The 450,863-nt window shown below is 64.5% G+C and carries 395 protein-coding genes, 1 tRNA gene, 3 pseudogenes and 1 riboswitch (2 of these 400 cut by a window edge); of the genes and pseudogenes, 184 read left to right on the plus strand and 215 right to left on the minus strand.

Going from position 1 to position 450,863, the window contains the following annotated elements; all coding sequences use genetic code 11:
• Positions 1–4: the 3' portion of a PLP-dependent aminotransferase family protein gene (locus C4K40_RS11860; protein ID WP_053136299.1), read on the plus strand. The gene continues 1,331 nt to the left of window position 1, outside the view; the window shows 4 of its 1,335 coding nt (coding positions 1,332–1,335); its start codon lies off the left edge, out of view; its stop codon occupies positions 2–4.
• A gap of 44 nt (positions 5–48) precedes the next feature.
• Here the strand turns inward: C4K40_RS11860 and C4K40_RS11865 are convergent, their stop codons facing one another.
• The 5 genes from C4K40_RS11865 to C4K40_RS11885 all read right to left on the minus strand — a co-directional run bounded on the left by C4K40_RS11865 (position 49) and on the right by C4K40_RS11885 (position 4,568).
• The gene (locus C4K40_RS11865) at positions 49–1,677 is read right to left on the minus strand and encodes a methyl-accepting chemotaxis protein (protein ID WP_031321505.1); all 1,629 of its coding nucleotides are present in this window, start codon (positions 1,675–1,677) and stop codon (positions 49–51) included.
• Between the two features lie 244 nt (positions 1,678–1,921).
• Positions 1,922–2,803 (minus strand): alpha/beta fold hydrolase, encoded by an 882-nt coding sequence (locus C4K40_RS11870; protein WP_053136296.1) that lies wholly within the window; start codon positions 2,801–2,803, stop codon positions 1,922–1,924.
• 87 nt (positions 2,804–2,890) lie between these two features.
• The gene (locus C4K40_RS11875) at positions 2,891–3,412 is read right to left on the minus strand and encodes an alpha-ketoglutarate-dependent dioxygenase AlkB (RefSeq protein ID WP_022643760.1); all 522 of its coding nucleotides are present in this window, start codon (positions 3,410–3,412) and stop codon (positions 2,891–2,893) included.
• A gap of 54 nt (positions 3,413–3,466) precedes the next feature.
• The gene (locus C4K40_RS11880; RefSeq protein ID WP_053136293.1) at positions 3,467–3,772 is read right to left on the minus strand and encodes a hypothetical protein; all 306 of its coding nucleotides are present in this window, start codon (positions 3,770–3,772) and stop codon (positions 3,467–3,469) included.
• A 70-nt stretch (positions 3,773–3,842) separates the two neighbouring features.
• On the minus strand, positions 3,843–4,568 hold the full coding sequence (locus C4K40_RS11885; protein ID WP_022643762.1) for a murein L,D-transpeptidase catalytic domain family protein: 726 nt from the start codon (positions 4,566–4,568) through the stop codon (positions 3,843–3,845).
• Positions 4,569–4,718: 150 nt separating this feature from the next.
• On the opposite strand from C4K40_RS11885, the gene C4K40_RS11890 reads away from it, so the two are divergent.
• The 3 genes from C4K40_RS11890 to C4K40_RS11900 all read left to right on the plus strand — a co-directional run bounded on the left by C4K40_RS11890 (position 4,719) and on the right by C4K40_RS11900 (position 6,924).
• Positions 4,719–6,290, plus strand: a complete 1,572-nt coding sequence (locus C4K40_RS11890; RefSeq protein WP_053136290.1) for a murein L,D-transpeptidase — start codon at positions 4,719–4,721, stop codon at positions 6,288–6,290.
• Positions 6,291–6,368: 78 nt separating this feature from the next.
• Positions 6,369–6,740, plus strand: coding sequence for a hypothetical protein (locus tag C4K40_RS11895; protein WP_022643764.1), 372 nt, complete (start codon positions 6,369–6,371; stop codon positions 6,738–6,740).
• Between the two features lies 1 nt (position 6,741).
• A complete protein-coding gene (locus C4K40_RS11900) occupies positions 6,742–6,924 on the plus strand; it encodes a DUF1289 domain-containing protein (RefSeq protein WP_022643765.1) in 183 nt (60 codons plus the stop codon).
• A 28-nt stretch (positions 6,925–6,952) separates the two neighbouring features.
• Here the strand turns inward: C4K40_RS11900 and C4K40_RS11905 are convergent, their stop codons facing one another.
• Both C4K40_RS11905 and C4K40_RS11910 read right to left on the minus strand, forming a co-directional pair.
• Positions 6,953–7,594 (minus strand): LysE family translocator, encoded by a 642-nt coding sequence (locus C4K40_RS11905; protein WP_022643766.1) that lies wholly within the window; start codon positions 7,592–7,594, stop codon positions 6,953–6,955.
• Positions 7,595–7,679: 85 nt separating this feature from the next.
• Entirely contained in the window at positions 7,680–8,228 is a 549-nt protein-coding gene (locus C4K40_RS11910) for a hypothetical protein (RefSeq protein WP_053136287.1), read from the minus strand.
• A gap of 173 nt (positions 8,229–8,401) precedes the next feature.
• Between C4K40_RS11910 and C4K40_RS11915 the strand changes: the two genes are divergently transcribed.
• Positions 8,402–9,076 (plus strand): hypothetical protein, encoded by a 675-nt coding sequence (locus C4K40_RS11915; RefSeq protein WP_031321508.1) that lies wholly within the window; start codon positions 8,402–8,404, stop codon positions 9,074–9,076.
• A 68-nt stretch (positions 9,077–9,144) separates the two neighbouring features.
• Here C4K40_RS11915 and C4K40_RS11920 read toward each other — a convergent pair whose 3' ends face one another.
• From C4K40_RS11920 to C4K40_RS11930, 3 genes are all read right to left on the minus strand, one after another.
• Positions 9,145–9,996 carry a CAP domain-containing protein gene (locus tag C4K40_RS11920; RefSeq protein WP_031321509.1) on the minus strand — a complete coding sequence of 284 codons (852 nt, stop codon included), beginning with the start codon at positions 9,994–9,996 and terminating at the stop codon, positions 9,145–9,147.
• A gap of 93 nt (positions 9,997–10,089) precedes the next feature.
• Positions 10,090–10,785: a DUF1963 domain-containing protein gene (locus tag C4K40_RS11925; RefSeq protein WP_053136284.1), complete on the minus strand. Its 696-nt coding sequence runs from the start codon at positions 10,783–10,785 to the stop codon at positions 10,090–10,092.
• 69 nt (positions 10,786–10,854) lie between these two features.
• The gene (locus C4K40_RS11930) at positions 10,855–11,349 is read right to left on the minus strand and encodes a PaaI family thioesterase (protein WP_053136281.1); all 495 of its coding nucleotides are present in this window, start codon (positions 11,347–11,349) and stop codon (positions 10,855–10,857) included.
• 711 nt (positions 11,350–12,060) lie between these two features.
• On the opposite strand from C4K40_RS11930, the gene mqo reads away from it, so the two are divergent.
• The 3 genes from mqo to C4K40_RS11945 all read left to right on the plus strand — a co-directional run bounded on the left by mqo (position 12,061) and on the right by C4K40_RS11945 (position 15,635).
• Positions 12,061–13,698: a malate dehydrogenase (quinone) gene (gene mqo, locus C4K40_RS11935; protein ID WP_022643772.1), complete on the plus strand. Its 1,638-nt coding sequence runs from the start codon at positions 12,061–12,063 to the stop codon at positions 13,696–13,698.
• A 229-nt stretch (positions 13,699–13,927) separates the two neighbouring features.
• Entirely contained in the window at positions 13,928–14,647 is a 720-nt protein-coding gene (locus C4K40_RS11940; RefSeq protein WP_053136278.1) for a GNAT family N-acetyltransferase, read from the plus strand.
• Between the two features lie 205 nt (positions 14,648–14,852).
• The gene (locus C4K40_RS11945) at positions 14,853–15,635 is read left to right on the plus strand and encodes a DeoR/GlpR family DNA-binding transcription regulator (RefSeq protein ID WP_053136275.1); all 783 of its coding nucleotides are present in this window, start codon (positions 14,853–14,855) and stop codon (positions 15,633–15,635) included.
• Positions 15,636–15,667: 32 nt separating this feature from the next.
• Here the strand turns inward: C4K40_RS11945 and C4K40_RS11950 are convergent, their stop codons facing one another.
• The 5 genes from C4K40_RS11950 to C4K40_RS11970 all read right to left on the minus strand — a co-directional run bounded on the left by C4K40_RS11950 (position 15,668) and on the right by C4K40_RS11970 (position 20,575).
• Positions 15,668–16,453, minus strand: coding sequence for a nucleotidyltransferase family protein (locus C4K40_RS11950; RefSeq protein ID WP_053136472.1), 786 nt, complete (start codon positions 16,451–16,453; stop codon positions 15,668–15,670).
• Positions 16,454–16,534: 81 nt separating this feature from the next.
• Positions 16,535–17,863 carry an MFS transporter gene (locus C4K40_RS11955; protein WP_053136273.1) on the minus strand — a complete coding sequence of 443 codons (1,329 nt, stop codon included), beginning with the start codon at positions 17,861–17,863 and terminating at the stop codon, positions 16,535–16,537.
• Positions 17,864–17,964: 101 nt separating this feature from the next.
• Complete coding sequence (gene lhgO / locus C4K40_RS11960; protein WP_022643777.1) at positions 17,965–19,158, minus strand: L-2-hydroxyglutarate oxidase; 1,194 nt, start codon at positions 19,156–19,158, stop codon at positions 17,965–17,967.
• A gap of 95 nt (positions 19,159–19,253) precedes the next feature.
• Positions 19,254–19,964 carry a FadR/GntR family transcriptional regulator gene (locus tag C4K40_RS11965; protein WP_053136270.1) on the minus strand — a complete coding sequence of 237 codons (711 nt, stop codon included), beginning with the start codon at positions 19,962–19,964 and terminating at the stop codon, positions 19,254–19,256.
• Between the two features lie 83 nt (positions 19,965–20,047).
• Positions 20,048–20,575 carry a GNAT family N-acetyltransferase gene (locus C4K40_RS11970; protein ID WP_053136267.1) on the minus strand — a complete coding sequence of 176 codons (528 nt, stop codon included), beginning with the start codon at positions 20,573–20,575 and terminating at the stop codon, positions 20,048–20,050.
• 137 nt (positions 20,576–20,712) lie between these two features.
• Here C4K40_RS11970 and C4K40_RS11975 point away from each other — a divergent pair, with 137 nt between their 5' ends.
• Positions 20,713–21,597 (plus strand): LysR family transcriptional regulator, encoded by an 885-nt coding sequence (locus C4K40_RS11975; protein ID WP_053136265.1) that lies wholly within the window; start codon positions 20,713–20,715, stop codon positions 21,595–21,597.
• 10 nt (positions 21,598–21,607) lie between these two features.
• Here the strand turns inward: C4K40_RS11975 and C4K40_RS11980 are convergent, their stop codons facing one another.
• Positions 21,608–22,228: a LysE family translocator gene (locus C4K40_RS11980; protein WP_022643781.1), complete on the minus strand. Its 621-nt coding sequence runs from the start codon at positions 22,226–22,228 to the stop codon at positions 21,608–21,610.
• 92 nt (positions 22,229–22,320) lie between these two features.
• Positions 22,321–23,190, minus strand: a complete 870-nt coding sequence (locus C4K40_RS11985) for a LysR substrate-binding domain-containing protein (RefSeq protein WP_053136262.1) — start codon at positions 23,188–23,190, stop codon at positions 22,321–22,323.
• Between the two features lie 139 nt (positions 23,191–23,329).
• Here C4K40_RS11985 and C4K40_RS11990 point away from each other — a divergent pair, with 139 nt between their 5' ends.
• The 5 genes from C4K40_RS11990 to C4K40_RS12010 all read left to right on the plus strand — a co-directional run bounded on the left by C4K40_RS11990 (position 23,330) and on the right by C4K40_RS12010 (position 28,169).
• On the plus strand, positions 23,330–24,388 hold the full coding sequence (locus tag C4K40_RS11990; RefSeq protein WP_053136259.1) for an agmatine/peptidylarginine deiminase: 1,059 nt from the start codon (positions 23,330–23,332) through the stop codon (positions 24,386–24,388).
• Positions 24,385–25,293, plus strand: coding sequence for an N-carbamoylputrescine amidase (gene aguB / locus C4K40_RS11995; RefSeq protein WP_053136256.1), 909 nt, complete (start codon positions 24,385–24,387; stop codon positions 25,291–25,293). Before C4K40_RS11990 ends, aguB begins: the two co-directional genes overlap by 4 nt.
• A 2-nt stretch (positions 25,294–25,295) precedes the next feature.
• Positions 25,296–26,405: an extracellular solute-binding protein gene (locus C4K40_RS12000; protein WP_053136253.1), complete on the plus strand. Its 1,110-nt coding sequence runs from the start codon at positions 25,296–25,298 to the stop codon at positions 26,403–26,405.
• Positions 26,406–26,445: 40 nt separating this feature from the next.
• Positions 26,446–27,570 (plus strand): agmatine/peptidylarginine deiminase, encoded by a 1,125-nt coding sequence (locus tag C4K40_RS12005; RefSeq protein WP_053136251.1) that lies wholly within the window; start codon positions 26,446–26,448, stop codon positions 27,568–27,570.
• A gap of 140 nt (positions 27,571–27,710) precedes the next feature.
• Positions 27,711–28,169: a GNAT family N-acetyltransferase gene (locus C4K40_RS12010; protein WP_053136247.1), complete on the plus strand. Its 459-nt coding sequence runs from the start codon at positions 27,711–27,713 to the stop codon at positions 28,167–28,169.
• Positions 28,170–28,292: 123 nt separating this feature from the next.
• On the opposite strand, the gene C4K40_RS12015 is transcribed toward C4K40_RS12010, so the two are convergent.
• From C4K40_RS12015 to C4K40_RS12025, 3 genes are read right to left on the minus strand one after another with little or no spacing between them, the layout of a single operon-like run.
• On the minus strand, positions 28,293–29,234 hold the full coding sequence (locus tag C4K40_RS12015; protein WP_053136244.1) for a class I SAM-dependent methyltransferase: 942 nt from the start codon (positions 29,232–29,234) through the stop codon (positions 28,293–28,295).
• A gap of 58 nt (positions 29,235–29,292) precedes the next feature.
• A complete protein-coding gene (locus tag C4K40_RS12020) occupies positions 29,293–29,742 on the minus strand; it encodes a hypothetical protein (RefSeq protein WP_053136242.1) in 450 nt (149 codons plus the stop codon).
• A gap of 28 nt (positions 29,743–29,770) precedes the next feature.
• Complete coding sequence (locus C4K40_RS12025) at positions 29,771–30,706, minus strand: ankyrin repeat domain-containing protein (protein WP_053136239.1); 936 nt, start codon at positions 30,704–30,706, stop codon at positions 29,771–29,773.
• A gap of 200 nt (positions 30,707–30,906) precedes the next feature.
• On the opposite strand from C4K40_RS12025, the gene C4K40_RS12030 reads away from it, so the two are divergent.
• Positions 30,907–31,890 (plus strand): MDR family oxidoreductase, encoded by a 984-nt coding sequence (locus C4K40_RS12030; RefSeq protein ID WP_053136236.1) that lies wholly within the window; start codon positions 30,907–30,909, stop codon positions 31,888–31,890.
• Between the two features lie 129 nt (positions 31,891–32,019).
• Positions 32,020–33,375 (plus strand): MATE family efflux transporter, encoded by a 1,356-nt coding sequence (locus C4K40_RS12035; protein ID WP_053136234.1) that lies wholly within the window; start codon positions 32,020–32,022, stop codon positions 33,373–33,375.
• Between the two features lie 9 nt (positions 33,376–33,384).
• Here C4K40_RS12035 and C4K40_RS12040 read toward each other — a convergent pair whose 3' ends face one another.
• Together C4K40_RS12040 and C4K40_RS12045 are read right to left on the minus strand one after the other, a co-directional pair.
• The gene (locus C4K40_RS12040) at positions 33,385–33,708 is read right to left on the minus strand and encodes a DUF2834 domain-containing protein (protein ID WP_053136231.1); all 324 of its coding nucleotides are present in this window, start codon (positions 33,706–33,708) and stop codon (positions 33,385–33,387) included.
• Positions 33,709–33,721: 13 nt separating this feature from the next.
• Complete coding sequence (locus tag C4K40_RS12045) at positions 33,722–34,123, minus strand: DUF6713 family protein (RefSeq protein WP_053136228.1); 402 nt, start codon at positions 34,121–34,123, stop codon at positions 33,722–33,724.
• 141 nt (positions 34,124–34,264) lie between these two features.
• Here C4K40_RS12045 and C4K40_RS12050 point away from each other — a divergent pair, with 141 nt between their 5' ends.
• Positions 34,265–34,723: a GNAT family N-acetyltransferase gene (locus C4K40_RS12050; protein WP_053136225.1), complete on the plus strand. Its 459-nt coding sequence runs from the start codon at positions 34,265–34,267 to the stop codon at positions 34,721–34,723.
• 16 nt (positions 34,724–34,739) lie between these two features.
• A complete protein-coding gene (locus tag C4K40_RS12055) occupies positions 34,740–35,561 on the plus strand; it encodes a helix-turn-helix domain-containing protein (protein WP_124421297.1) in 822 nt (273 codons plus the stop codon).
• On the opposite strand, the gene C4K40_RS12060 is transcribed toward C4K40_RS12055, so the two are convergent.
• Both C4K40_RS12060 and C4K40_RS12065 read right to left on the minus strand, forming a co-directional pair.
• On the minus strand, positions 35,558–36,259 hold the full coding sequence (locus tag C4K40_RS12060; RefSeq protein WP_083456976.1) for a TetR/AcrR family transcriptional regulator: 702 nt from the start codon (positions 36,257–36,259) through the stop codon (positions 35,558–35,560). The two genes, C4K40_RS12055 and C4K40_RS12060, sit on opposite strands and share 4 nt — an antisense overlap.
• A gap of 132 nt (positions 36,260–36,391) precedes the next feature.
• Complete coding sequence (locus C4K40_RS12065; RefSeq protein ID WP_053136222.1) at positions 36,392–36,766, minus strand: DUF2784 domain-containing protein; 375 nt, start codon at positions 36,764–36,766, stop codon at positions 36,392–36,394.
• A gap of 135 nt (positions 36,767–36,901) precedes the next feature.
• Between C4K40_RS12065 and C4K40_RS12070 the strand changes: the two genes are divergently transcribed.
• Positions 36,902–37,927 carry a hypothetical protein gene (locus C4K40_RS12070; protein ID WP_256224235.1) on the plus strand — a complete coding sequence of 342 codons (1,026 nt, stop codon included), beginning with the start codon at positions 36,902–36,904 and terminating at the stop codon, positions 37,925–37,927.
• 55 nt (positions 37,928–37,982) lie between these two features.
• Here C4K40_RS12070 and ppnN read toward each other — a convergent pair whose 3' ends face one another.
• From ppnN to C4K40_RS12085, 3 genes are all read right to left on the minus strand, one after another.
• The gene (gene ppnN, locus C4K40_RS12075) at positions 37,983–39,356 is read right to left on the minus strand and encodes a nucleotide 5'-monophosphate nucleosidase PpnN (RefSeq protein WP_022643799.1); all 1,374 of its coding nucleotides are present in this window, start codon (positions 39,354–39,356) and stop codon (positions 37,983–37,985) included.
• Positions 39,357–39,577: 221 nt separating this feature from the next.
• Positions 39,578–40,231, minus strand: coding sequence for a suppressor of fused domain protein (locus tag C4K40_RS12080; RefSeq protein ID WP_022643800.1), 654 nt, complete (start codon positions 40,229–40,231; stop codon positions 39,578–39,580).
• 51 nt (positions 40,232–40,282) lie between these two features.
• Positions 40,283–41,032: an NAD-dependent deacylase gene (locus tag C4K40_RS12085; protein ID WP_053136216.1), complete on the minus strand. Its 750-nt coding sequence runs from the start codon at positions 41,030–41,032 to the stop codon at positions 40,283–40,285.
• 164 nt (positions 41,033–41,196) lie between these two features.
• Between C4K40_RS12085 and C4K40_RS12090 the strand changes: the two genes are divergently transcribed.
• Positions 41,197–41,601 (plus strand): response regulator, encoded by a 405-nt coding sequence (locus C4K40_RS12090; protein ID WP_022643802.1) that lies wholly within the window; start codon positions 41,197–41,199, stop codon positions 41,599–41,601.
• A gap of 33 nt (positions 41,602–41,634) precedes the next feature.
• Here C4K40_RS12090 and C4K40_RS12095 read toward each other — a convergent pair whose 3' ends face one another.
• Positions 41,635–42,504 (minus strand): oxaloacetate decarboxylase, encoded by an 870-nt coding sequence (locus C4K40_RS12095; protein ID WP_031321513.1) that lies wholly within the window; start codon positions 42,502–42,504, stop codon positions 41,635–41,637.
• A gap of 447 nt (positions 42,505–42,951) precedes the next feature.
• Here C4K40_RS12095 and C4K40_RS12100 point away from each other — a divergent pair, with 447 nt between their 5' ends.
• The gene (locus tag C4K40_RS12100) at positions 42,952–44,070 is read left to right on the plus strand and encodes a saccharopine dehydrogenase NADP-binding domain-containing protein (RefSeq protein WP_053136213.1); all 1,119 of its coding nucleotides are present in this window, start codon (positions 42,952–42,954) and stop codon (positions 44,068–44,070) included.
• A 15-nt stretch (positions 44,071–44,085) separates the two neighbouring features.
• Here C4K40_RS12100 and C4K40_RS12105 read toward each other — a convergent pair whose 3' ends face one another.
• The 3 genes from C4K40_RS12105 to C4K40_RS12115 all read right to left on the minus strand — a co-directional run bounded on the left by C4K40_RS12105 (position 44,086) and on the right by C4K40_RS12115 (position 47,448).
• Positions 44,086–45,405: a hypothetical protein gene (locus C4K40_RS12105; protein ID WP_053136210.1), complete on the minus strand. Its 1,320-nt coding sequence runs from the start codon at positions 45,403–45,405 to the stop codon at positions 44,086–44,088.
• A 102-nt stretch (positions 45,406–45,507) separates the two neighbouring features.
• Positions 45,508–46,455: a sensor domain-containing diguanylate cyclase gene (locus C4K40_RS12110; RefSeq protein ID WP_031321515.1), complete on the minus strand. Its 948-nt coding sequence runs from the start codon at positions 46,453–46,455 to the stop codon at positions 45,508–45,510.
• A 3-nt stretch (positions 46,456–46,458) separates the two neighbouring features.
• Positions 46,459–47,448, minus strand: coding sequence for a response regulator (locus C4K40_RS12115; protein ID WP_053136207.1), 990 nt, complete (start codon positions 47,446–47,448; stop codon positions 46,459–46,461).
• Positions 47,449–48,110: 662 nt separating this feature from the next.
• Here C4K40_RS12115 and C4K40_RS12120 point away from each other — a divergent pair.
• Entirely contained in the window at positions 48,111–48,647 is a 537-nt protein-coding gene (locus C4K40_RS12120; protein WP_053136204.1) for a DUF4174 domain-containing protein, read from the plus strand.
• A gap of 81 nt (positions 48,648–48,728) precedes the next feature.
• On the opposite strand, the gene C4K40_RS12125 is transcribed toward C4K40_RS12120, so the two are convergent.
• Positions 48,729–49,901, minus strand: a complete 1,173-nt coding sequence (locus C4K40_RS12125) for an aspartate aminotransferase family protein (RefSeq protein ID WP_053136200.1) — start codon at positions 49,899–49,901, stop codon at positions 48,729–48,731.
• A gap of 104 nt (positions 49,902–50,005) precedes the next feature.
• Here C4K40_RS12125 and C4K40_RS12130 point away from each other — a divergent pair, with 104 nt between their 5' ends.
• Positions 50,006–50,911, plus strand: a complete 906-nt coding sequence (locus tag C4K40_RS12130) for a LysR family transcriptional regulator (RefSeq protein ID WP_022643810.1) — start codon at positions 50,006–50,008, stop codon at positions 50,909–50,911.
• On the opposite strand, the gene C4K40_RS12135 is transcribed toward C4K40_RS12130, so the two are convergent.
• Genes C4K40_RS12135 through C4K40_RS12145 form a run of 3 tightly spaced genes read right to left on the minus strand, consistent with a single transcriptional unit; the run spans position 50,908 to position 52,674 of the window.
• Positions 50,908–51,414 carry an NUDIX hydrolase gene (locus C4K40_RS12135; RefSeq protein WP_053136197.1) on the minus strand — a complete coding sequence of 169 codons (507 nt, stop codon included), beginning with the start codon at positions 51,412–51,414 and terminating at the stop codon, positions 50,908–50,910. The genes C4K40_RS12130 and C4K40_RS12135 overlap by 4 nt on opposite strands.
• 5 nt (positions 51,415–51,419) lie before the next feature.
• Entirely contained in the window at positions 51,420–52,127 is a 708-nt protein-coding gene (locus C4K40_RS12140; RefSeq protein ID WP_022643812.1) for an NUDIX hydrolase, read from the minus strand.
• Between the two features lies 1 nt (position 52,128).
• Positions 52,129–52,674 carry an adenylyltransferase/cytidyltransferase family protein gene (locus C4K40_RS12145; protein ID WP_022643813.1) on the minus strand — a complete coding sequence of 182 codons (546 nt, stop codon included), beginning with the start codon at positions 52,672–52,674 and terminating at the stop codon, positions 52,129–52,131.
• Between the two features lie 184 nt (positions 52,675–52,858).
• On the opposite strand from C4K40_RS12145, the gene C4K40_RS12150 reads away from it, so the two are divergent.
• From C4K40_RS12150 to nadE, 3 genes are read left to right on the plus strand one after another with little or no spacing between them, the layout of a single operon-like run.
• Entirely contained in the window at positions 52,859–53,506 is a 648-nt protein-coding gene (locus C4K40_RS12150; RefSeq protein ID WP_053136194.1) for a nicotinamidase, read from the plus strand.
• Between the two features lie 9 nt (positions 53,507–53,515).
• Positions 53,516–54,745: a nicotinate phosphoribosyltransferase gene (gene pncB / locus C4K40_RS12155; protein WP_053136191.1), complete on the plus strand. Its 1,230-nt coding sequence runs from the start codon at positions 53,516–53,518 to the stop codon at positions 54,743–54,745.
• A gap of 1 nt (position 54,746) precedes the next feature.
• The gene (gene nadE / locus C4K40_RS12160) at positions 54,747–55,592 is read left to right on the plus strand and encodes an ammonia-dependent NAD(+) synthetase (RefSeq protein WP_053136187.1); all 846 of its coding nucleotides are present in this window, start codon (positions 54,747–54,749) and stop codon (positions 55,590–55,592) included.
• 131 nt (positions 55,593–55,723) lie between these two features.
• Here nadE and C4K40_RS12165 read toward each other — a convergent pair whose 3' ends face one another.
• From C4K40_RS12165 to C4K40_RS12190, 6 genes are all read right to left on the minus strand, one after another.
• Positions 55,724–56,188, minus strand: coding sequence for a hypothetical protein (locus tag C4K40_RS12165; RefSeq protein ID WP_053136184.1), 465 nt, complete (start codon positions 56,186–56,188; stop codon positions 55,724–55,726).
• On the minus strand, positions 56,185–56,571 hold the full coding sequence (locus tag C4K40_RS12170) for a GFA family protein (protein ID WP_053136181.1): 387 nt from the start codon (positions 56,569–56,571) through the stop codon (positions 56,185–56,187). Before C4K40_RS12170 ends, C4K40_RS12165 begins: the two co-directional genes overlap by 4 nt.
• Before the next feature lie 66 nt (positions 56,572–56,637).
• Positions 56,638–57,951: an FAD-binding oxidoreductase gene (locus tag C4K40_RS12175; RefSeq protein ID WP_053136178.1), complete on the minus strand. Its 1,314-nt coding sequence runs from the start codon at positions 57,949–57,951 to the stop codon at positions 56,638–56,640.
• A gap of 78 nt (positions 57,952–58,029) precedes the next feature.
• The gene (locus tag C4K40_RS12180) at positions 58,030–59,394 is read right to left on the minus strand and encodes a glutamine synthetase family protein (RefSeq protein ID WP_053136175.1); all 1,365 of its coding nucleotides are present in this window, start codon (positions 59,392–59,394) and stop codon (positions 58,030–58,032) included.
• A gap of 624 nt (positions 59,395–60,018) precedes the next feature.
• Positions 60,019–60,678, minus strand: coding sequence for an isoprenylcysteine carboxylmethyltransferase family protein (locus C4K40_RS12185; protein ID WP_053136172.1), 660 nt, complete (start codon positions 60,676–60,678; stop codon positions 60,019–60,021).
• A gap of 76 nt (positions 60,679–60,754) precedes the next feature.
• The gene (locus C4K40_RS12190) at positions 60,755–61,648 is read right to left on the minus strand and encodes a LysR family transcriptional regulator (RefSeq protein WP_022643823.1); all 894 of its coding nucleotides are present in this window, start codon (positions 61,646–61,648) and stop codon (positions 60,755–60,757) included.
• 158 nt (positions 61,649–61,806) lie between these two features.
• Between C4K40_RS12190 and C4K40_RS12195 the strand changes: the two genes are divergently transcribed.
• From C4K40_RS12195 to C4K40_RS12205, 3 genes are all read left to right on the plus strand, one after another.
• Positions 61,807–62,448, plus strand: coding sequence for a hydrolase (locus C4K40_RS12195; protein ID WP_022643824.1), 642 nt, complete (start codon positions 61,807–61,809; stop codon positions 62,446–62,448).
• 111 nt (positions 62,449–62,559) lie between these two features.
• Positions 62,560–63,138 (plus strand): antibiotic biosynthesis monooxygenase, encoded by a 579-nt coding sequence (locus C4K40_RS12200; protein WP_022643825.1) that lies wholly within the window; start codon positions 62,560–62,562, stop codon positions 63,136–63,138.
• A 28-nt stretch (positions 63,139–63,166) separates the two neighbouring features.
• The gene (locus C4K40_RS12205) at positions 63,167–65,017 is read left to right on the plus strand and encodes an amidohydrolase (RefSeq protein ID WP_053136169.1); all 1,851 of its coding nucleotides are present in this window, start codon (positions 63,167–63,169) and stop codon (positions 65,015–65,017) included.
• A 173-nt stretch (positions 65,018–65,190) separates the two neighbouring features.
• Here C4K40_RS12205 and C4K40_RS12210 read toward each other — a convergent pair whose 3' ends face one another.
• Entirely contained in the window at positions 65,191–65,520 is a 330-nt protein-coding gene (locus C4K40_RS12210; RefSeq protein WP_031321517.1) for a hypothetical protein, read from the minus strand.
• Between the two features lie 571 nt (positions 65,521–66,091).
• Here C4K40_RS12210 and C4K40_RS12220 point away from each other — a divergent pair.
• Entirely contained in the window at positions 66,092–68,452 is a 2,361-nt protein-coding gene (locus tag C4K40_RS12220) for a DNA polymerase II (RefSeq protein WP_053136163.1), read from the plus strand.
• A 57-nt stretch (positions 68,453–68,509) separates the two neighbouring features.
• On the opposite strand, the gene C4K40_RS12225 is transcribed toward C4K40_RS12220, so the two are convergent.
• On the minus strand, positions 68,510–68,806 hold the full coding sequence (locus C4K40_RS12225) for a hypothetical protein (protein WP_022643829.1): 297 nt from the start codon (positions 68,804–68,806) through the stop codon (positions 68,510–68,512).
• Positions 68,807–69,076: 270 nt separating this feature from the next.
• Between C4K40_RS12225 and C4K40_RS12230 the strand changes: the two genes are divergently transcribed.
• Positions 69,077–70,534, plus strand: coding sequence for a serralysin family metalloprotease (locus tag C4K40_RS12230; protein ID WP_022643830.1), 1,458 nt, complete (start codon positions 69,077–69,079; stop codon positions 70,532–70,534).
• Between the two features lie 105 nt (positions 70,535–70,639).
• On the opposite strand, the gene C4K40_RS12235 is transcribed toward C4K40_RS12230, so the two are convergent.
• The gene (locus C4K40_RS12235) at positions 70,640–71,380 is read right to left on the minus strand and encodes a hypothetical protein (RefSeq protein ID WP_053136160.1); all 741 of its coding nucleotides are present in this window, start codon (positions 71,378–71,380) and stop codon (positions 70,640–70,642) included.
• A gap of 204 nt (positions 71,381–71,584) precedes the next feature.
• Here C4K40_RS12235 and C4K40_RS12240 point away from each other — a divergent pair, with 204 nt between their 5' ends.
• Positions 71,585–72,802 carry a DUF2599 domain-containing protein gene (locus C4K40_RS12240; RefSeq protein ID WP_022643832.1) on the plus strand — a complete coding sequence of 406 codons (1,218 nt, stop codon included), beginning with the start codon at positions 71,585–71,587 and terminating at the stop codon, positions 72,800–72,802.
• Positions 72,803–72,852: 50 nt separating this feature from the next.
• Here C4K40_RS12240 and C4K40_RS12245 read toward each other — a convergent pair whose 3' ends face one another.
• Positions 72,853–74,475: an MFS transporter gene (locus C4K40_RS12245; RefSeq protein WP_053136156.1), complete on the minus strand. Its 1,623-nt coding sequence runs from the start codon at positions 74,473–74,475 to the stop codon at positions 72,853–72,855.
• Between the two features lie 208 nt (positions 74,476–74,683).
• On the minus strand, positions 74,684–76,330 hold the full coding sequence (locus tag C4K40_RS12250) for a GMC family oxidoreductase (protein ID WP_053136153.1): 1,647 nt from the start codon (positions 76,328–76,330) through the stop codon (positions 74,684–74,686).
• A gap of 306 nt (positions 76,331–76,636) precedes the next feature.
• Here C4K40_RS12250 and C4K40_RS12255 point away from each other — a divergent pair, with 306 nt between their 5' ends.
• The gene (locus C4K40_RS12255) at positions 76,637–77,524 is read left to right on the plus strand and encodes a LysR family transcriptional regulator (RefSeq protein ID WP_022643835.1); all 888 of its coding nucleotides are present in this window, start codon (positions 76,637–76,639) and stop codon (positions 77,522–77,524) included.
• An 8-nt stretch (positions 77,525–77,532) separates the two neighbouring features.
• Here the strand turns inward: C4K40_RS12255 and C4K40_RS12260 are convergent, their stop codons facing one another.
• From C4K40_RS12260 to C4K40_RS12275, 4 genes are all read right to left on the minus strand, one after another.
• Positions 77,533–78,675 (minus strand): hypothetical protein, encoded by a 1,143-nt coding sequence (locus C4K40_RS12260; RefSeq protein WP_053136150.1) that lies wholly within the window; start codon positions 78,673–78,675, stop codon positions 77,533–77,535.
• A 181-nt stretch (positions 78,676–78,856) separates the two neighbouring features.
• On the minus strand, positions 78,857–79,774 hold the full coding sequence (locus C4K40_RS12265) for a phytanoyl-CoA dioxygenase family protein (protein WP_124421298.1): 918 nt from the start codon (positions 79,772–79,774) through the stop codon (positions 78,857–78,859).
• Between the two features lie 171 nt (positions 79,775–79,945).
• Positions 79,946–80,383 carry a hypothetical protein gene (locus tag C4K40_RS12270; RefSeq protein WP_053136147.1) on the minus strand — a complete coding sequence of 146 codons (438 nt, stop codon included), beginning with the start codon at positions 80,381–80,383 and terminating at the stop codon, positions 79,946–79,948.
• Between the two features lie 123 nt (positions 80,384–80,506).
• Positions 80,507–82,033 (minus strand): MFS transporter, encoded by a 1,527-nt coding sequence (locus C4K40_RS12275; protein WP_053136144.1) that lies wholly within the window; start codon positions 82,031–82,033, stop codon positions 80,507–80,509.
• A 154-nt stretch (positions 82,034–82,187) separates the two neighbouring features.
• On the opposite strand from C4K40_RS12275, the gene C4K40_RS12280 reads away from it, so the two are divergent.
• Positions 82,188–82,820, plus strand: a complete 633-nt coding sequence (locus tag C4K40_RS12280) for a TetR/AcrR family transcriptional regulator (RefSeq protein WP_053136141.1) — start codon at positions 82,188–82,190, stop codon at positions 82,818–82,820.
• 29 nt (positions 82,821–82,849) lie between these two features.
• Positions 82,850–83,224 carry a hypothetical protein gene (locus C4K40_RS12285; RefSeq protein ID WP_053136139.1) on the plus strand — a complete coding sequence of 125 codons (375 nt, stop codon included), beginning with the start codon at positions 82,850–82,852 and terminating at the stop codon, positions 83,222–83,224.
• A gap of 46 nt (positions 83,225–83,270) precedes the next feature.
• Here the strand turns inward: C4K40_RS12285 and C4K40_RS12290 are convergent, their stop codons facing one another.
• From C4K40_RS12290 to C4K40_RS12310, 5 genes are all read right to left on the minus strand, one after another.
• The gene (locus C4K40_RS12290) at positions 83,271–84,296 is read right to left on the minus strand and encodes a DUF6602 domain-containing protein (RefSeq protein WP_053136136.1); all 1,026 of its coding nucleotides are present in this window, start codon (positions 84,294–84,296) and stop codon (positions 83,271–83,273) included.
• A gap of 30 nt (positions 84,297–84,326) precedes the next feature.
• Positions 84,327–85,421: a DNA alkylation repair protein gene (locus C4K40_RS12295; protein ID WP_053136133.1), complete on the minus strand. Its 1,095-nt coding sequence runs from the start codon at positions 85,419–85,421 to the stop codon at positions 84,327–84,329.
• Between the two features lie 74 nt (positions 85,422–85,495).
• Positions 85,496–87,325 carry a monovalent cation:proton antiporter-2 (CPA2) family protein gene (locus tag C4K40_RS12300; RefSeq protein WP_053136130.1) on the minus strand — a complete coding sequence of 610 codons (1,830 nt, stop codon included), beginning with the start codon at positions 87,323–87,325 and terminating at the stop codon, positions 85,496–85,498.
• A 162-nt stretch (positions 87,326–87,487) separates the two neighbouring features.
• The gene (locus C4K40_RS12305) at positions 87,488–88,504 is read right to left on the minus strand and encodes a M48 family metallopeptidase (RefSeq protein WP_022643853.1); all 1,017 of its coding nucleotides are present in this window, start codon (positions 88,502–88,504) and stop codon (positions 87,488–87,490) included.
• A 27-nt stretch (positions 88,505–88,531) separates the two neighbouring features.
• Positions 88,532–89,131, minus strand: a complete 600-nt coding sequence (locus C4K40_RS12310; protein ID WP_053136129.1) for a LemA family protein — start codon at positions 89,129–89,131, stop codon at positions 88,532–88,534.
• Between the two features lie 124 nt (positions 89,132–89,255).
• On the opposite strand from C4K40_RS12310, the gene C4K40_RS12315 reads away from it, so the two are divergent.
• The 4 genes from C4K40_RS12315 (at position 89,256) to C4K40_RS12330 (ending at position 90,954) form a co-directional block, all read left to right on the plus strand.
• On the plus strand, positions 89,256–89,687 hold the full coding sequence (locus tag C4K40_RS12315) for a DUF4265 domain-containing protein (RefSeq protein WP_053136126.1): 432 nt from the start codon (positions 89,256–89,258) through the stop codon (positions 89,685–89,687).
• A 32-nt stretch (positions 89,688–89,719) separates the two neighbouring features.
• Positions 89,720–90,112, plus strand: a complete 393-nt coding sequence (locus C4K40_RS31800) for an Imm10 family immunity protein (RefSeq protein ID WP_053136125.1) — start codon at positions 89,720–89,722, stop codon at positions 90,110–90,112.
• 76 nt (positions 90,113–90,188) lie between these two features.
• Positions 90,189–90,527 (plus strand): FKBP-type peptidyl-prolyl cis-trans isomerase, encoded by a 339-nt coding sequence (locus C4K40_RS12325; protein WP_022643858.1) that lies wholly within the window; start codon positions 90,189–90,191, stop codon positions 90,525–90,527.
• 16 nt (positions 90,528–90,543) lie between these two features.
• Positions 90,544–90,954 carry an NUDIX domain-containing protein gene (locus tag C4K40_RS12330; protein WP_022643859.1) on the plus strand — a complete coding sequence of 137 codons (411 nt, stop codon included), beginning with the start codon at positions 90,544–90,546 and terminating at the stop codon, positions 90,952–90,954.
• 9 nt (positions 90,955–90,963) lie between these two features.
• On the opposite strand, the gene C4K40_RS12335 is transcribed toward C4K40_RS12330, so the two are convergent.
• On the minus strand, positions 90,964–91,986 hold the full coding sequence (locus tag C4K40_RS12335) for a sensor domain-containing diguanylate cyclase (RefSeq protein WP_053136122.1): 1,023 nt from the start codon (positions 91,984–91,986) through the stop codon (positions 90,964–90,966).
• Positions 91,987–92,199: 213 nt separating this feature from the next.
• Between C4K40_RS12335 and C4K40_RS12340 the strand changes: the two genes are divergently transcribed.
• Positions 92,200–92,475: a metal/formaldehyde-sensitive transcriptional repressor gene (locus tag C4K40_RS12340; protein WP_053136119.1), complete on the plus strand. Its 276-nt coding sequence runs from the start codon at positions 92,200–92,202 to the stop codon at positions 92,473–92,475.
• A 9-nt stretch (positions 92,476–92,484) separates the two neighbouring features.
• The gene (gene dmeF, locus C4K40_RS12345; RefSeq protein ID WP_124421299.1) at positions 92,485–93,504 is read left to right on the plus strand and encodes a CDF family Co(II)/Ni(II) efflux transporter DmeF; all 1,020 of its coding nucleotides are present in this window, start codon (positions 92,485–92,487) and stop codon (positions 93,502–93,504) included.
• Between the two features lie 4 nt (positions 93,505–93,508).
• Here dmeF and C4K40_RS12350 read toward each other — a convergent pair whose 3' ends face one another.
• Positions 93,509–94,144, minus strand: a complete 636-nt coding sequence (locus C4K40_RS12350; RefSeq protein WP_031321526.1) for a LysE family translocator — start codon at positions 94,142–94,144, stop codon at positions 93,509–93,511.
• Between the two features lie 118 nt (positions 94,145–94,262).
• Between C4K40_RS12350 and C4K40_RS12355 the strand changes: the two genes are divergently transcribed.
• Entirely contained in the window at positions 94,263–95,210 is a 948-nt protein-coding gene (locus C4K40_RS12355; RefSeq protein ID WP_053136113.1) for a LysR substrate-binding domain-containing protein, read from the plus strand.
• A 15-nt stretch (positions 95,211–95,225) separates the two neighbouring features.
• Here C4K40_RS12355 and C4K40_RS12360 read toward each other — a convergent pair whose 3' ends face one another.
• Entirely contained in the window at positions 95,226–95,732 is a 507-nt protein-coding gene (locus C4K40_RS12360) for a DUF1543 domain-containing protein (protein ID WP_053136110.1), read from the minus strand.
• Between the two features lie 94 nt (positions 95,733–95,826).
• Entirely contained in the window at positions 95,827–96,945 is a 1,119-nt protein-coding gene (locus C4K40_RS12365) for a cytochrome P450 (RefSeq protein ID WP_053136107.1), read from the minus strand.
• Between the two features lie 81 nt (positions 96,946–97,026).
• Here C4K40_RS12365 and C4K40_RS12370 point away from each other — a divergent pair, with 81 nt between their 5' ends.
• Positions 97,027–97,776, plus strand: coding sequence for a helix-turn-helix transcriptional regulator (locus tag C4K40_RS12370; protein WP_053136105.1), 750 nt, complete (start codon positions 97,027–97,029; stop codon positions 97,774–97,776).
• A gap of 43 nt (positions 97,777–97,819) precedes the next feature.
• The gene (locus C4K40_RS12375; protein ID WP_053136101.1) at positions 97,820–98,335 is read left to right on the plus strand and encodes an AAA family ATPase; all 516 of its coding nucleotides are present in this window, start codon (positions 97,820–97,822) and stop codon (positions 98,333–98,335) included.
• 17 nt (positions 98,336–98,352) lie between these two features.
• Here C4K40_RS12375 and C4K40_RS12380 read toward each other — a convergent pair whose 3' ends face one another.
• Together C4K40_RS12380 and C4K40_RS31905 are read right to left on the minus strand one after the other, a co-directional pair.
• Positions 98,353–99,150, minus strand: a complete 798-nt coding sequence (locus C4K40_RS12380; protein WP_022643870.1) for a helix-turn-helix domain-containing protein — start codon at positions 99,148–99,150, stop codon at positions 98,353–98,355.
• A 170-nt stretch (positions 99,151–99,320) separates the two neighbouring features.
• Positions 99,321–100,142 (minus strand): annotated as a pseudogene (locus C4K40_RS31905) (DDE-type integrase/transposase/recombinase); the annotation flags it as partial.
• A gap of 537 nt (positions 100,143–100,679) precedes the next feature.
• Here C4K40_RS31905 and C4K40_RS12395 point away from each other — a divergent pair.
• Positions 100,680–103,715, plus strand: coding sequence for a non-ribosomal peptide synthetase (locus C4K40_RS12395; protein ID WP_164485020.1), 3,036 nt, complete (start codon positions 100,680–100,682; stop codon positions 103,713–103,715).
• Between the two features lie 64 nt (positions 103,716–103,779).
• Positions 103,780–104,472, plus strand: a complete 693-nt coding sequence (locus C4K40_RS12400) for a thioesterase II family protein (protein ID WP_083456973.1) — start codon at positions 103,780–103,782, stop codon at positions 104,470–104,472.
• A 132-nt stretch (positions 104,473–104,604) separates the two neighbouring features.
• Here C4K40_RS12400 and C4K40_RS12405 read toward each other — a convergent pair whose 3' ends face one another.
• The 4 genes from C4K40_RS12405 to C4K40_RS12420 form a co-directional block, all read right to left on the minus strand.
• Positions 104,605–105,393, minus strand: coding sequence for an acetoacetate decarboxylase family protein (locus C4K40_RS12405; protein ID WP_053136093.1), 789 nt, complete (start codon positions 105,391–105,393; stop codon positions 104,605–104,607).
• A 113-nt stretch (positions 105,394–105,506) separates the two neighbouring features.
• Complete coding sequence (locus C4K40_RS12410) at positions 105,507–107,015, minus strand: cytosine permease (protein WP_083456972.1); 1,509 nt, start codon at positions 107,013–107,015, stop codon at positions 105,507–105,509.
• 10 nt (positions 107,016–107,025) lie between these two features.
• Complete coding sequence (locus tag C4K40_RS12415; RefSeq protein ID WP_068584509.1) at positions 107,026–107,238, minus strand: hypothetical protein; 213 nt, start codon at positions 107,236–107,238, stop codon at positions 107,026–107,028.
• 384 nt (positions 107,239–107,622) lie between these two features.
• Positions 107,623–108,501, minus strand: coding sequence for an NAD(P)-binding domain-containing protein (locus tag C4K40_RS12420; RefSeq protein ID WP_053136088.1), 879 nt, complete (start codon positions 108,499–108,501; stop codon positions 107,623–107,625).
• A gap of 353 nt (positions 108,502–108,854) precedes the next feature.
• On the opposite strand from C4K40_RS12420, the gene C4K40_RS31910 reads away from it, so the two are divergent.
• From C4K40_RS31910 to C4K40_RS12455, 7 genes are all read left to right on the plus strand, one after another.
• Positions 108,855–108,986 carry a hypothetical protein gene (locus tag C4K40_RS31910; RefSeq protein ID WP_256224233.1) on the plus strand — a complete coding sequence of 44 codons (132 nt, stop codon included), beginning with the start codon at positions 108,855–108,857 and terminating at the stop codon, positions 108,984–108,986.
• A 184-nt stretch (positions 108,987–109,170) separates the two neighbouring features.
• A complete protein-coding gene (locus C4K40_RS12430) occupies positions 109,171–109,614 on the plus strand; it encodes a cupin domain-containing protein (protein ID WP_053136081.1) in 444 nt (147 codons plus the stop codon).
• Between the two features lie 64 nt (positions 109,615–109,678).
• Positions 109,679–110,362, plus strand: coding sequence for a type 1 glutamine amidotransferase domain-containing protein (locus C4K40_RS12435; protein WP_053136078.1), 684 nt, complete (start codon positions 109,679–109,681; stop codon positions 110,360–110,362).
• 10 nt (positions 110,363–110,372) lie between these two features.
• Positions 110,373–111,116 (plus strand): SDR family oxidoreductase, encoded by a 744-nt coding sequence (locus C4K40_RS12440; protein WP_053136075.1) that lies wholly within the window; start codon positions 110,373–110,375, stop codon positions 111,114–111,116.
• A 33-nt stretch (positions 111,117–111,149) separates the two neighbouring features.
• Positions 111,150–111,911, plus strand: coding sequence for an SDR family NAD(P)-dependent oxidoreductase (locus C4K40_RS12445; protein ID WP_053136072.1), 762 nt, complete (start codon positions 111,150–111,152; stop codon positions 111,909–111,911).
• Positions 111,912–112,245: 334 nt separating this feature from the next.
• Positions 112,246–113,205, plus strand: coding sequence for an AraC family transcriptional regulator (locus tag C4K40_RS12450; RefSeq protein ID WP_053136069.1), 960 nt, complete (start codon positions 112,246–112,248; stop codon positions 113,203–113,205).
• 491 nt (positions 113,206–113,696) lie between these two features.
• Positions 113,697–114,632 (plus strand): DMT family transporter, encoded by a 936-nt coding sequence (locus C4K40_RS12455; RefSeq protein WP_022643871.1) that lies wholly within the window; start codon positions 113,697–113,699, stop codon positions 114,630–114,632.
• A 9-nt stretch (positions 114,633–114,641) separates the two neighbouring features.
• Here the strand turns inward: C4K40_RS12455 and C4K40_RS12460 are convergent, their stop codons facing one another.
• The gene (locus tag C4K40_RS12460; protein WP_053136066.1) at positions 114,642–115,289 is read right to left on the minus strand and encodes a sel1 repeat family protein; all 648 of its coding nucleotides are present in this window, start codon (positions 115,287–115,289) and stop codon (positions 114,642–114,644) included.
• 173 nt (positions 115,290–115,462) lie between these two features.
• On the opposite strand from C4K40_RS12460, the gene C4K40_RS12465 reads away from it, so the two are divergent.
• The 3 genes from C4K40_RS12465 to C4K40_RS12475 are packed head-to-tail and all read left to right on the plus strand — an operon-like array spanning position 115,463 to position 118,269.
• The gene (locus tag C4K40_RS12465) at positions 115,463–116,683 is read left to right on the plus strand and encodes a putative DNA modification/repair radical SAM protein (RefSeq protein WP_022643873.1); all 1,221 of its coding nucleotides are present in this window, start codon (positions 115,463–115,465) and stop codon (positions 116,681–116,683) included.
• Positions 116,680–117,570 carry a TIGR03915 family putative DNA repair protein gene (locus tag C4K40_RS12470; protein ID WP_053136064.1) on the plus strand — a complete coding sequence of 297 codons (891 nt, stop codon included), beginning with the start codon at positions 116,680–116,682 and terminating at the stop codon, positions 117,568–117,570. Before C4K40_RS12465 ends, C4K40_RS12470 begins: the two co-directional genes overlap by 4 nt.
• A gap of 12 nt (positions 117,571–117,582) precedes the next feature.
• On the plus strand, positions 117,583–118,269 hold the full coding sequence (locus tag C4K40_RS12475) for a hypothetical protein (RefSeq protein WP_053136061.1): 687 nt from the start codon (positions 117,583–117,585) through the stop codon (positions 118,267–118,269).
• Positions 118,270–118,332: 63 nt separating this feature from the next.
• On the opposite strand, the gene C4K40_RS12480 is transcribed toward C4K40_RS12475, so the two are convergent.
• The 8 genes from C4K40_RS12480 to C4K40_RS12515 form a co-directional block, all read right to left on the minus strand.
• Positions 118,333–120,768 carry a TonB-dependent receptor gene (locus C4K40_RS12480; protein WP_083456971.1) on the minus strand — a complete coding sequence of 812 codons (2,436 nt, stop codon included), beginning with the start codon at positions 120,766–120,768 and terminating at the stop codon, positions 118,333–118,335.
• An 82-nt stretch (positions 120,769–120,850) separates the two neighbouring features.
• Entirely contained in the window at positions 120,851–121,852 is a 1,002-nt protein-coding gene (locus C4K40_RS12485; protein ID WP_256224232.1) for a FecR domain-containing protein, read from the minus strand.
• Positions 121,849–122,364 (minus strand): sigma-70 family RNA polymerase sigma factor, encoded by a 516-nt coding sequence (locus C4K40_RS12490; protein ID WP_022643879.1) that lies wholly within the window; start codon positions 122,362–122,364, stop codon positions 121,849–121,851. Before C4K40_RS12490 ends, C4K40_RS12485 begins: the two co-directional genes overlap by 4 nt.
• A gap of 178 nt (positions 122,365–122,542) precedes the next feature.
• Entirely contained in the window at positions 122,543–123,562 is a 1,020-nt protein-coding gene (locus tag C4K40_RS12495; RefSeq protein WP_022643880.1) for a branched-chain amino acid aminotransferase, read from the minus strand.
• A gap of 295 nt (positions 123,563–123,857) precedes the next feature.
• Entirely contained in the window at positions 123,858–125,249 is a 1,392-nt protein-coding gene (lpdA, locus tag C4K40_RS12500; protein WP_022643881.1) for a dihydrolipoyl dehydrogenase, read from the minus strand.
• A gap of 3 nt (positions 125,250–125,252) precedes the next feature.
• On the minus strand, positions 125,253–126,551 hold the full coding sequence (locus C4K40_RS12505; protein ID WP_053136051.1) for a dihydrolipoamide acetyltransferase family protein: 1,299 nt from the start codon (positions 126,549–126,551) through the stop codon (positions 125,253–125,255).
• Positions 126,552–127,610 (minus strand): alpha-ketoacid dehydrogenase subunit beta, encoded by a 1,059-nt coding sequence (locus C4K40_RS12510; RefSeq protein ID WP_022643883.1) that lies wholly within the window; start codon positions 127,608–127,610, stop codon positions 126,552–126,554.
• 1 nt (position 127,611) lies between these two features.
• Positions 127,612–128,847, minus strand: a complete 1,236-nt coding sequence (locus tag C4K40_RS12515; RefSeq protein ID WP_022643884.1) for a 3-methyl-2-oxobutanoate dehydrogenase (2-methylpropanoyl-transferring) subunit alpha — start codon at positions 128,845–128,847, stop codon at positions 127,612–127,614.
• A 196-nt stretch (positions 128,848–129,043) separates the two neighbouring features.
• Here C4K40_RS12515 and bkdR point away from each other — a divergent pair, with 196 nt between their 5' ends.
• The gene (gene bkdR, locus C4K40_RS12520; protein WP_022643885.1) at positions 129,044–129,532 is read left to right on the plus strand and encodes a Bkd operon transcriptional regulator BkdR; all 489 of its coding nucleotides are present in this window, start codon (positions 129,044–129,046) and stop codon (positions 129,530–129,532) included.
• Between the two features lie 3 nt (positions 129,533–129,535).
• On the opposite strand, the gene C4K40_RS12525 is transcribed toward bkdR, so the two are convergent.
• Positions 129,536–130,744, minus strand: a complete 1,209-nt coding sequence (locus C4K40_RS12525; RefSeq protein ID WP_053136049.1) for an HD-GYP domain-containing protein — start codon at positions 130,742–130,744, stop codon at positions 129,536–129,538.
• Between the two features lie 111 nt (positions 130,745–130,855).
• Positions 130,856–132,478, minus strand: coding sequence for a methyl-accepting chemotaxis protein (locus C4K40_RS12530; RefSeq protein ID WP_053136046.1), 1,623 nt, complete (start codon positions 132,476–132,478; stop codon positions 130,856–130,858).
• 344 nt (positions 132,479–132,822) lie between these two features.
• On the opposite strand from C4K40_RS12530, the gene C4K40_RS12535 reads away from it, so the two are divergent.
• Positions 132,823–134,307, plus strand: coding sequence for a DASS family sodium-coupled anion symporter (locus C4K40_RS12535; RefSeq protein ID WP_053136043.1), 1,485 nt, complete (start codon positions 132,823–132,825; stop codon positions 134,305–134,307).
• A 24-nt stretch (positions 134,308–134,331) separates the two neighbouring features.
• Here C4K40_RS12535 and dapF read toward each other — a convergent pair whose 3' ends face one another.
• Positions 134,332–135,126, minus strand: a complete 795-nt coding sequence (dapF, locus tag C4K40_RS12540; protein ID WP_031321533.1) for a diaminopimelate epimerase — start codon at positions 135,124–135,126, stop codon at positions 134,332–134,334.
• 236 nt (positions 135,127–135,362) lie between these two features.
• On the opposite strand from dapF, the gene C4K40_RS12545 reads away from it, so the two are divergent.
• A complete protein-coding gene (locus C4K40_RS12545; RefSeq protein WP_053136040.1) occupies positions 135,363–137,018 on the plus strand; it encodes an MFS transporter in 1,656 nt (551 codons plus the stop codon).
• Positions 137,015–138,145 carry an HlyD family secretion protein gene (locus C4K40_RS12550; RefSeq protein ID WP_053136038.1) on the plus strand — a complete coding sequence of 377 codons (1,131 nt, stop codon included), beginning with the start codon at positions 137,015–137,017 and terminating at the stop codon, positions 138,143–138,145. The genes C4K40_RS12545 and C4K40_RS12550 overlap by 4 nt, the downstream gene beginning before the upstream one ends.
• A 155-nt stretch (positions 138,146–138,300) precedes the next feature.
• Here C4K40_RS12550 and C4K40_RS12555 read toward each other — a convergent pair whose 3' ends face one another.
• Together C4K40_RS12555 and C4K40_RS12560 are read right to left on the minus strand one after the other, a co-directional pair.
• A complete protein-coding gene (locus tag C4K40_RS12555) occupies positions 138,301–139,356 on the minus strand; it encodes a permease (RefSeq protein WP_053136035.1) in 1,056 nt (351 codons plus the stop codon).
• 108 nt (positions 139,357–139,464) lie between these two features.
• Positions 139,465–140,241: an IclR family transcriptional regulator gene (locus C4K40_RS12560; protein ID WP_022643891.1), complete on the minus strand. Its 777-nt coding sequence runs from the start codon at positions 140,239–140,241 to the stop codon at positions 139,465–139,467.
• Between the two features lie 167 nt (positions 140,242–140,408).
• On the opposite strand from C4K40_RS12560, the gene C4K40_RS12565 reads away from it, so the two are divergent.
• From C4K40_RS12565 to C4K40_RS12580, 4 genes are read left to right on the plus strand one after another with little or no spacing between them, the layout of a single operon-like run.
• Positions 140,409–141,179, plus strand: a complete 771-nt coding sequence (locus tag C4K40_RS12565) for an ABC transporter substrate-binding protein (protein WP_053136033.1) — start codon at positions 140,409–140,411, stop codon at positions 141,177–141,179.
• 60 nt (positions 141,180–141,239) lie between these two features.
• Positions 141,240–141,896 (plus strand): amino acid ABC transporter permease, encoded by a 657-nt coding sequence (locus tag C4K40_RS12570; protein ID WP_053136030.1) that lies wholly within the window; start codon positions 141,240–141,242, stop codon positions 141,894–141,896.
• The gene (locus tag C4K40_RS12575) at positions 141,893–142,639 is read left to right on the plus strand and encodes an amino acid ABC transporter ATP-binding protein (RefSeq protein ID WP_022643894.1); all 747 of its coding nucleotides are present in this window, start codon (positions 141,893–141,895) and stop codon (positions 142,637–142,639) included. Before C4K40_RS12570 ends, C4K40_RS12575 begins: the two co-directional genes overlap by 4 nt.
• Complete coding sequence (locus C4K40_RS12580) at positions 142,636–143,925, plus strand: FAD-binding oxidoreductase (RefSeq protein ID WP_053136027.1); 1,290 nt, start codon at positions 142,636–142,638, stop codon at positions 143,923–143,925. The genes C4K40_RS12575 and C4K40_RS12580 overlap by 4 nt, the downstream gene beginning before the upstream one ends.
• On the opposite strand, the gene C4K40_RS12585 is transcribed toward C4K40_RS12580, so the two are convergent.
• Positions 143,926–144,600, minus strand: a complete 675-nt coding sequence (locus C4K40_RS12585; protein ID WP_085596475.1) for a histidine phosphatase family protein — start codon at positions 144,598–144,600, stop codon at positions 143,926–143,928.
• 227 nt (positions 144,601–144,827) lie between these two features.
• Here C4K40_RS12585 and C4K40_RS12590 point away from each other — a divergent pair, with 227 nt between their 5' ends.
• The gene (locus C4K40_RS12590) at positions 144,828–145,532 is read left to right on the plus strand and encodes a glutathione binding-like protein (protein WP_022643897.1); all 705 of its coding nucleotides are present in this window, start codon (positions 144,828–144,830) and stop codon (positions 145,530–145,532) included.
• Positions 145,533–145,736: 204 nt separating this feature from the next.
• On the opposite strand, the gene C4K40_RS12595 is transcribed toward C4K40_RS12590, so the two are convergent.
• The gene (locus C4K40_RS12595; protein ID WP_053136021.1) at positions 145,737–146,165 is read right to left on the minus strand and encodes a type II toxin-antitoxin system HicB family antitoxin; all 429 of its coding nucleotides are present in this window, start codon (positions 146,163–146,165) and stop codon (positions 145,737–145,739) included.
• A gap of 202 nt (positions 146,166–146,367) precedes the next feature.
• On the minus strand, positions 146,368–147,033 hold the full coding sequence (locus tag C4K40_RS12600; protein ID WP_053136018.1) for a TetR family transcriptional regulator: 666 nt from the start codon (positions 147,031–147,033) through the stop codon (positions 146,368–146,370).
• A 102-nt stretch (positions 147,034–147,135) separates the two neighbouring features.
• Between C4K40_RS12600 and C4K40_RS12605 the strand changes: the two genes are divergently transcribed.
• On the plus strand, positions 147,136–147,792 hold the full coding sequence (locus C4K40_RS12605) for an O-methyltransferase (RefSeq protein ID WP_022643901.1): 657 nt from the start codon (positions 147,136–147,138) through the stop codon (positions 147,790–147,792).
• Positions 147,793–147,979: 187 nt separating this feature from the next.
• A complete protein-coding gene (locus C4K40_RS12610) occupies positions 147,980–148,537 on the plus strand; it encodes a hypothetical protein (RefSeq protein ID WP_053136015.1) in 558 nt (185 codons plus the stop codon).
• A 580-nt stretch (positions 148,538–149,117) separates the two neighbouring features.
• On the opposite strand, the gene C4K40_RS12615 is transcribed toward C4K40_RS12610, so the two are convergent.
• Genes C4K40_RS12615 through C4K40_RS12625 form a run of 3 tightly spaced genes read right to left on the minus strand, consistent with a single transcriptional unit; the run spans position 149,118 to position 150,640 of the window.
• Entirely contained in the window at positions 149,118–149,549 is a 432-nt protein-coding gene (locus C4K40_RS12615; RefSeq protein ID WP_053136012.1) for a carboxymuconolactone decarboxylase family protein, read from the minus strand.
• Between the two features lie 27 nt (positions 149,550–149,576).
• Complete coding sequence (locus tag C4K40_RS12620) at positions 149,577–150,197, minus strand: FMN-dependent NADH-azoreductase (RefSeq protein WP_053136008.1); 621 nt, start codon at positions 150,195–150,197, stop codon at positions 149,577–149,579.
• Positions 150,194–150,640, minus strand: coding sequence for a GNAT family N-acetyltransferase (locus C4K40_RS12625; protein WP_053136458.1), 447 nt, complete (start codon positions 150,638–150,640; stop codon positions 150,194–150,196). Before C4K40_RS12625 ends, C4K40_RS12620 begins: the two co-directional genes overlap by 4 nt.
• Before the next feature lie 87 nt (positions 150,641–150,727).
• Here C4K40_RS12625 and C4K40_RS12630 point away from each other — a divergent pair, with 87 nt between their 5' ends.
• The gene (locus C4K40_RS12630) at positions 150,728–152,131 is read left to right on the plus strand and encodes a PLP-dependent aminotransferase family protein (RefSeq protein WP_124421300.1); all 1,404 of its coding nucleotides are present in this window, start codon (positions 150,728–150,730) and stop codon (positions 152,129–152,131) included.
• Positions 152,132–152,660: 529 nt separating this feature from the next.
• Here C4K40_RS12630 and C4K40_RS12635 read toward each other — a convergent pair.
• A complete protein-coding gene (locus C4K40_RS12635; protein ID WP_053137967.1) occupies positions 152,661–152,942 on the minus strand; it encodes a hypothetical protein in 282 nt (93 codons plus the stop codon).
• A 495-nt stretch (positions 152,943–153,437) separates the two neighbouring features.
• On the opposite strand from C4K40_RS12635, the gene C4K40_RS12640 reads away from it, so the two are divergent.
• The 3 genes from C4K40_RS12640 to C4K40_RS12650 all read left to right on the plus strand — a co-directional run bounded on the left by C4K40_RS12640 (position 153,438) and on the right by C4K40_RS12650 (position 156,751).
• Positions 153,438–154,145, plus strand: coding sequence for an endonuclease NucS domain-containing protein (locus C4K40_RS12640; protein WP_172681690.1), 708 nt, complete (start codon positions 153,438–153,440; stop codon positions 154,143–154,145).
• A gap of 219 nt (positions 154,146–154,364) precedes the next feature.
• Entirely contained in the window at positions 154,365–155,897 is a 1,533-nt protein-coding gene (locus C4K40_RS12645; protein ID WP_053137973.1) for an AAA family ATPase, read from the plus strand.
• Positions 155,894–156,751: an HNH endonuclease gene (locus C4K40_RS12650; RefSeq protein WP_256224278.1), complete on the plus strand. Its 858-nt coding sequence runs from the start codon at positions 155,894–155,896 to the stop codon at positions 156,749–156,751. The genes C4K40_RS12645 and C4K40_RS12650 overlap by 4 nt, the downstream gene beginning before the upstream one ends.
• 183 nt (positions 156,752–156,934) lie before the next feature.
• On the opposite strand, the gene C4K40_RS12655 is transcribed toward C4K40_RS12650, so the two are convergent.
• From C4K40_RS12655 to C4K40_RS12700, 10 genes are all read right to left on the minus strand, one after another.
• The gene (locus C4K40_RS12655; RefSeq protein ID WP_124421301.1) at positions 156,935–159,274 is read right to left on the minus strand and encodes a hypothetical protein; all 2,340 of its coding nucleotides are present in this window, start codon (positions 159,272–159,274) and stop codon (positions 156,935–156,937) included.
• A gap of 282 nt (positions 159,275–159,556) precedes the next feature.
• Positions 159,557–161,512 (minus strand): DUF3732 domain-containing protein, encoded by a 1,956-nt coding sequence (locus C4K40_RS12660; RefSeq protein WP_053137979.1) that lies wholly within the window; start codon positions 161,510–161,512, stop codon positions 159,557–159,559.
• Complete coding sequence (locus C4K40_RS12665; RefSeq protein WP_053137981.1) at positions 161,509–161,997, minus strand: three component ABC system middle component; 489 nt, start codon at positions 161,995–161,997, stop codon at positions 161,509–161,511. Before C4K40_RS12665 ends, C4K40_RS12660 begins: the two co-directional genes overlap by 4 nt.
• Positions 161,994–163,217, minus strand: coding sequence for an ABC-three component system protein (locus C4K40_RS12670; RefSeq protein WP_053137984.1), 1,224 nt, complete (start codon positions 163,215–163,217; stop codon positions 161,994–161,996). Before C4K40_RS12670 ends, C4K40_RS12665 begins: the two co-directional genes overlap by 4 nt.
• A 445-nt stretch (positions 163,218–163,662) precedes the next feature.
• Positions 163,663–164,463, minus strand: a complete 801-nt coding sequence (locus C4K40_RS12675) for an amino acid ABC transporter ATP-binding protein (protein WP_053137988.1) — start codon at positions 164,461–164,463, stop codon at positions 163,663–163,665.
• 16 nt (positions 164,464–164,479) lie between these two features.
• Positions 164,480–165,721, minus strand: coding sequence for an FAD-binding oxidoreductase (locus C4K40_RS12680; protein WP_053137990.1), 1,242 nt, complete (start codon positions 165,719–165,721; stop codon positions 164,480–164,482).
• A 45-nt stretch (positions 165,722–165,766) separates the two neighbouring features.
• Positions 165,767–166,477, minus strand: a complete 711-nt coding sequence (locus tag C4K40_RS12685; RefSeq protein ID WP_053137995.1) for an ABC transporter permease — start codon at positions 166,475–166,477, stop codon at positions 165,767–165,769.
• Positions 166,474–167,193, minus strand: coding sequence for an ABC transporter permease (locus C4K40_RS12690; RefSeq protein WP_053137998.1), 720 nt, complete (start codon positions 167,191–167,193; stop codon positions 166,474–166,476). Before C4K40_RS12690 ends, C4K40_RS12685 begins: the two co-directional genes overlap by 4 nt.
• Positions 167,194–167,266: 73 nt before the next feature.
• On the minus strand, positions 167,267–168,019 hold the full coding sequence (locus C4K40_RS12695; protein WP_022643621.1) for a transporter substrate-binding domain-containing protein: 753 nt from the start codon (positions 168,017–168,019) through the stop codon (positions 167,267–167,269).
• A 16-nt stretch (positions 168,020–168,035) separates the two neighbouring features.
• Positions 168,036–168,911, minus strand: coding sequence for a MurR/RpiR family transcriptional regulator (locus tag C4K40_RS12700; protein WP_022643622.1), 876 nt, complete (start codon positions 168,909–168,911; stop codon positions 168,036–168,038).
• A 132-nt stretch (positions 168,912–169,043) separates the two neighbouring features.
• Here C4K40_RS12700 and C4K40_RS12705 point away from each other — a divergent pair, with 132 nt between their 5' ends.
• The 5 genes from C4K40_RS12705 to C4K40_RS12725 all read left to right on the plus strand — a co-directional run bounded on the left by C4K40_RS12705 (position 169,044) and on the right by C4K40_RS12725 (position 175,504).
• On the plus strand, positions 169,044–170,081 hold the full coding sequence (locus tag C4K40_RS12705) for an Ldh family oxidoreductase (protein ID WP_053138001.1): 1,038 nt from the start codon (positions 169,044–169,046) through the stop codon (positions 170,079–170,081).
• 181 nt (positions 170,082–170,262) lie between these two features.
• Complete coding sequence (locus tag C4K40_RS12710; protein WP_053138004.1) at positions 170,263–171,081, plus strand: VanW family protein; 819 nt, start codon at positions 170,263–170,265, stop codon at positions 171,079–171,081.
• Between the two features lie 188 nt (positions 171,082–171,269).
• Entirely contained in the window at positions 171,270–171,938 is a 669-nt protein-coding gene (locus C4K40_RS12715; protein ID WP_053138007.1) for an ABC transporter ATP-binding protein, read from the plus strand.
• 1 nt (position 171,939) lies between these two features.
• Complete coding sequence (locus C4K40_RS12720; RefSeq protein WP_053138012.1) at positions 171,940–174,417, plus strand: FtsX-like permease family protein; 2,478 nt, start codon at positions 171,940–171,942, stop codon at positions 174,415–174,417.
• Positions 174,407–175,504 (plus strand): lipocalin-like domain-containing protein, encoded by a 1,098-nt coding sequence (locus C4K40_RS12725; RefSeq protein ID WP_053138014.1) that lies wholly within the window; start codon positions 174,407–174,409, stop codon positions 175,502–175,504. The genes C4K40_RS12720 and C4K40_RS12725 overlap by 11 nt, the downstream gene beginning before the upstream one ends.
• A gap of 290 nt (positions 175,505–175,794) precedes the next feature.
• On the opposite strand, the gene C4K40_RS12730 is transcribed toward C4K40_RS12725, so the two are convergent.
• Positions 175,795–176,181: a hypothetical protein gene (locus C4K40_RS12730; RefSeq protein WP_053138016.1), complete on the minus strand. Its 387-nt coding sequence runs from the start codon at positions 176,179–176,181 to the stop codon at positions 175,795–175,797.
• A 170-nt stretch (positions 176,182–176,351) separates the two neighbouring features.
• Between C4K40_RS12730 and C4K40_RS12735 the strand changes: the two genes are divergently transcribed.
• Complete coding sequence (locus C4K40_RS12735) at positions 176,352–176,711, plus strand: hypothetical protein (RefSeq protein ID WP_256224279.1); 360 nt, start codon at positions 176,352–176,354, stop codon at positions 176,709–176,711.
• 11 nt (positions 176,712–176,722) lie between these two features.
• Here C4K40_RS12735 and C4K40_RS12740 read toward each other — a convergent pair whose 3' ends face one another.
• The gene (locus C4K40_RS12740; RefSeq protein ID WP_053138022.1) at positions 176,723–178,129 is read right to left on the minus strand and encodes an FAD-binding oxidoreductase; all 1,407 of its coding nucleotides are present in this window, start codon (positions 178,127–178,129) and stop codon (positions 176,723–176,725) included.
• An 89-nt stretch (positions 178,130–178,218) separates the two neighbouring features.
• On the minus strand, positions 178,219–179,613 hold the full coding sequence (locus C4K40_RS12745; RefSeq protein WP_053138026.1) for a VOC family protein: 1,395 nt from the start codon (positions 179,611–179,613) through the stop codon (positions 178,219–178,221).
• Between the two features lie 350 nt (positions 179,614–179,963).
• Between C4K40_RS12745 and C4K40_RS12750 the strand changes: the two genes are divergently transcribed.
• Positions 179,964–181,037 (plus strand): diguanylate cyclase, encoded by a 1,074-nt coding sequence (locus C4K40_RS12750; RefSeq protein ID WP_053138028.1) that lies wholly within the window; start codon positions 179,964–179,966, stop codon positions 181,035–181,037.
• Positions 181,038–181,178: 141 nt separating this feature from the next.
• Here the strand turns inward: C4K40_RS12750 and C4K40_RS12755 are convergent, their stop codons facing one another.
• From C4K40_RS12755 to C4K40_RS12800, 10 genes are all read right to left on the minus strand, one after another.
• Positions 181,179–182,108, minus strand: coding sequence for an ABC transporter substrate-binding protein (locus C4K40_RS12755; protein ID WP_053138030.1), 930 nt, complete (start codon positions 182,106–182,108; stop codon positions 181,179–181,181).
• The gene (locus C4K40_RS12760) at positions 182,101–182,853 is read right to left on the minus strand and encodes a ferredoxin (protein WP_053138033.1); all 753 of its coding nucleotides are present in this window, start codon (positions 182,851–182,853) and stop codon (positions 182,101–182,103) included. The genes C4K40_RS12755 and C4K40_RS12760 overlap by 8 nt, the downstream gene beginning before the upstream one ends.
• A gap of 11 nt (positions 182,854–182,864) precedes the next feature.
• The gene (locus C4K40_RS12765) at positions 182,865–184,784 is read right to left on the minus strand and encodes a TonB-dependent siderophore receptor (RefSeq protein WP_256224285.1); all 1,920 of its coding nucleotides are present in this window, start codon (positions 184,782–184,784) and stop codon (positions 182,865–182,867) included.
• Positions 184,785–184,936: 152 nt separating this feature from the next.
• Positions 184,937–185,139, minus strand: a riboswitch (cobalamin riboswitch).
• A 221-nt stretch (positions 185,140–185,360) separates the two neighbouring features.
• Positions 185,361–186,428 (minus strand): arginine N-succinyltransferase, encoded by a 1,068-nt coding sequence (locus C4K40_RS12770; RefSeq protein WP_022643662.1) that lies wholly within the window; start codon positions 186,426–186,428, stop codon positions 185,361–185,363.
• 43 nt (positions 186,429–186,471) lie between these two features.
• Positions 186,472–187,488, minus strand: coding sequence for an arginine N-succinyltransferase (locus C4K40_RS12775; RefSeq protein WP_053138039.1), 1,017 nt, complete (start codon positions 187,486–187,488; stop codon positions 186,472–186,474).
• A gap of 169 nt (positions 187,489–187,657) precedes the next feature.
• The gene (locus C4K40_RS12780) at positions 187,658–189,007 is read right to left on the minus strand and encodes an APC family permease (RefSeq protein WP_022643664.1); all 1,350 of its coding nucleotides are present in this window, start codon (positions 189,005–189,007) and stop codon (positions 187,658–187,660) included.
• 181 nt (positions 189,008–189,188) lie between these two features.
• Positions 189,189–189,941 (minus strand): N-formylglutamate amidohydrolase, encoded by a 753-nt coding sequence (locus tag C4K40_RS12785; protein WP_022643665.1) that lies wholly within the window; start codon positions 189,939–189,941, stop codon positions 189,189–189,191.
• Entirely contained in the window at positions 189,925–191,280 is a 1,356-nt protein-coding gene (locus tag C4K40_RS12790) for a glutamine synthetase family protein (protein WP_022643666.1), read from the minus strand. The genes C4K40_RS12785 and C4K40_RS12790 overlap by 17 nt, the downstream gene beginning before the upstream one ends.
• Positions 191,277–191,921, minus strand: a complete 645-nt coding sequence (locus C4K40_RS12795) for an isochorismatase family cysteine hydrolase (RefSeq protein WP_022643667.1) — start codon at positions 191,919–191,921, stop codon at positions 191,277–191,279. The genes C4K40_RS12790 and C4K40_RS12795 overlap by 4 nt, the downstream gene beginning before the upstream one ends.
• A gap of 2 nt (positions 191,922–191,923) precedes the next feature.
• Positions 191,924–192,778, minus strand: coding sequence for a MurR/RpiR family transcriptional regulator (locus tag C4K40_RS12800; protein WP_022643668.1), 855 nt, complete (start codon positions 192,776–192,778; stop codon positions 191,924–191,926).
• Positions 192,779–193,086: 308 nt separating this feature from the next.
• On the opposite strand from C4K40_RS12800, the gene C4K40_RS12805 reads away from it, so the two are divergent.
• The 6 genes from C4K40_RS12805 to C4K40_RS12830 all read left to right on the plus strand — a co-directional run bounded on the left by C4K40_RS12805 (position 193,087) and on the right by C4K40_RS12830 (position 198,107).
• Positions 193,087–193,650, plus strand: a complete 564-nt coding sequence (locus C4K40_RS12805) for a histidine phosphatase family protein (protein ID WP_053138112.1) — start codon at positions 193,087–193,089, stop codon at positions 193,648–193,650.
• Positions 193,651–193,727: 77 nt separating this feature from the next.
• The gene (gene cobF / locus C4K40_RS12810; protein ID WP_053138041.1) at positions 193,728–194,489 is read left to right on the plus strand and encodes a precorrin-6A synthase (deacetylating); all 762 of its coding nucleotides are present in this window, start codon (positions 193,728–193,730) and stop codon (positions 194,487–194,489) included.
• A gap of 305 nt (positions 194,490–194,794) precedes the next feature.
• Positions 194,795–195,574, plus strand: a complete 780-nt coding sequence (locus C4K40_RS12815; protein WP_053138044.1) for an ABC transporter substrate-binding protein — start codon at positions 194,795–194,797, stop codon at positions 195,572–195,574.
• A 97-nt stretch (positions 195,575–195,671) separates the two neighbouring features.
• The gene (locus C4K40_RS12820; protein ID WP_053138046.1) at positions 195,672–196,784 is read left to right on the plus strand and encodes a succinylglutamate desuccinylase/aspartoacylase family protein; all 1,113 of its coding nucleotides are present in this window, start codon (positions 195,672–195,674) and stop codon (positions 196,782–196,784) included.
• Positions 196,785–196,871: 87 nt separating this feature from the next.
• A complete protein-coding gene (locus C4K40_RS12825; protein ID WP_053138048.1) occupies positions 196,872–197,279 on the plus strand; it encodes a hypothetical protein in 408 nt (135 codons plus the stop codon).
• 114 nt (positions 197,280–197,393) lie between these two features.
• Entirely contained in the window at positions 197,394–198,107 is a 714-nt protein-coding gene (locus tag C4K40_RS12830) for an alpha/beta hydrolase (protein ID WP_053138050.1), read from the plus strand.
• 7 nt (positions 198,108–198,114) lie between these two features.
• On the opposite strand, the gene C4K40_RS12835 is transcribed toward C4K40_RS12830, so the two are convergent.
• Both C4K40_RS12835 and C4K40_RS12840 read right to left on the minus strand, forming a co-directional pair.
• Positions 198,115–198,693, minus strand: a complete 579-nt coding sequence (locus C4K40_RS12835; RefSeq protein WP_031321460.1) for a hypothetical protein — start codon at positions 198,691–198,693, stop codon at positions 198,115–198,117.
• A 180-nt stretch (positions 198,694–198,873) separates the two neighbouring features.
• Positions 198,874–199,314 carry a thiol-disulfide oxidoreductase DCC family protein gene (locus C4K40_RS12840; protein WP_053138052.1) on the minus strand — a complete coding sequence of 147 codons (441 nt, stop codon included), beginning with the start codon at positions 199,312–199,314 and terminating at the stop codon, positions 198,874–198,876.
• A 170-nt stretch (positions 199,315–199,484) separates the two neighbouring features.
• Between C4K40_RS12840 and C4K40_RS12845 the strand changes: the two genes are divergently transcribed.
• Complete coding sequence (locus C4K40_RS12845) at positions 199,485–200,798, plus strand: Nramp family divalent metal transporter (protein ID WP_053138054.1); 1,314 nt, start codon at positions 199,485–199,487, stop codon at positions 200,796–200,798.
• 112 nt (positions 200,799–200,910) lie between these two features.
• On the opposite strand, the gene C4K40_RS12850 is transcribed toward C4K40_RS12845, so the two are convergent.
• Positions 200,911–201,843 carry a LysR family transcriptional regulator gene (locus C4K40_RS12850; RefSeq protein ID WP_053138056.1) on the minus strand — a complete coding sequence of 311 codons (933 nt, stop codon included), beginning with the start codon at positions 201,841–201,843 and terminating at the stop codon, positions 200,911–200,913.
• Positions 201,844–201,955: 112 nt separating this feature from the next.
• On the opposite strand from C4K40_RS12850, the gene C4K40_RS12855 reads away from it, so the two are divergent.
• Both C4K40_RS12855 and C4K40_RS12860 read left to right on the plus strand, forming a co-directional pair.
• Positions 201,956–202,459, plus strand: coding sequence for a DMT family transporter (locus tag C4K40_RS12855; RefSeq protein WP_022643680.1), 504 nt, complete (start codon positions 201,956–201,958; stop codon positions 202,457–202,459).
• Between the two features lie 2 nt (positions 202,460–202,461).
• Complete coding sequence (locus C4K40_RS12860; protein ID WP_031321462.1) at positions 202,462–202,914, plus strand: DMT family transporter; 453 nt, start codon at positions 202,462–202,464, stop codon at positions 202,912–202,914.
• Positions 202,915–202,945: 31 nt separating this feature from the next.
• On the opposite strand, the gene C4K40_RS12865 is transcribed toward C4K40_RS12860, so the two are convergent.
• Genes C4K40_RS12865 through glcD form a run of 4 tightly spaced genes read right to left on the minus strand, consistent with a single transcriptional unit; the run spans position 202,946 to position 207,158 of the window.
• Entirely contained in the window at positions 202,946–203,353 is a 408-nt protein-coding gene (locus C4K40_RS12865; RefSeq protein ID WP_022643682.1) for a heme-binding protein, read from the minus strand.
• A gap of 17 nt (positions 203,354–203,370) precedes the next feature.
• On the minus strand, positions 203,371–204,591 hold the full coding sequence (gene glcF, locus C4K40_RS12870; protein WP_053138058.1) for a glycolate oxidase subunit GlcF: 1,221 nt from the start codon (positions 204,589–204,591) through the stop codon (positions 203,371–203,373).
• 3 nt (positions 204,592–204,594) lie between these two features.
• Entirely contained in the window at positions 204,595–205,659 is a 1,065-nt protein-coding gene (glcE, locus tag C4K40_RS12875; protein WP_022643684.1) for a glycolate oxidase subunit GlcE, read from the minus strand.
• The gene (gene glcD / locus C4K40_RS12880; protein ID WP_053138060.1) at positions 205,659–207,158 is read right to left on the minus strand and encodes a glycolate oxidase subunit GlcD; all 1,500 of its coding nucleotides are present in this window, start codon (positions 207,156–207,158) and stop codon (positions 205,659–205,661) included. The genes glcE and glcD overlap by 1 nt, the downstream gene beginning before the upstream one ends.
• 232 nt (positions 207,159–207,390) lie before the next feature.
• Between glcD and glcC the strand changes: the two genes are divergently transcribed.
• On the plus strand, positions 207,391–208,158 hold the full coding sequence (gene glcC / locus C4K40_RS12885) for a transcriptional regulator GlcC (protein ID WP_053138062.1): 768 nt from the start codon (positions 207,391–207,393) through the stop codon (positions 208,156–208,158).
• A gap of 47 nt (positions 208,159–208,205) precedes the next feature.
• On the opposite strand, the gene C4K40_RS12890 is transcribed toward glcC, so the two are convergent.
• The gene (locus C4K40_RS12890) at positions 208,206–208,433 is read right to left on the minus strand and encodes a DUF6555 family protein (protein ID WP_022643687.1); all 228 of its coding nucleotides are present in this window, start codon (positions 208,431–208,433) and stop codon (positions 208,206–208,208) included.
• A gap of 218 nt (positions 208,434–208,651) precedes the next feature.
• Between C4K40_RS12890 and C4K40_RS12895 the strand changes: the two genes are divergently transcribed.
• The 3 genes from C4K40_RS12895 to C4K40_RS12905 all read left to right on the plus strand — a co-directional run bounded on the left by C4K40_RS12895 (position 208,652) and on the right by C4K40_RS12905 (position 210,846).
• Positions 208,652–209,428 (plus strand): helix-turn-helix transcriptional regulator, encoded by a 777-nt coding sequence (locus C4K40_RS12895; RefSeq protein WP_053138064.1) that lies wholly within the window; start codon positions 208,652–208,654, stop codon positions 209,426–209,428.
• 248 nt (positions 209,429–209,676) lie between these two features.
• Positions 209,677–209,850 carry a DUF1427 family protein gene (locus C4K40_RS12900; protein WP_083457005.1) on the plus strand — a complete coding sequence of 58 codons (174 nt, stop codon included), beginning with the start codon at positions 209,677–209,679 and terminating at the stop codon, positions 209,848–209,850.
• 39 nt (positions 209,851–209,889) lie between these two features.
• On the plus strand, positions 209,890–210,846 hold the full coding sequence (locus C4K40_RS12905) for a zinc-binding alcohol dehydrogenase family protein (RefSeq protein ID WP_053138066.1): 957 nt from the start codon (positions 209,890–209,892) through the stop codon (positions 210,844–210,846).
• A 199-nt stretch (positions 210,847–211,045) separates the two neighbouring features.
• Here the strand turns inward: C4K40_RS12905 and C4K40_RS12910 are convergent, their stop codons facing one another.
• Together C4K40_RS12910 and C4K40_RS12915 are read right to left on the minus strand one after the other, a co-directional pair.
• Positions 211,046–212,065 carry a purine nucleoside permease gene (locus C4K40_RS12910; RefSeq protein WP_371263524.1) on the minus strand — a complete coding sequence of 340 codons (1,020 nt, stop codon included), beginning with the start codon at positions 212,063–212,065 and terminating at the stop codon, positions 211,046–211,048.
• A gap of 107 nt (positions 212,066–212,172) precedes the next feature.
• Positions 212,173–213,129, minus strand: coding sequence for a nucleoside-specific channel-forming protein Tsx (locus tag C4K40_RS12915; protein WP_053138070.1), 957 nt, complete (start codon positions 213,127–213,129; stop codon positions 212,173–212,175).
• A gap of 472 nt (positions 213,130–213,601) precedes the next feature.
• Between C4K40_RS12915 and C4K40_RS12920 the strand changes: the two genes are divergently transcribed.
• From C4K40_RS12920 to mnmH, 6 genes are all read left to right on the plus strand, one after another.
• Positions 213,602–224,134, plus strand: coding sequence for an autotransporter-associated beta strand repeat-containing protein (locus tag C4K40_RS12920; RefSeq protein WP_371263525.1), 10,533 nt, complete (start codon positions 213,602–213,604; stop codon positions 224,132–224,134).
• A 485-nt stretch (positions 224,135–224,619) separates the two neighbouring features.
• Positions 224,620–224,835, plus strand: coding sequence for a hypothetical protein (locus C4K40_RS12925; RefSeq protein WP_124421302.1), 216 nt, complete (start codon positions 224,620–224,622; stop codon positions 224,833–224,835).
• A 751-nt stretch (positions 224,836–225,586) separates the two neighbouring features.
• A complete protein-coding gene (locus C4K40_RS12930) occupies positions 225,587–226,597 on the plus strand; it encodes a PAS domain-containing protein (protein ID WP_083457006.1) in 1,011 nt (336 codons plus the stop codon).
• 102 nt (positions 226,598–226,699) lie between these two features.
• Complete coding sequence (locus C4K40_RS12935; protein ID WP_053138076.1) at positions 226,700–227,065, plus strand: DUF4440 domain-containing protein; 366 nt, start codon at positions 226,700–226,702, stop codon at positions 227,063–227,065.
• A gap of 43 nt (positions 227,066–227,108) precedes the next feature.
• Positions 227,109–228,143, plus strand: a complete 1,035-nt coding sequence (selD, locus tag C4K40_RS12940) for a selenide, water dikinase SelD (protein ID WP_053138077.1) — start codon at positions 227,109–227,111, stop codon at positions 228,141–228,143.
• Positions 228,143–229,240 (plus strand): tRNA 2-selenouridine(34) synthase MnmH, encoded by a 1,098-nt coding sequence (gene mnmH / locus C4K40_RS12945; RefSeq protein WP_053138080.1) that lies wholly within the window; start codon positions 228,143–228,145, stop codon positions 229,238–229,240. The genes selD and mnmH overlap by 1 nt, the downstream gene beginning before the upstream one ends.
• Positions 229,241–229,391: 151 nt before the next feature.
• Here the strand turns inward: mnmH and copD are convergent, their stop codons facing one another.
• The 4 genes from copD to C4K40_RS12965 all read right to left on the minus strand — a co-directional run bounded on the left by copD (position 229,392) and on the right by C4K40_RS12965 (position 232,016).
• Positions 229,392–230,246, minus strand: a complete 855-nt coding sequence (copD, locus tag C4K40_RS12950) for a copper homeostasis membrane protein CopD (RefSeq protein ID WP_053138082.1) — start codon at positions 230,244–230,246, stop codon at positions 229,392–229,394.
• 3 nt (positions 230,247–230,249) lie between these two features.
• A complete protein-coding gene (gene copC / locus C4K40_RS12955) occupies positions 230,250–230,618 on the minus strand; it encodes a copper homeostasis periplasmic binding protein CopC (protein ID WP_022643927.1) in 369 nt (122 codons plus the stop codon).
• 56 nt (positions 230,619–230,674) lie between these two features.
• A complete protein-coding gene (locus tag C4K40_RS12960; RefSeq protein WP_022643928.1) occupies positions 230,675–231,109 on the minus strand; it encodes a GNAT family N-acetyltransferase in 435 nt (144 codons plus the stop codon).
• A 184-nt stretch (positions 231,110–231,293) separates the two neighbouring features.
• Positions 231,294–232,016 carry an Imm52 family immunity protein gene (locus C4K40_RS12965; RefSeq protein ID WP_053138084.1) on the minus strand — a complete coding sequence of 241 codons (723 nt, stop codon included), beginning with the start codon at positions 232,014–232,016 and terminating at the stop codon, positions 231,294–231,296.
• Between the two features lie 306 nt (positions 232,017–232,322).
• Between C4K40_RS12965 and C4K40_RS12970 the strand changes: the two genes are divergently transcribed.
• Positions 232,323–232,943, plus strand: a complete 621-nt coding sequence (locus tag C4K40_RS12970; protein WP_022643930.1) for a TetR/AcrR family transcriptional regulator — start codon at positions 232,323–232,325, stop codon at positions 232,941–232,943.
• Between the two features lie 66 nt (positions 232,944–233,009).
• On the opposite strand, the gene preA is transcribed toward C4K40_RS12970, so the two are convergent.
• The 3 genes from preA to hydA form a co-directional block, all read right to left on the minus strand.
• A complete protein-coding gene (gene preA, locus C4K40_RS12975) occupies positions 233,010–234,305 on the minus strand; it encodes an NAD-dependent dihydropyrimidine dehydrogenase subunit PreA (RefSeq protein WP_172681691.1) in 1,296 nt (431 codons plus the stop codon).
• Positions 234,302–235,669: an NAD(P)-dependent oxidoreductase gene (locus C4K40_RS12980; RefSeq protein ID WP_053138087.1), complete on the minus strand. Its 1,368-nt coding sequence runs from the start codon at positions 235,667–235,669 to the stop codon at positions 234,302–234,304. Before C4K40_RS12980 ends, preA begins: the two co-directional genes overlap by 4 nt.
• Before the next feature lie 262 nt (positions 235,670–235,931).
• Positions 235,932–237,371: a dihydropyrimidinase gene (hydA, locus tag C4K40_RS12985; RefSeq protein WP_053138089.1), complete on the minus strand. Its 1,440-nt coding sequence runs from the start codon at positions 237,369–237,371 to the stop codon at positions 235,932–235,934.
• Positions 237,372–237,991: 620 nt separating this feature from the next.
• Between hydA and C4K40_RS12990 the strand changes: the two genes are divergently transcribed.
• The 6 genes from C4K40_RS12990 to msrA all read left to right on the plus strand — a co-directional run bounded on the left by C4K40_RS12990 (position 237,992) and on the right by msrA (position 245,781).
• Positions 237,992–239,479, plus strand: coding sequence for an NCS1 family nucleobase:cation symporter-1 (locus tag C4K40_RS12990; protein WP_022643934.1), 1,488 nt, complete (start codon positions 237,992–237,994; stop codon positions 239,477–239,479).
• Between the two features lie 152 nt (positions 239,480–239,631).
• Complete coding sequence (locus tag C4K40_RS12995) at positions 239,632–240,906, plus strand: Zn-dependent hydrolase (protein WP_053138091.1); 1,275 nt, start codon at positions 239,632–239,634, stop codon at positions 240,904–240,906.
• A 184-nt stretch (positions 240,907–241,090) separates the two neighbouring features.
• Positions 241,091–242,059, plus strand: a complete 969-nt coding sequence (locus tag C4K40_RS13000; protein ID WP_053138093.1) for an aliphatic sulfonate ABC transporter substrate-binding protein — start codon at positions 241,091–241,093, stop codon at positions 242,057–242,059.
• Between the two features lie 124 nt (positions 242,060–242,183).
• Positions 242,184–244,268 carry an ATP-binding cassette domain-containing protein gene (locus C4K40_RS13005; protein WP_053138095.1) on the plus strand — a complete coding sequence of 695 codons (2,085 nt, stop codon included), beginning with the start codon at positions 242,184–242,186 and terminating at the stop codon, positions 244,266–244,268.
• Positions 244,265–245,320 (plus strand): glycine betaine ABC transporter substrate-binding protein, encoded by a 1,056-nt coding sequence (locus C4K40_RS13010; RefSeq protein WP_053138097.1) that lies wholly within the window; start codon positions 244,265–244,267, stop codon positions 245,318–245,320. Before C4K40_RS13005 ends, C4K40_RS13010 begins: the two co-directional genes overlap by 4 nt.
• Before the next feature lie 11 nt (positions 245,321–245,331).
• Positions 245,332–245,781, plus strand: coding sequence for a peptide-methionine (S)-S-oxide reductase MsrA (msrA, locus tag C4K40_RS13015; protein ID WP_053138116.1), 450 nt, complete (start codon positions 245,332–245,334; stop codon positions 245,779–245,781).
• Between the two features lie 73 nt (positions 245,782–245,854).
• On the opposite strand, the gene C4K40_RS13020 is transcribed toward msrA, so the two are convergent.
• From C4K40_RS13020 to C4K40_RS13055, 5 genes are all read right to left on the minus strand, one after another.
• The gene (locus tag C4K40_RS13020) at positions 245,855–246,127 is read right to left on the minus strand and encodes a hypothetical protein (protein WP_053138100.1); all 273 of its coding nucleotides are present in this window, start codon (positions 246,125–246,127) and stop codon (positions 245,855–245,857) included.
• Between the two features lie 1,428 nt (positions 246,128–247,555).
• The gene (locus tag C4K40_RS13040) at positions 247,556–247,924 is read right to left on the minus strand and encodes a VOC family protein (protein WP_083457007.1); all 369 of its coding nucleotides are present in this window, start codon (positions 247,922–247,924) and stop codon (positions 247,556–247,558) included.
• A 366-nt stretch (positions 247,925–248,290) separates the two neighbouring features.
• Positions 248,291–249,706 (minus strand): efflux transporter outer membrane subunit, encoded by a 1,416-nt coding sequence (locus tag C4K40_RS13045; protein WP_124421305.1) that lies wholly within the window; start codon positions 249,704–249,706, stop codon positions 248,291–248,293.
• Positions 249,690–250,856, minus strand: a complete 1,167-nt coding sequence (locus tag C4K40_RS13050; RefSeq protein ID WP_124421306.1) for an efflux RND transporter periplasmic adaptor subunit — start codon at positions 250,854–250,856, stop codon at positions 249,690–249,692. Before C4K40_RS13050 ends, C4K40_RS13045 begins: the two co-directional genes overlap by 17 nt.
• Entirely contained in the window at positions 250,846–254,067 is a 3,222-nt protein-coding gene (locus tag C4K40_RS13055) for an efflux RND transporter permease subunit (protein WP_124421307.1), read from the minus strand. The genes C4K40_RS13050 and C4K40_RS13055 overlap by 11 nt, the downstream gene beginning before the upstream one ends.
• Positions 254,068–254,289: 222 nt before the next feature.
• Here C4K40_RS13055 and C4K40_RS13060 point away from each other — a divergent pair, with 222 nt between their 5' ends.
• From C4K40_RS13060 to sigJ, 3 genes are all read left to right on the plus strand, one after another.
• The gene (locus C4K40_RS13060; protein ID WP_022643946.1) at positions 254,290–254,700 is read left to right on the plus strand and encodes a hypothetical protein; all 411 of its coding nucleotides are present in this window, start codon (positions 254,290–254,292) and stop codon (positions 254,698–254,700) included.
• Positions 254,701–254,965: 265 nt separating this feature from the next.
• The gene (locus C4K40_RS13065) at positions 254,966–255,406 is read left to right on the plus strand and encodes a carboxymuconolactone decarboxylase family protein (protein ID WP_124346557.1); all 441 of its coding nucleotides are present in this window, start codon (positions 254,966–254,968) and stop codon (positions 255,404–255,406) included.
• Positions 255,407–255,408: 2 nt separating this feature from the next.
• On the plus strand, positions 255,409–256,299 hold the full coding sequence (gene sigJ / locus C4K40_RS13070; RefSeq protein WP_124421308.1) for an RNA polymerase sigma factor SigJ: 891 nt from the start codon (positions 255,409–255,411) through the stop codon (positions 256,297–256,299).
• A 254-nt stretch (positions 256,300–256,553) separates the two neighbouring features.
• On the opposite strand, the gene C4K40_RS13075 is transcribed toward sigJ, so the two are convergent.
• From C4K40_RS13075 to C4K40_RS13110, 7 genes are all read right to left on the minus strand, one after another.
• On the minus strand, positions 256,554–256,835 hold the full coding sequence (locus C4K40_RS13075) for a hypothetical protein (protein ID WP_053131282.1): 282 nt from the start codon (positions 256,833–256,835) through the stop codon (positions 256,554–256,556).
• Between the two features lie 396 nt (positions 256,836–257,231).
• Positions 257,232–257,582, minus strand: coding sequence for a YkvA family protein (locus C4K40_RS13085; protein WP_053128935.1), 351 nt, complete (start codon positions 257,580–257,582; stop codon positions 257,232–257,234).
• A gap of 118 nt (positions 257,583–257,700) precedes the next feature.
• Positions 257,701–258,120, minus strand: coding sequence for a DUF6691 family protein (locus C4K40_RS13090; RefSeq protein WP_053128938.1), 420 nt, complete (start codon positions 258,118–258,120; stop codon positions 257,701–257,703).
• Complete coding sequence (locus tag C4K40_RS13095) at positions 258,117–258,557, minus strand: YeeE/YedE family protein (protein ID WP_053128940.1); 441 nt, start codon at positions 258,555–258,557, stop codon at positions 258,117–258,119. The genes C4K40_RS13090 and C4K40_RS13095 overlap by 4 nt, the downstream gene beginning before the upstream one ends.
• A gap of 70 nt (positions 258,558–258,627) precedes the next feature.
• Positions 258,628–259,455 (minus strand): sulfite exporter TauE/SafE family protein, encoded by an 828-nt coding sequence (locus C4K40_RS13100; protein ID WP_053128943.1) that lies wholly within the window; start codon positions 259,453–259,455, stop codon positions 258,628–258,630.
• Positions 259,452–260,729, minus strand: a complete 1,278-nt coding sequence (locus tag C4K40_RS13105) for an FAD/NAD(P)-binding oxidoreductase (RefSeq protein WP_053128944.1) — start codon at positions 260,727–260,729, stop codon at positions 259,452–259,454. Before C4K40_RS13105 ends, C4K40_RS13100 begins: the two co-directional genes overlap by 4 nt.
• A 26-nt stretch (positions 260,730–260,755) precedes the next feature.
• Positions 260,756–261,640 (minus strand): MBL fold metallo-hydrolase, encoded by an 885-nt coding sequence (locus tag C4K40_RS13110; protein WP_053128946.1) that lies wholly within the window; start codon positions 261,638–261,640, stop codon positions 260,756–260,758.
• 253 nt (positions 261,641–261,893) lie between these two features.
• Here C4K40_RS13110 and C4K40_RS13115 point away from each other — a divergent pair, with 253 nt between their 5' ends.
• Positions 261,894–263,207 carry a sigma-54-dependent Fis family transcriptional regulator gene (locus C4K40_RS13115; protein ID WP_053128949.1) on the plus strand — a complete coding sequence of 438 codons (1,314 nt, stop codon included), beginning with the start codon at positions 261,894–261,896 and terminating at the stop codon, positions 263,205–263,207.
• Between the two features lie 135 nt (positions 263,208–263,342).
• On the opposite strand, the gene C4K40_RS13120 is transcribed toward C4K40_RS13115, so the two are convergent.
• Positions 263,343–263,873, minus strand: a complete 531-nt coding sequence (locus C4K40_RS13120) for a GNAT family N-acetyltransferase (RefSeq protein ID WP_053128953.1) — start codon at positions 263,871–263,873, stop codon at positions 263,343–263,345.
• A gap of 166 nt (positions 263,874–264,039) precedes the next feature.
• Between C4K40_RS13120 and C4K40_RS13125 the strand changes: the two are divergent.
• From C4K40_RS13125 to C4K40_RS13140, 4 genes and pseudogenes are all read left to right on the plus strand, one after another.
• Positions 264,040–265,539: pseudogene (locus C4K40_RS13125) on the plus strand (PAS domain S-box protein).
• A 135-nt stretch (positions 265,540–265,674) separates the two neighbouring features.
• A complete protein-coding gene (locus C4K40_RS13130; RefSeq protein ID WP_053128956.1) occupies positions 265,675–265,926 on the plus strand; it encodes a CsbD family protein in 252 nt (83 codons plus the stop codon).
• 10 nt (positions 265,927–265,936) lie between these two features.
• Positions 265,937–266,188, plus strand: a complete 252-nt coding sequence (locus C4K40_RS13135) for a DUF1652 domain-containing protein (RefSeq protein ID WP_371263394.1) — start codon at positions 265,937–265,939, stop codon at positions 266,186–266,188.
• Between the two features lie 157 nt (positions 266,189–266,345).
• Positions 266,346–266,951 (plus strand): trimeric intracellular cation channel family protein, encoded by a 606-nt coding sequence (locus C4K40_RS13140; protein ID WP_256223755.1) that lies wholly within the window; start codon positions 266,346–266,348, stop codon positions 266,949–266,951.
• 57 nt (positions 266,952–267,008) lie between these two features.
• Here the strand turns inward: C4K40_RS13140 and C4K40_RS13145 are convergent, their stop codons facing one another.
• The gene (locus C4K40_RS13145) at positions 267,009–268,400 is read right to left on the minus strand and encodes a HAMP domain-containing sensor histidine kinase (protein WP_053128963.1); all 1,392 of its coding nucleotides are present in this window, start codon (positions 268,398–268,400) and stop codon (positions 267,009–267,011) included.
• Positions 268,378–269,061, minus strand: a complete 684-nt coding sequence (locus C4K40_RS13150) for a response regulator transcription factor (RefSeq protein ID WP_053128966.1) — start codon at positions 269,059–269,061, stop codon at positions 268,378–268,380. Before C4K40_RS13150 ends, C4K40_RS13145 begins: the two co-directional genes overlap by 23 nt.
• 198 nt (positions 269,062–269,259) lie before the next feature.
• On the opposite strand from C4K40_RS13150, the gene C4K40_RS13155 reads away from it, so the two are divergent.
• From C4K40_RS13155 to hcnC, 6 genes are all read left to right on the plus strand, one after another.
• Positions 269,260–269,592, plus strand: coding sequence for a hypothetical protein (locus tag C4K40_RS13155; protein ID WP_124421310.1), 333 nt, complete (start codon positions 269,260–269,262; stop codon positions 269,590–269,592).
• Between the two features lie 40 nt (positions 269,593–269,632).
• Positions 269,633–270,028, plus strand: a complete 396-nt coding sequence (locus C4K40_RS13160) for a hypothetical protein (protein WP_053128972.1) — start codon at positions 269,633–269,635, stop codon at positions 270,026–270,028.
• Between the two features lie 189 nt (positions 270,029–270,217).
• Positions 270,218–271,159 carry a hypothetical protein gene (locus C4K40_RS13165; RefSeq protein ID WP_053128975.1) on the plus strand — a complete coding sequence of 314 codons (942 nt, stop codon included), beginning with the start codon at positions 270,218–270,220 and terminating at the stop codon, positions 271,157–271,159.
• A 371-nt stretch (positions 271,160–271,530) separates the two neighbouring features.
• Complete coding sequence (gene hcnA / locus C4K40_RS13170; protein ID WP_053128978.1) at positions 271,531–271,848, plus strand: cyanide-forming glycine dehydrogenase subunit HcnA; 318 nt, start codon at positions 271,531–271,533, stop codon at positions 271,846–271,848.
• Positions 271,845–273,254 carry a cyanide-forming glycine dehydrogenase subunit HcnB gene (gene hcnB / locus C4K40_RS13175; protein WP_053128981.1) on the plus strand — a complete coding sequence of 470 codons (1,410 nt, stop codon included), beginning with the start codon at positions 271,845–271,847 and terminating at the stop codon, positions 273,252–273,254. The genes hcnA and hcnB overlap by 4 nt, the downstream gene beginning before the upstream one ends.
• The gene (gene hcnC, locus C4K40_RS13180; protein WP_053128984.1) at positions 273,247–274,491 is read left to right on the plus strand and encodes a cyanide-forming glycine dehydrogenase subunit HcnC; all 1,245 of its coding nucleotides are present in this window, start codon (positions 273,247–273,249) and stop codon (positions 274,489–274,491) included. Before hcnB ends, hcnC begins: the two co-directional genes overlap by 8 nt.
• 233 nt (positions 274,492–274,724) lie before the next feature.
• Here hcnC and C4K40_RS13185 read toward each other — a convergent pair whose 3' ends face one another.
• From C4K40_RS13185 to C4K40_RS13275, 18 genes are all read right to left on the minus strand, one after another.
• Complete coding sequence (locus C4K40_RS13185; protein WP_053128987.1) at positions 274,725–275,705, minus strand: D-glycerate dehydrogenase; 981 nt, start codon at positions 275,703–275,705, stop codon at positions 274,725–274,727.
• A gap of 18 nt (positions 275,706–275,723) precedes the next feature.
• Positions 275,724–277,019: an MFS transporter gene (locus C4K40_RS13190; protein WP_053128990.1), complete on the minus strand. Its 1,296-nt coding sequence runs from the start codon at positions 277,017–277,019 to the stop codon at positions 275,724–275,726.
• A 74-nt stretch (positions 277,020–277,093) separates the two neighbouring features.
• Positions 277,094–278,050 carry a sugar kinase gene (locus tag C4K40_RS13195; RefSeq protein WP_053128993.1) on the minus strand — a complete coding sequence of 319 codons (957 nt, stop codon included), beginning with the start codon at positions 278,048–278,050 and terminating at the stop codon, positions 277,094–277,096.
• Complete coding sequence (locus C4K40_RS13200) at positions 278,043–278,825, minus strand: sugar phosphate isomerase/epimerase (RefSeq protein ID WP_053128996.1); 783 nt, start codon at positions 278,823–278,825, stop codon at positions 278,043–278,045. Before C4K40_RS13200 ends, C4K40_RS13195 begins: the two co-directional genes overlap by 8 nt.
• 159 nt (positions 278,826–278,984) lie before the next feature.
• Positions 278,985–280,010, minus strand: a complete 1,026-nt coding sequence (locus tag C4K40_RS13205) for a LacI family DNA-binding transcriptional regulator (RefSeq protein ID WP_053128999.1) — start codon at positions 280,008–280,010, stop codon at positions 278,985–278,987.
• Between the two features lie 214 nt (positions 280,011–280,224).
• Positions 280,225–280,830, minus strand: coding sequence for a LysE family translocator (locus C4K40_RS13210; RefSeq protein ID WP_053129001.1), 606 nt, complete (start codon positions 280,828–280,830; stop codon positions 280,225–280,227).
• 50 nt (positions 280,831–280,880) lie between these two features.
• Positions 280,881–281,720: an AraC family transcriptional regulator gene (locus C4K40_RS13215; RefSeq protein ID WP_053129004.1), complete on the minus strand. Its 840-nt coding sequence runs from the start codon at positions 281,718–281,720 to the stop codon at positions 280,881–280,883.
• A gap of 73 nt (positions 281,721–281,793) precedes the next feature.
• Positions 281,794–282,435, minus strand: coding sequence for a DUF1345 domain-containing protein (locus C4K40_RS13220; RefSeq protein WP_053129007.1), 642 nt, complete (start codon positions 282,433–282,435; stop codon positions 281,794–281,796).
• A gap of 162 nt (positions 282,436–282,597) precedes the next feature.
• Positions 282,598–283,212, minus strand: a complete 615-nt coding sequence (locus C4K40_RS13225; RefSeq protein ID WP_053129009.1) for a glutathione S-transferase — start codon at positions 283,210–283,212, stop codon at positions 282,598–282,600.
• 226 nt (positions 283,213–283,438) lie between these two features.
• On the minus strand, positions 283,439–287,116 hold the full coding sequence (locus tag C4K40_RS13235; RefSeq protein WP_053129012.1) for an AAA family ATPase: 3,678 nt from the start codon (positions 287,114–287,116) through the stop codon (positions 283,439–283,441).
• Positions 287,113–288,357 carry an exonuclease SbcCD subunit D C-terminal domain-containing protein gene (locus C4K40_RS13240; protein ID WP_053129015.1) on the minus strand — a complete coding sequence of 415 codons (1,245 nt, stop codon included), beginning with the start codon at positions 288,355–288,357 and terminating at the stop codon, positions 287,113–287,115. The genes C4K40_RS13235 and C4K40_RS13240 overlap by 4 nt, the downstream gene beginning before the upstream one ends.
• Before the next feature lie 87 nt (positions 288,358–288,444).
• A complete protein-coding gene (locus C4K40_RS13245; protein ID WP_053129017.1) occupies positions 288,445–290,079 on the minus strand; it encodes a BatD family protein in 1,635 nt (544 codons plus the stop codon).
• A complete protein-coding gene (locus C4K40_RS13250) occupies positions 290,076–291,818 on the minus strand; it encodes a VWA domain-containing protein (protein WP_053129021.1) in 1,743 nt (580 codons plus the stop codon). Before C4K40_RS13250 ends, C4K40_RS13245 begins: the two co-directional genes overlap by 4 nt.
• On the minus strand, positions 291,815–292,891 hold the full coding sequence (locus tag C4K40_RS13255; protein ID WP_053129025.1) for a VWA domain-containing protein: 1,077 nt from the start codon (positions 292,889–292,891) through the stop codon (positions 291,815–291,817). The genes C4K40_RS13250 and C4K40_RS13255 overlap by 4 nt, the downstream gene beginning before the upstream one ends.
• On the minus strand, positions 292,884–293,378 hold the full coding sequence (locus C4K40_RS13260; protein ID WP_053129028.1) for a DUF4381 domain-containing protein: 495 nt from the start codon (positions 293,376–293,378) through the stop codon (positions 292,884–292,886). The genes C4K40_RS13255 and C4K40_RS13260 overlap by 8 nt, the downstream gene beginning before the upstream one ends.
• Positions 293,375–294,316: a DUF58 domain-containing protein gene (locus C4K40_RS13265; protein WP_022644091.1), complete on the minus strand. Its 942-nt coding sequence runs from the start codon at positions 294,314–294,316 to the stop codon at positions 293,375–293,377. Before C4K40_RS13265 ends, C4K40_RS13260 begins: the two co-directional genes overlap by 4 nt.
• Positions 294,317–294,321: 5 nt before the next feature.
• The gene (locus C4K40_RS13270; protein ID WP_022644092.1) at positions 294,322–295,281 is read right to left on the minus strand and encodes a MoxR family ATPase; all 960 of its coding nucleotides are present in this window, start codon (positions 295,279–295,281) and stop codon (positions 294,322–294,324) included.
• Between the two features lie 282 nt (positions 295,282–295,563).
• The gene (locus C4K40_RS13275; protein WP_053129031.1) at positions 295,564–295,917 is read right to left on the minus strand and encodes a hypothetical protein; all 354 of its coding nucleotides are present in this window, start codon (positions 295,915–295,917) and stop codon (positions 295,564–295,566) included.
• A 520-nt stretch (positions 295,918–296,437) separates the two neighbouring features.
• Here C4K40_RS13275 and C4K40_RS13280 point away from each other — a divergent pair.
• Entirely contained in the window at positions 296,438–301,297 is a 4,860-nt protein-coding gene (locus C4K40_RS13280) for an NAD-glutamate dehydrogenase (RefSeq protein ID WP_053129032.1), read from the plus strand.
• Between the two features lie 105 nt (positions 301,298–301,402).
• Here C4K40_RS13280 and C4K40_RS13285 read toward each other — a convergent pair whose 3' ends face one another.
• The 4 genes from C4K40_RS13285 to C4K40_RS13300 form a co-directional block, all read right to left on the minus strand.
• Complete coding sequence (locus C4K40_RS13285; protein WP_053129035.1) at positions 301,403–302,218, minus strand: META and DUF4377 domain-containing protein; 816 nt, start codon at positions 302,216–302,218, stop codon at positions 301,403–301,405.
• A 371-nt stretch (positions 302,219–302,589) separates the two neighbouring features.
• Entirely contained in the window at positions 302,590–303,000 is a 411-nt protein-coding gene (locus C4K40_RS13290) for a cupin domain-containing protein (RefSeq protein WP_022644096.1), read from the minus strand.
• A 105-nt stretch (positions 303,001–303,105) separates the two neighbouring features.
• Positions 303,106–304,539 carry a PLP-dependent aminotransferase family protein gene (locus C4K40_RS13295; RefSeq protein WP_053129039.1) on the minus strand — a complete coding sequence of 478 codons (1,434 nt, stop codon included), beginning with the start codon at positions 304,537–304,539 and terminating at the stop codon, positions 303,106–303,108.
• 90 nt (positions 304,540–304,629) lie between these two features.
• Entirely contained in the window at positions 304,630–305,994 is a 1,365-nt protein-coding gene (locus C4K40_RS13300) for a glycosyltransferase family 39 protein (protein WP_053129042.1), read from the minus strand.
• A gap of 325 nt (positions 305,995–306,319) precedes the next feature.
• Here C4K40_RS13300 and C4K40_RS13305 point away from each other — a divergent pair, with 325 nt between their 5' ends.
• Positions 306,320–306,946 (plus strand): FMN-dependent NADH-azoreductase, encoded by a 627-nt coding sequence (locus C4K40_RS13305; protein WP_022644100.1) that lies wholly within the window; start codon positions 306,320–306,322, stop codon positions 306,944–306,946.
• 25 nt (positions 306,947–306,971) lie between these two features.
• Here C4K40_RS13305 and C4K40_RS13310 read toward each other — a convergent pair whose 3' ends face one another.
• The gene (locus C4K40_RS13310; protein WP_022644101.1) at positions 306,972–307,286 is read right to left on the minus strand and encodes a hypothetical protein; all 315 of its coding nucleotides are present in this window, start codon (positions 307,284–307,286) and stop codon (positions 306,972–306,974) included.
• Positions 307,287–307,491: 205 nt separating this feature from the next.
• Between C4K40_RS13310 and C4K40_RS13315 the strand changes: the two genes are divergently transcribed.
• From C4K40_RS13315 to C4K40_RS13325, 3 genes are read left to right on the plus strand one after another with little or no spacing between them, the layout of a single operon-like run.
• Positions 307,492–308,187: an STN domain-containing protein gene (locus C4K40_RS13315; protein ID WP_306108871.1), complete on the plus strand. Its 696-nt coding sequence runs from the start codon at positions 307,492–307,494 to the stop codon at positions 308,185–308,187.
• Entirely contained in the window at positions 308,184–308,729 is a 546-nt protein-coding gene (locus C4K40_RS13320; protein ID WP_053129044.1) for a sigma-70 family RNA polymerase sigma factor, read from the plus strand. Before C4K40_RS13315 ends, C4K40_RS13320 begins: the two co-directional genes overlap by 4 nt.
• A 38-nt stretch (positions 308,730–308,767) precedes the next feature.
• Positions 308,768–309,718, plus strand: a complete 951-nt coding sequence (locus C4K40_RS13325) for a FecR domain-containing protein (protein WP_022644104.1) — start codon at positions 308,768–308,770, stop codon at positions 309,716–309,718.
• A gap of 108 nt (positions 309,719–309,826) precedes the next feature.
• On the opposite strand, the gene gspJ is transcribed toward C4K40_RS13325, so the two are convergent.
• Both gspJ and gspH read right to left on the minus strand, forming a co-directional pair.
• On the minus strand, positions 309,827–310,438 hold the full coding sequence (gspJ, locus tag C4K40_RS13330; RefSeq protein WP_053129048.1) for a type II secretion system minor pseudopilin GspJ: 612 nt from the start codon (positions 310,436–310,438) through the stop codon (positions 309,827–309,829).
• The gene (gene gspH, locus C4K40_RS13335; RefSeq protein WP_022644106.1) at positions 310,435–310,896 is read right to left on the minus strand and encodes a type II secretion system minor pseudopilin GspH; all 462 of its coding nucleotides are present in this window, start codon (positions 310,894–310,896) and stop codon (positions 310,435–310,437) included. The genes gspJ and gspH overlap by 4 nt, the downstream gene beginning before the upstream one ends.
• 118 nt (positions 310,897–311,014) lie before the next feature.
• Here gspH and C4K40_RS13340 point away from each other — a divergent pair, with 118 nt between their 5' ends.
• Positions 311,015–311,449: a type II secretion system protein N gene (locus C4K40_RS13340; protein WP_022644107.1), complete on the plus strand. Its 435-nt coding sequence runs from the start codon at positions 311,015–311,017 to the stop codon at positions 311,447–311,449.
• Between the two features lie 3 nt (positions 311,450–311,452).
• On the opposite strand, the gene gspI is transcribed toward C4K40_RS13340, so the two are convergent.
• On the minus strand, positions 311,453–311,839 hold the full coding sequence (gspI, locus tag C4K40_RS13345; RefSeq protein ID WP_053129051.1) for a type II secretion system minor pseudopilin GspI: 387 nt from the start codon (positions 311,837–311,839) through the stop codon (positions 311,453–311,455).
• Positions 311,840–312,086: 247 nt separating this feature from the next.
• Between gspI and gspG the strand changes: the two genes are divergently transcribed.
• The 9 genes from gspG to C4K40_RS13390 all read left to right on the plus strand — a co-directional run bounded on the left by gspG (position 312,087) and on the right by C4K40_RS13390 (position 334,986).
• Positions 312,087–312,554 carry a type II secretion system major pseudopilin GspG gene (gene gspG / locus C4K40_RS13350; protein WP_053131290.1) on the plus strand — a complete coding sequence of 156 codons (468 nt, stop codon included), beginning with the start codon at positions 312,087–312,089 and terminating at the stop codon, positions 312,552–312,554.
• A gap of 7 nt (positions 312,555–312,561) precedes the next feature.
• The gene (gene gspK, locus C4K40_RS13355; protein WP_022644110.1) at positions 312,562–313,545 is read left to right on the plus strand and encodes a type II secretion system minor pseudopilin GspK; all 984 of its coding nucleotides are present in this window, start codon (positions 312,562–312,564) and stop codon (positions 313,543–313,545) included.
• Complete coding sequence (gene gspL / locus C4K40_RS13360; RefSeq protein WP_053129054.1) at positions 313,542–314,762, plus strand: type II secretion system protein GspL; 1,221 nt, start codon at positions 313,542–313,544, stop codon at positions 314,760–314,762. The genes gspK and gspL overlap by 4 nt, the downstream gene beginning before the upstream one ends.
• Positions 314,755–315,321, plus strand: a complete 567-nt coding sequence (gene gspM, locus C4K40_RS13365) for a type II secretion system protein GspM (RefSeq protein WP_053129056.1) — start codon at positions 314,755–314,757, stop codon at positions 315,319–315,321. The genes gspL and gspM overlap by 8 nt, the downstream gene beginning before the upstream one ends.
• Positions 315,318–317,711 (plus strand): type II secretion system secretin GspD, encoded by a 2,394-nt coding sequence (gspD, locus tag C4K40_RS13370; RefSeq protein WP_022644112.1) that lies wholly within the window; start codon positions 315,318–315,320, stop codon positions 317,709–317,711. The genes gspM and gspD overlap by 4 nt, the downstream gene beginning before the upstream one ends.
• 67 nt (positions 317,712–317,778) lie before the next feature.
• Positions 317,779–319,200, plus strand: a complete 1,422-nt coding sequence (gene gspE / locus C4K40_RS13375; RefSeq protein WP_022644113.1) for a type II secretion system ATPase GspE — start codon at positions 317,779–317,781, stop codon at positions 319,198–319,200.
• Positions 319,200–320,411: a type II secretion system inner membrane protein GspF gene (gene gspF, locus C4K40_RS13380; RefSeq protein WP_053129059.1), complete on the plus strand. Its 1,212-nt coding sequence runs from the start codon at positions 319,200–319,202 to the stop codon at positions 320,409–320,411. The genes gspE and gspF overlap by 1 nt, the downstream gene beginning before the upstream one ends.
• A 517-nt stretch (positions 320,412–320,928) precedes the next feature.
• A complete protein-coding gene (locus tag C4K40_RS13385; protein ID WP_022644115.1) occupies positions 320,929–322,107 on the plus strand; it encodes a substrate-binding domain-containing protein in 1,179 nt (392 codons plus the stop codon).
• A gap of 348 nt (positions 322,108–322,455) precedes the next feature.
• Positions 322,456–334,986: a filamentous haemagglutinin family protein gene (locus C4K40_RS13390; protein WP_053129062.1), complete on the plus strand. Its 12,531-nt coding sequence runs from the start codon at positions 322,456–322,458 to the stop codon at positions 334,984–334,986.
• A gap of 60 nt (positions 334,987–335,046) precedes the next feature.
• On the opposite strand, the gene C4K40_RS13395 is transcribed toward C4K40_RS13390, so the two are convergent.
• Positions 335,047–335,943, minus strand: a complete 897-nt coding sequence (locus tag C4K40_RS13395) for an alpha/beta fold hydrolase (RefSeq protein WP_022644119.1) — start codon at positions 335,941–335,943, stop codon at positions 335,047–335,049.
• A gap of 44 nt (positions 335,944–335,987) precedes the next feature.
• Positions 335,988–336,785: a crotonase/enoyl-CoA hydratase family protein gene (locus tag C4K40_RS13400; protein ID WP_053129065.1), complete on the minus strand. Its 798-nt coding sequence runs from the start codon at positions 336,783–336,785 to the stop codon at positions 335,988–335,990.
• 164 nt (positions 336,786–336,949) lie between these two features.
• Between C4K40_RS13400 and C4K40_RS13405 the strand changes: the two genes are divergently transcribed.
• Entirely contained in the window at positions 336,950–337,516 is a 567-nt protein-coding gene (locus tag C4K40_RS13405; RefSeq protein WP_022644121.1) for a TetR/AcrR family transcriptional regulator, read from the plus strand.
• A gap of 44 nt (positions 337,517–337,560) precedes the next feature.
• Here C4K40_RS13405 and C4K40_RS13410 read toward each other — a convergent pair whose 3' ends face one another.
• A complete protein-coding gene (locus C4K40_RS13410; RefSeq protein ID WP_053129068.1) occupies positions 337,561–338,016 on the minus strand; it encodes a hypothetical protein in 456 nt (151 codons plus the stop codon).
• A 140-nt stretch (positions 338,017–338,156) separates the two neighbouring features.
• Between C4K40_RS13410 and C4K40_RS13415 the strand changes: the two genes are divergently transcribed.
• Complete coding sequence (locus tag C4K40_RS13415) at positions 338,157–338,462, plus strand: MafI family immunity protein (RefSeq protein ID WP_256223776.1); 306 nt, start codon at positions 338,157–338,159, stop codon at positions 338,460–338,462.
• A 10-nt stretch (positions 338,463–338,472) separates the two neighbouring features.
• Here the strand turns inward: C4K40_RS13415 and C4K40_RS13420 are convergent, their stop codons facing one another.
• Entirely contained in the window at positions 338,473–339,678 is a 1,206-nt protein-coding gene (locus C4K40_RS13420; protein ID WP_053129071.1) for an MFS transporter, read from the minus strand.
• Positions 339,679–339,798: 120 nt separating this feature from the next.
• Here C4K40_RS13420 and C4K40_RS13425 point away from each other — a divergent pair, with 120 nt between their 5' ends.
• Entirely contained in the window at positions 339,799–340,707 is a 909-nt protein-coding gene (locus tag C4K40_RS13425) for a LysR family transcriptional regulator (protein ID WP_053129074.1), read from the plus strand.
• A gap of 14 nt (positions 340,708–340,721) precedes the next feature.
• Here the strand turns inward: C4K40_RS13425 and C4K40_RS13430 are convergent.
• Positions 340,722–340,796 (minus strand) — tRNA-Gln (locus C4K40_RS13430).
• A gap of 169 nt (positions 340,797–340,965) precedes the next feature.
• Positions 340,966–341,670, minus strand: coding sequence for a hypothetical protein (locus C4K40_RS13435; protein WP_053129077.1), 705 nt, complete (start codon positions 341,668–341,670; stop codon positions 340,966–340,968).
• 198 nt (positions 341,671–341,868) lie between these two features.
• Here C4K40_RS13435 and C4K40_RS13440 point away from each other — a divergent pair, with 198 nt between their 5' ends.
• From C4K40_RS13440 to C4K40_RS13460, 5 genes are all read left to right on the plus strand, one after another.
• Positions 341,869–343,464 carry an FAD-binding oxidoreductase gene (locus C4K40_RS13440; protein ID WP_053129080.1) on the plus strand — a complete coding sequence of 532 codons (1,596 nt, stop codon included), beginning with the start codon at positions 341,869–341,871 and terminating at the stop codon, positions 343,462–343,464.
• A gap of 4 nt (positions 343,465–343,468) precedes the next feature.
• On the plus strand, positions 343,469–345,064 hold the full coding sequence (locus C4K40_RS13445; protein WP_053129083.1) for a glycerol-3-phosphate dehydrogenase/oxidase: 1,596 nt from the start codon (positions 343,469–343,471) through the stop codon (positions 345,062–345,064).
• A gap of 13 nt (positions 345,065–345,077) precedes the next feature.
• Positions 345,078–346,649, plus strand: coding sequence for an FGGY-family carbohydrate kinase (locus tag C4K40_RS13450; RefSeq protein ID WP_053129087.1), 1,572 nt, complete (start codon positions 345,078–345,080; stop codon positions 346,647–346,649).
• A 95-nt stretch (positions 346,650–346,744) separates the two neighbouring features.
• Complete coding sequence (locus C4K40_RS13455; protein WP_246195957.1) at positions 346,745–347,137, plus strand: glyoxalase/bleomycin resistance/extradiol dioxygenase family protein; 393 nt, start codon at positions 346,745–346,747, stop codon at positions 347,135–347,137.
• 167 nt (positions 347,138–347,304) lie between these two features.
• Positions 347,305–349,431: a TonB-dependent receptor domain-containing protein gene (locus C4K40_RS13460; protein WP_053129092.1), complete on the plus strand. Its 2,127-nt coding sequence runs from the start codon at positions 347,305–347,307 to the stop codon at positions 349,429–349,431.
• A 36-nt stretch (positions 349,432–349,467) separates the two neighbouring features.
• On the opposite strand, the gene C4K40_RS13465 is transcribed toward C4K40_RS13460, so the two are convergent.
• Positions 349,468–349,965, minus strand: coding sequence for a hypothetical protein (locus C4K40_RS13465; protein ID WP_053129096.1), 498 nt, complete (start codon positions 349,963–349,965; stop codon positions 349,468–349,470).
• Between the two features lie 128 nt (positions 349,966–350,093).
• On the opposite strand from C4K40_RS13465, the gene C4K40_RS13470 reads away from it, so the two are divergent.
• Together C4K40_RS13470 and C4K40_RS13475 are read left to right on the plus strand one after the other, a co-directional pair.
• Positions 350,094–350,465 carry a hypothetical protein gene (locus C4K40_RS13470; RefSeq protein WP_053129099.1) on the plus strand — a complete coding sequence of 124 codons (372 nt, stop codon included), beginning with the start codon at positions 350,094–350,096 and terminating at the stop codon, positions 350,463–350,465.
• Positions 350,466–350,588: 123 nt separating this feature from the next.
• Positions 350,589–351,137 (plus strand): hypothetical protein, encoded by a 549-nt coding sequence (locus C4K40_RS13475; protein WP_256223781.1) that lies wholly within the window; start codon positions 350,589–350,591, stop codon positions 351,135–351,137.
• A 60-nt stretch (positions 351,138–351,197) separates the two neighbouring features.
• Here C4K40_RS13475 and C4K40_RS13480 read toward each other — a convergent pair whose 3' ends face one another.
• From C4K40_RS13480 to C4K40_RS13495, 4 genes are all read right to left on the minus strand, one after another.
• On the minus strand, positions 351,198–352,907 hold the full coding sequence (locus C4K40_RS13480; RefSeq protein ID WP_053129105.1) for an amidase: 1,710 nt from the start codon (positions 352,905–352,907) through the stop codon (positions 351,198–351,200).
• A 295-nt stretch (positions 352,908–353,202) separates the two neighbouring features.
• A complete protein-coding gene (locus C4K40_RS31550) occupies positions 353,203–354,060 on the minus strand; it encodes a tetratricopeptide repeat protein (protein ID WP_053129109.1) in 858 nt (285 codons plus the stop codon).
• The gene (locus C4K40_RS13490) at positions 354,057–354,470 is read right to left on the minus strand and encodes a hypothetical protein (protein ID WP_053129112.1); all 414 of its coding nucleotides are present in this window, start codon (positions 354,468–354,470) and stop codon (positions 354,057–354,059) included. The genes C4K40_RS31550 and C4K40_RS13490 overlap by 4 nt, the downstream gene beginning before the upstream one ends.
• Positions 354,471–354,489: 19 nt before the next feature.
• A complete protein-coding gene (locus tag C4K40_RS13495; protein WP_022642174.1) occupies positions 354,490–355,335 on the minus strand; it encodes a suppressor of fused domain protein in 846 nt (281 codons plus the stop codon).
• 124 nt (positions 355,336–355,459) lie between these two features.
• Between C4K40_RS13495 and C4K40_RS13500 the strand changes: the two are divergent.
• Positions 355,460–355,657: pseudogene (locus C4K40_RS13500) on the plus strand (polyamine ABC transporter substrate-binding protein); the annotation flags it as partial.
• Between the two features lie 192 nt (positions 355,658–355,849).
• Here C4K40_RS13500 and C4K40_RS13505 read toward each other — a convergent pair.
• On the minus strand, positions 355,850–357,373 hold the full coding sequence (locus tag C4K40_RS13505) for an NAD(P)/FAD-dependent oxidoreductase (protein ID WP_053131296.1): 1,524 nt from the start codon (positions 357,371–357,373) through the stop codon (positions 355,850–355,852).
• Positions 357,373–358,401, minus strand: coding sequence for a LysR family transcriptional regulator (locus tag C4K40_RS13510; RefSeq protein ID WP_053129115.1), 1,029 nt, complete (start codon positions 358,399–358,401; stop codon positions 357,373–357,375). The genes C4K40_RS13505 and C4K40_RS13510 overlap by 1 nt, the downstream gene beginning before the upstream one ends.
• 484 nt (positions 358,402–358,885) lie before the next feature.
• Between C4K40_RS13510 and C4K40_RS13515 the strand changes: the two genes are divergently transcribed.
• The 8 genes from C4K40_RS13515 to C4K40_RS13550 all read left to right on the plus strand — a co-directional run bounded on the left by C4K40_RS13515 (position 358,886) and on the right by C4K40_RS13550 (position 378,423).
• Positions 358,886–359,152, plus strand: coding sequence for a phosphopantetheine-binding protein (locus tag C4K40_RS13515; protein WP_022642169.1), 267 nt, complete (start codon positions 358,886–358,888; stop codon positions 359,150–359,152).
• Positions 359,153–359,165: 13 nt separating this feature from the next.
• A complete protein-coding gene (locus tag C4K40_RS13520; protein WP_053129118.1) occupies positions 359,166–360,515 on the plus strand; it encodes an NAD(P)/FAD-dependent oxidoreductase in 1,350 nt (449 codons plus the stop codon).
• Positions 360,516–360,551: 36 nt separating this feature from the next.
• Complete coding sequence (locus C4K40_RS13525) at positions 360,552–367,943, plus strand: type I polyketide synthase (protein WP_053129122.1); 7,392 nt, start codon at positions 360,552–360,554, stop codon at positions 367,941–367,943.
• A 49-nt stretch (positions 367,944–367,992) separates the two neighbouring features.
• Positions 367,993–373,317 (plus strand): type I polyketide synthase, encoded by a 5,325-nt coding sequence (locus C4K40_RS13530; RefSeq protein ID WP_053129125.1) that lies wholly within the window; start codon positions 367,993–367,995, stop codon positions 373,315–373,317.
• Between the two features lie 49 nt (positions 373,318–373,366).
• Positions 373,367–375,001 carry an NAD(P)/FAD-dependent oxidoreductase gene (locus C4K40_RS13535; protein ID WP_053129128.1) on the plus strand — a complete coding sequence of 545 codons (1,635 nt, stop codon included), beginning with the start codon at positions 373,367–373,369 and terminating at the stop codon, positions 374,999–375,001.
• Position 375,002: 1 nt separating this feature from the next.
• Positions 375,003–376,145, plus strand: a complete 1,143-nt coding sequence (gene pltE, locus C4K40_RS13540) for an L-prolyl-[peptidyl-carrier protein] dehydrogenase (RefSeq protein WP_022644143.1) — start codon at positions 375,003–375,005, stop codon at positions 376,143–376,145.
• A complete protein-coding gene (pltF, locus tag C4K40_RS13545; protein WP_053129131.1) occupies positions 376,142–377,638 on the plus strand; it encodes an L-proline--[L-prolyl-carrier protein] ligase in 1,497 nt (498 codons plus the stop codon). Before pltE ends, pltF begins: the two co-directional genes overlap by 4 nt.
• 68 nt (positions 377,639–377,706) lie before the next feature.
• Complete coding sequence (locus tag C4K40_RS13550) at positions 377,707–378,423, plus strand: thioesterase II family protein (RefSeq protein ID WP_256223786.1); 717 nt, start codon at positions 377,707–377,709, stop codon at positions 378,421–378,423.
• A 5-nt stretch (positions 378,424–378,428) separates the two neighbouring features.
• Here C4K40_RS13550 and C4K40_RS13555 read toward each other — a convergent pair whose 3' ends face one another.
• Positions 378,429–379,064, minus strand: coding sequence for a TetR/AcrR family transcriptional regulator (locus C4K40_RS13555; RefSeq protein WP_022644146.1), 636 nt, complete (start codon positions 379,062–379,064; stop codon positions 378,429–378,431).
• A gap of 111 nt (positions 379,065–379,175) precedes the next feature.
• Between C4K40_RS13555 and C4K40_RS13560 the strand changes: the two genes are divergently transcribed.
• The 7 genes from C4K40_RS13560 to C4K40_RS13590 all read left to right on the plus strand — a co-directional run bounded on the left by C4K40_RS13560 (position 379,176) and on the right by C4K40_RS13590 (position 386,976).
• Positions 379,176–380,189 (plus strand): HlyD family efflux transporter periplasmic adaptor subunit, encoded by a 1,014-nt coding sequence (locus C4K40_RS13560; RefSeq protein ID WP_022644147.1) that lies wholly within the window; start codon positions 379,176–379,178, stop codon positions 380,187–380,189.
• The gene (locus tag C4K40_RS13565; RefSeq protein WP_031321627.1) at positions 380,186–381,955 is read left to right on the plus strand and encodes an ATP-binding cassette domain-containing protein; all 1,770 of its coding nucleotides are present in this window, start codon (positions 380,186–380,188) and stop codon (positions 381,953–381,955) included. Before C4K40_RS13560 ends, C4K40_RS13565 begins: the two co-directional genes overlap by 4 nt.
• A gap of 9 nt (positions 381,956–381,964) precedes the next feature.
• Complete coding sequence (locus C4K40_RS13570) at positions 381,965–383,107, plus strand: ABC transporter permease (RefSeq protein ID WP_022644149.1); 1,143 nt, start codon at positions 381,965–381,967, stop codon at positions 383,105–383,107.
• Between the two features lie 4 nt (positions 383,108–383,111).
• A complete protein-coding gene (locus C4K40_RS13575; RefSeq protein ID WP_083456821.1) occupies positions 383,112–384,230 on the plus strand; it encodes an ABC transporter permease in 1,119 nt (372 codons plus the stop codon).
• A gap of 75 nt (positions 384,231–384,305) precedes the next feature.
• On the plus strand, positions 384,306–385,748 hold the full coding sequence (locus C4K40_RS13580; RefSeq protein WP_235777384.1) for an efflux transporter outer membrane subunit: 1,443 nt from the start codon (positions 384,306–384,308) through the stop codon (positions 385,746–385,748).
• 65 nt (positions 385,749–385,813) lie between these two features.
• Positions 385,814–386,419, plus strand: a complete 606-nt coding sequence (locus C4K40_RS13585) for a LysE family translocator (protein ID WP_031321631.1) — start codon at positions 385,814–385,816, stop codon at positions 386,417–386,419.
• Between the two features lie 119 nt (positions 386,420–386,538).
• Entirely contained in the window at positions 386,539–386,976 is a 438-nt protein-coding gene (locus tag C4K40_RS13590; protein ID WP_053129134.1) for an HIT family protein, read from the plus strand.
• A gap of 16 nt (positions 386,977–386,992) precedes the next feature.
• Here the strand turns inward: C4K40_RS13590 and C4K40_RS13595 are convergent, their stop codons facing one another.
• Both C4K40_RS13595 and C4K40_RS13600 read right to left on the minus strand, forming a co-directional pair.
• Positions 386,993–387,436 carry a hypothetical protein gene (locus C4K40_RS13595; protein ID WP_053129137.1) on the minus strand — a complete coding sequence of 148 codons (444 nt, stop codon included), beginning with the start codon at positions 387,434–387,436 and terminating at the stop codon, positions 386,993–386,995.
• Complete coding sequence (locus tag C4K40_RS13600) at positions 387,433–387,648, minus strand: hypothetical protein (RefSeq protein WP_022644156.1); 216 nt, start codon at positions 387,646–387,648, stop codon at positions 387,433–387,435. The genes C4K40_RS13595 and C4K40_RS13600 overlap by 4 nt, the downstream gene beginning before the upstream one ends.
• Before the next feature lie 405 nt (positions 387,649–388,053).
• Between C4K40_RS13600 and C4K40_RS13605 the strand changes: the two genes are divergently transcribed.
• From C4K40_RS13605 to C4K40_RS13655, 11 genes are all read left to right on the plus strand, one after another.
• Positions 388,054–388,656 carry a transposase gene (locus C4K40_RS13605; protein WP_053129140.1) on the plus strand — a complete coding sequence of 201 codons (603 nt, stop codon included), beginning with the start codon at positions 388,054–388,056 and terminating at the stop codon, positions 388,654–388,656.
• Positions 388,657–388,688: 32 nt separating this feature from the next.
• Entirely contained in the window at positions 388,689–390,377 is a 1,689-nt protein-coding gene (locus C4K40_RS13610; RefSeq protein WP_172681613.1) for a ShlB/FhaC/HecB family hemolysin secretion/activation protein, read from the plus strand.
• 21 nt (positions 390,378–390,398) lie between these two features.
• Entirely contained in the window at positions 390,399–392,216 is a 1,818-nt protein-coding gene (locus C4K40_RS13615; protein WP_053129144.1) for a DUF2341 domain-containing protein, read from the plus strand.
• Positions 392,217–392,227: 11 nt separating this feature from the next.
• Positions 392,228–392,650 carry a biopolymer transporter ExbD gene (locus tag C4K40_RS13620; RefSeq protein WP_053129146.1) on the plus strand — a complete coding sequence of 141 codons (423 nt, stop codon included), beginning with the start codon at positions 392,228–392,230 and terminating at the stop codon, positions 392,648–392,650.
• A gap of 3 nt (positions 392,651–392,653) precedes the next feature.
• Positions 392,654–393,370 (plus strand): energy transducer TonB, encoded by a 717-nt coding sequence (locus tag C4K40_RS13625; RefSeq protein WP_031321634.1) that lies wholly within the window; start codon positions 392,654–392,656, stop codon positions 393,368–393,370.
• 39 nt (positions 393,371–393,409) lie between these two features.
• Positions 393,410–395,116, plus strand: a complete 1,707-nt coding sequence (locus C4K40_RS13630; RefSeq protein WP_053129149.1) for a putative porin — start codon at positions 393,410–393,412, stop codon at positions 395,114–395,116.
• A gap of 17 nt (positions 395,117–395,133) precedes the next feature.
• Entirely contained in the window at positions 395,134–395,781 is a 648-nt protein-coding gene (locus C4K40_RS13635) for a hypothetical protein (protein ID WP_053129152.1), read from the plus strand.
• Positions 395,782–395,800: 19 nt separating this feature from the next.
• Positions 395,801–396,301, plus strand: coding sequence for a YbjN domain-containing protein (locus C4K40_RS13640; protein WP_022644235.1), 501 nt, complete (start codon positions 395,801–395,803; stop codon positions 396,299–396,301).
• Positions 396,298–397,257 (plus strand): peptidylprolyl isomerase, encoded by a 960-nt coding sequence (locus C4K40_RS13645; protein ID WP_053129153.1) that lies wholly within the window; start codon positions 396,298–396,300, stop codon positions 397,255–397,257. Before C4K40_RS13640 ends, C4K40_RS13645 begins: the two co-directional genes overlap by 4 nt.
• A gap of 177 nt (positions 397,258–397,434) precedes the next feature.
• On the plus strand, positions 397,435–398,412 hold the full coding sequence (locus C4K40_RS13650) for a LysR family transcriptional regulator (protein WP_053129155.1): 978 nt from the start codon (positions 397,435–397,437) through the stop codon (positions 398,410–398,412).
• Positions 398,413–398,484: 72 nt separating this feature from the next.
• The gene (locus C4K40_RS13655) at positions 398,485–398,994 is read left to right on the plus strand and encodes a GNAT family N-acetyltransferase (protein WP_053129157.1); all 510 of its coding nucleotides are present in this window, start codon (positions 398,485–398,487) and stop codon (positions 398,992–398,994) included.
• Positions 398,995–399,136: 142 nt separating this feature from the next.
• Here C4K40_RS13655 and C4K40_RS13660 read toward each other — a convergent pair whose 3' ends face one another.
• The 3 genes from C4K40_RS13660 to C4K40_RS31555 are packed head-to-tail and all read right to left on the minus strand — an operon-like array spanning position 399,137 to position 403,600.
• Entirely contained in the window at positions 399,137–402,229 is a 3,093-nt protein-coding gene (locus tag C4K40_RS13660) for an efflux RND transporter permease subunit (RefSeq protein WP_053129159.1), read from the minus strand.
• Positions 402,230–402,238: 9 nt separating this feature from the next.
• Positions 402,239–403,393 carry an efflux RND transporter periplasmic adaptor subunit gene (locus C4K40_RS13665; RefSeq protein WP_053129161.1) on the minus strand — a complete coding sequence of 385 codons (1,155 nt, stop codon included), beginning with the start codon at positions 403,391–403,393 and terminating at the stop codon, positions 402,239–402,241.
• Positions 403,394–403,453: 60 nt separating this feature from the next.
• Complete coding sequence (locus tag C4K40_RS31555) at positions 403,454–403,600, minus strand: hypothetical protein (protein WP_022644243.1); 147 nt, start codon at positions 403,598–403,600, stop codon at positions 403,454–403,456.
• Here C4K40_RS31555 and C4K40_RS13670 point away from each other — a divergent pair.
• The 5 genes from C4K40_RS13670 to nudC all read left to right on the plus strand — a co-directional run bounded on the left by C4K40_RS13670 (position 403,599) and on the right by nudC (position 408,254).
• Positions 403,599–404,300, plus strand: coding sequence for a response regulator transcription factor (locus tag C4K40_RS13670; RefSeq protein ID WP_022644244.1), 702 nt, complete (start codon positions 403,599–403,601; stop codon positions 404,298–404,300). The two genes, C4K40_RS31555 and C4K40_RS13670, sit on opposite strands and share 2 nt — an antisense overlap.
• Positions 404,301–404,304: 4 nt before the next feature.
• Entirely contained in the window at positions 404,305–405,603 is a 1,299-nt protein-coding gene (locus C4K40_RS13675) for an ATP-binding protein (protein WP_022644245.1), read from the plus strand.
• Positions 405,604–405,696: 93 nt separating this feature from the next.
• Positions 405,697–406,473, plus strand: a complete 777-nt coding sequence (locus tag C4K40_RS13680) for a class I SAM-dependent methyltransferase (protein ID WP_053129163.1) — start codon at positions 405,697–405,699, stop codon at positions 406,471–406,473.
• A gap of 131 nt (positions 406,474–406,604) precedes the next feature.
• Positions 406,605–407,417: a crotonase/enoyl-CoA hydratase family protein gene (locus C4K40_RS13685; protein ID WP_053129166.1), complete on the plus strand. Its 813-nt coding sequence runs from the start codon at positions 406,605–406,607 to the stop codon at positions 407,415–407,417.
• Positions 407,418–407,423: 6 nt separating this feature from the next.
• The gene (nudC, locus tag C4K40_RS13690) at positions 407,424–408,254 is read left to right on the plus strand and encodes an NAD(+) diphosphatase (protein WP_022644247.1); all 831 of its coding nucleotides are present in this window, start codon (positions 407,424–407,426) and stop codon (positions 408,252–408,254) included.
• Here nudC and C4K40_RS13695 read toward each other — a convergent pair.
• Both C4K40_RS13695 and C4K40_RS13700 read right to left on the minus strand, forming a co-directional pair.
• Positions 408,222–409,001 carry a TSUP family transporter gene (locus C4K40_RS13695; RefSeq protein ID WP_022644248.1) on the minus strand — a complete coding sequence of 260 codons (780 nt, stop codon included), beginning with the start codon at positions 408,999–409,001 and terminating at the stop codon, positions 408,222–408,224. The genes nudC and C4K40_RS13695 overlap by 33 nt on opposite strands.
• A gap of 125 nt (positions 409,002–409,126) precedes the next feature.
• Positions 409,127–410,362 (minus strand): acyl-CoA dehydrogenase family protein, encoded by a 1,236-nt coding sequence (locus C4K40_RS13700; protein ID WP_053129169.1) that lies wholly within the window; start codon positions 410,360–410,362, stop codon positions 409,127–409,129.
• A gap of 333 nt (positions 410,363–410,695) precedes the next feature.
• On the opposite strand from C4K40_RS13700, the gene sfnG reads away from it, so the two are divergent.
• The gene (gene sfnG, locus C4K40_RS13705) at positions 410,696–411,781 is read left to right on the plus strand and encodes a dimethylsulfone monooxygenase SfnG (protein ID WP_031321650.1); all 1,086 of its coding nucleotides are present in this window, start codon (positions 410,696–410,698) and stop codon (positions 411,779–411,781) included.
• 149 nt (positions 411,782–411,930) lie between these two features.
• Here the strand turns inward: sfnG and C4K40_RS13710 are convergent, their stop codons facing one another.
• A complete protein-coding gene (locus C4K40_RS13710; RefSeq protein ID WP_022644251.1) occupies positions 411,931–412,410 on the minus strand; it encodes a nuclear transport factor 2 family protein in 480 nt (159 codons plus the stop codon).
• A gap of 58 nt (positions 412,411–412,468) precedes the next feature.
• A complete protein-coding gene (locus C4K40_RS13715) occupies positions 412,469–413,032 on the minus strand; it encodes a TetR/AcrR family transcriptional regulator (RefSeq protein ID WP_053129172.1) in 564 nt (187 codons plus the stop codon).
• Positions 413,033–413,211: 179 nt separating this feature from the next.
• Here C4K40_RS13715 and pssA point away from each other — a divergent pair, with 179 nt between their 5' ends.
• Positions 413,212–414,555 carry a CDP-diacylglycerol--serine O-phosphatidyltransferase gene (pssA, locus tag C4K40_RS13720; protein ID WP_022644253.1) on the plus strand — a complete coding sequence of 448 codons (1,344 nt, stop codon included), beginning with the start codon at positions 413,212–413,214 and terminating at the stop codon, positions 414,553–414,555.
• A 166-nt stretch (positions 414,556–414,721) separates the two neighbouring features.
• Here pssA and C4K40_RS13725 read toward each other — a convergent pair whose 3' ends face one another.
• From C4K40_RS13725 to C4K40_RS13755, 7 genes are all read right to left on the minus strand, one after another.
• Entirely contained in the window at positions 414,722–415,906 is a 1,185-nt protein-coding gene (locus C4K40_RS13725) for an MFS transporter (RefSeq protein WP_053129176.1), read from the minus strand.
• A gap of 138 nt (positions 415,907–416,044) precedes the next feature.
• Entirely contained in the window at positions 416,045–416,869 is an 825-nt protein-coding gene (gene efeO / locus C4K40_RS13730; protein WP_022644256.1) for an iron uptake system protein EfeO, read from the minus strand.
• Between the two features lie 36 nt (positions 416,870–416,905).
• Positions 416,906–418,219 carry an iron uptake transporter deferrochelatase/peroxidase subunit gene (gene efeB / locus C4K40_RS13735; RefSeq protein WP_053129179.1) on the minus strand — a complete coding sequence of 438 codons (1,314 nt, stop codon included), beginning with the start codon at positions 418,217–418,219 and terminating at the stop codon, positions 416,906–416,908.
• A gap of 18 nt (positions 418,220–418,237) precedes the next feature.
• Entirely contained in the window at positions 418,238–419,437 is a 1,200-nt protein-coding gene (gene efeO, locus C4K40_RS13740; protein WP_053129182.1) for an iron uptake system protein EfeO, read from the minus strand.
• Positions 419,438–419,445: 8 nt separating this feature from the next.
• Positions 419,446–420,294 (minus strand): iron uptake transporter permease EfeU, encoded by an 849-nt coding sequence (gene efeU / locus C4K40_RS13745; protein ID WP_053129184.1) that lies wholly within the window; start codon positions 420,292–420,294, stop codon positions 419,446–419,448.
• 395 nt (positions 420,295–420,689) lie between these two features.
• A complete protein-coding gene (locus tag C4K40_RS13750) occupies positions 420,690–421,982 on the minus strand; it encodes a glycosyltransferase (protein ID WP_053131305.1) in 1,293 nt (430 codons plus the stop codon).
• Between the two features lie 71 nt (positions 421,983–422,053).
• Positions 422,054–422,413 (minus strand): response regulator, encoded by a 360-nt coding sequence (locus tag C4K40_RS13755; RefSeq protein WP_053129186.1) that lies wholly within the window; start codon positions 422,411–422,413, stop codon positions 422,054–422,056.
• 252 nt (positions 422,414–422,665) lie between these two features.
• Between C4K40_RS13755 and C4K40_RS13760 the strand changes: the two genes are divergently transcribed.
• The 5 genes from C4K40_RS13760 to C4K40_RS13780 all read left to right on the plus strand — a co-directional run bounded on the left by C4K40_RS13760 (position 422,666) and on the right by C4K40_RS13780 (position 429,280).
• Positions 422,666–426,157 (plus strand): response regulator, encoded by a 3,492-nt coding sequence (locus tag C4K40_RS13760; RefSeq protein ID WP_053129187.1) that lies wholly within the window; start codon positions 422,666–422,668, stop codon positions 426,155–426,157.
• Positions 426,157–426,972 carry a protein-glutamate O-methyltransferase CheR gene (locus C4K40_RS13765; protein ID WP_053129189.1) on the plus strand — a complete coding sequence of 272 codons (816 nt, stop codon included), beginning with the start codon at positions 426,157–426,159 and terminating at the stop codon, positions 426,970–426,972. The genes C4K40_RS13760 and C4K40_RS13765 overlap by 1 nt, the downstream gene beginning before the upstream one ends.
• Complete coding sequence (locus C4K40_RS13770) at positions 426,969–427,574, plus strand: chemotaxis protein CheB (RefSeq protein ID WP_053129191.1); 606 nt, start codon at positions 426,969–426,971, stop codon at positions 427,572–427,574. Before C4K40_RS13765 ends, C4K40_RS13770 begins: the two co-directional genes overlap by 4 nt.
• Positions 427,568–428,776: a hybrid sensor histidine kinase/response regulator gene (locus C4K40_RS13775; RefSeq protein WP_053129194.1), complete on the plus strand. Its 1,209-nt coding sequence runs from the start codon at positions 427,568–427,570 to the stop codon at positions 428,774–428,776. Before C4K40_RS13770 ends, C4K40_RS13775 begins: the two co-directional genes overlap by 7 nt.
• Before the next feature lie 126 nt (positions 428,777–428,902).
• A complete protein-coding gene (locus tag C4K40_RS13780) occupies positions 428,903–429,280 on the plus strand; it encodes a response regulator (RefSeq protein ID WP_053129197.1) in 378 nt (125 codons plus the stop codon).
• 7 nt (positions 429,281–429,287) lie between these two features.
• Here the strand turns inward: C4K40_RS13780 and C4K40_RS13785 are convergent, their stop codons facing one another.
• The 7 genes from C4K40_RS13785 to mexE form a co-directional block, all read right to left on the minus strand.
• Positions 429,288–430,958 carry an ATP-binding protein gene (locus C4K40_RS13785; protein WP_053129200.1) on the minus strand — a complete coding sequence of 557 codons (1,671 nt, stop codon included), beginning with the start codon at positions 430,956–430,958 and terminating at the stop codon, positions 429,288–429,290.
• A complete protein-coding gene (locus C4K40_RS13790) occupies positions 430,955–432,457 on the minus strand; it encodes an ATPase domain-containing protein (protein WP_053129203.1) in 1,503 nt (500 codons plus the stop codon). The genes C4K40_RS13785 and C4K40_RS13790 overlap by 4 nt, the downstream gene beginning before the upstream one ends.
• 230 nt (positions 432,458–432,687) lie before the next feature.
• A complete protein-coding gene (locus C4K40_RS13795) occupies positions 432,688–433,743 on the minus strand; it encodes a HEAT repeat domain-containing protein (RefSeq protein ID WP_053131308.1) in 1,056 nt (351 codons plus the stop codon).
• Between the two features lie 71 nt (positions 433,744–433,814).
• A complete protein-coding gene (locus tag C4K40_RS13800; RefSeq protein ID WP_053129206.1) occupies positions 433,815–434,714 on the minus strand; it encodes a bestrophin family protein in 900 nt (299 codons plus the stop codon).
• Between the two features lie 351 nt (positions 434,715–435,065).
• Positions 435,066–436,487 carry an efflux transporter outer membrane subunit gene (locus C4K40_RS13805; protein ID WP_053129208.1) on the minus strand — a complete coding sequence of 474 codons (1,422 nt, stop codon included), beginning with the start codon at positions 436,485–436,487 and terminating at the stop codon, positions 435,066–435,068.
• Positions 436,484–439,663 (minus strand): efflux RND transporter permease subunit, encoded by a 3,180-nt coding sequence (locus C4K40_RS13810; protein WP_053129211.1) that lies wholly within the window; start codon positions 439,661–439,663, stop codon positions 436,484–436,486. The genes C4K40_RS13805 and C4K40_RS13810 overlap by 4 nt, the downstream gene beginning before the upstream one ends.
• Positions 439,664–439,678: 15 nt before the next feature.
• Positions 439,679–440,926, minus strand: coding sequence for a multidrug efflux RND transporter periplasmic adaptor subunit MexE (gene mexE / locus C4K40_RS13815; protein ID WP_053129213.1), 1,248 nt, complete (start codon positions 440,924–440,926; stop codon positions 439,679–439,681).
• 295 nt (positions 440,927–441,221) lie between these two features.
• Here mexE and C4K40_RS13820 point away from each other — a divergent pair, with 295 nt between their 5' ends.
• Both C4K40_RS13820 and C4K40_RS13825 read left to right on the plus strand, forming a co-directional pair.
• On the plus strand, positions 441,222–441,665 hold the full coding sequence (locus tag C4K40_RS13820; protein WP_053131310.1) for a CopD family copper resistance protein: 444 nt from the start codon (positions 441,222–441,224) through the stop codon (positions 441,663–441,665).
• A 105-nt stretch (positions 441,666–441,770) separates the two neighbouring features.
• Positions 441,771–443,114, plus strand: coding sequence for a coproporphyrinogen III oxidase (locus tag C4K40_RS13825; RefSeq protein ID WP_053129215.1), 1,344 nt, complete (start codon positions 441,771–441,773; stop codon positions 443,112–443,114).
• A gap of 181 nt (positions 443,115–443,295) precedes the next feature.
• On the opposite strand, the gene C4K40_RS13830 is transcribed toward C4K40_RS13825, so the two are convergent.
• The 11 genes from C4K40_RS13830 to C4K40_RS13880 form a co-directional block, all read right to left on the minus strand.
• Positions 443,296–444,783: a nitrite reductase gene (locus C4K40_RS13830; RefSeq protein ID WP_053129217.1), complete on the minus strand. Its 1,488-nt coding sequence runs from the start codon at positions 444,781–444,783 to the stop codon at positions 443,296–443,298.
• Positions 444,780–445,610: a uroporphyrinogen-III C-methyltransferase gene (gene cobA, locus C4K40_RS13835; protein ID WP_053129219.1), complete on the minus strand. Its 831-nt coding sequence runs from the start codon at positions 445,608–445,610 to the stop codon at positions 444,780–444,782. The genes C4K40_RS13830 and cobA overlap by 4 nt, the downstream gene beginning before the upstream one ends.
• 70 nt (positions 445,611–445,680) lie before the next feature.
• Positions 445,681–446,859: a heme d1 biosynthesis radical SAM protein NirJ gene (gene nirJ / locus C4K40_RS13840; protein ID WP_053129221.1), complete on the minus strand. Its 1,179-nt coding sequence runs from the start codon at positions 446,857–446,859 to the stop codon at positions 445,681–445,683.
• A 15-nt stretch (positions 446,860–446,874) separates the two neighbouring features.
• Positions 446,875–447,378, minus strand: coding sequence for an Lrp/AsnC family transcriptional regulator (locus tag C4K40_RS13845; protein ID WP_053129224.1), 504 nt, complete (start codon positions 447,376–447,378; stop codon positions 446,875–446,877).
• A complete protein-coding gene (locus C4K40_RS13850) occupies positions 447,353–447,796 on the minus strand; it encodes an Lrp/AsnC family transcriptional regulator (protein WP_053129227.1) in 444 nt (147 codons plus the stop codon). Before C4K40_RS13850 ends, C4K40_RS13845 begins: the two co-directional genes overlap by 26 nt.
• Positions 447,789–448,295 (minus strand): Lrp/AsnC family transcriptional regulator, encoded by a 507-nt coding sequence (locus C4K40_RS13855; protein WP_053129230.1) that lies wholly within the window; start codon positions 448,293–448,295, stop codon positions 447,789–447,791. The genes C4K40_RS13850 and C4K40_RS13855 overlap by 8 nt, the downstream gene beginning before the upstream one ends.
• On the minus strand, positions 448,292–448,750 hold the full coding sequence (locus C4K40_RS13860) for an Lrp/AsnC family transcriptional regulator (protein ID WP_053129233.1): 459 nt from the start codon (positions 448,748–448,750) through the stop codon (positions 448,292–448,294). Before C4K40_RS13860 ends, C4K40_RS13855 begins: the two co-directional genes overlap by 4 nt.
• Before the next feature lies 1 nt (position 448,751).
• Positions 448,752–449,930 (minus strand): cytochrome D1 domain-containing protein, encoded by a 1,179-nt coding sequence (locus tag C4K40_RS13865; protein ID WP_053129236.1) that lies wholly within the window; start codon positions 449,928–449,930, stop codon positions 448,752–448,754.
• Positions 449,927–450,250, minus strand: coding sequence for a cytochrome c (locus C4K40_RS13870; RefSeq protein WP_053129239.1), 324 nt, complete (start codon positions 450,248–450,250; stop codon positions 449,927–449,929). The genes C4K40_RS13865 and C4K40_RS13870 overlap by 4 nt, the downstream gene beginning before the upstream one ends.
• Positions 450,251–450,269: 19 nt before the next feature.
• Positions 450,270–450,584 carry a c-type cytochrome gene (locus tag C4K40_RS13875; RefSeq protein WP_053129241.1) on the minus strand — a complete coding sequence of 105 codons (315 nt, stop codon included), beginning with the start codon at positions 450,582–450,584 and terminating at the stop codon, positions 450,270–450,272.
• Between the two features lie 24 nt (positions 450,585–450,608).
• On the minus strand, positions 450,609–450,863 hold the 3' end of the coding sequence (locus C4K40_RS13880; protein WP_053129244.1) for a cytochrome D1 domain-containing protein. The gene runs 1,434 nt beyond the window's last position; 255 of the gene's 1,689 nt are visible here — the last part of the coding sequence; the start codon falls outside the window, past its right edge — the gene reads right to left on this strand; it ends in the stop codon at positions 450,609–450,611.

The raw sequence follows: 450,863 nt of genomic DNA on the forward strand, positions 1-450,863 counted from the left end.
CTGAAGCGGCAAGCTACAGGCTTGCCGCTCGCGACTCGCGGCTGTCCCTCAGAGCTTGAACTGGTTCACCAGGCCGTTGAGGTCCACCGCCAGGCGCGACAGTTCCTGGCTGGCGGCGTTGCTCTGGTTGGCGCCGGCCGAGGTCTGGGTCGACAGGTCGCGAATGTTGACCAGGTTGCGATCCACCTCGCGGGCCACCTGGGCCTGTTCTTCGCTGGCGCTGGCGATCACCAGGTTGCGCTCGTTGATCGAGGTGATGGCCTGGGTGATCTGGTCCAGGGCCAGCCCCGAGGCTTGCGCCGCCTCCAGGGTCAGGTGCGCCCGTTCATTGCTGGTGCGCATGGCGCTGACCGCACCCTCGGTGCCTTCTTCGATGGTGTTGATCATGCTTTCGATTTCCTGGGTCGACTGCTGGGTGCGATGGGCCAGGGCCCGCACCTCGTCGGCGACCACCGCGAAACCACGCCCGGCGTCCCCGGCCCGGGCCGCTTCGATGGCGGCATTGAGGGCCAGCAGGTTGGTTTGCTCGGCGATGGAGCGGATCACCTCCAGCACCTGGCCGATGTTGCGCACATCCACCGCCAGGTGTTCGACCCGCTCGCAGGTCTGGGTCACGTCCTGGGCCAGCTGGCCGATGGAATCGACGGTGTGCTGCACCTGCTCGCGGCCATGGTGGGCGGTACGGTCAGTTTCCTTGGACGCCTCGGAGGTGCTCACGGCGTTACGCGCTACTTCCTCCACGGCGGCGGTCATCTCGTTGACCGCGGTAGCCGCCTGTTCCACTTCGTCGCTTTGCTGGTGCAGGGTCTGGCTGGAATGATCGGTCACCGCATGCAGCTCCTCGGCGGCCGAGGCCAGCTGGTTGGAGGAGTCGGCGATGCGCTGCAGGGTGTTGCGCAGGCTGGCCTGCATGGTCTGCAGGGCTTGCAGCAGGCGCGCCGGTTCGTCCTTGCCGCTGATGGCGATGCTCTGGCCCAGGTCACCGCTGGCGATGGTCTCGGCCACGCCCAGGGCCTGGCCCAGGGGACGCACGATGCTGCGGGTGAGCAACAGGGCCAGGGCGATGGTCAGGGCCACGACCACCAGCAGGATCACTACCACCATGGTGATGGCGCTCTGGAACACCTGGCTGCTTTTCTCGGCGGCGGCGACCCCGCCCCGGGTGTTGATGTCGATGATGCTCAACAGCTCCTTGAGCATCGCGTCGGCGTTGACCAGGAACGATCCGCCGTCGACGATGTTCACCGCTGCTTCCTTGTGGCCCTGGCGGACCTGTTCCAGCACCTGGTGCTGGTCCTTCGCATAAGCCGCCCTGGCATTGAGGTAACGCTCGTAGGCGGCCCGTTCCTCGGGTTCGCTGATCAGTTGTTCGTAGGTGGCCTGCTGGCGGTCCAGTTGCTGTTCGAGCTGCTCGACCCGGGCCAGCAGCGCCTGGACGGCGCTGGCCTCACGGACCACCAGCATGCGCAGGGTGATGGTGCGGATCTGGGTGCTGGTCAGGGCCACGGCATTGGCGGCGACGATGGAGGGTTGCCAGTTCTGGTCGACCTCAAGGGATTGCTGGTTCATGCGCTGCATTTCCAGCAACGAGAAGCCCCCCAGGCCCAGTGCGAGCAAGGCGATCAGGGCGAAGCTGAGCCCTGCGCGGCGGGATATGTTCATCGTTCTCAAGAGCATGACGGTGTTCCTTGTGGCAGCAAAAAGCGCAACCGGCGGGCAGCGCGCGGTTGCATCGGTGCGGCGCGCTATGGAGCAGGCTCCATGGCGCCGTCGGCGTTTTTGCACACAAGGCTGGCACCAGGCGCATCTGGCGGCGCCTTTGGCGAGCGTTATCCAGTGTAGGCGGGGGCACGTCCCCGAGCCGGAAAACCGCCCGATGATAGCACAATGACATGTCTTTCGGGCGGTTTGCTGAAGGGATTCAGCCAGTCTGTTCCAGGAAGAAGCCCGCGACCGCCTCGGCACTGGCGGCCGGGTGTTCCTGCATGAAGCAATGGTGGCCGTCGAGCACCTGGGTATGCAGGTGCCGGTTGATGGTGGCCCAGCGCTCGATCGAGCGGGCGACATAGGGGTAGCTGTCGCGCCCGCGGATCGCCAGGGCCGGGGTGCGGATCTGGCCCAGGGCCTGCCACAGGCGTCGGGGAACGGAGCTGAAGATATCCACTTCACGCTCGGGGGCGCACTTGAGCGCCACGCCCTGGCCGTCATCCTTCAGGCCGTGTTCGATATAGGCGGCCAGGGCCTCGGTGCTCCAGCCCTTGAACACCCCGCGGTTGGCCAAGGCAGCCCGGGCCGCGGCGCGGTCGGGCCAGTGGCGTCGACGGGCGGCGGCCTTGCGCGCCAGACTGTGGCGGCGGTTCAGGCCCAGCACCGACAGCACCCGCAGCGAGCTGATCATCGAGGGGGTGAACAGCACCGGATCGAGCAGCACGGCCTTGGCGAACAGTTGCGGGCGCTCGGCCAGCACCAGGCAGGTCAGTACCGCGCCGAAGCTGTGGCCCAGGGCGTAGCGCGGTACTGCGCCGTAGTCCCCCAGTCCGGCCTCGAAGGCTTCGGCGGCCAGTTGCGCGGTGCGGTTCCAGCCCAGGAAAGGGCCTCCATGGTCACTGTCGCCGTGACCCTGGACGTCGCTGAGCCACAGGTCGAAAGACTCGGCCAGCAGCGCCAGCATCGGTTGGTAGGCCATGGCGCAGAAGCCATTGCCATGGAGAAAGTGCAGCAATGGCTTGCCCGAGGGCACGGAGCGCAGGCCGCGCAGGGTGAAGCCTTCGCGGCACGGGTGGGACCAGGGAATCAACTGCATGGAGCCTCGACAGGGGCGGTGGGCACAGTCGGGCATTGTCGACGGGCTGCAATTCGAGTCAAGGGTCGATCCGGACCGCCTCCAGCACTAGCGCTCCTGGAGCTGGCGAAACGACAGGCTGATCCGCTCGCCGGCGCCCGGCGCCTTGGGAATCGCGTGCAGCCACTGGGTCTGCAAGGCGTCGGACATGTGCAGCAACGAACCGGCGCCCAGGTTGTACTCGTGGATCTGGCCACTTTGCTTGTGCTTGAACAGCATGCTGCGCGCATGCCCCAGGGAAATCACCACCACGCCGGTGCCTGGCACCAGTTGTTCGTTGGCATCGGAATGAAAGCCCATGGAGGACTGGCCGTCGGGGTAGAAGTTGAGCAGGCAATTATTGGGACGAAACCCCAGCAATTGCTCGATGGCCGGGCACAGCCGCTCCAGCATCTCGGGCATGGGTACCGCCGGGTAGCTGATCTGCGAATAGTCGTAGGGCAGGCCGAAGCTGGCAGTCTTGCGCGCGCGCATGCGCTCGTCCCAGGACACCGAGGCCTTGAGCTGCTCGAACAGCGCGAGGGGATCGGGAATGAAACTGGCGACGAAGTCGATATCGGGTGGGGTCATGCTAGGCCTGCCTTGGCTGGAGAAAGAAAATGACGGGAGTGGGTCGCTGCGAGTTCAGTGCCCTGCCTGGAGCTCCAGGGTGCCGCCGCAACGAGCCTGGAGAAACTCTCCGGCCTGTCGCCCCAGCTCGATCCGGGAGGCGTTGATGGCCAGGACCAGGGGCGTCGTGGATAGCGGGTCGATGTCCAGGCGCTGCGTGCTGTCGGCCCGCAGGATCAGGGTCAGCTCCGTCCACTGGTCATCGGCCGCGCTGCGACTGTCGCCATCGGAATCGACATTGCACCCGGTGCCCCACAGGTGTTCGGCGACCAGGTAGAAGGCCGGGCGAGGGCCGGGGCCGTGGAGCAGGAATCTAGGCATGGGGGCGAGCGACAGAGGACGGACCGCGACGGTAGCTCGCCCTCGTTGCTTCGTGCAAGTGCCGGCGGCTTCAGCCGCCGTTGGCGCCGAGGATGCTCGCCACCTGGCGCGGCTGGCAGTTGAGGTAGGCCGAGGATTTGAGCCAGCGCTGGTCGGGATACCAGGAGAACATGAACTGGCCGTCCTTGAGCTTGTCTATGACCTGGCGCGCCACCTGCGGACGCACGGCCGGGCAGCCCTGGCTGCGGCCGATGCGGCCCTGGCGCTGGCTCCACAAGGGATTCACGTAGTCGGCGGCATGGATCACGATGTCGCGGTCACGGGCTCGGTCGTTGAAGCCCGGTTCCAGGCCATCCATGCGCAGCGAGTAGCCATGGCTGCCTTCGTAGCTTTCCTGGGTGCGGAACAGGCCCAGGCTGGACTGGTAGCTGCCCAGGCGGTTGGAGAATTGCGTGGCGAAGTTTTCCCCGGATTTTTGCCCGTGGGCCACCAGGTCGCGCAGCACCAGCTTCTTGCTGCGCAGGTCGAAGATCCACAGGCGCCGGGCGGTGGAGGGCTGGGAGTAGTCGATCACCGCCAGGTGCCGGGCTTGCCGGGCACCGCTGCTGACCGCGCACTGCATGGCGCTCAGGGCGCTTTTAAGGGCCTGGGGGTTGAGGTCCGGGGCGGCGTGGGCGAGGCTGGCGTACAGCGTCGGGCTGGTGGTGGGGCGAGGTTTGCTGGAAGCGAAGGAAGGACTGCAAATGGCGCCCAGGGCAAGGGCCGCCAGGCAGAATCGGCACAAGAAGGTCAACATGTCTAAAACATCCCCATGGTCACTTTGGCTCCTGACGTCCTGTCTCCCCGGCAGTCTGGTCTATATGTTTAATTCCCAGGCCTGATTGTTCTGTGCATCTGCCGTAACGCTTGGCCCTCAGCCTGAGGGCAATGGATTGGAGTAAAGCAGTTGTTCAAAAAACACGCATGTTACTTGAGCTTGTGGCTGCTCGCTGCGCCATTGGTCGCGCTGGCCGAGGACTTGCCCCAGGTGCCGGCGAGCCCCCTGTCGGGGGCGCTGGCCCAGCCGGCCCTGGCCTGCCCGGCACTGGCCCCGCGCCTGGACCTGCCGACGCAGCAACTGTTGCAGGCGTTCTATCGCGAGCAGGGCGAGCAACCGGTGTGGTCGACCGGGGACCGCCTGGAACAACTGCAGGCGCAATTGGCGGGCTTGGTCGATGACGGCCTGGACCCTGGGCGCTATCGCCTGCCGCCAGCGAGCGCGGGGGGCGATGGCCTGTGCCGTGACATCGATATCAGCCACCAGTACCTGCAAGCCCTGCAGGACCTGCATTACGGGCGCCTGTCGCAGACCCGCTTCGAGCCATTGTGGCGGGCCCAGCCGTTGCCGGACGATCGCCAGGGCGTGTTGCTGGCCATTGCCGGGCCGGGGCTGGATGACCTCGGTGCGGTATTCGAGCGGGCACGGCCCAACCTCGAGCAGTACCGCAACCTGCGCCGGGCCTATGCCCATGAGCGGCAACAGCCCTTGCCCCATTGGCAGGACGTGGCTGGCGGCCCGCTGTTGCGCCCGCACATGGAGGACAAGCGCGTTCCGGACCTGGCCCTGCGCCTGTACCACGGCGGTTTCCTGGCCAGCCCCAAGGTCAATGCCGACAACATCTACAGCGACGATCTGGTGAGCGCGGTGAAGAGTTTCCAGCTCAGCCACTCGTTGCAGTCCGACGGCGTGGTGGGGGCTGGCACCCTGAAGGAGATGAACGTCAGCCCGGCCCTGCGTCGCGAGCAGTTGCGCATCAACCTCGAACGCCTGCGTTGGCTGGCCCGGGACTTCGAGCCGAACATCGTGTTGGTCAACGTCGCTGCGGCGCAGTTGAGTTTTTACCAGCACGATGCGCTGGTCTGGCAGACCCGCACCCAGGTCGGTCGCGCCGAGCGCCAGACTCCGTTGCTCAAGTCCCAGGTCACGCGCCTGACCCTGAACCCGACCTGGACCGTGCCGCCGACCATTCTCAAGGAAGACAAGCTGCCGCAGATCCGCCGTGACCAGGGTTTCCTCAATCGCCAGAACCTGCAGGTGCTGGACGCCAATGGCCAACCCCTGGCCGCCGAGGACATCGACTGGGATCGTCCGGGCAACATCCTCCTGCGCCAGGGCGCCGGGCCGCGTAATCCCCTGGGGCGCATCGCCATCCGTTTTCCCAACCCGTTCTCGGTATACCTGCACGACACGCCGAGCCAGGCGTTGTTCAGCAAGGGGCCGCGGGCCTTCAGCTCGGGCTGCGTGCGGGTGGAGCAGGCGTTGCAGCTGCGCGACTGGCTGCTCAGCCCGGCGGAGCGCCTGCGCACCAACGATTTGCTGGCCACCGGCTTGACCCACGAGTTCCGCCTGGCCAAGCCGGTACCGATCCTGCTCACCTACTGGACGGTGCAGGCCGACAGCCATGGGCAGTTGCTGTACGCACCGGACATCTACGGGCATGATCCGCAGCTGTCCACCGCCTTGGGCAGCAAGATCTGACTTGCGCAAACCGCGTCCTGGCCTGGTGACTTGCGGTATTGTGTGCGGCCTTTTTCGCCACGGATCCAAGACTGCGCCATGCCACTGACCAAACGCCAGCAAGCCGCCATGGAGCGCTTGCTGGCCACTACCCTCACCGAAGCCTGCGAAGCGGCCAAGATCCGCCTCGAAGGTTTTTCCTGGTTGACCCACGAAGTGGACTACGCGGTGTTTCCCGCCAGCCTGGTGGTGGTTTGGGTGTTCGCTGCCCAGGCCGACAAGGAGCGAGCCCTGGCGGCAGGAGAGGGGCCGTGGATGATCGAACTCACGGCCCAGGCGCTGGCGGATGCCGGCGTCACCCTTGAACCGGTGGCAGGCCATGTGTTCTTCGACAGCGAAGAACAGTGCCAGCGGATCAGTGGTGGTGATTGGACCCGGCGCCTGGCGCGCCTGCGACCGGGGCGGGGCTGAGATGGCCAAGGAAATCGACAACCCCTGTATTGCTCTGTGCCAGCTCAGCGGCGACTTGTGCGTGAGCTGCGGGCGCACCAAGGACGATATCCGCAAGTGGAAACGCATGAAGCGCCCAGAGAAGATGGCCGCCGTGCAACGGGCCAGCGCCCGCCTCAAGGCCCTGCGCAAAAAGCAGGGTTGAAGGGGCTGGCCTGTCGTCGGCGCGCTGGCTACACCCCTTGCCGGCGCATGGCCAGGATGGTGCTGCCGAAGAAGATGAACGTGGAGCCCACCACCCGGTTGACCCATTTGGACAATGCCGGACGGGTCAGCACGCCTTTGGCCCGGGAGGCCAGCAGGGCGTAGATGCTCAGCGACGTCAGCGACAGCGCCATGAAGATCAGGGTCAGGATGAAGAATTGCGGCAGCAGGGCGGCATGCTGGTCGATGAACTGCGGGAACAGCGCGGTGAAGAAGATGGTCGCCTTGGGGTTGGTGGCGGCGGTCAGGAACGCCGACTTGAACAGTTTGAACCGTGGCGGGGCGCTGACGCCCTGGTCATCCGGGCTGCTGGCGCTGAGCAACGGGCTCTTGCTCAGCAACTGCTTGGCACCGAGGTAGAACAGGTAACCGGCGCCGAGGATCTTCACGGCGTTGAATACCCATTCGGAACTGGCGATCAGCGCCCCCAGGCCCAGCATGGCTGCCGCAGACATGCAGAACAGGCCACTGATATTGCCCAGGGATGACCACAGGGTGGACTTGGCGCCGTAGGTCACGCTGTTGTGCAGCGCTACCAGGGTGGCCGGGCCAGGACTGGCGATGGCAATGGCGGCGACCAGGGTATAGGCGAGTATCGAGTGGGCATCCATGGCTTGGACTCGTCGGGGAAAGAGGGCTGGATTCTACAGGAAAAACTGCCGGTAAATTCTCTGCGACACGCATCGCAAGGTCCGGCTAGAGCGGTCGGTGGTAGACCACCAGGTCACAGGACGAGGCGATCACCAGGCTCCGGCCGCTGTAGGAAAAGCCAAAGGCCCGGCACTCATGCTCGATGGCCAGCTTGTGGAAGGTCGCCGGGCGGTTGTGCTGGGCGCCGTAGAGCCATGAACCCGGCTCGACCAGCAACAAGTGTTGTTCGGGCCACGCCAGGGACACATTGTGCACCGCCCAACCATCGTTGCTGCCCAAGGGCAGGCTGCCACCATTGATTCCGGACATGGCGATGCGCCGACCCGCCAGGGGACCGATGCCCTCGGTCTCGAGGTAGCGATCGCTTTCGACTTCCTCGGTATAGTCCCGGGCGATCTTCTCGCCAGTCTCGCAGTCGATGACACTGCGTCCGGCACTGGAAGTCACCAGCAACAGTTCCCGATCACGATCGAAGCCGACTTCCAGCAGGCTGCCGGCGGCGCGCCGGGTGACCAGTACCCAGGGCGCCGGGGCCGGGCTGATCGGCTGCTGCCTGATGGTTTCGCGCAGGGTTTGCAGGGGGGATGGGTCCATGAAGGCTCCGCTTGCTGGCTTGTGCACTGCTCAAGATGAACGGCAGCGGGCGGTTCTGCCGCTCTACATCATTGCCGTGATCGATAGTTATCATCAAAAAGTGGAGGTTCCGTTTTTCCTGCAAAGGAGGAAGATAGCGCTTACACCGTTTTTGCTGCAGAAGGAAATACCCGATGAGAATCTCGACTTTGTTGGCCCTTGTCGTCGTCTTGCTCTCGGGAACCGGTACTCCAGCGATGGCTCTGGCTGGCGATGACATGGCCTGCCATTTCCTGCCCATGGCCGACAGCGGCGCCAACCTGCAGCGGGCCCGGTCGGTCGGCGTGCTGTACAGCGAAAACACCCTCAATACCCTCGAGTACCTCGAGCACTACCATTCGGTGGCGCTCAACGGCGCGAAGAACGCCGGTCTCGATCCTCGTATCAGCCAGGCCTTCGTCGACAGCTCCGATCCGAAATTGGCGATCAACTGGCTGATGGCGTCGCTGAACAAGCACTTTGCGGCGGTGACCGTCTACGACAACCTCGATGCCGTGGTCCAGGCCCATCCCGATGTGGTGGTGATGCTCGACACCTACAACCAGCTGGTGACCAAGCGCAACAATCGAGTGGAGGCGCGCTTCATCGCCAAGTTCTACGACTCCAACCTGCAGTACATCGGCCAGGCCGAAGGGGTTCGGGCCAAGGACTTGCCTTCAGTCTGGGTGCGGGGCAAGGCGGCCCCGGAAATCGCTGCCCAGATCAACCAGCAGACCGATTTGCAACTCGATGCCCTGAAACAATTCGACGTCTCGCTCAAGGCCCTGGTGACCCAGGAGGATGCCGGGCAGATGGCGGTCAATCAGTGACGTTATCCTGGCTGCAATGCAAACGCCCCGACTTGTCGGGGCGTTTTCGTTCAGGGGGGCATGCACGCTCAAGGCGCGCCGAACATCGCGGTCCAGTAGATGCCTGCATCGCTTTTCGGGTCCACCGCGTAGGCCGCGCCCAGTTCCTGGTAGCCGGGGTTCATCAGGTTGGCGCAGTGCCCGGGGCTGGCCAGCCAGCCGTCCAGCACCTTGCGCACGCTGTCCTGGCCGGCGGCGATGTTCTCGCCCACTTGCTGGCCGGCGTAACCTGCCAGTTCCGCACGGTCGCCTGGGGTGCGGCCATCGTGGTCCTTGTGGTCGAAGTAGTTCTGATTGGCCATGGCCCGGCTGTGTTCCTGGGCGGTGCTGCCCAGGGTGGCGTTCCAGGCCAGGGGCGCGGTGGCGGCAAAACTCTGGCCGCCGCATTGCCGTGCCTGGCTGCGGGCGTTGTTGATCTGCGCCAGCAATTGCTGGCCCTCGGCCTGCCAGTCGCCCAGGCGCGCCGAGAGCAATGGGCGGGCGAGGACGATGCGCCACTGGGCGGCCTGGCGATTGACCGCGATATCGACGAACTGCGGGTCCAGCACCACCTGGCAGAAACTCTCGCGGATCGCCTGCATCGCCGCCTGGGCATCACGCGGGCCGGAGAGGCTGATGGCCTGGACGTTGACCATGGGGTACGCCGCCCGTGCCAGGGCTTGCTGCAGGTCGCCGACGTTGTCCACCGGCAGGATCAAGCGCGGGTCGCTGGCCAGCGGCGGCAGTTCGGACGAGGCCTGGTTGGCGCAGCGTTGCGGCTGGCTGCGGTAGGCGTTGATCGACTCGATCAGCTGCGCCTGGTCGTCGGCCATGGCCCCGGCCGGGCCCAGCAGGGCCAGGGACAGGGTGGCGACGGGCAACAGCAATGAGCGCATGGACATGAAGGTCTCCCAGGAATCGGACGCGCCCATGATGCACTCGCCGCCAGGGCTTTTCACCCATTGGCGGATGAAATCGACGTCAGCCAGAGCGCCTCAGTAGAAGTCGTAGTACAGCGCCCATTCGCCGCTGTCCCGGTGCTTCCAGAACATCAGGCTGCCACTGTCCACCACGTTGAGATTGATCTTGGGGTCGGAGGAGATCTGCATCACGAACTCGAAGCCTTCGCCCGGGTCGATCCCCGACTGGCAGAACGATGGGTAGCCCCCAAGCTTGTGTTCGTAGCAGTGGGTGGTCAGGTCGTAGTAGCACTCGATGCGGCCGGAACGTTCCAGTTCGAGGATTTCCAGCTCCAGGTCCCGGGGCACGCCGCCACCGTCCCACAGCGGGTAGTCGGCGGGCACCACCTCGGCCTTGAGCGGGAAGGGCTTGAGAAAGGCCTTCTCGGCCGTCAGTTCCTTGCGCACCAATACGTCCTCGTCACGGTATTCGCGTACCAGCCAGCGCTCGCCCATGGGTTCGAGCTCATCGGGAAAGGGGTTGGCGATGAACACCGAGAGTACCTTGACTCCTTGCAAATGCGGGCTGCGAAAGGGCAGGGAGGGCAGGTGGAACTGGGCGAAGGGCAGCAGGATTTCTCCCGCGCTGTTGATTGGCAGCTCTTCGTCTTCGCGAAACAGGAAGACTCGGCCCAGCCAACTCTCTTCATCGCTATGGCTGGGGCGAAAACCGCCGGCGGTGAACTTCAGCGCCGGTTTGGCCAACTGGCGCTGGATTTCCTGGATATCCATGTTCGGGAGTATTTCCTTGTCTTGGTAAGGGGGCGGCGCACTCGTCGGCAAGGCCGCCCCGGCTGTTTCTCAGCTTTCACGGCCGTGGGCCGCGTCGGCCAGCTGCTGGGTATCGACCCGCACGAACAGCGAATCGCCGATGGCCGTGAGCACGTCGCCGGCATACACCTCGCACACCACCCGGCTCTTGCGTGCCACCTCACCTTCGACCCGGGCGCGCAGGGTCAGGGGCACGCCCATGGGGGTCGGCTTGATGAACTTGATCCCCAGGTTGCCGGTCACGCAGTCGATGCGCGGCAGGCTGCCCGGGGCCCGCTGTTCGTTGCGGTAGTGGTAGGCCATGGCGGTCCAGTTGGAGTGGCAGTCCACCAGCATGGCGATCAGCCCGCCATACACCAGGTCCGGCCAGCCGCAGTACTTGGCCTCCGGCAGGTGTTCGGCGATCACGTGGATACCGTCCTCGTGCCAGTGGCTCTTGATGTGCAGGCCGTGGTGGTTGCTGCTGCCGCAGCCGAAGCAGGCGCCCTCGGGCGCGGTGGTGTCTTGCAGGGAAGTCGCGTGCATGGTTGTTCTTCTTGTCCTTGACGATGGTCTGGCGGGTATCGCGGTCGGCCATGATGCCCGTGGTGGTGCCACAGGCCAAGGTCTGCGGCGGCGCCGGGGAAGGATTTGCGCCAGCGTCCTTGTGACGCATTGATTGCGGCGGATGTCGTAGTGCCTCGGGGTTTGCCAAGGGTGCCGCAGCCAAGACAGGCTGATGCCGTAATGATATTCTTGCGCTGAATCGGTTCATCGTTTGTGCAAAAATATGCCCCCTGTGCTTTGCTTCAAATGGCCTGATCGGGTCCTTTGCAAGCGTGCGGGTGTCTCTGGCAAACCCGCCGAGCGTAATGTCAGGCAGTGTCCATCCACCTTCCTTGGTGGAATCCGACCCTTTTTCCCTGCTGGTTCCCGCGAAGGCGGGTACCGCCGTTGCCCGTCGATTCGGCGCCAGCGGAATATGGAAAGGAGCAGGGTGGCTGCCTGTCGGCTGCGTCCCGTGACGAGCCCCGAGTAACAAGTGTCACTCATGTAGCTGAGCCAAAAACGACAAGAAGTCAGCACCGGAGCGATATACAACTGAGGTCGAGCGCGTTTCGTCGGCCTTGTGTGCCCACCCCCCAGTTCTCATGAATGCGTTCATCCGGGACCTGCGAAATGCCTGTTTCGCACCCTCCGGGATTCACAGGATCGAGGATCGGGCGGCGGATGGCGTTCTATCGTAGGTACTACAGAATGTTGAAGAAAGTGAACACGGCCCTCATCGGGCTGGCGATGTCGATAGGTCTGACGACCGCCCATGCGGCTGAGCCGAAGAAAGTGGATGTGCTGCTGATCGGCGGCGGCATCATGAGTTCGACCCTCGGGGTCTGGCTCAACGAGCTGCAGCCGGACTGGTCCATGGAGATGGTCGAGCGCCTGGATGGCGTGGCCGAGGAAAGCTCCAACGGCTGGAACAACGCCGGTACCGGTCACTCGGCCCTGGCCGAGCTGAACTACACCCCTGAAGGCAAGGACGGCAAGATCGAGATCGCCAAGGCCATCGAGATCAACGAAGCGTTCCAGATCTCCCGCCAGTTCTGGTCGTGGCAGGTCAAGAGCGGCGTCCTGAAGAACCCGCGTTCGTTCATCAACTCCACGCCGCACATGAGCTTCGTCTGGGGCGATGACAACATCAAGTTCCTCAAGGCTCGCTACGAAGCCCTGCAAGCCAGCCCGCTGTTCAGCGGCATGCAGTACTCCGAAGACGCCGAGCAGATCAAGAAGTGGGTTCCACTGATGATGGAAGGGCGTGACCCGGCGCAGAAGATCGCTGCGACCTGGAGCCCGATCGGCACTGACGTCAACTTCGGCGAGATCACCCGCCAGTTCGTCGCCCACTTGCAGGCCCAGCCCAACTTCGCCCTGAAGCTGTCCAGCGAAGTAGAAGAAATCGAGCGCAACCAAGATGGCTCGTGGCGCGTGACCTACAAGAACCTCAAGGACGGTTCGAAAACCGAGACCGACGCCAAGTTCGTGTTCATCGGCGCTGGTGGCGGTGCCCTGCACCTGCTGCAGAAATCGGGTATCCCCGAGGCCAACGAATACGCCGGTTTCCCGGTGGGTGGCTCGTTCCTGGTGACCGACAACGCCAGCGTTGCCGAGCAGCACCTGGCCAAGGCCTACGGCAAGGCTTCGGTGGGCGCGCCACCGATGTCCGTTCCGCACCTGGACACCCGCGTGCTGGATGGCAAGCGCGTGATCCTGTTTGGCCCGTTCGCTACCTTCTCCACCAAGTTCCTCAAGGAAGGTTCGTACTTCGACCTGCTGACCAGCACCACCACCCACAACATCTGGCCGATGACCAAGGTGGGCATCGAGCAGTACCCGCTGGTGGAATACCTGGCCGGCCAGCTGATGCTGTCGGATGACGACCGTTTCGCGGCGCTCAAGGAATACTTCCCCAACGCCAAGCAGGAAGACTGGCGCCTGTGGCAGGCCGGCCAGCGTGTGCAGATCATCAAGCGTGACGAAGAGAAGGGCGGCGTGCTGAAACTGGGCACCGAGATCGTCGCTTCCCAGGACGGCAGCATCGCCGGCCTGCTGGGCGCGTCCCCGGGCGCTTCGACCGCCGCGCCGATCATGCTCAGCGTGCTGCAGAAAGTCTTCAAGGACCAGGTGGCCACTCCAGCCTGGCAAGAGAAGCTGAAGCAGATCGTACCGAGCTACGGCACTGCCCTGAACGACAGCCCTGAGCGTGTGGCCAAAGAGTGGGCCTACACCGCCGAAGTGCTGCAGCTGACCACACCGCCACCTGTCAAGGGTGCGGCTCCTCAAGCGCCGGCCAGCATGGCCAAGCCTGAGAGCAACCCAGCGGCCGACATGGCGCTGTAAGCCCCGCTCCCGCCCGCGTTCGCCGGGCGGGACATCGCCGATGCCCTTGGCATCGGCTGGCTGGTCCGATTGCGGTGGCGTGTCGCCGCCGCAATCGGACCAGCAAACTCCCCAAGCCCTCCCAATCTTGCCTTGCCATGCGGCGCTGCGCCCCTGCGCCTGCATGAAGGGGTATCATGGCGCGCCCGCTCCCGGCGGACATGCCCCAACCCTCGGAGTCACCACCCAGATGTCCAGCATCACCCTGTTCCAGGCCCCGCCCGCCGAAGCCATCCAGAGCCAGATCCAGCAGATGGTGGTGGACTACATCACCGACATCAGCGCGGTCGCCATCGCTCCCAGCAATCCGCTGTACAACCTCTACCAGTATGGCGTCGGCTACGAGGTGCACCTGTACCTGCAGGCCATGGACGGCTCCCGGGATCTTGCCGTGGAGCTGCTGGTGGCCGGCGACCCGCTGGACCCGGAGCAGGTGCAGGGCTTCTTGCTCTACCTGCCGCTCAAGGACGACCCCGAGGCTTGCGCCGTGGCCTACATGGCGGTCCGCCAGGACCTGCGCCGCCAGGGCATTGCCCGGCAAATGCTGGCGGCGATGCGCGCACGCTATCCCCATGCCGAGCTGGCCTGCAGCCCGGCCAAGCTCCAGTGGTTCGAGGCCCTGGGGTTCCAACTGCTGGGCGCCCGTGGCCCGCAGGTGCTGATGAATACCCGCGAGCATGGCAGCGATGGCTTGCTGGCAGTGCTGGATGTGGCGCCGATCTACAACTCGGTGGAGGTGCGGCAGATCCATACCTATCTGCTGGCGCAGCATGGGCGCAAGGCGATGATCGAGGCGGAGAAGAAGCGTGACCGCCACCTCGACCAATTGACCCGCCAGGCCCAAGCCCTGGTGCGCGAGCGCCTCGGCGAAGCGGCCTTGCATCGCTCGCGGGCACCGCGCCTGGTCTGACCCTGCTCCGGCAGATCTTGCGGTCGCTGCGCGCCCTGCGGCAGCGGCTACACGAAGCCTCACGCATGGCTCCTGTAGCCGCTGTCGAGCCACCGCGAGGCTGCGCCAAGGCCCGCAGGGCCTTCGGGTGGTACTGGGGCCAGGGGCTTGTGCCGCTGCTCTTGCCTGGATAATCTCGCATAAACACGCAGAATCGTGCATCAACATGCAAAACCTGCATTCCACCGCTGAACTGCCGTCCCTGCGCCGGCAAAAGATCCTCCTGCTGCTGGAGCGCGACGGCAAGGTCATGGCCGCCGAGCTGAGCCGGCATTTCTCGGTCTCCGAGGACACCATCCGCCGTGACCTGGCGGAGCTGGATGCCGCTGGCCTGGTGCAGCGGGTCCACGGTGGCGCGCTGCCCCGGCCCAAGGACAGTGGCAAGGATTACTTCACCCGGGTAGGCGAGACCGACGCGGTGAAAATGCGCCTGGCGCAGTTCGCCGCACAGTGGGTGCAGGAGGGGCAGACGGTGTTGTTCGACTCCGGCTCCACCACTTTGCACATCGCCCGCTCGCTGCCCCGGGATATCGGCCTGACTGCGGTCACCGCCTCGCCGCTGATCGCCGTGGCCCTGGCCGAATACCCCAGGGTCCAAGTGATCCTGGCTGGCGGCCAGCTCAACCCGGCGACCTTGGCCGCCAGCGGCCATGAAGCGCTGCGGATGCTCCAGGGGATCAAGGCCGACCTGCTGTTCACCGGGGTCTGCGCGATCCATCCGGAGATCGGCATCAGCTCCCTGCATTTCGATGAAGTGCCGATCAAGCAGGCGATGTTCGACAGCGCCGCGCAAGTCATTGCCGTGACTACCGCCGACAAGCTCGGGGCCATGGAGCCTTTTGTCGTGGCGCCCTGCAACCGTCTGCACCGGCTGGTTACAGAGCGGGAAGTGGCGAGCGCGGAGCTCGAAGGCTATCGACAGCAGGGAGTCGAGGTACTGCAGGTCTGACCCTCGGCAGTTATCAGAGCAGGGCTTTTACTTCATCGAACCTGTCCGCCACTTTCTTGCTGGCTCATCCACTGCGCCATCTGCCGCAAGCGGTTGCTGAAACCGGCATCGGCGGGACTTGTCGCTTCGGCGGCTTGGCGGAACTCATCGATGACCGCCTTCATTTGCGGGTAGCGCCGCACAAACAGCTGGGCATGCTCATCCAGGCTGCGGGGCCAGCTCGGTTCCTGCTCCGGGCGCAGCAGGTTGGTCGCGCGAAGGAGCTTGCGCGAGGCCTCGCGTTGCAGGCGCAGGGTCTGCCCAGGTGTTGGCGCGTGGTCGATGCGCGTGGCGTAGTCGTTCAGCACCGCAAGAAAATCGCCGTTCACCGCCAGGGCTATTTCCCGGCTGGGCTTGAACGGGGCGAAGCGCTGGCGCAGGTCCTCGCCCAGCAGGCAGCGACAATGATGCTTGAGCCAATAACCCCAGCTGGGGCGATTCTCGCTGGCCAGGACTTGCTCCAGATGGCCGATATCGAAATCGATCTTCGACACCTCGGGGTGTCGCGCCTGTAGTTGCAGGCGCAGTTGTTCCAGCTCATCGAGCAGGCCCGGGGCAGGTGGCTGTCGCAGGATGAGGGTCAGGTCCAGGTCGGAGATTCCAACCCGGGCCTCGCCCCGGGCCACGCTGCCGTACAGGTAGAGGCTGTGCAGCGTTGGCTGGCCCAGGCTGTGGCACAGCTCATCGAGCAAGGCACCGAACCCAGGTTGCAGGGGCGGCTCGGGAGGCAACTTGATCAAGCCTTCGGCATCGACGCCGAACGTACTGGGCATTTGCATGGGATGGCCTGCGAGAAAAAACCAGCGCCAGCTTAACAGGCTGCGGCAGGTCGCTTGGCGCCTGCCGCAGTCTTGCATCGCTCAGTTCTTGAAGGCCGAGTGCTTGCGGCCCTGGTCGCACAGGGCAAACACCACCACCAGCACCGCGGCAATGGCGAGGATGATCACCACGCCATCGGTGGAGTGGGTGGCCGAGGCGGTCACCAGCGACAGTGCGCCCAGCGGGGCCAGGCCACCGGCGATGGCGGTGCCGATCTCGCGCCCGGTGCCGAAGCCCGAGGAGCGGGTCGCGGTGGGGAACTGGCGGCTGAGGAACGAGCCCTGGGGCGCGAACATCATCGGTGCCAGGATGCCGGTGCCGACCCCGATGGCGAGGTAGATCATCAGGCTGTCGCCGGTATTGAGCAGGGCCAGGAACGGGTAGGCGAACAGCACCGAGAACAGGCCGCCGAGCACCAGGACGGTCTTGCTGCTCCACTTGTCGCACAGCCAGCCGAAGAACGGCACGGCGACGATGGCCACCAGGCTGGCGATGGTCACCGACAGCGAGGTCACGTGCACGTCGACATGCTTGTACTGGGTCAGGTAGGCCAGGGAGAAGGTCTTGAAGATGTAGCTCAGGGCGTTGTAGCCGATGGCCACGAAGAACACCACCGCCAGGCCCTTAAGGTCGTTCTTGAACAGTGCCTTGAGCGGCGAGGCCTTGGCCTTGCGGCTCTGCTGGTCCAGTTCCTTGAACTCCGGGGTTTCCGGAATGCTCTTGCGCACCCACAGGCCGACGCCCACCAGCACGATGCTGCACACGAAAGGAATGCGCCAGCCGCCGGCCAAGAGGAATTCGTTGCCGTTGATGGTCAGCAGGTAGATGGTCAGCGACGACAGCAGCAGGCCCAGGTTCAGCCCCAGTGCCGGCCAGGCGCCCTGGCTGCCGCGCTTGCCTTCGCTGGCATGCTCGTAGGAGGTGACCGCCGCGCCGGACAGTTCGGCACCGGCACCCAGGCCCTGGATGATCCGGATGGCCACCAGGATGATCGGCGCCCAGATGCCGATCGAGGCGTAGCTGGGAATCAGGCCGATCAGCGCGGTGCATACGCCCATCAGGCAGAAGGTCAGCACCAGCACCTGCTTGCGCCCGAACTTGTCGCCCAGGTAGCCGAACAGCACGCCGCCGAAGGGGCGGGCGATAAAGCCGATGGCGAAGGTGGAGAACGACATCAGCATGGCGCTGTTGGGGTTGCTGGTATCGAAGAAGATCTTCGAGAAGACGATCGCCGCCATGGTGGCGTAGAGGTAGAAGTCGTACCACTCCAGCATCGAGCCGAAGATGGTGGCCGCCGCGACCTTGCGCAGGCGTTTCCTGGTTTGCTGTGGGGTTTCCGCTGCAGTAATGCTGGTTTCAACTGCGGTCATCGGGTGCATCCTCTTGGATCATTGTATTTATTGTCGGGTGACGCGAGCACGCGATCCTGCCGGCGTCGTCAAGGCGCCGGGCAAGCGAGTGCCAGGGTGTTTCAGCCGGCCTGGAAGATCCGGTCGGCGATCATCGAGCCAATGGGAATCGCCGAGGTGGCGGCGGGCGAGGGCGCGTTGCACACATGCAACATGCGCGAGGTTTCGGCGAACAGGAAATCGTGGACCAGGCTGCCATCGCGCATCACCGCCTGGGCGCGGATACCCGCTTCGTAGGGCAACAGGTCGCTGACTTCCAGGGACGGGCAATATTTGCGGCACTGTTCCAGGTAGCCGGACTTGAACAGCGAGTTCTTCATCTCGGTGGTACCGGAGCCGAGGTTCTGCCAGATGGTTTTCCAGAACCCGGGGAAGCTGGCGTACTGCGCGACATCGCGCCAGTTGATGGAGAACTTGCGGTAGTTTTCCCGGCCCAGGCCCAGCACCGCGTTGGGACCGACGGTGACGCTACCGTCGATCATGCGGGTCAGGTGCACGCCGAGGAACGGCAGCTCCGGATCGGGGATCGGGTAGATCAGGTGGTTGACGATGTCGTTCTTCGCCGCCGGCAGGCGGAAGTACTCACCGCGAAAGGGGATGATCTGGTGATCGATCCGCACCCCGGCCAGGGTCGCCAGGCGGTCGGACTGCAGGCCGGCGCAAGCCACCAGTTTCTTCGCCCGCCAGCTGCCGCCATGGGTGCCGACGCTGACGCTGTCGGCGTGCTCCTGGATTGCGGTGACGGTCTGGCCCAGGCAGATTTCGCCACCGGCGCGGCGGATCACCCGGGCCATGGTGTCGCATACCTCGCGATAGTCGACGATGCCGGTGGCGTCGAGGAACAGCCCGCCCAGGCCGACGATGTTCGGCTCGCGCTGGCGCAGTTGCTCGGCATCCAGGCGCTCGACCTTCAGGCCATTGAGCTGCGAACGCTGGTACAAGGCTTCCATGCGCTGCACTTCCAGGGCATTGGAGGCCACCAGCACCTTGCCGCAAACCTCGAACTTGATCCCATGCTCGGTGCAGAACTGCTTGGTGGCCTCGGCGCCGCGCTTGCACAGGTCGGCCTTGAGACTGCCCGGCGCGTAGTAGATCCCGGCGTGGATCACGCCGCTGTTGTGCCCGGTCTGGTGCTTGGCCAGCACACTTTCCTTTTCCAGGACCACCAGCGAAGCGCCGGGCTGGCGCTTGAGGATCTCCATCGCCGTGGCCAGTCCGACGATGCCGCCGCCGATGATGCAAAAGTCGTAGATCATGGTTCCAGGTGTCCGTATCAGTCTGGTTATCAGGTTGTCAGACTAAGTAGTCCGATAAAAACCGCAAGCTCGGCCTGCGGTCTGGCGCAATAGGGTCAGTCGAGGGTAGGCAACTCCAGGCCCAGGCGCTTGGCCGAGGCACGCAAATGGGCATCGGCACAGCCGGCGGCGGCCTGGCGGTCACCGGCGGCGATGGCCTGGTACAGCGCCTGGTGCTCCTGGGCCGCGTCGGCAGAACCGCCCACCAGGCGCAGCGCCGAGTTTTCCCAGGCAGTCTTGCGGGCACTGGCCAGCTGGCTGCGCAGGAAGTCATGGAAGGCCACGAAGTAATCGTTCTTGCTGGCTTCGGCGATGGCCCGGTGGAACGCCACGTCGGCCAGGGCCGCAGCTTCGAAATCACTGCGCTTGTCGTGCATTTCCTGTAGCGCGGCCTGCATCCGTTGCAGGTCGTCGGCGTCCCGGCGCTGGGCGGCGATCGACGCGGCCTGGGTCTCGATCCACAGGCGCATCTCGAACATCTGCGCCAGGTCCGCCAGGCGTCCTTCGCTCTGGGGGAAGCGGAACACCGTGCCGGCAGGGGTCTTGGAGATGTACGAACCCAGGCCGCGGCGGGCGATCAGCACGCCATCGGCCTTGAGCTGGGCGATGGCCTCGCGCACCACCGAGCGACTGACATTGAGCTGTTCAGCCAGTTGCTGTTCGGTGGGCAGGCGCGACTCGGGAGCCAGTCGGCCGGAGTCGATCTCGTTGCGGATGGCGTTGACGACCCGTACGACCAGGGAGTCGGGGCGCTGGAGTTCTAGCATGGGTAAACCTAGGAAGTCAGGTTGTCAGACAATAGCCGTGGTGAATTTTTCCTGTCAAGAAAAACCCGCGACAAGGCGCCGCATCAAGCCGTCAGGCGACAGCCGAAAATCAGATCGTCGCAATCCTCGCCGCCCAGCTGGAAGGCCCGTTCGTCACGGCGTAGGAAGGCGAAGCCGCATTTCTCCAGGACCTTGCAAGACGGCGCATTACCGTCGGTGACCGTGGCGATCAGCTGCTTGATGCCCAGGGTGTGCCGGGCGTGCTCGATGACGGCGCGCAGGGATTCCACGGCCAGTCCCTTGCCTTGATGCTGCGGACGCAACAAGTAGCCGACCTCGGCCTCGGAGGCGTCGTCGTTGCTGATCCGCAGGCCGGTGAAACCCACGCCCTCACCGCTGTGGCGGTCGTTGATCAGCAGGCACAGCCAGTGGGTCGAATCCGTATTCCAGTGCGGCAGGCGCGAGGTGAAACGCTCCTCGATCTGCGCTCGGGAAAGCGGGTCGCAGACATAGCGCAGGTTATCGGGGTCGCTGTGCAGGGTCAGGAACAGCTCCCAGTCATTGGCGTTGAGGGAGCGCAGGTGCAGGCGTTCGGTGTGCAGTTCCAGCATGGGGCGGTCCTTGTCCTCGGGTTGGGCGACGCCTTCACTCTACAGCTCCAGGCCCGCGCCTGAAGAAAACTCTGATCGCGCCAGAGTATTTTTCGCATAAGATCCCGGCCTGATTTCGCAAGGACAGGCAGGTAAGCGTGAATTGGGATGATCTGCGATTCTTCATTGCGGTCGCCAACGCCAGCAACATCACCGATGCCGGACAGGCGCTGAAGGTGTCGGCGGCCACGGTCTCGCGCAAGATCCAGATGCTGGAGCAGGCCTTGCACACGCCGCTGTTCCTGAAGACCACCCAGGGCTATTTCCTCACCGAAGCCGGCCGCGACTTGCTGCCCATGGCGCTCGAGGCCCAGGAACGCTTTGGCCAGATGGAGCGCCAGTTGGCCCGGCCCGGTGCGCGCATGGCCGGGGTGGTGCGCATCGATTGCCCGGAGCTGATGGGCAGCCACCTGTTGATCCCGGCCCTGGCGGAGTTTCGTGCGGGTCATCCAGAGATCCGTTTCGACTTCGTCAATGCCGCGCGCTCGGTCAAGCTCACCCAGAGCCACAGTGACCTGGTGCTGCGCCTGCACCGGCCGGAAGCCGGTAGCAACTTCACCTTGCGCAAGGTCGGCGCGCTGACCCAGGCGCTGTTCTGCTCCCCGGCATATGCCCAGGCCCAGGGGTGTCCGCAAGCGCCCGAAGACTTGGCCCGGCATGGCTTGATCGGCTGGAACCAGGCCCTGGAGCATATGCCCCTGGCCCGCTGGCTGGACCGGCTCAGTGGCGGCCAGCCGCTGTGGATGAGCACCGCCAACCTGCAAGCGCAGCTCCAGGCGGTACAGGCCGGCTTGGGGATCGCCGCCTTGCCGGCCTATATCGCCGAACCCCTGGGGCTGTGCCGGGTGTTGCCGGATGTCCCGGCGCATCGGGCCGATATCTGGCTGCTGCGCAACCTGGCGACCCAGGGCCAGGAGCGGGTCGAGCAGGTGGTGCAGTTCATCGACCGGGTACTGCGCCAGCATGGCCTGCAAGACCACTGAGGCGGTCGGCTCAGGCCAGGCCATTGCGCAGGAAGATCCACGCCGCCACCCCCATCAGCAGCAAGCCGAACAGTACATTTTGCGCCTTGAGCAAGCCCGGCCTGGCGCGTAGCAGCGGTTGCAGGCTCGAGCCCAGGCCCGCCCAGAGCAGGTGGCCGAACAGGTTCACCGCGATCAGCGCGGCGCTCAGCGCCACCACCGCCAGGCTACCGGCACTGGTGGCCGGGCTGAAGGTGGAGAACATCACCAGCAGCATGACCAGTCCTTGCACGTTGCCCAGTTGCAGCACCACGCCATCGCGGAACAACAGCGCCTGTTCTGGCTCGCCGGGCTTGCGCAGTGGCCGCAGCAACAGGCGCAGGCCGAGCCAGAAGATGTACAGGCTGCCGGCGATCCGCAGGCCCCGCAGCAGTTGCGGCTGCTGCGCCAGGCTGTGGTAGAGCCCGAGGCCCACCAGCAGGGCCAGCAGGAAGTAGGTCAGGTCCAGGCCGAGGATGAAGCGCAGGGAGCGGCGCACGCCGCTGCGGGCGCCGGAACTGGCCACCATCAGGTTGCCGGGACCGGCGCTCAGGGCCATGGGCAGCATGGTGGACAACCACAATGACCAGTTGATGTCGTGGATCGGGGGCACGCGCGATTCCTTGGAGGCAGTGCGGATTGCACCGGCGCCAGCTTAAGGCGGCGCCGGGGCAGGGGTTACCGCCAGGAATGCAAAGCGGTTTTTCAGGCCTGCCCGGCCTGCTCCAGGGCGTTTTGCAACCAGCTGCAGAAGCTGCGGGTCAGCGAGCTGCCTTCACTGTCGCGATGCACCAGCCAGGCCCAGGTCGGACCGCGCACGCTTTGTTCGCACAGCGGCTGCAACTGGCCCTGGGCCCGGGCTTGCTGGGCCAGCAGTTGGCTGACCAGGGCGATGCCGTGGCCAGCGCAGGCGGCGTCCAGCAGCAATCCCGGGTCGGAGAAGTTCAGGCCGTTGCTGCGCTGGCCAACATCCGTGCCGCCTTCCACCACCCAGTGGCTCCAGTCCATTTCCCGTTCGCCGTGCAAGGTGGTGCGCAGCGCCTGGGGCTGCTCCAGCAGGGAGGGGTGGCAGGCCGGATAGAGCTGGTCGCTGTAGAGCTCCAGGTAGCTGCATTCGGCCTGGGCGCTGAGGTCGTCGCGGATCGTCACGTCGATGGTCTGGGTGGCCATGTCCGGCGGCTCGAAACTGGTGAACAGCCACAGGTCCACTTCTGGGTGCAGGCGGTTGAATTCGCCCAGTCGCGGTAGCAGCCAGTGTCGAGCGAAGGCCGGGCTGGTGTTGACCACCAGCTGGTTGGGCTTGCGGTACTGCTCCAGACGGCGAATGCCCACGGCCAGTTGTTGCAGCAGCGATTGAGTGGTGCTGCGCAGGTCATGCCCGGCATCGGTCAGGGTCACGCTGCGCCCGCTGCGGTAGAACAGCGGCTGTTCGAGGAAGGTTTCCAGGCTGCGGATCTGCTGGCTGATGGCCGATTGGGTCAGGTGCAGCTCTTGCGCCGCCTGGTGGAAGCTGCCCAGGCGCGCGGCGGCTTCGAAGCCGCGCAGGGCGTTCAGGGGAGGCCAGTGTTTTAACATTATCGATAAGCCCAGCTAATCAGAATTTCACTAAATCTATCGTTTGTTGTGGGATTTTCAAAGCCATAGCATGGGCGCCATTGGTTGCACCGGTATTTGTTGGCTGATAACAAAACCTTAATCGAGAGGCGCGATTCCCATGTACAGCAATGACAGTCGAAACAGCGGTTGGCGGATGCCCGCCGAGTGGGTGCCCCACGCGGCGACCTGGATGGTCTGGCCCCATAACCAGGACCTGTGGGAGTCGGGCTGGGGCGTGACCCTGGCCGACGTACAGGCGGATTTCGCCCGGGTGGCCAATGCCATCGCACGTTTCGAGCCGGTCAAGCTGGTGGTCGATCCTTCGGCCCTGGAGAGCGCCCGGCGCCACTGCGGCGCCAACGTCGAGCTGGTGGTCCAGGCCGTGGACGACAGCTGGTGCCGCGACTCCGGGCCGAGTTTCGTCTGCCATCCCCAGCACGGGCTGGCCGGCGTCAGCTGGCGCTTCAATGCCTGGGGTGGCAAGTCGGTCCACGAGCTGGACCGCAGCCTGGCCCGGCGCCTGCTCGACCAGCTGGGGCTGGACTGCTTCGGCACCCACCTGGCCAACGAAGGCGGCGCCATCCATGTGGACGGCGAAGGCACCCTGATCACCACCGAGTCGGTACTGCTCAATCCCAATCGCAACCCGGGCCTGGGCAAGGCCGAGATGGAAGAGATCTTCGAGCGCCTGCTGGGGGTGAAGAAAACCATCTGGCTGCCCGGCGATCCGGACTACGTCACCGGCGACATGACCGATGGCCATGTCGATGGCGTCTGTGCCTTCGCCCGTCCCGGCCTGCTGCTGGTGGACGCCACCCATGACCAAGGCTCGGTGTACGCCGACGTGGTGCGCGAGAACCGCCGTGCCCTGGAGCTGGCCCGGGATGCCCAGGGCCGCGCCTTCGAACTGGTGGAGTTGTTCGAAGCCACTGCCGCGGTGGACACCCAGGCCGAGGTGTTCTGCGCTTCCTATACCAACTTCTACATCGCCAACGGCGCAATCATCATGCCGGCCTATGGCATCGAGGCCGATCAGGTCGCGGCCCAGGTCTTGGCCAAGGCCTTCCCCGGGCGGCAAGTGGTGCCGGTGCAGATCAACCACCTGGCCCATGGCGGTGGTGGCGTGCATTGCATCACCCAGCAGCAACCGCGCTGGCCACTGGAGGTGTCGGCATGAGCAACTTGACCGTCGCGACGTTGCAGATGCCCTGTACCTGGGACCTGGCGGACAACCTCGAGCGCGCCGAGCAACTGGTGCGCGAGGCCGCGGCCCGGGGCGGGCAGGTGATCCTGCTGCAGGAGCTGTTCGCCACGCCGTACTTCTGCATCGAACAGCAGCACCGGCACCTGGCACTGGCCGAAGAGTATGGCCAGAGCCGCTTACTCAAGCGCTTTGCCGCCCTGGCCAAGGAGCTGGGGGTGGTGTTGCCGCTGAGCTGGTTCGAGCGGGCCGGCACTGCCTACTTCAATTCCCTGAGCGTGGCCGATGCCGACGGACGCCTGCTCGGGGTGTACCGCAAGACCCACATCCCCAACGCCATCGGTTACCAGGAGAAGGAGTACTTCAGCCCCGGCGACACCGGCTTCAAGGTCTGGGACACGGCGTTCGGCCGCCTGGGCGTGGGCATCTGCTGGGACCAGTGGTTCCCGGAAACCGCCCGTTGCCTGGCCTTGCAGGGTGCCGAGGTGCTGCTGTTCCCCACGGCCATCGGTTCGGAGCCTGGCGCCGCCGACCTGGACTCGAAGGATCACTGGCAGATGACCATGCGTGGGCACGCCGCGGCCAACCTGCTGCCGGTGGTGGCGGCCAACCGCGTCGGGCGGGAAGTGGCTCGCAGCGACTCAGAGCTGCACATGCAGTTCTACGGTTCCTCGTTCATCTCTGACCACAAGGGCCGGCTGCTGGCCGAGGCCGACCGCGACACCACCGGCATGCTCTTGCATGAGCTGGACCTGGCGGCCATGGCCGAGGAGCGCCGGACCTGGGGCATCTTCCGTGATCGTCGTCCGGAAATGTACGGGCCCTTGCTGAGCCTCGACGGCCAACACCTGCATTCACGCTGGAACCCTCGGGAGGCATGAGCATGAACCGCATCGGCACATTGCGCCTTGGCGCGCTGGCACTGGCATTGATGGCCGCGCAGGTCCAGGCCGCGCCTGAAGAAAAGACCCTGCGCTTGTACAACTGGGCCGACTACTTCGCCCAGGACACCCTGGCGCGTTTTACCGCCGAGACCGGGATCAAGGTGATCTACGACGTCATGGAAGGCAGCGAGGTCCTGGAGGCCAAGCTGATGACTGGCGGCAGTGGCTACGACCTGATCTTCCCCGGCGACACCGTGGCCGAGCGACTGATGCGTGCTGGCAGCCTGCAGAACCTCGACCCCGCCAAGCTTGCGCAAATGGACGACATCGAGCCCGGCCTGCAAGCCTTGCGCAAGCAGTACCCCCGGGCCAGCCAGGCCACGGTGCCCTATACCTGGGGCACCATCGGCCTGACCTACAACGCCGGGCAGATCGCCCAACGCTTGCCCAATGCACCGGTCAACAGCCTGGACCTGCTGTTCAAGCCGGAGCTGGCGGCGCATTTCGCCGATTGCGGGATCTCGGTGATCGACTCGCCCGACGAAGTACTGGCGGTGGCGCTCAACTACCTGGGGCGCGATCCGCGCAGCGCCAAGCCGGCAGACCTGCAAGCGGCCAGCGAGCTGTTGCTCAAGCTGCGGCCGTACATCCGCAAGTTCCAGTCGCAGCCAGTGACCGACCTGGTCAATGGCAACCTGTGCCTGTCCCTGGGCTACAGCGGCGATGTGACCCAGGCCCAGCGCGCCGCCGACGGAGCCGGCAAGCCGGTGGACTTCCAGTACCGCATCCCGCGTGAGGGCACCACGGTGTGGATGGACACCATGGCGATCCCCAAGGATGCCCGGCACCCGGAGTACGCCTATGCCTTCATCAACTTCGTCATGCGCCCGCAGAACATGGCGGCCATCAGCAACTTCACCGGCTACCCCACGGCCAATGCCAAGGCGCGGCCGCAGATCGATCCACGGATGGTGGGCAACCCGGATATCTACCCGGATGCCGCGACCTTTGCCCGCCTGGTGCCGGGGCGCGATATTCCCCAGGCCGACATGCGGGCCCGAATGCGCATCTGGACCCAGTTCAAGACGGCTACGATAAAAGCACCCTGAGCCGTTCCACTTCATGCAATCCCCCTTGAGAGAAAGACCGATGTCGACCCGACGTACATTCATCAAACAGGCCTCGCTACTGGCCGGTTTCGCCGCCGTGACTACCCTGGGCCTGGGCGCCCGTCGGGTCTTGGCCCAAGAACAGGAACAGGAGGACTGGGTCATGCCCGACGAAGGCGATCGTCACCAGCGGGCCTTCATGGCCTTCGGTGCCCAGGATGCGATCTGGGAAGACTTCACTGGCGATGTGCAGGAGGCCCAGGGCCGGATCGCCCGGGCGATTGCCGCCCATGAGCCGCTGACCCTGTTCTGCCGCGAGCATGAGCGCGACCTGGCCGAGGAGCTGTGTGGCACTCGCAACGTCACCTATGTGATCACCGAGCTGGACGATATCTGGATGCGCGATATCGGCGCCAACTTCGTGGTCGACTCCCGAGGCGAGCTGGGCGCAGTGGACTTCAACTTCAACGGTTGGGGCAACAAGCAGCGCCATTCCCGGGATGCGCGCCTGGGACGCCAGGTCGCCGATGGCGCACGCGCCACCTACTTGCGCAGCGAACTGGTGGGCGAGGGCGGCGGTATCGAGGTGGATGGCCACGGCACCGGGATCATGACCGAGAGCAGCTGGATCAACCGCAATCGCAACCCCGACTGGAGCAAGGCCGAGGTCGAGGCCGAGCTCAAGGCTTACCTGGGCCTGCGCAAGATCATCTGGCTGCCGGGGATCAAGGGGCACGACATCACCGATGCCCACGTCGACTTCTATGCGCGCTTCGCGGCTCCCGGGGTGGTGGTGGCCAACCTCGACAACGATCCGGACTCCTACGACCACGCGGTGACCCGCGCGCACCTGGAGATCCTGCGCAACGCCACCGATGCCGATGGCCGCAAGCTCAAGGTGCACACCCTGTCGCCGCCCTTGAATCCGCGCAAGAGCCGCTTCAGCCGGGGCAACGAAGACTTCGCCGCGGGCTACATCAATTACTTCGTGATCAACGGCGCGGTGATCGCCCCGGAGTTCGGCGATCCGGTGGCCGACGCCAAGGCCCACGACCTGCTCAGCCAGCTCTACCCCGGGCGCGAGGTGGTGCAGCTGGATATCGATGCCATCGCCGCAGGCGGGGGTGGCATCCATTGCGTCACCCATCAGTTGCCAGCGTTGTGAGGTGCTGGCAGGCGAGGGCAAGTGGTCTGCTGTTGAAATTAGAATTGGCCTGCTACAACAGGCCGTTAGCTGCCTAAGCTGGCGCTCTTCGATATCCCCGGGAAGCAGTGTTGTTTCCGGTTTTTCATGAGGAGAGCGTCATGGGCGAGCAGCAACAGACGGTAGTGGTACGGGCCATCCAGGCCGAAGATCGGGAGCAATGGCAGCAATTGTGGCTGGCTTACCAGGATTTCTATCAGGTAAGCCTTTCGGAACAGGTGAGCCAGCGCACGTTCGAGCGTTTCTTCGACCCCCGGGAGCCGGTGTATTCGGCGGTGGCGGTGCAAGGTGGCGAGTTGGTGGGGTTCGTCAACTCCGTGCTGCACCGTTCGACCTGGGCCACCACGGACTTCTGCTACCTGGAGGACCTGTACGTGGCGCCGCAGATCCGTGGCGGCGGCACTGGCAAACAGCTGATCGAGTGGGTCCAGGCCTTTGCCCGCCAACACGATTGCGCACGGCTGTACTGGCACACCCACGCCACCAACAAGCGCGCGCAAAAGCTCTATGACTGGGTGGCGGACAATTCGGGATTCATCGAATACCGGATGCCACTCTAACCCCGCGCCGATCCTGGAAGCTCGTGCCGAGCTGGCGAGGCTGCGCCCGGGCGCGCAGCGGCCGTAAAAAGGACGATGCGGTCGATCAACTGCGCCGCCAGGCTGGCTCGGTGGCCGCCACGGCTACGCTGGCTGGTTGAACACCAGGGCCTTCAGGCCGCATTGCGCATCGGCATCGGGAAATTCCGGCGGGTTGTCCAGGCGCTGTTCGAAACGCAGCCCTGGCGCGGCCTCGGCCATGCCGTCCAGCAGGAACTCCACGCTGAACGCCGGATCGTTCATGCAGGCCAGCACCCGGCCCGTCGGCGTCAGCAACTCCGGCAGGCGCCGCAGCACTCGCGCGTAGTCCTTGCTCAGCACGAAGCTGCCTTTCTGGAAGGAGGGCGGGTCGATGATCACCAGGTCGTAAGGGCCGCCTTGCTTGACCTTGCCCCAGGACTTGAACAGGTCATGGCCGAGGAAGCCCACCCGGCCCAGGTCGTGGCCGTTGAGCCGATGGTTGTCGCGGCCACGGCTCAGGGCCGCCCGGGACATGTCGAGGTTGACCACCTTCTCGGCCCCGCCGGCGATCGCCGCCACCGAGAATCCGCAGGTGTAGGCGAACAGGTTCAGCACCTTCAGGCCCTGGGCATTGGCCCGCACCCAGTTGCGCCCGTAGCGCATGTCGAGGAACAAGCCGTTGTTCTGCTTGCTGCCCAGGTCCACCCGGTAATCCAGGCCTTCCTCGGTGATGGTGCAGGATTCCACCGGCTCGCCCAGCAACCATTCGCCGAGGCTGTCGGGCAGGTAGCGGTGTTGCAGCATCAGGCTGGTGGCGCCGCTGGCCTGCCACTGCGCGGTGGTGCCCAGGTCCACCAGCAGCTGTTTCAAGGCAGCCAGGTCCCCGGCTTGCACTTCCTTGAACAGCGACACCAGCAGCACGCCTTGCAGCCAATCCACGGTCACTTGTTCCAGGCCCGGCCAGCAGCGCCCGCGCCCGTGGAACAGGCGCCGGGTTTCGCTTGGGGCGCTGGCCAGGGCGTCCAGCAGGTGTTGGTTGAGGGTGGCGAGGGCTTGAGGGTTCATCGGCGCGACCGGCAATTTTTCGGGGCGGCATTTAACCACAATTGCCGGCCGGCGCGGTTCAGTCCAGGTGTTCCGGGCGGCCCATGGCTCGCCATTGCGCCAGCCGGCCATCGAGCACCGGAGCGAGCAGGTCGTAGTTGCTCCAGCTGTTCTCCACCCGGTAGATCGTATCGGGGACTGGCGCCAGGAGCTGCTCATAGTCCTCGCTGTAGCGGACGTTGCTGTTCTTTCCCGCATAGTAGGCAGCAGCGAAGGCATTGCCTTCGGCGTTGAAGTCTTCGTCGTAGAGCCTTTCATCGAGCATCTTGAACAGGAACTCACGGCCGTCGAGTTTGCGTGAACGTAGCTGCGCCAGTTCCTCGGCGGCATCTTCTTCAAGTTCTTCGCTGGCAAAGCCGTTGAGCAGCATCCAGGCCAGGAACAGGCCGATATGGGTGCCCCCGGCGCTCGGTGGCAGGTCGCTGGGAAAGTCACCGCCGTAGTGCCAGGAGGCGTCGTCGTATTTCATCGGGCATGGGTCCTTGTGTACATGCGATTCAAAGAAGGGTGTTTTCCCATTTCTCGGTGCCGGCCAGGCGCCGCTTGACGTTGTCGATCCGCCATTGCCCGGCCGCCAGCTTGACCAGGAACCGGTACTCGTAGCGCAGCCTGCGCGAAGCGGGGTCGCGGATCAGCACTTCGGCCTGGCTCGGCTTGAGCAGTTGGCAGGCCAGCAGTTCGTTGTCCTTCGAGTAGGTGGTGGGCGAGCCATAGGAGGCGCGGGCGTAGGCCCTGTCGCGCTGGGTGCAGAAGCGCTCCAGCAGCTGCCGGGGCTCGGCCCAGAAGTCCTGGTCCAGGCCGTCGCGTGCCTGGGCCTTGCCGCGCCGTTCCCAGGCCTCCAGGGCCAGGGTATAGGCTCGTACCTGGGTGACCGGGTCGGCGCTGCTGTCGCCAGTGGCCGGCAGTTCCGGCCAGGGCAGGTGCGGCGCGGGCACGCTGGGTTGCTGGGCTCCGGCCCCGGCTTGGGCGAGCAAGTGCATGATCCGCTCGTGGCCCTTGTCTTCGGCCAGGGACCAGGCGTTGCGCTGCTGGAAGTCCAGCAGCTGGGCATCGGCCCCGGCCTGCAGCAGCAGGCTGACCATCTCGGCGTGGCCGCCCTGGGCGGCATTCATCAAGGCACTGCGCCGCAGGTCTGGGGAGACCTGGTCGAGGGCTGCGCCGTGTTCGATCAGCAGCTTGGCGATGGCGCAAGCACCGTTGCCGGCAGCCCAGGACAGCGAGCTGTAGCCCAAGGCCTTGCAGGGTTGTTGCGGGTTGGCGCCACGCTGCAGCAGCAATGCCACGGCGGGCAGGCGGCCGGCGATGGTGGCCGCCAGCAGTGCGGTGCGGCCGGTTCCCTTGTGCTTCCATTCGATGTCTGCGCCGGCATCCAGCAGGCGGGTCAGTGCGGCGAGGTCGCCACGGGCAGCGGCTTTTTCCAGAAGGTGGGACAAGGTCGGGAATCCGTTCGATCAACAAAAACTCGGGCGCAATGGTAACGCCGCGATGCCCGGGTTTGCCATGTCGGCGTCAACGTGGACGCTACGCGGGGCCTTGCGTAGGATGGCGCCTTCGCCGGCATGTCCCTGTGCCGCGCTGGTGCCCCCGGCCTTTGCCCGTTGCCGACAGACCACTTTCCAAGCAGGAGTCCCGGATGTTCAACGCCATTGTGATCGACAAAGACACTGCAGGTTATCGCGCCGATATGACGCAGCTGGAAGACGCCCGGCTACCCGCAGGCGAGGTCAGTGTGCAGGTTGCCTACAGCACGTTGAACTACAAGGACGGCCTGGCGATTACCGGCAAGAGCCCGGTGGTGCGCCAGTTCCCCATGGTCCCCGGCATCGACCTGGCGGGCACCGTGGAGTCCAGCAGCCACCCTCGCTTGCGGGCAGGCGACCAGGTCTTGCTCAATGGCTGGGGCGTGGGCGAAAGCCATTGGGGCGGGTTGGCGCAGAAGGCCCGGGTGCAGGGCGACTGGCTGATCCACCTGCCGCAAGCCTTCACCCCGCGCCAGGCCATGGCCATCGGCACGGCCGGCTACACCGCCATGCTGTGCCTGCTGGCCCTGGAGCGTAACGGCCTGCGCCCGGGGCAGGGCGAGGTGCTGGTCACCGGCGCCAGTGGCGGGGTCGGCAGCTTTGCCGTGAGCTTGCTGGCACGCCTGGGCTACTCGGTGATCGCCGCCACCGGCCGCCCGGAAGAGGCCGACTACCTCCGGCAACTGGGGGCCAGCCAGGTGATCGAGCGTGCCGAGCTGTCCCTGCCGGGACGACCACTGGCCAAGGAGCGCTGGGTGGCGGCCATCGACTCGGTGGGCAGCCATACCCTGGCCAACGTCTGCGCCGGTACCGCCGCCGATGGCCTGGTGGCCGCCTGTGGGTTGGCCCAGGGCATGGATTTTCCGGCCTCGGTGGCACCTTTCATCTTGCGTGGGGTCAGCCTGTTGGGAATCAACAGCGTGACCCGGCCATACCAGGAGCGGGTCCATGCCTGGCAGCGGTTGGCCGCCGAGGTCGACCTTGAGCACCTGGAGTTGATCACCCGCGAAGTGGCGCTGGGCGAGGCCATCGGTGTCGCCGCCGAGTTGCTCGAGGGCAAGGTCCGTGGGCGGGTGGTAGTCAACGTGAACCGCTGACCGGCGCTGGCCATATCGCGCGCGGCCACCCCGCGCGCCTGCCGAACCGTCGAGCCTGATAATCGCGGTCGGTCATACCCGGGCCGCCGTGGCCCTTTTTCATCGCCCTGATTCGAGGTTGCCCGTTCCATGTCCATTGCCCCCCAGCGACCGCTCTGGCAGGTGTATTTGCTCTTCCTGCTGCCCATGGTGCTGTCGAATTTCCTGCAGTCTTTCTCCGGCACCCTCAATGGCATCTACATCGGCCAGCTGTTGGGGACCCAGGCCCTGGCGGCCGTGTCGGGCATGTTCCCCATCCTGTTCTTCTTCATCGCCCTGGTGATCGGCCTGGGTGCGGGGGCCTCGGTGCTGATCGGCCAGGCCTGGGGCGCCCGGGAGCTGGATGCGGTCAAGTCGGTGGCCGGCAGCACCCTGTTGCTCGGGGCCATGATCGGCCTGGTGGGAGCGGTGCTGGGCATGCTCTTCGCCCGGCCGGTGCTGCAGGGCCTGGGCACGCCGGCGGACGTGCTGGATGACGCGGTGGGTTATGCCCGGGTGATGATGCTGATCTTGCCGTTGCTGCTGGTCTTCGTGCTCTTCACCCAGTTGCTGCGAGGCGTCAGCGATACCCTGTCGCCCTTGCTGGCGCTGATCGTCTCGACCGTGGTGGGCCTGCTCCTGACCCCGGCGCTGATCCAGGGCTGGCTGGGCTTGCCGCCCCTGGGGATCCAGAGTGCGGCCTTCGCCGGACTGGCCAGTAACATCATCGCCATGGGCTTTCTGGTCTGGCGCCTGCGGGGCCAGCCCCATCCGCTGGCCTTCGATCGGGCGCTGTTCGCGGCGTTGAAGCTGGACCGGGCGATCCTGGCCAAGGTGCTGCGCATCGGCCTGCCCACCGGGGTGCAGATGGTGGTGATCTCGCTGTCGGAGCTGGTGATCCTGGCGCTGGTCAACCACCACGGTTCCCAGGCTACCGCGGCCTATGGCGCAGTGACCCAGATCGTCAACTACGTGCAGTTCCCGGCGCTGTCGATCGCCATCACCGCCTCGATCCTCGGAGCCCAGGCCATCGGTGCCGGACAACTGCAGCGCATCACTCCGATCCTGCGCACCGGACTGCTGATCAATCTGTGCCTGACCGGCGCCCTGGTGCTGCTGGGCTACCTGATTTCCCACTGGCTGCTGGGGTTGTTCATCATCGACCAGGCGGCCCTGGTCCAGGCGGGGCACCTGTTGCACATCATGCTCTGGAGCCTGCTGGTGTTCGGCTTCCAGGCGGTGGTCGGCGGCATCATGCGCGCCAGCGGCACGGTGCTGATGCCGGTGGCGATCTCGATCTTCTGCATCCTCGGGGTGCAGTTGCCGGCGGCCTACTTGCTGGATGCGCAGTTCGGCCTGCAAGGGGTGTGGATGGCGTTCCCGGTGGCCTACCTGGCGATGCTGGTGTTGCAGGTCAGCTACTTCAAGCTGGTCTGGCGTCACAAGCAGATCCAGCGCCTGATCTGAGCCCCGGCGTCAGCCGTTCCCGGGCTGGCGTTGGTCCCGCCAGTCGCAGACCACCAGGTACAGCAGCGGGCCGATGGAGACGAACACGGCGGTGAGCAGCAGGTAGGGCCATACCGAACTCGCCGATCGTCCTCGGGCGCGGGCGTCGCGCAGCATCCACAGTCCGGCCAGGATGGCCATCAGGTACAGGTCGATCACCACTTGCGCGGTGTCCGGGCGCGACAGCAGCTGCAGGCCGAATTGCAGCAGCGACTGCTCGGCCTGCAGCAGGGTGAACAGGGTGTAGCCGCTGAAAGCCAGCAAGGCCAGGAGCGCGGGATAGGGGCGGGGCATGGGTGTTCCTCGATCAGGGGCGGTGGGCATTGGCGAGTCGCGGATGCCGGGTTCCCAGGTCCAGCAGCAGGTAGCCCAGGCCGGCAGCCGCCCAGGCATGGATCAGCCCCTGGGACAGCAGCGAATCGAACAGGTACAGCGGGTGCTCTTGCAGGCGGTAATGCAGCCCGGCATGAATTACCGCGAATCCGGCCAGGGCCTGTCGGGTAGTGCGTCGAAGCCGGGCCCGAGGGTGTCCGGCCAGGGCCATCAAGGCGACGCCCAGGGGCACGTGCAAGGCGATGAACAACTGCTGGGCCAGCGCTGCCTCGAGGTCGCGCAGGCCATAGAGCAGGCGCCATTCGGCCTGGGCCACGGCGTCCAGTTCATGGCCGGCGAACAGCACGACACAGAGCATCCAGAAGGTGGTTTTCACGGTAAAACTCCTTGAACAACGTCAGGCAAACAGGCTAAGTGGCGAGCGCTGCGCCACTCAATGACCCCGCAGGTCATAGACAGCCGCGCACCGATGCGTTGTGCTAAAGCCCGTGCCCCTCTCTTCAAGGACCGAACGACCATGAGCAACCACCAGCCGAACCCAGCAGCCGGCGCTGGCCGAACGATTCGCCTGGCCGACCCCACGGACGTGCCGGCCATGCTCGAGTGCGATCCCTACGCCCGCCAGCATCCGGCTCGGGGGCGACAGGTCGACCAAGCCGTCGCACGGGGTGAGGGCTGGGTCGAGGTGGCGCAGGGGCAGGTAGTCGGCTACCTGCTGCTCAACCATGATTTCTTCGAATACGGCTTCGTCGCGCTGGTGGCCGTGGCCCCCTGGCAGCAACGCCAGGGGGTGGCGCTGCGCTTGCTCCTGGCCGCCGAGCAGGCGTGTCGTACCCCACGGTTGTTCATCTCTTGCAACCAGTCGAACCAGGCCTCCCGGGCCATGATCGCCAAGGCCGGGTTCCATCCCAGCGGGGTGATCGAAAACCTCGACGAGCAGGATCCGGAGCTGATCTTCTGCAAGACCCTGGGCTGAGGGCGGAGCGCGACGGATGACCGTCTCCATGATCGATACCCTCGAGCATTCCCGCATCGACCGGCAGGCCGTAGGCATGCAATTACGCCGGCTGCGCCATCAGGCGCGCCTGAGCCAGCTGGACCTGGCCTTGCAGGCCGGCTTGTCGCAACGGCACCTGAGTTGCGTCGAGACCGGTCGGGCACAACCCAGCCCGGCCTTGTTGCAGCGCCTTCTGGATACCCTGGAAACGCCCCTGGAAGTGCGCAACCGGGTATTTCTCGCCGCCGGCTATGCGCCGCGTTATGCCGCGCTGCCATTGAGCGATCCGGGATTGGCCCCGGTGCGCACGGCGTTGCTGCATTTGCTGGAAGCCAACAACCCGGCGCCGGCGATCGTCATCGACAGCGGCTGGCAGGTGCTGGCGGCCAATCGGGCGACCCAGGCGCTGTTCCAGTTGCTGGGCCTGCCCCGGCAAGCACTGGGCGAAGGTTTCAACCTGCTGGTGACGCTGTTGGCGCCCGCAGGCTTGGGTGATTGCCTGATCAATGCCGAGCAGATCCGCCAGGTGGCCTGGCAACGGGCATCCCGGGAGGCTGGCGAGGCTCCCGGCTTGGCGGCGCTGCTGGCGACCCTGCCGGTGCCTTTGGCGGTGGATGCGGCCGAAGTGTCGGCGCCGCTGTTGCTGACTCGGGTCCGTGGGCCCCAGGGCGAACTGCGGTTCCTGTCCACCTTCACCACCTTCGGCATGCCCCAGGACATCACGGTCGCTTCGCTGCGCATCGAACACCTGATCCCGGCCGACGAAGCCACCTGGCAGGCCCTGGGCGAGGCCTGCGCGCAGCTGGCGCAACCTTAGACCGCCAGTGCCCGGGCCGGCCGGTCCTGGCCCATGCCCGAAGTGCCCACGGCGCCGGCCAGGATCATCCGGGTCAAGGTCCTGGCGACGTCCTGGAAGTCGGCGTCGCTGGGCTCGCCACGGCCTTGGATCAGGGCGATCTGCCAGCCGAGGGTGGGATAGGTCTGGGTGGTCGCTGCGATGAACAGCAGCAGGTGCTCCGCAGCGACGGCCTGGATCAGGCCATCCTCGATCCAGCTGCGCAGGCAGGCGATTTCGTTCTGTTGCTGGGCATGCAGTTGCTGGCGCCAGCTATCGGGCAACTGCTGCGCACCATGGAGCAGTTCGCTGCAGAGAATCTTCGAGCGCAACGGGTATGCCTGCACGATCCGCAGCCGCGCGGTGATATGGGCGGTGAGCGCGGTCGTCGGCTCGGCGTTGGCGGCCAACAGGGCCGAGGCCTGGCCCAGGGGCTCGAGCAACGGTTCGAGGACCTCGGCGTAGAGGTTCTCCTTGGTGTGGAAGTAGTAATACAGGTTGGCCTTGGGGACTCCGGCCCGCAGGGCGATGTCCAGGGTCTGGCAGGCGCTGAAGCCCTTGGCGGCGAATTCGTTGCAGGCCGCGTCGAGGATCAGCTGCCGATGGCGCATGCGCGACTGGCGTTCGCGGCGCGGCGGCGGTTGCGGGCGTGATTGCGGGGATGCGGGAGGGGCGGGCATGGGGCGATCTCGTGATTCGATAGCGCAATATACAAAACTATATAGCGCCCTGCCTGCGCCAGTTGCGCAGGCCTGGATGGCCTGCCCGTGCGTTGTGCGGAAAATCGGGGCCAGCGGCCGGCCCCGTGGGCTTCAGCCGCGGCGCCGGCGCAGCCAGCGTCGGAGCAGCCAGGCGTACACCGACAGGTTGATCAGCAGCACCACGGCGCCGAGCCACAACTGGATGCCCGGGGTCAGCCCCGCGGGGTAGATCAGCGGGATCAGGTAATGCTCGATGAATCCGGCGGCGTAGCCCTGTTGTCCGGCGGCATGGCGCAGCAGGTTCTCCCAGCGGGTCAGCGGGCATTCCAGGTGCCCGACTTCCACGGCCACGCCCCAGGCCGCCGCCGGCAGGTGCAGCAGCATCAGGCGTGGCTGGCGCAGCACCAGCAGGCCGCCCAGCAGTACGAAGAGGATGAAGGACAGGTGGAACAGCACCAGGCTGTCGGCGGCGATACGGTAGAGCATGAAGGTTCCTTGGGCAGGGCGGCAGGTCCGTGGCGCGAGCGCGCGGGCAATATACCTGTGTCGCGCTACCTATACTGGAAAAAGGTCGGCGCGGCTCGGATGGGCGCGACGCCGCCTATAGCGGAGGGACGTGCCGTGTGCTCACAAGCGCTGGGTGCCGGTCGAGGTCGAACCTGGTTGTTCGTCCTGGGCTTGCTGGTGTTGGCCGGTTGCGCCAACCGCGGTCCCGAGCCCGTGGCGCCGGCTCCGGTGGCCCCGGCTACCTGGCGCCAGGTCGACCGTGCCTTGCTGGAGGCCTCCGCTCGCGCCACCGCACAGGCCGAAGTCTATGCCCAAGGCTCCATGGAGCATTGGCGAACCCGGGTCTACCAACAGACCGACGAGAGCTTCATCCCCTGGTTCAGCGGCTACTGGACCCAGGAGTGGCTGTCGCTGAAGGTCGGCTGGTATTCACTCAACAGTGGCGGCGACAGCGACCAGGCTGCCAGGCGCCTGGCGCTATACCTGCAGGAGCAATACCAGCAGCGGGTGCTGGCGCCGGTGGCGCTGGAGATCGATGCCGACCAGATCACCGCCCAGGCCATGGAGTTCTACGTGCAGCAGCTGCGCCTGCAACTGGCGCAGGTCAGCACCCGCCTGCAGTTGCCGGCGGCGCAGCTGGACCAGCACCTGGAAGGGATCATGGCCATCGACCTGGGACCGCAGGCGAGCCAGCGGGCCAGCCTGCGCCAGTTGTTGCAGGTCGAGCCGATCGTCCGGCTGCCGGCCTACGGGCCGCTGCTGCAGCAGCTACGCCTGCCCGAGCAGGCCACTGGTACTTCGGGCGTGCCCCGGGTAGCACAACAGACCAGCGAAAAACTCCAGGCCCAGTTCGCCGGGCGTGGGGTCGCCGGTGCCGTGGCCGCTGCAGTAGGGCGTGTGGCCGGGGCGTTGATCTCGGTAGGGGTGGCCGGCGTCCGGGCGCTGGTCCAGGATGACGCTCGGCCCGACTTGCAAGCCCAGACCCGCCGGGACCTGGGCGAGGCATTCGACCAGGCCTGGCTCAGGCAACTGCATGATCCGCAGCATGGGGTCATGGCCGGGGTGTATTACCTCGGGCGCCAGCTCGAAGGCCAGTTGCAGCCGCCAGCCGAATCAGCGGAGGTTGGCGCCGTGCCTTGATCGAGGGACGAGCCGCGCGCCATGGGCCGGCGCGCGGCGGGGCGGGTATCGGGGCTCAGCTGACCACGCGATAGCAGGGCACGTAGGCGGCACCACCGGGCAACTTCATGCGGTGCTGATCGACGAAGGCTTTGAGCAGCTGGTCCAGCGGCTGCATGATCGCCGGGTCGCCATGGATGCTGTACGGGCCTTTCTGCTCGATCAGGCGGATGCCCTGGTCCTTGACGTTACCGGCGACGATGCCGGAGAACGCCCGGCGCAGGTTGGCCGCCAGTTCATGGGGGGGCAGGGCATGGCTGAGTTGCAGGTTGGCCATGTTTTCGTGGGTCGGGTCGAACGGGTGCTGGAAGCCTTCGTCGATCTTCAGCAGCCAGTTGAAGTGGAAGGCGTCGTTGCGCTCGCGGCGGAACTGCTTGACGGTCTTCAGGCCCTCGGTCATCTGCCGGGCCACTTCGGCCGGGTTGTCGATGATCACCTGGTAGTGCTGGCCGGCCGCTTCGCCCAGGGTCGCCAGGACGAAGGCGTTGAGCTGCTCCAGGTACGGCGCCGCGCTCTTGGGCCCGGTGAGGATCACCGGGAACGGCAGGTCGCGGTTGTCCGGGTGCATCAGGATGCCCAGCAGGTACAGGAACTCTTCGGCGGTGCCGGCGCCACCGGGGAAGATGATGATGCCGTGTCCGACCCGGACGAAGGCCTCCAGGCGCTTCTCGATGTCCGGCAGGATCACCAGCTCGTTGACGATGGGGTTGGGCGCCTCGGCGGCGATGATGCCCGGCTCGGTCAGGCCCAGGTAGCGGCTGCCGTTCATGCGCTGCTTGGCATGGGCGATGGTGGCGCCCTTCATCGGCCCCTTCATCACGCCGGGGCCGCAGCCGGTGCAGATGTCCAGCTTGCGCAGGCCCAGCTCGTGGCCGACCTTCTTGGTGTACTTGTACTCGTCGGTGTTGATCGAGTGGCCGCCCCAGCACACCACCAGCTTGGGCTCCACGCCGGGACGCAGGGTGCGGGCGTTGCGCAGCAGGTGGAAAACGTAGTCGGTGATGCCCTGGGAGCTCTCCAGGTCGATGCGCTGGCTGTCCAGCTCGTTGGCGGTGTAGACGATGTCGCGCAGGGCGCTGAAGAGCATTTCCCGGGTGCTGGCGATCATCTCGCCATCGACGAAGGCATCGGCCGGAGCGTTCAGCAGCTCCAGGCGCACGCCGCGATCCTGCTGGTGAATCCGTACTTCGAAATCGTGGTAGGCGTCGAGGATGGTCTTGGCGTTGTCGACGTGGGCGCCGGTATTGAGGATGGCCAGGGCGCACTGGCGGAACAGCGTGTAGATGCTGCCGGAACTGGCGGCGCTCAGTTGTTGCACTTCACGTTGCGAGAGGGTCTCCAGGCTGCCTTTCGGGCTGACCGAAGCATTGATCACATGTCTTTGCGGCATTCATCCATTTCCTGAAAGCGGCGCCACCGATCCCGGGGGCGGGGGCGCGAAAGAGCGGGGCAGTGAGCGGGGCCGCCCGTATCCGGGGGGCTGGTTTCCAGCGGCAGGGCAAGAAAGCGGCGATCGCTGCGAGGGTGTTCGCTCTTTGAATCTACCTCATGACGAGCCGTCGTGGCGGGAAAAATGATGAGGCGTGCCCTTGTCCCCGGGTTTCGGGCGCATCACAGGATGCTGGCGCGCCGTGGATCGATCACCGGCGAGGCACCGGCCTGGGTCAGGCGCTGGAGCAGCTCGGGGTAGCCTTCAGTCTGCGCCCAGGTGTGTTCCGCTGCGGTCAGGCCCACCAGTTGCAGGAAGTCGAAACGCCCGCAGAGCAGTTGCTGGGTCTCGGGAAACCCCGGCGCGGCGATGAACAGCACGCTCTCGACCTGGCTGCCGGCACCGTCGATGGGGTTGCCCAGGCGCATGCGGTCCCACTCGTCCAGCAGTGGCCGCTCGCCGAAGTGACCGGCAGACAACAACAGTTGGTAGGCGCAGAAGTGACGCAGCAGGTACAGCGCCCATGGCGATTGCTCACGGGTTTCCAGCAGCAGCTCGCGACCCATCCCGGACCAGCCGTCCGGCTCGGGTTGCTCCGCGTGCCAGGCATTGGACAGGCCCGAGGTGACGTACAGCCAGCTCTCGCGTCGGGCATTGGGGGGCGACTCGAAGACCCCATGGGTCAGCCAGCGCGGATCGACTTCGGCGTCGCGGAACAGGCTCGGGTCCAGGGGGTAGATCCCGGGGCCGAGGTCACCGAACAAGCTCCGGTAGATCTGTTCCTCGCGCTGTTCCCAGGCCGCTTCGAACCATGAAAAGTCTTGGGTATCCGACATCTTGAAACATCCTTGAAAGCAGAGGGTGGCCCACTGCGGGCCACCCGGAAATCAGGCAAAGGCCTGCTGTAGCAGTTGTGGCAGTACCTGCCCGGCCTTGCCCACCAGGTGGTATTCCCCGGGGGCGCTGCCAGGTTGTGGCTGCGGGTTGATATGCACCACGCAGGCGCCTTGCTGCAGGGCCAGCTGTGGAATCTGCGCCGCCGGCTGCACCAGCCCGGAGGTGCCCACCGACAGCAGCAGGTCGCACTCGCGGGCAGCCTGGAAGGCGCGCTTGAGGGCCGCCTCCGGTAGCGCTTCGCCGAACCACACCACGCCGGGGCGCAGCTTGCCATTGCAGCCGGTGCAGCGTGGCGGCTCCAGGCGCGCGCCGCTCTCTGGCACGGATGGCATGGGCAGCGCGCCGCTGAAGGGCCGGTTGCAGGCGAAGCACTTGGGGCTGTGCAGGCTGCCGTGCAGATGCAGCACATCGACGCTGCCAGCACGTTCGTGCAGGTCATCGACGTTCTGGGTGATCAGGGTCAGGCGCGGCAGGCGCCGGCCCAGTTCGGCGATCGCCAGGTGGGCCGGATTGGGCTGGGCCGCGAGCACCTTCTGGCGCCGCCATTCGTACCAGCCCCAGACCAGCGCCGGGTCGTCGCGAAAGGCCTGGACCGTGGCCAGGCGCGCCGGATCGAAGTTTTCCCAGAGGCCGGTCAAGGCATCGCGAAAGGTCGGGATGCCACTTTCCGCCGAGACTCCGGCGCCGCTGAATACCACCAGGTGCCTGGCCTGGGCCAGTCGCTTGGGATCGAACTCCATGGAAAGAACCACCTCCGTTTTCAACCACGACACCACTTGGGTGGCGCGTGCGGGGCTGGCATTATCCGCCGACGGTCGCGGCAAGTGAATTTATCTTCGCGCCTTCGCTCATAAGTGTGTCGGCGGCTTGGCTCGCCCATCCAACCTGCCAGGGAGTGTCATCCATGTATTCAGCTTCGCCCATCGATAGCGACGCCTGCGGGCGCTTGATCCTGGTGGTGGAGGACGAGCCGACGGTGCTGGAGTTCCTGTGCGAGATCCTCGAGGACGAGGGCTACGCCACCCAGGCCCTGGACAGTGCCGACCAGGCCTGGGAATTCCTCCACGAACGGGCCGCGGACGTGGCGCTGCTGCTGACCGATATCACCATGCCTGGCCGGCTCAATGGCGCAAGCCTGAGCAACCTGTGCGGCGAACACTTACCGGGGATGCCGATCGTGGTGATGTCGGGGTACGAGACCCCCGAGAGTTCCGGGGTGCGCTATCCGGTGTCCTTCATCCGCAAGCCCTGGACCATAGGCCAGGTCCTGGATTGCGTGGAAGGGGCGTTGAAATCGGCCCAGGGTTGAGGCGTTGCGCCTCACCCCGGCCAATTGCCGGTGTTACTCCTTGACGCTCATGAACTCCCGCGCCCAGACGATGTACTCCTCGGGCTGGGTGTAGGTGTGCGCCAGTTCGGTGGCGCTCAGGTCCGAGGCCTGGGTGAAGATCTGCCGCTGTTCGCGCAGGCAATCGTAGGTGGCCTTGATCGCCGCGAAATAGGCGGCGTGGCCGTCCACCGCGATCTTCACGCCCAGCTGGGCCAGGCGTGCGTCGTCGCGCAGCGCCGGGTTGCCGTAGGTCACCAGCATCAGCGGCACGTTCAGGTGCTCGGAGATCTGCTCCAGTTGTTCGAAATCACGGATGCCGACCATGCAGATGGCATCGGCGCCGGCGCGTTCGTACTGCTGGGTGCGGCTGATGATTTCCTGCACCGGCAGGATCCCGGCGTTGGTCCGGGCGATGATCGCCAGTTCCGGATCGACCCGGGCCTCCAGGGCCGCGCGGATCTTGCCCACGCCTTCGGCGACGGATATCAGGTCGGTGGACTTGCGGCCGAATTGCGCCGGCAGCAGGGTGTCCTCGATGGTCAGCGCGGCGATGCCGGCGCGCTCCAGCTCGACCACGGTGCGCATCACGTTGAGGGCGTTGCCGTAGCCATGGTCGGCGTCGGCGATCACTGGCAACTGGGCCACACGGCCGATGCGGGTGGCCTGCTCGGCGAACTCGCTCAAGGTGATCAGGGCGAAGTCGGGGGCCGCCAGGACCTGCAGCGAGGCCACGGAACCACCGAGGATACCGACCTCGAAGCCCAGGTCGGCGGCGATCCGGGCGGACATCGGGTCAAACACAGAAGCGGTGTGATAGCAGGAAGAAGAGGCGATCAGTTCACGGAAACCGCGGCGCAAATCTTGATGGGAAAGCCTGGACATAACAGCTCCGAGATGGGATCGAGAGATCGACCTTCGGGTCGAATCGAATTTTGCAATCAGTTCCCTTGGCGAGCCGATGATCGAAAGGCTCGCAGCGAAACGTTGGTTGGGCAGATGAAGGTGAAGCAGGGGGGTAGCAAGGCGTCTTTATCCCGCTTGATTGAGTGAAGCTGCGGGTTTGTTATGCGAGGCCGACATAGCAGGACGAGGCTAACACGCTCCCGGGCCGTAGAGGATGAGGAATTTGCATAGCATTATGCCGGACTGGCATTGGCAATTTTTTAGCAACTTAATGTTACAAGTGTTCCGCGCGGCCCTGTCGGGCCCTCGCCGGAAGGTATCCGGCGGCTGCCGGCACTTGTCGCTCCAGGGCAAATCGCGGAAGCTGCCGCGCCGCAAGGTCCGCTCATCCAGCGGCGCAACGTATTTATTTCAGGGATGCAGGTAATGACGCTCAGAGTGTTGGTGGTCGGTGGTTATGGCAATTTTGGCAGCATCATCTGCCGCTACCTGATCCACCGTCCGGGCTTGCACCTGGTGATTTCCGGACGTGACCCGGCCCGCCTGGAGGCCAAGGTCCAGGCCTTGCGCGCGGAGGGCGGCCAGTCCTGCGAAGGCTGGTGCGGCGACGCCATGGGCGAGCAGTGGGCACCGGCGCTCAAGCGCCTGCAGATCGATTGGGTGATCCACACCGGTGGACCGTTCCAGGGGCAATCCCATGCCGTGGCGCGCGGCTGTATCGAGGCCGGGGTCAATTACTGCGACCTGGCCGACTGTCGCCAGTTCGTCGCCGGCATCGCGGCCCTCGATGCCCAGGCCCGGGCCGCCGGGGTGGTGGTACTCAGCGGCTGCAGCTCGGTGCCGACCCTGTCGACGGCGATCATCGATGAGCATCGCCAGCGTTTTTCCCGGATCGAACGTATCGAACATGGCATTTCCTCCTCGGCGAAGATGCCGGGGCTGTCCACCATCCTCGGCGTCCTGGCCTATGCCGGCCGGCCGATCCTGCAGCTCAAGGACGGCCAGCCGCACCCGGTGATCGGCTGGCAGGGCCTGACCTTGCGCAAGCTGCCAAGGCTGGGCACACGCTTGGTGGCCAATGTCGATGTGCCGGACCTGGATCTGTTCGCCGCCCGTTATGGCGCCCATACCCTGTCGTTCAAGGCGGGTGCCGGGCTCAAGGTCGCCGGGCTGGCCAATGCCTTGCTGGCCCAGGCGGTGAAGCTGGGGCTGGTGCGCGACCCGGCGCCCTGGGCTGCGCGCCTGCATCGCTGCGGAACCTGGTTCGAGTGGCTGGGCGATGGCTTGAGCGCCATGTACGTCGATGTCCATGGCCTGGGCCAGGACGGCCTGCCGTTGTCGATGAGAGCGCAACTGACCGCCGCCAACGATCATGGCCCGGAGATCCCCAGCTGCGCAGCGGTGGCGGTGATCCTCAAGGTGCTCGATGGCCAGCCGCTGCTCCCGGGGGCTCGCGCCTGTGCCGGTGAGGTCAGCCTGGAGCAGTACCTGCAAGCCATCGACGATCCGGCCAACCTGCAGATGCAGGTTGAGTTCTCGCGTTAGCCGGGCTGAGCTTTTTCACCATAGAAGCGGCTTGGCCAGGTCCTTCCAGAACAGCCAGCGCTGTACTTCGTGGTGCGCGCCGGTGCCGATCTGCCAGTCCGGGCGGCCACGGTCCAGTTCGATGCGCACGATGATCCCGGCGTAGGTGGCTGCCACCAGGGTCTGGCCATCGGGGCTGATGTCCATGGCGCACAGGGTCGAGCCGACGTAGTGCTGCCAGCGCTCCTCGCCGGTTTCGCTGAAGGCCCGCAGGTAACCGTAGGCATCGCCGATGATGAACTCGTCGCCCCGCGAGACCCCGGCGTATACCCGGGCGCCATCCTGCAGCACCGGTGTGCGTGGGTCGTCGCTGTAGAAGTCGGTGGCCAGCCCCGGCAGGTCCGCCACCGCGACGCCCAGGCTGGCACCGCTGTAGAAGTGGCAGGCATTGAGCAGCAGGCGGTCGCCGCGCTGGTTGAAGCAGGCGAAGTGCGGGTATTCGCTGCCGGGTCCGATCTCGGCCACTTGCTGCAATTGGGCATCGAACACCAGGTGCGAACTGCTTTGCTCGCCCACGGCGATCCACTGGCCGTCGGCTGAAATCGCCCCGTGCTCCATGTCCAGGTCCAGGTTGAGGTCCTCGGCGGCGACTCCCTTGGCCAGGTCCTGGCGCAGCTCTTCCAGGTTGCGCAGCAGGCGGGTGGCGCCGTCGGCATGGAGCACGAAGATGCCATCGGCACTGACCAGCAGCACCCGCTGGCCGTCGGGGAAGGGGATCAGGCGGCTGGGAGTGGCGCGTTCGCGCAGCTCCAGGTCCGCGGGCAATCCGGCGAGCCGCTCGGGCCAGGCGAAGCTCGCCACCTGTGGGCCGGCCCAACCGTCGGTGACCTGGATGCCTTCAGCTCGGGCCCAGGCGAAGTAGCGGCGCTGCGGGCAGGCGCCGAAGTACTCCACCCGATCCAGGGTCTGGACGCGATCGTTGTCGATGTGCACCACCGAGCCCGCCTCGTAGGGCGCGCCGATCCGCGCCAGCAGACTGCCGTCGGCCAGCAGGGCGAGGGCCGGGACCATCTGGCCCTGGTCGTCCAGGCGTGGCGTCAGGGGAAAGTGCGCCGGCGGCCAGGCCTGGCGAAAAGCCTGGCGCGTGGCTGGGTCCCAGGGGCCCGCGTTGTTCTCTTCCAGGGCTGCCTGCCAGGCCGGTAGCAGGTGCTCGGTGGGTGGCAGGTAGGGCTCTTGCAGGTTGTCCCAGCCTTCACGCATGCCGGTCTCGACATAGCGGTTGATGTCCTGGGCATAGCGGTGCACGGCGTTGTGCCATTGTTCCTGGGCGTTCTGTTGCGGCGTGGATCGAGACATGCGCGTGGCACTCCTTATAGCGCGGGCAGGCAAGTGGACTGCGGATTGACCGCCAAGGCCGGGAATTTCTCCTCGCCCCGAGGGATTTTTTTACCGGGCGGCTCAGGCAGCGTGGGTGCTGACCCGGTTGCGTCCAGCATGCTTGGAAGCGTACAGCGCGCGGTCCGCCCATTCGACCAGGCAGCGGTGGTCGCGGGCGGTGTGATCCAGGCAGGCGATGCCCAGGCTGATGGTGAAGGCGATGCTCTGGCCGTGGTGGACCACGGCTTGTTGCTCCACCGCCTGGCGCAGGCGCTCGGCCAGGGCATGGGCGCCGTCCAGGTCGGTGCGCGGCAGCAGGATGGCGAACTCCTCGCCGCCATAGCGCCCGGCCACGTCGCTGTCGCGCAGGTGCTGGTGGATCAGCTCCGAGAGGCGTTTGATCACTGCGTCGCCGGCCTGGTGGCCGTAGCGATCGTTGATCGACTTGAAGTGGTCGATGTCCAGCATCAGCAGGGCGGTGGTCCTGTCGTGGCGGGCATATTCCAATTGCAGGCGCTGTTCCCAGTGGCCCCGGTTGTAGAGCTGGGTCAGGTGGTCGGTGCGCGACAGCTGTTGCAGTTGCTGGTTGGCCTTCTGCAGCCCCAGGTTGTTGATCGCCACGTCGGTGAGGTCATAGATCACCAGGCACACGTGGTGGATCTCGCTATTGGACGAGCGCAGGGGCAGCAGCGTGGTGTTCTGGTACATGAACTCGCCCTGGCCGGTGATCGGCTGGTAGTTCTTGAAGCGCACCAGGTACGGCCGTTGTTTCCAGATGGTGAAGGCCGGCGTGCCGAGGGCCACCACCCGCCCGACCTTGCGGCTGAACCAGGGGCGCTCGACTTCCGGGAACAGCTCGAAGAACGAGCGGTCGATGGCCTGCTTGGAGGCCACGCCGGAGCGGTTCTCCATGAAGCTGTTCCACACCTGGACCCGGCATTCGAGGTCCAGCACGACGATTCCCACGTCGATGCCGTGGACCACCGCCAGTAGCCAGTGCAGTTCACTGAAATCCATTCGTTTGGGCATGGTTCAACTCATCAGGTAGGCGAGTTTCTGTTCCAGCAGGGCCAGGGAGTCCTCGGTGAACAGCAATAACAGGTCGAAGTGGATGTTCTGCTCATCCAGGCTATAGCTGATCTCCACGGCCTGGGTGTTCTTCCAGCGTTGCTGGTTGAGCACGATCAGCTCGTCGATGGCGGTGTGCTCCCCCAGTACCTGGGGATGACCCACGGAAAAGAACACGTCCAGTTGCTCGGCGATGCTGCTCAGGCAGGCACCGATCAGCACGCTGGACAGGTCGATCAGCACTTCCATTTCCTGGTAGGGGTCGGTGCCTTGTTCGATCAACTGGGCGATGTCGGCCACCGAGGAATCATGGAATATCAGCAGCGCCTCGCCGGCGATGCCGCTGCCGATGTAGCTCTGGCAGATGGCGGTCAGTTGCCGCGAGCGATTGGCGTCCGTCAGCAGCATCTGCAATTCCCCGGCCTCCAGAATGTTGACGTGGGGGATCGGCAGGTGCACGAACACATCCAGGACCTTGGCGATCAGTGCCGCGGCGTAGCCCATGGAGACGTTCACAGTCTCGCGAAAGGCATCGCGAAAGGTCACCACCGGTGCCGGCGACGGATCGGGCACCGGCTTGCTGCGCCCGTTGTCCAGGAGCTCCAGCTCGTGGAGCAGGCTGCACAGTTGCTGGGGATCGAAAGGTTTCTTGAGGAATGCCCGGGCACCCAGCTCGCGGGTCAGGCGTACCGCTTCCTCTTGCACGTCGCCGGAGATGACGATGATCTGCGTGTCGATGCCTTCTTCCTGCACGGCGCTCAACACTTGGTAGCCGTCCATCACCGGCATGGTCAGGTCCAGCAGCGCCACCTTGCCCAGTCCCTTGCGCAATGCCTCCAGCCCTTCGCGGCCATTGCAGGCCTGGGTCACGGATACCCGCCATTCGCCGGGCAGGGTACGCAGCACCTGCTTCCTGGCCATGCTCGAATCGTCGCAGACGAGGAGGGGAATCATCGGGATCGGACGCTCATTCGAATAAATCCGTAGTTGGATAGTGTTCGGGAATGTAACGAGTTGCCGTTTGTATTGTGTTTGTTACGGGCTGTCCGTGCCGCGCCGAACTATAGAGCGACGGATAATGAAAGAACAAGTAGTGGGTAATCGGGTTGTTTGTTCCAGATCATTGTTCGGTGTAGTTGCCTGGAGGCGCTTGTATAACTTGCGTCAGGCCTGGCGCTGCTTGGCGACAGCTAGGTGGAGCGGCGCTGGCGCCGAGGAGTGGCTGCTCTAGTTAAATGAACCGGTTCGTTAATGACTGTTTTCTGGCGTTTGGAAAATGACACTTCGTAAATAACTTTAAAGCGTTCAGGACTGGTTGGTTAGTTGTCGCAAGTGTGTGTGCTTGTCGGGGCGAAGAATTAGGGGTGTGATATTGCAGGCTGTTATTCGAGGAGCACTTGAAGACTACGCCAGGTAGTAGTGGCCAGGCAGGTTTCGCTGCTGTTACAGAAGGCGGGGAGTCCACTGGCAAGCGTGTCGGCGGTTCTGCGCCGCCTGGCGTGGCCCAGCCGGGCCGCGGGTGCCGGGGTTAGAAAAATGTCAGATTTTGAGTCGTGGCCTGGACCTTTTCCCGCAATGCGCAATCATTACTGCGTGGAAAATATAAGGAGAGACGCATGTTCATTCGGTCATTGACCCTCGCAACTCTGCTCGCTGTCGCAGGCCCCGTCCTGGCTGCCGACAACGATGGCCCACTGGCCCAGGACCTGGGCAAATCACGGCCATTGATCGTGATCGCCCCCAGCAGCGTCGACCCGACCCTGGTGAGCTTGAAGAAGTCCCTCGAGGAGCCGGCCAATCGCCAGGCCTTCAACGAACGCAACATGGTCCTGTACACGGTGCTCAACACCATAGGTCAGCGTGATGGCAAGGACATCGACCCGCAATCCACCATGGCCCTGATCCGCAGCCTCAAGCTGGGCGCGGGGGCCCAGACCAAGGTGATCCTGGTGGGCAAGGATGGCGAGAAGAAGCTGGAGCATTCAGGGGCCATCGAACTCAAGGAAGTGTTTAGCGCCATCGACCAATTGCCGGCGACCGAGAAGCAGGCGGCCGCCCCGGCCCCAGCGCCGGAACCTCAGGCCAAGCCAGCCAATGCCAAGGCTGGCAAGCAGGCCAAGCCCGCAGCGGCGCCCCAGGCCCTGGACGACTGAGCCAGGTGTCAGCACCTGCCGGGAGCTGGCTGCGTTAGCCCCCGGCATTGCTCCGCGCAGCGGGATGTTTCCCGCAGGCGCTCATGGGCGATCCAGCAACTGGCGCAATGCCTGGACGATCGTCCGTACCTCGTCCTCATCGATCACCAGCGGTGGCAGCAGGCGGATGGTCTTGCCCCGGGTGACGTTGATCAGCAGCCCATGATCCCGGGCGGCAGCCTGCACCAGGTCCGGAGCCGGACGCCGCAGTTCGAGCCCGATCATCAAGCCCAGGCCACGAATCTCCAGCACCTGCGGATGCTCCGACAGTTCCTCGCGCAACAGCTTGAGCAGCAACGCGCCCTGGCGTTCGGCGTTGGCCAGCAGGCCCTGTTCCTCGATGATCTCCAGTACCGTGCAGGCCACCCGGCAGGCCAGGGGATTGCCGCCGAAGGTACTGCCATGACTGCCGGGGGTGAACAGTTGCGCGGCCTTGCCCCGGGCCAGGCAAGCGCCGATGGGGATGCCGTTGCCCAGGCCCTTGGCCAGGGTCATCACGTCCGGCACTACGTCTTCGTGCTGGCAGGCGAACCAGCGGCCGGTGCGACCGATACCGCTCTGGATCTCGTCGAGCATCAGCAGCCAGTTGCGCCGGGAGCACAGCTCGCGCAGTGCCTTCAGATAACCTGCTGGTGCCAGCTGGATACCGCTCTCGCCCTGGATCGGCTCCAGCAGCACCGCGCAGATGCGTGCGCCATGGCGGCTGGCGGCCTGCTCCAGGGCCGCCAGGTCACCGAAGGGCACCTTGAGGAAATCCCCGGGCAATTGCCCGTAGCCCAGGCGTACCGCCGGCCCGTCGCTGGCCGACAGGGTACCCAGGGTACGGCCGTGGAAGGCGTTCTCCATCACCACCACCAGCGGTTGCTCGATGCCCTTGTACCAGCCATGCAGGCGCGCCAGTTTCAGTGCGGTTTCGTTGGCCTCGGCCCCGGAGTTGTTGAAGAACGCCCGGTCCATGCCGGCCAGCGCCGTCAGCCGGCCCGCCAGTCGCTGCTGCCAGTCGATGCTGTACAGGTTGGAGGTGTGCAGCAGCAATCCGGCCTGCTCGCTGATGGCGCTGACCAGGCGCGGGTGGGAATGGCCGACACCGGTCACGGCTACTCCGGCGATGGCGTCCAGGTATTCGCGGCCGGCCTGGTCCCAGAGGCGGGTGCCCAGGCCTTTGCTGAAGTTCAGGGACAAAGGCTGGTAGGTACTCATCAGGGCGGCGCTCATGGCGGTTCACTTCCATCACGGGTGGGGGGTGTCGCCAGTATCGTTAGCCAGCCAGGCTAGATAAACTCGGCAGATCTTTAATCATCTTGAAGCAGGACTTGATAATGGATCTGTTCCAGGCGATGTCGGTGTACGTCAAGGTGGTGGAGGCGGGGAACATGACCGCCGCCGCCCGGGAATGCGGCCTTTCCACCACCATGGTGGGCAATCACCTGCGGGCCCTGGAGCAACGCCTGGGGGTGCGCCTGCTCAACCGCACCACTCGCCGCCAGCGCCTGACCGAGTTCGGCACCGAGTATTACCAGCGTTGCCTGGCGGTGCTGGGCCTGGTGGCCGACTCCGAGCACTTGGCGGAGCAGGCCCAGGGCACGCCGTCCGGGACCTTGCGCATCACCGCGCCGGTGACGTTCGGCACCGAGCGCCTGGCGCCGGCCCTGAGTGAATTCCGCCAGCGCTGCCCGGAGGTCAAGGTCGAGCTGAACCTGGCCAACCAGCGCTTCGACCTCACCGATGGCACCTTCGACGTGGCCATCCGCCTGGGCAACCTGGACACCAATGCACTGATCGCCCGGCCGCTGCAGGACTACACCCTGACCATCTGCGCCGCGCCGCAATACCTGGAGCACCATGGCACGCCGCAGGTGCCCGAGGACCTGGCGCAGCACAACTGCCTGGCCTTCGCCTTTCCAGCGGGAGACGAGTGGAGTTCCACCGCGACCCAGTGGCCCTTGCACGGGCCCGAGGGGGATGTGCTGATACCGGTGTCCGGCTCATTGCTGGCCAATACGTCCTCCGGCCTGCATCGCGCGGCGCGGGGCGGGTTGGGGATCGTGATGATGCCCGATGCGCTGGTGGAGGAAGACCTGCGCCAGGGGCGGCTGGTGGCCGTGTTGCAGGACTACCAGCTGCCGCTGCGGGCGATGCACCTGCTCTATGCACAGGACCGCTACCGGCTGCCCAAGCTGCGCAGTTTCGTCGAATTCGCCCTGGAGAAGTGGGGGCGCCCCTAGCTCGCTTCGTGGGCCAGCAGCATCATCGCCGCCGACAGGGTATGGCCGTCGGTGATGCGCCCGGCGGCGATCATCGCCAGCAGTTCCTGGCGGCTGACCCACAGCACCTTGTCCACTTCGCCATCGGTGGCGCTGGCCTGCTGCTCGGCGATTTCCACCTGGCACACGGCAACGGCACTGGCGATCAGCGAGGTGTTGCTGTGCAGCAATCCCAGCTGGCGCACCTGCGATGCCTGCCAGCCGGTTTCCTCCAGCAGTTCACGGGCGGCTGCGTCACAAGGGCTTTCGCCGGCATCGATGGCCCCTCGTGGAAACTCGATGGACTGGCCGCCGATGGCCCGGCGCCTGAGGTCGGCCAGCATCAGCCGGCCATCGGCCAGGGTCGGTATGGCGACCACGCCGTTCACCGCCTGGGCCTCCTTGATGATGAAGTAGCCCTGCTCACGGACCACCCTGAAATAGGGGGTTTCCAGCAGGCACTGGTTATCGGGGTTCGAACTCATGTGGGTCACTCCAGGAAGCAGCGATCGAACAGGTACACCTGCTCGGGTTTGAGGTTGTCCAGGGTCGCCTGGGGGCGGCCACCGTCGCCGCTCTTCTTGCGCCCGGTGTCGCGCAGGTAGCCGGCTTCGCTCATCTTCAGCAGGCGTTGGCGGATGCTGGTCTTGAGCACCGGGCGTTGCAGCACGGTGGAAAAGATCGCCACGGCCTCGGGGGCACTGAATTCGTTGCCGAGGAACATCAGCGGCAGGCTGCTGTACAAGGATTTGGACAGCAGTCGTTCATGGGCCTGGGCCACCAGGCTGTTGTGGTCGAAGGGCAGCTTGAAGGCGCCGCTGGCCACTTCCCGCAAGCTGAAGAAACCTTGCTGCGGGCCAGGCTGCACGGGTTCGCTGGCGATCCCCAGGTAGAAGGTCGAGGACGACCAGCAGCGCGGATCGCGAAAGGCATCGCCCACCGTGCCCACCTGTTCCAGCCAGGCCAGGGGCATGTCCACCTTGCTCGAGCGGCGCAGGCGTTCCACCGCGTCGTTCAGGCTGCGGTCCTCGACATCGCCGTTGACCACGATCCCGGGCAGCGCCCAGTGCCCGGCGAAGGGCTCGCTGTCCCGCTGGTGCAGGAGGATGTCCAGTTCGCCGCTGTCACGGTTGTAGCGCAACAGGCACAGGTCGATGGTGTGCAGGTAGGCGTTGGCGAGGGTGGGGCGGTCGTGCATATCAACTTCCGTGGACGGCGTAGAGGCCGTAGTTTAGCGGATTCATCCCCGGAGCCAGCCACTGGCTGGGCGGTGTTTCGCCACGAGCCAGGTATTGGCGCAAGACCGTGCTGCGCACGCCGGGCTGTTCCTCGATGCGCAGGATGGAAAAGCGCTGCAGCAACTCCTGGCCGCGATGGAACCTGGGCAGTTGCTGCGCCACATCTTCACCGACCACCAGGGCGATGCGCTTGCCCTCCAGGGCCAGGTCGTCGGCCAGGCGCTCGAGCAGGGTGATGCTGTACACCGGGCCGGGATCGGCCAGCGCCAGTGTTTGCTCCAGGCGGCTCACCGCCAGCTCGGCCGGGCATTGCGCTTGCAAGTGTCCGGTGATGGCCTGCAACCAGAGTGCGCGTTGTTCGAAGTCGGCCATGCGCTTGCCGTCGGGGTGGCGGAAGCTGGGCACCACCAGGACGCGCCGGGCATGGCGAGCAGCCTCGAGCATCACTTGGGCGTGTCCGGCGTGGGGCGGATTGAAAGCGCCGCCATACAGGGCCAGTTCGAACATCGGCTAATCCTCATTTGGTACATGACGTGTACTTTACCACTGCATTGCCCTGCTGCAACTGCTGTTTGAGGCGATTATTTAATTTGTGATTGATCTGGCGGCACTGAAAAAATCTGGAGCAGGGGGGATTGCCACAAAAGTACATGACGTGTACTTTGTACTCCATGCAGAGGAGAGACCCAGCATGAACAGCCAAACGATGAAGACCGCTTCTTTCGATGTCGATGCGCAAAAGAGCTTCACCCCGCTGTGCCCGGACGAGTTGCCGGTGGCCGAGGGCGACCGCATCGGTGGCGAGCTCAACTTCATGGCGACCCTGGCCAGCCTGCGCGTTGGCAGCAAGGACGCCCACAGTCCCCAGGCTCCCTGGGTGGTGGCCGGGCACGAGCAGATGCTGCAGCCCACTGGCCTGGAACACGCCGACCTGACCTGGGTCAGCCACTGCGTTCCAGGCACCGAGGGCTTCACCCTGCTGGACGAATTGCCCAGTCCCTATGACTACGACTACTTCGTGTGGAAGGGCGTGGAGCCGGACCTGCACCCCTACGGCGCCTGCTACCACGACCTGCACGGCAAGCTCTCCACCGGGGCCATCGAGTACCTCAAGAGCCAGGGTGTGCAGCGGGTCATCGTTGGCGGCCTGGCCCTGGACTTCTGCGTCAAGACCACCGCCCTGCAACTGGCCGCCGCCGGTTTCAAGGTGATCATCCACCTGCCGGCGTGCCGGGCCATCAGCGCCGAGGGCGCCACCCAGGCCATCGCCGACATGCAGCAAGCCGGTATCGCGATAGCCGCGACCCGCGAAGAAACCGCCAGCCTGGCCAGCGCTTGAGGAGTCACCATGGAAAGTGCATTTGACCGCGACAACGGCGTGATCCAGAGCCTGCTGGACACCGACTACTACACCTTCACCATGATGCAGGCGGTGCTGCACCAGCACCCCAATGTCGAGGTCGAGTATCAGTTCATCGTTCGCTCCAAAGAGTCCCTGGTGCACCTGATCCCCGAGATCCGCCAGGAGCTGGAGAAACTGGCCGATCTGCAGATGCGCGAAGGCGAGCAGCGCTTTTTGTTCAACAAGCGTTTTCGCGAATACCTGACCCCTGATTTCGAACAGTTCCTCGGGCTGTTCCGCTTCAACCTGCGCTACATCCATGTGGCCGCCATCGATGGTCAGTTGAGCATCCGCGTCCGTGGCCCGATGCTGCATTGCATCATGTTCGAGCAACCGGTGCTGGCCATGGTCAGCGAGCTGCGCAATCGCGACAAATACCCGGATGTCGAACTGGCGGATGTCACTCGCCGGCTCTACCAGAAGTTCGAATGGCTGGAGAAGAATGCCAGCCGCGATGAACTCGCCGAATTGCGGGTCTCGGACTTCTCCACCCGCCGGCGCCTGTCGTTCAAGGCCCAGCGCGAAGTGGTGAAGATCATGCACAGTGATTTTCCCGGGGTGTTCGTCGGCACCAGCAATGCGCACCTGGCCTACGAATTCGACCTGCCGCTGATCGGCACCATGGCCCACCAGTGGCTGATGGTGCACCAGCAACTGGGGCGGCTGCGGGAAAGCCAGAACGCCGCGCTGGAGAACTGGGTTCGCGAGTATCGCGGGCGCCTGGGCATCGCCTTGACCGACTGCATCAGCACCGACTTCTTCCTCAAGGACTTCGACCTGTACTTCGCCAAGTTGTATGACGGCCTGCGCCAGGACTCCGGGGACCCGCTGGTCTGGGCCGACAAGGTCCTGGCCCGCTACCGGGAACTGGGCATCGATCCGCGGAGCAAGGACCTGATGTTCTCCGATGGCCTGAACTTCGAGAAATGCCTGCCGATCCTGCGTCATGTGCGCGGCCAGGCCCGCTTCGGTTTTGGCATGGGCACCAGCCTGGCCTGCGATGTGGAGGGCGTGGAACCGCTGAGCATCGTGATGAAGCTGGTGCGGGTGCATGGCGAGCCGGTGGTGAAGTTCTCCGACGACCCGGTGAAGAACGTCTGCGAAGACCCATCCTTCCTTCGCTATGCGGCACAGGTATTCAACGTCGATCTTGCCAACTCGCCCCTGGAGGCCTGACATGACCCATCCGACCCAAGAACGTATCGCCCGGGAACTGGGCATCGACCGGCAACTGGTCGCTGGCGGCGAGCCTGCCGAGATTGCCCGCCGCGTGGCATTCATCCAGCAGGTCCTGGGTGATTCCGGTTGCCACAGCCTGGTGCTGGGCATCAGCGGCGGCGTCGATTCCCTGGTGGCCGGGCGCCTGTGCCAGCTGGCGGTGGAGCAGATGCGCGAGGCCGGCCATGGGGTGCGTTTCATCGCCATGCGCCTGCCGTATCGCCACCAGGCGGATGAACACGACGCCCAGGCTTCCCTGGAATTCATCCGCCCCGATGAGATCAGCACCTGCAATATCGCCGACAGCGTCGATGGCTTGATGCGTGAGGTGCAGCTCGACGGCCTGGAACCTTCGGCGGCACTCACGGATTTCACCAAGGGCAATGTCAAGGCCCGGGCCCGAATGCTGGCCCAGTACGCGCTGGCCAACCTGAGCAATGGCCTGGTGGTGGGCACCGATCATGGCGCCGAGGCGTTGATGGGCTTCTTCACCAAGTACGGCGACGGCGCTTGCGACCTGGCGCCGTTGTCGAGCCTGACCAAGACCCAGGTGCGGCTGCTGGCCGATGCCCTTGGCGCGCCCGGGCACCTGGTGCGCAAGGCGCCCACTGCGGACCTGGAGGAACTGGCGCCGGGCAAGCTGGACGAGGACGCCTATGGGTGCAGCTACGAGGAAATCGACGCCTACCTGATGGGCCAGCCGGTACCCGACACCGTGCGCCAACTGATCGAAAACGCCTACCAGCGCACCGCCCACAAGCGCGCCTTGCCCCGCACTCCGGCGCCACATACCCGGCCCCTTTAACCGCTGCCGAGCGGGCGAGGCTGTGACCGGGTGCGCAGCGCCCGCCAAACCTGGCGGTGGGGTACATCAGGCAAATTTCGGATATCCAGATGTGGCTCGTGCCGAGCCTGCGTCAGCGGCTACACGCGGTTTCAACCATCGCGCCACTTGTCCAGGGCCATACGGCAATCGGCGACCAGCTCGGGCATATGTTCCCTTGCCTCGGGCCAGCCCAGGTCCTCCAGCGCTTGCTGGGCCGCCTGGCGCAATGGCTGCCATTGCCGGTGTTCGAAACCATTGTCCTCGAGCGTCATGCCGTAGGCTTCCGGGCTCAGCCCTTCACAGGCCGTCAACAAGGCTTGCAGGTGCTGGTGCAGGGCCGGGTCCAGTCGTGCCGGGAAATCCCGCACGAAACGCTCCAGGTAATCCAGTTGATCGGACCACAGGTTGCATTCCGCGCAGCAACCGATCTCCACCCGTTGCTGGTCCGCATCCATGGCCAGGAACTCCAGGGCCGGTCCCAGTTCGCCCAGGAGGATGAGCCAGCGGTACTGGTCCTGGCCGTACCAGGTCCAGATATTCGTCGCCAGTTTTTCGTGGCCGCTGCCTGGGCTCATGGCGTTTCTCCGACGTGCCACCAGCGCGGTCGCTGGCTCTTGTAAGAGTGGTGGGTGGGCATCAGGGCCTTGCGGTTGTTGCTGTCGAACGTCCCCAGCAGCAGGGCGACCGTGGGTGCGTCGTCAATGGCGCCCAGGGAGCTGCCACACTGGGCACAGAACGCCCGGCTGGAATAGTCCGACGACCTGAACGTGCTCGGCGCGCCGCCCGGGCCAGTCCAGCGCACCCGCTCGCGGGGGAACTCGACCCAGGCCAGGGTCAGGGCGCCGCTATGGCGCTGGCACAGCTTGCACGAGCAGGTATGGGGATTGGCGGCAGGCCCCCGGGCCTCGAAGCGAATCTGCCCGCACAGGCAGCCGCCCTGGTACATCTCTGCGCTCATGCTGGTCCTCCTCCAGGGTGTGCCGTAGTGGCTGGAGGGCGAATCTAGCATGCCCTCCGACCGGCTTCAGCGCAGTTTTTCCAGCATCTGGTAATACCACATGCCAGCGGCCAGCATCGGGTTGCCCAGTTGGTCGCCGAACGGCACGCGGATGTGCTGGCAGGCGGCGAAGGTGTCATAGCGGCCCAGGTGGCCGGTCAGGGCCTCGGCCATGATCTCGCCCATGATGTGGCTGGTGGCCACGCCATGTCCGGAGTAACCCTGGCAGTACCAGACGTTGTCCGAGAGCTTGCCCAGTTGCGGGATGCGGTTGATCACGATGCCCATGGCGCAGCTCCACTGGAAGTCGATGGCCACGCCCTTGAGCGCCGGGAAGGTGTGCTCGATGCACGGCCGCAGCTCACCAGCGATATCCCGCGAATCCTTGCCGCTGTAGTTGGCGCCGCCGCCGAACAGCAGGCGGCCGTCGGCGGTCATCCGGTAGTAGTCGAGGACGAAGCGGCAGTCGTACACCGCCAGGTCCTCGGGGTTCAAGCGCCGGGCCAGGTCGCCCAGGGGCTCGGTGGTGACGATGCCACCCATGGCCGGGAAGATCTTGCCCTTGAGCTGTCCGGGCTCGAGCTTGTGGTAGACGTCGCCGGCCAGCAACACCTGGCGGGCCTCGATGCGGCCCTGGGCGGTGACCACCGCCGGCTGCGGGCCATGGACGATCTCCAGCACCGGGCTGTGTTCGAAGATCAGCGCGCCGAGGCTTTCGGCGGCGCGGGCCTCGCCGATGCACAGGTTCAGCGGATGCAGGTGCAGGTTGCGGGTGTTCTTGATCGCGCCGTGGTAGAGATCGCTTTCCAGCAGGCCGCGGACCTGCTCGCGGTCCAGCAGGCTGACCTCGTCGCCCATGCCACGCTCTACTGCTTCGTCGTAGGCGGCGCGCAACTCGGCCAGGTGCCCGGGCTTGTAGGCGGCATGCAGGTGGCCGTGCTTGAGGTCGCAGGCAATGGCGTATTTCTCCACCCGCTGGCGGATGATCTGGTGCCCGCGCCAGCGCAGGTGCCAGATGAAGTCATCCACCTCGTCGCCCAGGCTGCGGCGCATCTGCTTGCGCATGGCGGCATCGCCGGACAGGCTGCCGGTGACCTGGCCACCGTTGCGCCCGCTGGCGCCCCAGCCGATCTTGTGGCTCTCGACGATGGCCACCTTCAGGCCGCGCTCGGCCAGCTCCACGGCGCTGGCAACGCCGGTGAAGCCGCCACCGATGATCACCACGTCCACCTGCTGGCTGCCTTGCAGGGTCGGGTACTGGGTTTCCTGGTTGAGGGTGGCGCTGTAGTAGCTGGGGCAGCGCTCGGCTGCCGGGGTCCGCGGATCGAAGGCGGCGCTCATGGGAATATCCTCGCAAAAGAATGAACCGGGCCGCTGCTGGTAGGCAGCGGCCAGCAAGTCGGGTTGCCCGCAGGGGGCTCAGGCCTGGGTCAGGTACCAGCGCCAGTCCTGCTCGCCGACCTCGGCCATGAACTGGCGGTACTCGGCGCGCTTGACCGCCAGGTACACCCCGAGGAATTCGTCGCCCAGGGCCTCGCGGGCCCAGTTCGAGCGTTCCAGGGTGGTGAGCGAGGTCAGCCAGTCGGTGGGCAACAGCTCCTTGGCCTGGGCATAACCGTTGCCCTGTACCGGATCACCCGGGTCGAGTTGTTCAGCCAGGCCACGATGGACTGCGGCGAGGATCGCCGCGGCGGCCAGGTAGGGGTTGGCATCGGCGCCGCAAATGCGATGTTCGATGTGCCGGCTGTTGGCCGGGCCGCCGGGAACCCGCAGGCTCACGGTGCGGTTGTCGACACCCCAGGTGGGGGCCAGCGGTGCATAGCTGTTGGCCTGGAAACGCCGGTAGGAGTTGGCGTTGGGGCAGAACAACAGCAACGAGTCCAGCAGCGAGGCGAGCATGCCACCCACGGCCTGGCGCAGCAGCGGGGTGCCGGCCGGGTCCTGGTCGGCGAACAGGTTGTTGCCGGCGGCATCGGCGACGCTCACATGCATGTGCATGCCGGTGCCGGCCAGGTGGTCGAAGGGTTTGGCCATGAAGGTGGCCTGCATTCCATGCTGGTGGGCCACGGCCTTGACCAGGCGCTTGTAGCGTACGGCCTGGTCCATGGCGGCGAGGGCGTCGCCATGCTCCAGGGTGATCTCCACCTGGCCTGGGGCGTATTCGGAAATCGCCGTGCGCGCCGGAATCCCCTGCAGCTTGCAGGCGGCATAGAGGTCGGCGAGGAAAGGCTCGATCTGTTCCAGTTCCCGCAGGCCATAGACCTGGGTGGTACGCGGCCGGCCGCCGTCGGCATCCAGCGCTGGCTGTGGGCGGCCATTGCCGTCGCGCCTGGCGTCCAGCAGGTAGAACTCCAGCTCACAGGCCATCACCGGGTAATAACCGTCGGCCTTGAGCCGGTCGATGACCTTGATCAGCAGGTGGCGCGGGTCGGCGATGCTGGCGGGCATGCCCTCTTGCGGGTGCATGCTGACCTGCACCGCGGCAGTGGGGATCTGGCGCCAGGGCAGGCGCACCAGGCTGCCCGCCAGCGGGTAGGCACGGCAGTCGATATCACCCACGTCCCACACCAGTCCGGAGTTCTCCACGTCGTCGCCATTGAGGGTCAGGCCGAGGATGGTGCTGGGCAGGGGGCGGCCGCTTTCGTACACCGCCAGCAGTTCCTCGCGGTGCAGCAGCTTGCCTCGGGGCACGCCGTTGGCATCGAGGATGAACAGCTCGATCATGTCGATATCGGGGTTGGCGGCCAGGAAATCACGGGCCTCTTCGGGGGCGGCAAAATTCATTGTCGTTCTCGCTTGCGCCTTCAGGGCGCACAGGTTTTCTGGTCCTGCGACGACACCACGCATTGGGCGTTCGCAGGGACGCAAAACAGGTCTGGAGGGGGGATGCGCAACGTTGCGCGATCAGCCCAGGAGCGAGTGATCCGGAGGACGTGAGGAGTGGCGCAGGCGGGAACGGCACAGGGCCATGGGCAGGTTGACCAGGAGCTTCATGGGCAGGACCTGTCCAGCAGGTAATAACCGATGACGGCGGCGCGACCCTCATGGACCTCATGAGGGGGATGGGCGAAGTGGCTAAGGTGGCGAGCAGGCAGCGAACCCTGTGTGACGGCCATGCCCATGCGACCCTGGCTGCAAGCCGTGGGAGCGGGGCTGGTGAATCCGTGGTACGGGTTCGAGAGGTACATCGGCCGGTGATCTCGCTGTCGAGTTCGTTGTGCTTGTTCTTCCGGGTGCCCCTGGGGCAGCAAGCCCCGAGGCGAACCCATACTGCAAGAATCCTTTGGCCAATGTAAGGGGGTGGTGGAGTCAGTCAGCCCCGGCGAGCCGCCAGGGAACCGCTGCCAAGTCCCGGGCTAGAGCGCGGCGTTGACCGTGGCAAGGGTGTCTGATTTTTTTTACGGCATTTCAGTAGAGACCGGGCAACAAGCGCCAGCTGCGGGCGCAGTAGTCCTCGTAGGGCTGGCCGAAATGCTCGCGGAGCAGCGCCTCCTCGGCGTGGATCCGGGCAATCAGCGGCACCAGGGTCAGGGCCGCCAGCAACAGCCCCAGCCCGGAACGGAAGGCTAGGGCCCAGCCCACCGCGTTGACCAGCAAACCGAGGTAGCTGGGGTTGCGCAAATGGCGATACAGGCCGTCGGTCACCAGGCGGTGATCGGGCTGGATGGCCACCAAGCCGCTGAAGCGCCGGCCGAGGATGAACACCGGCCACAGGCGCAAGGCGCCACCGGCGATGAACAGCAGTGCGCCGAGCCAGCGCAGGGCCTCGCCGCCAAAGGTCCAGAACTCCAGGCGATCGCAATAGGCCGGCAGGAAACCGCTCGCCAGGCCGATCAGGCCGAACACCGGCAGCACCCAGCGATTGCCCCGGTCTTCCTGTTCGCCGCTGCTGAGGTTGACCTCGCTGTACAGCGAGGCCAGCACCATCAGCAAGGTGGCGATGGCGACCAAGGTCAGCGCCGGGTGGGCGAAGAACGCCGCGAAGCCGCCGCGTCCCCAGATCGCCAGGCCAAGGTAGGCCAGGGCACCCAGCAGGCTGGAGATGGCCAGTCGAGGAGAGATTTTCATGATGACCGCACAAGCATCAGGAACCTCCCTTGAGTGTAGGAGCGTGCTGGCTCGGCCAGGTGTGCGTTGGTCCGGTTCAGGCGCTGGGCTGGGCCAGCCGGCTCACCAGGAAGTCGATGAAGGCCCGGGTCTTCTGCGGTACTCGCCGGGCCGAAGGGTAGACCACGTTGATGCTGATGGGCGGCGCCTGCCACTGGCACAGCACCGGCACCAGGCGTCCTGCCTCCAGGGCCTCTTCGACGATGAAGTCCGGCAGCAGGGCGATTCCCATGCCTGCTTCGGCGGCCTGGGCCAACAGGTCGCCATTGTTCGCATGCAGGGGGCCGGTCGCATGCACCCGCTGGGTATCGCTGCCATTGCTCAACTGCAGGCTGACGCCACTTTGCAGGTAGCCGTAGCCGAGAAACCGATGGCTGCCCAGATCCTTGGGCTGGAGCGGCACGCCGGCGCGTTCCAGGTAGGCGGGGGAGGCCACCATGATCCGTGGGGCCGGCGCCAGTTGCCGGGCCACCAGGGAGGAATCCGCCAGGCTGGCGATCCGCAGGGTCACGTCGAAGCCGCCGCGCACCGGGTCCACTTGCTGGTCGCTGAGCACCAGTTGCAATTCGATCAGCGGATGCAATTCATGGAACAGCGGCACCAGTGGCCCGAGCCGGCGCAGGCCGAAGGACATCGGCGCATTGACCCGCAAGACTCCGCGCAGCTCGGCGTTGCCGTCCCGGGCTCGCTGCTCGGCTTCGTCCACCGCTGCCAGCACTTCACGGGCGGATTCGTAGTACTCGGCGCCGGTCTCGGTCAGGCGCAGGCTGCGGGTGGTGCGCTGCAGCAGTTGCACGCCGAGGCTTTCCTCCAGGGCCTGGATCTGCTTGCTGACCTTGGAGCGGGGCACGTCCATCGCCCGTGCGGCGGCGGCAAAACCGCTTTCGTCGACGGTGGCGACGAAGGCGCGCATGCATTCGATACGATCCATGATTGTCCCTATTTTGGAATCAATGATTCTCGATTTTAGGGAATTGTTCCTGTTTCAGCCAGGACCTAGATTAACCACCAAGCCGGCCCCACAGGACGCTCCCAGCGCCATCAGCCGGTCATGTTTGCCCTTCACCCTGACTGCAAAAGGAACGCGCCATGTCCATTCGTGAACTGCTCACCCCGAACAACTCGGCCCTGATCTTGATCGACCACCAGCCGCAAATGGCCTTCGGCGTGCAATCGATCGACCGCCAGGCGCTGAAGAACAACACTGTGGCCCTGGCCAAGGCCGCCAGGATCTTCAACGTGCCGAGCATCCTCACTTCGGTGGAGACCGAGAGTTTCAGCGGCTACATCTGGCCGGAGCTGCTGGCGGTGTTTCCCGAGCAACAACCCATCGAGCGGACCTCGATGAACTCCTGGGAGGATCGCCACCTGGTGGCGGCCGTGCAGGCCTCCGGGCGCAAAAAACTGGTGATGGCGGCGCTGTGGACCGAGGTCTGCCTGACCTTCCCGGCCCTGGAGGCACTGGCCGAGGGCTATGAGGTGTACATCGTCACCGATGCCTCCGGCGGCACCAGCCAGGAAGCACACGACATGGCGGTGCAGCGCATGGTCCAGGCCGGCGCGGTGCCGGTGACTTGGCAGCAGGTGCTGCTCGAGTACCAGCGCGACTGGGCCCGCAAGGATACCTACGACGCGGTCATGGCCCTGGTGCTGGAGCACAGCGGCGCCTACGGCATGGGGGTCGATTACGCCTACAGCATGGTGCACAAGGCCGGGCAGCGCCGCTTGTAGTCCCTGGCCGCCGCAGCGCCAAGGCGCTTGGGCGGCGGTTTTCGAGATTGTGCGGCATGGGGCGAGTCGCTCCCCGCCGTTGTTCCTTCTCCTGGCAGTGTGGAGTCGCAGATGAACATCGAACTTACCGACGGCGTGGTGACCTTGCTGGTGCGCCATCGAGTCAAGCAGGGCCAGGAACAGGCCTATGAAACCTGGCTGCGGCAGATCATCGCCAAGGCCCGCAGTTATCCGGGACACCTGGGCATCGATGTGGTGCGCAGCCACAGTGATGGCCTCGGGCTCTTCACCAGTGTGTTGCGCTTTGCCAGCACCGAGCAGTTGCAAGACTGGTTGGACTCCGCCGACCGCCGGCAACTGGTGCAGCAGGCCCAGCATCTGCTGGCCGATGGCGACCAGACCGAGGTCAATGTCGAGCGCGAGTTCTGGTTCACCCCCCAGGACGGTGCCGCGCCGGCCCCGCCGCCGCGCTGGAAGCAGGCGTGCGTGACCTTCCTGGTGATCCTGCCGCTGACCTTCCTCGTGCCGCAGCTGTGGAAGCCGCTGTTCGCCTGGCTGCCCTGGCTTGGCGGTTACGTGCCAGCCAATGTGCTGATCACCCTGAGCATCGTGCTGCTGGTGGTCTACGTTTTCATGCCTCGGGTCACCCGCCTGTTCAGCCGCTGGCTGCAACCGCGCGGTGCGGCCTGAACCTTTTCGCTTCAATCGGAGCTATGCCATGAACCACAACGCAATTGCCGATCTGATCCTGTTCAACGGCCGCCTGCACACCGTGGACCGGGCCAACCCCCGGGCCACTGCCGTGGCGATCAAGGACGGGCGCTTCATCGCCGTGGGCGACGATGCCCAGGCCATGGCCCTGCGCGGCAGCAGCACCCAGGTCATCGACCTCAAGGGCTGTACGGTGATCCCTGGCCTCAATGACTCGCACCTGCACTTGATCCGTGGTGGCCTCAACTACAACCTGGAACTGCGCTGGGAAGGCGTGCCATCGCTGGCCGATGCCTTGCGCCTGCTCAAGGAACAGGCCCAGCGCACCCCGGCGCCGCAGTGGGTGCGGGTGGTCGGTGGCTGGAACGAATTCCAGTTCGCCGAAAAACGCATGCCGACCCTGGAGGAGTTGAACCAGGCGGCACCGGATACCCCGGTATTCGTTCTGCACCTCTACGACCGGGCGTTGCTCAACCGCGCCGCGCTGCGGGTGGTGGGCTACGATCGCCATACGCCGAACCCGCCGGGTGGCGAGATCGTCCGCGATGGCAACGGTAACCCCACCGGCATGCTGATCGCCCGGCCCAACGCGATGATCCTCTACGCCACCCTGGCCAAGGGGCCCAAGTTGCCGCTGGAGTACCAGGTCAACTCCACCCGCCAGTTCATGCGTGAACTCAATCGCCTCGGAGTCACCAGTGCCATCGACGCGGGTGGCGGCTTCCAGAACTACCCGGACGACTACCAGGTGATCGAGCAACTGGCGGCCCAGCAGCAATTGACGGTGCGCATCGCCTACAACCTGTTCACCCAGAAACCCAAGCAAGAGCTGGCGGACTTCAAGAACTGGACCAGCAGCGTGCGCTACGGCCAGGGCGACGACTTCCTGCGGCACAACGGGGCAGGGGAGATGCTGGTGTTCTCCGCCGCCGATTTCGAGGACTTCCTCGAGCCGCGCCCCGATCTGCCTCAGGACATGGAGCAGGAGCTGGAGCCGGTGGTCCGCCATCTGGTGGAGCAGCGCTGGCCGTTCCGCCTGCATGCGACCTATGACGAATCCATTTCGCGCATGCTCGATGTTTTCGAAAAGGTCGACCGCGATATCCCCTTCAACGGCTTGCCCTGGTTCTTCGACCATGCCGAGACCATCAGCCCGCGCAATATCGAGCGGGTCCGGGCCCTGGGCGGTGGAATCGCGATCCAGGACCGCATGGCCTTCCAGGGCGAGTATTTCGTCGACCGCTATGGCGCCAAGGCGGCCGAGATGACCCCGCCGATCCAGCGCATGCTCGCCGAAGGCATTCCAGTGGGCGCCGGTACCGATGCCACCCGGGTCTCTAGCTACAACCCCTGGACCTCGTTGTACTGGATGGTCAGCGGCAAGACCGTCGGTGGCCTGGCTCTGTATCCCCAGGGCCTGGATCGCGATACCGCACTGGAGCTCTATACCCACGGCAGCGCCTGGTTCTCCTCGGAACAGGGCAAGAAAGGCCAGCTCAAGGTCGGGCAACTGGCGGACCTGGTGGCCCTGTCGGCGGACTACTTCAGCGTCGAGGAAGAGGCGATCAAGTGGATCGAGTCGCTGTTGACGGTGGTGGATGGCAAGGTGGTGCATGCCGCCGGCGACTTCCACTCGCTGGCGCCGCCCAGCTTGCCCGTGACGCCGGACTGGTCGCCGGTGGCCAAGGTGCCGGGGCACTGGAAGCCTACCGCACCGTTGTCGGCCCAGTTGCACCAGTGCAGCGGTCCTTGCGCGGTGCATGCCCACGGGCACGAGCGGGCGCGATTGGCCAAGGTGCCGGTGAGTGATTTCCAGGGCTTCTGGGGGGCGTTCGGTTGTTCGTGCTTTGCTTTCTAGAGCCGCTGTTTATCAAAGTACGAATCACGGTGACCATGGATGCAGGATATCCAGGAAATCCACTTCGCCAGTAGCCGGCTAGTTTCATGAGGCAATAAAAAGGGCGCTCTCGAAGAGCGCCCGTTTTTATTATTGTTTCATTGTTTGGTTATCGGCCAGCTAATGGCCGTTTATTAGCAAAACCGATCGATGACCCGAACTTCCGAGTTGCCGCGCAACGATTGCCATTCGGTCTTCAGGGTCTCCAGGACCCGGCCGATGAAGTCCTTGTCGGCGGCGGCCTTCTTGCCGACGTAGCCCTGGCCGCGGCGGTACATCTTCAGGCGGGCCGCCAGCTCTTGGTTGTTACGGTCGAACTCTGCTTCATGGTTATGGGGCGACAGGCAGTCGATATGCACTTGACCCGACTTGGCGACCCACAGGATGTGGCTGTCGTGGCTGTCTTTGCGTGCGGCGAACATACGTGCCAATTCATCAATAGTGGGTTGGTTGTTAAGATTCATTTGTAGCCCCCTTGACCATTCATCGATCTATCTAAGTTGTTTCGCTAATTCATCTTGCTACTTCGGTAAGTTGAACCCTGATACCGGAAACAGGGCGACAGAGGGTGTCTGTCGGATACAGATAAGGCCCAGAGCCTGATGTGTGTAGTTACCTTGATCAACTGCTACGCAGAGAGCGTCACAACGATAGAAAAGCAGCATGAACCTGGATGAAGCTGCCGACATTCCCACCATCGGCCACAAGCATCTTGAAGAGTTCTCGCCGGCTTTCCCGTCGAATCGAGGACGGTCAATGCCAGGTCAGTTTCATCAATCTGCCTTGTGGGCAGTACACATCCGGGTCGACAGCTCGGCGGTCAGACGAGCTTGCTCATAACACCTTTGCCTCATCCCCCGATCGGGGGGACGCCTGCATCATGCAAGGGCGCAATCCGCTCGTCAACGGTTTTGTAGTGAAAATTTTCAAGCACTACATATTGTCCGACAAAAGCCGCAAAGTCATCATCCAGGCCCCCAAGCAAGGCCGGGACAGGTAGAATCGGCGCCTTGAATCGGCTCTGAGGTTGCAACGGTGGATGTACAACAAGGCTTCGTCCTGACGCGGCACTGGCGCGATACGCCAGCGGGCACGGAAGTCGAGTTCTGGCTGGCCACCGACCAGGGCCCGCGCCATCTCCGCTTGCCATTGCAGACCTCCGTGGCGTTCATCCCGGCCGTGCAGCGACCCCAGGCCGAACGCTTGCTGGCCGACGACCCGGACGTCGAGCTGCGCCCCCTGCAACTGCGCGACTTCCACCAGCGTCCGGTCATGGGCCTGTATTGCCCGCAGCACAACCAGTTGATCCGCCTGGACAAGACCCTGCGCCGCGCCGGGGTCGATGTGTTCGAGGCCGATATCCGGCCGCCGGAGCGCTACCTGATGGAGCGCTTCATCACCGCGCCGGTAGAGTTCAATGGCCAACCGGGGCCGGATGGGCTGCTGCTTGATGCGCAGTTGAAACCCGCCGCCGACTACCGCCCGCAGCTGCGCCTGGTGTCCCTGGATATCGAGACCAGCGAGCGCGGCGAACTGTATTCCATCGCCCTGGAAGGCTGTGGCCAGCGCCAGGTATACATGCTCGGCAAGGCCCGCTCCGACGACAGCGCGGTGGACTTCAACCTGGAGTTCTGTGCCAGTCGCGAGCAATTGCTGGAGAAGCTCAACCAGTGGCTGGCCGAGCACGACCCCGACGCGATCATCGGCTGGAACCTGGTGCAGTTCGACCTGCGGGTACTGCATGAACATGCCCGGCGCCTGGCGGTGCCGCTGCGCCTGGGCCGTTGTGGCGAGGAGATGCACTGGCGCGAGCACGCCACCCACAACCATTACTTCGCCTCGGCGGCGGGGCGCTTGATCATCGACGGCATCGAGGCTTTGCGCTCGGCCACCTGGAGCTTCCCGTCCTTCAGCCTGGAAAACGTCGCCCAGACCCTGCTCGGCGAGGGCAAGTCGATCGACAACCCCTACCAGCGCATGGACGAGATCAACCGCATGTTCGCAGAGGACAAGCCGGCCCTGGCCCGCTACAACCTCAAGGACTGCGAATTGGTGACGCGGATCTTTGCCAAGACCCAGTTGCTGACCTTCCTCCTGGAGCGCGCCACGGTCACCGGCTTGCCGGCCGATCGCAGTGGCGGCTCGGTGGCCGCCTTCACCCACCTGTACATGCCGCTGATGCATCGCCAGGGTTTCGTTGCCCCCAATCTCGGCGAGTTGCCACCCCAGGCCAGCCCTGGCGGGTTCGTCATGGATTCGCGGCCCGGCCTCTATGAATCGGTGCTGGTGCTGGACTACAAGAGCCTGTACCCCTCGATCATCCGCAGCTTCCTGATCGACCCGGTGGGCCTGGTGGAAGGCCTGCGCCAGAGTGACGAACAGCATTCGGTGGCGGGCTTTCGCGGGGCGCGTTTCTCCCGTACCCGGCATTGCCTGCCGGCTATCGTCCAGCGGGTGGCCGAGGGTCGGGAAGTGGCCAAGCGCGAACACAACGCGCCGTTGTCCCAGGCCCTGAAGATCATCATGAACGCCTTCTACGGCGTGCTGGGTTCCAGTGGCTGCCGCTTCTTCGATCCGCGCCTGGCTTCGTCCATCACCTTGCGCGGGCACGAGATCATGGCCCGCACCCGGCAGTTGATCGAGGCCCAGGGCCACCAGGTGATCTATGGCGATACCGACTCCACCTTCGTCTGGCTGGGCAGTTCCCATGACGAGGAGCGCGCCGGGCAGATCGGCCGGGCCCTGGTGGCCCACGTCAACCAGTGGTGGCGCGATCACCTGCGCGAGCAGTACGGCCTGGAAAGCGCTTTGGAGTTGCAGTTCGAAACCCACTACAAACGTTTTCTGATGCCCACCATCCGCGGCGCCGAGGAGGGCAGCAAGAAGCGCTACGCCGGCCTGGTCCAGCGCGCCGATGGCAGCCAGGAGATGATCTACAAGGGCTTGGAGACCGTGCGCACCGACTGGTCGCCGCTGGCCCGGGAATTCCAGCAGGAGCTGTATCGACGGATCTTCCATCGCCAGCCCTACCAGGACTATGTGCGCGACTACGTGCAGCGCACCCTGGCTGGCCAGCAGGACGATTTGCTGATCTACCGCAAGCGCCTGCGCCGGCCCCTGGACGACTACGAGCGCAATGTCCCGCCCCATGTCCGCGCGGCGCGCCTGGCCGATGACTACAACCGTGAGCAGGGCCGGCCACTGCAATACCAGCGCGGAGGCTGGATCAGCTACGTGATCACCCTGGCCGGTCCCGAGCCCCTGGAGAACCGCCGCGCCGCCATCGACTACGAGCACTACCTGACGCGCCAGTTGCAGCCAGTGGCGGACGCCATCCTGCCTTTCGTGCAGGACGACTTCTCGACCCTGGTGGGCGGGCAGATGGGCTTGTTCTGAGAGAACCCGACACCCACCTGCGAGCTGTCAAAACGGCCAGCGAATGAGTTTCAGGGATCAGTCGTCGACGGCTTCGCACACGAGGTTGGTGCCGTGCTTGCCGCTGTACTTCACCGTGACCGACTCGTCGTCCTCGACACTGATGGACAGGGTGGCCTCCGGGATCCTGGCCTGGAAATGCCGGTCATCCACGGCAATGCTCTGCACTGCCTTGCCGTTGATGTAGACCGGCCCGCCCTGGTCGGCACTGACCGCCAGGTTGCCCGGGCAGGCGACGTTGAACAGTGGCACGCCTTCGGCACAGGCTGCACCGGCGACGCTCAGCAAAGCGCCCAGCAACAGGATCTTGCGCATTACGGACTCCTCGTGAAAGGGACGGGCACGATGTGGCCAGCCCCGGACAAGTGCCTAGCCTATCGCCGGCGCGATGCGCGCGCGAGGGGGGAAATCGACCCCACGCCAGTGGAGTTTTCACACCGTGGTCGGGCGAAGAAAACCATGGACTGGTCGCCGATCACTGTGGCAGCGTTCCAACGCCTCTTTGGGCGAGTGATAGGACGATCTCGCAGGCGGGGTCGTTTGTGTTCTATCGAACATCATCTTGTTTGGAACAAGGACGTAGCAATGTCAAAGACACTGTCAAAAGCACTGTCGGAAATCACCTGGAACTGGGCCGACCAGGCCGCACAAGCCAGCAACGCCTACCAACAGGTACAGGCTTTCAGCCACCGCTATGACCGGGGTGGCAGCGATCTGGTGAACGGCAAGCCGTCGTTCACCGCCGACCAGGCCGCGGATGCGATCCTGCGCAAGAACCTGTCCTGGCACGACAAGAACGGTGACGGCAAGATCGACCTGACCTACACCTTCCTCACCGAGAAACCCGCCAACTACAACCCGTCCCTGGGTACCTTCAGCCAGTTCAGCGCCTTGCAGAAGGCCCAGGCCGTACTGTCGATGCAGTCCTGGGCGGATGTGGCCAACGTCAGCTTCACCGAGGCGGCCAAGGGTGGCGACGGGCACATGACCTTCGGCAACTACAACGTCAGCACCGGCGGCGCGGCCTTCGCCTACCTGCCGTCCGGTGGCAGCTACGACGGCCAGTCCTGGTACCTGATCAACAGCCAGTACCGGGTCAACGAGACCCCCGGCACCGGCAACTACGGGCGCCAGACCCTGACCCACGAGATCGGCCATACCCTGGGCCTGTCCCATCCGGGTACCTACAACGCCGGCAATGGCAACCCCACCTACAAGGACGCCAGCTACGCCCAGGACACCCGTGGCTACAGCCTGATGAGCTACTGGAGTGAGAGCAACACCGGGCAGAACTTCACCAAGGACGGTAGTGGCGCCTATGCCTCGGCACCCTTGGTGGACGATATCGTCGCGGTGCAGAAGCTCTACGGCGCCAACTACCAGACCCGTGCCGACGACACCGTGTACGGCTTCAACTCCAACACCGGCCGGGACTTCTACAGTGCCCACTCCAACAGCGACAAGCTGGTGTTCGCAGTCTGGGACGGCGGCGGCAACGACACCCTGGACTTCTCCGGCTTCAGCCATAACCAGAAGATCAACCTCAATGCCGGTGCCTTCTCCGACGTTGGCGGCCTGGTGGGCAACGTTTCCATCGCCTATGGCGTGACCGTGGAGAACGCCATTGGCGGTTCCGGCAACGACCTGCTGATCGGCAACGCAGCGGCCAACGTGCTCAAGGGTGGTGCCGGCAACGACATCATCTACGGTGGTGGCGGCGCCGATACCCTGTGGGGCGGAAGCGGGGCGGACACCTTCGTCTTCGGCGCGGCGTCGGACTCCACCGTCAACGCACCGGACTGGATCATGGATTTCACCAGCGGCCAGGACAAGATCGACCTCACCGGGATCCCACAGTTCGCCACCGGTGGCGCAGCCCTGAACTTCGTCAAGGCCTTCACCGGCCATGCGGGCGACGCGATCCTCAGCTACAACGCCGGCACCAACCAAAGCAGCCTGCTGGTTGACCTCACCGGCCACGGCACGACGGACTTCGCCGTGGGCATCGTCGGCCAGGCAGCAACGACCGACATCATCGCCTGATCGATCAGGTCCAGTGGAGCGGCGCGCGATGCGCCGTTTCCACTCTGTCGGCCAGGGCCGCCACCTGCTCGGTAGCAGCTCGGCCGCCACATGTTTCCCCGGCGCTCAGTCGCCGCCCCCGCCGCCACAACCGCCGCCCCCGCAACCACTGCTGTCGCCGCCGCCATCGCTGCTGCCGCCATCGCCGCCGAAGCGCGAGCTGTCGCTGTCGGAACTGCTGGGGGACGAGTCGCTGTCCGCAGAGCTGCCGTGCAGGTCGCTGCCGCAATGCACCACAGTGCTGCCGGCGCTGCTATCGGCCAGGCGCCGCAGGGACTGGCAGTCGGCGACGTAGTGAAAGCCCTGGGCGATCTGCAGCTTGGTATCCAGGGCGAACAGCAACGGCAGGCGGCTGGGGCGGGCGGGGTTGATGTTTTCCTCGCGGCACGCCTGCTGCCAGGTCCGGCGCAGGCCGGCGTCGCTCCGGCGCTCGGCATTCTGGCCCAGGGCCGCCGCCGGGGCGTGGTGCAGGAACTGGCCGAAGGCCTTGTGGCAGAACGCCTGGTACTCCCGGGTATGGAGGATGAACTCATGCCACAAGTCGTCCACCACCTGGGAGGGCATCGACACATAGCGCTGGCCGCTCTTGAGGTAGGCCAGGAAGAACTGGCGCAACCCCTGGGCCACCAGCTGGCAGTCCTTGAGGGTCAGCTGGGGATGCCGGGCCCGCAGGGGCGTGAACAAGCCGGGCGGCAGGCTGAAGTCGCGGATGAAAGCTTCGCGGCGCAGCGCCACCAGGGCTTTCTGCCGGCGCCAGAACAGCAGGGCCAAGGCCAGGGCCGCCACTGTGGGAAAGATGAACAGCATGCAAGGTCTCCCGCGCAAAAGTGCCGAGACAGTGGCGCAAAGTCGCGCTTTGTTCAAGTCGCGCAGCGCTGATCCCAGGGCAGCGGCGATTGGGGACAGCCAGCGGAAAAACCCCGTTGGCGCAAGGTCGCGCTTCTATCCTCTGGCAGGCGCCGGTCGCGCTGGCGACCGGCCAGGGAACTCACTCCACACGGAAGTCATGTCATGAAACTCAGCATCTCCTTCGCCATGGGCCTGGCCGGCCTGTGCCTGTTGCCCACTGTCCAGGCCGACCAGGGCAGCGATACGGTGGCCCGTCTCAACCAGCTGTACAACGACACCCGCCAGGACTGTGGCGGCCCGTCCAAGCCGGCGTTCCTCTGCTCGGGGGTGCTGTTTCGCGCCACCTGGCCCTCCACCGACTACCAGTTCTACAGCATCAGCCCGAAAAGCCAGGCCAGTGGCGGTGTCTCGGCGTCCTACCTGCGCAAGGACTCCAAGTTCCGCAAGCTGGCCTACGGCCTGCAGAGCGGCTTCATCTTCGACACCATCTTCGGCAACCCCAAGGATCACCAGGACTACGCCGTGCTGTGTTCCTTCCCCATCGATGCCGCCACCGACGATCGCCAGCAGCAAGGCTGCACCGACTCGCGGCGCACCCCCGGGAGCGTCGAGAAATACTGCCACGAGATCGGCGTGACCACCGCCGAGCAATGGGGTGCCAACTACCGGCAGAATCGAGGCGATCATTCGCGCCAGTGCTCCTTCGACGTGCGTGACGAACGCAATGCCGCAGCCGGCCCGGCGTTCTACCAGAGCATCCGCTCCATGGCGCAGATCGCCGCCGAATCCTTCGGTACCCAGAACGAACTGCGCCTGGCCAAGTGGGAAGAAAAACCGCCGCAGTCGCCGTCGATCCTGGCGCTGTTCTACACCGAGGACGGCGGCCTGGAAGGCGCGCGCCTGAACCAGATCCAGTGGTACCAGGCGGTCCGGCAATACCTGCCGGTGATCAACATGAAGCTGCCGCAGACACCCCAGCAGGAGGCGAGCTTCGTCTACGACAACAAGAAGCAGGTGATCTACCCCATCACCGAAAAGAACAGCTGCGAACGCTATGTGCAGAGCGCTACCTGGATCGAGCGCGACGACCCGGGTTTCGGCAAGAAGATCATGACCCTGGAAGTCACCCCCACCGATTGCGGACGCAAGGTCCAGGACAACCAGACCAACAACTTCTTCAACGAGTTGGCCAGTGACCATTACCTGGACGCGCAGTGGAAGAACAACCCGGACAACCGCGACAGCAGCGTGGGCAGCATGCGCCGCCAGCTGGTCTGCCACTTCAACATCGCCCGGGACAAGCCGCAGTGGAACCTGGAGCCCTCGCGCCCCTACACCTCCAATGAGGACTCCATCGCCAAGGGCTGCAACAACATCTGAGTGAGCCGGCCGCCGGCCAAGGGCCGTGCCCTGGCTGGCGGTCGTGGCCATCAGATGTGGTTGATGTCGACCTTGCGGGTTTCCCTAAGGCACAGCAGGCCCACCAGCAGGCTGGCCCCGGTGATCGCCACCGGGTACCACAGGCCGTAGAAGATATCGCCGGTGTACACCACCAGGGCGAAGGACACCGTGGGCAGGAAACCGCCGAACCAGCCGTTGCCGATGTGGTAGGGCAGGGACATCGAGGTGTAGCGGATGCGGGTCGGGAACAGTTCCACCATCAACGCCGCCAGCGGGCCGTAGCACATGGCGGCAATCAGGATCAGGGCGACGATCAGCGCCACTACCATGCCCTTGTTGACGTTCTGGCTATCGGCCTGTTGCGGATAGCCGGCCAGGGTCACCGCGCCACGCAGGGCCGCCTCGTCGAAACCGTCGATCTTCACGTCGCCGATGCTGACCTGCACCGGGCTGCCGGCCGGGGCGGCGATGCTGGAGTAGGGCAGGCCCTGTTTCACCAGGAAGGTCTTGACCTTGTCGCAGGGGCTGTCGAAGCGCGCCTTGCCCACCGGGTCGAACTGGAAGGTGCAGGTGGCCGGGTCGGCGGTGACGGTGATGGGCGCCTGGCGGCTGGCCTGGTCGATGGCCGGGTTGGCGTAGTGGGCCAGGCCCTTGAAGATCGGGAAGTACAGCACCGTGGCCAGCAGCAGGCCGAGCATCAGCACCGGCTTGCGGCCGACCTTGTCCGAGAGCCAGCCGAAGAAGATGAACATCGGCGCACCGATCACCACGCTGACGATCAGCAGGCTGTTGGCCAGGACCGGATCCATCTTGAGGAACTGGGTGAGGAAGAACAGCACGTAGAACTGCGCGGCGTAGAAGGTCACTGCCTGCCCGGCGTTGATGCTGAACAGGGCGATCAGCACCACCTTGAGGTTTTCCCAATTGCCGAAGGATTCGCGGATCGGCGCCTTGCTGGCCCGGCCTTCTTCCTTCATTTTCAGGAACGCTGGCGACTCGTGCAGGCTCATGCGGATCCAGGTGGAGATGCCCAGCAGCACGATCGACAGCAGGAACGGCAAGCGCCAGCCCCAGACGTCGAACTGATCGCCAGTGAAGTAGCGGCAGGCCAATATCACCAGCAGCGACAGCAGCAGGCCCAGGGTCGCGGTGGACTGGATCCAGCTGGTGTGCAGGCCGCGCTTGCCCTGGGGTGCGTGCTCGGCCACGTAGGTCGCGGCGCCGCCGTATTCGCCGCCCAGGGCCAGGCCCTGGAGCATGCGCAAGGCCACCAGGATGATCGGCGCGGCGATGCCGATGCTGGCGTAGTTGGGCAACAGGCCCACGGCGAAGGTGGCCAGGCCCATGAGGATGATGGTGACGAGGAAGGTGTACTTGCGCCCGATCATGTCCCCCAGGCGGCCGAACACCAGGGCGCCGAAGGGTCGGACCACGAAGCCGGCGGCGAAGGCCATCAGGGCGAAGATGAAGGCCGTGGTGTCGTTGACCCCGGCGAAGAACTGCTTGCTGATCACCGCCGCCAGGGCACCGTAGAGAAAGAAGTCGTACCACTCGAAGACGGTGCCGAGGGACGAGGCGAAGATGACTTTCTGGCTTTCCTTGCTGGTGGGCGCCACGGCCGTGGAGTCCATCGCTTGAGCATGTTCCGACATATCGATATCCCTTACAGTGATTGTTTTTGTTGTTCCACTGTCGGCGCCGGCGTGGCGTCGCTATCTTGTTTTTCGCAGTCCTGGCTCCTACGGTCCGGCGTTGGATTTTTCTGTAGGAGCGAAGCTTGCCCGCGCTAGCGTCGGCGTGGGCGGCTCGATCTCTCTGGCGTGCCGGCTGGCTCTGGCGCGGGCAGCCTCGCTCCTACAATCAGGCGTGGGCGGCGGTCTGTTTTTCCGGGGCAGGGCTCCTTGTGGTCGTGGCAAGAATCAGTTCGGCGGCTTTCTCGGCGATCATCAGGGTCGGCGAGCAGGTATTGCCGGAGGTGATGCGCGGCATGATCGAGGCGTCGGCGATGCGCAGCCCGGGGATGCCATGCACGCGCAACTGGGCGTCGACCACGGCCTGGGCGTCGTGGCCCATGCGGCAGGTGCCCACCGGATGGAAGATGGTGGTGCCGATCTTCGCCGCGGCTTCATGCAATTGCTCCTGGCTTTGCAATTGCGCGCCGGGCAGGTACTCGCTGGGACTGAACGCTTGCAGGGCCGGGGCGGCGACGATGCGCCGGGTCAGGCGGATGGCGTCGGCGGCCACTTGCAGGTCCTGCGGATGGCTCAGGTAGTTGGGCTGGATCAGCGGCGCCTGGCCTGCGTCCACGGAACGGATCTCGACCCGGCCACGGCTTTGCGGGCGCAGATCGCAGACAGAGGCGGTGAACGCCGGGAAGTTGTGCAAGGGTTCGCCGAAGCGTTCCAGGGACAGCGGCTGCACGTGGTACTCGAGATTGGCGGTGGCCTGCTCGGGGCTGGAGCGGGCGAAGGCGCCGAGTTGGCTGGGAGCCATGGACAGCGGGCCGCTGCGGTCGTACAGGTAGCGCAGGCCCATGCCCATCTTGCCCCACAGGCTGCCGGCGATCTGGTTCAGGGTGCGGGCGTTGTCCAGCTTGTAGATCAGCCGCAGTTGCAGGTGATCCTGGAGGTTGCCGCCGACCCCGGGCAGGGCATGGGCGACGCCGATGCCCAGGCGTTGCAGCAACGCCACCGGGCCGATGCCGGAACGCTGGAGGATGCTCGGCGAGCCGATGGAGCCGGCGCAGAGAATGATCTCCCGGCGGGCCTTGAAGTCCTGCTGGCGTCCCTGGGCCATGGCGCGCACCGCCGTGGCGCGGCCGTCTTGGAGGAGCAGCCGTTGCACCTCGACGCCGGTCAGGACGGTGAGGTTGGGGCGCTGGGCGATGGGCTTGAGAAAGGCCTTGGCGGCGTTCCAGCGCACCCCGGCCTTCTGGTTGACCTGGAAGTAGCCGCAGCCTTCGTTGTCGCCGCCGTTGAAGTCGTCGATCCGGGGGATGCCGCTCTGTTCGGCAGCGCTGCGAAAAGCATCGAGGATCGGCCACGACAGGCGCTGGCGCTCCACCCGCCACTCACCGGCGGCGCCGTGCAGCGGGCTGGCCCCGGCGAAGTGGTTCTCGCTCTTCTTGAACAGCGGCAGGACCTCGTTCCAGCTCCAGCCCGGGTTGCCCTCGGCGGCCCAGCCATCGTAGTCGGCGGCCTGGCCACGCATGTAGATCATGCCGTTGATCGATGAACAGCCGCCCAGCACCTTACCCCGTGGATAGCTCAGGGCGCGGCCTTGCAGGCCTGGTTCGGCCTCGGTCTTGAAGCACCAGTCGGTGCGTGGGTTGCCGATGCAGAACAGGTAGCCGACGGGAATGTGGATCCAGGGGTAGTTGTCGCGCCCGCCGGCTTCCAGCAGCAGCACCCGGTGCTGGGGGTTGGCGGACAAGCGATTGGCCAGCAGGCAGCCGGCAGGACCGGCACCGACCACGATGTAGTCGAAAGCGTCAAAGGCAGGAAGCATTCGTGACCTCGTTGGCAGATTCTTATTAGCAGGCCGTTGAAAAACTACCTGCGTTGCCATCGCTGCGTTGAAAACAGGCTCAAAATGCTCATTTACCACGTGTAAATTGCGCTTTTTCGCCTGTTTTCGCCTTGCGCTGGCTGCCTCGCCTACATTTTTCAAGGGCCTGTTAGCAGCTGTCCGTCATCCGCGGCAGCCTTGTGCCTCATCCTAGTTGTTAGCTTTCGTCAAAAGAATGTTAGTTTTTGCCCACCCGCTGTGCGTTTTCTAACAGTGTTCGCCCCAAGGCACCGGCAAGGAATCCCCATGTTCGACTGGAACGACCTGCGCTTTTTTCTCGAACTGCAACGCAGCGGGCGCCTGCTCACCGCGGCGCGACGGCTGAACACCACCCATGCCACGGTGGCGCGGCATATCGAGGCGGTGGAGAAAGCCCTGGGCACCGCGCTGTTCGTCCAGCACGCCCAGGGCTATGAACTGACCCCGGCCGGCGAGGCGTTGCTCAAGCACGCCGAGGCCATGGAGAACGTGGCGCTGCTGGCCCAGGAGGAAATCACCCAATCCAGCGCGCTGCTGGGCAAGATCCGCGTCGGCGTCACCGAGGGCCTGGGGGTCAAGTTCCTGGCCAGCCGCATGGGCGGTTTGTTCGAGCGTTACCCGGGGCTGGAGGTGGAACTGGTGGCGGTGCCACGGTTCGTCAGCATCCTCAACCGCGAGGCGGAAATCAGCATCCATCTGGAACGACCCAATGCCGACATGCTGGTGACTCGCAAGCTCACCGACTACCGCCTGGCGCTGTACGCCAGCCAGGCCTACCTGGACCGCGCGCCGCCGCTGCGCAATCGCGAGGACCTGGGGCGCCATGCCTGGATCGGCTACGTCAACGACCTGCTGTTCAGCCAGGAGCTGATGTTCCTCAACAGCTTTTGTCGCAACCCCCAGGTGCTGTTCCACAGCACCAGCGTCATTGCCCAGCAAGAGGCAGCCCGCTCGGGCCTGGGGATCGCGGTGCTGCCGTGCTACATGGCCGCCACGGATCGGCAACTGGTGCCGTTGTTGCCCACCGAGAGCATCCAGCGCGCCTACTGGATCAGCACCCGCCGCGAGCTGCACAAGTCGGTGCGCCTGCGGGTGGTCTGGGACTACCTCATGGAGCTGTGCGCCACGCACCAGCCGGTACTGCTGGGGGCTTGAGTAGGCGGTTACTTGCTGAAGAGCTTGAGGCACCACTCAACCGCGCTCACGACTTTTTCCTGGGTGTTACCTACCAGGTCTATCCATTCCAGCTGGTTCTTGAGCCCGCCGAGCAATCGGATATTGATGGAGCTGGTGGACACCTCGCGCAATGGTCGCAGCTTGTTCAGGGAAATAAACAACTGTTCCCGGCTTTCCACGATCATTTGTGCTTGATCGGCAAGGGACAAGGCTGTTTCCCTGCGTTGGCGATCGTCTCTGATCTTGTTCCTGATCTTACCGATCTGTGCCATCAGCTTCTCGGCCCGCAGTGTTTGAGGGTCTTCCTGGAAGTCAGGGTTGGCGTTGAAGGACAGTTCGTTGAAGATCTGCAACAGCCGCTTCGTTCCTGGGCATTGGTCGGCGATGAAACTCGCCACCATGTGGCGATCACTGTCGGTGCCTTGATAGCGCGACAGGAGTTTTTCCAGGACCTGGGTCAAGGTCGAAATGGATTCGTCGATTTCCTCGAGGGCTTTTTGCATGGGCGGCAGAGCCGATCTGAGGTCACCTATCTCGAGTTGCTGATAGGCGCTACGAAAATCCGGAGTGCGGTTTGCGATTTCATGCAACTGGGTCATCAACGCCAGCAGGCTTGTCGTGCTCCAATCGCTTCCCAGCGGCAGGACCACGGACTTGTCGAGTCCTTTGACCAGGACACACAGACAGGGTTGCTCGCTCGGGGAAACGGCAAAGAGTTCGGCGAATGCAGGAACGAACTGTGCAGTGGCTTTCGACGAATTCCTCGCCATCCTCTTGCGCAGGACCTCCCAGCCTGGCCCCAGGTCCTGAAAAGCCTGCTCGTCTCGCAGGGCGCGTATGGGCTGGTTGCCAGGCTGCAGTGAAGGAAGGGCGCGGCCCGGGAACGCGACAACATTTCCTCCAGGTTGCTCGAGAATACCCAAGGTATTGTCAGTCGTCGGATCCAGCAGGATGAAGGCAACTTTGCGTCCCATGGCGGAATCTACTTCATCCAGGTTGGCAATCAGCGACGCAAGCTTTTGCTGATCGACGTCGCTCGGGGCAAGCATTACACAGAGTAATCGTTGTTCTGTTTGCCGGGTGTGGAACCAGTCGACGAGTGCTTGTGGCGAAGCAGAGCTGATGAGCATTTCAATATCCTTATGAGTGTCCTGTAGGGACCATGCGCTACCGATGGGTTACCAGTCGTCCATGATGGGTGATTCGGTTCAATGCGACAGTTGTTGCTTGAACTCTCGCTTGGAGGCTGCTCATTCTGCATATAAACCGCTGATCGACCTAGTGACTCTCGCCAGCTTTTCAGCTTGTGATTCACAAAAGCGGCCCACAGTGGGCCGAGCTGCTGAGCAGGTCGCCGGCCTGGATATCGACGAAGCGCGAGCCATAGGACCGCGGCTTGAGTGCCCCGCGTTCCTGGCCCATGCCCAGGCCGCCAGTGGTGCGGGTCTCGCCGTCCTGCAACAGCGGGTCCAGGCGTGCCTGGGCAGCCACCAGGCGCAGGGTCACGGCCTGGCGCCGTGGCAGCTCACCGGCGAGCAAGGGACTGGAGCGGTGCCACAGGTACTTGCTGAACAGCAGGGCATCGCCGGGCTCGAAGGCTTCTTCGATGCGCTGTCGCTCGAAGCGCTCGGTCAAAGGTCCCGGGCTGGCGTAGGTCTGGCGCAAGAGCTCGGACAGTTCGGTGATCGACTCGCCCTGGGCCAGTTGCTGGGCCAGCATTCGCGAAAACTGGAAGTTGCCCAGGGCCGAGCACAGCGACAACGGCACCCAGGCCATCCCGCCACCCTGTGCCTCTGGGCGTACCGGTTGCAGGGGCAGCCACAGGCTGAAGGCCGGGTCTTGGGGGCGGATGTAGCGAAAGTTCAGCGAATCGTAGTGCCAGGCGAAACCCGAGCGCCCCTGGTCCAGCTCGAAGCCCTGGGCCTCGCACAGGATCAGCCGGCTGTCGGTGAGGTAAGTCAGTACCTGGGCCAATGCCGGCTGGCCTTGGAGTTGCCGGAGAATACCGTCCTGCTCCAGGCGGTGGGTCAGGCGGTTGAACCCCTCGCCAGCGCTGGCCTGGGCCGGGCGCAGTTGCTGCTCCACCAGCTGGCGCAACGGTTCGATGGCGGCGCTGGTCAGCAATCCCGGCAGCTTGAGGTAGCCCTGTTCGTGGAGCAGTCGCCGCTGATGCGGGTCCAGGGGCAGGGGATTGACCAGGCAAGGGGCGGGCGGCTGCGACAGGTTCACGGGCGTATTCCATTACCGGGGACAAGTGCCTGAGTATGGACAGTGGCGTTGCTGACCGAGCGCTGGATTCGACCTCGACCGGTGTTTAAGCGACACCTGCCACCGGTTGCTGTCGGCGCGCGGCCAGGCCAGGCCAGGGCGAGTCTGTCGCCATTGGCACATCGAGCGCTGTCAGGAGTTGGGGCCGGCAGCTTGCAGGTCTTGCTGGCGGATGTAGGAGTCCTGGCTCCGGATGAACCGGTCGAAGGCTTTGGAGTTGTAGACCTGCAAGCAAGCGTGCAGCACGACTTTTCCAGGACGGTGCTTGCTGTTGGCCGCGACCTGGTCATAAGCCTTGAAGACGTAGTCGGTGGTGGCGTCATAGGGGTCATGCAGGGTCGTGAGTGTGTCTTCGTCCTGCAGGACCTGATGCAGGCCTGCGCCCATGACGCCATACATGCCGATGGCGTGCCCAACGTCCTCGCCCATGGCCGAGCGCTCGGGAAACTGCCTGGCCATGCAGTAGGCCAGGCCATAGTTCTTCAGGGACTGGCGTGCAGCCGCCAGGTCCTGCGCGCCAGCCGGGTCCACGCCTGCCATCAGGCACAGCGCCAGCGAAAGCCTTTTCATCCTTGATCTCCTGAGTCATGGCCGGCAGCGGCCGTTGCGGCGCCGATGGTCGAAGCCGCCATCGCGCTTGTCAATGCCCCGGCCCTGTCCATGCAATTGACGACGCAGATCATCCTCAGCCCGTTAATCCTCGACCGCCCGGGGCTGGACTCGGCCAGGCCCAGCGGGCTGTTTCGCACGGGCCCGTCGGCGGATGCCCAGCAGCAAGCCCATGGCCAGCAGGCCGGAGGCACCCGCCAGCAGCATGGCCAGGTGGAAACCGCTGGTCATGGCCGTGCGGTACAGCTCGCCGAACAGCGGGTTGTTTAGGGGCAACTGGTGTTCGGTCACCGCTTGGCGGGCCAGTTCGCTGGCGTTGGTCATGCCGCTGGCCCGAGCCGATTCGCCCAGCACCTGGATGGCCCGGGCGCCCATCAGGCTGCCGAGCAGGGCGATGCCGATGCTCATGCCGGTCTGGCGCAGGGCATTCATGCTGGCCGAGGCGATCCCGGCGCGTTCCGGCGGAGCGCAGGCCATCACCGTCAGGCCGGTACCCGGCAATGCCAGGCCCATGCCCAGGCCCAGCAGCCCCAGCAACGAGCCCACCAGCCAGTAGGGAGTGTGGGCGTCGAACAGGGTCATGGCGGTCATGGCCAGGCCAACCAGGCCGTAGCCGGCCACCATCAGCCAGGACAGGGGCACATGCTGGTTGATGCGGCCGAAGCCGATGGCTACCAGGCCGGTGACGGTGAATTGCGGCAGCATGCGCAGGCCGGTCTCGGCAGCGGACCAGCCCTGGATCTGCTGCAGGAAGATCGAGAAGAAGAACAAGCTGCTGTAGCTGGAAAAACCGAGGATGAACGAGGCCAGGTTGGCCACGGCGAACGGGCGCTGGCGGAACAGGTCCAGGGGTAGCAGCGGCCGTTGCACCCGCCGCTCCACCAGGGTGAAGGCCAGCAGCCCCGCGGCGGCCACCAGCAGGGTCAGCAGGGGGCCTTGGCTGGCGAAGCCTTCTTCGCCGGCGAGGATCAGGCCATAGGTCAGGGCCGCCAGCCACAACACGCTCAGGGCCTGGCCCAGTGGGTCGAGGGCAGCGTGCTGCGGGTGCTTGCGCTCGCTGATTCCCCAGCACCCGAGGGCCAGGGCGAGGAGGCCGATGGGCAGGTTGATCAGGAAGATGCTCTGCCAGCCGACGGACTCCAGCAGCAGGCCGCCCACCAGGGGGCCGAGGATCAGCGCCAGGGCACTGAACGCCGACCAGCCGCCGATGACATGGGCCCGCTGGCGCAGGTCGGGGAAGGCGTGGCTGAGGATCGGCATCGCCCCGGGAATCAGCAGTGCCCCGGCCAGCCCCTGGACCGCACGCCCGGCCAGCAGCAACCCGAGCTCCTGGGCCAGGGCGCAGAGCGCTGAACCCAGGGTGAACAACAGCACTCCGGCCAGCCAGCAGCGCTTGTGGCCGAAGCGGTCGCCCAGGGGGCCGGCCGAGAGCATGAAGGCCGAGAGGCAGATGGCATAGGCGTTGACCACCCATTGCAGGCCGGCCAGGTCGGTGGCCAGGGCCTGTTGCAGGGTCGGCAGGGCGACGTTGACGATGCTGATGTCCAGCGAGGCGAGGAAGGTTCCGAGGTAGGCGGCGGCCACCAGGGCCGGGCGACGATAGCGTTCCATCAAACATCTCCCATGGAGGGCTGGAGAGGGGCGAGGCACTCAGGTTAGTATTTCGACTGACCGTCGGTCAATGGAAAATGATAAATATTCTCAACTCTCTTTTACCCGGCAATTGCCCTAGACTGGCGGCCCTCGCCACCGCCCGGAATCGTTCATGATCGTGAAACGCCACAAGGCCCAGGAACCTGCCAGCGACCTGCCGCAGCCGCGGACCAAACCCGCCGAAGTGCGCCTGGAAGAATTGATGGGCGCCGCCCGCAGCCTGTTCCTGGAGCAGGGAGTGGAGGCCACCACCATCAGCCAGATCGTCGAGCGCGCCGGGGTGGCCAAGGGCACCTTCTATCACTACTTCCAATCCAAGAACGACATGCTGGCGGCCCTGGGCGAACGCTATACCCGGGATTTCCTCGAGTGCCTGGAACAGGCGGTGGCGGCCTGCGCCGAAGATGACTGGGTGGCGAAGGTCAGCAGTTGGGTCCGCGCCAGCGTCCAGGCCTACCTGGCCACCTACCGCCTGCACGACATCGTCTACCCCAACCATCACCACCATGGGCGGGGCAACCCGGAGCGCAATGCGATCCTGCAGCAGTTGCAGGGCATCCTCGAAGGAGGGCGGCAGGCCGGTCGCTGGCCCCTGGAACAGCCGACGGTGATCGCCTCGCTGATCTATGCCGGGGTGCACGGCGCCACCGATGACGTGATCGCCGCCCGCCAGGAAGATGGCCAGGCCCTGGCCGACGCCATCGTCCAGGCCTGCCTGCGGATGCTCGGCGTGACCCAGCCCTGAAGTTCTCCTCGGTACAAGGAAAGACCCCGATGAAACACAGCAAACGCCTGCTCGGCGCGGTACTGGCCGTATTCCTGGCGTACAAGGGTTATGGCTGGTTCTACTACGGCACGCCCTACCAGGATCGCTACTACAGTGACGACCGGGCCTTCTACTACCAGAAGTACCGGCTGTTCAGCTGGCGCGCCTGGATTCCGACCATGACCATGCCCGGCGATGGCGACAGCTCGCGCTACTCCACCGGTGGCTACCTGCGGGTGTTCAAGGCCGATGGCAGCCTGCTGGGCGAGTCTTATGACCCGTGCATTGCGGTGGTGGAGGTGTCCTGGGGCAGCGAGCACGTGGTGGGCTTTGGCTGCGACGACCACCTGATAGCGTTGCCGGCCCCGACCGCCAAGGACTGAAGCCCGGCGCGCTGCGGCCGAGTTGCACGTGGCCGCAGCGCAGGTTTCAGAAGCCGTTGGCCCGGGCGAAGTCCAGCCGTGGGTCGCTGATGCGCGTAAGGTTCACCGCGGCGCCCGACCAGCCACCTTCCATCTCTTCGCTCAAGTGATAGCGGCTCAGGTCGTACTGGATCGCGGTGCTGCCCAACTGCGGATGACCGACCCGGCTAGTGAGGGTCTGCAGCAGGCTGGAGATCAGGAACTGCAGGGGCGACTCGCAGGTTTTCAGGCCGATCCCGTAGTCGAAGCCCTGGTCGTCACGCTCGCGGAAATAGCCGAGGAACTTGCGTTTGTCCAGGTTGAGTCCAAGCACCCGGTTGAAGGCCTGGCGGCAGGCTTCCAGCTCTTCGCCGGCAACCCGGGGCAGGCCCAGGATGTTGTTGAGGTTCTTCAGGGCCACGCAGCCCTGGGTGGCGATCACCTCCGGCATCAGGATCGCGTCCTGCTCGCCCTGGGCCAGGGGCTCGCGGTGCCAGGTGTTGAGGCTCTGGCGCAGCTTGTCCAGGCTGCCGGCGGTATAGCCGTTGTAGCCATAGATGTAGGTTGGCGGCAGCAACTGGTCGCGGACCGAGAAGGATTGCGCCGGGGGCAGTTCGGCGAACGGTTTGCGGTACATGAACTGGCTGTAGTGGTCCATGGATTCCCGGGTGATCGACACCTTGAGGTTGCGTACCGATTTGCCGTTCTCCAGGGCCTGGAACAACTGCGTTTCGTTGAGCTGCGACTTGACCTCCACCGTGGCCACCACGCCTTCGATCAGGTACACGTCGGCCGAGCCGAAGGTGCGCAGGATGGGAAAGTCGTTGCGGTAGATGATCAGGTCGATCTGCTTGGAGATCCCGCCCTCGGCATCGACGATCTGCCCCGAGCCGATGCTGATATTGCGCGGCAGGAAGCGTTGCAGCACATCCCTGATGAAACTCTCCCGGGCGTCGCCCAGGATGGTCTTGTGGTCGGCGATGCTGCTGCTCACTGCAAAGCTGCTTTCCAGCACCTTGGCGATGGACTTGGCCCACCTGTTGATGATTGCCACGAGGTCTTCCTTGTGTGGATTGAGAGGGGCTCAGGGCAGCAGGTCGAAGTGCGCGCTGGCCAGCCGTTCGCCGTTGACCAACAGGTGCACCAGGTGGCGCCCGGGGTAGTGCCGGCGGGTGGTGAATTCACGGATCTGCTGTTGGCGGCCCAGTGCCTGGCGCGCCTGGCCGGGCAGGGTGAAGGTCTTGAGCTTGAACACCTTGGTACTGGTGGCGCCCGAGGCCTTGATGTAGTCGATGGCGTAGTCCACCACCAGGCGCTGGGGCTGCGAGCTGCTGGAGACCAGCTCCAGCGCCAGCTCCAGGCGCTCGCCCAGGCGCAAGGCCGCAGGCGTGACGGTGAAGTGCTTTACCTGGACCTCGGCCCGGGCCCCGGCGCCGATCAATGCCAGGGCCTGGCGCTCGCCCTGTTTGATCAGGCTGCGCAGGCCATGGCGGACGATCCAGGCCGTGTGCGGTTGCTCCAGCGGCCAGTCTTGCAGGCGTTGCAGCACCCACTGCGGGTGGTCCTTGGTGATGTCGTTGAGGTGGTTGGCCACCGACTTGCGCACATACAGGCTGGGGTCGTTGCGCAGTCGCTCGAGGATCGGCGCCGCCAGCCCAGGTTCGGCCTGCAGGCGTTCCAGGCGGAATGACCAGGGCAGGCGCGGGCGGCTGCCTTCGCTGGCCAGGCGGCGCACATGTTCGTCCGGATCGCGCGACCAGTCGTACATATGCTCCAGGGTCGCCGCCTGCTGGTTGACCAGGAACGGGCGCACGGCGAACTCCGAGGAGCCAAAACCGGTGAAGAACTTCAGTGCCGTCATGGAACGGGCGAAGTCATGGGTGCCATGGCTGGCCACGAAGTGCGGCAGGAACATGCAGACGAAGCGGCTGTCGAGCCGTGGCGCCAGGGCATACAGCAGTTCCAGACTGTGCTCGTAGGGCCCGGGCAGCACCTGGTGCAGGCTGTCGCTGACCCGCGCCAGGCGCTGCATCACCGAGAGCTCGGCCAGGCCTTGGCTGGCGCGCTTGAGAAAGCCAGGGTGGTCGAACGCCGGATACACCTCGCGCATGGCGTCGGCGATATGCACCAGGCGTTGCTGGTTGAAGATTTCCTTGAGGGCAGGGGCAGCGTTGCTCATCGAGGTTTCCTGTCAGGGGAGGGATGCCGCCCAATCTAGACCGGGCGGCTGACAGAATCTGTCAGGAGAGTGCTTCAGCGCATCGGCGGCAGCAGGTTCTCTTCCAGGCGTTCGTCCTCTTCGTCGGCCTCGAACAGGCGGGCCAGTTCGGCACGGGCTTCCTGGGCGGTCTGCATGACCTTGGCCTCGTCGTCGTACACCTCATGCTGGGCGGCCAGCAATTGCTGGTCGTGCTGGGTGAAGCGCTGGATCCGCGAGTCGGCCTGGACCTGGCTGAGTCCGAGGCCGATCAGGGTCCGGCGGCTCATCTCCAGGCTCGAGTAGTAGGTTTCCCGCACGGCCTGGGCGCCCAGGTCCACCAGGCGGTGCACGTGCTGGCGGTTACGTGCGCGGGCGATGACCTTCAGGTGCGGATAGAGCTTGCGCACCTGCTCGGCGGTCTTGATGTTGGTGTCCGGGTCGTCGGTGGCGATGACGAAGAACTCCGCCTGGCCGACCTTGGCAGCGCTGAGGATTTCCGGCCGCAACGGGTCGCCATAGAACACCGGGATGCCGCCGCCGAAGCTGCGGATCAGCTCGATGGTTTCCACCGAGGTGTCCAGGGCCACGAACGGCACCTTCTGCGCCCGCAGGATACGCGCCACGATCTGGCCCATACGACCCATGCCGGCGATCACCACCCGCGGTTGGTCGGAGTCGATCCGGCGGTATTCGGCGGGCATCTCCACTGGTTTCGGCTTGGGCTTGAGCAGGCGCGAACAGGCCAGCAACAACAGTGGGGTCAGGGCCATGGACAGGGTGATGGTCAGCACCAGCAGGTCGTGCAGGCGCGCGTCGAACAGGCCCTGGTCGCGGCCGATCTTGAACACCACGAAGGCGAATTCACCGCCCGCCGCCAGCACCACCCCGAGGCGGATCGCATGCTCGCGGTCCAGGCCACCGGCCAGGCGCCCGACCACGAACAGCAGCGGCAGCTTCAGGCCGATCAGCAGCAGGGTCAGGCCCAGCACGGCCAAGGGCGCGCTGAGCAGCAGGCTGAGGTTGGCACCCATGCCGACGCTGATGAAGAACAGGCCCAGCAGCAGGCCCTTGAAGGGTTCGATCTGGGCTTCCAGCTCATGCCGGTATTCCGAGTCGGCCAGCAGCAGGCCGGCGAGGAAGGCGCCCAGGGCCATGGACACGCCCACCAGGTCCATCAGCCAGGCGGTACCGATCACCACCAGCAATGCGGTGGCGGTGGAGACCTCCGGCAAGCGGGTCTTGGCCACGATGCGAAACACCGGGCGCAGCAGGTAGCGGCCACCGACCACCACCACGGCGATGCTGCCCAGTACCTGCAAGCCATGGCGCAGGTCCTCGGCGCTGCTGGTGTGGTGATCGACACCGGCCAGCACCGGCACCATGGCGATCAGCGGGATCGCGGCGATGTCCTGGAACAGCAGGATGGCGAACGCCAGGCGCCCGTGGGGGCTGGTCAGTTCCTTGCGTTCGGCCAGGCTCTGCAGGCCGAAGGCGGTGGACGACAGGGCCAGGCCCAGGCCCAGCACCACCGCGCTGTTGAGCGTCTGGCCGAAGAGGAACAGCGCCACGCTGCCGATCACTACCCCGGTCAGCAGCACCTGGGCCAGGCCGACCCCGAAAACCGCCTTGCGCATCACCCACAGGCGTCGCGGCGACAGCTCCAGGCCGATGATGAACAGCAACAGCACCACCCCCAGCTCGGAGATGTGGCTGACGCTCTGGGGATTGCCGATCAGGCCCAGCACCGACGGGCCGATCAGCACCCCGGCCAGCAGGTAGCCGAGCACGGCCCCCAGTTGCAGGCGCTTGGCCAGGGGCACGGTGACGACCGCGGCGCAGAGAAACACGACGGCGGCTTGTAGCAGGTTGCCTTCATGGGGCATCGGGGGAACTCCTGGTAGAACGGGCACGCAAAACTTGGCGCAGCGATGATAACGGCCTGGCGGTGACGATTTCAGCCGCAGGCGAGCAACGGTGGGTAAGGGGTATCGGTTGAGACTCGGCTCAGGCGCCATGAGGCACGTAGTAACGATGACGAGTCGGGCTTATCGACTGTCTCCCGGATAGCGCCCATCCCACTGCGGATCCAGGCGCCGTATGCGCTCGGCCAGGGGTGGGTGGGTGGCGAACAGCCGGTCCAGGCGCGACTGCACGCCCTGGTGGAAATACATGTGGCTGTATTGCGCGGCGTTGAAGGCCTTCAGGCGCGAGCCGGCAGTGCAGCCGCCGATTTTCTTCAGCGCCCCGCTCAGGCCCTGGGGATTGCGGGTGAACTGCACGGCCGAGGCGTCGGCGAGGAATTCGCGCTGGCGGCCGATGGCGGCCTTGATCAGGTTGCCCAGCAAGGTGCCGAGCGAGCCCAGGATCAGCAGGGCCAGGCCGAGCACGGCGAAGACGATCTGCCAGATGAAGCGGTGGCGGTCGCTGGCCAGGTGCTCGCGTTCGGCCTGGCGCAGCACCAGCACGCCCGCCAGGCTGAACAGCAGCAGCCCGTGGATCACCGCCAGCAGCCGGGTGTTGAGGCGCATGTCGCCATTATGGATGTGGCTGAATTCGTGGGCGACCATGCCTTGCAGCTCATCGCGCTCCAGCCGGGCGAGGGCGCCCCGGGTCACCCCCAGCACCGCTTGCTGCGGGTCGAGACCGGCGGCGAAGGCGTTGATCGCCTCTTCGGGCAGTACATACACCGCAGGCATCGTGGTGCCCGAAGCCAGGGCCATTTCCTCGACGATGTTCAGCAGCCGCTGTTCATCGCTGTTGCGCGCCGCGCCGTTGATCAGGCGTCCGCCCAGGTGCTCGGCGATAACCTTGCCGCCGGCGCGCAGCCGCCAGGTCTTGTACCAACTGCCCAGCAGCACCACCAGGACGATAAGGGCGGCCACCACTGCGACCAGGGGCCAGTTCAGTACCTTGGGCTGGCCGGATTCCTGGTTCAGCTCGCGCCACAGCCAGCCGAGGCCGAGGCTGCTGAGGGCGGTCAGGCTGGCCACCGCCAGGGCCATCAACGACAGCAGCTTGAGGGTGCGACGCCGGGCCTGGGCCTGGTGTTGAAAGAATTTCATGCAAACATCCGCAGGGCAGGGGCCGCTTTACTGGAAGGAGACCCGGGTGGCGTCTTGAATCAGCGCGCTGTCGCTGAATTGCAACAGGGTGGCGTCGCTGCGATGACCCAGCAAGCGGGCGAAGAACAGCGCCGGCACCTGCTGCTTGCACAGGTTGTAGTCGGTCACCGCATCGTTGAAGGCCTGGCGGGCGAACGCCACTTTGTTCTCGGTGCTGGTGAGCTCCTCGCTCAACTGCGCCATGTTCTGCGAGCCCTGGAGTTGCGGATAGGCCTCGAGGTTCAGGTGCAGGTGGCCCAGGGCCTGGTCCAGGGCGCCCTGGTCCTGGCCGAGGCGCAGGATCTTCTCGCGGTCGCCGGGCTCGGCGGCCGCTGCCTGCAGGCTGTCCCGTGCGGTGTTGCGGGCCTGGGCCAGGGCGGTGAGGGTGGTGTGTTCGTGCTGCAGGTAGCCCTTGACGGTTTCCAGCAGGTTGGGAATCAGGTCGTAGCGGCGCTTGAGCTGCACTTCGATCTGGGCAAAGGCGTTGCGCAGGCGGGTGCGGCGGATCGTCAGGCGGTTGTAGAGGCTGAACAGGTACAGCGCCAGCAGGGCGAGCAGCGCCAGGGTGACGATATCGGCGGTGGCCATGGATGTCCTTATCGAGGTGGGGCGTGGGGGCGGCCATGGTAACGGAATACTCCCGGCCGATGGTTGCCAGGTCCGGGCAATTCTGCGAAAAAGCGCTCCCATTTCGCACAACCAGGGACTGGCGATGGACAAGATCATGCTCCGGCTGACGGTGGTCGACGACTACCCGCCGGTTGCCAGCGAAGGCGTCTGGGCCCAGCTCCAGCCTTGCGGGCATTACCGGATCGACAACATTCCCTTCTATTCCCGCGAGCTGTGCTGGGGTGACCAAGTGCAGGTACGGGTGGCGGATGACGGCCTGAAATGGTTCGAGCGGGTGATCCGCGCAAGCACCAACAGCACCCTGCGCCTGGTGTTCCACGAGCCGGGCCACGACGAGGCGCAACAGGTCCTGCAGCACCTGGTGGCGCTGGGTTGCAGTTGGGAAGGGCTGCATCGCTGGTTCTACGCACTCAACGTGCCGGCCGAGGTATCCCTGGACCAGGTGCTGGATTATTTGCACGAACTCGGCGAGCAGGGCTGGCTGGACTATGAACATGGGTTGCTGCGCCAGTGACGGCCAGACCGACTGCACAAGGAAAACAATGGATGAACCTGGAATTTCACGCCAACACCTATAGCGCCTATACCGAAGACGAGGTGCATATCCTCGGCCTGGCCGACGACCCGGCGCAGCCCACGCATTACCTGCTGTTGCAGCGTGCCGAGGACTTCGACGAGCAGGACGAGGCACTGGGCATGGCTACCTACCATGTGGAGCTCGGGGGCCAGGGTGTATCCGGCTACGGCGGTATCGAGCAGGTGCTGCTGGCGCCGGGCCAACTGACCCTGCACTTCTCCCAGGCGGTGGCCTGGTGTCGTTCCCTGCCGAGCCTGGAAATACGCTGGGAAACCGGGTTGCTGGTGCCGGATGAACTCGACGCGGCGCTGGCTGGCATCTTCAACGAGACCGGCACCGTTATCCGGCGACAAGCCCAGTGATTGCCAAGCCCGGGCAATTCTGCGAAAAAGCCGCCCGCAGCCCCGCACCGGGGCGATGGTTGAAGGATGAGCACGCATGAGCGATGAGTTGCAGGTGATCGATATCCAGCTGGGCGACGGCAAGGCCGTGGTCAAGGGCGCCCTGATCACCACCCAGTACCGCGGATTCCTGGAGGATGGCAGCAGCTTCGATTCTTCCTATGATCGCGGCAAGCCGTTCCAGTGCGTGATCGGCACCGGGCGGGTGATCAAGGGCTGGGACCAGGGCCTGATGGGCATGCAGGTGGGCGGCAAGCGCAAGCTGCTGGTGCCGGCGCACCTGGGGTATGGCGAGCGTGCCGTGGGCTCGATCCCGGCCAACGCCAACCTGGTGTTCGAGATCGAACTGCTGGAAGTGCTGACCCGCGACGACTGAGCCAGGGAGCGTGAACATGCAGGCGAACAAGGCATGCCCCGTGGTGTTGCGCCAGGGCGCAGGCCTGGAAATCCTGGCTTTTCGGCACCCATTGGCTGGCCTGCAACTGGTCAAGGGCAGTATCGAGGTAGGTGAGGCGGCGGCCGCGGCGGCGGTCCGCGAGCTGGCGGAGGAGGCTGGGGTCCAGGGCATCGCGGTGCGCCCGCTGGGCATCTGGCAGTCCGGATTCCCCGGCCAGGTCTGGGCCTTCCATGAATGCCGGGTGGTCCAGGCGCTGGCCGAATCCTGGAGCCACCGTTGTGGCGATGACGGCGGCCATGAGTTCAGCTTCTTCTGGCATCCCCTGGCCGAGGCGCCATCGGAACAATGGCATCCGCTGTTCCAGCAAGCCCTGGCCTATCTGGGTGAACGCCTGCTGCGGCGCTGAGCTGCGGCTTCACTGGCCCAGGCGGTACTGGTTGTTGCCGCTGCGCTTGGCCTCGTACATCGCCAGGTCCGCCACGTGCAGCAGTTGGTCCATGCGTGCCCCGTGGTCGGGAAACACCGCGACCCCCAGGCTGCTGCCCACGCTGTGCCGGCGGTCGTCGACCTCCACCGGCGGCGTCAGTTGGCTGAAGATCTTCTCGCCAATGCGCCCGGCTTCCTCGGCCAGATCCAGCGCCGGCGACAAGCCTTCGAGAATCACCACGAATTCGTCGCCGCCGATCCGGGCCACGGTATCGCTGCTGCGTAGCACGCCCTGCAGGCGCTGGGCGGTGACGCTCAGTACGCGGTCGCCGATGGCATGGCCGTACTGGTCGTTGATCGCCTTGAAGCCATTGAGGTCGACGAACACCAGGGCCACCCGGGTCTGGTCCAGGCGCGCCTGTTCCAGGGCTCGCGACAGGCGCTGTTCGAGCATCAGGCGGTTGGGCAGGCCGGTCAGTGGATCGAAGTGCGCCAGGCGCTGCAACTGGCGAGTGGAAACCTTCTCGTCGGTGATATCGCGTACCACCCCCATCATCTTCACCGTGGCGTTGTGCCCGTTACGCACCACGTTGCCGGTCTCGCGCAGCCAGTGGATGCTGCCGTCGGGCCAGATCACCCGGTATTCCTCATCGTGGTTGTCGCCGGTGCGCAGGCAATGGAGCTCGCCGGCGCGCACCCGCTCGCGGTCCTCTGGGTGCACGCAAGAGCAGAACAGTTCGTAGGAGGGCACCACCTCGCCGACCTTGAAACCGAACATGCCGTAGATGGCTTCCGACCAGTACAGGTGCTGGGTATCGACCTCCCAGTCCCAGGTGCCGATCCGTGCGAAGTACTGGCTGCGCTCGAAGCGTTCGACGGTGTCGGGCCGGCCTTGGCTGAGTTCCCGGTAGGCCCGCAACTGGGCCTGGGCCAACCGCTCGCGACGCAACAGCCAGAGCACCAGCAGGGCCAGCAGCGAGGTCAGGCAGAGCAGTGACCAGACGGCAATCATCGGATGCTGGGCAACATGGAAGAGAGGGTCCTGGAGAAGGGATGGCACTTGGCTATGTTAATCCACGCAGTGTGACGAACAGCAGCTTTTTCTGCCGGGCCATGCCGCTGGTCGGCGGTCTCCCGGGAGCGCAAAGGTTTGCGGCGATAGCGACTTGCGCAACGGCCGATCCGGGCGCAGCATGCTCGCCATATAGGTATAGGGGGTATAGGTATGTCGCACACTCATGAGCGCAAGGAGCAGCTGCTCAAGCGCGTCCGGCGCATTCTCGGGCAGGTCCAGGCCATCGAACGGGCCCTTCAGGACGGTGCCGAATGCGCCACGACCCTGCATCTGGTGGCCGCCAGCCGGGGCGCAATGAACGGTTTGCTGGACGAGATCATCGAGGCCCATGCCCTGGAACATGTGGCTCACCCCGAGCTCAGCGATGCCGAGCGGGCCAAGGGTGTGGATGAACTGCTGCAAGCCATTCGCCGTTATTCCAAGTAGGAGCCCATGATGAACCTGTCGCAACAGGCCGCGAGCCTGGCCCATGAGCACCAGTTCCTCGGTGCCGATCACGATGCCAATGCTCGGCGCACCTTGTGGGTGGTGGTGCTGACGGTGGTGATGATGATGGGGGAAATCCTCGCCGGTTATCTCACCGGTTCCATGGCGCTGCTGGCCGACGGGCTGCATATGGCGACCCATGCCGGGGCCCTGGGGATCGCGGCGGCGGCCTATGGCTTTGCCCGGCGCAATGCCGGCAACCGCCGTTTCAGCTTCGGCACCGGCAAGGTCGGTGACCTGGCGGGTTTCGCTTCGGCGATCATCCTTGGCCTGGTAGCCCTGGGCATCGCCGGTGAGTCGCTGGTGCGCTTGTTCCAGCCGGCCAGCGTGGCTTTTGCCGAAGCCACGCTGATTGCAGTGGTGGGGTTGGCGGTGAACATCTTCAGCGCCTGGTTGCTGGGGGCCGGGCATGGACATCACGGCCACGCCCACGGGCATCATCACGAACATCACGAACATCACGAACATCACGAACATCACGAACATCACGAACATCACGAACATCACGAACATCACGAACATCACGAACATCAACGGCAGCACGCTGGCCATGGTGACAACAACCTGCACTCGGCCTATGTCCACGTCCTGGCCGATGCCCTGACCTCGGTACTGGCCATCGTCGCCTTGCTGGCCGGGCGCTACCTGGGGTGGGTCTGGCTCGATCCAGCGATGGGCATCGTCGGCGCCCTGGTGATCGCGCGCTGGTCCTACACCTTGATCAGGTCCAGCGCCGCGGTGCTGCTCGATGCCAGCGACGAGCAGGTGGCCGAGCAGATCCGCTGTTCGGTGGAAGCGCCGGGAGACGCCAATATCGTCGACCTGCATGTGTGGCAGGTGGGCCCCGGGGCACGGGCGGCGATCGTCAGTGTGGTGGCCCGCGCGTCCCTCAATGCCGAGGCCCTGCGTGGGCGGCTGGCGCCGGTGCCCGGGCTGGCGCACCTGACCCTGGAGCTGCGCAGCGTCTGACGTCTCAGGCCGCCGGGCGCAGCAACTCCAGCACCGAATAGACCAGCCCCACCAGTGCCACGCCCAGCAGTACCAGGCTCGACAAGCCGGTGACCAGGCGCTTGTACTTCAGTGAGAAGCCTTGGCGTGCGACGAGGATGTAGGCCCCCAGCACCGCGAAGTCGATCAGCGCCCAGACCAGGGTCAGCAGCAGGGCGCTGTGCTGCAGGGAGCGCCCGACCTGGATGAACTGGGGAAAGAACGAGACGAAGAAGATGATGTCCTTGGGGTTGCCGATCCCCACCAGGAAGCCGGTCGCCAGGCCCTGGCCACGGCGCCGTGGGCTAGCGGCCTCAGGTTCGCTGCCGGGCGCAGCGGCAGCTTCCCGCAGACCCTGGAGCGCCAGCCAGCCGATGAAACAGCAGCCCAGCAGGCTGACCCAGCTGATCAGGCGCGGGTCCAGGGACAGGCCGGTGGTCAGCATCAGCACCGCCACCAGGGCCAGCAGCAGCGAGGCCGCGTTGGTGCCCACGGCGGTCAGCAGCGCCTGGCGCGGGCCGGCGTTCATGCTGGTATTGATGATCAGCGCCACCACCGGTCCCGGGGTCGCCACCAGCATCAGCACGCTCAGCATGTAGACCAGCAACAACGACAGATTCAGCTCCACGGACCAGGCTCCCGGCAATTGACAGGCGCGCAGCTTGGGGGCTTTTGCCGGCGTTGAAAAACGCAAAAAGCTGTGACCTACTATGATTTTTTATCATGATGAGTGCCCGCCGATGGTCGAGTCCCTGCCGCCGCTCTATGCCTTGCGTGCGTTCGAAGTGGCCGCTCGTTCCAGCTCCTTCACCCGTGCGGCAGAGGAACTGTCCCTGACCCAGAGCGCCATCAGCCGGCATATCCGTACCCTGGAGAGCCAGTTCGGCTGCCGCCTGTTCGAGCGTCATGGGCCGCGGCTGGTGCTGACCGACGTCGGCCAGCGCCTGGCCCGGGAGCTCAAGAGCGGCTTTCGGATCATCGAGGACGCCTGCCTGCCCCTGCGCGCCAACAGCGGCCAGCTGCGCCTGAAAGCGCCTTCGACCTTGACCATGCGCTGGCTGCTGCGGGTACTGGAGCAATTCAAGGGCGACTGCCCGGAACTGCCGGTGCAGTTGGCCAGCGTGTGGATGGATTTCGATCATGCGGACCTGCACGCCGAGCCCTACGACTGCGCGATCCTGCTGGGCAATGGCCACTTCGGGGCCGGCGTCGAGGCTTGCAAGCTGTTCGACGAGTGGCTGATCCCCATCGGTGCGCCGCAACCTGCGGATGCGCCGGCCTGGACCCTGGAGCGCCTGGCGCAGGCCGAGCTGATCCACCCCTCGGCGGATCGCCGCGACTGGCGCCGCTGGCTGCAGGCCCAGCCGGAGCAGGGCTTGGCACAGGCGCTGCGGTTGGACCGGGGTACGGTCTTCGACACCCTGGACCAGGCGATTTCCGCCGCCATGGCCGGGCACGGGCTGTCGGTGGGCGACCTGCACCTGGTGGCCGAGGACATTCGGCGTGGGCGGGTGGGGCTGCCGTTCCCGCGGGCAGTGGCCTCGGGAGACGGTTACTACCTGGTGTGGTTGTGCGGCAGCCTCCAGCAGGAGCGGATCGCGCGCTTGCGCCAGTACCTGCTGGAGCGGGTGGTGCCGATCGACGACCTGGCCCTGGATTATCTGGTGCCCGGCACACCGCGAGCCTAGGCCGCCACTACGCGCCTAGCCGAGGATGATGTAGTCATTGTGCTGCGTTATGCCCCGGTGCGGGCCTGGCACCAGGTGCACGTAGCGTCCTTGCAACAGGTCGATCGGCAGGCAGTCGTCGACATCCAGCAGGGCATCGGTATGGGCCTTGTGCCAATGGGCGAGCATCTGCTGCTTGGCCTTGGCCTTGGCCTTGGCCTTGGCTTGCTGCTTGTCCGAGGCAACCACCAGCAGGTAGCGATGGGCTTCGCCGAAGGTGGCGCTCTCGTAGCCGCCCAGGTTGATGAAGAACAGCCGGGGCGCACCGGCCGCGGGGGCCAGGGGGCTGAGCTCGAGCTTGTAGCCTTCGACGCCATCGACCTGCATCCATGAGTCGATGTGCAGGCCGGCTGGGCTGCCGAACCAGCCCTCGCGTAGTTGCGGGTAGGTCGCTTCCAGGGAGTCGGCCACCACGAACTGGACGTCGTGGACCTCGATCTTCGCCTGGGGGTGCTTGCCCCCCAGCATCACTACAAACAGCATGGGCGTTCCTTGTTGCGGGATCGGTCGGGGTGCCGGGCACCGCGTGGGCCGCAGGTTTTACCGCAAGCCCGGGGCGCTGCCAAGGGGGCCTGGTTCAGCGGGTCGGCAATGCATCGTTGAACCACGGGATCCGACCATTGAGTGACGGCAGGTAGTGCCAGCGTAGCCGCAGCTCGGCCAGGGCCGGCGTGCCCAGCAGGGCCAGGAGCAGGCTGGCGACTATGTTCAGCGCCAGGCCCCGGCCCGGGCACTGGTGGCGGCCGGCGCCGAAACTCAAGTCCTGGTCCGGGGGCAGGGCCGGGTCGTGGTTGGCCGCAGCCAGCAGCACCAGCAGCGTGTCGCCGGGTTGTAGCGCTACTCCGGCCAGGGTGCAGGGCTCGGCCACGAAACGCCGGGTGTTGTGCACCGGTGGGTCGAGCTTCTGTTGTTGGCGCAACCAGGTGCCGAGCTGCGCCGGGTCGTGGCGCAGGCGCTGGGCCAGCGCCGGTTGGTCGAGCAAGGCCAGCAGGGCATTGCCGAACAGCCCGGCACAGGCGTCATGGGCCTGGACCAGCAAACCCACCAGGTTGGCCCGCAGGTCTGCCGGGTCCAGGCTCCCTTGCTGTTGCCGGATCGCTTGCAGCAGCGGTCCGGGAGCATCGGTGTGCAACAGGGCCTGCATCTGCTGGTCCAGGTAATGCGCTGCCTGATGGGCGGCCTGGCGCTGGGACGCATCGCCCAGGGGCGACAGCCCGGCCACCAGCTCGCCCGTGCGCCGGGCGATCTCGGGTTGTTGGGCTGTCGCCACGCCGAGCGAGCCGGCAACCATCGCCACTGGCAGTTGGAATTGCCAGCGGCGCACTCCGGCGGCGTCGCTCGGCGTATCCAGCGGTGGCCGCCGGTGTTCCAGGGCAAGCATCAGGTCGATGCCGGCCATGGCCCGCAGGCCCGGCTCGATGGTGGCGCGGGGGCAGCTGTGGCGGGGGCCGTCGTTCATTCGCATCAGGCGCGCGAACAGCGCTGCGGCGGGACCGTTCGCCAGCGCCGCCGGCACTGGTTCGTAAAGGGGCCGCACCCGGCAGGCCGGATGTTCGAGGGCCGCCGTCACGGCCTCGGCGCTGCTGGCGATCCAGAGCCCGAGCCCGGCGTCGTAGGCCAGGCCGGACCCGGCCCGTAGCGCGGCATAGCAATGCCGGTAGGGATCGGGATGGGTGATAGTGCTGATCAAGTCCATGATTTATCTCTGTGTGAGCCAAGCGTGTCGGTTGCTACTATCCTCAGCCTTCCGAAGGCATGATTCGTCAGGGAGCGAAATATGAATGCTGAGCAGAACGACCGCGGCGTGTCCCAGGTGGCGGCCGCCATCGCCGAACCGGCCCGCACTCGCATGCTGTGTGCCTTGATGGACGGCCATGCGCGCACCAGCACCGAGCTGGCGGCCATCGCCGAGGTCAGTACCTCCACGGCCAGCGTGCATTTGGCCAAGCTCAAGGACGCGGGCCTGCTGCGGGTCCAGGTCCAGGGCCGGCACCGCTACTACGGCCTTGGCGATCCGCTGGTAGCCCGGGCCCTGGAAGCGCTGATGGTGATCGGCCAGGGCTGCGAGCAGCGCTTCAGTCCGCGCACCCCGGATCGTCTGCAGTTCGCCCGGACCTGCTACGACCACCTGGCGGGCACCCTGGGTGTGCAGTTGCACGACCGCTTGTTCGAGGCCGGTTGGCTGCTGGAGGATGGGGATGGCTACCGGGTCAGCGACAGTGGAAGTGAATTCTTCCGTGGGCTGGATATCGATGTCGCTGCGTTGGCCGGCTTGCGTCGGCGTTTCGCTTGCGGTTGCCTGGACTGGAGCGTGCGTCGTCCGCACCTGGGCGGCGCTTTGGGCGCGGCCTTGCTGCAAGCCCTGGTGCAGCGCAAATGGCTGGTCCGCGACCTGGACAGCCGCGCCCTCGCCCTGACCGGTACCGGTGGGCGAGCCATCAGCAAGCGTTTCGGCCTGGCCCTGATCCAGCCGGCCCGGCCGCTCTCGGCCTCGGCCAGCCTGGAGCTGCAAGGCCTCGGTGGCTGAACGGCACATGACGACCTGTACCCGTAATCAGGAGAAGCGCCCCATGCTCATCGTGTTCGGCGGTTTGCCTGGCACTGGCAAGACCACCATCGCCCGCACCCTCGCTCCACGCCTGGGGGCCACCTACCTGCGGATCGACAGCATCGAACAGGGCCTGCGTGATGCCGGCCTGGCACAGGTCGGCAGTGCGGGCTATCAGATCGCCTTGCAACTGGCCGAGGCCAACCTGGCCCTGGGCAACCGGGTGCTGGCCGACTGCGTCAACCCGGTGGCCGAGAGCCGCGCGGCCTGGCAAGCCCTGGCGCGAAAGCTTGAGGTCGACTTGCTGGAAATCGAAGTGGTGTGCTCCGACCGTGACCAGCACCGACGCCGGGTCGAGGACCGGTGCTCGGATGTCCCGGGTCTTTCGCCCCCGAGCTGGCAATCGGTACTGGCCCACGACTACCAGGCCTGGGACCGACCGCGACTGGTGCTGGACACTGCGCGGCTGGCGCCGGAGCAAGCGGTGCAGCGGATTCTCGCGCAGTTGCCTGGCGCGCTCCTGCCGCCGGTTCGCTGAAGCACAGGTGACGGGGTTCAGCCCCGGCCCATGCACTGCCGGCGGTATTCGTCCGGGGTGGTGCCCATCATCCGCCGGAACATGCTGATGAAGGCCGAGGCGCTGCTGTAGCCCAGGTCCAGGCCGATGGTCTCCACGGTCTGGCCGCGTTCCAGCAAGGCCAGGGCCTGGACCACCTTCAGCCGCTGGCGCCATTCGAGCAGCGACATGCCCAGCTCCTTCTGGCTGCGGCGCACCAGGGTGCGCTCGCTGGTATTGGCGGCATGGGCCAGTTCGCCCAGGGAGCGCGGGTCCCCGGGGTTGGCCTTGAGCATGTGCAGCACCGGGCCCAGCAGCGGATCATCGGAGGAGGGCAAGTAACTGCCGGCGCAGGACGCCTGGCCGAGTTTGTCCACCAGCACTTGCAGCAGGCGCTGTTGCTCCGGGCTTTGCGGCAGGCCGGGCGGGTCTTGGCGCAGGTCGTCCAGCAGCGCCAGCACCAGCGGGCTGAGGCTCAGGGCACAATGCCGCGCAGGCAGGGCGCCGCACAGCTCCGGGCTCAGGTACAGCGAGCAGTGGCAGGCCTCCTGGTGGTTGAAACCCACATGCTCGACATTCGGTGGCAACCAGATGCCGTACTGCGGCGGCGCCAGGTAATGGTGGTCGTCCAGTTCGATTTCCATCACCCCGCTGTAGGCATAGACGAACTCGCCCCAGGCATGGCTATGCCGGGGGTAGGTGGCGTGGGCCGGCAGGTTGGCCGTGCGAAAGAACACCGGCGCCGGCAGGTCCTGGCTGAACGGTGGCAGGTGCAGGTGTTGCGCGGCTTTGGGCATGGCGGCACCGGTGGGTGGACAAGCAAAAGGGGGTAGGTGCGAATCCTACACGACCTCACTAGATCCATCGCTGGAGGTGGTGTCAGAAGGGTGTTTGCTAAACTCGGGCCGCTAGGCATCCATTCAGTTTTCAAACTGCGAAATACGCGTTGCAATGGCGGATTTTCTCAACAGTTTCCAAGACGACCCATGCTTCGGTTCATGCGGTAACACCAGAGCCGCTTGCGAAACTGATGGTTGCCATATTTCGATTCTTGATCCGAGTGGAGCAGCAAACCTGGAGAACTGCCACGCTGTTCATAAGCCATATCCAATGCCTTGATCACCAGACCCGGAACTGGTGTGTTTGACAGCGCCGAGCCTATAACTTGGCGTGCGTAGAATTTTAGGACGATCGCCAAGTAATGCCATCTTACCTGTGCCCTGATATAGGCTATATCGCTACACCAGACACTGATTAAGTGTCGGCAAATCAGACTCCTGATCCAAGATTCTTGGAGTATCAGGCCGCTCGACCGTCGATTGTTTGTAGGCATGTAATCCCGGTTCTTTACTCATTAAGGTCAGTTCCTGTATCAGGCACCGCCCCTTGAACTGTCCGATTTGCTCGACGTCTTCCTGCATCATCGACACGATGCGGTAACTCCCTGCTGCGCTTAGACTATTGGTAAGCAGTTCATTGATCCGACTGCGCAATCGCAGTCGTTCAAAGTTCGGAGTTTTGCGTTTGAGACAACCGGCGCAGTAACACGAACAAGTGATGGCGAAGACCGAGAAAAGCCAATCCACAGGCGCCTGAGCACTTAACTGATCAATCCGCGCGCGTACTCTTCCGACATCAAAGAGCGCGGTAGCCATTTTTAAAATGAGTTTCTCCCGTTCAAGGCGCGCCTGATTACCCCAAGCGATCGGCAGGCTTCGATATGGCTATGGCCTTGATCGAGTACGAGCCCTACGGCCTTGCGTTTGAGTTCAGCAGAAAATGAACGACGTTACCTGGTCATCAAGCACCTCAATCTGGCGAGTATTCTCGCCTAAATAGGTATCTGGTTTTATTGGGGCACTATTCCGGGAAAGAAGTTGCGTAATTCAGGAGTGAGTAGAAGGGCTGGTGGTTCGGTCTTCATGGTGGTCGGTACACGGTACAGTCAGATGTGTTTCCTATGCTCCTAGGAGCTTTCTTAGGAGGCGGTTGGAAGGGAGTCATGGAGATATTGGAATTATTATATTTTTTTTTAATAGCAAAAAAATCATGCTTGTATTGGCATTTTTTTTGACAGTTTATTTTTGTTTGTCTTAACTGGGCTCTGCATGAGAAATAGAGTGTCTTGTTAAGGTCTTTAATAGCTGATTTGACGCTGTGGTTTTATTTCTAGGAAGACCTATGCGGCGTGCCCTGTAAGTAGTTTTGCGCTCTCGTTTGGCTCTTGTTTTTAAGTTTGATCGCCGTCGATTCTGATTTATACGGCCTGTTCGGAGTGTGTTTGTTGTTGTATTGATTTAAATAAATGGACTGCTGGAGGTGCTATATGGAAATGGCAAGAGATATAACTATTGTCGATATGTTTGAGAGTCAGGCTAGCTTTCGCTCAAGTAAGACTGCATTGTTTTACTGCTCGGATAGTATAACTTATGGACTTCTGAATGAGAAAATAAATCAGTTGGCAAGACATTTGCTGGATCGTGGTGTCGAGAGTGGCGACATCGTCGCGGTATGTGTTGAGCAGTCAATAAGCCGTGTTGTGTTTATGATGGCGATAGTAAAGGTCGGTGCCGTCTATTTACCTCTTGACCCTGAGTACCCTGCCACAAGGTTTGATTTTATTCTCGAGGATACCCAAACAGAGTTAGTGATTACGTCAAAAGCATATGAACATAAATTTTCCGATTTTCGTGGGGTTTTGATTGTTCCTGATAGTGACCGAGAAAGGTCGTTGATTGATAAACAGTCAGGTAGCAATCTTCTGAAGGAAATACCTTCGTCAAGCTTAATGTATGTCATATATACATCTGGCAGTACCGGGGTTCCAAAAGGAGTAGCTGTTCAGCATGGCGCAATTGCTAGTTTTATTGAGAATGTTCAGCCGGTAATCAATGTTTCATCAGAAAACACCGCCATACAAATCCTTTCTTACACATTCGATGCTTCCTTTGTCGATACATGGATGCCGCTCCTGATTGGTGCCACATTGCATCTTTATCCAGATAATAAGTTATTGGGTGAGGCTTTGTTGGAATATATTAGATCGAACCGTATTGATACTATTCCAATGATTACTCCGACCATTCTTGCTACATTCCCTACTGGACAGCCAATCGGCGAGCTTAAAAGTATTGTCGTAGGCGGAGAGGCTTGTGCGGATAATGTATTCCTGTATTGGGCCAGTAGGCTGCAGATGTATAATCTTTATGGCCCAACAGAAACAACGGTCGCTGTTACTTGTCATAAATATGTGGCAGGGCAGAGTGTTAAAAATATCGGCAGCCCTCTGTCTGGTGTTGATTTTTATGTGCTGGATGAAAACTTCAAGGCATTGCCTATAGGTTCGCCGGGTGAGCTCTTCATTGGTGGGGCACAACTTGCTCAGGGCTACTTGAATAGACCCGAGCTAACAAAAGAAAAATTTGTACATGTCGACGTGGCGGACTCAAAAACTGGAAGAAGTGAGTGTAAGAGACTTTATAGAACTGGCGATATTGTGACTCTATTGCCAAATGGAAATATTGAATATATAGGGAGGAATGATACGCAACTCAAGATTCGAGGCTTTCGCATTGAGTCTGGTGAGATTGAGAGCTCAATAAATAGAATAAAAAATGTCCGAGAGTCTGCAGTTGTAGCAGTGAACAAGGAGCTGGGGCAGCCAATGCTGGCTGCTTTTATTACGCTATCGAATTATCACTCAAAAGATGAAATGAAAATAAAGTCGGAAATTAAAAAAATATTGCAAAATACTCTTCCGGTCTACATGGTTCCCGATAAGATTTTTATCTTGGATTACTTTCCTCAGACGGTTAGTGGGAAAGTTGATCGAAAAGCACTCCAGTCCTTAATGAAGGAAGAAGCGCTCTCGTTAGATAATCTGGCAGAGGATGATGTTGAAGGTACTCTCGTCGCGATATGGAAACATGTTCTGCAGACGGATGATATTAAAGCTCAGGACAATGTTCTTGAAGTTGGAGGGAATTCTGTTGCCGTAGTTCGAGTGTTCACCTCGCTGCCGGAATCTATTAGAAGCCAAATAACATTGGTTGATCTTTATACCTATCCGTGCATTGAGCAGTTGGCGCAAGAAATAAAGATTCGCGAAAATAAGCGTCCGCTGACGTTTGAAGAGAAAATGCAATTATCTAAGAAGACATTACTTGGTGATATCAAACTTGCGGCAGACTATGAATTTCCGACGGAGATTGATCCTGATGTTTTAGCTAATCCGGAAAGTGTACTTCTGACGGGCGCTACTGGATTCGTTGGAGTGCATTTGTTGCTGGAGTTGCTGGATAAAACATCTGCGAATATATATTGTCTGGTTAGGGCTGAAAGTGTTAAGCATGCTATTGAAAGGATAAAGTTTACACTGAAAAAATACCGCCTTTCTTGGCCCGAAGAGAAGTCTGATCGAATTATTCCCGTTTTAGGTGATTTTACTAGGCCACAGCTTGGGATGTCCGATTCAGATTTTTTAAATGCGTCGAAAAATGTTCAGATTATATATCACACTGGCGGAAATGTTAATTATGTAAAGCCTTATGCTGAAATGAAAGCGGTCAACGTAAATGGGATTCAGGAAATTATTCGTTTCGCGACAACATCAAAATTGAAGTATCTAGTCGCATGTTCCACTATAGCCGTTTTTAGTTGGGGGTACCTGACTACAGGTAAAACCTGGATGTGTGAAGATGATGATATTCATCAGAATCTATCCGTGGTTTGTCGAGATACCAACTATGTCAGAAGTAAGTGGGTGATGGAAAATGTCCTGGAAGAGGCAAAAAAGAAAGGATTACCTGTTATTGGTATTCGTCTGGGATTTGTCATGTGCCAGAATGATAGCGGTGCTACAGAAATGAACCAGTGGTGGGGAAGCTTTGTCCGGTGCTGTGTTGCTCTCGGGACCTACCCCATGATCATGGGTCTTAAGGATCAGCTGGTGACTGTGGACTTTGTAGCAAAGGCAATTGTGCACATTTCTCAAAACAAAGAAGCTCCAGGGAAATTTTTTCATCTCGTTCCTGAACCGGTACATGACATATCTGTGCCAGAGTTTTTTGAGAAGTTGAATGAGTATTTTGGGATTAAACTTCGGCCGATTCATTATCGCGAATGGTTGAGTAAGTGGAAGAATAATGAGCATAGCCCTCTATATAGTTTGTTAAGCTTGTTCACCGAGGAGATTGTTCCAGGGAAATCTCTGGTCGAGTCTTATGAGATGACTTACTACTTTGATAGGAGGAATACTACTGAGTTTCTTAAAGGCAGCGGAATAGAAACGCCTCCAATCGATAAGTCGCTTCTTTCAAGATATTTGGATTTCATGGGCATCTCTGCACATAGTCCTAAGTAGTTCTCAATGGCAGTGCATTGCGGTGCGATGCACTGTTTTTTTGTTTGGTTGAGATCCTGTGTTTATGAAGAAGCCACAAATATTTACTTTGCATTTTGCGGGTGGAAACTGTTATTCCTATCAGTTCATGAAGCCTGAGTTAATCGATTTTGATGTTGTTTCGATAGAACTGCCAGGGCGAGGCAAGAGAATAGCCGAGCCGCTTATTCGAGGTTTTGAGGCCGCCGCTCAGGATGTTTTTCAACAAATCGTATCTCAGCTTAGTGGGAGCTCTTTTGTTTTATATGGGCATAGTATGGGAGCCGTTCTCGGCCTGAAGGTTGCGCGTATGCTGGAGGATTATGAAAAAAGTCCATCAGCTCTTATTTTTACCGGCCATGCAGGTCCCAAATTAGTTAAATACAAGAATACTGCTTTCCTGGAGACTCAGGAGCTCAAGCAGGTATTGCTAGAACTTGGCGGTTTGCCTGAGAGTGTAATACATAATTCGGAGTTGTTCGCCTTTTTTGAGCCAGTCATCAGGGCTGATTTCGAAGTTGCGGAGCGTGCAGATGGCTACGAGTTTGAGCCAGTTGATATTCCGCTGCATGTGGTAATGGGGGCGGAAGAGGAGTTTTCAGAAAAAATAGATTTGTGGCGAGAATATACAACGTCTCGCTTTCATAAAAAACTGCTTAGTGGTAACCACTTTTTCATCCATCATCATGCTTATGAGATAGCTGCCATTGTAAAGTCAATGTTGCCACAAGAAGGCTAGTATTCATTGAGAGGTTTAGTCTATTACTCCGCAATCTGAAGCCGACACTAGCTTTTAGTGTCGGCTGCAGACTTATAACCGCTGAGCCAGAAACGAACTTACCCAAACAGTTCGGGTGCGGTTGCCGGAGCCTCACTCTTTCACAAAGCGCTTGGCCTTGTGGAACATGCGAAAGTCGTCGAACTTCTGGCCGTAGATAAATGGCACGTAGGCGTCCGGGTTCTCCAGGGTGTCGAACCATGGGACAACCCACGACGATTCGCCCTGGGAGTAGCAGGCCTTGCCAACCGAGACTACCGGGATGCTGTCCAGCGGGTCGAACTCGTTACCGGTCAGTTTCAGTGTGGCGGTGCCTTCACGGCGAACGCGGTAGTTTTCCATGTTCTTCATGCAGGTGAGGATCACCTTATCCTGCAGGCCGATGCCTTTCACATGGGGGCTGGCCTTCAGCTCGAAGTCCAGGCCTTCGTCGCTCACCGGGCCCAGGTCCTCACCGAACTTAGCGTTGACCTCGATCAAGCGCTGGCCGTTGCGCTCAGCAAAGCCATAGAACTGGTGACCGTCCATGTAGATCTGGGTGGTGCCGGTTTTCTTCGGCTCCCCCCACATTTCACGACCGATGGTCACGGGCATGTCGCCGCTGACGATGATCCACAGCATGGTGGTGCCTTCGTGCTCTTTGTAGCGGCACTTGAGGAACACGATGGCACAGTCGAACTCGCCACACATCGCGCTTTGCCACTTCGAGATGTTCACGTAGGCGGTCGGTGTGTCGCCCGGTTCGAAGCAGGGAGCAAGGACGCTGCGCACGAACTCGGGAGTGGTCTGGAACTCGACCGTCACCCCTTCGGTAGTGAACTTGCCATCGGCGAGGAGCTTCTGGATTTCTTTGACTTCTTCGGCAGTTTTAACGAATCCCATGGGATTTCTCCTTGTTTTTCTACGGGCGATAAAAACCGTGCGTCAGGAATGGCGCGAACTAGCAACGTGGTTGGTGGGAGAAGAGGGGAGTTCGAGCTCCCCTCAAGGTTGCTTCAGAGGCTTACGGCAACGGTGCCGGCTGCCCGCTGGTTGACCAGGCTCGGTCGGCTGATGGCGCCGGAGGTCGCTTGGTAGTCGCCTTTGCGCAGTGGCCAGATGAGCAGGCGAACGCAGAGGTAGTAGGCTGCCCCCGAGAGCAAGATCACCGGCAGCGATGCGCCCAGGTAGCGGAAGGGGTCAGCCATGGCCACGGTGACCGGGTTGTAGAGCCACAGGTAGCCGAAGGTCGAGGCGACAGTGACGATGACCGCTATCCAGTTCACCCCGTTCCAGAACTCGTACTTGCCACCCTTGTGTGCGAAGAGGCTGGTGACATCGATCTGTTCGCGACGCAGCACGAAGTAGTCGACCAGGGTAATGCCGGTGATGCCGACGAACATGACGCCGTTGTACGACAACCAGCTCATCACCACCGAGAGCAACCACTGGGTTTTGAACGCGAAGTAGACGCCTGGGAGCAACAGCAAGGCCAGGAGGAGCTCCCACTTCAGTCGGGCGAAGAACTTGATCTGCTGCACCGACACTCCGGCCAGGTAGATCATGACCACCATGGTCGCGATGTTTGCCGTCAGCACGATCGCCATGACGATGGAGCCGAAGACTGGGCCACCTACGGCAATCATCCAGATCGTGGGGTCGTAGGTACCGGCACTGATGGCTGCCAAGGCGGCAACGGTCGAGACAAACGCCGCCCCCAGGACACCGACGCCCACCACGGATGGGCCAACCACGTGCTTGCGCTTGGCTACGAGGCGAGTCAGGCCGCCCATGACGGGCCACCAGGTCATCGAGTTCGAGACACCGAACTCGACTGCCAGGGCAAATCCCTGAACAGGGTCCTTGCTCAGCATCTGGTCGGCAGGCAGTTGTGTCGTCCAGAGGTGCTGCAGGCCGAATTTGTGGATCAGGATGCCCAGCATCACCAAGGTGATGAACATGTGCAGAGGGCCGATGTAGCCATTCAGCCGCTCGAACAGCTTGGGCCCTTTGCTTGCAATCAACCAGACCAGTACCAGTGCTGCCAAGGCAACACCAATGACCAGGTGCTCGTGGGAGGTCCCGGTCACTTCGGTTCCTGTCATGGTCGCGGCAATGTTCGCTGCGCCGCGGGCAGTGAGCGCTTCAACGACATACGACCAGCCAACCAAGGTGGCGAGCAGGCCGAACAGCGGAACGACAATCCCTCGATAGCCAAAGGATGCCTTGGCATTGTCGATCACATCGGTACCGTATTTGTGGCTGGGTACGCCGGAGGCGAGTGTGACAATGGCCATACCGATCATGAGACCGATGACGTAGCCCATCACACCCAGGCGCCAGTCGCCAACGTAGGGGAGGTAACTCCCGATCAGGAAGGCCCAGGTTGCTGCGCTGAATGCACAGCATGTCCAAAGGAATGAGCCATAGGTCTTGTAGACGCGGTCACGGGCAAGCACGGGAAGGCGGCCTGCAAGAGCCTCCTGCTCGACATGGCTTTTGAACTCGATACTGGATTGGGTCATGGCGGGCCTCCTACGCGACGATCATCAAGGTGCCGAGCCAGAGGATCGCTGCAATCAGAATCCAGACGGTGGATTCGACAATCATCGGGCGAGCCGGTCTCCAGCAATCGGAGGAGGTGTGTTCTTCAGTGGCCAAAGCATTCAGTTGGCGAACCAGGTCCTGGTTCAAGCTTTGGCTGGTCAGCATCATCCCTGAGCTAGCGTCGACTTCGATTTTGCTCATTTTGACCCTCTTCTAGGCAGCTCTTGGAGGTATGCCAGTAATGTTTGTTATAGAGAGGCAGAAAACTCAGTGGAAGCTCGATAGGCGAGTGCCTTCAATCATCCCTCACACGCAAAGTCCTATCTTTGTTGTGTACAGCTTTCAAGTTTAGGGCAGGGGCGTTGAATGCTCGGATCCGGCCCCTGGAAACCAGGCTACTCTCGCCTTGATCAGTCCTATATCCGAAATTGGCAACCTCGGTTTGAACCCGCAGTGGCCTGAGTGTTTGCCTGTGGTTGCGCTGAAGTGGGCGTCGCTGATGAGGACGCCTGGCCGCCCGTCGGTGGGGCAGAAAGAAGCCCCGGTATGGCTGGGTCACACGCACCGGGGCTCGAGTAATGCTTTCTACTGGTTCTTGGCCGTCAGGTATTGAGCGCAGAAGCCCAGGCCGCCATGGCCCGCTTTTTGAGTCTCGGCCAGGTCATCGGCCACCGCGCCGATCAGGCTTGCGCGCAGGCCACAGGCACGGAGGGCATCGCGCCACTGGACTACGGCATCCAGGTAGACGTCCACGGTGGCCTGGATGGTGCCGAAGTCGTTGGACTCGATTTCCTTGATGCTCTTCTTGACCTTGTAACGCAGGAGATCGATGCACTTGTCAGCGAAGTCCCCCAACTGGCTGGCGTCGACGCCGTGGGTCTTGGCGTAGGCGGCGGCTTCCAGGAATCCGGCCAAGGCCACTGCGTAGAAGCTGCCGGTCATGGCGGCGTCGACGGTGCATGGGACGGCGAGGTCCTCACCGGTATAGAGGGTGCCTTCCGGGGCAACCGGCTTCATGGTCTGCTCGACCTGTTTCCAGATGTCAGGATTACCGGAGTACTGGATGATGGTGTACGGGCCGCCGATCAGGTCCGGATAAGAGGTTATGGCACCGTTGATGAACTTGCCGCCATTGCCTTCCACGACCGCGCGGAACTGTTCGCCATCTTCAGGCATGGCAGTGCTCAGGTTGATCACGAAGCGATTGTTCAGGTCGAGCTTGCTGGCGTGTTCCCGGAACAGAGCGATGCCGCCCGATGCGCTGCTGATGATGGACAGCACGACATCACTTGCGTTGACGGCATCGGCGAACGAGGAGGCCAGGGTGGCGCCATTGGCCACGACACCGGCAGCGGCGGATGGGCGACCATCCCAGACCGTCACTTTTGTGCCGGCCTTGAGCAGGGTGTTGGCGAAAGCGGAGCCCATCAGGCCGGTACCGATGACGGTGACTGTCTTATTCATTTTATTAGTCTCTGATTAGTAAGGTTTGGCCCGTCCCGACCTCGAACAAAGCATCGCGTGCCTGGTTTCAATCGTCGAGTTACAAGCCGATTATCAGAGCGGCTGGCGGCACCCCCTAGCCAATATCGGCAATGCTGAAGTGGCGCCTGGGGCTGTTTTTTTCGTTTGTGTGAGTGAAACGCCCCCGTTGGCCGATCACCGCGCCCCAAATGCTTCCCCGGATCAATGGCCCGGTGAGCGCGGGCTGCAAGTTCGCGATCAGGTCTTTGCATCACCCAATACCCAAGCACCACAGCCGTTATAGACAGTACTCGGCACCTTGTTGCGAGGGCCCATGCCTGACCGACCTCGCGTTGAAAGCCTACGAACAAGCACTGCAGCCCAAGCGTCTGGAGCTGCTGGAGGGTGGTCATTTCGACCCCTATCTCTCGGGCTTCGACCAGTCTTCCCAGTACGCGATCGAGTGGTTCGCGAAACACCTGTGATCCATCGTTCACCCAATCCTCTGGTTGGCCGGCAGCGTTAGGAAGATGCTGCCGGCGTCTTATTGCTCCCAGGAAAGAACATTGCGCCGCCGGTGATTGGTTGCCAAAACCGGATAGGGGGCCGCAAAGGTGGGTGTTAGCTTTTGGCCATAAGAAATTCAATGTACGACCTGAGCGAGTCCCGATGATGCAAGTCCAGAAACCCAAAGACGCATACGTCCAAGTCAACGAAGTCCAATGGCAGGACTTCCCCGAGCAATTCCACTCCGGTGGCGTTAAATGGAAGCTGCTGAACGTGGCGCCGGAATTCGGTATCTGGACGGTCATGTTCTTCTGCCCGAATGGTTCGATCCTGGCACCTCACATCCATCACGGCCCAGCAGAAGGTTATGTCTTCGACGGCATCCTGGAACTGCGTGGTGGTCCTGAAAATGGCGGCGCGCTGTGCATCAAGGACGGCTACCTGTACGAGGCTACCGGTGCCGAGCACGAAGAAACCAAAATGCTGGCCGACACCACATTCATCCTGCAAATGGTTGGGCCAATCAGTTGGCTGCTCAAGGACGGCTCGCAGCTCAACCAGACCTGCTACGACGCCCAGAAATTGTGGAGCGAGCAGATCCACTAAGCCGACAAGGGTGGGCATGGCTCACCCTTGTTCCTGTCATTTTTCCACTGCTTGAGGCTGAAACATGAGCGTCGTATTCGTCCTGACCTCCCACGCTGTACTCGGTGACACCGGTCGTAGCACTGGCCTGTGGCTCGAGGAGTTCCTGGTTCCCTATTACGCAGTCAAAGACGCTGGCCAGCCAACGTTCCTGGCAACGCCCAAGGGCGGTCATGCGCCTATCGATCCGGCATCGGTCGAGGCTCTCAAAGACAGTGAGGTTTACGCTCGCTTCGCCAAGGATGCTCAGCTGCACCAGGCCTTGGAAAGCACCACCGAACTGTCCAGCCTAAGCCCCGCAGCCATTGCCGCTGCGATCTATCCAGGCGGCCATGGCCCGCTCTGGGATCTGCGTCATGACCAGGCGTCGGTGCGCTTGATCGAATCGTTGCTGGGCGCAGGCAAGCCTGTCGCCACCATTTGCCATGCCGGCTGCGCGCTGCTTGAGGTCAAAAAGGTTGACGGCAGTCCGCTCGTCAAGGGCCTCAACGTGACCGCTTTCAGCGACAGCGAAGAGGCGGCGGTGGCGATGGTCGAACACGTTCCCTATCTGGTGGAGACCGACCTCAAGGCGCTCGGTGCGCTCTACACCAAAGCATCGGATTGGGCCGAACACTCAGTTCAAGATGGCCTGGTCATCACGGGGCAGAACCCGGCCTCGTCGGCTGCCGTCGCGCAGAAAGTCCTGGCCCAGATCAGCAAGAAGTAAGGAGCCTGCCATGCGCCTTGAAGGAAAAGTCGCTGTTATCTCCGGAGCATGCTCAGGTCTTGGAAGGGCTACCGCACTTCGTTTTGCCCAGGAGGGCGCCAAGCTCGTATTGGGGGATATCAACGAGCAGGCCGCCAGCGCCCTGATTGATGAGATAGTTGCCGCAGGGGGTGAGGCCATGTTCGTTCGGCTCGACGTGCGCAACGAGTCCAACTGGGTCGAACTATTCGAGCAGTCCCAGGCCCGGTTTGGCCAGGTTGATGTGGTGATGAACAGTGCGGGTATTGCCGTTCCCGGCAACGTTGAAGACATGAGTTTCGAGGACTGGAAGCACGAGCTCGATGTCAATCTCAATGGCACCTTCCTCGGCACCAAGCACGGCATGAAGGCCTTGAAGACGCGCGGCGGATCGATCATCAACCTGTCTTCGATCGAGGGCATCGTTGGTATCGATACTTATGCCGCCTACAGCGCCGGCAAGGCTGGCGTTCGCAACTTGACGAAATCCGCCGCGCTGCACGCCGGGCGCAAAGGCTACAAGGTCAGGGTCAACAGCATCCACCCGGGCTACATCAAAACCCCGATGGTAGGGGATGACCCGGCGGAGCTGGCTCGCTTGGCCAGGCTCCATCCGATCGGCCACTTGGGGGAACCGATGGATATCGCCAACATGGCACTGTTCCTCGCCTCGGACGAATCGAAGTTCGCTACCGGTGCTGAATTTGTCATCGATGGCGGCTTCCTCGCGCAGTAAGTCCTGGTCACTGAGCAAGGGGTGGAGCAAATCATGAACAACGTAGCCGTCATCACAGGGGCAGCTTCCGGTATCGGGCAGGCTACAGCGCGGGTATTTGCCCAACGCGGTTACACCGTCGTAGGTGCTGACCGGGACCTGGCCGGGATGGAACACACGGCCGAGCAGATCAAGGCTATCGGTGGAGTGTTCGACTTTCGTGCCGTCGATGTCGCGAACGAATCCGAGGTCAGCGCTTTGATCGCTCATGCCAAAGAGCGTTTCGGGCGGTTATCGGCGGTTGTTTCGTGTGCCGGTGTGGCTCGTACGGGCCGGATCGATGAGATGCCACGTAATGATTGGGATCTGCAGATTTCCGTCAACCTCACAGGCACGTACCTTCTAGCCAAGAGTGCCATGCAAGCCTTCATGGAACTCAAGGGGGGTAGCTTCGTTGCCGTCAGCTCCGATGCAGGTGTTCGCGGGGCTTCGGGCTACGCAGCATATTGTGCGTCCAAACATGGTGTCATTGGTTTGGTTCGTTGTTTGGCTCTGGACTACGGGAAGTTTGGAATTCGTTCTAATGCAGTCTGTCCTGGGTTCGTGCAGACCCAAATGATGGATCGGTTGTTCGCTGAAGCGGCTGATCCGGAAAAGGAAAAACGCTCCTACATGAAAGAAGTTCCTCTTGGGCGCTTCGCTGCTCCGGAAGAAGTTGGGAAGGTCATTGAGCATTTATCTTCTGAAGATGCGGCTTACACCAACGGTATGATCTACGCACTTGATGGTGGTGTTACGGCAGGTCACTTCGAATAGGCTTCGTACGGTCTCGGTGAAGGGTGCCCTGTGCACCCTTTTTTGTGGACAACGGTAACACCTTAGTAACAGCGTTCTGATGGCTCCTCACATTTGAGCATGTGTGCACTAGGATAGTGCTCCTGTTCAAGTCTATTTATTCCGAATCGTTATTTCTGGTTGGTCTTTTTATTGTTTTTTTTAAAAAAACACCCTCGTCAGAGCCTGCGTTCAAGACTTTTGTCGGATCTGTGGGCGTTTGACTTTACTTTATGAAAATTAAGGATTTTTTGGCTTCTGTCGGCACGCTGCTTGCTTTTGATGTACCAGCTCCCCCGTTTGGATGTAAACGATCATGAGTTCCGCCGATACCAATGCTGTTCGATTTTCTGTCTCCAACGATGTTTGCGAGCATGCCAATGGCCTCGATCAATGGCTCGACAACCGATATCACCAGTTGGAGAAGAAGGCCAAGTTTCATGGCAGGCTTTGCGATATCCAGTTGGATAAGCGGCTGCGCGTCACCAGGGAAGTAATTGATACCCCTTTGGTGGAACAGATTGGATATGTACCGTCCGATAAAATCATGCTCATTAACATTCAGGGCGATAGCGATATTCTCATTAATGGAAGATACGTAAACTCTGGGAGTTTTCATGTTTCCTCCGGCAAGCCTATTCATGCCATTTCGAAAAGCATGATTTGTGCCTATATCGTCACGCTGGATAGAGACTTTTTCTTGGAGCACATCACCGAGGGGGCAAAGATCAAGTCTCTCAAGGGGGTATTCGAGACGTTCATCACGCCTTCCCATGGATCGGTTCTGGACTTCCAAAAGACTGTTCTGCAAAACTTTGTTGATAGCCCTTCAGGTGAGGTGTGCCAAGCCAGTACCAAGCGTTTGCTGGGCTCCATACAGGAAATCGCATTGAGCGAAGCGGATGGCGTGCTGCAGGTGTTGCCGCCTAGTACCCGTGCATTCATTGTTGATAGAAGTTGTGAACTCCTGTTCGATAATTTCTCCAATGAGGAGTTTGGGGTCTTGGAGATGTGCAATTACCTGAAGGTGAGTCGCCGCACGCTTCAATATAGTTTTGAGTCGGTCATGGGTATGTCACCATCCAACTATGTTCGGACGGTGCGGTTGAATGTCGCTCGCAAGTTGATGTTGTTGTCGCCACACGACAAGATCCAAGGCGCCGCCCTGGACGCTGGGTTCAGCCACCTGGGGCGCTTCTCCAAATACTACCAAGACTTCTTCGGCGAGCTGCCTTCGCAGACGGTAGGGCGAGTGGCGAACCGAGTGCCTCATTGAAAGGGGCCAAGCCAGCATTGCCGGGAGGCCCGAGCCGGGGTGAAGCAGCGCCTGATCCTGCCTAACACTTGAGCTCAGTGGAATCAGTCGCACAACAGATTTGAATGCCCAAGGCGCGTCCTTCAGGACGCTGCAAGCGTTTGCCTGTGGTGATTTGGGTTTGCTAGTGAGGAATGGATTTCTTTCCTGCGCAGCTTTTTCAACATCATCTGCTATTTGGGGTGGTTGCCGCGTCTGCAAGTCTGCCTGGCGCGACCATCTGCTCGATGCAGGGTTAGACCTTGGCTTGTCCGTCTTTTCCAGCGTGTTGCTGCTAATTCAAGCCCCATAGAAGACAGCGGCTCCTTGGGGGGAGTTGCTTGGAAGTCCCTGCTCGGAAATTTCCGATGCGGTTGTCTTTAACTCGCTATGACTTGGCGTAGGCGAGCTATATCTAGCAATTCTGTCAGGCGGACAATAGCCCACCTGACTCATTCACCCAAGGATCCATCATGGCTGTACGCCAACCCCTCGATGCCACGGCTTGCAGCCTGATGGTCGGCCTCTGTGCCGTCTGGGGCCTGCAACAGGTGGCGCTCAAGGCCACCGCCCAGGACATCGCGCCGATCATGCAGATCGCCCTGCGTTCCGCTGGCGCCGCGTTGCTGGTGGGGCTGCTGATGCTCTGGCGCGGCGAGCGCCTGGGGCTGCGCGAAGGCCACTGGCGCCCCGGCCTGGTGGTGGGCGCGCTGTTCGCCCTGGAGTTCCTGCTGGTGGGCGAGGGCCTGCGCCATACCAGTGCTTCGCACATGGCGATCTTCCTTTATACCGCGCCGATCTTCGCCGCCCTGGGCCTGCATTGGCGGCTGCCCGCCGAGCGTCTCAAGTCGATGCAATGGCTGGGGATCGGCGTGGCGTTCGCCGGTATTGTCGTGGCCTTTAGCGGGCCTTCGTCCCAGGGCGCCGGGAGCAATGCATTGCTGGGGGATTTTCTCGGACTGCTGGGCGGTGCCGCCTGGGGCGCGACCACGGTGGTGGTGCGCTGTTCACGCCTGGCTTCGAGCCCCACCACCCGGACCTTGCAGTACCAGTTGCTGGGTGCCTGTGTCTGGTTGGGATTGGCGGCCTGGCTGTCCGGACAAACGTCCATCCATTTCACTCCGCTGGTCATCACCAGCCTGGGTTTCCAGGTGCTGGTGGTGTCCTTCGCAAGCTTCCTGATCTGGTTTGGCCTGTTGCGCCGCTACCTGGCTTCGCGCCTGGGGGTGCTGTCGTTCATGACGCCACTGTTCGGCATCGGTTTTGGCGTGTGGCTGCTGCACGAGCCCCTGGAACCGAGCTTCATCTTCGGCGCAGCACTGGTGCTGGCGGGCATCGTGCTGGTCAGCGGTTATGAATGGCTGCGCCAGCGCCTGGGCCATGGCCCGCGGCGGGCCCTGGACTCTTGAGGCGGTGCCTCAGGGCTTGGGCGCCGCGAGCTTGTCCTGGATCTTCTGCTGGAGCTGGATGGCGGCGGTGCAGGCCGGGTCCTCGGTACCGTGCTTGTTGCAGGACCTGTCCAGCACCTTGAGGGCCTTGGTGTTGTCTGTCGTGGTGCCGATGCCTTGGCTCAAGTTGAAACCGTACATGGTGCAGGCCCAGGGGTCGTTCGTCTCGCAGGCCTTGGCGTAGGTCTTGGTCACGCACTGGCGCACGGATTCGTCGTCGGGGGTGGACACGTACATCCCGGCCGCACGGTTGGTGCAGCCGGAGACCACGCCCAGGCTGCAGGCCCGCTGGAACAGCGGCTCATAACCCATGGCCGGGCCCTTGGCCTTTTGCACGTTGATGCCCAGCCAGTAGCAGTCATTGCCATCGCCGCGCTTGCAGCTTTGCAGGCATCCTTCCATCTGCCCAGGCTCGCTGCAGCGGTCGGGCTCTGTCGGCGCCTCCTTTCGTGGCACCAGCGTCGCCGGGCATTGCCGGGCCAGGCTCTGCCATTGCGGTTGTGCCAGAACCTGGGTCGACACGGCTTCGGCCGGGGTTGCAGGGGCTGGTGCGGCCAGGGCCTGCCAGGCCGGCAGCAGGGTTATGGCGAGTAGCCAGGGGAAGTAGAAGGGGCGCATGGGCAATCCTTTAGCGGCATGGATAAGCGCACGTATCTTAAGGACTTTTACCCACCAGGCCAGGGTTTTATCCCGAGCGGCCAGGGATATTTCTGTGACGCTGGTCAGACGCCCCCTTGAAGTGCCGGGTGCGAACTCTGTACTGTATATAAAAACAGTATATGGGGCCGGCCATGCAACTGATCGACAAGCTGGGCATCCTCGCCGATGCCGCCAAGTACGACGCTTCCTGCGCCAGCAGTGGCGCCCCCAAGCGCAGCTCCCAGGGCAAGGAAGGGCTGGGCTCGACCAACGGCATGGGCATCTGCCATAGCTACACGCCGGACGGGCGCTGCGTCTCGTTGCTGAAGATCCTCCTGACCAACTTCTGCCTCTACGACTGCCAGTATTGCGTCAACCGCCGTTCCAGCGATGTGCCGCGGGCCCGCTTCACCCCCGAGGAAGTGGTGCGCCTGACCCTGGACTTCTACCGGCGCAACTGCGTCAGTGGGCTGTTCCTCAGTTCCGGGATCATCCGCTCGGCGGACTACACCATGGAGCAATTGGTGCAAGTGGCCAGGCTCTTGCGCGAGGAACACGAGTTCCGTGGCTACATCCACCTCAAGACCATCCCCGATGCCGACCCCGCGTTGATCGAGCAGGCCGGGCGCTATGCCGACCGCCTGAGCGTGAATGTCGAGCTGCCCACCGACCAGGGCCTCAAGACCCTGGCCCCGGAGAAGCAGCTGGGTTCGATCAAGCAGGCCATGCGCACCATCCACACCGGCGAGCAGACGGTGCTCAACGAGCCCCGGGCACCGCGTTTCGCCCCGGCCGGGCAGAGCACGCAGATGATCGTCGGCGCCGACGACACCGATGACAGCACCATCTTGCACAGCGCCGAGGCCCTGTACGGCAACTTCCGCCTGCGCCGGGTCTACTACTCGGCCTTCAGCCCGATCCCCAACAGCCCGAAGAGCGTGCCCCTGGCCGCGCCGCCGCTGATGCGCGAGCACCGCCTGTACCAGGCCGACTTCCTGTTGCGCGGTTATGGCTTCAGCGCCAATGAACTGTTCAAGGGACCGGGGCACCTGGCCCTGGACATCGACCCCAAGCTGGCCTGGGCCCTGGAGAACCGCAGCCTGTTTCCCCTGGACCTGAACCGCGCCGAGCCAGCGTTGATCGCGCGTATCCCGGGCATCGGCCTGCGCACGACCCAGCGCCTGGTGGAGCTGCGCCGGGAGCGGCGCATCCGCTTCGAGGACCTGGCGCGCATGCGGTGCGTGCTGGGCAAGGCCAAGCCGTTCCTGATCACCAGCGACTATCACCCGCGCCAGGCCGAGACCAGCAGCGCGCAGCTCTATCAGCAACTGCGTGATCGCCCGCAACCGCAGCAGATGGGGTTGTGGGGATGATCGACCTGGACTGCCACGAGTCGTTCGACACCTGGCGCGAGCAGGCCCGGCGCTTGCTCAGCCATGGCATCGACCCCAGCCAGGTCAGTTGGTCCGGCGCCCGTGAGCCCGACCTGTTCGGCCGGCCGCAGGACTATCCGCAGCAACCCGGGCCATTCCAGGCACGCATTCCCCTGGCGCTGCTGGGGCTGTTGCAGCGGGCGGCGAGCTATCGTGGCGAGCAGCGCTGGAGCCTGTTGTACGAGGTGCTGTGGCGGGTCAGCCATGGTGACCGCACCGCCATGCTCAGCGGCGACCCCTTGGGCAGCGAGTTGCAACGGCGCATTCGCCAGGTGGATCGCGAGGCTCATCACTTGCACGCCTTCGTGCGTTTTATCGCGGTGCCGCCCGGACGTTCGGCCCTGGCCGAGCAGCCGCAGTTCGTGGCCTGGCACGACCCGGCCCACGACATCCTGGCCAGCGCCAGCGAGCATTTCATCGGACGCATGGGGCGCCAGCGCTGGATGATCGCCACACCCCGCGATGGGGTGTATTTCGATGGCTTGCAACTGCATCACCAGCGCCAGTGCCCCGGTGCCTGGCAGCAGTTGGCCCAGGGCATGGAAGACCCCGGGGGCGAGCTGTGGTTGACCTACTACAGCCATATCTTCAACCCGGCGCGGCTCAACCCCAAGGTTATGCAAGGTCACTTGCCGGCGCGGTTCTGGAAGCACTTGCCGGAGGGGCCGTTGATCCCCGCGTTGATCGCCCAGGCCCGCCACGGCAAGCAGCGCGACGGCCAGGCCAGCCAGGTGGCAGTGCAGCGCGGCAAGCAGATCGGCCCGCGAAGGGAGAGCAAGGTGTCGTCGCTGGAGTCATCAGCGACAATGCGCAGCTTTGAACAATGAGGCAGTCAGCCAATGGATGATGGCAAGGGCATTACCGAGGAGTTTTGGTCGAAGGGGGTGAGCGACGACGCCAAGATGATGTGGCGGGTAGGCAGCCGGGGCGTGACCTTCCTGATGGCATTGCTGCTGCCCAAGACCGGGTTCAGGGCCGTGGATATCGGGGTCGGGGTGCTGACCATGCTGGTCCCGTTGCTGGTGATCGAGACACAGAGGGCCTATTCGAAATTTTCTCCCGGGTTCCTGGAACGGGTGATCCGCCTCAGTGTGTTCGCCACGGGTGTCGCCATGGCTAGCCTGGGGTTGGTGGTCTACTTCGGGGTCGTCATGCCCGTGGTTTCAGCGGTGGGCATTCATTTTTTTCAACAAAGTGCCAGCGTCCAGTTGCAGGGGCAGAACGGGGTGGAGGTCGTCGGTTTCTGGTGGATGGCAGCCGTCACCGGGTGCGCCGTGGTATACGCGATACTCAAGAACTTTCGCGAGATGAAAATTTTCGAGCTCGTCTATCACAAGCCGCGCAATGGGGTGAGGCAGCTCATGCAGGACCGGCCGTTGCGTGTCAGCAACTGGCCGATGTTCATCTGGTTCGAACTGTGTGTGTTGATCGCGAGTTTTCTCTACACCTTGATGGCCTCCCGGGCTGCGCTGCTGGTGGTGGAGGGGGCGCACCAGGTGCTGGCGCTGCTGGGTATCGCCCCTTGAGGAGCCAACCCGCCTTCATCGACAAGAGGGCAGGTGGCGCCGAGGCGCGGCGATGCGCCGCCGTCAGAAGCTGTACTTGAAGCTGGTCATCAGGTTGCGCGGGGAGCCGTAGTTACCGGACAGGGCGGCGTTGCTGTAGTACTCGCGATCGAACAGGTTGTTGAGGTTGAGCGAGGCACTGAGGTTGCGGCTGATGTCATAGCGGGCCATCAGGTTGGTGACCGCGTAGCTGCCCTGGGTGAAGGTGTGCAGGTCGTTGCCGACCTTGCTCTGCCAGTTGACCCCGCCGCCCACGGTCAGCTTGTCCAGCGGACCGTGCAGGCGGTAGCTGGTGAAGGTCTTGAAACTGTTGCGCGGCAGGCCGGTGTTGATCCGCTGGTCGTCGGCGTCGGTGGTGACCGAGTAGGTGTAGCCCGCAGACGCTTGCCAGCCTTCGGCCAGCTCGCCGTTGAACTCCAGTTCCACACCCTTGGAGGTGGTGTCCTGCTCGGCGCTGTAGACGTCGTCGTGCTGCCAGATGGCCAGGTTGTCTTGCTGCAGTTTGTACAGCGCCAGGCTGGAGTTCAGGCGGCCATCGAAGTGGCTGCCCTTGATGCCGACCTCGTAGCCCTTGCCCTCCATCGGGTCCAGGGGCTTGTTGTCTTCGCTGCGCACCCAGGAGGCCTGGGGGTTGAAGATGCTGGTGTAGCTGGCATACACCGACCAGGTGTCGTCCAGGTCGTAGACCACCCCGGCGTAGGGGATGAACACGCCGTTTTCTTCGCGCTTGACCTCGCTCTCGGTGCCGCCATAGGGGCGCTCGCTGGTGTCGCGTTTCCAGTCGATCACCCGGCTGCCGAGGATCAGGCTCAGGTCATCGGCGAGGCTCAGGCGTGAGGTCAGGTAGGCCGCGTACTGGTCTTCATCTATCGAGGATTTGCCGCTTACGCTGAAGTCCGGCTTGGGCGATCGGCCGTCCCAGCCGTTGAGGTTGCCGATGGCACCGGCCGCGGAGCCGGCATAGTCATAGCGCCAACCGCCCCAGCCAGGGGTGCGCTCGTTGTATTGGGACAAGGTCACGCCGCTGATCAGTTCGTGCTCGCGGCCGAACAGGCTGAAGGGGCCGGTCAGGTACAGGTCGAGGTTGTCCTGGCGGGGTGTGCCGGAGAAGCGCACCGGCAACTGGCTGAGCCCGCTACCGTCTTTGTTCACCGAGCCCATGGCGAAGTTGAACAGCTCGTCGAACTGGTTCTCGGCGTGGGTGTACTCGATCTTGCCGCTCCAGCCGTTGCCCAGTTGTTGCTCGATGGATGCAAAGTAGCTGCGCTGCTGGTGATCGTTGTAGGACCATTCTGGGGCGGTGTTGGTGGAACGCTTGAAGTGGGTGCGCTCGCCGCTGCTGAAGCGGGTGGGCAAGCCGGTGCGCAGCGGCGAGTCGACGTCGGTGCGCTGGTAGCTGAAGCCCAGGGTCAGCAGGGTGTCCTCGCTGAGGTCGAATTCGCTGATGCCGTATAGCAGTTGGGTCTGTTGCTTGAAGCGATCGACCCAGGCGCTTTCGGTCTTGTAGTCGGTCACCAGGCGCCCGCGCACATTGCCACTGTCGGTCAGCGGGCCGGAGACATCGATTCCGCCACCGTAGCGATCCCAGGTGCCGGCCTGGCCGGTGATGCTCGCCTGGGCCTCGCGGGTGGGGCGCTTGCGGATCAGGTTGATGGTGGCCGCCGGGTTGCCCATGCCACTGATCAGGCCAGTGGCTCCGCGTACCACTTCGACTCGGTCGTACATGGCCATGCTCTGGGAGTAGTTGTCCAGGCGGGTGTTGGTGGGCACGCCGTCGATCTCGTAGTTCTGGATCGCAAAACCCCGGGACCAGTAGCTGTCGGTTTCCGCTCCCAGGCCGTCGCGGGTGACGATGATGCCGGGAGTGGCTTCCAGGGTGTCGGTGAGGGTGCTGAGGTTCTGGTCGTCGATACGCTGGCGGGTCATCACCGTGATCGACTGCGGGGTTTCCCGGGGCGTGAGGTTCAAGCGAGTCGAGCTGCTGGAGGAGTAGGTGGTGTATTCGCCAGTGCCTTCGGTGGTGGAACCGGGAGCCTTGCCGGAGATCGAGATCGAGATCGGGCTCAGCTCCAGGCCTGCGCCGCTGCTGCGGGCCTGCAGGGAGTAGTCGCCATTGGCGCCGCGCACCGCTTGCAGGCCCGTGCCACTGAGCAGGAGGGCCAGGCCGCCATCGATATCATGCCGGCCCTGGAGCCCCGGGCTGCTGCGGCCTTCGGCCAGGCTTGCCGGGTAGGACAGCAGGATATGCGCGCTCTGGCCGAAGCGGGTGAGGGCGCGGGCCAGGTTGCCGGGAGCGATATCGAATTCGACCTGGACCTGTTCCGCTGCCAGGGCCCACGTGGGCAGGACCATGGCCGCGGCGCTGCCAGTGAGGCAGACCAGGCCCTGGGCCACGGCGCCGGCCAGGTTGTGCTTGAGTGAAAAGGTTCGCTGACGGCGCTGCATTACTGCCGATGACATGTGTTGCTCCCCATGCAAATGAATGTTCTGGGGGTTAAGTCTCGCCAGCGCGAAAAACAGACCACCTTGGCGCAACTTTTTTTCAGCCCAGGGCCGTACGGGGCTTGAGGGTGACCCAGTAGCGAGTGAACTGGCGCACCTCCAGGTGCAGGGTCTGGGCCACGGCAGACAGCACGCGGTCGGTGTCCGCCAGGGGGAAGGTGCCGGAAACTTTCAGCTGCGCGAGGCTCGGGTCGCAGCCCAGGTGCCCGGGGCGGTAGCGCCCCAGTTCTTCGAGGAACTGCGCCAGGGGCTGGGCCTGGGCCACCAGCATGCCCTGGCTCCAGGCCGGTTGCGTGGCGCCTTGTGCCTGGCGCAGCAGCAAGCCCTGGCGACTGAAACCGGCTTGCTCGCCGGCTCCCAGGCGCAGCGGGGGCTGGCCGCCATCCTGGGGAAGCAGGGTCAGCTCGCCCTGGTACACCGCCAGTTCGGTGCGCCCGGCCAGTTGGCGCACACTGAAGCTTGCCGCACTGGCTTGGACCCAGCCTTCGACGGTTTCCACCAGCAGGGCCGGGAGCGAGTCCTGCCGTGCCAGGGTCAGCAGCAGTTCGCCGCGCAGCAGCCTGATACGCCGTTGCTGGCGGTCGAAAGCCAGGGTGATCGCGGTGTCGGTATTGAGCTGTAGCTGGGTCTGGTCCGCCAGGGTGATGCGTCGCTGCTGGCCGACCCGGGTGCTGTAGTCGGCGCTCCAATCCTGGATCAGCGCGGTGTCGCGCGCGGCCCAGGCACCGGCGCCGGCGGCCAGCAGCAGGCCCAGTTGCTTGAGGGCGCGACGCCGACCGAGGTTCGGTGCCAGGGTGGCCCGGGCCAGCTCGCTGTGGCCCTGGCTGCGCATCTGCTGCAGGCGTTGGGCGAGGGTTTCGGCCCGCTGCCAGGCTGTCTCGTGCAGTGGGTGAGCCTCGCGCCAGCGCTGCCAGGCGGCGAGGGTGGCGGCACTGACCTGGGGTTCCTGCAGGTCCAGTTGCCATTGCATGGCCTGCTCGGCCATGGCGATATCGATGGACTGCGGGTCTGTGCTGGTGTCGCGGCTCAGCGGTTGATTCACAAGGAGCCCAGGCTGTCGTCGAGAAGGATGCACTGGGCCCCGGCCTTGACGATGTAGCGCTTGACCGTGGTCACCGAGACTTGCAGGCGTTCGGCGATCTGCTCATGGCCCAGGCCGTCGAGCTGCCACCAGAGGAAGGCCTGGCGCACCGGGCGTTCCAGGCGCTCGAGCACGGCGTCCAGCTGCATCAGGGTTTGCATGAGGATGGCCTGGGTCTCCAGGTCCGGCACCCCGTGCGCCGGCACGTGCTGCAGGGCCTCGAGGTAGGCCCGCTCCAGTTTCTGACGCCGGTAGTGGTTGCTCAGCACGCTCTGCGCCACCTTGGCCAGGAAGCTGCGCGGCGCCTGGATCTGCACCGGTTCGGGCTTGGCCAGCAGGCGCAGGAAGGTGTCCTGGGCCAGGTCGGCGGCGCTGTGGGAACAGTTGAGCCGCAGGCGCAGCCAGTTCTTGAGCCATTGATGCTGTTGGCGATACAGCAGGGTCAGGTCGCTGGCTTGGACGGGAGCAGGCATGGCGGACAATTACCGGGGCAGGGAGGTCGCGAATGATAACGCTTATCATATAGATCGCTAGTCAAGCTCGGCAAGAAAAGTCTGAGGGGCTGCCAGGAAGAATCTGATATCCCGCAAACCACCCATGAAAAAGCCCGCCGCTGGCAAGCAGGGGCGGGCTCGGGTGAAGCGGGGCGGGTCAGACCTTGACGATCCAGCCGGCCGGAGCCTCGACTTCGCCGGTCTGCACGCCAGTCAGCTCCTTGTAGAGCTTTTGGGTGATCGGACCGACTTCTTTTTCGCTGTAGAACACGTGCAGCTTGTTCTGGTACTCGATGCCGCCGATCGGGGTGATCACCGCAGCGGTACCGCAGGCGCCGGCTTCCTTGAAGTCGCCGAGCTTGTCGATGAACACGTCGCCCTCGACCACTTCCAGGCCCAGGCGGCTCTTGGCCAGTTCGATCAGCGACAGGCGGGTGATCCCCGGCAGTACCGATGGCGAGTTCGGGGTCACGAACTTGTCGTCATGGGTGATCCCGAAGAAGTTGGCCGAGCCGACTTCCTCGATCTTGCTGTGGGTCAGCGGGTCCAGGTAGATGCAGTCGGCGAAGCTGGCCTTCTTGGCCTGGGAGCCGGGCATCAGGCTGGCGGCGTAGTTGCCACCGACCTTGGCCGCGCCGGTGCCCTGTGGCGCCGCACGGTCATAGCTGGAGATCAGGAAGTTGTGCGGGGTCAGGCCGCCCTTGAAGTAGGCACCGACCGGAATGGCGAAGATCGAGAAGATGAACTCGGGTGCGGTGCGCACGCCGATGTTGTCGCCCACGCCGATCACGAACGGGCGCAGGTACAGCGCGCCGCCGGTGCCGTAGGGCGGGATGAAGCGCTCGTTGGCCTTGACCACGGCCTTGCACGCTTCGATGAATTGTTCGGTCGGTACTTGCGGCATCAGCAGGCGAGCACAGCTGCGCTGCATGCGAGCGGCGTTCTGGTCCGGACGGAACAGGTTGATCGAACCGTCCTTGCAGCGGTAGGCCTTGAGGCCCTCGAAGCACTGCTGGCCATAGTGCAGGGCGGTGGAGCCCTCGCTGATGTGCAGCACGTTGTCTTCGGTCAGGGTGCCTGCGTCCCACTCGCCATTGCGCCAGTACGACAGATAGCGCTTGTCTGTCTTGATGTAGTCAAAACCCAGCTTGTCCCAATTGATGCTTTCGTTACCCATGACACCCTCTATCTCTTAACAACCGTCGGAACGGCTCAAGGCTTCTGACGTTTTTATTGGATGGGCACAACAATACTGCATTCCGGGGGCAGGCCGCATCCCGGACGATGGGAGGGGGAGCAAAAAAACTTAGCCTGCTCATGAACCCTCCCGCCACCCCACGGATAGCGACCTGCCTTGCATCTTTTTTGTAGGAGCGAAGCGTGCTCGCGATGGCATCGGCGCAGATGGTTCGACGTTTCTGGCATGCCTGCTGGCCTTATCGCGGGCAAGCCTCGCTCCTACGCTCTGGTGGTTACATGTGCAGCGCGTGGCCCAGGGCCCGCAATGCGGCTTCCTGGACCGCTTCGCCCAGGGTCGGGTGGGCGTGGATGGTGCCGCCGATGTCTTCCAGGCGCGCGCCCATCTCCAGGGATTGGCCGAAAGCCGTGGACAGTTCGGAAACTCCCACGCCCACCGCTTGCCAGCCGAGCACCAGGTGGTTGTCACGCCGTGCCACCACCCGCACGAAGCCACCCTTGGATTCCAGGGTCATGGCCCGGCCGTTGGCGGCGAACGGGAAGCTGGCGACGATGCAGTCCAGGCCGGCGGCCTTGGCTTCGTCCGGCGTCTTGCCGACCACCACCACTTCCGGGTCGGTGAAGCACACCGCCGGGATCGCCGCCGGGGTGAACTCCCGGCGCTTGCCGGCGATCAGCTCGGCCACCATCTCGCCCTGGGCCATGGCCCGGTGGGCCAGCATCGGCTCGCCGCTCAGGTCGCCGATGGCCCAGACGTTGCGCATGCTGGTCTGGCAGCGCGCGTCGATCTTGACTGCCGAGCCGTTCATTTCCAGGTTCAGCGCTTCCAGGTTCCAGCCCTGGGTGTTGGGCTTGCGGCCCACCGCCACCAGCACCTGGTCGGTTGCCAGGTCCAGGGTGTCGCCGTTGGGCTCGCGTACCTGCAGGCTGCTGGTGCCGGCGTCGAAGCCCAGCACGCTGTGCTTGAGGTAGAGCTTGATCCCCAGTTGCTTGACCGATTCCAGCACCGGTTGGGTCAGCTCGGCGTCATAGGCCGGCAGGATGCGCTCCTGGGCCTCGACCACGCTGACGTCCACCCCCAGCTTGCGGTAGGCGATGCCCAGCTCCAGGCCGATGTAGCCACCGCCGACCACGGCCAGGCGCTTGGGCAGGACCTTGGGCGCCAGGGCCTCGGTGGAGGAGATGATCGGCCCGCCGAGGGGCAGCATCGGCAGGTTGACGCTCTTGGAACCGGTGGCAAGCAGCAGGTGCTCGCACTGGATACGGGTATCGGCGCCGTCGATTTCCACGGTCTTGCCGTCGATCACCCGGGCCCAGCCATGGATCACCTGGACCTTGTTCTTTTTCAGCAGGGCCGCGACCCCGGTGGTCAGGCGGTCGACGATGCCATCCTTCCATTCCACGCTCTTGCCGATGTTCAGGGTCGGCGCCGCCACCTCGATGCCCAGGGCCGAGCCCTGGCTGTGGTGGCGGGTCTGGTGGAACTGTTCGGCTACGTGGATCAGCGCCTTGGACGGGATGCAGCCGATGTTCAGGCAGGTGCCGCCCAGAGACTGGCCTTCCACCAGGATGGTGGAGATCCCCAGCTGGCCGGCGCGGATCGCCGCGACATAGCCGCCAGGGCCGCCGCCGATGATCAGCAGTTGGGTGTTGAGAGTCTGTTGCATGTCTTACTCCACAAACAGCGTGGCGGGTTGTTCGAGCAGGCCGCGGATGGCCTGGATGAATTGCGCGGCGTCCATGCCGTCGACCACCCGGTGATCGAAGGAGCTGGAGAGGTTCATCATCTTGCGGATCACGATCTGGCCCTTGATCACCATGGGCCGCTCGACGATCTTGTTGACCCCGACGATGGCCACTTCCGGCAGGTTCAGCACCGGCGTGCTGACGATCCCGCCCAGGGCGCCGAGGCTGGTGAGGGTGATGGTCGAGCCAGACAGCTCCTCACGTGCGGCCTTGCCGGCGCGGGCGGCCTTGGCCAGGCGCACGATCTCCTCGGCGTTGCCCCACAGGCTGCGGGCCTCGGCGTGGCGTACCACCGGCACCATCAGGCCAACGTCGCTCTGGGTGGCGACCCCGACGTGCACCGCGCCGTGGCGGGTGACGACCTGGGCTTCATCGTCGTAGCGGGCGTTGATCTGCGGGAAGTCGCGCAGGGCCACGACCATCGCCCGTACCAGGAACGGCAGCAGGGTCAGCTTGCCGCGGGTGGCGCCATGCTTCTCGTTGAGGTGGATGCGCAGTTCTTCCAGGGCGGTGACGTCCACTTCCTCGACATAGCTGAAGTGCGCGGCACGGTGCTTGGATTCCTGCATGCGCTGGGCGATCTTGCGACGCATGCCGATCACCTGGATCTGCTCTTCGTCGTGGCGCTCGGCATAACTGGCAGATGGCGCCGAATGTCCGTGCGCCGCCTGGGTGCCCTGGGCCAGGTAGGCGTCCAGGTCTTCATGCAGGACGCGCCCGGCAGGGCCGCTGCCTTGTACCAGGCGCAGCTGGATGCCCAGGTCCAGGGCATGCTTGCGCACCGCCGGCGAGGCCAGTGGGCGCTCGTTGGCGTCCCGGGCGACCGGAGCCTGGGCCGGACGGCTGGCGCCGGCCTGGCAGGCGGGAGCCGGTTTTTCCACTTGAGGTGCGGCGACCACCGGCGCGGCGGCGGGTTTTTCCGCGGCGGCTGGCGCCTTGCTCGGCGTCGGCAATTGGTCGGAGTCCTTGAGGTTGCCCGCACCCTCGACCTCGATGCTGATCAGGATGCTGCCCACCGCCATCACTTCACCCGGCTCGCCGCCCAGGGCCAGCACTTTGCCGTGGACCGGGGAGGGGATGTCGACCATGGCCTTGTCCGTCATCACGTCTGCCAGTACCTGGTCTTCGACCACCAGGTCGCCGACCTTCACGTGCCACTGCGACAGTTCTACTTCTGCGATGCCTTCGCCGATGTCCGGCATCTTGATAACGTGCGTGCCCATTCAGACCTCCATGACCCGTTGCAGCGCCGCGCCCACTCGGGACGGCCCTGGGAAATATGCCCACTCCTGCGCGTGGGGATACGGCGTATCCCAACCAGTGACGCGCTCGATCGGGGCCTCCAGGTGATGGAAGCAATGCTCTTGCACCAGCGACACCAGTTCGGCGCCGAAACCGCAGGTGCGGGTGGCCTCGTGCACCACCACGCAACGGCCGGTCTTCTGCACCGACTTGACGATGGTGTCCAGGTCCAGCGGCCACAGGCTGCGCAGGTCGATGACCTCGGCGTCGATGCCGGTTTCCTCGGCCGCCACTTGCGAGACATAGACCGTGGTGCCGTAGGTCAGCACGGTGACGTCCTTGCCCGGGCGGGCGATGGCCGCCACGTCCAGCGGGACCTTGTAGTAGCCGTCCGGAACCTGGGCCGAAGGGTGCTTGGACCAAGGGGTCACAGGGCGGTCGTGGTGGCCGTCGAACGGGCCGTTGTACAGGCGCTTGGGCTCCAGGAAGATCACCGGGTCATCGTTCTCGATGGAGGCGATCAGCAGGCCCTTGGCGTCGTAGGGGTTGGACGGCATCACGGTACGCAGGCCGCAGACCTGGGTGAACACCGCCTCGATGCTCTGGCTGTGGGTCTGGCCGCCATAGATGCCGCCGCCACACGGCATGCGCATGGTCAGTGGCGCGGTGAACTGGCCGGCGGAGCGATAACGCAGGCGCGCGGCTTCGGAGATGATCTGGTCGGTGGCCGGGTAGACATAGTCGGCGAACTGGATTTCCGCCACCGGCCGCAGGCCATAGGCGCCCATGCCGACGGCGGTGCCGATGATGCCGCTTTCCGAAATCGGTGCGTCGAACACCCGCGAGGTGCCGTACTTGGCCTGCAGGCCCTCGGTGCAGCGGAACACGCCGCCGAAGTAGCCCACGTCCTGGCCGAACACCACGACGTTGTCGTCACGCTCGAGCATCACATCCATGGCCGAGCGCAGGGCCTGGATCATGGTCATGGTGGTGGTGGTCATGGCGGTGTCCAGCTGGATATTGTTGTTGTGATCGTTCATCTCAAACCCCCAGTTGCTGGCGTTGGCGTTTCAGGTGCTCGGGCATGTCCTTGTAGACATCCTCGAACATGGTCGCGGCGCTGGGGATCTGGCCGCCGGCGAGGGTGCCGAACTGCTCGGCTTCCTTCTGCGCGGCGATGACCTGGGCTTCGAGTTCGGCGCTAAGTGCGGCGTGTTCCTCTTCGGACCAGTGGCCGAGCTTGATCAGGTGCTGCTTGAGGCGAGCGATCGGGTCGCCGAGCGGGAAGTGGCTCCAGTCGTCGGCCGGCCGGTACTTGGACGGATCGTCGGAGGTGGAGTGCGGGCCGGCACGGTAGGTGACCCACTCGATCAGGGTCGGGCCGAGGTTGCGGCGGGCGCGTTCGGCGGCCCAGCGCGAGGCGGCGTACACGGCGATGAAGTCGTTGCCGTCGACCCGCAGCGAGGCGATGCCGCAACCCACGCCGCGTCCGGCGAAGGTGGTGGCTTCACCACCGGCGATGGCCTGGAAGGTGGAGATCGCCCATTGGTTGTTGACCACGTTGAGGATCACCGGCGCCCGGTAGACGTGGGCGAAGGTCAGGGCAGTGTGGAAGTCCGACTCGGCGGTGGCGCCGTCGCCGATCCAGGCCGAGGCGATCTTGGTATCGCCCTTGATCGCCGAGGCCATGCCCCAGCCCACGCCCTGCACGAACTGGGTCGCCAGGTTGCCGGAGATGGTGAAGAACCCGGATTCTTTCACCGAGTACATGATCGGTAGCTGGCGCCCCTTGAGCGGGTCGCGCTCGTTGGACAGCAGCTGGCAGATCATGTCCACCAGCGGCACGTCGCGGGCCATCAGGATGCTTTGCTGGCGATAGGTGGGGAAGCACATGTCGTCGACATTCAGGGCCAGCGCCTGGGCGCTGCCGATGGCTTCCTCGCCGAGGCTCTGCATATAGAACGACATCTTCTTCTGGCGCTGGGCGACCACCATGCGGTTGTCGAAGATGCGGGTCTTGAGCATGGCCCGCATGCCCTGGCGGAGGATCTCCACAGGCACGTCTTCGGCCCATTCGCCCAGGGCGTTGCCCTGGTCATCGAGTACACGGATCAGGCCACGGGAGAGGTCGGCGGTATCGGCGGGTTCTACATCGATCGGGGGTTTGCGCACCAGGCCGGCGTCGTTCAGGCGCAGGTAGGTGAAGTCGGTCTTGCAGCCGGGACGGCCCGATGGTTCGGGAACGTGCAGGCGTAGCGGTGCATACGCTGGGGTCATGGCTTTCTACGCTCGATCTTGTGGATTTCTTGTATTTGGGCGCGCTAGCTGACAGTCCTTCCCTGGGTAAGGGAAATCTTGTCCTACAAACATCATAGGCCGGGAGAAGGAGAATATTTATCTCTGTTTCGTTGCACAGAAAGTCATTTGCAGATAAAAAATCTCTATAAACATAAAAACAAGGTTGTTTTATCTCATGCGTAAACTGGACCGTACCGATATCGGCATTCTCAACAGCCTGCAAGAGAACGCTCGCATCACCAACGCCGACCTGGCCCGCTCGGTGAACCTTTCTCCAACACCCTGCTTCAATCGGGTCCGGGCCATGGAGGACCTGGGGCTGATCCGCGAGCAGGTGACCCTGCTGGACGCCGATCTCCTGGGCCTGCATGTCAACGTGTTCATCCACGTCAGCCTGGAGAAGCAGGTCGAAGAAGCGCTGCAGCACTTCGAAGAGGCTATTTCCGATCGTCCGGAAGTGATGGAGTGCTACCTGATGGCCGGCGACCCGGACTACCTGATCCGCGTGCTGGTGCCCAGCATCCAGGCCCTGGAGCGCTTCATGATGGACTTCTTGACCAAGGTGCCGGGGGTGGCCAACATCCGCTCCAGCTTCGCCCTCAAGCAGGTGCGCTACAAGACCGCGCTGCCGCTGCCGGCCAATGGCCTGACCCTGGGTACCTGATGCTCAGGCCGGCACTTCCCGCCACAACCTGTCGAGCTCCTTGAAGTCCCAGTTGCCCGGGGCTTCGCGGCCGACGATGCGCTCCTGGCCCTGGACCCGGGCCAGGTCCACCACGCTCTGCTCCAGCGGCAGGTTGGAGCGGGTGGAGAAGAACACCTTGACCTTGGGCAGCAGCAAGGTCTCGGGGTGCTGCTCCAGCACCACTGCCAGGCGCCCGCTCTCCAGCCGCACCAGGGAACCCACCGGGTAGATCCCGACACTCTTGACGAAGGCCTGGAACACCCGCTGGTCGAAGTGGCCGGTCCAGGTGGACATGCGCTGGATCGCCTCGGCCGGGTCCCAGCCACGGTTGTAGGGACGGTTGGAGGTCACCGCGTCGTACACATCGCACACCGCGCCCATCTGCGCGAACAGGCTGATCTGCTCGCCCTTGAGGCGGTGCGGGTAACCCGAGCCGTCGGCCTTTTCATGGTGGTGCAGGCACACATCCAGCACCAGGGCATCCACGTCGGGGCTCTGGCGCAGGATTGCGCCGCCGGCCTCGGGGTGCAGCTTGACCTGCTCGAACTCGTTGTCCGAGAGTTTCTGCGGTTTGTTGAGGATGGCGTCGGGGATGGTCAGCTTGCCCACGTCGTGCAGCAACCCGGCGACCCCGGCAAGTTGTACGAGGGGCGCCGACAGGCCCAGCTGGCGCGCGGTGGCCAGCATCAACGCGCAGACCGCCACCGAATGCATGTAGGTGTAGTCGTCGGCGTTCTTCAAGCGCGCCAGGCTGATCAGTGCATGGGGATGGCGCAGCAGCGAGTCGGTGATCTGGCCCACCAGGTCGCTGGCTTGTTGCATCGCCACCACCTGGCCCAGCCGCACTTCCTGGAACATGTCCATCACCGCCTGGCGCGAGTGGATGCAGACCTTCAGGGCCCGCTGCATTTCCTCGCCCATGCTGGCCCGTGGCGCCGGGACTGCGGGGGCCGGTGTGGCGGTCGTCGCATCGGCGCTGGCCGCCGGCGGAGCAGGGGGTTCGGGCAGGTCGCGGCCTTTGCTGGGGTCGATCCACAGGCCGTTCAGGTTCGAGCGCTGCAAGCGCCGCAGGTCTTCGTGGTTGTCCAGGAGAAAGCCGGCCTTCCAGAACGAATGGTCCAGCCAGGAACCCGAGAAACGCTGGATGTACATGCCCAAGCGCAGTTGTTGCACCGAGATCAGTTTCAGCATGACCAGTACTCCCCTCAGGGCGCTTGAATCTCATCGCTCCGGCGATTGTCCGGCAACGGCCGGAGCGATGAACTGCGAACCACACAAGCCTTGTCCCACCTCGTTGCGCATCTACAGGGCGAAGCGGGCCACCAGCTTGTTCAGACCCACCGCCAGGGACGACAGTTCGCTGCTGGCCAGGGAGGTCTGGCTGGCGGCGGACGAGCTCTGCAACGCCAGGTCGCGGATGCTCATCAGGTTCTGGTCCACCGAGCGGGCCACCTGGGCCTGTTGTTCCGAGGCGGTGGCGATCATCAGGTTGCGTTCGTTGATGTCGCTGATGGCTTCGGTGATATGGCCGATGGCACTGCCGGCCTCGTGGGCGATGGCCAGGGTCTGGTTGGCATCCTCGCTGCTCTGCTGCATGGACAGCATGGCCTTGCTCGAGCCGTTCTGGATGCCCTGGATCATCTGCTCGATTTCCTGGGTCGACAGCTGGGTGCGATGGGCCAGGGCCCGCACCTCGTCGGCCACCACGGCAAACCCACGGCCCTGTTCGCCGGCGCGGGCGGCCTCGATGGCGGCGTTCAGGGCCAGCAGGTTGGTCTGCTCGGCGATGGCGCGGATCACGTCCAGGACCTTGGTGATGTCCTGGGCCTGCTGGGCCAGGCCGGCCATTTCCACCCGGGTGTTCTCCACGGTGCCGGTGAGCTTCTCGATGGCATGGATGGTCTGCTCGACCCGTTCCTTGCCCAGGCCCGCCGAGCGCTCCGAGGCCTGGGTGGACTGCGAGGCGGATACTGCGTTGCGCGCCACTTCCTCCACTGCTGCGGTCATCTGGTTGACCGCCGTGGCGGCCTGGTCGGTCTCCATGCTCTGTTGCTGGATGCCGGCGTTGGACTCGCGGGTGATGGCGCTCATTTCCTCGGCGGCCGAGGCCAGCTGGGTCGAGGAATCGCTGATATGGCGGATGGTCGACTTGAGGCTATCGAGCATGGCCTGGGTCGCCGCTTGCAGGTCGGTCAACTCATCGCGCCCGCTGACTTCCACCTGGGTACGCAGGTCGCCTTCGGCGATCTTGCGGGTGCTGGCCAGCAGCGACAGCACCGGGTGGGTGATGCTGCGGGTGAACAGGGTGGCGATCAGGATGGTCAGGACGATAGCCAGGATGATGATCACCCAGGTCACGGTCAGGCCGCCGCTGAATTGCTCGCCGGCGACGACCGCGGATTGCTCGGCCCCGCTCTCGTTGATGCGAATCAGCTCCTCGATGGACGCTTGCAGGGTGTTGGCCAGAGGCACCGTGATCTGGTTGATGTAGTCGGCGGTCTGCTGGGCGGTATTGGTCTGGGTGGAGTCGATCATCACCGCCAGTTTGTCGAGATAGTCCCGGGCGCCACGCTTGACCTGCTCGTAGGCGGCCTTCTCCTCGGGGCCGGACACCAGCGGCTCATAGTCCTTGATGGCCTCGGCCAGGGTGGTCTTCAAGGTGCCCAGCTTGTTCAGCGATGCGGGTTTCTGGCTGTCTCCTTCAGTGGCGTAGTGCAGGGCCTCCAGGCGTACGCGCAAGGTGCCGGATTCGATTTTCGCGGCTTGGCGGACGCTGGGCATCCAGTTGGTTTGCAAGTCCAGCGCGGCGTCGTGAATCTGTCCCATCTTCCACAGTGCCAGCCCCCCGAGGCCAATCAGTAGTACGCAGATGGCGCCGAAGCTCAGCAGCGCCCTGGAAGTCAGCTTCAAGTTTCTTGTCACCATAGAGGCACCTTGCAGGTTGGAGTGATACAGCCAGGTTTGTGTCGACTCCTTGTCGCCCTGATATCACTCTGACTCCTAAATGATGAAAAATCTGTAGAGATGTTAAAAAATATTGCTGTAAATGCTTCTCCGTTTCACCCAGCGCGCCAACGCCCCGCAAACCGGACGACGCGTCCTGGCAGGCACACCGCGCATGGGGGCCGCAGCTCGTGCCGAACCGTACGCAGCCTACGGCAGCGGCTGCACGAAGCGTGGTGCACGGCCCCTGGTTTGACTCCCATCAACGCGCCTTTTGCGCTTTTGCGCCATGCTTGGCGCCTGTCCAATGGAGAAGGAAAAGGCCCATGACTACGCCTGTGACAACGGCGCCCGCGGCCAAGGCCGCATTACCGATTGGATTGCTGATCGCCGTGCTGGCCATGATCGGCGTGTTGTTCCTGCCGCTGCCCGCCGACCTGCCCGTGGCGGGGCACCGGATGCTGGCGATCCTGGCATTCGCGGTGGTGGTGTGGATCAGCGAAGCGGTGTCCTACGAGGCCAGCGCGATCATGATCACCGCCCTGATGGCGATCCTCATCGGCACCGCGCCAACCTTGAACGACCCCGGCCAACTGTATGGCAGCTCGGCGGCCATCAGCCTGGCCCTGACCGGGTTTTCCAACTCGGCCCTGGCCCTGGTGGCCGGCGCCTTGTTCATCGCTGCCGCCATGACCCACACCGGCCTGGACCGGCGCATCGCCCTGGTGACCCTGGCCCGGGTCGGCACCAGTACCCGGCGCATCCTCCTGGGTGCCATCGCCGTGACCATCCTCCTCAGTCTGCTGGTGCCCAGCGCCACCGCCCGCAGTGCCTGCGTGGTGCCGATCATGATGGGGGTGATCGCCGCGTTCGGCGTCGACAAGCGCTCGAACATCGCTGCCGGGCTGATGATCGTGGTGGCCCAGGGCACCAGTATCTGGAACGTCGGGATCCAGACCGCCGCCGCACAGAACCTGCTGACCGTGGGTTTCATGGACAAGATGCTCGGCCAGCGCGTGGCCTGGCTCGACTGGTTGATCGCCGGCGCGCCCTGGGCGCTGATCATGTCCCTGGTGCTGTTGTATCTGGTGCTCAAGATGCTGCCCCCGGAGAGCGACAGCATTCCCGGCGGCAAGGAGGCGGTGGCCAGGTCCCTGGCGGATATCGGCCCCATGACCGGGCCGCAGAAGCGCCTGCTGGCAGTGTCGCTGCTGTTGCTGCTGGCCTGGTCCACCGAAGGCAAGCTGCACCCGTTCGACACCACGACCACCACCTACGCCGGGCTGGTGTTCCTGCTGCTGCCACGGATCGGCATCATGACCTGGAAGGATGTACAGTCACGCATTCCCTGGGGCACGGTGATCGTCTTCGGGGTCGGCATCAGCCTCGGTTCGGCGCTGCTCAGTACCCAGGCCGGGCAATGGCTGGGCACCCAGGTGGTGGCTCACACCGGGCTGGACCAGGTCGGCCCGCTGGCGGTCTTCGCCATCCTCGGCGCCTTCCTGATCCTGATCCATCTGGGGTTCGCCAGCGCCACGGCGCTGACCTCGGCCTTGCTGCCGATCCTCATCGCGGTGCTGCAGACCCTGCCGGGCGAGTTCAGCCGGCTGGGCATGACCATGCTCCTGGGGTTCGTGGTCAGCTACGGCTTCATCCTGCCGATCAACGCCCCACAGAACATGGTGTGCCTGGGTACCGAGACCTTCACCGCGCGCCAGTTCGCCAAGGTCGGGCTGGTGGTGACGCTGGTCGGCTACCTGCTGATGCTGGTGTTCGCCATGACCTGGTGGAAATGGCTGGGCTGGCTGTAGGCCCGGAGCGGGGCAGGGCTGGCCCTACAGCCAGCCGCTGAACACCCGAGTCACGCTACCGGCCAGGCGCACCTTGCCCTGGCCGTCCCAGCTCACGCTCACCGGTCCGCCGTCGCACAACACCGTCACCTGGTTGTCCAGCAGGCCCCGGCGGATGCCATTGACCACTGCGCCGCAGGAGCAGGAACCGGACCCCAGGGGAATGCCGCCGTGGCGTTCCCAGATCCGCAGGCGAATGGTCTGGCGGTCGATGACCTGGATGAAATGCACGTTGGTCTGGTGCACGAACAGCGGATGGGTCTCGATCGCCGGTCCAAGGCTGGCGATGTCCAGCTGCTGCAGGTCGTCGACGAAAAAACTGCAATGCGGATTGCCCATGCTGCACGCCGCCGGTTCCCCCGGCAGCGGCAGGCGCAGGCTGTCCAGCTCCCGGGCCAGGGGAATGTCCTGCCAGGCGAGCCCGGGAACGCCCATCTCCACCGACACGCTGTAGTCGGCCAGGCGCTGGCACTCTTGAATGCCGCGGGCGGTCTTCAGGCGCAGCGAGCTGGCGCCGCTTTCGCGCAGCAACAGCTCGGCGGCACCCCGGGTGGCACTGCCACAGGCATCGAGGCTGGAACCATCGGCATTGAAGAAGGTCAGTTGCGCCGCGCTCTCGCGACAATCGCCCAGCACCACCAGTTGATTGAAACCTATGCCACGTTGCCGGTCGCCCAAGGCCCTGGCGCGTTCGGCGGTGATCGGCTGGCCGCGACCGCGGGCGTCGATCACCACGAAATCGTCGCCATTGGCATGCATCTTCACGAAATTAAGCGCCATTCATGCTCCACAGGGACAGGACAAGATATGCCACCAGGCCAGGATCGACCGGGTAGCGGCACGCGCCGCCACCTGTTGCAGGATTTCGAAAAAACTCCGGCGACGCCAGCGTCTTGCAATAAAATTCACCCAACGTACTCCAGGTGTGCCTGGGTCGGGGGGTTATGGCAGGCTGGCGGTCACACTACCCGCGTCGACCTTCCCGGTACGGACTAGAACAACACTAAGGTCACTGCATGGATCACTACGCCCCGCGCAACTGGCAGCCCCATGAAAAGCCCAGCTTGCCCGGCTCGCCCTCGACACCGCTGCACCCCACCCACAAGCGCCTGGCCTATGCGCTGGTGGGCCTTCTGGTGGCCATCACCGGAGGCTTGGGCAACTCCCTGGTGATCGCCAACCTGCCTTACCTGCAGGGCGCCCTGGGTGCCACCAGCGCGGAAATGGCCTGGCTGCCGGCCGCCTATGTCATGACCAACGTGTCGATGAACCTGCTGCTGGTGAAGTTCCGCCAGCAGTTCGGCCTGCGGGCCTTCACCGAAGTGTTCCTGGTGCTCTATGCACTGGTGACCTTCGGCCACCTGTTCGTCAACGACCTGAGTTCGGCCATCGCCGTGCGCGCGGCCCACGGCATGGTGGGCGCGGCCTTGAGCTCCCTGGGCCTGTACTACATGGTCCAGGCCTTCCCGGCCAAGTGGCGGCTCAAGGCCCTGGTGCTGGGGTTGGGCACCTCGCAGCTGGCCTTGCCCCTGGCGCGGCTGTTCTCCGAAGACTTGCTGCAGATCGCCGAGTGGCGTGGCCTGTACCTGTTCGAACTGGGCCTGGCGCTGACCTCCCTGGGCTGCGTGTTCATGCTCAAGCTGCCGCCCGGCGATCGCTTTCGCACCTTCGAGAAACTCGACTTCCTGACCTTCGCCTTGCTCGCCACCGGCGTGGCGCTGCTGTGCGCAGTGCTGTCCCTGGGGCGCATCGACTGGTGGCTGGAGGCACCGTGGATCGGCTACGCCAGCGCGGCCTCGATCCTGCTGATCTTCGCTGGTCTGTGCATCGAACATAACCGTCGCAACCCGATGCTGATGACCCGCTGGCTAGGCAGCGGGGCGATGATCCGCCTGGCCCTGGCGGTGATCCTGATCCGCATGGTGCTGTCGGAGCAGTCCACCGGCGCGGTGGGTTTCCTCCAGGCGCTGAACATGAGCAGCGAACAGATGCGCCTGCTTTACGGGGTGATGCTGCTGGGCAGCATCGCGGGGCTGGCCACCAGCGCCTTGACCATCAACCCGGCGCATCTGTTCATGCCCCTGGTCATTTCCCTGGCGCTGATGGCGACAGGCTCGGTGATGGACAGCTTCTCCAGCAACCTCACGCGCCCGGCCAACATGTACATCAGCCAGTTCCTGCTGGCTTTCGGCGGCACCTTCTTCCTCGGCCCGACCATGGTCCTGGGCACCCGCAACGTGCTGACCAACCCGCGCAACCTGGTGAGCTTCTCGGTGCTGTTCGGCATCTGCCAGAACCTCGGCGGGCTGATCGGCTCGGCCCTGCTGGGGACCTTCCAGATCGTGCGCGAGAAATACCATTCCAGCTTCATCGTCGAGCAGCTGACCTTGCTCGACCCCCAGGTCCTGGCCCGGGTGCAGAGCGGCGGGGCGGCCTATGGCAAGGTCATCGCCGATCCTGACCTGCGCACCCTGCAAGGCATGCGCAGCCTGGCTTCGGCGGCCACCCGCGAAGCCAACGTGATGGCCTACAACGATGTATTCATGCTGATCGCGGTGATCGCCGTGCTGACCATGATCTGGATCTTCATCCGCAGCCTGTGGCTGATGAGCACCACCAAGCCCGTCGCGCCCCAGACCCCCGTCAAACCCAGTGGTGCCCCTTCTTCATGAGCGAAACCGTCAATCCCACCACCAATGCCATCGCCTCCAGCCCCGAGCCCAATGGCCCGCCGACCATTCCCGCCACCGAGCCACGGCCATTGGCGGTGCGGATCATCTCGTCCCTGGGGTTCGCCGCGATCGCCATCGTCGGCGTGCTGATCGTGCTCTACGCCTGGCAGCTGCCGCCGTTTTCCAGCGCCATCGAAAGCACCGAGAACGCCCTGGTGCGTGGCCAGGTGACGATCATCGGGCCGCAGCTCAGCGGTTATGTGTTCGAAGTGCCAGTGCAGGACTTCCAGCACGTCAAGACCGGCGACCTGCTGGTGCGCCTGGACGACCGCATCTACCAGCAACACCTGGACCAGTCCCTGGCCCAGCTGGCGGTGCAGAAGGCCTCCCTGGCCAATAACCTGCAACAACGCAACAGCGCCGAAGCCACCATCAAGCTGCGCCAGGCGGCCCTGGCCGACAGCCAGGCCCAGGCGCGCAAGAGCGCCGCGGACCTGTCGCGCAACGAGGCGCTGATCGCCGATGGTTCGGTGTCCCGGCGTGAACTGGACGTGACCCGCGCCGCCAATGCCCAGACCGTGGCGGCGGTGGCCCAGGCCCAGGCCCAGCTGGAAATCGCCCGCCAGGACCTGCAGACCGTGATCGTCAATCGCGGCTCCCTGGAGGCGGCGGTGGCCAATGCCGAAGCGGCGGTGCAACTGGCGCGGATCGACCTATCCAACACCCGGATCCTCGCCCCGCGCGATGGCCAGCTGGGGCAGATCGGCGTGCGCCTGGGGGCCTACGTCAACTCCGGGGCACAGTTGATGGCCCTGGTGCCGGACCAGCTGTGGGTGATCGCCAACATGAAGGAAACCCAAATGGACAACGTCCGGCTGGGGCAGCCGGTGAGCTTCACCGTGGATGCGCTGAACCACCGCAAGTTCACCGGCAAGGTGCAGCTGATCTCGCCGGCCACCGGCTCGGAATTCGCCTTGCTGCAGGCGGACAACGCCACTGGCAACTTCGTCAAGATCGCCCAGCGAGTGCCAGTGCGGATCACCGTCGACCCTGACCAGCAAGAGTTGGATCGCCTGCGCCCGGGGTTGTCGGTGGTGGTCAGCATTGACACCTCCGTCACCCCCTAGCGCTACCGCCCTGTAGCTGCTGTCGAACCCGCGAGGCTGCGCACGAGGACGCAGCCCTCGCCAAACCGGCCAATGAGTATTTTCTGGATGAGCGCGGTGCTTGCTCTTGCGGGCGCTGCGTTCCGGTCGCCGCCGGCGCTGGGCAGCGGCTGAGGCTACAGCAGGGCGGCACCGACCAGGCCGCAGACGATGCCCACCAGCATGGTCAACACGGCGACGGTGACCAGCACCCGGGCGTCGAAATCCTTGCGCAGCATCAGCAGCGACGGCAGGCTGATGCTCGGCAGGGTCATCAGCAGAGCCACGGCGGGGCCGGTACCCAGGCCCAGGGTCATCATGGTCTGGACGATGGGGATTTCCGCGGCGGTAGGAATCACGAACAGGGTGCCGGCAATCGCCAGGGGCACCAGCCACCACAGGCTATCGCCCATGGCCCCGTCGATATGCGGGAACAGCCAGACCCGCGCCGCGCCCAGCAGCAGGACCGCGACGATGTAGATCGGGATGGTGCTCCAGAACAGTTGCCACAGGGTCTTGCCCCAGCGTGCCAGGAAGGGCTGAGAGTTCGGCGTGCCGGCTTGCACCACGGCTTCCACCGCCGCTTCGGGCAGTTGCTCGGGGCGAGCCACGCGCTGGGCGACCAGCGATACCCCCAGCACCAGGACGATGCCAGCCACCAGGCGCAGGGCCGTGAAACCCCAGCCGAGGACGAAACCCATGAACACCAGGGTCGCGGGGTTGAGCACCGGGTTGGCGATCCAGAACGCCAGGGCCGCACCCACCGATACGTTCTGCCGACGCAGGCCGGCGGCCACCGGGGCGGCGCAGCAAGAGCACATCATGCCGGGCAGGGCGAACAGGCCGCCGCGCAGGGTCGAGCCGAAGCCGGCGCGTCCGAACAACCGCAGCAGCCAGTCCCGGGGGATCAACACCTGCAACAGGGAGCCGAGGATCACTGCCAGAACGGCGGCCTTCCAGATCGCCAGGAAGTACACCTGGGCATAGGCCAGGGCAGCGCTCCAGGGCGAGCTTTGCTGATCGTTGAGGATCGAGGCGCCGATGCTGTGGCTGTCGGCGGCGACGAAGGCCTTGAAGTAGTAGGGCGACCACTTCACGTAGTACAGGCCGATGGCGGCGACCAGCAGGAACAGCAGGGGTTTCCACCAGAACGACCAGCCACGGGCGGGCTGGGTGGAGGCGAGGTTGGACATGAAGGGGATTTCCACACGAAGACAATAAGCGCGGATTGTAGCTGCTGGCGCTTCCCTAAGCTGCAAGTCTCAAGCTGCAAGCATCACAGCGTGCTTGTTGCTTGCAGCTTAGAGCGTTCGTATCGAGGCGCGGATCGCCCGGGCGCATTCGATCACTGAAGGCGCGAGCTTGCGTTCGGCTTCTTCCAGGGTCCAGCGGCTGCTGGGCACCACCACATGCACGGCGGCTACCGGTAGGCCCTGGCTACCGAGGATCGGCGCGGCGATGCTCATGTCGCCCAGAAACAACTCCTCGGCATTCAAGGCATAGCCGCGCTGCTGGCTGGCATCGATTTCGCCCAGGATGTCCGTGAGCTCGGTGCGGGTATGCCGGGTATGGGCCTGGCGGTCGCTGGCCTCCAGGATCTGGCGGGCGTCGACTGTCGGCAGGGCGCTGAGGTAGGCGCGTCCGGAGCCGGTGCAGTACATCGGAATACGGCTGCCAATGGGCATATGGATCGGAATGAACTTGGGTGCCACAAAGCGCGCTACATAGACCATGTCCAGGCCATCGGGCTCGGTCAGGTTGGTGGTTTCACCGGTGACCTGGGCCAGCTCGGCGAGAAAGGGGTTGGCCACGTCCACCAGCGTGTCGGCGGCCAGGTAGTTGTAGCCGATCTCCATCACCCGGGGAGTCAGTTGGAAGCGTTTGGTCTGCGGATGCTTACGCACATAGCCCAGCTGTTCCAGGGTATGCACCATGCGCTGGGCCGAACTCTTGTTGATTTCGGCGGCAGCGGCGATTTCCGCCAGGTTCATGGTCCGTTGCGTGGCGTTGAAGGCTCGCAGCACCGCCAGGCCCTTTTCCAGTGACTGGTTGAAAAGGGAATTATTGTTATCGTTCATGGCAGGATCTTTTGGTAATTATGGTTTATAAATATCGATATTCGATATTTATAAATCTCTTTACGATTTTTGTAAATTGTTTATAGTCGCTCCCAGGTCTCCGCTCTCGCATCGAGACCATCCATCACGGACTTCCAACAATAAAATCGTCCAATGGGAGATTCGCCATGCAGATCCGTCTTCGTACTCTCGCGTCCTCGCTTTTTGTCCTGGCTAGCGTTTTTGGCGCACTCCAGTCCGAAGCACTCAAGGCCGAACCGCAATACAAGGTCGGCGCCACCGCCACCGGGATTCCCTTCACCTTCCTCGACGTCAAGAGCCAGAGCATCGAGGGCATGATGATCGATGCCGCCCGGGCCGTGGGCAAGGCCGGCGGTTTCGCCGTGGAGATACAGCAGACCACCTTCGCCGCGCTGATTCCCTCCCTGACCACCAACAAGATCGACATCATTTCCGCTGCCATGCTGCGTACCCCGGTGCGCGAGAAAGTGGTGCAGTATTCCGACCCCGTGTTCAGCTACGGCGAAGGCCTGATCGTCAAGGCTGACGATGCGACTGACTACACCCGCATGGAGGACCTGGCCGGAGCGACCGTCGGGGCCCAGGTCGGTACGGTATTCATCGACGAGTTGAACAAGCGCGGGATCTTCAAGGAAGTGCGTGGCTATGACTCGATTCCCGACTTGATGCGTGACCTGGCCCTGGGGCGAATCAAGGCCGGTTTCGCCGACCGACCGATCCTCGCCTACCAGCTGGCCCAGGGCAGCCAGGACAAGGTGCGGCTGGTCAAGGGCTATCAGCCGGTGGTCATGGGCGATGTCTGTCTGATCGTGCGTAAGGGCGATCTGCAAACCCTGGCCGAGGTCAACCGCGGGATCGCGGCAATCAAGGCCGACGGCACCCTGGACCGCATCATCGAGCACTGGAAGCTCAACTGATCCAGTCGCGGCCCGGCGTCTGGTCCGGGTTCCTTCCTCGCTGATTAAACAGGTCTTGCCATGTTTCTCCAGAACGCTCTGGACTTCCTGCCCATTCTATTGAAAGGGGCGGTAGTCACCTTGCAGGTCACCGTTGGCTCATTCGTGCTCAGTTCGCTGATCGGCCTGGTCTTTGCCTTGATGATGGTGTCCAAGGTGCGCTCGGTGGCGTTGTTCGCCATCGGCCTGGTCAATGTCATTCGGGGGCTGCCGATCATCGTCCAGCTGTTCTACATCTACTTCGTGCTGCCGGATTTCGGTATCCAACTCAGCGCCATGCAGGCTGGGGTGATCGGCCTGGGCATCGCCTATTCGGCGTACCAGGCGGAAAACTTTCGTGCCGGGATCCAGGCCATCCACCAGGGGCAGATCGAAGCGGCCGAGTCCATCGGCATGCGTGGGCCGATGATCATGCGCCGGGTCGTCCTGCCCCAGGCCTTGCGCATCGCCTTGCCTCCGTATGGCAACACCCTGGTGATGATGCTCAAGGACTCGTCGTTGGTGTCCACCATCACCGTGGCCGAGATGACCCGCGCCGGGCAACTGATCGCTTCCTCGACCTTCGAGAACATGACCGTCTACACCCTGGTCGCCTTGCTTTACCTGGCCTTGAGCCTGCCATTGTCCTTTGCCCTGCGCCGCCTGGAGGCGCATATCAGCACCCGGAGAAAGCCATGATCCAGATCAAGGGCGTACACAAGAGCTTCGGCAACGTGGCGGTGCTCGAAGGCATCGACCTTGAGGTGCACAGCGGTGAAGTGGTGTGCCTGATCGGGCCTTCGGGGTCTGGCAAGTCGACCCTGCTGCGCTGCATCAACGGCCTGGAAAGCTACGAGCAGGGTGACATCCTGGTGAGCGGAGCGCGGGTCGATCGGCAAGCCAAGAGCATCCACGAACTGCGCACCCGGGTGGCCATGGTGTTCCAGCGCTTCAATCTGTTTCCCCACCGCACAGCGTTGCAGAACGTCACCGAGGGGCCGATCTACGTCAAGCAGCAGGACCCCACGCAAGCGCGCCTGCGGGCCGAGGCCCTGCTGGAAAAGGTCGGCCTGGCCCATCGCATGCACGCCTATCCGGACGAGCTCTCCGGCGGCCAGCAGCAACGGGTGGCGATTGCCCGGGCGCTGGCCATGGACCCCGAGGCGATCCTGTTCGACGAGCCGACCTCGGCCCTGGATCCGGAGCTGGTGGGGGAAGTGTTGGCGGTGATGCGCAAGCTAGCGGACGAAGGCATGACCATGATCGTGGTTACCCATGAAATGGGTTTTGCCCAGGATGTGGCGGACCAGGTGTGCTTCCTCCACGGCGGGCGCATCGTCGAGGCCGGGCCGGCGAGGGCCGTGCTCAGCAGTCCCACTCATCCGCGTACCCAGGACTTCCTGCGACGCTTGCTCAACCAGGGCGGGGAGGTGCAGGCATGAGCATCTCTGAGCCCTTGCGCTTGCCGCCTTCGCTGTGGGCGGCGACCGCCATGCCGGCCGAGCACACACCGGCGCTGGCCGAGGACCGTGAGGTCGATGTGGCGATTGTCGGTGCTGGCTACACCGGGCTGGTCACGGCGCTGCGCCTGGCCCAGGCCGGTGCCAGGGTCTGTGTGCTGGATGCCGGTGAGCCCGGCTGGGGGGCTTCCGGGCGCAACGGTGGGCAGGTGATTCCCGGGCTCAAGTTCGATCCCGAGCAACTGCTGGCCAAGTTCGGTCCGGTGCAGGGCGAGGCGCTGGTAAATGCCGTGGGCTCGGCGGCCGATGAAGTGTTCGAGCTGATCAAGGAGTACGGCATTGGCTGCGATGCCACTCGCAATGGCTGGATCCAACCGGCGTGTTCCAGTGCCGCGATGCACACTCTGGAACGACGCGCCGAGCAATGGCGCCAGCGCGGTGTGGCCGTGGAGTTATTGGACAAGGCCGCGATCGGGCATCGCATCGGTAGTCAACAGTATGTGGGCGGCTGGGTCGACCCGCGGGCCGGCAGCTTGCATCCCTTGAACTATGCCCGGGGCCTGGCCCGGGTGGCCCTGGGGCTGGGAGTGAGTCTGCATGGCCAGAGCCGGGTCCGACAACTGTACCGCGATGGCGGGCAATGGACCCTGGAGACTGGGCGCGGCATCCGGGTGCGTGCGCCGAAGGTTGTGCTGGCGACCAATGGCTACACCGATGGACTGTGGCCGGGACTGCGCCAGACGGTAATCGCCGCCAATAGCTTCATCATCGCTACCCGACCGCTGCCTGCGCCGCTACGCCAAAGCATCCTGCCCGGTGGCGAGGTGTGCTCCGATGCCCGGCGGTTGCTGTTGTACTTCAAGCAGGATGCCCAGGGGCGCTTGTTGCTGGGGGGGCGCGGGCCGTTTTCCGAACCGCGCCAGGATGCCGACTGGGGCCACTTGGAGCGCTCGCTACTGACCCTGTTTCCACAACTGGCGGGTATACCCATCGAGTACCGCTGGAGCGGGCGCGTGGCCCTGACGCCGAGCTTCCTGCCGCAATTGCATGAACCTGCGCCGGGATTGTCGATCCTGCTGGGTTACAACGGCCGTGGCATTGCCCTGTCGACGTTGTTGGGCAAGCACCTGGCCGGAAGATTGATTGGCACAGGGCAGGGTTTTCCACTTCCACTCACGCCGCTGCGGCCGATCCCGCTGCATGGTTTGCAACGCCTGTACCTGGGTGCGGGGATTGCCTGGTACCGGATGCTCGATGCCCTGGGCTGATCAGCTCGGGCACTCATGCGCGCCATTGTCCAGGCCCTGCTTGTAGCTCTGGCTGTGCAGGCTGGCCTTGCCGTCGCGCCAGGTCAGGGTCAGCACGTACAGCGAGTCGAAGTCATTGGAGGCCCAGTCTTCGGTGATCGAATGTTTTTCGCCCACAGCCTCTTCAGCAACCTTGTTGATCAACTCCGGCAGGTAGCCGTGGGACCAGGCGGTGTAGATGATCGAGTTGTGGTAGCGATCATGCAGTAGCTCGTCCGCCAGGTCGCTGGTGTCGTTGGCGGCAAAATCGATGTTCACCGGCAGGCCCAGCTTGATGGCGCTGGGGCTGATGGTCATCAAGGGGCGGATGTAGCTGTAGGAGTTGTCCAGCTCGCCTTCCTCGACGTTGCGCGTCGGGTCGGCGGCGAACACGTACTGCGCCTTGCCGAATTTTTCCGGCAGCAGCGAGGCCAGGTCGATGGCCCGGTTCAGGCCCTGGCAGTTGAGTTGGCCAAGGCCGCCGGCGGGCTTTTCCGCGTGGCGCAAAAAGACCAGGGTCTGGGTGCCATCCGCTGGTTGCGCGCGGCTGACGCTGGATTCCAGGGACAGGCACAAGGTGCTGCCCAGCAGCAGGGCGGGGAGCGGCAGGTAGCGGCGGTGCAGGGCGTAGCGGGCAAGGCGGCGGGGCAGGCTCATGGGCTTGTCGTTCTTCGTGGGCATTCATGACGGCTGACAAACCGATGTTCCTTGTCGTTGCTGCGGCCTGTCGGGGCCGTGGGTTCTGAGTCCCTGAATGGCATTTGGTTCGATCATCGGCAGGTTGAACGCTGCAGGTTGCCGATTTAAGAACCTGCGGCGGATAATTCCCCGCGGTTGCCCGCCTGTGGCGCTGTTCCCCTTTTGATTGAGACTGGAAGCCTGTCATGACCGATCTTTCCGCTTTTGCCGTCACCCAGAAATGGCCTGCGCAATTTCCCGACTGGATCCAGTTGTACTCCCTGCCGACTCCCAATGGGGTCAAGGTCTCGATCATGCTCGAAGAGATCGGCCTGCCTTACGAGGCCCATCGGGTCAGCTTCGATACCCAGGACCAGATGACGCCCGAGTTCCTCAGTGTCAGCCCCAACAACAAGATCCCGGCGATCCTCGATCCCCATGGCCCGGGCGAGCAACCGCTGGCGCTGTTCGAGTCCGGGGCGATCCTGATCTACCTGGCCGACAAGAGTGGGCAATTGCTGGCCCAGGAGTCGGCGGCCCGCTATGAAACCATCCAGTGGCTGATGTTCCAGATGGGCGGCATCGGGCCGATGTTCGGCCAGGTGGGCTTCTTCAACAAGTTCGCCGGCAAGGAGTACGAGGACAAGCGCCCCCTGGAGCGTTACGTGAACGAAGCCAAGCGCCTGCTGGGGGTGCTCGACAAGCACCTGCAAGGACGTGACTGGATCATGGGCGAGCGTTACACCATCGCCGATATCGCCACCTTTCCGTGGATCCGCAACCTGATCGGCTTCTACGAGGCCGGCGAGCTGGTGGGTATCGACAACTTCCCTGAGGTCAAACGAGTGCTGGCGAAATTCGTGGCGCGCCCGGCGGTGATTCGCGGGCTGGAGATACCCAAGGTGGCCTGACCCGGCCGAACGGGATTTGGCGGTTGCACCGGACAATGCCCCCCGGGATTGACGGCAGTACTGTAGCCGTTGCCAAGCGCGGCGCGGCTGCGTAGGGGCGCGTAGCGGCCGCAAAATCGGCTGGCGCGGTATGTCAGTTATTGCACGCAGGCAGGCCTGGCGGCCCGTGCCGGGCCGTGCGCAGCCTCGCATGTTCGACAGTGGCTACACCGCAGGCCGCACTACCGTGACCTCGATCCGCCATCCCAACACCCTTAGTGCCTGTTCCACCTTCTCGATCTTCGAGCGGTGCAGCAGGTTCACCAGCCGGTCCACCTGGGGCCGGTTCACCCCCAGGCGCCTGGCCAGTTCCGCCTTGCTCACCCGCTGCCTGAGCATGGCATTCCATAGCGCCACCTTGGCCACGCTCAGCGCCGGCAAGCGCACCAGCTGTTGCCCCGCAGGGCAGGGCGAGGGCAGCGGAATCGCCATCCGCTGCATGACATACAACGACAGCGCCATCTCCAGGGCGATCACCGCATCGGCCATGGCTTGCTCCGGCGTATCGCCGACGCAGGCCATGCCGGGTACGTCGACACAGCTGATCCGTGGGTGGCCGTTTTCCAGGTTCATGATCACAGGGTATGCGTACATGGCTGCTCATCCTTCTGTAGGGCCGGACTTCATTCCTTAAAGAAGCAATTGCAAGGGCAGGCTGACCCCGCCAGATCGCACTATAAAAATGATGCCGAGGCCGGCACAACGAACCCTGTCGGGGCAATGTTTGAACGATTGTGTCCAGGGCTCTAGGTCGAGGCTTCAGCGGCAGTGGCAGGTAAGCAGCAGCCTGAAAACCTTAGCTGTCCAGAGGCTTGCTCGCGGTCGCCGGCCCGGGTTGTGCGAGCGCCACGACGTAGGCGCTGAACATGTCCGCCAGGCCGTCGGCGCGCTCGGTCATGGCGTTCTTCGTGTGGGGCTTGCTGGAGAAATCCTTGCCCACCGAACTGAGCGTGGAAAGGATCAGCTCGCAGGCCGCGGCGCGGGTCGCTTCGCTGGCATCGGGCAGCAGCTGGTGCATGAAACCGGTGAAGATCTGCCGTCCCGCCGCACGGGCTGCGCCAGCCTCGGGGGCATCGCGATACAGCGGCGCGGCCTCGTTCAAGGCACTGCGCAGCGGCGCCTCCTCGCACTCCGAGCGGATGAAGGCATGCACCAGGCTGCGCAGGCGCGCCAGGGGCGCTTGTGCCTGGTCGTCGAGGATCCGGCTCAACATCTGTCGGGTTTGCAGCCACTCATCGCTTTGCAGGCGGAACAGGATCGCCGCCTTGTTGGGAAAGTACTGGTACAGCGAACCGATGCTCACCCCGGCCTTTTCCGCGACCCGCGCGGTGGTGAAGCGCTTGGCGCCCTGTTGGGTCAAAACCTGAATGGCGGCCTGCAGAATCGCTGCTACCAGCTCGGTGGAGCGCGACTGCTGTGGCTGTTTGCGTGAGGAAATACGGGGGCTCTGGCGCTTGCTCATGGACAGCTCGGATGTGCCTGGGAATGCGAATAGCGGATGGGCCGAATCGCTCCCATCATGGTCGTGACCCAACATCTTAGACCCATCCGATGGAAGACCAGCATGACGACCCTCACCTGCGAGCCCCTGGCGGGCTTGATCGAACGCCTCTACACCCTGGCCGATGCCGCCACCAGCCCGGCCCTCGACAACCTGCCCCGGGAAGAACGCGAACGGCTGATGCACAGCAAGACCGACTACCTCGAGTTCTACGGACTGCTCAAGGACCTGTGGCTGCCGGTCTCGCGGGATACCGGCAAGCTCTTGTACCTGCTGGCACGCAATGCCAAGGCCAGGAGCATCGTCGAATTCGGCACCTCGTTCGGCCTGTCCACCCTGCACCTGGCGGCCGCCTTGCGCGACAACGGCGGAGGCGTGCTGATCGGCAGCGAGTTCGAAGCCTCGAAGGTCGCCATGGCCCGCGAGCACATGCTCGAGGCCGGCGTCGGCGACCTGGTGCAGATTCGCCAGGGCGACGCGTTGGTGACCTTGGCCGGCGACCTTCCGGAGAGCATCGACCTGCTCCTGCTCGATGGCGCCAAGGCGCTGTATGGCGAGGTCCTGGGGCTGGTGGAACCGCACCTGAAACCTGGCGCGCTGGTGGTCGCGGACAACACCGACTACTGCCCCGAGTACCTGGCGCACGTCCGGGCGCCGCAAAACGGCTACCTGTCGGTGCCGTTCGCCGATGATATCGAGCTGAGCATGCGCCTGGGTTGATGCACCGCGTTCCAGGGGCCACCGGTGGGCGGTGGCCCCTGCCAGGTATGCGGCCAGCGCCAACAATCACCGGTCTTCATGGACGCCAGGCGCTCGCCCACTGCACAATTGCGCCGCTTTTTGCATCATCCATCATCTTCTCGTCGCAGGTTGCCCAGCGACGAGTCCGCCAGGGAAGCCCCGATTCATGACCGTCTCCGAACTGCTTGTCGCCATTCGCAAGCCCTATGTTGAAACGCTGGCCCGCCAGATTGCACAAGGGGCCGCCTACGTCGAGCCCGCCTACCGCAACAGCGACGGCTCACTGGCCACCGAAGGGGTCATGGCCATGCCGTGCCGGGTCGACATGATCGCGCAGGAGGGCGCTGCGGCCGGGGAACCTGTCCAGGTCGATGCCGAGTCCGAACTGGCCTTCGAGCCCGTGGGTTTTGCGATCGAGCAGATGGCGGTGCGCATCTCGCCCTTTGGCTGGGACTGGCTGGCGCTGGAGGTCCGTGGCCTGGGCCAGGAGGCGCTTGTGCAGGTCATGGGCCCCTGGTTTCTCGAATGGTTCGATGTGGAAGATGAAAACCCGCCGACCGAAGATGCTCTGCAAGGGGTGGTGCACTTTATCTCCGACCCTGAGCCGACGGCCGAAGGCTTCCAGTTGAAGATCGACCTGGGGTCTGCTCCGGCGCCGGCAGTGGAGGATCTTCTTTTTGCATTGGCCGATGGTGGGGCCAGTGGGGTTGTTCTGGGGTCGTGACGGGAGGGCTGTGCTTGGTCGTTGAGCTGGCGGCGGTTGCGGCCACTGCGGTTCCGTTCTTATGCGGGACACGTCGATAACCTGTAGCCGCTGTCGAGCGTAGCGAGGCTGCGCACGGGGGCGTAGTCCTCGCTAAACCTGCTTACGCGATTTTGCGTACATATCCGTTGCTGCGGGTGTGGCCACTGGCGGTTCCGCTCTTACAGCGGGTCACTTTGGAAAGAGCCCAAAGTAACCAAAGGCTCTTTGCCCCCTCACTCGGTGCCTCGCCCAGGCTCGGCATGCCCTTACTCCGGCATTGATCCGTGGGCCGCCGCCACCGGCCATCCATGGCCGGGGGCGGCTAACCCGGCGTCCTGCCGGGTTGCCCACGGCTCAATACCTGCGTTCGGCCATCGTGTTTAAAGGGGCGGGTGGATCAAGATCAAAAGCCAAAGCCAAAGCCAAAGCCAAAGCCAAAGCCAGGTGACGCTGTTGTCGTCACGGTCGAAGGTTGTGCTCGGCTCGGCTGGAGTCGCCAGGGCGTCTGCCGTGTTGTTCAGCCCAACCCTCGTGATCTGGCCCACGGGCGACCTCGCCCTTAGAGCTTCATGCCCACCGCCAGCCGGTTGAAGGCATTCATCAGAGACACGGCCAGCGTCAGGTCGGAAATCTCGACGTTGCTCAGGTGTGCTTTCAGTGGTTCGTACAGTTCGTCCGGCGCGCCTTTGTCGTGGACGTAGGTGAGGGTTTCGGCCCAGGCCAGGGCAGCGCGTTCGCGGTCGTTGAACAGTTCGCTGACGCGCCAGCCGGCGAGGCAGTCCAGTTTGTCTTGTGTCACTCCACTCTCGCGCAGGGTCTGCGAATGCTTGCCCAGGCAGAACGAGCAGCCGTTGATCTGCGATACGCGCAAGTACACCAGTTCCAGCAAGGGCAAGCCGAGTGGGCTGGCGGCGAGCGCGGTGTTGGTGGCGAGCAGGCCTTGATAGGCGGCAGGCGACAGGGTGGCAAAGGGCAGTCTGAGTTGGCTCATGCTGAAACTCCGGTAGGGAAAAAGTGATCAAGCACCCACAAGGGGGTTGAACAGGGGGTTGGAGAACAGTGCAGTGCGGGCTTCTTCGATGGTCTGCCGCACGGCGTCTTCCCCGAACACCAAGCCTTGGAGGTAGGTGAACTGCAGGTCGAACAGGCCGAGGGTGTTGAGCACGTGGCGCAGGTAGGGCGTCAGGAAGTCCGGTTGGCGTGCCCGTTCGCCTTGGTGAGCGCCGCCGGAGCTCACTAGCACATGCACCGGGCGGTCCTTGAGCAGGCCGACCTTGCCCTCCGGGAGGGCGCTGAAGGTGCGGTGAATGCGCAGGACATAATCGACCCAGAGCTTGAGCGCGGCCGGCAGGGTGAAGTTGTGCATCGGCGTGGCAATGATCAGGGCATCGCTGCGCTCCAACTCACGAATCAACCCTTCGGACACCTCGAACAGCGGCGCGTCGAAGGGCGTGGCGGTGGTCAGGGCGTGGGCGTAGTCCAGGCCGAGCGGTGGCAGCGGTTGCGCCACCAGGTCGCGTTCGAGCAGTTCGAGGTGCGGATGCCGTTGGCGCAGGGCGCTCGCCAGTTCCAGGGCCAGCTGGTGCCCGTGGGAACCCTGGCCGTGGGGGCTGGCGTTGATCAGCAGCAGGTTGTTCATGCCGGCTCCTCACCGCGCAGGCGCTGGGTGAAGTGCATGCCACGGGCCAGCAACCCCTGGCGAAAATAGAAGCGCTGGGCCAGGGGCATGTGCAGGCCGGTATCCAGCACAAAGTGCTCGCATTGACGTTGCACGGCCTCATCCCGCACGGCGCTCAACAGCCGGGCGCCCACGCCGCTGCGCTGAAGCTGTGGGCACACCACCAGGTCATCGACGTAGATGAAGTGCCCGTAGAGCAGGTTTTCCATTTCGCGGTAACCCGCCAGGCCGACGATGCGCTCAGCGTCCCACGCGGCGAGCAAGCGGTAGCCCTGCGCGGCCTGCCGAGCCAGTTGCGCGCTATAGGCTGCGGGGGTGGTGAGGTGTGGGCGCAGGACGCGCATCAAGTCGAAACTGGCGGCAAAGGCCTCTTCGCTGTCGAGGTGTTGAAGGGTGTAGGGCATGTTCGTCATCCGCTGAAAAGAGATGACCCACCTTAGAAGACCGATGGCTTAAGCTGTAGAGCCAAAAAGTGCATAAATGACTAGGCCATGATGCTCGCATTCGAACTGGATCGCAGCCAGACGGCGCCGATCTATCGCCAGCTTTATCAACGGTTTCGCGAGTCCATCGCCGATGGCCGCCTGCGTCCGGGAGACCGGGTGCCGGCAGTGCGCGCCCTGGCGGCGGAACTGAACCTGGCGCGTGGCACCGTGGAGGCGGCCTACCAACTGCTGATGGGCGAGGGCTACCTGACGGCGCGCGGGGCAGCCGGGACCATTGTGACGCCGCAGCTGGCGCCGGTTGCCGCGCCCATGCCGCACACCCCGGTGGCGGCCACGGCCTACCAGGCCACCCACGCCGGCACGTCGCCGTTGGCGCTGCAAATGGGCCTGCCGGCGCTGGATGCCTTTCCGCGCAAGCTCTGGACCCGCCTCGCAGGCCGACAATTGCGCCAGGCGGGCACCGAAGGCTTCATCTACCCGGACTCGCGAGGCTATGCGCCGTTGCGGGCGGCCATTGCGTCCTACCTGGGGATTTCCCGGGGCATCAGCTGCCAGCCGGAGCAGATTTTCGTCTGCGCCGGCTACCGCGCCTGCCTCGACCTGATCAGCCACACGCTGATGCGCAAAGGGGCCACCTGCTGGCTGGAGGAGCCCGGCTACTTCATGGCCAGGAGCGCGCTGCTGGCGGCCGGCGCCCAGCTGGTGCCGGTGCCCGTGGACGATCAGGGCCTGGACGTCGCCCAAGGCATCGCCCGCGCGCCAGAGGCCGATTTTGCCGTGGTCACCCCGACCCACCAGAGCCCGCTGGGGGTGTCGCTGTCCTTGCCGCGGCGCCTGGCCCTGCTGGACTGGGCCAACCGCCAGGGCAGCTGGATCATCGAGGACGACTACGACAGCGAGTACCGCTACCAGGGCAAGCCCTTGCCGGCCCTCAAGAGCCTCGACCAGCAGGGCCGCGTGCTCTACACCGGCACCTTCAGCAAAGTGTTGTTTCCAGGGTTGCGCCTGGCCTACCTGGTGGTGCCCGCCGAACAGGCCCAGGCGTTCGCCCGGCAGGCGGATCGCTTGCACAATCACTGCCCGCAGCTGCTGCAGGCGACGGTGGCGGCCTTTCTCAACGAGGGGCACTTTGCCCGGCACCTGAAGAAGATGCGTGGCCTGTATGCGCGTCGGCGGCAATGGCTGGTTGAGGCGTTGCACCAGCAGTTGGCGGGGCGGTTGCAGATAGACCCACAGGCCGGGGGCATGCATGTGGTGGCCGGCTTGGCGGAGGGGGACGACGTGCAGATTGCCCAGCGGGCCTGGGCGCAGGGCATTGCTGTGGAGCCGCTGTCGCAGTGGTACCTGGGGGAGGGGGTTAGGCAGGGTTTGGTGATGGGGTTTACCAATGTGGGCAGTGCGGAGCAGGCGGTGGGCGTGGCGGGGCGGTTGGGGCGGGTTATTGGATGAAGGCTCAAGGACTAGATCAGTCCAGCCAATTTACTGATGGCCCTGACCGTCGAAACCTGTAGCCGCTGTCGAGCGTAGCGAGGCTGCGCACGAGGACGCAGTCCTCGCCAAACCTGCCGATGCTTTTCACCTGGCTGCATACGGTTCTGCGTACATATCCGTTGCTGCGGGTGCGGCCACTATCGGTTCCGCTCTTACAGCGGGTCACTTTGGATGGAGCCCAAAGTAACCAAAGGCTCTTTGCCCCCGCATCCGGCGCCTCGCCAAGGCTCGGCGTTCCCTCACTCCGGCATTGCTCCGGGGGCCCGCCGCCACAGGCTATCCATGGCCTGACGGCGGCTAGCTCGGCATCCATGCCGAGCTGCCCCCTACGCAACGCCTGCGTTCGGCCTCCTGAAGGGGCAGGTGGATCAAGATCAAAAGCCAAATCCAAAGCCAGATCAACGCGAGATCAACGCGAGATCAACGCGAGATCAAAGGCCGAAGCAAGGCCAAGCGCGTTTTACGCGCTTGTTGAATGGGGTGGCGCTCAGCTCTCCAGCACCGTGCGCCACTGAATCACCTCCAGCACCGCGCAACCCTCCTGGGTGAGCAGATGCACCCCTCGGGTGACCCGCGTCAGGTCGCAGTCGGCAATGTCTTTCAGGTTAAGGGTGGACAGCGTGTCCATCAGGTCCCGCACCACGGTGAAACGATGGGCCGCGCTGCTGGCCAGATCGCTCAGGGAGGCTTGGGTGTCGAGGTAGAAAACAGCTTGGTTGGCGTCGTGGGTATCGACGGGGGAGAAGCGGGAAACCGATTGATCGTCCATGGTCGTTACTCGTTGTAGAGCTTCCACCATCTGCGGCCAAGCAAATTGAAGGTGGCAGCTGTGTGAGGGTTGGCCGACCGGTAACAACGACACCGGCACACCCGAAGGTGTCCCGCACACAGCCGCCATAACACAGAATCGCAGGCACAAAAAAAGCGTCTGCAATGGTGTTTTGGACGCTGATGCGTCGTTGTGATTCGACCGGCCAAGGTCGTTCGCGGATTTTGCCGCGAGGGCGAACTATAGGGGGGGAGCTTGAGCGGTGCAACTGTGGAGTGGTCGGGATGTTTGAGTGGGTGTGTCGTGGCAGCAGCAGTAGTTATCGCAGATATTTAATGAGGGTTGCGAATTGCCCCTTGCTTTGTAGAGAGACAGCTTACGGCCAGAAGCGATCGTCGGGTGTCTAAGAAACTAAGTACGCTTCAAAGGCTCCAGAAAATAACTCTCCATGCTAGATTACTCGAGTATCGATACACACAATCAGCAGGGAAGCCCATGCGCTCGCCAAAGCAGTATCTCGTCGTAGAAGTGAACGCAGAAGGAACCGTTGAGTTTCACCCTATGAAGAACTGGTGCAGAGCCAATCCGACCGAAGCACCAACCTTAAATCCCAACGAAGCAAATTCACAGGCTTTGCGGCGGGGATTTGACCGGCTGGGATGGGTAGTCGAGGAAACTGACTCACAGGTGCGTTTCTTCAAACCCGGCACCACCCAGTCAGCCTTAGAAACACTTGGCGAAAAAGATCCTGATTTAAACGACCTTGATACGCCAGACAGCGAGCGTGAAACAGTTTTTGAGCTTGAGTACCAGCTACGAGACTTCATTGCCCATAACATCGAGTCGATCAAGGTTGATGGTAAGGCACTGAGTCTATATGTAGATGACCAAGGCCGGGACGGTATTGAGTACCCAACAGGGGTTGGGCCTATAGACATTTTGGCTAAAGATAGTGACGGTGCGTATGTAGTCTTTGAGCTGAAACGTGGGCGCGTAGCAGACAAAGCTATTGGACAGATCAGCCGCTACATGGGCTGGCTGATTACGAATAAAGCGGAAGGAACGAAGATCAAAGGGGTCATTGTCGCGAAGGATATTAGCGTCAACCTTAGACATGCCGTTGTCGCGGTGCCAAACGTATGGCTTTTTGAATATCACATCAGCTTCACCCTCAGCGATATCAAACCTGCCAACTTCAGATGAAGTGAGTCTCTCCTAGTTTAGTAGTCATCCTCACCTCTCAAACCGCCACTGGTTCGAATGCCTGCTTTTTGCCGAGAGCTGTCGTCCCCAAATTGCAGCTTTCGGCCAAAAGGAGTTAGTCAGATTGGACTACGAAAGGGGTAATTCAGCTCATAGGTTGAGATCTGATTCTAGATAATCCAGAATTACTTATCTCTGCTAGAAAAATAAGGTAGAAAAATGGATTTTTTTATACTAGGTCGAAATGACAGTATCCCTTCATCTGCTTCGAATGCAGCTTTTTTGAGGTACGACAACTGGAATGATTACTCTTATGTCACAATGTTTTATGTGACTCTGTGCGATAAAGATGGCAGTAGACATGATTTGGGTAATGTTAAGATTGGGTTCAAAGGTCAAACCACACCGATATCAACTTATTCAAAATTAACTTCTCCATTTAATTTTTTGCCAGAAGATTTTTTCTCTCTTGGTACAGAGTTGGAATACTACGAAAAGCTAGTAAAAGTTGAAAAAGAAGAAACAAGGAATCAGTTTCTAGAATCTTTGCGCGACATTGTGTGGAGTGAAAAGTATCTTGAGGTAGCGATGGGGGAGGATGTATTTAGTACATCCTTACTAAGGGGGGTTAGTCTTGCTGCGATCAAGGAGCAATTCAAAAGGGTTTTAGAAGGTGGGGTCATTAGAACTAACTTCTCCTTTTCGTACTTGAGGCTAGCGACTGAGAGGCAAGCAGGTATAGAACTTACCTTTGATGTGAAGTCAGAGTCCAAGCCAAGCACCAACATCCATGCTCTTATTGGTCGCAACGGAGTTGGAAAAACAACAATATTAAATGGAATGATTCAAGCGGTAACGGGAGGGCTGGGAAGTGATGAGGGTTTTTTTAAGGATGGGCTTTTTGGGAAAACTATAATAGGTGCTGATTATTTTAGCAGCTTAGTCTCTGTATCATTCAGTGCTTTTGATCCGTTCACGCCTCCTCCTGAACAATCTGATCCAGCCAAGGGGACATGCTACTATTATGTAGGCTTGAAGAAAGTTGCCTCTAAGAATTTCGAGCTGAAAACATTAGAAGAAATTTATCAGGAGTACTTAAAATGTTTGGCTCTTTGCATGAGTCAACCAGGAAAGAAATCACGGTGGTTAAGTGCAATTGCGAATCTAGAGTCTGACGAAAATTTCGCTGACATGGAATTGCCTCGCCTGATGGATTTGGCAGGGCAAGAGTTTAGTGCTAAGGCATTGGAGCTGATCGTCAGGATGAGCTCTGGGCACGCAATAGTACTTTTGACAATTACGAAGCTCGTAGCAACTGTAGAAGAAAAAACTCTAGTCGTAATAGATGAGCCTGAGAGCCACCTTCATCCTCCTTTGTTATCAGCTTTTCTAAGAGCCTTGAGTGAGCTTCTGTTCGACAGAAATGGTGTGGCTATTATTGCTACGCACTCTCCTGTTGTTTTGCAGGAGATCCCAACTTCGTGTTCGTGGAAAATTAATAGATCTAGACTAGTGATAGGAACTGAAAGGCCGGAAACTCAAACTTTCGGAGAGAATGTTGGTGTATTGACGCGTGAAGTCTTTGGTTTGGAGGTTAGAAAGTCTGGATTCCATAAAATGCTTAAGCTTTCAGTCGACACCGGCGGAACTTTTGAGCAGGTGCTACATGAGTACGGTGGCCAGTTGGGTTTTGAAGCTCAGGCAATAGTTAGGGCGCTGATTGCTAATCGCGATTTAGAGGGCGGTAAATGAGACGTCTCAACTTACCCGAATGCACCTCGATGCAGTCATATAATCTATGCTTGGCATCTGTTCTTGACTTGAATTTGAAGGAGCGTTTGAATCGCGTTTCAGGCTTTATTGAGGAAGTTTCGGAAATGTATATAAATCAAGCGAGAGTTGGTAACGTTTATTCTATTCCCCCGTTGATACATCCAAGAGGCGAAGATCCGATCATCAATGCGGACATAAGGAAAAGTGAACTCCTCAAGTTGTATGGGTATCACATGGTCGACAGGCACCCTGGCAGAGGATTGTACGATGTGATTTTAGTGGCGGCTAAGGAGCAGTGCCCTTTCTGTGGTGGAATAGGCAGACCTAAGAGCCTGGATCACTATCTGCCTAAAGCTAATTACCCACAGTATGCCGTGCTTCCACAAAACTTGGTGCCTTGCTGTAGGGACTGTAATACCGAGAAAAGCAATGCCCTAGCAGTTGCAGAAGATGATCAAGCTATTCATCCGTATTTTGATGATGATAAGTTTTTTTTAGAACAGTGGGTGTTTGCAAGAGTAAATCTTACACGCCCATGCAGCTTAGTATATTTTTCCGCTCCCCCCATTGAATGGAGTGATGTTGAAAGAAACAGGGCGTTGAATCATTTTAGGGACTTCAATATTGGAGCCCGCTACAGCGTACAGGCTGCAGATGAACTAAGTGCCCTTGTCGATTTGCGTCGTGGATATTTATCTAACATTTCGCCCGAGGAGTTTTCAAGATACTTGGCATCAGTATCTAGCTCAGCATCATATTTTTCTAATCATTGGAAGAAAATCATGTACCAAGCATTGGCGCAAGATAGGGATTTTTATAACGCTCCCCTGTAGCCTTTGACGTTTCTGCGGTTTAGTCGTCCCTCTAAATGTCTGTTCTTGGCCTGAGGTATCGGGCAGCAATCGGCCATAAGCGGACATTCGCAAGCGACCACATACGACCGAAGCGGCCATTCAAGACGCCCCCCATTCGGATTAAAACGCCAGGAGGGCCAACTCGGGTTAGCGGCCCCTCACCTAATGAGAGCCGAACTGCTCCGAGTGGCAAAATAAACTCGGATAGGCCTCCATTGTAGGAATTGCTTCAAGCGGAATAGATTTTTCTTGCATCAAGACACCAATAACATCATCAATGCTCATCGATCTGAGTTTTATTTTTTCCGGCCGGCCTAGCTGAATGTATTTTAAAGTATCTACCAATGCCCCCCAAAACTGACATTTATCTAGAACGACATGCCTTTCAAGACCGGAACAAATACCGACTTCGGATATAAATTCATCGTACCAGTTAGGATCAAAAGAATTAATTGCGAGATTCGCTTTCATTTGTATTCTAGAATAATCTGCGAACGAAATTATTTTGGCATCTTCAATAAGTGAGATAATAAGCTCAGTACAATACGTCATACGTAGCATCCCGCTCATGAAAGAGCGCCAAGGCATGTAGCTGGAGCGCTTAACTACTAGTGGTAAGAATTCTTTTATTCGATGCAGTAGGCGTCCGATAAATATCGCTGAGCGCGCTGAGTCAACGGGCAAAACAGTTCCTAAAACTGTGATAGCTCCCAGAGCTAACATTCCGTTAGCGGATGATCCATGCCCGCCATCGAGAGGGAGAGTATCACAGGCACTTAGCAAAACTATCGGAGGCATTCGTACCGAACCTCGCAGCGCCCAAATATCTATGGCTTCTGCACCTATAACTATAGAGCCCACTCCGGCGGTTTTATTTAGGGTTCCATGCCCATCAAAAACCATTAGTGCACCATTGAAATTATTGATGGCGGCAAGGAACTGGTCTACATCATTGACATCAACAATTTTGTATTTCGGATAGTTCTCATGTGCTTCTGATAACTTGCAGAGTATATCTTCCAGCACGGTTCGTATTTTGTCGTCTTTATCGAATGATCTTACTATGAGTATTTCTTCAAAGTCTGCTGCTGCGATGTTTACGTACTGACTTCGCAAACACTGCTGCATACTAAGATTACCTGGAGTGGCGGAAATTCGACTTACATCACACCGTAGCGAGAGCGGAAGACCTCGAATAGGCAGCCACTCGAGGGGAATGTCACTTAATAGACTAACGCCAGAGAACTCAGGCAGTGTGTTATGAATTAGCGTGCTATATTCCGGTGCCATTAGAGATTTCATTTTGTTCTGTATATTCAAGGCAAGCTTGCACGTTTTAAATTTCAGATGGGGGTTGTTCCCCCTTGCGCACGCCGCTAAGTTTATAAGATCCCCTTTTATTCCGTTGATCCGCGACTCTATCCTGAGTACGGGAGTAACCTCTGGAGCATTCAATATAGCTAAACTAACTCCAAACGCTCGCAACTCCATCTGATAACCGCGAAGAAAGCTTGACACGATTTTATTATTAAGCAGTTCATCCAGATCCCTTTCGCTGTCTGCTAAATTCAATTTAGCGTAACCGCCTGGCTTTCTTATTGACTTAACAAGCCTGCGCAGTGCGTTAATTACATTTTTATTTGCAGCCAATTCACTGAACAGCTCTCTATCTACATTTACCTTATAGAGGTGCCATAATATTGGCTCGGTTGTTAGGCATATTTCATTTTCAATTGGTGCTTCTGCTGACAGCTTCCTTCGCAAGCTCATAATAGCTTTGCACGACTTAGTGGCTGCCGGAATATAATCATTGATGCGATGGACTCCAAGTACCTTATCTAGAGTTATCTCCGACCCCAGAGATGCAGCAATCATTTCATTAGGCCGAGTAATCCCATGAGCGTATCCTGGGAACTGCAATCTACTCCATGGAGGGCGCTTTGGACTGAGTAACTCATCAACTGAACTGGAAAAAATAGAATTGACATTTCCACTTTCTAGTAATTGAGCAGTCCACTTAACAATATATTGGTTAAACCGATCTCTACTCAAATCCCTAGTTTCTTCATCAGCGCTGGATGACGTTGATATATGTAGCCATTCGCCTCCATTTTCAGCCAAGAATTCATTTATTGAATTATAAGTTCTGTCATTTGACAGAATGCACTTAAATGTAGCCGCGCTGAAGGTTTTTACGTTGTCTTTTAGCGACTCAATTGTTATCGGTATGATTGTTGGTGAAGTGATCCCTGCAACTCTTGAAATGACAATCGGCGCACGCTTGGATTTTAGCTCTCTGATATCGAATGGCAACATCAGCGACAACTCTAACAAATCAACAGAAAAAAGTACTCCAGGCCAATAAGCCATAAACGTTGATGCCGAGTCGCAGTCTTCTTTAAAGTGGGGAATATAATATTGAATTCTATATCTAGGGTAGCGGGCATGTTCTTCAAAAAAAATTCGACGTAGCAAATCTAAATTTTCGGGTTGTTTGGGCATGCGAGTCTATCCTTGTTATTAGCTAAAATTCAAAGCCTACAAGATTGTATGCTCTTCTAATTGTAAGTCACCTGCTATGCCTTTAGCACTTCCTCTTTCTGGTAAGATTTTAATATGATGCGGATAGCACTTTACGGACCGGATTGAAAAAATGTTGTTTCGCTAGAGCCATTTCTAGCGAAATAAATCGGGCTAATCTATTACTAAAAAATAGATCAGCCCCTTTTCTACTTTTCTAGTCTTAAATATTTTTACAAATATATGGTTGACTCAGTTGGCAGATCAACTCACCGATTCTGACGGCCAATCTTCGGGAACTAACGCGGGAGGTTTGGTCCACGGATCTTCAACCAGCGCGTCCTGAAACCACTGTTCGCGCAGGTTCGCATGCTCAGTAACAATTAGTTGGAAACCCGGAACCTCTTCTTGGGTGAACTTCACCAACAGCTCGAATAATCGGCGCACCGCAGCGATGTCGGCGTCGGCTTCCGTCTTCTGCACCGAACCGTCGGCATCCTGGTAAACCTGCTCAGAGGGGAAGTAAACCTGGGTTGGTTGGTCGATCAGTAGGAAACGCGGGATTGGCCTATTGTTCTGCGCCGCGAATTGGTGCAGTGCGAGTAGAGCCGACAGATGGTACGCCAGGTGGTTTTCTCCACCGCCGGTCCTGCCCATCGGAACTGGGCGTTCTGGCCGATCAAAGATGATTGTTAGTTGAGGTAGATTCAGCCGCGCGGGATAAGGAGCGAATTCAGCGTTGAACTTTTGGATGTATCGCGACATCTTCGCGGAGATATTGTTGAGAATCGACGTCAGGCGCTCGTTGCTGTTATCTGCCCCAATCTGCTCCTCAAGCTGCTTGACCTTGTTGCTTAGGCGGCGACTCTCGGCTTCCAGATTAGCAAAATCCTCATTTGGGAGTAGCGTTTCCACAAACAGGCTAATACGTCCGACTACGCGTGCAGCTGCATTGTTACGTGAGCCTACTTTGTCGAGATATTCGCTAGCCGATATCGCCGCAGATAGCTCCGCTTCCTTCTGCTTGATCTCATCCTTGATCTCATCCACGGTGCCGGCCAGTTCGGTCAAGTAAGCATCGAGCTTAGGACGTTGACCGGTCGCAACACGCAACTCCTTATCGAGCGACGCTAGTTCGTTGAGCAAAACAACGGCAACCGGGGACTCTAGTGCCAGATTTTGTTCGCTGAACGGCCACTGCCATTCACCGCTGCCTGGATTCTTCGGTAGGGCTTTGATCGACGCCAAGCGGTCTACCTGTTCGGCGGCCTCGTTTTCGTAGCCACCCGAGCGTTTGGCGAACTGTCGCGCTGCATCAATCCTTCCTTGGGCGTCCCGTCGATTACGGCGTAAATGAACGAGTTCTTCTTCTAAAACAGAAATACGATTGCCGTCGTCGTCTGGTGGCGTTTCGGGCCGCCATGACAACGCAGACTTCAATACTTCTATGATCCCCTCTGCATTCAGATTCTCGTCGGTAGTGCCGAGGACCCCAACCGTCTTAGCTTCCGAGTAGAGGCCGATCGCCTGCACATACGACGTGTCAACGGCGTCGCGTGCCAAGTCCAGTTTCTTCTGGTTAATTCTCAGATCCCGTTGCGCCAAGCGCAACTTGGATTCCAGTTCGTAGCGGTCGTTGGAAGATACTCCGAGCAAGATCGGTAACGTGTCACGGATCGCTTGCGGTTGAAACTGCTCGTTCTGTCGGTAAAAAAGCTGGTCTTTGTTGGCGACCAACCCTTGCTTCTGGAACAGGTAATAGAACGTGTGCTTAACGTTCGCCTCGTAGCTGTTGCGACTATGCTCCAGTGCCACGTCAGTACGGTTCTCGGGAATGCCGAGCAGACGCGACAACAATTCGATAATGCTTTCGTCGTCTGCGTTGACTGCCAAGTCCTTAAACTCGGGGGCTTGTAATTGGGCGCCTCTGCGTAGCATTACCGTACTGCAACTGGCGCCGCTGCCAGAAGGGGTTGGCTTGGCAACCAGCACCTGCTCCTTTTCGAAATGGTAGATAACTGCGAACCAGGCCACCTTGTCGCGAATGATGCCCTCGGGGACGTTGAACGAAGATCGCCCCATGCAGTATTCGATGATCTCTGAAAGGGCAGATTTGCCAGTGGAGGAGCGACCGGTGATGACGTTTAGTCCGTCCACCTTGAAAGTGAGGTCACGACGTTGGCCGTCATGGCTGTAAATGTGGATGGAACTGATCTTCATGGGCGAATCCCGAAAGTCGTGTAAACGGTCGCCCGGTCGGCGATACGTGCGAATTCCTTTCCTACAATGCGCGCCACTTTCTGGCAGCCAACGGTTTCGGCAGTTCCATCGACGCTCTTGCGCACCTTCTTGGATACTGTCTGAATGCGTCCGTCATCCACGATGGTGATGCAGCCCCTTTCCATCAGCAGACCGAGCCCCTCGAAGGTATAGGGAAGCATCTGCGTGGCCCGGTTGGAGAAACCCACCATGATTTGTTGGTTCTTCTCTGCGGTCTTCAGTAGATAGCTGCGTGGGCTGCTAGCGATCACCTCTCGTGAGTCCTTGTGTAGGCTTAGGGGTAGTACAAGAAGCGAGAGCGAGAAGGGCATGCCACGGCTGTCTTCTTCTTCGTAGCCGGACAGGGCGCGAAACATGACCAAACCACAGAATGCAGGATTGAATAGGTTTCGAACCTCGAAAGGGCGCTGATCCCATCGTTTCACGATGCCGCCTCCAATACGTTACCGAGACGGTCAAGGAATCTGGGATGCCAGTAGACTCTGGGCCGGGGAGTGCTATCGGCGAGAATATGGAAACTTCCACGAAGGACGTAGGGTTCTGTTACCTGCGCACGAATACGCAGGGAGTCGATCTTCGCGGTTTCAAATTCCGCCCAGTTGTAAAGCTGAGCTCCGGCTTGACAAAGCGCGTCTTCAGCACTGTTATCTTCCAAACTCTCGAAAATGACATCTTTATAGCGGTCCCACTCGTCCGCCAAGCGATCTTCGTATTCCTCAACTTCACCCAACACAAGCAAGCTTTCGCGTGCCCACGCCGACCGCTGCTCGAACGCCCGGTAATAATCCAAAATCGCATTCCTGATTCGGTTAGCGGAAATGCCAATCTCACGCAGCTGCGCCACGAATAGGCGCGGATCAGTACCAATGTCGATGTCGTCGGAGGGGAGTTTTCCGCGGAAGGTGATGGGCAGGTTATCTGCTTTGTACTCCTCGGCGAAGTTCGAAAGCTTGTCAGATACTTCGTAGCCAAAAATTCCTTCGGGCCTACCACCAGTGAGCTGTTTGATCACAATATCGGTCCACCAACCTTCCAGCCGCTCGAAGATGAACTCGCGGTACTCACGCCGGATGCTTCGCATGTGCTTGTCCTTTATGAGCACGGGAACGTCGCCGATGCGGGGACTGCTATCGAAGATCAAGATGCGCTCGAGAAAATCCTGCTTTTCAGCATCATTCAATTCCTCGAACGCCGCAGCAATCGGCGCAATGAGTTTCGATTTCGATGCCGAAAGTGCCTTTTTGGCAAGTTCGGTCAGAGTTTCGTCATCGCCCGAGGAGGTGGGCTGGATGTGAAGAAGATGGGATAGGAACGAGTCGGTCGATACCTCGCCGGTGGTGAAGAGGAAGAACCGCAGGTTTGATGCAGCACGGCCATCACGTTTGTACCTGACCAACCAGATGTTGACGGACTTCCAGAAGTCGGTCGACAAATCGGTTAGCCTGTCACCGATCGCCTTGTGCTTAAGTGAGGCCAAAGACTTCCCTCCTTGGCCGTCGACGAAATCAAGATCATCATCCTTTTCTAGGAAGATAGCGGTGTCTTCCGGCAATTGGAGCAGCTGTAGAAGAGCAAGACGCGCTTGATAGATATATCCCAGCCCCTGCTCACCTGCTGAAAATTTATCGGTAGATGTCCCAGTCATTCCAAACTCCTTTTTGTGCAAATTGTCGGGAACGTATCAGACGTTGTCGTGGACCACGGCAGCAGATCATATTCTCAGCGCCTGTCAGTTGCCGAATAGTAGCAAAATGCCCTGACAAATCACTCAAGGTAATGCGCGGCGTGGTCTAGCTGGTGAAGGTCGTGGGAGAACAGCACTTGCCACATCCACCGCACAAAGAAGATTACTACCTGGGCGGAGAAAGGCGCGCGATACAAGTTGGCCGATAGTTTTCATACTGCGCCCGTCGCGAGTCGCTGAAGCAGTTATTTGCCCATTAACTCACAATCCTGTCCGTCTGCATTTGGCCGATAGTGGCCGCTTGTGAATGTCCGCTTATGGCCGATAGCAGTCTTTCGCTAAGTGCAGAAATATATACCTCTACTTAAGCTAAACAGTCGCCGCACAACACCCGGTGCCCATCCACTCAATGCACAATCTGCGCAAGAAACGCCTTCGCCCGCTCACTCTTGGGCGCCGCAAAAAACGCCTCCGGCGGTGCATCTTCCACAATCCGCCCACCATCCAGAAACAACACCCGCTCCGCCACCTGCCTTGCAAACCCCATCTCATGGGTCACGCACAGCATGGTCATGCCGCTGTCGGCCAGTTTCACCATCACATCCAGCACTTCACTGACCATCTCCGGGTCCAGCGCCGAGGTGGGTTCGTCGAACAGCATGATCTTCGGTTCCATGCACAGCGCCCGGGCGATGGCCACGCGCTGTTGCTGCCCGCCGGACAGTTGGCTGGGGTATTTGCCGGCCTGGCTTTCGATGCCGACCTTGGCCAGGAAGCTGCGGGCCAGTTCTTCGGCCTTTTTGCGCGATAGGCCGCGCACGGTGGTGGGGGCCAGGGTGCAGTTGTCCAGCACGCTCATGTGCGGGAACAGGTTGAAGTGCTGGAACACCATGCCCACCTGGCTGCGCACCTTGGCCGCTTCACGGGTGTTCTGCGCAAGGTCGGTGCGGTCCACCAGGATCTGGCCCTTCTCGGCGATTTCCAGGCGGTTGATGCAGCGGATCAAGGTCGATTTGCCGGAGCCGGAAGGCCCGCAGAGGACGATGCGTTCGCCCTGACGGACCTTGAGGTCGATGTCGTGCAGCACGTGGAAGGCGCCGTAGAACTTGTTCAGCCCGGCGATATCGATCACCACCTCGCGGCGGTCGATGGTGGTGCGGGCGGCGGGTTCGGGCACGGCGGACAGCGGGGCGGTCTGGGTCAGCATGGCAGGTCTCCGACGGTCAGTTGAAGCGCTCGGCGCGATAGGGGGCAGGGTCGGTGAAGGGTGTCTGGCCGGTCATCAGTTGCGCCAGCAGGCGACCGCTGACCGGGCCCAGGGTCAGGCCGTGGTGGGCGTGGCCGAAGTTGAACCACAGCCCCGGGTGGCGCGGCGCCGGGCCGATCACCGGGCACATGTCCGGCAGGCACGGGCGTCGGCCCAGCCAGGGCTCGGCGTCGAGGCGTTCGCCCAGGGGGTAGAACTGCCGGGCCAGGACTTCGCAGCGGCGCAGTTGGATTTCGTTGATCGGCGCGTCCGGGTCGGCGAACTCGATGCCGGTGGTCAGGCGGATGCCACCCACCATCGGCGCTAGCACGTAGCCGCCCACCGGGTCGAGGATCGGGTGCCGCAGGCGGGTGCCGGGCAGGGCGGCGTAATGCATGTGGTAGCCGCGCTTGATCGCCAGCGGGATGCGGTAACCCAGGGGTTCGAAGAGGCCTGCGGCCTGCGGACCGAGGGCGATCACCACTTCCTGGGCGGTGATCGGGCCGTGTTCGCCCTGGACCTGCCAGCCGCCTTCGACCTGGGTCAGGCTCAGGGCATCGCCGATGACGAAGCGGCCGCCGCGCTGCTTGAACAGTTCGGCGTAGCCACGGGTCAGGCCGCCGGGGTCGCTGACCGTGCGCGGGTCGAGCCAGTGCAGGCCGCCCACCACGTCGCCGTGCAGGCCGGGTTCCAGGGCGTGGATCTGCTCGCGGTCCAGCACCCGGTAGTTGAGCTGGTACTGGGCCAGGTCCGCGGCGGCGGCCTGGGCGCTGTCGAAGGCTTGCTGGTCATTGAAGGCTTCGAGCCAGCCGCCGTCGTGGATCAGCCCGAGCATGCCCGCCGGCTCTGCCAGGGCCAGGTGGTCGCTGACGCATTGTTCGATCAGCGGCAGCATGGCGCGGGTGGCGGCGGCCAGGCCCTGGGGCGAGGAGTGGCGCCAGTATTGCAGCAGCCAGGGGCCGGCCTTGGGCAGGTGGCGCAGGCTGTAGCGCACGTCCGATTGCTGGTTGAGGCCGTAGCGCAGCAGCTTGGTCACTTCCCGGGGGAAGGCGTAGGGGATCACGCTGGCGCGTTCGATCAGCCCGGCATTGCCGTGGCTGGTGCCGTTGCCCGGCGGCTGGCGGTCCAGCAGCACGACTTCGCGGCCACGGGCCTGCAAGTGCAGGGCGGTGCTGACGCCGACGATCCCGGCGCCCAGAACGAGGGTTTGGCAATGCATGGTTCTATCCTTACTGCGGGGGGCCGTGCGCGGGCTCCCAAGGGTTCAGTTCAGGTGCCGGCCGAGACGGCCTTCCAGGTATTTGAGGCTGCGCCGCACCACTTCGACGATCACCAGGTACAGCACCGCGGCCCACAGGTAGATCTGGAAGTCGAAGCTGCGGGAGAAGGCCAGCTTGGTCACGCCCATCAGGTCGTAGAGGGTCACCAGGGAGGCGATGGCGCTGGCCTTGATCATCAGGATCAGCTCGTTGCCCAAAGGCCCGACGGCCACCAGCAGCGACTGCGGAAAAATCACCTTGCGAAACGCCGTCCAGCGCGACAGGCCCAGGGCCTGGCAGGCTTCACGCTGCCCCTGGGCCACCGCCAGCAGGCTGCCGCGCAGGATCTCCGCCTGGTAGGCGGCGGTGTTCAGGGTGAAGGCCAGCAGGGTGCACAGCCACGCCTCGCGAAAGAACCACCACAGCCCCACGTCCTGCCAGAAGCCTTTGAACGAGCCCAGGCCGTAATACAGCATGAACAACTGGGCCAGCAGCGGCGAGCCGCGAAAGAAGTACACATAGGCCCCGGTAAAGCGCCGCAGCAGCGGGTTGCCGGACAGCCGCCCAAGGGCGATCAGCAGGCCCAGCAGGGCGCCGAGGCTGAAGGAGATCGCCACCAGCTTGGCGGTCACCAGCAGGCCGTCGATAAAGCGCGGGCCGTAGCGCTCCAGCAGTTCCTGGTTGAGCACCAGGTTCAGCCATTGATCCAGGTTCATGGTTGCAGGCTCCGTTGATGGCGGCTGAAGCGCCGCTCGAGAAAGCCGAACAACTGCCCGGACAACGCCGAGAACAACAGGTAGCCCAGGCAGGCCACGGTGTAGAACAGCATCGGTTCCTTGGTCACGCTGACCGCCAGGTTGGTCTGGCGCATCAGGTCCACCAGGGAGATGGTCGATACCAGCGAAGTGTCCTTGAGCAGTGACAGCCAGTTGTTGGAAAGGCCCGGCAGGGCGATGCGGGTCAGTTGCGGCAGCAGCACCTGGTTGAAGGTGGTGCGCCGCGACAGGCCCAGGGCGCTGGCGGCTTCGTACTGGCCCTTGGGCAGGGTCTTGAACGCCGCCAGCCAGATCTCGCTAGAGAAGGCGGCGAACACCAGGCTGAAGGCGATCATCGCGGCGACGAAGGTGTTGATCGCCACCTCCCCGGGGTAGCCCAGGGCACCGAGGATCTTCTGCGCGGCGATCTGGCAGCCGTAGTAGATGATCAGCAGGGTCAACAGCTCCGGCAGGCCGCGAAATACCGTGGAGAAGCTGGTGGCCCAGGCCCGCGCCCAGCGGTTTTTCGAGCGGGCGGCCAGGGCCACCAGCAAGCCCAGGGGCAGGCCGATGGGCACGCAGGCCAGTGCCAGGGCGATGGTCACCAGGGCCCCGGCCAACAAGGCCGAGCCCCAGCCGCCGCTGGCCAGGGAAAGAAGAGACAGCTGTTCGAACATGCTCGGACCCTCTTGCGCAAAGCTTCGTGCAGCCGGTCGCCGCGCCAGGGCGGCGCGGCACCGTGGCGGCGGATCAGTAGATGTCGAAGGCGAAGTAGCGGCTGGAGATCTTCTTGTAGGTGCCGTCGGCGACGATCTCGTCCAGGGCCTGGTTCAGGCGCTCGCGCAGGGCGTTGTCTTCCTTGCGCACGGCGATCGAGGCGTCGGCGGTGGTGCCGTTGACGTCACCGATGATCTTGCAGCAATCCTTGCCGGCGGTGTCGGCCCAGGCCAGCAGCGGGAACTTGTCGGCGATCACCCCGTCGATGCGCCCGGCGGCCAGGTCGCTGTTGGCTTCGTCCAGGGTCGGGTAGAACTTCACGTCGGCACCGGCCGGGCCGTAGTGGTCCTCGGCGTAGATGGCCTGGGTCGAGGACGATTGCGCGCCCACGGTACGGCCCTTGAAGTCGGTCTGGGCGTCGGTGATGTCCGAGTCCCTGGGCACCGCCACCGACAGCGGAGTGCGGTAGTAGTGGTTGGTGAAGGCGATCTTTTTCTTGCGCTCGTCGGTGGCGATCATCGAGGCCACCACGGCGTCGTATTTCTTGGCCATCAGCGCCGGGATGATGCCTTCCCAGTCCTGGGCGACGATCTGGCACTGCACCTTGAGCCGCTCGCACAGGGCGTTGGCGATGTCCACGTCGAAGCCGTGCAGCTGGTTGCTGGAGTCCACGTAGTTGAAGGGCGGGTAGGCGCCTTCGGTGGCGATCTTCAAGACCTCGGCCTGGGCCGCGGTAGCGGCGACGGCCATGACGCAGGCACTGGCGAAGCGAACGACGTTTTTCATGGAGCACCTCGATTATTTATTGTTTTGCTCGGGTGGAGGATGTGTAGCCAACGAACTCGTTATGCAGGGCGGCAGTGGCTTCCAGGCGCTTTTCCACCTCGGGCCCCAGGTGCTTGCACACCTGGTTGACCAGCAGGTGCACCAGCGACAGCATCGCCGCGGTGGACTCCCAGAACAGGTTGAACTCGGTGGGCACGCGAAACACCTCGTCGGCGTTCTGTTCGGCCCAATCGCAGAAGGTATCGGTCACCAGTGTCACGGGTATCCCGGCCGCGCGAGCCTTGTGGCACAGGGCCAGGGCGTGGCGCGAGTAGCGCCGGGCCTCGAACACCACCAGCGCGCAGTCGGCGGGCGGGGCCAGCAGCACCTCGGCGAAGTGTCCGGCGGAACCGTCCACCAGTTGCACGCCGTCGCGCAGGTATTGCAGCAGGTGGACCATGGAGGCGGCGATGCCGCGCTCGGTCTGGAAGCCGGCGACGAACACCCGCGACCGGCTGGCCAGGCGTTGCACCACCTGCTGCCAGGCCGGGGTCAGGCTGTATTCATAGACCTTCATCAGCGCGCCGACTTCCAGCTCGAAGCTGCGCGGCAGGCCCTGGCCGGTGGGGTTGGGTTGCTGGCGAAACTCCTGCAAGCGATCGCCCACCAGCCACGGCCCTTCGCCGAGGTCGTTCTTCAGGTCGTTCTTCAGATCCTTGAAATGGCTGTAGCCGATGGCACGGCAGAAGCGCCCGACGCTGGACTCGCTGAACCCCAGCTTGCCGGCCACATCGGCGGCGGTCTGGAACGGCAGTTCATGGAGGTTGGCCAGCATGTAGCTGGCGATTGCCCGGCCTGAGGCGGTAGTACCGGACAGGGCACTTTCAAGGCGTTGCTTGATCGGTTGGCTCATGGCTATTTTCGTTGTTGTGGGCCGTTGGCAATGAAAAATGGATGTTTTCTGTCATTAAGTCAATGTTTGACAGTTAACTGGCGTGACGCGATAGTCAGGTGCCTTCCAATAACAATTCCAATGGAGCCACCCATGTCCGACGCCCCCCTGGCGCAGGCCGCTAGCGAGTACCTCGACCTGCCGGCCTTGACCCATCTTCTGCAACGTATCTTCCTGCGCCACGGCACCAGCGCCGAGGTGGCCCGGGTCCTGGCGGACAACTGCGCCCGGGCCCAGCGCGACGGCTCCCACAGCCACGGGGTGTTCCGCATTCCCGGCTACCTGTCGTCCCTGGCCAGCGGCTGGGTCGATGGTCAGGCCGTGCCGCAAGTCGAGGATGTGGCCCCCGGCGTGGTGGCGGTGGATGCCGGGGGCGGCTTTGCCCAGCCGGCCCTGGCGGCGGCCCGCGAGGCGCTGGTGAGCAAGGCCCGCAGCGCCGGGATCGCGGTGCTGGCGATCCGTAATTCCCATCACTTCGCCGCGCTCTGGCCGGATGTCGAGCCCTTCGCCGAAGAAGGCCTGGTGGCCCTGAGCCTGGTCAACAGCATGACCTGCGTGGTGCCCCACGGCGCCCAGCGGCCGCTGTTCGGCACCAACCCGATTGCCTTCGCCGCGCCCCGCGAAGGCGCCGAGCCCATCGTCTTCGACCTGGCCACCAGCGCCATTGCCCATGGCGACGTGCAGATCGCCAAGCGCCAGGGCCAGCAGCTGCCCGAGGGCATGGGGGTGGATCGGGACGGCCAGCCCACCTGCGATCCGGCGGCGATCCTCGACGGCGGCGCCTTGCTGCCCTTTGGCGGGCACAAGGGCTCGGCTCTGTCGATGATGGTGGAGCTGCTGGCGGCGGCGCTGACAGGAGGCAACTTCTCCTTCGAGTTCGACTGGTCCCGACATCCCGGGGCACAGACGCCCTGGACCGGCCAGTTGCTGATCGTCATCGACCCCAGCCACTGCGGCGGTGGCCGCTTCGCCCAGCGCAGCCAGGAGCTGGTACAGCAGATGCAGGCCGTGGGCCTGGAGCGCCTGCCCGGTGACCGGCGCTACCGCACCCGGGCCAGATCCCTGCAAGAGGGCATTCCCCTGGCCACCGCCGAACTGGCGCGGCTGCGGGGCCTGGCGGGCGACGACTAAGGGGTCAGCCTGGAGCCAGCGTCCGCAGGTCAGGCAATAGCAGGTTCGCGCTGTGCCTGCGGGCGAGCTTTGTCCGGTGCGTTGTCATCCCGCGCCGGCTAGTGGGGCGGCGGACTTGCGGCTAAGATGCCGCTCTTTTTTTCAAGGACGAAGCCGGCCCTGGGCTGGCCCTTACCCATCGATGAAGCCGTTGTCTTCGTACCACCCGTTGTTGTACTGGTTGCGCGTGCGCCAGAAGCGTCTGGCGCGCAGCCTGGCCTGGCGTTTTTCCGGCCGGCGTTATGCGCGGCCCGTAGCCGGTAGCCCACGCTTGCCTTATCGCTATATCAAGCACACCTCCAAGCTGATCCGCACCCTGGGCGATTGCGACCTGGCCCTGCAGCACAACAAGGTGATCAATCTCAGGCTGGCGGTGGCTTGCATCGATGGGGTGCGCATCGGTCCGGGGGAGTATTTTTCCTTCTGCCAGCTGGTGGGCCGGCCCAGTCGGGCGCGGGGGTTCGTCGAGGGCATGGAGCTGTCGTTCGGCGAGGCGCGCAGCGGTATCGGCGGGGGCATCTGCCAGCTGAGCAACCTGATCCACTGGATGGCGATCCACTCGCCATTGCAAGTGGTGGAGCGGGCCAACCACAGCTTCGACCCGTTTCCCGACGAGGGCCGGGTGCTGCCTTTCGGCTCCGGCGCGGCGATCTTCTACAACTACATCGACCTGGTGCTGCACAACCCCGGGCCGCACGCCTTCCAGCTCAAGCTGCATGTCGGCGCGCACCAGCTCGAGGGCGAACTGTTGTGCGAGCAACCGCGCGACTACCGCTATCACGTCTACCAGCAGGGCCATCGTTTCGTCCGCGAGGGTGGTCGGGTGCTGCGCGAGAACCAGATCTGGCGCGACATCCGCACCAAGGGCCAGGATTCCGAGCTGGTGCAGCAGGAGTGCCTGTATCGCAACCGGGTGGTGGTCAAGTACCCGGTGGCCGACGACTTGCTGGAGCAAGCCTGACGCTGCCGGCCTGGCCTTGCGCCCGCTACGCCCGCTAAGCTCTGTAGCCGCTGTCGAGCCGGCGAGGCTGCGACCGGCTGCGCAGCGGCCGTAACCCGGCCCGCGCCGATCTTCCAGGCATGTGTTACACACGGCGCGGTGGCTGTTTTATCCTTGGCCCCTTCACTGGCCCAAGGACGAACCCCGCGATGCTCGAAGTGCAAGGCGTGTTCAAGAGCTATGCCACACCCCAGGGGCCCCTGGCGGTGTTGCAGGGCGTCGACCTGCAGTTGGAGCAGGGCGCCAGCCTGGCGTTGATGGGCGAATCCGGCAGTGGCAAGAGCACCTTGCTGCACCTGATCGCCGGCCTGGACCGGCTCGACGCCGGGCGCATCCGTGTCGGCCAGCGCCAGTTGCAGGAGCTGAGTGAAGCGCAGTTGGCCAACTGGCGGCGTACCGAGGTCGGCCTGGTGTTCCAGCAGTTCAACCTGATCAGCAGCCTGCGGGTCGAGGACAACCTGGGCTTCCAGGCGCGCCTGGCTGGGCGCTTCGACCCGGCCTGGCAGGCCCACCTGGCGGCGCGCCTGGGCCTGGGGGAGCTCTTGCGGCGCTATCCCGAGCAACTCTCCGGTGGCCAGCAGCAACGGGTGGCCCTGGGCCGCGCGCTGGCCGCCAGGCCACCCTTGCTGCTGGCCGACGAACCCACCGGCAGCCTCGACGAAGCCACCAGCGATGAAGTCCTGCAGCTGTTGCTGGAGCTGCTGGCGGACAGCCCCACCAGCCTGCTGATGGTCACCCACAGCCAGCGGGTCGCCAGCAGCCTGCAACGTACCGTGGTCCTGCACCACGGGCGCCTGGCCGCCACGGACGAGGCCTGAGATGCGAGTCTTCGGCACGGCGCTGTGGGCGCTGCTCAGCCATTGGCGCCAGCACCCGGTGCAGTTCTTCAGCGTGCTGACCGGACTGTGGCTGGCCACCAGCCTGCTGACCGGCGTGCTGGCGCTCAATAGCCAGGCCCGCGACAGCTATGCCCGGGCCAGCCGCCTGATCGGCGGCGAGCCCCAGGCCAGCCTGGCCACCGCCGGCGGCGGCAGCTTTCCCCAGCAGTGGTTCGTCGACCTGCGCCGGGCCGGCTGGCCGGTCTCGCCGGTGCTCCAGGGCCGGGTGCAGCTCGAAGGACAGGACGCCGCCCTGCAGTTGATGGGCATCGAACCGGTGTCGCTGCCCAATGGCGCGGCCATTGCCGGACAGGTCCTGGACTTGCGCCAGATCGCCGAATTCTTCAGCCCGCCGGGGCGCACCTGGGTCGCGCCGCAGACCCTGGCCAGCCTTGGCTACCATGAGGGGCAGCAGCCCCGGACCGAGGATGGCCAACGCCTGCCACCGCTCCAGGCGCGGGCGGACATGGCCCCGGGCCTGCTATTGATGGACATCGGTTTCGCCCAGCCATTGCTGGGCCAGCCAGGCCAGCTCAGCCGCCTGCTGCTGGCCAAGGACTTCGCCGACCAGGCGCCGCCCCTGCCCACGGCGCTGGCCGGGCAACTGGTGCTGCGCCAGGGCGATGCCCAGGGCGACCTGGCGCGGTTGACCGAGAGTTTCCACCTGAACCTGGATGCCCTGGGGTTCTTGTCCTTCGTGGTGGGTTTGTTCATCGTCCACGCCGCCATCGGCCTGGCCCTGGAACAACGCCGCGGCCTGTTGCGTACCCTGCGGGCCTGCGGGGTCAGCGCCCGACAACTGATTGCCTGCCTGGGCCTCGAACTCGCAGGCCTGGCGCTGCTGGGCGGGGTGGCGGGGGTGATCAGCGGCTACCTGCTGGCTGGCGCCTTGCTGCCCGATGTCGCTGCCAGCCTGCGCGGCCTGTATGGCGCCCAGGTGCCCGGGCAACTGAGCTTGAGCCCCTGGTGGTGGTTCAGCGGCATTGGCCTGGCTTTGCTCGGCGCCTTGCTCGCCGGTGCCGCCAGCCTGCTGCGGGCGGCGCGCCTGCCATTGCTGGCCCTGGCCGCCCCCCAGGCCTGGCACCAGGCCCATGCCCGTTGGCTGCGGCGCCAGGGCCGGGTGGCGATCTGCGCGGCATTGAGCGGCTTGGCGGCCTGGTACTGGGGCAACAGCCTGGCCAGTGGGTTCGTGTTGATGGCGGCGCTGTTGCTGGCCGCGGCCCTGGGCTTGCCGGTGCTGCTCAATGCCTTGCTGGGGGCCTTGCTCGGGCGCCGGCACGGGGCGTTGGGGCAATGGTTCCTGGCCGATTGCCGGCAGCAGTTGCCGGCCCTGAGCCTGGCGCTGATGGCGTTGCTGCTGGCCCTGGCGGCGAACGTCGGCGCCGGCAGCATGACCGCGGGCTTTCGCCAGACCTTCGGCGACTGGCTGGAGCAGCGCCTGAGCGCCGATCTGTATATCAACCCGCGGGACGCGCAACAGGCCCGGCAACTGCAACGCTGGCTGGCCGAACAGCCCGGAGTGCAGGCGAGCCTGCCGGTGTGGCAGGTACCGTTGCAGGTCCAGGGCTGGCCGGCGGATTTGTATGGGGTGATCGACCATCCGGCTTATCGCCAGCATTGGCCGTTGCTGGAAGCCGAGGGCGAGCGGCCCTGGGACCGGCTGGCCAGCGAGGATGGCCTGATGCTCAGCGAGCAATTGGCCAGGCGCCTGGACCTGCGCCCGGGGGACCACCTGCCGTTGCCGGTGCCCGGCGGGCAATGGGCGCCGCGGGTGCTGGGGATCTACGCCGACTATGGCAACCCCAAGGGGCATCTGCTGGTGAACGCCGGGCACCTGTTGCAACACTGGCCAGGGCTGGCGCCGAACCGCTTCAACCTGCGCCTGGAGCCAGGCACGCGCGCACCGCTGATCCAGACGCTGCAACAACGCTGGCAACTGGACGACAGCCGGATCGTCGACCAGGCCCGGCTCAAGGGCTGGTCGCTGCAGGTCTTCGAACGCACCTTCGCCGCCACCGCCGCCCTCAACAGCCTGACCCTGGGGGTGTCCGCCGTGGCCTTGTTCATCAGCCTGCTGACCCAGAGCCAGAGTCGCCTGGGCCAGTTGGCGCCGCTCTGGGCCCTGGGCGTGGGCCGGCGCCAGTTGGCGCTGCTCAACCTGGGCCAGACCTGGCTGCTGGCCTTGCTGACCCTGGTCCTGGCGTTGCCCCTGGGGGTCCTCCTGGCCTGGTGCCTGGATACCGTGATCAACGTCCAGGCCTTCGGCTGGCGCCTGCCGTTGCGGGTATTCCCCGGGCAACTGATGCAGCTGTTGGGGCTGGCCATGCTGGCCACCTTGCTGGCCTCGGCCTGGCCGTTGCTGCGCCTGTACCGGGCGCAACCGGCAGACTTGCTACGCAGCTTCGCCCATGAAGATTGAACGCCCGTGGCGCTGTCGGCTCCTGGCCTGGATCCTGGCGCTGCCCCTGGGACTGGCCGGCTGCGACCAGGGCGCCGAAGCACCCCAGGGGTTCGCCGGGCTGGGTAACGAGGCGGCGCAATTCACCCCGGTGCGGCCGGGGCGGACCTTCAGCTTCCCGGCCGATCATGGCGCCCACGATGGGTTTCGCATCGAGTGGTGGTACCTCACGGCCGACCTCAGCGATGCCCAGGGCCGGCGTTTCGGCGTGCAGTGGACGCTGTTTCGCAGCGCCTTGCGTGCCGAGCCGGAGCAGGCTGGCTGGGGCGCGCCGCTGGTCTGGCTGGGGCATGCAGCGGCCACTTCGGCCAACAGCCACCAGGCGGCCGAGCGATTCGCCCGGGGCGGCGTCGGCCAGGCCGGGGTCAGCGCGCAACCGTTTGCGGCCTGGATCGACGATTGGAGCCTGACCAGCCTCGCGCAGGCCGGCGACCCCCTGGCGCAGATGCAGGTACAGGCCCATGGGCCGGGGTTCGCCTACCGCCTGCAGTTGTCCGGCAAGGGCCCGCTGGTGCTCCAGGGGCAGGGCGGCTACAGCCGCAAGTCCGATCAGGGCCAGGCTTCCTACTACTACAGCCAGCCGTTCTTCCAGGCATCTGGCGAATTGCAGATCGATGGCCAGCGCTACCAGGTCAGCGGCCCGGCTTGGCTCGACCGGGAGTGGAGCAGCCAGCCCCTGGCGGCCGGGCAGAGTGGTTGGGACTGGTTCTCCCTGCACCTGGACAGCGGCGAGCGGCTGATGCTGTTCCGGGTCCGCGAGGAGGCCGGCACGCCCTATGTCACCGGTACCTGGATCGACGCCGACGGCCATGGCCAGAGCCTGGACCGGCAGGCGATCCGCCTTACCGCGCAAGAGTATTCCGAGGTCGCCGGCAAGCGTGTGCCCACCACCTGGCGCCTGGAGATTCCCGGCAAGGGCCTGGACATCCAGGCGCGAGCGCTCAACCCCCAGTCGTGGATGAACCTGAGCGTGCCCTATTGGGAAGGGCCGATCGACTTCAGTGGCAGCCATGGGGGGCGAGGTTATCTGGAGATGACCGGATACTGAGATGGCCATTGGCGGATTTCAGCGACAGGGGTGTGAAACGTCCTGATCGTGTATAGGACATTTCCTCTATGCAGTTTTATTCAGAATCAGTCCTCGGACTTTCCTGAGCAGTTGCACTAGAATGCGTACCGTTCGCCCGGTGCAAGGGCTCTTTACCGGTGCAAGGATTGCCAAGGCCAGAGCACTGGGCGAACACTCCCTCCCCATCGCGTCCTGCGAGCTGCTTGCTGCCAACCCACTTCTCGATTTCTCGATCCTCGCCAATGGCGCTGGTGTCTTGTGCCTGGCGCTCAGAGCATGAGCGGGTGCAACACCACATCGCTGGAATCGATCTCGACCCACCGTGGGCACACTCCGGGATCGCCGCGTACCTCCAGCAGGACGATGGACTGGCCGATAGCCAGGGCGGCCGCACCATCCTCATCCACCCCCAGCAATTGCCCGCAGACCCGCAAGCCCTCGGTGCTCCAGCCCAGGCCGGATTGCTGGCGCGAGGCAGCGTGCATGTTGCGCCCGCACTCGAACACATCGTCCAGGCTGATTTCCACTTCGTGCACGCTGGCCAGCACCGGGGGCGGCCCTGGCCAGCGCCCGCGGCCTTCGCCCAGGGCGCAGTTGAAGCCGACCCACAGGCCGCCGGGCATATGCGGGTACAAGGCGGTGAGGGTGATACGCATGGGCAGGGTTTCCGTCGCTCGGCAGATGACTGGCGCCAAGGCTGCCGCAGCCGGGCCAGGCTGGCAAGGCGGCGATGGTTTTGCTTGCGCGGGCCAGGCCCGTTCAACAGAATGCGCCCCTTGCCCGAGCCCACAGGGGCATGGACGCTATTGGAGATCCGGGATTGATCTTGTTGCAACGCTTCTTGATGTCGGTCGGTGTGCTGGCGCTGGTGCTGCTAGGCCTGATGCTGGCCAAGATGGAGTTCGCCCCGACGCCGCCCCTGGCCCTGGCCAACCACCCCGGGGCCCAGTGGCAGGGCGCCGCCGATGGCGGTTACTTCGTCGAGATCACCCGCGCCGAGCCGCCGCTGTTCTTCGTCCAGGTGCGCCATGCCAGCGGCGACCTGTGGGATGAAGGCTGGGTGCGCTACGAAGATGGCGACGGCAGCCCGCTGACCGCCGACAAGGTGCTGGCTTTTGATGGCGATGCGGTGATCTACCTGCAACAGCGCAAGGTCCTGGCCTCGCAGAAGTCCATCGCCCGCTAGCGCCCCGAGGGTTATTGGCTCGGGCGCTGCGGGGCATAGGCATCCCACAGCTTGTTGCGGAACTTGTTGTGCGGATCGACCCGTGCCTTGAGGGCGAAGAACTCGTTGGCCCGGGGATAGGCCGCGTGGAACTGCTCAGGCGTGGCCAGGATCTGGTAGGGCAGGTAGTAGCTGCCGCCGTGGCGGATGGCGCTGTCCACCAGGGACCGGGTCCACTGGCGCACCTCATCGCGGGCGGCCGGGCGGGTGTCTTGCTGGTAGTACAGCACCAGGGCGAATACTTCGGTCCGGGCCCAGGCCAGCAGCGTACCGGGATCGGCCTTGGCGTGGCGGATGGACAGGTTGATCACATTGACCTTGTGCCTGCGCAGGGTATCGCCCATGTCCTCGACGAAGCCTTGCAACTGCCCAGGGGGCACGAAGTACTCCTGCAACACGTAGGTGCGCCTGGCCCGGGATGCCGGCTCCAGCTCACGCACGTCGAGGCTGGCCTCGTAGTTGCGCCAGACCACCTGCTGGCGCTTGAATACCAGCGGGTCGATGACCTCCTCGCGGATCGACTTGCCCATGGGCCATTGGCTCACCACCTTCATGGCCCGGCGTTCCTTCCAGTAGTTGCGGTCCAGGGGCGTGAGGCGTTCCTCGACCGTCACCGGCAGCTCGGTCTGGCTGTAGGACACCGCGCGCAGGTGCTGGTACTGGTTGGGATAGAGCACGGCGTTGTGCAGGATCACCTTGGGATCATTGGCGATGTGCTGGAAAAAATAGTCGTTGTAGCGCTCCAGGGGCATTTCTTCGAAGGTCCGCAGCAGGCGCACGTTGTCGCTCAGCTGCAAGGTGGCTTCGGCTATCACCCCCAGGCCGCCGTAGCCGCCGATGGCGCCGTAGAACAGCTCGGCATGGTGCTGCGGACTGGCCTCGATCACCTGGCCGTCGGCCAGCACCAGCTTGATCGACTTCACCGAGCTCACCAGCGGCCCATAGCCGATGTAGCGGCCATGGGCGTTGACGCTCAGGGCGCCGCCGACGGTGAAGTTGGCGTAGCTCTGCATGATGCTCACGGAGAGGTCGTAAGGGTCGATGAAGGTTTGCAGGGCGCGCCAGGTGATACCGGCCTGGACCGTGATTTCCTTGCGCTCGCGGGAGAACGCCAGGACCTGGTCGAAGCGCCGCATGTCGATCTGCAGCGCGTGCTCGGTGGCGGTCTGACCACCCATGCTGTAGCGGCCGCCGCCGATGGCGATGGGCCCGGGGTGATTGGCCACCAGCTGGACGATTTGCTCCAGGCGAGTAGGTTGCGCCACCTGGTCGACCACGATGGGATTGAGTTGGGTGATGTCGTTGACGATTTGTTCGCCGTGGCTGGTCGAGGCCAGGCCCAGTGCGACGCAGAACAGCAGGCCGGTGCTGAGTTTCATGGAACCATCCCTGGAAGACGCCACCCGCAGGTGGCGCAAATGGCGGCAGGATAGCCTTGCCGCCGTTTCCCGGCCATGAATTCTTGCGCTTACAGGGCGGACAGGCCCAGGGCTTCGGCACACTGCTCCAGGGAGCGCTGCTGGGTTTGGGCGTACAGCTGCAATTCATCGAGGGTCGGCCGGCCCAGGGCCGTTTCGAATGCCTGGCGGTTGGAGCGCCCGGCGTAATGGCTCTGGCTGTCGTCGCCGAGGTTGGACTGGAAGATCCCGGCGGCGCTGACCGGCAAAAAGTCTTCGTACACCAGGGGCTCGCAGCCCAGGTGCCCGGCGGCCAGCAGCGCTTGCACCGTGGTAGGGCGACCGGGCTCGGTGCGGGCGGCGAGCCCGGCTTCGCTGGCGAAATAACGGAAATAGGCTAGGCCCTGCTGGCGCATGGCGTCGTGGTCGTCGGGAAACTCGGCGAAGTGCTGCTGCATCAGCTGGTTGTAGCGCTGGGCATTGGCTTCGCTGGGGAAGTCACCGAGCTCATCGCGGGCCGCGTTCAGCAAGCGGTCGTAGAGCATGCGGCCCTTGGGCGTGAGGGCCGCACCACGCTGTTCGATCTCGCCGAAGCGGGCGCTGTGGCTGCCCTGGTTGTGCGCCTGGTCGGTGAAGGCGACGCTTTCCTCCAGGGCCTTGAAGCTGGTCTGGCGCAGCAGGATCGGGCAATCGCGGCGCGGCGGGCCCTCGATCACCGCCTTGGGGGTGATGCCATGCGCGGGCATCAACCGCTGTACTTCGTCGATGTCCAGGGTGCGCGGGGTCAGGTGGTTGATATGCGGGCCCTTGAACGCCACCACGTCGGCGATCAGCCGGTGCTGGGCGCTGAGGTTGGCGTACTGGGCGGCGCTGACCGTGGCGTGGTGGTGCCAGCGGAAGGTCTCCAGGGCTTGCTGGATGAAGTCCTCGGCGGCGTCGGCGGCCAGGCCGCCCTGGTCCTCGGCCTGATGGATCAGCTCCAGCACCCGGGGGGTGAAGATCGCGCGCCGCGCCAGCACCTGCTCGGCGAATACGCGCAGGTCGGGGTTGTCGATCAGCTCCAGGCGCAGCAGCGAGGTGAAGACCCGGAACGGGCTGACCTGCAGGGCCTGTTCATGCACCGCGCGAAACGCCGTGGAATGCACCGGCACCCCGGCGGGGGTGAGGTCGTAGTAGCCCACCGGCTGCATGCCCATCACGGCGAACAGGCGCGCCAGGGTCGCCAGTTCGGCGGCGGTGCCGACGCGGATCGCGCCATGGCGCTCCAGGTCCAGGCGCTGCAACTCGCCGGTGTGTCGCAGGTGCCGGGCAATGGCCGGTTGTTGCTCCAGCACCTGGGCGTTGACCTGGGCCACCAGTTGCATCAGGTCGCCATACAGCGGCACTTCCTCACGGTACATATCCGACATGGCCCGGGAAAATCCCTGGCGGATCAGGTCAGGACTGACGAAGCGCTGGTTGCTCATGGACAAGGTTCCCGTGGCTGTGGATCGAGGCGTGAGTGGAGCGGGTCGGCCTCGATTCTGCGCAGCGCCGCCAGGGCTGACAAACGAAAGTTCCTCTGAACTTCATTCTGCAAACGAATGCATGGCACCCGCTCCGGGCGTTGGCAGCGAGTGAGTACAAGGGCGCACCGTGACCAGGGAAATGGTTATCGAGCGCGGCGCGGTTATAGCCAAATATTCCCGAAACCTCGCGCCGAGGCTGGTAAAACAGGGCCTGTGCCATGCTGGCGTTTTGTGCCCATGTCGCTCGATGCCCCTGGCTCGATGCTCATCCGCTCGCTGTATCTTTCCCATGGCTGGACGGAGGCGACTTGGTCCCTGCGCAGTGCACCAGAGGAAAGGGATTGTCACTGGCCAGGAGGCTCTACCGCTCGCGCACCTTGGGCCTGGCCCTGGGGTTCTTCTGCGTGTTCGAGGGCATGGCGCCGCTGCATCCCGCGCCCTGGGTGTGGGGCTTCATGTTGTTCAACGCCTTCGCCTGGCCACACCTGGCCTACCAGTGGGCGCGCCTGGCCCGGCAGCCGTTTCGCGCCGAGTACCGCAATTTGCTGGTGGATTCGCTGCTGGGCGGTTTCTGGGTCACGGCCATGCAGTTCAACCCGCTGCCGCTGGCCACCACCCTGGGCATGATGGCCATGAACAATATCGCCATGGGCGGGGTGCGGTTCTTTCTCGCTGGCTGCGTGGCCCAACTGTTGGGGATCGGCCTGGGCCTGGGGATCTTCGGTTTCGCCTTCAGTGCCCGGACCACGCCCGAGCAGCTGTATGCCTGCCTGCCGATGCTGACCCTGTACCCGTTGGTCCTGGGGTACATCTGCTACCAGCAGGCGGTGACCCTGGCCCGGCACAAGCGCGAGCTATTGGCCTTGAGCCGCACCGACAGCCTGACCGGATTGCTCAACCACGGCGCCTGGAAGGACCAGCTGGAAATCGAGTTCCAGCGCTGCAAGCGCCAGGACCATGGCGGCGCCATCGCCCTGATCGATATCGATCACTTCAAGGCCATCAACGATACCTATGGCCATGTGGCCGGCGACGTGGTGCTGCGCCAGTTGAGCAAGCTGCTGCGCCAGAACCTGCGCAGCAGCGACCAGGCCGGCCGCTATGGTGGCGACGAGTTCTGCGTGATCCTGCCGGACGTTCCCCTGGAGCATGCCGCCGAGCTCATGGAAGCCCTGCGCGGGCGTTTCGGCGCCCTGGGCTATGAGCAGACCCCGGCCTTGCAGGTCAGCCTGAGCATCGGCCTGGCCGCCTTCGACCCCCGGCATGAGGAGGCCATGGGCTGGCTCAACGACGCCGACCAGGCGCTGTATGCGGCCAAGACTTGCGGGCGCGACAACGTCAGTTGCCATCCGCCACAACTGCACCTGCTCAACTCCCTGTAGCCGCAACCGAGCCTGCGCAGCTGCGCCCAGGCCCGCAGGACCTTGCGGCGATGGGGGACGCGCTCACGTTTTGCGTCCGCTGCGCGGCTGTGCGCAGCTTGCGGCAGCGGCCACCGAGGCAGGGCCGCTGTCGTTGTGCGCTCATTCCTGTGGCGGGTGCAGGCGCCGGGCCAGTTCCAGGGCGGTGCGGGCGCTGGCGATACCGGGGACCAGCTGGGTGAAGGGGATGTCGATCAGGCGTTGCTCGCGCACTGCCCGCAGCCGCGACAGCACCGGATCGCTGTGCAGCAGGCGGCGCTTGCGCGCGGCCGGCGACCACAGGGCATCGGCCAGCAGCATCACGTCCGGGTCGTTGGCCAGCAGGGTCTCGCTGTCCACCACCAGGCGCGGGCGGTCGATGGCGGCGAAGCTGTTGCGGGCTCCGGCGGCTTGCAGCAATACCCCGACAAAACCGCGCCGACCCTGGCTGGCCAGGCCGTTGACCTCGCTGTCCAGGTAGAACACCGAGGGCTGGGGTTGGTCCTGGTACAGGGTCCGGGCCGAGGCGAGGTCGGTATCCATCTGGGCAATCAACTGCCGTGCCCGTTCCTGCTTGCCCAACAACTGGCCCAGGGTCAGCAGGTCGCGGCGGATGTGCCCGAAGTAGTCCTCGTCATGCCCGGCGCAGGCCGACTCCAGCAGGTAGCTGCCGACGCCGATGGCGCCCAGGCGCTCGCGGGAGCTGAAGTTGTTGGGGAAGGCCGAGGCGAAACCGCCCACCACCAGGTCGGGCTTGAGGTTGTACAGCACCTCGGCCGACGGGTATTGGCGGGCGATCACCGGCACCCCGTGGTAGTGCCCCTGGGCCATGGCCTGGCCATCGTCGTCCAGGTAGGCGACGCCGATCAGCGCCGGCCCGGCGCCCAGGGCCAGCAGCAGGTCGGCGCTGTGCTGGTTGAGGGCGACGATGCGCTGCGGGGTTCCGGGGCTGGGCCAGCTCTTGCCGCAGTTTTCGTAGTTGCCGGCCAGGGCCGGCCCACTGGCCAGCCACAGCAGGATGGCCAGGCACCTGGCCCGGGTTGTCCTAGGCATCGCTGGATACTCCATAAGGAGCGGCAATCTGCAACTGGGCGACGGGCTCGCCTGCCAACAGGTGCCCCTCCACCAGTTGCAGCACCTGCTGGTCGTTCTCGACCCGGTACCAGCAGCCATCCGGGTGCACGGTGAGCACCGGTCCCAGGTTGCAGGGGAACTGGCAGGCGGTGCGGGTCAGCAGCACGCCTCCGGGCTTCTCCATGAGGTCAAGGCGCAGCAGCTCGCGACGCAGGGTCTTCCACAAGGGCAGGGCGCCGCGCCGGACACAGCGCGGGCCGGTGCAGAGCAATACCTGGCGGGCGTGGGGCGGCACCTGCGACCAGTCCGGATCGCTGGCCACCGGGTTGACCTGGTCGCATGGCAGGTGGCGTTCGCGCTGGGCGATGCTGGCCCAGGCCAGGGCCGCATCCAGCCCCCGGCGACCCAGGGCCTGGGCGGTGACCCACAGCCGTGGCGCCTGGGAGTGGGCACGGGCGCGGCGTCCCAGTTCATCGCGCAGCCAGTCCAGGTAGGCGCTGTCGGAGCTGGGCTCCAGGTCCACCACCAGCAACGCCGCGCCAGCCTTGGCCAGCGTTTCGTCCAGGGCCGCCCAGAGACTGTCGAAGCCATCCAGGGTATCGATCACCCGGGTCTCGACGCTGTCGTCGCGCAGGCCCTCGAGCTCGCGGCAGAAGGCCTGGCCGAGGGCGCCACCCAGCAGACCGGGACCGACGAACAACACCCGTTGATAGTGTTCATGCATGTCGGTCGGCCTCAGAAGCGGTAGGTGTAGCGCACTTCGGTGGTGAAGGGGCGCCCCAGGTTGTCCAGCGCCGGTCTGTCGCTGGTCATGCTGGTGGTGTAGTCGCGGTCGAACAGGTTCTCCACCAGCAGGCTCAGACGATGCTGCTGGGCCGTGTCGAGGTAGCGATAAGCGTCGGCATCCACCACCGAGTAATGGCCGTAGTCCACTTTCTTCGAACTCTCGACCTGGCCGATATAACGGATCGCGCCGCCCACGCCCCACATACGAGCCTGCGATTCGAAGCCCAGGCGCGAGCGTGCGAAGAACCCGGGGATGTTGCTCAGAGTCACGTTGCGTGATTCGACCAGGTTGCGGGTCATGTCGGCGGACAGGTTCCATTGCGGGCTGAACTGCCAGCGTCCATCCACCTCGATGCCCCGGACCCTGACCTGGCTGTCACCGTTGACGAAGTTGATACCGTCCAGGGCAATCAGGTCGTCGATCTTGCGCCGGTAGGCGGTGACGCTGGCATTGAATTCACCGGCCAGCAGGCTGCCCTTGTAGTCCAGGCCCAACTCAGCGTTGACGCTCTTTTCCGGCTTGAGGTTGCGGTTGCCTTTTTCATAGGGTTCGTTAGCGAACAACTGCTCGGCGTTGGGCAGCTTGAAGGCATTGCCGTACTGGCCGCGCAGTTGCCAGTTGGGCGTGAGGTCGTACCGCGAGGTGAGCATGCCCACCGTGGCGCTCTCGCCGCCGCTGATTTTCTCGTGGCGCACGCCGATGCTCGGGTGCCAGTCCGGCAGGGCTTCGAACACCGGGCGCAACTGGGTATACAGGGCGTTGGCCTGGGCCTTGTTGTCGTCGATCTTGAGTACGTCGTCCTGGCCCTTGAACCACTGGTTGTCGGTACCGAACACCAGCACATGGCCGCCGTCCAGCTCGGCCTTGCCCTCGGCTTGCACACCCCAGTCGGTGAAGCCCCAGTAGTCGTTGTGGTTGATGACCTTGATGCCGCCATCATCGTTGCTGTTGATACGGGTGTAGCGCGTGTCCCAATCGTTGACATGGCCCTTGACGAAGTAGCTGAAGCGCTCGCCCAGGCGTTGCTCGAAGGTGGCGGTGGCGATCTGCTGGACCCGGTCGTTGGTGGTCTTCTTGTTGTTCGCGGCGCGGGCGAAATCCAGGTTGGCGTCGGTGTACTGGTAGAACAACTCCAGGCGCGAGTCGTCGCCGAACCCCTGGATCGCCTTGGCGCCGAAGGTGGTCACCTCATAGGAGCGCTTCTTGTCACGGGTGCTGGTGTTGTAGGCGCTGTTGCGAAACGGCTGGTAGCCGTCGGAGACGTTGTGGCTGACATAGGCCAGCAAGCCGAGGTCGCCCAGGCCGTTGCTGACGATGCGTTCCACCCGGGCATCGCCGCTCCTGCCCATGAAGCTGTCCAGGCCCAGGTTGACTTCGCCGGAGGCGTCGCGGGTCTGCGGGCTGCGGGTGACGATGTTGATCACCCCGGACACCGCCTGGGTGCCGAACAGCAGGCTCTGGCCGCCCTTGAGCACTTCGATGCGCTCGATGGCGTTGGCTGGCAGGGTATCCAGGTACAAACCGCCGTACAGGCGGTTGTTCAGGCGCACGCCATCGAGCAGGATCAGCGTGTCATCGTTGCGCCCACCCAGCAGCGAATAGGTGCCGTAGTCGAAGGGGCCGTTCTTGGGCGCCACGTAGAGGCCTGGCACGTACATCTGCAGGACCCGGGTGATGTCGCTGCTGGGGCCAGCGCGTTCGATCTGCTGGCGATCGATGATCTCCACCTTGCTGCCGTACTTGGCCATCTCGGCCACGGTGGTGGACTCCACCGACGGGGCGGAGACGAACTGCTGCTCGAGCTTCAGGGAGGTGTCGTCCGCCAGCAGCCAGGGGCTGAACAGGCAGCCGAGCAGGGCGCCGCCCATGGAACGGCGCGGAGCGCGCCAGTCGCGCGCAAGGGAATTGTCTGTTGTTGTCATTGTTGGTCTTCTCGAAAGTGTCTTCGGGAAGCACGCAGGGAGAAGGTGGCAGGCACGCGCACGCGCCCACACCGGCCCATGCCCGCCCACCGCAGGATTGCCAAACAGATGCTTCAGGCCGGTCTCCGGGCTTGCGAGGCTGGCTGCATTCGCCTTCCCATACCTTGGGTACAGTGGCGTGTTGAATGCAGCACTCGCTTACCGTTGCGGGGGCAGCACCGGACTTGCCCCTGGGGGCGCACCGGTTTCCCGTTTCACCTCACGCACGGCGGCGTGAGGCACCTGAAACAGGGCGGCATCTGAACATCCGTCCGGCCGTTCGTCAATCCTGTGGCCGCCACGATTGCGTCCGCTGTGCAGTCATGCCGTTATCGCCCAGCCCAGCTCCCGTAGCCGCTGCTGAGCCTGCGAAGCTGCGCCAAGGCCCGCGGGGCCTTCATTGTGGAGTGCGCAAGGTTTGCGCCCGCTGCGTGGTCGTGCGCAGCCTGCGGCAGCGGCTATACCAAGCGGGTTTGCCCGGCGTTACCAGGCGGTGGCGGGGGAGGTGCGTACCTGGGCCTGGCCACCGGCATCGGCGGGGCAGGCCAGCAATGGCACCGCACGCACCGAGTCACCGGGTTGCAGTTGCAGGCGCTTGGTGGTCTGGCGGTCCACCAGCAGGCAGCCGGCCACCAGGCGCCCGGGCGCGGCGGTGATGCGGCAGCTCTCCAGGCGCCGGTTGTGGATCAGCCACATCGGCGCCTGCTCGTCCGGGTTGCCCACCAGCAACGGCAGGACCTGGCTTTCACGCACGCTGCGGATCTTCGCCACTTCGGCCTCGATCAGCGGGCCACCGTCGAACACATCGATGCAACCCTGGTGGCTGAAACCTTCGTCGCGCAGGATGCCCACCGCCTGTTCGGTGCTGGCATGGGCCTGGCCGATGGCCGCCTGGGCCTGGAGGCTGAGCAGGCAGGTATAGAGCGGCTGGCGCGGCATCAGCTCGGCGATGGAGGACTTGCCGCCATGGCTGGACAGGCGGTTGGCCTGCTGGAAATCCATCTTGAAGAAGTGCCGCCCCAGGCTGTCCCAGAACGGCGAGCAACCTTGGCTGTCGACCTGGCCGCGCAACTCCACCACCAGCTTGTCGCCGAACAGCGCCGGGTACTCGGCGACGAACAACAAGCGCGCCGTGGACAGCAGGCGCCCGGTATAGCCCTGGCGCAGGTCGTGGCGCAGGAACAGCGAGCACAGCTGGGATTGCCCGGCCATGTCGTTGCTCAAGAACAGGGTCGGGATCTGTTTCTCGATACCCAGTCCCGGGGCGCTGCCGCGAGTGATGCCGAGCCGGTAGTTGTAGCAGGGCTCGCGCAGGCCGATGGCACCGCTCAAGCCACAGATGCCGATCACCTGCTGCTCGTCATCTTCCAGCACGAACAGGTAGTCGGCATCGGCGCGTTCCACCTGGCCGGCGAACGTGCGCTGGGCCCAGCGCACCCGATGGTCCAGGCGCTCGGGGTCGGTGCTGAGGTTGTCCAGTTCTCGCTGGCTGCCCCCCAGCAGACGCAGCAGCGCGGGCAGGTCGGAGACGCGAATCGGGCGCACGATCATGCACGGGCTCCTGGCAATGCCACGGTTGCGAGTCGATAAAGGGTCATAGCGCAATGCTCCGCACGGCAGCGCCGGGCTCCAGTTGCAAGGCCTGGAACATCTCTTGGCCAAGACCGATACGTTCCTCTGGAGCTTCGTCGAGCAGCGCGACGATGGCGCGGAAACCTTGCAGGCGGTCGTTGCTCAACAGCCATGGTCGGCCCCGGCCGCTCTGCGCGGCGAAGTAGCTGGTGGCCATCCGGCTCTGGATGATCGAGCGCAGTTCGTTGGTGCGCGCCTGCAGGGTCGGTCCGGCATCGAACAGGTCGACGTACTGGGTCGGGGCGAAACCTTCGTCCACCAGGATGTCGCAGGCTTCCCGGGCGTCGGGATGGATGCGGCCGATGCAGTCCTGGGCCGCCTGCGCCAGCATCGGGATGTAGATCGGGTACTGGGGCATCAGCTCGACCAGGAACCCGCGTCCCTGCAGGGCGCACAGGCGCTCGGCCTCGACATAGGGCAGGTCGAAGAAATGCTGGCCCACCGCCTCCCAGAACGGTGATTGGCCGTCGGTGTCGCTGTAGCCGACGATTTCGCTGATGCAGCTGTCGGCGAAACGCTGGGGGTGGGCGGCGATGAACAGCAAGCGGGCCCGGGAGGTCAGTTGCGCCAGGGGGCTGCCGGCCAGTTCGACGTCCATGTGGAAGCTGCGCAGCAGGGTCTGCTCGCTCAGGTCGTGGCACAGCGACAGGGTCGGCACCCCATGCTGGATGTCCAGCTCCCGCGAGCTGCTGATGAACGGGCGGTTGCGCAGGCTGTAGAACGGTTCGCTGAAGCCGGCCGTGGCCAGGATGTCGGAGCAGCCATGCAGCCGGCTGGTGGCGGGATCTTCGAGGACGAAGAAATAGTTCTCCGGCCCCTGGCCGGCCTCGGCCTTGGCGAAGGACGCCAGGGAGTCGAGGATCTTTTCCCGCAGGCAGGTTTCGTCGTCCACCAGCGAGGTCACGCCCAGCAGGCGTTCGCGGGCCAGGCGCCGCAGTTGGGGCAGATCGGATAACGCCACGGGACGCAAGGCCAGCATGGGTGCACTCCTGTATCAAGGGCCGCCGGCTTTGGGCCGGGCAGCCAGACATCACTGTCGATTACCACGCATTGTCTCCGGCCGTGGCATCCGGCGGCCGGTTCCCGGGCTGCTCTTGATGGCCGTGCCGGGATGGCGCGTCACCCCGCAGGGCAACGCGCCGTGTTCACTATTGCTTGAGCGGATCCGGCAGGGCGGCACCGTTGCCCAGCCGGTTGAGCACGAACAGGTATACCAATCCTGCGACCACCCAAATGGCGCCAAGTTTCTGCGCGTCCACGCCCATGTTGTACATGATGGCGCAGACGATCACGAAACCGATCGACGGGCAGACCAGGTGGCGCAGCACCTGGCCGGACTTCTGCCGGCGCCAGTAGAAGTTGATCACGGTGATGTGCAGCAGCATGAAGCCGCTCAGGGCGCCGAAGTTGACCAGCGAGGTGAGGGTGTCCACCGAGTCGATGAACAGGTAGCAGATCACCAGCGACAACAGCGCTACCAGGTAGATGCTGATGTGCGGGGTGTTGTGCTTGGGGTGGACCTTGGCCAGCACCTTGGGCAGCTTGCCGTCGCGGGCCATGCCGAACAGCAGGCGCGATACCGCCGCTTGCGAGGTGATGGCCACTGCCACGCCCCAGGCCAGCGCCGTGGCCACCCCGGTGAGGGTCGCCAACCAGCTGCCGGCTGCCAGTTCGGCGATCTCGTAGAAGGCGGTGTCGGCGGACTTGAAGCCCATGCCCGCTGCCAGGTCGGTGGCGATCCAGGTCTGCACCACGAAGATCGCGCCCATCACCACTAGGGTGATCAACGCTGCCCGGCCAACGCTACGGCCGGGATCGCCCTTGACCTCTTCGGCCAGGGTCGAGATGGCGTCGAACCCCAGGAATGACAGCACCGCGATCGACACGCCCTGCATCAGCATGCCGAAGTGGAAGTTTTCCGGGCTGTAGAGCGGTGCCAGGGTCAGCTCGCCGTGGCCGGTGCCGCCGTGCAGGGCGTTCCAGGCGTAGAACAGGAAGATCCCCAGGACCACCAGTTGCGCCAGCAGGAACAGGATGTTCATCCGTGCGGTGAAGGTGATGCCCCGCAGGTTGACGAAGGTGGCGCTGACCAGGAACGCCAGGATGAAGCCGACCTTGGGCACTTGCGGGTACAGGTGGTTGAGCGCCATGGCCGCGTAGACATAGAGCAATGGTGGGATCAGCAGATAATCCAGGAGCATCAGCCAGCCGGCGAGGAACCCCACGTGGGGGTTGAGGCCACGCTGGGCATAGGAGTACACCGAACCGGCGATGGGAAAGGCGCGGGCCATGGCGCCGTAGCTCAGGGCGGTGAAGACCATCGCCACCATGCCGATGATGTAGGCCAGGGGCACCATGCCCGGAGCCTCCTGGTTGACGTAGCCGTAGACCCCGAACGGGGCGATGGGGATCATGAAGATCATCCCGTAGACCACCAGGTCGCGCAGGTTCAGCCCGCGCTTGAGTTCCTGCTTGTAGCCGAATTCTTCAATCTCCATGAAGCACTTCTCCTTGTAGCCAATAGGGGGCAAAGCCCGCGGCGTGCGTCGTCATTGACGCTTGGGCCGCGGGCCGGTGTTTGAACCTGGCAGGATCAAAGACACACCACAGCGGTTTTTCTGATTGTTATTGCAGTCCTGCTAACAGCGTTATTGGATGATCCTCGGTGCTCTTGAGGCACTACAGCAACGGCGCCAGGCAATCGCTCCAGTGCTGTACCGCCTGTGGGGTGCGCAGCAGGTCGTTGCGCACCTCGATCAACACCGAATCCAGGCCCCGGGCATCGCCGTGCACCGGTACCGTCATATCGCTCAATGGATCGATTTCATAAGGCTGGTTGCCGGCCACTTTCAGCGGCAAGGTCCACAAGCCTTCCAGGATCCGGGCGGCATAGGCGGTGGCGTTGCCATAGAGCACGCCGATTTCCAGCTCCCGTGGCTGGCCGTAGTACACCGGGGTGAAACTGTGGATGCCCACCACCCGTACTTCGCGGCCCTGGGCCAGGCGCCGGTCGATGATCCGCTGCAAGCGCTGGTGGAATGGCGTGAACAACTGCTGGCGCCGGTACTCGCGGGTCGCTTCGTCCAGGTGCTGGTTGCCCGGCACCTGGTAGATCTCGCTCTGCAACGGGATGCTGTCGGGGGCATGCCGTGGCCGGTTGAGGTCCACCAGCAAGCGCGAGTAGTTGGCCGCGATCAGGGTCGCGCCCAGGGCCTGGGACAGGCTCTGGGCCAGTTCCAGGGCGCCCGGGTCCCAGGCGATATGCTCGCGGGCCGCCACCGGGTCCAGCCCCAGGTCGTTCAGGGCTGGCGGAATGTAGTGGCTGGCGTGCTCGCACACCAGGATCAGCGGATGCTCGGAGTCTTCCCGGAACAGGCGATAGGCCGGCTCGGTATAGAGTCCCAGCTCGGCGGATTTAGTACAGGTGTCCATAGTGCTCACAGAGTTGGGCGGCGTTCAGGTGCTCGGTCAGGGACACTTCCTTTTGCTTGACGGCGAAATAGGTATCCAGCAGCGCCTGCGGCAGCAGTTGTCGCAACTCGCGGTTCTCGCGCAGGCAATCCAGGGCCTGGGGCAGGTTGCCGGGCAGCGGCACGATGCCGCTGGCCCGACGCTGTTCGGCGCTCAGTTCATCGGGGACCTTGTCGGTCACCGCATTGAGCGCCAGTTGTTGTTCGATCCCCAGGCGGCCGGCCATCAGTACCACGGCCATGGCCAGGTGCGGCGAGGCGGTGGCATCCAGGGCGCGGAACTCCAGGTTGTATTGCGGCGCTTCAGGCTTGCCGCCGATGGTCACGGTGGGGCAGATACGCAGCGAGGCTTCGCGGTTGCGCAGGCCCAGGCAGGCATAGGAGGCGCTCCAGTGATGGGGCTGCAGGCGCGCATAGGAAATCGGAGTTGGCGCGGTGAAGGCGCACAGCGCCGGCAGGTGCTTGAGCACTCCGGCGGCCCAGTGCTGGCCCAGGCGCGAAAGGTCGTCGCCGCTCACCGCTTGCGGATCGTAGAGCAGCGGGGTGCCTCCCAGGTCCTGCAAACTCAGGTGCAGGTGCACGCCGTTGCACACCGCGTTCTCGGCGGTCTTGGGCGCGAAGCTGACCCGGTGCCCCAACTGCCGGGCGATCTCGCGGGTGATCTCGCGCACGTTAACCGCCCGGTCGGCGGCGGCCAGGCCCTGGGTCGGACGGCAGGTGACCTCGTACTGGTGCTTGCCGTATTCAGGCAGGAACATTTCCGGCTCGACCCCGGCGGCGCGCAATGCCGCCAGCAACCAGCCGCCGAAGCTCGCGCCCTGGCGCTGGGCCTGCAGCGAGAACGCCAGGTGTTCGGCCTGCTCGTCGCCGGTGTCGAGGTTGAACTCATGCTCGAACGCCGCGGTGACCTGGATGCCCAGGGCCTGGTAGGCCTCCAGCTCGTTACGCAACAGGGTGCGCGGGCAGGCTGCCCAGGGCTGGCCATCGGTCTCGCGGATATCGGCGTGGATGAACTCCAGCGGCGGGGCGAAGGGATCGGGGCCGGCGCCGACACTGACCCGGCTGTCCAGGTCGGGGACCAGTCGCAGGTCGCCATAGGCGCCCCAGGGATTGTCCTCGGCGATCAGGTCCTGGGGTGTCAGCGCGCTGTTGGCCGGCACCCAGCCGCAGCCGCCGAGCCGGTAGCGTTCCAGTTCATCGCTGGGAAACGAGCGTCCGCGAGTGACGCCGATCAGGTCGGTGGTGACGATGCTGGTCATCGCCACCGGGCTCAGGGCCTCGATGTCCTGGCCCCGGCTCATCCGCGGATCTCCCGCAGGCGGCCGAGCACGGTGGCGGTGTCGGTGATCCAGCAGTAGCCCTTGATCGCATTGAGGCAGGCCTGGTGCCGGGCATCGCTGTAGGTGGCGCAGGCGTCTTCCACCAGGGTCACCAGGTAGCCGCGGTCGGCGGCATCGCGCACAGCCATGTCCACGCACTGGTCGGTGACGATCCCGGCGACGATCAGGTGGCGAGTCTCCAGATTGCGCAGCACGTAGTCGATGTTGGTGGAGTTGAAGACCCCGGACGAAGTCTTGGGCAACACGATCTCGTTTTCCACCGGCTCAAGCTCGGCGATGATCGCCGCTTCCGGGCTGCCCTTGGGCAAGTGCATGTCCGACAGCTTGTGGTCCAGGGAGCGGTCACGGCCGTCGGCGGTGAGGCTCTCGATGATGGTGTGCAGCACGTTCTGCCGAGCCTCGCGCACCGCGGCCAGGAGCTTCTGCTGGTTGGGAATCACTTGCTCCCGGGCGCGCTTGAGGAACGCCTCGCCTTCGGGGCCTTGCAGGTGCGGGTCGAACTGCGGCTCGAGCCAGGCCCGTTGCATGTCCACCAGCAGCAGGGCGGTGTGGTCGACGACGAAGGGCAGGTCCCGTGGCGAACGATGGGGCAGGCTGAACATCCTTATTTCTCCTCCAGCACATGAGTGGCGAATTCGGCCCGCAGGGCATCGATGCCCTCCAGGCGTTGATCCAGATGGGTACTGCGCGGGGTCATGCAGGCGATCAGCGCCTCGACCTGGGCCAGGGCCGGCACCAGGCTGTCGAAGGGCGACAGCGACTCCACCGGGGCGCTGATGATCAGGTCCGCCAGTTCGCGCAGCGGCGACGCGTAGATATCGGTGAACAGCACCACTCGGGCGTTGCGCGCCTTGACCGCGCTGGCCACGCGCAGGGCCTGGGTCTGGTAGCGGCGATAGTCGAACAGCAGCACCACGTCTTGACGCTGTACGTCGAACAAACGGTCCGGCAATTGCGCGTTGTCTTCGAGAAAGAAGCAGCCCGGGCGCATCAGGCGCAGGTGGTTGAGCAGGTACTGGGCCAGGAAGCTGCTGAAGCGTCCGCCGAAGCAATGCACCGAGTGCCGGCTGTCCAGCAGCCAGTCGGTCAGCACGCGGATGTCCTCGGGCTGGGTCAGCGCCTGGGTGTCTTGCAGGGCCCGCTGGCTGTCGGCCAGATAGCGCCCCCAAGTGTCGCCCCGGGCCACCTGGGCCCTGGGGTGGAGCAGGGTGCTGGGCGAGCGCAGGCGGTCGTCCATGTCACTGAGCAGAGCTTCCTGGAATTCGCCGTAGCCGCTGAAACCGAGCTTCTTGACCAGGCGCACGATGGTCGGGTCGCTGACCCCGGCATGCTCCGCCAGCCGCGACATGGGCCCCAGGCCGTTGCGCGGATAGTGGTCGAGCAGGGCTCGCACCACCTTGCGCTCGGAGGGCGTCAGGTCGAGGGCGGGGTTGGTGATCAGGTCTCTGAGAGAAGGCATCGGGGCGCCTTGTAGGCCGGGTGTAGTTTTTGTTTCATAAAATGGCGAAAACGATATTTATGTAATGGACGCTACATGTCCAGTGAATTTTTGGAAGCTGGGTAAATGCTCTGGAACGGGGTTTTGCCCGGCGTCCTGCTGTCATATATGAGAACTCGCCCTGGGTAACAGCAGGGTTCACCCGGCGAGCGCCTCGCTGGCAACCCTGGCCGCTGCCCAGTCGGCGCGGCACGTACGGCGCTTCGGCTAAACCCGCGCGGCGCCATGGGTGTAGGATGCCCGGTCGCCAATCCATCGGAGCGCTGCCCGTGCAGGCCACCCGTCTGACCCTGATCTGCCATGCCCGTACCCTCGCCCAGAAATTGGCACGCTTGCCCCAGGACGAGCCACTGGAGATGGACTGGCAGGCCCAGGTGGCCTCCCGCGCCGCCGAGCTCAAGCGCAGCACCCGGGTGCTGTGCGCTCCAGAGCTGCGGACCCGGCAGACCGCCGCGCTGTTCAGCCCCAGCTACCAGGTGGAACCGGCCCTGGGTGACTGCGCCCTGGGTGACTGGCAGGGGCTGTCCCTCGATTTCCTGCAAGAGCGACAACCCCAGGCGCTGCAGGCCTGGCTGGCGGACCCGCACCAGGCCCCGCCAGGCGGCGAGTCGGTGGCCGAACTGTGCCAGCGCGTGACCCGCTGGCTGGAGCGACTGGCGCAGCAGCCCGGGCTCTGGCTGGCGGTGACCCACCCCTGGGTCATGCGCGCCGCCATGCTCGAGGCGCTCCAGGCGCCACTGCACAGCTTCAACCAGATCGATATCGAGCCCCTGTCACGCCTGGACCTGAGCCACGCCGGGCGCTGGCGCCTGCGCCTGGATGGCCGCCCCTGAGGTTCGGCGCCGGCATTTCTCCCGGGGCCAAAGCGGCCCATACTTGCCCGCTGGCATAGCAGCGGGAGCATCCCTTCATGAAAACCGTCCTGGTCATCGGCATCGGCGCCGGCCACCCCGACTACATCACCATCCAGGCGATCAAGGCGCTGAACCGCTGCGACGTGGTGTTCCTGATGGACAAGGGGCCGAGCAAGGATTCGCTGATCGACTTGCGCCGCCAGTTGTGCGAGCGCTACCTGACCGAGCGCCCCTATCGTTTCGTCGAGGCACAGACCCCGGAGCGCGAGCGTGGCGAGGTGGATTACCAGGCCAGCGTCAAGGCCCTGAACCGCGAGAAGCAGCAAGTCTTCGAGCGCCTGATCGACCAGGAGCTGGAGGAGGGCCAGACCGGGGCGTTCCTGGCCTGGGGCGACCCGGCGCTGTACGACAGCACCTTGCGCATCCTGCAGCGGATCCTGGCCGCCGGCGCGGTGCAGTTCGACTATCAGGTGATTCCCGGGATCACCAGCGTCCAGGCCCTGGCCGCGCAGCACAAGGTGCCGTTGAACCGTATCGGCCGTTCCCTGGAGATCACCACCGGCCGGCGCCTGGCGGCGGGGCAGGGAGGCGATGCCGACACCCGGGTGGTGATGCTCGATACCGAGGACTCCTATCGGCAACTGCGCAACCAGGACCTGGACATCTACTGGGGCGCCTACCTGGGCACGGCGGATGAAATCCTCATTGCCGGGCGTCTCGACGAGGTCGCCGAGGAGATCCGCCGGGTGCGCCTCGACGCCCGCCAGGCCCATGGCTGGATCATGGACACCTACCTGCTGCGCAAGCCCGAGGACTGAGCCCGCGAAATCGGGTGGCGCGGCGCACCAGGTTCGCCGTGGATGCAGGTTGGCCGGCTGGTGTCGGGCCTGCATTCGTGGCCACGGTAGATGCCTCGTTTGCGGGCGGACATGCAGCGATGCGCAGGTCGACGCACCACCCCGGGGCAGGGAAAACCGACCTGGATCAAGGGGGTGTTATTTCTATAAGTATTTGTCGCATAAACACAATTTGCATCCAGGGCGCCGCTCTAGACTGCTGGCCACTTCGATTGGCCCACGATCGAATTCTGCCAACAAGAAACCTCCGCCCCCTGGAGTTATAAATGAACAAGTTTGTGCTGTTCGGTGCCCTGGCACTGTCGCTGTTTTCCTTCACCGCTTCGGCCGACGAGGCCAAGCCGATCCGCATCGGTATCGAAGCCGGCTACCCGCCATTCTCGATGAAGACTCCCGACGGCAAGCTCGCCGGTTTCGACGTGGACCTGGGCAACGCCCTGTGCGAGCAGATGAAAGCCAAGTGCACCTGGGTCGAGCAGGAATTCGACGGCCTGATTCCGGCGCTTAAGGTGAAGAAGATCGACGCCATCCTGTCGTCCATGACCATCACCGACGATCGCAAGAAGAACGTCGATTTCACCGTCAAGTACTACCACACCCCGGCTCGTTTCGTGATGAAGGCCGGCACCACCATCAAGGACCCGCTGACCGAGCTCAAGGGCAAGAAGGTCGGCGTACTGCGTGCCAGTACCCACGACCGCTTCGCCACCGAAGTGCTGGTGCCCGCCGGTATCGACCTGGTGCGCTACGGCTCGCAGCAGGAAGCCAACCTGGACATGGTTTCCGGCCGCGTCGACGCGCTGCTGGCCGACTCGGTCAACCTTGACGACGGTTTCCTGAAAACCGAGGCCGGCAAGGGTTTCGCCTTCGTTGGTCCTGAGTACAACGATCCGAAGTATTTCGGTGGCGGTGCCGGTATCGCCGTGCGCAAGGGTGACAAGGAGCTGGCGGAGAAATTCAATGCCGCTATCACCGAGATCCGCGCCAATGGCAAGTACAAAGAGGTGCAGGACAAGTACTTCACCTTCGACGTCTACGGCGAATAAGCCGCTGGCATGAAAAAAGGTGGCGACCGGCTCCCGGTCGCCACCTTTTTTATGCGCGCTGTTCTATCCTGCGCCACGCCTTTTTTCCGGAGCCAGCATGCAACGCATCGACCACGCCCTGCCCTGGGGCCACCTGGGCACCTCGCGCCAGCTCAGCGTATTTCGCTTCGGCAACGGCCCGCGCAAGGTCTACATCCAGGCCAGCCTGCACGCCGACGAGCTGCCCGGCATGCGTACCGCCTGGGAGCTCAAGCAACGCCTGGCGCTACTGGAAGACCAGGGGCGCCTGCAATGCACGGTGGAACTGGTGCCGGTGGCCAATCCCATCGGTCTCGACCAGCAGGTGCAGGGCAACCACCTGGGGCGCTTCGAGCTGGGCAGCGGCAAGAACTTCAACCGTGCCTTCGTCGAGCTCAGCGGTCCGGTCGGCGACCGGATCGGCAAGCTGTTGGCGGATGACGCGGCGGCCAACGTGACCCTGATCCGCCGCACCATGCTCCAGGTGCTGGACGAGCTGCCAGCCCCGCTGTCGCAGCTAGAAGCCCTGCAGCGCTTGTTGTTGCGCCATGCCTGCGACGCCGATATCACCCTCGACCTGCATTGCGATTTCGAGGCGGCGATCCACCTGTATGCCTTGCCCCAGCACTGGCCCCAGTGGCAGTCCCTGGCGGCGCGGCTCAAGGCTGGCGTGGCGCTGTTGTGCGAGGACTCCGGGGGCAGTTCCTTCGATGAGTCCTGCTCCGCCCCCTGGCTGCGCCTGGCGCGGGATTTCCCGCGGGCGGCGATCCCCCTGGCCAACCTGGCCACCACCCTGGAGCTGGGCAGCATGGGCGACACCCGGGTCGAGCAGGCGCGCGCCAACTGTGAAGCCATCCTGGGCTTTCTCGCCGAACAGGGGCTGATCGACGGCGACTGGCCGGCGGCGCCGCAGGAATGCTGCGAGGGCATGTCGTTCGACGGCACCGAGTATCTGTTCGCCCCGCACCATGGCGTGGTCAGTTTCCTGCGTGAAGCCGGGGAGTGGGTCGAGCGCGGCGACGCCTTGTTCGAGGTGGTGGATCCGTTGAGCGACCAGGCCAGTATCGTCCGGGCCGGCACCAGCGGCGTGCTGTTCGCCCTGGATCGAGGGCGCTACACCCAACCGGGGATCTGGCTGGCCAAGGTCGCCGGCCGCGAACCCATGCGCCATGGCAAGCTGGTCAACGACTGACCCGTTACACACCGCGAACCGCCCGTTGCCGATCTTGCAGTGGACCTTCCACTACCAGGCCGCTTTGCGGCCCATGGGGCTCAAGCCTTGTTCCGATTGTCCCTGTGCATCCGCTGGTTGTTCGCCCTGTGCCTGCTGGCGGCGACGTTCAACCACCTGCATGCCGCCTTTACCCATGGCCTGCTCTGGGATTACGCCTATGGCGCCGCTACGCCCCTGGCAAGCCGGGCGTTCTGGGGTTCGCTGACGCTCTTGGACCCGCTGGCCGTGCTGCTGTTGTGGCGGCGCCCACGCTGGGGGCTGGGGTTGACCCTGGTGATCATGCTGGCGGACGTCCTGCACAACAGCTTCTATGTCGCTGCCCACCACCAGTGGCTGGCGTCTTTCTACTTGTCCCAGGTGGCGTTCCTGCTGCTGGTGCTGTTGCTCACGCCGCTGGCCTGGCGGGGGCTTGCCGGCACCGGGCAAGCGAGATGCCGGCGCTTGCCCGGTTGAACTGGCGCGGGCTGCCCAGGGAGGTCATCGTGGCGGGCTCTGGCGGCGGCTGCTCCAGCCAGGCCCGCAGTGCTAGGCTCTGGCCGTCGATTTTTCCCACCCAAGGAGCCTTCCATGATCCGTTGCCTGGCGCTACTGGCCCTGTTGGCCGCGCCCTTTGTCCACGCCGATACCCTGCTGCACGACGACTTGCCGCTGCGCTACCTGGAGCAGGCGCCGGCAGAGACCCGCGACCAGCCGCTGGTGATCTTCCTGCACGGCTACGGCAGCAATGAAGCCGACCTGTTCGGGCTGCATGAGCGCTTGCCGGCGACCTACACCTACCTGTCGGTGCGCGCGCCGCAGACCCTGGACACAGATAGCTTCCAGTGGTTCCGGCGCCAGGGGCAGGGCGCCTATGACGGCGTCAGCGAAGACCTGGCCAGCAGTGCCGAGTTGATCGGCCGCTTCGTCCGTGCGGCGGCCAAGTATCACACCGAGCCTGGCAAGGTGGTGCTGGTGGGCTTCAGCCAGGGGGCGGCAATGGCCTATGAAGTGGGCTTGCGGCATCCGCAAACGGTGCGCGGGATTGCCGCCTTGAGCGGGAAGATCCTGCCGCTGCTGGCCTCGCAGCTCAGGAGCGAGCCAGGGTTGCAGCGCCTGGGGATCTTCATCGGCCATGGCACCAGCGACCAGCGCTTGCCCTACAGCGACGGCGTGGAGGCCAACCGGCTATTGCGCGGGCTGGCCCTGGAACCGCAGTTCCATGCCTATCCGGGGATGGGCCACAGCATCAGCGAAGTGGAGATCCAGGATCTGGATCGCTGGCTGCGCGCACTCGCCCCCTGAACCAGGGTCATTGGCCGAGGATCTGCTTCATCAATGCCGCATGCCCGGCTTTGTCGGCGGCCCGGGAGATCACCTGGATCACCGCCATGTGCGTACCGGAGCCGGCGATCAGGGTCGAGTTCAGGGTCAGGCCGCCGCCCTGGGTGGCGGTGCTGTCGATCTGGCGCACGCCGAGACCCTTGAGGGTGAGGCTTCTCTGCGCCTGTTTCTTGAAGTCCGGCAGTGCCTGGGACTGCTGGACCAGGAAGCCGGCGGTCGCGTCATCGAGAAAGGCGCTGTCGTTGTCCTTGACCTGGGCCCCGTTGGGAATGCTGTTCTGCGCCGCGATCACCACGGTACGGGTGTCGTCGTTGGCGTACAGGGTGCCGCTGGCGCCGCCGGTGCCCTTGGCGTCGTCACCCACCGGCAGCGTCGAGGCGTTGAAGCCCTTGGGCAATCTGAAGGCCAGCTTGCCGTCGAGCAGCGTGACTTTTTCGCCCGTGGCCTGGCGAGCGGTGGATTTGCCGGCGGCCACGGCGTTCAACGCACCAAGGCCCGCCACGGCGGCGAACACCAGGACCAGGGCTTTTCTAGCTAGGGATGACATGCACGATCTCCGGGCATCTGGATGGAAGGCGCGCATCATCCCACGCCCGTGGCAGCCGGCTCCAGAGGGATTTCTTTCATTGGATCATCGGCTCTAGCTGCTGCCAGGCCCTGCCCCCGGTACCGGGTCGTGCGCAGCCTGCGGCAGCGGCTACACCAAGCAAAGCCCTGGCGTGGCAGGTCAGGGCGTGTCGTCGAGAAAGCGCCCACGGTGATCGGGGCTGGGCAGCAGGCAGACATCGTAGCGGCCGAACCAGCGATAGCGGTGGCGGGCGATGTAGCTGTAGCCCCAGTCGCGCAGGGGTCGGGGAATCCACTGCAGCAGGCGCAGCCAGCGCCAGGGCGCGGGCAGTTGCGCCATCAGGCGGATGAAGGCTGTGGAGCGCAGGGACAGGCGCTGGCCTTCGATCAGCACCACGCTGTCGAACTGTTCGGTGGACAACCCGGCCCACGCCAGCAGGGCCTGGCCCTGGGGCGATTGCACCGAGGCCAGGCGGATCCGCCGCTCGGTGTCATGGGCGATGACGAAGCGCACCGAGGCGTTGCACAGCTTGCACACGCCATCGAACAGCAGCACTCGCTCGCCAGGTTGCAGGAAGGGCGGCAGGGTATCGCCTGCCATAGTCGTTGCGGAGTGAGCCACGGAGAAAACCTTGCAAGGGTGGAACGACGTCCGGTCCGGGCCGGAACCCGCGCAGCATACTCGCCTTGGCCGATGAATTTCAGGCTTGGGCGGCCGCGGCGAAACCTCTAAGCTGGGCACCTGCTTCAAGCCGCCGTGGAATCCCCCTTGTGAAATTCAGCCTGCCGAAAATCGCCACCGCTCCTTTCTGCCCGCCGGAAGTGGCCGGTTCCGTCACCGTCGACCCCCGTGCCTCGCTGTTCAAGCGCGTGCTGCGCTTCGCCGGCCCCGGGCTATTGGTGTCCATCGGCTACATGGACCCGGGCAACTGGGCCACGGCCATCGAGGCCGGCTCGCGCTATGGCTACAGCCTGCTGTTCGTGGTGCTGCTGGCGAGCCTGGCGGGCATGGTGGTGCAGTGCCTCTGCTCACGCCTGGGCATCGCCACCGGGCGCGACCTGGCGCAGCTTTGCCGCGAGCGCTACAGCCCACGCTCGGCGCGGGTCCAATGGTTGCTGGCAGAGGTCTCGATCATTGCCACCGACCTGGCCGAAGTGCTGGGCTGCGCCTTGGCTTTCCACCTCTTGCTGGGAGTCTCGTTGAGTACGGGAATCGTCATTACCGCCTTCGATACCTTGCTGGTGCTGGCTTTGCAGAACCGTGGCTTTCGCCGCTTGGAAGCGATCATGCTGGCGCTGGTGGCGACCATCGGCGTGTGCTTTTTCATCGAGTTGCTGCTGATCAAGCCCCACTGGCCAGACGTGGCCCGGGGCTTCACCCCGTCGCTGGCGGCCATCAGCGATGCCGCGCCGTTGTACCTGGCGATCGGCATCCTCGGCGCCACGGTGATGCCGCATAACCTGTACCTGCATACCTCGGTGGTCCAGACCCGCCTAGTGGGCAAGGACCTTGCCAGCCGCACCGATGCGATCCGCCTGGCGCGCATCGATACCATCGGTTCCCTGGCCCTGGCGCTGCTGGTGAACGCGGCGATCCTGATCCTTGCTGCAGCGGCCTTCCACAACACCGGGCACAGCGACGTGGTGGAGATCCAGGATGCCTACCACCTGCTCGATCCGCTGGTGGGCGGGGCCCTGGCCAGCGTGCTGTTCGGCGTGGCGCTGCTGGCTTCGGGGCAGAGCTCGACCTTCACCGGGACCATCGCCGGCCAGGTGATCATGGAGGGTTACCTGAACCTGCGGATTCCCTGCTGGCAGCGCCGCCTGATCACCCGTGGCCTGGCGCTGATCCCGGCGTTCATCGGCGTCTGGCTGCTGGGCGACGGCGCGGTGGGCAAGCTGCTGGTGCTGAGCCAGGTGGTGCTCAGCCTGCAACTGCCGTTCGCCCTGTATCCGTTGATCCGCATGACCAACGACCGGCGCCTGATGGGCGTGTTCGTCAACCGCTGGCCGACCCGCTGGCTGGCCTGGAGCCTGTTCGCCGTGATCAGCGCTGCCAATGCCTGGCTCATAGCTAGCCTTTAGCGGCAAGCGGCAAGCGGCAAGCGGCAAGCCAGAGCCAGAGCGCTCAAGCCAAGGCTGATCGCGTCCGGCTTTCAACTTGCCGCTTGCAGCTTGAAGCTTGGAGCTGATCGCGCTAGCGATCCCAATACGGTATTGGCCCGAACTTCGCGACGAAGAAGTCGATCACCGTGCGGACCTTCACCGACAGGCGCCGGCTGCCCGGCCACAGGGCGGCGATCTGTTGCGGTTCGAGGCTGGTGGCCACTTCGAAATCCTCGAACAGCGCCACCAGCCGTCCCTGGTGCAGGGCCTCACCGATCAGCCAGGAAGGAAACATCACCAGCCCCAGGCCTTGTTCGGCGGCCTGGGTCAGGGTGTCGGCGTGGTTGCCGGTCAGCGGGCCAGTGACGCTGTAGGGCGTCCAGAATTCCTGGCCCTGGCGGAAGAACCAGCGCTGCTGGCCGCTTTCGCCCTTGTAGGCCAGGCATTGGTGCTGGTGCAGCTGGTCGGGATGCCGGGGGTGGCCGTGACGGGCCAGGTAGGCCGGGCTGGCGGCGACCCGGTAGCGCTGCGGTGCCAGTAACCGGGCCTGCATCGAGGAGTCTCCCAGCACGCCGATGCGAAACAGCAGGTCGGTGCCGTCCTGCAACGGGTCGATGTAGCTGTCGGTCTGCTGGATATCCAGTTGCAGCTTGGGATAGCGCTGGTGCAGTTCGCCCAGCCAGGGCGAGATATGCCGCTGGCCGAACACCACCGGCGCATTGATCCGCACCAGCCCGGCCGGCTCGTCCTGCTGTTCTTGCAGGGCCTGCTCGGCTTCTTCCCATTGCGCCAGCACCCGCCGGGCATGGTGCCCCAAGAGGCGCCCGGCCTCGGTGGGGCTGACCGCCCGGGTATGGCGATACAGCAACTGTTGGCCCAGGGCCTGTTCCATCAGCTGGACCTGCCGCGAAATGGAGGAGGGTGCCAGGCCTTCGCGTCGGGCCACGGCAGAGAAACTGCCCTGGTCGAGCACCGCGATGAACAGCCGCAGGGCCTTGAAACCCAGGTCGTTGAAGCCTTGCATGGGAAGTCCTTGCTGTGCGCTTTACGCAAAAGTGTTGTCGGCATGCTCCCATTTATCGCAAAGCACGGGCAACCAATAATGCTCGCCATTCCATGAACCCAAGAGGTACCCCATGTCTTGCGAAACCCTTGACCCTACGCTGCCACCGCCAGTGGCCCCTGCTGTATCCACTGCCGGCTGGCAACGCCTGGCCCTGCTGCCGCTGGTGATCCTGGCCGGCATGGGCCTGTCGGTGGAGGCCGGCTTGCTCGGCCCCCTGGGAGCCCAGGTCGGCCACCTGTGGGCGACCCTGAGCATCTTCGGCGTCGGCGCGGCGTTGCTGGCCTTGCTGTTGCTGTTCAGTGGCCCGCAGCCGGGGCCGGCCTTGAGCCAGTTGCCGCGCTGGCAGTTGCTGGGCGGAGTGCTGGGGCCGATCTACGTGGTGGTGTTGACCCTGGCCACGCCCCATATCGGCATTGCCATGACCATGATCGCGATTCTTTCCGGCCAGGTCGGCAAGAGCGTGCTGATCGACCACTTCGGCTGGTTCGGCAGTGCCCGCAAACCGGTCAACGCCGAGCGTTGGCTGGCCCTGGTGCTGATCGTCGGCGCCCTGATCCTGATTGCCCGAGGTTGAACATGAACCTGATTCTATTGCTGGTGGTCGTGGTGGCCGCAGGTGCGGTGCTCAGTGTGCAGGCGGCGATCAACGGCCGCCTGGGACAGAGCGTGGGGGTGTTGCGCAGCAGCCTGCTGACCTTCGCCGTCGGTGCCCTGGTCACCTCGCTGCTGATCGTGTTCTTCCAGCCGCCCCAGGCCATGAGCCTGTTGCAGGCGCCCAAGTGGCAGCTCAGCGGCGCGCTGTTCGGCGTGGTGTACATGCTGGTGATGGTCGGCGCGGTGCCTCGGGTCGGGACTGCCGTGGCGACGGTGGCGGTGATCCTCGGGCAGTTGGGCATGGGCATGTTGATCGACCACTTCGGCTGGTTCGGCAACCCGGCCATGGCACTTTCCGGCAACCGCATCCTGGCGATGCTGTGCCTGGCCCTGGCCTTGTTGTTCATGTACCGCAGCAGCCTGCGCCGTAGCTGAGGGTCTAGGGGCGTTCCACGCAGCTGAGGGCTCAGGATCCTTCCAGGCAGTTGGCGGCCACTTGCGCCACCTGGGCATCTTCGCCGGAGCGGACGCCGGACACGCCCACCGCGCCGACCACCTGGCCATCCACGCGAATCGGCACGCCGCCTTCCAGGGAGGTCAGCAGCGGCGCCGAGAGAAAGGCGCTGCGCCCGGCATTGACCATGTCTTCGTAGGCCTTGGACTCACGCCGGCCCAGGGCGGCGGTGCGGGCTTTCTCCAGGGCTATGTAGGCACTGATCGGCGCGCAGCCGTCCAGGCGCTCCAGGGCCAGGGGATGGCCGCCATCATCGACCACGGCGATGCTCACCGGCCACTGCTGGCGATGGGCCTCGGCCCGGGCGGCGGCGAGGATGCGGCTGACTTCGTCTTGGCACAACACGGCTTTGTGGTGCATGGCAGGCTCCATTGGGTTCAAGGCTTGAGGGCGGCGTCCAGCAGTTCGATCCAGTGGCGTACCGGAGTGCGCCCGGCGCCATCCAGGTGGCTCTGGCAGCCGATGTTGGCAGTGGCGATCACGTCCGGGCTGCCGCTTTCCAGGGCTCGCAACTTGTCGTCGCGCAGTTGCCGGGCCAGGGCGGGCTGGGTCAGCGAATAGGTACCGGCCGAGCCGCAGCACAGGTGGCCGTCGGGCACCGAAGTCAGGTTGAAACCCAAGCGTTGCAGCAGGCTTTCCACGGCGCCGCCCAGTTGCTGGGCATGTTGCAGGGTGCAGGGGCAATGGACGGCCAGGCGCTGCCCACTGCGTACTTGCAGCGCTGCCAGAGGTTCGGCCCGCACCACCTCCACCAGGTCCCGGGCCAGGGCGCTGACTTGCTGCGCCTTGGCGGCATAGACCGGATCGTCGGCCAGCAGGTGCCCATAGTCCTTGACGAAGGCGCCGCAGCCGCTGGCGGTTTGGACGATGGCTTCGGCACCTTGTTGCAGGTGCGGCCACCAGGCGTCGATATTGTGCCGGGCCCGCTGGCGGCCGCGCTCCTGGGCATCCAGGTGGTAGTCCACGGCGCCGCAGCACGCGGCCTCGGCCACCGGCTGCACGCTGATGCCCAGGCGGTCCAGGACCCGGCTCGCGGCGGCGTTGGTATTGGGCGACAGCCCCGGCTGCACGCAGCCTTCGAGCAGCAGCACGCGCCGCGCGTGGACCCTGTCCGGGCGCACGCCGGCGGCGGGTACCTGGCGCGGCAGCTTGTCTTGCAGGGCCTGGGGCAGCAGCGGGCGCAAGCGGCTGCCGCCCAGTACCAGTGTCTTGAACAGCTGCGGGTTGCCCGCCAGGGTCCGCAAGCCCTGGCGCAGCAGACGCTGGCCGGCGGGCCGGGGCAGGGCGGCGTCCACCACCGCCCGGCCGATGTCCAGCAGGTTGTGGTACTCGACGCCCGATGGGCAGGTGCTCTCGCAGTTGCGACATGACAGGCAACGGTCCAGGTGCAGTTGCGCCTGGTGGGTGACCGCGGCGCCCTCCAGCACCTGCTTGATCAGGTAGATGCGGCCGCGCGGCCCGTCCAGCTCGTCGCCCTGGACCTGATAGGTGGGGCAGGTCGCGTTGCAGAACCCGCAATGCACGCAGCTGCGCAGGATACGTTCGGCTTCGGCGGCCCTTGGCAACTGCCGGGCCTCGGGGCTGAGGGTGGTCTGCATGGATCAGAGCTCCGGGTAGAGTCGGCCGGGGTTGAAGATGCCCTGGGGATCGAGCTGCGCTTTCAGGCGTTGGTGATAGTGCAGCAGGGTCGGTTCCAGGGGCTGGAAGGGGCTGTCCAGCAGGCCATGGCTGTAGCAACTGGCATGACCGCCAGCGGCGCTGGCCACGGCGCGGATGCGCTCGGTCGGAGCATCGGACTTGAGCCAGCGCTGGGCGCCGCCCCAGTCCAGCAATTGGGTGCCGGGTAACGCAAGCTCCGGGGTGTTGTGCGGCAGCGACAGGCGCCACAGCGGCAGGCCGGGGTCGAAAAACGGCAGTTGCTGCTCGTTGAGCCGGTTCCAGTAGTGGCTGTCCAGGGGCTCGCCGCCGAGCCGATCGCGGGCCGCGGCAACTGAGCTTTCGCCCCCTTCCAGGCGCAGGTGCAGGCGGCTGCCATCGTGGCAGGCGGCACTGATGGGCAACGGCTGCTGGCCCCATTGCGCGAGCCTGGCCAGGGCTTGCCCGGCAGGCAGTTCCAGGCTCAGGCTCAGGCAGTGGCGCGGCTTGGGCAGCACCTTCAGCGAGACTTCGGTCACCAGAGCCAGGCAGCCGTAGCTGCCGGCCATCAACCGCGACAGGTCGTAGCCGGCGACATTCTTCATCACCTCGCCACCAAAGCGCAGGTGCTGGCCCAGGCCACTGATGATCCGGGTGCCCAGGACGAAGTCACGCACCGCTCCGACCCAGGGTCGGCGTGGCCCGGACAGGCCACTGGCAAGCATGCCGCCCAGGGTGGCGCCGGTACCGAACGCCGGCGGCTCGCAGGGCAGCATCTGTCCGGCGGCATCCAGTACCGCCTGCAGTTCGCCAAGCGGTGTTCCGGCCCGGGCGCTGATCACCAGTTCGGTGGGGTCGTAGCTGACGATGCCGCGATGGACCCGGGTATCGAGGATTTCGCCGGCGCTGTCGCGCCCCAGGAACGCCTTGCTGTTGGAGCCCTGGATGCGTAGCGGGGTGGCGTTGTCCAGGGCGTCGCGCACCTGCTCCAGCAGGGCTTCGCTGGCGTCGCAATCGGTGGGGGCGGCCATCAGAAACGCTCCAGTTCGGGGAAGGGTAACTGCCCATGGTGGATGTGCATGGCCCCGGCCTCGGCGCAGCGGTGCAGGGTCGGGATGTTCTTGCCGGGGTTGAGCAGGCCCAGGGGGTCGAAGGCGCGCTTGATGCCGTGGAACAGGCTCAGCTCGTCGCCGCTGAACTGCACGCACATCTGGTTGATCTTCTCCCGGCCCACGCCGTGCTCGCCGGTGATGGTGCCGCCCACCGCCACGCACAGCTCGAGGATCTTGCCACCCAGGGTTTCCGCTCGCTCAAGTTCCCCACTCTGGTTGGCATCGAACAGGATCAACGGGTGCATGTTGCCGTCGCCGGCATGGAACACGTTGGCCACCCGCAGCTGGTGTTCGGCGGCTAGCCGGGCGATGCCGTGCAGCACGGCGGGCAGTTGGCGCCGGGGAATGGTGCCGTCCATGCAGTAGTAGTCCGGCGACAAGCGGCCCACCGCCGGGAAGGCATTCTTGCGCCCGGCCCAGAACCGCGCGCGCTCGGCCTCGTCCCGGGCCAGGCGCACTTCGCTGGCGCCGGCCTGTTGCAGCAGTTGGCGCACCCGCTCGCAGTCGTCGTGGACATCGGCCTCGACCCCATCCAGCTCGCACAGCAGCATGGCCTGGGCATCCACCGGGTAGCCGGCGTGGATAAAGTCTTCGGCGGCGCGGATCGCCAGGTTGTCCATCATCTCCAGGCCGCTGGGGATGATGCCCGCGGCGATGATCGCCGCCACCGCCTGGCCGGCGTTCTCCACCGAGTCGAAGGCCGCCAGCAGCACCTTGGCGATCTGCGGCTTGGGCAGCAGCTTGACCGTGACTTCGGTGATCACCCCCAGCAGCCCCTCGGAACCGGTGAACAGCGCCAGCAGGTCGAAGCCCGGCGAATCCAGGGCCTCGCTGCCCAGGGTCAGGGGTTGGCCCTCGACGGTGAGCATCCGCACCTGGAGCAGGTTGTGCACGGTCAGACCGTATTTCAGACAGTGCACGCCACCGGCGTTTTCCGCGACATTGCCACCGATGGAGCAGGCGATCTGCGACGACGGGTCGGGGGCGTAGTACAGCTCGTAGGGCGCCGCGGCCTGGGAGATCGCCAGGTTGCGCACCCCGGGTTGCAGGCGCGCGCAGCGCGCGGCGGGGTCGATCTTGAGGATGTCCTTGAACCGCGCCATCACCAGCAGCAGGCCCTTTTCCAGGGGCAGGGCGCCGCCGGACAGGCCGGTGCCCGCGCCCCGGGCCACCACTGGTACCCGTTGCTGGTGGCAGATCTTGAGGATCTGCTGCACCTGCTCCAGGCGCCGGGGCAGGGCCACCAGCAGCGGGGTGCTGCGGTAGGCGCTCAGGCCGTCGCATTCGTAGGGCTTGAGTTGCTCCTGGCGGTCCAGCAGTTCCAGGTCCGGCAGCTGGCTGCGCAGGGCGTGGATCAAGGCTTGGCGGTCGACCTCGGGCAGGGCGCCGTCGAGGCGTTCATCGTAGAGAATCGTCATGGCTGGCGAATGACCTTGTGTCGTTGTTATCAGGTCGCGACTGCATCACGCATGCCTTGCATCATTGGCCCGGGGCGCCTTAGTGTCCATGTGCGCCGGCAGTGGTCGAACCACTTTGTTTTCCGGTACTTGCCCCGGGCTCCAGTAAAACTGATTGATTTCAGCAAGTTGCAGCCAAGCCAGGAAGTGGTCGCGAATCGACAAGGAACTGGTCATACCAGTGGGAGGCGAGATGCAGGACAAACCGGGACAGCCGCGCTTGCAGGTGGCCGATAGGGTCTGCGCGCGGATCGAGCGCCTGATCGTCGACGGGGTATTCAAGACCGGCCAGCTGTTGCCCTCGGAGCGGCGCCTGACCGCCAAGCTCGGGGTCTCGCGCACGGCCCTGCGCGAGGGCCTGAAGCTGTTGCGGGCCCGGGGCATCATCGACACGGTGCAGGGTCGTGGCTCGCAGGTGGCGCAACTGTCGGCGCCGGCGGCGGACTCGCCACTGCTGCACCTGTTCAGCTCCCAGCCACGCACTCTCTACGACTTGCTGGAGGTCCGCGGCCTGCTGGAGGGCGAGTCGGCGCGGCTGGCGGCCCTGCGTGGTACCGAGGCCGACTTCGTGCTCATCGGCCGTAGCTACCAGGCCCTGCTCGACGCCCATGACCAGGACCTGGAGCCCGCCGACCTGGCGCGCCTGGACCATGCCTTCCACCTGGCCATCTGCGAGGCTTCGCACAACCCGGTGCTGGTGCAGACCCTGGGCTCGCTCAACGGCCTGTTGCTCAATTCGGTGTTCGCCTCGGTCAACAACCTCTATCACCGGCCACTGCACAAGCGCCAGATCGACCGCCAGCATGCGCGCTTGTACCACGCGGTCACCGGTCGCTTGCCGGAACAGGCGCGCAAGGCCGCACAGGCGCATATTCAGGGCATCGCGCAAAACCTGCAGGAGATCGAAGAAGAGGAGCAGCGCTTGGTGCGGGCCACGCTGCGCCTGCAAGGCTGGGATTGAGCCTCGGCGCTGGGGATGGCGCCGGGTGGCGCCATCCGGTTTACCGGCTAGACCGAAGGGCGCCAGGTGACGTTGTGGATACCGAACTTCTCCGCCGTGGGGCGGCTGGTCTTCTTCACTTGTTCGCGCCCGAAGCGGCCGATGCGGCCCACCCCGGCGTCGCAGCTGGCCCAGTGCCAGGCCTCGGCGTTGTCCATCTTTTCCTGGCGGATGATGAAGGACTTGGGAGCACCGTGCAGGGTGTATTCGATGACGAAGAGTTTTGCGTTGTTCATAAAGCGTTCAATCCTCCCTGTGATGCAGCAGTGATCCCCCTGCGGCGGAAAAATTCACTCGGATTGCCCCAGCGGGCCGGCGAGGTGTCGAAAAATCCCGGCAGGCCATCCAAACGAATGGATATCGAGTGCCACGGCATCGATTTGGCTAGTGCTGGCTGGTGGCTGCCTCGACGGCTGGTTACCATGGTCGCCCGCCGTCCCGCCGCGACCTTGCCATGGCCCTAGCCGCTCCTCCCGACCTCACCGACACCGCGATTCCCGTGCAGCCGCTGGCCCGTACCTACCCGCGCGGGTTGTTCGTCGAGCCCCACGAGCACGACTGGGGCCAGCTGCTGTATGCCATGAGCGGGGTGATGTGGGTCGAGACTCCCCACGAGGCCCTGGTGGTGCCGCCGCAGCGGGCGGTATGGCTGCCGCCGGGCGTGGTCCATGGCATCCGCGTGGTCAGCGACCTGCAGATGCGCAATATCTACCTGCGTCCCTCCCTGGCGGCGACCCTGGATACCAGGGTCCAGGTGCTGCAAGTGGATACCCTGCTGCGGGAGTTGATCGTGCGCCTGGTGGAGCTCGAACCACCCCAGCCGGACTACTACGAGGCCCTGGTGGGCCTGGCCCTGCTGGAGCTGCAACGGGCGCGGCGCTCGGAGTTGAAGATCGTCTTGCCCGATGCCGCCGACCGGCGCCTGTGCAGCCTGTGCCAGGCGGTGATGGCGGCACCGTCCCTGGAGATATCCTTCGAGCAGCATGCCGAGGCCGTCGGGGCCAGCGTGCGTACCCTGGCGCGCTTGTTCAAGGAACGCCTGGGCCTGGGCTTCGCCGAATGGCGGCGCCAGGTGCAACTGGCCACCGCGGCGGCGGAGCTGATCCAGGGCGTGCCGGTGAGCCGGATCGCCCGGGAGCTGGGTTATTCCCCCAGCAGTTTCAGCGACATGTTCCGCCGTGAGCTGGGCGTCGCCCCCTCGCAGTATGTCGCCGGCCAGCCCTCGGCCTGAGACACCGCGATGCTTTGGCCGATAGCCTGAAGTACTTGGCCGATGCCACTGCCTCCTTGTCTCTAGAATCCACTCCATGCCTGTAGCCGCTGCCGAGCCTGTGAAGCTGCGTTCGGGGCCGCAGGGCCCTGCGCGATCCAAGGCTCGCGGTGGCCCTGCGGGACATGCGTAGCCTGCGGCAGCGGCTACACGAAGCGACGCTGTAGTTGCAGCCGAGCCCATGCACCACGGCCTTTTGGGAGCGAGCCATGAATTACCTGATGTCCCTGGCGGCCGGCCTGCTGGTCGGGCTGCTCTACGGTGCCCTGCAGGTGCGTTCCCCGGCACCGCCAGCCATCGCCCTGGTGGGGCTGCTGGGCATGCTCGGTGGCGAACAGCTGTGGCCCCTGGGGCGCCAACTGTTCAGCCAGTGGCTGTCCTGATCGCTGATATCGACTGTTTTTCGACCCATGGAGTCTTTGATGAAAGCACTGCAATTTTCCGCCACCGGCGACCTCGCTTCCCTGCAACTGGTGGAGGTTCCGACTCCGGTCCCCGGGCCCGGCCAGGTATTGGTACGGATCAAGGCGGCGGGCCTGAATCCCAGCGATGTGAAGAATGTCCTCGGGCGTTTTCCCTACACCACGCTGCCACGGATTCCCGGACGGGATTTTGCCGGGGTGGTGGAGCAGGGGCCGGACGACTTGATCGGCCAGGAAGTCTGGGGCACCGGCAGGGACCTGGGCTTTTTCGCCGACGGCAGCCACGCCCAGTACGTGGTGTTGTCGGCCAGCGGCGTGGCGCTCAAGCCCCGGCACCTGAGCTTTGCCCAGGCCGCCAGCCTCGGCGTGCCCTATACCACCGCCTGGGATGCCCTTGAGCGTAGCGGCGTGGTCGCCGGTACCCGGCTGCTGGTGATCGGTGGCGGCGCCGTGGCCACTGCGGCCCTGGCCCTGGCCAAGGTTCGTGGCGCCCAGGTGCTGGCGGCGGCGCGCCGGCCGGAGCAGGTGCAGGCGTTGCAGGCCCAGGGCTATCCGGCGCTGCAACTGGCGCAGCCGGAAAACCTCGCCACCCAGGTGGGCGAGCATCATGCCGGCGGCGCCGAGGTGATCTTCGACACTACCGGCTTCTGGCTGCCGGCGGCGGTGCCGGCCCTGGCCACGTTCGGTCGGATCGCCATCATCGCCGCGCCGGTGGATGGCCATGTGCAGCTGCCGGCCCTGGCCCTGTACCGCAAGGGTGGCTCGGTGGTGGGGATCAATTCGCTGCTGTATGGCGTCGAGGAATGCGCGGCGATGCTGGAGCAGTTCGGTCGCTATTTCGACGAAGGCTTGTTGCCGCTGCCCGAGGGATTGCTGGAGTCGCCGCTGGAGCAGGGGCTGGAGCGCTATGCCGAGGTCAACCAGGGCGGTGGCGACAAGGTGATCCTGATTCCTTGAGGCGGGCAGGGCCGGGGGCGTTGACGCAGCTTCGCAGGCTTAGCAGCGGCTACAGGGTTTGTTTGTGTAGCCGCTGCCGCAGGCTGCGTACGGGCCGTAGGGCCGCAGGGTTTGTGGGATCGCTGAAGGTCCTGCGGGCCTTGGCGCAGCTTCGCGGGCTCAGCAGCGGCTACAGGTTTGGGTAGGACCGATCACGGGGTCATTGCGGGACGCCGTGCTCCCAGGCCGACCAGTTCTTGAGGATGTCCTGCACCAGGGGGTTGCCGGCTCGGTAGAGGTTTTCCAGGGCTGGTACGAAACCGCCCTGGTCGGCGTACTTGAGCAGGTTGTCCACTTCGCTGGCACCGGGTGCCGGGCGGTCGAAGTCCGAGCCGGCGCGCAGTACCGCCAGGCGCTGGACGTCCACTCGGCCTTCGCGGCTGGCCCGCAGCAGCGCCTCGTAGGTGGAGTTGTCTTCCTGCTGGGTGGTGCAGTAAACGCCTTTGTTGTCGGTGAGCAAGCGGGTCCAGACCTCAGCTCGTTCGCTCAGGCGCGTGCCGGAGAACCAGGTGTTGCCGGCCAGGGTGTCGCAGCGGGTGACCACCGGCGGTTGGTTGGCCGGAGCCTGGGGATACTTCAGGCGCCAGGCTGCTGATTCCTTGCTTTCGCTCAAGGTCACCTTCTGGCTCAGGGCGAAGGCCTTGGCCTGGAGTTTCGGGTTGAGTTCGAACACTTCGGTCTTGTAGTCCAGGGGCGGTTTTTCATTGGGCCCCTTGGTGTTGATGCCCAGGTAGCCGGTGGGCCATTCCTTGGGCGCATCCCGCGAGTCGAGCTCCCACTGGGTGCCGAACTCCACCAGGTAATGGGCCCAGGCCGCAGTGCCGATGGTGCCCTGGTGCGGGCTGATGCCGGCGATCCCTGCAATGAGGAAGTAGCTCTTGCGCAGGTCGAACTGCGGCGACAGCGCCAGGGCCAGGGTCGAGGCCGCGGCGTTGGTCTGGCCCATGCCGGTGGTCAGCAGGCACACCTGCCGGTCGTTGTTGCAACTGATGTCCGGGTATTCTCCGGCCAACCCGGGGACACGCACCTTGTGCTTGAGCTCCAGGCGCTCGATCCAGTTCTGTGCCTCCGGAGCAAACATGCTGATCAGCACCACCTTGGGCTTGATCGGCGCCTCATTGGCCCAGGCCCCGCCGGCCAGCACCGCACTCAGGCCCACTATCCACGAAACTTTCTGCATGCCACGCATAACACCTCCATGATTGCCGTTGATCGGTGCTGATCCTGCTCGATCCAGGTTACACCGTGGTTGTCTTGCTGCTTGTCGCTCGAAACTTGTCGCTGTCGCTAAAACTGATAGCCGACCCCGGCGTAATACCCCCAGCCGTTGGAGCGGGCGCGGAATTCGCCATCGCCGAAATTCAGCACGCTGCCGTCTTCCCAGTTGCCGCCGTTGTGGAAATACCGGCCCACCAGGATGAAGCGCAGGTGGGTGAAGGAGTACAGCAGTACATTGGTGGCCACGGTGGCATTGGCCGTGCGGGCCGGGTTGTCCTTGTGCAGGTCGGAGCCGAAATCGAAGTTGGTGAAGCCGATGTAGGTCAGCGAGGCGCCGTTGCTGAATTTGTCGATGGGCACGATGTACTTGAGCTGGGCGCGGTAGCCATCCCAGGAGTATTCATTGCTGGCGCCATAGTTTTCCCACTGGTAGCGACCGTAGAAGTTGGCGGACAGGTTGACCCGCGAATGGGTGTCGATGTCGGTGCCCAGGCCGCTGTACAGGGTGTTGGCACGGTTGGCGGTGCGGCTGCCGTGGTCGTAGATCCAGTCGAAGGCCACGTACCACTCCTTGATCGGGCCGATGGCCAGGCTGCGGCCGGCCAGGTAGTCGATGGAGATGCGCGGCTCGTGCTCCATGAACAGCGGCGAACCGTGGTCCCAGATGCCCTTGTCGTGGCTGTTGCCGATATCGAGGATCTTCGGCAGGTCGATGTAGCCATAGAGCTCGAACGGCCCCTTGCGTCCGAAGTATTCGTATTCCAGGTAGACGTCGTCCGCCGGGCGGGGGCCGAAGCTGATGTCCTTGCTGCCGATCAGCATCAGGTCCTGGTTGTACCAGTCGGAGAGGTAGGCGCCGGGCTTGGCCGGTTGCACGTCCTTGCTCAGGCCTTCGCCCTGGGCCGATTCGTCCGGGGGGGCGGGTTGGGCCAACAGGGCAGGGCTGAGTAGTCCGGTAACGATGCCCAGTAGCAGGGAAACGCTGCGTGGGTACGAAGGCGCGGTACGCCTGGAGGTGACGAGCATTGAAAATCCTTGTTCGTGCGGGGTGAGATCAGGTTTGGGCAATCATCGGCGAATGGCCTGGATTCCCTGGCGCGCAAACGTTTGCATGTGTCGTACCAACTCATCTTTTTGCTACTGGATCGACGTGACCGGCCTGTTTGGGAAGGAAGGGGTGAATGGGGGCACCATAATGGTGCGACGCAGCGGCCTGTGCAGTGTTGTAAAAATTTTAAAACACCAAGGATCGCCGAAAATAAACGAATTTTTCCTGATTTTTACCGAGGTTAATCGATGCACCTTACCAAGGTATTAATGCTATTTGATGGTGCGCCTGGGTTGGGCAAGCTTTGCGGCGTCGTCTAGGTTACTGCCAGGGAAACTTAACCATCAGTCAGGTTTTGCGGGTTGCTGCGTGTAGTAGAGGGATCTGAAGCTTCCGGGTAGTACGCGTTCCTACGTAATAAAAAGCCTGCTCTCAAGGAAGGAGCCGCATGTGAGCGCACGTCATGCAAGGGATATGTTCGCTAGTCTTTCGCCTTTGCCTCTGGCGATCCGTTTGGGCCTGGCCGGCCTGCTCTGGGGGCTGGCCAGTCCCGCAGCCATGGCCGCTTGTTCGCCGGCCAACCCCAGCGCCGGCAGTATCGTTACTTGCAGCGGCAATGCCACGGCGATCCTCACCAACGCTTTCGCCACCTCGGCCGACGACCTGACGGTCAACGTCAACAGCGGCGCGACCTTCAACTCGCTGCTCGGCGGCACGGCGATGAGTCTCACCGGCCATAACGTCACCCTGAACAACAGTGGCACCATCGACCCGGCCCTGCTCGGGCTGGTGACCCTGCTCAGCAATGGTGCGGTCATCGGCAATGGCAGCGCCGCGACCGTCAACATCAACAACGCCGCCAGCGGTACCCTCAACGGCACCTCCGGCATCCTCGGCCTGAACCTGGGCACGCTCAACGGCATGGCGCTGAACATCAACAATGGCGCGGGCGGCAGCACCACCATCGTCAACAACGGCAGCATCGGTTCCTCGGCGTTGCTGGGCCTGACCCTGCTCTCCGCCGATGCGCCGGTGGTGGCGGTGCGGGGGGGCTCGCAGGTCAACATGACCAACAACGGCACCCTGGTGGGCCGGGTGGCGTTCCAATCCTCGACGGCTGGCAACAACTTCACCAACACCGGGCAGATCACCGGCGGCGTGTCCCTGGGGGCCGGCAGTACCAACAGCTTCACCGCAGTGACCGGTTCCTCGGTCAGCAGCGGCGGCGGGATCGGCATCGCCTTGGGCGGCCTGCTGGGGGTAGACCTGACATTTGCTGCTACCGGGCAGATCGACGGCGGCGCTGGTGGTTCCAACACCCTGCTGCTGCAGAACACCCTGGGCGTGGGTGGCGGCACCACCGGCAGCGGTACGGTTTCCAGCGCCAACTACGTCAACTTCAACAACCTGACCCTCAACAGCGGCACCTGGACCTTGCAGGGGCCGGTGGTCAGTGGCAACACCACGCTCAATGGCGGGGTGGCCCTGTACAACAACAGCGCGACTTTCGGCAGCGGCCTGCTGACCTCCAATGGTGGTGTGCTGCAAGCCAGCAGCGCCGGCTTGACTCTGAACAACCTGATCAGCCTGGGCGCTGGCGGACTGACCCTGCAAGGCAGCAACGACACCACCCTGGCCGGGGTGATTTCCGGTGGCGGCGGGCTGGTCAAGTCCGGCGCCGGGCAACTGACCCTCAATGGCGCCAATACCTACACCGGCAGCACCACCCTCAATGGCGGCACGGTGCAGGTGGGCAACAGCCAGGCTTTCAGCACTTCCACCGTGACCCTGGGCGGCGCGGCCACCTTGAGCGCGCCGGGCACCGTCAACCTGGGCAACAATTTGGTGCTCAACAACGCTCTGAGCACCAGCGGTGTCGGCGCGCTGACCTTGTCCGGCGTCCTCAGCGGCAGTGCCGCGCTGAACAAGGGCGGCACTGGCAGCCTGACCCTGAGCGGCAACAACACTGGCTTCAGCGGCACCACCAACCTCAATGCCGGCAGCCTGATCCTGGGCAACAACAATGCCTTGGGCAGTGGCCTGCTCAGCACGGCCGGCGGCACCACCCTGGATGCCAACACCGCCATCAACCTGGGCAACGCCCTGGCCCTGGCCGGCAACCTGACGGTGGGTGGCAGCAATGCCCTGACCCTGGGTGGCCTGGTCAGCGGTGCCGGTGGCCTGATCAAGAACGGCAGCGCCGACCTGGTCCTCAATTCGGCCAATGCCTACCTGGGCAACACGGCCCTGAATGTCGGGCGCTTGATCGTCGGCAATGCCGGCGCCCTGAGCACCGGCACCCTCAACGCGGCGGCCGGTACGACGCTGGATGCCAACACCGCCTTGAGCCTGGGCAACAACGTCAACCTGGCCGGCGCCCTGACCATTGGCGGCAACCAGAACCTGGGCCTGTCCGGGCAGATCAACGGTGCCGGCGGGTTGGTCAAGAATGGCGGGGCCAGCCTGACCCTGTCCGGTAACAACGGCTACCTGGGCAATACCAACCTCAACAGCGGTTCGCTGATCCTGGGCAGCAACCTGGCCCTGGGCCTGGGCGTGCTCAATACCGCCGCCGGCACTACCCTGGATAGCAGTACCGCGGTGTCCCTGGGCAATACCCTGAACCTGTCCGGCAACCTCAACCTGGCCGGCAGCAACGCGCTGACCCTGGGCGGGCTGGTCACCGGCATCGGTGGCCTGACCAAGAGCGGCACGGCGGGGCTGACCCTCAATGGCAGCAACACCTACCAGGGCGGAACCTTGCTCAACGGCGGCACCCTGACCCTGGGCAACAGCGGCGCCCTGGGCAGCGGCGCCTTGACCGTGGGCGGCGCGGCGAACCTCGCCGGCAGCACCAGCCTGGACCTGCTCAATGACATAGTGCTCAACGCCGACCTGACCCTGGACGGGCTCAATGCGCTGATCCTGGATGGCGACGTCAGCGGCGCCTATGGACTGGTCAAGAACGGTGGCGCCAACCTCACCCTCAATGGCAACAACAGCTACCAGGGCGGCACCTTGCTCAATGCCGGCAACCTGACCCTGGGTAGCGCCACGGCCCTGGGCAGCGGTGCGCTGACCGTGGGCGGCGCCAGTTCGCTGAATGCCGGCAGCGCCCTGAGCGTGGGCAATGCCATCAACCTCAACGCCAACCTGACGGTGGGCGGTAGCAATGCCCTGATCCTGGGCGGCACCATCGGCGGCAGCGCCGGGCTGATCAAGAGTGGCAGTTCCAGCCTGACCCTCAGCGGTACCAATACCTACCAGGGCAATACCGCCCTCAACGGCGGCACGCTGATCCTGGGCGCCAACGGCGCCCTGGGCAATGGCACGCTGAATGCCGCCAACGGCACCAGCCTGGACGCCAGTACCGCGGTCAGCATCGGCAATGGGCTGAACCTGGGCGGCAACCTGACGATCGCCGGCAGCAATGCCCTGACCTTGGGTGGCGTGATCGGCGGGATCGGCGGCCTGATCAAGAATGGCAGCGCCGACCTGATCCTCAACGGTGCCAACGCCTACCTGGGCAATACCACCCTCAATGCTGGCCGGTTGATCGTCGGTAACGCCAATGCCCTGGGCGGCGGTGCGTTGAATGCGGCCGCAGGCACTACCCTGGACAGCAACACGGTGGTGAGCCTGGGTAACCAGGTGAATCTCGGCGGCGGGGTCACTATCGGTGGCGGCGCCGACCTGACCCTGGCCGGGGTGGTCGGCGGGATCGGCAGCTTGATCAAGAACGGCAACGCCAACTTGACCCTGAGCGGCGTCAACACCTACCAGGGCGGCACCACGCTCAACGCCGGGACCCTGACCCTGGGCAACAACAGCGCCCTGGGCAATGGGGTGTTGACTGTGGGTGGCGCGGCAAACCTGGACAGCGCACCAGGTATCGGCCTGAACAACAACCTGACCCTCAATGCCAACCTGACCCTGCCCGGCAGCAACGACCTGACCCTGGGCGGGGTGATCGGTGGTACGGGGCAATTGATCAAGAACGGCACGACCAACCTGACGCTCAACGGCATCAACACCTACCAGGGTGGCACCGCGCTCAATGCCGGGACCCTGACCCTGGGCAACAGCGGGGCCCTGGGCGCTGGCGCCCTGACCGTTGGCGGCGCCGCGACCCTGGACAACAGCACGCCAATGGCCCTGGGCAACAACCTGACCCTCAATGCCGACCTGACCCTGGCCGGCAACAACAACCTGATCCTGGCTGGGGTGATCGGTGGCAGTTCCGGGCTGATCAAGGACGGCCTGGCGGACCTGTCCCTGAGTGGCAACAACACCTTCAGCGGACCCTTGAACGTGCTGGCAGGCAGTGTGACCACGCTCTCCAGCGGCGCCCTGGGCAACAGTTCCGGGGCCAATATCAGCGCGGGCGCCAGCCTCAACCTGAGCGCCAATGCCAGCCTTGGCGGGTTGACCGGCAGCGGCTCGGTGCAACTCAGTCCCGGGGTGGCGCTGAGTGTCGGTGGAAGTAACGCCAGCTCGGTGTTCAACGGCGACCTCAGTGGCAGCGGGCAGTTGACCAAGGTCGGCAGCGGCACCCTGACCCTGGGCGGCATCAATGGCCTGACCGGCAACAGCCTGGTCAGCGGCGGCACCCTGAAGGTCGACGGCTCCCTGGCCAGCGGCACGGTCAACGTCGCCAGTGGCGGCACCCTGACTGGCGCCGGTTCGTTGCTGGGCGCCCTGGATGTGGCGTCCGGTGGCCATCTGGCGCTGAACTCGGGCAGTACCTTGTCGGTGGGTTCGCTGGTGCTCAACAGCGGCGCCAACCTGGACGCCAACCTTGGCGCGCCGTCCACCACTTCGCTGCTCAATGTCGGCGGCAACCTGACCCTGGGCGGCCAACTCAACGTCAGCGATGCCGGTGGTTTCGGCGTGGGTGTCTATCGCCTGATCAACTACACCGGCAGCCTGGTGGACCAGGGGCTGAACGTGGCCAGCGTACCGCTGGGCTTCAATCTCGGCGACCTGGTGGTGCAGACCAGCGTCGGTAACCAGGTGAACCTGCTGGTGTCGGGAAGTGGCAGCAACATACGTTTCTGGGATGGCAGCCAGACCACGGCCAACGGCGTGGTCGATGGCGGCAGCGGTACCTGGGATTCGCTGAACAGCAACTGGACCTCGGTCAATGGCACTCTCAACCAGAACTGGGCCAATGATTTCGCGGTCTTCCAGGGCACTGCGGGTACGGTCACCGTGGCCGGCGCGCAGAGTTTCACCGGCATGCAATTCGTCATCGACGGCTACAACCTGGTGGGGGCCCCCGGTGGTTCGCTGACGGCGGTCAATGGCAGCGGCGGCAACACGGCGATTCGTGTCGATCCCGGCATGACTGCCACCCTCGGCGTGGCGATCAACGGCAGCGGCACCCTGGCCAAGCTCGACAGCGGCACCCTGGTGCTCAATGGCACCAACAGCTACAGCGGCGGAACTTCGCTGCAGGGTGGGACCCTGGTGGTGGGCAACAACAGCGCCCTGGGTACAGGAGCCTTGAGCACCGCCAATGGCACCACCCTGGACAGCAACACCGCGGTGACCCTGGGCAATGCCGTGACCCTGGCCGGCGCACTGAATATCGCCGGTTCCAACGCCCTGACCCTGGGTGGGGTGATCGGTGGCAGCGGTAGCCTGGTCAAGAACGGCAGCGCCAGCTTGACCTTGGGCGGCAACAATACCTACCTGGGGCCTACCGCGTTGAACGCGGGCGGCCTGATCCTGGCCAGCAACACCGCCCTGGGCGGCGGTGCGCTGAATGCGGCCGCTGGCACCAGCCTGGACGCCAGCACGGCGGTCAGCCTCACCAATGTGCTCAACCTGGCCGGCAACCTGGGTATCGGCGGTACCGCCGACCTGACCCTGGGCGGGATGATCAATGGAGCAGGCGGCCTGACCAAGAATGGTGCGGCCAATCTGACCCTGAACGCCAACAATGGCTTCACCGGCGGCACCTTGCTCAACGCCGGGACCCTGACCCTGGGCAACAACGGCGCCCTGGGCACCGGTGGCCTGACCGTGGGCGGTGCCGCGACCCTGGACGCCAGCAGTGCCCTGAGCCTGGCCAATGCCCTGACCCTCAACGCCAACCTGACCCTTGCCGGCAGTAACGACCTGACCCTGGGTGGAGTCATCGGCGGTGCCGGCCAGCTGATCAAGAATGGCCCGGGCAACCTGACCCTGGGCGGGGTCAACAACTACCAGGGCGGTACCTTGCTCAACGCCGGCACCCTGACCCTGGCCCAGGCCGCGGCCCTGGGCAGCGGCGCGCTGACCGTGGGCGGCAACGCGACCCTGGCCAACAGTGCGCCGCTGGTGCTGAACAACGATTTGAACGTCAATGCCGGGCTGACCCTGGCCGGGGCCAACGACCTGACCCTGGGTGGCGTGATCGCTGGCAGCGGGACCTTGACCAAGAACGGCGCGGCCAACCTGACCCTGAGTGGCAACAACAGTTTCAGCGGCCTGTTCGACGTGTCGTCCGGCAGCCTGATCACCCAGGGCAGCGGGGCCCTGGGCAACAACGCCAGGGTCAACCTCGGGGCTGGAACCAACCTTGACCTGGGCGCTTCCGCCAGCCTTGGCGGCCTCAGCGGCAGCGGTGCGGTGACCATCGGCAGCGGCAATACGCTGACCCTGGGCGGTAACAACCTGGGCAGTACCTTCGCCGGCGGCCTGAACGGTGCCGGGCAACTGGTCAAGACCGGTAGCGGCGTTCTCAATCTCAGTGGCACCAGCAGCCTGAGTGGCAATACCCAGGTCAACGCCGGCACGCTGAACCTCAGCGGCTCCCTGGCCAGCAATACGGTCACGGTCAACAGCGGCGCGACCCTGACCGGTAACGGCAGCCTGGGCGGTACCCTCAGCGTGGCCGATGGCGGGCACCTGGCGCTGAGTTCCGGCAACAGCCTGTCGGTGGGCTCGCTGGTATTGGGGGCCAACTCCAACCTGGACGTGGGCCTGGGCACGCCAGTCAGCGGTGGCGGCAATGCCCTGGTCAACGTCGGCGGCAACCTGACCCTGGACGGCACCCTCAACGTCAGCGATATCGGCGGTTTCGGCACAGGCGTCTATCGCTTGATCAACTACACCGGGGCGCTGACCGACAACGGCCTGAATTTCGGCAGCTTGCCTGGCAGCGTGACCCCGGGCGATCTGCAGCTGCAAACCGCAGTGGGCAACCAGGTCAACCTGCTGGTGACCGCACCCAACACCACGGTGCTGTTCTGGGATGGCTCGCAAACCACGGGTAACGGCGTGATCGAGGGCGGTTCGGGTACTTGGGGCAGTGGCACCAGCAACTGGACCTTGGCCGACGGTAGCCTGAACCAGGCCTGGGCCGGCAGCTTCGCGGTGTTCCAGGGCAGCGCTGGCAACGTGACCGTGAACGGCACGCAGAACCTCACCGGCATGCAGTTCGTCACCGACGGCTACAACCTGGCCGGCGGTGTGGGCGGGGCGCTGAACCTGGTCAATGGCGGCACCGGCAACACCGCGATCCGGGTCGATCCGAATGCCACAGCTACCCTCGGTGTGACGCTCACTGGCGGCGGTACCCTGGCCAAGCTCGATAGCGGCACCCTGGTGCTCAATGGCAACAACAGCTACAGCGGCGGCACCTCGCTACAGGGCGGCACCCTGGTGGTGGGGAACGACAACGCCCTGGGCAGCGGTGCCCTGAGCACTGCCAATGGCACCACCCTGGACAGCAATACCGCAGTGTCCCTGGGCAATGGGCTGAACCTGGCTGGCGCATTGAACATCGGCGGTTCCAATGCCCTGACCCTGGGCGGCGTGGTCGGTGGCAGCGGCGGATTGGTGAAGAGCGGCAGCGCCAGCCTGACCTTGAACGGCGTCAATACCTACCAGGGCGGCACCTTGCTCAAGGCCGGGCAATTGGTCCTGGGCAACAACAGTGCCTTGGGCACCGGGGCCCTGACGGTGGGCGGCAATGCCCAGCTCGACAGTCCGGTGGCCCTGCAACTGGCCAACGCCATTACCCTTGGCGCGCAGTTGAACCTGGCCAACCAGCAGGCCCTGACCCTTAGTGGCGTGATCAGTGGCAATGGCTCGCTGGTGAAGAATGGCAGCGGTGATTTGCTGCTCAGCGGCGCCAACACCTACAGCGGTGGCACCACGCTCAACGCGGGCACCACTCGCGGCGACGCCAGCAGTTTGCAGGGCTCGATCCTCAACAACGCGGCGCTGATGTTCCAGCAGAACGCCAATGGCACCTATGCCGGCAACCTCAGCGGCAACGGCACCCTGGTCAAGCAAGGCAGCGGCACGCTGTTGCTGACCGGCAACAACAGCTTTACCGGCACCACCCAGGTGCAGGGCGGCTCGTTGCTGGTAGACGGCAGCCTGGCCAGCGGCAATGTGCAGGTGGCCAATGGCGCCAGCATCGGTGGCAGCGGCCAGCTCAGCGGCACCGTACAGCTGGGCGATGGCGCCAGCCTCAAGGCCGGCGGCAGTGCCACGCCATTGTCCGTGGGCGGGCTGGTGCTGTCTTCCGGCACCAACCTGGACTTCAGCCTGGGCCAGGCCACCAGTTCCACCACGGTGGTCAACGTGGCGGGTGACCTGACCCTGGACGGCACCTTGAACATCACCGATGCCGGAAACTTCGGCGTAGGCGTCTACCAGCTGTTCCGCTACGGCGGCAGCTTGACCAATAACGGCTTGAACTACGGCACCCTGCCTGGTGGCGTGCTGCCGGGCTCCCTGAGCCTGCAGACCGCCCTGGCCAACCAGGTCAACCTGCTGGTACAGGGCGCGCCAGGCCAGGTGCAGTTCTGGAACGGCGGCCAGACCACGGCCAACGGCAGCATCGGTGGCGGCAACGGAACCTGGGGTGGTTCGACCAACTGGACCGACCCAACCGGTACCCAGACCCAGGGCGCGGGCAACCAGTTCGTGATCTTCGGCGGGCAGGGCGGCACCGTGACCGTGGCCGGCAACCAGAGCTTCACCGGCATGCAGGTGCTCGACAGCGGCTACAACTTCGTCGCTGGCAGCAACGGCAGCCTGAGCCCTACCAATGGCAGCGATGGCAGCCTGGCCAAGGTGCGGATCAACGGCGGGGTGGTGACCCAGATCGACGCACCACTGGTGGGCAGCGGCGGTATCGAGAAGACCGATGCCGGGGTGTTGCTGCTCACCGGCGCCAACACCTACACCGGCGGCACCACGGTCAGTGGCGGCACCCTGGCGGGCAACACCACCAGCTTGCAGGGACGGATGCTGGTCAATGCCCGGATGTTGTTCGCGCAGAACAGCAATGGCGTGTTCAACGGCCTGCTCAGTGGTACCGGTACCGTGGTCAAACAGGGCGCGGGGCTGTTGCAACTCAATGGCAACCAGCCGTTCAGCGGCACCCTGGCGGTGGAGCAGGGCACCGTGCAGGTCGGCGACACCCCGGCCTCCCTGGCCGGGCAGGTGGTGGTCAGCAATGGCGCCGCGTTGCAGGGCAACGGCAGTGTCGGCGGCCTGGTCAACAATGGCCTGGTGAGCTCCGGCGGGCCAATCGGCAAGCTGGCGGTCACTGGCAACTTCAGCAATGGCAGCACCGGCACCCTGCAGTTGACGCCGACCTCGGCCAGCAGCCCGGCGTTGCAGGTCGGCGGCACCGCCAACCTGGCGGGCAACCTGCAGGTCACTGGCCTGAACTATGGTGGCGCCAACACCAGCTATGCACTGATCAACGCCGGTGGCGGTATCACCGGTACCTTCAGCGGCAGCAACTTGCCGCAACTGGTGTTCTTCGACACCTCGCTGGTGTACGGCGCCAACCAGGTGAACCTGAACGTCAATCGCAACCAGACCAGCTTCCTCGACGTCGCCCAGACCCCTAACCAGCGTGCGGTGGCCGCGGCCCTGGGGGCCTACTCGGGGGACGACGACGATCCGGCCGACCAGTTGAACGACCAGATCCTCGGCCTGGACCGCGCCGGGGCAGTGGATGCGTTCAACAGCCTGTCCGGGGAGATCCATGCCAGCACCGTCAGCGCCTTGCTGGAGGACTCGCGGTATGTGCGTGATGCCCTCAATGACCGGATGCGCCAGCCTGGCTGCTCCAGCTCCCAGGACGACCCGCGGCAGGTCCTGGCCAGTCGCGAGAACCGCCTGAGCAGCAGTGGCTGCCAGGGTGAGATGGTCGGCTGGATGCGGGTACTCGGCACCTGGGGCGACATGGCTGGCAACAGCAATACCGCCAAGCTGGACCGCAACCTGTCGGGCTTCATGCTCGGCAGCGACCGCCAGCTGGACGACACCTGGCGTGCCGGGGTCGCTGCCGGTTACACCCGCAGCGACCTGTCGGCCCACCGGCTGCAATCCGATGCCAAGGTCGACAGCACGCACCTGGGTGCCTACCTCAACTCCCAGTTCGATGCCGTGGCCGTACGCCTGGGAGCGGCTTACAGCTGGCACCGGATCGAGACCAAGCGCGACGTCAATGTCGGCACCTACAGCGATCGGCTCAAGGCGCACTACAACGCCCGCAGCGCCCAGGTCTTCGGTGAGGTGGGGTATGCGATGGACGCTGCAGGCGTGGCCCTGGAGCCATTCGTCGGGTTGTCCTATATCAACTATGACAGCAACACCGGCAAGGAAAAGGGCGGTGCGGCGGCGCTCAAGGCCAAGGCCAGCCAGGACGTGACCTTCTCCACCGTCGGTATACGGGCCGGCAAGCGCCTCACCTTGGGCAATGGGCACCAGCTCACGCCACGGGTGGGCCTGGGCTGGCGCCATGCCTATGGCGACACCAAGCCGGATGCCGACCTGACCTTCATCGACGGCGGCACCTCCTTCACCACCCAGGGTGTGCCGATTGCCAAGGACAGTGCGCTGCTGGAGGCTGGGCTGGACTACCAGATCACCCCGGCCGGCAAGCTGGGCATCGGTTACTCGGGGCAGGTGTCCGACAAAACCAAGGACCATGCCATGACCCTCAACTTCACCCTCGACTTCTGACTGTCTTGGGTGTTCGGCAGCCGCCCTATGGGCGGCTTTGCCATGTCCGGTGGTCGCGCGAGGTTGCCGGTCGTCGGGCCGCGTTGCCTGACCAATGTCCCTGAGTGGCGTCCAGTGGCGCGCGATCTTGCTTGTCGGACATGGCAGAAGTGCTGGTCGATACTGGAGGCCGACAAGCCTTGCCGGCTGTTCTGGATCACTCTTTCCTATATTTAAAATATAAGGCTGCTTGATTGCAGTGGACTTGTTTCAAGTCTGGCTGTTAATTCGCTGAACTTGCATCTTGGCAAATTGTCGATCCTCCTGTTGTCATGGTTCATAGGTGAAATAAAACTGTAACAAGGTCGCGTGAGTATGCGTGGATAGAAACTTTCCTGGTGTGTCGGTATCAGGCTGGGCTGTTTCGATTGTGGGTTTAAGTGGCACTATGGTGGGGCTTTGATAATAAGCGTGGGCTTACCGCGGATCAATCCGGGATGCAGGTCATGTACGATGAACAGCGTCAGGCTCGAATAATTACAGTTTTGCAACTTATAGGTAATGCGCCTGATGCTGTACATGTTCGTGCGGCAGCGGCCTATGTCCATGGTTATATCGACGGACTATTCGACGAAGGTAAACTCTCGGTGCAAACCGCACAGGACTTGAAGTGGGTGGCGGAGATGCGCCGTGATAAGCGGCTGGCGGATTTGAATACTTAAACGCTGGCAGTCGGGTATTTCATCCGTCTGTGTGCAAGCGTACGGGTGGTTGTCGAGAACATCGGCCCATGTGTGCCTGATCCTGCTTTGGGGCAGGAGGCTAGCCCGCCGGGACGAGGCCGAACCGATGGACGCAAGGCAGGCGTTCGAAGCGCTCCTGGCGATGGCTCCTGCCTGTCCTGGCTACCCGCTGGTTTTTGGCTGGTCGCTACGGATAGCATTATCGAGGTGCGGATAGCGGCTGCCTTATACCGGAAATATTCCGACCTATCTTCTTCTTTACTGTCTTGGCCCTATCTTCACTGTTTTCTGGCCAATCAAACCGTATCCCGGCCAGTAGAGGTTACGGGTCGTTCTGGATAGCCTGATTGGTTCTGCGGAGAACTTCAGGAGATGTCCTGGGCAAGTGTCCTGGTGCAGTTTTAGTCTGTCAAAAATACAAGTCATGGTCTTTGTCGACGGATGTCCGGCGGGCGCACTCAATCAATCGCGGGCAAATTTTTTTGAGTGTTCGTTCGGTTTTTCAGAACGGGTTTTTGTATCCAATGGTTCGTTTTTTTATTTATAGTCAGGTGCGGTTTTCGTTGGGCGAGTTGCGCAAGGCAACATGAATGGTGCTTGTGGCGCAGAGCGAAAAGTATTGTGGGGCTATTTGGATATTGATTTTTCGTCGTAGCCATAATTGTCATGTTTTTGTCGCGTGAACTTTTGACGCTGTTGTCCGGGTTCACTCTTCGGGTAGTCAAGGCATATGAAGAAAGAGTCCGGCAAACGGGATACTCCCGGCATGGAGCTGACTGCTGCCAATATCCAGCGCGCAATGCTCGATGCCACCCCTGATTGCATCAAGGTGCTGACGCCTGGCGGTGTGCTCCTGGCCATGAGTGAGGCTGGATGCGTCGCGTTCCAGATACCCCAGACGCAAGTCAAGGGCACGGCCTGGGTACCCTTGCTGCCTGCATCGACCCACGGCGCCGCCCTCGATGCCCTGGCCTTGGCGGCGGCGGGTATTTGCGCGCGTTTCACCGGCTATAGCGATGCCCACGGCAAGATCATCCACTGGGATAACCTGCTGACCCCGACCCTCGATCAGCAGGGGCGCGTGCATAGCATCGTGTGCGTATCGCGCGATATCACCCCGCAGGTGCTGTTGCAGCGGGAGCTGAACCAGGCGCTGGTGCGCGAACAACTATTGACGAGCGAAAGGCTGCATCGGATCAAGAACCTGTTCACCGTGGCCGACGCGGTGGTCATGATGGCCGACAGGGAAGCGCGCAGCACCGGTATTCTCGACCGCTTGGGCAAGATCGCGGCCGACAAGCTGAGGGCGCTGTCCAGGGTCTATACCCAGATCCTGGACGCGGAGGGGGGCACGGCGATGGAAATGACCGCCTTCATCGGTTCCGTGCTGCAACCCTTCGGCGCCCGGTGCCGGTTCAGCGGCACCCTCGAACATGTCCCCGGGACGCTGGCCAACCTGTTGGCCCTGCTGCTCCATGAACTGGCGACCAATTCGGTGAAGCATGGTGCACTGAGTGTCGTCGAAGGTGAGATCGACATTCGCTGGGCGAGCCATGAGGGCTGGCTGAGTCTCGACTGGCACGAGCAGGGCGGGCCGGCGATTCTTGCCCCGCCGCTCCGGCATGGCTATGGCTGTGAGTTGATCGACGAACTGGCGATCGTCGCCGGTGGGGCCATCGAGCGGCACTGGTGCCCGGAGGGACTGCGGGTGGCATTGAAGCTTGCATTGGCCGGCAAGTAGCTCGGTAGCCGCATCCAGTGATCATTTGCGAAACACCGAAAAGAGCGGTGCGCTCGGGTGCTAGAGTGCGCTGTCCAGGCATGACCGGCACCCGGGGGAAAGATGGATCTGTGCGAACACTTGCTGCTGCTCGAACGCCAACTGCAGGACGCCGACGTGCGTGGCGATCGCCAGGCGCTGGATGCGCTGCTGGCCGATGAGTTCCTCGAGTTCGGCGTCAGCGGCGGGCGCTGGGACAAGGCCCAGGTGCTCGCCAGCTTGCCGCAGCAGCTGTTCATCAAGCGGCACATCGAGCAGTTCAACGTGCAGCGGCTGGCAGTCGACCTGGCCCAGGCCACCTACCTGTGCCATAACGCCGCAGCTCCCGGACGAGCGGCTAGCAGTGCCTGGCGCAGCTCGCTGTGGCGCTGGCGCGAAGGGCACTGGCAGATGCTGTTCCACCAGGGGACGCCGCGACCTGGGGCCTGAGAGCTCTGCTAGAATCCCCGTCCCAGACTTGACGAGGTGCCCCATGAGCGAGCCGATTCGCCTGACCCAGTACAGCCACGGAGCCGGTTGTGGTTGCAAGATTTCACCCCAGGTCCTGGAGGTCATCCTGGCCGGCAGCGGGGCGCAGAACCTCGATCCCAAGCTCTGGGTCGGCAACGCCTCGCGCGATGATGCGGCGGTCTACGCCATCGACGGCGAACGCGGAGTGGTCTCCACCACCGACTTCTTCATGCCCATCGTCGATGATCCCTTCGATTTCGGGCGGATTGCCGCCACCAACGCCATCAGCGATATCTACGCCATGGGCGGCGATCCCTTGATGGCCATCGCCATCCTGGGCTGGCCGGTGAACGTGCTGGCCCCGGAAGTCGCCCGCGAAGTGATCCGCGGCGGACGCTCGGTGTGCGACGCGGCGGGCATTCCCCTGGCGGGTGGGCACTCCATCGATGCCCCTGAGCCGATCTTCGGCCTGGCGGTGACCGGCCTGGTGGAAAAACGCTTCATGAAGCGCAACGACACCGCCACCGCCGGCTGCCTGCTGTACCTGACCAAGCCCCTGGGGATCGGCGTGCTCACCACCGCCGAGAAGAAGGGCAAGCTGCGCGAAGGTGATGTTGGCCTGGCCCGCGACTGGATGTGCACCTTGAACAAGCCCGGCAGCCATTTCGGCAAGCTCGAGGCGGTTACCGCAATGACCGACGTCACCGGCTTCGGCCTGCTCGGGCACCTGGTGGAGATGGCCGATGGCAGTGGCCTGACCGCGCGTATCCACTATGACCGGGTGCCGCGCCTGCCCGGGGTGGAGTACTACCTGGACCAGGGCTGCGTGCCCGGTGGCACCCTGCGCAACTACAGCAGCTACGCCGACAAGGTCGGGCGGGTGCAGGAGCTGCACAAGCGGGTGCTGTGCGATCCGCAGACCAGCGGCGGCCTGCTGGTGGCGGTGACGCCTGAAGGCAATGCCGAGTTCCTCGCCCTGGCGGCGCAGTTGGGCCTGGAACTGGCGCCTATCGGCGAGCTGTTGGAGCGACAGAGTCACGCGGTCGAGGTGTGCTGATGTCCCTGGACTACACCGATTACCGCGAGATCTTCCTCAACGACCGGCCGCTGATGGACACCCGTGCGCCGATCGAATTCACCAAGGGCGCCTTTCCCGGCGTGCTCAACCTGCCGCTGATGACCGACCAGGAGCGCCAGCGGGTCGGCACCTGCTACAAGCAGCAGGGCCAGCAGGCGGCGATCGTCCTCGGACACCAATTGGTGTCCGGGGCGATCAAGGCCGAACGTATCCAGGCCTGGGCCGATTTCACCCGGGCCCATCCCGATGGCTTGCTCTACTGCTTCCGTGGCGGCTTGCGTTCGCAGATCGTCCAGCAGTGGCTGCGCGACGAGGCCGGCATCGACTATCCACGGGTGGGCGGTGGCTACAAGGCCATGCGGACCTTTCTCCTGGAAACGGTGGAGCAGGCCATGCAGCAGTGCGACTTCGTGCTGCTGGGCGGCATGACCGGCACTGGCAAGACCCAGGTGCTGGGGCAGTTGGACAACGCCCTCGATCTCGAAGGCCATGCCAATCACCGGGGTTCCAGTTTCGGCCGGCGCGCCACTGGGCAGCCGAGCAACATCGACTTCGAGAACCGCCTGGCGGTGGACCTGCTGAAGAAGCGTGAGCGTGGCGTGCAGGGGTTCGTCGTCGAGGACGAGAACCGCATGATCGGCAGCTGTGCATTGCCGCTGCCATTGCACCAGGGCATGCAGCTAGCGCCGATGATCTGGCTGGAGGACCGCCTGGACCAGCGGGTGCAGCGGATTCTCCAGGACTACGTGGTGGACCTGTGCGCCGAGTTCGTTGCCGTGCATGGCGAGCCGGGTTTCGCTCTGTTCGCCCAGCGCCTGCTGGAAAGCCTGAACAAGATCCACAAGCGCCTGGGCGGCGAGCGCCACCAGCGGTTGCTGGCGCTGATGCAGCAGGCCCTGGCCGAACAGGAGCGCAGCGGCGTGGTGGAGTTGCACCGGGGCTGGATCCAGGGCCTGCTCCGCGAATACTACGACCCGATGTACGCCTACCAGCGCGAGAGCAAGGGTGCCCGGATCGAGTTCGTGGGCGACCACGCCGCAGTGCTCGATTACCTGCGCCAGCGCCGCCCTCTGTAGCCGCTGTCGAGCCCGCGAGGCTGCGCACGAGGGCGCGGTCCTCGCCAAACCGTCCCATGCATTCCATCTGGATAATCGCGGGGTCTGCTTCTGCGGGCGCTGCGCCCCGGTCGCAGCCGCGCTGACGCTGGACCGTGGCTACAAAGGCGGTTCAGGCTTGCAGCGGCGGTAGGGTGCCTAGCAAGGCGACGGCCGCCACGGCGGCGATGCCCAGTAACCACTCCAGGCCCACGCTGCGGCGCAGGCTGTCCAGGCGCTGGTCGCAGCCCCGGGTGCGCAAGCGATTGAACAGGGCCAGGGCCAGCATGCCGGCCACCAGCAAGGCTTTCATCAACAGCACCAGGGCGAAACCGCTGAACAGCGGAGTCGGCCACCATTGGCCAGTGAGCATCCGTACGTTGACCAGGCCGCTGGCCAGCAGGCCCGCCACCAGCACGTAGCCCACGCCGCTGAAGCGCCGCAACAGCGGCTCCATGGACGCCTGCGGCTGGCGCAGGACCATCAGCAATACCAGCAAACCGCCCAGCCACAGGCCGACGCAGCCCAGGTGGACGATCTGGTTGAGAATCAGCAATTGCCCCTTGAGGCCATCGAACATGGCGCCGTGGCCCACCGGGGCCAGGGTGCCCAGGAGCAGGGCGGCCAGCCCCAGGCGCAGCGGCAGGGAACGGCCCAGGGGTGTCAGCAGCAGGCCCAGCAACACCAGGTTGAGCGCCAGGTGCCAGGTCCAGACCTGGCCGAAGAACGTCTTGCCCAGTACCAGCCACAACGTCGCCGGATCCAGGGCGGCGGACCAGGAACCGGCCATGCTGGCGCTGATCAGCAGCAACCAGGCCAGGCCGCTGCCAAGCCCGACCAGGGTCAGCCCGCGAGCCACGCGGTCCAGCCGCCGCTGCACGACTTCATGGCCTCGGCCCAGCAGCAGCGGGCGCAAGCCCCAGGCCCCGACCAGGGTCAGGATCGCGGCGAAATGCACGAAGCGGCATAGCACCAGCCATGACGCCACGGGTTACGGGCTCACCTTGAAGCTGTAGCTGCCTTCGCTCTTGTGGGTGTCCACCGACACGGCGTGCCATTGCACCTTGTAGCTGCCGGCCGGCAGCGGAGCACTGGCGGGGGTGACGACCAGGGTCTTCTTGTCCGCGCCTTCGGTGGCCAGGCCCTTGAGCGCGACGGGGGCGCCGTCCTTGCTCAGCTCGACCTTGGTGAAGGCCGCTTCCACGCCCTCGCTGAACTCCAGGCGCAGCTCGCTGGGGGCGCTGGCGCTGCTGTCGGCGGCGGGCGTGGTGGTTTTCAGGTGGGCGTGGGCCAGCGCCGAACCGGTGGCCAGCAGGCAGGCGAGAAGGGCGGAGGTGGTGCAGAGTGTTTTCAACGACATGGCAGGTTACCTGTAGAAAAGCCAGGGAACCGGCGCCGCTGGGGCGCCGGCTTGGTTCAAGCGTCTTGCAACTGCATGTGGATGATGGGGTACGGCTTGCCTTCGCCATCGGTTTCCGAGCGACCGTAGTCGACGAACCCGTAGTGCCGGTAGAAACCGTGGGCCTGGGGGTTCTGTTCGTTGACATCGACCTTCAGGCCCGGCTGCCGGACCTGATCCAGCAACTGGCGGCCGATGCCCTGGCCACGCTGGGCCGGTTCGATGAACAGCATTTGCACGGTGTCGTCGCCAATGGCGATGAAACCGCCAGGCGTGGCATCGGGGTTCTCCCAGACCAGCACTTGCAGGGCCGGCAGGTAGCTGTCACGTATCAGCGGGTAGAGGCGCTGGATGTCGTCTTCGCTGATGAAGTCATGGGTGGCGCGTACCGAACGCTCCCAGAGCGCGGTAAGCAAGGCGTCGTCCGCAGCGACGCGAGGGCGAATCTTCATGGGGATGATCCATCTTGGTAACTGATTAGATGGCCGGCGGTAGGGTAGGGCCGGCATTTGGGCAGAGACCTGTATGCCCGTGTCGCGAATCAACGCTTGGACGGAGCACTGCAGTGACGGCTGCAAATGAGCGGGAGGCCGATCCTACCCAATGATGCCCGTCAGCGAAACCCCGAAGGCGTGTTTAATGCCGCATGGGCAAGAACCCCAGCTCGACCAGCTTGGCGTCGGTCGTTGCGATTTTCTTTAGATGTTGTGCATTGCCTTCATCCATGACGCCGGGGCACGTCACGATGATGCTGCCTTGGGCCGGGGATGGGCGCAGTTCATCCACCTGGGGGAAATCCTGCGCCGACAAGGGCTGGGGGCAGTAGCCGATCCAGCCGACGGTTTGCCTGTCTGCGAAGGTTCGTTGCCGGCGGTAGTAAGCGTTTGGGGCCACCACGCCCCAGGCGATCTCCGGCCAGAACTCAAGCGCCGTGCTGATCAGCTCCACCAAGCCTTGCCGTGGATTTTGCAGGCAGCGGACCAAGGTCCCGGCGTCGGAAAACTCGAGGCCCGTGGGCAGCGAACCTCTGTTCCTTGCGTGGTACTTGAGTGAAAGCCCGCCTTTGAGCGGGTCGGATATCCCGTTCCAGAGCACAAAGCTCATGTCATTGATGGCGAAGTCCTCATCCTTCCAGGACTGCACTTCGCGGACAAAACTGGCTTCGTCGAGCAGCACCTCATGCTCCAGGCCCTTGTTGCGGCTGTCAGCGCACAAGAACCAGTGCCTGAGGATAGGGTCGATCCTGCCGATCTCCCGCAAGAAACCAAGGCTTCTCTGGATCTGGAGGTGCTCCGGGACTTGAGCGATTTTCTGCCTGTCGAAACTCAAATTGAAATTGAAGCGCTTGAATTCGTCCATGAGGTCTCCGTAAGGATGCTCCCTGCCTGTTGGGGCAAAGCGTTGTCGCGTCAATCGCTGGGCGGCGAGTCGTCTCCTCGGCCCAGGGTACGGGTGGGCTGCGCCAGGGCGTGATTTAACATGAAAAGGCGAGCTGGGTGTGGCTCCCATGAATCAGCCGCCACGTTTATGCAGGCATGGCACTGGCACCGGTGATCTGTGTTGTTTCCAGCGGGCAAGCAAGCCGGTTTTCTCGGCAGTGCTTGAGTTAGAAGTGCTCTTAGCAGGGTGCTAGTCTTGCCGCAGACTGTTTTCGTAGGAGCCCTCATGGGCAATCACAAGATCGAGATTCGTCGCAACAACGTGGAAAAGATCCTGCTGGGGGCCGAGAAAGTCTTCGCCGAAAAGGGCTACGCCGGCACCGCCATGGCCGACATCGCCGAAGAGGTACAACTGCCGCGTTCCAACCTGCATTACTACTTCAGCACCAAGCACGAGCTCTACAGCGCGGTGCTGCTGGACCTGCTGGAAGTGTGGAAGCAGGACGCCCTGTGCTTCGAGATGTTCGACGACCCGCGGGTGGTGCTCAGCAGCTACATCCGCGCCAAGATGCAGCATTCGCGCAGCCGCCCCCACGGTTCCAAGGTCTGGGCCAACGAGATCATGCATGGCGCGCCAAGCCTGGGCACCGCGTTGGACGAGAGCCTGTACGACTGGGCGAAGATGAAGGAAGCCAAGATCCGCCAATGGGTCGAGGACGGGAGGATCCTTGCGGTGGAACCCTCGGCGCTGCTGTACCTGATCTGGGCCTCGACCCAGCACTACGCCGACTTCGACCACCAGGTGAACATCCTCAACGACCACCAGCCGCTGTCGGATCTGCAGTTCGAACGGGCGGTGCAGACCGTCACCAGCGTGATCCTGCGCGGTATCGGCCTGGAACCATAGACGCAGCGGCAAGCGGCAAGTGAAAGCAAGCTTCACGCTAGGAGCTTGAAGCTTGCGACTTGCTGCTTAGAACTTGCCGCTTGTGGCTGCTTCCTCGCGGTGAGGGTTGCGGGGGTCATGCAGCCAGTCGAGGAACGGCTTGCCGGTCTGCTGCGGCACCATCTCGATGCAATCCTGCACCGGGCAGGTGATCTGGCACAGGTTGCAGCCCACGCATTCTTCGTCGATCACCTCATATTTATGGGTGCCGTCCGCTTGTCTGAGGCTGGCAATCGCCTGGTGCGAAGTGTCTTCGCAGGCAATATGACAACGGCCGCAACCGATGCACGCCTCCTGGTCAATTTTAGCGATCACCTGGTAGTTGATATCCAGGTACTTCCAGTCCGTGGTGTTGCCCACCGCCCGCCCGGAGAAGTCCTGCAGGCTGTGGTAGCCCTGGCTGTCCATCCACCGCGAGAGGCCATCCTGCATCTCGTCGACGATACGAAAGCCATGCAGCATCGCCGCCGTGCACACCTGCACCGCGCCGCAGCCCAGGGCCACGAACTCCGCGGCATCGCGCCAGTTGCCGATACCGCCGATGCCGCAGATCGGCAAGCCACGGGTCTGCGGGTCGCGGGCGATCTCGGCCACCATGTTCAGGGCGATCGGCTTGACCGCCGAGCCGCAGTAGCCGCCGTGGGTGCTCTGGCTGCCCACCATCGGGTGGGCCACCATGCGCTCCAGATCGACGCTGGTGATGGAGTTGATGGTGTTGATCAACGACACCGCATCGGCCCCGCCACGATGGGCGGCGCGTGCCGACTGGCGGATGTCGGTGATATTCGGCGTCAGCTTGACGATCACCGGCAGCGAGCAGTACGTCTTGCACCAGCGGGTCACCTGCTCGACGTACTCCGGCACCTGGCCCACCGCCGCGCCCATGCCGCGTTCCGGCATGCCGTGGGGGCAACCGAAGTTCAGCTCGATGCCATCGGCGCCGGTGGCCTCCACCAGCGGCAGGATGTGTTTCCACGAATCCTCGACGCAAGGCACCATCAGCGAGACGATCAGCGCCCGGTCCGGCCAGTCCTTCTTCACCTGGGTGATTTCCCTGAGGTTGATCTCCAGGGAACGGTCGGTGATCAGCTCGATGTTGTTGATCCCCAGCACCTCGCGGTTGGCGCCGAAATGCGCCGAGTAGCGCGACGACACGTTGACCGCCGCCGGGTCTTCGCCGAGGGTTTTCCAGACCACGCCGCCCCAGCCCGCCTCGAAGGCGCGGACCACGTTGTAGGCTTTGTCGGTGGGCGGCGCGGAGGCCAGCCAGAACGGATTGGGCGCCTTGATTCCTGCGAACACAATCGACAGATCGGCCATCACGCAGCCTCCACGTTGAGCATGAGTTGGGCATGCATGGCCTCGGCGGCCAGCTTGCCGTGCTGCACGGCCTGGACGGTGAGGTCCTGGCCGAGGCTGGTGCAGTCGCCACCGGCGTAGACTCCGGGAATGCTGGTGCGCAGTTGCTCGTCCACGGCGATGCGATCGCCGCTGCGCTTGAGCTCCCGGGCCAGTGGATCGCCCAGGCTGGCGCTGTCGAACGCCTGGCCGATGGCCTTGAAGATCGCGTCGGCGGCCAGCTCGAAGGTTTCGCCGGTGGTCTGCAGGCGGCCCTCCACCAGTTGGGTGCGGGCAAAGCGCATGCCGCGCACCCGGCCCTGGTCGTCCAGCAATACCTGCTCGGGAGCGGCCCAGGTCAGCAGCCGCACCTGGTTGGCCTTGGCGATGTCCTGCTCATGGCCGGTGGCGCCCATGTCGGTGGCGCCACGGCGGTATACCAGGTTGACGTCGCGGGCGCCGAGGCGGGCCATCTGCACCGCCATGTCGATGGCGGTATTGCCGGCGCCGATGACGATGCAGCGCTCGGCCAGGGGCAACTGGCCAAGGTCGTCAGCCTGGCGCAGCTCGCGGATGTAGTCGGTGGCCGCCAGCAGCCCCGGGGCGTCCTCGTGCTCCAGGCCCAGGCGCTTGCTGGCCGCCAGGCCCAGGCCGAGGAATACCGCATCGAACTCTTGGTGCAGTTCGCTCAGGCTCAAGTTGTCGCCCAGTACCTGGCCATGGCGGATCTCGATGCCGCCGACGTCGAGCAGGAACTCCAGTTCGCGCTGGGCGAAATCGTCCACCAGCTTGTACTTGGCGATCCCGTATTCGTTGAGGCCCCCGGCTTTTTCCCGAGCCTCGAAGATCACCACCTCATGGCCGTGCAAGGCGCTGCGGTGGGCGCAGGACAGCCCGGCCGGGCCGGCGCCGACCACGGCGATACGCTTGCCGGTGGCGGCGGCGCGCTGGAACGGATGCTGGCTGAACTGCGCGTTGTCCAGGGCGTAGCGCTGCAGTTGGCCGATCAGCACCGGCGCGCATTCCTGAGCGTTGTTGCGCACGCAAGCCTGCTGGCACAGGACCTCGGTGGGGCAGACCCGGGCGCAGCTGCCGCCGAGGATATTCGCCGCGAGGATCTTTTGCGCCGCGCCCTGGACGTTGTCGGTGTGGATGTGGCGGATGAACGAGGGAATGTCGATCTCGCTGGGGCAGGCGTTGACGCAGGGCGCGTCGTAGCAGTACAGGCAGCGCGAAGCTTCCAGCTGCGCCTGGCGTGGGGTCAGGGGTGGCGCCAGGTCGCTGAAATGCTCGGCGAGGGTGGCGCCGTCCAGGGTCGGACGGGGCAAGTGGTTCAGGGTCTGGATCACGGTTCTGGCCTCAGGTTTTTTATCGAATGCCTCTGATGGGCATTGTTTTTCAGCGATGGAGCGGTTATCGCGCTGACCTCTGATTCGCTGCTGTTTCTGTAGCCCCAGCGAGGCTGCGATCGGCAACGCAGTTGCCACAAAACCTGCGCTTGCGGTGCGCCAAGTAGAATGCGATAGCCGGGTTAGGGCGCGCTTCGTCGAAATGCGGCCCAACCCGATCGTAGCCTCGCCAAGGCTCCGCAGCGGCTACAGGGCTACAGGTTCAGCGTTTGACGGCGGTCGGCTTGTGGGCTTCGGCGCGCTTGTTCAGCAGGTCGAACACCGTCGGGTAGGGTGGGCGCTCGACGTAGCGCCCGGCGCCGCGTTCGGCCCGCAGGTCGCCGTCGGCCCACACCAGCCGGCCCTGGCTGATGGTGTGGCTGGGGATGCCACGCACGGTCTTGCCTTCGAAGATGTTGAAGTCCACCTGCTGGTGGTGGGTCTTGGCGGAAATGGTCCGGGTGCCGGCCGGGTCCCACAGCACCAGGTCGGCATCGGCGCCGACGCGGATCGCCCCCTTGCGCGGGTAGAGGTTGAAGATCTTGGCGGTGTTGGTGGAGGTCAGGGCGACGAACTCCTGCATCGACAGGCGCCCGCTGTTGACCCCTTCGTGCCACAGCACGGCCATGCGGTCCTCGATGCCGGCGGTGCCGTTGGGGATCTTGCTGAAGTCCTCGCGACCGGCGGCCTTCTGCTCGGCGCAGAAGCAGCAATGGTCGGTGGCGGTGGTGTGCAGGTTGCCCGATTGCAGGCCATGCCACAGCGCCTCCTGGTGGCCGCGCGGGCGAAAGGGCGGGCTCATCACGTAGCCGGCGGCGGTCTGCCAGTCCGGGTCGCGGTACACGCTGTCGTCCAGCAGCAGGTGCCCGGCCAGCACCTCGCCGTAGACCGGCTGGCCCTGGGCCCGGGCATAGGTGATTTCGTCCAGGGCCTCGCGGGTGGACACGTGCACCAGGTACAGCGGCGTGCCCAGGGTCTGGGCGATGCGGATCGCCCGGCTGGCGGCTTCGCCCTCCACCTGGGATGGTCGCGACAGTGGATGGGCTTCCGGCCCGGTGATGCCCTGGGCCAGCAGCTTGCGCTGCAGGTGGTACACCAGCTCGCCGTTCTCGGCGTGCACCGTGGGCACTGCGCCCAGTTCCAGGCAGCGCTCGAAGCTGGCCACCAGGGTGTCGTCGGCGGCCATGATGGCGTTCTTGTAGGCCATGAAATGCTTGAAGCTGTTGACCCCGTGATGCCGCACCAACTCGGCCATCTCCTCGCGCACCTGCTCGCTCCACCAGGTCACGGCCACGTGGAAGCCGTAGTCGCTGGCCGATTTCTCGGCCCAGCCGCGCCACTGGTGGAAGGCCTCCAGCAGCGATTGCTGCGGGTTGGGAATCACGAAGTCGATGATTGAGGTGGTGCCGCCGGCCAGGCCCGCCGCCGTCCCGCTGAAGAAGTCCTCGCTGGCCACGGTGCCCATGAAGGGCAGTTGCATGTGGGTGTGGGGATCGATGCCGCCGGGCATCAGGTACTGGCCGCTGCCGTCGAGCACTTCGCAGCCTGCGGGAATGTCCAGGTGAGTGCCGATGGCTCTAATCAGGCCCTCTGCGCACAAGACATCGGCTTTATAACTTTCATCATGGGTAATAACGGTGGCGCCACGGATCAACAGAGACATTCCGAGTTCCTCGCAGGCATGACCGGCTGCTTGCCGGTTCTAACTTTTTATTGAACGCACTGACAACTAAACAATCCTGTCAGTGGTGTCAGGATTAAACGCTAGTCTTACTTCAAGGAAACATCAAGAATATTTTTTATAAGCTTATATTCAATATAACTAATTGAAATTTAACGATAAAAAATACAAATCCCAGAAACTGTGCAGGCGCTCACCATTTTGACGCACTTGACAGGATCGAAAAATAGTCGAGATTTTCCATGTCCTATCAGCGGCTTGAAGAGGTACGAGAACGAATCGGATATCGTTGCTGAAAGTGCGGTGCACCTATTTGGGTCTTGATCTAAATGGCAACTTGCCAGCTACCTTGCCTGAGTAGCCTGGCAACTAACCGAAGACCTGAAAGTTATTTGAATAAAGCTGAGTTACATCAGTTGCTTACATGGATTCCATCAACGGGTCAGTCACGAACCTGGGCTCACCGGCACACTTATTGAGTGCCGCCACGGATCGTCACGCCGGAGGGTGGAAGTCGTCAGTTCTCCGGCCATCACCCGGCGCCCGATCCCATCGTCCGCTGGCCTGATGAGCAAAATAATCAGAACAACAGTGGAGCGGCCATGCAACAGATCAGATCCCAGGTGACCGAGCGCGCCGGCTTGTACGAGCTGGACGCCGGCAGCGACGTGCTCGACAGCCCCCGTTACAACCACGACATCGCCCCGACCAAGGTCCAGGAACGCACCTGGAACAAGTGGCACATCACCGCACTGTGGATCGGCATGTCGATCTGCGTGCCGACCTATACCCTGGGCGGGGTGCTCACCGCCTACTTCGGCCTGAGTGTCGGCGAGGCGCTGCTGGCGATCCTCTTGGCCAATGTCGTGGTGCTGTTGCCCCTGACCCTCAATGCCTTCGCCGGCACCAAGTACGGCATTCCGTTCCCGGTGCTGCTGCGCTCGTCGTTCGGCATCATCGGCTCCAACGTGCCGTGCCTGATCCGCGCCCTGGTGGCCTGTGGCTGGTTCGGCATCCAGACCCTGTTCGGCGGCCTGGCCATCCACCTGTTCCTCGGCTCGATCTTCCCGGATTGGAAGGCCCTGGGCGGCACCGGCGAGGTGATCGGCTTCATGCTGTTCTGGACCCTCAACCTGTGGGTGGTGCTGCGCGGCGCGGAATCGATCAAATGGCTGGAGACCTTGTCGGCGCCGCTGTTGGTGGCGGTGGGCATCGGGTTGCTGCTATGGGCCTTGCCCAGCGTGTCGCTCGGTGAGTTGCTGGCGATCCCGCCCAAGCGTCCCGAAGGCGCCAGCGTCACCGGCTACTTCATGGCCGGGCTGACGGCCATGGTCGGTTTCTGGGCCACCTTGTCGCTGAACATCCCGGACTTCAGCCGCTACGCCAAGAGCCAGAAGGACCAGGTGCTGGGGCAGATCTTCGGCCTGCCGCTGACCATGTTCCTGTTCGCCGCCCTGGGAGTGGTGATGACCGCGGCCTCGGCCAAGCTGGTGGGGGTCACGGTCTCCGACCCGGTGAGCCTGATCGGGCATATCCAGAGCCCGGGCTGGGTGGCCGTGGCCATGGCGCTGATCATCATCGCCACGCTGTCGACCAACACCGCGGCCAACATCGTTTCGCCCACCAACGACTTCCAGAACATCGCCCCCAAGCTGATCGGCCGCACCACGGCGGTGATCCTCACCGGCCTGGTAGGGCTGGCGCTGATGGGCCACGAACTGCTCAAGAAGCTCGGCCTGCTGGTGTCCGACGTGAGCCTGGAAACCGTTTACTCCAACTGGCTGCTGGGCTACTCCAGCCTCCTGGGGCCGATCGCCGGGATCATGGTGGTGGACTACTTCATCATCCGCAGGCAGCGCCTGGACCTGGCCGGGTTGTACCGCGACGACGTGTACCCGGCGTGGAACTGGCACGGCTTCATCGCCTTCGCCATCCCGGTGGCGCTGACCCTGATGTCGCTGGGCAGCAGCGCCTTCAACTGGTTCTACAGCTACGGCTGGTTCACCGGTTCGGCCCTGGGCGGGCTCATCTACTACGGCCTGTGCAACCTGCGCAGCCCGCAGGGCGTGAGCGCCAAGACGCCGGTGTGATGCATTGAGAGCATCGTGGGCAAGTCGCATCGCCGCCCGCTCGCTCCTACAGGGAACGCGGGGCTTGTTCACAAACAATCCAGCAGACACCACAGCACTCAAGACGAGCACGACCTTGTCGACCACAACCAGAAAAGCCTGAGGAGATCACCATGAACGCTGCCGTCGACGTTCTGCAATCCAGCCATCAGCACATCAACCGCGACCGCCTGTGGCAGTCGCTCATGGAGCTCGCCCGGCTCGGCGCCACGGTCAAGGGCGGGGTCTGCCGCCTGGCCCTGACCGACCTCGACCGCCAGGCCCGCGACCTGTTCGTCACCTGGTGCGAGGAGGCCGGGTGCACGGTCAGCGTGGACGGCATCGGCAACATCTTCGCCCGCCGCCCCGGGCGCAATCCGCAGTTGCCACCGGTGATGACCGGCAGCCATATCGACACCCAGCCTACCGGAGGCAAGTTCGATGGTTGCTTTGGCGTGCTGGCCGGGCTGGAGGTGTTGCGCACCCTCAACGACCTCAAGCTGGAAACCGAAGCGCCCCTGGAAGTGGTGGTGTGGACCAACGAGGAAGGCTCGCGCTTCCCGCCGTGCATGATGGGCTCCGGGGTGTTTGCCGAGAAGTTCACCCTGCAGGACACCCTGGCCAGGACCGATGCCGAGGGCATCAGCGTCGGCACGGCGCTAGACGCCATCGGTTATGCCGGCAGCCGGCCGGTGAGCGGGCATCCGGTGGGGGCCTATTTCGAGGCGCACATCGAGCAGGGGCCGATTCTCGAAGACGAACGCAAGACCATCGGCGTGGTGCTCGGCGCCCTCGGGCAGAAGTGGTTCGACCTCAAGCTGCGCGGGGTCGAGGCCCATGCCGGCCCGACCCCGATGCATTTGCGCAAGGACGCCCTGGTTGGCGCCGCTGCGGTGGTGGCGGCGGTCAACCGCGCGGCCCTCGGCCATCAGCCCCACGCTTGCGGCACCGTCGGTTGCCTGCAGGCCTACCCGGGCTCGCGCAACGTGATTCCCGGCGAGGTGCGCATGACCCTGGACTTCCGTCACTTGGAGCCGGCGCGCCTGGACTCGATGATCGCCGAGGTGCGCCAGGTGATCGAGCGTACGTGCGAAGAACACGGCCTGAGTTTCGAGCTGACCCCGACCGCCGACTTCCCGCCGCTGTACTTCCACAAGGTGTGCGTCGAGGCCGTGCGCGGCGCCGCCGAGGGCTTGGGCTTGTCGCATATGGATATCGTCAGTGGCGCCGGGCACGACGCGATCTTCGTTGCCGAACTGGGCCCGGCGGGGATGATCTTCGTGCCCTGCGAAGGCGGCATCAGCCACAACGAAATCGAGAACGCCGATCCCGACGACTTGGCCGCCGGCTGCGCGGTGCTGCTGCGCGCCATGCTCGCCGCCTCCCAGGCCATCAGCTTGAAATCCTGACTGCCGTTCCCGGCCTGCGAGGCTGCGTCCTCGTACGCAGCTTCGCAGGCTCAGCAGCAGCTACAGGTTTGCATGGGCGACGAACCTTTGGCTGACACTAAGCTAATTCCTAAAAATTATTTATTTTAGATTTATTAGATCGATTAGCTTTTATCGACTTTCCTCTCCCAGAAGGTTCGCCCCCATGCGCCAGCCCCATGCTTTGCCTCGTCGCTTGTCGCTCTCCGTCCTTGCCGTGCTGGCGCTGGGCATGGCCTGCAACGCCCTGGCCGACACCAGCCTGCGCATCGGCTACCAGAAATCCTCGACCCTGCTGGCGGTGCTCAAGGCCCAGGGCACCCTGGAAAAACAACTGGCGGGGCAGGGGGTAAACATCACCTGGCATGAGTTCACCAGCGGCCTGCCCCTGGCCGAATCGCTGAACGTGGGCAATGTCGATATCAGCGCCGATGTCGCCGACACCGTGCCGGTGTTCGCCCAGGCCGCCGGCGCCAGGTTGACCTACTTCGCCACCGAGACCCCATCGCCCGCGGCCCAGTCCATCGTCATCGGCAAGGATTCGCCGCTCAAGTCCCTGGCCGATCTCAAGGGCAAGCGCATCGCCGTGACCAAGGCCGCCGGCAGCCATTACCTGCTGATCGCCGCATTGCGCGAGGCGGGCTTGAGCTTCGCCGATATCCAGCCGGTGTACCTGACCCCCGCCGATGGCCGCGCCGCCCTGGAAACCGCCAAGGTCGATGCCTGGGTCACCTGGGAACCCTTCGTCGCCAGCGCCGAGCGCCAGCAAGGCGCACGGGTGCTACACGACGGCCAGGGCCTGGCCAGCTACCGCCGCTACTACCTGGCCTCCAACGACTACGCCAAGGCCCATCCCGAAGTCCTGCAGCAGGTGTTCAGCGAGTTGCAGAAGACCGGCATCTGGGTCAAGGCGCACCCGCAACAGGCGGCGCAGTTGCTCGGGCCGCTGTGGGGCAACCTCGACGTGCCCACGGTGGAGTTGGCCAACAGCCGCCGCACCTACCGGGTCGAGGCCGTGCAGCCGGAGGCCCTGGGCGAGCAGCAGAAGATCGCCGACACCTTCTACCAGGAAAAACTCCTGCCCAAGCCGGTGGATGCACGGGCCGTGCAGCTCTGGAGCCCCAAGCATTTGTGATCGTCCGTTGCCAGGCCGGGGCCAGCAGGCACCGGCCTGGCAGCGTTGCGCTTGCCGCTGAGCGCCCCCCTTTTTCTTTGTCACCGCCGGCTACGCCATCCCGCGCCCGGCGCCAGGAGTTCTTGTGTCTGCCGTTCAACCCCAAGAGGTCTTTGCCGTTCCAGCCTCGTCCACCGTCCTTGCGGGCAATGCCGAAGTGGTGCTGGAACTGCGCAACCTGACCAAGACCTACGCCAGCCGCCGCGACCGAACCAGCGCGCCGGCGGTGCAGCAGGTCAGCCTCAGTGTGCGGCGTGGCGAGCTGCTGTGCCTGATGGGCACCTCTGGCAGCGGCAAGTCGACGCTGCTGCGCCATATCAACCGCTTGATCGAACCCGGCAGCGGCGAGGTGCTGATCGACGGCACCGCCATCGGCCAACTGGCACCCCGGGACCTGCGCACTCTGCGCTCGCGGCGCATCGGCATGGTGTTCCAGCACTTTGGCCTGCTGCCCCATCGCAACGTGCGCGACAACGTCGCCTTGCCCCTGGAACTGCGCGGCGAACCCGAGGCGCTGCGCCACGCCGCGGCCGATGTGCAACTGCAAGCCATGGGCCTGGCGGGCTGGGGCGAGCATTACCCCCATGAGCTGTCCGGCGGCATGCAGCAGCGGGTCGGCCTGGCCCGGGCGCTGGTCAGTGAACCGGACATCCTGCTGATGGACGAGCCCTTCAGCGCGCTGGACCCGACCATTCGCCGCGAGCTGCAGGGACACTTCCTGCGCCTGGTGCGCGAGCGTGGCATCACCACCTTGCTGGTGACCCACGACCCCGCCGAGGCCTTGCGCCTGGCCGACCGCATCGCGGTGCTGCGCCATGGCCGGCTGATCCAGCTGGGCACGCCGGCACAGTTGCTGGAGCAACCGGCGGACGCCGAGGTGGCGGATTTCTTCCAGGACCAGGGTGCACGCAGCGTCCCGACCCAGGCGGCTGCGCCGGTGGCGGTCGGCCCCGTCCCGGTGGCGCTAGAGGCGGCTCCGGCCAAGCCAGGCCGGGGTTTCTGGAGCGCGCTGTGGCGTGGGCCGGCGGCCCTGGCCGACAGCGGCCATGGCGCCTTGTATTGGCTGGGGTTCGCCCTGGAGTTACTGGCGGCCGCAGGCTTGGGCCAGTGGCTGGCTACGTTCCGCCCGGGCTGGGCTGGGCTGGCGCTGCTTGGCCTGGTGCTCAGCCGCCTGCTGTGCGTGACCCTTGCCCGGCGCCCGCGCCGCCAGGTTCGCGCCGGCTGGCACCTGCCGTGGCTGGTGTTGCTGTTGTGCCAGGGCCTGGTGCTGTGGCGCGCCCTGGCCGTCGACGCCAGTGGGCCCTGGGTGCAGTTTCCCGCCGATCGCCAGTGGCTGCTGGCGACGGCAGCGGCCATCGACCAGTTGATCGGTTGGTCCCAGGTCACCTTCGAAAGCACTTTCGTCGGGGTGATCGTTGCGGTGCGCACGGTGATCGAAGGCATCGAGAGCTTGCTGGGCTGGCTGCCCTGGCCGGTGCCGGCGCTGGCCCTGGTGTTGCTGGCCTGGCGCAGCGCCGGGGCAGCCTTGGCCCTGACTAGCGCCGTGGCCTTGCTGTACATCGGCCTGTTCGGCTTCTGGGAGCGCACTGTCGCGACCCTGGCCCTGGTCAGCGCCGCGGTGCTGCTGTCGCTGCTGATCGGCGTGCCCACCGGCATCCTCCTGGCCAAGCGCGCCCTGGCCCGGCGGTTGGTCACGCCGTTGCTGGACGTGATGCAGACCCTGCCGACCTTCGTGTACCTGATTCCGGCGGTGGCGTTCTTCTCGGTGGGCAAGACCCCGGCGGTGATCGCCACGGTGATCTTTGCCCTGGCGCCGATGATCCGCCTCACCGCCCTGGGTATCCGCGAGGTGCCCAAGACCGCCGTCGAGGCGGCCCTGGCCCACGGTGCCACGCCCTGGCAGGTGCTGACCAAGGTCGAGTTGCCCCTGGCCGCCGGCTCGCTGCTGCTGGGGATCAACCAGACCCTGGTCATGAGCTTGTCGATGGTGGTGGTCGCCGCACTGATCGGCGCCGGTGGCCTGGGCTACGACGTGATGACCGCGCTGCGCAACATCAAGGGCGGCGAGGGCATGCTGGCCGGCGCCGCGATCGTGTTCTGCGCGTTGATTCCCGACCGCATCATTCAAGCGACCCTGCGCCAGCGGGATCGCGCTTTCCATCAGTCATGAGGTGTTCGATGAACCCATCCCTTTCCCGTGCCCTGGGCGCTACCGCGCTGTTGCTGGGCTTGTCGCTACCGGTGCTGGCCAAGGACAAGATCGTCATCGGCGAGCAGAACTGGACCGGCGCCATCGCCATCCAGAACATCCTCGGCGAGGTGATCAAGAGCCGCCTCGATGGTGATGTGTCGTACCTGGCCGGCGACGTACCGGTGCTGCTGGCCGCCGCGGCCAAGGGCGATGGCGCGGTGGATGTGCTGACCGATATCTGGCTGCCCAACCAGTCCGCCGCCTGGGCCAAGTACGTCAGTGGCGGCACCCGCTCGCTGGTGCCCAACAAGCAGCCGTACCTGGGCGAGCAGGGCTTCTACGTGCCCGGCTACCTGCAAGACAAGTACGGGGTGAAGTCGGTCTACGACCTGCAAAAGCCCGAAGTGGCGAAGCTCTTCGAGCCCCTGGGCGGCGGCAGGGCGCAGTTGCTGGTGGGCCCGGCTGGCTGGGAGTCGACCTATATCGGCGAGATCAAGGCCAAGGATTTCGGCTTTGCCGACAAATTCGAGTCGGTGTCCACCGAAGCCTCGGTGACCTACGCCAAGCTCGCCAGCGCCTACAAGGCCCAGCGCGGCGTGGTGTTCTACGCCTACACCCCGGACTGGATCTTCTCCGCCTTCGACCTCCGGCGCCTGGAAGAACCAGCGTTCGACGGCTACGCCCAGGACAACAAGAAGGGCGACCCGCTGTACAAGGCCGACGGCTGCTGGAAATTCATCAGCCCGACGGTGAGCGCCGACTGGCTGGCCCAGAGCAAGATCACCTGTGCCTACCCCGATGCCCGGGTGTATGTCCTGGCGTCCACCGCTCTGCAAAAACGCGCGCCACGGATCGCGGTGTTCCTGGAGAACTTCAGCATCGAACCCCAGGCGTTGAATGACCTGATTCTCAAGATCGAAAAGGAACAACAACCGCCGGCGCAGGCGGCCAAGGAATGGGTCGCGGCGCACCCGCAGGTCGTCGATGGCTGGCTGGGCGCCAGCGGTGAACAGGTGGGGGCGGTGCAATGAGCGTGGAAGCATTGAACGGCATCGAACAGGCAACCTTCGGCGCCGGTTGTTTCTGGGGCGCGGAAGCGACGTTCCGCGCACTGCCGGGAGTTCTGGATACCCGGGTGGGTTATGCCGTGGAGGCGGGCGACGAGGCGGTGCAGATCGAGGTGGTGCAGGTGGACTTCGACCCGCGACTGCTGGCTTACAGCCGCCTGATCGAACACTTCTGGGGCCTGCACGACCCGACCTCAGTGGATCGCCAGGGCGAGCACGGCGGAGTGAAGTACCGCTCGGCGATCTTCCACACCAATGCCGTGCAGGCCGAACAGGCGAGGGCGGCCAAGACCGCCCTGCAAGACTCCGGCCGCCTCGACAAACCGGTGGCCACGGTGATCGTGCCCCTGGGCCGCTTCGACCTGGCGGATGAAGCGCACCAGCGTTACCTGGAAAAGAATGGGTTGAGCAGTTGCCATATCTAGAAGCTGCAAGCTGCAAGCTGCAAGCTCCAAGCTCCAAGCTCCAAGCTTGGAGCTTGCGGCTTAGAGCTCGCTCTTATGCAACCCGCCACTGAATCACTTCCAGCACCGCACAGCCTTCTCGTGTCAGCAGGTGCACGCCACGGGTGATACGGGTCAGGTCGCAATCGCTGATGTCTTTCAGCGCCAGGGTGGACAGGCTGTCCATCAGGTCGCGGCCCACGGTGAAACGGTGGGCGGCGCTGCTGGCCAGGTCGCTCAAAGGGGCTTGGGTGTCGAGGTAGAACACCGGGTGTTCGGTGTCGTGGGTGTCGATGGGGGTGAAGCGGGGAAGGTGATGGTCAGTCATAGGTATGGCTCCTGCTTACAGAGCAATCGCCTTGGTTATCGACCGAAAGAGCTGGGGCAGTGGTACGCGAGCAGGTTGGCCGAGGAAAGGGCAACAGCACACCCTGGGGTGTCCCGCGCAGCACCGTCGTAGTTCCTGATTGCGGGAACAAAAGCGACTGCCAGGATGTTTGAAAGTGGATGCGTTCCTATATTCGACCGGCCAAGGTCGCTCGCGGATCTGGCTGCGAGGGGCGGACTATAGGAAGGATGCTGGAGCAGTGCAACCGGGTGTTGAAGGTGATGTTTGAGTGCTTGTGTCGACTGTCTGGTGGCTGGTTTTGATGGGGTACATATCCGTTGCTGCGGTCACGGCGGCTGGCGGTTTCGCCCTTACGGCGAGTTTTGGGTACATATCCGTTGCTGCGGGTGTGGCCACTTAGGGTTCCGCTCTTACAGCGGGTCACTTTGGATGGAGCCCAAAGTAACCAAAGGCTCTCTGCCCCCGCATCCGGCGCCTCGCCTAGGCTCGGCGTGCCCTCGCTCCGGCATTGCTCCGGGGGCACGCCGCCACAGGCCATCCATGGCCTGGGACGGCTAGCTCGGCATCCATGCCGAGCTGCCCCCTGCGCAACGCCTGCACTCGGCCTCCTGAAGGGGCAGGAAGATCAAAAGCTAGAGCAAGAGCAAGATCACAGGCCGAAGCCAAAGCGCGTTGTACGCGCTTTTGTAGCCGGCTTGCTGGCGAAGAGGCCCGTAAGGCATGCATCGCCCTGGCGGACGCCTTCGCTGGCAAGCCAGCTCCTACGCAGAGAGGACCAGGCCGCATGGCCGCCGTTTGCTCTGGCTCTTGCTCTGGCTTTTGATCTCCAAGGCCCCGTTAACCACGATGGCCGAACGCAGGCATTGATCCGTGGGTAACCCGGCAGGACGCCGGGTTAGCCGCACTGGGCCATGGATGGCCCATTGCGGCGGCCCACGGATCAATGCCGGAGTGAGGGCATGCCGAGCTTTAGCGAGGCACCGAGTGGAGGGGCAAGACTTTTTGCTTACTTTTGTGTCGACTGACAAAAGTGAGCCGCTGTAAGAGCGGAACCGCCAGTGGCCACACCCGCAGCAACGGATATGTACACCACCGCGGTAAAAAAGAAACGCAACAGCGAATATGTACTCCGAACCTCCCTAACGACCTCTATATCATCCCTTGAAATAGAATGGAGAGTTTCGTCACAAGACTCAAAAAACACTGATGATTGGTCTTTCTAGTTAAGCGGTCAGCGTGTCGTGGGTCTTGCAACCTATCGGCGTCACGATATTTACGATAATTTATGGAACTCGCTGAAACCTAATTTACCCATCCGTTCACAGTCAGAGGAACTGATGGTGAAGCAATACTTCTGCTCAGATATTTGTATTGCCCTCTGGGCTATCAAAGCTTGAGGGCATGAGATTAAGCAGGCATCTGGGCAGAAAAACATAGTTTGTTTTTATCCAAATCCCTCGCATACGCTGAAAAGTAGGGTCCCCGCTGGTCGGGTTTACCCTCACAGGTACCGCCTAATTCAATCACCTTTTCATGAAAGCTTTTTACTTTTTCTACAGAGTCAACATTAAAACCAATCATCGTGCCATTTCCATTTGTTGCAGGTTCCTTGTTAAAGGGAGTTGCTAGCGCAAATGAGAAATTGCTGCTTTGCCAGTAAGTCATTCTGTCTGTTGATATCACGTACCTGAGTTCTGTTTCCTCAAAGAGTGCATTGTAGAACTCAATTGCGGCCTCCATGTTATTTGTACCTAGTACGCAGTAGTTGACTCTCATAATTTAATATCTCGTATTTGTAGCAGGGTTTAGTACTCATGATTAGCATGTTAAAGCTGCTCATTGTCGTCATTATGCTGCAGGGCAGTGACAGTTTCCGTCAGGATTGATCGATACGCACAACAAGGGTAGGCCGCTGAGTTTGGGGAAATCCTACGTTAAGCCGGCTCGGCTTAGGTGCGTGTCATACCCTTGCAACTCATCGGCGCCACGATATCTCCGACAATGTGTGGAGTTTGCTGAAACCGCATTTAGCCGGCCGCGAAGGTACCTGAGGAGGACGAGCCAAGGTTCACCAACACCGTATTGTGGATTTGCGCGCCGGGGCACCTTGGAGAGACCCGCCAGGCGATCATGTTTCAGGTTTCAAACCCCACCTTTCCACCCCCCACCCAACGCAACCAGCAACCCCACACTCGCCTGCAACTCCCGCGTCTGCACCGCCTGCAACCCCCGCTGGGCCTGCAAGGCCGCGGTCTGCGCCGTCACTACATCCAGATAACTCACTGCTCCCGCTTGATAGCTGTTCATCGCCAGGGACTGGGTGTGCAGCGCCGCATTCACCGCCGCTTGTCGGTCCAGCGCTTGTTGTTGCAGGTCGCGCAGTTGCCCCAGGTTGTCCTCCACCTCGCGCACCGCCCGCAGCACCTGGCCCCGGTAATGGGCCGCAGCCTCCTCGAATTCGGCATGGGCCTGGCGCTCGTTGGCACTGAGACTGCCACCGTCGAAAATCGGCAGAGTCATCAGCGGTCCCAGGGCCCAGTAGCGATTGCCCGCCGCCAGCAGGTTGCCGCTGCCCTGGGTCTGGCCGCCGAGCATGCCGGTGAGGCTGAAGTCCGGGTACCAGGCCGCTCGCGCCACGCCGATGCCGGCATTGGCGGCGAATACCCGGCGTTCGGCAGCGGCGATGTCCGGCCGGCGTTGCAGCAGGCTGCTGGGCAGTTGCCGGGGGACTTCCGGCAGGCCCAGCAGTTGTTCCGAGGGCGCCAGGCGGAACTGGCTGGCCGGTTCGCCCACCAGCTCGCCCATGGCGTGTTCCGTGAGGTTGCGCTGGGCCCGGACTTCGTCCAGGTCGGCCTCGGCATTGGCCAGCTGGCTCTGGGCTCGGGTCAGGTCCAGCTCCGAGGCGATCTGCCCCTGGTAGCGGTCACGGGTCAGTTGCAGGGCCTGGCCGTAGTCTTCCAGGGAGCGGCTGAGAATCCGGCTTTGCGCGTCCAGGCCGATCAACTGCACATAGAGCGATGCCAGCTGGCGTTGCAGGCTCAGGCGCGCCGCCGCCAGGTCATCACCGGACGCCTGGGCCTGGGCATCGCCCGCCAGCGTCTGGTTGCGCAGCCGGCCCCAGAGATCGAGGTCGAAGTCCAATGTAAAGCCGGCGCTGTTGCTGTTGTACACCGAGGGCTGGCTGCCGCCGCGTAGCGGTCGGCTGTCCGACTGGCGCTGGCGCAAGGGCTGGGCGCTGGCGCTGATCTGCGGGAACAGCCCGGCATGCAGCTGGCTGGCGTAGGCCTGGGCGCCGTCGTAGTGGGCCAGGGCCGCGGCGAGGTCCGGGTTGGCCTGGAGCAGGCGCTGTTGCAGGTCGTCGAGCTGTGGGTCGTGGTACAGCCGCCACCAGTGCGCGTCGAGAGCCTGGGGCGTGGCCGGGTGCCAGGGCCCGGCGGCGCTCTGTTCACGAAACTGCGCTGGCAACGCCACCTCCGGCGCCTGGTAATGCGGCGCCAGGGAGCAGCCGTGCAGCGCCAGCAGCACCAGCGCGGCGAAGGGCTTAAGCCTTGGGCGCATGGGCACCTCCGGCGTCGGCCAGTTGCACCAGGTCGCCTTCGCGCAAGGCGTCCGGCGGGTTGTCGATGACCTGATCCGAGGCTTGCAGGCCCTGGTCGATCACCAGACGGTCGCCCAGGTCCAGGCCGATATGGATGCTGCGCAGGTGCACGTGTTTTGCGCTGTCGATGAGCGCCACCTGGGTGCCCTGGGCGCGGAAGATCAGGGCGCTGGCGGGGATGCTCAGGCCATGGGTGTCGGCCGCCAGCGCCAGGCTCGCTTCGGCGTAGTCGCCAGGATGCAGGGCGCCGTCGGGGTTGGCGGCGACGAACTGCGCCAGCAGCGTGCCGGAACGCGGATCGACGGCGCAGGAGTCGCCCATCAACTGGGCGCTGAACTGCTGGCCGGGGTGCTCGGGCACCGTCAGCCGGGCCGTGAGGCCGGGGCGGATCACGCTGGCGTAGTTTTGTGCAATGGGCACGTACAGCCGCAGCTTGTGGGTATCGGACAGGTCGAACAGTTGCGGATCGCTGTCGCTGTCGGCCTTGACCAGCTGGCCGATGTCGGTATGGCGGGCCGTGACCACGCCGGCGAACGGTGCGCGGATGGTCTTGTAGTCCTCCAGGGCCGAGAGCCGCGCGTAGTCGGCGGCGGCCGCTGCTGCACTGGCCTGGGCGGCGGTGGCGTTGGCGCGTTTTTCGTCGGCTTCCTGGCGCGATACCGAGTGGCTGGCCAACAGGTTCTGCCAGCGTGCGGCGGTGGTCTGCGCCAGCCGCGCGGTGGCTTGCTGCTGGAGCATCCGTGCCCGGGCCTGGGCCACTTGCTGGTCCAGGTCGGGGCTGTCGATGTGGGCCAGCACCTGGCCGGCGGCGACCTGGGTGCCGATGTCCGCGCTCCAGTCTTTGAGGTAGCCGCTGACCCGGGCATGGATCGGCGCCTTGCTCCAGGCTTCCAGGTGGGCCGGCAGGCGCAGGCTGACGCTCTGGGCATTGGGTTGTGGTTGCACCGCCAGCACTTGGGGCACGGCGGCGGTTTCGGTCCAGGCGGCGACGGCCCGCTCATGCCGGGTGCGCGCGGCCAGGCCGCTGGCCACCAGCAGGGCGGCCAGGCTCAAGCCGCCGATGCCCAGCAGCATCAGGCGTTTGCGCGAAGGGGTGTGGTCAGGCGACATGGGTGGTTTCTCCAGCGACAGCGGGGTGGGAACGGCGACCGTGGACCAGGCTGAAGACCACGGGGACGAAGATCAGGGTGGCGACGGTGGCCAGCAGCAGGCCGCCGATCACCGCCCGGCCCAGGGGCGCGTTCTGCTCCTCGGACAGGGCCAGGGGCAGCATGCCGATGATCATCGCCAGGGCGGTCATGCACACCGGGCGAAAGCGCGTGTAGCCGGCTTCCAGGGCGGCCAGCAGGGCATCGCCGTGTGCCGCCAGGCGCTCGCGGCAGAAGCTCACCACCAGGATCGAGTTGGCGGTGGCCACGCCCATGCACAGGATGGCCCCGGTCAGCGCCGGCACCGACAGCGAGGTGCCGCTGAGGAACAGCATCCACACGATGCCGGCCAGGGCCGCCGGTAGCGCGCTGATGATCACCAGCGGGTCGAGCCAGGATTGGAAGTTGACCACGATCAGCAGGTAGATCAGCACCACAGCCCCCAGCAGCCCCAGGCTCAGGCCGCTGAAGGCCTGGTGCAGGGCATCGATCTGCCCATGCAGGCTGACCGTGGCGCCCTTGGGCCGCAGGGCCGCGGCGTCGTCCAACACCTGTTGCATGTCGTGGGCCACGGCGCCCAGGTCGCGGCCCTGGACGTTGGCGTACAGGTCCAGGGTCGGCTGGATGTTGTAGTGGCTGACCACCGCCGGGCTGTCAACGCGGGAGATATTCGCCAGGCCACCGAGGATCTGCGCCTGACCGTTGCTGCCGGTGACCGGCAAGGCCTCCAGGGCTGGCAGGCTGTCCAGGCGGTACTGCGGGGTGGCGGCGACGATGGAGTAGGACACGCCGTTCTTCGGGTTGAGCCAGAAGGTCGGCGCCACCTGGGAGCTACCGGCCAAGGAGGCGACCATGCTGTTGGTCACGTCGCGCTCGGTGATCCCCAGGCCGTTGGCCCGCAGGCGGTCGACCTTGACCGCCAGCGACGGATAGCCGGTGGACTGCTGCAGGCGCAAGTCGGCGATGCCCGGCACGTGGCGCAGGCGCCGTTGCAGCTCCAGGGCATAGGCGCGGTTGGCCGCATCGTCAGGCCCGGAGATCTTCACGTCCAGCGGGGCCGGTGCGCCGAAATTGAGGATCTGGCTGCTGATGTCCGCCGGCAGGAAGGCGAACTGGCTACCGGGGAAACTCTCCGGCAGGGCCTCGCGCAAGCGCTTCACGTAATCGGCGGTGGGGGCGTGGCCGGGCTTGAGGGTGACCTGGATATCGCCATCCTGGGGGCCGATGGTGCCGCTGTTGCTGTAGGCCATGTCGATGCCGCTCAGGGGGATGCCGATGTTGTCGATCACGCTGTCCAGCTCCTCGGGCGGGATCACCTCGCGGATCCGCGCTTCGATGCGGTCGAAGGCCGCCGCGCTTTCCTCGATCCGCGTGCCCAGGGGCAGGCGCACATGCAAGGCCAGGGCCCCGGCATCGGTGGCGGGGAAGAAGTCCTGGCCCAGGCTCGGCAGCAGGGCGAAGGAGGCCAGCACACAGGCGAGGAAACCCAGGAGGAACGGCCGGCGCCTGGCCAAGGCCAGTCGCAGCAGGCCGTGGTAGGTGTCGCGCACATTGGAAAAACGCCGCTCGAAGCCTTGCTGGAACCCCAGCAGGGCGCGTACCAGGGCATGCCGGGGCGGGGCGTGCTGCTCGCCTTCGTGGTGGTTGATGAAGGCGTCTTCCGGGTGGTGGCCAGGGCTGGTCTCCGGCACGTGGGGCTTGAGCAGGTACAGGGCCAGGGTCGGCACCAGGGTCCGCGACAGCAGGAAGGAGCTGGCCATGGCGAAGATCACCGCCAGGGCCATGGGCCGGAACAGGTAGCCGGCGATGCCCTGCAGCAGGAACATCGGCACGAAGACGATGCAGATGCACAGCAGCGAGACGAACGCCGGGCCGACGATCTGTTTGGCGCCGTCGAGGATCGCGTCCTTCACCGTCTTGCCCTGTTCCAGGTGCCAGTTGATGTTCTCGATGGTCACCGTGGCGTCGTCCACCAGGATCCCCACCGCCAGGGCCAGGCCGCCCAGGGTCATGACGTTGAGGGTCTGGCCGCTGGCGGCCAGCAGGGCGATGGCGGCGAGCACCGCCAGGGGAATCGAGGCGGCGATGATCAGGGTCGAGCGCCAGCTGCCGAGGAACAGCAGGATCATCGCGCTGGTCAGCAGCGCGGCGATGATGCCTTCCTGGGCCACGCTGCCCAGCGACTGCTTGACGAACACCGAGGCATCGCCCAAGAGCGAAGTCTTCAGCGCTGGCGGCAGGGTCTCATCGATGCGCGGCAGCATCTGGCGGATGCCATCGACGATGGCCAGGGTCGAGATATTACCGTTCTTCAGGGCCGGCATCAGCACCGCCCGGTGGCCGTCGACCCGCACGATATTGGTCTGCGGCGGCGCGCCGTCACGCACGTGGGCCACCTGGCCGATGGTGATCAAGGCGCCGTCGACGGTCTTGATCGGCAGGTCGTTGAGCTCATCGATGGCAGTGGGGCTGTTGTTCAGCAGCACCGTGTATTCATTGCCACCCAGCTTGGCGGTGCCCACCGGGATGATCTGGTTCTGCGCCGCCAGGGCGTTGCCCACGTCCTGGGCGGACAGGCCCTTGGCCGCCAGCGCCTGGGGATCGAGGTCGAGGGTGATCTGCCGCTGCTTGCCGCCCATGGGCGTGGGCATCGCCAGGCCCGGCAGGGCGCTCAGGGGCAGGCGGATATTGTTCTGCACCAGGTCGCGAATCTTCGCCTCGGACAGGGTCGGGCTGGAAAACGCCATCTGCAGAATCGGCACCGTCGAGGCGCTGTAGTTGAGGATCAGCGGCGGGGTGATGCCCGGCGGCATCTGCTTGAGCACGGTTTGTGAAACGGCTGTCACCTGGGCGTTGGCGGTACGGATGTCCACCCCCGGCTGGAAGAAGATCTTGACGATCCCCATGCCCGGCAGCGACTGCGACTCGATATGCTCGATATCGTTGACCGTGGTGCTCAGCGAGCGCTCGTAGGTGTAGATCACCCGGCCGGCCATGGCGTCCGGCGACAAGCCGTTGTACTGCCAGACCACCGCCACCACCGGGATGCCGATATCCGGGAACACGTCGGTGGGCGTACGCAGGGCCGCCAGCGGCCCGATGATGCAGATGAAGATCGCCAGCACGATAAACGTGTAGGGCTTGAGCAGAGCGGTCTTGACCAGCCCGAGCATGGGGTGGACCTCCGAGGCGGAAACGAGGCTCGGCAGTCTCCGGCGACCCACCTAACACGCGGCTTTCAGCCAGGTGAAGGAAGTTTTAGGTTGGGCCTTAACTTCCTTTCATGGGGATTCATTTGTCCTCGTTGCCGGGCCTCGACAAGCTGGATGGCAATCCGGCGCGGCTGGCGTTCGCAGTCGCACCCCGTGTTCCTTCTCACTGCCGAGGTACCTGCCATGAATGCCAAACCGCTGCTGCTGATTCCCGCCCTGAGCCTGGTGCTGGCGCTTTCCGCCTGCGCCGGGCCGATGCCCAAGGCCGACCCCAACGACGCCTGGATCAGCCTCGAGGAAGAAGCCCCCAGCGACCTGATGGCCGAACGCGTGGACGGTAAGAACGTCGACGACGGCCGCTACTTCCAGGTCCGCCCCGGCGCCCACCGCCTGGACGTGACCGTATTCGAAGACAGCACCGGCGACTCCAACCAGCAAGACTGCAACGGGCATGTCAGCTACAGCGACTTCAAGGCCGGCGAGCATTACAAGCTGGTGGAATCGACCCTGGGCACCGAAGTGCGGGCGCGGCTGTATGACGGGCAGGGCAAGCAAGTAGCCAGTACGAGTGGGTTCAGGTGTATGCCGGGGTAGGGTGGGGATGGGCGTGACGGGCCTGAACGTGTCGGCACTGCTGGCACTATTGTTTGAACCCCTGATGTTTGAAACCCTGACGTTGAGCGCTAAAAGTCGCGCCACGGGGGCGACAAACTCACCCCGATGTCCTGACGATGCCTGCTGTGGAGGGGCCGGTTTATCGGGTTGGAGGGAGGGGATAATTTATTTTTCCGCCACCCCGTCACAAAGCCTAGGGCTGGCCCGTCATGTCGGTGTATCCCTCAAATAACGGAGCCACCCCATGTCATCCAGCCACCCCACCCAAGCCGTCAACCTGCTGCAAACCATCCCCGAGATCTTCGACAGCCTGGGCCAGATCCACGGCCTGATCGACGCCCATGGCCTGGATCGCAAGCTGCATCACCTGGTGGTGCTGCGCGCCTCGCAGATCAACCAGTGCGGCTTCTGCGTGAAGATGCACACCCGCGAAGCCCGGGAAGACGGCGAAAGCAACGAGCGCCTGGACCGCCTGGTGGTCTGGCGCCACGTCAGCGACTTCAGCGCCGCCGAACGCGCCGCCCTGGCCTGGACCGAAGCCCTCACCGTGCTGCACGAAGGCACCGACTTCGGCCCGCTGCGCGCGGCCCTGCGCGAACATTTCAGCGACGCGCAGATCGCCGCCTTGACGGCCGATATCGGCATGATCAACCTGTGGAATCGCATGCAGGTGTCGAGGCACTGAGGATGGATCGAATCGATGATGCGACGGTGTTCGCAAGCCGTCGCAGCTTCCTGCTGGGCCTGGCCTACCGCCTCCTCGGCTCCCGCGCCGAAGCTGAAGACGTGGTGCAAGACCTGTTCATCAAATGGCTGGAGGCCGACCAGGCCTCCATCGCCAACCCCGCCGCCTGGCTGACCACCGCCTGCACCCGCCACTGCATCGACCTGCTGCGCTCCGCCCGCCGCGCCCGGGTCGACTACATCGGCACCTGGCTGCCGGAACCGATCCACACCCTGCACCACGAATCCCCCGAACAGAGCCATGAACTGGCCTCGTCGCTGTCCACCGCGTTCCTGCTCTTGCTGGAACGCCTGACGCCCAAGGAGCGCGCTGCCTATCTGCTGTATGACATCTTTGACCTGGACTACTCACAAGTAGCTGCTGCACTCGATGTTCAAGAAGCCACCTGCCGCAAACTGGTATCCCGCGCCAAGGCCAGCCTGGGTAATGCCCAGGTTCGGCACCAGCCGGAAGCGTCCCGCCAGCAGGAACTGTTGAGTGCCTTTCATGCCGCCATCGCCAGCGGTTCGACCCAGGGGTTGGCGGCGTTGTTGTCCGAAGACGTTGAACTGTGTGCCGATGGTGGCGGCAAGGCCAGCGCCATTCGCGAGACGCTGTATGGGTTGGAGGCGGTGTTGGCGTTTGTGGGTGAGTCCTTGAGCCGGTACTGGCGGGAGTATCAGTGGCAGGAGGTGGAGATCAATGGTGGACGTGGGGTGGTGTTACGGGGGGAGGGGGAGGAAGTGGTGGCGGTGGTGAGTTTTGGGTATGACGAAAGGGGGCGGGTGAACCGCGTCTTTATCATGCGCAATCCGGATAAGTTGGTGGGGTTGGGGAGTGGGGTGTTGGTGTGAGGCTCACATTGCGCAGCCCTGGGGCTGCGGGCCAATAAACCAAGGCCACTGATCCTATTGTAGGAGCAGCCGGTCGACGCTTGATTGCTCGCGGCGCTCTTACGCGTCATGACGACTGTGGAATGTCGACTGGTCTCAGCCAAAGCGACCAAGTAAGCGATCAAGTAACCGACTAAGTAGTCCAGGAACTATTGAACGCCGACAGCTAACTCATAAAAAAGCCGGTCTATGACCAGCTTTTTTATGGCCCTAGGTCACGCACTAAAAGCCCGCGTCTCAATCACCGCCAACACATCCCGCACATCCTGCAGCAACAGCCGGGCGGTGTTGGTCACGGTGCCAATGTCCTTGTCGCTGGAGTCGCGCAGTCCAGCGCAGGCCATCAAATTCAGATAATCCAGCGTAGTGAGCAACCGCTCGCTGGCGCATGCATGCAGATCCTCTAGCGGGGCGTGGCTGTCGACAAACAGCACTGGTCCATCGCTGGCGATCGGGGTCAGGGGAATAAAGCGTTCAGAGTGATCCTGGGGATTCATGGTGTCGTACTTTTCAAAAAATAGAAAAGTTGCCACCTACTGCTGCGAATCAATGGGGTGGCAGCTGTACGCGGGTTCGCAGACCGAGGAAAAGAGTAAACCCGGCAGGCCCGAAGGCCTCCCACGCACAGCCGCCATAAAGCGAAACGCAGGCGAGTGTGCCTGAGTTGTCATTGACGGTGTAGTTCGACTTTTCCGCTGGGGCTGCGAAACCCCATCACCGGCCAGGCCGGCGACGCCAAAAACTATAGGGATGCCGCGCACCAGGAACAACGGCGCTGCCGTAGGACGGATCCTGATTTGCGGTAGGGGCGGGCTGAGTTGCTGAGCTTGCCATGCATCCGATGCTGGCCCGCCTTGGCGCAGGTGCGGTGCGCTCCACCCCGCAGCGCCAGCTCAATCCCCCAACTCCCCAAACCACTCCACCAGCCGTCCAGCCGCTTGCTGCTTGACCTCCTGATTGATATGCGCGGCCACCGCCGCGATCGACAGGCTCAGCACGCCGAGGTCGTCGGCGTAGCCGGCGCCAGGCAGCAGGTCGGGGATGAGGTCCAGGGGCAGGACGAAGTAGCCCAGGGCCCCGTAGATGGTGCCTTTGGCCCAGGTGGGGGTTTGCGGGCGTTGGGCGGCGTAGTACAGCCACAGGGCCTTGGTGATCAGGATGCGGCCGACATGCAGGGCGTAGCGGCTGATCTTGCGCCAGAGGCAACGGTGGAAGCTTTGTTCCAGGGTATGGTCGGTGGACATGGCGGGCTCCTTGCGGTTACTGGGCGCCAGGTCATGGTGGGCGTTGCGTCTGTGCGCTGGCAGCGGAGAGAACTTCCCTGGGAACTGCTGGCAGCCATGGGCGCCGCTTGGGTTGCCCTCAGGCCTGGCGCCAGCCTTCCAGGTAACTGAACAGCCGCATCCCCAATAGCATCGCCAGCACGAACATCCAGGCCTGCCAATGCCCGCTGGGCAGCAGCACCAGCGCCGGGCCGGGGCAGATGCCGGCGATGCCCCAGCCGATGCCGAACACCAGGCTGCCGCCGATCAGGCGGCAGTCGAGGGGGCGTTTGCCTGGCAGTTGCATCGGTGCGCCCAGCAGGGAATGCGAGCGTTGCCGGGCCCAGCGTATGGGCCACCAGGCGCTGGCGATGGCGCCGAGCATCACCAGGGCCAGGGACGGGTCCCACTGGCCGGCGAGGTCGAGAAAGCCCAGGACCTTGGCCGGATTGGCCATGCCGGCCAGCAGCAGACCGAGGCCGAACACCAGGCCCGCGGCAAAGGCGCTGAGGCGCTTCATGGCAGTAGCCCCAGCAGGTGACGGGTGACCCACACGGTGGCGAAGCCGGTGGCCATGAAACACAGGGTGGCGATGATCGAGCGTGGCGCCAGCCGGGAGATCCCGCAGACCCCATGGCCGCTGGTGCAGCCGCTGCCATAGCGGGTGCCGAGGCCCACCAGCAGGCCGGCGCCGATCAGGCCGAGGGTGTCGCTGTGGAATTCCACGGGCGGCAGGGCCGCGAATAGCCCCCACAGCAGCGGCGCCAGCAGCAGGCCGAGGATGAACAGGGCCTTTTCCGCCCAGCCTTCGCCGGCCGGTTGCAGCACGCTGGCCAGCAGGCCGCTGATCCCGGCGATACGGCCGTTGGCGGCGATCAGCCAGCCGGCCGAAAGGCCGATCAACACGCCGCCGGCCAGGGCCGACCAGGGGCTGAAGTGCAGCAGGTCGATGGACATGCAAGGGTTCCTCACGTCAGGAAGAGAGCCAGCCCGCCACAGGCCATCACCCGTGGCGGGCCCGGATGCTTCAGTGGGGCAAAAGGCCCAGGGCGCCGCCGGCCAGGAGCAGGGCGGCGCAGATGCCGGTGACGGCGAACAGTTGCTGCAGCCGTGGCCCGGCCAGGTGGCTGGCGATCTGGCGGCCGAGCACCAGGCCCAGCACCGCGCCGAGGGCGAAGGGCGCGCCCACCGCCCAGTGCATCACGCCGCTGAGGCTGGCGGTAACCACGCTGCCCAGGGACACCAGGGCGATCACCGCCAGGGAGGTGGCGACGATGCTCTTGCTGTCCAGGTTGGTGTAGCGGCTCAGCGCCGGGATGATCACGAAACCGCCACCGACCCCCAGCAGCCCCGACAGCAGCCCGGAGAGCAGGCCGGTGAAGGTCAGCGCCCGGGCGCAGGGCAGGGTCCAGCGCAGCCGGCCCTGGGCCGGGTTGAGCACGCAGGGCTGGAACGCAGGGCGCGGCGCCGGCCGGCCCTGTTTCAGCTCCAGGCTGGCCTTGCGCAGGATGCGCCCGCAGGCGTACAGCAGCACCAGGGCGAACAGCAGGGCCAATGGCAGGTTCGGCAGGCGGTGGGCCAGCCACAGCCCCAGCGGCGCCATAAGGATGCCGATGCCGGCGACGAACCCCGCGGCGCGATAACGCACGATGCCCTGGCGCAAGCCGAGGATGGCCCCGACGCTGGCGGCCAGGCCCACCGCCAGCAGGCCGATGGGGGCGGCCTCGACCATGCTCAGGCCGAGGCCGAACACCAGCAGCGGCACCGCGAGGATGCCGCCGCCGGCCCCGGTCAGGGCCAGGATCGCGCCGATGATCGCCCCCAGGCCCGCACCCAGCAGACTGTGTTCATTCATGCTTGGGAGGTGTCCGTGGCCAGGGTCGGGTGCGCGAGCCATTCGTGGCCCTTGAGCATGCCGCGCCAGTACAGCGGCGGCAGGATCATCTCCTTCAGCCACCAGGCGCGCCGGGTCGGCTGGCGCCCGTCCAGCAGCCAGGCGGGAAAGCTGGGGGCCAGCTTGCCGCCGTAGGTGAATTCGGCGAGGACGATCTTGCCCCGTTCCACGGTCAGCGGGCAGGAGCCGTAGCCGTCGTAATGGGCCAGCCGGGTCAGGCGCTTGAGGGTCACCAGCACGTTGTTGGCCACCACCGGCGCTTGCTTGCGCGCGGCCGCGGCGGTCTTGGCATTGCTGGTGTTGGTGGCGTCGCCCAGGCCGTGGATATTGGCGAAGCGCTTGTGGCGCAGGCTGTGGGGGTCGACATCGACCCAGCCGGCGGCGTCGGCCAAGGGGCTCTGGCGAATGAAGTCCGGGGCGCACTGCGGCGGCACCACGTGCAGCATGTCGAACGGCCGTTCCAGGGTTTCCTGGGTGCCATCGGCCAGGGTGCGGACGAAGGTCGCGCGCTGGGCCGGGCCGTCCACCGCTACCAGGTTGTGGCCGAAGTCCAGGTCGATGGCGTACTTCTTCACGTATTCCATCAGCGCCGGCACGTAGTCGGCGACGCCGAACAGCACGCCGCCGGCATTCATGAAGCGCGGCTTGATCGCGCCCAGGCGGCCCTGGCGCAACCAGTGATCGCAGGACAGGTACATGGCCTTTTGCGGCGCGCCGGCGCATTTGATCGGCATCGGCGGCTGGCTGAATAGCGCCTGGCCCTGTTGCAGTTGCTGCACCAGCTCCCAGGTGTAGGGCGCCAGGTCGTAGCGGTAGTTGGAGGTCACGCCGTGCTTGCCCAGGGCCTGGGGCAGGCCGTCGATGGCTGCCCAGTCGAGCTTGAGGCCGGGGCAGACGATCAACTGGTCATAGGCCAGCACACGCTCGTCGGCCAGCACCAGGGCATTGTGCTCGGGCTCGAAGCGGCTGACCGCCTGGCGCAGCCACTTGACCCCCTTGGGCATCAGCGAGGCCATGTCGCGGCGGGTGGATTCGGCGCTGAACACCCCGGCGCCCACCAGGGTCCAGCCGGGTTGGTAGTAGTGGGTGTCGGCGGGGTCGATGATCGCCACGTCCAGGTGGGAATCGCGGGACAGCAGGCTGGCGGCGACGGCGATACCGGCGGCACCGCCGCCGACGATCAGCACCTGGTGGCTGCCGTCGACGGCACGCGGGGCAGGGTGGATGGGACGCATGGCAAGGTCTCCGTATGGAGTAATCGTTATAGGGTGTTCAGGGGGATCTTCAGGTAGCTCACGCCGTTGTCCTCGGGCTCGGGGAAGTGCCCGCTGCGCATGTTGACCTGCACCGAGGGCAGGATCAGCACCGGCATGTCCAGGGTCGCGTCACGGGCTTCGCGCATCTTCACGAAGCTGTCCTCGTCGACGCCCTGGTGGATGTGGATGTTGTTGGCCCGCTGTTCGGCCACGGTGGTCATGTACTGCAGCTCGCGCCCGTTGGGCAGGTAGTCGTGGCACATGAACAACCGCGTTTGCGGCGCCAGGGCCAGGATCTTGCCGATGGAGCGGTACAGGGTTCGCGCGTCGGCACCGGGGAAGTCGCAGCGGGCGGTGCCGTAGTCGGGCATGAACAGGGTGTCGCCGACGAAGGCCACCTGCTCTTCGCCCACCTGCACCAGGTAGGTCATGCACGCCGGGGTGTGCCCCGGGGTGTGCATGGCCCGAGCGGTGAGCTGGCCAATGGCGAACTCGCTGCCGTCGGCCAGCAGCACGTCGAACTGGCTGCCGTCACGGGCGAAGATCGGGGCTTCGTTGAACAGCGCGCCGAAGACTTTCTGCACCCGGGTGATCTGGTCGCCGATGGCCACCTGGGCCCCGAGCTGCTCCTTGAGGTAGGCGGCGGCCGAGAGGTGGTCGGCGTGGACGTGGGTTTCCAGAATCCAGTCGACCTGCGCCTCCAGCTCCCGGACCCGGGCCACCAGGCGGTCGGCGGACTCGGTGCGGGTGCGGCCGGACTTGGGGTCGTAGTCCAGCACGCTGTCGATCAGGGCGCAGCGGCGCGTGGCGAGGTCCATCACCAGGTAGCTGATGGTCCAGGTGTGGCTGTCGAAAAAGGCTTCTACACGCAGCGTGTCGCTGATGATCATGGGGCACTCCGGCAATGAAGGGCGAGGGCAGTCTGCGCTGCCGCTCCTGCCTTGGACTGTCAATAAACGTGCCAACCCGGCATAGCGCCGGCCGGCACCCGTTACTGGGTGTGCAAGCTTGCCAAGGCCCTGCTCCGGGGCTTTGGGCGGGGTGACTGTCACCCGGAAGTGGCAGTAAGTTGGCATTGAGTGGCAGAAAATGGCAGTGACGGGCGCCTTGCTTTAAGCTTTCGCCATTGCCCTGGAGCCTGTCATGTCCCTGATCGCCACCGACCTTGCCAATTCGCGGATGTCTGCCCTGGTGTCCTACCTGGAGCACGATCCTCAACCGAGCATAGTGCTGGACACCGACTACAACATCATTGCCGCCAACGCGGCCTACCAGCGCCAGTTCGGCGTGGCCGGCAAGCCCCATGTGGGCGCCAAGTGCTACCGGGTGTCCCACCAGTTCGCGGTGCCGTGCGACCAGGCCGGCGAGCACTGCCCGATGCGCAAGGCCCACGACAGCCGGGTGCCGGAACGCATGCTGCACATCCACCACACCCCGCGCGGGCCGGAGCACGTGGATGTGGAGTTGCGGCCGATCATCGATGCCAGCGGGGCGGTGGTGGCCTATGTCGAGCGCCTGAGTTCGGTGGCGGTGGCCTCGGTGCAGCCGCAGCAACATGGCCTGGTGGGGCGCTCGCCGGCATTCAATGAAGCCCTTGGCGCCCTGCAGCGGGCGGCGCCGGCGCCGATCCCGGTGCTGCTGCAAGGCGAGTCCGGCACCGGCAAGGAGTTGTTCGCCCGCGCCCTGCATGACGGCAGCCCAAGGGCCGCTGGACCGCTGGTGGTGGTGGACTGCACCGGCCTGACCGAGAGCCTGCTGGAAAGCGAGCTGTTCGGTTACGAGAAGGGCGCCTTCACCGGGGCCCTGCAACGCAAGATCGGCCTGGCCGAAGCGGCCCATGGCGGCACGCTGTTCCTCGATGAAATCGGCGAGGTGCCGCTGGCGATGCAGGTCAAGCTGTTGCGGTTGATCGAGTCCGGCAGTTTTCGTCCGGTGGGCAGCCTGCGCACCGTGCATTCGGACTTTCGCCTGGTGGCCGCGACCCACAAGCCGCTCAAGGAAATGGTCGCGGCCGGCACCTTCCGCCAGGACTTGTACTACCGCATCAGCGCCTTCCCGATCCGCCTGCCGGCCCTGCGCGAGCGCAGCGACGACCTGCCGCTGCTGGTCGACAGCCTGTTGCGCCGGCTCGATCCGGGGGCGATGTTGCGGCTCGATCCGCCGGCCCTGGAGCAACTGCGGCTGTACGCCTTCCCGGGCAATATCCGCGAGTTGCGCAATATCCTGGAGCGGGCGCGGTTGTTCAGCGACGACGGGGTGATCCGCCTGCAGGACCTGCCGCCGGAGCTGCGCAGTTCCCAGCCTGCGGCCCCGGTGGCCCGGCGTCGCGGCGGCAAGGACCTGGAGCAACTGGCCCACGCCCTGGAAGTGTTCGACGGCTCGCGCGCCGAACTGGCCAAGGCCCTGGGCCTGAGCGAACGCACCCTGTACCGCCGGCTCAAGGCCCTGGGTCTGTAAGCCGCTAGATATCGTCTCGTGTAGCCGCTGCCGCAGGCTGTGCACGGGCGCGTAGCGGCCGCCAGAGGGTGGTTGGCCGGGCGTTGGCTGGAAGGCCCTGCGGACCTTGGCGCAGCTTCGCGGGCTCAGCAGCGGTTACAAGGTGGGGGTGGGCAGGTCGCAGGCCATGACCCACATGCCGATCTGTTCCAGGTCGGTGCTGAAGGGTACTTCGCCGACCTGGCGCAGGCCGGCGCTTTCATAGAAGCGCCGGGCGCCGGCGTTGCTCTTGAGCACGTCCAGCCACAGGCAGCGCGCGCCGCCCTGGCTGGCCCGTTGCAGCACGTGGTCCAGCAGCACCCGGCCATGGCCCTGGCCGGCCTGGGACTTGAGCAGGTAGATCTTCTGCAACTCGGCCCCGACCTTGCCGCTGCCGGGCATGGGCCGGTTCCAGTTGAGTTTGGCGAACCCGATGGGCACCTGCTGCGCGTCCAGGGCCAGCAGCCACAGATGCTGGTGCCGGGCGGCCAGGGATTGCTCCAGCGCCTGGGGCGCGAAGTCCTGGTCGAGAAAACGCTGCATACCCTCGGCGCTCCAGATCGAGGCGAAATGCTCGCGGTAGGTGGCGCGGCCTATGGTCTGCAATGCTTCGAGATCGCGGTGTTCGGCTTCACGGATGGTGATCATGCTGCGCTCCTTGCCAGGTCCGGGGGCGCGCAGCTTACTCCGAGCCTGCGTGCCAGGGCCAGAGTGCCAGGGCGCAATGCCGGGGCACGATGGCGCCGGCCCGTGGTCGTAATGGCAGTTGCCCTTGTCCCTTGCCCGGCCATTGCCGTGGCCTTCAGGAGATGCCATGAGCCAGGCCGTACTTGCCACCGAAACCAATCGCCGCCAATTGCAGCAGATCATCTCGGGACTGTCCGACGGGGTGATCCTGATCGAGACCGACAAGGCCAGGAGCCTGCTCTGGGCCAACGAGGCGGCCCTGGCCATGCACGGGGTCAGCGAAGTCAGCCAGCTGGGCGCCAATGCCCGGGAATACGCCAAGCGTTATGCCTTGCGCTATCGCAACAACCATCCCCTGGCCCTGGACAGCTACCCCATCAGCCGGGTGGCCGCCGGCGAGACCTTCAGCGATGTGGTGGTGGAGGTCCAGGCCGAGATCGAGGGTGAAGCCAGGCACTGGGTGCACCGGGTGCGCAGCATGATCCTCAGCGACCGCGGCGGCGCCCCGGAATCGCTGGTGCTGATTCTCAGCGATGCCACCGACTGAGCCAGCGCCGAGCAGCGCTTCGAGAAGACCTTCAGCGCCAACCCGGCGCCGGCGGTGATCTGCCGCCTCAGCGACCTGCGCTACATCAAGGTCAACCAGGGCTTCCTGGAAATGACCGGCTACGCCCGGGACCAGGTGATCGGCCGTTCGGTGTATGAGCTGGATGTGCTGGAGGACGCCGAGCACAAGGACCTGGCCATCGAGCGCCTGGGGCAGGGCGCGACCATTCCGCAGATGCAGGCCGAGCTGCGCTTGCCCGAGGGCGGCAGCAAGCTGGTGATCGTCGCCGGCCAGCCCCTGGATATCAACGACGAAGACTGCATGCTGTTTTCCTTCATGGACCTGGAGCCGCGGCGCAAGGCCGAGGTCGCCCTGCGCCAGAGCGAGGAGCGCTTCGCCCGCTCGTTCCGCCTGACCCCGGTGCCGACCCTGGTGTGCAGCGCCGAGCAGCAGATCGTCGACGTCAACGAAGCCTTCCTCAACACCTGCGGCTACAGCAGCGAGGAACTGCTAGGCAAGACCCTCGACAGCATCGGTTTCATCGCCGAGCAGGCGGCGGCCCGGCAGTTGTTCAGCCAGCTGGAGAAGAGCGGCCACGTCATGGGCCAGGACCTCAAGGTGCGCAAGAAGGGCGCCGAGCTGATCGACTGCGTGGCCTACGCCGACACCGTGGTGATCCAGGACCAGCCCAGCTACCTGCTGGTACTGATGGATATCAGCGATCGCAAGCGTTCCGAACTGGAGCTGGTGGGCGCTATCGAGGAGGTGATGCGCGACGCTTCCTGGTTCAGCCAGACCCTGATCGAAAAACTCGCCAATGTCCGCAACAGCCGTGGCCCCGGCGCCCCGGGCACGTCCTCGGCCGACCTGACCGCCCGCGAGCGTGAAGTACTGGGGTTGATCTACCAGGGCCTGGCGGACAAGGAGATCGCCGCCCAGTTGCAACTGGCCCTCAATACCGTGCGTAACCACGTGGCGACCCTGTATTCCAAGCTTGGCGTGCACAGCCGTGGCGAGGCCATCGTCTGGGCCCGCGAGCGCGGGTTGTTCGCTGGTGCCCTGGTGGGCGGGCCGCGCTGAGCTGGTGCGCATGCACTAGTGCGGCTAGTGCATATGCGCCTTTTGCCAGGCGTTACGGGTTCTTAGGCTGTGAGTGTGCGCAGGTCCGTTGCTGGAGCCTGGCGCCCGATCAACCACAGCGAAAGGACAATCGACATGGCTAGCGAACAGCTCAAGGGCAAGATGGACAAGGCGGCAGGCAAGGCCCAGACGATGGTGGGCGAACTGCTGGACGATGAGCCGATGCAAGCGCGAGGCATGGCCCGGGAAGCGGCGGGCCAGTTGCAGGAGCACTACGGCGAGGTGCTGGACCGGGGCTTGCGTTGGGCCCGGGAGCGTCCGTTGGCCAGCGTGGCGTTGTTGGCGGGTGTCGGCCTGCTGGCCGGCCTGTTGCTGCGGCGTCGCTGAGGTGCCGGGGGTGATTACCCAGGCGCAGCTACGGGCTTGTATCGAACAGCGCCTGGCGCCACTGGCTTGCAGCTTCACCACGGCGGGCGACGGCACCCTGACCCTGCGGGTGTTCGAGCCCCACAGCGGCCGGGTCGACCTGGTGGCCAGCGGGCTCAGCCTCAAGGCCCTGCGCAGCGAGGCCGATGTGGCGAAGATGATCGACGAACTGCTCTATGAGCTGGACAGCAACTCCCTGGGGCGCATCGACCTGACGCCCTGAGCCTTCTCGATGGCGGCGCCGCCGGCGCTGGACTATAAGCAAAGGGTCGCTGGCCGCGCTCGCGGCCGGCCTTGCGAGTCGGCCCCATGCCCGCAGTCTTTCCCTACTCCGATCGTGGTGAACCGTGAACGCCCGGGTCCAGGGTGTGCCCGGTCGTTTGGACAATATCGTCCTGGTGGCGGATCTGGCCGGTACCGCGGTGTTCGCCGTGGAAGGCGCGATCAGCGCCATGCGCGCCCAGCTCGATCTGTTGGGGGTGATGGTGATCGCCTTTATCGTCGCCCTCGGCGGTGGCGTCACCCGTGACCTGTTGATCGGCGCCAGCCCGCCCAAGGCGGTGGCCGACTGGCGCTATCCGGCCCTGGCCCTGGTGATGGGCGGGCTGGCCTTCGTGTTCCATGAAGGGGTGCTGGGGATTTCCGAGCCGTTGCTGATCCTGCTGGATGCGGCGGGGCTGGGGCTGTTTGCCGTGGCCGGCACGCAGAAGGCCCTGAACGTCGGCATCTCGTCGTTCGTGGCGACCCTGATGGGCACCGTGACCGGGGTCGGTGGCGGGGTGATCCGCGACATCGTGCTGGCGCGCATTCCCCTGGTTTTGCAGGTGGATTTGTACGCCAGCTCGGCCTTCATCGGCGCTGCCACCCTGATCCTCGCCCGACGCCTGGGGCTGGCGCCCATGGCCTGCGCCTGGTTGGCCGGCAGTGCGTGTTTCGCCCTGCGCATGCTCTCGGTGCACTACGGCTGGAAATTGCCCCGGGCCTGATTGGCGTAGATCGCTGTGTGTAGCCGCTGCCGCAGGCTGCGCATGGGCGCGCAGCGGCTATTCGGTGATCAGGTTGGGGTGGCAGTCCAGGCTCAGGCAGGCGCCGCCGCGTTCGCTGGTGCCGACGTCGAGCTTGAAGCCGTGCAGGTCGACGATCGCCGCGACGATCGACAGGCCCAGGCCAAAGCCGCCCTGGGCGTTGTTTTCGTCGACCCGGTAGAAGCGCCGGAACACCGCGGCGCGCTCCGCCGGGGGAATCCCGGGGCCGGAGTCGAGTACTTCCAGGCGCGGGCTGCCGCCGTCGTCCAGGCCACGCAGGATCACCTCGCCACCCGGCGGGGTGAACTTGATCGAGTTGCTCAACAGGTTGGCCAGTGCCTCGAACAGCAGCGCCCGGTCGCCGACCATGCGCGGCAGGCTTGGCGGCACCTCCAGCACCAGGCTCAGGCGGCCTTCCTCGGCCAGGGGCAGGTAGAAGTCATGCAGCTCTTGCAGCAGCGGCAAAGGATCGAGTTCGAGAAAACCCGAACGGCGCCGACGGTCTTCCAGTTCCGAGATCCGCAGCAACCCGCGAAAGCGCGCCATCAGGGTGTCGGCTTCCGCCAGCAACTGGTCCATCTGCAACGCCTGGGGCGAGCCTTCCTCGGCCTGCTGTTGCAGGCGATAGAGCTGGGCCCGCAGGCGGGTCAATGGGGTGCGCAGATCGTGGGCGATGTTGTCGCACACACCCTTGACCTCATGCATCAGCCGCTCGATGCGCTCGAGCATGGCGTTGACGATGGCCGCCAGCATGTCCAACTCGTCGCGCCGATTGGACAGCGGCAGGCGCCGGGTCAGGTCGCCGGCGACGATAGCGTCGGCACTGGCCTGGATCTGCCGGATGCGCCGCAACGGCCGGCGCCGCAGCAGGTGCCAGCCGGCCGCGCCGGGAATGATGGTCAGGGATATCCCCCAGAGCAGAGCGTGGAGGATGATGCGGGTCACCGCGAACAGCGAGCCGTTGTCGCGCACCAGCACCAGCCAGCGGCCGTCGCGGGTCAGGGTGGCCACTGCATCGCAACTGTCCCGGGGCAGGCTCGGGTCGTCGGAGTCGATGCAGTTCTTCAACTCGTGGATCTGGCCATCCAGGGGCAGGTCCTCGGGGATCTCGCGGATCGGCCCGCTCAGTGGCCGGCGCTGGGCGTCGAACAGGCCGTAGGCGTCGATGGCGCGCATGTCGAAGGTCATGCTGGTGGCCAGGGCCTCCACCAACTGCTCGCCCTCGAAGCGGGCGAACAGATGCTGGCGCTGCATCAGCGAATGCTTGGCCAGGCTGTCCAGGTAGTTGGAGACCTCGTAATACAGCACCCCCATGAGGATGCAGCTCCAGGCCACGAACAGCGAACTGTAGAGCGCCAGCAGGCGGCTGCTGGAGGAGCGCCAGCCCTTAGAGGGGTTCAGCGATGACATAACCCGAGCCTCGCACGGTACGGATCAGCGGGGCCATGCCGGGTGGGTCGATCTTCTTGCGCAGGCGGCCGATGTGCACGTCGATCAGGTTGGTCCCGGGGTCGAAGTGATAACCCCAGACCTCCTCGAAGATCATCATCCGCGAGAGGATCTGCCCGGTGTTGCGCATCAGGAACTCCAGCAGCTTGTATTCGGTGGGCAGCAGGCTCAGCAGTTGCTCGGCGCGGGTCGCCTCGCGGCTGATCAGGTTCAGCTCCAGGTCCGCCACCCGCAGGCTGGTGTCGAAATCCTTGACCGTGTTCTTGCGCCGCAGCAGCACCTCGACCCGGGCCGCCATCTCGTCGGAGGCGAAGGGCTTGGTCAGGTAGTCGTCGCCGCCGGCGCGCAGGCCGCGCACGCGCTCGTCGACATCGGACAGGGCGCTGATCATCAGGATCGGCGTCGACACGCCGATGGTGCGCAGGGTGGTGACGATGGCCAGGCCGTCCAGCTCGGGCAGCATGCGGTCCAGGGTGATCAGGTCGTAGTCGCCGCTGACGGCGCGCACCAGGCCTTCGCGGCCGTTGTCCACCCAGTCAACGTCCAGGCCGTGGCTGCTCAGTTCAGCGACGATTTCCCGGGCCGTCACGGCGTCGTCTTCAATGGTCAGAATGCGGGTCATGGGCGGAGCACCTGTTGCAAGGGTTCATGGCACAGGAGGGCATTCTGCCAAGAAACCGCAGCCTGGATTCTAAAAAAACTTTCATCTATCGCACTCACCCCATCATGGCCAGTGAAATCCAGCGTCACTGGGCCAGAACGCTGATATCATCTGGCCACTTTTTTGCCAGGAGGCATGAGCATGGGCAGGGTGATCCAAATGCGCAGCAAATCCGCTTCATTGCTGTGCCTGGGCCTGCTCCTTTTGCTGGGCAGCAGCGTTGCGCTGGCGGGCAACCAGCCCTGTTCCGGGCGCAAGGGCGGCATCGCCGGCTGCGATGGCGAGTTGTTCCTGTGCCGCGACGGCTCCATCAGCGCCTCGAAGAAAAACTGCGCGCTGATGTTCGGCGAACCTGCACCCAGCCCTCGGGCGCAACCGTTGCTGCGCGACGCCGAGGGTTGCAGTTGCGGCTCCGGCAGCTTCTGCACCGGGCTCAGGGGCGGAGTCTATTGCCTGACGCCTACTGGCAATAAAAGCTACAAGCGGCGCTAGCCAAGCCGGCGCCGGATCCTTCCATTCCAGACTATCGACGATGAACAAGACCTCCCGTTTCAAACGCCTGGGCTGGCTGCTGCTGGTGAGCCTGGTGCTCAACAGCCTGAGCCAGATCCTGCTGGCATTACCCGCGGCCATCGCCCTGGTCGGCGCCGTGCCGCATTATGCCTGGAGCCTGTTGGTGACCACGGGCGTCAAGATCCTCCTGCTGACGCCGCTGACCGCCGTGATCCCGGGCCTCTTGATGCTCTTCGGCCTGCGCTTTGGCGCCTGGGCCTGCCTGCCGATGTGCATCCTGCTGATGATCCTGGGGCCCTGGCCTGGAACCAGCATCGGCCAGTTCCTGCTGGGTTACTGGATCATCGCCTTGCTGGGCCGCTTTGCCTGGCTCAAGGGGCGCGACCTGTACTACTACGTCCGCGCCAAGGCTTGAGCCTGACCGTGCAGAACGCCCGCCGGACAACCGATCCAGTGGGCAATCTGCCCGGCCCCTGGCGTTTTGATCGCGCTGCAACCTACTGAAAAACAAAGCATTCATTGGTTTCGTGCAACTGGCATGACGACTGCAATCCTCTGATCGAGACTTGCTTCGTCACCTTCATCTGCCAGGAGCAGAACAACAATGAACAGACCTTCTGAACACCTGCTTGCTACCACCGATGTCTCCAGCCATGGCTCGGGGGTGTCATGGTCGGCGATCTTCGCCGGCGCCGCGGCGGCTGCGGCCCTGTCGTTGATCCTCTTGCTTCTGGGCCTGGGCCTGGGGTTCTCCTCGGTGTCGCCCTGGACCGGCAGTGGCCTGGGCGCCAAGGGCCTGGGTATCTCCAGCATCGTCTGGTTGGCTCTGACGCAGATTGTCGCTGCGGCCCTGGGCGGCTACCTGGCCGGGCGCTTGCGGGTGAAATGGGCCAACCTGCACGGTGACGAAGTGTATTTTCGCGACACCGCCCATGGCTTCCTGGCCTGGGCCGTGGCGACCCTGGTCACCGCGACGTTGCTGGTAGGCACCGTTGGCAGCCTGGTTGGCGGCGGCCTGCAGGCTGGTGCGCAGTTGGCCGGCGGCGTTGCAGGAGCGGCGACCCAAGTGGCCGGTCAGGCGGCCAGCCAGGGCTCCCGGGAGGATTATGGCTACTTCGTCGACAGTCTGTTTCGCGATGATCGCCCGGTGGCAGTGAGTGACGATGCGGCCCGGGGCACCGTGTCGCGCATCTTCGTGCGAACCCTGGGCAACGATGGTCAGTTGGCTACCGAGGACCGGGCCTACCTTGCGCAACTGGTGGCCCAGCGTACCAACCTCGGCCAGGCCGAGGCCGAGCGGCGGGTCGATGAAGTGTTCGCCAAGGCCCACCAGGCCGTGGAACAGGCCAAGCAAGCGGCCAAGGAGGCAGCCGATACCGCTGCCAAGGTCGCTGCATGGTCCTCGCTGTGGATGTTCATCGCACTACTGTGCGGCGCTTTCTTCGCCAGCCTGGCCGCGCTATACGGCGGCCGTCGTCGGGACGCGGTGGTCTGGGTCGAGACCGACCTCCAGCCACGTACCACAGCGCCCGTTGCCACCCATTGATCAGGAGATATCCCCCATGCGCTCATTACTCTTGTGGTTCCTCGGCGTACCTATCCCGGTAATCATCCTGATTGCCCTGTTCATGCATTGATGCCCGCGCGTTGATGCCACTGTGAACCGCTGCCGGCCTGTGCCCGCAGCGGTTTTTTTTGCCCCTGGCCCGAGACGTCGGGACACTGGCGGCATTTTCATGACGTTGCACGGGCATTTGCTTGGCCCAAGTCAATACTCGTGTCCGACAAACCGACTAGATTGGCCCGCGCCTGGTTCTGGCAGAGTCTCCGGAACCGTGACGTTGCCACGTCCCCGCGCCGGGACCCGGACGGCAGGATGCCGGCAACCGCCTTTCACTTCTTCACGGATGAACCGCAATGCGTCAGATAGACCGCAACTTCGATATTCAGCCGCTGCAGCATGCGGACATGACCATCAGCCTCAATGGCCAGCCGGTCACCGCCGCGCTGGGCGAGACCGTCCTCAGCGTCATCCAGGCCACCGGCCTGCGCCAGGTGGCCCGCAACGACCATGGGCAATTGGTGGGTGCCTACTGCGGCATGGGCGTGTGCCATTGCTGCCTGGTGCAGATCGATGGCCGGCACAAGCGCCGGGCCTGCCAGACCCTGGTCAAGCCAGGCATGCAGGTGCAGACCCTGACCAACCGCATCAATGAAACGGAGCCCAGCCTATGAGCCAGAATCCGCTAATCGTCGGCGGTGGCCCGGCGGGCATGGCAGCGGCCATCGAGTTGGCCGAGCACGGCGTGCACAGCACCCTGATCGAAGAGGCTTCGCGCCTGGGCGGGGTGGTCTATCGCGGGCCACTGCGCGATGGCGTACAGCTGGATTACCTGGGGCCGCGCTACAGCGAGATGCTGGCCAAGCTGCACGGCGACTTCGGCGACCATGAACAGATGATCGACGTGCGCCTCAACAGCCGGGTGATCGGCGCCGAAGGCAGCCATAGCCTGATGCTGCTCGATGGCGAGGAACAAGTGCAGGAAGTGCCCTACGGGCAACTGGTGCTGGCCGCTGGCTGCCACGAACGCAGCGTGCCGTTCCCCGGCTGGACCCTGCCCGGGGTCAAGCTGCTCGGTGGCCTGCAATTGCAGATCAAGAGCGGGGTGGTCAAGCCCCAGAGCCCGGTGGTGATCGCCGGCACCGGCCCGCTGCTGCCCCTGGTGGCCTGCCAGCTGCATGCCGCAGGCGTGCGAGTGGCCGGAGTCTACGAGGCCAGTGCCCTGAGCAAGATCGCCAAGCAGAGCCTGGCCCTGCTCAACAAGCCACAGTTGTTCCTCGATGGCTTGAGCATGCTGGCCTACCTGAAGATGCACGGCATCGCCCTGCGCTATGGCTGGGGCGTGGTCGAGGCCCAGGGCCAGGATGCCCTCAGCGTAGTGACCGTGGCCCCGTATTCCAGCGACTGGCAGCCGGACATGTCCCAGGCCCAGCGCATCGCCGCCCAGACCCTGGCCATCGGCTACGGCTTCATTCCGCGCACCCAGCTCAGCCAGCAGATGGGCCTGGAGCACAGCTTCAGCGACGACGGCTACCTGCGGGCCAACGCCAACGTCTGGCAGCAGAGCAGCGAGCCGCACATCCACCTGGCCGGCGACATGGGCGGCATCCGTGGTGGTGAAGCGGCGATGCTCAGTGGCCGTATCGCAGCGTTGTCGATCCTGATGCAGCGCGATGTGTTGAGCAACGAAGCGGCCCTGCGCCGGCGCCAGGGCTACGAGCGCAAGCTGGCCTCGATCCTGCGTTTTCGCGGTGCGGTGGACCGCTACACCGCACGTGGTGTCGGACAGATAGAACTGCCCAAGGGCGACACCGTGATCTGCCGTTGCGAGCACACCACTCGCAACGATATCGAACGGGCCCTGGCCCAGGGCGTCGAGGACATGGCCAGCCTGAAGATGCGCACCCGGGTGAGCATGGGCGACTGCCAGGGGCGGATGTGCGTGGGCTATTGCAGCGACCGCCTGCGCCAGGCCACCGGGCGCAAGGATGTGGGCTGGATTCGCCCGCGCTTCCCGCTGGATCCGATTCCATTCTCCGCCTTTGCGCCGGCCGACCAGGAGGTCTCCAAGCATGACTAAGCACTATGACGTGGTAATCGCCGGTGGCGGCGTGATCGGGGCGTCCTGCGCCTATCAGCTGTCCAAGCGCAAGGGCCTGAAGGTGGCCTTGATCGACTCCAAGCGCCCGGGCAATGCCAGCCGTGCCTCGGCCGGCGGCCTGTGGGCCATCGGCGAATCGGTGGGCCTGGGTTGCGGGGTAATCTTCTTTCGCATGATGTCGGCCAACCGCAAGCGCGAGGCCCAGGGCTCGGCGGTGGTGGTGGACTCCAGCACGCCGCACATCCTGCCGCAGTCGTTCTTCGACTTCGCCCTGCAGTCCAACGAGCTGTACCCGCGCCTGCACCGCGAGCTGATCGGCCTGCATGGCATGGACTTCAAGTTCGAGCACACCGGGCTCAAGTTCGTCATCTACGACGATGAAGACCGGCTGTACGCCGAGCATATCGTCGGCTGCATCCCGCATCTTTCGGAGCAGGTGCGCTGGCTCGACCAGGCAGCCCTGCGCGCCTCCGAGCCGAGTATCAGCCATGAGGCCCAGGGCGCCCTGGAGTTCCTCTGCGACCATCAGGTCAACCCGTTCCGCCTCACCGACGCCTACACCGAGGGCGCCCGGCAGAATGGCGTCGACGTGTTCTTCAACACCAACGTCACCGGTGTCTTGCACCAGGGCAACCGGGTCACTGGCGTGCAGACCGCCGAGGCCGGGGTGTTCCATTGCTCGACCCTGATCAACGCCGCCGGCGCCTGGGCTGCGGAACTGAGCCTGCAGGCCACGGGGATGGAGATCCCGGTCAAGCCGGTCAAGGGCCAGATCCTCCTGACCGAGCGCATGCCCAAGCTGCTCAACGGTTGCCTGACCACCAGCGACTGCTACATGGCGCAGAAGGACAACGGCGAGATCCTCATCGGCAGCACCACCGAGGACAAGGGTTTCGACGTGACCACCACCTATCCGGAGATCAACGGCCTGGTGCAGGGCGCGGTGCGCTGCATTCCCGAGCTGGCCCAGGTCAACCTCAAGCGCTGCTGGGCGGGGCTGCGTCCCGGTTCGCCGGATGAGCTGCCGATCCTCGGGCCGATGGACGGGATCCAGGGTTACCTCAACGCCTGCGGGCACTTCCGCACCGGCATCCTGACCTCGGCGATCACCGGGGTGTTGCTGGACAAGCTGGTGCACGAGGAGGCGCTGCCACTGGATATCACGCCATTCCTGGCCCGTCGCTTCGCCCTGGAGCCGCAGAAGAAACTGGCGTAGCGCGCCTGGCCTGAACGCCAGCCAAGCCGGCCCGCCGGCGCAAGGTTTCGTTGAGCAACATGCTCGCGAACCTTGCGCTCGCGGGCCTTTTTGTTTCTAGCGCAGTCGTTGTCGCAGGGGGGGCGATTGCTGGAAGGTCCTGCGGACCTTGGCGCAGCTTCGCAGGCTCGGCAGCGGCTATAGAGGCTGCGCAGCGACGTATTGGTGTAGCCGCTGGCGCAGGGGGCACTGAGTTATTGGCGGTTCCAGGCCGCCGGGTTGACCAGGTTCGCCGGGCGATCGCCGGCCAGGGCAGCGAGGATATTGTCCACCGCGCAGCGCGCCATGGCCTCACGGGTTTCGAAGGTGGCCGAGCCGATATGCGGGGTGGCCACCACGTTGGACAGTTGCAGCAGCGGCGAGTGATGATCCAGCGGCTCTCGTTCGAACACGTCCAGCCCAGCGCCGCGAATGCGCCGTTCCTGTAGCGCTTGGATCAACGCCGCCTCGTCCACCACCTTGCCCCGGGAAATATTGATGAAGATGCTTTCGGGGCGCATCAGGGCGAACTCCCGGGCGCCGATCAGGCCCTGGGTCTGAGGAGTGAGCGGCAGGGTCAGGCAGATGAAGTCGGCCTCTTGCAGCAGTTCGTCGAGGCTGCGATAGCGGGCACCGAAGCGTTGCTCCACGGCCGGCTTGGGGTGGTTGCTGTGGTAGATCACCGGCATGCCGAAGCCGAAGTGCCCACGCTGGGCCAGGGCCTCGCCGATACGGCCCATGCCGATGATGCCCAGGGTCTTGCCGTGTACGTCGCTGCCAAAGTGCGCCGCGCCGATGCTGTGGTTCCACTGGCCGGCTCGAATCATGCCGGCCAGCTCCACCACGCGCCGGGCACTGGCCAGGATCAACGCGAAGCCGGTGTCGGCGGTGGTCTCGGTAAGCACGTCCGGGGTGTTGCTGAGCAGGATGCCGCGCCGGGTCAGGTAGTCGATGTCGTAGTTGTCGACCCCCACCGAGACGCTGGCCACGGCTTCCAGCCGGGGCGCCAGGTCCAGCAATGCCGCATCCAGGCGCAGGCTGGCGCCCAGCAGGCCATGGGCCTCGGGCAGGGCTTCACGCAGTTGCTCCAGGCCGGCGCCGGCCAAGTCCTCGACCAGGGTCACGGTGAGTTGTTCCTGCAGGCGTGCCATCAGCGACGGCGAGAGTTTCTTGTACAGCAGCAGATGTTTTTTCATGGAAGTCTCTGTGGCGATTCAGGAATGGGCCAGGCGCCGGCGCAGCGCCAGGGGTTTGGCCTGCGGCGTGCTGGCGCCGGGCTTGAGCAACAGGGTGAGCAGCACCGACAGCAGCAGCGCGCCGCTCATCAGCAGGTAGGAGGCCGCCGGCGAACCGGTGGCGCTGTTCAGGTAGCCCACCAGGTAGGAGCCGCCGAACGAGCCCAGGGCGCCCATGCTGTTGATCAGCGCCATGGCGCCGCCGGCGACGTTGGCCGGCAGGATCTCCGGGACGATGGCGAAGAACGGCCCATAGGGCGCGTACATGCAGGCCCCGGCGATCACCAGCAGGCCGTAGGACCACCAGAAATGCTCGGCCCCCAGCAGGTACGAGCCATAGAAGGCGAAAGCGGCCACCAGCAGCGGTGGCCAGACGAAGCGCTTGCGCTTCTGGGTCCGGTCCGACCCCCAGGACACCCCGAGCATGGCGATCACTGCCGCCAGGTACGGCAGGGCCGAGAGCCAGCCGGCTTCGACCATGTCCATCTGCGCGCCATGCTTGAGGATCGATGGCAGCCAGAGAACGAAGCCATAGACGCCGATACTCCAGCAGAAGAACTGCAAGGCCAGGATGATCACCTTGGGCGAGCGGAAGGCTTCGGCGTAGTTCTTCACCGCCTTGATGCCTTGCTGCTCGGCGGCCAGGGCGTTCTCCAGGTCTTGTTTTTCCTGCTCGCCCAGCCACTTGGCCTGGCTCGGCCGATCATCGGCCAGGCGCCACCAGATGAAGGCCCAGAGCACCGCCGGCAGGCCTTCGATGATGAACATCCAGCGCCAGCTGAAGTGCTCCACCAGGTAACCCGAAACCACCGACATCCACAGCATGGTCACCGGGTTGCCAAGGATCAGGAAGGTATTGGCCCGCGAGCGTTCGGCCCGGGTGAACCAGTGGCACAGGTAGACCAGCATCGCCGGCATCACCGCGGCCTCCACCACGCCGAGCATGAAGCGGATGGCGATCAGCATGTAGGCATTGGCGACGATGCCGGTGAGGGTGGCCAGGCCGCCCCAGAGGATCAGGCTGACGAAGATCAGCTTCTTCACGCTGCGCCGCTGTGCGTAGATCGCCCCCGGCACCTGGAAGAAGAAATAGCCGAGGAAGAACAGTGCGCCCAGCAGCGACGACAGCCCGGGGGTGATGTTCAGGTCGGCGGCCATTCCCGAGGCGGCGGCGAAGCCGTAGTTGGCACGGTCCAGGTAGGCCAGGCTGTAGGTGATGAAGACGATGGGCATGATGTACCACCAACGGCGGGCGGCGAGTTTGAGCGTATCCATGGCAGTTCTCCTGAGCTTGTTGTTCTTGTCGCAACAGGTGGTTGTTGGGTTCTTGGCCTCGAGGCCGGCCGGCTCTAGAGCGCGGCCGCCAGGCATGGCCGGTCGGCGGGCAGTTCATGGCGGTAGGGCAGGCCCTCCATGTCGCCGCGGCTCTGCACCGCGCGGCTGCCGCTCCAGTTGGCCCGCTGCACCGCCTCGACCATGCCGCAGCTTTCCAGCAGGGCGCTGACCAGGCCCACGGCGAAGGCATCGCCAGCGCCCACGGTGTCCACCACCTGGGGCACCGGTACGGCGTCGACGAAGCCGGCATCCAGTTGGGTGCGGTAGTAGGCGCCATGGGCGCCGAGCTTGATCACCACTGCCTCGGCGCCCTGGTCCAGGTAGAAGGCGGCGATGTCCGCCGGATCCTCGTAGCCGGTCAGCAGCCGGCCTTCGCCCAGGCCCGGCAGCACCCAGTGGGCCAGGGCCGCCAGGCGGTTGATCTCGCGGATCATCAACGCTTCGCTGGCCCACAGGCTTGGGCGCAGGTTGGGATCGAACGACACGCTGCGCCCGGCGGCGCGCTGGGTGCGCATCAGGTAGTGGGTCAGTTCCCGGGTCGCATCCGACAGCGCCGGGGGAATCCCGGTGGCGTGCAGGTGCCGGGCACGCAGCAGCGCAGGGGCGACGTCGCTGATGTTCAGGTGGCTGGCCGCCGAGCCGCGACGGAAGTACTCGACCCGGGGATCATCGCCGGTCTCTTCCCGGGACTTGAGCTGGAAGCCGGTCGGGTGCAGCGGATCGCAACGCACAAAGCGGCAGTCCAGGCCCTCGGCCTTGAGGGTGTCGAGCACGAAGCGGCCCAGGGAGTCGTTGCCGACCCGGCTCAGCCAGGCCACCTTGAAGCCCAGGCGCGACAGGCCGATGGCCACGTTGCTGTCGGCACCGGCGATGCGCTTGTGGAAGTGCTCGACCTGGGCCAGGTCGCCGCTGTGTTCGGCGACGAACATGGCCATGGTCTCGCCAAAGGACAGGATATCGATCTCAGGCATTGGTGTTCTCCAGTCGCGACTGGCCCAGGCGGGCCAATTGCTCGACCTGGGTCGCGGTCACCCGCACCAGGTCGTCGCCCTGCAACGGGTATTCCACGGCCCGGGTAATACCTTGGGTCATGTGCCGCAGCAGTTGTTCCCACTGATGCAGTTCCGGGCTGCCGGGCGGTATCGCCACCAGCTTGCCGTCGACCCGCTGGCGCACCGCCTTGCAGTGCACGTAGCCGACATGCCGACCCAGCACGCGCGCGGCGTTGACCGCCGATTGCTCCTGCCATTGCCAGTTGCCGATATCGAAAGTCATGCGCAGTGGCAGGTTGAGGGTTTCCACGGCGCTGAAGAACCGCTGGAACGGCTCGATGCGCCCGCCGTGGGCGGTCTGGTCGTTCTCCACCAGCAGTTGCAGCGGCTGGCGGAACAGCAGGCTGGCCAGGCAGCGCAGGTCGTGATGCTCATTGAAGTGGCCGAGGGATACCTTGAGCTGGCGGGCGCCGAACTCCCGGGCCCGCTGCAAGGTGGCGGACAGCTCCGGCGCCGGTTCGCTGCGCCCCGGCTGCCACAGCTCCAGGGGCGAGGAGTACACGCTGTCCAGCCCGTGTTCACGGGCGTCCTGGGCCAGTTCGGCGGGGTGCTCGCCGGTCAGCAGTTCTTCGCGCCATTCGATGCAGGACGCCCCGGCGGCGGCTACCAGGGGGATGAAGTACCCCTGGCCGTGCTGGCGCACCAGGTCCGCGCCGTAGCTGGACAGGCTGATGGAAACGGGTGATCTAGTCATGTTGCCTACCTCTGAAACCGGTTTCATTTTTGTTCGAGTCAATGCCGTGTTGCTGTCTGTTCCTGTGCTTGCTGCACCTTGTGGCCGCTGCGCGCCCATGTGTAGCCTGCGGCAGCGGCTACACGCGATGCACCCAGGCTCGTACGGCCTTCCACAGTCTTATCCTCGGGCCTGGCAGGTCGAGCCGCGGACGATCAATTGCGCTGGGAAATCCACTACCCGGGCCGGGCCGCTATCGCCGCGCAGGCGCTTGAGCAGGCATTCGAAGGCGCTGGCGCCGATGGCCGCCGTGGGTTGGGCCAGGGCGGTGATGCCGTTGCCCACCAGCGGGTACCAGTCCAGATCATCGAGGGCGATCAGGCCCAGGTCGCCGAACAAGGGGCGATCAAGCTGGCGCAGGGCATTGGTGGCTGCCAGGGCAGCCACGCCATTGGCGCAGAACAGCGCCTTGGGCCCGGCGCCCGGACTGTCGAGGAAGGTCTGCAGGCCGGCATTGAGCCCGGCGCCGGTTTCCAGCACCTGGCCACGCAGGGCCGGGTGCCGGACGATCTCGGCGTGGAAGCTGGTGCTGCGCTCCAGGCGCGAGCTGGTGCCGTCATGGGGTTCGCTGACCAGCAGCAGGTCGCGGTAGCCCTGTTGTTCCAGGTGTTCGATGGCAAGGTGCACCGCCGCCGGGTTGTCCAGGCCCACGAGGTCAGCCTGCAACTGCGCCAGCTTGCGATCCACCAGCACCATGGGCATTTCCTCCTGCAATTGCTGCAATTGGTCCAGGTGGTGGCCCAGGGTGTTCACGATCAAGCCTTCGATGTTGTAGGCCCGCAGGTTGGCCAGGTGCCGGGCTTCCTGCTGGTCGTCGCGGTCGGTATTGCACACCACCAGGCTGTAGCCGTGCAGGCGGCAGGCGGTTTCCACGCCGTGCATCACGGCAATCGAATAGGGGTTGCGGATATCGGCCACCAGCATGCCGATCAGGCGCGTGCGCCCGCGCTTCAGGCCGCGGGCCATCTGGTTCGGGCGATAGCCCAGTTCGCTGATGGCTTGCTCGATGCGCAGGGCGATGGCGTCGGAAAGCAGGGCGCGGTCTTCGCCGATGAAGCGCGACACACTGGCCTTGGAGACCCCGGCACGGTGGGCGACATCGAGCATGGTGACGCGGCTGCGCTGGGCGGCGGAAAACTGATTCACGGGCGATGACCTTGTTCTTGGAATTATCGGTTCGCAGGATCTGTGAGGTTGGCCTGAAACCGGTTTCAGGAAACCGCAGAATCGGTTCCGCCGTCAAGCGCGGCGTGAGGGCAAATCAACGTCTATCCGGCTACCGGCTGACCAATGGTGCATTCCGGCCCGGGTCCCGGGCGACTGGCCTGGGGTCCTGTGACCTGTAGTGACCGCAGGTTGTTCAGGCCCACAGGCTCAGCCAGGTGGCGGCCAGTAACAGCAGCGCCATGCCCCGGTTGAACCGCTGCATCGCCCGGGGCGAACCCAGCCAGCGCGCCGAGCCGGCCCCCAGCAGGGCCCAGGCGCCCAGGCAGGGCAGGGCGACGAGCAGGAACACCAGCGACAGGCACAGCACACGGCCCTGGCGATCGTCCGCAGGCCCGGCGAACACGCTGACCACCGCCAACGCCATCAGCCAGGTCTTGGGGTTCACCACTTGCAGGGCCGCCGCGCCGAGAAACCCCAAGCGCCGTTGCGCGGCGGTGTGTGCGGTGTGGGTCGGGGCGTGCCAGATCTGCCAGGCCAGGCCGCAGAGCCACAGCAGGCCGACCACTTGCATGGCCAGTTGCACTCCGGGCAGGTGGGCCAGTTTGTCCCCCAGCCCGCCGCCCACCAGCCACACCATGCCGGCAGCGGCACCACCAGCGCCGAAGATGATCGGCAGCGCGGCCCGCAGGCCATAGCGGGCACTGTTGCTCAGTACCAGGAGATTGGTCGGCCCCGGGGTGATGGAGGCGACGATGGCGAACATGACGAAGGGCAGCAGGCTGGTCAGGGCAGGCAACATGATGGGTAGCTCCAGTGAAGATCGGAGGGCTGATCTTCGCGGCCCCCGCCTCAGGCGTCTGGAAGCTTTGTGCAGCGCTTGCGGTACAGCGCCGGGCTCAGGCCGTAAGCCCGCATGAACCAGCGTCCGAGATGGCTCTGATCGGCAAAGCCCAGGGCGCTGGCCACCTCGGCCGGTGCAGCACCGCCGGCCAGCAAGCGCCGGGCGCGGCTCAGGCGCAATTGCACCAGATAGGCGTGGGGCGGCAGGCCGAAGGCGGCCTTGAAGGCCCGGCTCAGGCGGAAACGGTCGACGCCGCAGGCACTGCTCAGGGCTTGCAGGCTCAGGTCCTGGTAGAGGTGGGCGTGCAGGTAGTCGCGAGCCCGTTGCGCCACCCGGGGCAGGCGCGGGTCGTGGCCATAGCGCTGGCGCCACTGCAGGTGCCCGGTCAATTGCTCGAGCAGGCGATCCATGGCGCTCTGGCGCACGATGCGCAATTCGCCGTGGTGCAGGCTGTGAAATGCCGCGCTGGTGGCCTGGGCCAGCCGTGGATCGCAGGCCAGGGTGCTGCCGAATCCCAGTTGGCTATCGATCGGCGCTTCGGCGAACAGCGCCCCCAGCTCGCGCGTCAGCCACTGCGGGTCCAGGTACAGCATGCGGTAGGTGAAGCCACCAGCGGTGGGCGCCTCGCCGTCGTGGATTTCCCCGGGCTCGAGCAGAAACACCTTGCCGGGTGTGCTCTGGTGCCGGGTGCGACGGCAGTTGAACTGCTGTACACCTTGCTCGGTGACCCCCACCAGGTAGCTGTCGTGCCAGTGCGGGTCGTAGGCGTGGCCAGTGAAATGAGCGCGCAGGGTCTCGATGCCGGTGTCGGCGTCCTGGGCCAGGTCGATCCAGTTGTGCGTACTCATGCTGGGCTGCCGGTGGATTTCACCTGGGCATTCAACGACCGGGCTGGACGGGCGTCTAGAAGTTTCGTGCAGTTCAGCTGAACAGCCCGGCGGCGATATTGATGGAAAAGCCCAGGATCGCGGTGTTGAACAAAAAGCCGATCAGCGACTGGGCGAGGACGATCCTGCGTAGCTCGCGGGTGGCCACGCCGACGTCCGAGGTCTGCACGGCCACGCCGATGGTGAAGGAGAAGTACAGGAAGTCCCAATAGTCGGGATCCTTGAGGTTCTCGGCGAAGCGCAGGGCCGGCTCCGGGCCGTCCCAGGTGTAGTAGAGGCGGGCGTAGTGGACGCTGAAGATCACCCCCACCAGCAGCCAGGAGCCGATCACCGTCAGGCCGGTGAAACCGTAGTGCAGCAGGCGTCGGGTGGTGTCCAGGTCCTTGCTGCCCACCAGTTCCAGGGTGATGGCCACCAGGCTGGCGATGGCGGCGACGCAGACGATCAGCAGCACCAGCCCGGCGTTTTCGTCCTCGGCCTCGGCGATGCGCTTGACCTGGTCGGCCCGGGCCCGGACCGTGAGCCAGAACATCAACGCCAGGTAGGTCCAGACCGCCACGTTCCAGCCGATGAGGATCTTGCCGGTGAGGGTCTGGGCCGGCACCAGCAAGCCGGCGATGCAGCCGGCCAGGACACCGAAGGTCAGGCGGGGATGGGTACGGATCACGATGGACATGGCGGCTCGCCGTTGCAGGACAGGTGCTGAACCTTAGCACGGCAGTTTTGCCGGTTTCGCCTGGTGGTAGCTGCGCAGGGCGTGTAGCCGCTGCCGAGCTTGCGAGGCTGCGACAGGGGCCGCAGGACCCTCGGCGTTCGGCCAGGCAAGCGCAACTTGGTGTCAGGCGGGCTTGGCCATGATCGCGCTGAACAGCTCGGACTCCAGCCAGGCCTGCAACCAGGCTTGCAGCGCCGGGTAGGGCGCCTGGGCGAACCAGTCGCGGTCGACATGGGCGAACTGGCGGACGAAGGGCAGCAGGGCCGCGTCCGCCAGGCTTGGATGGCCGCCCAGCAGATAGCGCTGCTGGCTCAGTAGCCGCTCCAGGCGGGCCAGGAACAGCTCGCCCTGGGCCCGGTAATGCTCCATCGGTGCTTCGGGGTAACGCTCGGCGTACTTGTAGCGATTGAGGTGGACCTTGAACACCTGGTCGTTCTCCTCGATCAGCCCCGCCATCTGCGCCCGGGCCTGGGGCTCGCCCAGCAGGCGCCAGTCCCCGGGGTCATTGTGTTCCAGGGCCCAGAGCATGATCTGCAGGCTTTCATCGATCACCTGCCCACCGACGTTGAGCACCGGCACCGTGCCCTTGGGCGACAGCGCCAGCATTTCGGGTGGCTTGGCCTTGAGGCTGACTTCGATTATCCGTGGTCTCACCCCGGCATAGCGCAGGGCCAGCCGGGCACGCATGGCATAGGGACAGCGACGGAACGAGTAGAGGGTGGCCTGGGCGTCGTTCATTTCACCTCCAGGTGGCTTAGGGTCTGTTGCTGTTTCGCCGCGACCGCGCCGGAGCCAGTTTTAGCGCGGGGCTAGGCACGAGACGCGAGGTTTGGCCGTCCAAATGAGCGTTCGAGTAACGACTTACCGCGCTAAAACTGGCCCGTCCCTTCGGGTTGCGCGGCAAATGGCGCCATGCGTCGTTGCGGGACTTGGCAAGGGAACAACCATTGCCTGCGTCCCACGCCTAGCCTGGCGCCATTTGTCGCGGCAACGCGGCTTGCGGCGAAACAGCAACAGACCCTAGTCCATTGCCCTGGCGGCTGACCTGGATCTGCACCGCGATGCGCTCGTGCATCTCCTGCACGTGGGAGATCACCCCGACCTTGCGGCCCTGGGCCTGGAGGCCGTCGAGGGCGTCCATGGCCAGTTGCAGCGACTCGGGGTCGAGGCTGCCGAAGCCTTCGTCGATGAACAGCGATTCGATCTTCAAGGTGCTGGAGGCCATGGACGCCAACCCCAGGGCCAGCGCCAGGGACACCAGGAAGGTCTCGCCGCCGGACAGCGAATGCACCGAGCGCAGTTCGTCGCCCATCTCGGTGTCCAGCACCAGCAGGCCGAGCATGCTGCCGCCGCGCTTGAGGCGATAACGCCGCACCAGCTGGCGCAGTTGTGCGTTGGCGTGGTGCACCAGCAGGTCGAGGTTGTAGGCCTGGGCGATCTTGCGGAACTTGTCGCCCTCGGCCGAACCGATCAGGGCGCTGAGCCGAGCCCAGCGCTGCCATTGCTCGTACGCCTGGGCGATGCCCTGGCCCAGGGCCTGGTTGGCCTCCTGGCGGCGTTGGTCTTCGCTCTGCCGGGCGCGTAGCTCGGCCACTTGCTGTTCGTCGGCCAGCGCTTGTTGCGAAGTGGTTTCCAGGGCTTGGGCCAGCTCCTCGGCTTCCAGGTTGCCGTTGTGCTGGGCCTGGTGCTGCTCCAGGCGCTGCTGGCGCTCCTCGAGCAGTACCCGGGCCTGCTCGATGGCCTTGTCGTTGGCCTGCAGGCGCTCGCGCAGTTGGCGGACCTGGCTGTCGTCCAGTTCCAGCAGCCCTTGCAGCCCGGCGTCGTCGAGTTGCGGGTGCTGGGCGCGCCACTGCTCGATGCTGGCGGCCAGTTGCTGCTGCTCGGCTTCCAGGGCCTGGCAGCGCTCCTGGCCGGCCTTGAGCTCGGCGGCCAGCTGGATCAGCTGCTGTTGCAGTTCCTGCGCTTGCTGCTGGGCCGTGGCCTGGGCCATGCGGGCCTGCTCGACGCCCTGTTCCAGCTGCTGCTGCCAGTGCTCGGCGCTGTCGTGGGTTCCCAGCAACTCGGCCAACCGCTGCTGACACGCCTGTTGCTGCTGGTGCAGGGCCTCGGCCTGCTGCCGGGCGTCGTGCAATTGCTGCTGGCGGGTCTGCTGGCGGTCTTGTTCCTTGTCCAGGGCCAGCTGGCGCTGCTGCTGTTCTTGGGTTTCATCCTGCTGTTCGCGCAGTTGCTCGATGCGTTGCAGCACTTGCTGGTCCAACTGCATGAAGCTCGCCGCCGGGTCACGGCGCAAGCCGTCGAGCAGCTCGCCGGGCAGCCACTGGCTGAAGCCGCCGAGCTCTTCGTCCAGGCGCTGGCGATCGGCGTCCAGCTGCTCGCGCTGCTTCTCCAGGTGCTGGGCGGCCTGCTGGCTGGCATCGACGGCGGCCTGCAACTGGCCTTGCAGGCGTGCGGCATCCTTTTGCAGGGTCAACAGGGCGTCCTGGCGCTGCTCGTCCTGGCCGATGCTCTGTTGCAACTGCTCCAACTGCCGTTGCAGCCAGGCATCGCGCTGGGGCGGGTCCTGGTCCAGCAGCTGGGCGCCCAGGGGATGGGCTTGCAGGCTCGGGGCCAGGGTCTCTTGTTGGGTGGCCAGTTGTTCCTGTTGCTGTAGCAGGTCTTTCTGCTGGGCGATCAGGCCCTGGACCTGGGCACGCAGTTCCGCCAGTTGCTCCTTGAGCCCATCCACGACTTTCCGGGCGGCGGCTTCTTCGTTTTCGTCATGGCGCCCAAGGCTCTGCAACAGGGCCTCGGGTTGGTGATACGGGTGCTCGACACTGCCGCATACCGGGCATGGTTGATCGTCCTGCAGCTGCGCACGCAACTCTTCCACGCTGGCGCTGCGGGCCAGGCGCTGGCGCTCCAGCAGGGCCTGGGTCACGCTCAGGGTCTGCTCGGCCACCACCAGCTCGGCCTTGGCCTGGATCCCGATCTTGTTCAGCTCCTCGCGCTGGGTCGCCGCGGTTTGTTGCTTGTCCAGCAGCGCCTGGGCACGCAGGTTCAGCTCCTGCTGCTGGGCCCAGAGCCGGGCCAGGTCCTCGAACGAGCGTTGCTGCCTGCGGTTGTCCTGGAGCAGGGTGCCCAGCAATTGGATCTGCTCCGCCACGGCCTGGGGCTCGGCGCCGGCCTCGCGGTACAGCAGCTCCAACTGCGAGCGCTGCTCGCCCAATTGGCGGGCGGCGGTTTCGGCGCGCTGCTCAAGGCCCGGCAGTTCCGCCTGGCCCTGGTTCAGGCGATTACCGATCTGCACCAGCTGTTGCAAGCGCCCGCGATAGGCATCCCAGGCTTCGCTCAGAGGCGCGAGGGTGGCGCTGTGCTGCAGTTGCCCGGCGATCCGTTCCAGGCGCTCGGCCACCAGACGTTGCTGTTCCTGCAAGTGCTGGATGTCCTGCTGGCCCTGGGTGTTGGCCTGCTCGGCGCGCTCCCGAGCCTGGGTGGCCTGGGCCAGCTCCTGCTCCAGGCGTTGCAGGTTGCCTTGTTCGGCAAAGGCTTCGCGCAGCAGCGGCGCCTTGGCGCTGGATTGCTCCTGGGCCTGGGCCAGGCTGGCGCTACTGTCCTGGACCTGCTGCTGTCGTTGTTCTTGTTGCTGCCGCAACTGCGCTTGTTGCGCCTGTTGCTGCTCGATCTGCCGTTGCAGAGGTGCGAGGGTCGCGCTCAGTTCGACCTGGCGCAGGAACTGATGGCGCTGCGGCGCCAACTGCTCCAGGCGCTCCAGGCGCAGGCGTTCGGGGGCCAGGACCTGCGCCTCTGCCTCGGCTTCCTGCAACTGCTCGGCGGCACTGTGCCGGGCCTCCTGCCACTGGCGCAATTCCTTGAGCCAGCCGTGCTGGGCCTCCAGCTGCTTGAGTTGCAGTTGCCGGGCCTTGAGCTGGTCACGGACGGCACCCAACTGCTGGTCCAGCTCGGCACGTTCCTCGGCTGGCAGCGGGGCAACGCCGCTGGCCTGGGCGGTGAGGGCCTTGTGCGTTTCGTCGGCTTCCTTGGCCTTGCTGAAGGCGCGCTTGCCCAGCTGGCTGTAGATTGCCGTGTTGGTGAGCTTTTCCAGCAGTTCGCTGCGCTCTTTGTCGTCGGCCTTGAGGAAGGCGCTGAACTCGCTCTGGGCCAGCATCACCGCCCGGGTGAATTGGGCGAAGTTGAGCCCCAGCTTGGATTCGATCAGTTGTTCGTAATCGCGCTTGCTACTGGCCAGCAATTGATTGTTGTCCAGATCGGTGAGGCTCTGGCGGCTGGCTTGCAGCTTGCCCGTGGCCTTGTCGCGGGCGCGGTTGGTTTCCCAGCGGGCGCGGTAGCGGTGCCCGTCAATGCCGAAAAAATCCACTTCGGCGAACCCGCTGCCGGTGCCACGGCGCAGCAGGGTGCGTGGGTCGCCGGTGGAGATATCGCTGTCGATTTCAGGAACCTTGTTTTCCTTGGCGACATTGTTCAGCCGAGGCACGGCGCCGAACAGCGCCAGGCACAAGGCGTCGAGCAGGGTGCTCTTGCCGGCGCCGGTGGGGCCGGTGATGGCGAACAGGCCGGCGCTGGCCAGGGGTTCGGCGCTGAAATCGATCTCGAACGGGCCGGCCAGGGAGGTCAGGTTCTTCAGGCGGATGGCCAGGATCTTCATGGCTGCTCACCTTCGTGCTGGACGTCCTGCAACAGCAGGGCGAAATCCTTGAGGGTCTGTTCATCCGCTTCATTGGCGTAGGCATCGCGCCAGGCCCGGCGGAACAGTTCTTCGGGGCTCAGTTGATCCAGTTCGATCAGCCCGGCCATGCCGTCCTCGCCGTCGCCACTGGCGCTACCGGCGTATTCGGCAGCGATCCGCACCAGGCGCACGGCCTTGCCTTGCAAGGCGTTCTCCACCTGTTGGCGCAGGTCCGGCTGCGGTTCGTCCAGGCGTATGCGCACTTCCAGCCAGGGCTGGCGCTGCTCCTCGGCCAGCAGGTCGATGTCCGGCAGGGCGCCGAGCTGGGCCAGGATCTCGCCCAGCGGTGCCGGGCCCAGGCGTTGCAGGTTGACGGCCCGGGGGATCAGCCGCGGTTCGACGCCGAGCAACTGCTCACCGTCCAGGCGAATGTCGAGGATCTGGTGCTTGTAGTCGATCTCGGAGAACGACAGCGGGATCGGCGAGCCGCTGTAGCGGATGCGTTCCTCGCCGTTGACCTTCTGCGGCTTGTGCAGGTGCCCCAGGGCCACGTAGCTGATCTGCGGGCCGAACAGGCTGGCCGGCAGGGCCTCGGCGTTGCCGATCACCAGGCTGCGTTCGGAGTCCTCGGAAACCGCGCCGCCGGCCATGTGTGCGTGGCTCACGGCAATCAGCGCCTGGCCTGGCTGGCGGCGTTCCTCGGCGGCGGCAATCAGCCACTCATGGACCTGGGCGATGCCCTTGAGGTAGTCCTCGCCCAAATGGCGGCCGGTGACTTCCGCCGGCCGCAGGAAGGGCAGGGCCAGGCACCAGGCCGCGACCTTGCCGCTGGCATCGGTCAGCGGCAGCAGCAGGCGCCCGGCATCCAGCTGGCCGTCATCGAGCCACAGCACCCGGCCCAGGGCATGGGCGCGCAGGCGCCGCATCAATGGCGCTGGCAGTTCGATGCGCGAGCCGGAGTCGTGGTTGCCGGCGATCATCACGATGCTCAGGCCCGGTTGCTGCTCGTGGGCGCTGACGATGAAGTCGTACAGCCGTTCCTGGGCTTTGACCGGTGGGTTGACGGTGTCGAAGATATCGCCGGCGATCAGCAGCGCGTCCGGCTGCTCGTGCTTGAGCTGGCGCAACAGCCACTCGAGGAAGCAGGCGTGTTCGAAGTCGCGCTCCTGGCCATGGAGGTTCTGGCCCAGGTGCCAGTCGGAGGTGTGAAACAGACGCAAGGCAAACTCCAGGAAAAGCAGCTACCAGCTGCAAGTGGCAAGCTGCAGGCTCAAGCGGTTCTTGTCGCTTGGGCCATGCAGCTGCATTTATTTGGGATAGAGCGGCGGCAGGCTGATGGTATCGGCCTGGGGCGCCTGGACCCGCTCGGCGGTGGGAATGGCACGGATCGCCCGCCACAGTTCCTCGCCTTGCCAGTACTGGCCGCTCTCGCTGTAGAGGGCGCCGTTGAGGCCGTCCAGGGCATCGGACAGCGGGACGAAGCGTGCCGCCATCTCGGCCAGGGTCTCGGGCTGCTGGCGGGCCCAGGCGTCCAGGGCCTGGCGGGTGGCCTGGGGATCGTTGGCCTGGCAGGCGCGCTTGAGGTCGTCAAGCAGCGAGCGCGGGCTGGGGCCGCTCTGGACCACCCGGGCCACCGCCGGCTGCGAACGGGCACGCCACCACAAGCCGAAGCCCAAGAGTGTGGTGCAGGCCAGCAGCAGGGTGCTCAGTTGCCACAACCACAGGCTGTCGCTGGCCGGGCCGACCTGGGCGGTACTGGCCGGGGCGTCCTCCACCAGGCTCGGGTTGTCCGCCACCTGCAGGGTACGGGCCGGCAGGCTGCTGGTTTCCAGGCGATCGGCCTGGGTGTTCCACCAGGTGACTTCCAGGGCTGGCAGCTCGACGTTGCCGGTGCGGGTCGGCACCAGGGCCTGGCGCTCTTCGCGGATACCCAGCACGCCTTGCTCGACCTGCTGGTTGCTCAGCTGCGGCTGGTCCGGGTAGCTGCGCAGGCCGTTGATCTCGGCCATGGGCAGGGGCGGCAGTTGGGCGCTGGACAGGCCTTCGGCGCGCAGGGTCAGGCTGCGGGTCAGGGAGTCGCCGACCTGGGGATGTTCGGGCTCGGGGCTCCAGCTTTCGCCCAGGCTCAGGCTGCGCGCCGGCAGCCAGGGAACGTCGGCGGGATAGGCTGCGGGCTTGGCCATCACCGGCAGTTCCATCTCGGCCGAGCTGACGTGGATCAGCTTGCCGGGCCGGGCAGCCTGGGGCGTGGCGTCCTGGCCGGTGCCGGGGTTGGCCAGGGTGGCGCTGAAGGTCAGCGCCGGGATCTGCAAGACGCCGCTGTGCTGGGGATAGATCGCATAGCGCATCTCGATCACGCCGTGGCGCACGCCGTTGATCAGCTTCTCGTAGGTGCGCGCTTCTCCCAGTTGCTCGACCCGGGCATCGCTCAGTTGCAATGGGCTGAGGCTGCTGTCGTCGAACAGCGGCACCGAGTGATAGACGTGCAGGGTCAGCAGGGCCTGGGCCTGGACATAGACCTTGGGCTGGTCCAGCTCGGCATCGATGAACACCGGCTCCAGGTGCGCCTGCTGGTCCTGCTCGGGGCTGGCGTTGACCTGCAGGCTCAGGGCCTGGCTGCGCAGCTCGCCCAGTTGCACAGGCTCGATGGCCAGGGTGCCGGTGTGGCGCGGCAGCAGGGTCACGATCCAGCGGGTGCTGGCGTGACTGTCGCCCAGGCTGTTGAGCTGGTTGACCTGGCGCGTGCCGCGGACTTCGAACTGCGCTTGCAGGGGCGCGAGGTCCGGCTTGCCGAACTGGGTGACGTCGGTGGACTCCAGGGTCAGCTCGACGGTCTCCCCGGCGTTCACCTGGCTACGGTCCAGGCTGGCGAGCAGCCCGGCAGCCTGGGACTGCGCGGTCCAGCAGGCGAGGGCAAGCAGAAGGGCGGTGCAGCGGGTCATCGAGTTTTTCCCTGATCCTGATGGGTTTGCTGTTCGTACCAGAATTTACGCCTGAGCAGCTCTCCCGGGTCGTCCGGGATCTTGCGCAACCATTGCTCCAGTGCCTGTTGGTGCTCAGCGTCCAGGCTGTCGTCCACTGGGCGCAATGGAGTGGTGGTGTGGGCATCGTCCAGCTCGCTGCCGGGCACTTCGCTGTGGCCGGGCACTTGCGGGTCGGCCTGGGTCGCGTCTCCAGGACCTGGTGGGTTGCTGGCGGACGCCGGTGGCGTCTCGCTGCCCGGTACTGGCGTGCTGGCGGTGCTGCCAGATTCGGGCCGGGCATTGTCCTCGGCATCCGGGCTCTGCGGTTTCACCTCTGGCAGGGGCTCCGCTGCCCGCCGCTGTTGCAGCAGCTGCTGGACCAGGGCCAGGTTTTGCTGCGCCGGTAGCAGCTCGGGTTGCAGTTCCAGGGCTTGCTCATAGGCGTCGATGGCCGCTTCCAGCTCGCCGCTATGGGCCAGGGCGTTGCCACGATTGTAATGGGCGCGGGCGTCGTTGCCTTCGGCGAAGCGCTCGGCGGCGGCATTGTAGTTGCCGGCCTCGAACAAGGCCACGCCCTGCCATTGGCGGTCCTGGAAATGCCGCGCGGCCTCGGCCGGGCGCTGTTGCTGCAGCAGGCGCTCGCCTTGCTGGTCCGGACGCAGCCACAGGTCGTTGAAGTCCAGGGCGTAGCTGGGTTGGGGCAGGCCCAGGCACAACAGCGGCAGGCAGAACAACCAGCCCCGGCGCCCGGCGCAGGCGGCCAGCAGCAACAGTGGCAACAGCAGCCAGTAGCCCTGGTCGGCCCAGGTGTCCAGGCGCAGGGTCTGGCCGTCGTCGCGCACGCCCCGGGGACCGCCCAGCAAGCCCAGGCCGCGCAGGTCGTTGTCGTCCAGGCGGGCCTGGCGGTAGCGCCCGCCGACTTCGCCGATGAATTGCTTGAGCCCGGGGCTGTCCAGGCGCGAGACCAGGATCGCGCCCTGGTCGTCCTTGAGGTAGCTGCCGTCTTCCAGCGGCACCGGGGCGCCATCGCGGCTGCCGATGCCGAGCATCAACAGTTGCGGGGCATCGCCGTCCAGGGCCTGGCGAATGCCCTGGCGCTCCTGTTCGCTGAGGGACGAGGCCAGCAGCAGCACCCGCCCCTGGCCGAGGGCGCCCTGGTCCAGCAGCTTGAGGGCCTTGCGCAGGGCCAGGTCGGCGCGCTGGCCGGCCTCGGGCATGATCGATGGCTTGAGGGCATCGAGCAGGTTGCGGCTGGTGGCCAGGTCATCGGACAGCGGCACCAGGGTGTGGGCGCTGCCGGCATAGACCACGATGGCGGTCTGGGCGTCGCTGCGCAGGGCCAACAGGTCCAGCAGCTTGTGCCGGGCCTGGTCCAGGCGGTTGGACGGCACGTCGCCGGCGAGCATCTGTGGCGTCAGTTCCAGCAGCACCACCAGCGGGTCGGCGGGTTTCTGGCTGGTCTGCTCGACCCGCTGCCAGCTGGGCCCCAGCAGCGCCAGTACCGCCAGCAGCCAGGCCAGGCCCAGGGCGACCCATGGCAGCTTGCTCTCGCGGCCGTTGCCGCCGCTGAGCAGGGCGGCATGGAAGGCCGGTGGCAGGATCATCTGCCAGCGGCCGGCGCGTTTCTGCCGGTGCCAGAGCTTCCACAGCAGCAGGGCCAGCAGTGGCAATACCAGCAACCACCAGGGTCGGAACCAATGGGGCCAGAGTCCGATCATCGACGCCTCCGCAGACGCAGGCGCTTGAGGCGTTGCCGCCAGTGAGGCAAGGGTTGCAGGAAATGCTCCTTGGTGAGGAAGCGTTGCAGGGGGTTGTGCGGCCAGCGTTCGCGCAACACCAGCAACACGCTGAGCAGCAGGGCCGCGGCCAGGGGCCAGTGGTACAGGGCCTGGGCCGGACGGGCCTGGGTCGGTTGCTGGGCCACCGGCTCCAACTGGTCGAGGGTGTCCTTGATGGCCGCCAGTTCCTGGCCGTCGCGGGCGCGGAAATAGCGCCCGCCGGTGACCTCGGCCAGCTCCTTGAGCGCCGGCTCGTCCAGGTCCAGGCTCGGATTGATGCCGAGGATGCCCAGGGTGGCGCTCTGGTCCGGGTCGGCGCCGATGCCGATCGGGTAGATCTTCACGCCTTCCTCGGCCGCCAGGCGCGCCGCGGTGATGGGGGCGATCTCGCCGCCATTGTTGGCGCCATCGGTGACCAGGATCAGCACCCGGCTCTGGGCCGGACGCTGGCGCAGGCGCTTCAGGGCCAGGCCAATGGCGTCGCCGATGGCGGTGTTCTTGCCGGCGATACCGATCTTCGCCTCATCCAGCCAGACCCGCACGGTGTGCCGGTCGAAGGTCAGGGGCGCCTGCAGGTAGGCCTTGCTGCCGAACAGGATCAGGCCCACCCGGTCGCCCTCGCGGTGCTCGAGAAAATCGCCCAGGAGGTGCTTGACCAGGCCCAGCCGGCTGACGTCCTCGTCCTGCCACTGCATGTCGGGGAAGTCCATGGAGCCGGAGACGTCCACCGCCACCAGCAGGTCGCGACCGCTGGCCGCCACTGGCAGCGGTTCGCCCAGCCATTGCGGACGGGCCGCCGCCAGCAGGAGCAGCACCCAGAGCAGGATGAAGCGCGCCTGTTGGCGCCAGGCCGGCAGGTTGGCCCGGGCGCGGCGCCGGGCCAGGCCCTCCAGGTCGCCGAGGAAGCTGACCTTGAGCGCCGGCTCGCCGCTGTCGGCCACCGGCAGCACCAGGCGCAGCAGCCAGGGCAGCGGCAACAGGGCGAAGATCCATGGCCAGGCGAACTCAAACATGCTTGCGAATCCAGGTGTCCACCGCCTGGGTCAGGCCGGCGATGGCTTTGTCGTCGAGCTTGCACTCGGGCTTGTAGGCGCCTTCCACCAGCACCATCCAGCGGGTCAGGCCGGCGGCCGGGCAGCGGTTGTCGAGGAACGCCAGCCATTTGCGGCCATTGAGGGTATGGCTCTGGCTGTTGGGGTAGTGGTTGCGGCACAGGCGCTTGAGCAGCCCGTTGAGCGCTTGCAGCCAGGCCCCGGCCGGGGCGCCGTCGTAGGGTTTGGGCAGCAGTGCCAGTTCCGCCAGGGCGGCCAGGCGCACCGGGTCCAGGGGTTGTTCGGCGCGGCTCGGGGCCTTCTTGCGTGGCCACAGGTGGCGCCAGTGCCAGAGGGCGAAGGCCAGGGCCGGCAGCAGCACGGCCAGCAGCCACCAGCCCGGCGCCGGCGGCCACAGGCCCACCGCTGGTGGCGGCAGCAGGGGTTGCAGTTGTTCCAGGCTGCTCATCGGCCGGCTCCCGGACGCTGCGGGTTGAGGTACTCGCGCAGCTGCTCGACCATCTCGCTCTGGGTGCTCAGGGGCATCAGCAGGACCCGCAGCTTCTGCGCCAGGCGCTCCCAGCGGGCGATGCGTGCCTCGCTCTGGGCGCGGTAGGCCTGGCGCAGTTCATAGCTCAGGGTATCGAGTTCCAGCTGTGCGCCGCGCTCGGCGAAACGCATCAGGCCGGCGGCGGGCAGGGCATGGTCCAGGGGGTCGGACAGCGGCATCAGCAGCAGGTCGCAATGACGCGACAGCAGGCTCAGTTGTTGCTCGGCGGCATCGCTCAGGGCTCGCTCGTCGCAGATCACGATCACCAGGCTGCCGGGGCGCAGCACTTCGCGGCCGCGCAGCAGGGCGGTGCCCAGGGCGTCGCGCTGGGGCTGGGCGTCGGCGTGCAGCGATTGGTTGACCCGCACCAGGCGGTTGAGCAGTTGCAGCAGGCTCTGCTTGCTGCGCCGGGGCTTGATTTCGTAGTGCTCGTCGTCGCCAAAGACCAGGCCACCGACCCGGTCGTTGTGGCCCAGGGCGGCCCAGCCGATCAGGCTCGCGGCCTGGGCGGCGAGCACCGACTTGAACATCAGCCCGGAGCCGAAGAACAGCTGGCGGCTCTGCTCGACCATGATGAAGATCGGCCGCTCGCGCTCTTCGTGGAACAACTTGGTGTGGGGTTCCTGGGTCCGCGCGGTGACGCGCCAGTCGATGGTGCGCACGTCGTCGCCGGCCTGGTAGACCCGTACCTGGTCGAAGTCCACCCCGCGCCCGCGCAGCTTGGAATGGTGCAGCCCCACCAGCGGGCTGCGCTGGCTGGGCGTGGAGAACAGCTGCACCTCGCGCACGCGGTGGCGCATCTCGATCAATTCACCGAGGGTGATGCGGATGCCGGGTTCGGCGCTGGCGTGGGTCATGGAGGTCAGGCGACGGCAACGACGTCGAGGATGCGCTGTACCACACGGTCCTGGTCGATGCCTGCCGCTTCTGCTTCGAAGGACAGGATGATGCGATGGCGCAGCACGTCGAACAGCACCGCCTGGATGTCCTCGGGGCTGACGAAGTCGCGTCCGGCGAGCCAGGCGTGGGCCCGCGCGCAGCGGTCCAGGGCGATGGAGCCGCGGGGGCTGGCGCCGTAGGCGATCCACTCGGCCAGCTCCGGGTCGAACTTGCCCGGGGTGCGGGTGGCCATCACCAGCTGCACCAGGTATTCCTCCACCGCGTCGGCCATGTACAGGCCGAGGATTTCCTTGCGGGCGGCGAAGATCGCCTGCTGGCTGACCCGGCGCTCGGGCAGGGTCTCGCCGTTCAAGGCCTCGCCCCGGGCCTGCTGGAGGATCCGGCGCTCAACCGCTGCATCCGGGAAGCCGATCTTGACGTGCATCAGGAAGCGGTCGAGCTGGGCTTCGGGCAGCGGGTAGGTGCCTTCCTGCTCGATGGGGTTCTGGGTCGCCATCACCAGGAACAGCGGCGACAGTTCATAGGTGCTGCGTCCAACGCTGACCTGACGCTCGGCCATGGCCTCCAGCAGCGCCGACTGGACCTTGGCCGGGGCCCGGTTGATTTCGTCCGCCAGCACCAGGTTGTGGAAGATCGGGCCTTGCTGGAACACGAAGCTGCCGGTTTCCGGGCGATAGATCTCGGTGCCGGTGATGTCGGCTGGCAGCAAGTCGGGGGTGAACTGGATCCGATGGAACTGTGCTTCGACGCCGTCGGCCAACTCCTTGATGGCCTTGGTCTTGGCCAGCCCCGGAGCGCCCTCGACCAGCATGTGGCCGTCGGCGAGCAGGGCGATGAGCAAGCGCTCGATGAGTTTGTCCTGGCCAAGGATCTGCGTTGAAAGAAAGGTTCGCAGCGCCAATAGCGCTTCACGATGTTCCATCGGTGACTGTTCCTGGAGAGGGTGCGCCCGGGGCGGTGCGAGAACGCCAGGGCTGGGGGCGATACTTTAATCCATAGCGGGCCCCGCCGACTAACGGGGAAAGAGTGATTTCGAAAAAATCCCGGCTTTTTCCCAAGGCGGCTGGCACGACGGGAGCCTGGTGCCCGCCAGGCGGGCATGCGCAACGGCTACATGAAGCCCCGGGCTACCCGAGGTTGGGCGTGGCCCTGTAGCCGCTGTCGAGCTTGCGAGGCTGCGCCCGGCCGCTGTCCGGGGTGGGTATCAGAGCTGGCTGATGTAGGTGCCCGTACCCTTGAGGATGTTCTTGAGGGTCAGTTCCACTTCGGCCAGGTCGGCGGCGCTGGTGGCGTGGTGGATTTGCAGGTGGTCCGAGCCGTTGAGGGCATCGGCGTCGGTCGCGGCGATCTCGATCAGCAGGGTGGTGGGGCTGAGGGTCACCTTGACCCCGTCCAGGGTCGAAGGCTCGCCGTCGAGGGTGATCTCCAGCTCGTCCTCGTCCGGGTAACGGCTCATCAGGAACATCTCGCCCTGGGTGCTGTGGCAGCAGAGCATGGCCATGTTGTCTTCTTCGTCGTCGCAAGGGTTGGCGATCAGGTGGGCGGTGGTCATCTGCATGGGCACATTCCTGGGGCAGGGCAAAAGAAAGGATTCTGCCAGCCCGGGGGAATTTCTGCTGGGTTGTCTGTCAGTACGGCAGTTGTGAACGCCTGGCGCGGATGAGTCATTTTGCGCACGCAAGTCCGGTCCGTGCATGGAAAACCCCGGGTTTTCCGCCAGCTGCTGCTAGTGTTGTTCTGGGCGTGACTGCCCGGTTGCGTGCCTTTGACCGAATATGTCGCAGCATCGCAAGCAGCTGTCGCATCGCACTCGTTAAGCTGCGCAGCGGACAATTTGTTCTCAAGTGCAATAGGTTGCGTCTGTTTTGTGATGATCACCTGCCAGGGCATTGCCCCGTTCGCCCTGGCCGATGCCCATCCCGGGAAGGTGTGAATGTGACCTGCGCGTCTCGTCCAGCTTCATTCACCAGGCATCCTGCAACCTCTGCCCGAGATTCAGGAACAGGATGCGCCGGCGCCCCCCAGCGGGACCGAACACGACGCTACCATCAATAACAAGCCCAAGCGGAGTACCACAGATGGCGTTCTTCACCGCAGCCAGCAAGGCCGACTTCCAGCACCAACTGCAAGCGGCACTGGCGCAGCACATCAGTGAACAGGCACTGCCACAAGTGGCGCTGTTCGCTGAACAATTCTTCGGCATCATTTCCCTGGACGAACTCACCCAGCGTCGCATGTCCGACCTGGCGGGCTGCACCCTCTCTGCCTGGCGCCTGCTTGAGCGCTTCGATCACGCGCAACCGCAAGTGCGCGTCTACAACCCCGATTACGAACGTCATGGCTGGCAGTCGACCCACACCGCGGTGGAAGTCCTGCACCATGACCTGCCATTCCTGGTGGACTCGGTCCGTACCGAGCTCAACCGTCGCGGCTACAGCATCCACACCCTGCAGACCGCGGTACTCAGCGTGCGTCGCGGCAGCAAGGGCGAGCTGCTGGAAATCCTGCCCAAGGGCACCCAGGGCGAAGGCGTGCAGAAAGAGTCGCTGATGTACCTGGAGATCGACCGCTGCGCCAACGCCGCCGAACTGAGCGTGCTGGGCAAGGAGCTGGAGCAGGTGCTGGGCGAGGTGCGTGTCGCCGTAGCCGACTTCGAGCCGATGAAGGCCAAGGTCCAGGAGCTGATCCAGAGCATCGACAACAGCCAGTTCGCCATCGCCGCCGACGAGAAGTCCGAGATCAAGAGCTTCCTCGAGTGGCTGGTGGACAACCACTTCACCTTCCTGGGCTACGAGGAATTCGTGGTCGGTGCCGACCAGGACGGCGGGCATATCGAGTATGACCCGAACTCCTTCCTGGGCCTGGCCAAGCTGCTGCGCGCCGGCCTCACCGGCGACGACCTGCATATCGAAGACTATGCCGTGAACTACCTGCGCGAACCGACGCCGCTGTCGTTCGCCAAGGCGTCGCTGCCTAGCCGCGTGCATCGCCCGGCCTACCCGGATTTCGTGTCGATCCGCCAGATCGATGCCGACGGCAAGGTGATCAAGGAATGCCGCTTCATGGGCCTCTACACCTCCTCGGTGTATGGCGAGAGCGTGCGGGTGATCCCGTACATCCGACGCAAGGTCGAGGTCATCGAGCAACGCTCCGGCTTCCAGCCCAAGGCCCACCTGGGCAAGGAACTGGCCCAGGTCCTGGAAGTGCTGCCCCGTGACGATCTGTTCCAGACGCCGGTTGACGAGCTGTTCAGCACCGTGATGTCCATCGTGCAGATCCAGGAACGCAACAAGATCCGGGTATTCCTGCGCAAGGACCCGTACGGCCGTTTCTGCTACTGCCTGGCCTACGTGCCGCGCGACATCTATTCCACCGAAGTGCGGCAGAAGATCCAGCAGGTCCTGATGGAACGCCTGCAGGCCACCGACTGCGAGTTCTGGACCTTCTTCTCCGAGTCGGTCCTTGCCCGCGTGCAACTGATCCTGCGGGTCGACCCGAAGCAGCGCATCGACATCGATCCGCTGCTGCTGGAGCGCGAAGTGGTGCAGGCCTGCCGCAGCTGGCAGGACGACTACGCCAGCCTGGTGGTCGAGAGCTTCGGCGAAGCCCACGGCACCAACGTCCTGGCTGACTTCCCGAAAGGTTTCCCGGCCGGCTACCGCGAGCGTTTCGCCGCCCACTCGGCGGTGGTGGACATGCAGCACCTGCTGAGCCTGAGCGAAAGCAACCCGCTGGTGATGAGCTTCTACCAGCCACTGGGCCAGGTGGCCGGCCAGCGCGAGCTGCACTGCAAGCTGTACCACGCCGATACCCCGCTGGCGCTGTCCGACGTGCTGCCGATCCTGGAAAACCTCGGCCTGCGGGTCCTGGGTGAGTTCCCGTATCGCCTGCGCCACAACAATGGCCGCGAGTTCTGGATCCACGACTTCGCCTTCACCGCCGCCGAAGGCCTGGACCTGGACATCCAGCAGCTCAACGACACGCTGCAGGACGCTTTCGTCCACATCGTCAGCGGCGACGCCGAGAACGACGCCTTCAACCGCTTGGTGCTGACCGCCGGCCTGCCATGGCGCGATGTGGCGCTGCTGCGTGCCTACGCCCGCTACCTGAAGCAGATCCGCCTCGGTTTCGACCTGGGCTACATCGCCAGCACCCTGAACAACCACACCGATATCGCCCGCGAGCTGACCCGGTTGTTCAAGACTCGCTTCTACCTGGCACGCAAGCTGACCCAGGAAGACCTGGACGACAAGCAGCAGCGCCTGGAGCAGGCGATCCTCACCGCCCTGGACGACGTCCAGGTGCTCAACGAGGACCGCATCCTGCGGCGCTACCTGGACCTGATCAAGGCCACCCTGCGCACCAACTTCTACCAGCCCGATGCCAACGGCCAGAACAAGTCGTACTTCAGCTTCAAGTTCAATCCGAAGCTGATCCCCGAGCTGCCCAAGCCAGTGCCGAAGTTCGAGATCTTCGTCTACTCGCCACGGGTCGAGGGCGTGCACCTGCGCTTCGGCAACGTCGCTCGCGGCGGCCTGCGCTGGTCGGATCGCGAGGAAGACTTCCGTACCGAAGTCCTGGGCCTGGTAAAAGCCCAGCAAGTGAAAAACTCGGTGATCGTGCCGGTGGGCGCCAAGGGTGGCTTCCTGCCGCGCCGCCTGCCGCTGGGCGGCAGCCGTGACGAGATCGCCGCTGAAGGCGTAGCGTGCTACCGCATCTTCATCTCCGGCCTGCTGGACATCACCGACAACCTCAAGGACGGTGGCGTGGTGCCGCCGGCCAACGTGGTTCGCCACGACGACGATGATCCGTACCTGGTGGTGGCGGCCGACAAGGGCACCGCGACCTTCTCCGACATCGCCAACAGCATCGCCATCGACTACGGCTTCTGGCTCGGCGACGCCTTCGCCTCCGGTGGTTCGGCCGGCTACGACCACAAGAAGATGGGCATCACCGCCCGTGGCGCCTGGGTCGGCGTGCAGCGCCACTTCCGCGAGCGTGGCATCAATGTCCAGGAAGACCCGATCAGCGTGGTGGGCGTGGGCGACATGGCCGGCGACGTGTTCGGCAACGGCCTGCTGATGTCCGACAAACTGCAACTGGTGGCGGCGTTCAACCACCTGCACATCTTCGTCGACCCGAATCCGGATCCGGCCACCAGCTTCGTCGAGCGCAAGCGCCTGTTCGACCTGCCGCGCTCGGCCTGGAGCGACTACGACGCCAGCATCATGTCCGAGGGTGGCGGCATCTTCTCCCGTAGCGCGAAGAGCATCGCCATTTCGCCGCAGATGAAGGAGCGCTTCGACATCCAGGCCGACAAGCTGACCCCGACCGAGCTGCTCAACGCCTTGCTCAAGGCGCCGGTGGACCTGTTGTGGAACGGCGGCATCGGCACCTACGTCAAGGCCAGCAGCGAAAGCCACGCCGATGTCGGCGACAAGGCCAACGACGCCCTGCGGGTCAACGGCAACGAACTGCGCTGCAAGGTGGTGGGCGAGGGCGGCAACCTGGGCATGACCCAGCTGGGTCGCGTCGAGTTCGGCCTCAACGGCGGCGGCTCCAACACCGACTTCATCGACAACGCCGGTGGCGTGGACTGCTCCGACCACGAAGTGAACATCAAGATCCTGCTCAACGAAGTGGTGCAGGCCGGCGACATGACCGACAAGCAGCGCAACCAGCTGCTGGCGAGCATGACCGACGAAGTGGCGGGCCTGGTCCTGGGCAACAACTACAAGCAGACCCAGGCCCTGTCCCTGGCTGCGCGTCGCGCCTACGAGCGGATCGCCGAGTACAAGCGCCTGATGGGCGACCTGGAAGGCCGTGGCAAGCTGGACCGGGCCATCGAGTTCCTGCCCAGCGAAGAGCAGCTCAACGAGCGCGTCGCCGCTGGCAAGGGCCTGACCCGTCCGGAGCTGTCGGTGCTGATCTCCTACAGCAAGATCGATCTCAAGGAGCAGCTGCTGGGCTCCCTGGTGCCGGATGACGACTACCTGACCCGTGACATGGAAACCGCGTTCCCGCCGACCCTGGTCAGCAAGTTCGCCGAAGCCATGCGCCGTCACCGCCTGAAGCGCGAGATCGTCAGCACCCAGATCGCCAACGACCTGGTCAACCACATGGGCATCACCTTCGTGCAGCGCTTGAAGGAGTCCACCGGCATGAGCCCGGCCAACGTGGCCGGCGCCTATGTGATCGTGCGCGACATCTTCCACCTGCCGCACTGGTTCCGCCAGATCGAGGCCCTGGATCACCAGGTCTCGGCACAGGTGCAGCTGGAGCTGATGGATGAGCTGATGCGCCTGGGTCGTCGGGCCACCCGCTGGTTCCTGCGTAGCCGTCGCAACGAGCAGGATGCCGCCCGTGACGTGGCGCATTTCGGTCCGCACCTGGCAGCCCTGGGCTTGAAGCTCGACGAGCTGCTCGAAGGTCCGACCCGTGAAGGCTGGCAGTCGCGCTACACCGCCTATGTCGAGGCTGGCGTACCGGAGTTGCTGGCACGCATGGTGGCCGGCACCACCCACCTGTACACCCTGCTGCCGATCATCGAGGCTGCCGACGTCACCGGGCACGACGCCGCCGATGTGGCCAAGGCCTACTTCGCCGTGGGCAGTGCCCTAGACCTGCCGTGGTACCTGCAGCAGATCAGCGATCTGCCGGTGGCCAACAACTGGCAGGCCCAGGCACGCGAAGCCTTCCGCGACGACGTGGACTGGCAGCAGCGGGCGATCACCATCTCGGTCCTGCAAATGGCCGATGCGCCGCAAGACATGGAAGCCCGCGTGGCCCTGTGGCTTGAGCAGAACCTGAGCATGGTCGAGCGCTGGCGCGCGATGATGGTGGAAATCCGTGCCGCCAGCGGCACCGACTACGCCATGTACGCAGTGGCCAACCGGGAACTGCTGGACCTGGCCATGAGCGGCCAGTCGGGCCTGTAAACCACCGACCCCGCTGCAACGCAAAAGCCCCGTATCGCAAGATACGGGGCTTTTTTCATGGCCTGTCGAAAGGGGCGTCAGGCTCCGGAAGGGCGCAGGGAGTTCTTACTTGGTCTTGCCCGAGGCGTCCTGCTCGACCACCAGGTCCAGCACATAGACCTGCGACGAGGCGTCGGCTGGCGGGTTCTTCCACTCGTATTGCTTGACCCGCAGCACGGTACGCACGCCGGCGTGGTGCTCGTAGCCCTGGATCGAGTCGTACATCGGATGCCAGGTGTCCTGGGTCGGCAACTGCAGGCCGGCGTCGTCATAGCGCCGCTCGCGCACTTGCAGGCACTGGTGGTTGGGGATCAGCGGGTGGCTGCACTTGACGGTCTTGGCGGCCACTTCCAGGAACTTGATCTCGCCCTGGCTGCCGTAGCGGGTCTCCGGGGTTTCTTCGCCCTGGAACTTGAGCACCGAACCATCCTGGGTGGTCAGTTGTAGCGTCGGCTCGGGAGTGTCGCCGTTGATGGTGGTACGCAGGTCGCCCTTGAGCAGGCGACCGACCTCGCTGTCCAGGTCCATCAGGCTCTTGTCGCAGGCCATCATGGTCGAAGCCAGCTGTTGTACCTTCAGCACGCCGTTCTGGTAGCTGTAGCCACCGAACTGGCCGTTGCAGCCGCCGCTGATGTTCAGGTTCTGGTCGCCGAAGGTCAGGCGCAGCTTGCCCTGGGTGCCCTTGGCCATGGCTGCGATAGGCTTGCCCGAGGCATCGGTGGCCGATACCAGGTTCCAGTAATAGGCCGGGAGCGCCGGCTGGGCGGCGGTGGTCGAGGAGGCGGCGGGCATGGAAGGCGATCCTTCATGGGAGGTGGAAGCCGGAGTGCAGGCCTGGAGCAGGGCGGCGCAGACGGCAACGAGGAGAATATTCTGTTTCATGGTTCGCTCTTTCAGCCTTGATTGAGTAGGTGCGGCAGCCTGCGCAGGCAGGATGCGCGCGCCGGTAAACAGGGTACGAGGTCACTCGAAGAGGGTAGCGCACTGCGCAATCCGATGGGCCCGAAGGCTGGATCGGGCGACCTCGACCGTTACCGATAGCGATGGGACAGCATGATGGCGATTCGGTTTCACCTGGGTGTTTGCCCGGTAGTGTTACCAAATCTTGCAACATGCTGGGTGTGGCCGCTGCCGCAGGCTGCGCAGGGGCGCGCAGCGGCGTGGGGGGGATGGGATTGTCCTGTCGGACGGCGGGCCTTGTCGCAGTTTCGCCGGCTCAGCAGCGGCCACGGGTGGGTGTGGCCGCTACAGGATCAATGTTCCAGGGGCGTCAGCACTTCGTCCTTGGTGTCCATCAGCATGAATACCAGCAGCTTGGCCGGTTGGGTCTGGCTGGCGTTGGCCGAGACCGGATGCTGCGAGCCGGCAGGCTCGAACCAGGACTGCCCGGCCTGGTAGGTGATGCTCGGGCCATCGTTGACCCGGGAGGTGATGGCGCCTTCGAGCACGTAGGCCATGGCCGCCCCGGCATGGCGGTGGGGTACGGTGGCCTGGCCCGGGGCGTAGTCGACGGTGAGCATCATGGCCTTCTTGCCCGGCAGGTTGGCCAGGGCCTGGTCCTGCAGGATCGCCAGCTTCTCCTTGCCGTACACCGGCTCGTGGGCGGTGGCCGCCACAGAGGTGATCAGCGCGAGGGTGGCGAGGGCGGCAGTCAGGGTTTTCATCTTCGGTTTCTCCAGCGGATCGGAATGTCCTTTCAGGCTAAGCCCTGGGCGTCGGGGGCCCTATAACCAATCCCGGCGAAGACGCGCAGACCAATCCACCGTCCTTCAGGTGATCTGCTGCAGGATGTCGCGCACCTTGTCCAGGGCCGGGTCGATGTCCAGGGTCTCGATGGCGCCGAAGCCGATGAACAAGCCCTCGCGGACCGGGCTGTCGTGGAAGAACTCCTGCAGCGAATAGAGTCCCACCTCGACCTTCTTCGCCAGATCCAGCAGCAGCGGGATATCCACCGGCACCTTGCACAGCGCGGCCATATGGAATCCGGCCGTGCAGGGCACCGCTTCCAGCCAGGGCGCCAGGTCGCCCTGCAGGCGCAGCAGGATGCGCTCGCGGCGCCCGGCATACACCGCGTGGCAGCGGCGGATGTGCTTTTGCAGGTAACCCTCGTCGATGAACTTGGCCAGGGCCCATTGGGGCAGGGTCGGGGTATGGCAATCGGACAGCTGCTTGGCCTTGATCACCGCCGGCAGGATGGCCGGTGGCAGCACGGCATACCCCAGGCGCAGTTGGGGCAGCATGCTTTTGGAGAAGGTCCCGACGTAGGCCACCACGCCAAGGCTGTCCAGGCTCTGCAAGGAGTCGGTGGGCCGGCCCTCATAGCGGAATTCACTGTCGTAGTCGTCTTCGATGACGATGGCCCCCAGCTGTCGCGCGCGCTCCAGCAGCGCCTCGCGGCGCGCCTGGCTCATGGGCATGCCCAGGGGGAACTGATGCGAGGGGGTGACATAGATCAGCCGCACGCCATCGGGAATCCGCGCCACCTCGATGCCCTCGGCATCCACCGGCACCCCCACGACCCGCGCACCCTGGGCCTGGAACAGCAGGCGAGCCGGGGTATAGCCCGGGTCCTCCATGGCCACCAGGCTGCCTGGCTCGAGTACCACCCGGGCGATCAGGTCCAGGGCCTGCTGTGCGCCATTGCACACCACGATGTCCTGGGCGGTGCACACCACCCCGCGGGAAAACGCCACGTGGCCGGCTATGGCATTGCGCAAGACCGGCAGGCCCTCCGGCTGGCTGTAGAAACCGCCGGCCTGGGCCATGCGCCGCAAGGCATCCTGGGTGCAGCTGCGCCAGTGGTCCTGGGGGAATTGCGCGCGGGTGGTGGCGCCACCGATGAATTCGTAGCGCAGGGTGCCTTCCAGGGTCGGGTGGCGCAGCGGCGAAGGAATTGTCTGCCAGCGCTCCAGGCTCTGGACGCAGGCCAGGTCCTGGGCACTCTGCTTGCGTTCGGCCTTGACTGGGCGCGGGCTGACGAAAGTGCCCCGGCCGATCTTGCCCACCAGGTAGTTTTCATAGGTCAGCAGGGCGTAGGTATCGGATACCGTCTTGCGCGAGATGCCCAATTGCGCGGCCAGCAGCCGGCTGGGAGGCAACTGAGCGCCGGCGGCCAGGCGCCCGGAGTCGATGGCGCCGCGCAGTTGCTGGTAGAGCTGCTCGGCCAGGTCCTTGCGGCCGTTGATCACTACGTGAAGTTCCATTGCCATGCCCGGGTCTGATTGATCGGCGCAAGGTTACTCGTCCCGTGGCCTTTCGTGTAGTTGTCCGGCTGCCAGCCAGCCGGGACAAGCTCACCAGAACCAGTAGGGCAGGAACTTGGGTGTCGGTTCTATGGCCAGTTCCTGGTGGAACGTGATGGGGTTGAAGAAGAACGCATCCAGGGCAAGAAAGGCCGCGACACCATATGCCAGGACGATCAATTGGCGATGGGGATGTACGTAGTAGTTGTGGTCGATGAAGTAACGCACCACGGTGAGTACGACAAAGCTTGCGAATACGCCGAGATAGTTCGGTTGTAACGGCTTGGCACCGTAGAAGTTGTATATCCACACCGCCACGGCCAGCCCGGCGCCAATGGCGGGCAACTTCAGGCAGAACCCCAATAGCCAGTTCCTGGCGCGGGCGAACATATCGTTCTTGTCGACGAAGATATAGGCGGCCAGCAAGGCGATGGCGGGGGTGATGGAAACGATATAGCGCGCCTTCTTCGAGTTGGGGATGGTAAAGAACAGGATCAGCGCCACGAACCATAGCGCCAGGTAGAGCAGCAACTCGCTATCGACCTGGCGCTGGGCGCCGAAGAATGTCTTGTACTTCCTGAAGATGACATTCAGGGCGAAGAACACCGTGACGCCATAGGTGATCAGTCCACCGGTGAAGTAGAAGTAGTAGCGAGGTTTGTGATTGCTGGAGACCCGCTCCAGGCCCTGCATCATCAGTACTTCGTGCATGAAGGCCGGGCCGCCCTGTACATGGGCGGCAAAGGCCAGCAAGGCCACGCCGACGATGAGCAGCAAGCCCGAGACCAGGCCGAACAGCAACAGCTTGCGCCACTGCCGGCTCAGCAGGTAATAGCCGCCCACCACGATCGCCGGGCCGATCAGGCCGATGGGGCCGCGGAACATGAAGCCCAGGGCCAGCCCGACAAATACCAGGGCCAGGCGCCAGGGCCGGCGCTTCAACTGGCCGGAGTAGGCCAGGTAGAAGCACGCCACGCTGAACAATGCGGGATAGACATCCAGCGCCAGCGAGTTGACCGCATCCAGAAACCCCCAGGTCAGCAGTGCAAAGAGCACCCCGTACAGGCCCCATTGCTTGTCGTGCAGCGCTCCCAGTTTGTAGATGAAGACCAGGATCAGTGCCGCGCTGACGCAATAAGGCAGGCCCATCGACAGTATCGACAGGCGGCCGAAAGGCAGTGAGGACAAGTAGATGAGAAAAGTGTTGGCGATGGTGTAGTCGGGGTAGGGCTGCAAATCATCGGCAATGGGAAACAGCGTCATGCCGTGCTGGAGCATATAGTCGGCAAAGTCGACGAAGCGCGTGGTGTAGTTGAGAATTCCAGGCTTGTATTGCAAGCCCATGAACAGCGCAAGCGCTACTAGAAAGATACTCAGGCAAGGTCTTTGGCTGACCTGTCTCATCAAGTTGCTCATGCGCTCGTTACTTCCGGAATACACAAATATGCGGTGGCCATCGGTCCGACACCATAGAGCAACATGACTGTCTGCTTGCTGAACTGCTGCGGAACATGGTCGCGCAATCTAGTCGGCGCCAAGTTAGAGGTGGGTATAAGTATCCGGCTCGAGAGTGGTCTGCCCTGAATCCCGTGGATTGGCTATAGGGCAATGTCGCGGCGGCCGTTAGCCTGTACGGCGCCGATACCGCAACAAGGACTTGCCAGGATCGCCCGCCAGCGGGGTCGGCCAGTCATCCAGCGTTCGCGCTGGCCTCCTTGTTTTCTGCGATACAGGTATTCCCATGAAGTTGCTTCACGTCGACGCCAGCGCCAAGGGCGAGCGCTCCAACTCCCGTGCCCTGGGCCGTTATTTCATCGAACAGTTGCAGGAGCAGGGGCTGGACCTGGAAATCGACTACCTGGACCTGGCCCGGGAGGCTCCGGCGGCCGTCACCGAGGCGTTCGCCATCGCTACCTATACCGCGCCGGCGGCCCGCACGCCGCAGATGCGCGAGACCCTGGCCGCATCCGATGTCTTGTGTCAGCGCCTGCTGCAGGCCGATGCCTGCCTGTTCGCCATGCCCATGTACAACTGGTCGATGCCTTCGACCTTCAAGGCCTTCATCGATGCCATCACCCGTACCGAGCTGACGTACCTGAACACCCCGGACGGGATCGTCGGCCAGGTGAACCGGCAGAAGGTACTGTTCCTCACCAGCCGTGGCGCCGACCTGCGCCCGGGCACTCCCATGGCTTGGATGGATGCGCTGACCCCGGCGCTGCGGGCCGCCTTTGCCTTCATCGGCGTGCAGGATCCACGGTTCGTCGATGCCCAGCCGTTGCAGTTCGCCAACCCCGAGGCGCGCAGCGAAGCCCTGGAACGGGCTCGGCAAGAACTGCGGCAAGTGGCCGGGCAGTGGGCGGCCTGAGCTACTGGCGCTAGCCTCTGGCCGTTCAAGGACGCTGTTGCGGGGTGACCGAGTTGCCGAAAGTGTTGCCCATGCGCACGCCGGTGGCGGCCGGGGTCGACAGGCCGAGCTGGTTCGGCGGGCGTTTTTCCACCGGTTTGCGCATCGCCTCGGCATTGGCCTGGGCGGCCTTGGCCGCTTGCGGGTCGTTGCCCATCTGCCGGCTCAGGCAGTTGTAGTCGGGGGCCTTGTAGCCGCCGACGCTGACCTCCACGCACCCCTCGCGCGCTTCCTCGGCCTGGGCCACCCAAGGCAGGACGCTGAGCAACAGGCTTGCGGCATAAAGACTGAATCGGTTCATGAGGGCCTCCTGGCTGGCCCGGGAAAGCGGGCTTCGATATCGACCGAGTGTAGAGCAAAGACCGTGCTGAAAAAGTGATGGTTTTTTTGCCATGGCCGTAACACCAGATTCATAAACTGGCCTCAGGATGACGCTTTTCAGGGATTGGAAGGCAGTGCAGCGACGCAGAGCGCAGGTCGGGCGATGGACTTCATTGCACGGGAGCTTGGCGACCTGTGTGCTGGGGTTCGCGTTGTGGCTGCAGGTGCCCGAAAGCTGGGCCCAGGACAGTCCGCAAGGGCCGCCCCGGGTCGATTCCCAGGCCCTGCTGGCGCTGGATATTCCGGCCCAGGACCTGGCCCAGGCCCTGGAATTGTTCAGTCGTGCCACCGGGATGGCGGTACTGGTGGACCGGGAATTGGCTCGAGGCCGGCGCTCGGTGGGGGTCAAGGGGCGCTACAGCGCTCGCGAGGGGCTCGGCCGTTTGCTGGCTGGCAGTGGCCTGATGGCTCGTTACGCCCGTAGCGACGCCTTCACCTTGCAAGTGCCGCCGGCCAACCAGCCGGCGGCGCAACCTGCGGCGGGCGGCGGGCGCGGGGCGCGGCTCAACAGCAGCTATGCCACGGCCTTGCAGCGGGCGGTGGAGCGCAGCTTGTGCGCTTCGCCGCTGACACGGCCGGGCAGCTTCAGGGCGCTGTTGCAGTTGTGGGTGGGGGCCGATGGCAGGGTGCAGCACAGTCGCCTGGTCGGCAGCACCGGCGACTGGCAACGGGATGAGGCGCTGGTGCAGCGCCTGGCACAGATTCGCGTCGAGCGTCAGGCGCCCAGCTCGTTGAGCCAGCCGCTGACCTTACTCTTGGTACCGGACACGACAGGGAAACGCATGGATTGCAAGGAATGGGAAGGAGCTTCCGGGGTATGAAGAACACCGGGCACAGTGCGATGGTCAGGCTGTTCCTGACGTCCTACGAGGACTTCCGGGTGCGCTTGCGCAGGCGCCTGGGATCCGAGGACCTGGCCAACGATGTCCTGCATGAAACCTACCTGCGGGTCGACCGCATGGAAGAGCCGCCGAACCTCGCCCAACCCAACGCCTACCTGTATCGCATGGCCCTGAACATCGCCGCCGACCGGCGCCAGTCCGACGCTCGCCTGCTCACCGGCGAGGAGGTCGAGGAGCTGCTGCAGGTCGCCGACGAGGCCCTGGACCCTTCCCGGGTGGTGGGCGGCCAGAAGGAAATCCAGATCCTGCTCAAGGCCCTCTACGAGCTGCCGGCACGCCGCCGGCGGATCTTCATCGCTGCGCGCCTGGAAGAGGCGCCGCACCTGGAAATCTCCCAGCGCTTCGGCATTTCCACACGGATGGTGGAGAAGGAACTCAAGGCCGCCCTGGGGCATTGCGCCCTGCGTCTTGAAAGAAAAGTCATTCAGCGGTTCGGTCCCGGGGCCGGAAAACCGTCCTAGACAAAGAGTCCCTGATCAATCCGTGAGTATCTGCGCGCTTGAACATCTTTAGCATTTCTTCTCCCCGGGCCTCGGCGGACCAGCAACTGCTGAGCGAAGCCCGGGACTGGCTGGTCCTCCTGACGTCGGGCCGGGCCACCGCGGCCGACGCCCGGGCGCTGCGCCAGTGGTGCGCGCAGAGCCCGCAACACGCGGCTGCCTTCGAGCAGGCCAAGACGCTGTGGCATGGCTTGCAGCCGGCGGCCCAGCGCCTGGAACAGCAGGCACGCTTCCGGACTTTTGGGCGCCGGGCCTTTCTCGGCGGCGCGCTGGCGGCCTCGGCGGCACTGTTCATGGTGCGCATTACGGTGCCCGGCGGTTTTGCCGGGCTCACGGCGGATTTTTCCACCGAGGTCGGCGAGCAACGGCGGGTGGACCTGGCCGATGGTGTGAGCCTGGAACTCAACACCCAGACCCGTATCAGTCGCCGTGAACTGGCGGCGGGAGAGCAGGGCATCGAGTTGCTGGAGGGCGAGGTGGAGGTCTTCAGCCAGGGCGGGCAGGCGCTCAAGGTCCAGGCCGGGGAAGGTTGGCTGAGCGCGCGCCAGGCGCGTTTCAACCTGCGCAATACCGAGCGCCAGGTGTGCGTGACCTGTATCGAGGGCAGTCTGCAGGTAGAGGTGGCCGGGCGCAGCATTCGCCTGGACAGCGGCCGCCAGCTGACCTACGACGAGCGTGGCGTGGGCCAGCCAGTGGCGGTGGACCCCCATGCGGTGATCGCCTGGCGCGAGCAGGTGCTGGTGTTCGACAACGCCACGCTGGATACCGTGGTTCGCGAGATCAACCGCTACCGTCCCGGGATGCTGGTATTGCTCAATGCCGAGCTCGGCAAACGCAAGGTCCAGGCGCGTTTCAACCTCGATCAACTGGCCGGCGTGGCGCTGTTGATCCGCGACGCCTATGGCGCCAAGTGCACCGAGTTGCCTGGCGGCGTGGTCCTGCTCAGCTGATACCGTCTCCGCGCTCGGCCTGAGCTGCCGCCGATATCCGCTACGCGACCGTAGATCTCGACGGATCTGAACCGCCGCCGGTGTCCGCCAAGTGCTCCAGGAGCGGGCTCAATCCAGCGGGCCCAGTACCTGGCGGTAGCGTTCTTCGCCTTGGGGCGTCTGGCGCACCAGGCGGATCTCCAGGCCGGCGGGGTTGTCCTGGCGGTTGCCGCTGAGCTGGCGCCAGCCTTTGTCCGGGTTCCACACACGCACCTGCAGATCGCTGACCCGCTCCAGCACCGCCACGCCGTCGCGCGGCGCCGGCAACGGGTAGCGATCGCGGGCCTCGGCCACCGCGCGGTACAGGGTGTCGCCCTTGAGCCACCAGCGCACCCGTTGCAGGCCTTCGCCAGAGGTGGCGGCGCTGCGGATCACTTCCAGGCGAAAACCCTTGCTGTCGGAGCTGCGCACGCTCAGGGGCGCCGGGGTCTCGGGTTCGGCATTCTCGCTTTCACCAAGCTGCGGCTCGCGCAACTCGATGGCGGCTCGCTGGGCCACGTCGCGGTCCAGCTGGTTGAGCGCCCGCAGCAACGCCTCGGTCTGCTCGGTGCCGGCCTTGAGGTGGGCGTCGGCCCGGCTCACGCTGTCCAGGCCGCGCCAGGCGATGAGGCTGACCACCGCCATGAGCATGATCGCCACCATTACCTCGATCAGAGTGAAACCTTCCTGGCGACTGTTCATGGCTGCTCCACCACGCGCAACTGGCCGGCCGGCGTGCGCTCCACCCACAAGCTATGCTGACCATCGGACAACACGACCCGAACCGGTGGATTGATCCATTCGGCATTGAGCACCAGGCGCTGGCGCGGCTCGATGCGCACGTCCATGGCGGCGGTATCCCAACGGCGCGGGCGCAGTTGGCTGTCATGGCGGAAGTCGTCGACGCCGCTGCCGCCATCGGCCGGGCGGTCGAAGGCGAACCCCTTGGCATTGGCCCGCCAGGTGATGGGCCGGCCATCGGTGCGGGCTTCGGCCTGGGCCACTTGCAGTAGTTGCGCCAGGCGCTCGGCGTCCTTGCGCAGTTGTTGCAGCGGGTCGGGCTTGATGCTCAGGCCCACGGCGGCGCTGGCGATGCCAATGATCACCAGCACCACCATCAGTTCGATCAGGGTGAACCCCTGTTGCTTGCCGCTCTGCATCACGTTGCACTCCTTGGCGATGGGTCCAGACTGCCCGAGGCAGATGATCGTCCAGTGAAATAAAACCGTGAGAATTGAGCTGTAGGCTGCGGGGACGGACAAACAGGAGGTCCTGCCCATGCTACGCGCGATGCTCAACCCTTCTTCAGCTCCCCGGCTATTGCAGTACACGGCCCTGCTGGCGGCCCTGGCCGGTGTCGCCACCTGGTCGTCGCTGCTGCTGACCCCGGCCGAGTCCCAGACGCCGACGGCCGCGCCCCAGGTGCTCGCCGCACGTGCCGACAGCCCGGCCCTGCAGTGGTTCGCCAACCAGCCGGCGCAGGTGGATATCAAGGTCTCCGGGGTCATGGCCGGGGCCCGGGGGGCGGTGGCCATCCTCAGCCTCAACGACGGGCCTGCGCGCAGTTTCCTCGCCGGTGAACGGCTGACCCAGGGCGTGCGCCTGGCTGCCATCGAGGCCGATGGCGTGCTCATCGAGCGCGGCGGCGAGCAATCGCGGGTCAAGGTCAGCAAGCTGCCGGACTCGCCAGCCCTGCCACGGTTGACCCGCTGAGCCTCACTGGCGCGGCGCCTGTGGCCGGCTGACCAGGCTCTCCAGCCGTGCCAGGGGTGGCGCCTCACGGCTGCGGTCGCGTACCTGCACGCTGACCCGCAGCAGGCCCGGCGCAATGCCGGGAACTATCGCCTGCTCGCAAAGCAGCTTGAGCCGGCCCTGGTCGCATTCGAAATTCTTCAGGCCCGGATGCAGATTGCCCTCCAGGCGCAGCTCGGCCAGGCGGCTCTGGGCCGCCAGCAGGGCCAGGGACTTGTCGCGCAACAAACCGTTGCCCTGGGTCATCAGGCCCGCCACGCGCACTGCCGCCGACATCGCCACGGCGATGATGGCCAGGGCTACCAGGACCTCGATCAGGGTGAATCCAGCTTGTTTGGACACCGCTCGCATGGGCTGCTCGAAACCGGGAAACAGCCTCGCAGACTAGCCCGCGGGCTTGACGGAATGGCGACCGAAACTCCCGAGGTTTTTCAATACCACTGACATATCTTCTTGCAACACTGCGCGACGAATCGAACTCAAGCCAAGGAATGTCGAGATGGATATCGCGCATGAAACGTCCCCACCCCAAGCCTGCGGAGCGTTGCCGGCAGGCCAGGAGATCGCCTCGCCAGGCCAGGAGCAGGAAGCTTGTGGTGTGGTATGCCAGGACGCCGGCGGCAGTTCGGCATGGCGCTCGCGGACCTGGGGCAGCCGTGCCCAGCGCGGTTTCACCCTGATCGAGATCATGGTGGTGGTGGTGATCCTCGGGATCCTGGCCGTCATGGTGGTACCCAAGGTCCTGGATCGTCCGGACCAGGCACGTGCCACTGCGGCCAAGCAGGACATCGCCGGTCTGATGCAGGCGCTCAAGCTGTATCGCCTCGACCATGGCAGCTATCCGAGCATGAACCAGGGCCTGAAGGTCCTGGTGGAACGCCCGGCCAATGCCAAGGACAGCAACTGGCGTTCCTACCTGGAGCGCTTGCCCAACGATCCCTGGGGGCATCCTTATCACTACCTCAACCCGGGGGCCAACGGCGAGGTGGACGTATTCTCCCTCGGCGCCGACGGCCAGCCCGATGGCGAAGGCGTGAATGCCGACATCGGCTCCTGGCAGTTGTAAGCCGGCCATGAACAGCCGTTCGCCCAGTGTGGCGAAGCAGCGTGGCATGGCCATCATCAGCGCCTTGCTGATCGCCGCAGTGGTGGCGGTGATCGCCGCGGCGATGCTCACCCGCCAGACGTCCTTCATGCGCACGGTGGAGGCCGAGCAGGGGCGGGTGGTGGGCAGCGCGGTGTTGCAGGGTGGGCTTGAGTACAGCCGGCAACTGCTCTGGGATGCGCGCCAGCGCGATGTCCTGACGCGCCTCGACCAGCCCTGGGCGCGGCCCATTGGCGACCAGGCGCTGGGTGGGTTCAACGGCTCCTTTCAGGGGCGCCTGCAAGACCAGCAGGGCAAGTTCAACCTGCGCAACCTGGTGTTCCAGGGGCAGGTGGATGCGGTGCAGTTGCAGGGGTTCGAACAGCTGTGCCAACTGATCGGCATCGATTCGGCCCTGGGCCGGCGCATCAGCCAGCGGGTGATCGCTTCCTACCCCCAGCGCCTGGACAGCCCGGACAGTGCTGCCAAGGTCCGTGGCACCTTCGACAGTGGTCGCCTGACCTCGCCCGGTGCCGAGGCACGGGTGCTGCCGGCTCGGCAGCCGATGCTGCGCAGCGTGGAAGAGCTGCGGGGGCTGTCGGGCATGAGCGAAGCCTTGCTGCTGCGCCTGGCCCAGCACGTCAGCATCTTGCCGGGCAATACCTGGGTCAACGGCAATACCGCTACCGCCGAGGTGTTGGCGGCGGTGGTGCCGGGCCTGGCGCTGTCGCGGGCCAGGGCCCTGGTGGCCGAGCGCGACGCCGGGCACTGGTTCATCAACCGTGGTGATTTCGTCAACCGCCTGCGCATGCCGGAAGTGGCGGTGGAGCAAGTGCGGGTCGGCATCACCAGCGAATGGTTCCTGCTCCAGGGCCAGGCTCGCCGCGACCAGCGCCGGGTCAGCCTGCAAGCCCTGCTGCACCGCCCCGAGGACCGCATGCCCCAGGTGATCTGGTCGCGGGTGGGCGTATGAGCCGCTTGCGCATTGTCTTGCCGAGCCTGGCTGAGCTGGGCCAGGCCGGTTATCCGGTGCAGCACCCAGTGGATTTTGCCCGCCTGGACCGCCATGGCCGGGTCAGCGCCAGCGGACGTTGCCCGCTGGAGCAACTGGGGGCCATGGGCAAAGGCGCCAAGCCACTGCCGGTAGAGTGTTTCCTGCACCCCCAGGACAGCCTGTTGACCAGCATCGAGTTGCCGCAACTGCCGCCGGCGCGAATCAAGGCGGCGGTGGCTTGTGCCGCCCAGGCGCTGATCCTCGGTCCCATCGAGTTGATGCATATAGCCCACGGCCCGCGTGAGGCCGACGGCCAAGTGGCATTGGGCTGGCTGCCGCTGGAGCCGTTGCAGGCCCTGGGACGCTGGCTGGAACAGGCCGGCCTGAAGCTGCAGGGCCTGTACCCGGCGCCCTATGCCCTGGCGGTACCGGCGCCCGGACAACTGAACCTGTGTGCCGTGGATGGCTTGCTGGTCCTGCGGCATGGCTTGGCGCTGGGCAGCGTTCAACCGCTGCTGGCGCAGGACGCGGACGGCGCCTTGCCGGCCAGCCTGGAGCAGCTGTGCGGCACGGCTGGCGAATTGGCCTGGATCGGTGACCAGGCGCCGGCGGGGATCGCCCAGCAGCCGGCCGAGCAACGCTGGAACGGCGCTGTCCCGGCCTGGAGCCTGCATGTCGGGGCGTTGCCCGGGCGTGTCGCGGCCAAGGGCTGGGGCCGGGCCCTGGGCTGCTGCGCCCTGGCGTTGGCGGTCTGGGTGCTGGGCCTGAACCTGTATGCCGCACGTGAAGCGGAGCAGGGGCAACGACTCAAGACCCAGATGAACCAGAGGGTGCGCCAAGTGTTCCCCGAGTTGCCGGTGGTGCTCAATCCACTGCAGCAGGCCCGCCAGCAACTGGAGGCTCGGCAGAGCGGCTCGACGGGGGATCCGGCCCAGGGTTTTGCCAGCCTGTTGCAGCAGGCCGCCAGCGCCATGCCGTTCATGGTCGGCAGTGTCCAGAGCCTGAGCTATGCCCAGGAGCGCCTGCAGCTGGAAATGCTGCCCGATGCACCGCGAGTCACCGATGACAGCTGGCAGGGCGCACTGACCCAGGCCGGCTACAGCGTCCAGCGCGAGGCCAATGGCTGGACCCTGGCTCCTGCTGGCGCGCGTTCCGCCGACGCCATGGAAACCCCGGAGGGCGACGATGATGAATAAAGCCCTGTTGGCACAGTACCGGGCTCGCTGGAGCGCGCTGCGAACCCGCGCCCGGGCCTATTGGAGCAGCCTGGCCCTGCGCGAGAAGCGCTTGCTGGCCGGCACCGCCGCTGGCCTGCTGGCCTTGCTGAGCTGGTCGCTGTTGATCCAGCCGGCCCTGCGCAAGATCGACTACTGGCAGGTCGAGACGCCCAAGCTGCGGTCCCAGGCCGAGGCCCTGGAAGTGCTGTTGCACGAGGTGGCGGCGGGCCCGGGCCAGGTGGCTGGAGCCGATCTGGAACAGGCCTTGCGCCAGACCCTGGACGGGGCTGGCCTCAAGGATCACTACCAATTGCAGCAGAGCGATGAAGCCGGCCCCGAGAGCTGGCGGTTGACCTTCGAGCAGGCCCCGGCGGATGCCGTGGTCGGCTGGTTGCTGGGCTCGCCCAGGCAGCTTTCGCTACAGGTGGTGGAGGCTCGCCTGCAACGCGCAGGCACGGCCGCCGCCGATGACTCGGCAGGCACACTGTCCGGGACCGTTCGCATGGATCAGGCGCAGGGCGCTAAGGAAGCTTCATGAAGTGGTCAGGTTCCAAATACGTGCGCCAGTGTCGCAAGGCCGCACCTTTCCTGCTGCTGGCGCTGGGGGCCTGCAGCACCACCCAGTCCACCCCGCCACAGCCGACGCTGGTGGACAGCGAACTGGGCCAGCCCCTGGCCGATACCCGGCGCGGTGGCGATGCCCTGGCCGACCGCCAGCGCCTGCAGGCCCAACAGGCCCAGCGGCCCAAGGTGCTGCATCCGGTGACCAACAGTCGTGCCCAGGCCACGCCGCGCAGCACCAGCGTGCCGCGCAATCCACTGGGTGACCAGCCAGTGCAATTGAACTTCGTCGAGGCCGACATCCAGGCGGTGGTGCGGGCCTTGTCCCGCTCCACCGGCCAGCAGTTCCTGGTCGATCCACGGGTCAAGGGCAACCTGACCCTGGTCAGCGAGGGCCAGGTGCCGGCGCACCAGGCCTACGACATGCTGCTGGCGGCGCTGCGCATGCAGGGCTTCAGCGTGGTGGACGTCGGCGGCGTGGCCCAGGTAGTGCCCGAGGCCGATGCCAAGCTGCTGGGCGGGCCGATCTACAGTGCCGACAAGCCGGCCGGCAACGGCATGCTGACCCGCACCTTCCGCCTGCAATACGAAAACGCGGTGAACCTGATCCCGGTGCTGCGGCCGATCGTTTCGCCCAACAACCCGATCAACGCCTATCCGGGCAACAACACCATCGTGGTCACCGACTACGCCGAGAACCTGCAGCGGGTGGCGCAGATCATCAATGGCATCGACACCCCCAGCGCCATCGACACCGATGTGGTGGCGGTGCAGAACGGCATCGCCGTGGACATCGCCACCATGGTTTCCGAGCTGCTGGAAAGCCAGGGCAGCGACCAGACCCAGAAGATCAGCGTGATCGGCGATCCGCGTTCCAATTCCATCATCATTCGCGCCGGCAGCCCCGAGCGCACCGAGCTGGCGCGCAACCTGATCTACAAGCTGGACAACGCCCAGAGCAACCCCAGCAACCTGCACGTGGTGTACCTGCGTAATGCCCAGGCCGGCAAGCTGGCCCAGGCCCTGCGCGGCCTGCTCACCGGGGAAAGCGACAGCGGCGGCAACGATGGCGCCCGGGCCATGCTCAGTGGCATGGGTGCCAGCACCGGCAGCGGCCAGGGCAGCAGCCAGACCGGCAGCAGCGCCAGCACCTCCGGCAATAGCAGCCTGGGCAACGGCAGCAGCGGCGCCACCAAGGGTTACGGCCAGGGCGGCAGCAGTAGCAGCGGCCTGGGTAGCAATGGCCAGCAGAATGACCAGAACACCGCCTTCAGCGCCGGTGGCGTGACCATCCAGGCCGACGCCACCACCAATACCCTGCTGATCTCCGCGCCGGACCCGCTGTATCGCAACCTGCGGGAAGTGATCGACCAACTGGACCAGCGCCGGGCCCAGGTAGTGATCGAGAGCCTGATCGTCGAGGTCAACGAAGACGACGCCAACGAATTCGGCGTGCAGTGGCAGGCCGGCAACCTGGGGGGCAAGGGTGGTTTTGGCGGGGTCAACCTCGGCGGCAGCGGCGTGGTCGGCAACCCGGGCAGCAAGACCAGCATCGATGTGTTGCCCAAGGGCCTGAACATCGGTGTGGTCAATGGCACCGTGGATATCCCGGGGATCGGCAAGGTGCTGGACCTCAAGGTCCTGGCCCGGGCGCTCAAGAGCAAGGGCGGCTCCAACGTGCTGTCGACGCCGAACCTTCTGACCCTGGACAACGAGGCCGCGAGCATTTTCGTCGGCCAGACCATTCCTTTCGTCACCGGCAGCTATGTCACCGGGGGTGGCGGCAACAGCAACAACCCGTTCCAGACGGTGCAGCGCGAGGAAGTGGGGCTCAAGCTCAACGTGCGGCCACAGATTTCCGAGGGCGGTACGGTCAAGCTGGATATCTACCAGGAGGTCAGCAGCATCGATGCGCGGGCCTCGGTGGCGGCCGGCACGGTGACCCAGAAGCGCGCGATCGACACCAGCATCCTGCTCGACGACGGGCAGATCATGGTGCTCGGCGGCCTGCTGCAGGATGGCTACACCCAGAGCAACGACGCAGTGCCGTGGCTGTCGAGCATTCCCGGGTTGGGAGCGCTGTTTCGCAACGAAAGCCGGAGCATCAACAAGACCAACCTGATGGTGTTCCTGCGGCCCTACATCATTCGTGACAGCGGCGCGGGGCGCAGCATCACCCTCAACCGCTATGACTTCATGCGCCGGGCCCAGGGCCAGTTGCAGCCCGAGCACAGCTGGGCGATGCCGGACATGCCGCTGCCGCAACTGCCGCCGGCGGCCAAGGCGATCCCCGGGGCGCAGCCGGTGTCGTTGCAGGACGCGCCCCAGGGCGTACGGGCCACCATTCGCGCGGTACCAGTGCAATGAGCCAGGCACCAGGTCTGAGTCATAGCCTGCTTCGTGCAGGGATTCCTGGACGGATGGAGGTTTGGCGATGACCTCCCAGCTCCCCTACGCCTGGGCCAAATCCCAGCGCATCCTGCTGCGCCACGACGAGGAGGGCGCGGTGCTGCTGGTGTGCCCCTCGACCCCTGGCTGGTCCATCGCCGAGGCCCGCCGCCAGTTCGGCCCGGCGCGCCTGGAACAGGTGCGCGACGACGAACTCGACGGCCTGCTGGCCACCGCCTACGCCGACACCGGCAGCGCTGCGGCGGTGGTCGGCGCGGCGGAGAACGAGGTGGACCTGGACCGGCTGATGCAGGACATGCCGGAGATCACCGACCTGCTGGACACCCAGGATGGTGCGCCGGTGATCCGCATGATCAACGCCTTGCTCACCCAGGCAGCGCGAGACGAGGCCAGTGATATCCATATCGAGCCCTACGAGACCCACTCGGTGGTGCGCTATCGGGTCGACGGTACCCTGCGTGACGTGGTTTCGCCGCGCAAGGCGCTGCATGGTGCCCTGGTGTCGCGGATCAAGATCATGGCCCAGCTGGATATCGCCGAGAAACGCCTGCCCCAGGACGGCCGGATCGCCTTGCGCGTCGCCGGGCGGCCCATCGATATCCGCGTCTCCACGGTGCCCACCGGCCATGGCGAGCGGGTGGTGATGCGCTTGCTGGACAAGCAGGCCGGGCGCCTGCAACTGGAGACCCTGGGCATGGACCCGGCGCTGCTGGCCCGGCTCGACGGCCTGATCCGCCAGCCCCATGGCATCGTCCTGGTCACCGGACCCACCGGCAGCGGCAAGACCACCAGCCTCTACGCGGCCCTGGCCCGGCTGGATGCCAGCACCAGCAACATCCTCACCGTGGAGGACCCGGTGGAATACGACCTGCCGGGCATCAGCCAGATCCAGGTCAACGCCAAGATCGACATGACCTTCGCCCTGGCCCTGCGCGCCATCCTGCGCCAGGACCCGGACATCATCATGATCGGCGAGATCCGTGACCTGGAGACCGCGCAGATCGCAGTCCAGGCGTCACTTACCGGGCACCTGGTGCTGGCCACCCTGCACACCAACGATGCGGTGTCGGCGGTCAACCGCCTGATCGACATGGGGGTCGAGCCGTTCCTCCTGGCCTCGTCGATGCTCGGCGTGCTGGCCCAGCGCCTGGTGCGGCGCCTGTGCAACCAGTGCAAGGAACCTGATCCGGCCAACCCCGGCACTTGGCGTCCGGTGGGTTGCCCGGCCTGCAACCAGATCGGCTACAGCGGGCGTACCGGGATCCATGAGCTGTTCTGCATCGACGACGATATCCGCAGCCTGATCCACCAGGGCGCCGATGAGCAGGCGTTGCGCGCTTCGGCCCGGCGCGCCGGGATGTTCAGCATGCGCGAGGACGGCGAACGCTGGGTGCGCAGCGGCGCCACCGCGCCGGAAGAAATCCTTCGTGTGACACGGGACGCCTGATGAATCGCTATCGCTACGAAGCTGCCGACAGCCTCGGCAAGATCGAATCCGGGCACCTGGAGGCCGACAGCCAGAGCGCGGCCTTCGCCAGCCTGCGCAGCCGTGGCCTGACGGCCTTGCAGGTGCAACTGGACGGCAACCAGGGCGCGGCCGGGGCAGGGGGCATGTTCAGCCCGAAACTCTCGGACAACGACCTGGCCTGGGCCACCCGCCAACTGGCCAGCCTGTTGGGGGCCAGCCTGCCCCTGGAGGCGGCCCTGAGTGCCACGGTGGAGCAGGCCGAGCGCAAGCACATCGCCCAGACCCTGAGCGCGGTGCGGGCCGATGTGCGCAGCGGCATGCGCCTGGCCGAGGCTCTGGCGGCCAGGCCCCGGGACTTTCCGGAAATCTACCGTGCGCTGATCGCCGCCGGCGAGGAGTCCGGCGACCTGGCCCAGGTCATGGAGCGGCTGGCGGACTACATCGAGGAACGCAACGGCCTGCGCGGCAAGATCCTCACGGCCTTCATCTATCCCGGGGTGGTGGGCCTGGTGTCCATCGGCATCGTGATCTTTCTTTTGAGCTACGTGGTGCCCCAGGTGGTCAGTGCTTTTTCCCAGGCTCGCCAGGACCTGCCGGGGTTGACCCTGGCGATGCTCGCCGCCAGCGACTTCATCCGCGCCTGGGGTGGCCTGTGCTTCGCCGCCCTGGTGGCCGGGTTCTGGGGTTGGCGGATCTACCTGCGCAATCCCCAGGCCCGCTTGAGCTGGCATAGCCGGATCCTGCGCCTGCCCCTGGTCGGACGCTTCGTACTGGGCCTGAACACGGCACGCTTCGCCTCGACCCTGGCGATCCTCGGCGGCGCCGGCGTGCCGTTGCTGCGGGCCCTGGAGGCGGCGCGCCAGACCCTGTCCAACGACCGTTTGAGCCAGAGCGTCAGCGAGGCCACGGCCAAAGTCCGCGAGGGTGCCAACCTGGCGGCGGCGCTGCGGGTGGAGAAGGTCTTCCCGCCGCTGTTGATCCATCTGATCGCCAGCGGCGAGAAGACCGGCGCCTTGCCGCCGATGCTCGAGCGGGCGGCGCAGACCCTGTCCAGCGACCTGGAGCGCCGGGCCATGGGCATGACCGCGCTGCTGGAGCCGCTGATGATCGTGGTCATGGGCGGCGTGGTGCTGGTGATCGTCATGGCGGTGCTGCTGCCGATCATCGAGATCAACCAGCTGGTGACTTGATCGGGGCGAGGGCGCTCCCACCGTTCGGCCGTGGCCGGCAAACCCATTGCACTGGTCTGCCGGCCATGGATGCCTGCCTGTTCCGAGGCATCAAGTTGCCCGGTACGAGTTTTCGCTCGTAGCGCGAGGGCCGCACCGGCAGATTCTTTTTTCAGGCCGCTCCCCGCGCTCCCGACCCTCCCGGCAGGCATCCTCGGGTTCCTCGTTCTGTCATGTTCCAGCCTCGCTCCCAGAGTCTACGGCGCTTGCCGGAAGATGCCGGTCCGGGCTGTGGAAACCTGGCTGTCACCTTGGACGCAATGGCCTTAAAAAAGCGCTGTGAACACCCGAGAATCTTTTGCAGTAACAGCCGGTTTCTCCCGAGCATTTTTCCTTTAACTGTCACCGGAAGCTGCGAACTTCTCTCCCCATGGCCTCACCCATCAAGCCCTCTGGATCAAGGCTTCTGGCCCGAGTGCCATGGCGTCATGCAAGAGCTATTCACCCAACGTACGAACACGACGAAAGGAGATTCTTCATGTTTAAGCGCAATGTTCTCGCGGCATCCCTGACCCTGGCTGCCCTGTGCTCGGCACAGGCTGCAATGGCTGACATCAACGGCGGTGGCGCTACCCTGCCACAACCGCTGTACCAGACCGCTGGCGTTCTGACCGCCGGTTTCGCTCCCTACATCGGCGTAGGCAGCGGCAACGGCAAGGCTGCCTTCCTGAACAACGACTACACCAAGTTCGTGGCCGGCACCACCGGCAAGAACGTGCACTGGGCCGGTAGCGATTCCAAACTCAGCGCCACTGAGCTGGGCAACTACTTCACTGCCCACCAGACTGCCTGGGGCAAGCTGATCCAGGTGCCTTCGGTGGCCACTTCGGTTGCCATTCCGTTCAACAAGGCCGGTACTGCGGCCGTTGACCTGAGCGTCAACGACCTGTGCGGCGTGTTCTCGGGCCGTGTCAACAACTGGAGCCAGATCGCCGGTGCTGGCCGTACTGGTCCAATCACCGTGGTCTACCGCAACGAAAGCAGCGGTACCACCGAGCTGTTCACCCGCTTCCTGAACGCCAAGTGCGCTGAAACCGGCACTTTCGCCGTGACCACCAACTTCGCTTCCAGCTACTCGGGTGGCTTGCCAGCCGGTGCCGTGGCCGCTGTGACCAGCCAGGGCGTGATGGACGCGCTGAACGCTGGCGACGGTCGTGTTACCTACATGAGCCCTGACTACGCCGCGCCTACCCTGGCAGGCCTGGACGATGCCACCAAGGTGGCCAAGGTCGCCGGTGTTTCGCCAGCTCCTGCCAACGTATCGGCTGCCATCGGCGCTGTTCCGGTACCTGCGGTGGCTGACCGTGGCGATCAGAACCTGTGGGTTCCGGTCTTCACTTCCCAGGCCAACATCGACGCCAACCCTGGTGACAAGAGCCTGCGCCTGTACCCAACCAGCGGCTACCCGATCCTGGGCTTCACCAACCTGATCTTCAGCCAGTGCTACGCCGACGCGACCCAGACTTCGCAAGTACGGGCTTTCTTCAGCCGTCACTACGGCGCTCTGGCGAACAACGACACTGCAATCAACAACAACCGCTTCGTGCCACTGCCAGCTGCCTGGAAAACTGCCGTACGTGACTCGTTCGTCACTGCTTCCAGCGGTCTGAGCATCGGTAACGCCAGCGTTTGCAACGCCATCGGCCGTCCGCTGTAACTGACGCGTTCGATACCCGCAACACCTGGATCAGCAACGGTTTCGGCCGTTGCTGATCTTTTCATTCAGGGCCGCCTGGCCTGTTCATCGCCAGGCTCGGCACGCAGTTTGGCGCCAACCGCTGCGACGGCAGCGCGGACTCGCTCCGAGGTTGCTCGCGGCCACCGGGATGGTCGACCAAGGGCGTCTTGGTCGCCGACGGGCGAGCGTTACACCCAAAACATGAATTTTCCATGACAAGCGTTCGGTCGTGTCACCTGACAACGGCCTATCCCTAGAGCAGTGACGCGCGCCCTGGGTCGTACAGCGTCGCGCACCCCTGGGCGTCATAACAAAGGATGAGTAGTAATGGTTCGCTGCAAACCACCGGTTAACACCCCTGGCCTGGATTCCCAGGTGTCGATCCTGCGGCTCAAGCCCCTGGCCCAGGCCATCGCCCTGTTGTTGATGGCCGGCGGTGCCAATGCTGCACCGGCCTTCAGTTCCGGTTGGTTCGCCGACAAGGGCGCCTCCCAGGCAGCCACTGCCGCGCGTACCGGTAGCCAGATGCCGGGCATGCCGCCGCCGCTGTCCCAGCAGGTGCGGGTCAACCAGCAATTGCAGCGTTCGCTGGGCAACCTCAACTCCACGGTGGCGGCCATCGCCGCGCAACAAGCGGCCCAGGCAGCGGCTCGCCAGGCTGCGTTCGGCAGTGTCAGCGCTATTCCCGACGGCCTGGGCCAGGGTGGGTTGAAGGTCGACAACAGCCTGACCCAGGGCTGGATCAACGCCAAGGGCCCGGTGCAGAGCCAAGCCGGTGGCAAGACCACGGTGACCATCGAGCAGACCGCCGACAAGGCCATCCTCAACTGGGAAACCTTCAACGTCGGGCGCAACACCACGGTGGATTTCCAGCAACAGTCCAACTGGGCGCTGATGAACCGGGTCAATGACCCCAATGGCCGACCCAGCGAGATCCAGGGCCAGATCAAGGGCGCTGGCACGGTGATGATCATCAACCGCAACGGCGTGGTGTTCAGCGGCACCAGCCAGGTCAATGTGCGCAACCTGGTGGCCGCCGCAGCCACCATCACCGACGAGCAATTCAGCAAGCGTGGCTTGTATGTCGACGCCAACGGCAGCCAGCCGACCTTCACCGACGCCGCCGGCAAGGTCCTGGTCCAGGCTGGAGCCTTGATCCAGACCCATGCCCCGGCTACCTCCACCGATGCCGGTGGCTACGCCTTGCTACTGGGCAGCGAGGTGCAGAACGCCGGGACCATCGTCACCGCCAAGGGCCAGACCACCCTGGCCGCCGGCGACAGTTTCTACATTCGTCGCGGGGTCGGGACCGAGGGCAACCAGCGTTCCACCACCCGCGGCAATGAAGTGGCCACCTCGCTCAAGCCGGGTAGCAGTGCCGGCAAGGTCAGCAACAGCGGCTTGATCATGGCCTCCACTGGCGACATCACCCTGACCGGCCACCAAGTGCTGCAGAACGGCGTGGCCCTGGCCAGTACCTCGGTGGATACCCGGGGCACCATCCATTTGCTCAACTCCGCCAGCGACGGCACCGGTAGCGTGACCCTGGGGCAGGGCAGCACCACCGCGATTCTCCTGGATAGCAGCGGCAGCAGCGCCCTGGACAGCCAGCGCAACAGCGGCCTGGGCAATCTGGACGGCACCCCGACCAACCTGATTACCGGCCAGTTCAACAATCTCAGCAGCGTCGCCGATCGCACCGACCAATCCCGGGTGGAGATCGTCAGCGGTGGCACCGTGGACTTCCAGAAGGGCTCGATCACCCTGGCTACCGGTGGCCAGGTGGCGGTCAGCGCCGGGCAGCGCAGCCTGGTGCGCGATGGCGCGGTGATCGACGTCGCCGGCGCCGTCGGGGTCAAGGTGGCGATGGAATCCAACAACATCAAGATCAACGTCCAGGGCAACGAGCAGCGCGATTCGGCAGGTAACCGCGATGGCGGCAAGCTGATCAACAACGATGTGTGGGTCGACCTGCGCGAGCTGATCTTCGTCCCGGCGGGCACCAACGGTTACGCCAGCGACCGCTGGTACACCGCGGGCGGTCTGCTGGAGGTGGGTGGCTACCTGGGCACCCAGCGGCACAGCATCGGTGAATGGATGGCCCAGGGTGGAACCCTGACTTTCACTGGCAAGGATGTGGTGACCCAGTCCGGCGCCCAGTTGAACCTGTCCGGCGGCACCGTGGACGTGCAGGGCGGCTATATCCAGCAGACCTGGCTCAAGGGTGTGGACGGGCGCTTGTATGAGTTGTCCCGGGCCCCGGGAGACTTGCTCTATACCGGGATCTACCAGGGTTATGTGGACAACAGCCCGCGCTGGGGGCGCACCGATTACTACTACAACCCGCTGATCGCCCAGCAACAGCGCTATGAGGCGGGTTACACGGTGGGCCGTGATGCCGGCAAGCTGGTGATCGGCACCGGCAACGCGGTGCTCGAAGGGCAACTGGTCAGCGATGTGTTCAAGGGCGACCGGCAGATCCAGGCGCCCAAGCCCAACCTCGATGGCTACCAGCAATCGCACAAGGCGGCAGCCCAGCGCGCGCAGCTGATCATCGGCAGCTACACGCCGATCTACAACAAGGCCAGCGGTACCCTGCGCTATGCCCTGAATCCCACCGTGGACCAGGTGCTGATCGACGCCAACCAGCAGAAGATCGCCGACGGCCTGGACCTGGACAGCGCCTTGCCAGCCGATCGCCAGGGGCGCTTGGTACTCGACAGCGACCAGCTCAATGGCCTGCAACTGGGAGCGATCAAGGTCGGCGCCCGGCAGCAGATCCAGGTCGATGGCGCGCTGACCGTGGCCGACGGTGGCGACATCACCCTGTTCGGTCCCCAGGTCAAGATCAACGCCAACCTCAGCGCCCACGGCGGCAGCATCAACGCCGGCAACGTGCTGAGCCAGGTGGATGTGAACCGTAATTTCGTGGTTGGTGACGTGATCCTCGCGCCCACCGGTGGCGCCCAGGCCCGGGTCGATGTCGCCGGTGGAGTCAAGCTGGATGTGTCGGGGGGTTGGAACAACCTGGCCCTCGACCCGCTGAATAACGGCGGCGTACCGTTCAGCAACGGCGGCAAGGTGTCGCTGCGCAGCAGCGGCGATCTGAACCTGGCCAAGGGCAGCCTGGTGGATGCCAGCTCCGGCGCTACCATCGCTATCGACGGCAAGCCCAGCGGTGGCAAGGGCGGCGACGTGACCCTGGCGGCCGACGGCAAGCTGGACGTGTCCGGGGAACTGCGCGGCTATGGTGTCAATGGCGGCGGCACCCTGGCGTTGCAGGCACACAAGGTACTGATCGGTGCTGGCAGCAGCGTGCCTGAGACGGGCACGCTGCAACTGGCGCAAGACTTCTTCAACAAAGGTTTCTCGGCCTACGACATCACCGGCAATGAAGGGCTGAAGGTGGCCGAGGGTGCCAAGGTCGATGTCACTGTCCCGGTCTATCGTTTTGGCGACCAGGCGAGCAATGCGGCCACCGGTAGCGCCCCGGCCAGCGTGCTGGAGCCCTGGCTCCCAGAGTTGTACCAGCAGGATGCGACCAAGAGCGTACTGACCCAGCGCCGTGGCGCCGGGCTGACCCTGACCGCCGGCAACCAGTACTCCACCGGCGCGCAACTGGCGACTACGGCGCTGAGCGTGGGCCAGGGCGCGGTGATCAATGTCGATCCGGGACAAGCCATCAACTTGCGCAGCGTCGGCCAGTTGACCATGAACGGCACCCTCAACGCCTGGGGCGGCAGCGTCAGCCTCGGTGGCCTCACCGTGGCCAGTTCCGAGGCGGCCAACGCTGCCGGCCACGGACGCTCGATCTGGGTGGGTGAGCAAGCGCTGATCGATGTCGCGGCCCGGGCAGCGAACGCCGTGGACAATCGTGGGCGCAGCTATGGCCAGGTGCGCAACGGCGGTAACATCAGCATCGGCGGCGAGATCGACCTGGCCACCGGCATCGCCAAGGCCAGTGACCTGTTCGTGGTGGTGCGTGACGGCGCGCGGCTGGATGCATCCGGCACCCAGGCCGCCCTGGACATTCCCGGACAAGGGCGGGTGCAGGTAGCCAGCAATGGCGGCAGCATCAGCTTCGCCTCCAACAATGGCCTGTACCTGGATGGCAGTTTTATCGCCAGGGCCGGTGGTGCCGGTGCGGCGGGCGGTAGTTTGTCCGTGGCCCTGGAAAGCCCGTACTACACCAAGAACGCAGTGACCGACCGGGTGCTCAAGGCTCGCGAACTGGTAGTCAGCCAGACTCACCAGGCCAACGTCCTGCCAGGATCGCCAGAATCTGCGGCCAGCGGGCTGGAGTATGGCCGTGGCCGCCTCGGTGCGGATCAGGTGGCGGCCGGCGGCTTCGATAACCTGGCCTTGCTGAGCAACGGCCTGTTGGGCTTCGATGGCGATGTGTCGCTGAACATGGGGCAGAGCCTGCGCCTGTACAGCGGTGCCTTGAGCCTGACGGAAGCCGCCGCGGCCAACAGCCAGGTCAATCTGTCGGCGCCTTATCTATTGTTGGCTGGCATCCTCGCGCCGCCGGAGGCCAAGGACCAGTATGTGCGTCCGGTGGTCTCCATCGCCAGGCCGTCGGAGCGCGCTACCCAGGCATTGTTCAGCGCCAGCGGCAACCTGATCGATGTGCGCGGCAATGTAATGTTCGGCAGCAAGGGCGACCTGCGCCAGGCGAACGGCAGCCTGGTGAACATCGAACGGCGGGGCTTCGATCATGTCCGGCTCGATAGTCAGGGCGACCTGCGCTTCCTCGCCGGCGCTGGCGCCGATGTGATTGCCAAGGGCATCAGCACCCAGCTGTTGACCCAGGGAGATATGACCCTGCGTGCTGCGCAGCTGTATCCGGGCACCGAGGTCGGGGCACGGGTGATCGCCGGTTACAAGTACGATTTCGCAGGCCTCGCATTCGATCCGACCCGGACCCTCACTATCGCGCGTAATGGCAACGCTGACCTGGCCGTGCCGTACTCGGCCTTCGGCCGCCTGCAACTGGGCGCCGCGACCATCAAGCAGGGCGGCGTGGTGCGCGCCCCCCTGGGCCTGATCGAGATCGGCAACCTGGGCAGCAGCAAGGTCGAATTGCTGCCCGGCAGCCTGACCTCGGTCAGCGGCAAGGGCCTGGTGCTGCCCTATGGCGGCACCGTCGATGGCCAGGTCTACAAGTACAACGGCAAGACCGTGAACTTCGTGGGCCAGGGTGGGCTGGTCAATGAAAACAGTGAGCTGAGTGTCGGCGTGATCCTGGGTGGCAAGTCGGTGAAGGTGCAGCAAGGGGCGACCCTGGATCTGTCCGGCGGCGGCGAGTTGCTGGGCGCAGGTTTCATCTCCGGGCGTGGCGGTTCCACCGATGCCCGCTACAGCCCGCTGGTGCAGATCGGTGCCAATGGCGTCCTGGTCTTGCCGGGCCTGGCCAGCAACCCGATCTACGCCATCGTTCCCGGGGTACAACCCGGTTACGCGCCGGTGGCACCGGAAGGCGGCGCGGTAGACCCGCTGATCGGCCAGCAGGTGACCATCGGCGCCGGAGTGCCCGGGCTGGCGGCGGGTACCTATACCCTGATGCCGTCCACCTATGCCCTGATGCCGGGGGCTTTCCGTGTGGAGATCAACGGCCTGGCGGGACTTGGCAGCGAGGGCTCGGCCCAGCAGATGCGCAATGGTTCCTGGAGCACCGCCGGGCGCTTGTCCATCGCCAACACCGGGATCGGCAGCAGCGTCGCCAGCCAGTTGATCCTGACCTCGGCCGATACCCTGCGCCGTTATTCGCAGTACAACGAGACCAGCTACGCTCAGTTCGCCATGGCCGATGCGGCCAAGCTCGGCGTGCCGCGGCCCTTGCTGCCGGTGGATGCCAAGACCCTGAAGTTGGCGCTGGAAGCCGGCGCCGGAACCGACGCGTTCTCTTTCCAGGGCACTGGCCGCTTCGAGGCTGCAACGGGGGGCTTTGGCGGTACTGTTTCGGTATTGAACAGGAGCGACGGCAGCGGTATCGAAGTGGTGAAGGCCGGGCAGTCGGCCACCGACGGCTTTACCGGGATCACCCTGGATGCCGACAGCCTCAACTCCCTGGGCGCCGGGCGCCTGATGCTCGGCGGCCTGACCCTGGTCAAGTATGGTCAGAGCGGTAACCTCATCACCCTGGCCGAAGGCACCAACACCAGCAATGGCTCGATCATCCTGCGCCAGGGAGCAGCCCTGGCGGCGCCGGAAGTATTCCTGGTGGCCAACACCGGCCAGATCCTGGTGGAGCAGGGGGCTTCGATCAACACCATCGGTCGTGGCAAGGCCAGTTATGACGCGCGGGACGGTTTCACCTATCAGGTGGGCAATATGTTGGCGGTGTCCAATGGCTTGCTCAATGTGGTGAGTGCGCCTGCAGCCCTGCAGCCCAGCAACGGTATCAAGGTGGGAAGCTGCGGCAGTAGCCTTTGCACCGGGCAGACCTCTTTGTACTCCGAGGGCAGCATCGTTGCCTTGACCGACAAGACCTTCGAGCTGGGGGACCAGGTGCGCTATGGCACCCGGCATCTGAACCTGGGCTTGAGCAGCATCAATGTGGGCAGCCCCGAGGCCCTGGCTGCGGCAGCCGCGGGTAATCGCCTGCCCGCCGGCATGACCCTGACCCAGCAAGTGCTGGATCGCCTGCTGCGTGGCGATAGCCAATTCGGTGCCCCAGCCCTGGAGACCCTGCAACTCTCGGCCCGGGACAGCTTCAACTTCTATGGCAGTGCGGGCCTGGATACCTACGATCCGGTCACCGGCAAGTCGTTGCTGAGCAACCTCATGCTCTCGACTCCGGCCATCTACGGTTCCGGTGGCGCCAATGACGTGGCCAGCATCCACACCGCCAACCTGATCTGGCAGGGGGCCACCAGCCCGGCTGGGACAGTGGTGGCCGGCGGTGCCGGCACCGGTAGCGGACGCCTGGATATCAATGCCGAGCGCATCGAGTTCGGGTATGGCGCCTTCGCCCAGCCCAGCACTTCCAAGACCTTCGATCGCCTGGCCCTGGGGTTCGCCAACGTCAATCTCAACGCCAGCCAGCGCATCACCGCCAACCACAAGGGCAGTCTCGCGGTGTACCAGAGCCAGGGTGGCTACGACCCACTCAAGGGTTTTGCCTATAGCGGCGGCAACTTGAATATCCGTACGCCGTTGATGACTGGCGAAGCCGGTTCGGTGAACCGCATCACGGCCGGTGGATCCATCGATATCGGCGCCACGGCTGGCCCTCGTGGCCAGGCCAATGGCCAGGGGGCCGAGTTGTCCTTGAGCGGTGACAGCATCCGCCTGGCCAGCGCGGTGGTCCTGCCCAGCGGCAAAGTGACCCTGGATGCCCGTGGCGATGTGCAGTTGACCGATGCTGCGCTGATCGATGTGGCCGGGCGTGCCATCGCCTTCAACGATCTGACCAAGTACGGAGCCGGCGGCGAGGTGCTTCTGCAGAGCCGTACTGGCAATGTATTGCAGGCGGCGGGTTCGAGCATCGACCTGTCGGCGCAGAACAACCAGGCCGGCAAGTTGCGCGCCGTGGCCCAGGACAGTGGCGCGGGGCTGGTGGACCTGGCAGGCAAGATCCTTGGCGCCAGCAGTGGTTCTTACGATGCCGGCGGCACCCGGATGCCGTACCTGGGCGGCGCGGTGGAAATCCAGGCCCAGCGCCTGGGTGGCAGCGGTACCCTGGACGAGCAGTTCGCCGCTCTCAACCAGCGCCTGAACCAGGGCCAGGTATATGGCGCCCGCAGCTTCCAGCTCAAGCAGGGCGACCTGACCATCGGCAATGGCCTGAAGGCCAACAGCATCAACGTCTCCCTGGACAACGGCAGCCTGCGGGTCAACGGCCTGGTGGATGCCAGTGGCGAGCGGGTCGGCAGTATCAACCTGGCGGCCGGCAATGGCCTGGTCCTGGACTCCGGCGCGGTGCTCGATGCCCATGGCAGCAAGCTGCGGGTGGACAGCTACGGCAAGATCATCGATGCGCCCAACCGTGCCACCGTCGTCTTGGGTTCCGGCAAGGGCCAGTTGACCCTGGCCGATGGCGCGCGCATCGACCTGCGCCATGGGACGGATGTAGCGGTCGGTAGCGCTGCGGGACAGAACGACGGCGGCAGCCGTGGCACCCTGGAGCTCAATGCCCCACGGATATTCAAGCCCGATGGCAGCAGTGACGATATCGCCATCGATGCCCGGGGTCGCCTGGATATCCAGGGGGCGCGCTCGATCGCGGTCAACGGCATGGTCAGCTATGACGATGCGCCGCAGAAGAACGATGCCGCCAGCGGCCGTCCTTATCAGGAAATTACCCAGGACTACCTGGACCAGAAGCATCAGTTGAGCAGCGCCTTCATCAACGCCGCCCTGCAGAACAGCGACCTGATGCAGAACAAGCTGGCCGGGTTGAACAGCGCAGGGTATGCCGACGCCTTCCACTTGCGCCCCGGGGTCCAGATCGTCAGCAAGACCCCTGACGGCGACCTGGTGGTGCAGGGCGACCTGGACCTGTCCGGCTACCGCTATGCCAGCGTCAACCCCCACAGCCAGAAGACTTCGGTATATGGCTCGGGCGAGGTCGGCGCCCTGGTGTTGCGCGCTGGTGGCGAGCTGAGTATCTACGGCAGCATCAACGATGGCTTCGCCCCGCCACCGCAGACCGTGGACGACAAGGGCTGGGTACTGTTGCCGGGCGTGGACTTCACCGGTGGCAACATCATCGTGCCGGGCACCGGGGTGACCCTGGCCGATGGCACCAGCTTCCCGACTGGCGCGATCCTTAACTACGACCTGCCGATCAAGGGCCTGACCCTGGCGGCGGGTACCCGCTTGCCGGTGACCGCGACCCTCGACCAGAGCCTGGTCCTGCCGGCCGGTACGATACTGGCAGCAGCCATACGTGATGCCGCCGGCAACTTGCTGTTCGCCGCCGGAACCCTGCTCAGCGAAGCCCAGACCCTGGCCGTCGGTACCCAACTGGAGGCCGGCAGCCTGCTTGGTCAGAATGCTCGGGTCAAGGCCATGACCTGGCCCAAGGGCGTGGGCCTGCCAACGGCTGTTGGCGGCCAGGTGTTGCTCGACGGCAGTCAGCCGTTGGCCAAGGGCGCGCTGATTCCGTCCGGCACCAACGTCAAGCTGCCTGACGGCGTCAGCTCCATCGCCTTGCGTACGGAAGAGGTGGGGCGCCAGGGCAAGCTCTGGGCCATTGCGCCGATGCTGGCCGAGGGTTCGCAGTCCTGGTCCCTGCGCCTGGTGGCCGGGGGGGATACCACGGCGGCCGACAGCCGTATCCTGCAAGCCAACCCGGGTAATGGCGACCTGCATCTGGCCGACACCCACTACGGCATGTTCGCCAAGGAAATGCCGGCCAAGGGCGTGCAGACCTGGACCCAGCAGGCCGTGGACGATCTGGCTGGGGCCGGGATAGTGGTCAAGGCTGGCGAGCCGATCGATGAGCAGATGCTGATCGACCTAGGCCAGACCTCCATCGAACAATTCTGCCAGGACACTCCGGCTTATTGCGCGATCAAGGCCAGCTATGCCTGGACCCAGCAAGCGGTAGATGACCTGGCCGGGGCCGGGATAGTGGTCAAGGCCGGTGACAGAATCGATGAAAAGATGCTGCAGGACCTGGGACAGTCTTCCGTCGAATCTTTCTGCCAGGACAACCCGGCGTATTGTGTTGCCATGGCGGACAAGGAGTACGCCCCCACGCCATCAAGCACCGGTTTCAGCGTGATTCGCACCGGTACTGGCGATCTGGAACTGCTCAGTGCCGGCAACCTGAGCATGGACTCGTTGTATGGGGTCTACACCGCGGGTACTTCCTCACTGGCCACTGCGCCAGGTTCTCCTTACAACCAGGCCAAGGCTCCAGGGCGGGGCACCACGGTGCTCAACGACGTGAACAGCTACTTCGAGAAGTTCGTCGATGGCGGTAGCGAAAGCCTGTACCGCGCCTGGTATCCCGATGGAGGGGGCAACCTGAGCCTGCGGGTCGGCGGCAACCTGACCGGCAACATCGCGGATACCGCCGCGGAGTCCCAGGCCCGGCCCAATCCCCAGGACAGCGGCCATGACTCGACCCAGGTCGGCAACTGGTTGTGGCGCCAGGGGGGAGGGCAGTCCTTGCCGACGGCCTGGTGGATCAACTTCGGCAGCTACACCGCCACCGCCACCGCCGACCAGTTGGTGGGCTTTACCGGTTTCGGCACCCTGGGCGGCGGCAACCTCGATGTGCGGGTGGGCGGCGATGCCGGCGTGCTGAAACCGCTGGCCGGCAGCGTGCTGGAACGATCGGCCAACCCACGCACCCAGGGGCTGGTGCTGGCGGTCGGCAGCACCGGCAGGGTCACCGCCGATGGCGGACTGCAATTGACCGGTGGCGGAGATCTGCGCTTTGAGGTGGGTGGAGGCCTGAACCCAGGCAGCAGCCTCACCAAGCAAAGCCAGACTGACGGCGTACTGTTGAATCTGCGCGGCAATGCCCAGGTGCTCGGGGCTTCGGTGGGCAGCCTGGACCTGCACTATGGCAGCCGTCCGGACGACCACAGCGCGGGAGAAACCCGGGCCTTCGATCCTGTACGGGCCACCACCGCCCTGGCGGCAGGGGGGATCACCCTGATACCGGGTGATGCCACGTTCAATCTGTCGACCCGCGGTGACCTGGTGCTGCAAGGGGTGATCGATCCGGGGCGTACCTCATTGATGAACGGTTATGCCCTGGAGGGTATCCAGGGTTCCGGGAAAACCTGGTTCTCCCTGTGGACCGACCGCACCGCCATCGACCTGTATTCCGCAGGCGGCAATGCCACGCCGATGATGGCGGCGGCGGAAACCGACCTGGCTGTCGTTTATCCGTCGATCCTGCGGGTAACGGCCGCCAGCGGTAGCCTGTACTACGGCAGCGCGAAAGGGGTCGGTACGGTGAACAACAACCGCTCGACCCTGGTGCTGGCGCCTTCGAACAACAGCCAACTGCAGTTCTTGGCGGGGGATTCGATCTATGGCGGGAACCTGTCCATCAACCAGTCTTTCGCCGCGCCCACCACCCTGGCGACACCCTTCAATCCGGCCTATGCGGCATGGAATGGGAGCGGGGTGCTGATCCCCGGCATGGGTAACCTGTCCACGGATGCGAACCGTGCCAGCGAGTACAGCTATCCGCTGTTCGCTTTCGGTTCTCCTTCGGCCGTTGTTGGCGGGCGGCGCGATAGCGGTCCGGCGCGTTTCTATGCGCTCAATGGCGACCTGCTGGCGGTCGGCAGTGGCCGTAGCCTGGTGTTCACCGATAGAGATCCGCGCTTTGGCCAAGCTCGCTATGAGGGCGGCGGCGCGGTATGGATGATGGCCGGGCGCGATATCGTCAGCAGTGGAACCTCACCGGGCGGTGCTCAAGGAGGAAATAACGACCTTGGTTATTACACTTTCACGGGCAACCTGTTCATCCACGACAACCCCAGCGATATCTCCATCGTCAGTGCCGGGCGCGACATCCTCTACAGCAACTTCAACGTCGCCGGCCCCGGTACCCTGGAGCTGACGGCGGGGCGCAACATCCTGATGGAAGACAAGGTCAGCGTCACTAGCCTCGGCGCCGTGGCGCCGGGGGACAGCCGCCCGGGGGCGAGCATCGTGATGCAGGCCGGGGTCGGCGCCAGCGGGCCGGATTATCGGCGTTTCGTCGAGGCTTACCTCGACCCGGCCAACCTGGCTGGTAGCGGCGAATCCCTGGCGGGCAAGCGGGTGGCCAAGACCTACGAGGGCGAGTTGCTGGCCTGGCTGGCCGAACGCTTCGGTTTCGTCGGCAGCGCTGTCGAGGCTCGGGCCTACTACGCGGCCTTGCCGGCGGAACAGCAGCGAGTATTCGCCCGAGATGTGTATTTTGCCGAGCTCAAGGCCGCTGGCCGCGAGTACAACGAGGAGGGCGGGATACGCCAGGGCAGCTACGCCCGGGGCCGGGCGGCGATCGCCGCGTTGTTCCCGCAGACCGACGTGGCCGGCAACCCGATCACCTACAAGGGCGATATCACCCTGTTCGGTGGCTCCGGGGTGCATACCAACTTCGGCGGCAACATCCAGATGCTGACTCCGGGCGGGAGCCAGACCTTCGGTATCGAAGGTAATGCACCGCCGGCCTCGGCGGGGATCATCACCCAGGGCGAGGGGGACATCCAGCTGTACTCCCTGGGCAGCATCCTGCTGGGCCAGAGCCGGATCATGACCACCTTCGGCGGGGCCATCATGGGCTGGTCGGCCCAGGGCGACATCAACGCCGGCCGGGGCTCCAAGACCACCGTGGTCTACACCCCGCCCAAGCGTGTCTACGACAATTGGGGCAACGTCAGCCTGGCGCCATCGGTGCCCAGCACCGGTGCGGGGATCGCCACCCTGGCACCGATTCCCGAAGTGCCGTCGGGCGATATCGACCTGATCGCACCTTTGGGTACGGTCGATGCCGGCGAAGCGGGGATCCGGGTTTCGGGCAGTGTCAACGTCGCGGCCTTGCAGGTGGTCAACGCCGCGAACATCCAGACCCAGGGCAAATCCTCCGGGATCCCGGTGACCGCGACGATCAACACGGGTGCCATGACTTCGGCCAGCGCCGCGGGCTCGGCGGCTTCCCAAGCCGCACAAGATGCGGTACGCAACCAGCAGGCGACGGCCAGGCAGGGCCGGGCATCCATCGTCACCGTGGAGGTGCTGGGCTTTGGTTCCGAGCAGGTGCAGCGTCCGCGCGAGGAAGCCAACCAGGCCCCGGCCTACAACCCTGACAGCCCGGTGCAGGTACTGGGCGCCGGTCCGCTCAATGAGCAGGCGCGGGCTCGCCTCACCGAAGAGGAGCGCAAGCAACTGACGCTATAAGGTTCTCTCGTGGTAGCAACGCTTTGGGGGCGATCATCGATCGCCCCTTTTTTGTCCGGATCAGTTCGGCAGCGGGGTGGGCTGGCCCAGCAGCCAGTCGAGGATATCGTCCCACAGGGGCTGGGCATCGTCGCGGAAGTAACCCATATGGCCATAGGGGCGGGCGCCGGCTGGCGGCTTGAGATCGAGCCGGGTCATGGGGGCGTTGCAGTAACCCTTGGCGAAGGCATCCAGCGAGCGCGGCGGGGCCCAGGGATCGTCCACCGAGGTGGCGAACAGGCAGGGCGTGCGTACGCTGGCGTAGAGCTCGGCCAGGTGTGCCATTTGCGGGTCGTCGAAGTAGTAGTGCGGGTATTCGCACCAGCGCTTGAGGTCGCGGTAGACCCCCAGCGGCAGGTCCTCGCCCATGCCCAGGAGGCTCCAGGCCATGTAGCCCTTGTATGCCACCAGCGGTGGCAGGACGAGCTTCCATAGCAGGCGCATTTTCAGCGCCTCGCGCCAGTGCATCCAGCCGCTCCAGCCGGCGCCGCTACCCAGGCTGTAGCAGGCGCTGACGGCCTGGTGGTTGGGTAGCAGGCCGAAGGCGTGGCCGCCGAAGGAGTGCCCGACCCAGTACAAGGGCAGCGCGTCGTGGCGCAGCAGTTCCACGGCCGCTGCCAGGTCCTGGTAGGCCCAGTCCAGGAAGGACATGGCAAACCCCTTGAGGCTCCCGGCGCGGGATTGGCCGATGCCCCGGTAGTCCAGGGTCAGCACGTTGAAACCGCGGCGCGCGGCATGTTCGGCGAAGCGCCGGTAGAAGCGCTGCTGGACACCGGCGGCGCTGGCCAGGAGCAGGTTGCCCCTGGCAGTGCCGATGGCCGGGTAGCGCAGGGCGCTCAGGCGATAGCCATCGGCGGCCACCAGGGTCAACGGCTCGCTACTGGCGGACGGCTGATCGGTACGGACTGCAATGTTCAATACAGGCATCCTTGAGGCAGAGGTTCGGGAGCGGGCTGGGTGGTTCAACGGCCGAGGAACACGGGCTGGCGTTTTTGTAGCATGGCCATCACGCCCTCGCGAGCATCCTCGCTGCGCACCTGCTGCATGAGTTGCGGGTTGAGCTGGGCCAGGGCCGCCTCTTCTCCCTGCTCAAGGGCGAGGAAGGCCGACTGCAAGGTCGCCCTGACTGCCAACGGCGCCGCCTTGGCGATGCGCTCGGCGTAGTCGATGGCCCGGGCCAGCAGGTGTTCAGGGGCCACTACCTCGACCAGCAGGCCCATGTCCAGGGCCGTGGCCGCGTCGAACTCCTCGCCGGTGAGCATGTAGCGCATGGCCCGGGTCCAGCCGGCCACCCGGGGAAAGCGCAGTGTGGCGCCACCGGCCGGGGAGATGCCGCGCAGCACTTCCAGCTGGGCGAAGCGTGCATTGCTGGCGGCGATGGCGATATCGGCATTGAGCAGCAACTCGATGCCGGCGGTCCAGCAGGCGCCCTGTACCGCAATCACCACCGGTTTGCTGCGCCGTGGCCCGATCACGCCCCAGGGATCGATGCCGTCTTCGGGGTAGGCGATGCCGCCACTGGCCAGCTTCGGCGTCAGCTCCATCAGGTCCAGCCCGGCGGTGAAATGCTCGCCGTGGGCGAACAGCACCGCGCAGCGCAGTTGTTCATCGCGCTCGTATTCGCCCAGGGCCCGGGACAGGTCCTCGAGCATGGCGCTGTCGAAAGCGTTGCGCTTGGTGGCCCGGTCCAGGCCGATCAACAACACCTGTCCCCGTTGCTCCCGGGTGACCCGACCCGCTGTGCTAGTGGCTTGGCTCATCTTGGCGTTCTCCTGAAATACGTTGTTGAGTGAGCGAGCGCCTGGCGAGTTATTGACCAAGCGTTCGTTTACTGAAACTAAACAAACATTCGGTAACCGTCAAATTGAGGCAGGGCCGCTTATACCTTAGAATCACTGGCCGTGATCCCGCCCAGGAGTGAGCCATGCGCCCCCCGAAGATTTCCCGCGACGAACTGCTCCAGCGCTGCGCCAGCACCTTCAAGCGCCTGGGGTATCACGGCACGACCATGGATACCCTGGCCGCCGCTTGTGGCCTGACCAAGGCCTCGTTCTATCACCATTACCCGAACAAGGAATCGCTGTTGCGCGATGTGCTGGAGCAGACCCACCAGGTCATCGCCGGGAGCTTGTTCGCCGTGGCTTTCGATGAGCAACTCACCCCGAGCCAGCGCCTGGAAAAGATCGGGCGCAAGTCCATGAAGCTGTTCCAGGACGGGGCCATTGGTTGCCTGATGGGGGTGATCGCGGTGGATGCGACCTATGGCAAGAGCGAGCTGATGCAGCCGATCCGGGCCTTTCTCGATGATTGGGCCAAGGCCCTGGCCCAGCTGTTCGTTGCCCGGTACGAACCGGAGCAGGCGCTGGCCATGGGAAGGCAGTTGGTGGCGGACTACGAAGGGGCGATCTTGCTCGCGCGGATCTATGGCGAGCCGGCCTATATCGAACAGGTGACCCGGCGGGCCCTGGCGAGCCTCGGCGAGGGCCTGTAGCCGCGGCGGCTGCGCACGGGCGCACAGCCGCCACAGGCCGGGGGTCAGGGAACCGTGGCGATCATGCAGCCCATGTAGCCGGCCTCGTGGTAGATGACCCAGCTCTTGTTGGCCGTGGCAAAGTCCCGCAGACCGTGCTTGGCCACGTCGCTGTATCCCAGGGCCACTGCCCAGCGGGCTTCCACCGGTTCGGTGTACTTGGTCAGTTTGGTGATGTCCTTGCGAGTTTCGGCCAGCAGCCGGTTACCGGCATTGGTGGCGCTCTCGACCTTCAGCTCGATGGCGTAGTCTTCGACGCCCTGGCGCGCCAGGACATCCAGGCGCAGGTCCTGGTTGGGCTTCGGATAGGGTACTTCCCGGGCAGCGCTCAGGTGGGCCGCGCGCAACAGCATCAGGAATTCCACCTGGAACCACACTTCCCAGGCGGCTCCGGTACTGATGGCCGCTTCGATGCGGGCGTGGTCGTTGAGGATCAACTGGCTCAATTGGGTGTTTTTCATGGGGCATCGCTCTTTGCAGGGGAGATGCACAGAGGAACGGGACGCAGCAGGGGTTGTGAAGGCTTGGTGGTGTGACGGGGACCGGTTGGCAAATCCCGCGGACGGTACCCGACAAGCGATTTCCAGAAAACGAGGAGTGTATGAGCATGCCTGTATCGATCGACCCTTGGCGAACGGACTTGATCCAGGTACTGGATGAAGCGTCGTTGCTCATGGCCCAGGCCTATCAGCAGTTGGGTGGCCGGGTGCCGCCGGAACATGCATTGGCCCAGGCGGGGCTGGAGCACGGACGGGAGATCGTCCTTGACTATCTGGAACATAACGAGGCCGGCCTGGCTTTCGAGCATCTGCGGTACATGATCGAGGAGCCGCCCCTGGTCTTGTCCGAGGCTGCCCAGTGCGCGTTGCTACGTATTGCCCGGTACCTGGGCCAGGCACCTGCCTGAGCGCTGCCCTTCAGTCCGCAGGCCTGGCTTGCGCCTGCCCGAGGTTGGCGGCGCCCAGGCAGTAGAACAGCCCGCCGCCGACGACGAACAAGCCCAGCATCCAGAAGATCGCCTGGGGTGGCTGGCTGGCCAGGACCAGGCCGCAGAGCATCGGTCCCAGGGCGCCGCCGAGGTTGGACAGGTTCTGTGCGCCGTAGTACAGCCCGCGCAGGTGCTCGGGGGCGATGCAGTCGATGAACATGTACTCGGCGGGAAAGACGATGATTTCGCCCAGGGTGAACACGGCCATGGCCAGCACCCACAGCGCCAGGTTGCTGGCCATGGCGAAGCCGCCGATGCCCAGCAGGAACAGGCCCAGGCCCGTGGCCAGCCACAGGTTCAGGTGCTGGCGCAGGATGCGTCGGCCAATGGCGTACTGCAGGCAGATCACCAACAGTGCGTTGGTGGCCACCAGGGTGCTGATGGTGGTGTAGGCAACCTCAGCCGATGTGGTGATCACCAGGTACTGCGACAGGTAGGCCGAGAACTGGCCGAAGACCACGGCGCTGAGCAGGCCGCCCAGGGTGAAGCAGACCAGGCGGTAATCCGCCAGCAATTGCTTGCCCAGGGCCAGGAACGCCAGGGGTGGCTGGGCGGGTTCAGTGACGAGCGGGACTCGCTCGCCTCGGGCCAGGTACAGGCAGAAGAACCCGCCACCCAAGACCGCGGACAGCACGAAGGGCAGGCTGATATCCAGCTTGGCCAGCCCGGCGCCGAGGAACGGGCCGATCGCGTAACCGATGTTGGTCAGGGTGTATTTGATGGAAAACCCCGTGCTGCGCTGGTTTTCCGGGAGCTGCCGGGCAAGGCCGGCCTTGATGGCGATATCGAACACTGCGTAGGCCAGGTTGATCGCCAGCAGGCACAGGTAGAACGACCAGAGGCTGCGGGCGGCGAAGCTACCGACGAAGCCCAGGGTGAATACCGCGCAGCAGTACAGGACCAATCGATGGTTGGCCATCCTGTCCACCAGGAAACCGCCATAGAGGCTCAACACCGATCCGATGATCAGGCTGCTGCCCAGCACCAGGCCGATTTCGGCGACATTCAGCTGGAAGCTGCCTGCCAGGTAGATCACCAGGTAGGGCAGGGTCACCGCCCGGGCCAGCGTCAGCACCAGGGTGCCGGCCAACATCAGGTTGAGGGCCGCCGGATAGTGTTTCAGGGTGTGCAGCATCTGTGCCTCTTGCAGTGATACCGGTGGAGTGCTGATCAGCTTACTGTGGAATCTGGTTCTGTTTTATGATGCTTTTTATCGACTGAGGTGAATCAGATTCATTAATGGACAGGATGCCAAATGTTTTCCTCCGAACGCTTGAAGGGTATCGACGTGTTTGTCTGCGTGGCCGACTGTGGCAGCTTCAAGGCGGCTGGCGAACGCCTGAACCTCACGGCGTCGGCCATCAGCAAGGCCATCGCCCGCCTGGAAGCGCGGTTGCAGGCGCGATTGTTCCGGCGTACCACCCGCAGCCTGGCCCTGACCGATGCCGGCCTGGCGTTCTACCGCACTTGCAGTGGCGTGCTGGCCGAACTGGAAGAGGCCGAGCTCGAGCTGCAGGCGCAACAGCATGAGCTGCGCGGCAAGCTGCGCATCGACCTGCCGGGGGCATTCGGCCGGGCCCGGGTCCTGGGGCCGATTCTCGAATTTGCCCGGGAGCATCCGCAGTTGCAGCCCCATGTGACCTTCTCCGAGCATCTGGCCAATCCCATCGAGGCCGGGGTCGATATCGCCGTGCGCTTGGGTGGCCCCGACCTGTGGCCGGCGGAGCTTGGGCATCGGCACCTGGGAACCGAACAATACCTGTTCTGTGCCGCCCCGGGTTACCTGGCGCAACGTGGCGAACCAGCGGTGATCGCCGACCTGGAGCGACACCAGTGCATCGCCTATGGCTGGGCGGACGGGCGCGTGCACCCCTGGAGCTTCGCCACCAGCGAGCCGGGGCAGATCGAGCGTCGGTTGATTGCCGCCAGTTGCGTGGTGGGTGCGGGGGAGGGCTTGCTGATGGCGGCGTTGGGCGGCTACGGCATCGCCCACCTGCCGTCGTGGCTGGTCAAGCGCCAACTGGAAGATGGCAGCCTGGTGGAAGTCCTGCCGCATCTGGCGACCCGGGGGCAGACGATCAACCTGCTATGGATGAAGAGCCGGCAGGGGTTGCCCAAGGTCAATGCGATGCTGGAGTTCCTGGCGCAAAGCCTGGTGGAATGAACTGGGAAGGAAAATGGCAGGGGCGGCTGGATTCGAACCAACGCATGGCAGGATCAAAACCTGCTGCCTTACCGCTTGGCGACGCCCCTGTAGCTGTTGCGACGTTACTTGCCTGAAGTGCCGGTCCGGGGAGGACCGCTGCAAGAACGGGCGCAAATTTAACAACTCGCTGGCAGTTTGGGAAGCCCCCAGCGCAAAAAAAATCGGTTTGAAAACAGCTGCTTAGTCCTGCCCGGGAGTTCTTTCCCCGATTGACACTCAACCGACGAGGTAGGCGTCCTGGGTATCCTGCAGCGGCCGGGCGTGCTCCAGGGCCCGGCGAATGGCAATGAGTTCCGCGCCCGCGAGCACTCGCCGGCCAAATTCATAAGTGTTCCCACCAGGGCCAAAATGCACCGATAACAACCCGCTGACCTGGTCACCGATGATCTCCAGGATCATCTCCATCATGCCTTCGTTGCCATTGGCGGCGCTCAGGCAGGTCAATCCGCCGATGTCGGCGCGCCCGCATCCATGGGCTTCATCCCAGCTCAGGCAAGCGCCTTGCGGCCTGCCGATGCCAGGCAGGCTCCAGGCCTGCTGTTCCAGCGGCTGGGCCTGGAGCGCCGCCAGCAGTGGGGTACAGGCCAGGACCTGCAAGGCAAAGCGCTGCCGGCCCCGATGCAGGTCATGCATCGGCTGGGCGGGTGACTGCTGCGGCCCGCTGACCCTGGCCCGCAGCAAGTAGCTGTGGGCCAGTTCCGAAGGTTGTTCGCTCCAGCCGTTGATATCGCTCACGGGTGGGTGCCAGATCAACTGCAGGGTCTCACCGACCCTCAGCCGATCCTGTGGCTCGAAGAACGCCGAGATGCCCTGACCCACTTGCGGCAGCAGGTCGCGCAGGCTCAAGGCCGGGGCGCCATAGTCGATTCCCAGGTCCGGGGACCAGAACAGCGGGGAGCAGGTTCTCAGCGAGGCGGGCATGGGGCGATTCGATCCTGGGGACGGGTAGGGGATTGTTCGGCAGCACAGGCGACTTGTCACCTGTTTCGCTCCTGGCGCAGGCGTGGCTGACTCAATCGGCTACACCAACTGGCTCGATGCGACCGTGACAGGTAGCAGCGGCGCACTAGTATAGGGAGCCTTACGCAAGACCTATAAGAACAGCAGAAGGACATACGCATGCGACGCTGGAATGGCTGGGGGGATGCATCCACGGTGGTCGAATTGCCGGCCGAAGGCGCGGGCTTTCTCGCCGAGCGCCTGGGGCCGGGATTCAGGTTGCCGGAAGCTTCCTTGGAACAGGCCCTGGCCCGGGTACCTGCATCGCGGTTGCCGGCCCACCCGCTGTACAGCATCGAGCCCCAGGAGCGGCTGTTGCACGCCCGAGGCCAAAGCCTGGCGGACTGGCTGGCGTTGCGTGAAGGCGAGTTGGGGGTCTATCCGGATGCGGTGGCGTTTCCGGAAAGCGCCGGGCAGATTCGCCAACTGCTGGCCATGGCCGAGGAGCGCGACCTGTGCCTGATCCCCTATGGCGGCGGCACCTCGGTGGCCGGCCACATCAACCCGGCCTGGTCTGAGCGGCCGGTGCTGACGGTGTCCCTGGCGCGCATGAGCCGCCTGCTGGACCTGGATGAAGACAGCCTGCTGGCCACCTTCGGCCCCGGTGCCAGCGGCCCCCAGGTGGAGAGCCAGTTGCGCGCCCGGGGCTACACCCTCGGGCACTTCCCGCAGTCCTGGGAGTTGTCGACCCTCGGCGGTTGGGTGGCCAGCCGTTCCAGCGGCCAGCAATCGCTGCGCTACGGGCGTATCGAGCAATTGTTCGCCGGTGGCACCCTGGAGACCTTCGCCGGACCGATGCCGATCGCCACGTTCCCGGCCTCCGCCGCCGGGCCCGACCTGCGTGAAGTGGTACTGGGCAGCGAAGGGCGCTTCGGGATCATTTCCGAGGTCAAGGTACGGGTCAGCCGCTTGCCGGACGACGAGCGTTTCTACGGGGTGTTCCTGCCGGACTGGACCCAGGCCCTGCAGGCTGTGCGGGTCCTGGCCCAGGCCCGGGTGCCGTTGTCGATGCTGCGCCTGTCCAACGCCGTGGAGACCGAGACCCAACTGGCCCTGGCCGGCCACCCGACGCAGATCGCCTGGCTGGAAAAGTACCTGGCGCTGCGGGGCGCGGGCCAGGGCAAGTGCCTGTTGACCTTCGGCGTAACCGGCAATCGCCGGCAGAACGCCTTGTCCCTGCGCCAGGCGCGCCAGCATTTGAAGGCCTTTGGCGGGGTCTTCACCGGCACCCTGCTGGGCAAGAAGTGGGCGCAGAACCGCTTCCGCTTCCCCTACCTGCGCGAAAGCCTGTGGAATGCCGGTTACCTGGTGGACACCCTGGAAACCGCTACCGACTGGAGCAATGTCGATACCTTGCTGCAACGCATCGAGGACAGCCTGCGCGACGGCCTGGCCGCCGAGGGCGAACAGGTGCATGTGTTCACTCACTTGTCCCACGTCTATGGCGAAGGCTCGAGCATCTACACCACCTACGTGTTCCGTCCGGACCAGCAGTACCCGGCGACCCTGGCCCGCTGGCAGGCGCTCAAGCATAGCGCCAGCCAGACCATCGTCGAGCACCGGGGCACCATCAGCCACCAGCACGGGGTGGGCAAGGACCACGCGCCCTACCTGCCGCTGGAGAAAGGCGCGCTGGCCATGGACACCCTGCAGGCCTTGGGCCGGCACTTCGATCCGGCCGGGCGCCTCAACCCCGGCACCCTGCTGGAGCAGTAAGGCCATGGGCCAGGACTGGAACGGCCAATGGCGGCAGCAAGCCCTGCCGAGCCTCACGGCGCAGAGCTGGGACCTGATAGTGATCGGCGGCGGCATCAGCGGCGCCGGGATCCTGCGTGAGGCGGCCCGGCGTGGCTGGCGTTGCCTGTTGCTGGAGCAGCGGGATTTCGCCTGGGGCACCTCCAGCCGGTCTTCGAAGATGGTCCATGGCGGCTTGCGCTACATCGCCAAGGGCCAGTGGCGCCTGACCCGGGACTCGGTGCGCGAGCGCCAGCGCTTGTTGCAAGAGGCTCCCGGGCTGGTGGACCCCATGAGCTTCCTGATGCCCCATTACCGGGGCCAGTTTCCCGGGCCGCGGGTGTTCGGCAGCCTGCTGAGCCTGTATGACGCCCTGGCCGGACGGCGCAACCACAGGTTCCACGATGCCGGGCAGTTGCAGTTCCTGGCGCCTGGGGTCAAGGAACCGGGCCTCTTGGGCGGCACTTGTTTTCTCGACGCCCTGACCGACGATGCGCGGCTGGTGATGCGGGTATTGGCCGAGGCCCGGGCCGATGGCGCCCTGGCGTTGAACGGCGTGCGGGTGACCGGTTTGTTGCGCGAGAAGGGGCGGGTCTGCGGGGTCGAGATCGATGACAGCGAAGGCGGCGCGCCACGCCAGCTGCGCAGCGAGAGCCTGGCGGTGGCCACAGGCGCCTGGGCCGAGCGTTTGCGTCCGGCGGATGCCGGGCGTCAACTGCGGCCGTTGCGTGGTAGCCACTTGTTGCTGCCGGGTTGGCGGCTGCCGGTGGCCCATGCCTTCAGTTTCATGCATGCCGAGGATCGCCGGCCAGTGTTCGTCTTCCCCTGGGAAGGCGCCACCGTGGTCGGTACCACCGACCTTGACCATCGCGAAGACCTGGACCTGAGCGCCAGCATCAGCCAGCAGGAGCTGCATTACTTGCTGGCGGCCTGTGCCCAGCAGTTTCCCGAGGCGCGGATCGTTGCCAGCGACGTGCTTTCGACCTGGTCCGGGGTGCGCCCGGTGGTAGCCGCTGGCGGTGCGGACTCCCAGGGCAAGCCCTCCAACGAAACCCGCGAGCATGTGCTGTGGCAGGAGCCGGGATGCGTGACCCTGGCCGGCGGCAAGCTCACCACCTTCCGGCCCCAGGCCATCGAGGTGCTGGCCGCTTGTGGGGCGATGATCGGACGCAGTGTCAGCGACGACGGCGCCCCGGTGTTCGCCCCGGTACCGGCGGTGGAGATTGCCGGGCTCAGCGGCGCCCAGCTACGGCGCCTGGCTGGGCGCCATGGCCGTGACCTGCCGCGGCTGGCGCAGTTGGTGGAGCAGTTGGGCCACGAGTGCGTCGGCGCCAGCGACACCCTGTGGGCCGAACTGGCCTTTGCCGCCGAGGCGGAAATGGTCCTGCACCTGGACGACCTGCTGCTGCGCCGCACGCGCCTGGGCCTGCTGCTGGCCAAAGGCGGTGCCAGCTACCTGCCAGCCATCCGCAACCTGTGCCAGGAGCGCCTGGGCTGGAGCGACGCCCATTGGCAAGCCGAAGAACAGCGTTACCTCGCCCTGTGGCAACGCCACCACAGCTTGCCCAGCACTGATGCCTAAACAAGAGAGCCCCATGGATAATCACAACAACAAGCGGGACTACCTGCTGGCTATCGATAACGGAACCCAGAGCGTGCGCGCGCTGCTGTTCGACCTTCAGGGCAACCTGATTGGCAAGGGCAAGGTGGAGCTGGAGGCCTACTACTCGACCCAGCCCGGTTGGGCCGAACAGGACCCGGACTACTACTGGGCCAAGCTCGGCGAAGCCTGCCAGATCCTCTGGCAGCAGACCGGCATCGACCGTTCGCAGATCCGCGGGGTGTCCCTGACCACCCAGCGCGGCACCCTGATCAACGTCGATGCCCAGGGGCGGGCGCTGCGCCCGGCCATCCTCTGGCTGGACCAGCGCCAGGCCGAACTCGAGGGCAAGCTCAAGGGGCCCTGGAGCTGGCTGTTCAAGCTGATTGGCGCCGAGGCCACGGTGGATTACTTCCGCGCCCAGGCCGAAGCCAACTGGGTGGCGCAGAAGCAGCCGGACATCTGGGCCGCCACCGACAAGTTCCTGCTGCTGTCGGGGTTTCTCACCCATCGTCTGACCGGCAATTTCGTCGACTCGGTGGGGTGCTGCGTGGCCTACCTGCCGTTCGACTACAAGCGCCTGCGCTGGGCCGCCCCCAGCGATTGGAAATGGCAGGCCCTGGCGGTACGCCGCGAGCAACTGCCGACCCTGCACAAGCCTGGTGAAACCCTGGGCCGGATCACCGCCGAGGCCAGTCGCCACACCGGCATTCCCGAGGGCTTGCCGCTGATTGCCGCGGGAGCCGACAAGGCCTGCGAGGTGCTGGGTTCCGGGGTCCAGGATTCCACCACGGCCTGCGTCTCCTACGGCACCACGGCCACCATCACCACCACCCGCTCGCGTTACCTGGAGGTGGTGCCGCTGATTCCGCCGTATCCGGCAGCGGTGCCGGATCACTACAACTGCGAGGTGATGATCTTCCGTGGCTATTGGATGGTCAGCTGGTTCAAGCAGCAGTTCGGCCTGCGCGAGGTGCAGCAGGCGGCGGAGCAGGGGCTGGAGCCGGAACAGTTGTTCGACGCCCTGGTCCAGGCAGTGCCGCCGGGGTCCATGGGCCTGACCCTGCAACCCTACTGGTCGCCGGGTATCCGTGAGCCGGGGATGGAGGCCAAGGGCGCGATGATCGGTTTCGGCGACGTGCACACCCGGGCGCATATCTACCGGGCGATCCTCGAGGGCCTGGCCTACGCCCTGCGCCAGGGCATGGAGCGCATGGAGAAACGCTCGAAGCTCAAGATCACCCGCCTGCGGGTGGCCGGTGGCGGTTCCCAGAGCGATGCGGCGATGCAACTGACCGCCGACATCTTCGGCCTGCCGGTGGAGCGCCCGCATGTCTACGAGGCCTCGGGACTGGGCGCGGTGATCGCCTGCGCGGTGGGGTTGGGGCTGTACCCGGACTTTTCCACGGCCATCAGCGCCATGACCCGGGTCGGCGCGGTGTTCGAGCCCCAGCCCCAGGCCCGGCAGATGTACCAGCGGCTCTACAGCCAGGTGTACTTGCGCATGTACCGCCAGCTCAAGCCGCTGTACCAGAGCATCCGCGAGATCACCGGTTATCCGGCCTGAGGTCGGCCCGGGGCAGCGGCAAGCGGGGCTGGCTCCAGGGGGAGGGCGTTTGCTGCTAAGGTGGCGTCTTTCCCCCGCTGCATGATCCCTGATGCATGGCGAAGCCATCGCCGTGCCGCCCGCCCCTGGAGTCCGAGATGCCGCTGACCTGCCTGCTGCGCTGCAATGACCTGTCCCGCACCCGTGAGCATTACCAGCGGATACTCGGCTTCGCCGTCAGCGATGGCGCGGAGTCGACGCTGCTGGTGCAGTTGCAGGACTGTCGCCTGACGTTCACCGAGCAGGACCTGTGGGGCAGTGCCCCGGGCTGTACCGGGACCCTGTATTTCGCCCTGGAGGATGTGCAGGCCTATTTCGATTCGATCAAGGAGCGGGCCGACATTGCCTGGCCCCTGCAGGACATGCCCTACGGCACCCGCGAGTTCGGCATCCGCGACTGCAACGGCTACTACCTGGCGTTCATGCAGGGCCAGCCGGTTCCGGGCTGATCCGGTCCGGGCAGGCGGGCGTCGAGGCTCGCCTGCCATCGCTCCATGCTCCCTCGCGCCAGGTCGCCCCCGCGTCCTGGCAAAAAAAGCCAAATCGGCCTGTGTTCTCTTCGTTCCTTCCTGCGTCGCAACCTTCATTGTCCATTGCCCACGCCGGAGTCGTATCGATGCTTTCGCCCAGAACCCTGCCCACCACTTTGTTGGGCCTGGCCCTTGCCTGTCCGGCCATGGCCGAGCCCGGGGGCCTGGAACTGGCTCCGGCGCAGGTCCTGGGACAAGGCCAGGAGGACGCCGGGCAGGGAGCTGAAGAAGCCCGGGCGCGGCTGGCCCAGGTTCCCGGCGGGAGCAATCTGGTACAGATGAGCCGGCCATTGCAGGGCCGGGTGGCCAGCAACCAGGACGTGCTGGCCTACCAGCCTGGGGTCTATGCCCAATCGGCGGGCAACGAAGGGGTGAAGATCTCGATCCGTGGCTCGGGCATCAACCGTGCCCCCGGGGCCCACGCCTCGGGGCTCTACACCATGCTCGACGGCCTGCCCCTGACCGGCCCTGGCGGTACCCCCTACGAGTTGCTGGAGCCACTGTGGGTCGACCGCGTGGAGGTGTTGCGCGGGGCCAACGGCTTCGATCGCGGCGCCCTGGCCCTGGGCGGCGCCATCGACTACATCAGCCATACCGGCTACGACGCGCCGCTGTTGCAGGTGCGCTACGTCACCGGCAGCCACGGCTACCAGCAGCGCCAGGTCAGTTCCGGGCAAGTGCTGGGGGACTTCGACTACTACGTCTCGCTGACCGATTCCAATGCCGACGGCTACCAGCGCCATACCGCCAGCGACAGCCGGGGAGTCATGGCCAACTTTGGCTATCGCTTGAACCCGAACCTGGAAACCCGTTTCTACCTGCGCTACCGGCAGACCGACAACGACCTGGCCGGGCGGGTGACCAAGCATTCCATCGAGCATTCCCCCAGGGCGGCCAACCCGGCCTATGTGTCCCGGGACGACCGGCGCAAGCAGCCTGGCAGTACCTTCGTCGGCAACAAGACCACCTGGTATATCGATGACGATTCGAGCCTGCAGGCCGGCCTGGTCTACCACGACTACCCCATGGACCTGCGCGAAGGCCCCAACCGCCTGAAGGTGGCCTACAGCGATGTCAGCGGCACCCTCGACTACAAGCGCCGCGACACCCTCTGGGGCCTGGAGAGCCGCAGCACCCTGGGCCTGCGGGTGACCAAGCACCTGCCCAACGACGGCGCCAGCGAGTTCGTGCGTATCCCCACCGGCAATACCAGTGGTTACGCACCGGGCACGCGGATGCGCAATTTCACCTACCAGGGTTCGGACAGCGTCGTGCATTTCAGCAATGACCTGGAGATCGCCGACGACCTGTGGCTGACCACCGGCCTGGCGGCCATCTACACCCGCCGCGAGAGCGCGGTGACTTACCCGGAAGGCGGCGGCAAGACCAGCCTCGGCGACTGGGACTATGCCCCGCGCCTGGGCTTGCGCTACCAGTTGAACCGCGATGTGCAGCTGTTCGGCAACCTCAGCCGTTCGGTGGAGGCGCCACATCCCTGGTCGCTGATCTATAGCTCCAACATTCGTTTCCCGAAAGATAGCGGTGCCGCCACGGGAACCCAGCGCGACCCGATCAAACTGCAGAACCAGACCGCCACCACCCTGGAGCTGGGTGGCCGTGGCGACAGCATCCTGGGCCAGTGGAGCCTGGCCTGGTACTACGCCCAGGTTCGCCATGAACTGTTGTCGGTATGGCCGGATGCCAGCGCCACCATGCCTTATGAACTCAACGCCAGCCCCACGGTGCACCAGGGGGTGGAGGCCAGCCTGGAGAGCGAGCTGTGGTCGCGGCCCGGAGTAGGACGCCTGGGCCTGCGCCAGGCCTACACCTTCAGCGACTTCCACTACCGCGACGATCCACGCTTTGGCGGCAACCGCCTGCCGGGCCTGCCGATGCACTACTACCAGGGCGAGCTGCGCTACGACTGGCCGCAGGGCTTCTTCGCCGCCGTCAACACCCAGCTGGTGTCCAAGGTGGCGGTGGACTACGCCAACAGCTACTACGCCGACCCCTATGCGCTGTTCGGCGCGACCCTGGGCTACAACGCGCCGAAGAACGACTGGCAGGCCTGGGTCGACCTGCGCAACCTGACCGGCCAGCGTTATGCCGCCACCGTTACCCCGGGCTACGACGACAAGGGCCAGGATGCCGCCCGTTCGACCCCGGGCGAGGGCATGGGGGTGTATGTCGGGATGTCCTGGAGCCTGCGCTAAGGCCGATGGTTGTGCCGGGTGCGACGGCGTGCCGTGTCAGTTGCGAAAGTACAGCTCGTCCAGTTGCCGCCGGCGTATCGCCAGGTACTCCTCCCAGACCTTGGGGAAATCCTCGTCCCGGGTCAGGGGGAAGGTCAGGTAGATGAACTTGCCGATCACCCGGATGTACTGGCGCTCACGCTTGAAGGTCGGTTGTTCGCAGACCGAGACGCTTTCATCGTAGCCAGGATGGTGGTGGTAGATGTTCACCCGGTGCGGGGCAAGCATGGAGCGGGCGAAGTCCAGCACCCAGCCGTGGTCCGGCCCCATGGCCAGGTAACCCTGGGTGCCGTCTTCGGAGAGGCTGATGCAGGAGCGGGCCTGGGCGCCATCTTCGTCGTTGACCAGCACGATCTGGCTGTCGAAGTAGCCGATGCGCTGTTGCCCGGGACCTTCCAAGAGCAGGCTCCAGCCTTCGGCGCCCATGCGAAATTCGCCACGGTAGGTGAACCGGGCAGTCCAGCCATTGGCCAGGGGAACATGGTGGTTGTTCATCGGTGTCCTAGGGGCAAAAGGGTCGGCAGTAGGGTACAGGGCGCCAGCGAGGTTTGACGAGGCCGGACTGTTGGTGCCGGGGCGCGCATCCATTAGCATGGCCGCCGCGCAATTTCAGGAGAACCACCATGCACGCAGGGGACCTGCAACGGATCTACGACTTGCTGGCCGGATTGCTGCGAGCGATCCAGGGCGGCGAGCCCGGTGTTTTGGCGCAGTACGGCATCAGCACCGCGATTTATGAGGAAGTACTCGAGGAACTCGAGGCTGGCGCGGCTTGCCTGGCCAGCCTCGCGCTGCCCGCCTGGGAGATGGCGCTGGCGCCCGACAGGAGCGGGCGAGTGGACTTTGACTGCTACCCGACCCAGCAGCCGGGCACGCTGCGGGTGACGTGCCGGCTGTGGTCCGCAGGCCGGCCCGGCGAGCTGAGCCTGACGGCCGACTATTGCCCAGGCCAGGCCGCTTCGCCGCTGCAGTTCAGGCTGCTGGAGGTGCAGTAGCCGCCACGGCTCAAGGTCGTGTTCGATAAGGCTATCTAGCTTGCCCCGAGTGCTTTACATTCGCCGCCCTGACGAATGGACGTCAGGCCAGGTGTGAGAGTTGATCGGGAGGATCAGGCCGTTATGCACAGATTTGCACACATGATCGATGACCAGTGGGTCGAGCACAGTTACCCGCCGGTCTTCGAGATCGCGCCCTTCAACGGCGGCGAGCGGGTGGTGGCCGGCGTGCCGGGGTCCGATCCGCAGGTGTTGCTCAGCCTGGCCCGCTGCCTCACCCAGCCGCTGCTGTTGCTGTTCGTATTGCACACCAGCCGCGAAGACGTGCCGGTAGGCCGCTACATGAGCCCGATGTTGTCCCTGGCCGAGGTCGCGGACTTCATCGATGAGTTCAAGCCATTGCTATGTGGCGACAGCCGCTTCGATTTCTGGGTGCACTCGCCCGAAGACCAGGCCACGGTGGTCTGGGACCGGCACAACCTGATCTACGCCTACGGCCCGCTGGAAAGTTATGCCAGCGCTCTGTACGGCCTGGGGTTCGGCCATGGCGAAGCGCAGATTCCGGTGCCCCATATGCATTACTACCATCCGCAATTGGATGAGCTGTGCAGGCAGTTGATCGCGCGGTTCGACTGGCAGCATTCGCCACTGCAACCCATGGATGAGCAGTGAGGCCTTGAGCAGGCAGGAATGAGGATCGGGGCCATGGCGGCCCCGATTGCGTTTTTTGCGTTACTGCACGGCCAGCTTGGGCGTGCGCGGCGGCACCAGGCGCTTGCTGCCGGTGGACTCGTAGGCCGAGGCCAGGCGCAGCAGGTTCGCATCGTCATAGGCCCGGCCGGCGAAGGTCAGGCCCACCGGCATGCCGATGTCCGCCATCACGCCCATGGGCACGGTGACGGTGGGCACGCCCAGGTGGCGGATGGCGAGGTTGCCGTTGGCCACCCAGATGCCGTTGCTCCAGGCAATGTCCGCCGATTGCGGGTTGATGTCCGCATCCGCCGGGCCGACGTCGGCGACGGTGGGGAACAGCACCGCGTCCAGCCCTTGGGCGTCCATCCAGTCTTCCAGGTCGAGCTTGCGGGTCTGCTCCAGGCCGCGCAGGCCGTCGGCCAGGGTGGCGATCTGGTCCCAGGTCTTGAGGCCGCGCTTGGCCATGTTGACGTACTCGTCCATGCCCGCCGCCAGGTCATCCTCGCGATTGGGCAGGGTGCCCGGGTCATGGGGGAAGATCTGTGTTCCGTCGACATCGGCCAGGCGGTTGAGCTTGGGGTCGTCGTTGGCCCGCAGGAAGTCGTCGAAGGCCCAGCCCGAGAGCTCCCACAGCTCGTCATGGAGGAATTCCTTGCTGACGATGCCGCGATTGAACACGGTGGGCGCGCCGGGGCGGTCGCCTTCGCAGTTGGATACCAATGGGAAGTCCACTTCCAGCACCTCGGCGCCAGCGGCTTCCAGGGCCTGGCGCGCCTGGCGCCAGAGCTCGATCACCGACTCGCGGGTAGCGATGCGCTGGCCGGTGGGGCCGCCGATGCCCGGCTTGGCGCTGGTGCCAGCCTCGGCGTCGGCATTGATGTACATGCGCGGCACGCCGAAGCGCTTGCCCTTGAGGGCACCGGCATCGGCCGCCAGCTGCGGGTAGGAAGCGGGACGCACGCTGGCCACGGCCGGGATCGGCACCCAGGGCTGCAGGCGCCACAGGTCACCGCGTTTATCCGGGTCTTCGGCGACTACCACGTCCAGCACTTCCAGCAGGTCGGCCATGGTCCGGGCGTAAGGCACTACCACGTCCATGGTCGGGGTCAGCGGCCAGTTGCCGCGCACCGAGATCACCCCTCGCGAGGGGGTGTAGGCGCAGAGGCCGTTGTTGGAGGCCGGGCCACGACCGCTGGACCAGGTTTCCTCGGCCAGGCCGAAGGCGCTGAAGCTGGCGGCGGTGGCGGTGCCGGCGCCGTTGGACGAGCCGGAGGCGAAGGGCGCGGTCAGGTACTGGGCGTTGTAGGGGCTTTCGGCGCGGCCATAGATCCCACGCTGCATACCGCCGTTGGCCATGGGCGGCATGTTGGTCTTGCCCAGGCAGATGGCGCCGCCGGCGCGCAGGCGCTCGATGGTGAAGGCGTCGCGCTGGGCCACCAGGTCCTTGAAGGCCGGGCTGCCGGACGCGGCGGTCAGGCCCTTGACCAGGTAGCTGTCCTTGGCGGTGTAGGGAATGCCGTCCAGTGGCCCGAGGAGCTGGCCCTTGGCGCGGCGGGCATCAGAGGCTTGTGCTTCCTCCAGCGCCTCGGGATTGCGTACCACCACGGCGTTGAGGGCGGTGGCAGTGGCGGGGCCGTCGTAGGCATCGATCCGCGCCAGGTAGGCCTGGACCAGTTCCACGGCGGTGGTCTGGCCGGACTCGAGGGCGGCACGCAGTTGGGCAATGGAGACTTCGGTGACTTCGATCATGCGGGTTCTCGTGGTACGGCTTGGCGCGGCAAGGGTTGAGTCGGGGCTTGGGTTGATGCCAGTCAGTCAAGCGAGGTGATCCACTCGTAGGAGCGCAGCTTGCTCGCGATGGTCGTGAACGGTAGCGCCTGTTTACTGGGTAAACCCAGCACTCTGAAGTCCATCGCGGGCAAGCTCGCTCCTACCCTTTACTTGACTGATCGGCATTGGGGCTTGGGGGCCTTTTTAGCACCAAGTGTCCGTCAGCGGAATCTCCGCTCGATCGCAGGTGCGCACTTTGGGCCAAAAGGCCGGGTCATCTGGCATGTGGGTCGATATGGGCCTTTACCCGCCAGTCATCCTGGCCGGCCTGGGGAATCGGCTGGCCGACAAAACGATAGCTGCCCAGGTTCTGGAGGATGGTTTGGTCCAGGGACGTGTCGCCGGAGCTTTCCAGCAGCTTGAGCCGCGGCTCAGCGGAGCCGGGCACGAACTGCACCTCGACCACCACGGGCTTTACATCAGGTCCGAGCTTGAGCTTGCCGAGCGTTCGGTGCTGGAGCAGTCGCAGCTTGAGGCTGAGCCGGCTCCTGGCTGAGGCGGTCCAGACTTGGTTGTACCGCGCTTGTTGCTCGGCATTGAGCTCCAGGCCCTGGTCACGCAGCCGGTCGATGCCTTTCCAGGCAGCGTCGCCGCTCTGCTTGAGAACGCTGAAGTACATCTGCTGCGCGCCTGGAAGATCCTGCGGGCCGCCTTTACCTTCTTCCATCAACCTGGCCAGGGCCAGGGTACTTTCCTTGCTCCCCACCGCCGCGGCACGCTGGTAGTGATCCCTGGCCAGGAGGTAGTCGGCCTCTTGTTCGTCCAGGCGCCCGAGATGGTGGTAGGCCCTTGGGTTTGTCTGGGCTTGCGAGAGATACAGGGCTTTGGCCCGGGCAGTATCCTGCGCGACTCCATGACCGCGTTCGTACAGGGTAGCCAGCAGGGTCTGGCACATCGGATTGCCGGCTTCGCCCTGGCGGCGGATATAGTCGAGCATCTCCCGGGAGATGGTCTCCTGGTCGCGGTAGTGCCAGCAGCGCAGGCCGACCATGGAATCGTTCTGGGTGTTGGGGCCGCTCTGGCAGCCACCAAGCAGGCTGCCGAGCAGCAGTAAGGCAAGGATCTTGTTCATGGCAGGATTGGATTGAATAAGCCCAGGTAGTCCAGGGTCGTGGTGCCCTGTAGGGCAGGTTGCTGATCATCCAGCGTGGCGCTGGCGACGAGAATGAAATGGCTATGGTCGCCGGCGATTTGCGAATGCAGTCGTTGGCGCTCGGCTTCGCTGCTGATCAGCGATTCCAGGTAGCGCGGGTATTCTTCCCGGGGCAGCAGTTCGATGAAGTCCGAGTCCAGGTGCAGGCCCAGCTCTTGCGCCAGGCGCCAGGAAGGATTGCTGTCCTCCCAGGCCTGGTATTGAGCATCACTGGCCTCGGGACCGGGTTCGGCTTCCCATTGTTCGAAGGCGAACAGCTCGGCCTCGGCGTGGCTGGCGAAGCGGGCGGCAAACAGATGAAAGGTGAAGAACGACGGCTGTTCCGACATCGACGGGCTCCTGGCTGGCTCAGATCACGCTGGCGCGTTGCAGATGGCTGACATGGCCCAGGCCGGCAGCCTCCAGCCGGGCGACCAGGTCCTGGCGGGCCTGGGCGCCGCCATTGCGCACGTAGTCCAGTTCCGAGGCGGTGATCAGCACCACCGGTACCAGGAGCACCGGCGACAGCGGCATGTCGGCCACGGTGGTGGGGAAGCTGGCCGCGGGGCCGCCGATCAACACCCCGGCGCAGTCATCGGCGCTGACGAAATGCGCGGGCAATTGTTCGCTCATGGAGCGGGACTGGCTGACCCCGGGCAATTCCAGGGAGAGCACGCCATGACGCTCCAGCCGCGGGCGATACCCTCCGGCATTGGCCACCGTCGCCGCTACGCAGCGCAGCAGCTCGAAGCACCAGCTGGCGGCGAAGGGGTGCACTTCGCCCAGTGGCCCCTGGGCGTGGGCGGGGATGTCCGGGGTATCGATGAACAACTCCATTTCGAAGCCGTTGCCCAGGTCTTCGCCTTCGACGCCATCGAACGGATCGGACAGGCCCTCGGTGGCGAGGATGATGCTGTGGGGGCGACGCACGATGCGATAGGCCTGGCGCGTCGAGGGCCAGTCAGGGCCACCGGTGAAACTGGGGCTGACGGCGAAACCCAGGACGTCCTGCTCACAGGTCCCTATGGCTTGCCAGTGGCGGTCCAGGCTGGCGGCGCCGGCGTCGAGCAGGGCGATCAGTGCCTGTTCTTCGGCGCTGGGCTCATAAGGCGTCGGGGCCGGGCTGGAGCCTTCGGGTTCGCTCTGGGGATGGGCTTCTTGGCGGGTGGCGGCAGGTGTCTTGAAGGCGTTGAGCAGTTTGTGCAGGAGATTCAACGGGCGGTCCTTGCTGGCATTGGAGTTGTTCGAGGGCGTTGGCCGGGGCGCATTGTGCCGGGTTGGCGAGGGCCTGGAAACCTGTAGCGAGTGGCATTTTCCTTGATGGCGGACGCAGGTCAGCGCCCAGACCTCGAGTCCCAAGCTATATCCCAACGCCAACAAGAACGCGGCCGAGTTTGTCGAGCAGGCATTGCGTGACAACCCATGGATCTATCCGGACAAGCCAACCCTGGCCACGCTGGTTCCGCTGGAGCCCTTGCCGCTGAAGCTCGCACGCATCCGCACCCGGGGCTGGAGCAAAGTCAAAAGCGCCATCTGAAGAGGTTTTGCGTACAAGCAACCCAGGTCCTTGCGACCAGCGCGCGGCATGGGCTGGTCACTTCAGGTTGCCAGGGTTCGCCCGGGGTATGTCTCGACGGTCCTGGTCGTATCAAGGGATGGGTCGTACCGGCATCTTTGGCCAGAGAAGGTGTCGTCGTCCTACGCTGACAGGGAGTGAAAGAGCCCCCGATCAATCCGCGAGTACCGGAGCCTTGACGATGAATCGGTTGGAAATTCTCGAATAACCAAAGGGCAGTAACTGAGGCTCGTGTTCCTTGAGCAATTCATGTAGCACCCGGGCCGTTTCCGTAGCTGGCAAACACTGGTCCCGGGCCTGGCGCACTACCTGGCATGACTGTTCGAACAGGCTCTCATAGGTAGGGGAGTCCAGGGAAATGCGGCCGGGAAAGCGTGCGGTTGCAAGTGCCAGGTCGAATTGCTGGCCGTCGTCGTACTGCTGCAGTTCATGCAGCAGGCCTTGCAGGAACACGCAGCACAGGTTCGAACCACTCAGCCAGACCCGATGCCATACATTCCACAAATGGAAGTCCTTGAACGCCTCGTAGGAGCAGGATACCAACTGGTCATTGGTGCTGATGGCGTTCAGGCAATGTTGTTCCACGTCGATGAAGTTTGCTCTTTGCCAATCGTCCTTGCGAGCGGCCTCGAGCACCTTGGGAGCCAGGCGCAGGATCGACTCGAAGGTGGTGATCAGGCCCCTGGAGAACAGCGGATCGATGAACCCCGCGGCTTGCGGGAGCAGGCAGAAGCGATTGCCGACGCACTGCGTACTGCGATAGTTGATACGCGGTGCATAGATCCACTCCCGGGCGTTGACCGCGTCCTTGAAGTGCTCGGCGATGGCCGGATACTTTTTCAGCAGCTTGCGAAATTCGACTTCGGGAGCCTCCGTGGGGCGATATTTGGCGTGGTTGAACTGGAATCCGACGCTGCATAGCAGGTTGGTGCCCTGGGGGTGATTGTTGAAGGGAATGACCCATAGCCAGCCTTCCTCGAAGATGTGGTGCAAGGTGCTCTGGAACAGCTGGATGGGCGAGCGGCTGCGCGACAAAGGAGCCAGGGCGTCTTCGTAGCTCTTCACGTTGAGCATATGGGTGAAGAACGAGCAGGTATCGGTCTCCAGGCCCTCCGTGGTGCGCACGCCCAGTTGGCGGGCGAGCGGGGCGCCTTGGGCTGCAGCATCGATGATGAATGATGCTTGTACCACTTGCTCGGCAGGCAGCCTGACCTGGACCGCGCTGGCATTGAGGTTGATGTCCTCGATCCGGATGTTCTGTCTCAGCTCGGCACCGTACTTCAGGGCGATCAGCAGTGCGAAGGCATCGACATCCTGGCGGAACAGATGTGCTTCCGGTGCATCCAGCGATGGTGCGACGAGGTGTTCGGGAGAAGAGGGGGCGCCCGCCTGGTGCCAGGCGAAGCTGAACCCCAGCTTGAGCCCACAGGCGCTCGACCCGACGTGTTGGATGATCTTGTCCGGGCTCGAAAGGTACTCGATTTCCGGTATGCCGAAGCGCTGTGAGAGCAAGCGCAGCAGCAAGCCGCTTTCCGGCGTCATGGCTTCGCCGATGGAAAACCTGGGGTGCTGGGCTGCATCCAGCACCAGCACCTTCAGGCCGGATTTGGCCAGGATAGCCGCCGTCAGGGCGCCGCTGATTCCGCTTCCGATGATAATCACGTCGTACTTGTTCATCATGCTCGGCTCTTGTTCTGCATGGTGGAGGTCCAGGACAGCGATGCCTGCAGCGCGCTGTCGAATGGCAGGGGCGGTATGGCCAGGGGCGCCGCCGTGGTAAAAGGCCGGTCCCAGTACGGCGGACTGCCGATCGAACGTTTCAGTTCGTTGATGAACAGGCTGGTCTTTGCCGGGACCACGCTGCTGCGAGCCCTCAGGGCATAGATCGCTCCATGCTGGGGAGCGCTTACGCTGTATTCATCGAGAAAGGAAACCAGCTGGCCACTGGCGATCTGTTCATATACCAGCCAGGTCGGCGCATGAATGATGCCGATGCCCTGCAGAGCGCCATCGACCAGCAACTCCGCACTATTGACCGACAGCCGGCTATCGGGGATGAGCTTCCTGAGCACTCCGCCGACCTTGAATTGCCAACTCAGGGACAGGTTGCTGCAACTGCTGTGGATCAGGCAGGCATGTTGGGACAAGTCGTCCAAGGTCTGCGGGCAACCGTGCTGCCTGATGTATTCGGGGCTTGCGCAGAGCACCCGGCGCATATCCGCGAGCCTCGAAGGGATCAGGTCGCTGTCCGGCAAGATGCCGAGCTTGATGCACACATCGACATTGTCGGTCCTCGGATCGGCAACTTTGTCGTCGAGGGAAAAGTCGATCTTCAAACCTGGATGATGATTCAGGATCCGACTCAACAAGGGCGCGACATGGCGGCGCCCGAAGGCGACTGGAGCTGAAACCTTGAGAACGCCCATCGTCGACGCCGTATGCTCTTTTACTTCAGTCCTGGCATGTACGATGCTTCTGGAGATGTTTTTTGCATGTTCAAGGAAGATCAGCCCTATATCAGTGAGTATCAGGCACTTCGTTGAACGGTTGAACAAGCAGGTCTCCAGCTCTTTTTCCAGGCTGTTTATTCTACGCATGACCGAGGAAGGGGGAATTCCAAGTAGCCTGCCAGTCTCGGAGAAGCTACCCGTTTTGGTAACGGATATATAAAGGTCTATGTCATTCACAACGCCTAGTGCCTTCATTTCTAAATCCTTTTAGAATCTGTAGTGTCTTATTTTTGTAAGGACGGTTTACAGATAAATCATGTCCTCCTCCTTAGTAAGGCCAGCCTTTTTTTTTGTCAAGTCGCGTGGATTGCCGTCTTTATTGCGCTTGATAAAAATCAATACATAAGGTTTCAAAGCGGTACTGATGTTCCAGATCGAATCCTCGCAACGCTTAAGTTAAAGGGTGGGGTTGCGCTATCTTGGGCGAAATGAGTCTAGTGGCTAATTGCAATAGATAGCCGATTTATGCTTGGGCGACCCTTCAGGCCAATGATTGGTGGGATGCTGTCATTTTTGTGAAATATTGTTAGTTGCCGATCCAGTTACCCCCGAGAAGGTCCTCACCTTTGCGAATGTGCAAAGGCGTTTTGCAAAACAGGCTATTCACAAGTGCTCTCTTATTGTCGATCTTGTGCGGGTTCTTCCAACCCACGAGTGTCGACTTCAGGAGTGTACGTCTATGGACGGAGCGGAAATAAAAGAGCGAATTCGTCGTTACATCATGAAGGACTTGATCGGGCCAAGTGCGCAAGATGACGAACTGGATGACCAGACTCCTTTACTTGAGTGGGGCATTCTAAATTCAATGAATATCGTCAAACTGATGGTCTACATCAGGGATGAAATGGGCGTGTCCATCCCAAGTACGCACATTACCGGTAAGTACTTCAAAGATCTGAATGCAATATCCAGGACAGTCGAGCAATTAAAGGCCGAGTGCGCATAACAGGGAGTGTGCAATGAACGATCATGATTATGACGTAGTAATTATCGGGGGCGGGCCGGCCGGTTCGACGATGGCGTCCTACTTGGCCAAAGAGGGTGTCAAGTGCGCAGTGTTCGAAAAGGACTTGTTCGAGCGCGAACATGTCGGCGAGTCGTTGGTTCCGGCCACCACTCCGGTACTGCTGGACATTGGCGTGATGGAAAAGATCGAGAAGGCCAACTTCCCGAAGAAGTTCGGAGCTGCCTGGACTTCGGCCGACTCGGGACCTGAAGACAAGATGGGTTTCCAGGGGTTGGACCATGATTTTCGTTCGGCGGAGATTTTGTTCAATGAACGCAAGCAGGAAGGTGTCGACCGTGATTTCACCTACCACGTCGATCGCGGCAAGTTCGACCGTATCCTGCTGGAGCACGCCGGTTCGCTGGGGGCCAAGGTGTTCCAGGGGGTAGAAGTCGCTGACGTCGAGTTCATCAGCCCAGGCAATGTCATCGTCAACGCGAAGCTGGGCAAGCGCAGTGTCGAGATCAAGGCGAAGATGGTGGTCGACGCCAGTGGCCGTAACGTATTGCTGGGCCGGCGCCTGGGCCTGCGAGAGAAAGACCCGGTTTTCAACCAGTTCGCCATCCATTCCTGGTTCGATAATTTCGACCGCAAGTCGGCGACCCAGAATCCGGAGAAGGTCGACTACATCTTCATCCACTTCCTGCCATTGACCAATACCTGGGTCTGGCAAATCCCGATCACCGAGACCATCACCAGCGTCGGTGTGGTCACGCAAAAGCAGAACTACACCAACTCCAATCTTTCGTACGAGGAGTTCTTCTGGGAAGCGGTCAAGACCCGCGAGAACCTCCATGACGCCCTCAAGGCGTCGGAGCAGTTGCGCCCATTCAAGAAAGAGGCGGACTACAGCTACGGCATGAAGGAAGTGTGTGGCGATAGTTTCGTCCTGATCGGCGATGCCGCGCGGTTCGTCGACCCGATCTTCTCCAGTGGTGTCAGCGTGGCTTTGAACAGTGCACGTATCGCCAGTGGCGACATCATCGAGGCGGTGAAGAACAACGACTTCCAGAAGTCCAGCTTCACCCGCTACGAAGGCATGATCAGGAACGGCATCAAGAACTGGTACGAGTTCATCACTCTCTACTACCGCTTGAACATCCTGTTCACCGCATTCGTCCAGGACCCACGCTATCGCCTGGATATCCTCCAACTGCTCCAGGGTGACGTCTACAGCGGCAAACGCCTGGAGGTGCTGGACAAGATGCGCGAGATCATCGCCGCAGTCGAAAGCGATCCAGACCACCTCTGGCACAAGTACCTGGGCGACATGCAGGTCCCTACCGCCAAGCCTGCTTTCTAAGAAACGACACATACCCCAGTCGAAGGAGATGACTGAATGGATGCCCGTGCGCCCATGGATTTCGAACCCATTGCCATCATCGGTAGTGGTTGCCGCTTCGCCAAAGGCGCAACGACACCCGAAGCATTCTGGGAGCTCCTTCGTGCTGGGACCGATTTCATCGGACCGGTACCCACTCAACGCTGGGACTCGGAGGCAATCTACGACGAGTCTGCCGCGCAAACCGGTACGACCTACTGCAAGGTAGGGGCGTTCTTGCAAGATGTCGATCGCTTCGACGCCCATTACTTCGGTATCTCGGCCTCCGAGGCCAGGGAAATGGACCCGCAGCAGCGCCTGTTGCTGGAGGTCGCTTGCGAGGGCGTGGCACGTGCCGGCATGACTCGCGAGCAGCTCAAGGATAGCCGCACCGCGGTATATGTCGGGATGCTGGGCATGGATTACCTGGCATTGCACTCACGCGAGGCGGGGGTCGGGCAGATCAATCCCTACTATGCCGCCGGCAAGGAGTTCAGCTTCGCTGCCGGGCGTATCGCTTATCACCTGGGGGTGCACGGCCCGGCGATGACCGTGACCACTGCCTGCTCTTCATCCTTGGTCGCCATGCACTTGGCTTGTCGTGCCTTGCAAGCCGGTGAAGCGGACCTGGCCCTGGCGGGCGGGGTGAACCTGATGCTGGCTCCAGACCTGACGATCTACATGAGCCAGATCCGGGCGATTTCCCCCAGCGGCCGGTGCCGGGTGTTCGATGCCGCTGCCGACGGCATTGTCCGAGGCGAGGGTTGCGGGATAGTGGTGCTCAAGCGCCTGGCGGATGCCATGCGCGATGGTGATCCGATCCAGGCGGTGATCAGGGGCTCGGCCATCAACCAGGATGGCGCCAGTGCTGGCCAGACCGTGCCCAATGCCAACGCCCAGGCTGCGGTGATCGCCGAGGCGTTACAGGTTGCCGGGTTGACGGTGGACGATATCGACTACGTCGAGGCCCATGGCACAGGAACGCCCCTGGGCGATCCCATCGAGCTGTCTTCCCTGGCCCAGGTGTTCCAGGGCCGTGAACGTTCGCTGATGGTGGGATCGGTCAAGGCCAACATGGGGCACTTGGACGCGGCGGCCGGCATGGCCAGCGTACTCAAGGCCATTAAGGTCCTGGAGCACGCCGAGGTGCCCCCGCAACTGCATCTCACGCGCTTGAACGAACTGGTGGACTGGAAGCGTTCGAGGCTCTGCATCCCCACGACGCTCGAGGCCTTGCCCAAACGCCCGCTCCTGGCCGGAGTCAGCGGTTTCGGACTCAGCGGCACCAATGTCCACATGATCCTGGAAGACGCCAGGGCCTATCGTCAGGCGCGATCGCAACAAGTGCCTGCGGCACAACTTCGGCCCTGGATCCTTCCGGTATCGGCCAAGGCCGCCCAGGGCGTGGTGGACCAGGCCAGGGCCTATGCCGACCAGTTGCCGGAGCAGGATGATCGGCAACTGCGAGCCTTCGTCGCCAGCGCACTACATCGCCGGGAACATTTCGCCTTTCGTCGTGCGGTGGTCGGTGTCGATAGTGCTCAGTTGAAAAGCCAGCTGGCACAACTGGCGCCCCCCTGCGCGGCATGCGCCACGGACGAGGAGAGCGAACCAGCGGCGGTCTTCGTCTTCACCGGGCAGGGCGCCCAATGGGTCGGCATGGGCCAGGACCTGCTGGAACGCGAACCGGTGTTCCTGTCGATGATCCAGCGTTGCGACCAGGCCATGGCCCTATGGGGGGACTGGTCGATCGAGGCCGAATTACGCAGTGCAGAAGGCGCATCCCGGTTGCACCTCACCGAGTTTGCCCAGCCATGCATCTTCGCCATCCAGGTGGCGCTGGCCGAGTGCCTTGGCCAATGGGGCGTGAAGCCTGCGGCTGTGGTCGGACATTCCATGGGCGAGGTGGCTGCCGCCTATTGCGCTGGAGCCCTGGACCTGGAGTCGGCGGTACGGGTGATCCATTTCCGGGCCCAGGCCATGAAGGGCACATTGGGCCAGGGCCGCATGTTGGTGGTGGGGCTGCCGGCGCAACCGCTTCAGGCGCGCTTGGCGGTGGACCGGCAGTTGGAGTTGTCGGTGGTCAATAGTCGTAACAGCTGCGTGGTGTCCGGCAGCCCTCAGGCGGTGCTGGAGTTGGAGCGGCAGTTGCGCGAGGAAGGTGTCTTCACTTACCTGATGCCGGCCGAATATGCCTTCCACTCCTACCAGATGGATACCTGTCTGGAAGCCATTCGCCTGGGGCTGGATGGACTGGCGGCTGGTCCGGCATCTACCCCATGGGTGTCCACCAGCGTCATGCCTGATGTCGCAGCGATAGCCGATGTCCAGTACTGGCTCGACAATGCCCGCGGCGCCGTGCGCTTTGACCGGGCTATCGAGCACCTGGTCGACCAGGGGCATCGATTGTTTGTCGAACTGGGCCCGCACAGGGTGCTGGCGCCATCGATCAACCAGATATTGGCCGACCGCGGTGTCGAAGGGCTGGTTTGCGGGGCACTGCACAAGCAGGGCGACGCCGCCACGGAACTGGCGGCAATCCTCGCTCGACTGTACGAGCAGGGCGTGGCTCTCGACTGGCAAGCCTATCAGCCCAGGGAGCAGGCCTTCGACCTGCCGGCTTATCCTTGGCAGCACCAGAGTTTCTGGTTCACCCCTGCGCCGATGGCGCCCTTGGTCGAGCCGTTGATGGACCTGCGAGCGCAAGTAGTGGTCTATGACGCCCAGGGCAATATCCGCGCCCAGGCCCATGATTTATTGCTGAGCCAGCCCGGGCAGGCGGAACCCGCCTTGCAGGTGGCGATGTCGGTCGCAGCACGGGAACCGGTGAGGACAGTCATGGCCGCCGACGTACGCAGCCAGATCAAGACCCTGCTGACCGAAATCATCGGTGCGGATTGTGTCGATCCGGACCCGGATCGCGGATTCTTCGAGCTGGGCCTGGACTCCATTTCCCTGGTCGAATTCAAGCGCAAGCTGGAGCAGCGCCTTGGCCTCAAGCTTTCGGCCACCGTAGGTTTCGACCATCCCACGCTCAACCGTTTGAGCCACTATCTGCAAGAGTTGTTGTCCAGCCAAGCGCAAGCCGAACCGGCAGGCACAGGGGATGAAGCAGGAAGCGCAATTGCGAGCGATTGCCCGGCGCAGATCGCCGTGGTGGCCATGGCCTGTCGGTTTCCCCAGGCGGACAGCCCCGAGGCGCTCTGGCAATTGCTGCTCGAACAGACCCCGACCGTGGTGCCAGTGCCTCAGGAGCGGTTGGTTGGTGCGGTGGCCTGCGACGCTTTCCCGCGCTTTGCCAGCCTGATCGAGCGCCCTGAGGGATTCGACGAAGATTTCTTCCGGATTTCCCCCAAAGAGGCCAGGAGCATGGATCCGCAGCAGCGCCTGCTGCTGATGGTGGCCTGGGAAGCCTTGGAACGGGCCGGCCTGAGTCAGGAAAAACTGCTCGACCAGCGGGTTGGGGTGTTCGTTGGCGCCAATTCCCACGACTACGAAGCCAGGGTCTTGAACTGCCCCGAGGGCGTGGATGCGCACTACGGAACGGGTAGTTCGTTTTCCGCCATCTGCGGACGCCTCTCGCATTTTCTCGGCGTGCGCGGCCCAAGCCTGACTGTCGATACCGCTTGCTCGTCTTCACTTGCCGCCATCCACCTGGCCTGCAACAGCCTGCGCAGCGCGGAGTGCGACGTGGCCATCGTCGGCGGAGTGAACGTCATCGCCTCGGCGGCGATCTTCCAGTCCATGGGGCAGGCCGGTGCATTGGCGGCGGACGGTATCAGCAAGACTTTCGATGATCGCGCCGATGGTTATGGCCGGGGAGAGGGTTGCGGCGTGGTCATTCTCAAGCGCCAGGCCAGGGCCGAGCAGGATCGGGACCCCATCGTCGCCACCATCCTCGGTTCGGCGATCAACCATGATGGTGCCTGTGCCGGCCTGACGGTCCCCAACGGACCGGCACAGGAAGCGCTGATCCGGGACGCACTGGCCAACTCGGGGGTGCGGCCCGAGCAAGTCGGCTACGTGGAGGCCCATGGTACCGGGACCGTGCTTGGTGACCCCATCGAACTCAATGCCTTGCATAACGCCTATCGTCAGGGATGCGCCGATGGTACGCCGGCGCTGACCGTCGCCTCGGTCAAGGCCAATATCGGCCACCTGGAGGCAGCCGCCGGCATTGCCTCGCTGATCAAGGCGTGCCTGGTGACAGAGCGGGGCCTGGTGCCGCCGCAGCCCCACCTGCATATTGCCAATACCCGGGTGGCGTGGGAGCAGATGAACCTCAAGCTGCCCCGCCAGGCGGTGGCCTGGCCGGAATCGAACGAGGCGCGGATCGCCGGGGTCAGTGCCTTTGGTTTTACCGGTACCAACGTACATGTATTGCTCAAGGGACATCGCTCGCTCCCCGTTACGCCGTTGTCGTGCGATGCCGAGCCCGTGGCCTTGTGCTTGTCTGCGGCTACTGCGGCGGCCTTGACGGCCCTGGCCGGTCGTTACCTGGACTTCCTGGGTGAGACCGAGCATGCCGCCCAGGAGATCTGCTCCAACGCTCTGGTACGCCGCACCTGGTTCAAGGAGCGCTTGGTGGTTCATGGGCGCAACTGCCAGGAATTGCGCGAGGCGTTGCAGGCCTGGCTCGATGGCTCTTCGGTAATTGATGGCAAGGTGTCAGGTTGCGATGAACCCTGGGCGCTCCTGGCCGACGCCTTCATGCGCGGGGAGCGGACGTCCTGCCCCGAGCGTTTACCAGAAGGGCATCGGGCACTCGAGCTACCCGGCTACCCCTGGCAGCTCAACGATTACTGGCTCGACACCGTTGCCCCAGCGTTGCCCGGTCAGCCGTCGCGAGCATTACCGGCTCATCCCTGCCTGCATTCTCTGGCACGTCCGACGAGCGACATCTGGTACTGGTCTGCATTACTCGACCCCCAGGGTGACTACTACGAGCCCCTGGCTGGCCGGGGCCAGGAGCTCAAGCCGCACTGGCTGCTTGATGCGGTGCTGCAGGCCGTCCTGGAAACACCACGGGGCCTGCAGCAGATTCGCGACCTGCGCATTGCCCGTGTAGGCCTGGCCGCCGGGCAGCCTGTGATCTCGCACCTGACCCTGCATCTCCAGGCGTGCGGTGCCACTTTCGAGCTGGCGGTGCAGGGCGTTCATGACGAGGTCCGCCAAGTGTGCATGAGCGGAACGCTGCAGGAGTGTGAGATGCCCCTGCCGGGCGAGCTGGAGGCGTCTGGCGAACAGTGCCTGGAAGTTTCCGAAGATGGCTTGTCCGGATTGTCGGTAAGCTCGGCAGCTGGGCCGCGCCAAGCACTGAGCCACTTCGCTGCGTCCCTGGCGCCGGAGCAACGGCAAGCGGACTTGTTGGAAAATGCGATCAAGCTCTTTGAGGGTGCCAGTGCCGCGACCCTCCTTGGGTTTTCCCGGGTCCAGGTGCTTGCCGGCCTGCCGTCGAGCCTGAGGGTGGTACTGGCTCCTGGGGAGGATGGCAAGACGGGTTGCCTGCAAGCTTTCGACTTGCAGGGGTGCCGGGTCGCTCTATTCGAGGCGCCACTGTTCGCCGAACCTGGTTCGCGATACCTGGCCGAGATCGCTGAGGCAGCGCCCGAAGTACCGATGATCCGCCGGGAGTGGCGCGACTATCCGTTGCCCGCGGCCAGCGAACCGGTTCGGGGATATTGGTTGGTGCTGGCTCGGCAGGCCGGGGATACACGACCGCTGCAAGCGGCCTTCCAGGCAGGGCATTGCTCGATCGAGATCATTGCCTTGCAGGACGGTACGCAACCGTTACCGCAGCGGCTTGCCCAGGTGTTGCGCCGGGTCGGCTCGGACGCTTCCTGCCGCGGGCTGGTAGTACTTGGTGCCGCCGGTGCTGTGGCTGGGGAGGGCTGCAGCCTGTCGCCAGCGCTGCTGGCCGGCACCGACGTGATGCAGGCCCTGGCCGCTGCTACGGCGAGCAGTGCCAACCCCGCCAAGCCGATCTGGTTCGCCGTGGCTGGCAGCCAGGCCAATGAGCCGATGGCGGCCGCGAGCCAGGCTGCATGGGAAGGAGCGGCGCATATCTTCGCCATGGAGCATCCCGCCTGGTGGGGGGGACTGGTCAGTCTCGACGGGCGCGACAGGAGAAGCTACGCCAGTCTTTGCCAGCTGCTGCGTGGGCAACCCAGTCATGACCATCTGGCGATCGAGGGTGTTCGGATCCGGGCCCAGTACCTGGTGGAGGAGCCAGCTGCTGCTGTACGGCCGCTGGACCCGCCACCGCTGGCGGGAACGGTGCTGGTGCATGCCTGCCCCGGAAGCGACCTGGAACCGGTACTGAAGGCGCTTGCGCGGCGCGGGGCAGCGCGGGCGTTGCTGCTCAGCCACGCTCCGGAACAAGTGCGCTGGCCGCAACCAGCACCGCTGCCGCTGTCGACAGCCATGTTGCCGCAGGAGGCAGGCTTGGCCTTGGCGCAGCTTCTTGGCTCACTGCGCGCGCAGGGCGCCATCGCCGGCTTCGTTCATCTGGGCACTGACTGGCGCACCGTGGCCCTGGCCCGAGCGGAGTTCGGCTCCCAGGCGCAGGCGCTCGCCCGCCAGCTTGAAGTCCTGCAACAGATCCACCAGGCATTGGACGACCCTCGGGCGTTCTTCCTGATCATGGGCAGCGTCACCTCCCTGCTGGGCGGCGCGGGTTTTGCCGCTTGTGCCGTCGCCGATGCCTATGCCGCCTGGATCCACGACCAGCGTCTTCGTCAGGGCCTCGCTTGCCAAATGCTGCAGGTGACGCAAAGCGAGCGCGAACTGGAGCACGACTCCAACGCCAGGGCGGCGCTGCAAGCCAGCGGACTGCAACCGCTGAGCCAGGTTCAGATCGAGCAGGGCATCCTGCGCCTGCTCGAGGGCGGTCATGGCCAATACGGCCTTCTCAATGTCGAGTGGCCACAACTCAAGCGCCTGTACCAGAGCATCCTCCCTTGGCCGCTGCTTGAGCACATGGGCATGCAGGACATCGAGCAAGACTCACGCCTGGACGAGTTCGCCGGCATGCCTCCCGCGCGCCAGAAGCGAGCGATGCAGGCGCTGGTGTGCGAAGTGATAGGGCAGGTGTTCGGCCTCACCGATGGCCGGGACCTGGACGTACGCAAGGGGTTCTTCGACATGGGGATGTCGTCGGTCATGTCGCTGGACCTGCGCGCCAGGCTCAACCGTGCACTGGGCATCGACCTGCCGTCGACTTTCGGTTTCGAGTACACCTCCATCGAGCAGGTGACGAATTACCTGATGGACCAGCTCCTGGAGTCCGCACCGGTTGTCGCTGCCGAGAGTGCCGCACAGGCAGGGCAACAGCAGGACCTGAACCAACTCTCTCGGGCGCAGCTGATTGGCGCACTCGAGGATGAGCTGCGGGATCTTGCCAACTACTAGCCCGGCAGTTGCGTGGCGACTGCCAGAGAATCACCGATCGAGGCTTTTTATGGATAACGATATCCGCGATGCAAGCAAGGACCAGCTGCAAGAGAGCCTTGCTCAGGCGATCACCACCATCCGTGCGCTCAAGGACAAGGTCGCCGGTAAGTCCCAGGTATCCGGCGAGCCCATTGCCATCGTCGGCCTGGGTTGCCGGTTGCCGGGGCATGCCGATAACCCCAGGCGTTTGTGGAGCCTGTTGAAGAACGCCACCGATGCGGTGGGAGACATGCCCAGTGACCGACTCTACGGTACGGACTACTACGACCCCGATCCACAGGTGCCTGGCAAGGCCTATGTCATGCGTGGTGGATTCATCGATGCGGTGGACCAGTTCGACCCGACCTTCTTCGGCATCTCGCCAAAGGAAGCGCAAGGAATGGATCCGCAACAACGGTTGGCCCTGGAGGTAGCCTGGGAGGCCCTGGAGCATGCCGCTATCGCTCCCGACAGCCTGCACGGCAAGAAGATGGGGGTGTTCATGGGCGTCAGCACCAATGACTACGTGCGCCTGCGCCAGCAACTGGGCGTGGCCGAGGACGTCAATGCCTACCAGTTCTATGGCGAGACCAGTTTCGTCGCCGGGCGCATCGCCTACACCCTGGGCTCGAGGGGCCCGGCGGTGGTACTCGATACCTCGTGTTCCTCGTCCCTGGTGGCCCTGCACCAGGCCTGCAACAGCCTGCGTAATCGCGAGAGCGACGTGGCGCTGGCCGGCGGGGTCAACCTGATCCTGTCGCCCTACGGTTTCATCCTCGTCAGCAAGTTGCGTGCGGTGGCGCCCGATGGGCGCTGCAAGACCTTTGATGCCGCGGCCGATGGCTACGGGCGTGCTGAAGGCTGCGTGATCCTTGCCCTCAAGCGTTTGAGCGATGCGGTACGCGACCAGGATCCGATCATGGCCGTGATCGAGGGCAGTGCGGTCAACAACGATGGAGCCAGCAGTGGGATCACGGTACCCAATATCCATGCCCAGGAGGAAGTCATCCGGCTGGCGCTGGGCCAGGCCGGGCTTCAGGGTGTGGAGGTGGACTATGTCGAGGCCCACGGCACCGGTACGGCCCTGGGCGATCCGATCGAACTGCGTGCACTGCATGCGGCGCTGGGCCAGCAGCGCGATGGCGCGAAACCGCTGCTGGTCGGTTCGATCAAGGCCAACATGGGGCATCTGGAGCCAGTCGCCGGGGTCACCGGGCTGGCGAAGATCCTCTTGTGCATGCAGCACGAGACCCTGGTGCCACAAGTGCATTTCCATACTCCCAACCCACGAGTGGAGTGGGATCGCCTGGCTCTGAAGGTGGTCACCGAAGCCACGGCCTGGCCGCGTCAGGGCAAGGCGCGACACGCCGGGGTCAGCTCGTTCGGCGTTACCGGGACCAACGCCCATGTGGTGGTGGGGGACCCGCCGCCCAGGACGCGAGGTGCAGGACACGGCAGCCCCTGGCAACTGCTGGCTATCTCGGCCAAGGGCGAAACCCCGCGACGCCAGGTTGCCGGGCGCTACGAGCGTTTCATCGCCGAGCATGACGAACTTGAATTACGCGACCTGTGCTACACGGCGAACCTGGGGCGCGCGCATTTCGGCCATCGCTTCGCGGCCGTTGCCGATAGCCGCGAGGGGCTGCGCGAACAATTGGCGGCTTATGCATCGCGCAAGGTCATTGGCAACGTCTTCGACGGCCGCTGCCAAGGGGCCCCCGAGGGCCTGGTCATGCTGTTCCCCGGCCAAGGTTGCCAGTACCGTGGCATGGCCCGAGAACTGTATGAGCACGAACCGTTCTTCAAGGCCCGAATCGACGAGTGCCGAGCCCTGCTCGGCCCGATGATGGAGGTGGATCTGCTCACCCTGGTGCTCGACGACTCGGCTGCCAGCGAAGACTACCTGGAGCAGACCCGTTACGCACAGCCAGCCATATTTGCCGTCGAGTACGCCCTGGCTCGCCTATGGATGCATTGGGGAATCGCTCCGGATGCGGTGTTCGGCCACAGCTTTGGCGAAATCAGCGCCATCTGCGTGGCCGGAGCGATTTCCCTGGCCGATGCCTTGCGCATGGTGGAGGCGCGTGGTCGCCTGGCGCAGCAACTGATGACCGCGGGTGGGGCAATGTATGCCTTGGGCATGAGCGAGGAGCGACTGGGCGCGGTGCTCCGGGAGTTGCCGGGTACTAGCGTCGAATTGGCCGCGGTCAACAGCCCGCAGGACCTGGTGGTAGCGGGTCCGCAGGCCGAGGTGCAGGCCCTGGCCGAGCGCCTGCGTACCAGTGGTTGCAAGGTGCGCAAACTGGGCGTGTCCCATGCCTTCCACAGCGCCGCTACCGAGCCGATGCTCGCAGCATTTCGCGAGGAGGTGAAGCAGCTTCGTTTCAGTGAGCCGCGTATGCCCGTTATCGCCGGAGTCACAGGGCAGGTGCATACCCTGTCGAGCCTGAGTTCGCCTGACTATTGGTGCATGCATACCCGCCAGGCCGTGAGGTTCAGTGCTGGCGTCACTACCTTGCGTGAAGAGCTGTCGGTCGGGACTTTCCTCGAGGTGGCCCCCGATGCGGTTCTGACGCCGCTGATCGGCCGTGATGAAGGAGCAAGCGAGGTCCTGGCCATCCCCTGCATGCGTCGTACCGGCGAGCCCTCGCGGGACCTGCGTATCGCCGCAGCGCAGCTCTACGTCGCTGGCTACGATCTCGACTGGGCGAGACTGCACGAGCATGACGGCGCGCTGCGCCAACCCATGCCCAGCTATGCTTTCCAGCGCCAACGCTACTGGTTCGACGTAGCCCAGGGCGCATCGTCCAGCGTCTCATCGGCCCAGCCCGGCTCATCGGGCTTGCTGGGGCATCCGGTCAAGGCACCGACCCCGGCGTTCGAGGCGACCCTGGACTGCGCCCGACTGCAGGCGTTGGGGGCCGAGTGTCGCGATGACTTGGTGTTGTTACCGCCGGCTCGCCTGCTGGCGGCTCTCACGGCCGAGATCATCGACCAGCTGCAACTGGAGTCCTGCGCTATCAGCCTGGCGAGCATGCCCCAGGTCCTGGTCATGCATCCGGATGACCAACTGAACCTGTTCACCGAACTCAAGCCGCTTGCAGGCTCGGCCTGGGAAGTGCGCTGCTTTGCCTTGAGCGACGCGGCCAAAGCCGCCACTGCCGATTGGCAGGCGGTCTTGTCACTGACCCTGCAAGCGCACCCCGGCAGTGCCGGGCCACTACCGGGTGCGGAGCAGGAGCAGACGCAGGAGCCGGGGTTCGTCTACCACATGCAACTGCCGGCAGAGACCGATGGCCACGGCAACCGCTTGGCCCAGGTGCTGGAGTACCTTGGCCAGGCGATACCGGATAACGCAGGCGGAACGGTGGCAGGTCTTCGTCGCTTGTTCTGCACGCGGGCCAGCATGCACGAGGTGCAAAGCCTGGCCCTGGTCGCTAGCCAGACGGACCTACAGCAGTTCGATTGCACCTTGTATGGCAGTGCTGGCCAGCCTGTGGGGCGGCTGGAGGGCGTGAGCCTGGCCGCGGCAGGCAACGAGCAGGCGCTGTGTGGCCCCCTTTGCCAGCCAGACGTGCTCTACAGCCTCGACTGGCTGGAGCGTCCGCGCAAGCAGGCCGACGTGCTTCGCCCGGATCGATTGTTCACCTTGGTCGCGAGTTCACCAGAGCTGGCCCAGCCGCTGGCCGAGCAGTTGCAGTTGTCCGGGCACCGGACGCTGGTCATGACACCCCAGGTAGTGCTTGAGGCCAGCCGAGTGGCACTGGCTCGAGCACCCGACGAGCCATTGTCGCTGGAAAGCCAGGCGCTGGCCGCCGAGATCATCGTGCTCGACGGCAAGAACGTCGTCGATGCCCATGGCACCAGTCTACAGGAGCTGTCGAACCTGTCGGCGCAGCTGTTTCACCCCGTGCTGGAGCTGGTCCAGTCACTGATCGCCCTGGGCGAACGCGGCGGCCGGTTGTGGCTGGTCACCCAGGGGGCGAACGCGGTCGGCCTGGAGCCCGGGCAGGCCATGCAGGTAGCGACAGTGCCCTTGTGGGGCCTGGGCAAGACCATCGCCCTGGAGCATCCCGAGCACTGGGGCGGCCTGATCGACCTGGCTCCCGACGACAATGGCTGGGCCCGGGAGTTGGCTGCACAAATCATCGATCCGGATGGGGAGGACAAGATTTGCCTGCGCCCCGGCAAGCGTTATGTCCAGCGCCTGAATCACTTCAGTGAGGCTCGCTTGCCCAGCCGCGGTTATGCGCCTTGCGCCCAGGGCAGCTACCTGATCACCGGCGGCATGGGCGGGATCGGCCTGGCCATGGCCCAGTGGCTGCTGGACAAGGGCGCCGCCGAGGTGGTGATCACCGGTCGGCGCCCACTGGAGCGGGTCGGTGCGCAATTGACGCGATTCGGTGCTCTGGCCTCACGGGTTCGCTACGTGCAGGCGGATATCACCTCGCGCCAGGACATGCTCGGGGTATTCGCAGGGTGCGCATCGTCAGGCCTGAAGCTAAAGGGCATCTTCCATGCGGCGGGTATCTCCATTCCCCAAGACCTCGAGGATATCGACAACGAGAGCTTCGATCGGGTCATGCGACCAAAGGTTGAGGGAACCTGGTTGTTGCATGAACTCTCCCTGGACCAGGACCTGGAGTTCTTCGTCATGTGCTCGACGATCGCCAGCGTGTGGGGGTCGCAACACGTGGCCAGTTATGCCGCCGCCAATCAGTTCCTCGATGGCCTGGCCTGGCACCGCCGGAGTCAGGGGCTGCAGGCGCTGGTGATCGACTGGGGGCTCTGGGCCGGAGGCAGCCACCTGTTCGACGAGCAGGTCCTGAACTTCCTCACCAGCGTCGGCCTGAAACAGATCGTGCCGGCGCAGAACATCGGCCTGTTGTCGCGGATTCTAGCCAGCGGTATGACCCAGCTAGTGGTATCGGGGGTCGACTGGGATCGCTTCAAGCCACTGTTGGAGTCCCGCGGCCCGCAGCCCCTGCTGGAGTACATCCGCAGCCAGGTGCCGGCCGCCAGGGTCGCCGAAAGCACCGGTGGCGACATCCTGGAGCGGCTTTCGGCCACCGACGAGGCCGGAGTGCTGGCCTTGCTCGATGGCTACGTCTGGGAGCAGTACGCCCAACTGCTCGGGGTCAAGACCGAGCAAGTGCGGGCCAAGCTCGAAGACGGCGGCAGCCTGATGGACTACGGCCTGGATTCGTTGCTGGTCATGGACATGGTTGCCCGTTGTCGCCGCGATCTGAAGCTGGAGATCAAGGCTCGTGAGTTTCTCGAATGCCCGGGCCTGATGTGGCCGGATTTCCTGGCCCGCTCGATAAGGGAACAGGGTTGCCTGGCCGAGGCCTGAGGGGCCTGTGGCACAGATATCTGAAGAATGATCTGCCATTGAGGTGGTTATGAATGATGCGCTGTTTGGCCAGGTGCCAAACCATTACGACGTTCTTTTGGCCGGCAACAGTATCAGTGTGACGATGCTCGCTGCCTGCCTGGCCAGGAACGATGTCCGTGTCGGCTTGCTGCGCAACCGGCACCTGCCGCCCGACCTGACGGGCGAGGCGACGATTCCTTATACGTCGATGATTTTCGAGTTGATCGCCGACCGCTATTCGGTACCGGAGATAAAGAATATTGCCCGTACCCGCGATATCCACCAGAAAGTCATGCCGTCTTCCGGGGTCAAGAAGAACCTCGGATTCATCTACCATCAGCCAGGCCGAGCAATGGACATGGGCCAGGCGCTGCAATTCAACGTGCCTTCCGAACATGGCGAGAACCACTTGTTCCGGCCTGATATCGATGCCTACCTGCTGGCTGCTGCAGTGCGTTATGGCGTGCAACTGGTGGAGGTGGCGGATGCCCCGCGGGTCGTGCTCGACGATCGTGGAGCCAAGGTGGCGGTGGCGCAGGGAGTCTGGATCAGCGCCGACTTCATCGTCGACGGCAGCCCGGCCGGGCAGATGATCGCCCGCCACGCCGACTTGCCCTCAGAGACCTGCACCATGCAGGCCCGGACCCGGGGATTTTCCACCCATATGCTCGGGGTGGTGCCGTTCGATGCCTGCGTTGAAGACGATTTCCCCGGCCAGTGGCATGAAGGCACGTTGCACCATGTGCTCGAAGAAGGCTGGGTCGGGATCATTCCTTTCGACAACCACGCGCATTCGCGTAACCCGTTGGTCAGCGTACTGGTGTCTGTACGCGAGGATGCCTGCCAGGGTGCCGACGGCGACCAGGTGCTGGCAGGGCTGGTCGACAAGTATCCCGGGCTGGCCAAGCACCTGGGCGGAGCCCGGCGAGTACGGGAGTGGACGGTTCGCGAGCCGCTGCGCGAAGTTTACCCTTCGGCGCTCGAGCGCCGCTGCCTGATGTTCGACGAGGGCGCGGCGACCAATGACTTGCTGTTCTCGCGCAAGCTTTCCAATGGAGCGGAGCTGGTACTGGGCCTGGCCCATCGCTTGATCGATGCCGTGCGCAGCAGGGATTACCGCAGCCGCGCGCTGCGCGAGTTCATCGTCACCCAGGACAGCATCATCAAGCTGAGCGACCGGATCGCTGCAGGTGCCTATGTCGCGTTTCGCGACCCCGAGCTTTGGAACGCCTTCGCCCGGGTCTGGCTGCTGCAGTCGATCGCCGCCACCATCACTGCGCGCAAGGTCAACGATGCCTTCGCCAAGTCCCTGGATCAACGGGCTTTCGAGGAGATCGACCGACTGGCCGAGGATGGCTTCTGGATGCCCCTGTACCAGGGCTACAAGGATATTCTCAACACTACCCTGGACCTTTGTGATGACGTCGAAAGCACCAAGGTTTCTGCGGCGCAAGCTGCAAGTTGCATTTTTGCGGAGCTGGCCAAGGCCAGTTTTGTACCGCCTATCTTTGATTTTGCTAATCCTCACGCTCGTGTCTATCAACTGACCACTCTGCGAAAGCTCAAGGCGCTCTGGTGGGGCCTGATGCAGGTGCCTTCGGAGGTCGGCCGGCTGATCTTCTATCGATCCTTCAGAAAACCATCCATGCGCAAGGAGAGTTGAAATGGACTTCAACTATGATGTCGCCCAGAAAAAACACGTTGCCATGATCGCCGAACTTTGTGCCGGCCAACTGGCCGAGAGCCGCAACCCACATTCGAGCTATTTCACCGCCCAGCAGTGGGCGGCTTGCGGCGAGGCGGGCTTGTTGGGGTTGTCGATTCCCCAGGAGTACGGTGGTCAGGGCCTGGGGGCGTTATCGACGGCCATTGCGATGCATGCCTTCGGCCTCGGCTGCACGGATATGGGATTGGTTTTCGCGGCTGCGGCGCATCAGTTCGCCTGCGCCATGCCCATCGCCGAATTTGCCTCGACGCAGGTCAAGCGCGAGGTCCTGCCCAAACTGGCCAGTGGCGAGTTCATCGGTTCCAACGCGATCACCGAACCCGAAGCGGGTTCGGACTCCAGCAACCTCAAGACCCGAGCCTGGCCCCAGGCGGACGGTAGCTACCGGCTCAGCGGCCACAAGAGCTTCGCCGGCAATGCACCGATCGCCGACATCTTCGTCACCTATGCCACCAGCAACCCCGAGTACGGCGCCCTGGGCGTCAGTGGGTTCGTGGTGCAACGCAGCACTGCGGGCATCAGGGTCAGCGATCCATTAGGCAAGGTGTGCCTGAAGAGCTGCCCGGCCGGCGAAGTGTTCTTCGACGATTGCCAGGTTCCCGAAGCCAATCGCCTGGGGGAGGAGGGGCAGGGCCGGCAGGTGTTCCAGAGCTCGATGGGTTGGGAGCGCGCCTGCCTGTTCGCGGGATTCCTGGGAATGATGGAACGGCAGCTGGAGCAGGTCATCGAGCACGCCCGTACCCGGCGCCAGTTTGGCAAGGCCATCGGTGACAATCAGGCGGTCTCGCATCGCATCGCCCAGATGAAGCTGCGCCTGGAGTCGGCCCGGCTGCTGTTGTTCCGGGCTTGCTGGGGTATGGACCAAGGCGACCCAGGGCAACTGAACATCGCCTTGTCGAAGCTGGCGATCAGCGAGGGTGCGCTGGCTTCGAGCATCGATGCGATCAGGATCTTCGGCGGCAGGGGCTGCCTGGAGTCCTTCGGTATCGAGTCGATGCTGCGTGACTCCATCGGCACCACGATTTTCTCCGGTACCACCGACATGCAACACGAGATCATCGCCCGGGAGTTGAAGCTATGAAGCTGCTGCATGAACGGGTGATGCATAGCGCTGCGCGCTATCCGCAGCACTTGGCCGTGGTGGACGAAAACCAGGGGCTGAGCTACGAAGCGCTGGAGTCGAGGACCCGGGAATTCGTCGCCATGTTCTGTGCCCTGGGCGTGCGCCAAGGCCAGCGGGTCGTGCTGTGGGCGCACAAGTCGGTCGACCTGGTGGCTGTGATGTTGGCCGCCCTGCGCTTGGGCGTGGTGTATGTTCCGGTCGATCCGATGAGCCCGGTGGCGCGTCTGCAAAAGATCGTCCATGACTCCCAGGGAGTGCTGCTCATCTGCACCAGTGCGCGCCTGGAAGAGCTCGTTGCGTCCGAACTGCAGCAGGTGCGTTGCGTGGTGTTGGACGATGTAGCCAACGCTCGTCATTGGCGCAATATAGAGGCAGGTTCCGGTGTGGTGCCGCAACTCGATATCCAGCCCGATGATCTGGCCTACATCCTCTATACCTCCGGCTCTACAGGCGTGCCCAAGGGCGTATCCCTCAGCCATGGCAACGCTCTGGCGTTCGTCGATTGGGCGTGCTCCAGCTACGGCTTCGAGGCGGGCGATCGTTTCGCCAACCATGCGCCGTTTCACTTCGACCTCTCGGTCCTGGATCTCTATGGCGCGCTCAATAGCGGTGCAACGGTCTACCTGGTGCCCGAGTCCATCGCCTATTCTCCGCAGCTGCTGACCCAGTTTGTCAGGTCCCATGAGATCACGGTGTGGTACTCGGTGCCCTCGGTGCTCATGTTGATGATGCAGGACGGCCACCTCCTGAGTGATCTGCAAGGAACCTTGCGGGTTGTGTTGTTCGCCGGCGAGCCTTTCCCGATCAAGCACCTGCGCGAACTGCGTAGTGCCTATCCAGATGTGCGCCTGGCGAATCTGTTCGGCCCTACGGAAACCAACGTGTGCACTGCGTTCGAGGTGACTGCCATCGATCCCCGGCGCCTGTTGCCGGTGTCCATTGGCACTGCGGCGTCCGGCAATCGCATCTGGGCGCAGAAAGACGATGGCAGCCCCTGTGCCATTGGCGAAGAGGGCGAACTGATCGTCCAGGGACCTACGGTCATGTTGGGTTATTTCGGCAAGCCGGCGCACCAGGGGCCCTACAAGACCGGAGATATGGTCAAGCAGTTGGCGGATGGCAATTACGAATACCTGGGTCGGCGCGACGACATGCTCAAGTTGCGTGGCAACCGTATCGAGCGCGGGGAGGTGGAGGCAGCGTTACTGGCCCATCCCCAGGTCAGCGAGGCGGCGGTACTGGTGACCGGGGAGGGAATGAATGCCCAACTGTGGGCGGTGCTGGTCCCCGAGGGGCAGGCCCGGCTGTCGATCATCGACCTCAAGCGCCACTGCGCCCAGCGCCTGCCGCGCTACATGATCATCGACCATTTGCTGTGCCTGGATGCGCTACCGCGCAACGCCAATGGCAAGGTCGATCGCTTCGCCCTGGCTCGGCGAGTGGAGGGTTGAACATGCGGACTCCGTCACGCTTGGACCAGGAACTGTGGTTTCCCTATGCCAGTCGGCCACGGGACAAGATGCGGCTGTTCACCTTCCCTTATGCCGGAAGCGGGGCATCGGTATTCCATCGCTGGTTCCTGCCGCTGTACGACCAGGTCGACTTGTATGCGTTGCAGCTACCGGGACGGGAGGGGCGCAGCCGGGAGGCTCCCTATGTCGACCTGCAAGCCGCGGCCCATGCCGTGGCCGACTGTCTGGAGCAGTTCAGCGACGATATTCCCTGCTGTTTCTTCGGGCATAGCATGGGGGCATTGCTGGCGTTCGCGGTCGTCAATGTGCAGCAGCAGCGCCGACAGCGGCTGCCCCTGCAACTGGTGTTGTCAGGCATGGTCGCACCCCATCTGCCGCAGCGGGTGGAGCCTTTGCACCAATTGCCAGCACAGCAGGCCATTGCAGTGCTGCAAGCCATGGGAGGCGTGCCAGCTGTGGTGTTGGCCGAGGAGGACCTGATGCAGATGTATCTGCCCATCATCCAGGCGGATATCGCGATGGTTCATTCCTATGGCTGCCTCCATGCCGGGCCAGTGGAAGTCGACATCACCTGCTTGAGCGGCGCTCAGGACTTGATCGCCCCGCCCGAGCCCATGGGGCAATGGCGGGAGTATGCGGGCTGCGGTTTCGAGCAGTTCGTTTTTCCCGGCGGGCATTTTTTCCTCGATGGTCAGGTCATGTCTCGGGTGAAGACCGTCCTGGGCGGAGCCATGCACCAAGCGACCGGCAGACTGGTGAGTTGAGCGGCTCATGGGGCGATGGAGGCCAGGCCGGATCGGGCGAACAGCTTGAGGTGCGTTTTCAGGGCGTGCGCATCGTGCTGCAGCACGGCCTGCAACGGACTGGCTTGCTGGCGGTCGATCACCGCCAGCATCAGGCACGGCGCAATGATGCTGATGACGCACCGGGCCAGCGCCGGATCGCCCGGAGCGAAGCCGGTGATCTGGCTGATGATGGCCTCCAGCAGGCGGAACTTGGGCATCACTTCTTCTTGGATGAGGCTGGAAAAATGAACCGTAGGAGACAGTATTTCCCGGGCGCAGACCTTGCTTTGCCAGCTTTGTTCATCCAGTACCCGGCCGACCAGGGTATCGATGAACACATCGAGCTTGGTCTGTGCCGGTTCGGCGCTGCGGGCGATGCGCGCCAGGACCTCGACGTCGATCAACTGCTGGTGCCCTTCTATCAGCACCACTTTGTACAGCTCTTCGCGGCTGCCGAAGTGGTAGTTGATGGCTGCCAGGTCGGCGCCGGCTTCCTCGCAGATCAGCTTGCTCGCGGTAGCGGCATAGCCATGCTGGGCGAACAGCCGTGCTGCCACTTCGAGGATACGGATTCTGGTGTGTTCGCCGTCGCTTCTGCTGGCTCTGCGTCGAATGCTCATGGGGTTCCTCGTGGTCGGGCATAGGGGTTGCTTCACGGCCAGTATCTGTTATTTTTCAATTTCAATTCAAATTGAATTTTAACTAGGCCTTGGCAAACAAAGGACTCATGGATGAAGAAGCAGTTGATTGCAGGGGTTGCCGTGCTGCTGGCGGTAACGGCAGGGGTTTCCTGGTTTCTCCTCAAGCCCGAAGAGTCGGACGGCCGTCTCAAGCTTCATGGCAACGTCGACATCCGCCAGGTATCCCTGGCGTTCGAAGGCAGTGAACGGATCGCCGCGCTGCATGCCGAGGAGGGCGATCTGGTGCAGGCTGGCCAGGTATTGGCTGAACTCGACACGCGCACGCTGCGCCTCGAGATTGCCCGCTCCAGGGCCCGGATCAATGCCCAGGAACAGGCATTACTGCGCTTGAAGAACGGTACCCGGCCCCAGGAGGTCGAGCAGGCTCGGTCACGGTTCGAGGCAGCCCAGGCCGAAGCACAATTAGCCCAGTTGGAACACCAGCGCCTGCGGCGCATTGCCGACGATACCCAGGGCAAGGGCGTGAGCCAGCAGCGCCTGGACCAGGCGGCCGCCCGTCTGCGGGTGGTCAAGGCCCAGGTTCAGGAACAGCGCGAGTCCTGGGCTTTGGCCAAGATCGGCCCACGGGACGAAGACATCGCCCAGGCAGCAGCCGACCTGCAGGTCTCCAGGGCCGATCTCGACCTGCTGGAACATGACCTCGCCCGGGCCCAGCTCAAGGCCCCGACCCAGGCCCGGATACGCACCCGCCTGCTCGAGCCTGGCGACATGGCCTCTCCGGCACGACCGGTATTCGCCCTGGCGCTGACCGATCCGAAATGGATCCGTGCTTATGTCAACGAACAGCAGCTCGGACAGGTGCGACCGGATCAGCCAGCGCGAGTGTTCACCGACAGTTTCCCCGACCAGTCCATCGACGGCCGGGTGGGTTACATCTCCTCGGTCGCCGAGTTCACCCCGAAGTCCGTCGAGACCGAGGACCTGCGCACCAGTCTTGTCTACGAAATCCGGATATTGGTCAAGGATCCTGGTGACCGCTTGCGCCTGGGCATGCCGGCTACCGTCTACCTCGACCAGGCGCCGGGTGCCGGGGACACGCCATGAGCGCCGCAGTGGCTACGGTCCAGGCATCCGAACTGGTCAAGCACTTCAAGGCCGGCGTCCGGCACCAGGTGGCCCTGGACCGGGTATCCCTGGAGGTCCCCAGTGGCCAGTTGAGTGCTCTGGTCGGTCCAGACGGCGCGGGCAAGACCACCTTGCTGCGGCTGATCGCCGGGTTGATGCAGGCCGACGCGGGCCAGTTGAGCGTGTTGGGCCTGGATGTCGGCGCACAGCCACAGCAAGTACAGGACCGCATCAGCTACATGCCACAGAAGTTCGGACTCTATGAGGACCTGACTATCCAGGAGAACCTGGAGTTGTATGCCGATTTGCATGGTGTCTGCGGCCCGGAGCGCGAGCAGCGCTTTTCCCGGCTCTTGCAGATGATGGACCTGGAGCGGTTTCGTGGACGCCTGGCCGGACAGCTTTCCGGTGGTATGAAACAGAAGCTGGGATTGGCCTGCACTTTGGTCCGCTCCCCGCAACTGTTGCTGTTGGATGAGCCTACGGTAGGGGTGGACCCGCTGTCGCGCCGGGAGCTATGGAGCATCATCGAGCAGTTGATCGAGCAGGAGAACCTGACGGTGCTGATCAGCACCGCCTACATGGACGAGGCCCAGCGCTGTGCCCAGGTCTTCGTGCTGTACCAGGGCCAATTGATCGCCCAGGGGCCACCTGAACAACTGTGTCAGCTGGCCCAAGGCATGTGCTATGGCATCGCACCTCCCAGCGGTACTCCCGCCAGGTCGTTGCAGGCCGACCTGCTCGATGACCGCGAGCATGTGGTCGATGCGGTGCCGGAAGGTGGCCAGGTGCGCTTCATCCGCAGCGCCCAGGTGGAGTTGGCACAGATCGAACCCCTGGCCGGCCTCGCCGAGCCCCGGCCCCTGGCAGCGCGCCTGGAGGACGGATTCATGGTGCTACTCAGGCAGCAGGTCCAGGAAACCGTCGCGGTCGATGCGGCGCAACAGCCAGCGGCCAACGACAGCCAGGGAGAGGTAGGTGTACAGCGTCCGGTGGTCATCGAAGTACGCGATCTGGTGCGCAAGTTCGGCGATTTCACGGCAGTCGCAAGCACCTCGTTCCAGGTCCTGAAGGGCGAGATCTTCGGCTTGCTCGGCCCCAACGGGGCGGGTAAGACCACCACCTTCCGCATGCTCTGCGGCTTGCTCCCGGCATCCAGTGGCTACCTGGAGGTGGCTGGGGTCAACCTGCGTACCGCGCGGGCTGCGGCACGCCGTCGCATCGGCTACGTGTCTCAGAAGTTCGCCTTGTACGCCAACCTGTCGGCCGTGGAGAACCTGCGCTTCTTCGGCGGCGCTTATGGACTGCATGGCGCCAGGCTACGGACCAGGATGGAGCAGATGCTCGAGCAGTTCGAACTGGGCGAACAACAACATGTGCGCAGCGGCGAGCTGCCAGGTGGCTACAAACAGCGCCTGGCGATGGCGGTGGCTTTGCTGCACGAGCCGGAGATCCTGTTTCTCGATGAACCAACCAGCGGCATCGATCCCCTGGCCCGGCGGGCCTTCTGGCGGCGGATCACCGCCTTGGCGGCAAGCGGTACGACGATCGTAATCACCACCCATTTCATGGAGGAGGCCGAGTACTGCGATCGTATCGTGATCCAGGATGCCGGGCGCTTGCTGGCCCTGGGCACCCCGGAACAAGTCCGCCACCAGGACAACCAGGCACTGGCCGACATGAACAGTGCATTCATCGCCGTTGTCGAGCGAGCCCGGGCCCAGGCCCGCGCCGCGGCGCACTAAGGAGCCAGCATGTCCGACTTCAATGGAGCGGGTTCGGGTTTGTGGCGCAGGCTACTGGCGCTGACCAGGAAGGAGTTCCGCCAGTTGCTGCGAGACAAGAGCAACATGGCCATCGGTGTGATCCTGCCCATCGTGCTGATCCTGATATTTGGCTACGGCTTGTCGCTGGATATCCGCAACACGCCCTTGGCAGTGGTCCTGGAGGACAGCTCGCCCGCGGCCAGGGACGTGGTAGCCAAGCTGGAGAGCTCGGCCTACTTCTCGGTCACTCGGGTCACCAGCATGGTCGAGGCACAGGCGCTGATGGACAAGCGCCGGGTCGATGGCATCGTTCGGGTTCCAGCCGACTTCTCCAGGCGGCTCGAACAGCACGACGCTCGCTTGCAGTTGTTGCTGCATGGCGCCGATGCCAACAGCGCCGCGACCCTGGGGCGTTATGTCAGGGGGGCGCTGGCGGTCTGGCAGCAGCAGTATCTGGAACGCACCAGGCAGGCTCTGCCCTCGGGGCGGGTGCTGGTGGTGGAGCGGATGTGGTTCAACGCCGCCAACAGTAGTACCTGGTATCTGGTTCCGGGGCTGATCGCCCTGATCATGACGCTGGTGGGGGCTTTCCTGACCTCGTTGGTGCTGGCCCGGGAATGGGAACGGGGCACCCTCGAGTCGTTGTTCGTCACCCCGGTCAAGTCGATCGAGATCCTGCTGGCCAAGATCATTCCGTATTTCGTCGTAGGACTTTTAGGTTTGGTGATGTGCCTGGTCTCCGCTCGGCTGTTATTCCAGGTGCCGATCCAGGGCTCGTTGTTGCTCCTGCTATTCAGTTCCATGCTGTACCTGCTGGTGACCCTGGGCATCGGCCTGTTGATTTCGGCCAAGACCCGCAATCAGTTCCTGGCCAGCCAGATCGCGATCATCTTCAGCTTCCTGCCGGCGTTGATGCTTTCAGGGTTCCTGTTCGACCTGCGCAATGTGCCGACCTTCATCCGCTTGGTCGGTTCGATCCTGCCAGCGACTTACTTCATGGAGTTGGTGAAGACCTTGTTCCTGGCTGGCAACAACTGGGCGCTGGTGGCGAAGAACCTGACGATCCTCGCGGTCTATGCGGTGTTTCTGTTGAACGCAGCACGCCTGTGCACGCGCAAGAAGGTGGGGTGAGCCAATGGACAAACTGATGAGCTTCCTACGTGAACTGTTGTTCCTGATCCAGAAGGAAATCCTCGCTATCGTCAAGGATCCGGCCAATCGGGTGATCCTGATCGCCCCGGCGATCGTCCAGTCCTTGCTCTTCGGTTATGGCGCGACCTACGACCTGAACTACGTGCCCTATGCCGTGCTGGACCAGAGCCAGGGGCGTGCCTCACGGGAACTGATCGCCCGTTTCGATGCTTCCGGGGTCTTCGCCCGTACGGCGACGCTGACCAGCGTCGGCGAGATCGCTCCGGCCATCGATAATGGCCAGGCGCTGCTGGTGCTGCACATCTCTGCGGACTTCGAGGAGCGCCTGGCCCGCCAGGACAATGCCAGCCTGCAGCTGGTGCTGGACGGCCGCAACTCCACGACCGCCGGGATGGCGGCCGGGCATATCGCCAACCTGGTGGGTGACTTCAACCAGCAGTTCCTGGAGGCCGCCAACGCTCCCTTGCGTTTGGAAACACGTGCCTGGTTCAACCCCAACTTGCAGACTCGCTGGAACATCGTGCCCGGCCTGATCGCCGCCTTGAGCATGATCCAGACCCTGATGCTGGCGGCGCTCTCGGTGGCCAGGGAACGTGAGCAAGGCACCTTCGACCAATTGCTGGTCACGCCGCTGACCCCTTTCGTGATCTTGCTGGGCAAGGCGTTGCCATCGGTGCTGATCGGCTTGCTGCAATCGAGCCTGATCCTCCTGGTCGGGTTGTTCTGGTTCAAGATCCCCATGATCGGTTCCGTGCTGGACCTGTACCTGGGGCTGTTCGTGTTCACCAGCGCCTGCGTGGGGATCGGCCTGTCCATATCCGCCCTCTCGGCCAACATGCAGCAGGCCATGGTGTACACCTTCGTGCTGATGATGCCGCTAATCCTGCTGTCCGGCCTGATCACCCCGGTGCATAGCATGCCCCAGGCCTTGCAACTGCTGACCTACCTCGACCCGTTGCGCTTTGCCATCGACCTGGTCAGGAGGATCTACCTGGAAGGGGCGACCCTGTCTGATGTCTCGGCGAACCTGGTGCCGATGTTCGCCGTCGCGCTGGTGACCCTGCCACTGGCCGCCTGGCTGTTTCGCAATCGATTGGTTTGAATTGGCTTGATAAGGAACGTCATGAAAACGATTCATGCTGGATATCTGCTCAATGGGTTGGCAGCGACCTTGCTGATGGCTGTCTCGGCCTGCACTGTCGGACCTGACTTCACGGTGCCCGAGGTGCACAGCCCCGAGCGATGGACGGATTGGCACAGTGGGCCGGAGTTGCCGGCAGCACCTGGAACACCATCCATGGCCGTTGTACCTGGCAACGACGGTAATTGGTGGCAGGTATTTGGCGATCCGATCCTGGACCGCTTGCAGACCCGAGTGCGGGAGGACAACCCGGACCTGCATACCGCGTTGCTGCGGTTTGCCCAGGTCCGGTTGCAGCGCCAGATCGTCGCATCCCTGGAAACACCCGAGGTGTCTTTCTCCGGCGCGGCCTCCAGGAATAGACAAAGCCGGTACGCCCCGAACAATCGCATGCTCGAGGCCTTGGGTGGCGACCGCAAGATCCTGGAAAAGGCCCTGACCGATCCCTACAGCCTGTACCAAGCCGGGTTCGATGTTTCCTGGGAGCTGGATCTCTGGGGGCGGGTGTCGCGCCTTGGCGAAGCAGCCGAGGCCGAGGTCGATGGTGCAGCCGCGACCTTGGACGATGTACTGCTCAGCGTCTCCAGCGAACTGGCGAGAAACTACATCGAGGTGCGTACCGCGCAGAGCCAGACCAGCCTGCTGGAGCAGGAAGCGAAGATCCTCGCCGAGCACCTGCAAGTGGTGACGGTACAGGCTCGTGAAGGTGAGGAGGACGGTTTTGCGGTGGAGCGCCAGGAGGCGCGACTGGCAAATTTGAACGCTCAGATACCCGGCTGGAAGGCACGACAGACCCAGGCCGCCAACCGCATCGCCGTACTGCTGGGCGAGCGTCCCGGTGCTCTGGACGCTTTGCTGGCCGGCTCACCCGGGCCGGCTCCTGGCAACTCATTGCCGGATTTGCGGCTGGGGCTGCCGGCCGAGCTGGCTCGCGAGCGTCCGGATATTCGCGCCGCGCAAGCCAGGCTGCACCGGGCCACGGCCGGCATCGGAGTAGCCGAGGCAGAACTCTATCCCAGCGTGATCCTGGGGGCCGACTTCGGCTTCGAGTCCTATAAAGGCGGCAAGTTTGCCGACTGGAGCAGCCGGACCTGGTCGGTAGGGCCGCGCCTGGACCTGCCGCTGTTCGACCGCGGGCGTCGCAGCAAGACCGTGGTCTTGCGCAAGCTCGAACAGCAGGAAGCGGCCGTGGCGTTTCACCAGACCGTGCTGGCGGCATGGCAGGAGGTGGACGATGCCTTGAGCCGCTACCACAACGAGTACCAGCGTGTGGCACACCTCAAGGACAGCTACGACAGCAAGGCTCGCAGCTACGAATGGACCCGTGCCCGGTACGTCGCCGGGGACGCCAGCTACCTGGACCAACTCGATGCCCAGCGTTCCCTGCTCGATGCCCAGCGTGACCTGGTCGATAGCGACAGCCAGCTCAGGACGCACCTGATCAGCATCTACAAATCCATGGGTGGGCACTCCATCTGACCCATTGCAACGCAGTAGTCGTATTTCCTCTAACAAGAACAACTTTCCTGAAGGAATAGGAAAACATGCCAATGGACGACCTCTACAAGATCGCACTTTTCTCATCCCTGATACTGATAGTACCGGGGCCCTCGAATACCTTGCTGCTGGCTTCGGGCTTCAAGTTCGGTGTATTGCGCTCTTTGCCCCTGGTGCTGATCGAGATGCTCGGCTACACCGTCTCGATCTGTACCTGGGGTTGGGGTCTGGTGTTGTTGTCCCAGGACCATCCATGGTTGATCCACCTGATCAAGCTGGCCTGTGCCTGCTATATCGCGGCCCTGGCGCTGAAGACCTGGAAGACCTCGACCAGTGGCACCCATCAGGTCGAGCGCTTCGACAGTTGGCCGCGCCACTTGCTGATCGCGACCGTACTCAATCCCAAGGGGTTGATCTTCGCCAGCGTGATTTTCCCGGCCGCTTCGTTTGCCAGCCTGGGGAGTTTCGTTCCTTCATTGAGCGCATTCTTCCTGGCGCTGGCACCCATCGCCTTGCTTTGGGTCTCCCTCGGTGCAGGCATTCGGGCGCAGTATCTGGGTCGGGTATCGGGCCCGTTGTTTTCCAGGGGCACGGCCATCGTCCTGGCGTTGTTCTCGGCCACGTTGACCTACACCGTCGTGCGAGCGGTGTAGGCCGGTTCCAGGCGCTGGAGAAGCTTGGGATGGCCGGTATAGAGTTGCTCGCCCTCGAGCGAAGCTTGAGCACTCCGTGCCCGGCGGCCGATGCCGGGACCAACATCAAGGGAAAATGAATGTCGCTGATTTCGCAACGTGTCGAACTGGCCCGCCAGGGCGCCAATGACAAGGTGATTTGCCGGATGCCTTCGGGCTGGGCGGTCATGGGGGATGTGCAGTTCCTGCCGGGTTACTGCCTGCTGTTGCCGGACCCGGTGGTGCCTAGCCTGAACGACCTCGATACCCAGGCCCGGACCGCCTACCTGCTGGACATGGCGCGTCTTGGCGATGCGGTGCTGGAGGCCACCGGGGCGTTGCGCATGAACTACGAGATCCTCGGCAATTCGGAGCCGGAGCTGCATTGCCATCTCTTTCCCCGCTATGCCTCGGAGCCGGAGGACAAGCGTCGCATGCCGGTCTGGTTCTACGACTGGAAAACCGCCGTTGCCTATGCCGAGGCGGAGCATGGTGCGTTGCGTGAGCGCATAGCCCGCCTGTTGCAAACGACCAGCTGAGGTTCGCGCCGGCAGGTCAGTGCGCTGAGTGTCGGTGATAGACGGGAAACGTCAGGCCGGTGATGGTCACTGTGGTCCTCGCGACGAGGACGCTGGCGATCTCGTTGATGACCAGCTCCAGTGCGCTGGTATTGGGGAACAGTGCATACAGCAGTTCGAAGTAGAGGTAGTCCTTGATCAGCTCGGCTGCCAGTTGCGGCTGGTTCGCCAGCAGATTCTCGAACTTCGGGTAGTCCAGTCGCTGCAATTGCACGATGTCGGCAAAACCCTGGGCCAGGTCGTCTTCCCGGCACTGGTTGATGAACCCATCGGCGCATTGGATAAAGCCCTGGGCCAGCTCCCAATGGTCTATCAGCAGCTCAAAGGGGGTTGTCTCAAGGGATGTAGCTTCGCCGAAACCCAGGCTCCGATAGCCGACCCGCCGAGGCTCGATGAGCTTGCCTGCCGAAGTGAACTTCATGGGTGGGTTCCGGTTTTGCCAGTGGAAGGTCGGCCTGCGCCAGCGTCGAGCGGGCCGGCCTGGCCAGGGATCGCGCTGGCAGCCCAGTCGCTGCCGCTGGCGGGCAGGGCGATACCGGGCCGGGGCCGCAGCTCGACGGCGCTACTTACGCTGGCCTGGCTGGCTTCGGTGCGGTTGGCCAGTTGCGCGGGGCTGAAGTGAAGTTCGTCCATGTTGCCGAGTAGTCCTGGGGGTTGCGCGAGTCTACTCCGCCACCAGCAAAAAGCTACGGCGCCCCACCTGTGTAGCCGCTGTCGAGCCTGCGACCGGTCGCGCAGCGGCCGTAGAACCTCGACCCACCTGACCCACTGCCAGGGTGCCCGCCGCGCGGTCATGCGCAGCCTGCGGCAGCGGCTACACGGGGCTGCGACCCACCGCGCAGCGGCCGCAGGACCCCGACCCACCGTGCCACCTGGCGGACGGCTTCAGGCCGCTGCCCAGCTTGTGAATGAAGCTTTTATGACAAAAGTTCGGTAGCACATCGCCACGCACGTCTTGGGTATGTAACGCGCTTGAGGGGGCCGCCAGGCCACTTTTTTAAGCCGAGGCGGGACGCCGGGAGTGAGGCTATGGGGACTATGGAACGCTACTCGAAAGTGGGCATGCAGGAGCTGGACCAGCGGTTGTCGAAGATCGTCGAGGCGGCGCGCAAGAAGCCGGTCTCGGTCTATCGCTATGGGGCGCCGTGGGTCTGGATCGTCTCCCAGGATGACTGGCAGGGCGCCTTGAAGGAGGTGTCCAGCTACATCCCGCCAGGGCACTCGCTGGTGCTGCTGCGCCCGCAGATCGAAGAGCTGCTGGACCGCCATGCCGAGTTGTTCGAGACCCTCAATGCCGAGGCCGGCCTGTGCATCGCCCCACGCACGGTGATGCACATCCTGTTGCTGCAGCTTTTGTACTCGGTGCCCAGCGAACAGCAGCTCTACGAACAGCTGAACTACAACCTGCTGTTCCGCTGGTTCGTCGGCCTGGGCCTGAACCAGAAGGTCTGGAGCTTCAGTGTCCTGAGCCGCGATATCGCCGCGCTGTTGAACAACCCTCGGGCGGTGCACCTGATCCACAAGATCATCGGTGAAGTGTTCTGCAAAGCCTTGCTGCAGATGCCGGAGTTCTCGCTGAACTTCGCGCTGCTGCATACCTGGCTGGCACGTCACGACAACACCTCGATCACCAGCAATTGAATCGGCCAAACGCTGTGCAGACGGCGACGGCAATGCGCGTGCGCGCGCCAATTTTCAGACTTCTAGGGGGCGGTGTGGAGTATTCGGGCAAATCAGGACGACCGGGCAGTAGCGGGCGCTGGTGGCCGTTGTGCGGCTGGTTGGCATGGCTGGCGCTGGCGCCGGCGGTGCAAGCCGAGGAGGGCGGCCAGGTGCCGGCCGAACCCGCGCAGGAGGCCCAGGTCCCGGCGCGTTTGGTGGACGTCAACGAGTACTTCGTGCGCGGCAATACCGTGCTCGACGCCAGGGCCATCGAAGAGGCGGTGTATCCGTTCCTCGGGCCGCAGAAGGCCCTGAGCGACATCGAGGGCGCCCGCGACGCCCTGCAGAAGGTCTATCAGGCTCGCGGCTACCAGTCGGTGTATGTCGAGTTGCCGGAGCAGAAGGTCGATGACGGCATCGTCTACCTGCAAGTCAGCGAGACCAAGGTCGGCCGGGTGCGCGTGGTGGGCGCCAAGCACTACTCGCCATTGGAGATCCGCGAGCAGGTGCCGGCGCTGCAAGAGGGCCAGGTGCCGGACTTCGCCACGGTGCAGAACCAGCTGGCGGGGCTCAATCGCGGTGCCGGGCGCCAGGTCATGCCCTTGGTGCGCGAAGGCCAGCGGCCGGGAACCATGGATGTGGACCTGCAGGTGGAAGACAAGAATCCCTGGCGCGCCAGCATCGGCCTGAACAACGACTACAGCGCCGATACCGAGAAGCTGCGCACCGTGGCCAGTGTCGGCTACGACAACCTCTGGCAACTGGGCCACAGCGTTTCCCTGACCTTCTTCACTGCGCCCCAGGACACCTCCAACGCCAAGGTCTGGTCCGGTTCCTATACCGCTCCCTTGAGCGATCGCTGGAGCCTGCAGTTCTCCGGCTACCAGTCCGACAGCAACATCGCCACCATCGGCGGCAGCAACGTGCTGGGCAAGGGCCATTCCTACGGGGTCGCGGCGATCTATGCCTTGCCAGCCAGCGACAGTTGGGCCAACTCGCTGTCGGCGGGCGTGGACTTCAAGGACTTCGACGAAGAGATGCGCTTCGGCCGCAGCAGCGACCAGATCCCGCTCAAGTACGCACCGCTGACCTTCGGCTACAACGGCTACCGCTACAGCGAGAAGTCGCAATTGAGCCTGGGCCTGAACCTGGTGATCGGTACCCGGCGTTTCTTCGGTTATGGCAGTGACGCCCGCGAGTTCCACTACAAGCGTGACGAAGCCAGTGCCAGCTTCTCGGTGCTCAAGGGCGATGCCAGCTTCACCTATACCTTCGCCAACGACTGGCAATCGGCGTCCAAGACCGCTTTCCAGCTGGCCTCGGGCCCGCTGGTCTCCAACGAACAGTACTCCGCCGGTGGCGCCACCTCGGTGCGTGGCTACCTGGCCGCCGAGCGTACCGGCGACGAAGGTTGGCTGTTCTCCCAGGAACTGCGCACGCCGTCCCTGGCCAAGTTCCTCGGCAGCTACGTGCAGGAGTGGCGCTTCTACGCCTTCGCCGAAGGTGCGCGCCTGAGCCTGCACGAGCCACTGCCCGAGCAGGAAGACCAATACAGCCTGGCCAGTGTCGGCCTGGGCACCCGAGCCAGCTTGAGCAAGTGGCTGTCCGGCAGCCTGGACTGGGGTTACCCCCTCAAAGACGGCCCCAACACCCAGAAATACGATCCGCGCCTGCACTTCAGTGTGCAAGCCACGTTCTGACTTTTTACGGAGAACCCTTCCATGCAACGCTTATTCCTGAGCCTGTTGATCTGCCTGGGCTTCGTGCTCCCGGCCACGGCCCATGCCTGGTGGCAGGACGACTGGCATTACCGCAAGCAGATCAGTGTCGATACCACGCCCCAGGGGGCGGCCATCAACGAGGCCCTGGGCCGTACCGCGCTGCTGGTACGCCTGCATACCGGCAACTTCACCTTCGACGGGGTCAAGGAGCACGGCTCCGACCTGCGCTTCGTCGCCGCCGATGACAAGACCGTGCTCAACCACCAGATCGAGAGCTTCGACCCCCTGATGGGCATGGCGCTGATCTGGGTCGACGTACCCAAGGTCGAAGGTGGCCAGCGCCAGGACATCTGGATGTACTACGGCAACCAGAAGGCCCCGGCCACCGCCAACGGCCAGCTGACTTTCGATCCCAGCTACACCGCCATCTACCACTTCGAGGGCGGCAACGGCATCCCGGCCAAGGACACCACCGCCTATGGCAACACCGCGCAGGGTGCCACCGGGGCGAGCATCGATGGAGTGATCGGCCGTGCCCTGCAGTTCAGTGGCCAGCCATTGCTGCTGCCGGCCAGCCCCTCGCTGCAGCACAATGCCGGCGGCGCCTTCACCTTCAGCGCCTGGGTCCGCCTGGACCAGGCCAGTGGCGAACAGCTGCTGCTGGCCCGGCGCGAAGGCGCCGGCAGCCTGCTGGTCGGGGTCAACCAGGGCATGCCGTTCGTGGAAGTGGACGGCCAGCGCGCCGTATCCACCCAGCCCTTGAATCCGGGGCAATGGCAGCACCTGGCCCTGAGCGGCGAGGGCAGCCGCCTGGCGCTGTACGTCAATGGCCGGGAAACCGCGAGCCTGGCCCAGGCCATCCCGTCGTTCAATTCGCCGCTGGCCATCGGCGCCGACCTGCCGGTCGCGGCAGGGGCCGAGGCCAGCCATTTCCTGCCGTTCACCGGGGCCATGGACGAGCTGCGCCTGTCCAAGGTGGCACGTCCCGCGGCGCTGCTTTTGGCCGATGCCAGCGCCCAGGGCGCCGAGTCGAAACTGGTGGCCTACGGCGTCGATGAAGAACAGTCGGGCTTCGGCTTCGGCAGCCTGGGCTTCTTGCTCAAGGCGGTGCCGGTGGACGCCTGGGTGATCATCCTGGTGCTGGTGGCGATGATGATCCAGTCGTGGGTGATCATGCTGCGCAAGAACCGCATGGTCAGCCGGGTCAGCGCCGCCAATACGCTGTTTCGCGAGCAGTTCGCCAAAGTCGGCACCCGTCTTGAGATGTTCGCCGATGACCAGGCCCTGGATGCACGCCTGGAGCACTCCTCGCTGTGGCGCCTGTACCTGGTGGCGGTCAAGGAGATCCGCACCCGCCGCGAGCAGGGCGCCGATACCTCGTCGGTGTCGGCGGCCACCATCGAAGCCATCCGCTGCTCCATGGACGGGGTGCGCACCCGCGAGAACCAGCAGCTGAGCGCCAAGCTCTCGACCCTGTCCAACGCCATCGCCGGCGGTCCCTACATCGGCCTGTTGGGCACGGTGCTGGGGATCATGGTGGTGTTCCTCGGCACCGCCATGGCCGGCGACGTCAACATCAACGCCATCGCCCCGGGCATGGCCGCGGCCCTGCTGGCCACCGCCATGGGCCTGTTCGTCGCGATCCCGGCACTGTTCGGCTACAACCGCCTGATCACCCGCAACAAGGAAGTGGGGGCCGACATGCGGGTGTTCGTCGACGAGTTCATCACCCGCCTGGCGGAGCTGCACGGCGAGAGCCAGCAGCATGAGAACGCCCACTGGCGGGTCAGCCACAGCAACGCATCGGTCCCGGCCTGAGGAGAACTGCCATGGCTTCCGTGAACGCCTCCCATGACGACGAAGACGATGCCGCCGTCGACAGCATCAACATCACGCCCCTGGTGGACGTGCTGATGGTGGTGCTGGTGATGTTCATCCTCACCGCCACCGCCCAGGTCTCGGGCATCCAGATCCACCTGCCCAAGGCCAGCGCCTCGGTGTCGTTGTCTGAGGCCAAGACCAAGGCCATCTCGGTGAACGACGGCGGCCAGGTGTTCCTCGATGCCTACCCGGTGACCCTGGGCGAGCTGGAAGAGCGCCTGCGCATCGAGAAGGCGCAGAACCCGGACTTCCCGATCATCGTCCGCGGCGATGCCACGGTGCAGTACCAGAAGGTGATCGAGGTCCTCGACCTGTTGCGCCGCCTGGAGCTGTCCCAGGTCGGGCTGGTTACCGGCAAACCCCAGGGCTGAGTCATGACCGCACAACAACCTATCCAGCTCCCGCCGGTTCAGCCAAAGCAAAAAGCCGTGCGCCTGCTCAAGTGGGGCCTCGGGCTGCTGCTGGCGGGCGTCGCCGCCTGGCTGCTGTGGCAGTGGGCCAACGACATGGCCGGGGTGCGCCGGGAAGCGCCGAAGGTGCCGACCATCATCCCGTTGCCGCCACCACCGCCGCCACCTCCACCGCCGCCGGAGAAGCCCAAGGAGCCGGAACCGGTGGAGGAGAAAGTGCCGGAGCCCGAGCCCACGCCGACCCCCGAGGAGGTCAAGCCCGAGGAAGAGGCACCGCCATCGCCGGCGGACGACCTGGCCAACCCGATGCAGATCGATGGCGACGCCCAGGCGGGCGGCGACGCTTTCAACATCGGCGCCGGCAAGGGCGGCGGCATGGCTGGCTCCGGTGGCGGCGGCCTGGGCACCGGAACCTACAAGCAATACCTGGCGGCGACCTTCCAGCGCGCGCTGCGCGAGGATGCGGAGTTGCGCAAGAAGGCCTATTCGCTGCAGGTGGACCTGTGGCTGGGCGCTGACGGCCAAGTCACCCGGGTGCTGCTGGCCCACTCCAGCGGCGATGCCCAGACCGACGAACAGGTGCTGGCGGCGCTGCGGGCCACGCCACGCTTGAAGGAGCGCATGCCGGCTTCCCTGACCTTGCCTGTGCGCCTGTCCCTCAAGGGCCGGCGTCCGGATTGATCGAACCCCTTTTGCAGTTTCTACAGGAGTTGTGTGCAGATGATTTCCACCCTGAATCGATTGACCCTGGCGCTCGGCATGGTCGCCCTGGGCCTGGCCGGCCAGGCCACGGCCGCGGCGGCCGCGCCTTCGGAGAACGCCACGATCAACCTGATCCGTTTGTTGGTGCAACAGGGGGTTTTGAAGCAGGAGCAGGCCGACGGCCTGATCGCCCAGGCCGAGAAGGAGGCCCAGCAGGCTCGCCAGGCCAACGCCGCGGTGGCTGCGGTGGCCGCCGGCGGACCTGCGGCCGCGCCGGGGGACGTGCGGGTGCAATACGTGCCGGCCATCGTCCGCGACCAGATCCGCGACCAGGTCAAGGCCGAGGTCATGGCCACCGCCAAGCAGGAGAACTGGGCCCAGCCCAACACCTTCCCGGACTGGGTCTCGCGCATCACCTTCGATGGCGACATTCGCCTGCGCAGTGAGTCGCGGTTCTTCGCCGACAACAACAGCAACGAGATCGTCGACTACGCCAAGCTCAACGACAGCGGCCCCTACGACGTCAACAAGGACACCAACAGCAAGCTGCCGCCGCTGCTCAACACCCGCGAGGACCGCGACAACCTGTTCCGCCTGCGGGCGCGCCTGGGGATGAAGGCGGTGATCTCGCCGGAATGGACCGCAGGTATCCGCATCGGCACCGGCTCGGACAACAACCCGGTATCCACCACCCAGACCCTGGGCGGCGGCTTCGGCAAGAAGGACATCTGGCTCGACCAGGGCTACCTGACCTGGAAGGCCACCCAGGACCTGACCCTGACCGGCGGGCGGATCGCCAACCCGTTCTATTCCACCGACATGCTGTACTCCAACGACCTGAACTTCGACGGCGTGGCGGCGATCTTCAACCACAAGCTCGACAGCGACTGGGGGCTGTTCGGCACGGTCGGCGCCTTCCCGGTGGAGTACACCAACGACACGTCCACCAGCAACGGCTTCGACAAGAACGAGAGCGACACCAAGTGGTTGTTCGGCGGGCAGATCGGCGCCAATTGGAAGATCAACCGCAGCAACAGCCTCAAGGGCGCCTTGGCCTACTACCGCTTCGAGGATATCGAAGGCCAGCGCTCCAGCCCTTGCACGCCCTGGGCCGGCGCCCCGGGCTGCGATACCGACGGTTCGCGGGTGGCCTTCATGCAGAAGGGCAACAGCGTGTTCCTGTTGCGCAACATCGCGCCCAACCCGGCCACTCCCGGCCTGACCCCGCAACCGCAATACGTGGGCCTGGCCTCGAAGTTCGATGTGCTGGACCTGAACCTGGCCTGGGACACCGAGCTGCCGGATGACCTGCGCCTGCGCACCCAGGGCAACTACATCCGCAACCTGGCCTACGACAAGGCCGAGATGCTCAAGCGCAGCGAAGGCCAGATCGTCAACAACATCAACCGCAATGGCGAGTTCGAGAGCGGCGGCAATGCGCTGATGCTGCAGTTCACCCTGGGTAATGCCCTGGAAATGAAGAAGGCCGGCGACTGGAACCTGCTGGCCGGCTACAAGTACATCCAGCCCGACGCCTTGCCCGACGGCTTCAACGACTCTTCGTTCCACCTGGGCGGGACCAACGCCAAGGGCTACTTCCTGGGCGGCAACTACGGCATCGACAAGAACATCTATGCCACGGCCCGCTACATGAGCGCCTCGGAAGTCTACGGGCCGCGTTATGAAGTCGACGTCATGCAGCTTGAACTCAATACGCGCTTCTAAGCGCAGGGAGGAAGGTTATGAACAGCCGGACGAGGGCAGGGGCCGTGGGCCTGTTGCTGGCCTGTGGCGTGCTGGCCAGTGTGCCCGCCGCTGCCGAAGGCATGGAGGAGCGCCTGCGCACCCAGTTGCGCAGCACTACCCAGCAGTTGCAGGCCCTGCAGAGCGAGCAGGCCCAGGCCGCCGCCGCGCGGCTGGCCGCGGAAAACGCCGCCAAGGAGGCCCAGGCTCAGGTCAAGCAGCTCACCGCCGAACTGGCCAAGAGCCGTGGCGTGGCCGAGCAACTGGCCGGCCAGCAGCAGAACCTGCAGAGCCAGGCCCAGGCCCAGGCTGCCGCCAACAGCGAGCAACTGGGCAAGTTCAAGAAGGCCTACGACGAACTGCTGGTGCTGGCCCGGGGCAAGGAGGCCGAGCGGGTCAAGCTGCAGGCGCAATTGAACGAACGTGACACACAAGTGCAGCAATGCGCAGTCAAGAATCAACGGATGTACGGTATCGCCAAGGAAATCCTCACGGCCTACGAGAAGATCGACGTCGCCGAGGTGGTCAAGATCCGCCAGCCTTTCGCAGGTAGTGCTAGGGTCAAGTTCGAGGAACTGGCCCAGGGTTTCGGCGATGACCTGTACCAGACTCAGTTCGACGCCCCACGGGCGGCGAGCGCTCACTGATTACCAAGGAAGAACAGACATGACACAAGCAACCTTGATCACCAGCGTCACCACCGACAGCCTGACCGACCTGCTGCAAGGCGCCGGTTACCGGGTCAACCACACCGAACAGAACGGTATCGTGCAATTGCTCAGTGCCAGCCAGGGCATCGGCTACGCCGTGCGCTTCGGCAACCCGGCGGCAGAGGCCGGGCACTACGTGGACTTCACCTATAGCTGTGCGTTGCGCGTCCAAGGCGAGTTGCCGGCCGGCCTGGCGGAGCTGTGGAACGCCTCGCGGCGCTTCGCCCGGCTGTCGTTGCAGGGTGAATTCCTGGTGATGGAAATGGACGTGGTGGTGGCCGGGGTCAGCGATACCCACCTGCGCAGCCAGCTGGAGCTGTGGGACCGCCTGCTCCAGGAGTTCATCGTCTACCTGCGTGAATACAGCCAGCAGGCGGCCCAACTGCAGGCCCAAGCCCAGGTCGAGCCAGCCGGCACGCCGCAGGCCAGTGGCGCGGCAGAGGCGGCGGTCCTGTGAAGAAGCCGACCCTGGTGGTCGGTGCCGGGGCGCTGACCCTGCTTGGCCTGGCCCTGGGGCTGGCCTTGCGTCCGGGCAGCGATCCGGTGGCGGCCCAGCAGCCGGCCCCGGCGGCGCTGCAGCAGCAATTGGCGAATACTCCGGCGGTGGCGCGCCTTGGTAACCAGCAGGTGGCGGTGGCGGAACTCCAGGCGCTGTTCGCCAGCCTGCCGGAGGAGGCCCGGGCTCAACTGCGCGACAATCGCCCGGCCCTGGAGACCTGGATCCGTTCGCGCCTGGCGCAGAAGGCGGTGCTGGAGCAGGCCGATGCCCAGGGCTGGCGCCAGCGCCCGGAGGTGGAGCAGCAAACCCGCGCTGCCACCGAGCAGATCGTCTTTCGCGACTACATGCAGTCGGTCAGCCAGGTGCCGGCGGACTACCCCAGCGCCGCCGAACTGCAACAGGCCTACGACAGCGGCAAATCGGCCTGGCTGACCCCGCCGTTGTACCGGGTCAGCCAGGTCTTCCTGGCGGTGCCCGAGCCCCGGGCGCTGGAGCAGGTGCGGCGCCAGGCCCAGGAGATCGCCAGGAAGGCCCAGGCCGCGCCCGGTGAGTTCGCCGCCTTGGCTGCACAGTATTCCCAGGACCCGGACAGTGCCCGGCACGGTGGCGACTCGGGCTTGCAGCCCCTGCAGCAACTGGTGCCGGAGGTGCGTGGCGCCGTGGCCCGGCTCAAGGTCGGCGCGGTATCGGAGGTGGTGCAGAGCGCGGCGGGTTTCCATGTGCTCAAGCTGACCGAGCTGCAACCGGCGCGTACCGCCAGCCTGGACGAGGTGCGTGAGCGCCTGGTCCAGGCCTTGCGGGCCCAGCGCCAGGAGCAGATCGCCAAGGCCTATCTGGAGGGCATGCTCAACACCGCGACGCTGAGCATCGATGGCGCGGCGCTCAACCAGGCACTGGAGGAAAAAGCTCAGTAACCGGCCCGCGTGGAGCGGGGCCAGCAGCGGGCGCCATCTTGCGGGGCGTCGTGGTCCGGTCCACGCGGTTTCAGGGCAGGGCAGGAAGTGGGATGTGGCGCGTGCCGTCACGGCCTGCTTGCTGCCAACACCGGCGCAAGCCAAGGACGCAACACTCAACAAGACAGGGAGTCACCGATGTCATTTCTCGAACCTGCTCCACACCAGGGCGTTGTTCCCTACAGTGTTCCCCAGGAACCCCGGGAAGCCTGGCTGGCCCTGGCGGCCGGGATCGATCCGGAGGTCGCGCAGTATTTCCTGGTGAGCGCCCGTTGCGGTTGCTTCATGCAGGCAGCCCGCAGCCTGAACATCAAGGCCACCTTGCTGCGCAAGCAGCTGGCGTTGCTGGAGGAGCACCTGCGGCGTGCGTTGTTCTGCTACCAGGGCAACGCCTTGAGCCTGAGCCGCGAAGGCCTGCAACTGCAGGCCCAGTTGATCGCCCTGGCCCACCAGCGGCGCCTGCCGGTGATCGAGCAGCCGCTGATTCGCCTGGCGGTGGCCGAGACCATCCTGCATGACATCCTGGGTCGCGACCTGATCGCCCTGTTGCGGCGCAACGCCAGCGCGCGCCTGGAAATCATCTCCATCGACAGCGACCTGTCGCTGCGGGCCCTGAGCGCCGACCTGGTGCTGTGGCTGGGGGCCGCCGACTCGCCCTTGCCGGGGCCTAGCTTCGCCATTCGCGAACCCATGCCCCTGGCGCGCATCGACTACCTGCCGCACATCGCCAAGCGCTACTCCCGGGTCGCGGCGCGCCCCGACAGCGTCGACGACCTGACCGACTACATGCTGGTGCAGTGGCAACACGACCGGCAGATCGAACCCTTCCGTCCCTGGAACAGCCTGGTGGATTCGCGGCTGGCCGGGGTGGTGCACGTGCATTCCTATGAGCTGATGCTGGAGATGATCCGCTGCAGCGCCTGTATCGGCTTGCTGCCGCAGTACATCAGCCGCTTCGACCGCGGCTTGACCGCCTTGCCCGGGTTGTTCGGCGAAAGCATGCAGCGCCGCGCCTGGCTGGCGATGAACGCCCAGGTGCAGCACGAGGAAGAAGTCCAGCAACTGGTGGACCTGATCCTGCATACCTTCACCGAGCGCGAGGACTGGTTTGCCTGAGGGAGGCGCTCGTCATGGCTGGGCCCGGCGTTTTACACTCGATGGCCATTCCAACGACAAGGACGCCCCGCCATGCCCAGTTCTCCCGCCAGCATTGTCATCGAGCGTTTCAGCGAGGCTCATCTTGAAGGCTTGACCGCGCTCTACAGTGAACCGACGGTGGCCAGCCAGACCCTGCAGATGCCTTACCAGTCCCCCGAACTGTGGCGCAAGCGCCTCGGGCTGGACAACGAGCGGCTGGTGTCCCTGGTGGCCCTGCACCAGGGCGTGGTGATCGGCAATTGCAGCCTGGAGCAGATCGGGCGGGTCCGGCGCTCCCATTGCGCGAGCTTTGGCATGGGGGTGGCGCGGGCCTGGCAGGGCCAGGGCATCGGCAGCCGCCTGCTGGCGGCGGTGCTGGAGGTGGCGGATAACTGGATGAACTTGCGTCGGGTCGAGCTGACGGTGTACGCCGACAACCTGGCGGCCATCGGCCTGTACCGCAAGTTCGGCTTCGAGACCGAGGGCCAGTTGCGCGACTACGCGGTGCGTGACGGTCGCTACGTCGATGTGCTGGCCATGGCGCGCCTGCGCGATCGGTAGCTGCTACCGAACCTGCGAGGCAGCGACCGGGCGCGTAGCGGCCGTGGAGCCGCGATCGGCCTGGTGCTCCGCTGGCGCCCGCTGCGCGGTTGTGCACAGCCTGCGCCAGCGGCTACTCCTGCCGCGAGCGGTCGTGTAGCGGTTAGCGCGAGTTGCGCTTCACCAGTTTCATCACCACCACGAAGAACACCGGGACGAAGATCACCGCCAGGGTCGCGGTGATCATCCCGCCGATCACCCCGGTGCCGATCGCCTGCTGGCTGGCGGAGCTGGCGCCGGTGGCGATGGCCAGGGGCACCACGCCGAGGATGAACGCCAGGGAGGTCATGACGATCGGCCGCAGGCGCAGGCGGGCGGCCTGCAGGGTGGCGTCCAGCAGGTCATGGCCCTCGTCGTACAGGCTCTTGGCGAACTCGATGATCAGGATCGCGTTCTTCGCCGACAGGCCGATGATGGTGATCAGGCCCACCTTGAAGAACACGTCGTTGGGCATGCCGCGCAAGGTCACCGCCAGTACTGCGCCGAGTACGCCCAGCGGCACCACCAGCAGCACCGAGGCCGGGATCGACCAGCTCTCGTAGAGCGCCGCCAGGCACAGGAACACGATCAGCAACGACAACCCCAGCAGCAGCGGGGCCTGGCTGCCCGACAGGCGCTCCTGCAACGACAGGCCGGTCCACTCCAGGCCCAGGCCGTTCGGCAGCTGGGCCACCAGGCGTTCGATTTCCTGCATGGCTTCGCCGGTGCTGCGGCCCGCTGCCGGCTCGCCGGAGACGTCGACCGCCGGGTAGCCGTTGTAGCGGGTCAACTGTGCGGGGCCCATCTTCCAGCTGGCGCTGACGAAGGACGACAACGGCACCATCTTGCCGGCGCTGTTGCGCACGTTCAGGCGCAACAGGTCCTCGACCTGGCTGCGCTGGTCGCCCTCGGCCTGGATCACCACCCGCTGCATCCGGCCCTGGTTGGGGAAGTCGTTGATGTAGGCCGAGCCCAGGGCGGTGGACAGCAGGCTGCCGATATCGCCGAAGGACACGCCCAGGGCATTGGCTTGCTTGCGGTCGATCGCCAGTTGCACCTGGGGTGCCTCGGCCAGGGCGTTTTCCCGCACGTTGGCCAGGATCGGGCTCTTTTGCGCGGCCTGCAGCAGTTCGGTACGAGCCTGCATCAGCGCTTCATGGCCGACGCCGCCACGGTCTTGCAGACGGAACTCGAAGCCGCTGGAGGTGCCCAGGCCATCGATCGGCGGCGGCAGGATGGCGTAGGCCACGGCATCCTTGATTTCGCCGAAGGCTGCGGTGGCGCGCTCGGCGATGCTCATCGCCGAATCGTCGCGGCCCCGTTGCGACCAGTCCTTGAGGGTGGTGAAGGCCAGCGCCGCGTTCTGCCCGTTACCCGAGAAACTGAAGCCGAGGATGATGGTGCTGTCGCCCACGCCCGGTTCCGAGGCGTTGTGTGCCTCGATCTGTTCCACCACGCGGATGGTGCGGTTCTGGCTGGCACCCGGTGGCAGCTGGATATCGGTGATGGTGTAGCCCTGGTCCTCGACTGGCAGGAACGAGGAGGGCAGGCGCACGAACAGCAGCGCCATGACCACCAGCAACGCCAGGTAGATCAGCAGGTAGCGCCCGCTGCGCTTGAGCGCATAGGCCACGCCACCCTGGTAGCTGTCGGTCAGGCGCTCGAAGCGGCGGTTGAACCAGCCGAAGAAGCCGCCACGCTCATGATGCTCGCCGGCGGCGATGGGCTTGAGCAGGGTCGCGCACAGGGCCGGGGTCAGGGTCAGGGCCAGGAACGCCGAGAACAGGATCGAGGTGGCCATGGACAGCGAGAACTGCTGGTAGATCACCCCCACAGAGCCTGGCATGAAGGCCATGGGGATGAACACCGCTACCAGCACCAGGGTGATGCCGATGATCGCGCCGGTGATCTGCTGCATCGCCTTGCGCGTGGCTTCCCGGGGTGGCAGGCCCTCGTTGGCCATGATCCGTTCGACGTTCTCCACCACCACGATGGCGTCGTCCACCAGGATGCCGATGGCCAGCACCATGCCGAACATGGTCAGCACGTTGATGGAGAAACCCAGGGCCAGCATGGTGGCGAAGGTGCCCATCAGCGCCACCGGGACCACCAGGGTCGGGATCAGGGTGTAGCGGATGTTCTGCAGGAACAGCAGCATCACCAGGAACACCAGGACCATGGCCTCGAGCAGGGTGTAGAGCACCTTGGTGATCGAGACCTTGACGAACGGCGAGGTGTCGTAGGGGATCTTGTATTCCACGCCGGCGGGGAAGTAGCGCGACAGCTCGTCCATCTTTGCCCGGATCAGGGTCGCGGTGTTCAGCGCATTGGCCCCGGGAGACAGCTGCACGCCGACGGCGGTGGACTGCTTGCCGTTCAGGCGCGTGCCGAACTGGTATTCCTGGCTGCCCACTTCCACCCGAGCCACGTCGCCGATACGCACGGTGGAACCGTCGGGGTTGGCCTTGAGGACGATGTCGGCGAACTCATCCGGGTTGCTCAGTTGGCCCTTGACCAGCACGGTGGCGGTGATTTCCTGGCTGGAAGGGCCGGGCAGGTCGCCGATGCTGCCTGCCGGTACCTGGGCGTTCTGCGCGGCCACGGCGGCGTTGACGTCGGCCGGAGTCAGGTTGAAGCCGATCAGTTTCTGCGGATCGAGCCAGATCCGCATGGCCCGTTCGGCGCCATACAACTGGGCCTTGCCGACGCCATCCAGGCGGCGGATCTCGTTCAGCACGCTGCGCGCCATGTAGTCGCTGAGCGCGACCTCGTCCAGGCGCCCGTCATTGGAGCTCAGGGTGATCAGCAGCAGGAAGCCGGCAGAGACTTTCTCCACCTGCAGGCCTTGCTGGGTCACGGCCTGGGGCAGGCGTGGCTCCACGGCCTTGAGGCGGTTCTGCACGTCCACCTGGGCCAGCTCCGGGTTGGTGCCCGGCTGGAAGGTGGCGGTGATGGTGGCACTGCCCAGGCTGCTCTGGGACGAGAAGTACAGCAGGTGGTCGGCGCCGTTGAGCTCTTGCTCGATCAGGCTGACCACCGACTCGTCCATGGTCTGGGCCGAGGCACCCGGGTAGGTGGCGGCGATCTCGATCTGCGGCGGGGCGACGTTGGGGTACTGGGCCACCGGCAACTGGGGGATCGCCAGGGCGCCGCCGATCAGGATGAAGAAGGCGACCACCCAGGCGAACACCGGGCGGTCAATGAAGAATTGCGGCATCTGTACTACCTATTGGCCTGGGTTCTGGACGTGCGCGAGGGGGGCGTCATCGATCTCGACCTGCTCGCCGGGACGGGCGTGCTGCAGCCCTTCGACGATGATCCGGTCGCCGGGCTTGAGACCGTCGGTGACTATCCAGCGGTCTTGCTGCACGCCGCCCAGGTGCACCGGGTGCTGTACCACGCGGTTTTCGGCGTCCACCAGCAACACCTGGGCGATGCCGGCGCCATCGCGCTGGATGGCCCGCTGCGGCACGCTGATGCCCTGGCGGTTGACCGCCTGCTCCAGGCGGACCCGGACGAAGCTGCCGGGCAGCAGGTCCAGTTCCGGGTTGGGGAACTCGCTGCGCAGGGTGATCTGGCCGGTGCCGGGGTCGACGCTGATATCGGTGAACAGCAGCTTGCCCGGTAGCGGATAGAGGCTGCCATCGTCCTGCACCAGGGTGGCCTTGGCCTGGTCCTTGCCGACCTGCTGCAGTTGGCCGGCGCGCAGGGCCCGCCGCAGTTCGTTGAGCTCGCGAGTGGACTGGGTCAGGTCGGCGTGGATCGGATCCAGCTGCTGGATCAGCGCCAGGGGCGTGCTTTCGCCCTGGCCCACCAGGGCACCTTCGGTGACCAGGGCGCGGCCGACCCGACCGGAAATCGGCGCGGTGACGGTGGCGTAGCCCAGGTTCAGCCTGGCCCGCTGCACCGCGGCCTGGTTGGCGGCGACTTCGGCATCGGCCTGGCGCGCGGCGGAGCGGGCGTTGTCGTATTCCTGGCCGCTGATGGCCTGGTCGGCAATCAGCCGCGAGTAGCGCTGCTCCTGCAGGCGGGCCTGGAACGCGGTGGCCTCGGCCTTGCGCAGGCTGGCCACGGCGCTGTCCAGGTCGGCCTTGAACGGCGCCGGGTCGATGCGGAACAGTACGTCGCCCTGCTTGACGTCCGAACCTTCGCGGAAGGTCCGTTGCAGCACCACGCCGGCCACCCGGGCGCGGACCTCGGCAATGCGCGGCGCGGCGATCCGCCCGCTCAATTCGCTGGTGATGGACAAGGCTTGGCTGCGCACGATCTCGGTGCGGACCTTGGCCGGCGCCGGTTTCTGCTCGCTGCCGGACTGGCCGCAGGCGCTCAGCGTCGCGGCCATGACCAGCAGGCAAAGCGGCGCGAAGAGTTTGTTCGACATACTGATACCCCAATGATGAACCCGGCATGCTAAGGGCATGGGGGTTAAGGCGCTGTGAAGCTATGTAGCCGCTGTGTGAAAAAATGTGAAGCGCACGAGCCTGTCGAGGCCGCGTTGTATATGCTTGGCAACCTTGCTGCTAGTTCCCGGCGCATCTATGGATAACGCCGGTTCTTCGTATTTCTTCAATAAAGATTTCTCTTCCATGGCCAATATCCTCCTTGTCGAAGACGACCCCGCGCTCTCCGAACTGATTGCCAGCTACCTGGAGCGCAACGGCTACCAGGTCAGCGTCATCAGCCGTGGCGACCAGGTGCGCGAGCGGGCCCGGAGCAACCCGCCGGACCTGGTGATCCTCGACCTGATGCTGCCGGGCCTGGATGGCTTGCAAGTGTGCCGGCTGCTGCGGGCCGACTCGGCCAGCCTGCCGATCCTGATGCTGACCGCCCGCGACGACAGCCACGACCAGGTGCTGGGCCTGGAAATGGGCGCCGACGACTATGTGACCAAGCCCTGCGAGCCGCGAGTGCTGCTGGCCCGGGTTCGGACCCTATTGCGCCGCAGCAGCCTGGGCGAGCCGCAGACCGCCAGCGACCGGATCCTCATGGGCAACCTGTGCATCGATCTATCGGAACGCACCGTGACCTGGCGCGACCAGCTGGTGGAACTGTCCAGCGGCGAATACAACCTGCTGGTGGTGCTGGCCCGGCATGCCGGCGAAGTGCTGAGCCGCGACCAGATTCTCCAGCGCTTGCGCGGTATCGAGTTCAACGGCACCGACCGTTCGGTGGACGTGGCCATCTCCAAGCTGCGACGCAAGTTCGACGACCACGCCGGCGAGGCGCGCAAGATCAAGACCGTCTGGGGCAAGGGCTACCTGTTCAGCCGTTCCGAGTGGGAATGCTGAACCCATGCTGCGCATCCTGGTCCGGCTGTACCTGATCACCATCGTGGCCTTCAGCGCCGCGATGTATCTGGTCCCTGACCTGGTGATCAAGGTGTTTCACCAGCGCTTCATCGATTACAACCTGACCAAGTCCCGCGGTTTGCAAGAACTGATCGCCAGGCAGTTCCGCGCCCAGCCCCCGGCGCAATGGCCGGCGCTCGCCCGGGAGATGGACGAGGACTTCCGCCCGTTGCAGGTGGCCCTGGTACGCATCGACGACCCCGATTTCAGTGCTGACGAACGGGCCCGCCTGCTGGCTGGCAAGAAGGTGGTGCGGGTTGGCGACTGGGGCTCGCGGACCCTGGCGGTGTCGCCGTTGCACGACCAGTTGGCGGTCAAGCTGGTGATGCCGCCGGACCCGCTGGACGTCAACCTGCTGTACTGGAGCATCAACGTCCTGATCGGTGCGGTGCTGCTGGCCTGCCTGCTGTTGTGGGTCCGGCCCCACTGGCGTGACCTGGAGCGCCTCAAGCGCACCGCAGAGCGCTTCGGCAAGGGCCATCTGGACGAGCGTACGCAGTTGCCGGCCAGCTCCAACATCGGCAGCCTGGCCCATGTGTTCGACACCATGGCCGGCGATATCGAGCAACTGCTGAACCAGCAGCGCGACCTGCTCAATGCGGTATCCCACGAATTGCGCACGCCCCTGACCCGGCTCGACTTCGGCCTGGCCCTGGCGTTGTCCGACGACTTGCCGGCAGCCAGCCGTGAGCGCCTGCAAGGGTTGGTGGCGCACATCCGCGAGCTGGATGAGCTGGTGCTGGAGCTGCTGTCCTACAGCCGCCTGCAGAATCCGGCCTGCTTGCCGGAGCAGATCGAGGTGGCCCTGGACGAGTTCATCGACAGCATCCTGGGCAGCGTCGACGATGAGCTGGAATCGGACCTGGTCATCGACGTGCTGCTGCATGGCACCCTGGAGCGCTTCACCCTGGACCCGCGCCTGACTGCGCGGGCCCTGCAGAACCTGTTGCGCAACGCCACCCGTTATTGCGAGAAACGCATCCAGGTCGGGGTGCTGGTCAGCGACCAGGGGTGCGAGATCTGGGTCGACGACGATGGTATCGGCATCCCTGACGACGAACGCGAGCGGGTGTTCGAACCCTTCTATCGCCTGGATCGCAGCCGCGATCGCTCCACCGGTGGCTTCGGCCTGGGCCTGGCCATCAGTCGCCGGGCCCTGGAGGCCCAGGGTGGCACCTTGACGGTGGAAGCCTCGCCACTGGGCGGCGCGCGGTTTCGCCTGAGCCTGCCCACACCCCGTTGACGGGCCCGGGCGTAGCTGACATTTGTTTCATCCCGGCCGCGGCCGGTGAGGGTTTATCCTCAAGCGCCAGCATCCGTGACCAGGAGGTGTTCCGTGAACGATCAGTCCATTCACCATGCAGCGGCCGACGGCTACCAGCAGGCTGCCGACACTTATGTCCGGGGGCGTCCCGGTTATCCGCCGGAACTGGACCCCTGGCTGCGCCAGGCGCTGGGCCTGCGCGCGGGCAGGGTAGTGGTGGACCTGGGTGCTGGCACCGGCAAGTTCACTGCGCGCCTGGCGGCCACCGATGCCCAGGTGATCGCGGTGGAGCCCGTGGCGCAGATGCGTGCCCGGCTGGCCCAGGCCCAGCCCGAGGTCCAGATCCTGGAGGGTACTGCCGAGGCGCTGCCGCTGCGCGATGCCTCGGTGGATGTGGTGGTCTGCGCCCAGGCCTTCCACTGGTTCGCCACCCCTGGGGCCCTGGACGAGATCCATCGGGTACTCAAGTCGGGCGGCCAGCTGGCGCTGGTGTGGAACCAGCGCGATGCACGGGTACCCTGGGTGGCGCGCCTGGACCGCATCGTCAACGCCCTGCAGGGCGATACGCCGCGCTACTACACCGGAGCCTGGCGCCAGGTCTTTCCCCACCCCGGCTTCGGCCCGTTGCAGGAAGAGCATTTTCGCCATGGGCACCATGGCCCGGTGGAGGACGTGCTGTTCAATCGCGTGCGTTCCACCAGCTTCATCGCCGCCTTGCCCCAGGCCGGGCGCGACGAGGTGGACCGGCAGATCGCCGCGCTGATCGCCAGCGAACCCCAATTGCGGGACAAGGCCGAAGTCACGGTGCCCTATGAGACCGCGGCGTTTCGCACGGCGAAAGTGGGCTGAGCGGTTGCGCCATCACTGGCGGGGCAGGGCCTGTGCCAGTCCCGCTTTTGGCCAATGCGCTGCCTTACGGGGCGCGCTTGCCACTTGCTATAGTTCGGCCCTCATTTGCTCACCAGAAAAGGATCGCTGCCATGTCCGAATACCAAGCCTTTCGCGTCGAACTCGCTGACAACATCGCCCATGTGCAGATCAACCGCCCGGAAAAGATCAACGCCATGAACGCCGCGTTCTGGCGTGAGATCGTCGATATCTTCCAGTGGATCGACGAGACCGACGCGGTGCGAGTAGTGGTGCTCAGCGGTGCCGGCAAGCACTTTTCCTCTGGCATCGACCTGATGATGCTGGCCGGATTCGCCAACGAACTGGGCAAGGACGTGGGTCGCAATGCCCGCCTGCTGCGGCGCAAGATCCTCGAGCTGCAATCCTCGTTCACTGCCGTGGACAACTGTCGCAAGCCGGTGCTGGCGGCTATCCAGGGCTACTGCCTGGGCGGCGCCATCGACCTGATCAGCGCCTGCGACATGCGCTATGCCGCGGCCGACGTGCAGTTCTCGATCAAGGAGATCGATATCGGCATGGCCGCCGATGTCGGCACACTGCAACGTTTGCCACGTATCATCGGTGACGGCATGCTGCGTGAGCTGGCTTACACCGGACGGACCTTCGGCGCCGAGGAGGCGCGCCAGATCGGCCTGGTCAATCGCACCTATGCCGATGCCTCCAGCCTGCTGGACGGGGTCATGGAAATCGCCCGGGAGATCGCCGCCAAGTCGCCGATCGCCGTGACCGGCACCAAGGAAATGCTCAGCTACATGCGCGACCACCGCATCGACGATGGCCTGGAGTACGTGGCCACCTGGAACGCCGCCATGCTCCAGTCCAATGACCTGCGCGTGGCCATCGCCGCCCACATGAGCAAACAGAAACCCGAATTCCTGGACTGACTGAAGATGATTGCACGCTGGACCACCGCAGTACTGGATACCGACCTTCCCGGCGGCTGGGCCGTGGCCCGTGGCCCGGAAGGTTTTCTCTACGACGACAACGGCGTGCTGTTCCCTCGGCACTGGCTCAAGAACCAGGACCTGCCGGTGCTGGCCGAGCATGGCATCGGCCACCTCGATGGCGAGCCGGTATACCTGCTCGAGCTCGCTTCCCGTGCCCAGGTCCAGGGCTGCGGCTGGAAAGGCCTGCGGGCCTTCATGCTGGAGGGCGACCACACCCTGTACAAGGTGCTGGGGTACGCCGCGCAGATCGGTACCTGGGCTCGGGAACATCGCTTCTGCGGCAGTTGCGGCCAGCCCATGGCGCAGGTGCGGGGGGAGCGTGCGATGTACTGCCAGAGCTGCGACCTGCGGGCCTATCCGCGGATCTCGCCGAGCATGATCGTGCTGATCACCCGGGGCGACGAGATCCTGCTGGCCCGTTCGCCACGCTTCGTGCCCGGGGTCTACAGCACCCTGGCAGGTTTTGCCGAACCCGGTGAGTCGGCGGAGGATTGCCTGGTGCGCGAGGTGCGCGAGGAGGTGAGCATCGAGGTGCGCAACATCCAGTACGTGGGCAGCCAGTGCTGGCCGTTCCCGCACTCGATGATGCTGGGTTTCCATGCCGAGTACGCCAGTGGCGAGATCCTGCCCCAGGAAGACGAGATCGAGGATGCCCAGTGGTTCAACGTGCATGCGCTGCCGCCGTTGCCGGCGTCGCGCTCGATTGCCCGCTACCTGATCGACCTCTATGTGGCGCGTCGCTTAGGCCACGCTGAACCAGTGCTGCCAGGCTAGGCGCACGGTCAGGCCCAGGACCACGGTGATGAACACCGGGCGAATGAACTTGGCACCACCGCTGATGGCGGTGCGTGCCCCGAAGAACGCCCCGACCATCACCGACAGGCCCATGCTCAGGCCGATGATCCAATCCACCTGCCCGGAAAAGATGAACACCGCCAGCGCCGCGATATTGCTGACGAAGTTCATGCTGCGCGCCACGCCGCTGGCCTTGACCAGGTCGATGGGGTAGAGCAGCAGGCTGCTGACGGTCCAGAACGCCCCGGTGCCCGGACCGGCCACGCCGTCGTAGAAGCCCAGGCTGAAGCCCTGGGTCGATTGCCATTTCTTCTTGATCGGTGCCTCGCTGTCCAGCGGGGCCTTGGGCGTGCCGCCGAACAGCAGGTACAGGCCGCAGGCGAAGACGATCACCGGCAGCATCTTGTTCAGCCACTCGGCAGGCAGGTAGTGGGCGACTATGGCCCCGGTCAGGGCGCCGACCAGGGTGCCGACGATGGCGTGCATCCATTGCCGGGGGTGGAACAGCTTGCGCCGATAGAAGGTGAAGCTGGCAGTGGCCGAGCCGAAGGTCGAACTGAGCTTGTTGGTACCCAACACCAGGTGCGGTGGCAAGCCTGCGGTGAGCAGGGCCGGGGTGGTGAGCAGGCCGCCACCGCCGGCGATGGCATCGATGAAACCGGCGATGAAGGCCACGAAGGCGAGGATGGCGAGGGTGGTCAAGTCAACGCTGAGATCGAAAGGCATGGATTCGGCTTATTTCGGCGGGAGCGCAAGGGGCTGCGCGAAAGGCCGATATCTTACCTGCATCGCGCGCCGCAGCGCGACTGCGACCAAGGTCCTGCTGCCACCGTTGATGCGTGCGCAGCGCCTCAGCTTTTCGGGCCGTTGCCGACCTTCCAGGCGAACGGCGGCTCGTTGCCATTGATCTGCCAATCGCCGACGATCCGCGCCTTGTAGATCGCCGGATTGTGCGATGACACGGTTCGCGCATTACGCCAATGGCGGTCCAGGGCCTTGCCCCGGCGCACATCCGAAGCCCCAAGGGCATTGAACAGCTCACTGGTGGCACGCTGGATCAGTTCGGTGACGGCGACCTGGGCCGTGGCCGACTCCAGTTCCGCCGCCAGGTTGGCTGCCTGTTCCTGCTCCGGGTCGCCGGCGAACCGCGCCAGGTACGCACGCTGTGCCGGCTGGGCGGCCCGCAGGGTGGCGGCTTCGGCGACATACACCAGGGCGGCGATCTCGCCCACCACCTGCTGCACCTGGGCATCGGCGCTGGCTTGTGGCGCGTTGCCATGGCTGTAGACGCGCTGGCGCTGCCGTACCTCATGGGCCACATCGCGCAGCGCCGCGCGGCCGATGCCGGCCAGGGTCGCCAGCAGGACCAGTTGGTAGAAGGCGGTCTGGTACTTGAAGCGAGTGGCGAAGTCGATGACGTTGCCGGCTTCCACTCTGGCCTGGGTGAAACGCGCCGTGCCGCTGCCGGTGGTGCGCTGGCCGAAACCGTCCCAGTCGTCGCTTTGCTCGACGCCCGGCTGCCGGGTGCGAACGGCGGCGATCACGTTGTCACCGGTGTCGCTGCGCTGGGCGTAGACATCGATCCAGTCGGAGAAGATGCTCCCGGTGCTGTAGAACTTCTCGCCGTCGAGCCGCCAGTGCTCGCCGTCCGGACTGACCTTGGTCAGCACTTGGCCGATCTCCACCGCGCCGATCTCGGTCCAGGCGCAGCCGACGATGTCGCCCTCGACGAACCGCTTGAACCACAGGTCGCGCCCCGGACCCGGGGTGGCGTTGAGCCGGTCCTCGGCAAAGGCGAAGTGCCCGCGCAGGGCCTGGGGTACGTTGGCGTCGGCCTCGGCCAGCTCGATCAGCAACTGGAACAGCTGGGGCACGGAGGCGCCAGCGCCGCCGTAGGCCACTGGCACCCGCACCGCGCCGAACCCCGCCTCCTTGAGCCAGCGGATGGGTTCGTAGGGCAGCTCGCGCTGCTGCTCACGCTGTACCGCGCCCTCGGCGATACGCTGGAAGATCGGCCGGAAGCGCTCGGCCAGGAGCTCGTAGTCGACCCCCGTGGACAATGGATTGATCACCTGGTGTTCGGTCATGGCAAGGCTCCGCAATCTGCAGGAAAAGACAAAAGGTCCTGCTGGTGATTGCACACAGCGTGCCGACTGTCATGGCTGCGGTTTTGCTGGCCGAGCCCGTGCCCGGTCCGGCGGTAACTGTTGCCCTGGCAACAGCCCAGCAACAAATCGCTGTCCTCGGTACTTCCCACGCGCTGTGCCGATCCGTGAAAGCCACCCATGGAGCGCAGGCTCGTGCAGTCGCTGCCGCAGGCTGCGCACGGGCGCGCAGTGGCCGCCATGTGAGGCCGTGGCGGGGTTGGCACATATGCTGCTCGGGGCCTGGGTACCTTTCCCAGTCCCGAGGACCGAACCATGAGTCAGCAATCCGTGAAATTCGCCTATTGGGTGCCCAATGTCAGCGGTGGCCTGGTGGTCAGCAAGATCGAGCAGCGTACCCACTGGGGCATCGACTACAACCGCAAGCTGGCGCAGATCGCCGAGGCCGCCGGTTTCGAATACGCCCTGACGCAGATCCGCTTCACCGCCGGCTACGGTGCCGAGTACCAGCATGAGTCGGTGGCTTTCAGCCATGCGTTGCTGGCCGCCACCAGCAAACTCAAGGTGATCGCGGCGATCCTGCCCGGGCCCTGGCAACCGGCGTTGGCGGCCAAGCAATTGGCGACCATCGACCAGCTGACCGAAGGTCGCATCGCGGTGAACATCGTCAGTGGCTGGTTCAAGGGCGAGTTCCAGGCCATCGGCGAGCATTGGCTGGAGCATGACGAGCGCTATCGCCGTTCCGAGGAATTCATCCGCTGCCTGCGTGGGGTGTGGAGCGAGGATCACTTCACCTTCAGGGGCGATTTCTACCGTTTCGACAACTACAGCCTCAAGCCCAAGCCCCTGGGCCAGCCCGAGATCTTCCAGGGCGGCAGTTCCCGGGCGGCCCGGGACATGGCCGCCAGGGTCTCGGATTGGTACTTCACCAACGGCAACAGCGTAGAGGGGATCAAGGCCCAGGTGGAGGACATCCGCGCCAAGGCCGCGGCCAACCAGCATCAGGTGAAGATCGGGGTGAATGCCTTCGTGATCGCCCGGGATACCGAGCAAGAGGCGCGGGCGGTGTTGCAGCAGATCATCGACCAGGCCGACCCGGAGGCGGTCCGGGCCTTCGGCGATGCGGCCAGGCAGGCCGGCAAGGCTTCGCCGGAGGGCGAGGGCAACTGGGCCAAGTCGAGCTTCGAGGACCTGGTGCAGTACAACGATGGTTTCAAGACCAACCTGATCGGCACGCCGGAGCAGATTGCCCGGCGTATCCTCGAACTCAAGGCCGTGGGGGTGGACCTGGTGCTGGCGGGTTTCCTGCACTTCCAGGAGGAAGTGGAGTATTTCGGCCGTCGCGTGTTGCCCCTGGTGCGCGAACTGGAGGCCCAGGCCGGGCAGGACGCCGCGGCCTGAGGCGTTGAAGGCCCTGCGTGCTGGGCGTAGCCGTTGCCGCAGGCTGCGCATGGCCCGCAGGGCCACAAGGGGCTCTGGAGCATTGCAGGCCTGACGGCCTTGTCGCTCGCAGCCTCGCAAGCTCGGCAGCGGCTACAAGGTCGTGGCGATTACAGGCCCAGCTCCGAGAGGCCTGGGTGATCGTCCGGGCGCCGCCCCAGGGGCCAGTGGAACTTGCGTTCGCTGGCCTTGATCGGCATGTCGTTGATGCAAGCGAAACGCCGGGCCATCAGCCCCTGTTCGTCGAACTCCCAGTTCTCGTTGCCATAGGAGCGGAACCAGTTGCCCGAGTCGTCGTGCCATTCATAGGCGTAGCGCACGGCAATGCGGTTGTCGGTGAAGGTCCAGAGTTCCTTGATCAGCCGGTAGTCCAGTTCCTTGGCCCACTTGCGGCTGAGAAAGGCCTTGGCCTCCTCGCGGTTATGGGCGAATTCGGCGCGGTTGCGCCATTGGGTATCCAGGGTATAGGCCAGGGATACCCGTTCCGGATCCCGGGAATTCCAGCCATCTTCGGCCAGGCGGATCTTCTCGATCGCCGACTCGCGGGTGAAGGGGGGAAGCGGTGGACGCACTTGCGGGTTAGACGACATGACCTGTCTCCAGTGAAAGTTGCTGTTCCAACTAAGAAGTCGCTCAGGTTGCGGGTAATCAAAGGTCCAATAACTTACGCGCCATGCATTGCGCATTATCGGCGGCACTGTGATCGTCCATGACCAGGGCAACGGTGATGGCGCCATCGATCAGCACCAGCAGCTGCGCCGCCAGTTGTGCCGGATGTGCTGCGCCATGTTCCTGGCAGAGCTCGAGCAGGTAGTCGAGCAGTTTCTGTTTATGGCGGCGGGCTACCTGGCGTACCGGGTCTTGCGGATCACCGGTTTCACCGCTGGTGTTGATGAAGGCGCAGCCACGAAAGCCTTCGCTGGCGAACCAGCCCTTGAGCACGCTGAACAGTGCCAGCAGGCGCTGGGCCGAGCCCTGGGCCTTGTCCACCTCGCCGCGGTACCAGCGCATCCAGCGCTCGTCGCGCCGTTCGAGGGCGGCCACCACCAACTGCTCCTTGTTGTCGAAGTAGCGATAGATGCTCTTGCGCGAAACGCCGGCGGTCTTGACCAGAAGATCCATGCCAGTGGCGGCGATGCCACTTTTATAGATCAACTTCTCGGTGACATCGAGAATGATGTCGCGTGTTTCGGAGTGAGTGATTTCGTTCATGTGGCAGAGAGTAGAACGATCGTTCTCCTTGGTCAATATGTTGTTGCGAACTGGCCGCCGAGCGACGCCAAGTCCCTTCGGTGCAGACAGTTTGAGTGTCATATGAGACAGACAGGGGACTGCGCCCGGTCCATGGTGTAAGCTCTTGCGCTCTTTCGGATTCGAGCCACCGCGAGCCCATGCCGTTGCTTTTCAAACGTACCCTGCTACCCAAGCTGCGCAGCTTCCCCCTGGCCGCCGAGGCCTTCGCCACCCTGCGGGGTGCTGCGCAATTTCGTCAGACCCTGCTGGAGCAGATTGCCCAGGCGACCCGGCGCATCTATATCGTCGCCTTGTACCTGCAGCAGGATGAAGCCGGCCAGGAAATCCTCGAAGCCCTGCACGCCGCCAAGGCTGCCCGTCCGGAACTGGACGTGGTGGTCGTGGTGGACTGGATGCGTGCCCAGCGCGGCCTGATCGGTGCCGGCAAGCAGCCGGGCAACTCGGCCTGGTACCAGGAGATGACCCGCAGCCATGCCAGCGTGGTCCCGATCTACGGCGTGCCGGTGCAGACCCGCGAGCTGTTCGGGGTGTTGCACCTCAAGGGCTTCGTGATCGACGACAGCGTGCTCTACAGCGGCGCCAGCCTGAACAACGTGTACCTGCACAAGCTCGACAAGTACCGCTTCGACCGTTATCACCTGTTGCATAACCGCGAACTGGCCGACTCCATGCACCACCTGGTGCAGCACGGCCTGGTGGAGTCACGGGCGGTGCATCGCCTGGACCTGCCCAAGCCACCGACCACCCGCAGCCTGCGCAACGATATCGGCGACCTGCGCAGCCGTCTCAAGCATGCGACCTACGACACCGCCGCCGGCAGCCTGGACAAGAGCGGCCTGACGGTCAGCCCGTTGCTCGGGGTGGGCAAGGGCAATCGGTTGAATCGGGTGATCTGCGAACTGATGGCCGGGGCCCAGCGCCAGCTGACCATCTGCACCCCGTACTTCAACCTGCCGTTGCCGGTGGTGCGCGAACTCAATCGCGCCCTGGAGCGTGGGGTGAAGATCGATATCGTCGTCGGCGACAAGACCGCCAACGACTTCTTTATTCCGCCCAGCGAGCCGTTCAAGGTCATTGCCGCGCTGCCTTATCTGTATGAAATCAGCCTGCGGCGTTTCGCCAAGCGCTATCAGAAGTTCATCGACAATGGCCAGTTGAACCTGCACCTGTGGCGCGACGGCGACAACACCTATCACCTCAAGGGGCTGTGGATCGACGAGCGCTATACCTTGCTCACCGGCAACAACCTCAATCCGCGGGCGTTCCGCCTGGACCTGGAAAACGCCCTGCTGCTGGACGATCCCAAGGGCGAGTTGCTGGAGCCGCGGCGTGCCGAGCTGGAAGATATCTACCGCCATACCCGGCGCATCGAGCACTTCCAGCACCTGGACAGCCTGGCGGACTACCCGGAGGCGGTGAGCAAGTTCCTGCGTCGGGTCAGCCGCGTGCGTATCGAGCGCCTGCTGTACCGCATCCTCTGATCTGTCGCCGCCAGGCCCTGCCGGCGGCGAGTATCACCGTGTCCCTGCGGGGCATGCGGGCTACACGAAGCTCCAACCCCTGGCCGCTGTCGAGCCAGCGAGGTTGCACAAAGGGCCACAGGCCCTTTGTGCAAGTCGATATTGGCGTGGGGCAGCGGCCAGTGGATCAGCTTGTCTTCGGCGGGTAGGGCCACAGCGCCACCAACGCCAGCAGCAGCGCCGCCAGCAGGTAGGGCAGGCGTGGCTCCATGGCGTAGATCAAGGTGCCGGCCATTGGCCCGACCACTGCGCCCATGCCCTGGGCGGCGCCAATGCTACCGGCCGTGGCGCCTTGTTCCGAAGCCTGCACCGAGTTGGCTGCCAGGGCCGAGAACGAGGGAAACACCCCACCCATGCCGGCCGCCGAGACGAAGAAGGTCAACCACAGGCCCCAGGCACTGTCCACCAGCATGGCCCCGACAAAACCCACCGCGGAAAGCAGGGCGCCGAAGCGAATCATCCGCAGTGGCGGCCATTCCAGCTTGCGCACCACCAGTTGGGCGCAGATCAGGGCCAGGCCGACCATGGTCAGGGCGATCCCGGCGGTCTGCGCCGCATCGGCGGAATTCATCTGCAGGCGATCCATGGCATAGAAGCTCACGGTGATCTGCGCCAGCGTCACGCAGAGCATGGCGACGAAGGCCACCACCATTGGCCGGGCCAGCCGCGGATCGCTCAGGCGCACCCGGCCCGGCGCCTGGGCCAGGTGCAGTTCCTGGCGTGGCAGTTGTCGATGCATCACCACCAGCGCCAGCAGCGGCAGGATGGCCATGACGTAGAAGGGCAAGCTCAGGCTGTGCCGGGCCAGCAGCGCGGCGGCGGCCGGCCCCACCACCAGGCCTACGGCGTTGGCCGCGCCCAGGGAGGCCATGGCCCGGGCCCGGTGCTGGGGTTCGAAGTGGTCGGCCACCAGGGCGAACCCGCCCACTGGCACTGCCGCATAGAAGGCACCGATCAAGCCACGGCCCAATACCAGGCCGGCGAAGGCCACGGCGACACTGGGCAAGGTCCGCAGGGATATATCGATGAACAGGCACAGGGCCCAGTAGGCCAGGGTGAAGCCGGCGATCCCGAGCAGCAACACCCGGCGGCGGCCATAGCGATCGCTGGCCTGGCCCCAGGGACGGGCCAGCAGGACCCAGATCACCCCGGCCACGGTCACCGCCACTCCGGCATGCCAGGTTTGCAGGTGCAGCACCCGGGAAATCGGCCCGATCAGCGAGACGAAGGCCATCATCGACATGGTGCAGGCCATGTAGGCCGCCATCAGCGGCAAGAGCGAGAGGGGCCTGGAGGCGGCGGGAGTGGGCATAGCGGGTCTTCCATGAGGAACATCGGGGCGTGCACGTTATCGGGATAACGCACGGCTGCCCAGGCCTAATTTGCAGCGCAAGAGAGGGGAGCGATGGAGCAGGAACCGGCACGCCGGTTCCCGTCAGGGGCCGAGGAGTCAGTTCAGGCCCAGCTTGCCGCGCAGGGTGGAGAGGTCCTCGGCCAGGGTATTGACCGGACCCACCAGGGCCTTGCGGTCGTTCTCCTTGACCTTGTCGTAGGTCATGAAGCCGCCGTCCGCGGTCTTGTACTTGGCCAGGATCTTGTTCACGGTGGCGAAGTTCTTGTCCACCTTGGCGACAAAGGCTTTGTCCTGCTTCTCGATCTGCGGACGGAACAGGTCGACGATCTTCTTGGCCCCGTCGATGTTGCCCTGGAAGTCATAGAGGTCGGTGTGGCTGTAGCGGTCTTCCTCGCCGGAGATCTTGGTCGCGGCCACTTCCTCGAGCAGGGCAGCGGCCCCGCCGACCACTTTTTCCGGTGGGAAGGTCAAGCCAGCGACGCGCGCCTGCAGGTCCTTGACGTCCTTGTTCAGGCGGTCGGCCAGGTCGCCCAGGCCCTGGGTGCTGTTCTCGGAGAACAACGAGTATTCCAGGCGGTGGAAACCGGTGAAGTCCTCGGCCTTGACTCCCTGTTCGTGGTCGTCGACGCGTGAGTCGATGGAGGCGTCCAGGTCGCTGAACAGCTCGGCGATCGGCTCGATCGACTCGTAGTAGACCCGGGTCGGTGCGTAGAGCTGCCGGGCCTTGGCCAGGTCGCCCTGCTTCACCGCATCGGTGAACTGCTGGGTATGGCTGGCCAGTTCATCCAGTTGTTCGGTGACGTAGATCTTGTAGTCGGAGATCGGCCCCACCAGCTCCAGCGGCGCGGGGGCGGCCAGTGCCGACAGCGGAGCGTGGAGCAAGCCAAGGGTCAGCAACACAGCGAGAGGCGACTTTTTCATGGGACGTTTCCGTGGGGGTTATTGTGTTGGGGCAGATCAGGTATTGGCCTTGGCAGCCGTGGCGGCGAGTAGCGAGCGACCGATGAAGTCCTGTTCGCCGGTGACTCCCGGCAGGGTGAAGAAATAACCACCGCCGGTGGGCTTGAGGTACTCCTCCAGGGGCTCGCCGTTGAGCCGGTTCTGCACGGTGATGAAGCCTTTTTCCAGGTCCGCCTGGTAGCAGATGAACAGCAAGCCCATGTCCAGCTGGCCGTTCTTGTTCACGCCGTTGGAGTAGTTGAACGGTCGGCGCAGGATCAGGTTCTGCTGGGTCTTGGCGGTGCGCGGATTGGCCAGGCGGATGTGGGCATCCAGCTTGGTCACCTTGCCATGGGGGTCCTTCGCGTAGTCGGGGACCTGGCTTTCCCGCTGGCCGTCCATGGGCGCGCCGCTGGCCTTGATCCGGCCGAGGATGCTTTCCTGCTCTTGCAGCGGGGTGCGGTCCCAGCGTTCGACGAAATTGCGGATGATGCGCACCGCCTGGTAGCTGCCATGGGCGGCCCAGGCCGGTTCGTCGCTGCCGGGCTGGACCCAGACGATCTGTTGCATGGCCTTCTGGTCGTTGGAGTCGGGGTTGGCCGAGCCATCGCGAAAGCCCAGGAAATTGCGCGCGCTCTGAGCCGGCTCGCCCGGTTTGGCCGGGGCCTGGGGCGGTACGCTGCCTTCCTGTTTCCAGCGTACCAGCAGCAGGTCCGGCAGGTTCTTCACGATATCGCGCAGGGCATGGATGTTGGTGTCGGCGGTGTTGGAGCAGAACTGCAAACTCAGGTCGCCATGGCAGCAGGCCGGTTCCAGGGCGTCGTTGGGAAAGCCCACCATGCGCACCAGGCGCTTGGGCTTGGCGTCGGCCAGGCCGAAGCGTTCGTCGAACAGTGACTCGCCCACCGAGACGGTGATGGTCAGGTTGTCCGGGGTCACCACAGGGCCGAGGATGCCCGAGTCCAGCGGCGGCAGCTTCGGATCGACCTGGGGCACCGGGCCGCCCTGCATGAGGAACGCGATGCGCTCGTTGAGGGTGCGGAACAGGCGCTCCAGGTCCTCGCGGTCGCTGGCCAGGACATCGAAGGCCACCATCATTCCGGCAGCGGGGCGCGCGGTGACGATGCCGCTCTGGTGCTGGCCGTGGAAGGCGTTGTGCTCTTGGGTCTGGTCGCTGCTGGGTGCCACGGTCACCTGGGCCGGCGCCTGTTCGGCCATGGCCGGGCCGGCCAGGCTGCTGCCGGCCAGGGCCACGCCGGCGGCGCCCATGCCCAGCAGCACGCGCCGGCGCTGTGCGCTGAAGGAAGGGTTGGACTGGTCTGAATCGTTCATTGCGCAGGACTCGTGTGGTTACAGGCCCGAAAGGCCCAGTGCGGGATCGATGCCATCGAGGGCGTCGGCCAGGGCCTTGGCCTTGTCGGCGAGTTCTTGGCGTTGGCCGGCGTCGACCTTGTCGTAGTCCTGGTAGCCGAAGCCGTCGCGCAGGTTGTCCAGGCGCGCCCCCAGGGCGTTGCCGGCCTCATCCACCCGGACCAGCAACGGCGCGGCGGACTTGGCCAGCAAGGGCCGCAGCAGGTCGACGACCTTGCGCGTGGTCTCCAGGTTGGCGGCGAAACCGCTGAGGTCGCTGTGGCTGTAGCGTTCCTCCTCGCCGCTGATGGCGCGCAACTCGGCCAGGTTGCGCATGTTGCGGGCGACGCTGCCCACCAGTTGTTCCGGCGGCAGGGTCTGGGCCAGCAGTTGCTGCTTGAGGCTGGCGACATCCTGGGCCAGGCGCTGGGCCACCGGGGCCAGGCCCTTGAGGTCGTGGCGCTGGAACAGCCCGTACTCCAGGCGGTGGAAACCAGTGAAGCCTGGGTCTTGCTCGCGTTGCTCGAAGTAATCGGCGCGGGCATTGATGGCGTTGTCCAGCTCGGCCAGGCGCTGGGCGGCCGGAGCCAGGCGCTGGTAGGCGGCGCGGGCTGGCACGTAGAGGGCCTGGGCCTGGGCCAGGTCATCGGCCTCGATGGCTTGCTGCAAGGCCGCGACCGCCTTGACCAGGGCGCTGCCCTGGGTGCTCAGGTAGACGCGAAACTCCGACAGCGGGCCGACGAAGGCCACCAGCGACGGCCGGGCCTTGGCCTGGGCGTCGGACTCGGCGGTAGGGGTCACGTGCAGAGTGCCCCGGGGATTGCTCAGCAAGCCGCAGGTGATGGCGTAGTCGCCGGGCTGCAGGTTGGCGTTGATCACCTGGCTCAGGCCCGGGGCGATGTTTTCCCGCTCCTCGACCACCAGCACGCCATCGAGGATTTCCCACTCCACGGCGCGCTCCGAGCGGTTGACGATGCGGAAGCTGGCGCGGCCGGCGGGCACGGTAAGCGCGTTGGGCTCGCAGCTGTGCGGGTGGATGGTCACGGTGATCTCGCCCTGGTGGGCCTGGCGCTTGCTGGCCGCCAGTTGCGAGGCGTAGTAGAACAGCCCGCCGGCGGCGACCATCACGATCACCGAACCGGCAACCGCCCAACGCAGAGCGCGAGGCGGCGAGGCCTGGGGAGAGGCTTGCTGGGTCATGGGGAACCTTACTGACTGGAAACGGAAGACGACGGGCTGGGCGCCTTGGCAGGCGTGGCGCCGGGCAGGAAGAACAGCACCAGGGTCACCGCCAGGTACAGCACGTAGGCGCCCAGGGTGCTGATGGTGGGGGCCTCCTGGTAGCCGAACATGCCGGCCAGGACCGAGCCCAGGGGGCTGTCCATGGGCAGGCTGGCGCTGAAGTCGAAGAGCACGGTCTGCAGGTGGTTCCACAGCCCGGCCTCATGTAGCGCCTGCACCGAGTTGGCGAGGATGCCGGCGGCCACCACCAGGATGAACAGTCCGGTCCAGCGGAAAAAGGCGCCGAGGTTCAGGCGCATGCTGCCGGTATAGATCAGGTAGCCGACGATGATCGCCGCCACCAGCCCCAGCAGGGCGCCGATGGGCGCGCCGGGGCCTTCGCTCTGCTGGAATACCGCCAACAGGAAGAACACGGTTTCCAGGCCTTCGCGGGCGACGGCGAAGAACACCATGGCGATCAGCGCAATGAGCTGGTTCCGGGAGCCGGCCAGGGCCTGGTCCAGGGAGGCTTGCAGGGAATGCTTGATGGAGCGTGCGACCTTGCGCATCCAGAACACCATCGAACTGAGGATGCCCACGGCCACCAGGCCGACGATGCCCTCGAACAATTCCTGTTGCTTCTGCGGGAACTCGGCGCTCACCAGCTCCAGCCCGCCGCCGACCAGCAGGGCCAGGGCCGCGGCGAGGAACACGCCAATCCACACGGCGGGCATCCATTGGCCGCGTCCGGTCTGTTGCAGGTAGCTGGCGATGATGCCAACGATGAGCGCGGCTTCGATCCCTTCGCGCAGCATGATCAGAAATGGAACGAGCATTCAGCCCCCGCGGGGAAACAAGGTAGGGAGCTAAGTTGTAACATAATGATACTCATTGCTAAATGAAGATTATTGACAACTGCTGAATGGAAGCTGAACGAGATCGCTTCTCAGAATAGACGCCTTTGTCGGTTTGGCTCGGCCGATGACGTCTTGCCGACGACCGTCGTCCCGGATCGGGAACCGCAGTGCCTGATAGGCACGCGGCTGGCTGGGCAATGGCTGAGGACCGCAGGCCGGATAGCGAGGGGGAGTGCCGGGAGGCACGGGCAAGGACTCAGGCCCCAGTGCTGCAAGAAGCCTGGTTGAAGAGGGGGATGTACCGCCCGAATACGGCTCGAAACGCCGGCTGGCCGGGGACTTTCCGCCGGCGCTGCATTATCGGCGGCCAAGGGTCAGGGGCGGTTCTTGGCCTCGATCCATTGGGCCATGTACTGGGTGCTCTTGTGATGGTGGTGGCGCAACATGGCGCCGGTGAAGTTGTCCCGACGCTCTTGGGCCAGATGCTCGCGGCATTCTTGCAGGCGCTGGATCAAGGCCGGGCCATGGACTTGCCGCCGGTAACGGGCCTCTAGCAGTTGCATGCCATCGGTCTGGGCCTGTTGCCACAGGGCCTGGTCCTGGTACAGGCGCACTGCCGCCGTCGCCAGGGCACTGGCGGATTCGGCGACCATGCCGGGCCAGGGCAGGCCAGGTTCGTTCATGGATTCGCTACCCATCGGCGTGGTCACGCTGGGGGTGCCGCAGAGCATGGCATCGAGCAGCTTGCCCTTGATTCCGGCGCCAAAGCGCAACGGCGCCAGGCAGATGCGCGCGGCGCTCATCACCTGCAAGGCATCTTCGGCCCAGTTCATGATGTGGAAGCCCTGGGCCGGGTTATGCAGCGCCACCGCCTTGGGTGGGGTATAGGCGCCGTACAGCTGCAGTTGCGCGTTGGGTAGCTGTTGGCGGATCAGCGGCCATACGCGGCTTTTCATCCAGAGCACGGCGTCCCAGTTCGGTGCATGGCGGAAGTTGCCGATGCTGAGGAAGTGCGCGCGTTGCTCGAAGGGCACGCAGGCCTCGGGCCATGGGTCGAGCATCAGTGGGCACCAGTGCAGCAACGCCGGCGGCAGGCGGAACTGCTCCTGCAGCAGTTGGATCTCCACTTGGGAAATCATCAGGCTGAGGTCGCAACGGTAGATGGCGGCGATCTCGCGCTTGGCCAGGTCGGTCTCGGCCATGTGCCGGAACTCGTCCGCCTGGGCCCGGGCGAACAGCGGGCTGAAATCGTCGTCCCCGGCGCCGCTGTTCAGGTGGTCCTTGAGGCGCTGGTGGCGGGCATGGCGCAGGCATTGCAGGTCCGAGGTCTCCAGGACCCGAACGGCCGCGGGGCAATGCTGCTCCACGCGCCAGCCGAATTGCTCCTCCATCATGAACTGGTCGAACAGCACGATGTCCGGCGCCAGCTCGGCGACGAAGCGGTCGAAGCTGGCGTTGTTCAGCTCGATCGGGCATTCGCGGATGCCCAGGGCCTCGAGGTTTTCCTTGTGTTCGCCGGGCTTGGCCGGGCTGCTGAAGGTCAGGTCCCAGCCCTGGTCGAGAAAGCACTGCAGGATCTGCATCATGTGCCCGCCGGCGGCCGAGGAGCGCGGTTCGGGCCAGACATAACCAATGATCAGGACCTTGGTCGCGGCGGTGAGGGGCATGGAATAGGGTTCCTGGCGGGCGAGGGCAAAAAAGGCCGCCATTAAACCACAGCCCCGGGGGCAGACCCGTTTCAGCCGAGGATGCTGCGCACCTTGTCGCGCAGTTGGTCGATGGAGAACGGCTTGCCGATCACCGCCATGCCGCCGGGTACGTCGATGGACTCGGCATAACCGCTGGCGAACAGCACCGGTAACCGGGGACGCAGCAACAGGGCGCGCTCGGCCAGCTCCCGGCCGTTCATGCCCGGCAGGCCGACATCGGTCATCAGCAAGTCGATGGCTTGCTCCTGGTCCTGCAAGTGTTCCAGCGCCGCCTCACTGCCATCGGCCTCGAGCACCGAAAATTCCAGTTCTTCGAGGACGTCGACGATCAGCATGCGCACGATGGCATCGTCTTCGACGATTAGGATGGTGGGGGCACTAGCGGGCATAGGGGCACTCTCAAGGGTTGGATTCGGTGGAACCGCAGCAGGCGGCCCTGTGCATCAGTAAATGGCGCGAGGTCACAAGTTCCCGAAGCTGTACAAAAAAATCGCTTGTACAAGTGCCGGCAAGAATAACCGCTTCTATTGTGCTACGGCAGGGCAAATCCCAGATTACCGGCATGCAGGTTATAAAAAATAGCTGCGATGGCCGAATGTGGGGCAAACTTCCTTCTTTTCACCAGTGCCAAGGTCCATCCAATGATTCGTCCGTCCTCGGTTGATGAACAGAGTTTTCGCAAGCTGCTGACCCGCAACATCAGCCTGCCGCTTGGCGTGGGCGTACTCAGTGCGGTGTTTTTCGTGTCCTTGATCACCTACCTGCTGTCGGTGATCCAGTGGGTGCAGCACACCGACCGGGTGATCAACAACTTCAACGAGGCCGCGCGCCTGACCATCGACCTGGAAACCGGCATGCGCGGCTTCCTGATCACCGGCAACGAACATTTCCTCGATCCCTACGAAGTGGCCAAGCCGCGCATCATCAGCGAGCTGCGCGGCTTGCAGGAACTGGTGGCGGACAACCCGCAGCAGGTGGACCGGATCCGGCGCATCGAGGCCCTGCAACTGGAATGGAACAACTATGCCCAGGGCATGATCGAGCTGCGCCGCAAGAACGGCGACTACCGCGAGGCGGTGCAGGCCGGGCGCGGCAAGCGCCTGACCGACGAGGTCCGCAAGGAATACGACGACGCGGTGGCCATGGAGCAGCAACTGCGCCAGCAGCGTAATGAAAACGTCAGCCGTACCACGATTTTCAGCGTTGCCCTGTACCTGCTGTTCGTGGTGGGCATCAGCGGCTTGCTGGCCTATGTCGGGCGCCGTGACCTGTTGTCCCTGTCGCGCAGCTACAGCGACAACCTCGAGGCCGAACTGCGCAGTGCCCGCAGCCTGGAGCGCCAGGCCTGGTTGCGCAGCGGCCAGACCGAGCTGGCCGAACAGATGCTGGGGCAACTGAGCCTGAACCTGCTGGGGCGCAACGTCTTGCAGTTCTGCGCCCAGTACCTGGGGACGGCGGTGGCGGCCTTGTATGTGCGCGAGGAGCACGGCGGTCTCAAGCGCGTGGCGGCCTATGGCTTTTCCCGCGAGCAGGAGGACCAGGGCCAGGCGTTGTACAGCGACGAAGGCCTGGTGGGCCAGGCGGCCCAGCACAAGCGGGTGATTCGCCTGGACGAGGTGCCGGTCGATTACTTCAAGGTCAGCTCCGGCCTGGGCGAGGGCCTGCCCCGCAGCGTGCTGGTGGTGCCGACCCATGATGATGGGCGGGTCAACGGGGTGGTCGAGCTGGGCTTCCTGCGTGAGCTGGGCGAGCGCGATATCGAGTTCCTGGAACTGATCGCCGGCAACATCGGCACCTCCATCGAGGCGGCGCGCTATCGCCAGCGCTTGCAGGAAGTGCTGGCCGAGACCCAGCAGCTCAACGAAGAGCTGCAGGTCCAGCAGGAAGAGCTCAAGACCGCCAACGAGGAACTGGAAGAACAGTCGCGGATTCTCAAGGAGTCCCAGGCGCACCTGGAAACCCAGCAAGTGGAGCTGGAGCAGACCAACGAACAGTTGGCGGAGCAGGCCCAGGTGCTGTCCGAGCAGCGCGATGCCATGGACCGCAAGAACAGCGAGCTCAACGATGCGCAGATCGAGCTGCAGGAGCGCGCCGAAGAGCTGCAGCGCTCGAGCAAGTACAAGTCCGAGTTCCTTGCCAACATGTCCCACGAGCTGCGCACGCCGCTCAACAGTTCGCTGATCCTGGCCAAGCTCCTGGCCGAGAACGCCCAGGAAAACCTCAGCGAGGAGCAGGTCAAGTTCGCCGAGTCGATCTATTCCGCGGGCAACGACCTGCTGAACCTGATCAACGACATCCTGGACATCTCCAAGGTCGAGGCCGGCAAGCTCGAGGTCCGCCCGGAGAACGCCAGCGTATCGCGCCTGGTGGAGGGCTTGAGCAACCTGTTCCAGCCACTGACGGCGGAAAAAGGCCTGGAGTTTCGCGTCGAGTTGCAACCCGGGGCGCCGCAGACGCTGTTCACCGATCGCCAGCGGGTCGAGCAGGTGCTCAAGAACCTGCTGTCCAACGCCGTCAAGTTCACCGAGCAGGGCCAGGTCAGCCTGACGGTGTCCGCCCACCCCGGTGCCGGGATCGCCTTCGCCGTGCAGGACTCCGGGATCGGCATCGCCCAGGACCAGCAGGAAAGCATCTTCGAAGCCTTCCGCCAGGCCGATGGCACCACCAACCGGCGTTATGGCGGCACCGGCCTGGGCCTGTCCATTTCCCGCGACCTGGCCAACCTGCTGGGGGGCTCCATCAGCGTCAGCAGCGAGCCGGGGCGCGGCAGCATCTTCACCCTGGTGTTGCCGGAGCACTACGATGCCGAGTCGCCGGTGCTCCCGGCGGAACCTGCTGCCATTGCGCCGGTGGCCGTGGCACAACCGCCGCAAGCGATGCCGGAGGTGGCGGTGGAGCTTGCCCCGATCCCGCGTTTCGCCGACGACCGGGACAAGGCGCCGTTCAGCGGCCGCAGCATCCTGGTGGTGGAGGATGAAGCCAACTTCGCCCATATCCTCTTCGACCTGGCCCACGAGCTGGGCTACCAGTGCCTGGTGGCCCACGGCGCCGACGAAGGCTACGGCCTGGCCACGCAGTTCATCCCCGATGCGATCCTTCTGGACATGCGCCTGCCCGACCACTCCGGCCTGACCGTGCTGCAGCGGCTCAAGGAGCATCCGCAGACCCGGCACATCCCGGTGCACGTGATCTCGGTCGAGGACCGGGTGGAAGCGGCGATGCACATGGGCGCGGTGGGCTATGCGGTCAAGCCCACCACCCGCGAGGAGCTCAAGGACGTGTTCGCCCGCCTGGAGGCCAAGCTGACCCAGAAGGTCAAGCGCGTGCTGCTGGTGGAGGACGACGATCTGCAGCGCGACAGCATCGCCCGGCTGATCGGCGACGACGATATCGAGATCACCGCCGTGGGCCTGGCCCAGGACGCCCTGGAGCTGCTGCGCGAGAACATCTACGACTGCATGGTCATCGACCTCAAGCTGCCGGACATGCTGGGCAACGACCTGCTCAAGCGCATGTCCACCGAGGACATCTGTTCCTTCCCGCCGGTGATCGTCTACACCGGGCGCAACCTGACCCGCGACGAAGAGGCCGAGCTGCGCAAGTATTCGCGCTCGATCATCATCAAGGGCGCGCGTTCACCGGAGCGCCTGCTGGACGAAGTGACGCTTTTTCTGCACAAAGTCGAATCCCAGTTGTCCCATGAACGGCAGAAGATGCTCAAGACCGCCCGCAGCCGCGACAAGGTGTTCGAGGGGCGCAAGATCCTCCTGGTGGACGATGACGTGCGCAACATCTTCGCCCTGACCAGCGCCCTAGAACACAAGGGCGCGGTGGTGGTGATCGGCCGTAACGGCCTGGAAGCCATCGCAAGGCTCAACGAGGTCGAGGATATCGATTTGGTACTGATGGACGTGATGATGCCGGAGATGGACGGTTTCGAGGCCACGGCGCAGATCCGCAAGGATCCGCGCTGGCGCAAGCTGCCGATCATCGCCGTCACCGCCAAGGCCATGAAGGACGACCAGGAGCGTTGCCTGCAGGCCGGCGCCAACGACTACCTGGCCAAGCCCATCGATCTCGACCGGTTGTTTTCACTTATCCGCGTGTGGCTACCCAAGATGGAAAGAATTTAGTGGAGCGCAATACCGAGATCGAACTGCGTCTGTTGATCGAAGCTATCTACCTCAAATACAGCTACGACTTTCGCGATTACTCCGGCGCCTCGATCAAGCGCCGGGTGCAACATGCCTTGCGCCAGTTCGACTGCAAGACCATTTCCGCCTTGCAGGAACGGGTCCTGCACGACCCGACCGCGTTCATGCAGTTGCTGCAGTTCCTGACCATCCCGGTCAGCGAGATGTTTCGCGACCCCTCGCATTTCCTGGCTATCCGCCAGGAAGTGGTGCCGCTGCTCAGGACCTATCCGTCGCTGAAGATCTGGATCGCCGGGTGCAGCACCGGTGAGGAGGTCTACTCCATGGCCATCCTGTTGCGCGAGGAGGGGCTGCTGGAGCGCACCATCATCTATGCCACGGACATCAACCCCAGCTCCCTGGAAAAGGCCAAGCAGGGCATCTTCTCCCTGGAGAACGTGCGGGCCTATACCCACAACTACCAGCGTGCCGGCGGCAAGCGTTCATTCGCCGACTACTACACCGCGGCCTACGACTACGCGATCTTCGACAAGAGCCTGCGCGAGAACGTGACCTTCGCCGACCACAGCCTGGCCACCGACAGCGTATTTTCCGAGACGCATTTGATTTCTTGCCGTAACGTATTGATTTATTTCAATAAAAGGCTTCAGGATCGGGCTTTCGGGTTGTTTCACGAGTCCCTTTGCCACCGTGGTTTTCTGGTGCTGGGCAGCAAGGAGACCCTGGACTTCTCCGCCTATGCCAAGCATTTCGAGCCCTTGGTCAAACAAGAACGGATCTACCGCAAGTCATGAGCCAGGACATCCGTAGTACCAATCCCCGGCCACAGATCGAGGCCGTGGTGGTGGGAGCTTCCGCTGGCGGCGTCGAAGCCTTGCTTAGCCTGTTCGGCGGCTTGGGTCGCGGGTTTCGCCTGCCGGTGATCGTGGTCCTGCACCTGCCCGATGAGCGCCGCAGCCAATTGGCCGAAGTGTTCGACCGGCGCCTGTCGTTGCGAGTCAAGGAAGCCGACGACAAGGAACAGATCGTGCCGGGCACCCTGTATTTCGCGGCCCCCGGCTACCACCTGTCGGTGGAGCAGGACCGCAGCCTGTCCCTGAGCCAGGAGGAGCGGATCCACCATTCGCGTCCATCCATAGACTACCTGTTCGAGTCCGCCGCCGATGCCTATGGCGAGCACCTGGCCGCCGTGCTGCTGACCGGGGCCAACCAGGACGGGGCCGCCGGGCTGGCCGAGGTCAAGCGCCAGGGCGGCCTGACCATCGTCCAGGACCCCGACGAGGCCCATGTCTCGACCATGCCCGATGCTGCACTGGCCCTGCACCAGCCGGACCATATCCTCCCTTTGCGCGGTATCAGCTTGCTGCTGGCCGAGCTGGAACCAATCGCATGTTAAGTAATATCCAAGCCAAGTTGCTGATCGTCGACGATCTGCCGGAAAACCTGCTGGCCCTGGAGGCGCTGATCAAGCGCGAGGACCGCCAGGTGTACAAGGCGCTGTCGGCCGACGAGGCCTTGTCGCTGTTGCTCCAGCATGAGTTCGCCATGGCCATCCTCGATGTGCAGATGCCGGGCATGAACGGCTTCGAGCTGGCGGAACTGATGCGCGGCACCGAGAAGACCAAGAACATCCCCATCATCTTCGTCAGTGCCGCCGGGCGCGAGCTCAACTATGCCTTCAAGGGCTACGAGAGCGGGGCGGTGGACTTCCTGCACAAGCCCCTGGACATCCACGCGGTCAAGAGCAAGGTCAATGTGTTCGTCGACCTGTACCGCCAGAGCAAGGCCATGAAGCAGCAGGTCGAGGCCCTGGAGCAGAGCCGGCGCGAGCAGGAGGCCCTGCTCAGGCAATTGCAGTCCACCCAGAACGAGTTGGAACAGGCCGTGCGCATGCGCGATGACTTCATGTCGATCGTCGCCCACGAAGTGCGTACCCCGCTCAATGGCCTGATCCTCGAGACCCAGCTGCGCAAGATGCACCTGGCCCGGGACAATGCCGCAGCCTTCAGCCTGGACAAGATGCACGCCATGGTCGATCGCGACGAACGGCAGATCAAGAGCCTGATCCGCCTGATCGAGGACATGCTGGATATCTCGCGAATTCGTACCGGCAAGTTGTCGATCCGCCCGTCACGTTTCGACCTGGTGCAGTTGGTGCGGGGCCTGGTGGAAAACTTCGCGCCCCAGGTGGAGGCGGCGCAGTCCACCCTGAGCCTGGATGCCGAGGCGCCGGTGGAAGGCAACTGGGACGAGTTTCGTATCGAGCAGGTGGTTTCCAACTTGCTGACCAACGCCCTGCGCTATGGTGCCAAGAGCCCTATCCTGGTGCGGGTCTACTGTCACGCGGGAGAGGCCCGGGTCGAGGTCAGGGACCATGGGATCGGGATCAGCGAGGACAACCAGCGGCGCATCTTCCAGCAGTTCGAGCGGGTCAGCGCCAGCCATGTGGCCGCGGGCCTGGGCCTGGGCCTGTTCATTTCCGAGCAGATCGTCACTGCCCACGGCGGCACGATCAGCGTCGAAAGCCGGATTGGCGAGGGCGCCCTGTTCCGGGTCGCGCTGCCCCTGGCGGAGGTGGAATTGCCCACTGGTGCGTAAAAGCGTCACGCCCACGCAACCTCTGCGTGAGCCAATGGTCGTACAGTGGCTGCTGACGTTTGCCTGCGGGCAGGTCGGCAAACGCCAACAGCTCCTTGCAGTAATTGACCGAACCAAAGGTTTTCCATGAGTGAAGATGCACAAGACGTCGTACTGATCGTCGAAGATGAACCGGTGATCCTGATGCTGCTGGCCGACTACCTGTCGGGCCTGGGCTATCGGGTGCTGCAGGCCGAGAACGGCGAGCAGGCGTTCGAGATCCTGGCCACCAAGCCCAACCTGGACCTGATGGTCACCGATTACCGGCTGCCGGGTGGCATCACCGGGGTGATGATCGCCGAACCCGCGGTCAAGCTGCGCCCGGACCTGAAGGTGATCTTCATCAGTGGTTATCCCAACGAAATCCTCGAGTGCGATAGCCCCATCACCCGCAAGGCGCCGATCCTGGCCAAGCCGTTCGACCTCAATAGCCTGCACGAGCAGATCCAGCAGCTGCTGGCCTGAACCGGCCTCACTCGCGGAGCATTTCCCGCACCTTGGTGGTCAGCAGGTCGAAGGTGAACGGCTTGGTGATCAGCTGCATGCCAGGGTCGAGGAAACCGCCCCGGACCGCCGCATGCTCGGCGTAGCCGGTGATGAACAGCACCTTGAGCTGTGGGCGCAATTGCCGCCCGACTTCCGCCAGTTGCCGGCCGTTCATGCCTGGCAGGCCCACGTCGCTGACCAGGAGGTCGATGCGCTGTGGTGAATCGAGAATCGGCATGGCGCCCTGGGCGTCGCCGGCCTCGAGGAAGTGGTAGCCCAACTCGCCCAGCACGGTACTGACCAGCACCCGCACCGCCGGGTCGTCCTCGACGATCAAGACCGTCTCGCCGTTTTGTGCGGCGACCGCATGCTCCTCCACCTGATGTTCGTCGCTGGCCGAGTCACCGCGAAAACGCGGCAGGTACAGGCAGACCTGGGTGCCCTGGCCCTGGGTACTGTCCAGGGTCACATGGCCGTGGGACTGCTTGCTGAAGCCATAGATCATCGACAGCCCCAGGCCAGTGCCCTGGCCGATAGGCTTGGTGGTGAAGAAGGGGTCGAATACTCGATTGAGGATGGCTTCGGGCATGCCGCAGCCGTTGTCGCTGACCCGCAGCACCACGTAGTCGCCAGGTTCGAGGTTGTCGTGGGCCTGAGTGAAGGCCGCGTCCAGCTGGCGATTGCAGGTCTCCACCAGCAACTGGCCACCGTTGGGCATGGCATCCCGGGCATTGAGCGCGAGGTTGAGCAGGGCGCTCTCGAGCTGGTTGGGGTCGGCCTCGGCCACCCACAGCTGCTCGCACAGGCGCAGTTCCAGCCGGATGTTCTCGCTGAGGCTGCGTTGCAGCAGCTCGCCCATGGAGCTGACCAGGGCATTCATCTCCACGGGCTTGGCATCCAGCGATTGGCGCCGGGAGAAGGCCAGCAGACGGTGGGTCAGGCCGGCGGCGCGGTTGGCCGAGGTCACCCCAAGTTCGATCAGGCTGTCCAGGTCCTCGGTCCGGCCCCGGGCCAGGCGCCGGCGCAGCAGCTCCAGGCTGCCGATGATGCCGGTGAGCATGTTGTTGAAGTCATGGGCGATACCGCCGGTGAGCTGGCCGACCGCTTCCATCTTCTGCGACTGGCGCAGGGCTTCTTCGTTATGCCGCAGCTGCGCGGTGCGTTCCTCCACCTGCTGTTCCAGGGTTTCCAGGGTGCGTTGCAGGCGCAGCTCGCTCTGGCTCAGGTCGATCAGCCGGTCCCGGGCTTCGTATTGGCGGCGCCGGCCACGCAATGCGGTACTGACCAGGCTGATCAGGGTAGCGGGGTGGAACGGCCGTTCGAGGAAGCTGACATTGCCCAACGGCGTACTGAACCTGGCGGCCGGATTCTGTTCCGGCCCGCCATGGTGGGTCAGCAACACAATGGGCAGGTCCGACCAGGCCGGTTGCTGTTCCAGATGGCGCAGCAACGGCTCGAGGTCGACCCCCAGCAAGGCTTCGGCGGCGATGATCGCCAGCCCCGCGCCTTGCTCCAGTTCTTCGCACAGGGCACCCAGATGCGGGGTGATCAAGCTGCTGACGCCGGCTTCGCTCAGCATCATCTGCGCCAGCTGGCTGTCGCGGCCATGGGGCGTTAGCACCAGGGCCCGTTCGGAAAAGGCCGGGCCCAGGATCATGGCACCTCGTCCTTGAGCAATGGCTTGTCCTCGCCCTGGTAGTTGGGCACACCACGCAGTACGCCCTGGAAGGCCTCCAGGGGCTCGCCGATGGTCAGGCCCTGGCCGCTGATGCGGTATTCGCGGATGGTCGATTCGTGGCTGCCAGTGCGTTTCTTGATGATCGAGATGGCTCGGCGCACCTTGCCCAGGGCTTCGAAGTAGCGCAGCAGGATCACCGTATCGGCCAGGTAGGTGATGTCCACCGGGGCTTGCATGTCGCCCACCAGGCCATGCTGGGCCACGGTCATGAAGGTCGCCGCGCCCTGGCGGTTGAGGTACAGCAATAGCTCGTGCATATGCAGTACCAGGGCGTTCTCCTCGGGCATCGCCGCCTGGTAGCCATTGATGCTGTCGATCACCACGGTCTTGATCTGGCCATGGTCGACGCAGCGCCGCACCCGGTGCGACAGCTCGCCTGGCGTCAGCTCGGCGGCGTCCACCTGTTCGATCACCAGGTTGCCGCTGTCGCGCAGGGCTTGCAGGTCGATGCCCAGCTTGGTCATGCGCTCGAACAAGAGCCCCAGTTCTTCATCGAAGATGAACAGCGCGGCCTTTTCGCCCCGGGCCACGGCGGCGGTGGCGAAGATCAGCGCCAGCAACGACTTGCCGGTGCCGGCCGGGCCGAGGATCAGGGTGCTGGAACCGCTGGCTATCCCGCCGCCGAGCAGGGAGTCCAGTTCGGCGATGCCGCTGGTCAAGGTGCCGCGCTGGTAGCCGCTGCGGTGCTCGGCCGCCACCAGGCGCGGGAATACATGCACGCCGCCGCCCAGGATGGTGAAGTCATGGTAGCCGCCGCGATACTTCTGGCCGCGGTACTTCATTATCCGGATACGCCGGCGTTCGGAGCCGTAGCTTGGCGTCAGTTCTTCCAGGCGGATCACTCCATGGGCCACGCTGTGCACGGTCTTGTCCAGGGTGTCGCTGGTCAGGTCGTCCAGCAGCAGGACGGTGGCGTCGTAGCGCACGAAGTAGTGCTTGATCGCCAGGATCTGGCGGCGATAACGCAGGGAGTTCTGCGCCAGCAAGCGGATCTCCGAGAGGCTGTCCACCACCACCCGGGTCGGCTTGACCCGTTCCACCACCTCGAAGATCTGCCTCGTGGCTTCTCCCAGTTCCAGATCCGAGGAATACAGCAGGCTTTGCTGGTGTTCGGTATCGAGCAGGCTCTCCGGTGGGGTCAGCTCGAAGATATGGATATTGTCGTCCAGCTCCCAGCCATGGGACTGGGCGCCCTGGCGCAGTTCGCGCTCGGTTTCCGACAGGGTGATGTACAGGCAGCGCTCACCGGCCTGGGCCCCGGCCCGCAAAAAGTGCAGGGCGATGGTGGTCTTGCCCGTGCCAGGCTCGCCCTCCAGCAGGAATACGTGGCTGCGGGACAGGCCGCCGTTGAGAATGTCGTCCAGGCCTTCGATGCCGATGCTGGCCTTTTCGTTGAGCAACGCAGATGAAGTGATCAAGCAATCCCCTCGCAATGGATCCGATCGGCGGCGGCACGCGGGGCGCGATGCCGCTTTGATCACTTGACCGTTTGCCGCCAGCGCGGTTCAACCTTTTATCGCCACCATGGCTTATAGCCGCTGCCGCGGGCGGGATCGCCTGAAGATCGCAAGAAGGTCCTGCGGACCTTGGCGCAGCCTCGCGGGCGCGTAGCGGCCACGAAAGGGATCGCGCGGTAGGGGGCGGAGGGTCAGAGCCCTTGCTGCAGGGCCGGGTCGTCGGGGTTCTGTTGTTCCAGCTGGGCCAACAGCACCTGGACATTCTGCAACTGGCCGCTTTCCTTCCAGTAACTGATCAGCAGCACCCGCGCCTTGCGGTTGTAGGGTTGGCGCTGGACGATTTCCTCCAGCTGCTTCTGCGCGGCCTCCAGTTCCTGCTCGCTGTGCAGGGTAGTGGCCAGGTCGTAGCGGTAGGCGGCATTGTTCGGCTCCAGCTCCACTGCCCGGGCCAGGCCCAGCAGGGCGAATTCACCCTGGCCGTGGTGCAGCAGCCAGAGCCCCAGGGCGTGCTGCAGGTAGGCCGAGTCCTGCTGGGCCTGCAGTTGCTTGGCCAGCAGTTGGCGGGCCGCCTCGCTCTGGCCCTGCTTGTCCAGCACCTCGATCTGCAAGACCACCGCCTGCAGGTTGTCCGGCGCCAGTTTCAGTGCCTGCTCCAGGGTCTGCTGGGCCCTGGCCAGGTCGGCGTTATGCAGGTACAGGCGAGCCAGCTGGTACTGGGCTTCGACATTGTCGCCACGGGTCCTGAGCACCTGGGTGTATTCATCGATCACCTGCTGCAGCGGGCCGAAGTACAGGCCCTGGTCGTCCGGGGACAGGCCCAGCAGGGCGTCCACCGCGGCGAAGCGCACGCTTTGCTCCGGATCGCTCAGCAAAGGCCCCAGCAGCAGGCTGCGCTTGCCGCTGGGCACCAGGCCGAGCACGCTCTTGATGGCCGCCTTGCGCACTTCGGGCGAAGGGTGCTGCAGGTCGGCATCGGCCAGCTTCAGGGCCTGGGGGCTGGGGTAGTTGGGCAGTACCGCCAGCAGGCGGATACGTTGCTGGTCATCGAGATCCGGACGCCCCAGTTGCTGGTAGAGCACCCTGGCCGCACCGGGTTGGCCGTTGCGCGCCTTCTCCAGGGCCTGGCCGTAGCCGTGCCTGATGGCATCCGGCACCGCCGGCGGAGCGCTGCGCCAGAACGACCAGGCCAGGACCAGGAGGATGACGATGGGCAGGCTGATCAGCAGGTAGCGACGGGCTCGGGTCATGGGCATGGGAAATTGGCGACTTGAAGAGGGAGCAAGCTTCGACCAGGAACCGGCTCGAGTCAAACCCGCGATCAGGTCAACACGTATTCCCGGGGTTCCAGCGGCGGTGGCAGTTGCGGTTCACCCAACGCCGCCAGCACTTCGCGCTCCAGGCCGCGCAGTAGAGCACTGCAGGGCAGGTCGTTGTCGTCGTAGCCGAAGGGGTTTTCGAGGTCGTCGCCGATTTCGTCCAGGCCCAGGAAGGTGTAGCTGACGATGGCGGTGAAGATCGGCGCCAGCCAGCCCAGCGGCTCGGCCATGGCGAACGGCAGGAGAATGCAGAACAGGTAGATGGTGCGGTGCAGCAGCAGGGTATAGGGAAAGGGCAGCGGAGTGTTCTGGATACGTTCGCAGGCCGCCTGGACCAGGCTCAGGCTGACCAGGCGAGTTTCCAGCTGGGTATAGCGCCATTCGCTGATCAGCCCTTGTCGTGCCCATTGCGAGCAGCGCCGGCCGATGTGCTGCAACTGGGCGTCGGTCAGGTTCGGGTGCTGCCGGTCCACGGGCGCCTGGGCCCAGGGTGCCAGGGCACTGGCCTCGTCCTCGTGGCGCAGCCGGGCGATCAGGCTATGGGCGAAACCACAGAGGTCACGCAGCAAGCCTTCACGTTCGCGATGGCCTTCGAGCACCAGGCTCTCGCGGATCAGCGAGCGCACCTCGATGGCCAGCTGCCCCAGTTGCTTGCGGCCCTCCCACCAGCGGTCATAGCAGGCGTTGTTGCGAAAGCTCATGAAAATCGACAACGACAGCCCCAGCAGGGTGAACGGTGTGGCGCTGACCCTGGAGAAGTAGCTGGGCTGCAGGGTTTCCACCAGCACAATGACCGAGGCCAGCAGGGTCACCAGGGCGCAGCGCAAGGCGATGCGCTTGGCGATCGAGCCCTTGAGGGCGAAGAGCAGGGCGATCAGGTTCGGTTTGGGACGCACGATCATGGGCATGAAGGCCTGGGCGACTACGAGGCGAGCGCAGGTTAGGAGCGGGCCGGGTGGCTGTCCAATCGTAATGGCCGACTGGTTGATCGATCCCCTCTATCGGCGATCCTTCGCCGTGTAGCCGCTGTCGAGCCATCGGCGAGGCTGCACGAAGGTCCGCAGGACCTTGCTTGACGATCTTCAGCGGTTGCAAGCGCCTGCGCCTGCTATTTCGACATGCCGCCCAAGCCGGATGCAGCCTTGCGTGGCGGCAGGTCGCTATCCGGGCAAAAAAAAGGCCCCGCGACCGAATGATCCACGGGGCCAAACATTGGTTGGTTGCGGCCAACCAAAGGAGCTCGTTGCAATTCTTTAGTTGCTGGCCACCGTCTCGGGTTGCCAGCCACCGCCCAGGGCCTTGTAGATGGCGACGATGCCGCGGTACAGCTCGACTTCGGCCTGGGCCTGGGAGTCTTCGGCGGCCAGGCGCTCGCGCTGGGCGTCCAGCAGCACCAGGAAGTCCACGGTGCCTTCGCGATAGCGGATCTCGGCCAGATCGGCGGCGGCGCGGCTGGACTCGCTCTGGCGGATCAGCGAGAGCAGGCGCTGCTGACGCTTGCCGTAATCGCTGAAGGCATTCTCCGATTCTTCCAGGGCCAGCAGCACCTGCTGCTCATAGTTGGCCAGGGCGCCGTCGGCATTGGCGTCGGCGCCGCGCAGGCGCGCCCGCACACTGCCCAGGTCGAAGGCGGCCCAGGTGATGCTCGGGCCCAGGGCCCAGGCATTGGCCGCCGAGGAGCCGATCTGCGAACCACGCCCGGCGGTGAAGCCGAGGAAACCACTGAGGCTGACCCGCGGGAACAGATCGGCCTTGGCCACGCCGATTCGCGCGGTGGCGGCGGCCAGCTTGCGTTCGGCGCTGAGGATGTCCGGCCGGCGTTGCAGCAGCTCGCCCGGATCGCCGATCGGCAAGGCCTTGGCAATGGCCGGCAACTGCGCGGGCGAAAGGTCGACACTGAGTTTGTCCGGGCGCTCACCCAGCAGGGTGGCGATGCGGTTGCGCTGGCGCACCTGCTCGGCCTGCAGTTGCGGCACGCTGGCCTCCACCGCTGCCAGGCGCGCATCGGCGCGGACCACGTCCAGCTGGTCGCCCACTCCGGCATCACGCAGGCTTTCGGTGATCTTGCGCGAGGCCTTCTGGTTGTCCAGGTTGGCCAGGGCGATCTTTTCCCGCAGTTGTGCGCCACGCAGCTGGCCGTAGGCATCCACCAGCTCGGCGATCATGGTCACCTGCAACTGGTAGAGGTCGGCCTCGGCGGCTTGCTGGTCGGCTTCGGTGGCTTCCAGGTTGCGCTGGATGCGGCCGAACAGGTCCAGCTCCCAGGCCATGTCCAGCCCCAGGTCGTAGCGCTCGCTATTGACCCGCTTGCTGGTCTGGCCGGGCACCTGGCCCTTGCCCAGGTTGCTGCTGGCGCGGCTGGTGATGGTCGGCATGGCGTCATTGCTGGCGTCATCGCGGATCGCCCGGGCGGCCCGCAGGCGGGCGAAGGCCACCCGCAGCTCACGGTTACCCTTGAGCGACTGGCTCACCAGCTGGTTGAGCGTCGGATCGTCGAACTGCTGCCACCAGATGCCTTCGAAGCGCGCGCGATCGAAGTTCTTCTGGCCCGCAGCGGTGTCGCCGGCGGCGCTGATATGCGCCGCCTCGGTGCTCGGGGTCTGGTAGTCCGGACCTACCGCACAGGCGCTCAGGGCCAGTACCAGCAGGCTCGGCAGGAAGACTTTCGAACTCATTGTTGCGTCTCCAGTTGCAGGGCGCGGGCGGCCTTGCGGGCCTCGCTGCGCTCCACGTAGTTGCGGATCAGGACATAGAACACCGGGGTCAGCAGCAGGCCGAAGAAGGTCACCCCGAGCATCCCGGAGAACACCGCCACACCCATGGCATGACGCATTTCCGCACCTGCGCCGCTGGAGATCACCAGGGGCACTACGCCCATGATGAAGGCGAAGGAGGTCATCAGGATCGGCCGCAGGCGCAGGCGGCAGGCTTCCAGTACCGCGGCCAGCGGGTCCAGGCCTTCCTCTTGCTTGTCCTTGGCGAACTCGACGATCAGGATCGCGTTCTTGCACGCCAGGCCCACCAGTACGATCAAGCCGATCTGGGTGAAGATGTTGTTGTCGCCCCCGGAGATGATCACCCCGGCAATGGCCGACAGCAGGGTCATGGGCACGATCAGGATCACCGCCAGTGGCAGGCTCCAGCTTTCGTATTGGGCGGCCAGCACCAGGAAGGCCAGCAGTACGCACAGTGGGAACACGAACAGCGCGGTGTTGCCAGCCAGGATCTGCTGGTAGGTCAACTCGGTCCATTCATAGGTCATGCCGTTGGGCAGTTCTTCCTTGAGCAGTTTCTCGATCGCCGCTTCCGCTTGCCCGGAGCTGTAGCCCGGAGCTGCCGCGCCGTTGATCTCGGCGGTGACGAAGCCGTTGTAGTGCATGACGCGGTCGGGACCTGCGGTGTCGCTGACTTTGATGAAGGTCGCCAGGGGGATCATCTCGCCCTTGTTGTTGCGCACTTTCAGCTGGCCGATCTGCTCGGCTTCCAGGCGGAACTGCTGCTCGGCCTGGACGTTGACCTGGTAGGTACGTCCGAAGCGGTTGAAGTCGTTGGCATACAGTGAACCCAGGTAGATCTGCAGGGTGTCGAAGATGTCCGAGATCGCCACGCCGTGGGTCTTGGCCTTTTCCCGGTCGATGGCCGCGTCCACCTGGGGCACGTTGACCTGGTAGCTGGTGAACAACCCGGCCAGTTCCGGCACGTTGCGGCTCTTGGCAATGACGTTCTGCACTTCCTTGTACAGGTCCTCGTAGCCCAGGCCGCCGCGGTCCTCGACCTGCAGGCGGAACCCGCCGATGGTGCCCAGGCCCTGTACCGGTGGCGGTGGGAAGATCGCCATGTAGGCATCCTGGATGTCAGCGTACTTGCCGTTCAGGGCCCCGGCGATCGCGCCGGCGGACATGCTCGGGTCCTTGCGCTCCTCAAAGGGCTTCAAGGTGACGAAGACGATGCCGTTGTTCGGGCTGTTGGTGAAGCCGTTGATCGACAGGCCAGGGAAGGCCACGGCGCTTTCCACCCCAGGCTGCTTCAGGGCGATGTCGGACATGCGCTTGATCACGTCTTCGGTACGATCCAGGCTCGCCGCATCCGGCAACTGGGCGAAGGCCACCAGGTACTGCTTGTCCTGGGCCGGAACGAAGCCGGTGGGCGTGTGGGCGAAGCCGAACCAGGTCAGGACCATCAGGCCGGCATACAGGAACAGGGCGATGCCGCTGCCACGAATGACCCGGCGCACGGTGCCGACGTAGCCGTTGCTGGCGCGCTCGAAGAAGCGGTTGAACGGCTTGAACAGCCAGCCACCCAGCAGCTTGTCGAGGAACAGCGAGAAACGGTCCTTGGGCGCGTGGTGTTCCTTGAGCAGCACTGCCGCCAGGGCCGGGGACAGGGTCAGGGAGTTGAAGGCCGAGATCACCGTGGAAATGGCGATGGTCAGGGCGAACTGCTTGTAGAACTGTCCGGTCAGGCCACTGATGAAGGCCGCGGGCACGAATACCGCGCACAGCACCAGGGCGGTGGCGATGATCGGGCCGGTCACTTCGCGCATGGCGCGCTTGGTGGCTTCCACCGGGTTCAGGCCCAGGCCGATGTTACGTTCGACGTTCTCCACCACCACGATGGCGTCGTCCACCACGATGCCGATGGCCAGTACCAGGCCGAACAGCGACAGCGCGTTGAGCGAGAAGCCGAACATGTGCATCACCGCGAAGGTGCCGATCAGCGAGACCGGGACGGCCACCAGCGGGATGATCGAGGCGCGCCAGGTCTGCAGGAACAGGATCACCACCAGCACCACCAGTACCAGGGCTTCGAACAGGGTATGCACCACTGCCTCGATGGAGCCACGGACGAAGATGGTCGGGTCGTAGACGATGCTGAAGTCCATGCCTTCGGGGAAACTCTGCTTGAGCTCGGCCATCTTGGCCCGCACTTCGTTGGAGATCTCGATGGCATTGGAGCCCGGACGCTGGAAGATCGGGATCGCTACCGCCGGCTGATTGTCCAGCAGCGAGCGCAGGGCGTACTGGCTCGACCCCAGCTCGACCCGGGCGATGTCTTTCAGGCGGGTGATCTCGCCGTCTTCGCCGGAGCGAATGATGATGTTCTCGAACTCTTCCTCGGTGACCAGGCGGCCCTGGGTGTTGACCGACAGCTGGAAACTGGTGGCGTTGGGCGCAGGTGGCGCGCCCAGGGCACCGGCAGCCACCTGGCGGTTCTGTTCACGGATTGCGGTGACCACGTCGGTGGCGGTCAGGTTGCGCGAAGCGGTCTTGTTCGGGTCCAGCCACACGCGCAGCGAGTAGTCGCCCATGCCGAACAGCTGCACGTCGCCCACGCCGCCCAGGCGCGCTAGCTCATCCTTGATGTTGAGGATGGCGTAGTTGGACAGGTAGAGCATGTCGTAGCGTTTGTCCGGCGAGGTCAGGTGCACCACCATGGTCAGGTCGGGGGAGGCCTTGTCCACGGTGATACCGATGCGCGTCACTTCTTCCGGCAGCTTGGGCTGGGTCCGGGTCACGCGGTTCTGCACCTGGACCTGGGCGTTGTCCAGGTCGGTGCCCAGGGCGAAGGTCACGGTCAGGGTGATCTTGCCGTCGGCGGTGGATTGCGAGGACATGTAGAGCATGTTCTCGACCCCGGTGATGGCCTGCTCCAGCGGCGCGGCCACGGTTTCACCGATCACCTTGGGGTTGGCCCCCGGGAAGTTGGCGCGTACCACCACGGTCGGCGGGACTACTTCCGGGTATTCGCTGATGGGGAGCTGGAACAGCGAGATGGCGCCGGCGATCAGGATCAGCAGCGATAGCACCGCTGCGAAGATCGGCCTTGATATGAAGAATTGGGAAAAATTCATCTTGAGAGTCGTCCCTTAACCGCGCGGAGTCGCGGCGGCGAGTTTCACGGCCACAGCCGGCTTGGCAGGGGTGACCTGCGGCAGGTTGCTGGCTTCCAGTGCTTGGCGTTGTTGGGCCAGGGCGGCGAGGGTTTCCTTGCTGGCCATGGGGATCACTTCAGGCGTGACCGGTGCCCCCGGGCGTGCCCGTTGCAGGCCCTTGACGATGATGGTGTCGTCCTTGCTCAGGCCGTTGCGCACGATGCGCAGGCCTTCGATCTTCGGCCCCAGTTCGACGGCGCGGTAGGCCGGCTTGTTATCGGCGTCCATCACCAGCACGAACTTCTTGCCCAGGTCGGTGCCCACGGCTTCGTCGTTGATCAGCATCGCCGAGTAAGTACCGCTGCCCACCAGCTTCAGCCGGGCGTAGAGGCCCGGGGTGTAGCTGCCGTCGCTGTTGTCGAACACCGCGCGGCCACGGATGGTGCCGGTCTTGGGGTTGACCTGGTTGTCGACGAAGTTCATCTGGCCCAGGTGCGGGTGGCCGTCCTCGTTGGACAGGCCCAGGTACACCGGGGTGCTCTGGCCGCGCTGGCCCTGGCGGGCGAGCTGGGTGTACTTGAGGTACACGCGCTCGTCGGCGTCGAAGTAGGCGTAGACCTTGTCGGTGGAGACCACGCTGGTCAGCGCGGTGACGTCGGCGGTCACCAGGTTGCCGGCGGTGATCTGCGCCCGGCTGACCCGGCCGCTGATGGGCGCGAGGACGCGGGTGAAGCTGAGGTTGAGCTTGGCCAGGTCCAGTTGCGCCTGGATCGCGTCGACCCCGGCCCGGGCTTCCTGGGCGGCGCTGGTGCGGGTGTCGGCCAGCTCGGCGGAAATCGCGTTGCTGGTCAACAGGCGCTGGCCACGCTGGGCTTCGTTGGCGCTGCGGGTCGCGGTGGCCCGGGCCTGTTGCAGCTGGGCTTCCAGGCGACGCACTTCGGCCTGGAACGGCCGAGGGTCGATCTGGAACAGCAGGTCGCCTTTCTTCACCAGGGCACCTTCGGTGAAGGCCACCTGGTCGATCTGGCCCGAGACCCGTGGGCGGATCTCGACGGTTTCCGGGGCCTCCAGGCGCCCGGTGAACTCATCCCACTCGTTGACGGGCTGCTCCAGCACCTTGGCCACGCTGACCTTGGCTGCCGCCGGGGCGGAGGCGGTCTGTGGAGCCTTGCCGCAGGCGCTCAACACCAGCACGGCGAGCGCGGCTAGTGGAAAACTTAAGAGTTTGACTGACTGGTCCATGGGTACATCCGCCAAGGTAATTTGAGATGGGCGGATGATGCTCGGCGGGTTTGTATCTCACGAATCGAATGAAGCAAAGGTAACTATCATTCGGAATGATATAAGCCCATGGCAAGCCCTCTAGCATGCGCCTTTCGTTAGGCCCCTATCAATTCCCTCGGACGCAAATAATCATTGTCCTGCACGCAATATTGGCGCGGCGCTACCTCGACGCGAAATTCCTTGATTGGCATCAAACGGCTCAAGCCAGTGCGGCGCTAGGCTGGAATCCACACCGGCCATCGACGAGGGGATGATGATCTATCCCGTACTGCTGATCCTGCATCTGTTCGCCGCGCTGGTATTCATCGGCACGGTGTTCTTCGAAGTGCTGTTCCTGGAGAACATTCGCCGGCAATTGCCGGCCAGGCTCATGCTGTTGCTCGAACAGGCCGTCGGCCGGCGGGCGCGACAACTGATGCCCTGGGTATTGCTGGTGCTGTTCGGCGCTGGCATCGGCATGGTCTGGCAGCGTTACCTGCCGTTGCTGGCTGCGCCGCTGGAGTCCTCGTTCGGCACCTTGCTGCTGCTCAAGATCTTGCTGGCCGCCAGCGTCCTGGTGCATTTCCTCGGCGCCATGCTGCTGTTCCGTACCGAGCGCATGACCGCCCGCTGGGTGCGCTTCATCCACGGCAGCGTCTTCACCCATATGCTGGCCATAGTGCTGCTGGCCAAGGCCATGTTCTACCTCACCTGGTAGCCGCGCCCCGCGCCGGCCACCCCAGGTGGGTTTGATGCAGGTCAAGGTCCCTCTGCGGCCAGCGGTCGACACTGAAGTTTTGCAGCCCGTCTCGGAGCTTCTGTCATGTTCGATGTCATTCACTCTCGCCGCGGACGGGGCGTGCAGCGTGACCAGGGGGGACTCGAGCCCCGCTACCATGTCGAGGTCGGCCAGTTCCACGCCGGCGTCGGTTCCCTGGATGTGCTGCGGGCTTTGCGCGCCAGCCGGAGCAAACCCCGGCCACTGGCCCTGAACCTGCACCTGCCCGGCAGGTTGCGGATCGCCGGCCAACCCATGGCGACCTACCTGGATGCCCTGTCCCGGGAGATCCAGCTAGTGGCCTGCCACCTGGGCAATGCCCAGCGGGTCGAGCAGTTCCACTTTGCCGGCGGCACCCCCGACCCGGCGCACTTGCAGCGGCTGATGGAGCTGCTGCGCAAGCGCTTCAACTTCCTCGACCACGACAGCGGCGACTATGGCGTCGAGGTCGATTTGCCGAGCACCGACTGGGCCAGCATGGGCCTGCTCCGCGACCAGGGTTTCAACCACGTGAGCATCGGCGTGCCCGATGGCGCTTGTGCCTGCGAGCGCGCGCCGGCCTGGCGCCAGGATCCGGCGCCGATCCAGTCGTTGCTCGATGCGGCGCGTACCTTCGGTTATCGCTCGGTGAGTGTCGACCTGGGGTACGGCCACGCCTGGCAGACCCCGGACAGCTTCGCCCTGAAGCTCGATACCCTGGTCGAGCTGGAGCCCGACCGCGTGCAAGTATTCGACTACGCGCAACCGCCCCGGCGCTATGCCCAGGCTCCCCGGCAGGCGGCCAGCACCCTGGGGGACAAGGCGCGGATGCGCCGCCTGTGTTTCGAGCGCCTGCCCCAGGCGGGCTACCTGCACATCGGCCTGGGGCTGTTCGTGCGTCCCGATGACGACCTGGCCATGGCCCAGGAGCGTGGCGCCCTGAGTCGCAATTACCAGGGCTTCACCCGGCACGGCTACTGCGACCAGATCGGCCTGGGGCTGGGCGCGGTCAGCCAGTTCGATGCTCTGCATGCGCAGAACACCGAGGTGCTGGGCGACTACCTGGAGCAACTGCAACACAACCAGCTGGCCACCTGGGGCGGCTGGCGCTGCGAGGGCGGCGCGCAGATCCGCCAGCAAGTGATGGAGCGCCTGGCCTGTGACCTGGAGCTGGATGTGCGAGCCGTCGAGCAACGTCATGGTCTGGTCTTGCGCCAGTTCTTCCCCGGTGCCTGGCGTGCGCTCGAGGCCATGAGCAGCGCAGGGCTGGTGGAACTGAGCGAGGATTTCATCAGCATCCTGCCGGCCGGGCGCCTGGAAGTGGACGCCATCTGCCAGCTGTTCGAGCACCTGGCGCCGGCAGGACCGGCGGCCGGGAGCGACTGGCTGGATCACGACGCCCGTCCTTGATGGCGGGCGCGTTGGCCAGGGCTAGCAGGCCGTTGAAAAACTGCCTGCGTTGCCATCGCTGCGTTGAAAACAAGCTGGTGCGCCAGCCCGGTCAAAATGCTCATTTACCACTCGTAAACTGCGCTTTTTCGCCTGTTCTTGTCTTGCGCTGACTGCCTCGCCTACGTTTTTCGACGGTCTGCTAGTGCGAGGTGCCCTCGGCGAACTCGATCTTGTTGCCCACGTTGTACTTGCCTGAAGGCTTGTTCATGGGAATGCGCTTGATCTCCTTCAGGGTCTGGCTGTCGTAGACGATCAACGCGCCGTCGTTGGCCCAGATGCTCAGCAACAGGTAGCGACCGTCATGGCTGAACTCCACATGGGCGGCGGTCTTGCCCGGCACCGGGCGCAAGGTGTGGGCGATTTCCAGGGTCTGTTTGTCGATCAGGTGGATGGCGTCGTTGTCCGGGCCGAAGAACACATCGGTCCAGGCGTAGGCCGAGTTGGCATGGCTGCGCATGAAGAAGCCCGGGCCCAGGGTCGGAATCTCCTTGATCAGCTTCCAGGTCTTGAGGTCGATCACCGAGACCAGGCCCTTGCTGATGTTCGGCGTGGCGAACACCCAGTCGCCGTTGCGCTGCCAGTAGGTCCCCGAGCCCAGGTGCGGCATGCCGGGCAGGGCGATGTTGGCCACCACCCGGCCGCTGTCCAGGTCCAGCACCTGGCCGCCCTGGGCCTGGCGCGAAGTGGCCAGCAATTGGCGGTAGTCGGGTGAGAAGGAAAAGTCGTCGAGCATGTCCTGAGCCTGGATCCGCCGTGGGCTGAAGTCCGGGTTGCTGCCGGCGCTGGACAGCTCCCAGACTTCCTTCACGTCCTTGAGCGCGACGATGAAGCTGTCCCGGGGTGGGGCGGTGTACACCGCGCTGACCCGCGACGGGGTGCCGTCCTGGCCGATGGTGGCGATGCTCTTGACCGGGGTCAGGTCGCGGGCGTCCAGCAGCACCAGGTTGCCCGGCAGGTAGTTGCCCACCAGCACCCAGCGTCCATCCTTGCTCACCGCCAGGTTGCGGGTGTTGAGCCCGGCCCGCACCTCGGCCACCAGCTTGAGGTTGTGCAGGTCGTACTGGCTGACCCAGCCATCGCGGGAGGCCAGGTAGACGAAGCGCCCGTCGGGGGAGAATTTCGGCCCGCCGTGCACGGCGAAATGGGTGGCGAAACGCGCCAGCACAGTGAAGCGGTCGCCATCGAGGATGCTGATGTGATGGTCGCCGGCTTCCACCACCACGAACAGGTTCAGCGGGTCGGCGCCATGCTGGGGTGTGGCGGGCAGTTGCTCGATGGGGTTGAGCACCTGGTGGCTGGCGCGGACCTGCTCCTCGCTCCAGGTCGGCGGCGTGGCCGGCGGTTGTTGCAGGTAGGCGGCCAGGGCGTCGATGCGCTCCGGCCCCAGCACCTGGGCGAAGCCGGCCATCTGGCTGGCCGGACGGCCGGCGCTGATCACTTGTCGGATCTCGGCCGGCTTGATCCGTCCCAGGCTCTCGGGCAACAACGCCGGCCCGCTGCCGCCAAAGCGGTTGGCAGCGTGGCAGGCCTGGCAATACTGCTGGTAATCCCGGGCGGCCTGGTCGAGGGCCGGGCTGCCATGGGCCGGGCTGATCCACAACAGCGGCAGCAACCACAGGGCCCTCATGGCGTCAGCTCCAGTTCGAGCCCGGCGCCGGCGAAATGCGCGGGTTGCTCCATGCTGTGCTGGGCGAACAAGCCGACCACCTTGCCGATCACGGTGAGCGTCGGGGTGGCCAGGGAGCATTGCCCGGCCAATGCCGGCAGTTGCGCCAGGCGGCCACGCAGGACCTGCTGGTCGCGGCAGGTGCCCCGGCTGATCAACGCCGCCGGGGTATCAGCGGCCAAGCCGGTGGCCAGCAGGCGCTCGGTGATCAACCCGAGGTTGCCCAGCCCCATGTAGAACACCAGGGTCTGGCTGCTGTCGGCCAGGCTCTGCCAGGGCAGGTCGAGGGCGCCATCGCGTTGCAGGTGGCCCGTGATGAAGCGGCAGGAGCTGACCAGGTCGCGATGGGTCAGGGGAATCCCGGCATAGGCGCTGCAACCGGCCGCGGCGGTGATGCCCGGCACCACCTGGCAGTCCACGCCTTGTTGCAGCAGGTAGTCCAGTTCCTCGGCGCCACGGCCGAAGATGAACGGATCGCCGCCCTTGAGCCGCACCACCCTCAGCCCCTGCTGGGCCAGCTCGGCCAACAACTGGTTGATCCGTGGTTGCGGCAGGCTGTGGTAGCCGCTGCTCTTGCCCACGTAGTGGCGCTGGCAACGGCTGGGGATCAGCGCCAGCAGCTCGGCGCTGATCAGCCGGTCATGGACCACGGCATCGGCCTGCATCAGCAGGCTCCAGGCACGCAGGGTCAACAGGCGCGGATCGCCCGGCCCGGCGCCGACCAGGGCGACTTCCCCGGGGTTGAACGGCGAGTGTAGGGCGGCAGGTAGAGTGAGGGCTGAATGCATGTGGGCGATCCTCGATCCATCATCAGGGTGGCCGGCTGCGCCTGTATCGACGCTTGCCGAGGCCAGGTTCTCAACAGGTGACGCAGGGAATGCGGGCGAGCGGGGGCAGGCCGATTTCTTCATCGCTCAGGTGGCAGCCCGGGTCCTGGCCCCAGAGGTCGCCGGCGGCCCAGGCGCGGGTGCGGGTATTGCCGTTGCAGATGGCCAGCCAGCGGCAGCTGGCGCAACGCCCGGTGACGGCGCGCGGATGCTGGCGCAACTGGCGCAGCAGGGCGTCGGGTTGCTCCAGCCACAGGGTGCGAAATGGCGTGTGCCGCACGTTGCCCACCGAGTGTTGCCACCAGTAGGTGTCGGGGTGCACTTCGCCGGTGTTGTCGATGTTGGCGATGCCGCTGCCCGAGGCATTGCCGCCCCAGGCCCGGAGCATCTGTTCCAGCTGTGGGTACTGCCCGGGAAGGTGGCGCCGGGTCCAGTGCAGCAGGAGGATGGCGTCGGCGTCGTTGTTGCCGCTGACGAAGTCGCTGTCACGGCCCTGGGCGATGTCCTCCCAGGCCCGGTCGAACAACAGAGCCATGGCCTCGCGGCTCATCTGCAGGTGGGCATCGAGGCCGCGGCTGCGTTTGCCCCGGCCACTGTAGTTGAGGTGCGAGAGGTAGAACTTCTGCACGTCCAGGTCGCGCATCAGGGCCAGCAGCTCGGGCAGTTGTTGGTGGTTGTCGCGGGTCAGGGTGGTGCGCATGCCCACGCGGATGCCTCGCTCGCGACACAGGCGCATGGCCTTGAGCGAGCGGGCGAAGCTGCCCTTGAGCTGGCGAAAGCTGTCGTGGGTGTCCTGCAGGCCGTCGATGCTGATGCCCACGTAGTCGAAATCGGCGGCGCTCACTTGCTCGATATTGTTCTCGTCGATCAGCGTGCCGTTGCTCGACAGCGCGACGAACATGCCATGGGCCCTGGCGTGGGCGCTGAGCTGGAACAGATCGTCGCGCAGCAGCGGCTCGCCGCCGGAGAGAATCAGCACCTTGACCCCGGCCTCGGCCAAATCGTCGATTACCTGCAAGGCCGCCGGGGTGTCGAGCTCGTCGCGGAACACGCTGTCGGCCGAGGTGGCGTAGCAGTGCTTGCAGGTCAGGTTGCACCGGCGCAGCAGGTTCCAGATCACCACCGGCGGGCGGCTGCTGCCCGGTATGCTGGTGCGGGGGGGCGGCGCCTGGCCGGCCAGGACGCGCAAGTAATGGCTGATCCTCAACATGCAACTCTCCTTGTCTCAGTGCTGTTGGGCGTGCAGGCGCAGGCCGGTCTTCTTCAGGATGCGGCTGCTGACCAGCATCTCGTCGGCCCGGCAGGCCTGTCCCAGCAGATAGCGCAGGTGCTCGCGATAGCTGTCGATCTCCATGGCGCTGCGGCCGTGGACCATGGCGAACAGGTTGTAGCGCCACTGCTCGCGGCGCGGGCGCCGGTAGCAATGGCTGACGAAGGGCTGGGCGCCGATCAGTTGGCCCAGGCGCGGCATGTGCTCGTCGTCGACGTCCCAGACGGTCATGCCGTTGAAGCGATAACCCAGGCGATAGTGGTTGGGCACCGCGGCGATGCGGCGGATGGCGCCCTCGGCCTGCAGGCGCTGGAGCAGCTCCAGGGTTGCGTCGCGGCTCAGTTGCAGTTGCTCGGCCAGCCAGCCCCAGGGGTCGTCCACCAGGGGCAGGCCGGCCTGGGTCAGGGCCACCAGGCGCAGCTCCAGCGCGCGTTCAGACCGGGAAGTACAGGCCGACATGGTAGGTCTCCTCCTTGGGCAGGTTGAGCACGGCAAGGCCGCTGTCCTGCTCGATGCGCCGCAGGGTCTGGCGCAGCTCGCGCTCGCTGGCGCAACCGAGCACGAACCACATGTTCCAGGCATGTTCGCGACGGTAGTTGTGGGCCACCTCGGGCATGGCCTCCAGCAGCGCCGCGACCGCCTCGAAGCGTTCCTCGGGCACGCACAGCGCCGCCAGGGTGAAGGCGCCGCCCAGGCGCTCGATATCGAACATCGGGCCGAAGCGGGTCAGGGTGCCGTCGTCCAGCAGGCGCTGCACGCGCTGGCGCAGGACCTGGCTGTCGCTGCAGAGCTCCTGGGCCAATACCTGCCAGGGCTCGGGCACCAGCGGCAGGCCCAGTTGCAGGCGGTTGACCAGGCGCCGGTCCAGCTCATCCATGGCTCACCGCCCCCGGGGCGAAGCGCCCGCCGCACTGCTTGAAGGCCTGGGTGCTGAACAGCACCTGGTGGGGCAGGTCACTGAGCAGATGGCGCTGCAACAGGTCGTGGATCTGCGCCTCGACCCGTTGGCGCTGGCGGCCGTGGATCATGCAGAACAGGTTGTAGCGCCATTGCGGCAGGCGCCGCGGCCGCTGGTAGCACAGGCTCACCGCCGACTCGCCGCCCAGGCGCTGGCCGACTTCGTCGATCAGCGCGTCGGGAATGTCCAGCACCAGCATGGCGTTGGCGGTAAAACCCAGGGCGCGATGGTTGAGCACCAGGCCCAGGCGGCGGAACAGCCCCTGGTGCTGCCATTGTTCGACCTGGGCCAGCACCTGGGGCTCTTCGGCGCCGATCTGCCGGGCCAGGGCTTGGTAGGGGCGGGCCTCCAACGGCAGGCCGGTCTCCAGCAGGCGGCGCAGGGCCAGGGCCTGGCAGGCATCGAGGGCGGCGTTCATGGGGCGTCTCCCAGGGCGAAACCCAGGTCGATGCGATAGGCCGTGAGCATCGGCAGGTCCAGGGGGACCAGGCCGGTGTCGGCCTGCAATTCGGCGAGGACGTTCTGCAGGTGCGCCCGGTCCGGTCCGGTGAGCACGAACCACAGGTTGTAGTGGTGCTCGCGGGCGTAGTTGTGATTGACCTCGGGGTAGTGGTTGATGCGCTCGGCCACTTGCTGCAGGCGCTCCTGGGGCACCGCCAGGGCCGCCAGGGTGCTGGCCCCGGCGCGGCGGTGCTCGAACACCGGGCCGATGCGCGACAGGCGCCCGTGCTCGGTCATCCGCTGCAGGCAGGCGATCACCTGCTCCTGGCTGCAATCCAGGGCCTGGGCCATTTCCAGGTAGGGTTCGGCGCACACCGGCATGCCGTGCTGGAAGCGTTCGATCAGGCGTTGCTCCAGGGTGTCGAGGGGCATGTCAGTACCCCATCTGCTGGGCGCGGCTGCTGAAGAAGATTCCGCTGGGCGCGGCGGCCGGCAGGCTGTGCCGCAGCTGGAGGCGGTAGGGGTCCCAGATTTGCAACTGGTCGCCATCGCGCACCGACAGCCACAACTGGTCGCCACGGGCGGTGAATTCCATATGCAGCACCCCGGGCCCGGGCCGCAGGTCGGCGACGATCTGGTGGCTCTCGCTGTCGATCACCTGCACCCGGTCGTTATCCGGGTAGGCGAAGTTGACCCACAGCTGGCGGCCGTCGGGGCGCGCGGTGACGAACACTGGCTGGCCGGCCACGGCGATGGCGGCGCTCTGCTGCCAACTGCGCGCATCCATCACCAGTACCTGGTGGCGGCCCACGGCGGGGACGAACGCCTGGTCGCCGGCCACGGCCCAGCCTTCCAGGTGGGGCATCTTGTACACCGGCAGTTTTTCCTGGCCACGGCCATAGTCGCCAAGCACTCGCTTGACCCCGCGTTCCGGGTGCCAGAGGTCGAGCTGGGCCATGCCGTCCTCGCCGAACAGGCCGGCCATGTAATAGCGGCCGTCGGTGGTGATCAGCGCATCGTAGGGCTGCTGGCCGATGCCGGTGTAACGGGTGATGCGCGGCGTGTTGCCCTGGCTGAAGTCGGCGCTCCAGATCTCGCCGGTGTCGAACAGGCTGAACACGAAACGCTGGCCCGGGGCATCCACCAGGCCCACCACCCGCGAGCGCTTCTTGCCGTCGGCCAGCAGCGTGGCGGGGATATCGGCCACCAGCTCCAGGGTGGCGGCGTCGAACACCTTGACCCCGCCCGGCACATAGTTGGATACCGCGATCAGGCGCCCGTCCTGGCTGATGGCGCCGCCGATGCTGTTGCCGCCCTGGATCACCCGCCGGGCGATGCGCTGTTCGAGCAAGTCGACCTGGGTCAGGCCGCCGTCGCGGCCGAACACATAGGCGTAGCGCTGGTCGCGGGAGAACACCGCCGAGGCGTGGGACAGGTCGCCCAGCCCTTCGATACGGGCCAGGGCCCGGCCCTGGCTGCTCTCGACGATCTGCACGCTGCCGGTGGCACGCTCCACCACCAGGCCCAGGTCGCCACTGCCACGCAGCGGGACTTGGGCACAGGCGGACAACAGCAGGGCGCACGCCGCGCCGAGCATCAGGGGACGGATCATGGTTCAGAGGTTCCTTGCAAGAGATGATCGACCAGCCAGCCGATGTCCTCGGCGCTCAGTAGCGGCTCCCAGGGCGGCATGGCGGTGCCGGGCCGACCCAGGCGCACGGTGGCGACCAGGCCGTCGCGGGGTTTGCCGGCCAGGGCGGCAGGGGTCAGTTCCGGGCCCAGGCCGCCGGTCAGGTGCAGGCCATGGCAGGCGCCGCAGTCCTGTTCCAGCAGGTGTTGCAGCTGCGCCTGGCGCTGGGCGTCAGGCGCGGCATGAAGAGGGGGGCAAAGCAGGAGGGTCGCCAGGATCACTGCGCGGGGGTAGCTGTTCATAACGCCCTCCTGGTCGGTTTCATTTCAGGCTCAGGACCCACTTGGCCAGCTGCGCCGCTTCTTCTTCGCTGACCGCGTTGGCCGGCATCGGGATCGGCCCCCAGTTGCCCTGGGTGCCGTTCTTGATGTGTCCGGCCAGGGTCTGGGCAGCACCGGCGACCCCGGCATTCTTGGCCGCCACCTCCTTGAGCGCAGGCCCCACCAGCTTGCTGTCCACGCTATGGCAGGCCACGCAGGACTTGCTCTGGAACAGGGCCAGGCCGTCGTCGGCCAAGGCGGTTTGCAGGTTCAACGCACAGCTCAGGACGAAGAGTGAAAGCAGGGTATTTTTCATGGCGATTCCTTGCGTTGATAAAACTCAATAAATGTCGTTCTGGGTGTTGTAGACATTGAACTTGCCGGTGGGGGTGATCAGCCGCTGGTCCTTGATCACCTGCTTGACGGCAAGGGTCTTGTCGTCGATCACCACCAGCGCCGACTCCTCGGTCTGGCCGTTCCACACCGAGAACCAGACCTCGTCACCGGCCTTGTTGTACTCGGGCTGCACCACCCGCAGGGCGCCTTGCTTGATGCCGGAGTATTCGGCGATCGGCAGCACCTTGTAGCCGGCGTC

The sequence above is a fragment of the Pseudomonas sp. CMR5c genome (genome assembly GCF_003850545.1).
Classification (GTDB): domain Bacteria; phylum Pseudomonadota; class Gammaproteobacteria; order Pseudomonadales; family Pseudomonadaceae; genus Aquipseudomonas; species Aquipseudomonas piscis.

What these genes read in the sequence shown, in the direction of transcription:
- C4K40_RS12925 (WP_124421302.1), top strand. Translation starts at nt 224,620, where the DNA reads ATGTACGATGAACAGCGTCAGGCTCGAATAATTACAGTTTTGCAACTT.
- C4K40_RS11930 (WP_053136281.1), bottom strand. Translation starts at nt 11,349, where the DNA reads ATGCACGCGACTTCCCTGCAAGACACCACCGCGCCCGAGGGCGCCTGC.
- mqo (WP_022643772.1), top strand. Translation starts at nt 12,061, where the DNA reads ATGTTGAAGAAAGTGAACACGGCCCTCATCGGGCTGGCGATGTCGATA.
- gspL (WP_053129054.1), top strand. Translation starts at nt 313,542, where the DNA reads ATGAGCCGCTTGCGCATTGTCTTGCCGAGCCTGGCTGAGCTGGGCCAG.
- C4K40_RS12660 (WP_053137979.1), bottom strand. Translation starts at nt 161,512, where the DNA reads ATGAAGATCAGTTCCATCCACATTTACAGCCATGACGGCCAACGTCGT.
- dapF (WP_031321533.1), bottom strand. Translation starts at nt 135,126, where the DNA reads ATGGCGCTTAATTTCGTGAAGATGCATGCCAATGGCGACGATTTCGTG.
- C4K40_RS12695 (WP_022643621.1), bottom strand. Translation starts at nt 168,019, where the DNA reads ATGAAAAACGTCGTTCGCTTCGCCAGTGCCTGCGTCATGGCCGTCGCC.
- C4K40_RS13295 (WP_053129039.1), bottom strand. Translation starts at nt 304,539, where the DNA reads ATGGAACTTCACGTAGTGATCAACGGCCGCAAGGACCTGGCCGAGCAG.
- C4K40_RS13000 (WP_053138093.1), top strand. Translation starts at nt 241,091, where the DNA reads ATGCGCCAGCCCCATGCTTTGCCTCGTCGCTTGTCGCTCTCCGTCCTT.
- C4K40_RS12335 (WP_053136122.1), bottom strand. Translation starts at nt 91,986, where the DNA reads ATGATTGCCGTCTGGTCACTGCTCTGCCTGACCTCGCTGCTGGCCCTG.
- C4K40_RS13830 (WP_053129217.1), bottom strand. Translation starts at nt 444,783, where the DNA reads ATGAGGGCCCTGTGGTTGCTGCCGCTGTTGTGGATCAGCCCGGCCCAT.
- C4K40_RS12610 (WP_053136015.1), top strand. Translation starts at nt 147,980, where the DNA reads ATGACCGTCTCCGAACTGCTTGTCGCCATTCGCAAGCCCTATGTTGAA.
- C4K40_RS12065 (WP_053136222.1), bottom strand. Translation starts at nt 36,766, where the DNA reads ATGCTCTACCGTATCGCCGCCGACAGCCTGGTGCTGTTCCACCTGTCC.
- C4K40_RS13800 (WP_053129206.1), bottom strand. Translation starts at nt 434,714, where the DNA reads ATGATCGTGCGTCCCAAACCGAACCTGATCGCCCTGCTCTTCGCCCTC.
- C4K40_RS13290 (WP_022644096.1), bottom strand. Translation starts at nt 303,000, where the DNA reads ATGAAAACCCTGACTGCCGCCCTCGCCACCCTCGCGCTGATCACCTCT.
- efeO (WP_022644256.1), bottom strand. Translation starts at nt 416,869, where the DNA reads ATGAAAAAGTCGCCTCTCGCTGTGTTGCTGACCCTTGGCTTGCTCCAC.
- mexE (WP_053129213.1), bottom strand. Translation starts at nt 440,926, where the DNA reads ATGGACCAGTCAGTCAAACTCTTAAGTTTTCCACTAGCCGCGCTCGCC.
- gspD (WP_022644112.1), top strand. Translation starts at nt 315,318, where the DNA reads ATGAAGTGGTCAGGTTCCAAATACGTGCGCCAGTGTCGCAAGGCCGCA.
- C4K40_RS12730 (WP_053138016.1), bottom strand. Translation starts at nt 176,181, where the DNA reads ATGCGTATCACCCTCACCGCCTTGTACCCGCATATGCCCGGCGGCCTG.
- C4K40_RS13480 (WP_053129105.1), bottom strand. Translation starts at nt 352,907, where the DNA reads ATGATCGAAGTCACCGAAGTCTCCATTGCCCAACTGCGTGCCGCCCTC.
- pssA (WP_022644253.1), top strand. Translation starts at nt 413,212, where the DNA reads ATGCCGTTGCTTTTCAAACGTACCCTGCTACCCAAGCTGCGCAGCTTC.
- C4K40_RS13760 (WP_053129187.1), top strand. Translation starts at nt 422,666, where the DNA reads ATGATTCGTCCGTCCTCGGTTGATGAACAGAGTTTTCGCAAGCTGCTG.
- C4K40_RS12245 (WP_053136156.1), bottom strand. Translation starts at nt 74,475, where the DNA reads ATGTCGGAACATGCTCAAGCGATGGACTCCACGGCCGTGGCGCCCACC.
- C4K40_RS13225 (WP_053129009.1), bottom strand. Translation starts at nt 283,212, where the DNA reads ATGAACGACGCCCAGGCCACCCTCTACTCGTTCCGTCGCTGTCCCTAT.
- C4K40_RS12475 (WP_053136061.1), top strand. Translation starts at nt 117,583, where the DNA reads ATGGATGATGGCAAGGGCATTACCGAGGAGTTTTGGTCGAAGGGGGTG.
- C4K40_RS12225 (WP_022643829.1), bottom strand. Translation starts at nt 68,806, where the DNA reads ATGCGCAAGATCCTGTTGCTGGGCGCTTTGCTGAGCGTCGCCGGTGCA.
- C4K40_RS13260 (WP_053129028.1), bottom strand. Translation starts at nt 293,378, where the DNA reads ATGAGCAGCCTGGAACAACTGCAACCCCTGCTGCCGCCACCAGCGGTG.
- C4K40_RS13635 (WP_053129152.1), top strand. Translation starts at nt 395,134, where the DNA reads ATGAACAGCCGGACGAGGGCAGGGGCCGTGGGCCTGTTGCTGGCCTGT.
- C4K40_RS13775 (WP_053129194.1), top strand. Translation starts at nt 427,568, where the DNA reads ATGTTAAGTAATATCCAAGCCAAGTTGCTGATCGTCGACGATCTGCCG.
- nirJ (WP_053129221.1), bottom strand. Translation starts at nt 446,859, where the DNA reads ATGTTGAGGATCAGCCATTACTTGCGCGTCCTGGCCGGCCAGGCGCCG.
- C4K40_RS12015 (WP_053136244.1), bottom strand. Translation starts at nt 29,234, where the DNA reads ATGAACCCTCAAGCCCTCGCCACCCTCAACCAACACCTGCTGGACGCC.
- C4K40_RS13265 (WP_022644091.1), bottom strand. Translation starts at nt 294,316, where the DNA reads ATGACCCACGCCAGCGCCGAACCCGGCATCCGCATCACCCTCGGTGAA.
- C4K40_RS13110 (WP_053128946.1), bottom strand. Translation starts at nt 261,640, where the DNA reads ATGATCATCAGCGACACGCTGCGTGTAGAAGCCTTTTTCGACAGCCAC.
- C4K40_RS12490 (WP_022643879.1), bottom strand. Translation starts at nt 122,364, where the DNA reads ATGCCTGCTCCCGTCCAAGCCAGCGACCTGACCCTGCTGTATCGCCAA.
- C4K40_RS12505 (WP_053136051.1), bottom strand. Translation starts at nt 126,551, where the DNA reads ATGGGCACGCACGTTATCAAGATGCCGGACATCGGCGAAGGCATCGCA.
- C4K40_RS13190 (WP_053128990.1), bottom strand. Translation starts at nt 277,019, where the DNA reads ATGGATACGCTCAAACTCGCCGCCCGCCGTTGGTGGTACATCATGCCC.
- C4K40_RS13235 (WP_053129012.1), bottom strand. Translation starts at nt 287,116, where the DNA reads ATGAAGATCCTGGCCATCCGCCTGAAGAACCTGACCTCCCTGGCCGGC.
- C4K40_RS12995 (WP_053138091.1), top strand. Translation starts at nt 239,632, where the DNA reads ATGAACGCTGCCGTCGACGTTCTGCAATCCAGCCATCAGCACATCAAC.
- C4K40_RS13320 (WP_053129044.1), top strand. Translation starts at nt 308,184, where the DNA reads ATGAAGAACACCGGGCACAGTGCGATGGTCAGGCTGTTCCTGACGTCC.
- C4K40_RS12020 (WP_053136242.1), bottom strand. Translation starts at nt 29,742, where the DNA reads ATGAAATACGACGACGCCTCCTGGCACTACGGCGGTGACTTTCCCAGC.
- C4K40_RS13525 (WP_053129122.1), top strand. Translation starts at nt 360,552, where the DNA reads ATGGATGCCCGTGCGCCCATGGATTTCGAACCCATTGCCATCATCGGT.
- C4K40_RS13600 (WP_022644156.1), bottom strand. Translation starts at nt 387,648, where the DNA reads ATGGACGAACTTCACTTCAGCCCCGCGCAACTGGCCAACCGCACCGAA.
- C4K40_RS31550 (WP_053129109.1), bottom strand. Translation starts at nt 354,060, where the DNA reads ATGAACAAGATCCTTGCCTTACTGCTGCTCGGCAGCCTGCTTGGTGGC.
- C4K40_RS12595 (WP_053136021.1), bottom strand. Translation starts at nt 146,165, where the DNA reads ATGTACGCATACCCTGTGATCATGAACCTGGAAAACGGCCACCCACGG.
- C4K40_RS13250 (WP_053129021.1), bottom strand. Translation starts at nt 291,818, where the DNA reads ATGATCGGACTCTGGCCCCATTGGTTCCGACCCTGGTGGTTGCTGGTA.
- C4K40_RS12165 (WP_053136184.1), bottom strand. Translation starts at nt 56,188, where the DNA reads ATGAGCCCAGGCAGCGGCCACGAAAAACTGGCGACGAATATCTGGACC.
- C4K40_RS12835 (WP_031321460.1), bottom strand. Translation starts at nt 198,693, where the DNA reads ATGTCATCCCTAGCTAGAAAAGCCCTGGTCCTGGTGTTCGCCGCCGTG.
- C4K40_RS12040 (WP_053136231.1), bottom strand. Translation starts at nt 33,708, where the DNA reads ATGCCCCGCCCCTATCCCGCGCTCCTGGCCTTGCTGGCTTTCAGCGGC.
- gspF (WP_053129059.1), top strand. Translation starts at nt 319,200, where the DNA reads ATGAATCGCTATCGCTACGAAGCTGCCGACAGCCTCGGCAAGATCGAA.
- C4K40_RS13795 (WP_053131308.1), bottom strand. Translation starts at nt 433,743, where the DNA reads ATGACCCGAGCCCGTCGCTACCTGCTGATCAGCCTGCCCATCGTCATC.
- C4K40_RS13700 (WP_053129169.1), bottom strand. Translation starts at nt 410,362, where the DNA reads ATGACCGAACACCAGGTGATCAATCCATTGTCCACGGGGGTCGACTAC.
- C4K40_RS12910 (WP_371263524.1), bottom strand. Translation starts at nt 212,065, where the DNA reads ATGCAGAAAGTTTCGTGGATAGTGGGCCTGAGTGCGGTGCTGGCCGGC.
- C4K40_RS13620 (WP_053129146.1), top strand. Translation starts at nt 392,228, where the DNA reads ATGGCTTCCGTGAACGCCTCCCATGACGACGAAGACGATGCCGCCGTC.
- C4K40_RS12195 (WP_022643824.1), top strand. Translation starts at nt 61,807, where the DNA reads ATGTCCATTCGTGAACTGCTCACCCCGAACAACTCGGCCCTGATCTTG.
- C4K40_RS12430 (WP_053136081.1), top strand. Translation starts at nt 109,171, where the DNA reads ATGATGCAAGTCCAGAAACCCAAAGACGCATACGTCCAAGTCAACGAA.
- C4K40_RS13445 (WP_053129083.1), top strand. Translation starts at nt 343,469, where the DNA reads ATGGGCCAGGACTGGAACGGCCAATGGCGGCAGCAAGCCCTGCCGAGC.
- C4K40_RS12255 (WP_022643835.1), top strand. Translation starts at nt 76,637, where the DNA reads ATGTTCGACTGGAACGACCTGCGCTTTTTTCTCGAACTGCAACGCAGC.
- C4K40_RS12930 (WP_083457006.1), top strand. Translation starts at nt 225,587, where the DNA reads ATGAAGAAAGAGTCCGGCAAACGGGATACTCCCGGCATGGAGCTGACT.
- C4K40_RS13280 (WP_053129032.1), top strand. Translation starts at nt 296,438, where the DNA reads ATGGCGTTCTTCACCGCAGCCAGCAAGGCCGACTTCCAGCACCAACTG.
- C4K40_RS12575 (WP_022643894.1), top strand. Translation starts at nt 141,893, where the DNA reads ATGATCCAGATCAAGGGCGTACACAAGAGCTTCGGCAACGTGGCGGTG.
- C4K40_RS13270 (WP_022644092.1), bottom strand. Translation starts at nt 295,281, where the DNA reads ATGGAACATCGTGAAGCGCTATTGGCGCTGCGAACCTTTCTTTCAACG.
- C4K40_RS13255 (WP_053129025.1), bottom strand. Translation starts at nt 292,891, where the DNA reads ATGTTTGAGTTCGCCTGGCCATGGATCTTCGCCCTGTTGCCGCTGCCC.
- C4K40_RS12700 (WP_022643622.1), bottom strand. Translation starts at nt 168,911, where the DNA reads ATGAGCCAACCGATCAAGCAACGCCTTGAAAGTGCCCTGTCCGGTACT.
- C4K40_RS12465 (WP_022643873.1), top strand. Translation starts at nt 115,463, where the DNA reads ATGCAACTGATCGACAAGCTGGGCATCCTCGCCGATGCCGCCAAGTAC.
- glcD (WP_053138060.1), bottom strand. Translation starts at nt 207,158, where the DNA reads ATGACGATTCTCTACGATGAACGCCTCGACGGCGCCCTGCCCGAGGTC.
- C4K40_RS12525 (WP_053136049.1), bottom strand. Translation starts at nt 130,744, where the DNA reads ATGCTGAAACTGATCTCGGTGCAACAACTGCGCTTGGGCATGTACATC.
- C4K40_RS12395 (WP_164485020.1), top strand. Translation starts at nt 100,680, where the DNA reads ATGGAAATGGCAAGAGATATAACTATTGTCGATATGTTTGAGAGTCAG.
- C4K40_RS13440 (WP_053129080.1), top strand. Translation starts at nt 341,869, where the DNA reads ATGCGACGCTGGAATGGCTGGGGGGATGCATCCACGGTGGTCGAATTG.
- C4K40_RS11965 (WP_053136270.1), bottom strand. Translation starts at nt 19,964, where the DNA reads ATGCTAGAACTCCAGCGCCCCGACTCCCTGGTCGTACGGGTCGTCAAC.
- C4K40_RS12780 (WP_022643664.1), bottom strand. Translation starts at nt 189,007, where the DNA reads ATGGAGATTGAAGAATTCGGCTACAAGCAGGAACTCAAGCGCGGGCTG.
- C4K40_RS12325 (WP_022643858.1), top strand. Translation starts at nt 90,189, where the DNA reads ATGAGCGATGAGTTGCAGGTGATCGATATCCAGCTGGGCGACGGCAAG.
- C4K40_RS13245 (WP_053129017.1), bottom strand. Translation starts at nt 290,079, where the DNA reads ATGACCCGCTGCACCGCCCTTCTGCTTGCCCTCGCCTGCTGGACCGCG.
- C4K40_RS12010 (WP_053136247.1), top strand. Translation starts at nt 27,711, where the DNA reads ATGGGCGAGCAGCAACAGACGGTAGTGGTACGGGCCATCCAGGCCGAA.
- C4K40_RS12450 (WP_053136069.1), top strand. Translation starts at nt 112,246, where the DNA reads ATGAGTTCCGCCGATACCAATGCTGTTCGATTTTCTGTCTCCAACGAT.
- C4K40_RS12135 (WP_053136197.1), bottom strand. Translation starts at nt 51,414, where the DNA reads ATGAGTTCGAACCCCGATAACCAGTGCCTGCTGGAAACCCCCTATTTC.
- C4K40_RS11895 (WP_022643764.1), top strand. Translation starts at nt 6,369, where the DNA reads ATGCCACTGACCAAACGCCAGCAAGCCGCCATGGAGCGCTTGCTGGCC.
- sigJ (WP_124421308.1), top strand. Translation starts at nt 255,409, where the DNA reads ATGGATCGAATCGATGATGCGACGGTGTTCGCAAGCCGTCGCAGCTTC.
- C4K40_RS13075 (WP_053131282.1), bottom strand. Translation starts at nt 256,835, where the DNA reads ATGAATCCCCAGGATCACTCTGAACGCTTTATTCCCCTGACCCCGATC.
- glcC (WP_053138062.1), top strand. Translation starts at nt 207,391, where the DNA reads ATGCAGGACAAACCGGGACAGCCGCGCTTGCAGGTGGCCGATAGGGTC.
- C4K40_RS12085 (WP_053136216.1), bottom strand. Translation starts at nt 41,032, where the DNA reads ATGGAGTTCGATCCCAAGCGACTGGCCCAGGCCAGGCACCTGGTGGTA.
- C4K40_RS11880 (WP_053136293.1), bottom strand. Translation starts at nt 3,772, where the DNA reads ATGCCTAGATTCCTGCTCCACGGCCCCGGCCCTCGCCCGGCCTTCTAC.
- C4K40_RS12855 (WP_022643680.1), top strand. Translation starts at nt 201,956, where the DNA reads ATGTCTTGCGAAACCCTTGACCCTACGCTGCCACCGCCAGTGGCCCCT.
- C4K40_RS13625 (WP_031321634.1), top strand. Translation starts at nt 392,654, where the DNA reads ATGACCGCACAACAACCTATCCAGCTCCCGCCGGTTCAGCCAAAGCAA.
- C4K40_RS31800 (WP_053136125.1), top strand. Translation starts at nt 89,720, where the DNA reads ATGAACCTGGAATTTCACGCCAACACCTATAGCGCCTATACCGAAGAC.
- C4K40_RS12340 (WP_053136119.1), top strand. Translation starts at nt 92,200, where the DNA reads ATGTCGCACACTCATGAGCGCAAGGAGCAGCTGCTCAAGCGCGTCCGG.
- C4K40_RS12830 (WP_053138050.1), top strand. Translation starts at nt 197,394, where the DNA reads ATGATCCGTTGCCTGGCGCTACTGGCCCTGTTGGCCGCGCCCTTTGTC.
- C4K40_RS12415 (WP_068584509.1), bottom strand. Translation starts at nt 107,238, where the DNA reads ATGAGCAAAATCGAAGTCGACGCTAGCTCAGGGATGATGCTGACCAGC.
- C4K40_RS13390 (WP_053129062.1), top strand. Translation starts at nt 322,456, where the DNA reads ATGGTTCGCTGCAAACCACCGGTTAACACCCCTGGCCTGGATTCCCAG.
- C4K40_RS12555 (WP_053136035.1), bottom strand. Translation starts at nt 139,356, where the DNA reads ATGTCCAACCTCGCCTCCACCCAGCCCGCCCGTGGCTGGTCGTTCTGG.
- C4K40_RS13055 (WP_124421307.1), bottom strand. Translation starts at nt 254,067, where the DNA reads ATGCTCGGGCTGGTCAAGACCGCTCTGCTCAAGCCCTACACGTTTATC.
- C4K40_RS13615 (WP_053129144.1), top strand. Translation starts at nt 390,399, where the DNA reads ATGCAACGCTTATTCCTGAGCCTGTTGATCTGCCTGGGCTTCGTGCTC.
- C4K40_RS13185 (WP_053128987.1), bottom strand. Translation starts at nt 275,705, where the DNA reads ATGAAAAAACATCTGCTGCTGTACAAGAAACTCTCGCCGTCGCTGATG.
- C4K40_RS12905 (WP_053138066.1), top strand. Translation starts at nt 209,890, where the DNA reads ATGAAAGCACTGCAATTTTCCGCCACCGGCGACCTCGCTTCCCTGCAA.
- C4K40_RS12125 (WP_053136200.1), bottom strand. Translation starts at nt 49,901, where the DNA reads ATGAGCGCCGCCCTGATGAGTACCTACCAGCCTTTGTCCCTGAACTTC.
- C4K40_RS13020 (WP_053138100.1), bottom strand. Translation starts at nt 246,127, where the DNA reads ATGACTGACCATCACCTTCCCCGCTTCACCCCCATCGACACCCACGAC.
- C4K40_RS12035 (WP_053136234.1), top strand. Translation starts at nt 32,020, where the DNA reads ATGTCCATTGCCCCCCAGCGACCGCTCTGGCAGGTGTATTTGCTCTTC.
- C4K40_RS13155 (WP_124421310.1), top strand. Translation starts at nt 269,260, where the DNA reads ATGCGCAGCAAATCCGCTTCATTGCTGTGCCTGGGCCTGCTCCTTTTG.
- C4K40_RS13165 (WP_053128975.1), top strand. Translation starts at nt 270,218, where the DNA reads ATGAACAGACCTTCTGAACACCTGCTTGCTACCACCGATGTCTCCAGC.
- C4K40_RS12270 (WP_053136147.1), bottom strand. Translation starts at nt 80,383, where the DNA reads ATGAAAAGGCTTTCGCTGGCGCTGTGCCTGATGGCAGGCGTGGACCCG.
- C4K40_RS12150 (WP_053136194.1), top strand. Translation starts at nt 52,859, where the DNA reads ATGAACAGCCAAACGATGAAGACCGCTTCTTTCGATGTCGATGCGCAA.
- C4K40_RS13275 (WP_053129031.1), bottom strand. Translation starts at nt 295,917, where the DNA reads ATGCAGATGACCACCGCCCACCTGATCGCCAACCCTTGCGACGACGAA.
- aguB (WP_053136256.1), top strand. Translation starts at nt 24,385, where the DNA reads ATGAGCAACTTGACCGTCGCGACGTTGCAGATGCCCTGTACCTGGGAC.
- C4K40_RS12605 (WP_022643901.1), top strand. Translation starts at nt 147,136, where the DNA reads ATGACGACCCTCACCTGCGAGCCCCTGGCGGGCTTGATCGAACGCCTC.
- C4K40_RS13655 (WP_053129157.1), top strand. Translation starts at nt 398,485, where the DNA reads ATGCCCAGTTCTCCCGCCAGCATTGTCATCGAGCGTTTCAGCGAGGCT.
- C4K40_RS11950 (WP_053136472.1), bottom strand. Translation starts at nt 16,453, where the DNA reads ATGCAAATGCCCAGTACGTTCGGCGTCGATGCCGAAGGCTTGATCAAG.
- C4K40_RS12180 (WP_053136175.1), bottom strand. Translation starts at nt 59,394, where the DNA reads ATGAATTTTGCCGCCCCCGAAGAGGCCCGTGATTTCCTGGCCGCCAAC.
- C4K40_RS12365 (WP_053136107.1), bottom strand. Translation starts at nt 96,945, where the DNA reads ATGGACTTGATCAGCACTATCACCCATCCCGATCCCTACCGGCATTGC.
- C4K40_RS13550 (WP_256223786.1), top strand. Translation starts at nt 377,707, where the DNA reads ATGCGGCTGTTCACCTTCCCTTATGCCGGAAGCGGGGCATCGGTATTC.
- C4K40_RS12200 (WP_022643825.1), top strand. Translation starts at nt 62,560, where the DNA reads ATGAACATCGAACTTACCGACGGCGTGGTGACCTTGCTGGTGCGCCAT.
- C4K40_RS13470 (WP_053129099.1), top strand. Translation starts at nt 350,094, where the DNA reads ATGCACGCAGGGGACCTGCAACGGATCTACGACTTGCTGGCCGGATTG.
- C4K40_RS13045 (WP_124421305.1), bottom strand. Translation starts at nt 249,706, where the DNA reads ATGCGCCCAAGGCTTAAGCCCTTCGCCGCGCTGGTGCTGCTGGCGCTG.
- C4K40_RS13510 (WP_053129115.1), bottom strand. Translation starts at nt 358,401, where the DNA reads ATGAAGGCACTAGGCGTTGTGAATGACATAGACCTTTATATATCCGTT.
- C4K40_RS12565 (WP_053136033.1), top strand. Translation starts at nt 140,409, where the DNA reads ATGCAGATCCGTCTTCGTACTCTCGCGTCCTCGCTTTTTGTCCTGGCT.
- C4K40_RS12095 (WP_031321513.1), bottom strand. Translation starts at nt 42,504, where the DNA reads ATGTCCAGGCTTTCCCATCAAGATTTGCGCCGCGGTTTCCGTGAACTG.
- C4K40_RS31555 (WP_022644243.1), bottom strand. Translation starts at nt 403,600, where the DNA reads ATGGAAGAGAAATCTTTATTGAAGAAATACGAAGAACCGGCGTTATCC.
- C4K40_RS12495 (WP_022643880.1), bottom strand. Translation starts at nt 123,562, where the DNA reads ATGGGTAACGAAAGCATCAATTGGGACAAGCTGGGTTTTGACTACATC.
- C4K40_RS12295 (WP_053136133.1), bottom strand. Translation starts at nt 85,421, where the DNA reads ATGAGCAACGCTGCCCCTGCCCTCAAGGAAATCTTCAACCAGCAACGC.
- C4K40_RS13215 (WP_053129004.1), bottom strand. Translation starts at nt 281,720, where the DNA reads ATGAGTACGCACAACTGGATCGACCTGGCCCAGGACGCCGACACCGGC.
- glcE (WP_022643684.1), bottom strand. Translation starts at nt 205,659, where the DNA reads ATGGCCGCCCCCACCGATTGCGACGCCAGCGAAGCCCTGCTGGAGCAG.
- C4K40_RS12145 (WP_022643813.1), bottom strand. Translation starts at nt 52,674, where the DNA reads ATGTTCGAACTGGCCCTGTATGGCGGCGCTTTCAATCCGCCCCACGCC.
- C4K40_RS12550 (WP_053136038.1), top strand. Translation starts at nt 137,015, where the DNA reads ATGAGCGAAACCGTCAATCCCACCACCAATGCCATCGCCTCCAGCCCC.
- C4K40_RS13780 (WP_053129197.1), top strand. Translation starts at nt 428,903, where the DNA reads ATGAGTGAAGATGCACAAGACGTCGTACTGATCGTCGAAGATGAACCG.
- C4K40_RS12190 (WP_022643823.1), bottom strand. Translation starts at nt 61,648, where the DNA reads ATGGATCGTATCGAATGCATGCGCGCCTTCGTCGCCACCGTCGACGAA.
- C4K40_RS13825 (WP_053129215.1), top strand. Translation starts at nt 441,771, where the DNA reads ATGTTCGATGTCATTCACTCTCGCCGCGGACGGGGCGTGCAGCGTGAC.
- C4K40_RS13220 (WP_053129007.1), bottom strand. Translation starts at nt 282,435, where the DNA reads ATGTCCATCGTGATCCGTACCCATCCCCGCCTGACCTTCGGTGTCCTG.
- C4K40_RS12545 (WP_053136040.1), top strand. Translation starts at nt 135,363, where the DNA reads ATGGATCACTACGCCCCGCGCAACTGGCAGCCCCATGAAAAGCCCAGC.
- C4K40_RS12420 (WP_053136088.1), bottom strand. Translation starts at nt 108,501, where the DNA reads ATGAATAAGACAGTCACCGTCATCGGTACCGGCCTGATGGGCTCCGCT.
- hcnB (WP_053128981.1), top strand. Translation starts at nt 271,845, where the DNA reads ATGAGCCAGAATCCGCTAATCGTCGGCGGTGGCCCGGCGGGCATGGCA.
- C4K40_RS11905 (WP_022643766.1), bottom strand. Translation starts at nt 7,594, where the DNA reads ATGGATGCCCACTCGATACTCGCCTATACCCTGGTCGCCGCCATTGCC.
- C4K40_RS12055 (WP_124421297.1), top strand. Translation starts at nt 34,740, where the DNA reads ATGACCGTCTCCATGATCGATACCCTCGAGCATTCCCGCATCGACCGG.
- C4K40_RS13455 (WP_246195957.1), top strand. Translation starts at nt 346,745, where the DNA reads ATGGCGAAGCCATCGCCGTGCCGCCCGCCCCTGGAGTCCGAGATGCCG.
- C4K40_RS12900 (WP_083457005.1), top strand. Translation starts at nt 209,677, where the DNA reads ATGAATTACCTGATGTCCCTGGCGGCCGGCCTGCTGGTCGGGCTGCTC.
- C4K40_RS12620 (WP_053136008.1), bottom strand. Translation starts at nt 150,197, where the DNA reads ATGAACAACCTGCTGCTGATCAACGCCAGCCCCCACGGCCAGGGTTCC.
- C4K40_RS12650 (WP_256224278.1), top strand. Translation starts at nt 155,894, where the DNA reads ATGAGACGTCTCAACTTACCCGAATGCACCTCGATGCAGTCATATAAT.
- C4K40_RS13465 (WP_053129096.1), bottom strand. Translation starts at nt 349,965, where the DNA reads ATGAACAACCACCATGTTCCCCTGGCCAATGGCTGGACTGCCCGGTTC.
- pncB (WP_053136191.1), top strand. Translation starts at nt 53,516, where the DNA reads ATGGAAAGTGCATTTGACCGCGACAACGGCGTGATCCAGAGCCTGCTG.
- C4K40_RS13120 (WP_053128953.1), bottom strand. Translation starts at nt 263,873, where the DNA reads ATGATCACCATCCGTGAAGCCGAACACCGCGATCTCGAAGCATTGCAG.
- C4K40_RS12400 (WP_083456973.1), top strand. Translation starts at nt 103,780, where the DNA reads ATGAAGAAGCCACAAATATTTACTTTGCATTTTGCGGGTGGAAACTGT.
- C4K40_RS13810 (WP_053129211.1), bottom strand. Translation starts at nt 439,663, where the DNA reads ATGAATTTTTCCCAATTCTTCATATCAAGGCCGATCTTCGCAGCGGTG.
- C4K40_RS12815 (WP_053138044.1), top strand. Translation starts at nt 194,795, where the DNA reads ATGAACAAGTTTGTGCTGTTCGGTGCCCTGGCACTGTCGCTGTTTTCC.
- C4K40_RS12615 (WP_053136012.1), bottom strand. Translation starts at nt 149,549, where the DNA reads ATGAGCCAACTCAGACTGCCCTTTGCCACCCTGTCGCCTGCCGCCTAT.
- C4K40_RS12585 (WP_085596475.1), bottom strand. Translation starts at nt 144,600, where the DNA reads ATGAGCCTGCCCCGCCGCCTTGCCCGCTACGCCCTGCACCGCCGCTAC.
- C4K40_RS12590 (WP_022643897.1), top strand. Translation starts at nt 144,828, where the DNA reads ATGACCGATCTTTCCGCTTTTGCCGTCACCCAGAAATGGCCTGCGCAA.
- C4K40_RS12710 (WP_053138004.1), top strand. Translation starts at nt 170,263, where the DNA reads ATGAAGCCGTTGTCTTCGTACCACCCGTTGTTGTACTGGTTGCGCGTG.
- C4K40_RS13210 (WP_053129001.1), bottom strand. Translation starts at nt 280,830, where the DNA reads ATGTTGCCTGCCCTGACCAGCCTGCTGCCCTTCGTCATGTTCGCCATC.
- C4K40_RS13285 (WP_053129035.1), bottom strand. Translation starts at nt 302,218, where the DNA reads ATGAAACAGAATATTCTCCTCGTTGCCGTCTGCGCCGCCCTGCTCCAG.
- C4K40_RS13450 (WP_053129087.1), top strand. Translation starts at nt 345,078, where the DNA reads ATGGATAATCACAACAACAAGCGGGACTACCTGCTGGCTATCGATAAC.
- C4K40_RS12720 (WP_053138012.1), top strand. Translation starts at nt 171,940, where the DNA reads ATGCGAGTCTTCGGCACGGCGCTGTGGGCGCTGCTCAGCCATTGGCGC.
- bkdR (WP_022643885.1), top strand. Translation starts at nt 129,044, where the DNA reads ATGCGTAAACTGGACCGTACCGATATCGGCATTCTCAACAGCCTGCAA.
- C4K40_RS12060 (WP_083456976.1), bottom strand. Translation starts at nt 36,259, where the DNA reads ATGCCCGCCCCTCCCGCATCCCCGCAATCACGCCCGCAACCGCCGCCG.
- C4K40_RS11920 (WP_031321509.1), bottom strand. Translation starts at nt 9,996, where the DNA reads ATGTCCATGCGCTCATTGCTGTTGCCCGTCGCCACCCTGTCCCTGGCC.
- C4K40_RS12380 (WP_022643870.1), bottom strand. Translation starts at nt 99,150, where the DNA reads ATGCCCAAAGCCGCGCAACACCTGCACCTGCCACCGTTCAGCCAGGAC.
- C4K40_RS13565 (WP_031321627.1), top strand. Translation starts at nt 380,186, where the DNA reads ATGAGCGCCGCAGTGGCTACGGTCCAGGCATCCGAACTGGTCAAGCAC.
- efeB (WP_053129179.1), bottom strand. Translation starts at nt 418,219, where the DNA reads ATGAACGATTCAGACCAGTCCAACCCTTCCTTCAGCGCACAGCGCCGG.
- C4K40_RS13610 (WP_172681613.1), top strand. Translation starts at nt 388,689, where the DNA reads ATGCGCGTGCGCGCGCCAATTTTCAGACTTCTAGGGGGCGGTGTGGAG.
- C4K40_RS12330 (WP_022643859.1), top strand. Translation starts at nt 90,544, where the DNA reads ATGCAGGCGAACAAGGCATGCCCCGTGGTGTTGCGCCAGGGCGCAGGC.
- C4K40_RS13785 (WP_053129200.1), bottom strand. Translation starts at nt 430,958, where the DNA reads ATGATCCTGGGCCCGGCCTTTTCCGAACGGGCCCTGGTGCTAACGCCC.
- C4K40_RS12760 (WP_053138033.1), bottom strand. Translation starts at nt 182,853, where the DNA reads ATGCATGAACACTATCAACGGGTGTTGTTCGTCGGTCCCGGTCTGCTG.
- C4K40_RS12765 (WP_256224285.1), bottom strand. Translation starts at nt 184,784, where the DNA reads ATGGGCGGCGCCCTGCTCGGCTGCCTGTTCAGCCCCTGGCTGCTGGCG.
- C4K40_RS12445 (WP_053136072.1), top strand. Translation starts at nt 111,150, where the DNA reads ATGAACAACGTAGCCGTCATCACAGGGGCAGCTTCCGGTATCGGGCAG.
- C4K40_RS12790 (WP_022643666.1), bottom strand. Translation starts at nt 191,280, where the DNA reads ATGAGCCGGGGCCAGGACATCGAGGCCCTGAGCCCGGTGGCGATGACC.
- gspE (WP_022644113.1), top strand. Translation starts at nt 317,779, where the DNA reads ATGACCTCCCAGCTCCCCTACGCCTGGGCCAAATCCCAGCGCATCCTG.
- C4K40_RS13520 (WP_053129118.1), top strand. Translation starts at nt 359,166, where the DNA reads ATGAACGATCATGATTATGACGTAGTAATTATCGGGGGCGGGCCGGCC.
- C4K40_RS13605 (WP_053129140.1), top strand. Translation starts at nt 388,054, where the DNA reads ATGGAACGCTACTCGAAAGTGGGCATGCAGGAGCTGGACCAGCGGTTG.
- C4K40_RS13415 (WP_256223776.1), top strand. Translation starts at nt 338,157, where the DNA reads ATGAGCATGCCTGTATCGATCGACCCTTGGCGAACGGACTTGATCCAG.
- C4K40_RS12680 (WP_053137990.1), bottom strand. Translation starts at nt 165,721, where the DNA reads ATGCATTGCCAAACCCTCGTTCTGGGCGCCGGGATCGTCGGCGTCAGC.
- C4K40_RS11970 (WP_053136267.1), bottom strand. Translation starts at nt 20,575, where the DNA reads ATGCTGGAACTGCACACCGAACGCCTGCACCTGCGCTCCCTCAACGCC.
- C4K40_RS12480 (WP_083456971.1), bottom strand. Translation starts at nt 120,768, where the DNA reads ATGTCATCGGCAGTAATGCAGCGCCGTCAGCGAACCTTTTCACTCAAG.
- C4K40_RS13570 (WP_022644149.1), top strand. Translation starts at nt 381,965, where the DNA reads ATGTCCGACTTCAATGGAGCGGGTTCGGGTTTGTGGCGCAGGCTACTG.
- C4K40_RS13065 (WP_124346557.1), top strand. Translation starts at nt 254,966, where the DNA reads ATGTCATCCAGCCACCCCACCCAAGCCGTCAACCTGCTGCAAACCATC.
- C4K40_RS13095 (WP_053128940.1), bottom strand. Translation starts at nt 258,557, where the DNA reads ATGTCCATCGACCTGCTGCACTTCAGCCCCTGGTCGGCCCTGGCCGGC.
- nudC (WP_022644247.1), top strand. Translation starts at nt 407,424, where the DNA reads ATGATTGCACGCTGGACCACCGCAGTACTGGATACCGACCTTCCCGGC.
- C4K40_RS13410 (WP_053129068.1), bottom strand. Translation starts at nt 338,016, where the DNA reads ATGAAAAACACCCAATTGAGCCAGTTGATCCTCAACGACCACGCCCGC.
- C4K40_RS13715 (WP_053129172.1), bottom strand. Translation starts at nt 413,032, where the DNA reads ATGAACGAAATCACTCACTCCGAAACACGCGACATCATTCTCGATGTC.
- C4K40_RS13640 (WP_022644235.1), top strand. Translation starts at nt 395,801, where the DNA reads ATGACACAAGCAACCTTGATCACCAGCGTCACCACCGACAGCCTGACC.
- C4K40_RS13300 (WP_053129042.1), bottom strand. Translation starts at nt 305,994, where the DNA reads ATGAGCAACTTGATGAGACAGGTCAGCCAAAGACCTTGCCTGAGTATC.
- C4K40_RS13340 (WP_022644107.1), top strand. Translation starts at nt 311,015, where the DNA reads ATGCTACGCGCGATGCTCAACCCTTCTTCAGCTCCCCGGCTATTGCAG.
- C4K40_RS12005 (WP_053136251.1), top strand. Translation starts at nt 26,446, where the DNA reads ATGTCGACCCGACGTACATTCATCAAACAGGCCTCGCTACTGGCCGGT.
- C4K40_RS13405 (WP_022644121.1), top strand. Translation starts at nt 336,950, where the DNA reads ATGCGCCCCCCGAAGATTTCCCGCGACGAACTGCTCCAGCGCTGCGCC.
- C4K40_RS12030 (WP_053136236.1), top strand. Translation starts at nt 30,907, where the DNA reads ATGTTCAACGCCATTGTGATCGACAAAGACACTGCAGGTTATCGCGCC.
- C4K40_RS13860 (WP_053129233.1), bottom strand. Translation starts at nt 448,750, where the DNA reads ATGCCCCTCGACACCCTGGAGCAACGCCTGATCGAACGCTTCCAGCAC.
- C4K40_RS11875 (WP_022643760.1), bottom strand. Translation starts at nt 3,412, where the DNA reads ATGACCCCACCCGATATCGACTTCGTCGCCAGTTTCATTCCCGATCCC.
- C4K40_RS13535 (WP_053129128.1), top strand. Translation starts at nt 373,367, where the DNA reads ATGAATGATGCGCTGTTTGGCCAGGTGCCAAACCATTACGACGTTCTT.
- C4K40_RS12305 (WP_022643853.1), bottom strand. Translation starts at nt 88,504, where the DNA reads ATGAAATTCTTTCAACACCAGGCCCAGGCCCGGCGTCGCACCCTCAAG.
- C4K40_RS11945 (WP_053136275.1), top strand. Translation starts at nt 14,853, where the DNA reads ATGCAAAACCTGCATTCCACCGCTGAACTGCCGTCCCTGCGCCGGCAA.
- C4K40_RS12770 (WP_022643662.1), bottom strand. Translation starts at nt 186,428, where the DNA reads ATGATCGTGCGCCCGATTCGCGTCTCCGACCTGCCCGCGCTGCTGCGT.
- C4K40_RS12600 (WP_053136018.1), bottom strand. Translation starts at nt 147,033, where the DNA reads ATGAGCAAGCGCCAGAGCCCCCGTATTTCCTCACGCAAACAGCCACAG.
- C4K40_RS12860 (WP_031321462.1), top strand. Translation starts at nt 202,462, where the DNA reads ATGAACCTGATTCTATTGCTGGTGGTCGTGGTGGCCGCAGGTGCGGTG.
- C4K40_RS13630 (WP_053129149.1), top strand. Translation starts at nt 393,410, where the DNA reads ATGATTTCCACCCTGAATCGATTGACCCTGGCGCTCGGCATGGTCGCC.
- C4K40_RS13770 (WP_053129191.1), top strand. Translation starts at nt 426,969, where the DNA reads ATGAGCCAGGACATCCGTAGTACCAATCCCCGGCCACAGATCGAGGCC.
- C4K40_RS13150 (WP_053128966.1), bottom strand. Translation starts at nt 269,061, where the DNA reads ATGACCCGCATTCTGACCATTGAAGACGACGCCGTGACGGCCCGGGAA.
- C4K40_RS13660 (WP_053129159.1), bottom strand. Translation starts at nt 402,229, where the DNA reads ATGCCGCAATTCTTCATTGACCGCCCGGTGTTCGCCTGGGTGGTCGCC.
- C4K40_RS12355 (WP_053136113.1), top strand. Translation starts at nt 94,263, where the DNA reads ATGGTCGAGTCCCTGCCGCCGCTCTATGCCTTGCGTGCGTTCGAAGTG.
- C4K40_RS13850 (WP_053129227.1), bottom strand. Translation starts at nt 447,796, where the DNA reads ATGGATGAGCTGGACCGGCGCCTGGTCAACCGCCTGCAACTGGGCCTG.
- nadE (WP_053136187.1), top strand. Translation starts at nt 54,747, where the DNA reads ATGACCCATCCGACCCAAGAACGTATCGCCCGGGAACTGGGCATCGAC.
- C4K40_RS12865 (WP_022643682.1), bottom strand. Translation starts at nt 203,353, where the DNA reads ATGCACCACAAAGCCGTGTTGTGCCAAGACGAAGTCAGCCGCATCCTC.
- C4K40_RS11870 (WP_053136296.1), bottom strand. Translation starts at nt 2,803, where the DNA reads ATGCAGTTGATTCCCTGGTCCCACCCGTGCCGCGAAGGCTTCACCCTG.
- C4K40_RS13060 (WP_022643946.1), top strand. Translation starts at nt 254,290, where the DNA reads ATGAATGCCAAACCGCTGCTGCTGATTCCCGCCCTGAGCCTGGTGCTG.
- C4K40_RS12970 (WP_022643930.1), top strand. Translation starts at nt 232,323, where the DNA reads ATGGGCAATCACAAGATCGAGATTCGTCGCAACAACGTGGAAAAGATC.
- cobA (WP_053129219.1), bottom strand. Translation starts at nt 445,610, where the DNA reads ATGCATTCAGCCCTCACTCTACCTGCCGCCCTACACTCGCCGTTCAAC.
- C4K40_RS13475 (WP_256223781.1), top strand. Translation starts at nt 350,589, where the DNA reads ATGCACAGATTTGCACACATGATCGATGACCAGTGGGTCGAGCACAGT.
- C4K40_RS13305 (WP_022644100.1), top strand. Translation starts at nt 306,320, where the DNA reads ATGAAGTTGCTTCACGTCGACGCCAGCGCCAAGGGCGAGCGCTCCAAC.
- C4K40_RS12275 (WP_053136144.1), bottom strand. Translation starts at nt 82,033, where the DNA reads ATGGAACGCTATCGTCGCCCGGCCCTGGTGGCCGCCGCCTACCTCGGA.
- C4K40_RS12080 (WP_022643800.1), bottom strand. Translation starts at nt 40,231, where the DNA reads ATGTCGGATACCCAAGACTTTTCATGGTTCGAAGCGGCCTGGGAACAG.
- copC (WP_022643927.1), bottom strand. Translation starts at nt 230,618, where the DNA reads ATGTCGTTGAAAACACTCTGCACCACCTCCGCCCTTCTCGCCTGCCTG.
- mnmH (WP_053138080.1), top strand. Translation starts at nt 228,143, where the DNA reads ATGTCCCTGGACTACACCGATTACCGCGAGATCTTCCTCAACGACCGG.
- C4K40_RS13855 (WP_053129230.1), bottom strand. Translation starts at nt 448,295, where the DNA reads ATGAACGCCGCCCTCGATGCCTGCCAGGCCCTGGCCCTGCGCCGCCTG.
- C4K40_RS12120 (WP_053136204.1), top strand. Translation starts at nt 48,111, where the DNA reads ATGTTCATTCGGTCATTGACCCTCGCAACTCTGCTCGCTGTCGCAGGC.
- C4K40_RS13870 (WP_053129239.1), bottom strand. Translation starts at nt 450,250, where the DNA reads ATGAACAGCTACCCCCGCGCAGTGATCCTGGCGACCCTCCTGCTTTGC.
- C4K40_RS12110 (WP_031321515.1), bottom strand. Translation starts at nt 46,455, where the DNA reads ATGCCCAAACGAATGGATTTCAGTGAACTGCACTGGCTACTGGCGGTG.
- C4K40_RS12625 (WP_053136458.1), bottom strand. Translation starts at nt 150,640, where the DNA reads ATGCCCTACACCCTTCAACACCTCGACAGCGAAGAGGCCTTTGCCGCC.
- lhgO (WP_022643777.1), bottom strand. Translation starts at nt 19,158, where the DNA reads ATGATCTACGACTTTTGCATCATCGGCGGCGGCATCGTCGGACTGGCC.
- C4K40_RS12280 (WP_053136141.1), top strand. Translation starts at nt 82,188, where the DNA reads ATGATCGTGAAACGCCACAAGGCCCAGGAACCTGCCAGCGACCTGCCG.
- C4K40_RS13515 (WP_022642169.1), top strand. Translation starts at nt 358,886, where the DNA reads ATGGACGGAGCGGAAATAAAAGAGCGAATTCGTCGTTACATCATGAAG.
- C4K40_RS12460 (WP_053136066.1), bottom strand. Translation starts at nt 115,289, where the DNA reads ATGCGCCCCTTCTACTTCCCCTGGCTACTCGCCATAACCCTGCTGCCG.
- C4K40_RS12960 (WP_022643928.1), bottom strand. Translation starts at nt 231,109, where the DNA reads ATGAAGATTCGCCCTCGCGTCGCTGCGGACGACGCCTTGCTTACCGCG.
- C4K40_RS11900 (WP_022643765.1), top strand. Translation starts at nt 6,742, where the DNA reads ATGGCCAAGGAAATCGACAACCCCTGTATTGCTCTGTGCCAGCTCAGC.
- C4K40_RS13750 (WP_053131305.1), bottom strand. Translation starts at nt 421,982, where the DNA reads ATGCCCCTCACCGCCGCGACCAAGGTCCTGATCATTGGTTATGTCTGG.
- C4K40_RS13310 (WP_022644101.1), bottom strand. Translation starts at nt 307,286, where the DNA reads ATGAACCGATTCAGTCTTTATGCCGCAAGCCTGTTGCTCAGCGTCCTG.
- C4K40_RS12140 (WP_022643812.1), bottom strand. Translation starts at nt 52,127, where the DNA reads ATGCACGACCGCCCCACCCTCGCCAACGCCTACCTGCACACCATCGAC.
- C4K40_RS13845 (WP_053129224.1), bottom strand. Translation starts at nt 447,378, where the DNA reads ATGTCGGCCTGTACTTCCCGGTCTGAACGCGCGCTGGAGCTGCGCCTG.
- C4K40_RS12235 (WP_053136160.1), bottom strand. Translation starts at nt 71,380, where the DNA reads ATGCTGTTCATCTTTCCCACAGTGGCGGCCCTGGCCTTGGCCCTGCTG.
- C4K40_RS12515 (WP_022643884.1), bottom strand. Translation starts at nt 128,847, where the DNA reads ATGACCCCAGCGTATGCACCGCTACGCCTGCACGTTCCCGAACCATCG.
- C4K40_RS12230 (WP_022643830.1), top strand. Translation starts at nt 69,077, where the DNA reads ATGTCAAAGACACTGTCAAAAGCACTGTCGGAAATCACCTGGAACTGG.
- C4K40_RS12645 (WP_053137973.1), top strand. Translation starts at nt 154,365, where the DNA reads ATGGATTTTTTTATACTAGGTCGAAATGACAGTATCCCTTCATCTGCT.
- C4K40_RS12740 (WP_053138022.1), bottom strand. Translation starts at nt 178,129, where the DNA reads ATGAAACTCAGCACCGGCCTGCTGTTCTGCGTCGCACTGGGCCTGGCC.
- C4K40_RS12300 (WP_053136130.1), bottom strand. Translation starts at nt 87,325, where the DNA reads ATGCCCCATGAAGGCAACCTGCTACAAGCCGCCGTCGTGTTTCTCTGC.
- C4K40_RS13675 (WP_022644245.1), top strand. Translation starts at nt 404,305, where the DNA reads ATGCTGCGCATCCTGGTCCGGCTGTACCTGATCACCATCGTGGCCTTC.
- gspM (WP_053129056.1), top strand. Translation starts at nt 314,755, where the DNA reads ATGAATAAAGCCCTGTTGGCACAGTACCGGGCTCGCTGGAGCGCGCTG.
- C4K40_RS13130 (WP_053128956.1), top strand. Translation starts at nt 265,675, where the DNA reads ATGGCTAGCGAACAGCTCAAGGGCAAGATGGACAAGGCGGCAGGCAAG.
- C4K40_RS12850 (WP_053138056.1), bottom strand. Translation starts at nt 201,843, where the DNA reads ATGCAAGGCTTCAACGACCTGGGTTTCAAGGCCCTGCGGCTGTTCATC.
- C4K40_RS12705 (WP_053138001.1), top strand. Translation starts at nt 169,044, where the DNA reads ATGTCCGACGCCCCCCTGGCGCAGGCCGCTAGCGAGTACCTCGACCTG.
- hcnA (WP_053128978.1), top strand. Translation starts at nt 271,531, where the DNA reads ATGCGTCAGATAGACCGCAACTTCGATATTCAGCCGCTGCAGCATGCG.
- C4K40_RS12670 (WP_053137984.1), bottom strand. Translation starts at nt 163,217, where the DNA reads ATGACTGGGACATCTACCGATAAATTTTCAGCAGGTGAGCAGGGGCTG.
- C4K40_RS12915 (WP_053138070.1), bottom strand. Translation starts at nt 213,129, where the DNA reads ATGCTCGTCACCTCCAGGCGTACCGCGCCTTCGTACCCACGCAGCGTT.
- C4K40_RS12455 (WP_022643871.1), top strand. Translation starts at nt 113,697, where the DNA reads ATGGCTGTACGCCAACCCCTCGATGCCACGGCTTGCAGCCTGATGGTC.
- C4K40_RS12635 (WP_053137967.1), bottom strand. Translation starts at nt 152,942, where the DNA reads ATGGACGATCAATCGGTTTCCCGCTTCTCCCCCGTCGATACCCACGAC.
- C4K40_RS12470 (WP_053136064.1), top strand. Translation starts at nt 116,680, where the DNA reads ATGATCGACCTGGACTGCCACGAGTCGTTCGACACCTGGCGCGAGCAG.
- C4K40_RS11925 (WP_053136284.1), bottom strand. Translation starts at nt 10,785, where the DNA reads ATGGATATCCAGGAAATCCAGCGCCAGTTGGCCAAACCGGCGCTGAAG.
- C4K40_RS13385 (WP_022644115.1), top strand. Translation starts at nt 320,929, where the DNA reads ATGTTTAAGCGCAATGTTCTCGCGGCATCCCTGACCCTGGCTGCCCTG.
- C4K40_RS12535 (WP_053136043.1), top strand. Translation starts at nt 132,823, where the DNA reads ATGACTACGCCTGTGACAACGGCGCCCGCGGCCAAGGCCGCATTACCG.
- C4K40_RS11865 (WP_031321505.1), bottom strand. Translation starts at nt 1,677, where the DNA reads ATGCTCTTGAGAACGATGAACATATCCCGCCGCGCAGGGCTCAGCTTC.
- C4K40_RS12715 (WP_053138007.1), top strand. Translation starts at nt 171,270, where the DNA reads ATGCTCGAAGTGCAAGGCGTGTTCAAGAGCTATGCCACACCCCAGGGG.
- ppnN (WP_022643799.1), bottom strand. Translation starts at nt 39,356, where the DNA reads ATGCCGCAAAGACATGTGATCAATGCTTCGGTCAGCCCGAAAGGCAGC.
- C4K40_RS12205 (WP_053136169.1), top strand. Translation starts at nt 63,167, where the DNA reads ATGAACCACAACGCAATTGCCGATCTGATCCTGTTCAACGGCCGCCTG.
- C4K40_RS12105 (WP_053136210.1), bottom strand. Translation starts at nt 45,405, where the DNA reads ATGTCTCGATCCACGCCGCAACAGAACGCCCAGGAACAATGGCACAAC.
- C4K40_RS12405 (WP_053136093.1), bottom strand. Translation starts at nt 105,393, where the DNA reads ATGGGATTCGTTAAAACTGCCGAAGAAGTCAAAGAAATCCAGAAGCTC.
- C4K40_RS13085 (WP_053128935.1), bottom strand. Translation starts at nt 257,582, where the DNA reads ATGTCCACCGACCATACCCTGGAACAAAGCTTCCACCGTTGCCTCTGG.
- C4K40_RS12115 (WP_053136207.1), bottom strand. Translation starts at nt 47,448, where the DNA reads ATGATTCCCCTCCTCGTCTGCGACGATTCGAGCATGGCCAGGAAGCAG.
- C4K40_RS12440 (WP_053136075.1), top strand. Translation starts at nt 110,373, where the DNA reads ATGCGCCTTGAAGGAAAAGTCGCTGTTATCTCCGGAGCATGCTCAGGT.
- C4K40_RS13145 (WP_053128963.1), bottom strand. Translation starts at nt 268,400, where the DNA reads ATGTCATCGCTGAACCCCTCTAAGGGCTGGCGCTCCTCCAGCAGCCGC.
- C4K40_RS12800 (WP_022643668.1), bottom strand. Translation starts at nt 192,778, where the DNA reads ATGCCTTCTCTCAGAGACCTGATCACCAACCCCGCCCTCGACCTGACG.
- C4K40_RS13755 (WP_053129186.1), bottom strand. Translation starts at nt 422,413, where the DNA reads ATGCCCGCTAGTGCCCCCACCATCCTAATCGTCGAAGACGATGCCATC.
- C4K40_RS13460 (WP_053129092.1), top strand. Translation starts at nt 347,305, where the DNA reads ATGCTTTCGCCCAGAACCCTGCCCACCACTTTGTTGGGCCTGGCCCTT.
- C4K40_RS13555 (WP_022644146.1), bottom strand. Translation starts at nt 379,064, where the DNA reads ATGAGCATTCGACGCAGAGCCAGCAGAAGCGACGGCGAACACACCAGA.
- C4K40_RS12210 (WP_031321517.1), bottom strand. Translation starts at nt 65,520, where the DNA reads ATGAATCTTAACAACCAACCCACTATTGATGAATTGGCACGTATGTTC.
- C4K40_RS13050 (WP_124421306.1), bottom strand. Translation starts at nt 250,856, where the DNA reads ATGTCGCCTGACCACACCCCTTCGCGCAAACGCCTGATGCTGCTGGGC.
- C4K40_RS12570 (WP_053136030.1), top strand. Translation starts at nt 141,240, where the DNA reads ATGTTTCTCCAGAACGCTCTGGACTTCCTGCCCATTCTATTGAAAGGG.
- C4K40_RS13560 (WP_022644147.1), top strand. Translation starts at nt 379,176, where the DNA reads ATGAAGAAGCAGTTGATTGCAGGGGTTGCCGTGCTGCTGGCGGTAACG.
- C4K40_RS12795 (WP_022643667.1), bottom strand. Translation starts at nt 191,921, where the DNA reads ATGTTCAGCCTGCCCCATCGTTCGCCACGGGACCTGCCCTTCGTCGTC.
- hydA (WP_053138089.1), bottom strand. Translation starts at nt 237,371, where the DNA reads ATGTCTCTGTTGATCCGTGGCGCCACCGTTATTACCCATGATGAAAGT.
- C4K40_RS12895 (WP_053138064.1), top strand. Translation starts at nt 208,652, where the DNA reads ATGGCCCTAGCCGCTCCTCCCGACCTCACCGACACCGCGATTCCCGTG.
- C4K40_RS13725 (WP_053129176.1), bottom strand. Translation starts at nt 415,906, where the DNA reads ATGCCCACTCCCGCCGCCTCCAGGCCCCTCTCGCTCTTGCCGCTGATG.
- C4K40_RS11940 (WP_053136278.1), top strand. Translation starts at nt 13,928, where the DNA reads ATGTCCAGCATCACCCTGTTCCAGGCCCCGCCCGCCGAAGCCATCCAG.
- cobF (WP_053138041.1), top strand. Translation starts at nt 193,728, where the DNA reads ATGAAAACCGTCCTGGTCATCGGCATCGGCGCCGGCCACCCCGACTAC.
- gspJ (WP_053129048.1), bottom strand. Translation starts at nt 310,438, where the DNA reads ATGAACAGTCGCCAGGAAGGTTTCACTCTGATCGAGGTAATGGTGGCG.
- C4K40_RS12820 (WP_053138046.1), top strand. Translation starts at nt 195,672, where the DNA reads ATGCAACGCATCGACCACGCCCTGCCCTGGGGCCACCTGGGCACCTCG.
- C4K40_RS13200 (WP_053128996.1), bottom strand. Translation starts at nt 278,825, where the DNA reads ATGACTAGATCACCCGTTTCCATCAGCCTGTCCAGCTACGGCGCGGAC.
- C4K40_RS13160 (WP_053128972.1), top strand. Translation starts at nt 269,633, where the DNA reads ATGAACAAGACCTCCCGTTTCAAACGCCTGGGCTGGCTGCTGCTGGTG.
- C4K40_RS11990 (WP_053136259.1), top strand. Translation starts at nt 23,330, where the DNA reads ATGTACAGCAATGACAGTCGAAACAGCGGTTGGCGGATGCCCGCCGAG.
- C4K40_RS12000 (WP_053136253.1), top strand. Translation starts at nt 25,296, where the DNA reads ATGAACCGCATCGGCACATTGCGCCTTGGCGCGCTGGCACTGGCATTG.
- C4K40_RS12360 (WP_053136110.1), bottom strand. Translation starts at nt 95,732, where the DNA reads ATGCTGTTTGTAGTGATGCTGGGGGGCAAGCACCCCCAGGCGAAGATC.
- C4K40_RS12530 (WP_053136046.1), bottom strand. Translation starts at nt 132,478, where the DNA reads ATGGTGACAAGAAACTTGAAGCTGACTTCCAGGGCGCTGCTGAGCTTC.
- glcF (WP_053138058.1), bottom strand. Translation starts at nt 204,591, where the DNA reads ATGCAGACCACCCTCAGCCCCGAGGCCCGGCAGTTGCCAAGGGCCGCC.
- C4K40_RS12050 (WP_053136225.1), top strand. Translation starts at nt 34,265, where the DNA reads ATGAGCAACCACCAGCCGAACCCAGCAGCCGGCGCTGGCCGAACGATT.
- pltF (WP_053129131.1), top strand. Translation starts at nt 376,142, where the DNA reads ATGAAGCTGCTGCATGAACGGGTGATGCATAGCGCTGCGCGCTATCCG.
- C4K40_RS12410 (WP_083456972.1), bottom strand. Translation starts at nt 107,015, where the DNA reads ATGACCCAATCCAGTATCGAGTTCAAAAGCCATGTCGAGCAGGAGGCT.
- C4K40_RS12890 (WP_022643687.1), bottom strand. Translation starts at nt 208,433, where the DNA reads ATGAACAACGCAAAACTCTTCGTCATCGAATACACCCTGCACGGTGCT.
- C4K40_RS13580 (WP_235777384.1), top strand. Translation starts at nt 384,306, where the DNA reads ATGGCTGTCTCGGCCTGCACTGTCGGACCTGACTTCACGGTGCCCGAG.
- C4K40_RS12090 (WP_022643802.1), top strand. Translation starts at nt 41,197, where the DNA reads ATGTATTCAGCTTCGCCCATCGATAGCGACGCCTGCGGGCGCTTGATC.
- C4K40_RS13805 (WP_053129208.1), bottom strand. Translation starts at nt 436,487, where the DNA reads ATGAGTTCGAAAGTCTTCCTGCCGAGCCTGCTGGTACTGGCCCTGAGC.
- C4K40_RS12775 (WP_053138039.1), bottom strand. Translation starts at nt 187,488, where the DNA reads ATGCTGGCCTTGCGTCCCGTGGCGTTATCCGATCTGCCCCAACTGCGG.
- C4K40_RS12375 (WP_053136101.1), top strand. Translation starts at nt 97,820, where the DNA reads ATGCTCATCGTGTTCGGCGGTTTGCCTGGCACTGGCAAGACCACCATC.
- C4K40_RS12640 (WP_172681690.1), top strand. Translation starts at nt 153,438, where the DNA reads ATGCGCTCGCCAAAGCAGTATCTCGTCGTAGAAGTGAACGCAGAAGGA.
- C4K40_RS12285 (WP_053136139.1), top strand. Translation starts at nt 82,850, where the DNA reads ATGAAACACAGCAAACGCCTGCTCGGCGCGGTACTGGCCGTATTCCTG.
- C4K40_RS12370 (WP_053136105.1), top strand. Translation starts at nt 97,027, where the DNA reads ATGAATGCTGAGCAGAACGACCGCGGCGTGTCCCAGGTGGCGGCCGCC.
- C4K40_RS12240 (WP_022643832.1), top strand. Translation starts at nt 71,585, where the DNA reads ATGAAACTCAGCATCTCCTTCGCCATGGGCCTGGCCGGCCTGTGCCTG.
- C4K40_RS13875 (WP_053129241.1), bottom strand. Translation starts at nt 450,584, where the DNA reads ATGAAAAATACCCTGCTTTCACTCTTCGTCCTGAGCTGTGCGTTGAAC.
- gspK (WP_022644110.1), top strand. Translation starts at nt 312,562, where the DNA reads ATGAACAGCCGTTCGCCCAGTGTGGCGAAGCAGCGTGGCATGGCCATC.
- C4K40_RS13695 (WP_022644248.1), bottom strand. Translation starts at nt 409,001, where the DNA reads ATGCCTTTCGATCTCAGCGTTGACTTGACCACCCTCGCCATCCTCGCC.
- sfnG (WP_031321650.1), top strand. Translation starts at nt 410,696, where the DNA reads ATGAGTCAGCAATCCGTGAAATTCGCCTATTGGGTGCCCAATGTCAGC.
- C4K40_RS13650 (WP_053129155.1), top strand. Translation starts at nt 397,435, where the DNA reads ATGTCATTTCTCGAACCTGCTCCACACCAGGGCGTTGTTCCCTACAGT.
- C4K40_RS12840 (WP_053138052.1), bottom strand. Translation starts at nt 199,314, where the DNA reads ATGGCAGGCGATACCCTGCCGCCCTTCCTGCAACCTGGCGAGCGAGTG.
- C4K40_RS11985 (WP_053136262.1), bottom strand. Translation starts at nt 23,190, where the DNA reads ATGTTAAAACACTGGCCTCCCCTGAACGCCCTGCGCGGCTTCGAAGCC.
- efeU (WP_053129184.1), bottom strand. Translation starts at nt 420,294, where the DNA reads ATGCTCGTTCCATTTCTGATCATGCTGCGCGAAGGGATCGAAGCCGCG.
- C4K40_RS13115 (WP_053128949.1), top strand. Translation starts at nt 261,894, where the DNA reads ATGTCCCTGATCGCCACCGACCTTGCCAATTCGCGGATGTCTGCCCTG.
- C4K40_RS13685 (WP_053129166.1), top strand. Translation starts at nt 406,605, where the DNA reads ATGTCCGAATACCAAGCCTTTCGCGTCGAACTCGCTGACAACATCGCC.
- C4K40_RS13530 (WP_053129125.1), top strand. Translation starts at nt 367,993, where the DNA reads ATGGATAACGATATCCGCGATGCAAGCAAGGACCAGCTGCAAGAGAGC.
- C4K40_RS12935 (WP_053138076.1), top strand. Translation starts at nt 226,700, where the DNA reads ATGGATCTGTGCGAACACTTGCTGCTGCTCGAACGCCAACTGCAGGAC.
- C4K40_RS12435 (WP_053136078.1), top strand. Translation starts at nt 109,679, where the DNA reads ATGAGCGTCGTATTCGTCCTGACCTCCCACGCTGTACTCGGTGACACC.
- C4K40_RS12965 (WP_053138084.1), bottom strand. Translation starts at nt 232,016, where the DNA reads ATGGACGAATTCAAGCGCTTCAATTTCAATTTGAGTTTCGACAGGCAG.
- C4K40_RS11915 (WP_031321508.1), top strand. Translation starts at nt 8,402, where the DNA reads ATGAGAATCTCGACTTTGTTGGCCCTTGTCGTCGTCTTGCTCTCGGGA.
- C4K40_RS12175 (WP_053136178.1), bottom strand. Translation starts at nt 57,951, where the DNA reads ATGAGCGCCGCCTTCGATCCGCGGACCCCGGCAGCCGAGCGCTGCCCC.
- C4K40_RS12725 (WP_053138014.1), top strand. Translation starts at nt 174,407, where the DNA reads ATGAAGATTGAACGCCCGTGGCGCTGTCGGCTCCTGGCCTGGATCCTG.
- C4K40_RS12655 (WP_124421301.1), bottom strand. Translation starts at nt 159,274, where the DNA reads ATGCCCAAACAACCCGAAAATTTAGATTTGCTACGTCGAATTTTTTTT.
- C4K40_RS13090 (WP_053128938.1), bottom strand. Translation starts at nt 258,120, where the DNA reads ATGAAGCGCCTCAGCGCCTTTGCCGCGGGCCTGGTGTTCGGCCTCGGT.
- dmeF (WP_124421299.1), top strand. Translation starts at nt 92,485, where the DNA reads ATGAACCTGTCGCAACAGGCCGCGAGCCTGGCCCATGAGCACCAGTTC.
- C4K40_RS12510 (WP_022643883.1), bottom strand. Translation starts at nt 127,610, where the DNA reads ATGAACGATCACAACAACAATATCCAGCTGGACACCGCCATGACCACC.
- C4K40_RS12580 (WP_053136027.1), top strand. Translation starts at nt 142,636, where the DNA reads ATGAGCATCTCTGAGCCCTTGCGCTTGCCGCCTTCGCTGTGGGCGGCG.
- pltE (WP_022644143.1), top strand. Translation starts at nt 375,003, where the DNA reads ATGGACTTCAACTATGATGTCGCCCAGAAAAAACACGTTGCCATGATC.
- C4K40_RS12260 (WP_053136150.1), bottom strand. Translation starts at nt 78,675, where the DNA reads ATGCTCATCAGCTCTGCTTCGCCACAAGCACTCGTCGACTGGTTCCAC.
- C4K40_RS13665 (WP_053129161.1), bottom strand. Translation starts at nt 403,393, where the DNA reads ATGTCGAACAAACTCTTCGCGCCGCTTTGCCTGCTGGTCATGGCCGCG.
- C4K40_RS13105 (WP_053128944.1), bottom strand. Translation starts at nt 260,729, where the DNA reads ATGCGTCCCATCCACCCTGCCCCGCGTGCCGTCGACGGCAGCCACCAG.
- C4K40_RS13820 (WP_053131310.1), top strand. Translation starts at nt 441,222, where the DNA reads ATGATCTATCCCGTACTGCTGATCCTGCATCTGTTCGCCGCGCTGGTA.
- C4K40_RS12560 (WP_022643891.1), bottom strand. Translation starts at nt 140,241, where the DNA reads ATGAACGATAACAATAATTCCCTTTTCAACCAGTCACTGGAAAAGGGC.
- C4K40_RS12630 (WP_124421300.1), top strand. Translation starts at nt 150,728, where the DNA reads ATGATGCTCGCATTCGAACTGGATCGCAGCCAGACGGCGCCGATCTAT.
- selD (WP_053138077.1), top strand. Translation starts at nt 227,109, where the DNA reads ATGAGCGAGCCGATTCGCCTGACCCAGTACAGCCACGGAGCCGGTTGT.
- C4K40_RS12315 (WP_053136126.1), top strand. Translation starts at nt 89,256, where the DNA reads ATGGACAAGATCATGCTCCGGCTGACGGTGGTCGACGACTACCCGCCG.
- C4K40_RS12685 (WP_053137995.1), bottom strand. Translation starts at nt 166,477, where the DNA reads ATGAACCTGGATCAATGGCTGAACCTGGTGCTCAACCAGGAACTGCTG.
- C4K40_RS12100 (WP_053136213.1), top strand. Translation starts at nt 42,952, where the DNA reads ATGACGCTCAGAGTGTTGGTGGTCGGTGGTTATGGCAATTTTGGCAGC.
- C4K40_RS12130 (WP_022643810.1), top strand. Translation starts at nt 50,006, where the DNA reads ATGGATCTGTTCCAGGCGATGTCGGTGTACGTCAAGGTGGTGGAGGCG.
- C4K40_RS12690 (WP_053137998.1), bottom strand. Translation starts at nt 167,193, where the DNA reads ATGTTCGAACAGCTGTCTCTTCTTTCCCTGGCCAGCGGCGGCTGGGGC.
- C4K40_RS13490 (WP_053129112.1), bottom strand. Translation starts at nt 354,470, where the DNA reads ATGTCGGAACAGCCGTCGTTCTTCACCTTTCATCTGTTTGCCGCCCGC.
- C4K40_RS12310 (WP_053136129.1), bottom strand. Translation starts at nt 89,131, where the DNA reads ATGGCCACCGCCGATATCGTCACCCTGGCGCTGCTCGCCCTGCTGGCG.
- C4K40_RS13865 (WP_053129236.1), bottom strand. Translation starts at nt 449,930, where the DNA reads ATGATCCGTCCCCTGATGCTCGGCGCGGCGTGCGCCCTGCTGTTGTCC.
- C4K40_RS13420 (WP_053129071.1), bottom strand. Translation starts at nt 339,678, where the DNA reads ATGCTGCACACCCTGAAACACTATCCGGCGGCCCTCAACCTGATGTTG.
- C4K40_RS13505 (WP_053131296.1), bottom strand. Translation starts at nt 357,373, where the DNA reads ATGAACAAGTACGACGTGATTATCATCGGAAGCGGAATCAGCGGCGCC.
- lpdA (WP_022643881.1), bottom strand. Translation starts at nt 125,249, where the DNA reads ATGCAACAGACTCTCAACACCCAACTGCTGATCATCGGCGGCGGCCCT.
- C4K40_RS13575 (WP_083456821.1), top strand. Translation starts at nt 383,112, where the DNA reads ATGGACAAACTGATGAGCTTCCTACGTGAACTGTTGTTCCTGATCCAG.
- C4K40_RS13670 (WP_022644244.1), top strand. Translation starts at nt 403,599, where the DNA reads ATGGCCAATATCCTCCTTGTCGAAGACGACCCCGCGCTCTCCGAACTG.
- C4K40_RS13710 (WP_022644251.1), bottom strand. Translation starts at nt 412,410, where the DNA reads ATGTCGTCTAACCCGCAAGTGCGTCCACCGCTTCCCCCCTTCACCCGC.
- C4K40_RS12990 (WP_022643934.1), top strand. Translation starts at nt 237,992, where the DNA reads ATGCAACAGATCAGATCCCAGGTGACCGAGCGCGCCGGCTTGTACGAG.
- efeO (WP_053129182.1), bottom strand. Translation starts at nt 419,437, where the DNA reads ATGACCCAGCAAGCCTCTCCCCAGGCCTCGCCGCCTCGCGCTCTGCGT.
- C4K40_RS12170 (WP_053136181.1), bottom strand. Translation starts at nt 56,571, where the DNA reads ATGAGCGCAGAGATGTACCAGGGCGGCTGCCTGTGCGGGCAGATTCGC.
- C4K40_RS13435 (WP_053129077.1), bottom strand. Translation starts at nt 341,670, where the DNA reads ATGCCCGCCTCGCTGAGAACCTGCTCCCCGCTGTTCTGGTCCCCGGAC.
- C4K40_RS13585 (WP_031321631.1), top strand. Translation starts at nt 385,814, where the DNA reads ATGCCAATGGACGACCTCTACAAGATCGCACTTTTCTCATCCCTGATA.
- hcnC (WP_053128984.1), top strand. Translation starts at nt 273,247, where the DNA reads ATGACTAAGCACTATGACGTGGTAATCGCCGGTGGCGGCGTGATCGGG.
- C4K40_RS13010 (WP_053138097.1), top strand. Translation starts at nt 244,265, where the DNA reads ATGAGGTGTTCGATGAACCCATCCCTTTCCCGTGCCCTGGGCGCTACC.
- C4K40_RS13595 (WP_053129137.1), bottom strand. Translation starts at nt 387,436, where the DNA reads ATGAAGTTCACTTCGGCAGGCAAGCTCATCGAGCCTCGGCGGGTCGGC.
- C4K40_RS11885 (WP_022643762.1), bottom strand. Translation starts at nt 4,568, where the DNA reads ATGTTGACCTTCTTGTGCCGATTCTGCCTGGCGGCCCTTGCCCTGGGC.
- C4K40_RS11910 (WP_053136287.1), bottom strand. Translation starts at nt 8,228, where the DNA reads ATGGACCCATCCCCCCTGCAAACCCTGCGCGAAACCATCAGGCAGCAG.
- gspH (WP_022644106.1), bottom strand. Translation starts at nt 310,896, where the DNA reads ATGCAGAGCGGCAAGCAACAGGGGTTCACCCTGATCGAACTGATGGTG.
- C4K40_RS12675 (WP_053137988.1), bottom strand. Translation starts at nt 164,463, where the DNA reads ATGCTGACCCAGACCGCCCCGCTGTCCGCCGTGCCCGAACCCGCCGCC.
- C4K40_RS13040 (WP_083457007.1), bottom strand. Translation starts at nt 247,924, where the DNA reads ATGAGAGTCAACTACTGCGTACTAGGTACAAATAACATGGAGGCCGCA.
- gspI (WP_053129051.1), bottom strand. Translation starts at nt 311,839, where the DNA reads ATGCGAGCGGTGTCCAAACAAGCTGGATTCACCCTGATCGAGGTCCTG.
- C4K40_RS13425 (WP_053129074.1), top strand. Translation starts at nt 339,799, where the DNA reads ATGTTTTCCTCCGAACGCTTGAAGGGTATCGACGTGTTTGTCTGCGTG.
- C4K40_RS11955 (WP_053136273.1), bottom strand. Translation starts at nt 17,863, where the DNA reads ATGACCGCAGTTGAAACCAGCATTACTGCAGCGGAAACCCCACAGCAA.
- C4K40_RS13100 (WP_053128943.1), bottom strand. Translation starts at nt 259,455, where the DNA reads ATGAATGAACACAGTCTGCTGGGTGCGGGCCTGGGGGCGATCATCGGC.
- C4K40_RS13195 (WP_053128993.1), bottom strand. Translation starts at nt 278,050, where the DNA reads ATGCCTGAGATCGATATCCTGTCCTTTGGCGAGACCATGGCCATGTTC.
- C4K40_RS12185 (WP_053136172.1), bottom strand. Translation starts at nt 60,678, where the DNA reads ATGAAAATCTCTCCTCGACTGGCCATCTCCAGCCTGCTGGGTGCCCTG.
- C4K40_RS13590 (WP_053129134.1), top strand. Translation starts at nt 386,539, where the DNA reads ATGTCGCTGATTTCGCAACGTGTCGAACTGGCCCGCCAGGGCGCCAAT.
- C4K40_RS13400 (WP_053129065.1), bottom strand. Translation starts at nt 336,785, where the DNA reads ATGAGCCAAGCCACTAGCACAGCGGGTCGGGTCACCCGGGAGCAACGG.
- C4K40_RS12250 (WP_053136153.1), bottom strand. Translation starts at nt 76,330, where the DNA reads ATGCTTCCTGCCTTTGACGCTTTCGACTACATCGTGGTCGGTGCCGGT.
- C4K40_RS12755 (WP_053138030.1), bottom strand. Translation starts at nt 182,108, where the DNA reads ATGCCTAGGACAACCCGGGCCAGGTGCCTGGCCATCCTGCTGTGGCTG.
- C4K40_RS12785 (WP_022643665.1), bottom strand. Translation starts at nt 189,941, where the DNA reads ATGGACACCTGTACTAAATCCGCCGAGCTGGGACTCTATACCGAGCCG.
- C4K40_RS12745 (WP_053138026.1), bottom strand. Translation starts at nt 179,613, where the DNA reads ATGAGCAACCAGCGCTTCGTCAGTCCTGACCTGATCCGCCAGGGATTT.